Consider the following 444,261-nt stretch of genomic DNA (forward strand, 5'->3'; position numbering starts at 1 on the left):
CCCCCACCCGCGAGGTCGCCCAGCGCGTCTTCGCCCGCGAGTTCAGCGACGGTAGCGACACGTTCAAGGAGAGCGACGAGGAGCGCGCGCCGGTCTATCTCCTCCTGCCAACGGGCGAGCGCGCCAATCGGATCTTCTTCGTCGGCACGCTGACCGAGACCGAGGACGTCGGCTCGGATTCGGAGTACTGGCAGGGGCGCGTGGTCGACCCGACCGGGACCTTCTACGTCTATGCCGGCCAGTATCAGCCCGAGGCCGCGAGCGCACTCCGGGAGATCGAGCCCCCGGCGTACGTCGCGGTGGCGGGCAAGCCGCGGACCTACGAGACCGACGACGGCGACACGAACGTCGCCGTCCGGCCGGAGTCGATCACGGTCGTGGACGCCGCCACGCGCGATCGCTGGGTGGTCGAGACCGCCGAGCGCACGATCGAACGGCTCCAGGCCTTCGAGGACGAGACCAACGAGTACGCCCGGATGGCCGAGGAGCGCTACGACCTCCCCCTGGAAAACTACCGCCGTGAGGCGGTGTCGGCGCTCGAAAGCCTCGAAGAGGACGACGCGGTCGCCACCGAGAGCGACTGATCGCCGGCGCTCGTCGTTCGATCGTCTGACGAAGACCTAAGTTCGCGGAGGCGTAACTCGGCGTCGAGATGGGCAACAAGAACAAGACGATCTCCTTTCGCGTCAACGAGGACGCCTTCGAGACGCTGCGCGAGATCGCCGAGGAGCGCGACATCTCGCTGTCGGCGGTCTTCCGGAACTACGTCGAGATGCTGGTTGCCCACGACGGACAGGTGGAGGTCGTCCCCGAGCACGAGGTCGACGACGGCGACGTGGAGACGTCGAGCTTCCCGCCGAAGGTCGAGGTTCCCAAAAGCTACGTTCGCGAGCACGAGCGCCTCGAACTCGAAGCCGACCATCTCCGCGACCAGCTCGACGAACATCGCCGGTACGTCACCCAGCTGAGCCAGCGCCTGGACGAGGAGGACGACGGCGAGGACGTGATCCAGCTCGAAGAACTCGACGGCGAGGACGAGGAAGAGCCGTATCGACTCGGTTAGAGCAGGTCGCGTTTTCGCTCGCCTACTCGCCGTTCCATCTCCCGATTTCTCTCGACGCTCGCGAGGTCCTCCATCGCGTCGAGCGTGCGCACCGAGTTGTCGAGAAAGGAGAGGACGTCGCCCGGATAGGCGGTCACGAGATAGTCGTCGCTCATGATGTCGACGATCGCCTCCGCGCCGAGTCCGCCCGCGCGGAGATCGAGCAGATACTGGACGAACTTGCGCTCGGGGTGGCCACAGTAGGGGTTCGACTCGCAGTCGCAGTCGAGGAAGTCCTCGGCGAAGTCGAGCACGCGCTCCTGGGTTGCGTCGTCGAGTTTCGAGAGACCCTCGCCCGAGTAGAGCAGGTCGAGGGTCGCGCCGCTGAACGCGCTTCTGGGAATGCGCGTTTCGAGCTGCGAGCCGATCCGGCGGTGGTTCTTGACGTAGATCTTGTCCGTAATGGCCACGCTTGTCGAGTGTTGGTACGAGAGCGCCAAAAGCCTCGCGGACCGATCGGCGGGAGTCGTAACGTACTTTATTCGCGCCCGAATAGGGACGAGTGCGTGTCCGGGTTGGGGTAATGGTTATCCTTCAGCCTTGTGGAGGCTGAGAAGCGGGTTCGATTCTCGCACCCGGACTATGTAATTTTTCTTACACTATCTCGGTGCTTCTCTCACAGTCGCTACGAAGACGGTCGGATTGGGCGTAGATTCATATCCGATGGCAGGAGGATCGGATGCTATGCCCTTCGAGTGTCCGACGTGCCCGTCTGCGTTCGACACCAGACGAGGGCTTGGTGTGCATCACAGCCTCGTTCACGACGAGCGGCTACCGAATAGGGAATGTGCTAGCTGCGGTGAGGAGTTCTACTGTTCGTACGCGAAAAAATACTGCTCTGACGAATGCCGGTATGGCAATATGTCGTTCGAGGACGAAGCAAATCCGAACTATCGGGGCGGAAAGGAGCAGACGGTTTGTCGGATCTGTGGTGCCGAGTTCGATTACTATCCGTCCGAGAAACGGGGTCTCTACTGCCCCGACTGTGTCGAAAACGGATCGTGGCAACACTCTCCGGACGTTGACGGTCCGAGCAATCCTCAATGGAACGGCGGGAAGGTCGAGCGGAAATGTGAGATCTGTGATATTATTATCGAACGATATCCGAGCGACTTTACAGGCGACGTGGCCGTGTGTAGCGAAGAATGCCGTCGAACTTGGCTGTCCCGAGCGTTCACCGGTTCCGGCCATCCAAACTGGAAGGGTGGTGGCAACGAGTCGTACGGAACGGGATGGCGTCGCGTGCGGAAACGAGCGCTGGAGCGCGACGACTACGCCTGTGTCCGCTGTTCGAGAACGAAGGAGGAACTCGGACGCAACCCTGATGTCCATCACATCGTACCTGTTCGGACGTTCGCGGAATCAGATGCTCACGAGAAAGCAGACGCACACTTCCTCGAAAACGTCGCATCCCTCTGTATCGCATGCCACCGCAAAGCAGAGTTCGGGAAGATATCGAAAACGGTGCTTCGATCGTTGATTGCGGATTGATCTCCGCGTGGCCCCATACCCCAGAAGCTAACAACGAAGGGCTATCCGTCCGCTCACCCTTCCTCCTCAATGGACGTCGCACTACTCACCATCGGCGACGAACTGCTTTCTGGCGATACCGCGAACTCGAACGCGACGTGGCTCGCCGACCGACTCACCGACCGTGGGGCGACCGTCGCTCGGGTGCTCGTCATCCCCGACGACCGCTCGCTCATCGCCCGCAAAGTCGCGGAGTACTCCGACGCGTTCGATGCGGTCATCGTCACCGGCGGACTGGGCGGCACGCCCGACGATCGGACGATGGACGCCGTTGCGGACGCCTTCGATCGGCCGCTCTCGGTCGACGAGCGCGCACGCGAGTCGGTCGCGAAGCGCGTCGCAGCCCTCCGCGAGAGCTACCGCGAGATCGCCATCGATATCGACGCCGAGGCGTCGGTCCCAGAGGGTAGTCGGGCGCTGCTGAACGAACCCGGCCTCGCGCCCGGCTGTCTGATCGAGAACGTCTACGTCCTGCCCGGCATCCCCGAGGAGATGAAGGCGATGTACGAGAGCGTCGCGGAGGCGTTCGGGGGCGACGTGCGCTCGCGGATGTTCTACACCGAAACGCCGGAGGCCGACCTGATTCCCGATCTCACAATCACCGAGGAGCGCTTCGATGTCAGCGTGGGCTGCTATCCCGACCGCTCGGCGGGCCACAACCGACTCAAACTCGTCGGCGAGAGCGACGACGAGCTCGACGCGGCGGCCGAGTGGTTGCGTGCGCGCGTCGAGACGATACCGGAACCCGACAGTTAGAACGATTCGTCGGGCGAGCGCGGCGATTGGGTGGCGGTGTCGGTCGTCGCCTCCATCCCGCTTGACTGGAGGATCGTCAGCGCCGTCATCAGATCCGTTCGGGAGACGAGACCGATGAACTCACCGCGGATGTCGAGCACGGGGAGTCGGCCGACGCCGTTCGACTGCATCGTCGAGAGCGCGTCCATCGCGTCGCTGTCCTCGGGAACCGTGTAGAGGTCCTGGCTCATCACTTCGCCGACGCGATAGGCGTCGCGTTCGACTTCGCGGACGGTCTGCGCGTCCGAGAGCGTGACCATCCCGACGAGTTCGCCCCCGTCGAGCACGGGATAGCCCGTATGGCGCTCGGTGAGCATCCGATCGACGAGATCGGCGACGCTCGTCTCGGGCGTGACGGCGTCGATCTCCTCGGCTGGCGTCATCACTCGTTCGACGACGACGCCCTGGAGGGCGGCCTTCGTCACCGCCTGCTGGGCCTCGCCCGCGGCGCTGATGTAGATGAAGAAGGCGATGGCGACGTAGAAGATCGCTCCGGCGAACAGGCCGACGAGTGCGAGCAGGAAGGCGAACCCCTTGCCGACCTCGGCGGCGATCTGCGTGGCGCGGGCGTGCGTGCGATTGCGTGCGAGCAGCGCTCGCAGCACGCGCCCGCCGTCCATCGGGAAGCCCGGGAGGAGATTGAACGCCGCGAGTGCGATGTTCAACAGCGCGAGATAGGCGATCACGAAGCGCACGCCCGGCAAGCCCTCGGGAACGACGAGGAAGGCACCGAGAGAGACGATCCCGAGGGCGACGCTCACCACCGGTCCGGCGACGGCGACGGCGAACTCCTGACGCCAGTCCTCGGGCATCTCGGCCATCTGGGCGATGCCGCCGAGAAACCAGAGCGTGATCGCGTCGATGTCGTAGCCGAAGCGCATCGCCACGACCGAGTGGCCGAGCTCGTGGAGGATGACGCCCGCGAACAGGCCGAGGGCAGCGGCGAGGCCGAGGATATAGGGCATCGTCCCCGCCGACAGCGCCGCGCCCGGAAGCGCCGTCCCGAACGTGGAGTTCATCAGCATCACGAGCTGGCCGACCTGTGAGGCGATGAGCCACGCGAGCAGCGGGAGCACGAGCAGAAAGGAGAGTCCGAGCTTGATGGGGATGCCCGCGATAGAACCGACTCGGAAGCTTGGCATGGGTCGACTACGGCGGGTAGTCCCTTAAGCCCATCCCAGCCGGCGGGTTTACCCCGTCGGCGGCCCGACGAACGATATGAGCCAACGGACGGACGCACTGCTGCGTCGGGCCGACGGGATCGAGTACGAGCCGGTCGATGCGGCCGACGGTCTCGAAAAGGGTGTTCTCGTCGACGAGGCGCGCGGCGCGCCGAACTTCGCCATCCGGCGATTCACGCTCGCGGCCGGTGGCGACGTCCCGAAACACACCAACGAGGTCGAACACGAACAGTACGTTCTCTCGGGCGAATACACGGTCGGTATCGGGGACGAGGAGCACACGGTGAGCGCCGGTGATTCGCTGTTGATCCCCGCCGGCGTCGTCCACTGGTATCGCAACGAGGGCGAGCAGGAGGGCACGTTCATCTGTGCGGTGCCCAACGGCGACGACGCCATCGAGCTCGAAGAGTAGTGCGAGTGACTGAAATAGCCGGCTCGCCTCGTCACGGATAGTGTCACAGCAGGTCGCAGTCGGGACGCTGTTCGTCCACGGCGTCGGCGACGACTATCTCGTTGCCGTCTCGAACGACGGCGAGCGCTCGCTGTCGGCGCGCCTCACGCTCGGGGCGACCGACGCCGGGCCGCGACCCGCGAAATTCGCCCGGCGACACGAATCGGGCGAGGAGCCGCTTCGCCCCGACCGGTTCGTCGAGCTTGCCCGGCGTGCCGACCGCATCCGAATCTCTCAACAGACGGGCCGATCACAGCGCGAGCGGATCGAGCGGATGCTCGACGGCTACCAGCTCGACGCCAAGACGGTCCGGACCTGTCGGTACTGCGCGAGCGCCGGTCGCTACTCGCCGGTCACGAGCGAGACGGCGATCGAAGCCGATGGCGAGCAGATCTGCCCGGACTGCGCGCGCCGCGAACTCGACGCCGAGCTTGCCCATCACGACGTCTCCAGCACCGCTGCCGACCGGCTCCAGGAGCTGCTGCTCGACGTTCAGGACCTCGAACGAGTGAAGAACCTGCTCTCGGGCCAGCTCGATCCCGACCTCACGAAGTTCGACGAGATGAGCGCCACGACCGAAGCCGTGGACCCGGTCCCGGTCGGCTCGCTCGGTCTCCACCCCGGCATGCAGAGCCTGCTCGACGACCGCTTCGAGTCCCTTCTGCCCGTGCAGAGCCTCGCGGTGCAGAACGGCGCGCTCGACGGCGACGACCAGCTCGTGGTGAGCGCCACCGCCACCGGCAAGACGCTGATCGGCGAGATGGCGGGTCTCGATCGCCTGCTCAACGGCAAGGGAAAGATGCTCTTTCTCGTCCCGCTGGTGGCGCTCGCGAACCAGAAATACGAGGACTTCAGGGACGAGTACGGCCATCTCGCCAATGTCACGATCCGGGTCGGTGCAAGCCGCGTTCGGGACGACGGCGAGCGCTTCGATCCCGACGCCGACATCGTGGTCGGCACCTACGAGGGGATCGACCACGCGCTCCGGGTGGGCCAGGATCTCGGCGATATCGGCACGGTCGTCATCGACGAGGTCCACACGCTGGAGGACGACGACCGCGGTCACCGCCTCGACGGCCTCATCGCCCGGCTGAAGGGCTACTGTGAGAACCGCAACGGGAATGCGGGCGGCAACGGGACGAACGCGGGCACACAGTGGCTCTACCTCTCGGCGACGGTCGGCAATCCCGGCTGGCTGGCGACAAAGCTCCGGGCGAACCTCGTCGAGTTCGAGGAGCGCCCTGTGCCAATCGAGCGTCACGTCACGTTCGCCGATGGCCAAGAGAAAGCGCGCGTGGCGAACAAACTGGTGCGACGGGAGTTCGACCGGAAATCCTCGCAGGGCTATCGCGGACAGACGATCATCTTCACCAACTCGCGTCGGCGCTGTCACCAGCTCGCCCGAAAACTGGAGTACGAGGCCGCGGCCTACCATGCCGGGCTGGACTACTCGCGGCGCAAGTCCGTCGAACGTCAGTTCGCGAACCAGGACCTCGCCGCAGTGGTGACGACCGCCGCGCTCGCGGCTGGCGTCGACTTCCCGGCTTCGCAGGTGCTCTTCGACTCGCTGGCGATGGGCATCGAGTGGCTCACCGTCCAGGAGTTCCACCAGATGCTCGGGCGTGCCGGTCGGCCGGACTACCACGATCGCGGCGTCGTCTACGTCCTCGTCGAGCCCGACGGAAGCTATCATTCGAGCATGCCCGGCTCGGAGGACGAGACGGCCTTCAGGCTGCTCAAGGGCGAGATGGAGCCCGTGGCGATGCGCTACGACGAAACGAGCGCCGTCGAGGAGGTGCTGGCGAACGTCACCGTCGCGGGCGGGGGTGCGAAGGCGCTGACCGAGCGGATGGTCGGCGACGTGCCGATGAAACACGCGGTCGGCAAGCTCCTCGATTACGAGTTCATCGACGGGCTCTCGCCAACCCCGCTTGGCCGGGCGGTGACGCGACACTTCCTCGAACCCGAGGCGGCGTTCACGATGCTCGACGGGATTCGCAAGGGGAAGGACCCCTACGACACGGTGGCCGAGATCGAACTGCGCGACGAGGAGAGCTAGACGAGCGGGGCGACGAGGTCGGGCGTGAACGCGAACCCGAACACCGACAGCAGAACGACGAGCACCGCGCCCGGCAGCCCGCCGATGGCGACGACCGCGAGCGTGAGCCAGTTGACCTCGACGCCGATGCCGAACCAGCTGGCGGCGAGGAAGACGAGCAGGCCGACGACCGCGTTGACGACGAGCGGCCGAACCGCCCGCAGAATGCGCGCGGCCCCGAGAAGCAGGACGAGCGCGACCGCGAGAACCGCGAGTTCGAGTCCCGTGACCATGCGCGACCCTCGCACGAGCGCGATATAGGCCTTCCGTACTCCGTCCGTGGACGTGCGTGCGATTTCGATCGCTCCCCGACGGGAAAACGCAAGGGTTTATTCGCCGGCGTCCATTAGTTCGCATGCGGGACCGTGGGTTAGCCTGGTATACTCCGAGCCTTGGGTGCTCGTGACCGCGGTTCAAATCCGCGCGGTCCCATCGTTTTATCCCCGATAGCGACGCCATTTCGTCGGGATGGAAACGCACCGAAAGGGCGATCTCACCGAAGCCATCGTTATCGCCGAGTTAACGAAACGAGAGGTTCCCGTTTCGATTCCGTTCGGCGACAACGAGCGGTACGACATCGTCGTCGAGCCGCCACGCGGAGGATTGCTCCGGACGCAGATCAAAACCGGTTGGCTCAACGATGGAACGATACGGGTCAAGGGACATAGCCAGCATACCAATTCGACCGGCAACACCTACAAGCTGTACGACAGCGCGGACGTCGATTATTTCCTCGCATACTGCCACGAACTGGAGACGATGTACTGGATCAACGAGGACGGGTTCGACAGCTCGATCCGCCTGCGTGTCGAGGAACCGAAACAGGTGAAATCGAGCATCAACTGGGCCGAAGAGTACGAGTTCGACGCCAACTGGCCGCCGGGGTAGCCCATCCGTACGGTTTCCACTTCTCGCCGAATCGCCACCGATAGCCAGACCTCGTTGGCCTCAACGAATAAGTGGCCGGCAGGGGTAGTTCCGCGCAGACAGTGCGACGTTCAATGGCATCGCCGTCTTCACAGCCATCGTCTCGCTCCGCCCCACCCGATTCATGATCGACTCAAAGAGCGATACCGCCGGGGTCCGTCGTCGACACGCGATGAAGGCGCTCGGCGGGCTCGGGACGGCGGGGCTGCTCAGCGGCTGTGGCTCGAACACCGACCTGCTCTCCGGTGGCGACGAGGGGCATCCCAACCTCGTGTTCATCCACAGCGACGACCACCGGTACGACTTCATGAGCTTCATGAATGCGCCGGGAACGCCCGACTTCCTGGAGACGCCGAACATGGATCGCATGGCCGCGCAGGGTGCGCATCTGCGGAACGCATCGGTCGGGACGCCGCTGTGTGCGCCCTCGCGTGCGTCCGTTCTCACCGGCCAGTACGCCCACGAGCACGGCATCGTCGACAACCAGCATTCGAAAACCGACCACGTTCGCTTCTTCCACCGGTATCTCGAAGATGCCGGCTACGAGACGGCCTACATCGGCAAGTGGCACACCTACCAGCTCGACAGCGCGACGCCACGCCCCGGGTTCGACCGCTGGGTCAGCTTCGAGGGGCAGGGCCGGTATTTCGATCCGATACTGAACGTCGACGGCAACCGAGTCAAGCGCACGGGGTACATCACCGATATTCTGACCGAGTACGCCCGCGACTGGCTCGATAGCCGTGACGGCGACAAGCCCTTTTTCCTGTTTCTCTCGCACAAGGCTGCCCATGCATGGTTTCGGCCTGCACCGCGTCATCGCGGTCGGTATTCGAACGCACCCATCGAGTATCCGCAAACGATGGCCAACACGAAGCAGGCCTACGCCGGCAAGCCCGACTGGGTGCGCCGGCAGCGCAACGGCGTCCGCGGCGTGAACTACCTCTTCGGCGGGCGGTTCGACTTCGACGAACTCTACCGACGGTACAGCGAGACGCTGCTGGCGCTCGACGACAGCATCGGGGCGGTGATGGACGAACTCGACGAGTCGGGGATGGCCGACTCGACACTGTTGCTGTACACGAGCGACAACGGCTACACGCTCGGCGAGCACGGACTGGTCGGCAAACAGACCGCCTACGAGAGCTCGGTCCGCGTGCCGTTGCTCGCGTACGCACCGGGGATGATCGATCCCGGAACGACGGTGAACGCACAGATATCGAACGTCGATTTCGCGCCGACGTTCCTCGACGCGGCCGGCCAGTCGATCCCGGGGCACGTGAGCGGCCGGTCGTTCCTGCCGGCGCTCGTCGGCGAACAACTCTCGGGGCGTCCGGGGCCGTTCTACGAGTCGTACTGGGGCGGCGTTCCGAAGCATCCGACCATGTTCGGGGTGCGCCGCGGCCGATACAAGTATATCTGGTACTACGGCCCCGTGCGGAACGAACTGTACGACCTCCACGCCGATCCGCTGGAACGGCAGAACCTCATCGACGGGAACGACAACCACGACCGCCGCGATGCGATGCACGACCGACTGTTCGACTGGATCGAATCCAACGGTGGCACGCCGATCCCGCTCCAGCGCGACCGCCGCAACAGCAACGACCGCAAACGGCCGCCGAACGCACCGAAGACGATCCCCGACGAGTTCGGTTCGCAAGGGAACGGTTGATTTCAGTTTCACTGCGCGTTGCGAAGGTTCTTGAGCGAAAGCACACTACCCATCGCCAATGGCTCGTGCGGAGAACGCCGATCTGATCGACGATTTCGAGGAGTTCTACCGCAACTACTACCGCAACGAGATCGGCGAGCTCGCCCAGCAGTATCCGAACGAACGCCGATCGCTGTTCATCGACTGGGGCGATCTCTACCGGTTCGATTCGGATCTCGCCGACGACTACCGCTCCCAGCCCGACCAGCTCCAGGAGTACGCCGAGGAGGCGCTGCGGCTCTACGACCTCCCAGTGGATGTCGGCCTCGGGCGCGCGCACGTCCGCATCCGCGGGCTGGACGAACCGACCGAGATCCGCGAGATCCGGGCGCGTCACCGTGGCCAGCTGCTCGCGGTGCAGGGCATCGTCAGGAAGGCCACGGACGTCAGACCCAAGATCACCGAGGCGGCCTTCGAGTGCCAGCGCTGTGGCACCCTTACTCGCATCCCACAGACCGGCGGCGACTTCCAGGAACCCCACGAATGTCAGGGCTGTGAACGGCAGGGACCGTTCGACATCAACTTCGACCAGTCGGAGTTCGTCGACGCACAGAAGATCCGTGTTCAGGAGAGTCCCGAGGGACTGCGCGGTGGCGAAACCCCACAGAACATCGACGTCCACATCGAGGACGACATCACCGGCGACGTGACGGCTGGCGATCACGTTCGCGTCACCGGCGTGCTCCATCTCGACCAGCAGGAGTCCGGGAGGGACGCCTCGCCGATGTTCGATCTGTTCATGGACGGCGTCGCCGTCGAGATCGAGGACGAGCAGTTCGAGGACATGGACATCTCCGAGGCGGACAAGCGCGCCATCGTCGAGCTCTCGACCGAGGACGACATCTACGAGCAGATGGTCGGCTCGATCGCACCCTCGATCTACGGCTACCAGGAGGCCAAACTCGCGATGATCCTCCAACTCTTTTCCGGCGTGGCCAAACACCTCCCGGACGGTTCGCGCATCCGTGGCGATCTCCACATGCTCCTCATCGGCGACCCGGGTACCGGGAAGTCCGTAATGCTTCAATATATAAGAAATATCGCTCCACGGTCAGTTTACACCTCCGGGAAGGGATCGTCGAGCGCCGGGCTGACGGCGGCCGCGGTGCGTGACGACTTCGGCGAGGGTCAGCAGTGGACGCTCGAAGCCGGTGCGCTCGTGCTCGCCGACCAGGGGATCGCGGCCGTCGACGAACTGGATAAAATGCGATGTGTGACCGGTGAGACGCTCGTCCATCTCGGCGATGGGCGCATCTCGCGCATCCGTGATCTCGCACGCGAGGCGGGCGAGCAGGGGACGATCGAGCATCACTCGAACGGTCGGACGATACGGGACGTGGATCTCGACGCGTGGACGATGACCGATGACGGGCAGCTCGTCGATCGTCCGGTGACGGCCATCCACGAGTACGACGCCCCGGACGAACTGACGACGGTTCGCACCGAGTCGGGCGAGGAGCTCACGGCCACGGACGACCACCCGTTCTTCGTGTTCGAGGGCGGCGAGCGTGTCGAGAAACCGGCGGCCGATCTCGACGCCGGCGATTGGGTGTACGTTCCGCGTCGGCTCCCTCAACCGGCGACCGACGGCGGAGCCGTCGCCGTGACTCCCCAATCAGAGAGTGAACGGACGGGGACGTCGCCGGCCCTCGGTGCGGTGCTTGGCTATCTCTCCGGCGACGGCAACGTCTACTACGACCGCGATGCGGGCGTGTACGGTATCCGTTTCACCAACAGCGAAGCAGAGCTACTGGCGGATTTCGAACGGGTCTCCCGTGCGGCGTTCGACGCGCAGCCGGTGCGCCCACCGAGCGAGCAGCGTGCCGACGGCGTCGAGACCGTTCGGGTCATCGGTCGCGAGTACGCCGATGCGGTCCTCGATGCCGGGATGAACCTCGAAACATACGACGAGAAGGCGTTCCCGGAGGGCGTCACGGACGCCCCGCCCGCCACGAAGGCCGCGTTCGTCAGGGCGCTGGCCGACAGCGAGGGCACCGTCGACACGCACACCGGGAACGTGAGGATCGCCTCGTCGAGCTACGAGCTGCTGCTGGGGGTCAAGAGCCTGCTGCTGGAGTTCTCGGTGACGAGCCAGATCCATACGCGCCAGCGCGATCCCGGGCGGGATCTGTACGTGCTCGCCATCACGGCCGCGGACTCGATCGATGCGTTCGCCCGGCACGTCGGGTTCACGCTCGATCGCAAGCAGTCCGCGCTGGAATCGGTCCGTGCGGCGGCGTCGGGCGATCGGACCATCATCGATGTGCTGCCGGACTGTGGTGACATGCTCGCCGACCTTCGGGACTCGCTCCGACTTCACCAATCGGAATGTGGACTGGTCGACGCCACCTACTGCAGCTTCGAAAACGGCGACGCAAACGTCTCGCTCCGGTTAGCTCGCACCGTCCTTGACTCGTTCGAGGAGCGCAAATCCGACGCCAACGTCGCCGTCGAACGGCTAACCGGCGATTGTGATTGGGAGAGTCTCGCCGCGATCACGGAGCGCTATCACGTCTCCCAGGCCGAACTCGCAGCGGGCACCGCGTACACCCAACAGGAGATCTCCCGCGAGTGGGGCGACAGCGACCGGCTCCGAACCGTCGTGACGGATCGACTGTCCGACCTCGTCGCGTCGGTCGCCGACACCGATCTGGAAGCGTTCCGATCGCTGGTTCGCGGCGACGTGCAGTGGCGGCGCGTCGCCGCGGTCGAAACCACGGCTGCCGACACCAAAACGGACAGGACGCGGCTGTTGCGCGGCGAACTCGCCGATCTGCTCGGCTGCTCGGCCACGGACAGCGTCGAGACGGCCCACGAGCTGTTGGCGACCGAGCCGTCCGGGGGTACGTGGGACGCCCTCCGGAACGCTCTCGATCGTCACGGGATTTCGTTCGCCGACCTCGCCGACGATCTCGACGTCGCCGCTTCGACCGTCTCGCGCTGGTTCAATGGGGTCGTCGAGACGGATCGGTTTTCGGCGGTCGAAGCAGCCGCATTCGACCGAATTCGGGCCGTTCGCAGTGAAGCCAAGCGCTTGCTGGACGCGATCGAGACGAGCGGCGAACCCAAGGTGTACGACCTCACGGTCGACGGGACCCACAACTTCGTCGCCAACGGCATGGTGGTGCACAACTCCGAGGACCGCTCGGCAATGCACGAGGCGCTCGAACAGCAGACCATCTCGGTCTCGAAGGCGGGGATCAATGCCACGCTCAAATCGAGGTGTTCGCTGTTGGGTGCGGCGAACCCCAAGTATGGACGGTTCGACCAGTACGAGTCCATCGGCGAGCAGATCGACCTGGAGCCGGCGCTCATCTCGCGGTTCGATCTCATCTTCACCGTCACCGACGATCCGGATCCCGAGCGCGACAAGGATCTCGCCGAGCACATCCTGCGGACGAACTACGCGGGCGAGCTCAACACCCAGCGGACCGAACAGACCGCGGCGAACGTCAGCCAGTCGGAGGTCGACGCCGTCACCGACACCGTGGCCCCGGCGATCGAACCCGACCTGCTCCGAAAGTACATCGCCTACGCCCAACGAAACTGCTACCCGACGATGACCGAGGAAGCCAAGGAGGCGATCAGCGATTTCTACGTCGATCTCCGGGCGGAGGGCTCCGACGACGACGCACCCGTGCCGGTGACCGCGCGGAAGCTGGAGGCGCTCGTCAGGCTAGGCGAGGCCTCCGCGCGGGTTCGACTCGCCGACACGGTGGAGTTGGAGGACGCCGAGCGCGTCATCGAGATCGTCCGCTCGTGTCTCAAGGATATCGGCGTCGATCCAGAGACCGGCGAGTTCGACGCCGACATCGTCGAGACCGGCCAGTCGAAAACACAGCGCGACCGCGTGAAAAACATGAAGGCGCTCATCACCGACATCGAGGACGAGTACGACGCCGGTGCGCCGATCGAGGAGGTGCTCGATCGCGCCGAGGAGACCGGGATGGAGCGCTCGAAGGCCGAGCACGAACTCGAAAAGCTCAGACGACAGGGCGAGGTGTACGAGCCACAGACCGACCACCTGCGGACGACGTAAGTTCACTCGCGCAGATCGTAGTAGGTCGTCCGGAGCGTCACCGGCGTCACGCCGGCGACATCGGCGGCCGACTGCTGTGTGAGTGCGTGATCGCGCTCGGTCGCGGCGGTGTAGAGACAGGCCGCGGCGACGCCGCTCGGATTGCGCCCGTTGGTCAGCCCGAGCTCGTGGCTCTTCTCGACGAGCGCGCGTGCCCTGCGCTCGATCCCGTTCGGGAGCTCGAGCTGGTTCGCGAAGCGTGCCAGGTACTCCTCGGGATCGATCGGGCCGGTCGGCAGGCCGAGTTCACGGTTCAGGGCGTCGTAGGCGGCGGTGAGTTCGTCGCGTGTGGCCTTGGCGACCGCGCCGATCTCGGCGAGCGTGCGCGAGAGGGCGTCGGTGCGACAGACGGCGTAGACGGCCGCGGCGGCGAACCCTTCGAGCGAACGCCCGCGCAGCAGGTCCTCGTTCTGTGCGGACTCGAAGAGCACGCAGGCACGGTCGCGGATCGAGTCCGGGAGGCCGAGCGCGCCCACCATTCGCCGCACCTCGGTGAACCCGTAGACGCGGTTGCGTTCGGCGCGCGAGGAGATCCGCGTGCGATTGTGCTGGCGGCGCAGTCGCGCGAACAGACGGCGTTTCCGACCGGTGAGCCGGGTCGATCGGCCGATCTCCGTCGAGAGCCCGCGATCGTGGCGCGAGCGGGTCAGCGGCGCGCCCGTTCGTTTCCGATCCGGCCCGTCCTCGAAATTGCGCCATTCGGGACCGCGATCGACACGATCCTCGCCGATGACCAGTCCGCAGTCGAGACAGTACGTCTCCTCACCGGCATCGTCCAATCGGCCATTACATTCCGGGCATGGCTCGGTTGAATTCATACTTCGAACGATGCAATGCATCCTATTTAAAATTTTCCTCCGGAGTAAAATTATTAGAGTGATCGGAACAGAAACGCAGGGGCAGTTCGCCACCGTTCGCTCAGAGGATGGGGAGGAAGGGACTCGGCGAACGATCACGGTCCGCGGGTGGTGTCGCTATCGGGCGTTACGGATGTCCTCGGCGATGGCGTCGAGATCGTCCTCGGTGAGATCGGGTCGGTTGCCGGCGACGACGTGGATCGGCGCACCACCGTCGTCGTCGAACCGGGGGATGATGTGGCCGTGGAGATGGGGGACCTCCTGGCCGGCGGCCGGGCCGTTGTTGAACGCCACGTTCGAGCCGTCGGCGTCGGCAGCCGCCTCGACGGCGGGCGTCAGTTGGTGGAGTACGGCGAAGACTTCGCGGGCGAGCTTCTCGGGGAGATCGTCGAGTCGCTCGTGGTGATCGTTCGGGACGACGAGCGTGTGGCCGGGCGCGAGCGGGTTCGCGTCGAGGAAAGCGGTCACGTCGTCGGTCTCGTGGACGATGCGGCCGGGGATCTCGCCGGCGACGATCCCGCAGAACGGGCAGTCGTTCGACATACCTCGCATCTCACGTGCAGGGAGCAAGAAGGTTTGGCGTCACTCGACCCCAGCGAGCGTTTCGGCGATGGCGTCGAGATAGCCCTCGTAGGTGTAGTCGAGCCGCGAGAGCCAGATGGCCTGATAGGAGGGGTGGAGAACCGGTACGAGCGTCGTCCCCAGACTCCCGAGCTCGACCGGTTCGAGGATCGAGTCAAGAAAACCGTCGATGCTCTTTCCCTCGGTCGCGAGCAGGCTCGTCGTGGCGTGTTTGCCGGTCGCGATGACGGCGCGCGGTTCGATCTCTTCGATCTCGGTTTCGAGATACGGTCGGCAGTTCGTTCGTTCTTCGCTCGTGGGTTCGCGGTTCGACCCGTCCTCGCCCTCGGGGAAGCATTTGACGGCGTTCGTGTAGTAGATATCGTCGCTGTCGAAGTCGAGATCGCCAAAGAGGTCCCGAATCTTTCGTCCGGAGTGGCGCGCGGTGTAGGCCATGCCGGTCCAGTTGCCGCCCTTCCAGCGGTCGGCCTCGGGCGTACCGGCACCGGGTGCCTCGCCGACCACCACGAGCTCCGCGTCGAGCGAGCCGTTGCCCCACGAGATGTGTTCGCGGGCATCGGCAAGCGCCGGGCAGCGCTCACAGTCGGGCGCGAGGACGTTCTTCGAGTCGGGATCGGGATACTCGGGCATGGCAAGTGTGCGTTCGGCCTGTTTGAGTCCGTTCCGGTCAGCGGATTCGCCCCGCTTCGGGTCCGACAGGTCGGTCTGCACAACCGAGGCTCCTTTAGTCCCCGCACGGGTAGGCGAGCCATGAGCAGGTTCGAGCCGGTCGCGGACCGCTACGACCCCGATGCGGTCGAGGGCCGCGTCTTCGAGCAGTGGGACGAGACCGACGCCTATCGGAAGGCGACGGAACACCGCGCCGACGGCGAGGACTTCTTCTTCGTCGACGGCCCGCCCTACACGTCGGGTGCAGCCCACATGGGCACGACGTGGAACAAGACCCTGAAGGACGCCTACATCCGGTATCACCGGATGCAGGGTTACGACGTGACCGACCGGCCGGGCTACGACATGCACGGCCTGCCGATCGAGACCCGCGTCGAGGAGAAACTGGGTTTCGACAACAAGAAGGACATCGAGGCGTTCGGCATGGAGCCGTTCATCGAGGAGTGCAAGCAGTACGCCGACGAACAGCTCGACGGACTCCAGTCGGATTTCAAGTCCTTCGGCGTCTGGATGGACTGGGAGAACCCGTACAAAACCGTCGACCCCGAATACATGGAGGCGGCGTGGTGGGGGTTCGCGGAGGCCGCCGACCGTGGCCTCGTCGAGCAGGGCAAACGCTCGATCACCCAGTGTCCCCGGTGTGAGACGGCCATCGCAAAGAATGAGGTCGAGTATCACGAGGTCGAGGACCCCTCGATCTACGTCGAGTTCCCGCTCCGCGAGCGCGAGGGGAACCTCGTCATCTGGACGACGACGCCCTGGACCGTCCCGGCCAACGAGTTCGTCGCGATCGACGAGGATGTCGAATATCAAAAGGTCCGTGCAGCAAAAGACGGCCGAGAAGAGGTGCTCTATCTCGCTGCTGGAGTCGTCGAGGAAGTCCTGAAGAAAGGTCGCTACGACGACTACGAGGTGCTCGACGAGCTCGACGGCGAGGAAATGCTCGGCTGGGAGTACGACCACCCGCTGGCCGAGGAAGTTCCCGACCGCCCTGACGGTGAGGGCGTCGGCGAAGTCTACCACGCCGATTACGTCGAGGTCGACAGAACTGGGCTAGTCCACTCCGCGCCCGGCCACGGTCAGGAGGACTTCGAGCGCGGATCGGAGCTCGACCTGCCAGTGTTCTGTCCCGTCGGCGGCGACGGTGTCTATCTCGACGAGGCAGGGAAATACGCCGGCGAGTTCGTTCGCGACGCCAACGACGGGATCATCGCCGATCTCGACGAGCGGGGACTGCTGCTCGCCGAGGAGACCTACGCCCACGATTACGGCCAGTGCTGGCGCTGTGACACCGATATCGTCTTTCTCGCCACCGATCAGTGGTTCATCACCGTCACCGACGTGAAGGAGGAGATGCTCGACAACATCGAGGACTCCGAGTGGCATCCCCAAGAGGCTCGCGACAACCGCTTCCGGGATTTCATCGAGGGCTCGCCCGACTGGAACGTCTCGCGCCAGCGCTACTGGGGGATTCCAGTCCCGATCTGGACGCCCGAGGAGTGGTCCGGCGAGATGGACGACGTGGTCGTGATCGGCACGCGCGAGGAGCTGGCCGAACGTGCCGACCAAACTGTCGACCCCGACGAGGTCGACCTCCACCGCCCGACCGTCGACGATCTCACGATCACCGAAGAGGGGACGACCTACACGCGCGTGCCGGACGTCTTCGACGTCTGGCTCGACTCCTCGGTGGCGTCGTGGGGCACGCTCGACTACCCCCAGGAAGAGGGCGAGTTCGAGGAACTCTGGCCCGCCGACCTCATCATGGAGGCCCACGACCAGACCCGCGGTTGGTTCTGGTCGCAGTTGGGAATGGGCACGGCCGCGCTCGGCGAAATCCCCTACGACGAGGTGTTGATGCACGGTTACGCCAACATGCCCGACGGCAGGGGAATGTCGAAATCGAAGGACATCACCGTCGAGCCCCAGGAGGTCATCGACGAGTACGGCGCGGACCCGATGCGGCTGTTCCTCCTGTCGGTCACACCACAGGGCGACGACATGCGATTCTCGTGGGACGAGACCGAGACGATGCAGCGCAACCTCAACATCCTCTGGAACGTCTTCCGGTTCCCCCTTCCCTACATGCGCCTCGACGGGTTCGATCCCGCCGAGATCACACTTGACGACATCACTCTCGAACGGGAGGACGAGTGGGTGCTCTCCCGACTGCAAACCGTGGAGGGAGAGATGACCGACGAATGGGGCGAGTTCCGCCAGGATCGCGCGCTGCATGCCCTGCTCGATTTCGTCGTCGAGGACGTCTCGCGCTTCTACGTCCAGAGCGTGCGCGAGCGCATGTGGGAGGAGGCCGACAGCCCCTCGAAGCGTGCCGCGTACGCGACGTTCTACCGTGTGCTGCGGGAGGTCGTCGCGCTGCTCGCGCCGTACGCGCCGTTCGCCGCCGAGGAGATCTACGGCACGCTCACCGGGGACGAGGAGTTCGACACGGTCCATATGTGCGACTGGCCCGAACCCGATGACGAACTCCGCAACGAACGGCTCGAACGCGAGGTCCGGGTCGCCCGCGGCGTCGAGGAGGCCGGTTCGGCCGCCCGCCAGCAGGCCGAGCGCAAACTCCGCTGGCCGGTCACGCGTATCGTCGTCGATGCCGAGAGCGAGGCGGTCGCCGACGCGGTGGAATCCCAATCGGCGATCGTCGCCGACCGGCTCAACGCGAGGACTGTGGATCTGATCGGCCCCGACGAGCGATGGGGCGAGCTGCGATACAGCGCCAGCGCGGACATGAGCGTGCTCGGACCGGCGTTCGGCGATCGGTCGGGCGAGGTGATGACCGCGCTCAACGAAGCGCGAGTCGAGGAACCGACGCTGGAGGCGCTCGAAACCGCCGTTTCGGACGCGCTCGACGAGTCAGTGGAACTCACGAACGAGATGGTCGAGATCGTCACCGAGACTCCAGAAGGGGTTGCCGCTGACACGTTTGCGGCTGAGGGCGGCGGCACGGTCTACGTCGACACGACGCTCACCGAGGACGTCGAGAGCGAGGGCTACGCGCGCGACGTCGTCCGACGGATCCAGGAGATGCGAAAGGAGCTGGACCTCGATCTGGAGGCCGAGATCAGGGTCGAGCTCGACATCGTCGACGAGCGTGTTGCCGAGTTCGTTCGCGAGCACGAGGCGCTCATCGGCGAGGAGGTCAGGGCTGCGACGTTCGGCGACGTCGCGGACGGCCATCGTCGTGAGTGGGCAATCGAGGAGACGACCGTCGAGATCGCCATCGTGCCGGTCGCCGAGGCGCGGGCGGACTAATCGAGCGCGGCGGCGACGGCCGGCGCGACACTGACGGCGCTCTCGGCGCGCTCGATCGTGTCCGTCCCGTAGACGGCCGCGACGCCGGCACGGGCGAGGCGCGTTCTGGCCATGCCGGCGAAGACCGGGTGGACGCAGGTGACGAACACCCGGGTATCGTCGGTGAGATGCGAGACGGCTCCAGCCATCGTCGAACCGGTGGCGATGATGTCGTCGACGAGCACGGCATCGCGTCCCGTGACGTCGGCGGTGTGCGGTTCGAGTTCGACGTCCGTGCTGCTGTGGCGGGTCTTCTCGAAGTGGTCCGTTTCACCCGATCCGTAGGCGTCCCGTACCGTCTCCGCGAGATCGATGGCACCTGCGTCGGGGGCGATGAACACCGGGTCGTCGAGCTCCGGGAGGGGATCGGCGAGCCGTCCGGCGGCGTCGACGGTAGAACAGGGGACGTCGAAGAAGTCGCCGACGGATTCCTCGTGAGGGTTCACGGTGACGACGCGGTCGGTACCGGTGCTCAGTGCGCGGGCGACCGCGCGGGCGGAGACGGGTTGGCCCGGTTCGAAGGCTCTGTCCTGGCGGGCGTAGCCCATGTACGGGATCACGGTGACGACCTCGTTCGCGCCGGCCTCGCGGACGGCGTCCTGAAGCTGGAGCGCTTCGATGTGGGCGTCGCTCGTCGCGGTCGAGCAGACGACGATTGCGCGTTCGGCGTCGAAGTCCGGCACCGCAACCTGCAGCTCGCCGTCGGGAAAGCGCTCGTAGGTCGTCCCTGCGAGCGGCTCGTCGAGCGCCGTCGCGAGCGCGCTGGCGAGCGATTGGGAGCCGGAGGCGCTGACGATCATGTGTGCTCCTGTGACGGCCAGTTAAACGGGTTTTCGATCCGCCGCGACGAGCGCGTGCGGTTCGCCGATCCCGAGGGGATGGTCGCGCCAGCCGTCGCCGGTCCCGACGAGCAACGTTCCGTCCGTCGCGACGGCATAGACCAGTCCCGCGTACGCGACCGCCGCGATCGATTTTTCAGTCTCGATCGCCCGCCACTCGCCGTCGTCGTGGGCGTAGAACTCGTCCGCCGTCGCGGCGTGCGCCAGTTCACCGTCGATGTCGGCGCTCACCATCCGGAAATCGCCGTCGAGCTCGTCTATCCAGCCGTTGCCGAGGCGGTAGAGTCCCGTGGCCGTCGCGGTTCGCGGGACGCCCTCGACGGCGACGTCGCGGACCGCGTCGAGACCCACGTGGGTGAGGCCGTCGTCCGTGAGTCGATAGATTCCTCCGTCCGTGGCGAGTAGGTCGCCGTCGATCGCGTGAACCGTCTCGACGGTGCCCACGTCGTGCCATTCGTCGTCGATTCGGCGTGCGACCCGCCCATCCGGCGCGGCGGCGACGAGTCCGTCCTGGAAGCCGACCGCCGTCGCCGGGCCGAACCCCGTCTCCGTGAGCGAGTCGCCGACCAGCACGTCCTCGTCGGTAGCTATGGCCAGTTTTTCGTCGAATGTGAGATCGTGGACGGGGCGGCGATCGCGGAGTTCGATCTCGCCCACGCGCTCGCCGGCGACCGAGACGCGAGTGAGGCCGATGTCGCTGGCGACGAACAGCGCCGTCGGCTCGGTGTTCGCGCCGTGGACGCGCTTTTCGTCGATGCTGCTCATACGCGGATGCGCACGCCGAGCGGCGAAAGCGTTCCGGCGCGGCCGCGCCGGTTGCGGTACCTGGCGGATGAAGGGCGAGGTCGTTCGAAAGGCGCGAAGCGCCTTTCGTGATGACGAAACGGCTTCGCCGTTTCGAACCACGCGTGGTGTGAGCGGAGCGAACGCCGCGACCGAAGGGAGCGCGCCGAGGGCTTCTGCGGTGCTGTGCGGTTTGCGGTTGCGGTGGTGGATGCGTCCGCGCGAACGTAGTGAGCGCGGTTCACGAGAGACGCTTCGCGTCTCTCTGGCTCTCGTTCACTCCCTACGGTCGTTCACGAGAACACCGCGAACGAGGCCGTAGGCCGAGTGAGCGGCAGTTTTTGGTCCAGATTTTCGCAAGGGGTTGAGCGCGCGAAGCGCGCGATTCCCCGCAGCAAAAAGGTGGGTCGGAAGCGATTTGTGAGTCGGGCCGTCAGGTGACTCGAATGCAACTGTTCGGGTCGAGTGGGATTCGCGGGGTCGCGAACGAGGAGGTGACGCCGACGCTCTGTCTGCGGATCGGGCTGGCCGTCGGGACGCTTGTCGACGGGCAGGCGGCCGTCGGGCGGGACACGCGCGCGACGGGCGAGATGCTCGCCGACGCGACGGCGAGCGGGCTCGCGAGCGCCGGCAGCGACGTCGATCGGCTGGGTGTGCTGCCGACGCCGGCCCTCCAGTCGTACGCCGAGCGCGAGGGAGTGCCGGCGGTGATGATCACCGCCTCGCACAATCCGCCACAGTACAACGGGATCAAACTCGTCGGCAACGACGGCATCGAGTTCGGCGTCGACCAGTTGGAGCGGGTCGAGGAACTGCTCGACGACGGGACGTTCGAGCACGCTCGCTGGGACGAGACGGGGAACGCCCGACGGGTGACGAGCGCGCGCCGCGAGTACGTCGAGGAGGTCGTCGCGGCCGTCGATCGCGAGCGCATCGCCGCGGCCGACCTCACCGTGGCGCTCGATCCCGGTCACGGGGCGGGGTCGCTCACGAGTCCGGGGCTGTTCAGGAAGCTCGGCTGTGAGGTCCACACGGTCAACGCCCAGCGTGACGGGAGCTTCCCGGGTCGCGATCCCGAACCGGTGCCGGAACATCTCGCGGATCTCGGTCGGCTGGTGCGCACAACGGATGCCGACGTCGGCATCGCCCACGACGGTGACGCCGATCGGGCGATCTTCTTCGACGAGTACGGGAACTACATCGAGGGCGACGCGACGCTCGCGGTGCTGGCCGGCGCGACGCTCGACGACGGCGACAGCACCGTCTCGGCGGTGACGGTCTCGCAACGACTGGTCGACGTCGCCAGCGAGGCGGGTGCAGAGCTCGAACTCACACCCGTCGGGAGCACGCGCATCATCTCGCGGGTACGCGAACTCCACGACGACGGCGTTTCGGTGCCGATCGCCGGCGAGGGCAACGGTGGTGTGCTCTTTCCCGACCACCGTCTCGCTCGTGACGGCGCGTACACCGCGGCTCGCTTCCTCGAACTGCTCGCCGATCGCTCGGCGAGCGCGGTCGTCGAGGCGGTCGGTGGCTATCACAACGTGCGGACGACCGTCGGCTACGAGAGCGATGCCGACCGTGCGACGCTGCTCGCCGCGGCCGCAGCGTACGCCGACGAGAGCGAGGGTGAACTGAACGATACCGACGGCTACCGACTCGACTTCGGTGATGCCTGGCTGCTCGTCCGCGAGAGCGGGACCGAACCCGTCGTGCGCATCTACACCGAGGCGCACACCGAAGCGCGCGCCCACGAGCTCGCCGACGGCATCGGCGACCGACTCGATCGCGCACTCGACGGCTGATCAGGGGCCGGGATGGGATGAGAGCGCCGCCACGATCCGCTCACGATCCGTTTTTGCACTCGCCAGTTCGTCCTCGACCGTGTCGGCGGCGAGACGCTCACGTTCGTTTTCGGTGAGTTCTTCGCGAGCCGTCGCGGCGCGCTGGAGGCGTCCGTACCGCTCCTCGCGGGTGAACGCACGGAGTTCGTGGAGGGTTTTCACCACGTCGTCCGGCGCGAACCGGCCGACGACCGAGACGAGTTCGTTCAGGAGAAAGCGACAGTCGAGGGCGGGCGGCGGTGGCCAGCCGATTTCGAGCGCCGTCGCGTCGAGCCCGTCGAGATAGCTCCGATGGATGGCGACGTTCTTCCGGAGTCGTTCGGGATCGTCGACGTAGTGGGCGAGCTTCGATGGCGAATAATCGGCGTAGTCGACGAGCTGCGTGAGCGACTCGGTGCCCACGGGACTCGTTTCGACGTATTCGCGGAGGTCGTCCGGTGGCGAGCGAAAGCCAACGAGCGGATACTGTTCGGTGCGCTCGACGAACTGGAGGACGTCGCGTGCGCTCGCCTCGCTCCTGAACTGTCGAAACGCCGCCCCGACCCGTTCGTTGTAGTTCTCGATGGGTTCTCGAAGATCGTCGATCGGCGCGTCGAGATCGACATCCGAGAGCGAGGCGAGCCGTTCCAGTTCGGTGATCCTCTCGTCGAGCTCCTCGCGGTGGACGACCGCGTGCCGGCGTGCCTCCCGATAGCGTTCGCTGCGTCGCGTCCGCTTGTCGAGTAGTTCGACTCGTTCGGCGACCGGCGCGAGTGCCTCACGGGCGGCCGCGAAATCGCTTGCCGAGAGCCGACGCTTGTCGAAGCGATCGTTCGCGTCCTCGAACGCCGACCGCAGGGCCAGTTCCTCGTCGAGCGAGTCGACGAGCTCGTCGAACGACTCCTGAAATTCGATGAACGCCTCGAAATCGCCCGTACCGGTGGCGCGCTCCTCGTAGCTATCGAGCAGCGTCGTTGCGCGATCGTGGGCGTCGGCGAGCGTTTCGAGCTCTGCCTCGCCGTGTTCGGCGATCTCGGCGTCGATCGCCTCGCAGGACTCGTGTGCCGCGGCGAGTTCCTCGGCGAGGTCGTCCGTGCTCTCAGTCATACACGGCGTCGGGATCGAAGACGCGCTCGCCGACGGTCTCGCCGTCGAGCGTGCGGTAGAAACAGCTCTCGTGGCCAGTGTGGCAGGCACCGCCCTCCTGGCTGACGCGATAGAGGAGGGCGTCGCCGTCGCAGTCGACCCGTATCTCCTCGACATGTTGGACGTGACCGCTCGATTCGCCCTTCTGCCAGAGCTCGTCGCGGCTGCGGGAGTGGTAGTGAGCGAGCCCCGTCTCGTGGGTGCGTTCGACGGCTTCCGGAGAAGCGTGGGCGACCATCAGCACCGCCCCGGAGCTCGCGTCCTGGGCGACGATCGTCACCAGCCTGTCGTCGCCGAAGGCGAGATCGACGGCCGATTCCGTCCGGCTCATGGCGCTGACTGGCCGCCTCGCGCGCATAGGTCTTTTGTGTCGCCGAGCGACAACGCTTTTTCCTCTCAGCGGAAAAACATGGTGATAGTCACCATGTACCAATGTCTGTCGGTCGTCGGAACGTTCGCACGGACAGCACGGTTCCCGGAACGCCGCCGGTGACGATCGTCCTCCAGGCGTCGGCGTCGCTGCTCGTGGCCGGCGCGGCGGTGCTCGCGAGCCTCGGGATGGCGTGGGCGCTCGGTGCCTCGTCGAACTCGCCACCCTTTGCCCCGGCGGTTGGCGCGAACGCGCTCCCGACGATGCGCGCAGCCTTCTTCATCGGGACGTTCGCCGCGCTCGGCGCGCTCGCACAGGGTGGCAGTATCTCCGAGACGGTCGGCAAGGGGCTCATCGACGGTGCTTCGATCTCGCCGCTGGCCGCGATCGCCGCTCTCCTGACGGCGGCGGGGTTCATCGCGGTTGGCGTCCGCACCGGCTACCCCATCCCCGCGGCGTTCGCCACGACGGGTGCGGTCGTCGGTGCGGGGCTCGCCCTCGGCGGCGCGCCCGCCTACGACACCTACCAGCGCCTCGGCATGTTCTGGGTGGCCGTGCCGTTCGTCTCGGCGACGATAGCCTACGTAACGGCGACCCTACTGCGCCGCGACGACGTCCCCGAGGAACTCAGCGTGTCACTTCTCAGCGCCGTCGTCGGCTTCGTCCTCGCGAACGTCGAGTTCACGTTCATCCCCGCCGCGAGCGGGACGGGGACGCTCGCGGACTACCTCTCGCGCTCGCTCGGCGGTGCGCCGGCTCTGTTCGGGTCGTACGACGTGTTCGCGTTCGGTACGAGCCTCGTGGTCGGTGCTCTGGTCTTCGTCTTCGTGCGCCGCGAGATGCGCCGCTCGATGGACGCCGGCATCAGGAAGTTCCTGATCGGCCTCGGCGCGATCGTGGCGTTTTCCTCCGGCGGCAGCCAGGTCGGACTCGCCACCGGCCCGCTGGAGCCGTTGTTCGCCTCGTTCGGGACGCCCGGGATCGTCCTGCTCGGGCTCGGGGCGCTCGGCATCCTCCTCGGTGCCTGGATGGGCTCGCCACGCCTGCTCCAGGCCGTTTCGCGCGAGTATTCCCAACTCGGCGTTCGGCGATCGATCGCGGCGCTGATCCCCGGCTTTCTCATCGCACAGACCGCCATCGCGCTCGGGATCCCGTTCTCGTTCAACAACGTCATCATCGGCGGCGTCATCGGCAGCGGTCTCGTCGTGGGCTCGGCGGGCGTCTCGGCGCGCAAGATCGGGTTCACCGTGCTCGCCTGGCTCGGCACGCTCGTCGGAACGCTCGCCGTCGGGTTCGGACTGTATCGCGGACTGGCGCTGGTCGTCGGTGCGTAACGCGGTTCAGTCGTCGTCCGGCTCACTTCCGGAAGACTCGCTTCCCTCGTCTTCCAACGCCTGCTCGCGGCTTCGCTCCCGCGCTGTTCGAGAACCGTCGGTTTGCTCACCCCCGTCGGCGACGGCGGTGCCCGCGTCGCCGCGGACGTTTCTGACGTTGGTGATGCCGAGATAGAGCAGTCCCAGCGTGAGCCCGACGAGCACGATCGCCACCACGCTCTGGAGCGCGAGCGATGCGGCCGCGACCGCCCCGCCGGCCTCGCCCGCGAGGATCGTCTGTGGATTGCGGACGACGCCGATCCACAGCAGCGCGACGACCGTGACGCCGATCATGAACACGAGCGGCACGCCCGTGCTGATGAGCTGCTTGTTGTCGCTCCAGTTGGCGAGCCAGACCGTCGCGACCAGCAGCGCGAGCGCGGCGAGCGTCTGGTTCGCGCCCCCGAACAGCGGCCAGATGTTCTCCCACGTGCCGCTGGCGACGAGCGCGTAGCCACCGACCGCGAGGATGCCGGTGCTCACGTAGCGGTTGACCGCGAGTTTCTGCGTGCTCGTCTCGGGCGTGCCGACGATCTCTTCGAGCATGTAGCGACCCAGCCGCGCCGCGGTGTCGGTGCTCGTCAGCAGGAAGCTCGCGAACACCAGCCCGATGAACGCCGCCGCCGCGAGCATCGGAATGCCGAGCGCCGTGAGCAGCGCGCCGCCGCCGGCCGGGAAGGTGACGAGCGCCGCGTCGAGCGATCCCGTGGAGGTGGCGATGATCGAGACCGCGATGACCGCCGTCACCGCGAGCAGCCCCTCGCCGAGCATCGCGCCGTAGCCGATCGGCCGGGCGTCGCTCTCCCTGTTCAACTGTTTGGCCGTCGTCCCCGAGGAGACCAGCGAGTGAAAGCCGCTGATCGTCCCGCAGGCGATCGTGACGAACAGGAACGGGAAGATCGGGCCGAGCGCGGGATGGACGAACCCGGTGAACGGTGCGATCTGCGTTTCGAGCGAGCTTACCGTCACGTCGATGCCCGCCGCCGGTACCACGACGTCCACAGGACTGAAGCCGATGAGCGAACCGACGATCACCGCGAGCAGCATGCCGCCGACCCCGGTGTAGAGCAGGCTCGACGTGAGGAAATCGCGCGGCTGGAGCAACACCCACACCGGGAGCACGCTCGCGGCGAACGCGTAGAGGACTGTCACGAGGATCCACGCGGCCACGTTCGGGTTGATCGCCCCCGCGAGCGGTAGCCAGTCGAGCGCGCTCCCGAACAGGACGACCGTGCCCGCGGGCAGGCCGTCACGGGCGGCCAGCGCGATCGGGTATTCGAGGCCGACCCAGACGCCGGCGAACACCGCCGCGACGAACACCACCGCTCCCGGGAGGAAGGGGAGGTTCAACTGGTAGAGATAGATCCCGAAGACGACCGCGAGTGCGATGTAGAGCACCGACGCCGTCGCCGCCTGCGGGAACGCGTCGAAGATACTCCCGATGAGGAAGGCGAACGCGGCGATGACGAGGATGATAGTCAAGAAGGCGAACCAGAGCAGCATGTCCTTGCCGCGCTCGCCGACGTATTCGCCGATGATGTAGCCGATCGACTTCCCCTCGTGGCGCATGCTCGACGACAGTGACATGAAGTCGTGGACCGCGCCGAAGAGGGGGTTGCCGACTGCGATCCAGAGGATCGCCGGCAGCCAGCCAAAGGCCGCCGCCGCGGTGATCGGGCCGGCGATGGGCGCGCCGCCGGCGATCGACGAGTAGTGGTGACCGAGCAGTACCGACCGCTGTGAGGGGACGTACTCCTGACCGTCGCGATACTTGTGTGCCGGCGTCTCGCGGTCGTCGTCGAGATCGACGAACCGTGCGAGATAGCGCGAGTAGCCGACGTAGCCGATCGTGAACGTGACGAGCGCCAGGAGGACGAGCCAGAGTACCTGCATGGTAGTTGTCCACAGTAATCAATGGAAAACGACGACTTAAGCGTTGGCCTCGGTATCGGTGGTCACATTCCGGAAGAATCGCGGTCAGGGGGTCGGTTCGGTCGCGACTTCGATATCGAGTTCGGCCGCGACCTCGGCGAGCAGGTCGCCCTTGATCTCGGCGACGCGGGTCTCGATCGTCCCGCGCACCGGCGGGGCGAACTCCTCGTGCACGGTCGCGACGCGCTCGCGCTCGTTCGCACAGCGCTCGCGGAGGTAGCGTGCGCCGTGACCGTCCTCGCCGTCGTCGGGTTCGGGCGTCAAGCGGTTGATGAGCAACCCGCCAACCGAGAGGTCGTACTCGTCGAGGTCGTCGAGCGCGCGATCGGTCTCGCGCAGCGAGAGCTCGTCGGGGTTCAGCACGAGGAAGAACGTCGCCCGCTCGCGGAGCGCGTGCCCGGCGAATTCGAACATCTCCTTGCGTTCGCGCAGGCGTTCGATGATCGGATCGTCCTCGATCCGCCGGCGGGCCTCGCGACCGCCGATGGCCGCCCGTTCGTAGAGATCGATGCTCTCGGTGCGCTTGTCGATGAGGCGGGCGATCCAGTCGTCGAGGAACTCGGGGAGCGAGAGCAGGCGGAGCGCCCCGCCCGTCGGTGCGGTGTCGAAAACGACGCGGTCGTGGTCGCTGTCGCGCATCACGTCGATGAACCGGTCGAACAGCGCAGCCTCGTACGCACCGGGGGTCTGATGGGCGAGTTCGATCTGTTTGTCGATCTCGTTGACCATCGCGGGGCTCACCTGATCGGCGAGCGCGCGCTTGGTCTCCATCAGGTGTTCAGAGACCTCCTCGTCGGGGTCGATCTCCATCGCCGAGAGCCCGTCGTGGCCCTCGACGGGTCGGGGTTCGTCGCCGAACTCCTGGTCGAACACGTCGGCGGTGCTGTGGGCCGGATCGGTCGAGACCACGAGCGTGTCGAGCCCCGCCCGGGCGCATTTGAGCGCGTACGCACAGGAGACGGTGGTCTTGCCGACGCCGCCCTTGCCACCGAAGAAGACGAACTCCCTCACGATAGCCACTCCATCAGAAGTGATACTGCTGGCCCTTGCGCTCGATGAGCGTGTCGCGATCCCAGAGCCGGCGTTCCCAGCCCTGGAACTCCTCGGCGAGGTAGGGAAGCAGTTCGGCGGTGTAGTAGGAGACGGGGCTCGGGATCCCGAAGGCGTCGGCGAAACACGCGAGCATGAACACGTCGTCGGTGTCCTCGGCTTCCTTCTCGATCAGCTCGAACGCCGGCCCCTCGATCATCCCGTGATAGAGCCCGTGCAGCCACTCCTCGATGATCTCGCGATAGGTCGCGATGCGGTCTGCGAGCGCCATGACACGAGAACGACTCGCACGCACTTAAACGACCGCCGGCTCGATGATCCGTTCGCTCAGCAGGCACAGCCGGTCGTCGAGGGCGAGCGCTCGAACTCCATCATCGCGCCGCAGTCGGGACAGTCCGGCGGTTCCTCACCTTTGACATCGACGTCACGAACCCGCTCGGCGCAGTCGTGACACCAGTAGGCATCCTTCGAGCCGTCGCCCTTTCCACCACCGCGGTTGGCCGACTCGGTCGAGGCCTGCAGCGTCTCCTTGATCGTGTTAGTGAACCCCATACAGCGCGTTCGGGCGAGGACGGATAAATCCGTGTGCGGCTGTGCGCACGCGATACACGGGCGTCACTCGAACAGGAATCACTCGGCTCTCACTCCACGTCGTCGGCGAGACGGGAGAGCGCTCGCTGGAGCTCGCCGCGGCGCTTCCAGGCGGCCACGCGGTCGGTGAGCGACGCGAGGGGGAGCCCGGAGCTCACCCGCGAACGCATCCGGACGCTGGTGCCCTGGTCCTTCGGTTCGTACGTGATCGTCGTTTCGAGCGTTTCCAGCGGGCCGTCGCCGCGCTGTTCGTAGGTCAGTCCCTCACCATCGAGTTCGAACACGAGCGCGAGCTCGACCCCACGCGAGCCGGCGATGACGAGCCACCCCTCGTCGGTGTCCTCGACCTCGTAGACGGTAAAACTCCCCTCGTACTCGACGAGCGACCGCGGTGTGAGCGCGCGCTCGACGGTCGCCGGCGTTGCCCGGACGAACCGCGACGCGCTGACCTCGCGCATACGACTACCGTGGATCAGGGCACCAAAAACGGCAGCGATAGCAGCGCGAGCAGCGCCAGGAGCACGGCGGCCGCGTACACCAGCCGGCGAAGGCGTCGCTCGGGTGGTATCTCGCCGCGCAGCTCCGGGCGCGTCGTCAGCACCATCTGATGATAGGCAGCGGCTGTGGCGCACACGAACAGGAGCGTCGAAACGACGATCGCCGCCGGTAGCGAGAGCCCGAGCGCCAGCAGATATATCGGCCCGTACGAGAAGCTCACGAGGAAGGCGAGCGACGAAACGACGAGAAACGGTACCGGATCGACCGGCGTCCCGTGGCGGTTCGTGAGCTTCATGGCGGCCGTACGCTGGCTGCGTGAATACGTTGTCGGCCGACCTCATCCCTCGGAGTGCCGATCCGCATCCAGGGAGCGTTCCCTGTCCGGGGTTGCTGTGGACGAGTGTGGAGAGTGACTGGTGTGAGATGTGGCTGGACCGATAGTATATAATCCGGCCGGCCGTCGTCCGATATGATGGCTTCGGACGGCGACATCCGTGTTCTGCTCGTGCTCGATCTGCTGCTCTCGGCGGTGTTCGGGACGGTCATCGTGTGGGGGCTTTCGCTGCTCGGCGTGCTCGCCTTCTCGCTGCGGACGGCGGCGCTCGCGACGCTGGTGATCGCGCTCGTCACCTATCTGGCCGTGCTGCGTTGAGGCGGTGGCTGATGAGATGATTTTATACGCGCGGGGGAACCCGCTCTACCATGCCCATCTCCGAGCGCGATTCGGCTTCGCTCATCACGCACGCACTGGCGCGAGACACGCTCTCACGACTACGGAGTGCCGATATGGAACAGGTCGCCTTCCGAAAAGGGCTCGTCAAACTCGGCCGTATCTGTGGCTACGAGATCATCGACGGCGCGATGGAGACCGAGTACGTCTCGATCACGACGCCGCTGGCCGAGACCACCGGCGAGCGCGTCAAGGGTCTCGACGACGTCGTCATCGTCAACGTCCTCCGCGCGGCGACGCCGTTCGTCGAGGGGCTGCTGAAGGCCTTCCCGCGGGCCAAACAGGGCGTCATCTCGGCGGGCCGCGACGAGGAGGCTGGCATGACCGACGGCGAGTTCCCCATCACCATCGACTACACCAAACTCCCCGAGATCACCCCCGAGGACACCGTGATCGTTGCCGATCCGATGCTCGCCACCGGCTCGACGATGTGCACAGTACTGGAACACGTCCTCGCCGACGCGCCCGAGCCCGAGGACCTGTTCGTTCTCTCGGCGGTCAGCGCACCCGACGGCCTGCTTCGGGTCGGCGAACGGTTCCCCGAGGCCGACCTCCTCACCGTGAGCATCGACGAGCGCCTCGACGAGAACGGCTTCATCGTTCCGGGACTCGGCGATGCTGGCGACCGTGCGTTCCGGACCCAGTAATCGACCGCCCGCATTCGATTTCACCGACACGAACCCCTTTGTTTCGACTGGAGAATTGAGAAGCTGGACGAACGCCGATTCGCCGGGCGTTCGGCCTCAATCGACGCGCTCGGCGAAGCCAAAGCGCGGTTTCACGTCCGCGATGCGCACCTGCACTCGGTCGCCCTCCTCGGCGTCGGGGACGAACACGGTGTACTCCTCGATCTTGGCGATCCCGTCACCCTCCTCGCCGGTGGCGGTGATCTCGACCGTCAGCTCGTCGCCGACCTCGATGGGGGCGGTCATGCGACCCTTGCCAACCAGATAGAGTTCGGAGGATTCGTCGCGCGAAGCGTCGGGTCGTACGGTCCGAACGTACTCGAACGCTTCCTCGACATCGGCCTCTAGCCCGTCGAGATCGCGGCCGTCGAACACCTTCACGGCAAGGTCGCCGCCCGGCGTGAGCACCTCGCGAGCCACGTCCAGCGCCTGGCGGGCGAGATGGACCGAGCGCGCGTGATCGAGGTCGTACTCGCCGCTCATGTTCGGGGCCATATCCGAAAGTACGACGTCCGCCTCACCGATGTCGGCCTTCAGCTCCGCTCTGACGTCCTCGTCGGTGAGGTCGCCACGGCGGGTCTCGACGCCGTCGATCGCCTCGATGCGCTGGCGGTCGACGCCGACGACGCGGCCCTCCGGTGCGCGCTCGGCCGCGACCTGGAGCCAGCCGCCGGGTGCCGCGCCCAGGTCGATCACGGTGCTGCGGTCGGTGAAGAGATCCGCCGTTTCGTCCAACTGCTGGAGCTTGTAGGCCGACCGCGAGCGGTAGCCCTGCTGTTTTGCCTTGTTGTAGTATTCGTCCCGGCGCGCCATCCCGCGTGACTACTCCACGGGCGCGTAAACGCCCTTCGCTCGGTTCGTTCGGCGAGCCGAACGCACATCTTTTATAACCCGGCTGGTCGTACCGGAGCCATGTTCAACGCCATCGTGAGTGCGGGGACGCTCAGAACGGCCCTCGACTCCGTGAGTGTGCTCGTCGAGGAGTGCAAGCTCCACCTCAACGACGACGAGATCGCCATCCGAGCCGTCGACCCCGCGAACGTCGGGATGGTCGACCTGGCCCTCTCCGCCGACGCCTTCGAGTCGTACGAGGCCGACGGCGGCGTCATCGGCGTGAACCTCTCCCGACTGCAGGACATCGCGGGCATGGCCGGCAGCGACGACCTCGTCCACCTCGAACTCGACGAGGAAACCCGCAAGCTCCACATCTCGATTGATGGCCTGGAGTACACGCTCGCGCTCATCGACCCCGAATCGGTCCGCCAGGAGCCCGACATCCCCGATCTCGATCTCCCCGCGAAGATCGTCCTCGAAGGTCGCGATATCAATCGTGCGGTCAAAGCCGCCGACATGGTCTCCGACCACATCGCTCTCGGCGTCGAGGAGGATGCCGAACAGTTCTACGTCGACGCCGAAGGCGACACCGACGACGTTCACTTCGAGCTCGACACCGAGGACCTCATCGACCTCACCGTCGGCCCGGCCCACTCGCTGTTCAGCCTCGACTACCTCAAGGACATGAACAAGGCCATCCCCGGCGACGCCGAGGTCACGATCGACCTGGGCGAGGAGTTCCCGGTCAAACTCCACTTCGACGTCGCCGAAGCCGACGGGAGCGTCACCTACATGCTCGCGCCGCGCATCCAGAGCGACTAGAAACCCACTTTTTTACTCCTCGGGTCGGCTCACTCCGTTCGCCGACCACTCTCTGCTCACGGGCGCGAAGCGCCCGTTCGCACGGCACGAGGGACCGAAGGTCCCTCGCTGGTCGCAAAAACCTGGACTAAAAACTCCCGTTCACTCGCGCTTCGCGCTCGTTCACGGTGAACCGCGCTCACGTTCGTTCGCGCGGATGCTACGCTTGCCACACCGAACAGCACCCGCCTCCGCACCGCCGAAGCCCTCGGCGCGCTCCCTTCGGTCGCGGCACTCGCTTCGCTCGTGCCGGCGCGCCTCGCCCTTCATCCGCCAGGACCGCACAGCACCCCCACCGCAACCGCTACCCCAACCGCACCGCAGCCGCGGCCGCCACAGCACCGCGGGTGTGGCGGCCGACACGTTCACTTTCACTCCGCTTTCCGGGCATTGATGACCACCCGCGACGGAGCATCGGTGCGTCACACGCTTCGGCGGCCCTCCACCGCCGCTTCCAGCAAGAACTATACCGCCGAGCGACGGAATCGTCGTATGCTCGGTCTCGACGATATCCGCGAGGCGCGCGAGCGCGTCGACGGCGTGGCCCGTCACACGCCGCTCGAACACTCCTACTCGTTCTCTGATCTCTCGGGCGCGGCAGTCCACCCCAAACTCGAAGTGTTCCAGCGCACCGGCTCGTTCAAGATCCGCGGCGCATCGAACCGCATCGCCACGCTCACCGACGAGGAGCAGGCGGCGGGTGTCGTGACCGCGAGCGCTGGCAATCACGCCCAGGGCGTCGCACTCGCGGCCACGCGCGCTGACGTCGATAGCGTGGTCGTGATGCCCGAACACGCCCCGATCGCGAAAGTGAAGGCCACACGGAGCTACGGGGCCGAGGTCGTCCTCCACGGTGAGGACTACGACACGGCCCAGGCCCGAGCCCACGAGATCGAGGCCGACGAGAACCGCACCTACGTCCACGCCTTCGACGACCCGACCGTGATGGCCGGTCAGGGAACCATCGGTCTGGAGATCGTCGAAGATCTTCCGGACGTGGAGACGGTCGTCGTCCCCATCGGCGGCGGTGGACTCATCGCCGGTATCGCCACCGCGATCAAGGCGACGTCGCCCGACACGCGGGTCGTGGGTGTCGAGGCCGAGGGTGCGTCGAGCGTCGCCCAGTCGCTCGAAAAGGGGTCGGTCCAGGAGCTCGACGGGGTCGACACGATCGCCGACGGCATCGCCACACGGCGGGTCGGCGAGCGGACGTTCCCGATCATCGAGGAGCGCGTCGACGAGGTCGTCTCGGTCTCCGATCCCGACATCGCCGTCGCGATCACGACGCTGCTCGAACGTTCGAAGACGCTCATCGAGGGGGCTGGTGCGGTGCCAATGGCCGCGATCCTCGCCGAGGCGTTCGAGTATCGCGAGGACGAGGTCATCGTCCCTGTCCTCTGTGGCGGCAACATCGATCTCAACATGCTTCGGACGGTGATCATGCGCGGGCTGGTTGAATCGGGTCGCTATCTCCACTTCCGGACGACGCTCCCCGACCAGCCTGGCTCGCTCGAACGTCTGGTCGAGATTATCGCCGACGAGCGCGCGAACATCTACGCCATCCAGCACGATCGCACCTCCCGTGACAGCGGCATGACCGCCACCGAGGTCGCGATCGATCTCGAAACCCGGGGCGAAGAGCACGTCGCGACGCTGCTCGATGCGCTCGAAGCCAACGGCTACGCGCCCGAGGTGCTCGTCTGAATGGTCCGTACCGACACCGCGGCGCTCGCGAACTGATGCGCCCGCGAACGAAAACGAGCCTGCTGTGGGGTGCGGTCGGCGCGCTCGCCTTCCTCGTGCTCGCGCAGGGCTACGAACTCATCGCCGCTCCCGGGATCAGCCTGCTGGTCAAACTCGCCATCGCGGCGATCGTCTGGATCGTCGCCAGCGTGGCGAGCTATCTGTTCGAGGATCGGCTGGCGCGGAGCGAAAGGTCTTAACCCGCGACTCCGGTAGTCCCGACCGAGCCGGGATGGCCGAGTGGTAAGGCGCACGCCTGGAAAGCGTGTTCCCTTTGGGATCCGGGGTTCAAATCCCCGTCCCGGCGTTTTTCCGAGCGCAGCGAAGCAGGGCAGGGAGCGGCTTTGCCGCGACCGTGCTTTTGCGAGGAACGGACGTGACGAGCGAAGCGTACACGACGGGGATTTGCAGCAGGGAGGTCGCGCACAACGAGCGCAGCGAGTGAGCACGTCCGACCGTGTTCAAATCCCCGTCCCGGCGTGTTTTTTGTAAATTCAGCAGTATAGGAAATCGGCAGAACTACACAGCACTGCTAGCTACACACGCTGTGATTGACGATCTCGATTCCGAGATTGCCGATGCGATCCAGTGGTATTGGGCCACTCTTTCGGATCAGGAGGATGCTCAACGCGAGTCCGAAAACAGCACTCGTGGACGTCGGGCACAGGTGCTCGGCGGGGACCAGATGAGTGGCTTCGAAGGACTCGTCGAGGACGTTCTCGTTGAGAACGGTCTCCCCCGCGAATCGATCGTCCATGACCATGCTGCGACGCTACCGGGCTACTACCGACCGACGAAACGCTGGGACACGGCGGTCATCCATGACGGCCAGTTGTTGGCCGCTATCGAATTCAAATCCATTGCTAGTTCGTTCGGGAACAACCTGAACAACCGCGCCGAGGAAGCCATCGGCAGCAACACGGACCTGTATCAGGCGTACGAAGAGGGTGCATTCGCGCCGTCGCCGGCACCGTGGGTCGGCTATCTGATACTCATGGCCGACAACGAGGACTCCAACAACGTGCCGCGACTTCACGAACCGAACTTTCCGGCCGCTGACGAGTTCCAGAACGCAACCTACATCGACCGCGTCGAACAGTTGTGTCTCCGCATGGTCCGCCAGCGCATCACCGACGGCTCGGCGTTTCTTTTGACCGACGAAGAGGGCGGTCTGGAGGGCGAATACAGACAGCCGAACGAGGAACTCCGATTCGGTCGGTTCATCCGATCGCTTCTCTCACACGTGACGGCACACGTCGACCACGAACGGGACGGCTAAACGCCGGCGAAACTCGAGTATTATATAATTTTATATGGGTTGGCGGCCCAATGGTCGGTCAATGAAAGGTCACGTCCCGACGCCGGACGGCCTGGCCGAGGAAATGGTCGGACGACTCTTCGACGATGCTCCGCCGCAAGAGGGCGACCGAATTCTCTATCCCGGATGCGGTACTGGTCCGTTTGCCGCTGCCGTCGAGCGGTTCTGCGAGGCGGAAAACCATCCGTTTCCGAGCGGGGTAGGTGTTGACACTGATCCACAGCACCTCGATGTAGCCCGCAATCGGGAACTCGAACACGCACGATTCGAACGGTGTGACTATCTCGCGGACGATATGATCGATATCGGAACGGTCGACTACATCGTCGGCAACCCGCCGTACGTTCCGATCGAGGGGTTGGATGAGGAGGAAAAACGCCGCTATAAGGCCGGATTTAGTACTGCTGTCGGTCGATTCGACCTGTATCTTCTGTTTTTCGAACGGTCCGTCGAGCTACTCGAACAGGGTGGGGTGCTGTCGTTCGTGACTCCCGAGAAGTTCGAATACGTGGACACCGCCGCCCCGCTCCGGCAGTTGTTGAGCGCCGCTGACGTTCACGTCGAGACGATCGACCACCTCGACGAAGACGTGTTCGACGATCTCGTGACGTTCCCCTGTGTGACCACCGTTCGTCGGAGACAGCGCGATGAGACGCGAATACTGCTGCGTGACGGATCAACACATACGACTCTACTTCCGCAAGACGGTGAGAGCTGGGCGGCAACTGTCCGTACGTCGGACGCTGGGGGGATGGAAACCGGAGCCACCCTCGGGGACGCAACGGTTCGTATTTCTGCGGGGATGGCAACCGGTGCTGATGCTCTTTTCGTCATGAACCGCGACGACGTACCGCCCCAACTCGCGCCCGATTGGATTCGACCGACCGTTTCGGGACGACAGTTGACCGCGAACGACGGTCCGCAGACCGACAGCGTGCTCGTCTGTCCGTATCGAACTGATGGATCACTGCCGGACGAGAGCGAATTGGGGGCGTTCGGGCAGTGGGCGGAACTACACCGTGACCGCCTCGAAGACCGATCGTGCGTCGACAACGGGAAGCCGTGGTACTCGTGGCACGAGACCCCACCGATGGATGATCTCCTCCAGTCGAAAATCGTGTTCAAAGACATCGCGAAACGACCGCGATTCTGGGCCGAAAACGACGGGACTGTCGTCCCGAGACATTCGGTCTATTATCTCGTCCCGAAATCGGGTGTCCCGTTCGATGAACTACTGGACTATCTGAACGGTCCCGACGCGCGACGGTGGATGAATGCCCACTGCCAGAAGGCGGCAAACGGCTTCATCCGGCTCCAGAGCCGAGTCCTCCGCGATTTGCCGATTCCGAGGGAACTATGCGGAACGTATCAAGAAACCCTCTAGCTCACACGACGAAACGTCGCTTGTTCCGTCAGTAGGACGCAATCCACTCTGAGTGGCTCTAACCACTCCGTAAACAGACTCACTATTGCTAACCGGACCGTGGATTTAATCCCGTGACCGACGAGGATCGAGTGATGAGCGATACCCGCATCCGTGCGAACTACGCGCTGCTCGACTTCCAGGAACACCTCGGCGAGAGCTCCGACGGACTCGACGTGCCCTGGGCCGAGTTCGTCGGCAACCACCGTTCCTCCACACAGGAGTTCACCGTTCCTGCCGGACCGACCACGGAGGCGTATCTCGAATGCCAGCTGTTCGAGGTCGGGAGCTACGGCCACGAGATCGTCGTCAACGGCGATGCGCTCACGGGCTTCGATATCCCGCCGGCACCGGGCTGGCAGTACTGGATGGACCCGATCACCGGCGCGGACCTCGAACCCGGTGAGAACACAATCCGGTTCGTCCGCGATGCCGACACCCGCGACGATTTCGTCGTGGGATCTGTGGTCGTTCACTGGAAGGAGCCGATCGAGTGAGTCGCCGAGGTTATAAACGCTTCCCGCAACCGCCGTTTTGGCTAATAGACTCGTGTTAACACTCAACGTATAGTGAACGATACGAGCGTCGAGTCGGCTGGTTCGTCCTCGCTGGTCCCGTTCGAGCGTCTCACGAACGCCGGAACGGATAACCACTTTTATATAGAAGCACATTCAATCGTTCGGTGAATCATGAGTCAGCGAATGCAGGGCCAGCCCATGATCATCATGGGTGACGACTCCCAGCGCGTCAAGGACCGCGACGCACAGTCGCACAACATCGACGCGGCGCGGGCAGTAGCGGATTCGGTCCGATCGACGCTCGGGCCGAAAGGGATGGACAAGATGCTCGTCTCCTCGATGGGCGACGTCACCGTCACGAACGACGGCGTCACCATCCTCACCGAGATGGACATCAACAACCCGACCGCCGAGATGATCGTCGAGGTCGCCGAGACACAGGAGGACGAGGCCGGCGACGGGACGACGACCGCCGTTGCGGTCGCGGGCGAACTCCTGAAGAACGCCGAGGAGCTCATCGAGCAGGACATCCACCCGACGGCGATCATCCGCGGGTTCCACCTGGCCAGCGAGAAAGCCAGGGAGGAGATCGGCAACGTCGCCGAGGAGATCGAGGCCGACGATACCGACCGGATCAAGAAGGTCGCCGAGACCTCGATGACGGGCAAGGGTGCGGAGCTGAACAAGGAGCAGCTCGCCCAGCTCATCGTCGACGCCGTTCAGAACGTCACCGTCGAGAACGACGCCGGCGAGAGCATCGTCGACCTCGAGTTCGTCAACATCGAGACCCAGACCGGCGAGTCCGCGAGCGACTCGGAACTGCTCGACGGCGCGGTCATCTCGAAGGACCCGGTCCACGACACGATGCCGACCGACGTCGAGGACGCCTCGGTGCTCCTGCTCAGCGAGGCCGTCGAGGTCGAGGAGGCCAACGTCGATTCGCAGGTCAGCCTCTCCGATCCCGACCAGCTCCAGCAGTTCCTCGATCAGGAGGACGAGCAGCTCAAACAGAAGGTCGAGCAGATCAAGGACACCGGCGCTGACGTCGTCTTCTGCCAGAAGGGCATCGACGACCTCGCCCAGCACTACCTCGCCAAGGAGGGCATCCTCGCCGTCCGCCGTGCGAAGAAATCCGACATCGAGTTCCTGAAGGAGGTGCTCGGTGCCTCGATCGTCTCCGATCTCAACAGCGCCACCAGCGCCGATCTCGGCACCGGCTCGGTGACGCGCGACGAGGACGAGGAGCTGTTCTACGTCGAGGGCGACCAGTCCCACGGCGTGACGCTCCTCCTCCGCGGCTCGACCGACCACGTCGTCGACGAGCTCGAACGCGGCATCACCGACGCGCTCGAAGTCGTCGCCCAGACCGTCTCCGACGGGCGCGTGCTCGCCGGCGGCGGCGCGGTCGAGGTCGAGGTCGCCGCCCGCCTGCGCGAGTACGCCGACTCCGTGAGCGGCCGCGAGCAGCTCGCCGTCGAGACGTTCGCCGACTCGCTCGAACTCGTTCCGCGAGTGCTGGCCGAGAACGCCGGTCTCGACTCGATCGACACGCTCGTCGATCTCCGCTCGGCCCACGAATCCGGCGACGAGAAGGCCGGCCTCAACGTCTTCGACGGCGAGGTCGAGAACACCTTCGAGGCGGGCGTCGTCGAGCCGGCCCACGCCAAAGAGCAGGCGCTTTCGAGTGCCACCGAGGCCGCGAACCTCGTGCTCAAGATCGACGACATCATCTCCGCCGGCGACCTCACGACCGAGGGCGACGGCGACGCGGGCGGCCCCGGCGGTGCACCCGGCGGCATGGGTGGCATGGGCGGAATGGGCGGTATGGGTGGCATGGGCGGCATGATGTAAACCCACTTTTTGCATCACTCGCGGCCTACCGGCCGCTCGTTCGCAAAAACTTGGGGAAAAAGACCGCACCGCAAACCGCACCGCGACCGCACGAACGCTGTTTTTTTCAATCTAATCTCAGCAGCTACGACCATCCCGGTCCGGTGTGTCGTCCGATCCTTATCCGACCGTTCAATTCTGACTGCCCCCTGTCGGTGTGGTTCGATTTTTGGCGGTTGCGACCCACGACGGGCGTTCGGGTGCGTCGGTCGCGCCGATCTTCGAATACTGATTTTCGCTGATGATCCGAGCGATATCCTCGTCGAATGCTGCCTCTCGTACCGTTCGATAGCTGTGGATGAATCCCTGACTATCGACGAGCATTCGGAGACTGATGTTTCCCCGTCTATATTCCTCATCGATCCGTGTGCTCCCGCGAACGAGATACAGCGTGGTCCCGTTGCGCTCCCGTTCAGTCACGGACGTGTTAGCGATAAGGAACGGTTCGAGAAGGCTTCGCAGTCCCACTCCATTGGTGCCGTATCGTCCTCCTGAATGCACTTCGGATCGACGGTATGTCGTCGTTCCGTTCGGAACTGTTCGATTCTGGAACGTTCGTCCGTCGTTCGACCAGATCGAATAGGTGGCGGTTCCGTTTCCTTTGGAGACGAGATGAACGCCCTCGCCCGGCGGTCCTGCGCGGAGCGTCCCCGCCGACTGATCGATGACCGAACCGTTCGATGCCATGCCCGTCGAATTCGACTGTATGGTGAACGACTTGTTCCGGAGGACGGACGTGTGAGCTCCGACGAGCACACTCGGATTCTCGATTCCCGCTCCCGTGAGCCCGGGCGCGAGCTGCGGTACCGGCGTTGGGGTCGGTTCGTCGGTGGGAACCGCTGCCGGCGTGATCGTTTCCGTCGGCTGACCACCTTCACCGAAGACGCCGCTGCAGCCGGCGAGCACGACCAACGCGGCGACGAGCAGAACGCGCGGCCTCATTCACCGTTCCTCGCCGTTCCGGCTTCGCGTGTTGCGGTCGTCCGATTTTTCGCCGTCTCGATCCACGACGGCCGCTCGGGTGCGTCAGTCTCACCGATGGCGACAAGTCGTGTTCTTGTTACGCTTTTCGATACACCGGTGTCGGCGGAGAGCCGTCGAATCGTCGTGTATTCGTGGATAACGCCACGCGAATCGACGAGCAGTTCGAGAGTGGTGTTTGGCTGTCTCGGTACGTCGCTGGTCCCGTTGATGCGGTACAGCGTGGTTCCGTTTCGGGACTGGTGATCGGTCACTGTGGTGTTGTTCGTGTCGAACGATCCGAGTAAATACGGAAGCGTTCCGGTTGCGATATCGATACGCGTTGTGTCGATCGGCGGCCGACTGTACGTCGTCGTTCCGTTTGGGAACGTCCGTTTCACGAGATACTGCTCGCCACCCCACCACGCTTCGCTACGTGTCGAGATCGTCGTTGGCTCCCGTGAGGTGAACGACCCGTTTCGCTCTATTACCGAATGAAGCCTCTTTCCTTGCGGTCCCGCACGGGCTGTACTCGTTGCTTGAAGGATCGCCGAACCGTTCGCCGCCAGCGCCGTGGAGTTCGATCGCTGGGTGAACGACCGGTTCTGGAGGAACGACCGATGGGCGGCGATGAGCGCACGCGGGTTCTCGATCCCCCGCTTCGTGACGCCCGGGGCCAGTTGCGCTACCGGCGTCGGCGTCGGCTCGTCGGTCGGCACAGCAGCCGGCGTGACCGTTTCGGCCGACTCGTCGTCCCCGCCGAACACGCCGGAACAGCCGGCGAGAACGACCAGTACCGACAGCAATACCGCCGCGAACGTTCGTCGCATGGGTTCCGTTCACAGCCATCGTGGCAAATACTTTGTCGTCTGCACGCCGCTTCCGGAGGTGGTGGAGTTAAGACGGCGGCGCAGATACCGCCGGCATGGAGACACTTCTGCTGGATCGCGAGGGGGTCGACGCGAACGCGCGGATGGACGAGGTCATCGACGCTGTGGGCGACGCGTTCGCGGCCTACGAGCGCGGCGACGCGCTGATGCCGGCGAAGTCCTACATCGAACTCGATCAGTACAACGGCGATTTCCGTTCGATGCCGGCCTACATGGATGCTGGCGAGTGGGACGCTGCCGGCATCAAGTGGGTCAACGTCCATCCCGACAACCCCGAGAAGTTCGATCTCCCCACTGTGATCGGGACGATGATCTACTCGGACCCCGAGACCGCCGTCCCGCTCGCGATCATGGACGGCACCGAACTCACGATGAAACGCACCGGTGCCGCGGCCGCCGTCGCCACCGACCAGCTCGCCATCCCCGAGGCACGGAGCATGGGGCTGGTCGGCGCGGGCGTCCAGTCGTACACGCAGCTGGAGGCGATTGCCGAAATCCGCCCGATCGAGGAGGTCGTCGTCTCCGATCTGGACAGCGATGCGGTCGACGCGTTCGTCGACGCCTTCTCCGACCGCTTCGACGTTCGTGCCGGCTCGATCGCCGAGGCCGCTGCCTGTGACGTCCTCTCGACGGTGACGCCCAGCACGGAGCCGGTCGTCTCGCGGGCCGATCTCGGCGCACACACGCATATCAACGCGATGGGGGCCGACGCCGCCGCCAAACAGGAGCTCGACCCGGAGATCCTCGTCGACGCGAAACTGGTCATCGACGACCACGCCCAGACGACCCACTCCGGCGAGATCAGCCGTTCCTACGAGGACGGCCGCATCGACGATTCCGACATCCACGGCGCGGTCGGCGAGATCGTCATCGGCGATCGGTCGGGCCGCACGGATGAAGACGGGGTCACCGTTTTCGATTCCACGGGATTGGCGATCCAGGACGTCGCGACCGCCCACGTCATCTACGAGCACGCCAGCGAGGCCGACGACGTCGATTCCTTCCCGCTCGTCGGTCGCTGAGAAGCAGGTTCGATTTACTCGGTCGCGCGGTCAGCGGCGTGGTCGAACAGTTTCGTGAGCGCCCAGACGATCACGAGAATCAGCAACAGCGGCAGCACGACGATCAACAGTCCGACGACCATCGCCCAGCCGATGGTGCCCCTGTCGGCGATACGTGGCTGGTCGAAACCAGCGTGGTGGCCACCCACACCAATGATAACATAAAAAACCGGCCGGGATCAATCGGCGGTAAATGCAACGACAGGACACCTACGACCACGCCGCCATCGAGTCGAAGTGGCAGGAACGGTGGGCCGACGCCGACGTCTATCGGACGTCCGACGACGCCACCGACCCGAGCTACGTGCTCGCGATGTTCCCCTATCCGTCGGGCGATCTCCATATGGGCCACGTCAGGAACTACACCATCACCGACGCCTACGCCCGCTATCAGCGGCTGCAAGGCGAGGACGTGCTCCACCCGATGGGCTGGGACTCGTTCGGTCTGCCGGCCGAGAACGCAGCCATCGAGCGCGAGATCAACCCTCGTGAGTGGACGATGGACTGCATCGACACGATGAAGACCCAGATGCAGTCGATGGGGTTCGGCTACGACTGGAATCGGGAGATAACGACCTGTGAGCCCGACTACTACCGCTGGAACCAGTGGCTGTTCAAACGGTTCTACGAGGAGGGGCTCGCCGAGCGCAAGGGTGGCGAGGTCAACTGGTGTCCGTCCTGTGAAACGGTACTGGCCGACGAACAGGTCGAGGGCGAGGCCGAACTCTGCTGGCGCTGCGGGACACCGGTCGAATCACGCACGCTCGACCAGTGGTTCCTGACGATCACCGACTACGCCGACGAGCTGCTCGACGGCATCGACGAACTGGACGAGTGGCCCGACAGCGTGCGCGGGATGCAGCGCAACTGGATCGGCCGTCAGGAGGGGGCCACGGTGGAGTTCGAGGTGCCCGAGTTCGGCGGCATCGAGGTGTTCACGACGCGTCTCGACACGATCTACGGCGCGACCTTCTTCGCGCTCGCACCGGGCCACGAACTCACACAAGAACTGATTGCCGACGATCCTGAGCTCGCGACACAGGTCGAGACGCTCGATCCCGACGCCGACGGCGATGAGAAACGCGGCGTGTTCACCGGCGAGTACGCGATCAACCCCGCGACCGGTGAGGAGATCCCCGTCTACGTCGCCGATTTCGTCCTCTCGGACGTCGGCACGGGCGCGCTGATGGGTGTGCCGGGCCACGACCAGCGCGACCACGAGTTCGCCACCGAGTACGACATCGAGATCGAGCAGGTCGTCGCGCCCGAGGACGGCGAGGTCGACATCGACGAGGCGGCCTACACCGGCGACGGCGTGCTCGTCGACAGCGGCGAGTACGACAGCATGGAGAGTGCAACCGCTCGCGACCGGCTGGTCGACGATCTCGACACGGCCGCCAACCACACCCAGTACCGTCTGCGCGACTGGCTCATCTCCCGTCAGCGCTACTGGGGCACGCCGATCCCGGTCGTCCACTGCGATGAGTGTGGCCCCGTGATGGTGCCCGACGACGAGCTCCCCGTGGAACTCCCCGAGTTCGTCCCGACGCCGACGGGCAACCCCCTCGAAGAGGTCGAGTCGTTCGTCGAGACCGAGTGTCCCGAGTGCGGTGGCCCCGCCGAGCGCGAGACCGACACGATGGACACGTTCATGGACTCGTCGTGGTACTTCCTCAGGTTCACGTCGCCCGACGGCGAGGCCGTCCCCTTCGACACCGAGCGCGCGAACGACTGGATGCCCGTCGACGAGTACGTCGGCGGCATCGAGCACGCGATCATGCATCTGCTCTACTCGCGGTTCGTGACCCGAGCCATCGGCGACATGGGGCTGCTCGACGTCCGCGAACCGTTCGAGCACTACCTCCCGCAGGGGATGGTCCAGCTCGACGGGACGGCGATGTCGTCGAGCAAGGGCAACGTCGTCTCGCCGGTCGAGATCATGGACGAGTACGGTGCCGACACGGCCCGGCTGTTCATGATGGGCGCGGCCCGGCCGAGCAAGGACTTCGACTGGACCGAGCGCGGCGTCCGGTCGAGCAACGAGTTCATCGAGCGCCTGCTCGGGATGGTCGAGGCGTTCGCCGCCGACGAGACCGCGACCGCCGACGCCGGCGAGCGCCCGATCGACGAGTACGTCGCCCGCGAGATCGACGCGACGATCGACGAGGCGAGCGCCGGCTACGAGAACTTCCGGTTCAACGACGCACTGCGTGAGGCGCGCGGGCTGGTCTCGCTGCTTCGGCGCTACCGCGAGCAGGCGACGCCCGACGAGCACACCTTCGAGCGCGGCCTGCACACGGCGGTGCGGCTGTTCGCACCCGTCACGCCCCACGTCACCGAGGAGTGCTGGACGGCGCTCGGCGAGGACGACTTCGTCGCCGAGGCCGACTGGCCCGAGGCGGCACACGATGCCGACCACGAGGCCGAGCGCCAGCTCGTCGCAAACACCCGCGAGGACGTCCGCCACATCCTCGACGTGGCGAACATCGAGGAGCCGGCGGCGATCGAAGTCGTCGTCGCGCCCGAATGGAAACACCGCGCGCTCGCCATCGCCATCGCGAGCGACGAGGACGTGGTCGGCAGCGTGATGGCCGACGAGGAGCTCCGCGAGCGCGGCGAGGCGGCCGCCGACTACGCGAAAGATCTCGCCGAGCGCCACCAATCGCTGACCGAAGCGCTCGCACCCGCCGCGGAGTTCGCCGCGCTCGAACGCGCCGCGTGGCTGTTCGAGCGCGAGTTCGACGCTGAGATCCGCCTCGAACGCGCGAGCGACGCGCCCGACGACGTCGCCCGGGGGGCGACGCCCGGTCGGCCCGCCATCGAGATCCACGAGGGCTGACCTGGGTCGAAACCCATACGAGCTGCTCGGCCGGAGCTCCGCCGATGGGTTCGTTCGCCACCGCCGTCCAGTCGCGCCTCCGCGAGCGCCTCGCCGTTCTCCGTCCTGGATTCGACTGGAAAACCGAACACCACGTCGCTACCACGCCGGTCGATGTCGCGGGTCGTGCCGACGATCACGTGGCCCTCGTCGAGTTGGAGTGGCGACGGGCTGACCCGGCGAACAACACCGCGAAACTGTTCCGCCATCTCGACGAGGAGACGCTCGCCGCCGACGCAGTCGACGTGTTTCAGCTCTTCACGGGCTACTACGATCTCACGAGCGGCGGGGTCTCCTCGAAACGACTGAACGCCGAGTTCGTCGGACGGATCGGCACACAGGCGCTCGATTCGTTTCGCTATCGCACCGTCGATTTCGTCCTCGATCCGCCGAAACGCGGCGGCGATCGGCCCGACGACTGGGAAGCAGCGACCGACGCGACCGCTCGGGAGATCGCTGACTATCTCTGAATCGGCCGCGGTCGGTGTGGTGGGTGGGGTGGCGAGGGGCTATTCGATGTCGATACTGCGCGAGTCCTCGTCAGTCGCGGCCTTCGGCAGCGTGACCGTGAGCACGCCGTTCGTGTAGGTGGCGCTGGCCTCCTCCTCCGCGACCTCCTCGGGGAGCGAGAGCGACCGACTGACCGACTGGCGACGGCGCTCGCGGCGGAGGTAGTTCCCGTCACCCTCCTCGGTGGATTCGTCGCGCTCGGCGCTGATCCGCAGGGTGCGATCGGCCACCGAGAGGTCGATATCCTCGCGCTCGTAGCCCGGGAGATCGGCCGTGACCTCGAAGCTGTCCTCGTGGTCGGCGAGATCGACCGAGAGCGACTGGGTTGCCGGGACGTTCATGTCGTCGAACTGGCCGAACTGGTCGCTCATCTGTTCGAACATCTGCTCGATCTCCTCGAAGGGGTTGCGTCGTGACATTCGCCACGGGCTACGACCGCGAGCATCTTAAATCACACCTCACCCGACCACGTGTTCGACGTCGTAGGAGCCGAGCCGACGCACCCAGCCCTTCGCCGCTATCTCCTCGATGACCGCGATGGCCTCCTGGGTGCGCTCCTCGTAGAGCCCCGCCTCGGCGTCGAAATGGAAGACGTAATCGCCGAGGCGCTCGCCGCTCGGGCGCGATTCGATCCGTGTGAGATTGATGCGTCGGTCGGCGAACGGTTCGAGCAGATCCAGCAGGAGGCCGGGGTAGTCGTCGTTCGGATAGACGATGAGCGAGCTCTTGCCGCCCCCGGTCGAGCGTTCGTCGATCGGCGCGACGACGACGAACCGTGTCGCGTTCGAGGTGCGGTCCTGGATGTTCTCGGCGAGCACTTGGAGCTCGCCGTCGGCCGTGTCCGGGCGGCCGATCGCCGCCACCGTCGACTCCTCGCGGGCGCGCTCGACGCCGCGGGCGGTGCTCGTGACCGATTCGAGCGACACGTCCGGATGTTCCGTGTCGAGATAGCTCCGACACTGCGCGAGCGCCTGTGAGTGGCTCGCCACGACGTCGAACTCTTCACTCTGAGCGAGCAGCGCGTGCCGGATCGGCGTGATGAGCTCGCGGACGACCGCCACCTCGAAGCCGGCGAGCGCGTCGAGGCTCTCGGTGACGGAGCCCTCGATGCTGTTCTCGATCGGGACGACGCCCCGATCGGCCGCGCCGGTCGCGACCGCCTCGACGATCCCCGTCACCGACTCGCGGAAGGCGATCTCGTCGCCGACGGCCTGCGCTGCGCGGTGGGAGTACGTGCCGGCCGGCCCGAGCGTGACTGCCTGCATGACCGTGCCTGTCCGTCGGTGGGCAAAAGCCCGTCGCCGTCATCGGCGAGAGAAGGTTACGCGTTGTTCATCCGCAGTACCGTCTCGTTGCCGCAAGCGACACATTCGGTGATGCGATAGGGTTCGCGGGAGAACTCCTGGTTCTCTCGTTTGTCGCTTTCGGTGCGCAGCTCGATCGAGACGCTATGGGGTGTGTCGCGGCCGCAGTCCTCGCAGGCTTCAGTGAGGTCGCTTGCAGATCGGCTTGTTGTTGACATCACCCGTTTCTCCGGGCGAGACCCCCATAAACACCGAATTCCGTTCGTTTCGATTCCCCCGAGTTTCAACGTTTTTCGGGGTGAACGCGAGAAAGAAACCCGCTCCGGCCCGATTTCGACGAACCGTTTTCGCTGCGTGAACGGTGAAACAGTCGAAAACGGCCAAAAAACTTATTACAGCTGAGTTTCGGCCGCGATACGAGCGGTTAAACCGATCCCTCGAATACGGCGTACATGGACGAGCTGTTCGCACCGTGGCGCATCGACTGGGTCGAGCGCGACGGCGACGCCGATGGCTGTCCGTTCTGCGTGCTCCCCGATCGCGACGCCGACCGCGACTCGCGGATCGTCGCCCGGAGTGAACACGCCTTCTGCCTGCTGAACAACGCCCCCTACAACCCGGGTCACGCGATGGTGATCCCCTACCGACACACCGGCGTCTACGGCGAGCTCACGGAGGCGGAACTGCTCGACCTGTCGCGGCTCACCCAGCGGACGCTGCGGGCGATCGAGGCGGGACTCGGCCCCGACGGCGCGAACACCGGGATGAACCTCGGCGATTCGGCCGGCGGCTCGATCGACGATCACCTGCACCGACACGTGGTGCCGCGCTGGAACGGTGACACCAACTTCATGCCGGTCATCGACGAGACGCAGGTCATCGTCGAGGCGATCGACGACACCTACGACCATCTCCATGCGGCCTTCGCCGATCAGGAGGGCATCCGTGTCGACGACCCCGACGATGCGGTCCACATCGTGTAGGCCGAAGCGTCTTTGCGCGCGCTCGTCAATCGTCCAGTGATGAGTCGTGCGGGCGCGATTCGGCGGATCGGCCTCGTCGTTCTCGCGGCGAACGTCGTTCTCGCCGCCGCGAAGGGCTGGGTCTGGCTCGAAACCGGGAGCCTCGCGGTCGGCTCGGAGGCCGCCAACAGTTTCGTCGATGCCGTCTACTCGTCCGTCGTTCTCGGCGGGCTCTATCTCACGACCCGGCCGCCCGACAGCGAGCATCCACACGGCCACGAGCGCATCGAGCCGTTCGTCGCGCTCGCCATCGCGCTCGGCATCTTCCTGACCGGTGGCACGGTGCTCTGGCAGTCGGTGACGGCGATCTTCTCCGGTACCGTGACCGCTACCGAGAGTCCGATCGCCATCGCGGTGCTCGCCGGCGCGGCGATCGCGAAGGCCGGTCTCTACCGCTACTCCCTGTCGGCCAGTCGTACTCACGACTCGCCGGCGCTCGCGGCGACCGCGCTCGACAACCGCAACGACGTGCTCACCGCTGGCGCGGCGCTCGTCGGCGTACTCGGCGCGCGCTTTGGGGTTCCGCTGCTCGACCCGCTCGCGGCGGCGCTCGTCTCCATCGGGATCCTCTACACCGGGATCGAGGTCGTCCGCGACAACGTGCCCTACCTGGTCGGTGGCGCACCCTCCGAAGCCCTCCAGCGGCGCATCCTCCGGCGCGCGCTCGCCCATCCCGACGTCGAGGGTGCCCACGATGTCATCGCCCACTACGTGGGCCCGGAGATCGACGTGAGCATCCACATCGAGGTCGAGGGGGATCGCACACTCAGGGAGGCCCACGACATCGAGAGCGCGATCGTCGCGTCGATCCAGGCGCTCGACCCCGTCGACGACGTGTTCGTCCACATCGACCCGAAGGAACTCGGCGAGTGGAAACGGGACCCGGACGCCGACAGACTGGTTCGCGGGACCGACGAACGGCCGGACGACGAATCGAACGTCGATCGCGGCCCTGGATAATCACTTTTTCCGAACCTGATCCACATGCCGCGGTCGGCGCGCGCTCGCGCTCGTGTGCGAGCAATAGCGAGCACCGAGCGCGAACACTGCGCGAGGGATGAGCACCACAGCGAGCGAAGCGAGTGAGGAGCGCAATCGGTTGGGGAGGTATGTGGGCGGTGCGGGGGCGGTAGCGGTCTCTCATTGTTGTCAGGAATCGTCGTCGAACCGATTGCCGTCAGACCGACTACTGTCGTCGAATCGGTTGCTATCGAATCAAACTCACGAAAATCGCCACTCCCCGGAAACCAGCGAAACGTTTCGTCTCCAAAATCACCCTAGACAGGTTTGCCGAAGGCGTACACGGTGTTCTGGCCCGTGATCTCGACGTCGACGAGATCGCCGGGTTCGACGCCGTAGCCGGGTGCATCCTGGATGATGACTTGGCGATAGGCCTCGTCGTAGCACTTCACCGAGTCCCCGGTGCCGTGTTCGACGACCATTACCTCGTGGCGCTCGCCGACCATCGACTCGTAGGCATCGCCCACGACGTCCATCTTCAGGTCGCTCATCGCCTTCGAGCGCTCCTTTTTGAGTGTGCCACCGAGCCCCTTCATCTCGGCGGCGTCGGTGCCGGGGCGCTTCGAGAAGCGGGTGACGTTGATCCGCTCGGGGGTCGTCTCGCGGAGCAGGGCCATCGACTGTTCGTGGTCGGCGTCGGTTTCCGAAGGAAAGCCGACGATGAAGTCCGTTGCGAGCGTCCAGTGGTCGAGTCGGTCGTCGAAGGTTGCGACGACATCGCGGAACTCGCTGACCTGGTGCTGACGGCGCATATCGCCCAGCACGTCGTTGCTGCCCGATTGGACGGGTGCGTGGAGGAAGTTGTAGAGCTTCTCCTCCTCGGCGAAGACGTCCGCGAGCTTTTCGCGGATGCCGTGGACGCCCTTCGGGTTGGCCATGCCCACGCGCACCCGAAAGTCGCCGTCGATGGCGCAGATGCGTTCGAGCAGCTCGTGGAGTTTGCGCTCGCCGGTGTCCCAGCCATATACTCCTGTATCCTGGCCCGTGACGCGGATCTCCTTCGCGCCGGCGTGGACGAGCGCGCGGGCCTTCCGGACGTTCTCCTCGATCGGCGGCGAGTCGATCTTGCCGGTGGCGTGTTTGGTGATGCAGTACGAACAGTTGCTCATGCAGCCGCGCGCGATGGGGAGGATTCCCACGACGCCGTCGAGCACCGGTTCGGCGTCGGGCGTCGGCCGCGGGCATTCGCCGTTGCGGACGACCTCGGGGACTTCGTCCCAGCCACAGACCGTCGCGTCGAGATCGGCGAACTGTTCGCCCTGTGCGAGCGCCATGCAGCCGGTGACGACGACATCGGCGGTTGCCTCGTCGAGCTCCTCGGCCCGGCGGCGCATGTTCGTCTCGGTTTTTTCGACCACGGTGCACGTGTTGAGGATGGCCACGTCGGCGTTCGCAGGACCGTCGACGGGGTGATGGCCGCCGTCGCGGAGCCGCCGCTCGATGGTGCGGCTCTCGCCACGGTTCGCGGTGCAGCCGTAGGTCTCGATGTGATAGCTGGCCATCCGCTTACGACTGCTCCGGCGCGCGCGGCCAAAAACGCGACGGCTCATCCTTCCGCTCGTTCGATCGGGCGACTATGACTGTGCGGCGAGATAGACGATCGCCGATTCGTGGAGCGCGGGATGTGGCAGTGCGTGCGGCCGCGCGTCGCGGACGATGTCGAGTGCGTCGTCGAACCCTCGTTGCTCCTCGGTGGCGAGCGTCGTCGCAATAAGCGTGCTACTCCGTGAAATTCCGGCGTTGCAGTGAATCAGTAGCGGGCCGTTCCGCCGAAAGAGCATCCGGGCGATGTCGACAGCCGCCTCGAAGGTGGGCCAGTCGTTGCCCGGCCCGTCGTCGAGTGGGTGATGGTGGGTCGTCAGCGGTCGTTCGTCCGTGGTGGCCGACAGCACGTATCGAAATCGATGGTCGTGAAAATCCCCGTCGGCCGCGAGTCCGTTTCCGAGATACAGTTCCCGGTCGCCGATACGGCGGACGACCGGTTCGTCTGCCACGTATCCGAACGGTCGAACGAGCGGCTCGGACCGTTCTCGTTCCCGATTGCAGGTGGCCTTCGTCCTCTCCGACTCGTTCGGTTCCACGGCCGTCACGAGCCTCCCCTTGCTGATAAACGACCGGCCCTCGTCCGGGCCCCGCGTTTATCACGAACCGTCCCATTGCCTCGTCATGATCCGCACCGGTCACCGGGTGAACGATGAAACGGGATGAGCCGGCGGCCGACTGGACGACCGAGAGCCGTCTGGAGGAGGCGTTCAGCCTGCTGGCCAACGAGACGCGCGTCAAGATCTTGTTCGCGCTCTACGAGGCATCCGACCGACTGGTCCCGTTCTCGGCGCTCAACGAGCATGTCGGTCTCTCGGATAGCGGCCAGTTCAACTACCACCTGAAACAGCTCACCGGGACGTTCATCTATCGGGACGAGGAGGGCTACGGACTGCTGTTCAGCGGGATGGCGGTCTGTCGGTCGATGCTCGCGGCGCTCGACGCCGACCGGCACAGCGTCGCCCCGTTCGCGCTCGACAGCGACTGCTACAACTGCGGGGCGACCCTCGTCGCCGAGTACGATCACGAGTACGTCGTCATCCGCTGTCCGAACTGCGGGATCTCGTTTCACGATTTCCCGTTCCCGCCGGGCACGCTCGCCGGCCGGGATCGCGAGGAGCTGCTCTCGATCTACGACGGCTGGATGCGCTCACAGACCGCCCTCGCCGTCGATGGGCTCTGCATGTGGTGTTTCGGCCGTCGGCACCCTGAACTCCGTGCCGGCGAGACGCCGTCGGACCCCGAAGTGGAAATCGTCCACACCTGCGAGCGCTGTAGCGCCGACATGACGACCACGGTCGGCGAGACCTTCCAGAACCACCCCGCCGTGATCGCCTTCCTCTACGATCACGGCATCGACATCTCTGAAACCCCCTCGTGGGAGCTCCCTTTCCTCTGGAGCGACGAGTTCCTGACCGTCGAGGAAACCGATCCCTGGCGAGTCTCCCTCCGGATTCCGGTCGACGACGCCGTGCTCGTCCTCACGATCGACGGCGAGGCGAACGTTCTCGACGCGACGCGCGAGTGAATGGATCGCATTTTCCCGATCGACTACCGAAGCGCAGTTCAGTTGCCGACGTTACAGAAATGTTTTTCAGCCAACACTTATCGCGACGGGTCGTCTACGGATGAACGAGAATGAGTTACGACGGCGCTGGCGATACTGGACGAGGGGTACTGCACAGGAACGGGCGCGTCGGTGCGCGCGCACGACGGCGACGAACGGCCGAGCGGACCACGGGGCTCGCGGTAGCGGTGCTCGCGATCCTGACGCTCGGCTTTGCGGCCCTCTGGTTCGCAGTTTCGCTGCCGGCGCTGGCGTGGCTGTTCGCCGCGTCGGCCGTCGGCTTCGGGGCGCTCGTGGCCGCGCCGTGGCTCGTCGTCACCGGCGTCGTCCGCCTGCTGGAGCGCGCCCAGTAGACTCACTCGCCGGTCTCGAACCCTTCGACGAGCGCGACGCCGCTCGACGCGCCGATGCGCTCGGCCCCTGCCGACAACATCTCCTTCGCTTTCTCGTAGCTGCCGATACCACCGCTCGCCTTCACCGGTAGGAACTCGCTCATGAGTTCGACGTCCGCGACCGTCGCACCGCCCTCGAACCCGGTCGCGGTCTTCACGAAGTCGGCGTCCGCATCGACCGCACACTCACAGGCACGGCGTTTTTCGGGATCGTCCAGGAGCGGTGCTTCGATAATCACCTTCACTGGGATCGGGACGGCAGCCACCACGTCGGCGAGCTCGTCGGTGACGCGCTCGTTCTGGCCGGCACGGAGCCGCCCGACGTTGATGACGACGTCGAGTTCGTCGGCCCCGGCCTCCCAGGCGGCGACGGCCTCCTCGCGTTTGATCGCAGGGGCGTGCTGTCCGTGCGGGAAGCCGACGACGGTGGCGACGGTCACGTCCCGCCCGTCGGCTTCGTCGAGATAACAGGGTGGAATGCAGACGTTCATCCCGAATTCGGCGGCCTCGTCGAGCACTCGCTCGACGTCGGTCGGTGTCGTTTCGGGGCCCAAAACCGTGTGATCGATGCTCGCGGCGAAGGCGTCGCGGTCCATGCCGATCACGGGAGCGCACGGGGGATAAATCCGCCCCCGGCGATCGGAACGCTTTCGCCCCGGCCGACCGCCGGTCGGATATGCAGGTGCCCGCGCAGTTGCTCCCCGCCGGCTCGGCACTCCCACCGATCGGCTATCTCCTCGTTCTCGCAGTCGCGTTCGTCGCCGTCGCCGTCTCCCTCCGCCGGATCGGCCCCTGCGTCACCGACCGGGTGGTCGTCGCGTTCGCGCCCTGGATGGTGCTCGGATCGAGCTGCTACGTACTCTATCAGGTCCATGGCGTTCCCCCCGTCCTGCGACCGTTCTTCGGCTCGCCAACGGTCTATCTCTCGGTCGCCACCGTCGCCGGTGCCACCTGGGCCGCCACCGCAGTCGCTGGTCTCCCCGCCGATCGCTGGCGACCACCGTCGGTACCCGGTATCGTCGGCCTCTCCGGAAGCGTCCTCGCCCTCGTCGCCGTCGGGTGGGCGCTGGCCGGCGGCGCGCCCGGATTGACCATCGCGTGGCCCGCGCTGGGAATCGTCGTCGCAGTGATCCTCGCGGCCGCGGTCTGGAGCGGGCTGCGCCGTGCGGTGCCGAAGACTCAGGTGACGGGAGCGGTTGGCGCGCTCGTGGTGTTCGGACACACCCTTGACGGCGTCTCGACGGCCGTCGGACTCGACGTGCTTGGCTTCGGCGAGCGCTCGCCGGTCTCGCGGGCGATCATCGAGTTCGCCGCCGGGCTGCCGACGGCCGAGATCATCGGCGCAGGCTGGCTGTTCATCCTGGTCAAACTCGTGCTCGCGGCGCTGGTCGTCGTCTTCATGAGCGACTACGTCCGCGAGGAACCGGCCGAGGGCTATCTCCTGCTCGGTGCGGTCGCGGCGGTCGGTCTCGGACCGGGCGCGCACAATCTGCTGTTGTTCACCATCGTCACCCCGTAGAGCGACGAGTGCGAACGCCCGATCGCTCCGCATAGGGACGGGAAGCAGTCAGCGGCTACTGTTCGTGTTCCGAGCGCCGAACCACTCGCCGAACTCGTTGGCATCCATCAGATGAACGCCGATGTCCCGCAACTCCTCGCGCCCGCGTTCGTACAGTCCAGAGAGGGCATCCGTGACGACGACCACGCGGAAATCGCGTTCGCTCGCCTCGTAGATGGTGGTTCGCGGGCAGTTCGGGAAGTTACAGCCACAGACGACGACCGTGTCGATATCGGCAGCACGCAACCGCTCCTCCAGTCCTGTGTCGTAGAACGCTCCCCAGCGAGGTTTGTACATGATCGTTTCGTCGTCGCCGATCCGCTGGAACTCCCCATCGAGAAGTCGGTCTGTATCGAGCGAGACGTCGCCAACGGGCGTGATCTCGTCGACGAGTTCCGCACCGTCGCTTCCGGGGATCGCCACTCGGTCGCCGTCTTCGATCCCCGCTCGCCGACAGAGATCCGCGTTCGAGCCGTCGGACCGGTAGAGACGAACGACGTGGACGATCGGCGAGCCCTGCTCGCGAAACTGTCGGGTCACGCGTTGCATGGTTCCCGCAGCCTCGTTCGTTCCGGGGATCGTCGCCGAGCCCTCTTCACGCGTGAAATCTCGCTGTGTATCGATCGTCAACAGCGCTGCATGCTCACGGTCCGGCTGGGTGTACTCGTCCATGGTCGTCGATCACGGTGGGGTGTGTTCAACCCATTGGTACGATGCCGGGATCGGTGGTGTCCGTGTGGATCGTCGTTCGTGTCCGAGCCTGTCACCGAGAAAACGACGAACGACCAGTCCCGTGGCGTCGGTGGTGGATATTAGTGGGCCGCTCACCTATAGGTCGGCAATGACCGACACTCAACCGCTGGCGACGGACGTCCCCTTCGACCTCTCGCTCTCGGCGGACGAACTCGACGCCCATCGCGAGCGGATCACCGACTTCATCGACGAGCGTGTCGAGGCCGCGGGCGCGACCGGCGGCGTGCTCGGGATCTCGGGCGGTATCGACAGCACGCTGACAGCCCACCTGGCTGCGGAGGCGCTCGGCACCGATCGACTCCACGGGCTGGTGCTGCCGAGCGAGGTCAACAGCGACGAGAACATGAGCGACGCCGAACGCGTCGCCGAGGATCTCGGTATCGACTACGACGTACTCGCGATCGAACCGATCGTCGAGTCGTTTCTCGGTGCCTTTCCCGACGCAGAGAACGACGAATCGGAGCGAACGGCCGTCGGCAACCTCCGGGTGCGCGTGCGGGCGGTCTGCAACTACTACCTCGCCAACCGGGCAAACCGGCTCGTGCTCGGCACGGGCAATCGCACCGAGGCGCTCGTCGGCTACTTCACGAAATACGGTGATGGCGCGGTCGACTGTCATCCGATCGGCAACCTCTACAAACACCAGGTGCGCCAGCTCGCCCGTCACGTCGGCGTTCCCGACGATCTCGTCGACAAGACACCCACGGCCGGGATGTGGGTCGGTCAGACCGACGAGGAGGAGCTGGGGATCGGCTACGACACGCTCGACGCGATCCTCGCACTGCGGATCGACGGCCCGCTCTCGCGGACGGCGACGGCGCGCGAACTCGGGATCGACGAAGACACCGTCGAGCACGTCGAGGGGTTGGTCGCCCGCAGCGAGCACAAACGCCACACGCCGCCCGCGCCCGCACCGCTCACCCGATTCGATTAGCGATACGCCGCGAGATCCGCGTCCTCGACGAGCTCGGCGAACGCCGCCGCCTCGCGCCGGTCCTGTTTCTCGGGTGGCGCGTCGTCACGGAGTCGTTTCTTGATCGTGGCGAGCGCAGCGGGGTCGTGATCGGCGATCGTCGCGACGACTTCGGCGGGATCGTCGACGATCCTGGAGACCAGTCCCATTCGCAGCGCTTCCTCGGCGTCGATCGTGCGTCCCGAGAGCGCGAGATCGCGTGCGTTGCCCGCGCCGACGACGGCTGGCAGTCGATGCGTGCCACCCCACGCGCCGAACAGGCCGAGCCTGACGCCCGTCTCGGCGAAGCTCGCCTCGGGAGTCGCGACACGGACGTCACAGGCGAGCGCGAGTTCGACTCCACCGCCACGGGCCGCCCCGTCGATGCCCGCGACGATCACCGATTCGCTGCGCTCGATGGCGTTCGCGACGCGCTGGCCGCTGCGGGCGAACTCGTGGGCATCGTCACTGTCGAGTTCGGCGACCGCGCTCAGATCGGCACCGGCGCAGAACGCCGGGCCGGCACCACGGAGGTGAACGACCGGTGTGTCGAGCGACCCGATCGTGACTTCGAGCTCATCGAGTCCGGCGGGCGAGAGTGCGTTGCGTTTGTGGGGTCGATCGAGGGTGACGATCCCGACCGCGCCGTCGATGCTCGTCGTGATCACGAGCGAACGTACGGCCCGTTTCCAAAGGCCTTTGCCCTCCGCGGCCTGACGATTTGTCGATGAAGGAAGCCTCCCACGTCCGGTCTGCAGCTCGGGAGGCCGTCCGCGATATCGACCCCGAGCCGTTCAACGAGGTCGTCACGACCGCCCTCGAAACCGGCTCGATGGCACCGGGGGTGCTGGTCGTGCTCTCGGCCCGTGCGCTCGATTCCTCGATTGCCATCGAAACTGTTGCCGAGCGCGCTGCCGGAACGCAGCTTATCTACGAGGGACTTCGACTGACGCGCCGGCTCGCCGCCGAGGATCCCTGGGAGAGCGACGGGAGCGACGACGCCAACGTGGCGGTGCTCGCCGCCGACGCGCTCGTCGCTCGCGGGTTCTACCTGCTCGCACGGACCGAGGCCGCCGGGAGCGCCGTCGAAACCGTCCGCAACTTCGGCCGCGATCGGACCTGCGATCGCGACGAGCGCCGCCTCGAAGCCGACGTGTTCCGCCTCGCCGCCGTCGCCGGCACCACGGTCGTCGACGGCCACCCCTCGGCGTCCTACCGCGAGTTCGTTGCCGATCTCGCTGACGAAGGGGTGACCGAACTCCCTACCGCCGCGGAGCTCTTCGACACCGCGACGCGCGACGCGCTCTCTCGGCGGGCGAGCGCGCCGTTCGAGTCGGCCGACGCCGGTATGCGCACGTCGGCGACCGACTCGTGAACCGAAACGGATAAAGACGGCTCGGCGGTAGGGAGTGATGTCCGCCTGGGTAGCTTAGCGGTAAAGCGCGTCCTTGGTAAGGACGAGACCCCGGGTTCAAATCCCGGCCTAGGCTTAGGATAAACCGTTTGTAGTGCATCGCGATAACGGTGGAATCGCACCAATTGCGAGTACTGCGGTCGTGACTTCACGCCCGAAGCGTCCGATTCGAGCAATCTGACCATTCCCCGTTGGGCCCGCTCTATCGATAGAGGAATCCGTTACGTTTAGTCTTCGTCCTCCTCTTCCTCGTCGCTCTCCTCGTTATCGTCCTCATCGCCGTCTTCGTCTCTTTCCCCTCCATCACCCTCCCTGTCTTCGCCTTCGTCTTCCTCTTCTTCGCCCTCGTCTTCTTCACCTTCATCTTGATCGATCCCGCCGCTACAGGAGCCATCTTGTATCTCGTCATCCTCATCATCCCCGTCGATCGGTGCTGTTGACCACGGTGTGAAGTCGACTGCTCCCGGGTTTTCCGCGATATCGCTCCCTTCCCCATCGGGGTTGTCTTGCTGGGAATCGGCGTCACTGGCGTCGTAGGGGCCCGACGAACTTCCCCAGTAGTTGCACGTCGCATCGAGCGTGGAAGCGGTGTTGTTCCCGAAGCCGATCCTCGAAACGAGGTTGTTGGCTGTAACCGTCAGATCGGAGATCGATCCGTCGGCCACGAATGCTGCTCCCAACCCGTCGTCCGAGGTTACGTCTCGAACGTCGTTCCTTCTGACCGTAACGTTCGACCCGCCATCGACGTTGATCCCCGTTGCGAAGTCGATCCCGTCGGGATCGTCCGCCGACACGTCTCTGACGCTGTTTCCTTCGATTCGAACGTCGGTGGCGTCCTGCGTGAGGATGCCGATGCTGGCGTACTCGCTTGTGAGATCCTTGATCTCGTTGTTGGTGATCACAACGTTGGTCGATTCACTACCGTTATTGTCGATGAAGATCCCGTTTGTCGATGGGTTGAACGGCCCCTCTCCGGCTTGTTGTAGGCTCTCGACGGTGTTGCCGTCGAACACGAGGTCCTCGTTGTTCCCGCCGGCAAGGATTCCTGTGACACCGAGCCTTCCGGTCGGGCCAACGTCCGAAACGAGAGTGTTCGAAACCGTGGCACCGGACACGCCTCGTTCGACTTTCACACCGATCAAACGGTCGGGATTGTGGACCGAGATGCCATCGAACGTCACGCCATCGGCATCGATGGAAATCGTCGCACTGCTTGCTCCTTCCTGCCCGATGACATCGACCTCCTCCCGGTCTTCGGTCGACGTGATGGTCAGATTCGGTGTATCGATCCCGACGCTCTCTCTGTAGGTGCCGGGGGCGACACAGATCGTCTCACCCGGCCCTGCTGCGTTCTCGGCCGCTTGTATCGATCGGTAATCGGCGTTCTCCCTGTCCTCTTCATCCTCACCGTCTTCTCCTTCGTCCCCACCGCCGTCGTCGTTGACGTAGATGTCACAGTCGTCCTCTGTTTCACCGGCCACAGCGCCCGAGCTTACCGTGAAACCGCCCGCGGCAACTCCCATCGCGGCTATTCCCCTCAGCACCGTCCGTCGGTTGAGGTCCCCCTCCCCCTGTGTATAGCCATTGTTTACCATACACATGGACTCACTCTCAGGCTATCTCTTAGTAGTACCGGAAACTGTGTCACATCGTCCATCTACGACGTATCTCCGTACCCAGTTCCGTTGCATTGGGTGGGTTTGTCACTCCTCTCCTATCCCATTCCCCGCATCCCGATTCCTGAAAATCCACTCCCATTGAACGGATAAACCTCACCGGGAACATCTGCGGGGTTGTTGCAGCCGTGTGGGAATCGGCGCTCCGATTGATGACGATAGACGGTGAAGGATTACCTGTAAGGAGCTACCAACGATGTTCCCGATCTCACGACGACGGCTGCTGGGGGCGCTCGGCATCGGCGGTGCAGCCTCCGTCGCCGGCTGTACGACCGGTCTCCAAACGGAGGCGGTCGGCCAGCCCTCGACGACGCTCCAGCAGGCACAGAAGAAGTCGATGGAACGGGTGGCGGCCGATCCGACCGATATTCCGGCACCCATCGACCGCACCGAGCCGAAACACCACGAGATCACGCTGGAAGCGAAGGAGGTCACCGCCGAGATCGAGGACGGCGTGACGTTCAACTTCATGACCTTCGACGGGCAGGTTCCGGGGCCGATGATCCGCCTTCGTGAGGGCGATACGGTGTCGTTCACGATGGAGAACCTCCCCGAGAACAAGCGCGAGCACAACGTCGACATGCACGCCATCTACGGCACCGGTGGCGGGAGCGTTGCCACGACCGCCGAACCGGGCACCGCCAACGGCATGCGATTCGAGGCCACGTATCCAGGTGCGTACATCTACCACTGTGCGGTCCCGAACATGGACCAGCACATCTCGACGGGCATGTTCGGGATGGTGCTCGTCGAGCCCAAAGCGGGCATGCCCCCGGTCGATCGCGAGTTCTATCTCGGCCAGCACGAGGTCTACACGGACAAAGCAGTCGGTGAGCAGGGCCACCACGGCTTCGACGCGGATGCAATGTCGAACGAGGCACCGACGTACGTCCTGTTCAACGGCGAGAAATACCCGTTCACACCCGATCGATACGGAACGATGAGTGCCGAAACCGGCGAGACCGTTCGGGTGTTTCTCGTGACGGGCGGGCCGAACGTCTCCTCGAACTTCCATCCGATCGGCAACGTCTGGACGCGGGCGTGGCGCGACGGCGCGCTCGCCAGCCAGCCGGAGAGATACGTCCAGACGATGAAAGTGCCACCGGGAAGCTGCATGGTCGGCGAGATGGATCTGCCGGTGCCCTCGCGCATCAAACTCGTCGATCACGCGCTCACGCGGGTGACGCGGCGAGGACTCCTCGCCGAGATCGACGTGACCGGGCCCGAGCGACCGGAGGTGTTCGATCCCGCGCTGAACAAAGCGAAAGGAACGGACGAGGAAGGGCCGCAGTACTGACTCTGGAGCGAACGATGACATCATCCACACTAACGAGTCGGCGAGCGTTCCTCGGTGCTCTCGCAGGGACGGCCATCGGCGTCGGGGCGCTCGCCGACCCAGCTGCCGCACAGGCTGGTGGTCTCGGATCGTGGTTCGAGGGCGTCTCGAACGCCACCGAGATCGCCGATCAGCGTGGCCAGTCGACGGTCGAGATCACCGTCGGCGCGACGGGCAACGGCGGCAACTTCGCGTTCGGTCCCGCCGCGGTGCGGATCGACGCCGGAGCCACCGTCGTCTGGCAATGGAACGGGGAGGGCGGAAGTCACAACGTCGTCGCCGAGGCGAGCGAGTTCGAGAGCGAGATGCAGAGCGATCAGAGGGCCACGTTCGAACACGCCTTCGATGGATCGGGCGTGTATCGGTACTACTGCGCGCCCCACGAGGCGATGGGGATGAAGGGGGCTGTCGTCGTCGGTGACGCCACCGCATCGCTCGATGGGAGTGCTGGAGCGGGGAGCGACGGCGGCACAGCCAACGCCTCCGCAACCGGGGCCGGCGATACACCCCGATCGTTCGATGGCTGGCTCTCGAACACGGGCAACTACGAGGGGATCGTCGATCGGACCGGGGCCGATGAAGTGAGCGTGAAACTCGGTGCGGCGGGCAACGGTGGCCCGTACGCGTTCGACCCGCCCGCGATCCACGTCGATCCCGGGACGACCGTCGTCTGGGAGTGGGTCACGGACACGGGCCCGCACGATATCGTCGACGCGGACGAGCGATATCGCAGCGAGAAGGTGGCGACGGCGGGCCATCAGTTCGCGATGACGTTCGATGGCGACGGCCTCAGCAAATACGAGTGCATCTCACACAGTGACAAGGGGATGCGCGGTGCGATCGTCGTCGGACGGGGTGTCGTGCCCGGACTCGGTCCGAAGGGACTCGCGGTAGCGGCCAGTGGTGCTGCCGTTCTCGGCGGAGCGCTGCACCGTGGTGTCAAGCTCCACAACGAAACGACGACCGGTCCGTGGAGCAGCGAGGAACCGCCCTGATCGGGGGTGGGGTGGAGGGTATGTTTTCCGTCGATACCGCCTCTCCGAAGCGACGGGTGTGGCGCTGCGATGCCGGCTCCGATGTTCGTGGCTGCTGCATTGGGACCGACACGAACGACTGCAAGCCATCCAACCTCGGCTCTTCGCGTCGGATGAGCCATCTCATCCCGTTTCCGGATATCGATATATTTTACTGATAGAATGACCATCTCCGGGATATGTATGATCTGACTGGCTTCCAGCGCGACCTGCTGTACGTAGCTGCCAGCGAGGACGAACCGAACGGACTCGAACTCAAGGACGAGCTCGAAGACTATTACGAGACGGAGATCCATCACGGGCGGCTCTATCCCAACCTCGACACGCTCGTCGAGAAGGGACTGCTCGAAAAGGGCGAGCTCGACAAACGAACGAACTACTATCGGCTGACCCAGCGTGGTCGTCGAGAGATCGAGGCTCGCCGCGAGTGGGAAGACCAGTACGTGGCTGCTGACGCCTGACCGCTCTCGATTTCTCCAATGCAACCATGACAGGCACTGAGCGTGACACAACGACGAACTCCCCGGCGTGTCCGAACTGTGGGGCGAGCGACCCCAGCGAGCGCGAGACCGAACAGTACGTTCTCGAAGACGGCACCAAGCGCCGGATGACGTACTGTACCGCCTGTGTTCGCGAGAAAGCCGATGGGTCGATCCGCTATACGGTCATCGCCGAGGAGTTCGTTCGGACGGAGCTCGATCGCACGATGCACGACGAGTGATTGGGCGAATCACGCCGACGTCAGTTCCACGAGAAACCAGATAACAACCGAACGGCGCGAACGGTCTCCTCTCGTATCTTCACCTTGTCGCCAGAACCACTTAAAGAACGATCGGTGTCCCTCGACTCATCGATCAGGCCGAGGAGCCGATGGTCAGCTCCGGCAGACTCGGATCGCGGTAGGGGTTGCGTCCGTAGACCGCCTCGTGGAGGTCCTGCTCGTCGAGTTGGTCGATCAGGGTCCGGCGGAGGCGGTTGAGATTTGTCACGTCGAGATCGTGTTGCTCGCAGAGCGCGGTGAACTGCTCGTCGTCGGTGATCGAGTGGAACTGGTCGTAGAGGTCGGCGAGCCGTTCCGGTGGCTGTTCGGCGATCCACTCCTCGTCGTGGAGTCCGAGATGGTGTTCGCGTTCGCGATCGACGACGTGGCGGATCACGACGAGTGCGACCTTCGGGATGGCGCGCTGGCTGCCGAAGGCGGTGAGATCGAGATCGACCATCGTGCCGATGGCGCGGTCGCGCTGCCAGGGCGTCAGCCCGAGGCTGCCACAGAGTGCGTGGGTGAGGCGAAGCTTTTCGAGTCGGTGAGCACGCCGACTGTAGCCTTCCATCGCGGGGTGACGCTCTTCGTGGAGGCGGCGGACGTTCTCACTGAGATCGCCGTCGGGTGAGTCCGCGCGCCCGATACGGGTCGCGCTTGGCGTGACCAGTCCCCAGCGGCGGGTGGTTTCGTCGCGCTGGAGATCGGCACGCGAGACGGTACTGTCGCCGGGACGGCGACTCAACCGACCGATCTCTTCCGCATCGGCGTTGGACGTCGGCCGTGGAGCGGTTCCACCGTTGGGCATGGTTCGGACGGTAGTAGATGCTACGAGTTGAAAGATGCGTCCGTGTGGAACGATCGTCGACCCAGAACACGACGGGTCTCTCTCGTATCTTCACCTTGTCGCCAGAACCACTTAAAGAACGACGCGGATGGCCCGCGTGATCACCATCCGTCGCATCGATGCTGCGATGGAATCGACTGTCCCGTTCGGACTGTGGCCGCTGTGCTCGACGATTGTAGTTATATTTATTACGTTGATGGGGGATCAAACGGTACACTCAGCGATGGCTGCTTCCCAGCTCTCGACGACGAACGATCACGATCACACTGACCGCGCATAACTGACATAAACATGAAGAACAAAGGCCATTTCCGATTCCGGATCGTGGAAAACACGCCTCGACTCGTGGTAGCGGACCCATACTACACACTCATAGCGGTCGGCCAGACGACGGTGGGAATTCTGGCTGGATTCGTGGGTGTGATCGCCCTTCTCGTCGGAGATGGGGTGAACACGGTGGCGCTCGGTGTGGCCGTGATCTGTCTGTTGCTCTATATCGCTCTGGAACTGACCGTGGTTCGTGCAGAATCGCTCCGCGGGCGACTCTCACTCCCCGGTGCGGACGTCTCCGAAACGATCTGCCGGCTGCATCACCATTCCTTCCGGCCGGAGGGGACGACGATCGAGGACCGGTTTGGACTGTCCTCCCGTACACACCCACCGCGAATGATCTGGCGATGCAGACGATGTGGCGAGGAGCGATGGCTCGAACCGGGTGTCTCGCCCGACTGACGGGCAGCGAGAACCGTGTCGGTATCACCTGGACGCTTGTGTCCGTCCCGACCCAATCTTCATACCGAATGCGTTGCTGATACTACCATATGGATGATCGGACGTGTGTGGTGACCGGTTCGTCGCGGGGAATTGGCCGCGGTATCGCCGAGTGTTTCGGCAAGCAGGGAGCGAACGTGGTGGTCAACTACCGACGGTCGGAATCGGCCGCCAACGAGGTCGTCGATCGGATCGAATCGACCGCTGGTCGCGCGATCGCGGTCCAGGCGGACGTCACCGACCGGGAGGAAGTGACGGCGATGCAGGAGGCGACTCAGGAGGCGTTCGGCAGGGCGGACGTGGTGGTCAACAACGCAGGGATCAACCAGGACGTCCTCTTTTCCGAGATGAGCCACGAGCAGTGGGATACCGTCCTTGACATCCATCTCGACGGGGCCTTTCACAGTACGCAGGCGTTCTACGACGACATCGCAGCAGCCGACGAGGGCCGCCTGATCAACATTTCGAGCATCGTCGGCAAGGGCGGCAACATGGGGCAGGCCAACTACGCGACGGCGAAAAGCGGGATCTTCGGGTTCACGAAGACGCTGGCGTTGGAGCTGGCGAACGAGGGCTCGACGGCCAACTGCGTCGCACCTGGCTTCATCGCCACCAGCATGCTCGATAGCGTCCCCGACCGGTTGCAAGAGGACATCACGGAGGACACGCCGCTCGGACGGCTCGGTACGGTCGAGGAAGTCGCCGAGGTCGTTGGCTTCCTCGCGAGCGAAAAGTCGTCGTTCATCACCGGCGAGGTGATCGACGTCAACGGCGGCAAGGATCTGTGAGTGGCGATCGAACGGCGGTCACTCTCCCCGCTCCCACGCAGTCGGTCGGGACCGTTTCTCCCGGTCGTCGGCAGGCGCGTCCATCCCCTCGACATCGATCACCAAAACACCGTCACCATCGACGACGTCGTCGATCCGCCCCATGATGGTAAGGTGTGACTGTGGCGTTGGACCGATGGTGACGGTATCGCCGTCCCGAACGTCCCGTACTGGCCCCTGAACCCGAATCTCGGCGAGACAGCGCTCCGGATGGCGGACGCTGACCAGATCGATCTCCTCGACGTTCACGTGCTCGATCCGTTCGTCGTTTCGGCTGAGAGGGACGGCTGCGGCGTCGTCCATCGTCTGCAGATCGAGCACTCCGTACGCGTCCCCGGTCGGCTTGTAGCCTCCCTTGGGGCCCGAAATCCCCCTGACGAGCTGCAGCGCTTTGAGGTTCCGCAGCTGACTGCGAACCGTGGTGGGATCCCGCTCGGCTCTCCCGACCACGGTCCCCATTTTGACCGCGGTGTCACGTTCGTGGTAGCAGTCGATCAGTAGCCGGAGCGTTGCCAGCTGGCCGTCCGTCAGCTCGACTGCCGTCGTATCGTTTGCTATCGAGGACATCTATCAGTTGGAGACCGTTTCGGAACCGGGGACGGATCGCTTCGCCGCCGATGACTCTCGTTTCCCACGTCGATGTATACTGTCGGACGGAACCGGTCGAGAATCCATGCCACGAATGTCCGCTCGCTGCAGTATGCTTCCGAACGCCGATCTTCACGCACTTCGATCCGACGAGAACAGCCGTTCGGGAGCAACACTGACCCCCGAACAGTCGGCCGCCCACAGAAACATGTTTCCACAGCTATCATTCGAGCGTATCATGGCCACCGACGGGCCCGATTCTAGTGACCGATATCTGACAAAACGGAACTTTGCGCGATTTTACAAGTGGCTCACGATCCTTGGAGTTGCGGCTGCTGTAGCGACTGTTGTCGCGGGAGAGATCGTCCCGACCGCGATTACGGGAACGATAATCGGATGCTGGCTCCTCGCGAGCCTGTTCGTGTTCGCCCACTTCGGCATCAAAAACAGCACGCATGGGATCTAGGGGCGTGTTTCATCGCACCCATAATATACCGTGAAAACCTCGTAATCCGGATAGTCCTCCCCCTCGTTCACCGCTCGTGATCGCGACGACCACTCGGGGGGGGGGGAGGGAGGACTGTCCCGGTTTCAGTCGTCGTCCTCGGCGAGAATCCGATCGGGGATCGTTCCGCCGGGAGTCTCGTCGGGGGTTGACGTCTCCCGCAGGACGAACCGCTTACGGATCACGTCGTAGGCGAAGACGATCGTCCCGAGGATCAACAGCATGTCGCCGGGGAATCGCGCCCAGAACAGCAGTTGGACGAGATCGCCGTTGTAGAAGGCCAGCGAGCGCGCGGCGTCGTAGCCCTGCGTGAACGCCGTTTCGAGCTGGAGGAAGCCGATCGGCAGCAGCGAGATGAGCACCATGATGGCGAGACCGGCGTTCCAGAGCCAGAACGCCCACTGGAGCCGGCGCTCGTTCCACCGGTCGGGATCGACGGTGAGCCGGAGCATGTACACCGCCATCCCGAGCGCGAGGAAGCCAAAGGCCCCGAACATCGCCGCGTGGGCGTGGGCCACCGTCATGTAGGTGCCGTGCTCGTAGTAGTTGATCATCGGGAGGTTGATGAAAAAGCCCAGCACGCCAGCGCCGAGGAAGTTCCACGCGCCAGAGGCGATGATGAACATGAAGGGCAATCGATAGGCGAACGATTCGTCGCTCGTCGCGAGCGCGCGATACTGTCCGAGTGCCTCGAAGAGGATGAGTATGAGGGGAATGAGTTCGAGCGTCGAGAAGATCGAGCCGAACGGGATCCAGACGTCGGGCAGGCCGACCCACCAGTAGTGGTGTGAGGCACCGATGACGCCCGAACCCATCACGAACAGCGCCTGGAGCATGACGGCCTTCTCCGCCGAGCGCTTCTCCAGGAGCCCCATCGAGACGAGCGTGATGCCGATGACGGCGACGATGAAGAACTCGAAGGAGCCCTCGACCCACATGTGGACGACCCACCAGCGCCAGAACTCCGTCATCACCATGTTCGTCTGTGGCGTGTAGAGCACGCCGGCGACGAACAGCAGGCCGATCGAACCGCCGGCGTAGATGATCATGTGGGCGAGCCCGTAGCGCGATTCGCGGTCGAGCATGGGCTTGAACCCGCGATAGAGCAGGATCGTCCAGAGGACGAATCCGAGAAGCAAGCCGAACTGCCAGAGCCGCCCGACCTCGACGTACTCCAGCCCTTCGTTGCCGAGGATCCACCAGAGCGGGTTGTCGGTGCCGATAACGCCCTTGAAGCCGAGCCAGACGCCCACGAACCCGCCGACGACCACGACGACGAGCGCGCCCAGCAGCACGTTGACGAGCGTGCGCTGGTGATCGGGTTCGTGGCCGGTGAGCAGGCCTGGCAAGAAGAGGCCGGCACCGATCCAGAGCGTGGCGACCCAGAGGATGGCGAGGTCGAGGTGGTAGGTCTTCGAGATGGCGAAGGGGAGCCACTGGAGGATGTCGATCCCGAGGAGGTCGCCGAGCCCGAAGAAGCCGTCGCGTTCGACGTAGTAGTGGGCGAGCAGCGCGCCGAAGAGCACCTGCACGACGAACAGCAACGCGGCGATGGGGATATATCGCGTCGCGGCGCGCTGGCTCGGCAGGAGATCGACCTCGCGCGGGTCGGGGATATCGATGCCGGCGATCTCGGGTTCGGCGAGTTCGATCGAGTGGTAGAGCCAGACGCCGATGCCCGCGCCCGCGATGAGCAGGACCATCGCGACGGCGCTCCAGACGACCGTCGGGCCGGCAGGTACGTTGCCCGCGACGGGGTTGTACGGCCAGTTGTTCGTGTAGGAGTAGTCCGCACCGGGCCGGTCGGTGTGGGAGACCCACGCGGTCCAGAGCGCGAAGTCGGCGAACCGCCGTGCGTCCTCCGGGTTTTCGATCATCCCGGCCGGCACGCCGCGCTCGCGCGCACCGTTCGCGTAGCGGTCGACGTACTCCTCGCGGACCTGCCGGTGGGCGAACAGTTCGGCGGCGGAGTATTCGACCGGGCCGCCATCGTAGTCCGTGTCGAGTTCGTTCGTCACTCGGCTGTCGATGGCCGCCTGTCGGGCGTCAGGCAGGGAGCGGTAGGACCGTCCGCGGCGCTCGTTCGCGTAGTATTCCTGCATATACTGAGTTTTGAGATCGAGCGCATCGGCGGTGAAGTCCACGCCGAAGTACGCCCCGTTGCCGAGGATCGACCCGTGGTTCATCAGGCCGTTCGACTGGAACGTGGCCTTGCCGGCCTGGATCCGTTCGTCGGTGGCGATCGTTTGGCCGTCCGGGCCGACCACCTCCTGTGGGATTGGCGGGGCGTTCTGATACGAGTAGAGCGCGCCAGCGCCCATGACGACGAGGTTGGCCACGAACACCACGACGAGGATCTTCGCGAGCGTCTTTCGGGTGACGTCCATGCTACGCCGATATTTCGATGGCCACTTCAATATGAGCCGGGACGATTCTCATTCGCCGATATCTCCCGAACACGTTCGCCAGCAGCAAGCTCGTGGCATCCGCCACCGATCCGAAACGGCAGAATCGTCGTCCAATCCGCTTCGTTTCCCCTACTCCCCCCCCCCTCCTCTTCTCCTCTCCCCTCATCCGCGAGTTCGCACTCAGTCGACGTAGAGCGAATACAGGATGATCGCGAACCCGCCCGCGGTGAACGCGCTCTCGACGAGGAGCGCGTGGCTCTGGTCGACCGGCACGATCTGATCGACGATGCCGGCCACGAACGCGCCGAGCGTGATCACGGCGAAGCCGATCGTGAGTGCGCGAAGGGCGGGTGATTCGGTTCGCCGGTAGGCCTTGTACGCGAAGTACGTTATCAGCCCGCCCAGCGAGAGACTCAACACCTTGAGAACGGTCACTGCGGTCGCGACGAGTGCGCTCATTTCTTTCGTACCTCCGCCCAGAGCTCCGAGAGCTGTTTCTCCGGCGTCTGCTCGGGCTGTTCGATCGTCAGTTCCAGCGATCGGTCCTCTTCGAGATCGATATGTATCGCCTCGAAATCGAGTGCGTACCGTGCCGTGTGCCGACCGCTGGCTCTGACCTCGGTTTGCTCTTCGATCAACGAGGCGTCGGCGAGCCGTTCGAGCTTCCGGTAGGTCGTCGAGAGCGGCACGTCACAGTCCTTCGAGAGCTCCTTGGCGGTCATCGGCTCCTCCATCCGCTTGATGATGGTGCGGCATTCGGGGTCGTCGAGGGCATCGAAGACGACCTGTAGCTGTGGATGGTCGGCGGCGAACGGATCACGCCCCATCTTTGTCCCCCATCTGGATATCGTCTCGTGTTCGATCGGTCGATCGGTCACGGGCGGTTTGAACGTGCTCATTCGTCGTGGGTAGCGGTGCTCTCACGCCGACGGCTGCTCGCCACCGTCGGTGGACGCGTGGCCATCCCATCTCATGGTCGCTCCGCCGGCGTCGAATCGGGGAGGTTCTCGACGAACTGCTTGATGATCTTCTCCTCGGCCCGATGGAGCGTTTCGCTGCACGTCGATTTCGCCAAATCCGATTCCGCAGCGAGATCGGTCAGCGAGCAGCGTCGCGGCGTATCGTAGTAGCCCTCTTCGATGGCCGCGCGGACGAGTTCGAGCTGCGTGTCGGTGAGGAGCTGTGTCGGCTCGATGTGGCGGTGGATCTCGTTGACGGTGAACGGGATCCCGAACTGTTCGAACTGCGTACCGAGCTCCGAGAGCCGTCGCTGCGGTGCGGTGACTTCCCAGATGGCTTCCCCCTCCTCGATGGTGAACGGCATCTCCAGCGGGACGCCCGAATCCTGGATCGGGAACAGCAACAGCGGCGTCGTCGTCTCGAACTGGATCAGTGCCTCGTCGCTCTGCTGGCGGAGGATATCGAGTTCGACGACGGATTCGCTCGCCGCGATGTCGTCCAGGATCGAGGGGAGGTTCTCGCTCGTGATCTCGGCGAGGCCGACGCCGGCGTCGTCGCCGGCGAGCGCCGCGAGGATGCGAACGGTCGCTGCCGGGTGTGTGCGCGATATCTCCCCGATCCAGATGTGTTCGGGGATCGTGAGCGTGAGATTGGCTCGTGGCATCGTCTCTAGTGGAACGTCTTCGGCCCGGACCCCAATCAGTGTTCCCGAATATGTTCGCCCACGGGACGACGTGCATGGGAACGAACATCATCGGCGGAACGGCTATTCCTATCGGTAGTTGAGAACGTCCATGCCAACCGGACCGACGGCGGACGGCACGCGCGAGCTTGATGTCCGAACGATCGACGGCGAGCCGTTCGGCGAGATCATGACGGCGCTCGACGAACTCGACGGCGGCGAGACGCTCGTGCTCGTCAACAGCTTCGAGCCAGAACCGCTCTACGCCGTTCTCGCACGGCAGGGCTACGCCCACGAGACCGAACGTGCCGGCGACGACGAGTGGCGCGTGTCGATCACGAAGGCCTGACCGAACACCTTCGGGAAAACGATTTGGGGTCTCCAGGGAGTACGAGCAAGCGCATGTCCGACCAACTCGATCTCCGTGGTATCCCAGCCCCGAAACGCCATCCGAAAGTCCACGACGCGTTCGGCAATCTGGAGAGCGGCGAGGCGCTGACGCTGGTCAACGACCACGATCCGAAACCGCTATTTTACGAGATGCAGGCCGAAATCTCCGACTTCGACGCCGAGGGCTACGAAGTCGAGGAGCGTGGCGAAAACGAGTTCGTCGCGACGCTGCCGAAGAAGTAGCTACTCCGGCGCAGCCCGTTTTCAGCATCTGCGCGTCGGAGCAGTCACGACCGATTCAGGGGTCCACCATCCAGATGACGGTGACGACGCCGGGGTCCGCCTCGATCGTCTCGTACTCGTAGCCACGATCGGTGAGTCTCGGGTACAGATGCTGTGGAACACGGTCGTTCACCTGCACTAACACGGTTTCGTCGTCCATTGTGACGAGCCGTTCGAGGGTGTTCTGGAGCGGCTGTGGCGGCGGGAGATCACGGGCGTCCATCGTCTCCCTCGCTCGGTCCGTCGGCGCTTCGGTATCGGTCACGTACTCGTCCACGGCGGGCATGAGTGAATCGACGGACCGGATACCCTCGAACAGTTCCCCGAAGATGTTCACGCAGTCGTTGTCAGGCCTGATCGCCTCGAAGATCGCGTTCTCCGCTGCCGATACGCCGAACACGTTCGGGAGTTTGCTTTCCCGTTCCGGAGCCCAAGACAGGATATGGCGAGCGTGTCCCACAACGATGCCGAACCGATCACCGACCGCCTGCACGACAACTCCTGGTCGGCGAACCTCGAAAAACCGCGCCACGCCGACGACAGGGAGCTAGTCATCGAGCAGGCGCTCGACGCGATCGAACACACGGTCCCGGGTAACCACGTCAACCTCGTCACGCATGGCGATCACGGCCATCCGCGTGAGTACCTCTTCGACGCGCTCGCCGACGAATACGGCGACGAGATCGAGTGGAGCTACGTCGAACAGTGTGGCTGTGGCGGCCACGTCACCCGCGTCCACGTCTGATCGATGGCGACCGATCCACGAGAGATCGACACCAGCCAGCGCCCGTTCGTCCTCATCTGGGAGGTCACACAGGCGTGTGCCCTCGCCTGCAAACACTGTCGGGCGAACGCGCAGCCCCAGCGACATCCGGACGAACTCACGACGGCCGAGGGTAAGCAGTTGCTGGACGACATCCGTATTTTCGGCGACGGACAGCTCGTCGTGCTGTCCGGTGGCGATCCGCTGGCTCGCGACGACACCGTCGAGCTCGTCGACTACGGGACGGACAACGGGCTTCGGATGACGCTCACGCCGAGCGGCACGACGTCGCTCACCGCCGATCGAATCCAGGCGCTGGCCGATGCGGGCCTACGCCGGATGGCGCTGAGCATCGATGGCGGTTCGGCCGCGGCTCACGACGAGTTCCGCCAGGAACGGGGCAGTTTCGAGCAAACACTGCGGGCAGCACGCGACGCCCGCGCTGCCGGCGTCCCGATACAGATCAACACCACCGTCTGCGCGGACACCGTCGCCGAACTACCGGCCGTTCGGGATCGCGTTGCGGAGCTCGATGCCGTGCTCTGGTCGGTGTTCTTCCTCGTCCCGGTCGGACGGGGACGCGTTCTCGATCCGATCTCGCCCGACCGTGCGGAACGGGTCATGGAGTGGCTGTGTACCGTCGGCGACGACGCACCGTTCGGAATCAAGACGACCGAGGCACCCCACTACCGACGGGTCGCGATCGAACGCGGCCGCGCCGACCACGCGACCCGGTCGCCGGCCCCGGACGGCATCGGCCGGCGAATGGGGATCACCGCCGGGAACGGGTTCGCGTTCGTCAGCCACACTGGCGAGCTGTACCCCTCGGGCTTCCTGCCGCAGGCGGCGGGGAACGTCAAACACGAGGACGTCGTCGACGTCTATCGCGAGTCGGCATCGTTCCGGCGACTTCGCGATCCCGACGCACTCCGGGGAAAATGTGGCGCATGCGAGTACCGACACGTCTGCGGCGGGAGTCGTTCGCGAGCCTACGCGTACACGGGCGATCCACTGGCGAGCGATCCGCTCTGTGCGTACCTGCCCGACGAGTACGATGGAGCACCGCCCGACCAGCAGTTCACTGCCTGACGAGCGTGATCGATGACCCAGAGCACCGACAACCGTGGTCGTGATCGACGGAATCGCGGTTCGCAGCGATCGGTCGATCCGACTGTATCACGAGAGCGCGCCATCGAGCGGCTGCACGCCCACGCGGACCGGATCGAGCAGCGGGAGCTCCGGACCGCCCTCACGAAACTGGACCAGCACGGAACCCTCACCGATGCCCAACGGGCCGTCATCGTCGACATGGCGGACGCACTCGTCGACGAGCTGCTGGCTCCGCCGACACAGTCGCTTCGAAACGCGTCGTCGACGGATCGCTCCGATGTGCGGACGGCGCTGGAGCTGTTCGATCCGGACACGCTATCGAACGAGTGACGATACCGAGACGATCTCCGGCGTCGAATCCGCGTTTCTCGACGGTATTCTGACCATCGTACCGTCAGATCGGTCGGGGAGTCACACTGTCGGCGCGATTTCGTCCTCCCTGAGATAACACTGCGGGTCGGGGGCGAACGGATCGTCGTGCACGGCAAGCGCCCGGAGTCGTGATGCTCCTCGACAGATATTCTGATATTGACAGTCAGCACACCGTCCTGACAGTCGCTGCTCTCGGTTGCGCAACGCTCTCAGGAGTGGGTTCGACTCGTCGTCCCAGAGAGCGCTGAACGGGCGATCGCGGACGTTGCCGAGGCTGTAATTCTGCCAGAACTGCGTGAGATGGACGTTGCCCTGATAGTCGATGTCGGCGACACGCTCGCCGGTCGGATCGCCCCCGTTTCGGCGGAGGTAGTCGTTTATCCGCTCGGCGTTGGCCTCACTCAAATGCTCGCGCGCGTATTCGACGAGATAGGCGGCATCGGTGTAGTTACCGACGAGCAACGTCTCGATCTCGTCGTCGTGGTCGTGATATCGTCGTGTAAGGTCACACAGCTGCTTCACGGCAGCCCGTTTCTCTTCCGGGGACAGATCGGTGTCGACGATCCCCGCACCGCGACCACCGTAATCGAGATGGTAGAAGCAGAACCGATCGACGCCCTCGTCGTGGAGGAGTGCAACGACAGCGGGGAGATCCGCTGCGTTCCGCTCAGTGATCGTGTATCGGAGCCCGGTCTTGAGGCCGGCGTCGAGACATGCCCTGATCCCACGAACGGCCGCATCGAACGCACCGTCCTGGCCACGGAACGCGTCGTTCCGTTCGGGCAGTCCGTCGACCGAGATGCCCGCGTATTTCAGGCCCGCCTCGCGCAGCTCCCGTGCGATATCAGGGGTGATGAGTGTGCCGTTCGTCGAGAGCACGGGACGGATGCCGCTCGCGTCCGCGTATTCGATCAGTTCGGGCAGATCGTCACGGACGAGCGGTTCGCCACCGGAGAACAACACGACCGGGACGCCGTAGTCGGCGAGATCGTCCAGCACGCGCTTGCCCTCCTCGGTAGTGAGTTCGCCGTCGGCGGTTTCGGTGTCGGCGGCCGCATAACAGTGTGAGCAGGAGAGATTGCACTGTTTGGTGAGGTTCCAGACGACGACCGGCCGTCGTTGTTTGTGGTCGGTGATCTGTGGTTTCGCGGATTCACCGGCAGCGTCGTAGCGGAGGCCGTCACCCTCCGCGTCGAGATCACAGAGGAGTTTGCTGATCGAGATCATGCGCTATGGCCTCGCTCGTCGCGTTCTTTCGCGGGATCGATCGACACGGCCCGTTCGTCGATCGTTGTTCTGGAATATCGCCGCACGTCGGCCGCTGGACAGAGCCACAGATCGGTCGCGTACCGGCCGAACAGCGTCGTTGCCTGTGTCCGAGCAGCCTCGATCGTGGGTGCGGACACGCTCCCGACGTGCTGCAGTGGATCGGTCGTCTCGTTCCGGACGAAAATCTCCCATTCACGATCGACCGCATCACGGGGCTGCTCGCCGACGCGAGACCAGTTCGATTGCTCGGCCATGGTTCCACACGCGAGCCACGATGCAAACGTTCCTTTCCCGATGATGTTCGGCGATCTTGGCGATCTTGGCGATCTTGGCGATCACGGCCGCTCCGCTGGCGGGAGCTGAACCCGTTTCGCGATCGGCTCCTCGATCGGGAGGCGCATCGTGATCTCCGTTGCCAGCCGATCGCTCACGTCGAAGCCGATGTTGTCGTAGACGGTTCTGGCTCGTTCGTTCTCCGCGGCGACGGTCAGTACGAGTGTGCCGTGATCTCCGCCGTTCCATCGCAGGCGGCGTCTGCAGCCCCGGAGCGATCAGCGATAGTGACGCTCATTCACAATGATCGGGATACGCTGTTGCGGACGTCTTCGCATCGGCCATCGATCCCGTTTCACCCCGTCGAAACACTCAACGACCGCGAACGGGTTCGGGACAGCGGTTACCGTTTCCCGGGTTCGACACACGACCATGCCCAGCTTCCCGTCGCCGTTTTCGAAGGCGGATGATAGCCTCTTCGATCGCTATCACGAGTTCGTTCTGGAGAATATACCGGAACCCGGCCCGTTTCTCGACGGTCACGACGTTCTGACCGACGACCGCCACACGGCCTTCCACCGGCTCACGAAACGGCTGTTCGACGAGCGCGGCGTCTACGACATGACGTTCGGCTACAACCTCGCACGGCTCAATCTCGACGATCGCCATCCGGCTGCGGGCTATCGCTACGCCGCGGAGGCCGACGACTCTTCGACGCTCCGTGCGGAGTTCACCCCGACGACACCGTTCTGCCCGCAGAGCCACACGCTCACCATCGGCTCGTTTCGCGCGTGGAACGGCCTGAGCGATCGCCATGAGTACGACCGCGTGCGCGTTCGTGTCCATCCGATGCACCAGCAGAGCACGGCCATCAACGACCGCCTCGACGAACTCGATGCGCGCTATCGAGACACCGGGCGAGTCAACGAAGCGGACGGGAGCGAAACGGCCGGATCGAGCCGTCAGCCGGGATCGGCCGGCGGGGCACAGCCACCGTTCTGAGATCGACGACGAGCGTTCGATCATCCAAGAGGGGGTCGGCCTCCGTGGATCCTGGACGGTGTCCGGTTCGACCTCGCTGCTGGCCATCGGCCGTACTTCCTCCGGACTCAATCGGTTTCTTGCGGGGCGAACACGAGCACGGCGACGCTGTCCTCGATGGCCGTCGGTGCGATCTCGTGATCGCCGCTGAACCGGAGCAGGTCGCCCGCGGTGAGGTGATGGGACTCACCATCGAGTGCGAGATCGAGTTCACCCTCGACGAGATGGCAGACGATGTCGGTGTCCGGATGGCGGTGGGCGGGCAGTTGCTGGTCGGATTCGAGCGTGAGACGGATGGTGCGTGGCGCGTCGTGCTCGAACACCACCGCATGTGGCGCTCCATCCAGTTCGTCGAGGCGTACGCGTTCGGGTTCAGGTTCGGTCATGGACTCAGGCTCGGATTCAGTCGTTGTCATCGATCTTCGTCTTCTCTATCATTGCTCCATTGTCATCGCTTCCACTCCGAACATGATCGGGTGAAGAGGTGGCGGGGGAAAGAGAGGCTGGATCAGCGCTCCTCGGGCCGGGAGTCGACGGCACGTGATTCACGTAACGTGGATGTTGGAACGAGGATACGCCCGAGTCCCTGTGGGCTGTGATCGCGAACGACCAGCAGCATGTTCCCGACGAAGAGTGTGAACCCGACGAGTGCGGCGATACCACCGACGGCGAACACGGCAGCCGGAACGGCGAATCGCTCGCCGACGACGAGCAGTCCGGTACCGACAACGAGCGCGACGAGATCGGCGGTGGCGACGCGTGCGTCGTAGAGATCGTCGATCATGGGCACCGTCTCGTAGCCGAGCCGGTCGCTGTAGCGATGTACCCAGACGATGAACGGGACGACGTGATAGAGCGTGCCGAGCACCACGAATCCGATGACGCCGAACGCGAGCAGGTGGGCGCTCTCGGTGCCGAACAGCGTCGCGCGGGCGAGCGGATCGTCGAACCACGCCGGCGCTGTCACCAACGCCCAGAGCACCATCGCAACGGCCACGACGGCGTACCGCGACAGCATCGGCGTCCACGGGACCTGCGTCTCGAAGAGCCGCCTGACGAGGATCACACCGATGGCGAGGACGCTCGCGACGACGAGCAGCCCACCGATACGGGCGAGCCCCTCGTTCGCCACGAGGCGGCCAGCGGCGAGTGCCAGTACGCCGGTGGGATAGGCGACCTCCTCGAACCGTTTGAGCGGGCGATCGATGCCGTGCAGCGAGGTCTGCGTGAACATCGTTCCCAGCTGATAGAGCGCGCCGAGCACCGTCGCGAGCACCGCGCCGAAGACCGCGAGCGTCGCGTGCGCCATGAGAACCTGCTCACGCGGGAGCGACGACCCGAACAGTGGCTGGGTGAAATCGATCGCCAGCAGCACGCCAAGTATCGTCAGCAGGAGGAACGTTCCGAGCGCGAACGCGAAGTGGCGCTCGGTCACGTCGAACGGACGAGCGCACAGCAGCGTCCGCCCGACGTTGTAGACGAACAGCCAGAAGCCGACGAGCATGACCGATCCGAACAGCGGGAGCCAATCGAGGCTCCCCGCGAGCAGCGCCGTGACGAACCCGACGAGTCCGGGAGTGAGCAGCCACAGCTGCGCGAGCGCGAGTCGGCGCGAGTGGAGTTCGACGCCCGACCAGACCGGCACGAACTGCGTCATCGCGCCCATGATGGTGAGACAGATCCATCCGACGAAAAGCAGATGGAGGTGCGAGAGCCGCGTCAGCCCGACTCCGCCAGCAACCGCGTCCACGAGCCCGAGCAGACCGCCGAGCAGGAGAAAGCAGAAGCCAACGACGAAATGAGCCAGCGGGATCGTCATCGGCGGCTGTCGATCCGTTTCGAGGTCGCCCATGATCGCGCTCATGCGCCCGCCTACGACGGCCAGCCCCCTCGCAGTACCCCCGAACAGGTTCGGCACCTGCGCGATCCGGACACATCGGCGTTTTCTAGCCCCGACGCCGGACTCGTGTCGACGGTTCGCGTCATCGTCGGCTCCGCGGCCCGGTTCCGAGAGTCGTTCGTGAGCGCTGCCCGATCAGATCACGTCCTCGATGTTCGCTCGCACCTGTGCCAACGCTTCGTCGCCCCGCCCGTCGATCTCGGCCACACGCTCCTCGATTTCCTCGCCGACAGCCGGCTCCTCGATCAGTTCGAGATTGGCCCGGACGGTGAACACCGCTGCTTTCAGCGCCGCGTGAGCGAGGAAGGCCCCGGTTCCGGCGTCGGCCAGTGCGTTTCGATTCCCCGTCGCCGTCACCGTTTTGGCGTGATCGAGTACGTCGAGACAGGCTTCGGCGATATCCAGCGGCACGTCGGCAGCACGGCGCGATCTCTCGTCGATCAGTTCGGCACGCCCCTCGTCGGTCGACGCCGCGAACGCGGCCTGCAGCTCGTCGATGGCGGTCGAATCCTCGTCCGCGAGCTCCAGCAGGCGTACCCGGCGTGTTTCGAGTTCAGTACGAACGGTCGAGAGCTCGGACTCCACACCGTCGTCGTCTTTTTCGATCGTATGGATACACACCATCTCACAGAGCGCCGCGCCGAACGCACCGCCAACGGCAGCGACTGCACCGCCGCTCGGCGTGACTGCGCGTGCTGCGACGTCGTCGAGGAATTCGGCGATCGTTTGCTCGGCGAAGGCCATGTTCGACCGGTCGTGATGGGCTGTCAAATATCTGTTCCGCTCGCCGGTCCCGCTATCGTCGAAATCCGGAAAATAGCTATGGATAGTGCTCCCTTCAGTCGTACCAGACCTCGAATTTCCGTCGAGAAAGACGCGAGAGGCGTTTCGGGACCATGCGCCGACGAATACGACTACCGGTGAGTGCGTTCAGCACAACGTATATCAGCACCGTGCCGCCAGTTGTCGAGTGATGGTCGAGACCGACGGGCGACGAACGCGATCGTGGGCGACGCTCGGCGCTGCGGCAGGGAGCGCGGTCGGTCTGGAACTCCTTTCGCGCCGACTGTTGCGGCGATACGGTGAGGGATTGAACAGCATGCCGACGGTCGTTCTGGAGGAGTTCCCGGAGATCGACCGGGCGCTGCTCGAAAAGCTGTCCAGCTTCGATGCGGAACTCGGCTGGTGTCCCCAGCCCGAGCAAACGAAACAGAAGGACACCGGCGATCACCTCCCGGGCGAGGAGGTCCGTACCGTCGTCGAGTATTCGACCGACGAGTACGGCAGTCGGGTCTGTCCGGCCGCCGATCGCGATGAAAGTACCGACATCTCGATCTCGACCTACGGCGACTCGTACTGTTTCTGTCGAGAGGTCGACGACGACGAGACCTTCCAGCACCATCTCGCCGAAAAGCTCGATACGCACGTCGGCAACTACGGCGGCGGCAACTATGGCCTCGATCAGGCGCTCATGCGGCTGCAACGACAGTATCCGGAGGACCCAACCGATTACGTGATCGTCCTCGTCACGGCGTCGTCGATCGCTCGGATTCTGAGCGTCTGGAAACACTATCAGGAGTTCGGCAACGTGCTCGCGGTGAAGCCGCGATACCGGCTCGACGACGGCTCGCTGGAGCGCGTCGAGACGCCGATCACCGAACGGGAGGACCTGCTCGATCTCGAATCTTACGCCGAGTTCCTCCGTTCGCACGACTACCACTACGACCACTGGTTCAAACCGCATCTCGCACGGTTCCCGTACGCGACCGACCTGCTCGCCCCGCCGGAACAGCTCCGCTATCTCGCCGCTGCCGGTCTGGAGGACGTCGAAGGGCGACTCGGCGTCTCGCTACCCGGTATCGACACCGCCCGTGCGAAGACGCGCTCGGGAGTCAGGCTCGAACAGCCACGGGTTCGCTACCACGAGGAGCTCTACGACCGGAAGGCCGACCTGTTCGAGGCGATCGTCGGCGAGTTCGTCGACTACGCCGACCAGGAGGAGTTTACGCCGGTGTTCGCGATGGCCGGTCAGTTGCGCTATGCAGCCTACGAGGCGACCCACGGCCCCATCTACGGCGATCTGCTCGATCGGCTCGACGAGCGCTACCCGATCCTGGAGACCATCGACATCCCGCGTCACTTCGAGGAGGCCGACGATCCGGAAGCTGTCGAGTCGCTCTACGTCCAGCGCGGCGAGGGCGGCCACTACAGCTCGACGACCAACGAACGCATCGCCGACCTGCTCGCCGCTGAACTGTTCGACTGAGCGAGAGGGCGATCGGGGAAAACAGCGCGCCGAGCCGTCAGTTTTCGAGCGCCTCGCCCGCGTTGTCCCGTGGTCGGTAGCCGAGCGCGCGCTGTGTTTCGGTCAACGAGAGATAGCGCTCGTCGTTTCGGGAGACGCCGTGGCCGGCGACCGGACTCTCGGCGAGTTCGGCCGTAGCCGCTCGTTCCAGAAAGTCGCGACAGTCACGATGACTGAGCCACATCGCGCGGGCGAAGCGGGCGTACGCCTCGGGATACTCGTGGTCGGGGTTCTCCTGAGTATCCACGAGTTCCTCGCGATCCATCAGCCAGCCGATGCGCGCGTGGACCACCTCGATGTCGTGGCGGGCGGCGTAGTAGTTACCGATGGCCTCGCCGGCGACCTTCGTGATCCCGTAGTACGAATCAGGTCGTGCGTCGGTGTCCGAGAAGACCGTCGGTGCGTCCGATTTCATCGTCTCGGGTTCGCTCGGATCGACGACGTCGGCCATGTTGACCGCGTGGTTCGAGCTCGCGTAGACCACGCGGTCGAGCCCGTTGGCGACGGCAGCCTCGTAGGCGTTGTAGACGCCGTCGATGTTGACTTCTCGCACGTCGTCCCAGTCGGCGTACGCCGAGGCGTTGCCCGCGAGATGCACGAGGACGTCTTGGCCGGCGAGCGCCTCGGTGAACGCCTCGCGATCGGTCACGTCGCAGACGATCCCATCGATATCGTCCTCGTCGTCGTAGGTGAGTGGCGTCACGTCGTGATCGTCGAACCCCTTCAACAGTGTTCGTCCGACGTTGCCCGCCGCACCGGTGATGGCGATCCGTGTCATCGGTCGCCCGTAATCGGGGTCGGCACATAGCCTTTGATCAGGAACATGCGCGCCCGTAGCGATGCACCACCCGGCACGGTCCCCCTCCCTCCCCTCATGGCCGTCGTCGGCTCCGTCCGAACGCGCGCCGAAACGAGAGGAGATAGGGTTTTCATCCCGGGCGTTCTACGGCAGGCCATGAGATGTGTTATCGTTGGGTATGGGCGTGTCGGTATCCGCACGGCCGACCTCCTCGCCACGGAGGGCCACGAGGTGGTCGTTGTCGAGAACGACCCGGCGAAGGTCGAGAGCGCCCGCGAGAGCGGATTCACGGTCGTCGAGGGTGATGGCTCCGCGACGGCGGTGTTGGCCGAAGCCGATCTCGATGCGGCCGATGCCGTCGGCGGGCTCACCGGCGATCCCGAGACCAACTTCGCGGTCTGTGCCGTCGCCAACGACCACGGCTGTCGGACGGTGTTGCGCATCAGCGAGGAGTTCTCGGCGGCGGTCTACCGCGAGTACAGCGAGGGTGTCGACGAGATCATCTATCCCGAACAGCTCGGCGCGGCCGGGGCGAAGACGGCGCTCCTCGGCGGGGATTTCAGCGTGCTCGCGGACATCACCGAACGGCTCTCGGCGGCCTCGCTCACCGTGCCCGAGGACTCGCCCGTCGTCGGCGAGCGCGTCGTCGCCCTCGACGTGCCCGATGCGGCGCGGATCTATGCCCACGGGCGGGCCGGCGAGTCGTTGACGATCCCGCTTCCACGGACGGCGATCGAACCGGGTGATCGTCTCGCGCTCATCGCCGATCCCGACGCGGTGGCAAGCGTTCGCGCAACGATCCACGGTACTGATGCGTCGCTTTCGGACGATGCAACGAAAGGGGAGGGGAGGGCCGCCGAGGCGGGGACCTCGGGGCGCGCGAGTGGGGAGGATGGGGAGTGAACCGGTGGCGCGCCCATTCGGGACAATAGCCGGGTGATACTTAACTCCGCGTCAGACAACCGCACGACGCATCGCCTTCAGCCGTCGTAGTCGTCGAGGCGCGTGCGCGAGGAGTCCCCGGTGAACTCGTCGAAATCCGTCCCCGATTCCAGTGCGGTCTCCTTTTTGACGCGGTAGTTGCCGCCGTCGGTCGTGTAGCACTCGCTCGGATGGAAGAAATACCAGTCCTCGCGGTCGAACCGTACTCCAATACGGGGTTTCGCGCCGAAGTTCTGGGAGAAGAAGACGAGCGCCTCGACCTCCTCGCCGGTGAGATAGATCGGGTCGCCCGACGAGGATTTCGCCTCGATGGCGTAGAACACCTCCCCGTTGCCGGCGAGCGCGTCGGGCAGCTCGCGCTCGGTGGCGCTGCCGCTCGCGGGTGCACGCATCACCGCAAAGCCCGCCGCGTCGAGGCGGTTGACGAGTTCGCGCTCGCGCCGGTCGCCCTTTGCGTGTGACATCTATTTCTCGGATTCGCGGTCATCGGTCAAAACACCGTTGTTTGTCGACTCTCGGTCGTGATCTGCTGCTGACCAACACTCGTTCGGCGTTCGTTTACCGAGACGGCTGATCGCCAGTCTAAATAAAGTGTATTCGATATACTTTTACTAAGATCGACCTTTGGGTCGCTAATGAAAGACGGCCATCTCGTGGATGAACCCGTTCCGGGCGAATATCTCCCGGCCGATTCGGGTGCGTCGCTCCCCGCATCGAAGTTCTATCTCCCGGACGATCTCCCACCGGACCTCACTCTCTCGGCGGAACTCGTGTCGATCCACGGTCGTGCGATGCACTCGCTCGGCCGGCTGGACGGGCTCTGGAGCGAGATCGACGATCCGGACACCGTGTTCGGTCTCTTCGTCTACAAAGAGGCCGAACAGTCCTCACAGGTCGAGGGTACGCAGGTCACGGTCTCGGACATGTATCGGCAGGGCTCCGACTCGAAGGACATTCGCGAAGCGAGGAACTACGCGGAGGCGCTTCGCGACGCAACTACTCGACTGACGCGCGAGGGACGCACGCGCGAGACGCTCTCGATCGCGCTCCTCAAATCGCTTCACCGTTCGCTGATGGAATCCGATCGAACCGACGACCCACACCCCGGTGCGTTCCGTTCACAGCACGTTTGGATCGAGGAGGAGACGAACGGTATCGGTCGTCGCATCCGTTTCGTGCCGCCGAAGCCCGATGTCGCGGTGTCGAAGATGGACGACTTCGAGCAGTACATGCAGTCCGCCGGCCGCTATCCCGACCTCGTCGATATCGCCATCCTCCACTATCAGCTCGAAACGATCCACCCGTTCGTAGACGGTAACGGCCGCGTCGGGCGGCTGTTGATCGTGCTCATGCTGATCGCGTCGGACATCCTCGTCCATCCGCTGTTCTATCTCAGTTCGTACATCCGTCGCAACCGGGACGAATACACCGACCGCCTGCTGGCCGTCAGCGAGAACGGCGACTGGGACGCATGGCTGGCGTTCTTCCTCCAGGGAATCAAAGAACAGGCCGACGAGGCGTTCAGTCGTGCGAAGCTCCTTCTCCGATTGCGCGAGGAGTACCGGACACGGTTTCAGGATGCTCCCCCGTCCGTCCGCCAGCTCGCGGAAACCGTCTTCACCGAGCCGGTTGTTACCGTCTCCGGAGCTGCCACACTGATCGACATGTCGTATCCGGCGGCCAACAGCGCTGTCGATCGGCTGGAAACCGAAGGTGTGCTCCGGGAGACGACCGGTCAGCAACGGTATCGCGAGTTTCAGGCCGACGAGGTGCTCGACGTACTGAATAGACCGACCGAGGAGATCCCGTCGCCGGAGAAACTCATCGCTAGCGACTGAGCTTACGTTCCGTGATCCCAGCTGCCCATGTACTCGGTCTGCGTCTCGGTGAGCTCGTCGATCGAAAGTCCCTCGGCGTCGAGTTTGATCTCGGCGACCTCCCTGTCGAGCGCGTCGGGCACCTCGTGGACGCCGGGTTCGTACTCTTCTTCGGTGAACGCCCGCACGCAGACGGCCTGCACGCCGAAGGACTGATCCATCACCTCGACCGGGTGGCCGAGCGCGATGGGGGCGGCGAGGTTGACGAGTCGGCCCTCCGCGAGCACGTTCAGACGGGTGCCGTCGGCGAATTCGTACTCGCGCACACCGGGACGGGCCTCGCGGGTCGACTCGGCCAGCTCCGAAAGCGCGTCGAGATCGATCTCGACGTCGAAGTGGCCGGCGTTCGCCAGGAGTGCGCCGTCTTTCATCCGCTCGAAATGTTCTTCGGTGAGCACGTCCCGGTTGCCGGTCGTGGTGATGAAGACGTCACCTTCGGCGGCGGCCTCGGCCATCGGGAGCACCTCGTAGCCCTCCATGTGGGCTTCGAGCGCCCGCCGGGGGTCGACCTCGCAGACGACGACGTTCGCGTTCTGGCCGGCAGCCTTCTTCGCCACGCCGCGGCCACAGAAGCCGTAGCCCGCCACCACGACCGTCTTGCCCGCCCACGAGAGGTTGGTCGTCATGGCGATCGCCGCGAGCGAGGACTCGCCTGTGCCGTGGACGTTGTCGAACAGCCGCTTCATCGGCGTGTCGTTGACCGCGAAGACGGGGTAGTCGAGCGCATCGTCGTCGTCCATCGCGCGCAGGCGGTGAACCCCCGTGGTGGTCTCCTCGCAGCCACCGAGAATCGAGTCGATCAGTTCGGGGTGGTCGTCGTGGATCGCCGCGACCATGTCCATCCCGTCATCGACAGTGATGGTCGGTTCGTGGGCGATGACCGCCTCGATGGCGTCGTAGTAGCCCTCGTCGTCGACGTCGCGTTCGGCGTAGGAGGTGATCGACTCCTGGGCGTCGAGCGCCGCGCTCACGTCGTCGTGGGTCGAGAGGGGGTTGCAGCCCGTGATGGCGACCTCCGCGCCGGCGGCCGCGAGCGTTTCGGTCAGCACTGCGGTGGTCGCTTCGACGTGCATCGCCATCCCGAGTCGCTGGCCGGCGAGCGGCTGTGTTTCCTCGAACTCCTCGCGCAGCGCGGCGCAGATCGGCATGTGTTGGCGCGCCCAGTCGATCTTCTGGCGGCCCGACTCGCGGGCGCTCGCGGGATCGTCGAGACGCTCGGTGATCGGTTCGGTGGTCATGTCCGGGGAAGGGCCAGCGCGCTCAAAACGCTACCGAAGACGATGGCAGCCGGCGGCCTGTCGGCAGGACTTTAGCCACCCGGACGTTCTCATCCGACGACAGCAACGATGGACGACACAGCCGACCCGACCGACCGCCCCGTTCCACGCCGTCGATTTCTGGGACTCGCCGGTGCCACCGTCCCGCTCGTCGCGGGCGGCCGTGCGCGCGCGACGCCCCAGCAACAGCAGACCCCACCCGTCCCGCGTGGGCCGGCGATCGGCCTCGAAACCGTCGCCGACGGCTTCGAGCAACCGATCGACTTCGCCCCCGAACCGGGCGGCGACCGGCGGTTCGTCCTCGAACGTACCGGCCAGCTGTACACGGTCGATTCGAACGCGCAGGGGAACCCGTTCATCGACATCAGCGACCGCACGACGCCCGTCGAGGGCGAACAGGGGCTGCTCGGACTCGCCTTCCACCCAAACTTCCAGGAAAACGGGAAGTTCTACCTGCGATACAGCGCGCCACCGACCGACGCCACTCCGGAACCCTACTCGCACACGGCGGTGCTGTCGGAGTTTCAGACCACCGACGATCTGCGTAGCGGCCGCCCCGGCACCGAGCGCCGGCTGCTCGAAGTGCCCGAACCCCAGAGCAACCACAACGCCGGCGCGGTCACGTTCGGTCCCGACGGCCATCTCTACGTCTCCTTCGGCGACGGCGGCGCGGCCCACGACGCCGGCACCGGCCACGTCCAGGACTGGTACGGCGCGCTCGACGGCGGCAACGGTCAGGACGTGACGGAGAACTTCCTCGGCAGCATGCTCCGTATCGACGTCGACAGCCGAACGGGCGACAAACCCTACGGCATCCCCGACGACAACCCGCTCGTCGGCGAAGAGGGTCTGGACGAACACTTCGCGTGGGGGCTGCGCAACCCGTGGCGGATGGGCTTTTCCGACGGCGATCTCTACGTGGCCGACGTCGGCCAGGACCGTTACGAGGAGGTCAACGTCGTCGAGAAGGGGAAGAACTACGGTTGGAACGTCCGCGAGGGCACCCACTGTTTCAGCCCGAACGGCGACATCGATTCCTGTCCGACCGAGACGCCGGGGGACGTCCGCGGCGGCGAGCGGCTCGTCGGCCCCATCATCGAGTATCCGCACACTCGCGACGACGAGCCGATCGGCAGCTCGGTCATCGGTGGCTACATCTCGAAGGGCGGCGTCGACGCGCTCGACGGCCAGTACGTCTTCGGTGATTACAGCATTCGCGCCGGCAAGCCCCAGGGGTCGCTGTTCGTCGCCGATCCGAGCCAGGACGGACTACGGTCGTTCGAGAAACTCCGTATCGCCGGGGTGAACAACGGCGAGTTGAACGCCCATCTCATCGCCATCGGTCGCGACGGTGCCGGCGAGCTCTACGCGCTGACTGCGGGCGGCGATCTCGGTGGCGGCGTCCACCGGCTCGTTCCCGCGGCGAACGCCAGGAACGGGGCCGCGACGACGGGTGGGGGGAATCGAACGAATGCAACGGGAACGAGCAGTACGGACGGGCCTGGATTCGGCGTGCTCGCGGCGCTTGCGGGACTGGCGGCCGTCGGGGCACGAGTGCTCGGTCGGTGATCAGCGCGCCCGCTCGACGGCGGCCGCAGCGCGTTCTTCGGCCTCTTCTCGTACCTGCTCGGCGTCGAGCGTGAGCACCTCGCGGTCGCGCATCAGCACGTCGCCGTCACAGATGGTATGGAGCACGTCCGCTCCGGAGGCCGCGTAGGCGAGATGGCTCACCAGGTCGTGCTGGGGCGTCAGATGCGCGCTATCGAGATCGAGTACGGCGATGTCAGCCTTTTTCCCTTCGGCGAGTCGCCCGCTGTCGAAGCCGAGCACGTCGGCGCTGCCCGCCGTCGCCATCCCGACCGCCGCGGCCGCATCGACGGCGCTCGCGTCGTCGGCCGCGAGCTTGCCGACCATCGCCGCGTCGCGCAGCTCGTCGAACACGTCGAGATCGTTGTTCGAGGCCGCGCCGTCGGTGCCCAATCCGACTGTCACGCCCGCATCGAGCAGCTCCTGGACGGGTGCGATGCCGCTCGCGAGCTTCATGTTCGAGGCCGGACAGTGGACGACACCTGCCCCGGTTTCGGCGAGCAGGTCGATCTCGGTCGCGTCGAGATGGGTGCCGTGGGCGATGAAGTCGGTCTCGTTGAGCAAACCGTGGGAGGCGGCGTATTCGAGCGGGCGCTCGCCGTGTTCGTCGACGATGGGAGTGACTTCGTCGCGCGTCTCGTTCGCGTGGAGATGGATCGGAACGTCCGCCTCACGGGCTTTCGGGACGAACTCGTCGAGCTCCGCGCCGTCGACGGTCGTGAGGCTGTGCGGCATGAACGCCGTCGAGACGCGCCCGTCGGCTGCCCCGTCCTGCTCGCGCGCGACCGCAAGCCCCTCCTCGAAATCCGCGCTGGCCTCGTCGCCGTCCTTCCCGACGGTGACGACGCCGTGGCCGACGCGTGCGCGCAGGCCGGCCTGCTCGACGGCGTCGACGACCGCGGGCACGTGGAAGTACATGTCACAGAGCGCCGTCGTGCCCGCCTCGATGCTTTCGAGCGCGCCGAGTGCGGCCCCTGCGCGAACGTCGTCGGGTTCGAGCACGCCCTCGATCGGCCAGACGTCCTCGCGCAGCCAGCTGTCGAGCGGCTTGTCGTCGGCGTAGCCACGCAGCAGCGCCATCGCGAGGTGAGTGTGGGCGTTGACGAGGCCCGGCATCACGAGCCCGTCGGTCGCGTCGAGCGTCTCGTCGCCAGCAGGGACATCACCGACGGCCAGGATTTCGCCCGCCTCTCGATCGACGAGCACGTCGCCGTGCTCGACGGTCATATCGGGTTTGAGAACCTGCCCACCGGTGATTTCGAGCGTCGTCATACAGGGAATTTCACGTCCGGCGGCGTGAATCTACGGGTTCGCTCCGACAATCACGCGCCGGTGACGTCGCGATCGGCCGGCGAGTCCGCGCCGAACTCGACGACGAGTGCGTCGAGTTTCTCGGGATCGTCGTGGCCGGGCAGTCGCTCCTCGTCCGTGCGACACGCGCCCGAAACGCCGAGCTCGTCGGCGATCTGATCGGTGACGGCTTCGGCCATCCGTCGGTGGGTTGTGAGCTTGCCGCCGACGATACTGGTGAACCCGTCGACGCCGTCGCGCGAGTGATCGAGCAGGAAGAAGCCGCGCGAGATCGAGCGTGATTCGCCGCGCTCGGCCTCGTCCGGCGCGTACAGCGGTCTGACACCCCAGTACGCCCGCGAGATCTCGTCCTCTTCGAGGGCGGGCACCATCGCGGCGCACTCGCTCACCATCCGGTCGATCTCCTCGCGGTCGGTGTCGTAGTCGTCGGGATCGTCGACTTCGACGCTCGTCGTGCCGAGCACCGCCTGCGAGCCGTGAGGGACCACGATGTCACCGTCGCTCGGCGGGCGACAGCGATTGAGTACCGGCTCGATCCCCGCGTGATCGACGGCGACCATCACGCCCGAGGTCGGTCGCATCGCCACCTCGATGCCGGCCTGTGCCGCGAGTTCCCCGGCCCACGCGCCGGCGGCGTTGACGACGTGGTCGGCATAGATCTCTTCCTTCTCCTCTCCGCCGTCACCGCCGATGCGCGCACCGACGACCGCGCCGTCCTCGCACAGGAGGTCGGTGACGGGCGTGTCCGGCAGTATCCGCGCGCCGTGCTCGCGGGCGCTCGCGGCCGTGGCCGCGACGAGTCGCGAGGGGTAGATCACGCCGTCGGGAACCCGGATGACGCGCTCGGTCCGTTCCGAGAGCTCGGGCACGGTGTCGCGTGCGTCCGCGCCCGACAGCACCGTGGCGTCGATGCCCTGCTCGCGACAGCCGGCGAGCTTCTCGTCGAAGTAGTCCGGATCGTCGCCGTCGAGCTGGACGAACAGCCCGCCCGTATCGTCGATGCACGCGCCGGCGATATCCTTCAGAATCCGGTTCTCGGCGATGCACTCGCGCGCGCCGTCAGGATCGAAGTCGGCGTAGCGCGCCCCGCTGTGGAGCACGCCGTGCGAACGGCCCGTCGTTCCGGCGGCGAGTCCGCCCCGTTCACAGAGCGTGACGTCGACGCCGCGCAGCGCCAGATCACGGGCGATGCCGGTCCCGGTCGCGCCGCCGCCGATCACGAGCACGTCGGTCGCTCGGTTCACACCGTTTCTCGGGCCAGCGAACGCATCACTCTATCGCACCGGTAACGAAAGGCAGTTGATCGCCGATCACCCGAGGCCGGTATGCGCCTCGCCGTGCCCAGCAAGGGTCGCCTGCACGACCCGACCGTAAGTCTGCTCGAACGCGCCGGCCTCCACATCGAGAACGGGGCCGAGCGCCAGCTGTACGCCTCGACTGTCGATCCCGACGTCACGGTCCTGTTCGTCCGTGCCGCTGACGTCCCCGAATACGTCGCCGACGGCGCGGCCGACGCGGGCGTCACCGGACTCGATCAGGTCCGCGAGGCCGGCGTCGAGCTCGACGAACGCCTCGATCTCGGCTTCGGACACTGCCGGCTCGTGCTCGCCGCGCCCAAGGACGGCTCCCTGGAATCGGTCTCGGATCTCGCCGACAAGACCGTGGCGACGGAGTTCCCACATATCGCCCGCGAGTTCTTCGCCGATCGGGGGATCGATCCTGGCGTCGTCGAGGTCTCGGGTGCGACCGAGCTCACACCCCACGTCGAGATGGCTGACGCAATCATCGACATCACCTCGACGGGGACGACCCTCCGTGTCAACGGGCTCGACATCATCGAGGAGGTCCTCCCGAGTTCGGCCCGGCTGTTCGCCCGCACGGACGCGGCCGACGATCCGAAGCTCCAGGAGGTCGAGACGGCGCTCAGCTCGGTGCTCTCGGCCGAGGGCAAGCGCTACGTGATGATGAACGCACCCGAGGAGCGACTCGACGAGATCCGTGACGTGATCCCCGGACTCGGCGGGCCGACGGTGATGGACGTCGCCGGCGAGGAGAGCGTCGCTATCCATGCGGTCGTCGACGAGCACGACGTCTTCGAGACGATCAACGAGGCGAAAGCGCTCGGCGCGAGCGACGTGCTGGTGACAGAGATCGAACGCCTCGTCGACTAAACCGGTGCCGTGCCGGCGAGCCGGTAGGCGCTCAACACGACGAACAGGACGAGGATGCTGACGACGATGTGGATGAACGTGACCAGCGCCGTCGTCCGGGCCTTGATCCGATAGACGTAGCGGATGAGCACGAAATCGACGGCGACGGCGAACACGAACGCCAGCGGGCCGTACTGCTGAAGCAACAGTGAGATGGCCGCCGGAGCCGGTCCGACCAGCAGCGCCCGCTTGATCGGGACGTCGCCGAGCACGTTCCGCGCGGCGATGTGGGCGGTCAGCGAGTAGACGCCCGCGGCGAGCAGGAAGGTGCCCGCGTAGGCGAGCGGGCCGCCCGCCGCCGGGCTGACCTGTGCGAGAACGCTCGCGGTCATACCGACCGTTCGCCCCGACACGATTTGTGTCTGCCCTTTCGCGACGCGGCTCGTGCAGTTTTGGCCGAAACAGTATTCTCTTCGCGTGCGAAACGTTCACATATGGTGACGGCCGACGACCTCAGGCGTGAATCGGAGTCCGAGCGCAGCGACCGCGAGCGCCGTGCCTGTGCGGACTGTGGGTCGCTGGTCGTCGGCGAGCGCTGTCCGGAGTGTGGCGGGACGAACGTGGTCGCCGTCGCCGAGATAATCGATCCGGCGTTTCGGGAGTAGCTACCCGTCGAGCAGTCCAAGCTCGTCGAGGCGGTCGGTGATCTTGTCGACGGCGTGTTCGGCGTCGGCCGGCTCCTTGCCGCCCGTGATGACGAGTTTGCCCGAACCGAACAGCAGCGCGACCACTTCGGGATCGTCGAGGCGGTAGACGAGTCCGGGGAACTGCTCGGGTTCGTACTCGATGTTCTCGAGGCCCAGCCCGATCGCGATCGCGTTCAGGTTGAGCGTCTTCTGGAGATCGGCGCTCGTGACGATGTTCTGGACGACGATCTCGGGGTCTTCCTCCACGCGGATCTCGAGATCGCGGAGCTTGTCGAAGACGATCTCCAGGCTCTCGTGGACGTCGGCGGTGCTTTTCGCCCCGGTGCAGACGATCTTGCCCGAGCGGAAGATCAGGGCGGCGGATTTCGGCTCCTGGGTGCGGTAGACCAGCCCGGGGAACTGCTCGGGATCGTAGTCGGCACCCTCCAAGTCCATCGCCACGCTCTGGAGATCGAGCTCCTGACCGATACCCGTCGACGCGACGACGTTTTCGATGTTGATGGTCTCCTTCGGGTCCTGGGCAGACATGACTCGTCTTAAAACTCGTATTTAAGACTTATAAAGGTTGATGCTCTCGGTTGACACGTACGCAAACTGAGTGCTCCGTGTGGCGACCGACAGCGACATGTCCGCAGCCCCGAACGAACGGGGGTGTACGCCCTCGAACTCGGCGGCGAGGACGACCCCTTCGCCGCCCGCGAGGCCGCGAGCGCTGCGAGCGGGGTCGAGCCGCTCGCGTCGGGTCTCGCGCTCGCCGACGAGATCGATCCCGAGCGCCTCGCCAGCCTCGCGTTCACGCTCCGGGCGAGCCGGGTTCTCGCGCGCACCGACGGAACCGTCGAGAGCGCCCGCGAGGAACTCGCTGACGCCGACCTCGACCGCGAGGGGACGGTCGCGGTCCGCGCGCGCGACGTGCGCCGAACCGCCGACGTCGACACCCAGCTCGCCGAGCGCCGCCTCGGTGGCGTGCTCACCGATCGCGGCTACGCCGTCGATCTCGACGATCCAGACCACGAACTACGGGCGCTGTTCGCCGACGATTCCTGCATACTGGGCTGGCTCGCCGCCGAGAGCGAACGCGGGTTCGGGGCGCGCGCACCCACCGAAAAGCCGTTCTTCCAGCCGGGATCGATGAGCCCGCTGCTCGCGCGCGCACTCGCGAACATCGCCGGCGCACGCCCCGGGGCGACGATCGTGGACCCGATGTGTGGTACGGGCGGCGTGCTCGTCGAGGCGGGGCTCGTCGGCGCTCGCGTGCTGGGGTTCGACGCCCAGTCGAAGATGGTCCGCGGCGCGGCGACGAACCTCGATCACTACCTCGACGAGCACGAATTCGCCACCGCACGGGCCGACGCGACGCGCCTCCCCCTCCGCAACGACGCGGCCGACGCCGTGATTTTCGACGCGCCCTACGGTCGCCAGTCGAAGATCGAGGGCGAACTCGACGCGGTCGTTTCGGGTGCGCTTACCGAGGCGAAACGGGTCGCTCTGCGCGCCGTGATCGTCGGCGATCGCTCCTGGCTCGACGAGGCGCGCGCTGCGGGCTGGAGCGTCGAAGACACGTTCGAGCGACGCGTCCACCGCTCGCTCGTTCGCCATATCGCGGTGCTTGGCTGATTATCGGCCGAGCTCGGCGAGCAGATGCGAGAGATGGAGTCGGTCGCTCGTTCCCTCCGCGAGCTCCACGTCGATCTCGCCGGCGAGCCGGTGGAGTTCGGCCGGCGGCGGGCCGACCGACCGCGAGCGCGCGACGCGGAGCACGTCGTCGAGCAACTCCCCGCCGCTCAGCCCCTCCTCGACGAGCAGATCGTCGAGGGTTGTTCTGGCGTCCTGGAACTCACCGCGCTCGGCCGCGGTGATCATCCCCTCGATGCGATCGTCGTCGCCGACGCTCCCGAGCGCCTCGTAGGCCGCGTCCATCGTGATCTCGCCCTCCGCTTCCGCGGTCGTCTGTGCACCCAAGATCGCCTGTCGGAGATCGCCGTCGGCGTAGTTCGCGACGTACTCCAACCCGTCGGCGTCGTGCTCGACGCCTTCTTCGGTGACGATTTTTTCGAGTACACTCACGATCTCGTCGGCCGTCGGCGCGCGCACGGCGATCGAGAAACAGCGCGAGCGGATCGGCGGGATGAGCTTCGAGGGCTGGCGCGTCGTGACGACGAACTGCGTCGTCTCGTGGTGGCGCTCCATCACTCGCCGGAGCGCCTGCTGGAAGTCCTCACGGATGGCCTCGGCGTTGTCGAGCAGGATCGTCTTGTACTCGCCGGAGACGGGTGCGTAGCTCGCCGACTCCGAGAGAACGTGTTTGATGAGATCGGCCTTCGAGGAGTTCCGCCGGCGTTTCGCGGTGATGAACGACGAGAATCGCGGGTCCTCGCTCACCTCCTTTTTCGTCCGTCCGAAGAAGTCGGCGACGTTGAGCTCGACGAGATCGTTGTCGGGATCGGTGTGGAGTTCGTCGGCGAGCGCGCGCACGGCGGCCGTCTTGCCGGCTCCTGGCGGCCCGTGCAGGATCAGGTTCAGCGGCTCGGCGACGGCCCGATCGAGCGACTCGCGAACGGCCGGCTGGGGGAGCTCCGCGAGCGCCGGTGCGTGTTCGTCGGTCCACAGCGGCCCGTCCATTGCCGGCGGTTCGCCCGCGAGAAAGATGAATCGGTCGGTCCGGCGCTACCGCGTGACGACCGTGAGAACGGCGAACAGCGCGAACACCCCGATGATGACCGGGAAGAGCGGGTTGTCGAGGATCCCCTCACGACCGCTGCTCTCGCCGCCATAGGGTGTGCTCTCGTCGGCCGGTTCCTGCGGTGGCGTCGCCGTGGGCGTGTCCGTCGCTGTGGGCTCCGCCGTCGCCGTGCTGGATGTCTCCGTCTCGGTCGGCGAACTGGTTGCCGTCGCGGTCGGCGTGGGCGTCGATGGGCGTTCGACGGTGAGCGATGCCGCATCGGCCACCGGCGATCCGTTCGCGCGCGCCGGCTGATCCTCGACGCCGTCCGACGGCATGTACTGGAACGCGCGGTCGCCGTCGGTGTCCTCGTGGATGACCACGCTGATGCGCCCGGAATCGACCGGTGCGGAGTCGTTCCCGCCAGCAACTTCCACGGTGACGTTCTCGTAGCTGCCGGCGTCGAGATAGCCGGTCGCGCCGATCAGCATCCCGGTCGCGTTCGAGCCGTTGTACTCCCCGTCGTGAACGGCGACGTAGCCGCCGTCGGGGAGTGTCGCCCGATCGACGGTGACCGTCGTTCCGTCGGACGTCCGATTCGACAGCGTCACCGAGGCGTTCGTCGGGCGATCGCCGGTGGCCACCGTGACGGTCGCGCGGTTGCGCGCCGGCATGGAGCCATTGCCGTACGGCTCGTCGGCGTCCGGCGTGAGCAGCCCGTCGAAGCGACCGTTGTCGTTCGAATCCCGGTGGAGCGTGGCGACGAGCGTGGTGTTCGTGCCGAGACGCGTTCGATTCAGGTCGTTCCCGGGAGCGCCGCGCAACGTCACCTTTCCTTCGTGCGTGCCGGCCGAAAGCGGGAGACTCACGCCGACGATGCTGCCGTTCTCGCCCGCCTCCGACAGCACGACGAACCCGCCCTCGGGGAGCGTCGCCCGGTCGACGAACACCGACCGTCCGGTGCGCGTCTGGTTCGTCAGCGTTACCGACGCGTTCGCGCTCGCGTCGGTCGCGTTCTGCTGTGCGGATACGTCACCGTCGATCGGTTGAGAGACGATGCCGACGGCGATACCGGGCGCGAGTGCCGTCGCTGCGAGTAGCACGACCACGAGGACGCTGTTCCGATAGGCTGTGTTCATTTGTTTCTCGACGCGATGGCCGAGTGTAATCAGCAGCTTCATGCGTGCCGCAAATAAAAACACGACGATATGGCCGGCGAGCGTCCGTCCCGTGGCCGATGCCGAATTTCCCGCCGAGGCGACCGACGATGAACCCTTCGCTGTCGGGCGTTTACGTCGATCTCGAGCGGACGGCTGTCGCCGATGCGATGGAGCAGTGGCTCGGGACGCGCCACGCCGTCCAGACGCTGTTCACGCCGTGGCGACGCGATGCGATCGATCATCTGTTCGAAAGTCTCCTTCCTCGCATCCGGAACGCCGGACGCGTACCGCTGCTCACCTGGGAGCCGTATCTCGCCGCCGACACCCCATCGGACATCGCCAGCCGGATCGCTGCCGGCGATTTCGACGCCTATCTCGACGACTGGGCGGGCCGGCTGGCCGACTGGCTGGCCGGTCCCGACGGGGAGTGGGGGACCGCCGACGACCGTCGGCTCTACCTCCGACTCGCCCACGAGATGAACGGTGACTGGTATCCATGGAGCCCGACGGTCGGCGAGTCGACGCCCGACGATTACATCGACATGTGGCACCACGTCCACGACGCGCTCGCCCGCGCGGACATCGATTCCGCACACTGCCAGTGGATCTGGTGTGTCAACCACGCCGATGTCGGCGAGCACGCTGCCGAGGCCTGTTATCCCGGTGACGAGTACGTCGACTGGGTAGGGGTGGATGGGTTCAACTGGGGGCACAGTCGGGAGTGGTCGGACTGGCGCGCGCCGGCGGCGGTGTTCGACGACATGCTCACGCGACTCGATCGTTTCGACAAACCGCTCTGCATCCCCGAGGTCGGCTGTTCGTCGCTGACGGCCGACGGTCACGACCCCGAACGGAAGGCCGACTGGCTGCGCGCGGCGATCGACTATTTCGACGGGCGCGTGCAGCTGTACAGCTGGTTCAACGAGGACAAGGAGACCGACTGGGCGGTGTTCGGCGAGCGAAACGGCACCGATAGTATCGACGGCTACGCGTGCTATCCGAGCTATCGCGAAGCGCTTGCCGATCACGAACCAACCACCCCGCCGATCGACGACGCGACCTTTCGCGGCGTTTAGAACTTGCCGGCGAACTCGTCGTCGGTCAGTAGTGGGGGGTAGTCCGGGAGCGCGGCGAGATATTTGTCGGCCGAGAGCGTCTGCTTGTAGTTCTGGTAGGACGAATACTGCTCGCCGCCGACGCTGGCCTGATCGGTGCCGCGCGAGCCGCCGAACACCGCCCAGTCGGTCTCGTCCTGGCCCGTCTTGTCGACGTTGAACCAGCAGGTCATCTTGATGTCGTTCTCGGAGACGTAGGAGTAGGCGTCGTCGATCCACTGCGCCTTCTTCTGTGGCTGATGGCCGTTGCCCGAGCTCGGGATCGACGAGGAGGCGAACTCCGTGAGCGCCACCGGCTTGTCGGTCAGCTCGCGCATCCGGTTCAACATCGGATCGAACAGCTCAGCGGGCGAGCGCCAGTTCGACTGCCCGGTCGAATACTGCTGGCTCCCGCCGAAGTTGAACCCGTCGAGCCCCACCCAGTCGACGTACTCGTCGCCGGGGTAGTAGCGCTCGGCGCGGATGCCGCCGATCTCGTCGGCGTTCGGCGACCAGATCCACTGGATGTTCGACTCGTCGAGTCCGGTCTCGGCGAATCGCTTGTGGAGCTGTCGCCACATTCCGACGTAGTCATCGGGGATGCCGGCCGTCGGGTCCTCGCCCTCCTCGTTACCCGATTCGGGGCTGGCGGTCGCCTCGACGCGGGTCGCATCGACCGCGCTCCACGGGAACCAGTTGCCGTTCATCTCGTGGGCCGGCCGGAAGTAGAACCGCCGGCCGCGGGTGTTGTCGCCGCGCGGGTGCGCCCAGCTGTCGAGCAGGCTGGCCCACTCGTCGATCTGGTCGTCGTACTCGCCGTTCGCGATCTCCCGCTCGATCGTCTCGCTGGTCTGGTTTTTCTGCGGCTCGAACGGCTGCCACGAGATCAGCGGCACGTGGCCCGCCTTCCAGACGTTCGTCAGCGCGCCCTCGACGAACCCCTGTTTCGCGCTGGTCGGTCCGAACGCATCGACGAAGACGAGCGCGACCGCCGGCTTCTGGCCGAGCCAGCTGCTGTAGCTGTCGAGGTTCGCCACGAGTCCGTCGCCACCGGCATAGACACCCGTCAACGCCGCTCCCGAACGGGTGTCCGGCGGCTCGGGCGTCGGCGTCAGCTCGGGCGTCTCGTCCGAGCCGTTGCCGTCGCTCCCGTTCGGTAGCGGCGAGGAGTCGAACGGCAGCGAGCAGCCGCTCGCGCCGGCGATGCCGACCAGCCCGGCCGTCCGGAGGAAAGTCCGACGATCCATCTATCGGTTTGGCGGTCGCCGGCGGTTCTGTTAAACATTATGTTATCCCGATGGTCGGGTCGTCAGTCGCCCTCGGCCTCGCGCTCGGCCTCCGTGCGCTCGACGAGCTCCGGTTTCACCTTCCGCGTCACCGAGAAATCCGTCGGCGGCGAGACGAGCCCGACGAACGCACCGAGCGAGTGCAGTAGGCTGACGATCGGTGAGAGGACGAACAGCGCCAGCCCGACGAGCCACGACTCGTCGTAGTAGCGCACGCCGAGCACCGACCAGACGAGCACGAAACTGAACACACCCACCGAGACGATCTGAAACGCCGTCTCGAACGCGACGGTGCCGGGAACGAACAGCGGAACGAGAGTGAGGAAGGGGACCGCCGGCGAAAGTGCCCACGCGAGATTTCGAACGGTGGTGAGCAGGCGATAGGCCGGCGCGAGCAGCCCGCTCTCCTGTTGAGAGCCGGCGAGCCAGCGACTGCGCTGGCTGATCATCGCGCGGATCGTCGGCGGTGCCTGCGTGTCGAACTTGGGGGTTGCGAGCGCGAAATCGAGGCTCCCCTCCGCGGCTGCGTTCCAGACGAAGGTAGTATCCTCGATCATCGTCGAGGTCTCCCACGTGACGTGCTCTTCGAGCTCGTTTCTGATGGCGATGCCGCCGCCCCACGCGTACAGCGGGACGGAGAGCGACGGGAAGGCGCGCTGTTCGACCTGAAAGCCGAGACGGAAGATTTCGGCGAGATAGGTGAGCCACGAACCGCTGCGCCGCGGGCGCTCGCGATACTGCACGACGTCGGCGTCGGGCACCCCCGTGAAGTCGGTCATGATGCTGTCCTCGTCGAGATAGAGCACGTACTCGCGCTCGCAGGGGATGTTGCGGCGCGCCCATTCGAGCGCGCGCCCCTTTCGGATCGCCTCGCATTCGAAGGCATCGGGAACGACGTGGACGGTCGCACCGGCGATCTCCATCGGTTCCTCGGCGATGACGTGGCGATCGGTGATCGAATCCGGGATCGCGTCGACGCTCTCCTGAACGATGCGCGCGGAGTCGACGGTCAGCAGTCGCACCTGAACCGCCGACGGATCGTGCTCGACCGGCGGCGACTCGTAGCGCCGCCCGACGATCATCAGATACGTCCAGTACGCCACGGAACAGACCGAGAGGAGAACGACGAACCACAGGATAGCCGAAAGCACCATCGGCACCGCCGGGACGACCTGTCCGGCCATTGCCACTATGAACGCCAGCCGATACATTAAGTGTTGCTGACTGTCCCCTCCGCGACAGTATCTCTCATCGTCGGGCGAGGCGACTCGGAAGGGCTTTCCCGCGGCTTCCCGACCGGCCAGTAATGGTCGAGGTGAGCGTCATCATCCCGACGACGCTGCCCGAGGGGGCGACGATCGACCCCGTCGAGCGACTCGCACGCGATCCGTTCGACGACTACGAGCTGCTCGTCCGCCGCGACGAGGGAGCGGCCCACGCGCGCAACGTCGGTATCGAGCGCGCACGCGGCGACAAACTCGTCTTCCTCGACGACGATTCGATCCCCTGTGCGGGCTATCTCCGGACGGCGAGCGTCGCGCTCGACGCCTACCCCGCCGTCGCCGGTCGGGTTCGCCAGCCCGACGAGGCCCGCTTCACCGATCTCGAACTCCCCTGGTACGATCAGGGCGACGACACCACATCCACCGACATGCTGCCGGGCTGCAACATGGCGATCCGGAAGGAGGTCCTCGATTCCGTCGGTGGCTTCGACGAGGAAACGTTCGGCTGGGGCCACGAGGAGTCGGAACTCGCCGAGCGCATCGCACAAGAGCATCACATCCAGTACGTGCCGGAACTGCTCATCGAGCACACCTACGTCGAGTCGCTCCCCGACTACATCGAGAAGTCCTACCTGCTCGGCCGTGCGGACGTGCGCTGGTGGCGACTCGACGGGAAATCGCTCCGCTGGCTGGTTCGCCAGTCGCTCAACACGCCGATCCGGGGCGAGTCGCGCCTCGAAACCGTCCGCCGCATCGCCCAGCGTGCGGGCTGGCTCGCCGAGATCGCCGCCGGATAGCCTACGATTCCTCTTCGATTCGCTCGCGCTCACGATGTCGCCAGTCGGCGGCGTTCTCCGGACTGTCGGTTTCGAGCAGCGTGTCGAGTTTGCGCTCGAACTGGTCGTCGGTGAGATCACCCCGAGCGTAGCGCTCGCGCAGCGTTTCGAGTGCATCCTCCGTATCAGCCCCTGCCGATGGTTCCTCGTAGTGACGCTCGCTGTCCTTCCATTGGCCGTCTCGGTCGTTTCGTTCGTCCGATCGCTCCTCCTCGCCAGCGAGTCTGGCAACGGTCGGCACGACGACAGCGAAGCCGACGGCGAAGATGACCCAGAACGGGATCGGCGACCAGCCAGTGAACAGTGCGAGCAGCCCGAGTCCGACGATCAGCGACGACGTGATCTCGGTCGCGTTCTCGGCGGCGCGTTCGCGAACGGTACTCATACCCCTATGTTTCGACTGGAGAACAAAAATCCACCCCACTTTTTTAGACGGGGGCATCGCGCGCTCGTTTCACTCACGCGCTCAACCCCCGACCAAAAACCTGGACTAAAAACTCCCGCTCGCTCGGCTTCGCCTCGCTCACGGCGAACCCCGCTCACTCCGTTCGCGCGGACAGCTGTTTTCCGCTACTGCACCGCAACAGCCCACGTACCTCCCCAACCGACTGCACTCCTCGCTCGCTTCGCTCACGGGTCGTCCCTCCCCGTTCGTCGGACCACCATGCGAACCTTGTAAGCAACGCCATTCTCTGACCACAGACATTCTCTACAAGAATACTGTCGGCCCATCGACGTTCGATAAGGAGTATGGTCCTCGGAGTAGGTCGATGAGTCAGCAGTACACTCGTGGAAGTAGTGTATGAATCTCAGCGACGAATCAACGTCTGGGAACGAGAGGCACACTCATCGAACAGCGCGAATATCAACAGGAACTAACCGAGTATGTTGCAGAAGATCGTTCGCTACGAAAGCGTAGAGAGCAACGTCAACGTGAGAAGGAAGCAGCGCCAATTTGGAAATGACTAGAGTGCTAATCTTTGGTCGAAACTGAGATGGCTATCTTCTTCCATCTATCTCTTTCTTCTTGTCTCGTATCTCAGACTCAAACACATTATAATCGTCCTTAAAGTTTCTACGCGCCTCTAACAGCTTATCTGAAATTTGCTTGTTCTTCTTTTGCAGGATCTTTCCAAGGTTGAATAATGATGAAAAATGTTCTGTGTATTGTGGGTCATCCTGTATTGAGAGAAATATACGTCTGAGCGAAGACCAATTATTGCCAATCCACCCTTTCGAAGTACCATTTTCCCAACCATACTGGTCTGGCGACCCGAAAATTCCTCGAACGACATTATCTGATTGTCCTAATAAATTTCTGATCGCCATTTCTTCGTTTTCAACCCTACCATGATATCTGATCCATGCTTCTACCAGCTTTGATTGCTGATTATCGCTTATCTGTAAAGGAATATCCGCTGATAACTCCATTTCTAGTTTTCCCCTCTTCTTTTGATACTTTTTCCGTATTTTCTTGTAGCTCTCTATATCTTCTATTATATCTTCATATTCGCTGTCTATGTCATGTAACATCTGGTCCTTTGGAGGGCTCATCTCGTCGTGGAGAGGCGGTAGGATTACTTTATCCCCTTCTTGAGAAAGATCTTTTAGCCTAGTCATGTCTCTGTGGAGACTATTATCTAAACTATCAATTCCTCGAATGAGCAACTGAACAATCGCGTCTTTCCGCTGCTCGATGAGAACGTTTCTATTGAGTTTGCGTTCCTCAGCCGCATTCTTTATCAATTGACTGTTTTGGAAAACTGTGGCTAAAGTTACGACGACGAGTAACAGAGTTCCGTACTCAACAATTATACTCGGTAAGCGGTATCCTACTATAACTCCGATAACGATGCCTGTGGCAGCAATGAGGAAGAGGATGGCTGTCCAGTAAGCCTTTAGACATTTTTCAATTTCATCTCTGACCATTTTCAAAAATTGGATCTATACAGCAGAAGGTTCTGCTGTGTCTTTAGAATTGAGATTGAGTAGATCAACATGGACATCGATCTCATCGTACCATACGACAGGTTTCTTCGACCGACCATGCTGCTCAAACTCGACAACACTCAGCTTCTCAAGCTCCTTGAGATTCCGATGAACCTCCTTCACATCCCTCTCAACAAGCCGCGCAGTTTCACGGATACTCTCAGGTTCATCGTTTGCAATAACCTGAATGAGTTCCATGTTCTTCTCTGAGAAGACTCTATCCAACTCTCTCAAGTTAGAGAGACTGAGGGTGTACTTGTCTTCCACAGACTCTCCCTCTTCAATCCTCTCTAAGTCCCTCAGACCTCTCTGATGGAAGTCCTCTGCCGACTCTATCTCTACATGCAGCACGTTGTTTGCTTCGGTCAATCTGTGTTTCTCACCACCTTCCTTTTCATATTCCATTGTTTTCCTCTGCGAATGCCCTTTCGCGGTCGTCTTATTCATGATGAGGGCTACATGCCCTCGATCTCGTTTACGAACTGCTCATACAGTTCGGCTATACCTGGATACTCGATCTCCTCAACACTGTCTCCGACGTGTCTCTCATGCCAACCATGAGAATTGTCGTACCGTAACAGTGTTTCGTCGTCGAGAGTCCCGTAATGGAAGGTATATTTCACCCCATCAGGGTACTCTGAGGATTCTGGGACAAGGATCACCTTTCGATGGATAATCCGATTATCCTCTTTCCGTGTTTCATCGAGTACTGTATCGATGTTTGATTCGCCATCGGGCATTCGCGTATGTTGGTATACACCCCAACGACATATATGTTGGGTCTACTACCAACAATATTTTCTTCAGAACCATCCAACTCGGTGCATCGTTCGGATTACAAGAATGCTCGCTGAGTACAGGATGAGCATCTGTGCGGCAAGTGATTCAGTTGTGGCTTCAGTAACCTCGTTCTTTCGAGCATCGATATACAATTCCACTGCTTTCTGTGGGGATGTGCGTTCTAACCGTGCAGCGTTTGATTGCGGAATGGTGCTATTCATGGATGATTCCTTCTTTTTGTAGTGGAGTACGTCTCGGTCCCTGTTGCCCTTCGACCGTTAGAACGGCAATTTGAAACGCACCGACCGGCGAGGCGAGGTATGCAGGTGACGTTTCTCGGGACGGGTGGCGCAGTCCCGACGACTCGGCGCAACACGAGCGCTCTCATGGTTCGCCGCGAGGGTGAGCGCCTTCTCTTCGACTGCGGCGAGGGCACCCAGCGCCAGATGATGCGCTTTGGCACCGGTTTCTCGATCTCACACGTCTTCTTGAGCCATCTCCACGGCGATCACGTGCTCGGACTCCCGGGGCTCTGCCAGACCCTCGATTTCAACGATCGCGAGGAGGCGCTGGCCATCCACACACCCCCGGGTACCAAATCGGCAGTCGAAAACCTCGTCGGCGTCACCGGCGCGCGCCCCGGCTATCCCATCCGGGTCCACGAGGTACAGCCGGGCGGGGTCGCGCTCCGTGAGGACGAGTACGAGGTACGAGCTTTCGAGACCGACCACCGAACTCGATCAGTCGGTTACGCACTCGTCGAGGACGACCGGAAGGGACGATTCGATCGCGAGCGCGCGGAGGAACTCGGTGTTCCGGCGGGACCGCTGTTCTCGAAGCTCCACGAGGGGAACCCAGTCGAACTCGACGACGGCACCGTCGTCGACCCCGAACAGGTCGTGGGAGAGCCCCGTCCCGGACGGCGAATCGTCTACACCGGCGACACCCGGCCCACGGCTGCGACCGCCGAGGCCGCCAGCGATGCTGATCTGCTGATCCACGAGGCGTCCTTCGCCGAGGACAGATCGGAACGCGCCGGAAAAACCGGCCATTCGACCGCGCGACAGGCCGCCGATCTCGCCACCCGCGCCGACGCGAAACGCCTCGCGCTCACGCACGTCTCCTCGCGCTACGCCGGCGAGAGCGACCGACTCGCGGCCGAAGCCCGTGAGGTCTTCGACGACGCCTTCCTTCCTGACGACGGCGACGACATCGAAATTCCCTATCCCGACGGATAGGGTTTTCCCGGCGAGCGCCGTGGCTCGGGCATGCCGAGTGCGACAGCCGCCGAACTGCTGGCCCGCAACCGCGACCACGTCGAGCAGCTTCCGGACGACCACTTCGACGACGTGCTCGACGCCCAATCTCCCCCCGTGGTCTCGCTGTGCTGTGCGGACTCGCGGGTCTCGCAGGAGGCCATGTGGAACGTCGAGGAGCCGGGCTGGCTGTTCACGCCTGCGAACATCGGCAACGTCGCGTGGGACGTAGAGGACTCCTCGACCGTCGACGGCAACCTCCTCTACCCGGTCGCCAACACGGACACGCGCACGATCGCCGTCGTCGGACACACCGGCTGCGGTGCCGTCACGGCTGCCTATGGGGCCGCTACCGATGGAGCGCTGCCCGACGAACCGGGCATCAGAAACCGCGTCGAACCGCTCGTGCCCATCGTCGAGGATGCGCTCGATGGGGGCATCACGGACGACGAGGACGTCATCGACCGCCTCGTCGAGTACAACGTCCGCGAACAAGTCACCTTCCTCGACGAGAGCGACGAAGTTCCCGACGACACGCTCGTCCTCGGGTTCGTCTACGATTTCCACGAGAGCTACGGCGATGCACCGGGACGCACCTATCTCGTCGCCGCCGACGGCGAGACCGATCTCACGGCGCTCCGCGAGCGGGTCGATGGCGACGACGAGATCGCCGTGCGTTCGCTGCTATAACGCGATACCCGCTCGATCCTGTCGGGCGATCGCCGCCACTGTGGCTAACGCGTTGAGCCGCTTTGCGCGCTCGTCCACGTCACGTCGGTCGTTCGTGTTCGCGCTCCCGCCGTGGTTTTATGCCGACAGGCCGCCTACGCATGGCGTGAGCAGTCGCATCAGCGCGCTCGATGCGGTGGTGTTCGGCGTCGACGTCCAGAGCGGGGACGTCCGCGGTGACGCACCCTCCTACGCCGTCGTGGCGTTCGATGGCGAGAACTTCGACCGGGATGTCGTCTCGCATCGCAAACTCCAGCGGCTCGTTGATCGCGAGGAACCGGCTATCCTCGCCACCGACAACGTCTACGAGCTCGCGACCGACAAGGACCACCTCGTCCGCTTTCTGGGCAGTCTACCCGACGAGACCAAACTGGTCCAGGTCACCGGCGACCAGCAGCCCGAACCCCTCTCGCGGGTGGCGAACCGCCATGGGGTTCCCTACGGCAAGAAGCCGATGAAGGAGGCCGAGGCCGCCGCCCGCCTCGCCGCCGCCAACGTGGGTTACGAGGTCTCGGCGTTCACGGACACGACCGAAGTGAAGGTCGCGCGCGGGCGATCGACGGGCAGCGGCGGCTGGTCGGAGGACCGCTTCACGCGCCGGATCCACGGCTCGGTGAAGCGTCGCGCTCGCGAGGTCGCCACCGCGCTCGACGAGGCGGGACTCGACTACGCGATGGACGAAACCGAGAAGTACGGGGGCTACTCGAACGCCGTCTTCACTGTCGAGGCCCGCCCATCGGACATCCCCGTCTCGCGAAACCGCTCGGGCGACACGAGGGTGGAGATCGAGCGCGTCAGGCGTGATGGAATCGAGTTCCGCCCGCTCGCCAAGCGCCGCGATCACGTGCTCGTCGGCATCGACCCCGGAACGACTACGGCCGTCGCCATCGTCGGGCTCGACGGACAGGTGTTGGACGTGCTGAGCACCAGAACCGCCGATACGGCCGCCGTCACCGAGTGGATCATCGAGCGCGGTCGGCCCGTGGTCGTCGCCGCGGACGTCGAGCCGATGCCCTCCACGGTAGAAAAGATCCGCCGGAGCTTCTCGGCGGCGGGCTGGATCCCCGAGCGCGATCTGCCCGTCGACGAGAAACAACACCGCACCCGCGAGGAAGGGTACGACAACGATCACGAGCGCGACGCGCTGGCGGCCGCGTTCCACGCGTTCGACGACTACGAGGACACCTTCGGGCGCATCGCGGGGAAGGTGCCGCCGCGGATCGAGGCCGGGACCGTCATCGCACGCGTGGTCGCCGGCGAGGAGTCGGTTGAGGCAGTTCTGGACGACCTTGCCGACGACGATGGCTCCGAGGAGAGCGAGGAAACCCACGAACCGCGCGAACTCACCGCCGAGGAACAGCGCATCAAGGACCTCGAAGCGCGTGTCGAGCGCCTCGATTCGCACGTCGACGACCTCGAAGCGACGATCGAGGAAAAGGACGAGACGATCGCCGAATACGAGCGCGAGCTCTCGGACGCACGGCGTGAGGAACGCCGCGAGGCTAGAGAACGCCGAGAGGTCGATCGTCTGGAGCGCGAAAACGAACAGTTAGAGCGGAAACTCGACGAACAACGCGAGGAAACCGAACAGGTCGAGGCGAAGCTCGACAGGTTGAAAGAGCTCTGGCGAGTCGACCACTCGAACTTCGCCGACGTCGCCGAGAAGAGACAGGGGCTCGTCCCCGTCAAACCGGTCGCGAAGTTCACCACGAGCGCGCTCCGGGCGGCCGACGAGCGCTGGGAACTCGCACCGGGCGATGTCGTCTATCTCCGCGATGCGAGCGGTGCGGGCCGTTCGACCGCCGAAACCCTCGTTGAGCGCGAACCTCGCCTCGTGCTCAAATCGGGTGGTCTCTCGGAGGTCGCCCGCGAGATCCTGTTCGAGAACGAGGTGCCGACCGCACCCGCCGAGGAGGTGACGATCGAGGAACTCGACGATCTCGCAGTCGCGCGCGAAAGCGAAGTCGAGGACGCTATCGACGGCTGGCGCGACCGTGCAGACGAGCGCCGGAAATCCCAGACCGGCGAGATGGTCGATAAACTCATCAGCGAACATCGAGCCGACCGCGGCGAGAGCGACTAGATCATTCCGTCCATCCCAAAGGCCGAGAGCATTCCGGAGAGCAGACCACGGACGACGAGCACGAGCCCGATCAGGACGAGCGCCAGCCCGCCGGCGACGACCGGCGCGACGTACGCGATGACGGCCAACCCACCGAGACAGCAGAGAATGCCGACGATGCCGGCAAGTCCGAGTTTGTCGAGCATACTGGCCCATCCCTCGACAGCGGTTTAAGCGCGGTGCATCGGCAGTGGCCGGACGATCGAGGCTCTCGAACAGCGAAACCGTGCTCTATTGCATATGGGTGATGACAGAGGGCTGTGATGGTTCGAGCGATTTTCCCGGTTGTAATGCGTGACGCCTCGACTCACAATTCACAACTCCCGTGGCTGTACTGCATTTTCAGTAGAGCACGATTTCGACGCCCCTGCTCGTATCGCGTCCGATAGCGTAAACGACCGGCGACTGTAGAGCCAATTCACCGCAGTGGTAACCACCACGTTTTTAATAGATCCTTTTGTCGTAATGCTATGCTTTCACAACGGAAGATGATGAACCGAACTATGATCATCGCGGTCGTTCTCGTCGTCATCGTGAGTGTCCTGAGTGTCGCCCCCTCTTTCACCGTGAGCGCACAGAATGCGACACAGGAAGCGGATGGAAGAGCTACATCCTCGAATGGCTCGATCGAATACCCACCGGGCTACGCTGCTGCTGGCATCACCGACCCAGTGCAAGCGGCGAGCCAGCATCGCTCGGCGCTTTCGTCCTCCAGCGGTTTTACGTCAACACGGAATTTCACCAGCGTCTTCAGGGGCAAGACAAACCACGAGAACACGACGTTTCGGATCAACAGTACCGCCAGGCGAGCGGCCGCCTCCGAGAACCTGACTAATGAAGGAAGTGCGCCGATCATTACTGAAACCTATTACAATTCTGACATGGCGTACGGACGAACCAATTCGTCGTTCATATCGGGTCCACAGTACAAGATGGGTACGTTCTCGTTCGAAACGTTGGCCAACCAGTCAGTTCCCTTTGCGGAACGGTACCTGAAAAACGCCAACTACGGGGACGCAGAACGGATCGAGCGAAACGGTGAGATGCTGCTTCGCTACGAGGCGGACGAGATCACCGGACGAACGATCATCTGGTACGTTCCCTCGGACAATACGGACAACGTGAGCAGCTTCAACTCGACGATCCTCGTGGATCAGAACGGGATCGTCCGCTCACTATCGTTTTCAGTGACGCTACAGAGTGATGAAGGAGAGATAGTGCGAAAGCGGTTCGATCGCCAGATCACCGGTTTGAACGCGACCAGTGTGAGGGAACCCGGCTGGCTCGATGAAGCCACGGCAAATACGAGCGGTCAGAGCACGACAACGACACCAGTAGCACCGGAAGAACCACCGAAAACAGCCACCGAAGCAGATACCGCCACATCTGCTATTCTATCGACGGCAACCGAATCGACGGCCGATGAGGCGAATACAGACACAGGAACGCCGTCAAATGGAACGATAGTGGCTGGCAATACGACGAATTCGAGTTCGTCCGGTCCTGGATTCGGACCGCTTGTTGGAGTGATTGCTCTCATTGGGGGCACACTTCTTGCACACCATCGACGGTAGCAAATAGACTGCACCGATCGTGCCTGATCCCACTCGCGTCGTTTCGTGGAGCGTCGAGGCGGTCGACGAGTCCGACATCGAACAGTGGCAGGGGACGGTGACGACGTCGGTCGTCGATGAGGTGGTCGATGAGCTCGAAACGTTCGTCAGCAGCGAGTGAACGCGATCCTCGCGGTTCAGAACTCGTTGCAGACCGGGATGCCGACGTTGTCGTAGTCGCCGAAGGCGGCGACCTTCTCGGGGACCTCTTCGAGCGGGATGGTCTCGGTGACGATCCGGCCCGGATCGATCGTTCCGTGGTCGATCATCCGGAACATCTCGTCGTACTCGTGGGGCGGCATCCCGTAGGAGCCGTAGAACTCGCGTTCGTCCTGGACTATCGTGTCCACGGGCAGCGAAACCTCGCCACCCTCCTCCGAGGTCGTCAGCCCGATCTGGAGGTGCTGGCCGCCCGCCATCAGGCTGTTCACCGAGTTCCGGCAGGTTTCGGCGATGCCCAGTGCATCGACGCTCACCTCGACGCCACGACTCGACGCGGTGAACCCCTTGACCTGCTGGGGAACGTCCTTCACCTCGTCGGCCTTCACGACCTCGACCGCGCCGAGCTCCTCGGCCTTGTCGAGCGCCTCCCGATTGAGATCCACGCCGATGACGTTCGCGCCGAGCGCGTCGGCGACGTGGATCACGGAGAGTCCGACGCCGCCGCAGCCGTGGACCGCGACCCAGTCGCCGGGGTCCACATCGACCTTGTGGGCGACTCCGTGGAACGCCGTGGCGAACCGACAGCCCAACCCGGCGACGTCGACCGAATCGAGGCCATCCGGGACTTTGATCGCGTTCTGGTCGGCGACGCGGACGGGATACTCCTCGGCGTAGGCCCCCTGTTGGAAGTCGAGAAAGCCCATCGGCACCGACCGTTCGCAGATGTTCGCTCGTCCCGCCCGGCAGTGGACGCAGGTGCCGTCGCTCGTGTTGAACGGGTTGGTGACGCGATCGCCCTCACGGATCCGCTCGACGTCATCGCCGACCTCGACGACGGTGCCGACGGGTTCGTGTCCGAAAACCAGTCCGGGCTGCATCATCAGCCCGATCCAGTCCCAATCGCCCTTCCAGGCGTGCCAATCCGACCGACAGACCCCGCAGGCCTCGGTCTCGACGACGATCCCGTCGGTATCGGGTTCGGGACGGTCGACGTCCTCGATCTCCATCGGTTCTTCGGGTCCTTGGAAGACGACGGCGCGCATCGTGATCCCATGCCGTGGCAGCATCTTAAATCATTGGTAGGGAATGTCATAGACCGGTTCACGACGGTTGCGTGGTTATGGGCAATACTGATCATACGACTGCTGCTGGCAGGGGGCCATATCGAATCGGGCACGCAATAAAAACGAGGTGGCAATATGGACGAATCGGCACAAGAACTACAACCAAGTGTTTGCCATTGGCTGTATGAACTCATTGGGGACGATACTGTTCGGCCTCGTAGTGGCGATGCTAGCCGCCGTAGTGGTGTATCGCGATACGGCGGCACAACAATTCACTCGCCGTATCGTCTGGTCGCTTCCCGTGGGTGCTGTTTCGGGCGTGGGTGCCGCCCTTTCGTACCGGTACGCATCAGAGATCGTCTTTGGTGTTCACTACGCACTGTTCGGAAGCTATGCTATCACCAACCCGTTTACGATCCCATTAACCTACGTCTTTCTGAGTCTACTCATCACCCTACTCACTCTCTCTGTTTACAGGTTTAGTGCGAGTCTCACCTCGTCACGACGCAAGGCAGCATAAAAACCGCCCGTCACCCGCGGAGGAACGCTTTTCATCGACGATGGTGAGGCTATGGCATGGCGACCGACACCGGCTCGCAAACGCGCATGAGTGGCGACGGGATACTGGCGGTGATCGCGGGGAGTTTCGTCGGCGCGATCCTCGTCGGGCTCGTCCTGCAGGCGGGTCTCGGCCGGGGCGGGGTTCTCCAGTTCGGCGCGCTCGTCGCCCGGCCGGAGTACAACGTCAGTTGGGCGGTGCTGTTCGTTCTGAGCACGCTGTTCACGCTGTCGTTCGTCCGGTTCGTCTCGCGATCGATCAACGGCTTCGTCACTCGGGTGATCTCCCTCTCGCGTCGCAACGAGGTTCTCAAGGAAATTCTGGTGCCCCTGCTTCAGCGCTCGGCGCTCACCGTGACGACGAACGCACTCGGGCTCATCTACGGGGCTGCCATCTGGCTGGTCGTCTACGTTTTTCTCATCCCGCTCTGGCTCGCGTTCGTCATCGGGATCGAGGGGGTAGCGATCCCGAACCTCCAGCTTGCGGGATTTTTCGCGTGGGTGCTCTACGGTGGGCTCGTCGGGCTGCTCTACGGGCTCATCATGGAGTCGTAGCCCCTGCTGGAAGACTTAAACCGCTCGCTGTCGAAGGGCTGCCATGAGCGACGGTGGCAGTCAAACAGGTCTCCGGATGCCCGAGGAGGACGAACTGTTCGCCGTCGTCACGGGCATGCTCGGAGCCAACAGGATCGAGGTCCGATGTATGGACGGCACCGACCGCACCGCACGGATCCCGGGCCGGATGCAAAAGCGGGTCTGGATCCGCGAGGACGACGTTGTGCTCGTCTCGCCGTGGGACTGGCAGGACGAGAAGGCGGATGTCGAATGGCGCTACGACAAAGCCGACGCCGATCGACTGCGCGAGGAGGGCCACGTCCAGGACTAGCGTGGTTCGTTTCCATCCGTCCGGTGTCGATCGCACACCCTCGATCCTCGCCCGTCGAACATCCATCGTGACGAGTACGTACCGTGTGGGAGCCGATCGCCCGTGAGCGACGAGTACGGTCTGCTCGACGAGGAGGCGACCGACGCACCGGGCGACGAGTGGGAGAACCTCGACGTCGCCGACACCGAGGCCGATCGCACCGCCCGCACGCAGGATCGCGAGTTCGCGAAGTTCCGCGAGCGCATCAAGGACGCCGACCAGTTCAAGGTCGAGGGTGGCGTCTTCGACGAGGCGACGCTCGGCGCGCTCTACAAGCTCGTCCAGGACGGCCATATCGATGCGCTCGGTGGGCCGATCTCGACCGGGAAGGAGGCGCACGTCTTCCTCGCGAGCGCCGGCGAGCACGACGTCGCGGTGAAGATCTACCGCATCAACGCGAGCGACTTCACGCAGATGCGGCGATATCTGGAGGGCGATCCCCGCTTCGATGAGATCGGTGGCAAGAAAAAGGCGGTCGTGCTCGCGTGGACCAGAAAGGAGTTCGCCAACCTGAAGCGGGCCAAACGGGCGGGACTGCGCGTTCCGGAGCCGCTCGCCGTCGAGCGCAACGCTCTCGTGATGGAGTTCCTCGGTACCGACGGCGAGCGTGCCAGACGCCTCTCGGAGCTGCAGCTCGAAAACCCCGATACCGCTTACGAGGTCGTCAGGGAGTATATGCGCCGACTGTACAGCGCGGGGCTGGTCCACGGCGATCTCTCGGAGTACAACATTCTCGTTCACGACTCGCAGTTATGGGTGCTCGATCTCGGACAGGCGGTGACGATCCATCATCCCAACAGTCGGGAGTTCCTCGAACGCGACTGCGAGAACGTGGCGAACTTCTTCGCCCGACAGGGGCTCGACGCCGACGGCGAGTCGCTGCTCGCGGACGTGACGGCCGCGCGCGAAGACTGATTACCACGGACGGCGTTCGTCCGGTATGGCACCGACAGTTCGAGCGGCGACCGTCGACGACATCCCCGGGATTCAGCGCGTCGCGCGCCGCGGCTGGCGGGAAACGTACGAGTTCCTGAGTGAGGATGCCATCGAAACCATTCTCGACGACTGGTATGCGGCCGACGAGCTCGAAGGGCCGATCACCGCTTCGGAAAACGTCTATCTCGTCGCCGAAACGGATGGGATCGCCGGCTACGCGAGCGCCGCACCGACTGCCAACGAGGAGGCACAGCTGTACGCCATCTACGTCGATCCCGACCGCTGGAACGACGGGCTCGGGACGGCGCTGCTCGACGCCGTTCGCGACCGCCTCTCGGACCACGGCAGCCGCCAACTGCGCGTCGAGGTGCTCGCCGAGAACACCGTCGGAGTCTCCTTCTACGAATCGCGCGGCTTCGAGCGCGCCAGCGAGCGCGAGCGCGAGATCGGCTCACAGACGCTCGTCGAGTACGTCTACTACCGCGACATCTGACGCGGGGTGCGAAGAGTTGAAATCGCCGGGTTCCATACTGCGTGCATGCGACACGTGACGATTCCGCAGGACCGCATCGGCGTCCTCATCGGCGAGGGCGGCGCGATGATGCGCGACATCGAGGACCGTGCGGGTGTTCGTCTCGACATCGACTCCGAGACCGGCTCGGTCGGCATCGAATCGGTCGAGGACCCGGTGCAGGGACTGAAAGGCCCCGACATCGTGCGGGCCATCGGCCGCGGGTTCGCCCCCGAGGACGCACTGACGCTGCTCGACGACGAGATGATGCTGCTCGAACTCATCGATATCGAGGCGGCCACGCGCAACGAGACCGATCTCACGCGCAAGAAGGGGCGTCTCATCGGTGAGAACGGCCGGACGCGCGAGCTGATGGCCGAGCTCTCGGGCGCGTTTGTCGTCATCTACGGCAGCACCGTCGGTGCCATCGGCACGCCCGAAGAGATCGAGGTCGTCAGAAACGCCGTCGAGATGATTCTGGATGGCGCGCCCCACGGCTCGGTCTACTCGTACCTCGAACGCAAGCACAACGAACTGAAGAGTCCCGGCATGGAGTACCACCAGTACACCGGCTAGCAAATCACACGATCCCGGTGTCTTAAGACGGACCGACACCTTCGACTGGCAATGAACGCCATCGAAGCCACGGGTGTCGAGCTCACCTACTCGGATGGGACCGAGGCGGTGCGTGGCGTCGACCTCGCGATCCCCGAGGGCGAGTTCTTCGGCTTCCTCGGGCCGAACGGCGCGGGCAAGACGACCGCGATCAAGACCTTCACCACACTGCTCTATCCGACCGCTGGGACGGTGACGGTCAACGGGTTCGACGTCGTCGAGGACGCCCAATCCGTCCGAGAGACGATCGGCTACATGGCCCAGGAGACCAGCGTCGACGAGGAACTCACCGCCCGCGAGAACATCAAGTTCGCCTGCGAGGCCTACGGCGTGCCTCGCGGCGAGCGGGCCGAGCGCATCGACGAACTGCTCGATCTCGTCGATCTCGCCGACGTCGCCGACAAGGAGGCGACGGAGTTCTCCGGCGGGATGAAAAAGCGCCTCGACGTGGCGACCGCGCTCGTCCACGAACCCCCGCTGGTCTTCCTCGACGAACCCACGACGGGGCTTGACCCTAAAGCCAGAATCCGCCTCTGGGAGTATTTCCGCGAGATCAACGAGCAGGGGACGACTGTGTTCCTCACGACGCAGTATCTGGAGGAGGCCGACGAGCTCTGTGATCGGCTCTCGGTGATCCAGGATGGGAAGATCGTCGCCACGGACGCGCCCGACACGCTGAAATCCGAGGTCGGCGGCGACGTGCTCGACATCACGATCGACGACGCGAGCGAGGAGCGGCGGACACACGCCGCGGAAGTCGCCCGCGAGTCGGGGCTGTTCGCCGACGGAACGGTCGAGATCACTGACGACGGCATCAGCGTCGCCTCCGAGCACGCCCGCAGCCACGGGACCGATCTGCTGGTCGCGCTGCGCGATGCCGACTTCACCGTCACGGGCTTCGACGTGCGCTCGCCCACCCTCGACGACGTGTTCCTCGCCATCACCGGCGAGCCGGCCGACGAGGACGGTGAACCGGATGCGGAGGTTCAGGAATCGGCCGCGCCGGAGGTGACGCGATGAGCACCGTCGAGGCGGGTAACAGCAACGGTTTCCTCACGGACGTCTGGATCAATCTGAAGCGCTGGCTGATCAAGACGACTCGCAATCCGTTCGTCGTCGTCGGCTCGCTGGTCCAGCCGGTCATCTTTCTGGTACTGTTCACCGAGATCTTCGGCGGGGCCGTCGGCGGCGCGCTCAGCCAAGCACTCGGGCCGGACATCTCCTACGTGACCTACCTCACGCCCGCGATCATCGTCCAGTCGGCGCTCGTCGCGGCCGCCGGTTCGGGTATCGGCCTCGTCGACGACATGGAGAACGGCATGTTCGAGAAGGTGCTCGTCTCGCCGATCAACCGCGCCGCGATGTTCCTCGGCAAGTCGCTCTCGGAGGTCGTCCGGATCGTCGTCCAGACGTTCATCATCCTCGGGCTCGGCTACGTCCTGCTCTGGTTCGACACGGGCGGCGAGGTCGGCACCTACATCGAGACCGGAATCGTCGGCGCACTCGGGATCGTCCTCGTCGCCATCGTCTTCGCGATCTGGTTCACCGCCTTCTCGAACATCGTCGCGCTCGTCACCCGCGATCAGGAATCGACCATCATCGGCGCGAACCTGCTCCAGTTCCCGCTGCTGTTCGTCTCCAGCGCCTTCCTGCCGGTCGACATCCTGCCGGGATGGGTGCAGACCGTCGCCACGTTCAACCCGATCACCTACGGCGTCGACGCCGCCCGCGCGCTGATGCTCGGCCGCGACGTCCAGACCGTGATCGACGTGACGGCCTTCGGCGGCGTCTGGAACACCCTGATCCCATCCTTCGCCGTCCTGATCGCGCTCGATATCGCCCTCGGCGCGATCGCGGTGCGCTATCTCAATCGCGCGTCGAGCTCGGCGGCGCAGTAGCGACCGAACGCGAAACAGCTACCCCGTCCCGGCTCTCGCCCCCGATATGGACTGGACCGACCGCTTTCGCACTACTTTCGTGGCGCTGGCCGCCGTCGGCCTTCTCGGGGCCGGCGCTGGGATCGTGCTCGGCCTCGGTCTCGGCTTCGTCGTCTTCTGTGGCGTGGTCGGTTTCGGCGCGCTCGCCGTCCTGCGCCGTGGCGAACCCGCCGTCGCACCGGTCCTGCTCGCGGTCGGTGTCGTCGCCGTGCTCCTCGCGATCGTCTACGGCGTCCGCGACCCGCTGCTCGGGCTCTTGCTCGCCGCGATGGCCGCCGTGGCGTTCGTCCGTAGCTATCAGTATCACCAGGTTTACAGCGCGTAGCGCTCGCCGTCGACCGCGAGCGGCTCCGCGAACGCCTCGTCGGCGGGGAAGAAATGCGAGACGTGGACCAGCCGCGTCTCGGTGGCACCGAGCTCGTCGGCCAGCGAGAGCGCGCCCTCGCGGGTCATGTGTTTCGTGCCGAACGTTCGCGGCGTCCCGTCGGCGTCGTGGTGGTCGCCACCGAGCGGGTGGTGCTCGCAGAACGCCGCGGGGGCGATGGCGTCGGCGAGCAGGAGGTCCGCGTCGGCCAACCGGGCGCGCGATTCGTCCGGGATCCCATAGCTCGTGTCGCCGGTGATGGCGAGTTTCGCGTCGTCGCTTTCGATGACGACGCCGTAACAGACGAGCGGTGGATGGGAAACCGGCACGAATGTCACGTCGAAGCCACAGGAAGAAAACGACTCCAGCGGACGCTGCCCGTGTACTGAGAGCGCGTCGAGGTAGTCGTACTTCCCCCGTACCGTATCGGCAACGCTCTCGCCGGTTTTCGGGTCGGTTTCGTTCGCCGCGTGGACCGGCAGTTCCGAGAAGAGACGGAAGGCGTTGCCGAGCCCGTCGAGATGGTCGAAGTGGATGTGCGTGACGAGCGCCGCGTCCGGGAGTGCCACGTCGTGATCGAGGAACTGCCGGCGGAAGTCGGGGCTCGTATCGACGAGCAGCGACTCGTCGGTTCGTTCGTTGCGGACGTGGACCGAGAATCGACTCCGTTCGACGCCGTTCTCGCGGGCGACGGTGCAGGTGTCGCAGTCACAGCCGACGGTCGGTGTGCCGGTCGTATCGCCGGTGCCCAGAAGCGTGACCTCCACGATCAGTGGTCGTGAGTGTGGCCGTCGGCACCGTGGTCGTGATCCTCGGATCCGCCATCGGCGCTGATGTCGCCGCCAGCCACCAGGGCGTCGTGATCGCCCTCGATCATGTCGAGGTCCTTCAGGCTGTCGCGCTCCTCGAAGTCGTGTACTGCGGCTTCGAGGTCGGCCTGTGTCAGCGTGGTGCGCTCCTCGGTCAGCGCGTCGAGGACGGCCTCGCGGAGCACGAGCCGGAGATCGCTGCCGGTGAGTCCTTGGGTATCGGCGGCCAGAGCCTCGGGATCGAACCCTTCGATATCCATTTCCCGGGTGACGATCCGGAGGATGTCCGCGCGCATCGGCGAGTCGGGTTTCGGGAAGTTGACGATCTCGTCGAAACGCCGCCAGGCGGCCGCATCGAGCTGGTCGGGATGGTTGGTCGCGCCGATCAGGAGCACTTCGTCGTTGATGAGGCTGATCTCGTCGATGCTCTTGAGCAGCGTGTTCACCGCGCGCTTCAGCGCGACGTGCTCGTCGGAGTTCCTGGTCTTGGCGACGAAGTCGAACTCGTCGATGAAGAGGATACACGGCGAGAGCCGTTTGGCCACCTCGAAGGTCTTCTCGACGTTTTTCGCCGTCTCGCCGAGATACTGGCTCGTGACCATCGACAGTTTCACCTCGACGAAGGGGAGGTCGAGTTCGTGGGCGAGCGCCCGCGCCGTGGTGGTCTTGCCCGTCCCGGGCGGGCCGACGTAGAGGAGTTTGCCGATCTCGCGCAGGCCGATGGTGGCGAGATACTCGCGGTGTTCGATGGCCTTCATGATCTTCTTGATCTCGCCTTTCTGATCGCTGGTCAGCACGAGATCGTTGAGCGTCATCTCGACCTCCTCGGGTGCGCGCACGTCGACGAGATCGAGCATCTCCTCGTCCTCCTCGTTGTCGAAGTACTCCTCCAGGAGGCTGTCGATCCAGACGCGATCGGCGTGAACGGGGCGATTGGCCTCGCGGGCGCGCTCGTAGTCGGCCTCGTCGAGGGCGGCCGCGAGCGTCGGGTTCTCCTCGATCCGGTCGGCGTCGGCGCGTTCGGCGTACCATTCCTCGGCCATCGCGCGTTCGGTCAGCGACAGCGATCCCGAGAACTCGTCGTGATCGGTGAACATCAGGCCCGAGATGGCGCTCCACGGGTCGGCCACCTCCGTGGCGGTCTCGGCGGTCGCCTCGGTCGCGGCCAGCGGGCGCTCGATCCCCTCGTCCGACCAGAACGCGCGGCGGTAACGTGGCGGCAGGTCGTCGGCGTCGCGCTCACGATCATCGTTGTAGACGTGTGTCGTGAGCAGAAATTCGACGATGTCCAGTTCCGGGCTGCTCATTCCCGCCTCTGTAGGCCATCCGGACGAATAAGACCGTCGAACCGCACCGATCAGAAAACTTCAATGAAAGATCTCGGGGTTTGCGTGGGTTTAACACGATACGGGTCCGACGACGCGCATGGTCGACACCACACCGGTCGTCGCGGCGGCATACCGAACCCCGCAGGGAAAGGAGGACGGCGTCTTCGCCGACGTCCGCAGCGAGGACCTCTCGATCCCGCTGATCAACGAGATCCTCGCCGAAACAGGTCTAGGGGGCGACGACATCGACGATCTGATGTGGGGCTGTGCCCAGCAGCGCGGCGAGCAGGGCAACAACGTCGCGCGCGTGATCTCGCTGCTGTCCGATCTCGGCGAATCGGTTCCCGCGACAACGATCAACCGCTGGTGTGCCTCCTCGGCACAGTCGATCATCTCGGCTTCCGACGCGATCCGTGCCGGCCAGCGCGACGCGATCATCGCCGGCGGCGTCGAGAGCATGAGCCGGGTGAAGATGGGCCAGAACACGCAGAACGCCCATCCACGCCTCAACGAGGAGCACAACGTCGCCGAGCTCCAGATGGGGATGACCGCCGAAGAGGTCGCCGAGCGCTACGATATCACTCGCGAGGAGCAGGACGAGTACGCCGCGCGCTCGCAGCAGCGCGCCGTCGAGGCCACCGAGGATGGGCGATTCGACGACGAGATTGTCCCGATCGACAACGGTGAGGAGACGATCGACACCGACGAGGGGCTCCGACCGGGCACCACCGCCGAGAAGCTCGCCGAGCTCCCGACGGTGTTCAAATCCGACGGGACCGTCACCCCGGGCAACGCCTCACAGGTCTCGGACGGTGCTTCCGCCACCCTCATCACGAGCCGCGGGTTCGCCGAGGATCACGGTCTCGACGTGCTCGCGGAGGTCGGGAGCAACAACGTCGCGGGCGTCGAGCCGGAGGTCATGGGGGTCGGCCCGATACCCGCAACCGAGGGGCTGCTCGAACGCACGGGCCGAGAGATCGACGACTACGGGCTCGTGGAGCTCAACGAGGCGTTCGCCTCACAGACGCTCTACTGCCGGCGTGAGCTTGGCATCAGTAGTGAAAAGTTCAACGTCAACGGCGGTGCGATCGCCATCGGCCATCCGCTCGGTGCGAGCGGCGCGCGTCTGCCGGTGACGCTGATCCACGAGATGCACAAGCGCGACGTCGACCGCGGGCTCGCCACCGAGTGTGTCGGCTTCGGTCAGGGTGCGGCCATCGAATTCTCGCGCTGAGCGGGGCTGACTGCGAATTTTGGCCGAGATTTTGCAAGCGAGGAAGCGAGCGCTGGCGAGCGATCGAGCGAAGCAAAAGGTCGTCGCGGCAGGGCGCGGTAATCGAATTCTCGCGCTGAACGGGGCTGACGGCTTTCTATTCGTATCTTTCGGGCAGTACCACGACCGGGCGATCGCTTTCGGTGACGAGCGCGTTCGTCAGATCGCCCGAGAGGAGTTTGAGCCAGCGGCCGCCAGCGCGCGGGGTGAACGCGATGGCGCTCGCGTCGATCTCGTCGGCGACGGCGAACACCGTCTCGGGGATCTCCTCGCCGTATTCGAGGCGCGTCTCGATATCGATGTTGGCGGCATCGAACGCCTCGCGGGCGGCCGCGAACGTCTCATCAGCGTGTTCCGGATGGCCGTCGTCCGTCGGTGGTGTGCCTTCGATGACGTGGACGACGACCGCTTGACCACCCGTTCGACGGAGGTGCGCCGCCGCGCCGGCACAGGTCGTGCGGGCGTCCTCGGGGCTTGCGACCGGTAACACCGCGATCTCGAAGGGATCTCTGGCCTCGCTCACGACCCATCACCGCCGATAGCGTCCTGCGATCGGTTCACAGGCGAGCGACGGCGCGGTGGGTCAAAAACCTGGGGACAGCTGTGGGATAAAATCCGATGCATGGCGACGGCTTGTGGCGGCTGCGATGGCGAGCCTGGCCGGATGAAGGGCGAGCGCGACGTAGGGAGCGCGAGGGCTTCGGCGGGGTGGTGCTGTGCGGAGCGGGGCGGTCGCGGGAGGCGTCAGTTGCTCCACCGCGAGCGAACGGGGTCGTCCGAAAGACGCGAAGCGTCTTTCGTGATCTCGAAGTGCCGAAGGCACTTCGAAGAGTCATCGGAAGACTGTGGTCTTCCGAGATGACGAAACGGCTTCGCCGTTTCGAACCATGAGCGAGCGGGCCGCGGAACCCCCGAACGGAGTGAGGGGGTGACGAAGGCTTTTGATCGACATTTTGCGAGCGAAGGAGCGACCGGCGGGAGCGACTGAGCGTAGCAAAAGGTCGTTGGTCGTGGTTAGTCCGCGGGGTGGAACCGTTCGAGGGCGTTCTCGACGGATTCGTTGAGGCCGACGAGCGTGATGCGGTCGCCCTGTTGGAGGACGAAGTCGCCATCCGGAACCATGTTCTCGTCGTCACGGCTGACGAGTGCGATGAGACAGCCCTCGGGGATGGCGCTCGCGAGCTCGGCGATCGTTTCGCCGGCGACGTCGGCGGCGGTGACTTCGAACTCCTGGACGTCGCCCGAGCGGCCGAGTTCGGTCATCCAGTTCCAGAGCGCGGGCCGTTCGATGCGGTTGTCGATGGCCCACGAGGTGGCCATCGGTGCGGAGATGGTCTCGACGTCGAGTTCGGCGAAGGCGTCCTCGTTTTCGGGCTGGTTGACGCGGGCGATGACCTGTTCGGTGTCGAAGGCGGTGGCCGCGAGCTGGGCGACCAGCAGGTTCGAGTCGTCGTCGCCGGTGGTCGCGACGATCGTCGAGGCGTTCTCCGCGCCCGCCGACTGCAGGACGTCGCGGTGGGCACCGTCGCCGATGTGGACCGAGAACCCCTCCGACCGAGCGGTTTCGACGTTCTCCTCGTCGTGTTCGACGATGACGACGTTCTCGCCGCGGGCTTCGAGGCGTGTGGCGAGATCCCGTCCGACCTTCCCCCCGCCGACGATGATGGCGCGCATGGGAAGCACGTCGAGATACTCCGCAATGTATCTGGCCAAACCACCCTCGACCAGCACGGTGGCGAAGATGACCAGGAAGACGGTGCCGACGAGCGTTTCGGCGGCCGCACTCATCCCTTCGGCCTGAAGGCGCACGGCAAAGAGCGTCGCCACGGAGGCGGGGATGATGCCCCGCGGACCGATGGCGCTCATGAATAGCCGTTCCTCACGGGTGAAGCGACCGCCCGATGTCGAGAGGAAGACGACGAGCGGTCGGAGCACGACCATCACGGCGACCACGACCGCCAGCCCGCCCAGCCCGAAGGGGAGATCGTCGAAGTTGAGCAGCGCGGCGAGCGCGATGAACACGAACGAGAGGACCATGAGCGTGATATCGCCCTTGAAATCGGTGATCTTGTCCTCGTAGGGGATGTCGAGATTGCCGACGATGAGGCCGGCGGTGGCGACCGCGGCGATCCCCGCCTCCGAGGTCCAGACGTTCGCCAGCCCGTAGGCCACCAGTGCACCGGCGAGCACGAGCAGGCGAGCGTTGCGGGGCGCGTTGCCCGGCGAGAGATCGACGTAGCGGATGAGATACCAGAGCACGCCGGCGACGGCCGTGCCGACGCCGATGCCGACGCCGAGCTTGATCGCGAAGACGACGAGGATGGCCGCGATCCCCTCGGAGGCCTCGAAGACGACCTCGAAGACGACGACCGCGAGGATCGCCGCCGTCACGTCGTTGACGATCCCCTCGGTTTCGAGGGTGGTCGCCACGCGATCGCGCACCGGGACGACGTCGAGGATCGGTGCGATGACCGTCGGACCGGTCGCGACCAGCAGCGCGCCGACGAGAAGGGAGATGTCCCACGGGGCGGTGAGCGCGTAGTGGACGACGATGGCCGTCCCGAGCAGCGAGATGGCCGCCCCGAGCGTGGTGAGTCGTATCGTCGCCGAAGAGGTCTGTCTGAGGTCCTCGATGCGGAGGTGGAAGGCCCCCTCGAAGACGATGATCGCGACCGCGAGCCCGACGATGGCCGGGAGCGCGCCGCCGAACGTGTCGGCGCTGATGATCCGCGAGGGGAGCACCAGCCCCGACAACGGACCGAGAATCAGCCCCGTGGTCAACAGGAAGATGATGCTCGGTACGCGAAAGCGATCGCCGAGCATCTGCGAGGCGACCCCGAGCGCCATGATGCCCGCGACGAGCGCTATTAGCTCTGCCCCGCCGGTTGCCACTCTCGACCCTCCATGTTTCGACCGGTAAGAAACCAGACCATATAAGGGCGTTCACTCCGCGGAGCGGTGCGTGGCGGTGCGGTCTCAGTCGACATACAGCGCGTCGATTTCCTCGTCGTAGCGTTCCTCGATGTTCCGTCGTTTCTTCTTCATCGTCGGCGTCAGGAGATCGTTGTCCTCGGTGAACTCCTCGGGCACGAGCGCGAACCGTTTGATGCGCTCGTGGGACTCGAAGTTCTCGTTGACCGCTTCGACCACCTCGCCGATGCGTGCCTGGACGTGTTCGTTCTGACAGAGCGTGCTCGAATCGTCGGGCAGGTCGATGCCCTCCTCCCCGGCCCACTTGCGAACGCGCTCCTCGTTGGGGACGACGAGCCCGCTCACGAACTTCTCGCCGTCGCCGAGCACCATGCACTGCTCGACGAGCTGGCGCTGGGCGAAGGCGTCCTCGATCGGGCCGGGCGCGACGTTTTTCCCCGTCGAGAGCACCAGCAGCTGCTTCGAGCGCTCGCGGAAGGCGATGTAGCCATCGGGGCGGCGTTCGACGACGTCACCGGTCCGGAACCACTCCCCGTCGAAACTGTCCTCGGTCGCCTCGGGGTTCTCCCAGTACCCATCAGTCACGTTCGGTCCGCGAACGAGCAGTTCGCCGACCTCGCCGTCGGCGTCGAGATCGTCGGGCACCACGCTCGCATCCACTTTGATCTCCTCGTCGACGACGGGCGGGCCGATGGTGCCGATCTCGGGTGCTTCGGGCGGGTTGACCGCCACGACGGGTGCGGTCTCGGTGAGACCATAGCCCTCCAGGATCGGCAGCCCCATTCCGTCGAACAGCCGGCCGAGTTCGGGCGAGAGGCTGCCACCGCCGCTGATGAAGAACTCGATGTTGCCGCCGACGCCCTCGCGGACCTGTTCGAAGACCAGCCGATCAGCGAGCGCGCGTTTCGCGCGCAGCGAGAGCCCGGGCGATTCCCGTTGCTGGTACTCCCGACCGACATCGACGGCCCACTCGAAGATCCGCTCGCGCAGCGGGGATTCGCCGGCCTGGTCGCGGATCGAGTCGTACAGCTTCTCGTACACCCGGGGAACGCTCGTCCCCGTCGAGGGAGTGACGAGCGGGAAGTCCTCCTGGAGCGTGTCGGGGCTCTCGGCGTAGGCGACGGTCGCGCCCGCGGCGAACATCAGGAAGTGGCCCGCCAGCCGCTCGAAGACGTGCGCGAGCGGGAGAAAGGAGAGCGTCGAGGCACTGGGGTCGATCGTCGGGAGATCACCCTTGTCCTCGCGCGGCCCGAACCGGCGGTAGACCTGATCGACGTTCGCCTTGAAGTTCCGGTGGGTGAGCCTGACGCCCTTGGGTTGGCCGGTCGTTCCGGAGGTGTAGACGAGGCTGGCGAGATCGTCGGGATCGCGCGCATCGAGCCAGCCCTCGTAGTTACTCTGGTCGAACGAGCCGACGCCGCGTTCGTGGACCTGTGCGAGCGTGAGCACGTCTTCACGGTCGCCGTACCCCTCGATACTGTCCATCGAGACGATGAAATCGAGATCGAGCTCGTCCTCGACGGCGAGCACGCGTTCGAGCAGCTCCTGATTTTCGACGACCACTCCCGTGGCCCCGGGATCGTCGAGGAGATATTCGACTTGGTCGGGCGAGGAGCTCGTGTAGACGGTCGTCACGACCCCACCGGCGGCGAGCACGGCGAAGTCGGTCTGTGCCCACTCCATGCGCGTGTTCGCGAACAGTCCCACCCTGTCGCCGGCCTCGATGCCGAGGCTGCGAAACCCCGCCGCGAGCCGCTTGACGATCCGGTGCATCTGCCGGTAGGTCAGGGTCGCGAACTCGCCGTCGGCCGCTTGCGCCACGATCGGACCGGCCAGCGAGCGGTCGTAGACGCCGCCCTTGTACTGTTGGGCGACGTGTTCGTCGTGGCGGGTAGCGCTCCGCTCGAACATCTGCGACAGCGTTCGCTCGCCGAGCACCTCGCTTTCGAACTCCGCCTCGGCTTCCTGCCAGTCCATACCCTCCCACCGGCTGGCTCGGTAATAAACATCGGCCATCGGATTTGGAAATCAAACTACACGATTCGGCCGTGGCTCCCAGGTTACATGACACTTAGAACGGGTTGGTCGGCGTTCAGCAGCACCGACTGTGTCACGCTGCCGAAGACCGCCTTGCCGGTCGGCGAGCGTTTCCGCTTTCCCACGACGACGTAGCGGGCGTCGTGCTCGTCGGCGTACGCGATGATCCGTTCGCTGGCCTTGCCGACGAGCCCGACGGGCGTCGCGCCGCTGCCGACCGTCGCCGCCGCGGCGATCTCCCGTGCGGCCTCCTCGCCGTCGTCGGGGTCGTCGTCGAGTTCCATCGTACTGTTCTCGGTGGCGTTCTGTTCGATCTTCCGTGCCTCCATCGGGCTGAGCACGTGGACGACGTGGGTTTCCTCGTCGAAAGCGTCCGCGAGTGCGTCCGCCTCGGCGACGACCTGTTCGCTCCGATCGGATTCACCCACTGCGGCGACGATCATTGTCACGCCCGTTGTTTGCCGGGATGGTTATAGATTTCGCCGCTCGTGGAACGTGACGACAGAATCTCGATCGAATGCTATTCGACGACCCAACCGCTCACCGATCGTGTTCTCGCTGGGAGGAAGGAACAGCGGGGAAGAGGAAGGGAGCTACGATGGGGATGAGGAGTGAGGGGACGAGGGCGGCGGATCGCTGGAGGGAGGGGGGGGGGGAGTGGAGGGTCGATTTTACCCTGGCCGTCCTCTCATAGTCGCGGCACACCCGGTTCGACCATTTCGATGTCCCACGTGTACTCGGTGGTGTGGCCCAGCTGCGAGCGATCGAGCATCATGCTTCCGTCCGTGCCGTCCCGCTGCCGTTCGCCCCCCGGATCACCCTTGTCGGGCGGCATGACTGGCACGAGCGGCTCGATTGCTTCGCTGTCGCGGTCGTAGTTCGTTGCGTCGGTCGTCTCCGTGCTCGGCTGTTGTGGTCGCTGTTTCATGTCCACATCCACTATATACGACGGAAGTTAATGAAAGTTACTGATTATACAGGATAACTGGAAGTAGAATACAACTTCAGGCGTGAATCTGACAGATTTTCTTCTCCAAGAAAGTTCCTGGTCTCACCAGTCCTTGTCCTGGAATCTATTCTATAGACTATCTTTGTCTATTTCTTCTACTCACTTTCGAATTGCTGCTTAATGCTACAAATTAACCAGTATCTATAAATGGTTCGCGGTCGAACGTGTGGGGTATGGCGCAACGCGAACAGATCAGGACGGGCGAACGCGGCGTGCTCGCTCACTTCGGGCACATGGACGAGGAACCGATGACGATCACCGAGGGTGACGGTGCGTACGTGCGCACCGACGACGACGAAGAGTACCTGGACTTCACCTCCCAGCTGTACTGTGTGAACGCGGGTCACAGCAACGACGCCATCACCGACGCGATGGCCGAGCAGCTCGATCGGATTCAATACGTCTCCTCGGCGAAGGACAACGACGCGCGCAGCCAGCTCGCCGACACGCTAACCGAGGTCGCCCCACAGCCGCTCACGGACGTGTTCTTCTCGATCTCGGGCAGCGAATCGAACGAGGCGGCGATCCAGATCGCCCGCGAGTTCCAGGACGCCTCGACGGTACTGACCCGCTGGCGCTCCTACCACGGCGGCACGTACGCGACCGCGGGCATCACCGGCGATCCCGCGATCCGGCTGCCGGTCGAATCGCACGCCGCGACCACGGGCAACGTGAAGTTCCTCCCACCGTTCGGGGGTGCCGATGCCGCCTTCGACGCCGACTCGCCCGAGGAGCTCACCGAGCGATCGCTCGCCCACCTCGAATACGTCATCCGCAACCAGGGACCGGATTCGATCGCCGCGCTCGTCACCGAGATCGTCGGCGGATCGAGCGGGGCGTTCACCGCACCGCCGGGCTACTTCGAGGGCGTGCGCGAGCTCTGTGACGAGTACGACATCCTGCTGATCGCCGACGAGGTCATCACCGGTTTCGGCCGCTGTGGCGAGTGGTTCGGCAGCCAGACCGAGGGGATCGAGCCCGACATGATCACGTTCGCCAAGGGCGTGACGAGTGCCTACGCGCCGCTCGCGGGCGTGCTGATGCGCTCGGAACTCGGCACGGCGCTCCGCGAGGACGCGATGGACATCGGCCAGACGTTCGCCGGCAACCCGGTCGCCTGTGCTGCCGGCAATGCCGCTCTGGAGGAGTATGACGACCATCTGATCGACAACGTCCGGGAACTCTCGCCCGCACTCGAAGAGCGGGTCAGGAGTCTCGCCGATCACGACGTCGTCTGTGACGTCCGTGGACGCGGCTTCCACTGGGCGGTCGAGTTCGCCGACCCCGAAACGGGCGAACTGGTGTTCGATCCGCGCGTCGAGGACGGCTACAACCCCGTCGCGGACGTCCTCACCCGCACGCGCGAGAAAGGCGTGCTCGTCGGCGGCGGTCGACCGCTGATCCAGATCATGCTCTCGCCACCGTTCTGTGTCGACGAGGACGACATCGAGACGGGCGTCGCGGCGCTCGAAGAGTCGATCGAGGAGGTGTTCGAGTAGCGCTACTCGTCTTCGGCGTCGGCGATCGCTTCGAGCGTATCGAACTCGAAGTTCTTGAGCAGTCGCGGCTCGTTTTTGATGGTGGAGATGGTGAACATCGATCGGGTACGGATCACCTCGTCGATCCCCTCGAACTGGCTGATGAGGTCCTCGACCATCCCCTGGTTGCCGAGGCGGGCGATGACGACGAAGTCGGTCTCGCCCATCGTGAAGTAGACCTGATCAGCGCCTTCGATGGCCGAGAGTTTCTCACCGACGCGCTCGTGGTAGCCCTCGTCGTACTCGGCGATGACTTCGGCGATGATGGTGACGCCGAGCCCGACCTTCTCGTAGTCGATGTCGTAGAGGTCGTTCTTGATGACGCCCTCCTCGCGGAGGTTGTTCAGTCGGTAGTAGATCGTCGACTTCGGGATGCCCGTCTCCTCGTGGAGCCGGTCGGGGCTGCCGGTGCCGAGGTTCGCAATCGCCGAGAGGATCTTGATGTCACGTTCGTCCATAGTTGAATGTGGTTGGAAGATACTCGACACGCGCACTTAATCCTCCCCATTACGTGTAGAACGACGACTGAAGAAACGGCCGGAAACCGGGCGACGGGCGACTGCCGGTGCGGTCGTTACGTGCCCACGAGATCGAACGTGTAGCCGGCACCCTGCTCCTCGGCGCTCTCGTAGATCAGACCCGCGGCCGCGATGTCCTGGATCGCCAGTCCCGTCGAATCGAAGACGGTGAGTTCGTCGGTCGGTGCGTCGCGCGTTCCGCTGACGACCTCGCTCAGGTCGGCGTGGACGTCTTTTCTGGCGAGACGGCCCTCGGCGACGGCGACGTTGATCTCGCCGCTGTGAGAGCACTGCTCCCAGTCGTCGACGACGACGGCGGCGTCCTCGATGATCCGTGGGTCGAGCTCCTGCTTGCCCTCCGCGTCGGCCCCCATCGCGTTGATGTGTGTCCCCTCGTCGAGCCACTCGCGCTTCAGGATCGGCTCCGTCGAGGGTGTAGTGGTCGAGATCACGTCACAGCTTGCGACCTCCTCCGGACTACCGCTGACGACCTCGTCGGCGCGATCGGCTTCCTTCTCACAGAGGTCGGTGACCGCCGTCTCGTCCAGATCGGTGACGACGACGCGATCGAGATCGATGATGCTCGAGATCGCTTCCAGCTGTGCGCGTGCCTGTTCGCCCGCGCCGACCAGACCCATCGTGCGCGCGTCCGGCGGGGCGAGATGGCGGCTGGCGACGCCGCCGACCGCGCCGGTGCGGTAGCGTGTGAGTTTCGTTCCGTCCATGATCGCCAGCGGGTAGGCCGTCTCCGGATCGGAGTAGATGACGACGCCCATCACCGTCGGCAGATCGTGTTTCACGGGGTTGTCCGGATGGACGTTCACCCACTTGAGACCGGCCGCGCCGTCGACGTACGCCGGCATCGCCCGGAAGTCGCCGTTCTCCTCGGGGAGGTCGACGTAGGTCTTCGGCGGCATCACCGCGTCGCCGTCCTCGTAGGCGACGAAGGCGTCCTCGATCGCGTCGATGACGCCCGCCATCTCGACGCAGTCGTCGAGCTCGTCGCGGTCGATCATCAGCGTTCCCCGCTCGGTCACGTCCTCCTCGGATGCGAGTGTGCTCATGCGCATATCGACAACTATGCGCGAGTATCTTAAACTTTTCTACCGTACTAGCGCCGATATACCGAACAGAATATTATATATGGGGCGTGTATCACTCAATGCTGTCGATTGCGACTCGATGATTGGAACGGCCGTCCACCGCGCCGATCCGGAACGGTCCGGACGACGTTGCTCGTCGGCCGACGTGCTTGCAGGCCGGTCGTTCATGAGGGTTCGGTAACAAAACCCGACGACGGCGTCCCGATCGGCGGTTGAATTCTGACGATACAGCAAGAATACTGTCTATAGCTACAAGAAACTCCAACAAATATACATAACATTAAAGTATTCGCGAATGTATTGCGGTAGCATGACTGATGATACCACGGATGGGTCGCTGGAACGGGTGCTCTCACGATGGCAGCTGTTCGCCATCGGCTTCGGCGCGATCGTCGGCTGGGGCTGGATCATTCAGATGGGCTATTGGATCGACGAAGCGGGGCCGTACGGGGCGATGGCCGCCTTCGCCATCGGCGGGGTGCTCGTGCTCCTCGTCGCGCTCATCTACGGCGAACTCGTCTCGGCGATGCCGTTCGCGGGCGGCGAGCACGTCTACACCCACCGCGCGTTCGGGCCGGCGGTCTCCTTCGTCTGTAGCTGGTCGCTGTTGCTCGGCTACATGGGCGTCGTCGGCTTCCAGTCGATCGCTCTCGGCATCGGGTTCTCCTATCTGATCCCCGGATTCGATATGCTGGCACTCTGGACGTTCGCGGGCCAGACCGTCTACGGCTCGTGGGTCGCGGTCGGATTCCTCGGCATTCTCGCGATCACGTTTCTGAACTACCGCGGCGTCGAGATCACCGCGCAGGTACAGCTCGTTCTCGCGACGGTCATCGCCATCTCGGGCATCGCGCTCGTGACGGGTTCGCTCACGGTCGGACCGTCGGTCTCGAACGCGGCTTTCGGCGGTGCGCCGGCGCTCGGGATCACGACCGTCGCCATCCAGGTGCCGATGCTGTTCGTCGGCTTCGACGTCGTGCCACAGGCCGCCGAGGAGGCCGACATGTCCTCGCGCTCGCTCGCGCTGGTGGTGCTCGCCGTCGTCGCCACGGTCGGCCTGTTCTACATCGTCAGCATCTGGGCGGCCGGCGGGGCCGTCGCCGCGGGCGCGCTCGGCAACAGCCTCGTGCCGGCCGCGACGGCAATGAGCGCGATCTTCGGCAGCACCATGGCGGGCAAGCTGATGACGATCGTCGGCATCGGCGCGCTGCTCACCAGCTGGAGCGCGTTCGTCATCGGCGCGAGCCGCATTGTCTTCGCGATGGCCGATTCGGGGCTCCTGCCGGAGTCGCTCGCCACGGTCCACCCCGAGTACAACACGCCCTCGCGCGCGATCGTCCTCATCGGCGCACTTTCGATGGCCGCCCCGTGGTTCGGCGGCAACTTCGTCAGTTCGATCATCAATGCCGGCTCGCTCGGGATCGTGCTCGCCTGGTTCACCGTCGCGGTGTCGTTCGTCGCGCTGCGCTACAACGAACCCGAGATGGAGCGGCCGTTCAAGCTTCCCGGTGGCTACACCTTCGGCATCGCCGCGATGGTCGTGACGCTGTTTTTCATCGGGCTCTACATGCCCGGCGCGCCCTCGGCGCTGCTCTGGCCGCGTGAGTGGGCGATCGTCGTCGCCTGGATCGTCCTCGGCGCGGTGCTGTTCGCGCTCTCACGGCGATCGACGACCGAGACCACGATGGAGGAGACCCGACAGCCGGTGTCGGAACAGCAGTAGCGCACGCTCCTTCTCGACCCCGTTGTCACCACAGCCATCCGACCCTCACGGCCGGCGGCCGTCAGCACCCACTTTCGATCGATGACGGTTTTCTTGGAGAGTGTTTCAAAGATGCACCCACTCGTCGGAAACACGGTGTGGCCGCTTCGCTCGCCGTAGCCGCGCCGCGCTGGCCCGATAGATAGAGAGATCGAGGGGGGGGGGGAGAAGAATCGAAGCGATGTCGGCGATCACAGAGTGAGAACCATAGCATCCCCACTCACTCGACGAACGCCATCATCGGTGTGTTTCGGGACCGATGGTATCCGAGAAACTAGCGAGCGCAGCGTGACGCGGTTTGTCCGGATCGATGTCGTCAGCGGCCGAGATCATTCCACGGATGCTACGAACACCTGCTATCGCCATGAGCAGCGATCCGTCCGTCGATGCGGTCGAACGGATTCCCGTGAAGGGGAGGCCATCAGCAAAAACGGTCGCTTGATGATCGATACGGCGATCCGCCGATCACTCAGGGCGCGGCGGCTCCTGTTCGCGTCGAGCCAACTGCCCGCGTTCGAGGATCGTCCCGTCGGAGAACCCCTCGCTCGCCGCGGCGCGGGCGGCCGTGATCGTGACGATATCGTAGACGTCGTCGGCGCTCGCGCCGCGCGAGAGATCGCTCAGCGGCCGTGCGTAGCCCTGGAGAACCGGGCCGAGCGCCGTCGCGCCCGCGAGCCGTTCGGTGAGTTTGTAGGCGATGTTGCCCGCGTTCAGATCCGGGAAGACGAGCACGTTCGCGTCGCCGTTGACGACGCCCGCATCCCCGTTTTTCCGCTCGGCGATGCTCGGCACGAGCGCCGCATCGCTCTGGAGCTCGCCGTCGATGCAGAGTCCGTCCATCCGCTCGCGGGCCAGTTCGGTCGCCCGACGGATCTCGTCGACGGTCTCGTGGCTCGCGCTCCCCTTCGTCGAAAACGAAAGCATGGCGACCCGCGGCTCCCAGCCGAGGAGCTCCTCGGCTGTCGTTGCGGTCGCGAGCGCGATGTCCGCCAGCTGTTCGTCGTCCGGGTCGATGTTCACCCCACAGTCGGCGTAGAGCAGCGCACCGTTCTCGCCGATGGTCGGATCGTCGAACGCCATCAGGAAGTAGCTCGACGCCGTGTCGACCAGCGGATCGAGGCCGACGATCCCGTTGGCCGTCGCGACCACCTCGGCGGTCGGATGGGTCGCGCCGGCGACCAATCCTTCGGCCTCGCCGGTGCGCGCGAGCCACGCCCCGAGCACCAACTCGTCGTCGAGCACGCGCTTCGCGGTCGGGACGGGCACGTCGCGCAGCGCGGCGTACGCGGCGGCGTCCTCCTCGATCCGTTCGTCGGACCGATCGAGAACGGTGAGCGCGCCCCGTGACAGGTCGTGCTCGGCACATAGTGCCCGTGATCCCTCGTCGGTACCCAACAGCACCGGCTCGGCGATGCCGTCGCGTGCAGCTCTGACGGCCGCTTCGCGCACGCGGCTGTCGTGGGCTTCGGGGAGAACGATGCGCGGGCTCGCCGTCCGTGCTTGTTCGCGAAGTCGTGAAAGAAGGCTCATCGGTGGTTCGAATGCGGTGACGATCGGTGACCGCCGCCGGCTCAGCCCTCGTAGTTGGCGTCGCCGGGCTGGCGGTATTTCTCCAGGACGCGCTCGGGATCGTCGAGCGCGTCGCGGCGGAACGGTTCGAGTAACTCTGTCCCGTCGGTCATGATCTCGACGACGGCGGGCTCGCCCGACTGGAGCGCGTCGGTCATCGCCGACTGGACGTTGTCCGGGTCTTTGACCCGCGTGCCGCGTGCGCCCATGTCGCGGGCGATCTCGGCGAAGTCGGGGTTCTCCGGCAGATCGGTGCCGACGAAGCGGTCGTTGTAGAACCAGTACTGGTTCTGCTTTTCGGCACCCCACTCCATGTTGTTGAACACGACCGCGACGGCCGGAATGTCCTCGCGGACGGCGGTCATGATCTCGTTCATCGACTGCATGCCCCACGCGCCGTCGCCGACGAGCGCCACTGCGGGATCGTCGGGTCGGGCGACCTTCGCGCCGATGGCTGCGGGGTAGGCGAACCCGCAGTTGCCGTAGGTGCCGGCGGCGAGGAAGTTGCCAGGATTGTCGAACTCCAGGTAGGCGTTGGCCATCGAGCAGGTGTTGCCGATGTCCGTCGCCACCATCGTGTTCTCGGGCAGCGCCTGTGCGACGTCCCAGAGCGCGCGCCGCGGGTGGATCGGGGCCTGGTCCGACTGGGACATCTCTTCGAGTTCGTCCTTCCAGTCGGCGTAGGCCTGCTCGATCTCTTCGACGCGCCCCTCGTCCGCACCGGCGGACGCATCGAGATCGCCGGCGAGGCCGCGAACGGTTTCGGCGGCATCGCCGACCAAGCCCAACTCGACGCGCGTGGTGCGCCCGATCTGGGAGGCGTCGGCGTCGATCTGGATGACGTCGGCGTCCTCGGGGAACCAGTCCATCCCGTACTGGGGCAGGAGGCCGAAGCCGCTGAGGCGGCTGCCGACGGCGAGCACGCAGTCGGCCTCCGAGAGCGTCTCCATCGCGGCCTTCGAGCCGCCGTAGCCCAGCGCGCCCACGGCGAGGGGATGGCTGATCGGGAAGCTGTCGTTGTGGAGGTAGGAGTTCGCCACCGGGGCGTTCAACTCCTCGGCGAGATCGGCGACCTCGTCGATCGCGTCCGAGTAGATCGTGCCGAGGCCGGCGATGATCGCCGGGTTCTCGGCCTCCGAGAGCATGGTCGCGGCCTCGCTCACCTTCGAATCGTCGGCCGACCCGATGCGCTCCTGGCGATACTGGTTGGGCTGGAGTACGTCGGTCTCGATCTCGCCGTAGAGCTGGTCGCGGGCGAAGTCGATCTGAGTGGGCCCCATCTCGGTCAGCGATTCGCGGTAGGCAGTCCGCACGTATTCGGCGACGCGGCTGTTGTCTTCGAGACGGCCCTGCCAGTCGACGCACTCGTCGAAGATCGACATGGTGTCGGCCTCCTGGAACCCGTCGGTGCCGATCGAGCCCGTGGTGGCGGCCGGCGAGAGCATGATCACCGGCGAGTGGTTGAGCTGGGCGGCCTTGATGCCCGTGACCATGTTGGTGACGCCGGGACCGTTCTGGGCGACGCAGATGCCCGGTTCGCGGCCACAGAGCGCTTCGGCGTAGCCGTCGGCCATGTGGGCGGCGTTCTGTTCGTGGCGCACGGGCAGGTAGCGGATGCCCGCCTGCGGCATGATGTCGAGGAAATCCATGAACGCCGAGCCGACGATCCCGAACATTACGTCGGCGTCCTCGGCGACGAACTGTTCGAGCAGCGCCTCGCTCGGCGACATCGTCTCACCCTCGTGGAGCGGTGCGTCCTCGGTCGGTGGTGGTGCTTGCTGTCGTGACATTCCGTTCGACCCACTTGCATCCATATCACGGAATGACTTATAACTTCCGTCTCAAATCAATTCCTGGGAAGAAACTACAATAGGATAGGTGAAATTGAATAGAAGAACACACTTCCCGCAGAAAGTTGATTTTCCGCCATGACGGTTTCAGCCGATCGTTCATCGCCATCGACGGCTCTCGATCGACGATCGGAGCCGGCGCTCGTCGATGATCTAGGACTCGAAAACGAACGTGGAAAACGAGGCGAGAAGCGGAATCCATCAGAGTAGCTCGCTCGCACGCGGACCACGTTACGTCGGTTTCATGCCGACCGTCGTCGCTTTATTGGACCGTTCACGGCGCTTTTCGGGCGATGGGGCCCCGGTGCAGTCGCGACGCTACTGCTGATCGAGATACGCGAGCACGCCGCGGACGTTCAGCCGTTCCTCGGCGCTGGCCTTCCGCTCGGACCACGCCTCGGCCATTTCGCTGCGCTCGACGAACCGCTCGATGACTGCTTCGTCGTCACCCAACTCGGCGCGTGCGTTCTGGATGTCCGCGACCCACTCTTCCAGGATCCGTTCGTACTCGTCCAGCAGCGATTCGTCGTACTCCCGGGGACCGAAGTGGCCGAAACAGAGCACAGCAGGACTGATCTCGCGGATCGTTTCGATGTCGGCGAGACAGGCCTCCAGATCGAAGTTCGATGGCGGCGACGTCTGGCGGATCGTCTCGATGCTTGGTACCCAGATACCGGCCGCGTCGCCGGTGAACAGCGCGTCGTTTGCGCGGTCGTGGAACATCACCTGATGAGGCGCGTGGCCCGGCGCGTGATGGATGGCGAGCGTGTGGTTCCCACAGTCGATCTCGTCGCCGTCCGAGAGCCCCTCGATGCGACCTTCGGGCACGGGTTTCGGTTCGGCGTAATACTCCCACTGGCTCTCGACGGCTGCCTTGGTCCCCGCGACGAGGCGTTCGGGATCGGTCAGGTGAGGAACGCCGATCTCGTGGGTCAGCACGGTGGCGTTCGGGCAGGCTTCGGCGAGATAGCCCGTCCCGCCAGCGTGATCGAGATGCGCGTGGGTTGGGAGGATATACGACAACTCCTCGCGGGCGATGCCCACCTCGTCGAGCGCGTCGAGGATGTTTTCATACCTGGTGCCGATGCCGGTGTCGATCAGCGCGGGGCGGTCGGCATCGAGGATGTAGACCGCGCCGTACTCCGCGGTGTCGTACATCCCGGTGTCGACGTAGTGGAGCTCCGAACAGCCATCGACGGTGAACACGTCCCCGATTGCCATGTCTCTGGGAACGCCGAGCGCCGTGAAAAACCTCCCGTCGAACAATAGGATTTTGTCACACGGCATGCAATCGCCGGGAAATGCTCGACAGACAGTATCTCCGCGAGCACACCGACGAGGTGCGCGCGGCCCTCGACGCCCGCGGGGCCGACCTCGACCTCGATCGCGTGCTCGACATCGACGACCGGTGGCGCGAGGCGAAGAACCGGGGCGACGAGCTCCGACACGAACGCAACGAGGTCTCGAACCGTATCGGCGAACTCAAACAGGCCGGCGAGGACGACGAAGCCGAGGAGGCCATCGCGCGCTCGCAGGATCTCAAAGAGGACATCACCGAGGTCGAGGAACGTGCCGACGACCTCGAAACCCGACTGAACGAGGCGCTCCTCGAAATCCCGAACGTTCCCCAGGAAGGCGTGCCCGAGGGCGCGGACGAATCCGACAACGTCGAGGTCCGCCGCGAGGGGTTCGACGATCTGCGCGAACTGCCCGACGAGGTGACGCCCCACTACGATCTGGGCGAGGAGATGGAGATCCTGGATTTCGAGCGCGGCGCGAAGACGACGGGTGCGGGCTTCTATTTCCTCAAGGGCGACGGCGCGCGGCTCGAACACGCGCTCATCCAGTTCATGCTCGACCTGCACCGCGAGCAGGACTACGTCGATGTCTTCCCGCCCGTGCCGGTCAACAGCGAGTCGATGACCGGGACGAGCCAGCTCCCGAAGTTCGCCGACGACGCCTACCGCGTCGGTGGGAGCGAACACGAGGCCTACGAGGACGACGATCTCTGGCTCTGTCCCACCGCCGAGGTGCCGGTAACGAACATGTACCGCGACGAGATCCTCCTCGACGACGATCTTCCGATCAAACATCAGGCCTATACCCCCAATTTCCGGCGCGAGGCAGGCGAACACGGCACCGAGACCCGCGGCATCGTCCGAGTCCACCAGTTCAACAAGGTCGAACTCGTGAATTTCGTCCGGCCCGAGGAGAGCGACGAGCGCCTGGAGGGGCTGCTCGACGAGGCCGAGGAGACGCTCCGCCGGCTCGACCTCCCCTACCGCGTGCTCGACCTCTGTACCGGCGACCTCACTTTCGGCTCGGCGCGGACCTACGACCTGGAGGTCTGGGCTCCCGGCGACGACATGGAGGAGGGTCCCGAAGAGGGCGGCCGCTGGCTCGAAGTCTCCTCGGCCTCGAACTTCGAGGCGTTCCAGGCACGACGGGCCGGACTCAGATACCGCCCCGAGCGCCACGAATCGGCCGACTACCTTCACACCCTCAACGCCTCGGGCACCGCCATCGGACGTGTGATGGTCGCCATCCTCGAATACTATCAGAACCCGGATGGAACGGTCGAGATCCCCGAACCGCTCCGGCCGTACATGGGTGGCCAGGAGGTCATCGAGGGCCACGAGCCGGTCGGCGAGAGCGCGGTCGGCGCGGGCCGCAAGGAGTAATCAGTCGGTGTAGGTCTCGATGCGGGAGATTACCCCGTCGTCGATCGTGTGGACGTCGACGAACCCGAACAGACGCTCGCCGTCCTCGTCGAGCAGGCGGCCGCGGACGGCGATCTCGTCGCCGTCGTCGTAGAGTCTGTCGAGTTCGTGGCCCGTCTCGGTCCGCGGGCGCTCGTCGCGCATGAACGCGACGAACGTCTCCCGGCCCTCGAACGTGCGGTCGGGGCGCTCGTGGACGAATTCGGGCGCGAGGAGCCCTCCGAGCTCGTCGTAGCGCTTCTCGTCGATCGAACGGTAGTACGACCGGACGGTGCGGGCGCTCATGGGTTCGTTGCGGCGGCGACCGGAAAGAGCCTACCGACTCCCGTCGTCCGCACTCGTTGGCCGAACGCTACGGGACGATCTGCTCGCCGTCCTCGTGGATCGTGATGGCGTCGACGGGACAGACGCGGGCAGCGAATTTGGCGTCCAGCTCGGCGTCGTCGGGCACCTCGCGGACGAATTTCCCGGGCTCCTCTTCCTCACTATCGACAAGCACCGCCTTGCCGGCGTCCTCGTCGCGCTCGAACCCCTCCCACTCGGCGACGCACTGGAACATACCGATACAGGTCTCGCGATCGAATTCGACTCGCATACGCCCGCTTCTCCCGGCGCGACCATATGGCTGACGGCGTACTCCGACGGTTTAAACGGTGAGCGGCACACAGAATGGGTAATGCACGTCTCGGAGCTGTCGGCGGTCCCGGAGTGGCTGCCCGAGCATCTGGGTGGTGAAGGGATCGAGGAGCTCTACCCACCCCAGGCGGATGCGGTCGACGCGGGCGTTACCGAGGGCGAGAGTCTGGTCGCGAGCGTCCCCACGGCGTCGGGGAAGACACTGATCGCCGAACTCGCCATGACCGCGAGCGTCGCCCGCGGCGGCAAAGCCCTCTACATCGTCCCGCTGCGCGCGCTCGCCGGCGAGAAACGCGCCGAGTTCGAGACCTTCGAGCAGTACGGCCTCACCGTCGGCGTCTCCACCGGCAACTACGATTCGGACGGCGAGTGGCTCGCGACCTGTGATATCATCGTCGCGACCAGCGAGAAGGTCGACTCGCTCGTCCGCAACGACGCACCCTGGATCGATCAGTTGAGCTGTGTGGTCTCCGACGAGGTCCATCTCGTCGACGACGGCCATCGCGGTCCCACGCTGGAGGTCACGCTCGCGAAACTCCGCCAGCGAAATCCCGGTCTTCAAACGGTGGCGCTCTCGGCGACGATCGGCAACCCCGAGATCCTCGCCGACTGGCTCGACGCCGAACTCGTCGACTCGACGTGGCGACCGATCGATCTCAAGAAGGGCGTCCACTTCGGCCAGGCGATCCACTTGGAGGACGGCGAACAACACGAGCTCGGTGTGCGAGACGGCGAGAAGCCGACTGCGGCCATCGTGCGCGACACGCTCGACGACGAGGGATCGACGCTCGTGTTCGTCAACTCCCGGCGCAACGCCGAGGCCGAGGCCCGTCGACTCACGAGTACGGTCGAGGGAGAACTCACGGCCGACGAACGCGACCGTCTCGCCGACATCGCCGCCGAGATCCGCGACGTGAGCGATACCGAGACGAGTTCGGATCTGGCGAACGCAGTGGAGGAGGGTGCAGCCTTCCATCATGCCGGTCTCGCCTCGGACCATCGCGAGCTCGTCGAGGAGGCCTTTCGCGACCGCCTGCTGAAGGTGGTGTCGGCGACGCCGACGCTCGCTGCGGGTGTCAACACGCCGAGTCGTCGGGTCGTCGTCCGCGACTGGCGGCGCTATTCGGGCGAGGCTGGCGGGATGGAACCCCTCTCCGTTCTCGAAGTCCACCAGATGTGTGGCCGCGCAGGGCGACCCGGCCTCGACCCCTATGGCGAATCGCTGCTGCTCGCCAAGAGCCACGACGAACTCGACGAACTCTTTGATAGATATATCTGGACCGAACCCGAACCCGTCCGTTCGAAACTCGCCGCCGAGCCCGCCCTCCGGACCCACCTGCTCGCCACCGTCGCCTCCGGCTTTGCGGGGTCGCGCTCCGGGCTGCTCGAATTTCTCGATCGGACGCTCTATGCGACACAGACGGACGAAGGCGGTCGTCTCGAACGCGTCATGGACTCGATGCTCGACTACCTCGTCGCCAACGATTTCCTCGAACGCGACGGCGACGACCTGACGGCGACCTCGCTCGGCCACACCGTCTCGCGGCTCTATCTCGACCCGATGAGCGCCGCCGAGATCGTCGACGGTCTCGAGAGCACCGACGAGCGCCCGACCGCCCTCGGACTCTTCCACCTCGTGAGCCGCACGCCCGACATGTACGAGCTCTACTTGCGCTCGGGCGATCGCGAGGAGTACACGATGATCGCCCACGAGCACGAAACGGAGATGCTGGGTAGCGTCCCGAGCGAGTTCGAGGAGCGCTGGGACGACTGGCTCTCGGCGCTCAAGACCGCCAGCATGCTCGACGACTGGGCGAGCGAGCTCGACGAGAGTACGATCACCGATCGTTACGGCATCGGCCCGGGAGATCTGCGTGGGAAGGTCGACACCGCCGAGTGGCTGCTGTCGGCCGCCGAGCGCCTCGCGGGCGAACTCGGACTGGAGTGGGCCCCCGCCGTCAGGGAAGCCAGAACGCGCGTCGCCCACGGCATCCGCACGGAGCTCATCGATCTCGCGGGCGTGCGCGGCGTCGGTCGCAAACGCGCCCGTCGGCTGTTCGAGACCGGGATCGAGGGTCGCGCCGACCTCAGAAACGCCGAGAAATCGGTAGTGTTGGGTGCGCTCCGTGGACGGACGAAGACCGCCGAGAACGTCCTGGAGAACGTCGGTCGGAGCGATCCCTCGATGGACGGCGTCGAGCCGGCGGGGTCGGTCGCGGTCGTCGGCGACGAGTCGGACGAGAATGACCAGTCGAGCCTCGGTGAGTTCTGATGGAGCTCGTTGAGGGACGGGCGACGGTCGAGGACGTCGACGAGTTCGTCGCCCGACTCGGCGCGATCGGCGACGAACACGGCTGTACGGTGCAGGCGTTCGACGCGCGCTATATCGTTTCACGAACCCATCTCGAACGCGCACTCACCCTCGCCGATCGGGCACGCGAGCGCGGCGAGGCGATCGCCCGCGAGCGCGCGGTCGAGATCCTGCTCTACGCTGCCGGTCGCCGTCAGATCGAGCGGGCGCTCGAACTCGGCGTGAGCGAGGGCGACCAGCCGGTCGTCGTGCTCGTCGCGGCCGAGGAGGGTGGTGACGAGCGCGCCGCGAGGGACGAGATCGAACCACTGCTCGATGCCAAGGACACTCTCGGCGATTTCGACGCCGCGCGCGTCCGCGAGTTCTTCGACATCGGCGAGCGGGAACTCGCGGCGACGGAAGCATGTCTCGCGGATCTCGTCCGCGAGCGGGTCGCGCTGCTCGATGTCGAGAAATGATCGCTACGGATTTAGAAGAGTCGAACTTTCCCCCTTGCGATAACAGGGATACCTTGCTACTGAGACGCTGACGGAATCGAATTAGTGGACGGACACATCGGAGACGACGTTGAGCAGATAGACGCCGCCGATGATGAGCGCCATACCGATCACTCCAGCCAGATCGATCCGTTGGCCGAGAAACAGCGTTCCGATGATCGTGATGAGAACGATCGCGACCGCCGACCAGGTCGCGTACACCGGTCCGATCGGCAACTGATCCAGGATCAGACTGAGGAGGTAGAACGACGTCAGATAGCCGGCGATCAGCACGCCGGTCGGGAGGAGGTTCGAGAACCCATCGGCGTATTGCAGAGCAGTCGTTCCGATGACCTCGGAAACGATCGCCGCGGCGAGTAGTACGTAGGGGTTCATCAGTGTATCTGAAGCCACCGTGTGTATAGTTCGATCGAAAAGCAGTGAGATCAATCGGTGCGATAGTCTCCAAAATGATCCCGTTCCCCGCGGCGTGAGCCAAACAGCGTATCATGTGGGAGAGTATCGTGATGGGTGCGAACGCTCATACCCTCGCTCGCCCGAGGCGTGGGTATGAACGAGGGGCTGGTCGGCGTGGAGTCGAAGCGAATCGGGATCGACGTCGGCGACGAATCAGTCGGGATCCGATATCTCGCGGCCGGCGAAGGGGAGTATGTGATCTTGCTCCACGGCATCGGTCTCGACGCCGCGAGTGTCTCGTGGAAGCACACGCTCCCGGCGCTCGCCGAGGACCACCGCGTGATCGCGCCCGATTTCCCGGGCCATGGCGAGAGCGACGAGGCCAGCGAGTATACGATGGAGTCCTATCGCGCCGTGCTCGCCGGACTGTTCGACGCGCTCGATATCGAGCAAGCCAGCCTCGTCGGGGTCTCGATGGGCGGGGCTGTCGCGCTCGGGCACGCGCTCGATCACGAGGACCAGATCGAGCGGCTCGTCCTCGCCGATAGCTACGGGCTGGGCCGCGACGCGGTGTGGCGACCCGGCGGGGCGGCGCTGCTCAACACGCCGGGGATCGACGGCTGGCTGGGCGCTGGACTGGCCACTCCGGGACTGATCGCGAGCAGTCTCGCCGGGCTGACGGTCTCTCCCTCCGCGGAGTTCGTCGCCGACGTCGAGCGGGCGGTCGGGCCGTCGGCAGCCAGCGCGCTCGCGGCGTGGCAGCGCGACGAGTTCCGTGCCTGTGGCCTGCGAACGTGCTATCTCGATCGACTCGACGAACTCGACGTGCCGACACTGCTGATCCACGGTCGCGAGGACCCGATCTTCCCGATCGCGTGGGCCGAGCGGGCTGCCGAACGCATCCCGGACAGCGAGTTCGTCCCGTTCGAGCGGTGTGGCCACTGGCCGCCGCGGGAGCATCCCGAGAAGTTCGACCGCGTCGTCGGCGACTTCCTCTAAGGTTCGTCGAGCATGACGACCGCCTCGCCGTCGATGGCCGTCTCGTCGCCGTTCATGACCGTCGTGCGGAGTCGGTAGCGGTTCTCGCCGAGGTCCTCGACGATCTCGCACTCGGCGGTCACGCGATCTCCGATCGCGACCGGGTTGTGGAACTCCTCGTCCTGCGAGAGGTAGATGACGAGCCCGGGGAGGCGTGCGAGCGCGGCGCTGATGAGGCCCGAAACGAGCGTGCCGTGGGCGATGCGTTCGCCGAACATCGTGCTTTCGGCGTACTCCTCGTCGAGGTGGAGCGGGTTCGTATCGCCGCTGGCCGCAGCGAACGCGCGCACGTCGTCGTCGGTGAGCCGTTTCGAGAACGCGACTCTGTCGCCGACCGCGAGCGCGTCGCGACGCTCCTCGGTGAGTTCGACGGTCCATTCCGGCCGCTCTTCGCCGGCATCGACCTCCCTGTCGGTGTCGACGCCGAGGGCGGCGAGCGTGGCGCGGTTGGCTGCGAGAACGCTGTCGAGGAAGTACGTGGAGTTGCGAACCCACGCGTCGGTCAGCGTGGAGGGGCTCGATTCTGAACTCATGGGACTGTCCGAGCTACGGGATCGACGTACATAAGCGATTCCGACTCCCATGCAGGTGCTTTTTGTACGCTTCGAGCGTCGATTCGGTGGATTTCGCCCGAATCGCTCGCAAAAACGTCTTTTCGTCCGACAGCTCTCGGACCACTCTCTGCCACTCGATGGTTTTCAATGGCATTCAGCGCAACGCTTATCCATTCAGGGGCTCTACAGGAAATCGAGCGATGACCGACGAAGACGACGCGACGTGGCCGCCGGCGTTGTGGGCACAGCAGTTCCAAGAGGCAAGCGAGCAGGCCGTCGAGCAGCAGACGGAGTTCGCCAAGCAGTTGATGAACGCCGGCGGATCGGGGCCGAGTAGTCTGTCGGAGATCGCCGCCACGAGCATGGGGACGGCGACGTTCAAGACGCGCGTCCAGAGCGGCGGGCGCATCTCGATCCCCGACGCCGAGCGCGAGGCGCTCGATATCGAGGAGGGGGATATCGTCCAGACGGTCGTCGTCCCCGTCAAGCGAAACAGGGAGGACTCATGAACCAGTACACCACACCGATCGAAGCGACGTTCGCGATGCAGCGCACAGTTCTGGAGCAGAGCCAGCGCGCCGTCGAGCAGGGATTCAGTCTCCAGCGAAACGCCGGCGAGATGCTGCTCTCGGGCATCGAGAGCCAGGAGACGTTCCAGCGGCAGGGCGTCGAAGCCGCCGAAACCGCCGTCGAGAGCTACTTCGAGGCGATGGAGACCGCGACGCCCGCCGGCACGAACGTCCGGGCGTTCCGCGAGAACGCCGACGAGGGGTTCGACCGGCTGAAGGAGCTCCACGCCGAGAGCTTCGACCAGCTCGAAGCGTCCGTCGAGGAAGCCCTCGACGGTCACGACGAACTCTCCGAGGAATCCGTCACGGCGATGGACGAGGGGATGGACGAACTGTTCGCGGCGCACGAACAGCTCCAGGAGGGAACGGTCGAGATGGTCGAGCAGACCGCGACGCGCAACGAGGAGTTCGCCGAGCGCTTCGGGAGCCAGCTCGACGAGCAGGCCGAGCGCATGGCCGACATCCAGGAGCAGTTCGAGGCACAGTCAGAACGTCAGCTGGAGCAGGCCACGGAGTTTCAGGAGCAGCTCCAGTCGCAGGTCGAGCGGTTCCAGGAACAGCTCGAAGCGCAGGCCGAGCAGTTCGAGACGCAGGTCTCGGCCTGAGCGGACATAGATTTTTCAGACAACCACACCAATGAGCAGTATGAGCGACACCGATCCCGAGGAGGTCCAGGAGCGCTGGACGACGATGATGAACGACATGAACGACGCGGTCGCCGAGTCGTTCGAACAGAACATGGAGGCCCAGTCCGCGTTCATGGAATCGTGGATGGGCGCGTTCGAGGATTCCACACCCGATCCCGACACCGTCGAGGACGGCATGGCGGGCTACGGCCGTGCCTACGAGGTCTGGATCGAGGCTGCCGAGCGGATGAACTCGCGCATCGCCGACGCCGCCGAGGGCGAGGACGTCGACGTAAGCGAGTTCCGCGATATCTGGCTCCAGAGCGCCAACGAGGCGTTCTCGGAGGTGATGGGCACGACGGCCTTCGCCGCCGGCACCGGCGAACTGGTCGGCGACATGCTGGAGCTCCAGCAGGAAGTCGACGAGATGAGCCAGGACACCCTCGAGAGCCTCGGCTTCGCCACCCGCGACGACGTCGACGAGGTGGCCGAGCGGCTGATCGAACTCGAACGCCGCCAGCACGAGGTCTCGCAGAAACTCGACCGGCTCCTGGAGGAGTAGATGAGCGAGCGCCCTTCGGCCTTCGACCCGTTCTCGCTGAGCCTCGATGCCCAGCGCCAGAGCTTCGAAGCTGCCGCCGACGCGATCGAGAAGACCGAGATCGCCCCCGAACAGCTCGCTCAGATGGCCTCCGTCGAGGTCGGCCAGACCGACAGCGAGGTCGTCTACACGGAGAACAAGCTCGAACTGCTGCACTACGAGCCGCGGACGGACGAGCAACACGACGTTCCGATCCTGGTCATCTACGCGCTGATCAACAAACCGTTCATCCTCGACCTCCAGCCCGATCGATCGGTGATCCGACGGCTGCTGGAGGCGGGCTTCGACGTCTACATGATCGACTGGAACGAGCCCTCGCGGCTCGACCAGCATCTCACGCTCGAAGATTACGTGACGCGGTATATCGACAACTGTGTCGACGAAGTGCGCGAGCAGTCGGACCAGGACGCGATCAACGTCCTCGGCTACTGCATGGGTGGGACGATGTCGGCGATGTACGCCGCGCTCAACCCCGAGAAAGTCCGAAATCTCGGCCTGATGGCCGCGGGGCTGTGCTTCGACGACACGGGCGGCGTGCTCGAACTCTGGGGTGACGACCAGTATTTCTCGCCCGACGAGCTCAAAGACGCCTACGGCAACGCGCCGGCGGAGATGCTCGACGTCGGCTTCGCGCTGATGGATCCAGTGTCGAACTACGTCTCGAAGTACGTCCGCCTCTACGACAACCTCGAAAACGACGACTTCATCGAGAACTTCGGGCGGATGGAGCGCTGGCTCTCGGAGGGGATCGACGTCGCCGGCGACACGTTCGCCCAGTTCGTCACGGATATCTACCAGGAGAACAAGCTCTACAACAACGAGCTCTACCTGGGTGACACCCACGTGGATATCGAGAACATCGACATGCCCGTTCTCCAGATCACGGGCGAGTACGACCACTTGATCCCCTCGGAGACGAGCATCCCGTTCAACGAGGTCATCGGCAGCGATGACACCGAGGTCATCGAATATTCGACGGGTCACATCGGCCTCTCGGTCTCGGGCAGCTCCCACGAAAACGTCTGGCCCGAGGTCTGCGAGTGGTACGAGGAGCGCTCGCAGCTCGACGATGCCGAAGCGATCGAGATCGACGACGCGAGCGACGCGGCCGACGAGGCGGTCGACACGCAGGAGCCGACCAGCATCCACGACGACACCGACGAAACGACCGACGATCAGGGGGACGTGGACGACGTCGAGAGCGTCTCTGGTATCGGATCGACCTACGCCGATCGCCTGCGTGACGCAGGGATCGAGACGACCGGCGATCTCGCGGCCGCCGACGTCGAAACGGTGGCCGACGCCGCCGAGATCCCCGAGAGCCGTGCCGAGGAGTGGCTCTCGCAGGTCTCGGAGTAGCTCCCACAACATAAGAATTTTTACATAAAATAGACAACTATAAATCCATCCGTATCCTCCGAGGCGGTACAGTCCTGCCGTGCGGGGGTGGGGGTGAGTTATCATGAAAGTCGGCATCGAATGCGAATACTGGGTAGTCGACGAATCGGGCGCGCTCCGCGACGGTCGCGAACTGGTCACGGCACACGAGTGCGTCGAACCCGAGTTCGTCGCCGCGATGATCGAGGTCAAGACGCCGCCGGTCGCGAGCGAGCGCGAACTCCGCGAGACGCTGCAGTCGACGCTCCGGACGGTGCTCGCCGCGGCCGACGCGGCGGGGCTGCGCCTCGTCCCGCTCGGGACGCCGCTCGCCAGGGGTTCCTCGCCGATCGTGAGCGATCGCGGGCGGCTTCTCGAACGGATCTACGGCGACGGACTGACGCCCGCGACGCAGTGTGCCGGCACGCATATCCACTTCGACATCGGCAACGTCGCGCGCCAGGTAAACCTCCTCACGGCGCTCGATCCCGCGCTCGCGCTCGTGAGTTCGTCGCCGTACTACGTCGGCGAGGGAGGTCTGTCGGCCTCGCGCCCGCACGCCTACCGGACGCTGTGTGGGCCGGAGTTCGTCCGATTTCGCGATCTCTGGGAGTACACGAGCGACGCCGGCGCGTGGAACGAGCGCCTCGATACCGCCTATGAGTCGTTCCGTGCGATCGCGCTCGATCGGGGCGTCACGGCCCGGGAGTTCGCGACACACTTCCGGTCCGACGACGTCATCGCGTCGCCGATCCGAGTGCGACGGGACTTCCCGACCGTCGAGTGGCGGACGCCCGACACGGCGCTACCCTCGCAGATCGCTACGCTGACCGGCGACGTCGCGCGGCTCGTGGCCCAGACCGGAACGAAGGCGGTCGAGATCGGCGAGCCAGAGGTTGGACCACACCGCATCCGCGTGCCACCGTTCACGGAACTCGCGCGGCTCACCGCGGCGGCGATGGGGGAGGGACTCGACTCGCAGGCGGTGTGGTCGTATCTCGAACGGCTGTCGATCGACCCGCGGAACTATCGCCCGATCGCGGCGGAGATCGGCAGTCGCGCGCGCATCTCGAAGCCGGACGCGAGGCGACTCCGGCTCGAATACGCCGACCGACTCGAAGCGGACGTGCGGACGCTCTTGGATGGGGTGAGCGCACGCCAGCGCCCCTTCTCGGACGTGGCGGGCGGTGCGCCGGGAGCCGTCGCGACCGGTCCCGATTACGGCGAGTCCTGGAAGCAGCCGTAGCGGTCGCGGCCTCGATAACGGATTTCGCTCCCGACCCGTAGCGACGCCGATGACAGTATCACAACGTACAATAGCCGAGAGCCCCAACCGCTCTCATAGAATGCAGCGGCCCCGGATCGCACTTCTCAACGCCTCACAGGAGCCCTCCACGGTTCGCAACTTCCGCCGCGAACTCGACGCCGACCTCGTCGAGTTCGCCGTCCGCGAGGAGCTCCCGGAAACGTTCGCCTTCGACGCCGCGGTCGTCACCGGCTCGCGCGCGTCGGTCTACTGGGACGAGCCGTGGATCGACGCGCTGGTCGAGTGGGTCGACGAGGCCACCGACCGCGACATGCCCCTTCTCGGCGTCTGTTTCGGCCACCAGGTGCTCGCCGAGGCGCTCGGGGGCACCGTCGAAGACATGGGCGAGTACGAGATCGGCTATCGCGAGGTCGAGGGCGACGGGCTGCTGTTCGACGACACGGTGACGGCCTTCACGACCCACTCCGATGCCGTGACCGAGCTTCCGCCCGGTGCAGAGCGAACCGCCGAGAACGACTACGGCATTCACGGCTTCCGCGCCGGGAACGCCTTCGGCGTGCAGTTCCACCCCGAGTACGACATGGAGACGGCACAGACCGTCACGCTGGGCAAGGAGCTCCCCGACGAGCGCATCGAGCGCGTTCTCGACGGCATCACCGAGGAGAACTACGCGGCGGCCTGCGAGGCGAAGTCGCTGTTCGCGAACTTCACCGATTACGTTCGCGAGATCGCCGACCGACCCGAGAGTCGCGTCGTGTAACGGTTACTGGTCGGCCCGCTCGAACAGGTGGGTGGTCTCGACCTCTGCCGCGATCTCGCCGAGCAGCGCCGTCGCGTCGGAGTACTGGAGGATCGTCCCCATGTCGCCTTCGACCTCGAGATCGCCGCTCATCGCCGCCGGGATCGGCTCGCGGTCGCCGTCGACGAGCGCCGACCAGGTTTCGTGCGTGCCGCGAAGCCTGAACCCGACGTCGCGCTCGGTAGGGTCCTCGACGACCGCGACCTCCTCGCAGCCGCCGTCCTTCAGCCCGATGAACGCGTAAACGGTACCGTCGACGATGTACTCGTCGAGCTGTCGCAGGAGATCGCGACTCTTCTCCGGCAGCTCGGCTCTGACCTCCTCGTCGATGAGCTCGTTCGCTGCATCGAGCGGGATGTCGGCGAGCTGGTCGCGCAAGCGGTCCGGGAGGCCGGCCATCGCCTCGTCGGGGAGATCGCCGAGCGTCGTCTCCGCGACGGGGACGTCGGTGATGACGAAGTAGATATCGCCGTCGAAATCGACGCCCCAGCCGGCACCCGCCTCGTCGAGCGCCTCGCTGTCGTCGAGCCGATCCTTGTACGCCGCCAGCCACTGCTCGGTCGGATAGAGCGCCATTCGTTTCGTCGGAGCACGGAGGCGGGCAAAACGGTTGCGCGTCGGATACGGGGGAATTTATCAGGGTCTGCCGTGTAGATCTTCCATGCTCGACTACGTGGGGTTGGAAGCCGATCTCGACCAGGAAGAGCGGATGATCCGCGATACGGCCCGGGAGTTCGTCGACGAGAACGTCGCTCCCGACATCGGGACGCACTTCGAGAACGGCACCTTTCCCGAGGAGCTCGTCACCGAGATGGGTGAGCTGGGGTTTTACGCGCCGAATCTCGACGGCTACGGTCTCCCTGGGGTCTCCGAGACGGCCTACGGTCTCCTGATGCAGGAGCTCGAAGCGGGCGACTCCGGCATCCGATCGATGGCGAGCGTTCAGGGCGCGCTGGTGATGTACCCCATCCACGCCTTCGGCTCCGAAGAACAGAAGGAACGGTGGTTGCCCGATCTCGCGAGCGGCGAGACGGTCGGCTGTTTCGGGCTGACCGAACCCGAACACGGCTCGAACCCCGCGGGGATGGAAACCCGCGCCGAAAAGGACGGTGGCGAGTACGTCCTCTCGGGGTCGAAGACCTGGATCACGAACTCGCCGATCGCCGACGTCGCCGTCGTCTGGGCGCGCGACACCTCCGCAGAGGAGTCGCCCGTGCGAGGCTTTCTGGTCGAGACGGACAAGGACGGCGTGAGCACGAATAAAATCGACGAGAAGCTCTCGATGCGCGCCTCCGTCACCGGCGAGATCGGGCTGTCGAACGTCCGCGTGCCCGAATCGGCGGTGCTGCCGGGTGTCGAGGGGATGAAAGGGCCGCTCTCGTGTCTCACACAGGCCAGATACGGCATCACCTGGGGCGCGATCGGTGCGGCGCGCGACTGTTTCGAGACGGCCCGCGACTACGCGACCGATCGCGAGCAGTTCGACAAGCCCATCGCGAGCTTCCAGCTCCAGCAGGGAAAACTCGCCGAGATGGCGACCGAGATCACGACCGCACAGCTGCTCTCCCATCGGCTGGCCGATCTCAAGGAGCGCGGCGACCTCAGGCCCCAGCAGGTCTCGATGGCGAAGTACAACAACGTCAGCATGGCGCGCGATCAGGCCCGCGTGGCCCGCGAGATGCTCGGTGGCAACGGGATCACGACCGACTACTCGCCGATGCGCCATCTCGCCAACATGGAGACCGTCTACACCTACGAGGGCACCCACGACATCCACTCGCTGATCCTCGGCCAGGATCTCACCGGATTCTCGGCATTCAACTAAATACAAATAGATTCACAAAGTATAAATAACTACTCTGAATCTTGGACTGTATTTTGAAGATGCTCAATCTTCTGGCCAAGATATATTTTTCGAATGTCGCTACTTTTCAACTTATACTCAAACTTTTTCCGTTCTGTACGATAATATGTCGGCATATTTTCTGCTTCTGTCCAAGCAACACCAATAATTTTCCCAACGCTGTATCCAAAAACCGAGATCAATATTGGAGCAAATACCCATGTGAATGGAAGAGACAGATATGAATACATCTGGCCTGCGAGAGAAAAGACAACAGCAGCATATACAACTGTGAATATTCCCCAGTAGATCATCTGCTTCGTAATAAAGGAGAGAATTGAAACAATCTTTTTGTACATATCTTTAAAAATCGCATGTCCGGAATCCATATTTATCAGTTTCAAAACGATGGATATGTTACTATCTTTTTTCATTACGCTAGCCATATCGTTCTTTATCTGGTTGAATACAATTCTTGTATTCTTCATATTCGTCCATATTACAGATCTCGAATGGTAGGTGTTTAGCGGAACAGTCGAGTCGAAACCGTAGCTCTCAGGGAAGAGCAGGACGAACAGCCGCTAATCGTGCTTTCCGGGCCTGACGGATCGCCGGGTCGTTCGACCCCGGCGATCCGTTCTGTGGGTCGAATGATCCTTCCCCAACGAGATCTCGCTCTTCTCGCTGAGAACGCGTTTCTTCGCCAGCAAAACGCCGAGCAGAACGAACGAATCGAAGAGCTCGAAAACCGCCTCAAGAAGTACGAAAACGCCCACACACCGTCCAGCAAGCAGGGCGGTGCTGGACAACAGCCACAGGACGACGATTCCGAGCAAAACGACGAGAACGACGAAGCTGGCGGCGACGCAGACGCCGCCAGCGACTCCTCGTCCGGACCCGGACGCAACTCCGGTCACGACGGAACGACCCGGCCACCACCCGAACCGGACAGGACCGTCCGGGTCGGGGAGGCGTACTGTCCCGATTGCGACTGCGTTCTCACCGATCCCGATGAGTACGTCTCCCGCGTCATCGTCGATATTCCGCTTCCCATCCCGACCGAAGTCACGAAATACGAGCTCGGAAAGCAGGAGTGCTCCTGTGGCAACGAAGTTGTCGCCGAACATCCTGATTGCCCGGAGACCGGGCGGTTTGGGCCACGCTTGCTGGCCCAAACCGCTCTCCTCCGCTATCACGGCCGGCTTCCGCACCGGAAGCAGGCCGAACTGTTCGACTGGCAGCTCGACCATCCGGTTTCACCGGCAACGATCTACAACATGACCGAGCGGGTCGCAGACCGGCTGCGACCCGCGTACGAGGACGTTCGAGCCAGCGTCCGTGACAGCGACGTCATCTACTGCGATGAAACTGGCTTTCCGGTCGACGGCGACCAGCACTGGGTCTGGACGTTCGTGACCGACGAGGACGTCTTCTATACGATCGACGAGAGCCGCGGAAGTCAGGTACTGGAGGACGTCCTCGGCGACGAACTCGCCGAGGACGCCACTTTGAGCTGTGACGGCTGGTCGGCGTATCCGAGCTATCACGGCAAACTCCAGCGGTGCTGGGCGCACCTTCTACGAGAGGCGAAGTACGTAGCTGAACGGCACGAGGAAGCAGAGCCGATCTCGGAGGTACTACACGACCTCCACGAGGATTTGACCGCGTTCGACGAAGAGGACCCGCCCGCCTCCGTCCGCGAGCGGAGGCGGGCACAGGCCTCGCTGTGTCTGGAGGAGTTAATCAGAGCGGGCTACGAGACCGAGGAAGTGACGCAACTAGTCGAGAAGATCAGGAACGGGCTGGGAAGTTGGCTGACGTTCGTCACGGAACCGGACGTTGATTCGACGAATAATCGCGCAGAGCGCGCTCTACGCGAGCAGGTAGTGATGCGGAAGATGTTCGGCGGACTCCGGTCGGAAACCGGAGTCCGCATCCACGAAACGCTCTCGACGATGGTAGCGACGTGGGAACGACAGGGACTCGATCCGCCGGATCAACTGATGTCGATACTCGGAGGAGAGGAACCAGAATCACGTGCAGAGGCATCTACGAACGGACTGCGCTAAACACATACCTCGAATGTTCATCTGTAGCAAGCAATGAGAGTATCGCGATAAATCTTGATATCTTGCATAAGAATTGCTCAACCGATGAATTTCCTATGAAAAATCCAATATATGCTGATACTATACCTGAAATTGCTACGAATAACTGTGCAGAGATCATTCTGGCTGGTTGTATCTAACCGTATTAATATATTGAAACCAAACCACTTGTTGTTCTATAATATGCCTTGATTATCAGTTCGATCCTATATTATAAAATCCATCATATATGTTCAACTAGCATGAACTGTTAAGTCACCTTCCTGTCTTTTGTGTCCATGACCCGACGCGTCCTGCTCGACACCGACACTGCCGGCGACGACACCCAGGCCATCCTGCTCGCGGCGCTGGCCGAATCGATCGAGCTCGAAGCGCTGACGATCGTCGCTGGCAACGTCCCGTTCGAGCACGAAGTCGAGAACGCCAAACATACCCTGGCACTCGCGGATGCTGCCGGCGATGTCCCGGTTTACGAGGGTGCACGCACGCCGCTCGTCAAGGGGATCGAACACGCGACCCACGTCCACGGCGAGGCCGGTCTCGGCGGCGATCTCGTCGCCGATACGGATATCCCGTCGGCCGACGGCCACGCCGTCGATACGATCGTCGAGACCCTCCGCGAGTCGCCGGGCGAGGTGACGCTCGTCTGTATCGGCCCGCTGACCAACGTCGCGCTCGCACTCCAGCGTGAACCCGACCTCGACGAGCTCGCCGACGAGATCTGGGTTATGGGCGGGGCGGTCGGCACGTTCGGCAACGACACGCCCGCCGCCGAGTTCAACTTCTGGGTCGATCCCGACGCGGCGAAGGTCGTCCTGCGCGAGTGCGACGTCACGCTCGTCGACTGGGGGCTCTGTGTTCGCGACGGTACGTTCGATGCCGATACCCTCGCTCGCCTCGACGATGGCGGCACGCCCTACGCCGATTTCTTCGCCGAGATCTCGAAACGGGCCCGCGAGATGAACCGCGAGCGAACCGGCGAACCGAGCGCGACCCAGCCCGACCTGCTCACCGCCGCCTGCATGCTTCACCCCGAACTCGTCACCGACGCCGAGACGCTGTACGTGGACGTCGACGAGCGCGAGGGGATGACGCGCGGTTACAGCCTCGTCGACGTCAACGGTATCACGGATGGCAAACCCCGGACCCGGATCGTGCGTGATGTCGATGCCGATCTGTTCGAGCGCATCGCGAGCGACATGCTCCTCCACGGCGATCCCGAGCGTTCGCTCTGAACGGTGCTAGTCCGGGTCGTTTCGTGTGGAGTCGTCCGATCAGCGCCGTATCGGTGCGTCAGCGCTCACGACCTTCCCCAACTGATCGCGGTGGTCGGCGACGAACCGATAGGCATCCTCGCGGAGCCGCTCGTAGTCGGCGAACCCGTTCAGGAACGTGAACGGTTCGGTCGGGAGCTTCCCCATGCGTAGCAGGACCTCCTCGGTGGCCTTCCCGCAGGAGTAGACCGTCTCGTCGGCGATGAGATGGACACAGTCCTCGTACTCATCGGGCAGGCGGTGCTGCTCGTCGAGCGTGAGTTCGGAAAATCCGACGGGCTCGAAATCGCCGTTCCTGACGGCCCAGTCGGCACACCACGTGCAGAACCCACAGTCGTCGTCGTAGACGAGTCGCGGCTGTTCGGGCATACTGCTCCTTGATGCCGGCGCGCGAAAAATCCCGTCGGTTCGTCGGTTCAGTGTGTGCCCTGGAGATGGATGCCGTCGTCGTCGACGGTATCGACCATCTCGTCGCGCAGCGCGTAGGTGTCGTCGTCGGTGTCGCCGAAGCCGAGATTCGCCTTCACCTCGTCGGTCAGTCCGGGGTCGAGATCGACGTACGCCGTGTCGTTCTCGACGTCGGCAATGGTGCCGACCTCTTCGCCGTTGACGTCGTAGACGTCCGTTCCCGCGTCGATATCGTTGGTATCCATCATCGCAGATACGAAGAGGGTGTGTGCTGGGCTATCGTTTCTGCCGTCGAGTGCAAGGTCAACCGTCGGCGATCTCGTCCCCGAAGTCGAGATCGTCGTCCTCGCGGAAGAACCCCGAGAGAACGCGCTCATCCTCGTCGCCACCGGGCGGCATGCCGGCGTAGACCCCGAGCGCGTCCGCGTCGGGATAGCCGACGACGTCCGGTTCGTCCATCGTCGAGATCACGAGATATCGGACGGGTTCGTCGCCGTCGTTGACGACGCGATGGGCGTACTCCGGACCGGTCGGAAGGGCGACGTACGTTCCCGGTCTGAGAGCTTCTTCCTCGTCGTCGAGGCGCAGCGTGGCGGTTCCGGAGAGCACGTACAGCGCCTCCTCGTTCCTCGTGTGGTAGTGATAGGGCCACGATCGTTCGCCGGCCGGCAGTTCGTAGAGGCTACAACCGATATCGTCGCCACCGGCGGCTGCGCCGAGCTGTTTACGACGGAAACCGGTGTCGTCGGGGTCGATTGCGCTCCAGTCGATGTCGGAGTCGTTGATGGGCATCGAGCGATGTGTGGCGGCCGACACTGATAGTCGCTGTCCCGACTCGCTGCCTCCTCCCTTCCTCTCGTCTCTTCCCCTCCTCTCGTATATGCACCCGCGCATGCCCGGCCGAGGGGTTATGCGGCCGGTCGCCAGAGGGCAGCTATGCGACGTCGGGACGCACTCGTCACGCTCGCGGCGGTCACGACGACCGGCTGTCTCGGTGGCGTGCGCTCGACGCTTGGCCTCGACGAGGACGACCCGCCGAAACCCGTCAAGCCCACCAAACCGCTCGGCCAGTACGACTGCCCGACGTTCGAGAGCTTCGACTTCGATGCGGTGAAACGCACGATCTGCTACCGCGAGGATGACGACGGGCCGAAGGCGATCAACTACACGGCCTCGAAACGTGAGGCGCATCCGCCGCCCGATCTCGTCGAGTTCACGATCAAGCGCGTCGGTTCCGGGGCGGCCTTCTACGTGATCTCGGGCGGTCTCGTGACACGGCTCACCGACGAGGGCTGGCGACTCGTCGCGCCCACGAACGGGTCGAGCGCCGACGAGGCCAATCCGGTCGCGCTCCGCTCGGGCGAATCGTACACCTGGACGGTCGGGATCGGTGGGGAGAGTCCCGACGAATCGCCCGGCGACGGCCCGCTCCGTCTCGGTGACGTCGGCCCCGGCATCTACGCGTTCCGGGCGCGCGGGCGGCTCGACGACGGCATCACCGGTCCGCAGGACATCGACGTGGCTCACGCGATGCTGTTCGCGGTGCGAAAATCGGGATCATCGTGAAAATCAGCGGTCCGAGCGGTCGATGTCGAGCTCGTCCTGCAGGCCGGCGAGGGCGTCGTCGTCGGCGAGTTCGCTCAGGCGTTCGCGGAGGTGTTCGCGGCAGAGGCCGACCTTCAGGGCGTCCTTCTCGACGGCGACGTCTGCCTCGCGGTCGCAGTAGTGACACTGCATCAGCCGGGGTTGGAAGCGACGGGCATTGAACCCTCCGCTATCCCGACCGTGCGCCGTCATTTGCTTGCGATTGCCGGCTCACGGTCGTGGCACACCCTCGGGGAGCGACGCGGCCAGCCGTTCGCGGAACGCGTCGTACTCGTCTCCATCGAGGCCGGCCCGACCCAGGACGCCGTCGTGGGCGTCGCTGCCGCCGGTTTCGAGCAGTCCATGCCGTTCGATCGCCCGCGTGACGGGTGCGACGTCGACCGGACGGCCGTAATCGTAGTAGCGTTCGACGGCGTCGACGTGATCGGACGCCGCGAGCGCGAGCGCGGCCGCCGGATCGTCGTAGCGAAGCGGGTGCGCGAGCGAGACCACGCCACAGGCATCGGCGAGCAGCGCCGCGCCGCGCTCGAACGTCGGGAGATCGCGCGCGACGAAACAGGGGCAGTCGTTGCCGATGACCTCAGCGAACGCGCCCTCGTAGTCGTAATCGGCGTCGCTGCGGGCGATGGTGCGGGCGATATGCGGGCGACCGATCCCCTCGGTCGGTTCGAGCGCGAGATCACAGTCGAGGCGTTCCTCGACGCAGTCGATGATTGCCCGGCCGCGTTCGATGCGGTCGTTCTGGAGCCGATCGAGCTCCGTGCGGAGCTCCGCGGTCGGGGCCACGCCGTAGCCCAGCAGGTCGACCTGGCCGCTCTCGGTCTCGACGCGGAGTTCGATGCCGTGGATCGCCGTCGTGCCGGCAAGATCGTCGATCGGCGTTTCGAGATCGGGATGAAGGCGTTCGTGGTCGGTGATGGCGACCACGCCGACGTCGGCCGTCCGGGCCGCATCGGGGACGTCAGCGAGTGCCATCCGGCCGTCCGAGTTCGTCGTGTGGACGTGGAGGTCGGCAACCGGCATTGGCCGATGGAAGCGGGCCGCGAATAAGTCCGTTCTGGGCGATCCCACTCCTAGATGATCTACTAGGTCTCGGGCGGAATCTCCAGACAACGTTTATGAAGGTTCGACTATCCCGATCTATCATGCAGTTCATGACGGACGTGGACGAGCGACTCGATGCGCACAGCTACCCGATCACGACGGACGAGCTCATCACGGCCCACGGTGATCTCGAAATCTCGCTGCCGAACGGCTCCGAGACCTTCGGCGATGCGCTCTCCCGCGTGGAACCGATGACCTTCGAGTCCGCCGAAGAGGCACGGCTCACCACCTACAGCGCGATCGGCGAGGGGGCGATCGGTCGCAAGAACTACTCCGACCGCGATCCGACGGCGCTCGGCGTCGAGGGCCACGAGCCGGTCTCGCTGTGAGGCATGGCGAACTGCGCGTAGTTACGGATCGATGCCGGCCGCAGTGAGATCGAGCGGCATCTCACCGTCGCAATAGCCCGTGATGGAGCCGTCCGGTCGTGCGCGGAAGACGACCGTCGGACGGTAGCCGACGCCCGACTGTTCGCCCGTGAGGGCGGCCCATTCGTCGTCGCGAAAGGAGCTACAGTCGACGAACAGCACCGTCTCGGGATGGGCGGCAAGCTGGCCATCGGTTTTCGAGAGCGCCGTCTCGCGGGCGGCCGCCGTCGGCGTGTCGGCCGCCCGGCCGGTCGGACGGCTCGGTCGCGTGACCTCGACGAGCGTGCCCTCGTCGTTTCTCGTCGCCTGGAAGTCGAGCGCGTAGCCCGAGTCCAGCTCGATCTCCGGACGGACGGCGTAGCCGGCGTCGGTGAGCAGTTTCGCGGCGTTGAACTCGGCCATCGTCGCGCTCATGCGGGTCCGATCGAGGCGCTCGCTGGTGCCGAGCTTCGAGGCCATCGTGTAGCGGTAGTCGTCCAGCGCGCCCGTCGAGAGGAACCGTTCGTAGAAGCCGAGCGCCGCGTCGCGGTCGGCGTCGGGAAAGCCCGCGGCGTGGTCGGCGAAGAAGGTGCGCGTACTCTCGCGGCCGTCCTTCGAGAAGAACACCGGGAGGAAGAACCACGAGAGGTGTTCGTACCGGGCGAGCCATGGGTCCTGGAGCTTCAGTTCGGCGAGCAGCTCGCGCTGTGCCCAGCGCGACACGGGGTAGGGAACCTCAGTGAAATCGTACTTCTCGGTGCGCCAGAGCGCTTCCGGGGTCTGGGTGTTGCCGAGCCAGAAAGCGTCGTCGTTCCAGAGGAAAAGCGCGCGGTCGCCGTTGTCCATTTCGAGTCGGCGACCGGTGTAGCCACGCGGCGGTTTGAACCAGGGGGTCGTGAGCCGTGCACCGATCGACGCATCGAGCGGTTCGTGGAGGTCACGACGGAGACGAGCGAGATCCCAGTGGTCGTGGGAACGACGGAAACGGAGCGGTCCGGCCACGGTCTCCCGAGGCAGGCTGGGCGTTTACCCGTGTCGATCGTACTGGTCGGTGTCGGCCTGTCGGCATCCCGACCACCGATACATTCATGGTTGTGAATGAACAACGGTACTGTGTATCACTATGTCAATGGGTGCCTATGACGCGGCCGAACACCAGCGCCGCGAGGAGAAAGCCAGCGCGGTCGATGCGAGTAGCGACGACGAGCGCAGCGACTACGAGGGAACCGTGGAGTACGACGTCGCGGACGCCGACACCGAGGATCTCCTCGCGCAGTTCCGCGAGATCAAATCGCAGTAGCGCCCGCATCGCCCTCCTCGCTTCGCCACAGCAACCACAGCGAGACGCTCGTCACAACGATCACCGCCGAGACGTGTGCGAGCAACACGGCACGGAGGACGGGGTAATCGAGCACGAACGGTACCAACAGTAGCTGGACGAGGCCGAACGCGATCGTCTCGACGTCGGCCCGCAGTAGCGTTCGTGCGGTCTCGTCGTCGAAGACGTATCGGTAGGAGCGCCAGACGGCCGTCACCGTCGCCCACCAGCCCGTGCCGATGCGATAGCAGACGTCCCAGAGCACCATGAGTAGGAAGTAGACGACCAGGACGGGCGGGTTCGGCCCGAGAAGGCGATCGAGAAACGGCGCGCGACCGCTCGCGGGGTTGGGCACGAACAGGTAGGTAAGCATCGCGCAGAAAGCCAGCACTGCCAGCACGACTTCCATGTTCGAGCCGAACAGTAGTCGGCGATAGGCTCCCGGCATCTCGACGCTGCGGATGCGCCGGGCGACGCGGACCATCTCGATCGAGCCGATGCCGGCGACGAAGACGGCTGCGCTGCCCGCGAGCGCGACGTTCCAGAGGTCGTAGTACCAGGCGAGCACGATCACACCCACCTCGAAGACGCCGAGCTGGATGGCGAGCGCGAGCGTCGTCGAGACCTCGATGCCGGGAAGTGCGCCGACGATGCTCTCGTAGGTCCACGTCTCGCCGAACTCGGGGCCGCTCATCAGTCCGCTCGCGCGCGTTCGGCGGGGCGTTCGGGCGCGGGCTCGGCTGCGACGCCGAGCGCACGCTCGACTGCCGTCTCGAACTCCGTGCGCTCGATCGGGAGCAGCTCCTCGATGCGCGTGTCGGTGACGACGACGCGGTTTTTCAGCCCCAGGATCAGCGGATGAGCGACCGATTTCGGGACGCTGGTGACGAGATCGACCCAGTAGGCCGAGAGCTGTGGCGAGAGCACCGGCACCGGGACGATGTGGAGCGATCGCCCCGCGACCGCGGCCGTGCGCCGGAGCAGCTCTTGGTAGCTGAGCACCTCCGGACCGCCGATCTCGTAGGTGTCGCCGGCCGTCTCGGGAACGTCGAGCACGCCGACGAGATAGCCCACGACGTCGGCGATGGCGATCGGCTGGCATTCGGTGCGCACCCAGGTCGGCGTGACCATCACCGGCAGGCGGTGGACGAGCTGCTCGACCATCGCGAAACTCGACGAGCCGTTGCCGATGATGATCGCCGCTCGAAGCGTCGTGAGATCGAACGACCCCTTCTCCAGGATCGTCTCGACCTCGCGGCGCGACTGGAGATGTTCCGAGAGTCGCTCGCGCGTCTCGCCGAGGCCGCCGAGATAGAGCACCCGCGAGACGCCGGCCTCGCTCGCCGCGCGCTGGAAGTTGTGCGCCGCCTTCCGATCGCGGGCGGCGAAACCGGTGCCCGAGTCCATCGAATGGATGAGGTAGTAGGCCGCTTCGATCCCGTCGAGAGCGCCCTCGAAGCTCCCCGGATCGAGGATGTCGCCCTCGTGGACGTCCTCGGCCGGCCCGTCGTAGCCGTCGGCGTCGCGGGTGAGCGCGACTACCTCGTGATCCGCCGCGAGAAGTGCGGGCACGAGCCGACTGCCGACGAAACCCGTCGCGCCAGTGACCAGAACGCGCATAGGGACGCGAGGAGCGGACAGGCCATAAGTTCACGCTCGACGGTAGCGACCGATCCGGAAATTCCTCGATCCAACGAACACCGGTTGCGGTGGCGCGCGCTCGCGCTTGTGTGCGAGCAACGCGAGGCGCGAAGCGCCTCGCCGGCGAGCACCGAGCACGGATCGGCGTGCGAGGGATGAGCACCGCAGCGAGCGAAGCGAGCGAGGAGCGCAATCGGTTGGGGAGGTATGTGGGCCGTGCGGGGCGGTTGCGGTCTCTCATTGTCGTCAGCAGTCGTGCTGTGCGGGCAGTCACAACAGCCAACCAGATCATCGAGTTCAGTTTCCTCAAGCCATCATCGTTGAGAAAGTGCTATCCGCGCCCACACCCGATCACAATCATGGCCACCGAGCCGTGTGACGGCTGTGGGCGGTCGGTGCAGATCGCCGGCGGCGTCGCCAACCTCTGGACGTTCGGCGGCGACGAGAGCGGCGGTCTCACGCTCGAATTCACCGACGACTCGGAGCATTTCCTCTGTTACGACTGCATCGATCGACTCCCGGACAATCCACGGGCTGACGACGTCGCGGCCCTCGACGAGCGAGCGTAGCGCGATTCCGTGGCGAGTGATCCGGATGCGTCGCTCCGACGGTACGCATCGCTCGGAGGGTTTACGTGCCGGGCAGCGGTTTCGTTCGTGTGGACCCCGCGCGCCTCACTGCCGAGTTTCCCGCTCCCTCCTATCGCGGCAACCAGCAGCGAGCGCTCGGAAAGATCGGTGAGGCGCTCGAATCGGACAACGACGTCGTGCTCGTGCGCGCGCCGACCGGCTCCGGGAAGTCGCTGCTTGCCCGTGCCATCGCCGGCTGTGCGCGCCAACCCGATGAGGCCGATCCCCAGGACGCTATCGGTGCGTACTACACCACCCCGCAGGTCTCCCAGCTCGACGACGTCGCTGCCGATCCGCTGCTCTCCGATCTGCAGGTCATCCGTGGCAAGCGCAACTACAGCTGCCTTCTTCCGGGCGAGACCGATACCCCCGTCGATCGCGCGCCGTGCGCCCGCGAGAGCGGCTTCGACTGCTCGATCCGCCATCGCTGTCCGTACTTCTCCGATCGTGCCATCGCCTCGAACCGCTCGATCGCGGCGATGACGCTCGCCTACTTCATGCAGACCGCCGGCTCCGAGTCCTTCGGCCGGCGCGATGTCGTCGTGATCGACGAGGCACACGGGCTCGCCGAATGGGCCGAGATGTACGCGACGATCGATCTCCGCCCCTCCACAGTACCCGTCTGGGACGAGATCACGATCCCCGAGATCGACGGTCCGGAGGCGGCTGCACGGTTCGCTGACCGGCTCGTCGACGTCTGTACGCGCCGGAAGGACACTCTCGTGGGGGCCGAAGAGCTCTCGATCGCCGAGGTCACCGAGCGCGATCGCCTGCAGGAGCTCATCTCGAATCTGAAGTGGTTCGTCTCGGACTACCGCGATCCGGCGAGCGCGAGCACCTGGGTCGTCGACAGCGCGGGCGAGGGGAGCCCAGTGACGATCAAGCCGCTCGCGCCGGAGCGATATCTCAACCACACCGTCTGGGAGCGCGGCAACACGTTTGCCCTGCTTTCGGCGACGATCCTCGACAAGGAAGGGTTCTGTCGCGGCGTCGGTCTCGATCCCGCAAAGACCGCGCTGGTGGACATCTCCCACACGTTTCCGGTCGAGAACCGCCCGCTGTACGACGTGACCCAGGGGAAGATGACCTATGAGCATCGCGACGACACCATTCCGGAGGTCGCCCGACTGCTCGTTCGACTACTGGCGAAACACGACGACGAGAAGGGGATCGTCCACGCCCACTCCTACGCGATCGCCGAGCGCCTCGCCGACCGACTCCGGGAGTTCGGGGTCGATGGGCGCATCAGAACGCACGACAGCGACGACAGGGACGCACAGCTGAGTTCGTGGCTCGCGACCGACGATCCCGAACTGTTCGTCTCGGTGAAGATGGAGGAGGCGCTCGATCTGGCCGACGACCGCGCGCGCTGGCAGGTGCTCTGCAAGGCTCCGTACCCGAACACGCGCGATTCGCGCGTCGCCCGCCGGCTCGAAGACGGCCAGTGGGGCTGGTACTACCGGACGGCGCTCAAGACCGTCATCCAGGCCTGTGGCCGCGTCGTGCGCTCGCCGGAGGACTTCGGGCGGACGTATCTCGCCGATTCGAGCCTGCTCGATCTGTTCGAGCGCTCGCGCGGTGCGATGCCCGACTGGTTCGCCGCCCAGGTCGATCGGATGAGCAGTCCAAATTTGCCAGCGTTCGATCCGGATACGGCGAGCGCTGGCAGCGCCGATTCCGGCGGCGGCGGTGGTTCCAGCCGATCACGACGACAGGGCCGACGATCAGGGCGGGGCGGCCGATCGAACCCGGACGACCACCCGCTCGCGGACGTCTGGGGCACCGACTGAGGCGAACCCACGCTGTGAGCGCATCGGTTCGGCCGACTTCGATTGGCCGATGATAGCGTGCTTCAGTACGAGGATCGTCCGAAACGTTCATCGCTATCTCGCATGGACGACAGTGTATGTCATCCTCGGCATCGTCTCTCTGGTCACGCTATCGCTCGATACCGATCGTCTACCGTATCGGCGTGGCGTTCGTTCTCGGCTCGCTGGCGGGGCTGATCGGCGGCGAACCCTTGACGGCGCTCCAGCCGATCGGCGACCTGTTCGTCAGACTGCTCAAGATGATCATCGTTCCGATCGTCTTCTTCACGCTGTTGATGGGTGCACGGCGTCTCACGCCGTCGACGCTCGGACGGATCGGCGGCGTCACAGTGCTCTGTTACATCGTGACGACCGCGATCGCGATCGTCATCGGGCTCGCCGTCGGCAACCTCGTTGATCCTGGCGTCGGCCTCGACGTCGTCAGCACGGACGTCCAGACGAAACAGGCTCCGAACATCGGCGAAGTCCTGCTGGGAATCGTACCGACGAATCCGCTCGGTGCGATGGCCGAAGGCGACATCCTGCCGGTGATCTTCTTCACGCTCGTCTTCGGCATCGCGCTCGCACTTCTCCAGGAGGAGTTCGACGCCGACACCGCCGTCCACCGCGGCGTCGAGACGATCTTCGACGTCGTCGAGGCGGGCGCGGAAGCGATGTTCAAGATCGTCTGGGGTGTCATGGAGTTCGGCATCATCGGCGTGTTCGCGCTGATGGCCGCCACCTTCGGCACGGCGGGCGTCGACGCCATCGTGCCGTACGCGAAACTCATCGGCGCGCTCGCGCTCGCCGTCGGCATCCACATCGGGCTCACGTATCTCCTCGTGATCCAGCGCGGTGTCCTCGGGGAGTCGCCGATCGCGTTCCTCCGCGGGGCGCGCGAGGCGATGGTGACGGCGCTCAGCATTCGCTCGTCGAGCGGCACACTCCCGGTGACGATGAGCAACGCCGACGAGAACTTCGGCATCGACGAGGAGATCTACAGCTTCTCCCTCCCGCTGGGAGCGACGATCAACATGGACGGCACCGCGATGTATCAGGGCGTGGCCGCCATCTTCGCGGCGAACCTCGTCGGCCAGGCGCTCACGCTCGGTGAGCAGTTCACCGTCGTCGTCACCGCGCTGCTCGCGAGCATCGGGACCGCTGGCGTGCCCGGCAGCGGTCTCATCATGCTGACGCTCGTGCTCACGCAGTTGGGGCTCCCGCTGGAGGTCGTCGGGATGGTCGCCGGCGTCGATCCGCTGCTCGATCGCCTCCGGACGATGAACAACGTCACCGGCGATCTGGCCGTGACGACGCTCGTCGCACACGTTTACAACGGCATCGACAGAACTGCGAGCGTCTGGTCGGGCAGTAGCGAGCCGGCGGGGACGCCACAGGACGACTGAACGAATCGATCGTGGGCGGCGACTCGATCAGTACGGGATGATCGAGAAATCCCCCGGAACGAGGAAGCCGAGCACGAGGAAGAGTGTGCCAGCGATCGCCGCACAGATGAGTGCGTAGGGGATCTGTGTTCTGACGTGGACCATGTGGTCCGCGCCGCTTGTCGACGAGGATAGTACAGTTGTATCGGAGATCGGCGAGCAGTGATCGCCGAAGATCCCGCCCGAGAGCACCGCGCCGAGCGCGAGCGGGAGGTTCGCGCCGGTGGTGAACGCCACGGGGATGACGATCGGGAACATGATGCCGTAGGTCGCCCAGGAACTCCCGTCGGAGAAGCTGACGAACGCCGTCACGGCGAAGACGAGCACCGGGATGAGTCCCACGGGGACGCCCTGGAACCAGTCGGTGACGAACGAGGAGATGCCGAGCGTCGAGACGGTGTTCTGGATGGTTATCGCGAGCGTGAGGATCGCGGCCGCGAGGAAGATCCCCTTGAACCCGTTGATCATCGCGTCGGTCGCGTCGCCGTTCGAGGGGATGTCGCCGCGGGCTCTGAACAGGACGAAGCCGACGAGCAGCCCCATCATCGACGCGAGCCCGAGCCGGATCTCGCCGATGTTGAGCGACCACGGGCCGCCCGTGGGGACGAGCAGCTCGGAGCCGAACGCCGAGACCACGGACGTCATCCGCGGTGCGTTCAGCACGGGCGAGGAGCGCCAGAACATCGCCAGCAGGCCGATGCCGACGATGGTGAGCACGGGGACGGCGAAGTTGCGCCAGTCGGGGGTCGCGCCCTCGTACATCTCGTAGTTCGCCATCTCGTCGGAGACCAGGGGGTCGTCGTCGGGGCCCACGACGCCATCGCCGTTGCGGGCGCGTTCCTCTTCCTCGCCCATCTCGAAGATATTGGGAAGTACCTGCCAGGCGACCAGCGCGGCGACGACGAGCGCGACCCACGAGTAGAAGGCGAACCCGAGCGTATTGAAAAACAGCGGCCAGACGGCGTCGGTGGCCGCCTGGAGGCCGTCGCCGGTCCGAGTAACGTACTCACCCATCCCCGGCGGCAGGACGTTCTGTTTCGCGGCGGCGGTGATGCCGGCCCCGATGAACCCGACGAGCGCGACGCCCCAGGTCGAGTAGAAGGCGAGGCGGGCGGCCGGGCTGCCAGCGCTATCGACGTAGTAGGCGAGCTTCGCCCGCGAGACGTCGTGTTCGTCGGTCAGTGGGCGCATCATCGAGCCCACCACCAAGCAGTTGAAGTAGTCGTCGATGTGGATGATGATCCCCGCGAGGAAGGAGGCTTTCTCGGCGTCGGCGGGCGATTCGACGCGGCTGGCGAGCGCCTCCAGCACGCCGCGGATCGCCCCGGCACGGATCATCAGCCCCATCAGCCCGCCGATCGTGAAGAGGGCGAGCAGCACGTTCTTCACGTACCAGGGATCGGCGAACAGCGGCGACGTGGCGACGAGCTCGGGGATCACCGTGATGCCGAGCAGGCCGCCGAGGAGCGTTCCCAACGGGCCGTCGAGCCCGGGCGGCACGCCGACGACTTCGGGCCGAAAGAGACCGTAGACGACCGCGCCGCCGGCGATCCCGACGAACAGGCCGATGAGCGCGTCCCGGACGTACCACGCCAGCGAGATGGCCAGCAGCGCCGGCACCAGCGCCCACGGGCCGGCCGCGATGGATTCGAGCGGCATGCCCCACGTTCAGGGACGGGATACAAAAATGCGCCCGGTCGGCCCGATCAGACGAACGAGACCACGTAGGCGAACGACGAACTGAGCATCAGGATGACGAACAGGACGGCGAACAGCTGCTGGCGGTTCATGGGTCGACGAGTGCAGCGAGCGATTAGTCGGTTTCGGCCGCCGGCAGCACGTGCAGCCCTGCTCGGCTCTTGAGCACCGGGATGGTGTCGGCATCGGGATCGAGATACGACGGCCGCGGGATCGTCTCCGCCACGTAGGTCTCGGGGTCCAGTACCTGGACGGCCCGCTCGTCCTCGACGGCGACGAGCGTCGTCTCCTCGGCGTCCGCGCGCCGCCCGAGGCGGGTCGCCTCGGGTGCGATCCCGTCCTCGAAGGCGGCCTCGTAGGGCTCGCCCGTCGTCACGCGCACGCCCTTCAGGTTGCCACGGACGCTCTCGACCAACACCGGTCCGTCGTCGTCATCGACGTCGATGACGTCACCCGGTGTGAACTCCGGCAGATGGACGGCGTAGGTGACGCGATAGACCTCGTTGCCGTCCTCGTCTTCGGTGACGAGCGTCGCCGATTCGTCCATCTCGCCGCCGAATCGGCGGACGATGCGTTCGGCGACGCCCTGGCCGAGTTTGGTCGCCGAGAGCTTGACGTCCGCGCCGTCGCTCGTCTCGTCGATCTCGGTGATGAAGGCGTCGCGGTCGCCGTCGGCCTCGCGCTCGGCGACGTAGTCGGTGACGATATCGAGCGCACGCTGAGTCTCCTGGTCGGTCGGCGTGCGTCCGCGCGCTCGGATCTGGACGGTGCTCGCGTAGTAGTCGCCGGCGATGCGCCCACAGCGCGTGCAGGTGCCCCGCGAGATCTTGACGGGCACCGTCACCTCCTCTTCGATCGACTCCCCGCGGACGATCGCCGAGAGATAGCAGTGCATGCGGACGGTGTTCTCGTCGACCTGTTCGGGATCGACCTGCCAGGAGAACTCGTCGGCGGCGACGTGGACGCTGATGGCTTCGGTGACCTCGTCGATCGCGACCTCGGTGTAATCGCGTGCGCCGACGTCGACCCAGCGGTTGCCGCGCCTGACCGCCCCGCAGGTCGCACAGACGAGCACCTCGATGCGATCGGGTGCGTCGACGAGTTCGAACTCGTCGAAGTAGCAGGTCGCACAGAGCGGCGTCCGCTCGCCGTTCTCGCGTTCGATCTCGACGGGATCGCCACAGCGGGGACAGAACTGGCGTGAGTGGCTCATTGATTGTCGTAACGCCTCCTGGCGGTTAAACGGCGTGTCACGCGCGTCTCGATGCGTTTCTCCCACGACTGGAGCCCCGGCTGCCGCTGCGATTCCCGGTCGAGAACGACGGAATCTTATGAATCGAGCGCTTACTTCTGGTTCATGGAATGGAAGACCGATTGGGGTCTTCGGGCCCGGATGGGACTGACGATGGTCCTGTTGCTCGCGCTGTACGCCGTCTTCCTCGGCGTGCTCGCGTACTCCAACATCGGGCTCGTCGGGACCGTGGGTATCATGGCGCTGTTCATGGGTGGACAGTTCTTCTTCAGCGACAAGCTTGCCCTCCGGAGCATGGGTGCCCACGAGGTCTCCGAACAGGAGTATCCCGAACTCCACGCCACCATCGGCCGGCTCGCCCAGCAGGCCGACCTCCCCAAACCCACCGTTGCGGTCTCGGACACGCGAACACCGAACGCGTTCGCGACCGGGCGCTCGCCGTCGAACGCGACCGTCTGTGTCACGACGGGGATCATGAACACGCTCGACCGTGAGGAGCTAGAGGGCGTGCTGGCCCACGAACTCTCACACGTCAAGAACCGCGACGTGATGGTGATGACGATCGCGACGTTCCTCTCGACGCTCGCGTTCATGATCGTCCGCTGGGGCTGGCTGTTCAGCGGCGACAGCGACGAAGGTGGCGCGCCCGTGATGGTCGCCGTTCTCGTCTCGATGGTCGTCGGCGTGGTGTCGTTCCTGCTCGTGCGCGTGCTCTCGCGCTACCGGGAGTTCGCCGCCGACAGGGGTGGAGCGGTCATCACCGGCAAACCCGCGGCGCTCGCCTCCGCGCTGATGAAGATCGACGGTCGGATGGACAAGGTGCCGTCCGACGACATGCGAAATCAGGCCGACATGAACGCCTTCTTCATCATCCCGGTCAGCGCCGGCGCGCTCGGCAAACTGCTCTCGACGCATCCCTCGACCGAGAACCGCATCGAGCGCCTCCGCGACATGGAGCGCGACCTCGAAACGGCCTGAATCGGCGAAACGCTTTTTTCACAGTCTCGTGAACCGATCGTATGGGGAGCCTCGCCGACTGGTTCGACCCGCACAGTGCGAGCGGGATTTTGGCCGTCGTCTTCGGGTTCGGGGCCGCGATACAGGCGCTCGAACTCCTCACGACGCTCGCGTCGACGGCCCCGCCGATCGCTGGACTCGTCGTGATCTTTCTCGGATTTTTCGCCTATATCGCGTGGGCGACCGTACACAACGAGGAACTCGGCGACGACGAAACCGATACCGAGGAATCAACGCGTGATCGCGATGCGCTGGCGGTGTTGAAGGAACGCTATGCACGCGGTGAACTCTCCGAGGCGGAGTTCGAACGGCGCGTGAAACTGCTGCTGGATGTCGACGAACTGGCTGGCGACAATCGGGATCGCGAACTCGAAACCGCGTAGAAACCGGGCCTGCTGTCTCACGATCGGTTCCTGCAACGCGTTCGGTAGATCAATCGCGACCAAACTGTATCGGTATCCGCTACGTCCGCCGGAGGAACGCTCGCAACTCCGCGTGTGCAGCATCGTATTCGTCGTGAAAGAGATAATGTCCGGTGTCTGGAACGTGAACGAGTCGCCCGTTCGCCAGCGCATCCGCGGCTTTCAGGTCACGAACCCTGCGTGCAGTGTCGGCATCGGACCGCAGCACGAGTGTCGGACACGCGATATCGTCGAACACTTCTTTCAGTGGCGTCGGATAGCCCGAGCGAGCAATTTCTGCAATGTTCGGGCTGAGTTCGGTGTCCGCGACGGCGTGGCGACGTGCTACATCAGGAGCGAACTCATCGTAGTCCGTTGCGAGTTCCTCGACAGACCGATCCGTCCCGCCAGCGAGATTATTACGAACCATTCGTGCCCGCTCGTCGGGTTCGACCTCGGGTGTGTCGAGCAGTCCCTCCGGGTCTTCGAGCAGCAGTGCACGCGGGAGATCCGGATGCATCGCGGCGGCCCACGCGACGGTTGCACCACCCATCGAATGCCCGAACAGAATCGGATCGTCGATGCCCAGTTCGTCCACGAGTTCGACGAGATCGGCGACGCGACTCTCGACATCGTAGCCCGTTTCGGGAGCGTCGGATCGGCCGTGGCCACGGGCGTCGTAGGTCACGACGTCGTAATCCGCCGCGAGGTCGTCGGCCAGCGGCAGCAAGCATCGCCCGTTGTCGTAGAATCCATGGGCCATGACTAGTGGCGGTCCGTCGCCATTTCGGTAGTATTGGAGCTCGATTCCGTTCGCATGAACGGTATCGTTCGTCCACTTTTCAGGAATATTCACACGAATGGAAATCCACGATCCATCAAAAACCCACCGGACGTCGATCCGTCGTTCGCGGCCTACACCTGGCCTGTCAGACAACAAGACTGCTACTGTTTCGGGCAACGTTTTCGAGATCTTTGACGACTTCTGATCCACGATGACCGCAGCCCACATACCTCCCCAACCGATTCGCTCACTCCGTTCGCTCATCCCTCGCACGAGTCGCGCCTCCGGCGCTCCCGCGCGCCGACCGCTCCGCACTGGGGGTTCGTCGTATCACTTCGGTTTTTACCGCTGGCGCACGGATCGTGGGCATGGGAATCTTCGACGGATTGCGATCGGCGCTCGGGATGAGCGCGGAGGCCGACGCGACGCGCGATGCGGACCCCGAGGACCTCTTCGGGATGAGCACGGCCCACCTCACGATGGAGGCTGATCTCGGCTTCGAGCCGGCGAGTGTGGCCGCGCTCTGTTTCTCGGGCGTCGACAGCACGGATTTCGCCGACACGGTCGAGGAGGTCGAGGCGATCCTGGACGCGGGCGAAGTCGAGACGGGGACCGAGGCCCGATTTGTCGACGACTCGCATGGCTACGAGTGGGTCGTGCTCGAAGATCCGGATTTCGAGGATCTCGTGACGAGTGTGCACTTCGCCGCCGACACGCTCATCGAACGCGGCTACGGCTCGCGACTGCTCGCGGCGCTCTTTGGTTTCGAGAAGAACGGCCCCGTCTACTGGGTCTACTCGTTCCGTCGGGGGGCGTACTACCCGTTCGCGCCGCGACCGGGCAACGAGCGCGAGTCGTCCGTGGAGTTCAAACTCGAATCCGTCCTCGACGGCGAACTCGAGGTGGAGGGGGACAAGGAGTACTGGTACCCGCTCTGGCCCGACACCGGAACCCACCCTTGGGAGTGAGCGAGACATCCGTCGCTTCACTTTCGCCGAGCTGTTAACGAGGCTTTATCACCGAAGCCGCACAACCCGGTCGTATGGCAGCAACCGAAGATCTAGAGAGTCTTCCTGGCGTCGGTCCGGCGACCGCGGACAAGCTCACCGAATCGGGGTTCGACTCCTATCAGGGGATCGCAGTGGCGAGCCCGGGCGAACTCTCCAACACGGCCGACATCGGCGAGAGCACGGCCGCGGACATCATCAACGCTGCGCGCGACGCCGCCGATATCGGCGGGTTCGAGACCGGCGCGGACGTTCTCGAACACCGCAACGAGATCGGCAAGCTCTCGTGGCAGGTCGACGAGGTCGACGATCTTCTTGGAGGAGGGGTCGAAACCCAGTCGATCACCGAGGTCTACGGCGAGTTCGGCGCTGGCAAATCACAGGTCACTCACCAGCTCTCGGTCAACGTCCAGCTTCCCAACGAATACGGCGGCCTCGAAGGCAGCGCCATCTTCATCGACAGCGAGGACACCTTCCGCCCCGAGCGCATCGCCGAGATGGTACATGGGCTCCCAAACGACGCGATCGCCGCCGCGATGGACCAGCGCGAGATCGAGGGCAGTCCCGAAAGCGACGAGGCGATGGACGAGTTCATCGAATCGATTCTCGACAACATCTACGTCGCGAAAGCGTTCAACTCCAACCACCAGATCCTCCTCGCCCAGAAGGCCCAGGACATCGCGAGCGAGCACGAGGACTCCGAGTGGCCCGTCCGACTCGTCTGTATCGATTCCCTCACCGCTCACTTCCGCGCCGAGTACGTCGGTCGTGGCGAACTCGCCCAGCGCCAGCAGAAGCTCAACAAACATCTCCACGACATCGACAAGGTCGGCAACCTCTTCAACGCCGCCACGGTCGTCACGAACCAGGTCGCCTCGAACCCTGACTCCTACTTCGGCGATCCGACCCAACCGATCGGCGGCAACATCCTTGGCCACAAGTCGACCTTCCGGATGTATCTCCGCAAATCCAAGGGGACGAAACGGATCGTCCGCCTCGTGGATGCTCCGAACCTCGCCGACGGTGAAGCCGTGATGCGCGTCGAGGGAGAGGGACTGAAGCCGGAATAGAACCCACTTTTTCACTCGTCGGGTTCGCGCTCCGCGCGAACCACTCTCTGCTCGCGGGCCGAAGGCCCGCTCGCACGGTATGAGGGACCGGAGGTCCCTCACTACTCGCAAAAACCTGGACTAAAAACATCCGCTCACTCGCGTTGCTCGTTCGCGGTGAACCGCGTTCACTACGTTCACGCGGATGCGACGCTTTCCGCAACCGCATCCGCCACAGCACCGCCGAAGCCCTCACTCGCTCCGCTCACGGCTCACTGCGTTCGCCGTTCGCATGGCGGCGCATCACTCCGTTCGCGCCGCCCGCCGCTCGTTCGCCCTTCATCCGCCAGGCCGCACAGCACCGCGGCAGCCGCCGACCACATTCGCTAAGTGTGGCCGAACCGAACACCGACCTATGGAGCACCGCGAACTCGGTGATTCGGGGGTCGAAGTATCGACGGTCGGGTTCGGCGCGTGGGTCGTCGGCACCGACTGGTGGGGCGACCGCGGCGAGCAGGAGAGCATCGACCTGGTCCAGCACGCGCTCGATCAGGGTGTCACCTTCTTCGATACCGGCGACGTCTACGGCCACGGGTGCAGCGAGGAGCTCATCGGCGAAGCGCTCGCCGAGCACCGCGACGAGGTCACCATCGCCAGCAAGGTGGGCTACGACTTCTACAACAACCCACAGGCCGGCCACGGCGAGATTCCCAAGGAGATGACGCCGGAGTACATCCACGAGGCGGTCGACAAGAGCCTCGACAGGCTCGACATGGACCATCTCGATCTGCTTCACCTTCACAACGCGGATGTCGACGAGGTGGACGAGGACGTTCTGGCGGCCATCGACGAACTGCGCGAGTCGGGGAAAGTCGACGCGATCAGCTGGGCGCTCGGCCCCTCGATCGGCTGGCTCGCCGAGGGTGATGCGGCGATCGCCAACGAGTTCGATGCCCTCCAGGTCGTCTTCAACGTCTTCGAGCAGACGCCAGGAGCGCACTTCATGGAGACCATCGACGATCTCGACGCATCGACGAGCATCCTCGCGCGCGTCCCGCACTCCTCGGGGCTGCTGAACGAGCAGGTCAGGCCCGAAACCGAACTCGGCGAGGGCGACCACCGCGGGTTCCGGCCCGACGAGTGGTACGACACCGGCTGGGAGAAAGTCGAGAAACTGCGCTTCCTCGAACGCGACGGCGAGCGCACGATGGGACAGGCCGCCATCCAGTGGCTGCTCGCTTACGACGACGTCGCCTCGGTCACGCCGACCTTCCGGACGACCGACGACGTCGACGAGTGGGCCGCTGCACCCGACACGCCCGCGCTCTCGGATGAGGAACTCGACCGCGTCGCCGATCTCCACGCCCGCGACTACGACATCGAGCGCGACGACGGGATGGCCGGGTTCCGTTCGTCGGTCGATGGATCCGATCTCGAAGCAGTCGGCGCGACGTACGCTGGCGACTAAACTCGTATTTCTGTTTCTCTCGGCTGCTGCGGCAGCCCGCCGCGGTTGCGGTGGCGGTTCCTGGTGGATGAAGGGCGAACGAGCGGTGGGCGGCGCGAACGGAGTGATGCGCCGCCACGCGAACGGCGAACGCAGTGAGCCGTGAGCGCAGCGAGTGAGGGCTTCGGCGGCGCTGTACGGTGGCGGGCGGTGCGGAAAACATCGTATCCGCGCGAACGAAGCGAGGTTCGACCGGAGGGAGAACCTCGGAAGCGAACGGTGAACGGAGTGAACCGTGAGCAGTGAGCGCGGTTCACCGCGAACGAGGCCGAAGGCCGAGTGAGCGGACCTTTTTAGTCCAGGTTTTTCAAGGAGTGGTAGCCGACCGCAGGGAGGCTACCCGACGCAGAAAAAAGTGGGTTATAGTCCTTCGAGCGAGCGGAGTTTCTGCTCGACCTTCGGCGGGGCGGCGCTCGGGCCGTCGCGCACGCGGTGGTCGGGGATGAGGATCGGGATGGGGTTTTCGTCGAGGGCGGTGCGGACGTGGTCACGGTCGTCGTCGGCGTCGAGCGTGGGGATTCGCCGTGCGAGCTGTTCGACGGTGGTCTGGTCGCCGTAGGCGAGCTCTCGGACGGCGTCGAGCACCGCGCGCTGGTCGGTCGGGACGGTGAGCGCGAGTTCGATGTCGTCGAACTCGTCGGGTGCACCAGCCAGATATTCGAACAGTCTGTCGAGCAGCGGGTGTTCGGGGTCGGCGTCGGTCGCGAGGCTCGCTGGAAAGCTTACTGAGAGCACGCGATCGCCGGCAATGCCGACCTGCACGCAGCGATCGAGGTAGTCGGATTCGCGCGTGTAGATGCCGGCTGCCTCGCTCATGTCGGGGATAGCGCCGTGTCGACCTTCAACATTCTGTCCGCGAGCGGCGCGTGACGCAAGCCTTATGTACAAATAAGTGCCTTGATGTACAACAATGAACGCCAGCGAGGGAGTCGCTCCCGCAATCGAGTCGATACTGGCCGCCGCCGACGAGCGCGGCGGTGGCGACCGACGGTTGTCGGTCGCCGCACGATCGCTGCCCGCGGCGCTCGCGGCGGCCGAGGAGGACGGTCGAGTGCCCGTCATCGGCGAGATCAAGCCCACGAGTCCGACGACCGACGGACGGCGCGACGACGATCCGGTGGCGCTTGCCGAGGCGCTGGTCGATGGCGGTGCGGCGGCACTCTCCGTCCTCACCGAACCCGACCACTTCGGTGGGTCGCCCGACGCCCTCCGGCAGGTGCGCGAGACCGTCTCGGTGCCCGTTCTCCGGAAGGATTTCATCCGCCGCGAGGAACAGCTGGACGTCGTCGAAGCCGACGCCGTGCTCCTGATCGCGCAGTTCGTCGACGACCTCGCGGGGCTCGTCACGGCGGCGCGCGAGCGCGGGTTCCAGCCGCTCGTCGAGGTCCACAGCCGCGCGGAGCTCGACGACGCGCTCTCGGCCGGGGCGGGGATCGTTGGGATCAACAATCGCGACCTCGCACGCCTCGACGTGGATCTCTCGACGTTCGAGGAGCTCGCACCCCACGCACCCGAGGACGTGACGCTCGTCGCCGAGAGCGGCATCGCCAGTGAAGAAGACGCTGCACGAATGCGTCGTGCCGGGGCCGACGGGCTGCTCGTCGGGAGCGCGCTCATGGCCGGCGACGTCGCGGCGAACACCGAGCGGCTCGTGGGGGCGGAGCGATGAGCGACGCCGACGCGGGCGAGAGGCCGGGCAAATTCGGCGAGTACGGTGGCCAGTACGTCCCGGAGGCGCTGATGCCCGCGATTTCCGAACTCGACGACGCCTACCGACGATACGTCCTCGACAACGAGGACGGGTTCATGGACGAGTTCCGGGCACGGCTCCGCGACTTCGGCGGGCGACCGACGCCGCTTCAGCACGCCGAGACGCTGAGTTCCCGATACGGGTTCGACGTCTATCTCAAACGCGAGGACCTTCTTCATGGCGGCGCGCACAAACTGAACAACGCGCTCGGGCAGGTGTTGCTGGCGAAGTACATGGGCAAGGAACGCATCATCGCCGAGACCGGCGCGGGCCAACACGGGACGGCGACCGCGATGGCTGCCGCTCATCTCGACATGGACTGTGAGGTGTTCATGGGCGAGCGCGACATCAACCGCCAGCGTCCGAACGTCTTCCGCATGCGGCTGAACGGTGCGGAACTCAACCCGGTGAGCACCGGCAGCGGCACGCTGAAGGAGGCCACCAACGAGGCGATGCGCGAGTGGGCGACCACGGTCGAGGACACCCACTACGTCATCGGGTCGGTGGTGGGGCCGCACCCGTTCCCGACGATGGTCCGTGATTTTCAATCGGTCATCGGCACGGAAGCGAAACGCCAGGCTGCGGAGCAGATCGGCGGCCTTCCGGACAGCGTCGTCGCGTGTGCCGGCGGCGGTTCGAACACGATGGGCGCGTTCGACGCGTTCGTCGACGACGATGCCGTCTCGCTCGTCGCCGTCGAGGCCGGCGGCAGCGGTCTGAAAATCGACGAAGAGGAAGGTCTCGCGCCCAACTCGGCATCGCTGTCGATCGGCGAGGAAGGCGTTCTCCACGGTGCACGCACGAAGCTCCTACAAAACCAGGACGGGCAGATCCTCGAATCCCACAGCGTGAGCGCGGGCCTCGACTACGCGGGGGTCGGTCCGGAGCTCGCCGATCTCGTCGACGGCGATCGCGTGCGAGCGGTATCGATCGACGATGACGCCGCGCTCTCCGCGTTCCATCGCCTCTCGCGGACCGAGGGGATCATCCCGGCGCTCGAAACTTCCCACGCGCTCGCGTATCTCGAAGACGCCGAGGAGCTCGGCGAGAACGTCGTGGTCAACGTCTCCGGTCGGGGCGACAAGGACCTCGAAAGCGTCGTCGAAGAGACCGAAAAGCGCGACATCGCGGGCGCACCGTCGATGGGGGTGTTCGAATGAGTTCGATTCGTGCGGCGTTCGAGGATACCGACGCGGCGCTCGTCCCCTACATCACCGCCGGCGATCCGACCCCCGACGCGACCGCCGCACAGGTGCGCGCGCTCGCCGCTGGCGGTGCCGACGTCATCGAACTGGGACTTCCATTCTCGGAGCCGATCGCCGACGGACCGACGATCCAGAACGCGATCCAGCGCGCGCTCGACGCCGGCATGACGCCCGACCGGTTCCTGGATCTCGTACGGGATCTCGACGTGGACGTCCCCCTCGTCTGTATGACCTACTTCAACCTCATCTATCAGTACGGCGACGACCGCGGCATCGAGCCGTTCGTCGAGGCTGCCGCCGACGCAGGCCTCGCGGGGCTCATCGTCCCTGACCTCCCTGTCGAGGAGAGCGACGCGCTGAAAGCCGCCTGTGACGCGCATGGGCTCGATCTGGTCTTCATCGTCGCGCCGACGACGCGCGGCGAGCGCTTGGAGCGAGTGCTGGAGCGGGTTTCGGGGTTCGTCTACGTCCAGGCTCGCCTCGGGACGACCGGTGCGCGCGCGGACGTGAGCGATCAGACCCACGACTCGCTCGCACGACTTGCGGAGGCCGACGTCCCGCGTGCCGTCGGCTTCGGTGTCTCGAAAGGCGAGCACGCCCGCGAGATCGTCGCCGCCGGCGCGGAGGGTGTCGTCGCCGGCAGCGTCTTCGTCGATATCATTGCCGAGAAGGAGGCCGACGCCGCCGACGAACTGGAGACAACGGCGCGCGAACTGAAGGAGGGCGCGGTGGCGGGGGTCGCGCCGCGACCGGAACGAACATAACCACCGTGGCACCGACTGTCAGTATGCACGCCGGTACGCACGCACGACTCGATCGCATCGGAACCGACGGCCGCTACCTCGTGGTGCCGATGGACCACGGGCTCACCCTCGGGGCGGTCGCGGGGCTCGCGGACATCGAATCGACGATCGACGCGGTGACACGCGGCGGCGCGGATTCGATACTCACACAGAAGGGTATCGCACCACGGGTCCATCCCAACAGCAACGGCGCGGGCTATATCGTCCACCTCAACGGCTCGACGGCCGGCGGCCCGGACGCGAACGACAAACGTCTCACCGGCACCGTCGAGGGTGCGATCCGGGCGGGCGCGGACGCCGTCTCGCTCCATCTCAACGTCGGCAGCGAGACCGAGCCGAACCAGATCGAGGACCTCGCACGGCTCACCGAGCAGGCCACAGAGTACGGCGTTCCCGTGCTCGCGATGACCTACGCACGCGGCCCGGGCGTCGACGAGGCCGATCCCGAACGGCTCGCCCACGCCGCCAGACTCGGCGAGGAGCTCGGTGCGGACCTCATCAAAACGGGCTACTCGGGCGATGCCGAGAGCTTCGAGCGAGTGACCGGCGCGACCCGCCTGCCGGTGCTCATCGCCGGTGGCGACCCGGCCGGCGATCGCGCCTCGCTCGAAGCCGTCCGCGGCGCGATGGACGCCGGTGCGGCGGGCGTCTCGATGGGACGGACCGTCTTCCAGCACGACGATCCCGAGGCGATGGCGCGCGCGGTCTCCGGCGTCGTCCACGACGACCTCCCAACCGAGGAAGCGCTCGACCGCGCCGGATTGGCCGTCGAGGCGTAGCGGCGGAGCGAGTTTCCACCCGATCATTCCTTCAATTGCATTCTTCGAAACACGACCGCACTTCGGGGTAACCCATCGGCCCCTCACGCCGAACGCATATTATGCCAGCAGAAGGCTTATTATCTAACGAAACGTTTAGTCAATGTGGAGCCGATCACTGCTCCGCCCACGTCGGGATGACGGGCGGCCGTTGCGTGGCATCACCCGCATCGTTCAGAATTGGTCCGCCGTCATCCCCCGTTGGCCCCGTTTCGTGACACTACTTCGTGGAGTGACGACGCTGTGTAACGAACGTGATTTCCGCTCACAGCGACCGCTTTCGCCACGTTCAAGCCTGCCCGCTTCGACCGCCACGACATGACACGGACGGTCTGGCTCAAGGCGGACGGCTCGGTCGGCGATTGGGAAAGTCGCAAGCGGCGCATCACCACCGGTCTCGAAGCCGGTGTCGACTGGGTGCTCTGCGACGAGAGCGATGTCTCGCGCGTGCGCGAACTCGGTGCAGTCTCGGTCGCAGCCTTCGGCGACGGCAACGGCGTCGACGTCATCGACACCGGCGACGCACCGGACGCGACCGTCGTCGGCAAGGACAGCGAGGGCGACGGCTCGGTCGACCTCCCGCCCGACCTCTCGGGATCGGCGGATCTCTCGACGTTGCGCCGAGGCGAAGCCGACGGTGCCTACGTCCGCATTCTCGACGACGACTACGAGGCGTTCGCCGAGCAGGCCGCCGACGCGGCCGAGCACACGATCGTCGTCGGCGAGGACTGGACGATCATCCCTCTGGAGAACCTCATCGCGCGCATCGGCGACGAGACCGAGCTCGTCGCGGGCGTCGAGAGCGCGGCCGAGGCCAAGACCGCCTTCGAGACGCTCGAAACGGGTGCCGACGGCGTGTTGCTCGACAGCGACGACCCCGACGAGATCCGCGAGACGGTCGAGATCCGCGACGAGGCCGAGCGCGAGACGCTCGATCTCCAGTGGGCCGAGATCACCGCCGTCGAGCAGGTCGGCTCGGCCGATCGGGTCTGCGTCGACACGGGGTCGCTGATGGAGGGTGACGAGGGGATGCTCGTCGGTTCGATGAGTCGGGGACTGTTCTTCGTCCACGCCGAAACCGCCGAATCGCCCTACGTGGCCTCGCGGCCGTTCCGGGTGAACGCCGGGGCCGTCCACGCCTACGCGCGCACGCCCGGCGGCGGGACGAAGTACCTCTCGGAGCTCGGCAGCGGCGACGAGATCCAGATCGTCGACACCGAGGGCCACGCGCGCGAGGCGCTCGTCGGGCGGGCGAAGATCGAGCGCCGACCGATGTTCCGCATCGAGGCCGTCGTCGGCAGCGACATCGACGACGCGGAGGGCGGCGAGCCCACGGGCGACCGGATCGAGACGCTGCTCCAGAACGCCGAGACGATCAAGGTCGCCACCCGCGAGGGACCGCGCGCGGTGACGGAGCTCGAACCCGGCGATGAGGTGCGCGTCTACTACGAGGCGACGGCCAGACACTTCGGCGAGGCGGTCGACGAGCGCATCGTCGAGAAGTAGGTCGCGCGTCGGAGCCGAAGCCCGCGCGGCGACGCGGACGATTTTTTCGCTCGTTTCAGGCTGAACTGTTAAGAGCTCGCGCCACGTACGTGGTATGGTAGCATGAACGACCGCATCGTCTTCACGCGCGAACCGGCCGCATTTCTCCGCGAGATGGAGTGCAACGTCGTCGAGACGTACGATTTCGGGACGAGCGGGGCGGCCTACATCGAGTGCGAGGCCGACCACGAATCGACGATCGCCGACGACGACCGCGTGCTCGATCTCGAACCGAACATGACCGTCGAGCCGGATCTCGAACCCGCCGCCGTCAGCGAGGATCCCGCAGCGGTGGCGACGATCGAGGACGTCCGCGAACTCCACGACGTCCCCGACGACGATGCCACCGGCGAGGGACTGACCGTCGTGGCGATGGATTCGGGGATCGATCCCGAGCATCCGGTCTTCGAGGGCAAGAGCATCGAACAGGTCGACGTCACGGGGTCGGGCGAGGGCGACGCGGTCGGACACGGAACGGCCGTGCTGGGTCAAATCACCCGTCTTGCACCCGACGCGTCGCTCGTCGCGCTGCGGATCTTCGGTGAGGAGGGCCAGACGAAGAACAACGTCATCATGCGCGCCTACGAGTGGCTCCACACCAACGTCGAGGAGTACGACGTCGTCAACATGTCGTGGGGATCGAGCGAGACCTCGAACGCCATCAACCGGACGCACGACGAACTCGTCGAGAAGGGCATCAGGGATGTCGTGTCGGCCGGAAACTCCGGGGAGAAGTCGGGCAGTCCGGCGACCGCCGAGCGTGCCTTCTCGATCGCGGCCTGCACCGAGGACGGGGCGATCGCGGAGTTTTCCTCGTACAACCCCGACCGCGACAACCCCGACGTCGCGGCCATCGGCAAGGACAACCGCCTCGCACAGGCGTCCGGCACGGCGATGGGTACGGAACTCGACGGGCCGTGGATCAAGGGATCGGGAACGTCCTTTTCGTCTCCCGAGGTCGCTGGCATGGTCGCGAAATATCTGACTATCCATCCGGAAACGACGCCGAAGCCGATCATGCGCGAGTTCGAGGCCGCAGCGCGGGATATCCCGGAGCAGCCGCGCGACGGGGCGGGACTGGCCGACTACGCGGCAACGGTGAACGGGGAGTGATACTGTCGGAGGGATACCACGACTATCACATAGGTCGACTCGCTTCCGGTCCCGACGTTTGCGAGGCGGCTGATGGAATACGTCCCTCCGACAGTAGCGTCAGTCGAACTCGCGGACGAGTACGAGCGCGTCCTCGCCGTCGGCGTAGTAGCTCGTCGCGGTGCTGCGGTGGACGAAGCCGTACTGTCGGTAGAGCGCGAGCGCGGGCTCGTTGCTCTCGCGGACTTCGAGCTTCACCCGTCCGACCTGCTGGCGGTACATCGCGTCGAGGGCGCGTTCGAGCAGCGTCGCGCCGATCCCCCGTCCGCGATAGCTGGGATCGACCGCGATGTCCTTGACGTGGCCGACCGGTCGGCCGCGCTGGCGTTCGCTGTCGGCGACGACGTAGCCGGCGATCGCCCCCGTCTCGCCACCGTCGTCGACGTCGGCGACGAGAAAGCCGGGAATCCCGAGAAAGCGCTCGAACGCACGGTAGGGCCACGGCTGGGCGAACGAGGCTTTCTCGATGCGAAACACCGCGAGAAGGTCGGCACGGACGGCCTCACGGGTTCGGGTGGGCTCGACGGTCGTCACACGATCGGTACGGTGACGTGTCATAAGAACACTCCGGCTGGTTTCGAGGGTCGTAAGAGATATACCGAATCCGATCCGCGTGGGCGCATGGGACTCATGGACGACATTCTCGGGGGTGGCAGTACCCGACAGCGCCAGGCTGGCGGCGAGTACGTCCCCCTCGATATCGACGACATCGAGGGTGGCGTCGAGGAGGCTTCGACGAAGGTACATATCGCGCGCATCGAGGGCCAGCGCGACGTCATCGACATCAAAAACGCCATCTACGACGGCGACATCGTGATCGCGGATATCACCCGCCACACCGCGACCGATCGCACGATGGAACGCATCACGCAGGACCTTCAGGAGATCACCCGCGAGGTCGGGGGCGACATCGTCCAGAAGGCCGACGATCAGCTCATCATCACACCCGCCTCGGTCGGCATCAGCCGGACGAAACTCGGCGAATAGGCCGACTTTCGCCATCGGATCGGAACGAATCGCCTTTTCGATAGCACGAATCGCGCAGCAACCGGTGCATCGATCGGTCGATTCGATCTACTGGTCTCCTTTGGACATCTCCTCACCCGGCTGGAGGGTCGCCCACAGCTCGTCGTTCTGGTAGATCTTCAATGTCGCTGTTCCGTTGTTCGTCACCTTTGTGAGCCTGTGGTCGGACGAGTACGAATCGGCACCGCCGTCGGCGACGAATCCAGCGGCACCGGGGATTTCGTCATCTGGATAGCTATTCGAAAAGTCGGGATGTTTTGCCGTTTGATAGGGGTTCGCCCCATACTCCACGTATATGGGGTTGTACGACTCGCTTTTCGACCAAAGCGAGTAGTTCGATGCACCATCGTCGGCGGCTTCGACGGTAATCGTGTTGTTACCCTTCGGTGGTGCCGACGGGCCGAACTCCTCTTCGACCCCCTCGCCGGGAGCAACGGTCCGTGTTTGGTTACCGTTAACGTAGACGTACAACGTCGCGTTCCCGTTGTTTCTGAAGGAATAATGCGGAATCTCACCGGGGCTACCACCGTATGTATAGTAGCTATCTACTCCGCCATCGCCGATGTAGCCTTGAATGTAGTACGGATCGTTGTTGTATATCGCATCCGGGTATGTGGCGTTCTCTCTATCGGCTTCGGGACCGAGTTTCATTCCGACTTGATCGACATACACCCGATAATGTGACTCCCCGTCGTTGGCTGCGACGATCGTCAGGTTGTACGTACCGTCGGGTCTCGACCGACCCGTTTGCGTCGAGGACTGCGTCGGGATTGCAGTCGATGTCGCTGTCCGAGTGGCCGTCTTGGTCCGCGTTGGTGTCGATGTCTCCGTTGGCGTGGGTGTTGCCGTCGGCGTTTTCGTCGCCGTCTCCGTTGCAACAGTCGTCGGACTAGCTGTGGCTGTCGCGGTCTCCGTCGTCGTGGTTGCACCGGACGAATCGGGTGTCGCCGTCCCTTCTAGCACTGTTCTGGTCGTTTCCTGTGCGTTTGGATCGTCAGTGAGGCTCGAACAGCCGGCGGAGAGCACGAGCAGCATGATCAATGAGGCGACGACCGTCCGTCGCATCGGCGTGGTCGACATGGGTAGAAACTCATTGCCCTGCCTAATAACGCTACATGAACCACAATCCGCCTGTAGACGACTTCAGATGTCGACGGGCGTGTCTGCATCGTTTTCCACTGCGCGTTTTTGACCTCCATGGTTTTTCGCGCCCCGGACGGTGGCTTCGTGCACGAATCGCTCTTCGCATCTACCGCGTCGGGGGCAACCGCCGAGCTGCTTCCTTTCCTCGCATCGATAGCAACCAGTGAGCGCCGTCGATGCAGCTACGGGGTACAGGAATCCCTCGACTGTGGTTCGACGGTCATACAGAGTTCGCCGTCGTAGTAGACATTCAGCGGCACGTCGCCCTTGTTTTCGAGCGATCCGTAGTAGCCAGTGACGTAGTACGAATCGGAGCCACCGTCGCCGACGTAGCCGTTGATCGTGATGTACGGTTCGGCGTCGATCCGGCGAATGTCATCGGGATGGTCGGCTTCGCCCGGTCGGTCGGCCTCGGGGCCGTACTTCGCGGAGCCGTCGAAGACCGTTTTGTAGGACGACGCTCCGTCGCCCGCCGCCTCGATGACGAGCACCTTGCGGTTGTCCGACGGCGTCGTTGCGGAGGTCGTCGCTGTCGGCGTTTCAGTTGGAGTCTCCGTCGGTGTCTCAGTTGCTGTCGGCGTTGCGGTGGGCGTCTCGGTCGGTGTTGCCGTCCGAGTGGTCGTCTCGGTTCGCGTCGGCGTTTCAGTCGCCGTCTCCGTCGGTGTCGATGTTGCGGTGGGCGTTTCAGTTGGTGTCTCCGTCGCAACAGTCGTCGGACTCGCTGTGGCCGTCGCCGTAGCCGTCGTGGTCGCGGCGGACGCATCGGGCGTTGCCGTCCCCTCCAAGACTGCATCGGTGGTTTCTCGCTCGATCGGATCTTCGGTGAGTTGCGAACAGCCCGCGGAGAGCACGAGCAGTACGATCAATGCGGCGACGATCGTTCGTCGCGTCGGTGTAGTCAGCATGGATGGGACTCGTCGTCCGCAGTAATAACGCTGTACGAACGTGACCCTCCCGAGACGGCCTCAGACGTTATCGGGCGTTTCCGCGTCGTCCTCGACCGTGCGTTTCATCGACTCGCGGCGGCTTTTCGCGTCCCGCCCGGTTGCTTCGAGCAGGAAATCGTTTTTCGCGTCCACCGCGTCCGCGGCGGCGTCGGCGTTGCCCTCGGCGATGACCTCCTCGGCGGGTCGTTCCTCGAAATGCACGGCAAGGGTGTCCTTCTTCGATCCATACTCGACCGTGCCGGCGACGATACGCTCGAAGACCGCGTTTTCGGGGTCTTCGACCACGTAGAGATCGCTCCCCTCGAACTCCTCGGTCGCTGTCGGCGGGCCGAAATACTCCTCGACGGTCGTTTCCATCTCCGGAATTCGCTCCTCCAAATACTCGCCGCGGCGCATCTTGTACTCACGCATGGACGCCAGCTTTGCGAGGGGTGAATTTACCCCTTTCGCGTCTCCCACGCCAGATAGCCGCTGCCGCAGTCGGGACAGATGTCGCCCGCCCGCAGCGGCGAATCGGCGACGAGTCTGGTGAACCGACACGAGCCACACGAAAGCGTATCGCCCGGCCGGCGGCTCTGGCGCTTTCCACGGGTCGTCGCTTCGGCCTCGTCGTCGGCAACCGCTGCCTCGGGCCCGTCCGTCTCGGGCCAGCTGGCGACGGCTGCGCCACCGTCGGCGAGCGAGCCAGCGTCGTCGGGATCGCCCGTCGTCGCTCCGTCCTCGTCGGGGTCGGTCGGCCATTCGCCAGGCGCGCGCGTCGGCCGCTGTGGCTTGCGGTCGTGGCCGATGCGATCGATGGCGACCGACCCTGTGGACTCGTCCTCGACAACCCGATCGTCGTCGGTTTCGGACGACGTTACCGACTCGATTATCTCGGACGAGTAGTTCATCTCCGATCCGGTGTCGGCAGCTCCGAGTGGTTCGACCGACGTGGGCTCGTCGTTCGCTATTGATTCGTCGCTCGATGCGGGCTCCCCGGTCGCGGTGGGCTCTTCGACCGCCGTCGCTCCCTCGACCGGCCGTTCGCCGGCGGGGGACTCGATGACGACGTCGCCGTCGATCTCGTCGGTGATCGCCGCCTCGTCGGTCGTGGCGACGACCGTCCCGTCGGGTTCGCGAACCACGCCGGCGGCGGCTTCGAGTGTTGTGACTTCCGTGTTCTCGGAGATCGTTCGCGTCCGCCCGCACTGCCGACAGCGTTCGACCCGTTTGGCCGTCCGGACGACCTCGTCGCCCTCCTCGTCGCGCTCGCGCTCGATCTCGCTCTCGCCGTAGTCGTGCCCGAGCAGCGAACACTTGACTCCCATCGGGATGTGCTTTCGCATCGCGTGCAATAAAGTCTATTGTTAGCCGCCGAGGGATAAGCGTAAGACCGGTCCGATCGAACCCCGTTCCATGAGGGCAAAGCGCGAGTTTCGCGACCGCAGCGACGTCGAGGTGGCCGTCCTCGACGCGCTGGTCGACCGTCAGGAGGGACTGACGGTGTTCGAACTCCGCTCGCATGCCGACACCGGCATCGACGAACTCGAGGACGCACTCGCCGCACTCAACGACGACGGTCTCATCGAGACCGAAACCGAGGACGGACGCTTACACATCACGCCCGACGAGCGAGTGGTGCCCGATCCCGACGAGGACAACCACGAGCCGACGTTCTTCGACCGCCTCCGCGAGCGCCTCGGGCTGTAAGACACGCCTTATCCGCGATCGGCCCCAATCGTGGGCAATGACGCTCGCCGAAACGCTCCACGAATCCCACGGCGCGACCTTCGAGGACCGGGGCGGGGTCCGCGTCGCCGCCCACTACGGCCGCCCCGAACGCACCCATCTGGCCGTCAGAAACGTCGTCGGCGTCATCGAGATGGGTTACGGCGTTCTCACCGTCACCGGCGACGACCGGATCGACTTTGTCGACAACGCCGTCTCGAACCGTGTTCCCCGTGAGGACGGAACGGGCTGCTACGCACTTCTCTGTGATCCTCAGGGGAAAATCGAGACCGATCTCTACATCTACACCACCGCCGAGCGCCTCCTGGTCTTCACGCCGCCGGAGCGCGCCGCCGCGGTCGCCGAGGAGTGGTCGGGAAAGACGTTCATCCAGGACGTCGACATCACGGTCGCGACCGAGGCGTTCGGCGTCTTCGGCGTCTACGGCCCGAAGGCAACGGAAAAGATCGCGAGCGTGCTCAACGGCGCGAGCTCACCCGAGGCGGAGCTCGCCTTCGTCCGCGGCTCGATGGGCGACGACGGCGTGACGGTGATTCGTGACGACGGACTCTCCGGCGAGGAGGGCTACACGGTCGTCTGCGACGCCGACGCGGCCGAATCGGTGTTCGATACGCTCATCAACAACGGCCTGAACGCCGCGCCGTTCGGCTACGACACGTGGGAAGCGCTCACGCTCGAAGCCGGAACGCCACTTTTCGAGAGCGAGCTCCGCGGGCGGATCCCGAACGTGCTCGGCCTGCGAAACGCCCTCGACTTCGAGAAGGGCTGCTACGTCGGCCAGGAGGTCGTCTCGCGCGTCGAGAACCAGGGTCGGCCGAGTCGCCGACTCGTCGGGCTCGCGCCCGAGGCGCTCCCGGAAGCGGGTGCGGCGGTCTTCGACGGCGACGCGACCGTCGGCGAGGTGACGCGCGCGGTCGAGAGCCCCGTGCATGAAAAACCGATCGCGCTCGCGCTCTGTGACTTCACTCTCGATGCGGACGAACTGACGGTTCGCGTCGACGGCGAGGAGCGTGCGGCGACCGTCGAGACGCTCCCGTTCGTCGACGGCAGCGATCGCTCGGCGCGACTCCCCGACTACTAAGATCGCGAGAGCAGCGTTTTGAGGCTCTCCGGCGAGAACAGCGTGGAGGGTTTGTCCATGTGGACGCCGATCTCTCCCGACAGTGCCGACAGTCCTGCCCGCTGGACGACATCGGGAAGCGAGTACGCCCGGCGAACCCAGTGGCCGAGGCGGATCTCGCGCACGAGATCCGAACGCCAGGCCTGCTCGTACGCTCCGAGGGTTTCGGGATGTCGGGGGTCGATCTCGCGGGCGGCGTGATCAGCGGCGGTCATCCCGTAGAGAATGCCGCCGCCGGTGAACGGTTTGGTCTGGGCGGCGGCGTCGCCGACGAGGAAGGCCCGATCGCTCGTGACGCGCTCGGCCGGCCCGATCGGGATCATCCCGGCACAGGTCTCGCCCGTCTCGACGCCGTACGCGTCGAGAAATCTGTCGAACAGATCAGTCGCGTTCTCGCCCGGTGCGGCCCCGAGCCCGTACTCGACGCCGGCGTCGCCTCTGGGGATGCGCCACGCGAAGAATTCGGGCACCGTGAGGTGGACGTCGACGTGCGAGCCCGGATCGCGCTCCTCGGAAAAGGCGAGGATACCCTGGAGCTTCTCGCCCGGTTCGGGCATGGCGAGCTCGCGACGTACCCGCGAGACCGGCCCGTCACAGCCCGCAATCATCCGTGTACGGACGGTCTCGGTGCCGTCTGGCGTGCGTACCCGGACCGTCACGCCGTCGGCATCCTCGTCGAGCCCGACGACGCTGTGGTTCTCCCGGAGATCGGCCCCCGCTTCGCGGGCCGCGCGCGCGAGCGTGCGATCCAGACCGACCCTGTCGATGACGTTCGAGATGGTCTCGTCCTTGTAGAACAGGTGACTCTCGCTTCCGGGACCGCCGACGTGAAAGCGCGCCCCCGAAACTTCGTTCTGCAACAGCTCGTCGCGTGCGCCTTCGGGCGTGAAGTTCCAGATGTCGGTGCTGACGTGGCCCGAGCAGGCGAGCGGCCGCCCCACCTCGCCGCGTTCGAGACAGAGCACGTCGTGGCCCGCCCGCGCGGCCTGTCGTGAGAAGCGCGAGCCGGCGGGTCCGGCCCCCACGACGACGAAATCGTACATCGAGTAGATCTACCCGCCGCCGGCCAAGTATCTTCTCTCTCGCTCCTGCCGCCCTGCTCACCTGCAAATCCGCTGTGCGCAGCTCTCAGAGCGACTCGGCGACGTCCTCGGCGAAGTAGGTCAGGATCAGATCCGCGCCGGCGCGCTTGATCGACAGCAACGATTCGTGTGCGACCGCATCGATGTCGAGCCAGCCCTTCTCCGCGGCGGCCTGCAACATCGCGTACTCGCCGGAGACGTTGTAGGCCGCCACGGGCTGATCGGTCCGTTCGTCGACACGCTGGACGACGTCGAGATAGGGTAGCGCCGGTTTGATCATCAGCACGTCCGCGCCCTGCTCGACGTCCAGATCGACCTCTCGGAGCGCCTCGTCGGCGTTCGCGGGATCCATCTGGTAGTGGCGGCGATCGCCGAAGGCCGGCGCACCGTCGGCGGCGTCCCGGAACGGCCCGTAGAACGCGCTCTCGTATTTGGCGGCGTAGCTCATGATCGGCACATCGGTATGGCCCGTCCCATCGAGCGTTTCCCGGATCGCGCCGACCATCCCGTCGGTCGCGCTGCTCGGGGCGACCATCTCCGCACCCGCCGCAGCGTGGCTCTCGGCGATCTTCCCGAGCAGATCGAGCGTCGCGTCGTTGTCGACAGTGAGGCTCGATTCCCGCTCGTTCGTCGCTATGCCGCCGTCCGTCTGGGCACCTTCCCAGCGTTCGCGCGCGCCGTCGTCGAGCACCCCGCAGTGGCCGTGATCGGTGTACTCGCAGAGACAGACGTCGGTGATCGCGAACATGTCGGTCTCGGCGGTGATGCGCCGGAGCGCGCGCTGGACGACGCCGTCCTCGGCCCACGCACGCGTCCCGCGCGAGTCCTTCGCTTCGGGGATCCCGAACAGGATCACCGACTCGACGCCCGTTGCCTGAATTTCCTCGACGCGCGCGACCGCCTCGCTCACGGGCACGCGCTCGTGGCCCGGCATCGACTCGATCGGTTCGCGTTCGTCGGTCGTGGCGTCGACGAACATCGGTGCGATGAGGTCGCTCGCTTGCAACTGTGTTTCGCTTACGAGGTCGCGAAGCCCGTCCCGGCGGAGCCGTCGCGGGCGATGCCTGAGATCCATGCGTTCACTCCGCCCGCGAGCGGCAAAACACCCGCGGCATGACGCAAACGATTTAGGAGCCAGCGGAGTAGCCCCGGTCGATGGCCGCTCCGGTCCTCCAAGTCGCCGAGATGCCGCCCTATCTCCGTGACCTGCTCGACTCCGAGTTCGCCCTCGTCGCGCTCTTCGGCGTGTTCGTCCTCGAAGGAGCCATGCTGATGTATTTCATGCCGAGCGAAGCCATCGTCCCCGTCTCGATCGGCCTGCTCGGTCACTCGGTGCCGAGCATCGCGACGATCATCGGCGTCGCCGTGCTCGGTGCGACCGTCGGGCAGGTCGGACTGTTCGTGCTCGCCAAGCGCGGCGGCCGCGAATGGCTGCTCGAAAAGCGCTGGTTCCGTGTCAGCGAGTCGACTCTCGACCGCTTCGACGGCTGGTTCGGGCGCTGGGGCCCCGTCGTCGTACCGGTGAGCAACGCCCTGCTGTTCACCCGCGGGATGCTCACCGTGCCCGCCGGCTTCGCCGAGATGAGCACCCGGAAGTTCGTCGTCCTCTCGGCGATCGGCACCGTGATCTTCGAGTCGGCGCTCGCGGCGATCTCGCTCGGCGTCATCGAAGTCGCGTTCTGAGACGCAGTGTGGCGATATTATCCGAAAATCCCGTCGATATACGCCGACAGATCGGCAAACTCGGTCGATGAGAGAACGATCTCGGTCGAGAGCCCGTCCACGCGCTCGAAATAGTCATCGAGCGTGATGACCGTGCTCGCGCCGGTGTTGCGTGCGACGTAGGCGTAGTATCCATCCCACGCGTCGATGTTGTGCGTGCCGGCGATCGAAAGCGCCGCCTCGATATCGGCCTCGGTCGCCGTATCGTACCAATGGGGCCGCTCCGCCGCGACGAACCCGGCGAGCCGATCCGATGCCTCCGCTCGTGGCATGCGATAGACGTCTCGAAGGACGTGGTGTGCGCCGACGACCGCCGGATACGGGACGACAGTTTCGCGCTCACCGCGGATCGCCCGTCGGACGTGTTCGAGCGCACTCTCGTGTCCCGGTGTTGCCGGAGCGGCGTGTGCGAGCGCGATGACGCCGACATCGAGGACGGCCTCACTCATCCCGCGCTCCGCGGTCGATCGCATCCCGATGAGCGGTCGCGATGGAGCCCGGTTCGTCTACCGGGGCGTCGAACTCGTACGATCGCTCGATCCGCCGTTCGAGCTCCGCGATGACGTCATCGGGGTCGCGTTCGCGTTCGATGACGATTCGGCCGTCCTCGTCGCTGATCTCGACCTCGGTCCCCGGCTCCAGTCCGAGGCGCTCGCGGAGCTCCTTCGGCAGCGTCACGCGGCCTTTCGTGTCGACCGTCGTCATGTTCCCACTTCGAGTGGGCGGAGAATAAATCCTCGGCTCAGTCGTCCGCCGGAGCCGTGTCCGCGCCCGTCTCGACCACTCCGGCTGTCGTGTCCGCTTCGAGCGCCTCGGCCAGTAGCTCGGAGAGGCCGACGATCTCGATGCGGTCCTCGAAATCGCCCGTCTTCCGGCCGTCCTCGTACATCGTCATGCACATCGGGCAGGCGACCACGAACTTCTCGATCTCGCTGCCGGCATCGGTGTCTTCGAGCGCCTCGCGCAGGCGCTCCTCGCTGGGTTTGGGCTCCTCGTCGAAGTCCATCCAGAGTCCGCCACCGCCGCCGCCACAGCAAAACGAGTTCGACCGATTTCGTGGCATCTCGTGGAGGCTTGCACCCGTGCGCCGGACGAGATCGCGCGGCGCTTCGAACTCGTCGTTCATCCGGCCGAGATGGCACGGGTCGTGGTAGGTGACGGTGTAACCGAGTGCCGTCCCCGTGAGATCGAGCGCGCCAGCGTCGGCGAGCTCTTGGACGACCTGCGTGTAGTGGTGGACGTCGATCTCGCCGTCGGCATTCCACTCGACGCCCTCCAGCTCTGGATACTCGTTTTTGAACGTGTTGTAGCTGTGGGGATCGGTACAGACGAGCGTCTCGAACTCGCAGTCCTCGAAGGCGGCGGCGTTGTCCTCGGCGAGCATCTCGTAGAGCCCCTCCTCGCCGACTCGTCGCACGTCGTTGCCGTCGTTCTGTTCGTCCTCGTAGAGGATGCCGTAATCGACGCCCGCGTGCTCGAAGATGGTCGCCACCGAGCGCGCGATGCGCCTGTTGCGCTCGTCGTAGGAGGGATAGTCGCCGACGTACCAGAGATACTCCACGGGGCCGTCGCGCGCGTCGGGTACGTCGAAATCGAGCTCCTCGACCCAGTCAGGGCGCTTGCGCTCGGGCTCGCCGAACGAGTTGCCCTGCTGGAAGACGTCCATCATCGTCTCCTGGACGTTGTCGTCCATCTCGCCCATCTCGGTCAGCCGGCGGTTCATCTCGGTGAACTGCGGGACGTGCTCGATCTCGACGGGGCAGGCGTCCATGCAGGCCATACAGGACATGCAGGACTCCATCGTGCGCGAGTCGATGACGCTCGCACCGCCATCGGCGACGATCTCCTTCGTCTCGCCGCCGGCGTCCACCGACTCGCGATATTTCTTGAGGTCGAGGATCACGTTCCGCGGATCGAGCGGCCGGCCCGACGCCTTGGCGGGACAGACCGACGAACAGCGCCCGCACTTGGTACAGGCGTCCTGGTCGAGCATCTGTTTCCAGGACATGTCCTCCACTTCGGTGAAGCCGATCTCGTCGGGGGCCTCGTCGGCCGGCACTCCCGGGAGACGGACGCCCGACTTCTCGTCGCGCGTGACGACGTTGGCGAAACTCGACAGCATGTGGAACGGTTTGGCGTACGGCACGGCGGCGACGAACCCGAGCGCGAGTAGCGAGTGTGACCACCACGCGGCCGGATACACCGTGGTCGCCAGCTCCTGGGAGACGCCAGCGCCCTGGAAGACGAGCGCGACGAACCAGCCGACGAAACTCACCGTCTCGAACTCGGGGAAGCCGGTCGCGAGAATGCGCACGCCCTCGACGAGATAGCCGCCGACGCCGAGCAAGAACAGCGTCCAGACGAACGCACCGTCTTCGAGGCTCGTGTGCCGATCCCAGAGTCGCTCGTTGCGGACGCCGTACCGCCGGTAGATCGCCATTCCGAGGCCGACGACGAACAGCAGCCCCAGCGCGTCCATCACCAGCGAGTAGGAAAGATAGAAGTCGCCGATGAAGAACGACTGGCTTTCGCCCAGAAGACCGGTGACGAGCTGGTAGCCGTCCATGTCGATCATCAGAATGGTGGTGCCGATCAGGAGGGTGAGAAATCCCCACATGATGAACGCGTGCATCAGCCCGCCGTAGAGATCGCGGTTGAACTGCTTCTCGTTCGAGAGCACGGTCTTGGCGGCGCTCGCCACTCGACCGGGCAGATCGTCGAGTCGGGCAACGGCGTCGTCGGTGCCCTGGAGATAGCCGGCGAACCGGTCGTAGACCCCGTAGAGCAGTACCGCGATCGCGAGGAAGGCGAGGAAGTAGAACAGCGCCTTCCCGACTGGGCCGATCCGCCAGAAGGTCTCCCGGGTGATGGTCTCGCCAGCCTGCAGCACGAGTGTCATTGATTATCGTTGGAGAGCCGGGCGGCCGGGTTAAGTCTTACCAACGTCGCATCGCCTGCTTGCTGTCGGGCGAGAAGGAACCGCGTTCGTCGTTCATTCGCTGGCCGTCCGATAGTACGCGACCGGCGTGTCGTCCTCGCGGCGAACGCGCTTTTCGACCACTCCATCGGCGGCGAGTCGTTCGAGCGCAACCTCGACGAGCAGCTCCGAGCGGTTCTTCGACGTCTGCCAGTCGAGCGCCTCGACGAGCGCTGCCAGCGGCTCGAACCCCTCCGATTCCGGGCCGGCATCGCGGAAGAAGTCCTCGACGCAGTACGCCCGGCCGTCCTCTTCCAGGATCTCCTCGACACGCGCACGGACGTCCCGTGTCGGCTCGGCCGCGTCCCACTCCGATTCGGTAAGTACCATGCACCCCGTTTTCCCTCAGTTGCTATACGTTTGCTGCCGGCGGCTCGACCCGTTTACGACAGCGCCCAGACGAACAGCGCGAGCGCGAACGCGAGAGCAGGACCGTCGAGCGCGGCGAACCGAAGCGCCGGCAGCGTCGGGTTCCAGGCGAAACAGCGGGCACGGAGCGCCACCGCGAGCCTGTCGGCCCGCCCGTCCGCACGGCGGATACCCGCGATGGCGACGAGTCTCATCCGTTCGGCGAGCGAGCGTTCGCTCCCGAGGCGCGCCCGCATCGCCGCCCGTGCCCGCGAGAGATCGGCGAGCACCACCGGCAGGAAGCGGAAGACGAGCGCCACGCCGACGCCACAGAGCCGCCCGAGTCGCCCCGGTAGCAGCCGCTGAATGGCCGCCCGCGAGTCGCGCACCGGTGTCGTCCTGACGTACGCGACGCTCACGACCAACACGAGCAGGACGCGATAGCTCGCGAGCGCCGGTGCGATCGCCTCAGCGGGGACGATCCACGGTGGGGCCGGCGAGAACGCGGCGAGCAGCGGCCCGGCGAGGACGAACGGGAGCGCGTAGCGGACCTCCCAGACGGCGACCTGCGGGGGGAGCTCCGCGACCACGAGAACGATACCCGCCAGCACCGTCCCGATCGCGAGCCCGCGCGGGCTGGTGTGGGCAAACGCCGCGAGCGCGAACCCCACCTGCACGGCGAGTTTCGCCCGCGGATCGAGTCGGTGGGCGATCGACTCTCCCGGCTCGTAGCTCAGCACGGGGCTCGAACGGCGAGGCCCGACAGCTGTTCGCGCGCGCGTTCGGGGTCCGCATCGAGCGCTACATGCCCTTCGTTCATGACGAGCACGCGGTCAGCGAGCGCGAGCAGGTCCCGCAGGTCGTGCGTGACGACGACGATCCCCGTTCCCGCGTCACCGAGTGCTTCCAGCCGCGAGAGCACCGACTGGCGCGCCGGCTGATCGAGCCCGGCGAACGGCTCGTCGAGCACGAGATGGTCGGGATCCATCGCGAGCGCGCCCGCGATGGCGACGCGTGCCTGCTCACCACCCGAGAGTCGGTCGATACGTTCGTCGCCGCGCCCGTCCATCCGCACCGCAGCGAGCGCGTCCGCGACCCGCTCGTCGATCTTCTCCCTCGCGAGCCCGAGGTTCTCCGGTCCGAAGGCAACGTCGGCGGCCACCGTCGCGGCGACGAACCCGTCGCGGGGGTCCTGAAACGTCATCGCCACGGCCGTCCGGGCGGCCACGACGTTCTCGTCGACCGCCTGGCCGTTCACCAACACGCTCCCCGAATCGGGGTCGAGCAATCCGTTGAACTGCCGGACGAGCGTCGACTTGCCCGACCCGTTCGGGCCGGCGAGTACGACGAACGAGCCATCTCGAATCGTGAGCGAGATGTCGTCGACGGCTGGAGGGCCTGATTCATCACTTCCGTACCGAAAGGTCAGTTCGCGCGTCTCGATCATGCGGCGGTCATCGCGTCGCTGCGGACGATGCCGACGGCGGCGGCGATCTTCAGTAGCTCGGCAGGAATGAACACTGCCGCCCCGACGAGAAACGCCTCGACGGGACCCAGGCTCTGGACGATCATCATCCCGGCCACGCCGATCGCGTAGATCACACCCGTGCCGAGCGCCAGCCCGCCGACCAGTCGACCGAGCCCCACCGCTCCCGGATCGACGGGTGTGCGACCGCCGTGGACGACGCCGCCGATGACGGCCGCCGCGAGCGGATAGGAGAGGAGATAGCCAGCCGTCGGGCCGACCAGAACGCCGATCCCCGCCGCCCCGCCGGCGAAGATCGGCGCGCCGAGCGCGCCCGCGAGCAGATACAGCCCGCAGGCCACGCCGCCCCACAGCGGCCCGAGGAAGATCCCGGACAGGAAGACGCCGAGGACCTGCAGCGTCACCGGTGCGGGTGAGACCGGGTTCGGAAAGCTCACATACGCGAACGCGCCGGTCAGAGCGGCGAACAGCGCCGCACGGGCGAGGTTGCTCACCACTTCGTCGCCGACGAGCTCGGTGTCGGTGTTTTCGATGCTCATACATCCACCCTTCCGTCAACCCATATAATAAGATCGGTTGACGAACGCGCTGTTGCCGGCGGCAGGCTTTTACCGATAGCTCGCCGACAGTTCGGTCCCCCACCGATGGACGAGAAAACGGAATCGCTACGCGACATCTTCATCGACGTCACCGAGGAGTCGACCGTGACCGAACACCAGGAGGACGTGCGCGGCTCGCTCACGCGCGAGGGCTCGACCGAGGACCGCACCGCGGACGTCATCGCGGCGATGGCCGACCGCTACGACCTCCCGACGAGCCTCGACGACGCCCAGCGCGTCGATCTCGTCGCGGCGTTCTACGCGGGCGCGGACGACGACTCCATCGCCGAATCGCTCGATACCACCACGGAGACCGTCGAACGAGCCCGCCTCGCGCTCCACCTCGTCCGCGACCGCGAGACCGACAGCCCGATCGAACCGAGCGACCTCCGCGAACGCCTCGCCGACGCCGACGTCGCAACGGTCGCCGCCGACCTCGACACCACTCCCGAAACCATCGAACGCCACCGCCGCGTCGCCGAGACGCAGGCCGCCCGCCGCACCGTTGGCGATCGCTTCCGCGAAGCCTTCGACGAGATCTATCTCGACGCCGACCTCGCCAGCCACACCGACGACGTCACTCGCGACGGGCTCGACGAGGCGACCGAAGGGATGGAGAACGAACTCTCGCTCTAGTACCTTTTTACTTCGTCGGGTTCGCGCTTCGCGCGAACCGCTCCTCGCAAAAAGCTACGCTAAAAACTCCCCGCTCGCTCGGCCTCCGGCCTCGCTCACGGTGAACCGCGCTCACTGCGTTCGCGCGGATACTCGCCCCCGCACAGCACCGCCGAAGCCCTCGGCGCGCTCCCTTCAGTCGCGGCACTCGCTTCGCTCGTGCCGGTGCGCCTCGCCCTTCATCCGCCAGGAGAGCAAGCTCTCCTGAGCCTCGGCTCGCGTCGCTCGCCGAGACGCCAGGCCCGCACCGCAACCGCACCGCCGGCCGCAGCCAGCAGCCGCGACCGCCTCGGGCCTACCCGTGAGTGAACCCGCGATCGGGAAGGGACTCCCCATCGAGCGTAACGCTGTCCTCGACGACCGTTCCGATGCGCGTGACGGCCACGGGTGAGTTCTCCTGGACGGTTTCGAGATCGTCCTCGGGAACCGTGAAGACCAGTTCGAAATCTTCGCCGAAGAACACGCCGAGTTCGTGAGCCTCGTCGGGATCGTCGGCGATCTCCGTGACCGATTCGTCGATCGGGAGCGTCTCTGAAACGCGCATTCCACAGTCGCTCGCGTCGGCCAACTGATGCAGCGAACGTGCGAGCCCGTCGCTACTGTCCATCATCGCGGTTGCCTGCTGTCCGATGGCCCGACCGGCCGCGACCCGCGGGCTGAACCGGAACAGTTCGTTCGCGCGCGCGTCGTCACCACGCTCGAACAGCCTGAGTGCCGCCGCGCTCCGCCCGAGCGTCCCGGTGACGCAGATCGCCTCGTCGGGGTTCGCGCCGGAGCGGAGGACGGGATTTTCGGCCCGTCCGAGTACCGTCGTCGCTGCGGTGAACTCCTCGTGGGTATCGAGATCGCCGCCGACGTACTCGGCATCGACCGACTCGCAGACGTCGCTGGCTCCCTCGACGAACGCCGTCAGCTCGTCCTCGTCGAACTCGGGGGCAGCGTAGACCGCAACTGCCGCGCTGGCCGCCCCGCCCATCGCCGCCACGTCCGAGAGCGAGGCCGCGACCGCTCGCCAGCCGGCCGTGTATCTGGTCGTGCCGTCGGGGAAGTCGGTCGTCTCGTGGAGCATGTCAGTCGTGAGCAGCGACTCGTCGAAGACCGCACAGTCGTCGCCGGCTCCCGCGACGCGCCCGGAGAGCAGCGCGAGCGCCGCCCGTTCGTCCATGCTCCGGATGACGGGGCGGCGACCAAAACCGGTCCGGTTCGCCCGAGCGGCCGCCGGCGGGCGTTCCGGAGGGTTCATGCCACGGTCGGTCCTTCGGCGGATATGATACGTGGCGGTAACCTCAGAGCGACGCTCGTCGGTTTCGCGGGCGCGCTCGTCGCTCTCGCCGCCCTCTCGTTGCTCGTCGGTATCGAGGATATCCTCGGTGCGCTGTCGCTGGCCGACCCCTCGGTGATCTTCGTCGTGATCGCCGTCGCGGTCTGCTGGCTCACGGCCTGGGGGCTCTCGCTTCGCACAGTCTTGGGCGTCCTCGGCGCGCCGATCACGGCCCCGGTCGCCGTGCTCGTCTTCGCGGGCGCGACCTTCGCCAACAACGTCACGCCGTTCGGACAGGCCGGCGGCGAACCGGTGAGCGCGCTGCTGGTCTCGCGGGCCTCCGACAGCGAGTACGAGACCGGGCTGGCGGCGATCGCCAGCGTCGACGCGCTCAACTTCGTCCCCTCGATCATCCTCGCACTCATCGGGCTGGGCTACTTCGCAACCAGGATCACCTTCGGCGAGAACCTCCTGCTCGTTTCGGCCGTCGTCGTCGGCTTCGCGATCGCGCTGCTCCTCGCCGTCTACTTCGGCTGGACGAACCGCTATCGCGTCGAGCGCGTCGCCGTCGACACGCTGACGCCGCTCGCCAGACGGGTCGGCGGGGTCGTTCCGGGGCTCTCGCCGCCGAGTCGAACGGGGCTCGAACGGCGTATCGAGGGCTTCTTCACCGCCGTCGAGCGCGTCGGCACCAACCCCCGGGGACTGCTGCTCGCGCTCTGCTTCTCGGCGGCCGGCTGGGTCGGTCTCGCTACTTCTCTTTGGCTCTCGCTGTTCGCGCTCGGCCACACCGTCCCGGCGGCGGTCGTGCTCGTGGCGATCCCGGCGGGCGCGATGGCCGGTGTCACGCCGCTTCCGGGAGGGTTGGGCGGTGTCGAGACGGTCCTCGGTGTGCTCGTGACCGCGACGACCGGCGGCATTCCGGCGGCGACGGTTCTGGCGGCCGTCCTCATCCATCGCGGAGCGACTTACGCGCTGCCTACGGTCGTCGGCGGGGCCACCGCGGCGGTGCTCGCCGACCGGTGACACGGACCGGCGGTCGAACGCTAACGACGCGTTTAAACCCCGCGCCGAGCGTTTTGGAAGCATGGCAACTCTCTACGACGTTCCGGCGAACGAGCTCATCGCGGCCGTCGCCGCGGAGCTCCCCGATTCGGTCGACGAGCCCGACTGGGCACGGTTCGCCAAGACCGGCATGAGTCGCGAACTCCCACCCGAACAGGACGACTTCTGGCGCACCCGCGCCGCGAGTCTCCTCCGACGCGTCGCCATCGACGGCGAGATCGGTGTCGACCGACTCACGACCGCCTACGGTGGCTCGAAGGGCGGCTCGAACCGATACACGGTCGCGCCGACGAAATCCACCGAGGGAAGCGGGAAGATCATCCGCACCGCACTCCAGCAGCTCGAAGAAGAGGATCTGGTCGAGACCGCCGAAGGTGAGGGTCGGCGTGTCACGCCCGAGGGACGCAGCCTGCTCGACGAGACCGCCGGCGACGTGCTCGCCGATCTCGATCGCCCGGAACTCGAACGCTACGCCTAAAATTTCTCAGCGCTCGCGCTCCACGACGAACTCCGCGAGATCACGGAGATAGCCCGCGGCCCGTTCGTCGGCCAGCTCGACGGAATCGAGTGCCGACAGCGCTGCATCGGCCTTCCGCCGTGCGCGCTCGGTGCCCTCCTCGGGTGTGAGATCGGTGATTTCGACGAACGACGGTCGCTCCATCGCGCTGTCCTGGCCGGTCGGTTTGCCGAGATCATCGGCGTCAGCGGTCGCGTCGAGCACGTCGTCACGGATCTGGAAGGCAACACCCACCCCTTCGGCGTACTCGCCGAACGCCTCGACGGTGCGCGCGTCGGCGTCGGCCGCCACCGCGCCCAGCTCCGCGGCCGCACGAAAGAGCGCACCCGTCTTCCGGCGCGCGAGTTCCATGTATCCCTGTTCGGTCGTCGGGTGGTCGACGAGCTCGGTTGCTTCGCCCTCACCGAGTTCGACCAGCGCCTCGCTGACGACCTCCATCGCGCGCTCGTCGGTGGCGAACAGCGCGAACGCCTCGCCGAGCAGGCCGTCCGAGGTGATGAGTGCCGGGCCGTAGCCGAACGACGCCCACGCGCTGTCGGTCCCCCGGCGGACGGTCGAATCGTCGATGATGTCGTCGACGACCAGCGACGCGCTGTGGACGAGTTCGATGCCGACCGCGAAATCGACCGCCGCCTCGCCGTCGCCGCCGGCGGCCTCGCAGGCCAGCATCGTGACCGTCGGGCGGACGCGTTTGCCGCCCGAGAGCGCGACGTGGGCGATCCGCGCGCCGAGCGTGTCGGGTTCGACCACCTCGCAGACGGCTTCGAGGCGGTCCTCGACGAGCGCCCGCCGGCGTTCGAGATCGTCCATCGTCCGATGTTGGATCGGCGTGTGAAAGTAGGTGACGATCCCGCCATCGATCCCGCCGCCAGCGACGATATCACTCGTGTCACTCCTGAACGTATGGTTCGTATTTCTCAGAGCTTTTGTAGTTCAGACGCCTATGAACAATGATGATTGCTGATACACCGACCGGTTCCGAGCGCGAGTGGTGTCACGAAGCGCTCGACGGTACCTCGCGAACCTTCGCCATCACCGTCGATCTGCTCGACGAGCCGATGGCGACGCAGATCTGTGTCAGCTACCTGCTCTGCCGGATCGCGGATACGATCGAGGACGCCGGCCACATCCCGCCGAACGTCCAGAGTACGCTCCTTCGCAACTACGATCGAGTGCTCGATCCGGACGACGACCACGCGGTCGAGGCGTTCGAACACGCTGTCGAGCCGTGGCTCCCCGACGACGGCGGCGAGGACTGGCGCGTCGTCGCCAACGCGCCGCGGGTGCTCCGGGCGTTCGAATCGCTTGCGCCCGACGCGCGCGCCGCGGTGCTCGATCCGATTCGCGAACTCGTCTCCGGGATGGCGCTGTTCGTCGAGCGTCACGCCGACACCGACGGCCTCCGGATCGAGACGATCGAGGAACTCGAAGAGTACTGCTGGTACGCCGCCGGGACGGTCGGCACGCTCGTCACGAACCTGCTCGCGCGCGACGCCACGCCCGAGCGAACCCGCAAACTCCGCGAGACCGACCGTTCGTTTTCGCTGCTCCTCCAGCTCGTGAACGTCGCGAAGGACGTCAGCGATGACTACCGCGAGGAGAACAACGTCTATCTCCCGACGGAGTGGCTCCGCGCCGAGGACGTCGATCCCGAGAACGTCTGTGAGCCGTCGAACACGCAGTCGGTCGCGCGCGTCATCCGCCGTGTCACCGATCGGGCGGAGAGCTACGCCGACGACGCGCGGCGCTATCTCGCCGCTGCACCCGAGAGGAACGGCAACACGCTCGCGGCGTGGGCGGTGCCGTATCTGCTCGCGATCGGGACGCTGCGCGAACTCGACGCCCATGCCGAGGACGTGCTCCGCGAGGGTGGGGTGAAGATCTCCCGTGCGGAAGTGCTCGCGATCGTGGGCCAGTTCGCCACCGACGACAACCCGCCGCTCGAACGGCTGCGGACGGAGATCGCAGCGCAGCCGTACGATCTCGCGGTGGCCGAATCCTGATAAGAGAACTCTCCTCAGAGCGCGGGCGGTTCGCCACCGAAGGCTTCGATAAGCGCGGGAACGACATCGAAGAGATCGTCGGCGACGCCGTAGTCGGCGAGATCGTAGATGGGGGCGCTCGCGTCGGTGTTGATGGCGACGATGGTGTCGGCACCTTTCATGCCGGCGACGTGCTGGACGGCCCCGGAGATTCCGATGGCGATGTAGACATCGGGCGTGACGACTTTCCCGGACTGACCGACCTGCCGATTCTTGGGGAGCCAGCCGTTGTCGACGATCGGGCGCGACGAGGAGAGCGTCGCGCCGAGGGTGTCGGCCAGCGCTTCGACGAGCGCGATGTTCTCCTCTTCCTCGATACCGCGACCGACGCTCACGAGCACATCGGCGTCAGTGATATCGACGTCACCGCCGCCGACCTCTTGGAAGCCCGTGACCGTCGAGCGGACGGCCGATTCGTCGATATCCACGTCGAACTGACTGATTTCGGCATCACCAGTACCCTCGGCGGGTGGCCACTCGCCGGGGCGGATCGTCAGCGCCACCCGATCGGCGTCGACTTCAACGACGGTTTCGACCTTCGAGCCGTACATCTCGCGGGTGACCGAGAGAGTGTCACCATACTCGACGTCGATAGCGTCGGTCACCAGCGGGAGCGACAGCCCATTGGCAACGGCGGGCGCGTAGTCGAGCCCATTGACCGTGTTGGGCAGCAGGAGTACTTCCGGAGCCAGTTCGTCGGCGAGCGCTTCGACGGACTGGGTATAGATGTCGTGGTTGAACTCCTCGCCCTCGCTGACGGTGTGAACCATATCGACGCCCTCGCGGTTCAGCTCGTCGGCGAATCCGTCGACATCGCCGCCGATGATCGCCACGTGGAGGTCGCCACCGGCGGCGTCGGCGAGCTCGCGCCCGGCAGTCACGAGTTCGAAGCTCACATCACGGAGATCGCCGCGGCGGTGTTCGGCGACGGCCAGAATATCGCTCATGCTTCGACCCCCTCGTCGCGGAGGAGGTCGGCGAGTTGGTCGGCCTCCTCGTCGGGGCTGCCCTCGAAGAGGGTGGCGTCGCTTTCGGTTTCCGGCTCGTACAGTTGCGTCAACGAGACGGCACTGTCGGTGACGCTAGCGTCGAGACCCAGCTCGTCGAGGGTTTTGGGGGCGATCTCCTTGGACTGGGCCTGTCGAATCCCGCGCAGGCTCGCGTAGCGCGGTTCGTTGATCCCCGTCTGGATGGTCAACACAGCGGGTAGTTCGACGTCAGTGAACTCCTCGACACCGCCTTCGAGTTCGCGATGAACCGACGCGGTGTCGCTTCCTGGCTCGTATTCGAGATCGTTGACGACGGCGGCCCACTCGAAGCCGACCTCTTCGGCGAGGGCAACACCCGTCGCGCCGAAGGCGGTGTCGTCGGACTGAACGCCAGCGAGCACGAGATCGGGCTGTTCGTCCTCGACGACAGCTGCGAGAACGTCGGCTTTGGTCTCGCTGTCGAGATACTCCGTCCCCTCCAGGTTCTCGTCCCAGACGCGGACGGCACGATCGACGCCCTTGGCGAGCGCCATCCGAATCGTCTCGTCGGCGCGCTCGGGCCCGATCGTCACCGAGACCACCTCGACGTCGTCGCCGGCCTCTTGCAGCTGGACGCCCGCCTCGACGGCGTAGTCGTCCCACTCGTTGAGGTCGTAGTTCAGGTACTGCTCGTCGATGGCCAGCCCGTCGATTGCGAACTCGTCCTCGACATCGGCCACCTCCGCCACTGCCACCAGAACCTTCATGAACGATTCACCCATCGCGTGGCTGTTAACGGTTCCGGAGTGTCACCCTTCCCCATCATCCGGGAGGCTGATGAGGTTCTCGCGCCCGATGCGGAGTTTCTCGACGCGGCCCTCCTCGGCCATCGCCGAGAGCAGCTGCGAGACCTTCGCGTTCGACCAGCCGGTCTCGGTGACGATGGCGGCCTGTTTCATCCGCCCGTCGTTGCGTTCGAGCAGATGCTCGACGCGCTCCTCGTCGGAGAGTAGTTCGGTCTCCGTCTTCGTCGGCGGTGGCGCGGCAGGTTCGCTCGCCGTCGATTCGTCGGGGGGTGCCGCGTCGGCCGTCGACGCATCGCCGCCGTTGTGCCGTGCGAACGCGTAGACTCCGACGACGGTGAGTGCGACGATCCCGACGCCGACCGCCAGCGCGGGTACCGATGCCAGCGGGCCGCCGGATTCGGTTGTCCGATTCGCACTTTCACGGCTCGTGAACACGGCTCTCGGCGATCCTGGCTGGAAGGTTTCCGGCCCGTTCCAGACGAGCGTGCCGTTGGTGAATCCGACCGGCGAGCGGGTGACGACGTACCGTGGTGGTGACTCGACGATCAGGGTCTGATTTGTGGTGAGACCGGGCAGCCACGTCCCGCGGGTGGTGTTGAACGCGTCGCCGACGATCAGCCGATCGCCGCTCGTTCGGGCGAACCCCGTCCATGTGAACCCCAGGACGAGCCGTCCGGTGTCGGGCCCGCTTGCGTTTTCGCCGACGATGGTCGCGTTTCGTGTGACGTTCGTTACGTTCATCGACCGGCCGGTGACGATGCTCGATTCGTTGGCGGCCCGTCGGAAGGTCCCGACCGAGAAACCGGCGCTCCCCTCCTCGAACCGCCGTCCGAGCGCGCGGAACGCCGACGAGTCGTTCGTATCGTCGAGGACGAACCCCGTCGATACCCTGAACCGTGCGTCACCGTTCGGCCGTGGGTGGATGGCGATGGTCGTGTTGTTCGCGCCGCTGGGTTGGCCGGCATCCGCCTGCGCCGTCGGTGCGAACCGCTCCGTGTCGGGCGTGACCTGTCCGGTCACCGGAGTGGTGACGACGGCCACGAGGGCGAGGACGACGAGTACCGCCCGGACGCGCATACGGGCCGTCCTCGGGCCGACGCGAAAACGGTTTCCATCCCTGACCTGTTCGTCGTCGGCGACATGGTTTTAATAGCAGCCGTTCGTTTCCCCTCTCAATGCGTCGTGCGCTCGCCGTGGTGGTGTGCTGCTGTCTGCTCGCCGGGGCTGCGGTCGCGGTGCCGAGCGCCGGCGATCGACAGAGCGCCCGGCCGGCGACGCCGGCAACGAACACGAGCGAGTATCTGACGATCGGCCCGGATGCGGCTGAATCGACCGGCTATCAGCGCGCGACGCTCGACGTTTCGGGGACGCTCGCGCTCGATACGCGCGGTCTCGACGGCCGCTATCGACAGCTCGTTCTCGACGAGCGCTTCGCCGCGACCGACTCGACGGCCAAACGCCGAGAAATGCTCCAAACGAACGCCGACCGCATCGAATCGCGTATCGACGGGCTGCAGCGCCACCAGTCGACGGCGGTGCGCGAGTACAACAACGGGACGAGCACGGCCCGGGAGTTCGTCATCGAACTCGCGCGCATCCACACGGCGGCCGGACGGCTCGGCGTGGCTGCCGGCCGTGTGGCCGATCGCGCACGCTCGATCCCCGGTTCGACCATCGATAGCCAGCCGGCAGTCAGCTGGGCGCGCAACCGTGGCGTCGAACTCGGTCCGCTGCGCGGCCCGGTTCGTGAGAGCATCGCCACGACGCTGCGCGGGCAAAACACGGCTCCGCTCGACGCGTCGACCGCCCCCGATCTCGAAGCTGCGCAAACGGCACCCGACGAGCGCCTCGAAGCGCTCGATCTGTACGTTGCAACCGCAAGCGAAGGCGTCGTACTGGCGACGGTCGACGATGGTCGCCACTCCCGCGAGGCGTATCTCCCGAGCGAACGGGCCAACGAATCGGCGGGCAGCCTGACCGACATCACCGCCGCGCTCGATCGCGTTGCCGATCGCTATCCGTGGGCGTGGAACAACTCCGTGTCACGGGACGCGAGCGGTGATCGCCAGGCGGGCGTCTATCGCTTCACGCTGTTTTACGATCACGGCCGCCTGACGACCAACCTCGACAGCCGCTCGGGCGCGGTGTTCTCGGAACAGCAGCGAAACCGCCTCTCGGCCATGCCCACGACCGATCCGCTTCGCCGGACCAGCGGCGACCTCCGACTGACCGTCAACCGTACCTATCCCACGGGACCGGTCGAACTCTCGCTCACGGACCGCGCGGGCGAACCGGTCGATGGGCGCATCACGATCGCCAACCACTCGGTCGGTCGCACCGGTACCGACGGCTCGCTCTGGGCGGTCGCGCCACGGAACAGCGCCACCGTCGTTGCCCGGGCGAACGGCGACACCGTCCGGATCGAGACGGAGTTCTCCCCGGCGAGCAACCGGACGACGACTGCCGCTGGCTCACCATCTACGGCCGAACGTTGAAATAGCAGGCCGGGGCCAGCCGTGGTGTGTCACGCCGTGCCGTTGCCCCGGTCGTCGGCGTCGTCCTCCTTGTCGGCGTCACCGTCGTACTTGCGGCCATCGTCGGGGCGTTCGCCATCGGCATCGGCGATTCGGGAAACGCACCGGAAGCCGCCATCACGGCGAAGTTCGGCAACGAACATCCGAACCAGATCAATCTCACACATCACAGCGGCGACGCGCTCGACGTGACCGAACTCACCGTCCGTGTCTACGTCGACGGTGAATCGCTCGCAAAGCAACCGAAGGTTCCCGGCACGAATCCCGATGGATTTCGATATCCACCGACTGGACCGTTCAATAGCGCCAGTAGCGATCACAGATGGACGGCTGGCGAGACTGCTTCATTCATCATCGCCAGCACGACCAACTCTCCACAGCCAAGCGCCGACTCACAGGTCACGGTCAAGATCTACACCGAAGGCGAACCGGTAGCGACCGCGCGTGTCTGATTACTCGGGCACGCGCGCGAGCGTCGTGATCGCCCGTGGGCTCCCGGGGTTGGCCTGCTGGATGCGGTGTTCGACCACGTCGAGATCGGCCGCGGCGAACATCCGATCGGCCTCCTCTTCGTCGTAAAACAGCATGATCGCGTCGGCGAGTCGGCCGACCACCGAGGTCTTCGGCGCGTCGGGGCCGACGACCAGGACGTTGCCGCCCGGCTCCGTGACGCGCCGGCACTCGCGCAGGGCCGCCACGGGGTCGGGCCAGTATTCGATCGAACCGGACGACCAGAGCGCGTCGAAGGTATCGTCCTCGAACGGCAGGCGCTCGGCATCGCCTCGGTAGAACTTGACCGGCCCGTCCCGCCCGAACTTCCCATAGGCACGCTTCAGCTGGTGGGCGCTCTGATCGAGTCCATGTACGCGCTCGGTGTGTTCGAGTAATCCCTCGGTGCCGAAGCCCGTCCCGCAGCCGATGTCGAGCACGCGGTCGTCCTCGTCGACGTCGAACAGTTCGAGCGCCTCCGCACGCATCTCGGCGTTCCAGACGAACGGGTTGATCTCGTCGTAGACGTTCGAGAGGTACTTGTAGAACACCTGTGCGCGCGCCTTGTTCTCGAGGATACCCATTGGCGGCTCTCCGATCGCCGCCGGGATAAACTCCCACCTTTTTAGATCTGTCTCTTACCCATAACTCAGCGTTATCAAGGTAAACCACCCTATTCTGGTTTGAAAATATGAAATTGGTCAAGATACTATCACGATTAAGACAGACTCACGGTTTCGAACAGGAATCGGTCTGCAAAACGGGGAATCGTCTGAGTTCACAGTGAGTTCAGCTGAATGAGCGGCCGCTGGCGCTCATTCAGCACCGAGTTCGTAGCCTTCAGCCCACATCCGGAGCTTCTGAAGCCCTTTCCACATCGTCTGCCATCCTGGTGGAGGATCAGAGCCACGGTCCAGATATCCGCCAAGCTTCGCTACACTTACAGCGTAGGCTTTGCCGTTTTGACCGCTCAGTTCTGGAAATTTCGTTTCCAGAACTGCGCGCTCGGCCTCGCTCAACAAGACTTCTGGAGCAACCGATGGTTCTCCACGAGCTAGTTCTCGTAACTCCAGTACCTTCCACGCGATCACTGAGTACACACTCAGTAACACCTCCATACGCTCCCACGTCTGAAGTTGACGTTCTTCGAACCCACAGCCAGTCTTCAACGCTTTATGCCAATCTTCGATTCGCCAGCGAGCACGGTAATACTCAATGATGGTTAGAGCATCGTCGAAGTCTTCGACCGATTCAGTGGTGAGTAACACCCACTGAATCGGGTCGTCGCTCTCGCTGATCTCGTCGATTCTCACGACGTTCACCGTGACCGGATCTTTACCAGCAGAATCGTTCCGGGGTGGAAGAAGGTCACATGTTCCTGTTGCAATCGACAACTCTGCTTGCCGTGCCTGTCTTCCGCCACCTTGCTGGATCTCGATGGTCGTGCGACCCTCCTGAGGAAGGTCGCCACTCCAGTCGAAGAGTTTGTCTAACTCACCGTCGTCCGTGTGTATCCGTCGATTTTGATTGGCTCGGACAACAAAGCCAGTGTTGTCCATCGTTTTGTTGAGTTCAGTGTACAACGAGAATGCGTCTCCGCCTCGGTCGTGGACGAAAATCGGCCGCACGTCTTCGGGAAGCCACTCGGTGGCTTCCCTGTCACCACGAATCCATTTCTCCTGTCCATTCTCAAGGAGAATTGACTCATCTTTCCCATTCGTGTCGTACGTATTGCCTGATTGTTGGTCTTCGATCAGCACCTGCTGATCGATGATCCCAGTCATACGCTGTGTTTCCGGGAGAATTCCAACCGAGGTATGGACTTTGACGCCTTCAACATCGATGTCAGCAGAGCTAATGTCACCAAGGCCCTCTTTAGCTGGGTGGCGAGGAAAGGTGAGATAGGTGGTGTCGGAGACGACCAACAGCTCGTCTCCGTCACCCAACCGTGAGTGCTGTGTTTGCTTGTGAGCAGAGAGAACCTCGTTGGGTTCCACACTGTCATTATCGCAGAATCGGTATGTAGCCTTTGTGGAGGCCCAGTCTTCGCAGGCGGCTGGGATGGACTCGGCAGGTGAACTGCCGAGTTCATCACCGATCTGGACTAATCGATCCGTGAGACGCTTATCGCCAAGATCAGCCGCCCGAAACTCCGTACGAATCCAATCTGATACATCCATATCATACAGTTCGCCATTCTCATCCAGTTTCGGTCGCCACCCCCTCGAACGACGCTCCATCTTTCGGTCTCAGTTCGTCAGCTACCGCGATAGCATTTGTGGGTAAAAGACAGCTTTTTAGATGGGGGCATCGCGCTCGCTTCCTTCGGTCGCTCGCGCTCAACCCCCGACCAAAAATCTGGACCAAAAACTTCCGCTCGCTCCCGACGGTCGCTCGCGGCGAACCTCGCTCACTACGTTCGCGCGGATGCTATCGCTTACCGTACCGCGACAGCCACAGACCTCCCCAGCCGATTCGCTCACTCGCTGCGCTCGTTCGCTCATCCCTCGCGCGTTCTCCGGCCTCCGGCCGGATTCATCGCGCGCCACAGCAGTCTCGGGAGCGTTCACGATGCCTGACGGACATTCGCAACTACCAAATAGCCGCTCACACAACCCTCGCAGAAGAATGGCGAGACCAGAGGTTCTCGACCGAATCCAGGACGCCGAGCGGGAGGCCGACGAGATACTCGACGAGGCCAAACGCGAGCGCGAGGAACGCATCGCCGAGGCCCGCGAGGAGGCCGAGGAGATCCGCGAGGAGGCCCGCGAGGAGGCCGATGAACTCGAAGAACAGCGCTTCGAGGAGGCCCGCGCGGAGATCGAGGCCGAGCGCGAGGAGATCCTCGCCGCCGGCGAGGGCGAGCGCGAACGGCTCGAAGCCGAAGCACGAGAGCGCAGCGACGAAACCGTCGAGTACGTCGTCGAGCGCTTCGTCGAGAAGGTACATGCTTAGGCCAGAGCGGATGAGCCGGGTGTCGGTCACCGGTGCCGACCGCGTGCTGGAGGACGTCATCGAGACGATCCACGAGCTCCGGCTGGTCGACGTGACCGACTACGACGGCGCGTGGGACGGGTTCGATCCCGGCGATCCGATCGCCGGTGCCGACGAGGCCGCCGAACGCCTCGTCACCGTCCGCTCGCTCCAGTCGCTGCTCGACGTCGATCCCGAGCGCGAGGGACGAATGGGATCGGTCGACGTCGCCGACCGTCTCGAATCGATCCGCGGGGAAGCCAACACGCTCGATGACCGTCGTGAGGAGTACCGCGAGGAACGCCGCTCGGTCGACGAGCGCATCAGCGCGATGGGGCCGCTCCGGGCGCTCGGCATCGATCTCGATCTGCTCTCGGGCTACGACACCCTCGAAACGCGTGTCGGCGAGGGCGAACCCGACTCCGTCCGCGCGGCGCTCGACGCGGCCGACGACGTCGCCCGACACGAACTGTTCGTCGAGGACGACGCCATCGCGGTGTTCGCCGACCCCGTCGCTGGCGAGGAGGGAGTGCTCGAAGACGTGCTCGTCGGCGCGGAGTTCGCGGCGATCGACGTACCGGAGGGCGACGGCGCGCCCGCGGAGTACGTCTCGGAGCTCGAAGCGCGCCGCGACGAGCTCGATCGGGAGACCGACGACGTCGAGAACGAACTCGACGCGCTGCGCGAGGAGCACGCCGACTTCCTGCTGGCGGCCGAGGAGCAGCTCGCCATCGAGGTCGAAAAGCGCGAGGCACCGCTCTCCTTTGCGACGACCGAGAACGCCTTCGTCGCCGAGGGCTGGATCCCGACCGAGCGATTCGTCGATCTCGCCGAGGCGCTGGGTGACAGCGTCGGCGAGCATTGCGAGGTCGAGGAGCTCGAACGTGCCGCCTACGACAGCGACGGTCGTCTCATCGATCGCGAGCAGACCGACGCCGACGAGGGTGGCCGTGGCGAGCCGGAGACGGCCGCCGACGGCGGTGTCGCGGTCGAGACCGACGGCGGCAGCACCGAGGCCGACCGACCGATGTCCGGCAGCGAGCCACCGGTCGTCCAGGAGAACCCCGATCCGGTACGACCGTTCGAGATGCTGGTCAACCTCATCGACCGGCCGAAATACTCCGAACTCGACCCGTCGGTCGTGCTCTTCCTGACGTTCCCGGCCTTTTTCGGGTTCATGATCGGCGACTTCGGCTACGGGCTGCTCTATACGGCGATCGGCGGGCTGGTCTACACGCGCTTCGAGAGCGATGGGATCCGCAGTCTCGGCGCGATCGGCCTCTGGGCGGGCGGGTTCACGATGCTGTTCGGTATCCTCTACGGCGAGGTCTTCGGACTGCATCTCATCGCCGACTACGTCTGGGGCGGCCACCCACCGATCGAGAAGGGGCTGTCGCCGGCCGGCATCGAGTGGGCCCAGCTCTGGCTCGTCGTGAGCCTCCTCGTGGGGCTGCTGCACATGACCGTCGGCTATCTCATCGGCTTCGTCGAGGAGTTCATGGAGGCCGACCTGCGCACGGCCGTGCTCGAATCCGGTTCGTGGCTCATCCGGATGCTCGGCATCTGGATCTGGATCTTCAGCGAGTCGGTCGCGGACTCCAAGCCCGACTTCCTCTTCACCGTCTTCAATGGTGAGCCGTTCGCGCTCGGCTTTTCGGGCTTCTCGGCGACCGTCGGCATCGTCGGGCTGGTCGGCGGCTTCCTGCTCGGCGTCGTGCTGTTCATCATCAGCGAGGTGGGCCACTTCGGCGTGCTGCCGGGGATCGTCTCGGGCGCGCTCGAAAGCCTCCAAGTGCTCGTGAACGTGCTCTCGTACACCCGTCTCGCGGCGGTGTTGCTGGCGAAGGCCGGGATGGCGTTCGTCGTCAACCTGCTCTTTTTCGGTGCCTACCGGGAAGGCCCCGCGGGTGCACAGGAGTTCCACTTCCTGCTTGATCACGGCCCCGGCTACGTCGACGGGCTCGGCTCCGGGGCCGAGCTGATGTTCCCCGGGCTGGTCCACATGGGTATCGGCGGCGTGATCGGCGGGGTCGTGGTCCTCGTCTTTGGACACGTGGTCGTGCTCGCGCTCGGGGTCACCAGCGCGGGCCTGCAGGCGATCCGCCTCGAATACGTCGAGTTCCTGAACAAGTTCTACGAGGGTGGCGGCGATCGGTACAATCCCTTCGGTCGCGAGCGCGAACACACGGCCGAAAACTGACGGATCGTCCCCCGAACGAGGGGGTGTCACTCCAACCGTTTCTCTCCGCTGTGTGGGGTTATGAGCCTGTCCATCTACGGTTGACGGGATTTTTTGGGAAGCTTTATGAATCCGGTCGCGGGAGTAGACACTGTTCGGACACGAGCGAACACGCAACGGAACTAATCCATGATAGGACTCGAACTCACGGCTGCGTTTATCGACGCGATGGTACTGCTTCAGCAAGGTGGCCCGGCGATCACCGGAACCGGCGTGGCGGCGCTGGCGGTCGGGTTGGCCGGCTTCGGCGCGGGCTACGCCGAGCGCGGGATCGGTGCGGCGGCGATCGGTGCGCTCGCCGAGGACTCGATCTCGTTCGGTATCGCCCTGGTGTTGACCGTGCTGCCGGAGACGATCGTGCTCCTCACGCTGGTCACACTGTTCCTGCAGTAGCGCCCTCCCATCAATGAGTCTCGATACGGTCGCCGAAGACATCAAAGACGACGCTAGGGAGCGCGCCGAGCGCATCGACCGCGAAACCGACGAGCGCGTCGACGAGATCCTCGCCGAGGCCGAGAGCGATGCCGACGAGATCATCGCCGAGCGCGAGGACGATCTCGATTCGCGGATCGAGCAGGAACGCGAGCAGAAACTCTCCAGTGCGAAGCTGGAGGCCAAACAGAAACGCCTCGAAGCCCGCCGCGACAGCCTCGCCGATGTCCGCGATCGGGCCGAGGCGGCGGTTGCGGACATCTCCGGTGACCGGCGCGAGGAGCTGACCCGCGAGCTGCTCGACGACGCCGCGGGGGAGTTCGACGACGGCCCCGTCACGGTGTACGGTCGCGACGACGATGCCGCACTCATCGAATCGATCGTCGCCGACTACGACGGCTTCGAACACGCCGGCTCGGTCGACTGCCTCGGTGGCATCGTCGCCGAGAGCGACGCCTCGCGCCTGCGGGTGAACAACACCTTCGACTCGGTGTTCGATGCGGTCTGGGACGAGGAGTTGAAGGCGGTCAGCGAGCGACTGTTCCAGCAATGAGCACGCGAACGAACGGATCGGGGTCGAACTACGAGTACGTCACCGCGCGCGTGCGGTCGCGCCGGGCAAAACTGTTCGACGAGGACGATTACCGAAAGCTGATCCGGATGGGACCGGGCGAGATCGCCCGGTTCATGGAGGAATCGGAGTACGAGGAGGCGATGAACGCCCTCGGCGCGCGCTATTCGGGCGTCGATCTCATCGAACACGCCCTCCACCGCAACCTCGCGAATCACTTCGACGATCTGCTTCGGTTCGCCGAGGGACGACTGTACGACTACATCGCGCGCTATCTCCGGCAGTTCGACGCCTGGAACGTCAAAACGGTGATGCGCGGGATCTACTCGGACGCCGAGCGCGAGTCGGTCGAGACCGACCTCATCCGTGCCGGCGAGTTCTCCGAGCAGCGCATCGAGCGCCTGCTCGGCGCGGAGTCGATCGAGGCGGTGATCGACGTGCTCGCCGATACGATGTTCGGCGACGCGCTCGCCGGTGCTTACGGCGAATACGAGGAGCGAGCGGTGCTCGTCCCCCTCGAAAACGCCGTCGATCGGGCGTTCTACGAGGCGCTGATCGCGGGGCTCCCCTCGGAGCCGAGCCGGGCGACACAGCTGTATATCGATTTCCTCGAAGCCGAGATCGACTTCCGCAACATCGAGAACGCGCTGCGGCTCTCACGCAGCGGTGCGGACGTCGATCCCGCCGAATACTACATCGATGGCGGGCGGCTGTTCGACGAGGAGGGGATCGGCGCGCTGGTGGCCAACACCGACGAGCTCGTCTCGCGCCTGCGCGAGAGCACGTACGGCGACGATCTCGACGCGGCGCTTTCCGAACTCGAATCGGCCGAGGGCCTCTCGGGCGTCGAGCGCGCCCTCAACAGGGCGCTGCTCGAATACTCCCGGACGCTCTCGAACCGGTATCCGCTCTCGGTCTGTCCGGTGTTCGCCTACGTGCTGGCGAAGATGCGCGAGGTGGACAACGTCCGCGCGATCGCGCGCGGCAAGGAGGCGGGGCTCGATCCCGAGACGATCGAGGAGGAGCTGGTGATGGTATGAACCGACAGGCCGAAACCGGCGCAGTCCCGATGGGGGACGCATGAGCCAGGAGATCGCCGTCGTCGGCAGCCCGGAGTTCACGACGGGCTTTCGGCTCGCGGGCGTCAGAGCCTTCGAGAACGTTCCCGACGACGAGAAAGACGCGGCGCTCGATACGGCCGTCGAGCGGGCGTTCGACGACGAGGAGATCGGTATCGTCGTGATGCGAGAGGACGATATGGTGCATCTCTCGCGCGGCGTCAGACAGGACGCCGAGACGAGCATCGAACCCACGTTGGTGACCCTCGGCGGCGAGGGGGCCGGCAGCGGCGGACTGCGCGAGCAGATCAAACGCGCCATCGGCATCGACTTGATGGACGAGAACTAATTTATGAGTCAGGCAACCGATACACAGGGTGACGAGGACGGCACGATCGCGAGCGTGAGCGGCCCGGTCGTCGTGGCGGCGGACCTCGGCGCGCGGATGAACGACGTGGTCTACGTCGGCGACGAAGGGCTGATGGGCGAAGTGATCGAGATCGAGGGCAACCGGACGACGATCCAGGTCTACGAGGAGACCTCGAACGTCGCCCCCGGCGAGCCCGTCACGAACACCGGCGAACCCCTCTCGGTCGATCTGGGGCCCGGCATGCTCTACTCGATCTACGACGGCGTTCAGCGCCCGCTCGACGAGCTCGAAGACCAGCTCGGCGCGTTTCTCGACCGCGGTGTCGACGCGCCGGGTATCGAGATGGACGAGACGTGGGAGTTCACGCCCACCGTCGAGGAGGGCGACGAGATCGAGGCCGGCGACATCGTCGGCACGGTCCCGGAGACCGAGAGCATCGAACACAAGGTGCTCGTGCCGCCGGACTACGAGGGCGGCGCAGTAACGAACGTCGAGGAGGGTGCGTTCACCGTCACCGAGACGGTCGTCGAACTCGACTCGGGCGAGGAGGTCACGATGCATCAGGAGTGGCCGGTGCGCGAGGCCCGCCCGACGGTCGACAAGGAGACGCCGAAAACGCCCCTGATCACGGGACAGCGCGTCCAGGACGGGCTGTTCCCGCTCGCGAAGGGCGGGACGGCGGCGATCCCGGGACCCTTTGGCTCCGGGAAGACCGTCACCCAGCAGAGCCTCGCGAAGTACGCCGACGCCGATATCGTCATCTACATCGGCTGTGGCGAGCGCGGCAACGAGATGACGGAAGTGATCGACGACTTCCCCGAGCTCGAAGACCCCAACACCGGGAAGCCGTTGATGAGCCGGACCTGCCTCATCGCCAACACCTCCAACATGCCGGTCGCGGCGCGCGAGTCGTGTGTCTACACGGGCATCACGATCGCCGAGTATTACCGCGACATGGGCTACGACGTGGCGCTGATGGCCGACTCCACCTCGCGGTGGGCGGAGGCGATGCGCGAGATCAGTTCGCGCCTGGAGGAGATGCCCGGCGAGGAGGGCTATCCGGCCTACCTCGCGGCGCGCCTCTCGGAGTTCTACGAGCGCGCTGGCTACTTCCAGAACATCAACGGCACTGAAGGATCGATCTCGGCGGTCGGCGCTGTTTCCCCGCCGGGCGGTGACTTCTCCGAACCCGTCACCCAGAACACGCTGCGCATCGTGAAGACGTTCTGGGCGCTCGACGCCGACCTCGCCGAGCGCCGGCACTTCCCGGCGATCGACTGGGACGAGTCGTACTCGCTCTATCGCGATCAGCTCGACCCGTGGTTCGAGGAGAACGTCGCGAGCGACTGGCCCGAGGTGCGCCAGTGGGCCATCGACACGCTCGACGAGGAGAGCGAGCTCCAAGAGATCGTCCAGCTGGTCGGCGAGGACGCGCTGCCGGACGACCAGCGGCTCACCCTGGATATCGCGCGCTATCTGCGCGAGGCGTTCCTCCAGCAGAACGCGCTCGACGACGTGGATGCCTACTCCGCGCCGGAGAAGACCTACCTCATCATGCAGGCGATCAGGACCTACAACGACGAGGCGTTCGCGGCGCTCGACGCCGGCGTCCCGGTCGAGGAGATCACGGATATCGACGCCGCACCGCGGCTCAACCGCATCGGCACGACCGCGGAGTACGAGGAGTTCATCGACGACGTCGAATCGAACATCGAGAGCCAGCTCCGGGAGAAATACTGACGACCGAAAATGAAAGAATATCAAACCATCGAGGAGATCAGTGGGCCGCTCGTGTTCGTCGAGATCGACGAACCGGTGGGCTACGACGAGATCGTCGAGATCGAGCTACCGAACGGCGAACAGAAGCGCGGCCAGGTGCTCGAATCGAACGAGGAGTTCGCCTCGATCCAGGTCTTCGAGGGGACCGACAGCATCAATCGCGAGGCCTCGGTTCGGTTCCTCGGCGAGACGATGAAGATGCCCGTCACCGAGGACCTCCTCGGCAGAGTGCTCGACGGCTCGGGTCGCCCGATCGACGACGGCCCCGAGATCGTCCCCGAGGAGCGCGAGGACATCATCGGTGCGGCGATCAACCCCACCGCCAGGGAGTATCCCGAGGAGTTCATCCAGACCGGTGTCTCGGCGATCGACGGGATGAATACCTTGGTACGGGGCCAGAAACTGCCGATCTTCTCGGCGTCCGGCCTCCCGCACAACGACCTCGCGCTCCAGATCGCCCGACAGGCGACGGTGCCCGAGGAGATCGACGAGGAGGGCGACGACGAGGACGGCTCGGAGTTCGCAGTGGTGTTCTGTGCGATGGGCATTACGGCTGAGGAGTCGAACGAGTTCCTCGCGGACTTCGAGCGCACCGGCGCGCTCGAACGATCGGTCGTCTTCTCGAATCTCGCGGACGACCCCGCCGTCGAGCGTCAGATCACGCCGCGGCTCGCGCTCACCACGGCCGAGTATCTCGCCTTCGAGAAGGACTATCACGTGCTCGTCATCCTGACGGACATGACCAACTACTGTGAGGCGCTGCGCGAGATCGGGGCCGCCCGCGAGGAGGTGCCCGGTCGGCGTGGCTATCCGGGCTACATGTACACCGACCTCGCCCAGCTCTACGAGCGCGCGGGCCGGATCAAGGGTCGCGAGGGCTCGGTGACGCAGATCCCGATCCTGACGATGCCCGGCGACGACGACACGCATCCGATCCCCGATCTCACAGGTTATATCACCGAGGGCCAGATCATGATGGATCGCAACCTCAACTCGCAGGGCGCGCAGCCGCCGGTCAACGTGCTGCCGAGCCTCTCGCGGCTGATGGACGACGGGATCGGCGAGGGCCTCACGCGCGAGGACCACGGCGACGTCTCCGACCAGCTCTACGCAGCCTACGCGGAGGGTGAGGACCTGCGCGACCTGGTGAACATCGTCGGTCGCGAGGCGCTCTCCGAGCAGGACAACCGCTATCTCGATCTGGCCGACCGCTTCGAGACCGAGTTCGTCGATCAGGGCTTCGACAACAACCGCGACATCGAAGACACGCTCGACATCGGTTGGGACCTGCTCTCGACGCTCCCGAAATCGTCGCTCAACCGCATCGACGAGGAGCTCATCGAGAAGTACTACCGCGAGGATGCTGGCGAACCGGACGAGGAATCGACGAGCGACGAGAGCGACGCGGCCGAGTCCGAGGCCGAAGCTTAAGGGTCTCGGTCGACTATTTCAGGCAATGGCAAACGACGTCAAACCCACGCGCAAGGAGCTGATGGCGATCGAGGATCGCATCGATCTCTCCGAGCGCGGTCACGACACCTTGGAGCAGAAACGCGACGGGCTCATCATGGAGTTCATGGACATCCTCGATCAGGCCCAGGACGTGCGATCGGGTCTCGGCGACGATTACGAGGAGGCCCAGGAGACGATCGACATGGCGCGGGCGATCGAGGGTGATCTCGCGGTGCGCGGGGCGGCCGCGGCGCTCAAAGAACACCCCGAGATCACCATCCAGTCGAAGAACATCATGGGCGTCGTCGTCCCCCAGATCGAGTCCTCGAAGGTGCAGAAGGGGCTCGACGAGCGCGGCTACGGCATCCTCGGCACGAGCGCGCAGATCGACGAGGCTGCCGACGCCTACGAGGAGCTCATCGACTCGATCGTCCTCGCCGCCGAGGTCGAGACCGCGATGAAGAAGATGCTCAACGAGATCGAGACCACCAAACGGCGGGTCAACGCCCTCGAATTCAAACTGCTGCCCGAGCTCCACGAATCACAGGAGTACATCGAGCAGAAGCTCGAAGAGCAGGAGCGCGAGGAGATCTTCCGGATGAAGAAGATCAAGAACAAGAAGGAAGAAGAGGAGCGCGAGGAACGCGAGGCGGTCAGCACTGAGGACGCCGAGCGCCCCGAGGGCGAAGTCGCCGTCACCTCCGATTAATCGTCGGTGCGCTCGCTGTAGGCCGCATATCGCAGCAGGTTCATGCTCCATTCTTCCGGGAGATCGTCGACGAGTTCGGTGACGCTTTCCTGACCGTAATCGCCGTCGAGCAGCGCCGCGATGTGATCGGCAGCTTTCCCGTAGGCGACGCTCTTGCCTTCGGCGTCGCCCGCGTCGTGCTCGGCCATCCCGTCGCCGTTCTCGATCGCGTCGAGTTTGTGCATCCCGCTCAGCACGCGCAGTCGCAGTCGCACGTTCTCCAGGTCCTTGCGGTCCGTCTCGTCGAGCATGGGTGGTCGCGTTTGGATAGCGTGGCGTATAAACGACGCGTCAGAGGCCGTCGTAGCTCTCGACCATCGTCTCGGCGAACCGACCGTCGCGGTCGGCCGCGATGACCACGAGAACGAACGGTTCGTCGACCGGTTCGAGGACGAACACCGCGAAGGGGGGTTCGGCGCTCGCAGCCAGCCGGCCGATGAGCGGCTCCAGCGGCGTGATCCCGTCGGCGAACTCGTCGTAGAGGCGTCGCTGACCGGCCTGTTTGGCGAACGTGTAGACGACGCCGTTGGCCTCGTTGTCGGTGTTGCGCGTCGTCCGTGCGTTCATCGCTCGGCCCTCGCGTTCGGCCTCCTGCCACGTCTCGTGGGCGACCTCGAAGATGCCGGTCGCGCCGTCGGCGAAGGCGATCGTCGTGCGTGTCTCGATGTTGATCTCGGCGAAGCGCGGCGTTCCATCCGTCCAGGAGAGCGTCGCAGCGATGCGGTTGCCCGGCTCGATGTCGTCGACCGTCTGTCCGAGATCGCCGTCGTAGCCCTCGGTCGTGACGTAGGTCGGGTCCTGTGAGCTCGTATCCAGCAGGAGGAGTTCGGCCGGATCACGTGGACTGGCGAGCACGCGGAAGGTGCCGCTCGTCGTCGATTGCATACGTGCTGCTGGCCCCGTACGGTGAAACCGTTCACGAAGGGCTATGGTCGTCGCGCCCCTTGATCGGGCATGCGCGTCGTTTCGTTACTCCCCTCGGCAACCGAGATCGTCGCGGCACTCGGCATTGAGCCGGTCGGCGTCTCCCACGAGTGCGATCATCCCCCGCGAATGGCCGAGAAACCCGCCGTCAATCGCTCACGGGTCGATCCCACCGCATCGAGCGGGGAGATCGACGAACAGGTGCTCGAAGCCGAGCGGTCGGGCGGCGTCTACGATATCGAACTCGACACGCTCGCACGCCTCGATCCCGATCTCGTCGTCTCACAGGGGATCTGCGAGGTCTGTGCGGTCGACGCGGTGGCCGTCCGTGAGGCGGTCGACGAGCTACAACTCGACTGCGAGGTGCTCACGACCGATCCCCACAGCATCGGCGACGTCTTCGACGACATCCGTCGCATCGGCGCGGCGACCGGGACTGAAGACCAAGCGTCGGCACTCGTCGCCGATCTCGAAGCGCGCGTACAGGCAGTCGAGCGAACGACCCAAATGACCGACGAGCGCCCGCGCGTGGCGGTGCTCGACTGGGCCGATCCCGCGATGGTCGCCAGCCACTGGATCCCCGAGATGGTCGAGCTGGCCGGCGGTTCCTATGGATTGACGGACCACGAGGCGGCCTCGCGCCCGGTCGAGTGGGAGACGATTCGCGAGTACGACCCCGAGGTGCTGGCCGTCGCACCCTGTGGGTTCGATCTCGACCAGACGACCGAGAACCTCGCCGACCTGACCGATCGTCCGGGCTGGGACGAACTCACCGCCGTCCAGGACGGTCAGGCGTACGCCATCGACGGCCACCAGTACGTCAACCGGCCCGGGACCCGGCTGGTCGACTCGCTCGAACACCTCGCCGGAGTGATCCACCCTGAAGCCTTCGAGCGCCCGCCGGAAGGAGCCGCGCGCCCGCTGTCGGCGCTGACGGTCTCCTCCTAGTCGGCGACCGCACAGGAACCGGCATACTCGACATCCTCGATCGAGTCGATACCGCTCTCGGCACAGACCGGACAATCGGGGTCCGCCCTGAGCGGGAGCTCCTCGAAGCTCATCGCCAGCGCGTCGTAGGAGAGCAGTCGGCCGTCGAGGCGCTCGCCGATGTCCATCAGGGATTTCACCGTTTCGGTCGCCTGTATCGTGCCGATCACGCCGGGGAGCATGCCGAGCACACCCGTCGTCGCACAGTCGGGCACCGTTCCCGCCGGTGGTGCCTCGGGGAACAGACAGCGATAGCACGGCGACTCGCCCTCGAAGGTCGTCACCTGACCCTCGAAGCGGTAGATCGCGCCGTGTGAGAAGGGGATCCCGGCGAGCGTGCAGGCATCGTTGACGAGATATCGGGTCCGGAAGTTGTCGGAACCGTCGACGACGAAGTCGTAGTCGTCGACGAGCGAGCGGACGTTGTCGGGACCCAGTCGCTCGTCGTGAGGTTCGACGGTCACGTCGGGGTTCAGTTGTTCGACGAAGCGGGCGGCGCTGTCGACTTTCTTCTCGCCGACGTCGTCGTCGCCGTGGACGATCTGGCGCTGGAGGTTGCTGCGCTCGACCACGTCGTCGTCGACGATGCCCAGCCGGCCGACGCCCGCGGCGGCGAGATACTGGATCGTCGGCGCGCCGAGCCCGCCCGCCCCGACGACGAGCACACGCGCGTCGAGCAGCGACCCCTGGCCAGCGGGACCGACCCCGTCCATGATGATGTGACGGGAATACCGGTCGAGCTGGGTCGCGTCGAGGCTGAGATCGCTCATACGACCCCTACGTCGCCGGCGGAATAAACGCGCGGGTCGCTCGAACCGATATCTCTACATTTATGTCGGATGGATTTGTAGACGCACTCAGTATGCAACCACGTTCGATCGCCATCGCTCTCGTCGCGGCCCTCCTCGCCGTGAGCGCTGGCACGGGCGGCGCGCTCGCCGTCACCGACTCCCTCCACGCACAGCAGTCGCCGGCCGGCACGACCGACGCGGGCACGGCAACGAGCGGCACGGGCGACTCCGCAACCGGAACGAGCGGTCCGTCCGTCACGTTCGACGACCAGAACAGCAGCGGCGAGAGCGTGCTCATCTCGTCGGCAACGCTGCCCGAGAAGGGGTTCGTCGCCATCTACGACAGCACTCGTTCGGGCAACGAGACGAACCAGGTCGTCGGTGCCTCCTACCCGCTCAGCGCCGGCACGTCGGACAACATCCGCATCCAGCTCGACGAGCCGGTCAACGGCTCGACATCGCTGACGGCGGTCGTCCACACCGACAGCAACGGCAACGACCAGTTCGATTTCGTCTCCTCGAACGGTCAGCAAGACTCCCCGATCACGCAGGGTGACCGCCGCGTCGTCGACATCGCCCAGGTCACCGTCGAGGACGCCGGGAACGCCGGCGCAGCGACTGACGCCGCGAGCGACGACAGCGCCGCTACCGACACCGGCGTCGAAGCGACCGAGGCTGGCGATGCCGACAGTACCGAAGCCAACACCAACGCAAGCGGCAACGAAAGCGGTGGCGGGAACGGGAGCGGCGACGGTAGCAGTTCGTCCGGTCCCGGCTTCGGCCTCGCCGTTGCGGTCGTCGCACTGCTCGCGGTCGCACTGCTCGCGACGCGCCGAAACTAAACACACGACCCTCTTTTCACTCGCAGCGAAGTCGAGAATCCTTCGCGAACCACTCACAGCGCTGCCGAACCGCCCATCGTAGCGGAATCGAAAGGGATGGGCCCTGTCGGATTCGAACCACGGTCGTTTCGCCCGCTTCACTCCCTGCTCCGAATCCTCGGCCACTGATTTACGGCTCGCTATCGCTCGCCGGAGAATCGATGGGCCCTGTCGGATTCGAACCAACGACCACTCGGTTATGAGCCGAGCGCTCTTACCACTGAGCTAAGGGCCCGTCTACGGGCATAGTCATCCATCGTGGCATAAAAGTGCGTCTGTTGGCGAAATCGGGGTCATACGGCCGGCACAGATCGACGAATCCGCTGATTACCTTCGCTGCTGTCGCGAAGTTACACTACGTGGATTAGAATGCGAAAATTTTGACGCCGCCGCCAGGGCTCGAACCTGGGACAACCTGGGTAACAACCAGGTGCTCTACCAACTGAGCTACGGCGGCCCTGCCTTGACAAAGCGGGAGTTCGTTCATAGCCGTTTCGCTTTCGACCGACACGCTTTCGCCCGGTGCCCCGGGAGGGACGGCATGACCGACGCCCTCGACACACTCCTCGCGCGGGTCCGCGAGCGCGTCACGCCCGACGGCGACGAGCGCGCCCGCCTCGACGCCGCGACCGCCCGGCTCGACGAGCGCGTCGCGGCGGCCATCGACGACTGCCCCGTCGCGGCCGACACGCTCCACGTCGGCTCGACCGCCCGCGGAACGTGGCTGCCCGGCGACCGCGACATCGACCTGTTCGTCCGATTTCCACCCGACCTCCCGCGGGCGGAGCTCGAACGTCACGGGCTCGCCATCGGCCACGCCGTGCTGCCCGATGGCCACGAGGAGTATGCCGAACACCCCTACGTCACCGGCGAGTTCGAGGGGTTTGCCGTCGATCTCGTCCCCTGCTATCGCGTCGAGAGCGCGACCGCCATCCGGTCGGCCGTCGATCGCACCCCATTCCACACGCGCTATCTCGCCGCCCGCCTCGACGACGCGCTCGCGACCGACGTCCGCGTCGCCAAACGATTCCTCTCGGCGATCGGCGTCTACGGCAGCGACCTCCGCACCCGCGGGTTCTCGGGCTATCTCACCGAACTGCTCGTGCTCGAATACGGCGGCTTCCGAGAACTCGTCACGGCGGCCGCCGACTGGCAGCCACCCGTGCGTTTCGACCCGGACGACCACGGCACGCGGCGCTTCGACGACCCGCTCGTGGTGATCGATCCCACCGACCCCGAGCGCAACGTTGCGGCAGTGCTCTCGGCCACCAATCTCGCCCGCTTCCAACACCACGCACGACAGCTGCTCGCCGATCCCGACGACGAGCGCTTCGCTCCCCGCACGCCGACGGCGCTCTCGCCGGCAGACGTCCGACGTGAACTCGATCGCCGCGGGACGACACCTGTTGCCGTCCGGTTCGACGCACCGGCGCTCGTCGACGACCAGCTCTACCCACAGCTCGAAAAATCGCTCGCGGGCGTTCGCACCGCCCTCGACGACCACGGCTTCGACGTGCTCCGCTCGCGGGCGTTCGCCGACCGCACGGGGGTACTCCTCTACGAACTCGCCGTCGCCGAGCGCCCCGCCGTCGAGCGACACGAGGGCCCGCCGGTGAGCGCGCGCGAGCATGCCGACCGCTTCTACGAAACCTACGCGACCGCCGACTGCGATGGCCCGTTCGTCGACGGCGACCGCTACGTCGTCGAGCGCGAACGCGACTACCGGACGGCAGACGACCTTCTCGCCGACGGGTTCGACGGGATCGCACTCGGGACCGATATCGAACGGGCGATCGACGACGGCTATTCGGTTCTCGTCGGTGACGACGTCCCGGCGCTCGCCGACGAGTTCGGCACCGATCTCGCCGACTACTTCTCGCCTAGCCCGTGAGCCGTCCGCGCATCGTCGAGGATCGATCGTAGCCGATCGTCGACCTCACCGTCGGGCGCGACCGGCTCGTAGCCCTCGAACACCTCGTTCACTTTGTTGATGCTCTCCGAGAGCGTCTCCAGACCGTAGCCGCCTTCGAGGACAAAGCCGAGACCGGCATCGCAGCGCTCGGCGAGATCGCGGACGCGTGCGGCCAGTACGCCGTAGCCCTCCGTCGAGACCGTCATCCGCGAGATCGGGTCGTGTTCGTGGGCGTCGAAGCCAGCGCTCACGAGCAGCAGATCCGGATCGAATTCGGTAAGCAACGGCGCGAACACGTCGTCGACGGTGGCGAGGTAGGCGTCGTCGTCGCCGCCGGCCGGGAACGCCACGTTCGCGGTCGTCCCCTCGCCGTCGCCCTCACCTGTTTCGCCGACCTCGCCGGACCCTGGGTAGAGCCCCCGTTCGTGAATCGAGCAGTAGAACACGTCGTCGCGGTCGTAGAAGATGTCCTGGATGCCGTTGCCGTGGTGGACGTCCCAGTCGATGATGGCGACGCGGTCGGCGGCTCCATCGAGTGCCGACTGGGCGGCGATGGCGGCGTTGTTGAGGAAGCAAAACCCCATCGCGTCGTCGGCGACCGCGTGGTGGCCGGGCGGCCGACCGATGGCGAACGGCGTCTCCCGTCCCTCGGTGCCATCGAGGGCTTCGTGCGCGCTCCAGACGGCCTGTCCGGCGCTCTTGAGCGCCGCCTCCCAGGTTGCCTCGACGGCCACCGTGTCGGGGTCCCACTGGCCGCCGCCGTCGGCGCAGAACTCGCGAACCTCCTTTACGTATTCGTCGTCGTGGACCGCGCGGGCCTGTGCCTCCCCGATCGCGTCGGCTTCGACGTACTCGACGCCGTGACGGCTTGAGAGCCCCTGTCGGATCGCGCGCAGGCGATCGGGACTCTCGGGATGGCGCGGGCCGGTGTCGTGGTTCAGACAGTCGCTCGAATAGCCGTATCTCATCTGCTCCCTCCCACGTCGGTTCGATCGACTGGGCTCACGACGCCTCCTCTGTCGGGTAGTACGGTTCGAGCTCAAAATACGCCTCGACGTCGGCGAGCGTGATCGTCCGCCGGTCGGCGTGACGCGCGAGAACGGCTGCGGCCGACGCGACCCGACCCGCGTACCGTTCGAGAATGCCCGCGAGTGCGACCCGCGCGTCCATCGAGACGCGATATCGTTCGTCGATGTCGAGCCGGGCGATGCGATCGACGGGCGCGATCGGGAGCTCCGAGTCCGTCGAGCCGTCGCCGTCGAAATCCGCCACGCGCAGCGTCTTCCGGTCGTCGTCGGTCGCCCGATCGGCGGCCTCGCTGGCGAGTCGCGCACCCTGCCGCTGGATCCGGCGTGCGAGTTCCTCGGTGGCCTCGCTACTCACGCGCAACGAGCCCGCGTGCCGCCGGATGATCGCGTCGACCGGGGCGAACGGGAGCTCGACACTCATGGCCATACGGGAGTCTGTTTCGGTCTTAAGGGTTTCCGTGCCGGCTCAGAACAGCTCGTCGGCGTCGAGCCGTCCCTCAGAAACCGACCCGCGGGCGGTGAGCTCCTCGCCGAGACCGACGTCGACGTCCGTCTCGACGCGCATCGTCTCGCTGCCGTTGTCGAGAACGACCGGATCGCCCGCCTGAACGACCGTCCCGGTGAACTCAGTCGGCTCGCCGTCCTCGTCGCTCTCGCTGCCCGCACTTCCTCCATCTCCGCTTTCGTCGCCCGATACTGCTCGATCGTCTTCCGATTCGTCGCTTGTCCCAGCCTCCGTATCGCCGCCACCGAACGCGTCCAGTCCCTCCGCAGAATCGTCCTCTTCGTCGGCGCTCGTGGCCGCCCCACCGTCGATGGCGAACACGCTCGTGCGCCAGCCGGCAGAGGCTTCGAGATCGTCGCGCCAGCCGTCCTGGATCTCGACGTCCGCGAACTGGAGTTCGTCGCCCGCGGCGATATCGCGGTCGGCCTTCTCGCCCCAGAGCGCCACGCGGATGTCGCCGCTGTCGTCCTGGATCCGGACGTTTCTGACCTGGCCCTCCGAGCCGTCGTCGCGATCGAAGGTGCGTTTCGGATCGGTCGAGCGAACCACGCCACCGATGTCGGTGATCGTATCGATCTCCAAATCCTCGATCGGTGTCGTCTCGGGGACGTACTCGACATCGGCATCGACGGGTTCGAGCGTGCTCCGTGCGCTCAGATGGACTTCGAGTTCACCGTCGCGCTCGCGAACGTAGCCGTCGACGAGTTCGACCGTCGTTCCCGGATCGAGTTCGTCGGCGTGCTCGGTTTGCTCGTCCCAGAGCGTTACTCGAACCTTTCCCGTCTCGTCGCCGAGCGTGAGATTCGCTACTTTCCCCTCCGAGCCGTCGTCGCGCTCGAAGGTCCGGATCGTGTCGGTGTCGAGCACGACACCAGTGAGCGTGACGTCGGATTCGCCGAGCGTGAGTCCCTCGATGCTCTCCGCACCGTCGAGGTCGACGTCGATCTCGACGTCCGCCGGTTCGGCGCGGTCGGCGCTCACTTCGATCCCGTTGTAGCCCTCGCGCGGTCGACCCGCGATCTTGAGCACGTCGCCGGGTTCGAGCTCCTCGACGGCCCCCTCTGCGGGTTCGTCCCAGAAGGCCACCCGGACTCGCCCCGTCTCGTCGGCGACCTCGACGTTGACGACCTTCCCGTCCTCGTCCTCGTCGTCTCGCTCGAAGCTGCGGAGTTCGCCGACGTGCGTGACCTTCGCCGCGAACTTCGCCTCCTCCATGCCTGCCTCGATGTCCGCGACACCCTCGATCTCCCCGTCGGCGAGTTCGTGGGCGATGAGCATCGCCGCGGTCTCCTCGTCGGCGAGCCCGCCCATCTCCTCGACCTTCTCCTCGACGGCCTCGCGGAACTCCGTCTCGGGGACCTCGGCATCGAGGTCCGCATAGATGTCCGCTATCGCACCCATTGAACAAAACCATAGGCGGTGGCCGCTTAAGCGTTGTCGTCGCCGAACAGCCCGCCGCTGGCCGTCGATTTTGTTATTTCCTCGTTCGCACGACACGCCCCCGGTACGGCTCTCACGGGGTCGCGGTCGTCACCGTTTGCTCACCGCCAGCGCTGCGGTGGACGACCGTCACCGAGTCGGGCGGGCTGTCGCGCCGGACGACGAACCGGTAGTCGAGTTCGGTCAGCGCCATCGAACAGGCCTGACCCGTCCCGGCCTCGTTCTCCGTGGCGATCGTGACGACCAGCTCCGACCCCTTCTGCCGAACGGAGTCGAGCACCGCCGACTGACAGCCGTTCCGCCCGACGATCGTTCCCTCCACGACGATCCGCGAGCCATCCCCCTCGCTCGTCACGCGCGCCGTGCCGCCCGTCGACGTGCCATTCCCGCCACCGGGCACGTCGATCGAGGGCGAATCGGTCGTATCCTCCTCCTGTTCCGTCGCGCTTGGCGTTCCCGCCCCGATCGGCGTCCCCTCACTCGGCTCCGTCGTCGGCTCGCTCGTCGCGGGCTCACCCGTCGCCGGCCCCCTCGTCGGTGCGGGCCCCGCGGTGGTCGGTTCGGGACCCGCTGCGGTCGGCTCACCGTCCTCCATCCGACTCGTTCCGGCCTCGGTCGGCGACGATCCGTTCTCCCCGCTATCACCGCCGACACAGCCGGTGACGGCGACGGCACCACCGACGAGAAGCAGTTCCTGGAGTAGCTCGCGGCGTTCCATGTGGGTCGGGCGACCACCAGCGGCATGGGTCTTGCGGCGACGCGCGAATCGTAACGGGTTTAACCGGATGTCCGCTACTGGAGAGTGAGTCCTGGTTGGGTAGTGGACTATCCTACTGGCCTGCGGAGCCGGTGACCGGAGTTCAAATCTCCGCCAGGACGCTCACTCACTTCGTTCGTTCGCGTCCTGGCGTGCCCCACGCTCGCTGCGCTCGCGTGGGACTCCGACAGGACGTTTCGGACTCACAACGCGACAAGTGTAGCGAATTGCTCTCAAAAATTTTGGCAAAGTGTTTGTTCGTATGTGTTATTGATAACATATCCGATCACAGCTAATGTCGAGCCTGAGCTCTTTCCTACCGCATCCCGAGTATACTATTCCTTCAGGATGTGCTATGGTTGAAGAAATTACCAATCCTATTTAGTGATCTTTTCTTGAACGAATTTTGGAAGCCATGTGCCTTCATTGCTGATAGTTGCTCGTCTTCTCTGTGCACAAAGAGCCATTCTTCGCCGAAGAATGCCTCATCGCCATCGCTGTATTCCATTTGATGTGAATTGATTAGTGCTAATCCAATCGTTATATACTCGGAGCCTTCAACATCGTCTTCATACAAAATATTTGAAGTACGGAATAGATTGTCTATAAATTTCCGTATCGTATTTCTACCAATCGTGATTTTAGACACATCCCATACGACTTCTACCACTCCCGTATTGTATAGATTACTCTCATGTATCTGTGGCTTTTCTGGAAAAGCAGGTGCAATTGTCAAGTTATTCTGGCTATTTTCGATCTTATATCCTACTGAATAGTGGTCCGACCTAACGTGTGTTTTGAGACGCGCAGAAATATCTGGCAATCCAATTGATAGTGTATCATCAAGATACGATCTGTCGCCCACAAAATCATAATATTGATTGAATAATTTCATTCTATCATCAATTTGTGTATTCGGAATAGAAAAACCTACTATTCTCTTGTAATTGCTGTGTACAACGTGTGACCTCACTTCATTATGTTCGTCGATCAGATCGTTGATGGTTTCGTCCACATGTGATTGATAATTGCGAGGAATTCCAAGGTACTTCTTTCGAAGGTCTTGCCGATGATTGTCTAACTCAGCACGCAAACGTTCTGCATCATATATTTCTAATCTCCAGTCATATTCTTCTCTCACATTATCTTTCACTTCACTCTTCCTTTCCCCATTTATTATTCTATTAGAAACAAAAACAAATTCGTTGCAAGCAATTCCCTTATCCACTACCTTATTCAAGTCATCCTTTAGCTTACCTTCCCATCTTTCATTCGTACTGAAATGAAATACTATATTATTCTCTCTGTCGTTCAATAAGGCGTCTTTCCCTCCATCTCTACCTTCTACGCCTTGAGGGTCTATTTTCCTGTATCCTACACCTGTCAATATATCAGAACACAACCGTTCAAACTCAACGTAATCAGTGTAACCTTCCAACTCTGCTACTGTCTCGTTATACACACTCATATGTGTGAATTCCATCGTGATAATCTTGATGCAGAGTTCAGTAAATAACGCAGCAGATACGTAGAATCTGTGAAACTAATGTAGGGACGACGGAAGGGGGAGGGGAGTGGGGGAGGGGGCGTTACTCCTCGATCTCCGCGCCGAGCACGTTCTCCTTGATCGTCGTGATCGTCGTTTCGGCATCGTCGCGCGAATCGTAGCCCGACGGACTGACCGCGAGCGTCTCGTCGTCGTGGACCAGCCGCCAGCGCCAGTTCCCGCCGTCGTCCTCGTAGAGGTCGAACGTGGCCGCGGTCTCCGACAGCGAAACGTCGATCGTCGTCCCGCCCGGCCCCGACAGTTCGACGGTCTCCGGCAACTCGGCGTCCAGCTCGGTCTCTTCTCGCCCGCGGAGTCCCGCCAGTCCGGCTTTCGCCCGCTGGCCGTACGCGCTCGCAACGCTCACGGCACGCTGGAGGCGATCGTCGTCGGTCAGCGCCCGCTCGCCGTCGAGAACGCGATCGACCCCGCGATCGAGCGCCGCCTCGACGTTCTCGCCGAGAACGGCTTCGCCGTCGCGGGCGAGCGCGATCTCGTAGCCACGCCACGCGATCCCCTCCGCGGTCGCGTCGTCGCCATCGATCCCCTCACGACCGTACTCGACGGCGAGAAACGCGTCCGCGAGTTTCCCGTCGTCGGTGCTGTAGGCGAGCTGAACCGTGGCGTTCGGCCGGACGGCGAGGGTGTACTCGTGATCGTGGTCACTCATTCGCCCCCGTTTCGACGGCAGCGCTTATCAGTGTTCATCCGGCAACTGCAATCCATCGGACCCATGATTATTACTGTCATGGTGCACGATATCGCCGCATGGAGGGCAAAACGGGCGTCGGGATCGCCGTCGTCGCGCTCGGCGTCGCCGCTATCGCCGCCATCGCCGTGCTCGAACCGACCGCGACCTGTGTGCAGACCGGCGACACGATCGGTGGACTGGGGCCGGTTCAGTTCGTCGAACTCGCCGACGGGGCGCTCGTCTACAGCCGTGACGGCGGCGCGAGCATCTGCTCGATCCCCCAGACCGTGCTCGCAGTGCCGGCCGGGTTCGTCCTCGCCGCCGTCGGACTGTTCGTCCTCGGCTCCTAACGCTCGCGGCGCTCGTAGAGCACGAGTCCGACCATCGACATGACCTCGGTCTCGCTGGCCAACGTCGTCGTCCGGCTTCTGACGAGCCCCAACTCCTCGTTCCACGGTTCGGTATCGATGACTTCCGTCCGTACCGAGAGCACGTCCCCGGGCCGGACGGGGTTCGGCCAGCGCAGTTCGTCGACGCCGACCGCACCGGTCGCCGCCGAATCGGCGAAGACGTTCGTGACGAGCAGCTCCATCGTCATCGCGGCGGTGTGCCAGCCGCTGGCGATCAACCCACCGAACAGGGAGTCGCTCGCGGCCGACTCGTCGGTGTGGAACGGCTGTGGATCGTAGCGCTCGGCGAATTCGAGTATCTCCACGCGGGTGACGTCGCGCTCGCCGAACGTGCGCGTCTCGCCGACCTCGACGTCTTCGAAATAGTCGCGACCCATGCATCCCCTCGACCCGCCGGCGTGATAGCCGTTCCCGTGCCGACTCTGGGGTGGGGGGAGGGGGAAGGGAGACAAAGGAGAACCACGCCGTCGGCGATTGCTGGCAACGCACCTATCCGTGCGGGGATCCCATCGAGATGCATGACGGACGAACTCGACGAGAACGCGCTCACGGGCCGCGAGCAAGCGGCTCTCGCGCGTACCAGAACGATGGCACGACTGCTCGACGAGGCGGTCGCCATCCCCGGCATCGGCTACCGCGTCGGTCTCGACCCACTGCTCAGCATCGCTCCGGTCTCGGGCGATGCCGCCGGCGCGGCGTTGTCGCTCTACATCATCGCCGAAGCTACTCGGCTCGGCGTCCCGCCGAAGACGCTGCTCAAGATGGTCGCCAACGTGACCCTCGACACCCTCGGCGGGTCGGTGCCGGTGCTCGGCACGCTCGTCGACGCCGCCTGGAAGGCGAACAAGCGCAACGTCTCGCTACTCGAAGACCACCTCGCCGACCGCGAGGACGTCGTCTGAACCCGTCGATCGAGAACCGAGCAGCCATGCGATCGCATCTCCGCGCCGGCATCGCCATCCACAACGCCGGCAACCACCACGCCGCCCACGACGCCTGGGAGGAGCGCTGGCTCGAATCGGATGGCGACGACGAACGGTTTCTCCACGGATTGATCCAGTTCACTGCCGCGATCCATCACGCTCGCGAACGCAATTGGACCGGGGCGACCGGGCTCGCCGACAGCGCCAGCGACTATCTCGCTGCACTTCCCTCGCCCTATCGTGGCGTGGATGTCGCCGCGGTGCGGGCGTTCCTCGCTGCCCTCCGTGCGGACCCCGAGCGCATCGAACGCGCGCCACCGCTGGCGCTCACTCACGAGGATCGAGAACTCACGCTCACCGACCTCGATTTCGACGCGAGCACGATCACTGCGGCGGTGTTCGCCGAAAACAGCGACTACGACGAGACGATGATCGAGCGCGCCGTCGGCTACGCTCGCGCCGATCTCGACGACGGCCGACCCACCAGTCCGTTCGTCACGCTCGTGCTCGACTTCGCGCGCGGGGAGAACAGGGGGATCGTCCACCAGCGCCTCGCCGAACATACCGAGCGCCGTCGCGCCCGCGAGCACGACGTCGACGGGCTGTTCGAGGTGTAACCTCTCCTCTCCTCCTCGCATCCGGACTTCGCTCCGTTTCTGCCCCTTTATCTGTTTCACGTCCCGAACTCAGTGCAGCCGATAGGTATAATATGATGACACGTCTTCTCGATACGTCGATGGACGGCGGCGAGCACGAACGCGAACCGAGCGACGTTGGGGAAATCGTCGATGACGCCGACGACCGTGGCGACGGGCGAGCGATGCTCCCGAACCGATCCACCGGCAAGGAGACGCCGATGCACGACGACACGAACGATAACGGACGAACCGACAGGCGAACGTATCTGAAAGCACTCGGCGCGGGAACGACCGCACTCGCGGCGTTCAGTGGCGTTGGTCACGCTCATGGTGACGGCGGGGACGACGAGGGGCCGATTCCGGTCGAGAACCTCGCGCTCGATAATCCACTCATCTCGGGTCACGAGGTTCACCCGGTCTACGGCTTTTCGTCGCAGACGGCGCGGGTCGCACCACCCGTCGAACCCGACCACGAAGTGCAGTCGCTGATCCGTCCACGTGAGAACGTCCCAATCCCGGAGTTCTACTTCGAGCCGACGGGGTTGTACGTCGAACCGGGCGACACGGTGCGGTTCACGATGACAACGCCCCACCACAACGTTGTGGCCTATCACCCACAGTTCGGCTTCGAGCGGCGGGTGCCGCAGTTGGTACCGCCGTTTTCCGGACCGTTGCTCCCTGCCGGGGGCTACTGGCTCTACACCTTCGAGAAACCCGGCGTTTACGAGATGAACTGTGCACCACACGAGTATTTCGGGATGGTGATGCGCATCGTCGTTGGCGAAGCGAGCGGACCGGCCGCCGAACCGTTACCCGATCTCTGTGCCACGCCGGCGGGTGGCGGTGACGGAGGGAGCGATAGCGGTGGTGCCGAGAGTGACAGCGGTGGCGGAGCCGGCGAAGGAGAAGGGCCGGAGTTGCGTCATCCGGAATTCGCTGCCTACACCGTTCTCAGCGACCCGGCGCTCGATCCGGACCACATCGTCGAGGCGGGCGGCGTGAGCTGGGACGAGCTGGCCGCGGAGAACAAACGACTGTTCCTCCAGCCGGCCGGCTTCCCACCGTGCGCTGAGTGATCGATCGGGTCGCGATCGGGGCTGTGACCGGGGCCGAAACCGAGCAATTGCCCCTCTCGACCGTTTCGAGGCCGGCTAATATTCCGCGGAGTTGTCCTCTGGCTCGTAGCCGAGCACCTCGCGAGCACCCTCCAGCGAGTAGTATTTTCGGTCGTTGTCGGAGATGCCGTAGACGATCTCGTAGTCGTAGTCGGCCTCGATTGCGCGCTCGAAGAGCTGTGCGCAGTCCCGATGGGAGAGCCACATCGCCTGCCCGCGTTCGTAGTCCTCTGGCGGATGGTTCTCCGTCAGGTTGCCGATGCGCAGACAGATGACGCTCATGTCGTGTTCGTCGTGATAGTACCGAGAGAGCGTCTCGCCGGTGGCCTTGCTCACGCCGTAGAAATTGCTCGGGCGCGGAAGTTCGGTGCCATCGAGGTCGAAGTCATCGTCAGAACGATACATCCCCGGCGTCCGCGCGTCGGTCTCGTAGCCGCCGACGGCGTGGTTCGAGGAGGCGAAGACGAACTTCTCGACGCCGGCGGTCGCGGCCGCGTCGAGCACGGTCTGGGTGCCGTCGATGTTGTTCGCGAGCACGCTGTCCCAGGGCGCTTCCGGGCGCGGATCGCCCGCGAGATGGACCACGACATCGACGTCGGCCATCGCTTCGATCATCGCCTCCGAATCGGTGACGTCGGCGACGAGATAGATGTGTTCGGTCTCGCCGGTCGGTGGCTCGCGATCGACGAGTCGCCAGTCGTAGGTGTCGCCGAGCCGGCCGAGGATCGCGCGACCGACGCGCCCGGACGCGCCGGTGAGTAACACCGTCGGCTCCCGTGGCCTCCCCGACATTCGGGTGTGGATCGGGCAGGCACCGGTAAGTACCGTGCGGTTTTTTCCGCTCAGGCCAATCGCGCGAACGCGAGCGTCCCGCTGATGTTCTCGATGTAGATATCGACCACGTCACCCTCCTGCGCACCGGGGACGAAGATGGTGTATTTGCCCTGTTCGGCCACGCCGTCGCCCTTGCGGCCCGTGCCCGTGATCTTCACCTCGTAGGTGCGACCCTCCTCGACGTCGGGACGCTGTTCGGTCTCCTGCGAGCCGGTGTTCTTCTCGACGGGTCGGAACGCGCCACAGGCCTCACAGCGCAGCATCTGCGTGCGCCCCTCCATCTCCAGTCGCGTGTCGGGCAGCCCACACTCCGAGCAGATGACGAACTCCTGGCTGTAGCTGTCGATGGCCGCGTCGAAGTCCTCGCCCGAAAAGGTGCCGTTGTAGCGCGCGCGATCGCCGCTGAACTGGCCGTTGGTCCCGAGATCGCGCTGGATCACCCGATGGAGATGTTCGGGATCGCGCGAGAGCGCATCGGCGACGTTGCCGAGATTCGTCAGCCGGGTGAACGCACCGTCCTTCTGGGCCTCCGCATCGGGGACGTCGAGGCGCGAATCGCCGGTGTCGAGATCCGGCACCGAGTCCATCGCGCGATCGAGGCTTGCTTCGTAGTCCATACCCGAAATCGATGCTTCCGACCTAAATGGATTCCGTGAGAGAGCGCAACAGGCCCGTTGTCCGCTCGCAGCCCCGTCACTTCCCGAATCTCACCAAATACCGAACGCGGTGGCGCGCGATGAATCCGGCCGGAGGCCGGAGAACGTGCGAGGTCTGCACGAGCGAAGTGAGTGCAGGCTCGTCAGAACTTCGTTCTGACGGTGGATGAGCACCACAGCGAGCGGAGCGAGCGAGGAGCGCAATCGGCTAGGGAGGTATGTGGGCTGTGCGGAGCGGTTGCGGTCTCTCCCTCTTGTTAGTTTATGCGGCGGCTGAGATCGCTGTTGAGGACGTGATCGCCGTCGCCGATACGCCGCTGATACACGTCGTCGATCAGCTCTCGTGTATTCGATTGATAGCACATTAGTTCGGGCATCACGAACCGACCGACAATGAGCAGCGCAGAGAGCGACGACACGGATCCGACGAAAGCAGAGAGCGCGTGTTTCGAGGTCGGCATCAAGTTCGGGACGCTGTACCACCAGTTCGCGGGCACCCCCGTGAACCCAGAGAGTGCCGACAGTCTCGCCCGCGCGATGGAGGACGCAATCGAGAACCAACCCCACTGCGAGTCGGTCGCGATCGAAATGGACGAGCAAGCGCTCGCGGCAGCCGCCGACGGAGAATACACCGAGCTCACTGGCCGGTTCATGACCGTTGAGATCGTGGTCGCGCGCGAGGGACGGACCGTCACCGCACGGATGGCGATGGACGACGGCTACCCGCTGATGGAGATCAAATCGGTCGAAGGAAACGACTAATCCACTTGTGTCAGTCGCCGGATGCGGCGCTTCCGGTTTCCGTAAGCCGTCGTTCGTATTTTTCGAGCGATTCGTGAAGTGCCTCGTCGGCGTCGATGTCGAGCGAATGAGCGACTGCAAGCAGTGAAAACAGCGCATCGCCGATCTCATCCGTTGCAACGGCGAGATTGTCCGGCTCTGCCCCGTAATTCGTCGAATCAGTTGTCTCCGCAGCGATTTCACCCACTTCGGCAGCCAAATCCAGGATCCGGAACGCCGGCTCGCCATCCAGATCGTGCTCATCGATGAACGCCGCGACTGTTCGCTGCTCTTCCATGCCCTCGCCCGATTCCCGGCGTGAATCAGCGTTTCGATGACGATCATCGGTCGGTAGTGTGCGAGAAAGCGATCCGATGACGCGATCTCGAACCGGTTTTCACTTTCGCTTTCGGGCACGCTTTTAAATTACATGGGACCGAATCCCACGGCATGAGCCAGGCGACGTTCGACGAGGACGACCTCTTCGACGAGGCAGCCGACGACATCCGAGCGGATGTCGAGGCGCATCTCGACGCGGCCGAGGCGGCGCTACCCGACGGCGACGCCATCTGGGAGGCCGAGGCCGAGAACACGCTCGGGGTGCTCAACGCGCTCAGATCGGCGCTCGACATCGGCGACGCCACCGGGCATCTCCGCGACGCGAAGAAGTCGTACATGATGGGCGAGCGCGCCGAGGTGTTCGACGACTCGGACGAACTCAGCGGGCGGATCGCGGCGCTCGAAGACGCGATGGCCGACGTCGAAGCGGCCCACGAGCACGCCAGCGAACTCGCGAGCACGATCCCCGAACTCCGCGGTGCGCTCGACGATCTCCACGCGGACGGTGGGGAGGCGGACGGGAAGAGCGAGGACGAAAGCGAGATGAGCACTGAGGCGGGCGACGACCGCGAGGAAGTCGCCGAGTAGTCAGGCTCGACGATCACGTTCGTCGACAGCATCGAGCAGCGTCACGAGCGCCGCCGTCGCTTCCTCCAGCAGCTCCTCGCCGCGCTCGATGGTTCCCTCACCGGGGTCACCGACCGCGCCGTTGTCGGTGAACTCCGCCGAGTCGAAGGCGAGGTTCGTCCCCGACACCCACTCGCCCCAGCCGTCGCTCGTGCCCGCGCTCGCCTCCTCAACGCGGTCGTCGTGGACGAACTCCGGATCGGTGGCTCTGAGCATGGCCGTCTCGACCGGGCCGCCGTGGCCCATGCCCGTCGCGCCGATGGCGTCGAACCACGTGAACGGGACGGCGTAGGCCTCCTCGTGGCGCGTCACGTCCGCGCAGACCTCCCGCAGCGCGCCGACGTTGCCCCCATGGCCGTTGACGACTACGATCTTCCGCCAGCCGTGTGACGCGAGGCTCGTGAGGACGTCGCGGACGTATTTCCGGAAGCTGTCGGGCGAGACCCAGAGCGTGCCCGTGAACTGGCGGTGTTCTTCGGCGATGCCGACGGGGATCGCGGGCGCGACGACGGTCTCTTTACCGTTCTCCTCACGAACGTCGGCTGCGCTCCTTGCGACCGCGCGGGCGGTCAGTCGGTCGGTACCGAGCGGGGCGTGCGGGCCGTGCTGTTCGGTGCTGCCGACGGGGAGGAGCGCGAGCTCCGTATCGAGCCCGTCGGCGTCGGTCCACGTCGCCTCGGTGAGCTGCATATCCCGACGAACGGAGCCAGCGGCTTAAGCAGGCAGAACTGATTTGACCGTGCTCCGCGCAGGGCGGGTGCATGACCGACGCAGACGACACGCGACAGCATGGCGTCGAGTTCGGTTCGTTCGGCGATCGCATGGACTCATTCGACTACCCGCTCGATCACGAGACGCTGCTCGACGAACACGGCGACGCCGAGATCGGGCTGCCCGACGGCGAGACACGTCTCGACGAACTGCTCGCACCGCTACAGGACGAAGAGCAGACCTACCAGGACGCCGACGAGCTCGAAACGATGATCCTGAACCTGGTCGGCGATGACGCGATCGGCCGCGAGAACTACTCCGACCGCGGTACCTCGACGGTGACTGACGGCGACGGCGAGCAGTCGCTTTAGTCGCCCGTTCCGGCTTCCGTTCGGGCCTGTCGGCGGGTCGCGCGTTCGACGAACTCCTCTGGAAGCTCGTCGATCTCGCCGGCCTGGACGGCCCAGAGGTTCGCGTACAGCTCGCCCAGTTCGAGCAGTTCGTCGTGCGTACCGTGTTCTTTCACCTGCCCGTCCTCCAGAACGACGATCTGGTCGGCATCTTTGATCGTCGAGAGTCGGTGGGCGATCGAGAAGGTGGTGCGATCCGCGGTCAGCCGGTCGAGGCTGCGCTGGATGAGCATCTCCGTCTCGGTGTCGACGTCGGAGGTCGCCTCGTCGAGCACGAGGATCGCGGGGTCCTTGAGAATCGCCCGCGCGATGGTGATGCGCTGGCGCTGGCCGCCCGAGAGTTTGACGCCGCGTTCGCCGGCCATCGTCTCGTAGCCCTCCGGGAGGTTCTCGATGAACTCGTGGGCTTCGGCCGCTTTCGCGGCTTCGACGATCTCCTCGTCGCTCGCGTCGAAACTCCCGTAGGCGATGTTCTCCTTCACCGTGCCGTAGAACAGATAGGAATCCTGGCTCACGTAGCCGATCGACCGGCGCAGGCTCGACAGCGTCACGTCACCGATGTTCTGGCCGTCGATTCGGATCTCGCCGTCGTCGACGTCGTACATCCGGAGGAGGAGTTTCAGCACGGTGGATTTCCCCGCTCCGGTCGGCCCGACGAGCGCGACCGTCTCGCCGCCGTCCACGTCGAAGGAAACGTCCTTGACCGTGCGCTCGTTCTCGTCGTAACCGAAGTTCACGTCATCGTATTCGACGCGCCCCTCCGAAACGGCGAGTTCCTCGGCGTCGGGGTCCTGTGCGAGCCGGCTCGGCTCGTCCATCAGCCCGAAGATGCGCTCGGCGGAGGCGCGGGCGCGCTGATACATGTTGATGATCTGGCCGAACTGTGCCATCGGCCAGATGAACCGCTGGGTGTAGAGGATGAACGTGGTGAACAGTCCGACCGAGAGGCTGTTCGTGAACGGTCCCGGTGGGCCCTGGAACACCCAGATGCCGCCGACGATGAACGTCGCGACGAAGCCGATCCCCGAGATGACGCGCAGCGTTGGGAAGAACTTGATGCGCACCTTGATTGCGCCCCACTGGGCATCGTAGTACGACTGCGAGACGTCGTCGACGCGGTCGGACTCGTAGCCCTCGGTGTTGGTTGATTTGATCACCTGGATCCCGCCGAGGTTGTTTTCGAGGCGGGAGTTCATCTCGCCGACCGACGAGCGGACGGCGGCGTACTTCGGCTGGATCTTCTTCACGAAGTAGTAGGTGAACGCCGCGATCAGCGGGATCGGCGAGAGTGCGATGAGCGCGAGCTGCCAGTTGGTGAGGAACATTACGGTCGCGATCCCGAGCACCATCGCCGCGAGGCGGAACACCGAGTTCATCCCGCCGTTGAGGAACTGTTCGAGCCGATTCACGTCGTTCGAGAGCACGGACATCATCTCGCCGGTCTGTTTGTCGGCGAAGAAATCCATGTTCAGCCGCTGCATCTTGTCGTAGGTGTCCGTCCGAATCTGATGCTGGATGTTCTGCGAGAAGGAGTTCCAGCCCCAGTTACGCCCGTAGTGGAAGATCGCACCGCCGAAGAAGGCGAAGGCGATGATGCCGGCGATGAGCCAGAACTGCTGGGTGCGGGTGGTCGGCAACCACGCCTGTGGAACCGGCCCCAGCCCGAACGGCTGGTTCTGATTGAGCACGGCGTCGATGGCGATACCGAGCAGCAGCGGCGGCAGCAGATCGAGCATCCGTGCGACCACACTTGTCAATGTACCGACGAGAAAGGAGAACGCGTTCTTGCGGCCGTACTCGGCAAACAGCCGTCGCATGGCGTTGTCGGTCCCCTCCCGTTGATCCTCGAAGGGATCCTCGTCGTCGGAAGAAAAACTCATTGAACCAATAAAGCGGATGCGCACCTAAAAGGCTTCTCGGGCCTGTGAAACAGTTCCATACCCTCGAACTCGGGCATCGCCGTTGGCTCACGAACGGTCGATCGTCACGCTATGGCCGACGTCGATTTCATGACTCTCCATCCAGCCGCGAGGCACTTCGAGGACGTATTTCCCCGTGCCGGTGCGCTGGATGTCGTTACCGTCCTGGTTCGGTCCGGGTGCGGGCGCGCTCTCGATGGCGTTGATCCGCCCGTCGCCCCCGACGAACACGATGTCGAGCGGGTAGTCCATCCCGCGCATCACGTAGGTGTGGTCGCCCGAGTCATCGTATGGGAAGAGCATGCCCGAACCGTTCCGGAGGGTCGGCGTTTCGGAGAGGCCGACGATCTTCTGCTGGCGCGATTCGGCGATGCGCACGTCGACCGTTCCCAGCTCCTGCGAGCAGTTGTTCGTGATCGCGATCTCCGCGTGATCGTACTCGCCGGTGTCGAACAGCGTCGCTGGCGGCGGCACGACGCCGGTGGCGACGGCCGTCGTCAGAGCCAGCGCGACGACGGCCAGCGCGAACAGGACGTTGAGAACGCGTCCGCGGTTCACGGATGGAGATTGACGAGCGGAGGCCTAAACGTTCCGACGGAGAGAAAGGGTTATTCGACGTGCGGCAGTTCCCCCGATGAGGGCTCGTGGTCTAGTTGGTTATGACGCGGCCTTTACAAGGCCGAGATCGGTGGTTCGACTCCGCCCGAGCCCACTCAGTTTCTGCGAGCGACAGCGAGCAGCGAATTCTGGATCGAGGGCGGTTCGAAGGAGAGAACGAACGAGCGGAGCGAGTGACGTTCGCGTGGTTCGACTCCGCCCGAGCCCATCGGATCTGTGTGGTTTCGTCGATCAACCGAGGAGGATGACGATCACGAGCCTCGCCGTGAACATCACCATTACGAACCCGAGGAGCACCGCCATCGTCTGTCCAGTCGTCATGGTGTGAGTTGTCGCTGGAGCGCAAAAACCGGCAGGGCGACGTTCGCCGAGCGAAAGTGGCTTTGCTCACCGTGGCGAAATCACGGTGATGATATCCGGCTCGACGTGTCCCGAATGCGGCGGTCACGTGCAGACCCAGGACGGACTCGGCTACGTCTGCACCGACTGTGGGGCCGAGTTCGACGTGGCGGATCTGTTCGTCCACTGAGCCGCCTTTCGAAATCCTTTTTCGTTCGGTCGACATCGATCGGAGTGAGCCGCCTTAGCTCAGACTGGGAGAGCACTCGACTGAAGATCGAGCTGTCCCCGGTTCAAATCCGGGAGGCGGCATATTCTGCGGCGACGAACGGAGTGAGTGGCCGAAGAAACGACGCCGACCGCGATTTGAATCAGAGAATGATGTGGCCGGAACGACCGTGGTTCAAATCCGGGAGGCGGCATGATTTCTCCGCGAACCAGCGAGGGAGCGATGCGATTGAGTCTGTGAGCGGGAAATCTGCATTCCGACCGCGATTTGAACCCCGCAAGTCGCGCGTAACGAACGAAGAGAGTGAGCACGTCTTCCTCCGGTTCAAATCCGGAGGTGGGAGAGCAGATCATACCTCCTATTGACATGGGATGCTTTCGTACTCATGTGTGAGAACGAAGCACATTTATCCTCATGTGAGAGTGACACAGGCATGGACTTATTCGCCCCAGTCCGTTGTTCTCCGTATGGATAAGCTGACAGCGACTATCTCGTTCGATAGGTTTTCCGATATGCCGGAGTTCTACGGCTCAGGTGCCGCCGGATACCGCTTGGAGATGGTAAAACAACGTCAGTACCTCACAAAGCTCGTCGGTTGACTGCTTCTGAGTGTGAATTCGGTGGAGAAATCGGTGCCGAGTAACTGCTGAGGAGGGTTGTTCGACACCGAGAGCATCAAACCTGTCGCAGTCGGCGGCGGAACGCCGCCGACGCAACGGTGTTGCCACTCGCTGAGTAGGCGTTCCCGGTCGGTGGATTACCGCTCGAAGCGGTCGTCCGGTGGCTTGTTTGCGGGGACGGCGCGACGCACCGCGAGCGCCGTCTCCGCTGCTCTCCGCACCATTCCGAGGAATTCATCGAATCGCCACGGCCAGAGGCGTCGCGCGCCTCGGCGCGGCGACGCCACGTACTCCCAGTGGAGATACCGCCACGCATTCTGGAGGAGGTAGCTGATCAGCACGTACAGAAACCTCACCGCCGGATTCTGTGTCGTCGTCATCGCAATACTTCGTTCGGACAACCGGTAGGTCGATTCGATCCCGAAGCGTCGGCTGTAGTACTTCCGAGCCTGACGCGGTGTGTCGATGAACGGCGCGTCAACGGCGTAGCCGTGACGCGCCACACCTTCCTCGTCGTACTTTCCTTGTTGGTACGTACAGTCGATGTAGACCGGGAAATCGACGGTCCACGTGTGACCGTCGATTTCCCCTCGGAGGTCGTGGTCGATCACGCGGCTCCAGCCTTCACTCAGTTCGGTCTGAATCTTCTCGCCCCACTTCACGATCGGCATGACGAAAGCGTAGTTGTGGGCAGCGAGCAGCGTCAGACAGTACGTATCGTAGAATTCCCGATCGAGGTAGACGGCCTTGACTTCAAGGTTAAGGCCGTTGAGCACGCCGAGCAGTTCCGCGAGGATCGAGCTGGCGGTGTCGCCGTCGGTGAGACGGCGCACCGCCAGCGTGTAGCGTTTGTTGCGTACGCGGGCGTAGAGTGTGGCATAGCCGTGGAACGTGGTCGTTCCAGCTTTGGCGAGTGACTCGTAGAGTTCTTCCTTGGAGTCGTACTCCTCGCCGTAGTACGGACGGAGGTGGAGGTCGGCGACGACCTCCACCGGCCGATCCGGAAGGAGTTCGAGGGTATCCTGTTGGATGAGCGTCTTGCCGACTCGTTCGAGCTCTGCGAGCTCGAACTTCGTCCGGAGGTGATGGAGAATCGTATTGCCGTGGGGTGAGTCCTCTGAAATCTCACAGAGGTGACTGACCGAGTCCTCGTCGGCTGTTGCGCCGACGAGGACGTCCCAGATGTCCTTGGAGTCGATATCGGCGTTCTCGCCGAGTCCGATATCGATCTCCTCGTTGAGCGTGTTGACGAGAAAGTTAAGCACCTGGTCCTCTGTGAGTTCACTGGCTGCTTGGTTGGCCTCCATCAATCCACCAAGCAGCCCGTTCACCTAACCCGCTTTGTGAGGTACTGAACGTGCTGATTTTCTCGATCTATTCGAGGGTGCTCGTCACGTGGACGCTGTGACGTACGCCGAGACGCCCGAGCTGATGGTGACGATGCTGACGGAGTACGACATCGGATCGCTGGACGTGCTCATTGGGAACGCCGACGACTACGCGGATCACGTCAACGAGGTTTCGACGGCCCGCTCACTCGTCCAGTTGCGCCAAGACGACCGTCTCGTGATTCGGTTGAAGAATCGCAAGACTGTACATTCGAAGATCTATCGGATCGTCATGCCGGACGACACGGTAAAACTCGTGCAGGGGTCGGCGAATCTCTCGCGGAACTCGTGGGAGTATCATACCAACCAGATCTCCGTTTTCACGACCGACATCGGGACAGAGCTCGACGAGGCGTTCGGGACGTTCATCGACGAGTATCGGGAGAGGTACAGCGATCAAACGCTCCTCGAAGGCTTGGTCGAAGCGATCGCGGGGGCGGACTCGCCTCAAGAGCGGGAAAATCGTATCGAGTACTGGGTCGGTGCCGGTGACCTCGACGTGAGCGACACAGCCGCTCTGAATCGGGATGCGGTCGAGGATCTGAAAGCTGTCGCTGATCGGATCACTGCAGTTGTCGATGACCCAGAGGAGGCTGCTGAGACTGTCGCGTTCGTCGAAGAACCCGAGAACGCCGACCGGAATATCGCCGACCGCGACGATTCGACCGACGAGAACCATTCCGAGACGACTGACAGCACCGCAGAACCACCGGAGGTCGGGCTCGTTGAATCGGCCCACGAGACGGGCTTGACTGACACGCTTGACCGGCCGCGGGTCCGCGCACCCGAGGAAAAGATACGGATGGGGACAAGCACGGTCGACAAGGACGTCGCCGACGAGTTCGGGATCGGTCTTCGCAACCGCGGTGGCACTGTCGAAGATCATAGCATCGTCGCGCCGCTGAGCGCGTACAACAACCAGGTCAGGGAGTCGACGGCCATCCCGACGATGTCGGTTCTTCCGGAGGCCGAACAGATCGTGATCGGGGAGGACGACGAGATGATCCTCGTCGCCACCGAGGATCCGACATCCGGAGTCCTGAATCACTGCCTCGAAACCATCGAGGAATACATCGAGACCGTCGAAAACCACGGCCACACGCAATCCGAGACCGCAGTGATGGCACAGATGTACGAAGCGTTCCTCTATGGGTTCTGGGCTCCGTTCGCCAACCAGTACGCCGAGGCCTTGTCGTCGCCGTCACGGACGCTTGACAACGTTATCCAACATCTCTACATCGGAGGGAAGAGCGACGCCGGGAAGGACAAACTCACCGAGTACATCCTTCGGCTCATCTCCGACAATACGGTTATTTCAGGAGTCGACGCGGACGAGATCGGTGTCAAGGCGATCCGCGGTATCCGTGAGTGGGACACTAGCTTCCCGTACGCCATCATCGACGCGGAGAAGGAGAAACTCCAGGGATGGAGCCCGATCCGAAACTACTGGAGCGACTGGACGCCAACCAGTGTCGATCAACCCTGTTTGATTTTCACGACGAACGACGCACTCCCAACGTCGGAGTTCCGCAACCGGATGAAGATCCTGAATATGGACGTCTCCTTTCCGTCCAATCCGGAAGATCCGGGATTCCATGAAGCCCAAGACGACCTTTCGGACGTGCTGGAGCGCCGGAACCCGATCTTCAGTTACGTCGCCCGCCGGATGCTCACCGAGCGACCGTGGACTGATTCGCACGGAACCATCGAAGACGTTCGGCAGATCTTCCGCGAGTTCTACGACGAAGCCGATCGAGCGCAGCCCGAGTATTTCCCTGCCGACGAACCGGCCGAGAAAACGTACGACACGGGGCGTCTGAAATGGCAGCGCGATATTCAGGGTGGTCGCATTACGTTCGCATCCGAACCCGGCGCGATCACTGCCGACTTCGACCGCGAAGAATACGAAGTGTATGACTACGAGAAGCGCCTGCCCAAACGGTTCATGGCCGAGAAATCCGCTACCAGCGTCTACATCGGTGCCCCTGTGGAATTCGCCGAGTGGATAGGGCATTCAGTCGAGGATCTTCTCAACGGTACTGCTGCAGTCGGCATGAACACCACGCAGTCTGACGAGGTACAGGACGAATCCAGTGGATTCTTTGCTCGACTGTTTGGCGACTAGCCGCTACAGCGCGATGATTGCAGACGGGGGCTTTCCGCTGAATGGGGTGAATTGATCTGTCTGGCGGGTTCGGGTGGTGTATCGACGCCGCAGCGAACTGTTTTCGCAGCACGTAGCGGTCGATTGCTTGCGACGGGGCCTCAGTCGGCGGTCGAGGTGGTCTGCCGAAGTTCCTCGGGCGGCCCGCCGGCCAGCCGATCACGGTCGTGCTCGGCGTCGAAGTCGTGGTTCGGCCCGACGGCGACGATGCCTTTCGGGTTGACGTCGGTGTGGGTCGCGTAGTAGTGTTCCGTGATGTGATCCATCCACACCGTGTCGGCCACGCCAGGGAGCTGGTAGAGCTCCTTCAGGTAGTTCCAGAGGTTGGGATATTCGGCGATCTTCCGGACGTTGCACTTGAAATGGGTGTGGTAGACGTCGTCGAACCTGACGAGCGTCGTGAACATGGCGACATCGGCTTCGGTGGGGACGTCACCACAGAGATAGCGCTGATCGGCGAGCACTCCCTCCCAGTGGTCGAGCGCGTCGAAGAGATCGCCGACGGCGTTCTCGTAGGCTTCCTGTGTGTCGGCGAAGCCCGCGCGATAGACGCCGTTGTTGATCGGGTCGTAGATGGCATCGATGGTCTCGTCGATCTTCTCTCGATGGTTCTCGGGATAGAGCGTTACGTCGTTGCCGAACTCTGCGAAGGCCGTGTCGAGCATCCGCATGACCTCTTCGGATTCGTTGTTGACGATGGTCTCTTTTTCTTTGTCCCAGAGCACGGGCACGGTCACGCGACCCGTGAAGTCGGGATCGGCCGCGACGTAGGTCTCCCGGAGGTAGTCGAAGTCGTTCTGGGAGTCTGCGGTCGCGCCCTCGCGCGTGGGCGTGAACTGCCAGCCGTCCTCGGCGCGGTAGGGATCGACGATGTCAACCGAGATGACATCGTCGAGACCACGTAGCGCCCGCGTCACGAGCGTCCGGTGTGCCCACGGACAGGCATAGGAGACGTAGAGATGGTAGCGCCCCGTCTCGGCCGGGAACTCCGCGTCGGGATCGGCTTTCACCCAGTTCCTGAAACTGGTCTCCTCTCTGTCGAATTCGCCGTCGTCGTTCGTCGTTTCGTAGACGTCGGTCCGCCACTCCCCGTCGACGAGTTGGTTCACGTAGCGGGTAGGGTCTCGACGAATAAAGCCCCGTCGCGGGTGTTTCCCGCCCGTTACGGTGGCTTCGAAGGGTTTATTCGCGCCCTCGGCCTCCGATTCCCATGGCCGATAAACCCGCCTCGATGTATCGGGAGATATCCAAACCCGCATACACCCGCAAGGAGTACATCACCGGCATTCCCGGTTCGAAGATCGCCCAGCACAAGATGGGCGACGTTCGCGCCGATCCCGAGGAGTTCCCGGTCCAGATCAGTCTCTCGGTTGAGGAGGAGATCCAGCTCCGCCACGGCGCGCTCGAATCCTCGCGGCTCTCGGCGAACCGCTATCTCCTGAAGAACCTCGGCGAGGGCAACTACAAGATGATCCTCCGGAAGTTCCCCCACCACGTGCTTCGGGAGAACAAACAGGCGACCGGCGCGGGCGCGGACCGCGTTTCGGACGGCATGCGCCAGGCGTTCGGCAAACCCGTGGGCACCGCTGCCCGCGTCGGTGCCAACGAGCGCATCTTCACCATCTGGTGTGACGTCGATCAGGCCGACGTGGCCAAAGAGGCGTTCCGACGTGCGTACAACAAGCTCGGCTCGCCCTGTGACATCACCGTCGAGCGCGGTGCCGAGCTGCTCGTCAGATAACGCCTCTCTGCGGCTGTTTTCGACGTCCCATGCTCACTCTCACCGTCGCCACCAGAAAGGAGACGTTCGAGCGAATGGCCGACCCCCTCGCCGAGCGCGGCATCGAGGTCCGCCACGTCGCAACCGAGGAGCGAACCGTCGCGCTCACCGACACCGGCGACGAGTGGGCGGGCTTCGACGTCGGCTTCGTCCATCCGTCGCGTCTCATGGAGGGTGGCGTCGCCGACGCGCTGCTCGACGTGCCGTGGGTCAACGACCGCGACGCGATCTTGACTTCGCGGAACAAGGCCGGGGTCATCGCCCGCCTCGCGCGCGCGGGACTCCCCGTTCCGCGGACGACGCTGATCTCGAACCCCGTCGACGAGGCCGAGCTCGTGGCGGTGTCCTCCCGGTTCGATCCGCCGGTCGTCGTGAAACCGAACTCGACGACGCGGGGGACGGGCGTGGTGAAGATCACCGACCGCGATTCGTTTCTCGGCGTGGCGGACTATCTCGGACTCATCCACCGCAACCCGGCGACCGGCGACCGTTCGTTTCTGGTCCAGGAATATATCGAGGACGCGACTGACTACCGCGCGATGTGCATCGACGGTCGCTACGCGGGCGCAGTCGAACGCCGACTGCCCGACGCGGCCCGCGCCGCGGGCGACTGGAAACACAACGTCCACCGGGGGGCCGAGGCCACGGGCGTTGACCTCCCCGAAAACCTTCGGGAGATCGCCGAGCGAACCGCACGACTGCTCGATATCCCGTGGCTCGGCGTCGATCTGCTCGTCACCGACGAGCGCGCAGTGGTTTCGGAGACCAACGCGCGCCCGACGATCGACGACGAAACGAAGTACGAACCCGGATTCTACGACGAATTAGCCGCTCTGATCGAAGCACAGGTGTGATCGCGGTGCGGCCGGCTGTGGCGGCCCGCGGCCGCGGTGCGGTGGCGGTAGCGGTGTTGTCCTGGTGGATGAAGGGCGAGACCGCGAAGTGGTTGAGGGCTTCGGCGGTGCTGTGCGGGGCGGTTGCGGAGAGCAGTCCTGTCCGCGCGAACGAATGTGAGCGCGGTTCACCGCGAGTGAGCGCAGCGAACGAGCGGGGAGTTTTTAGCGTAGATTTTTGCGAGGAGTGGTTCGCGCTTCGCGCGAACCCGACGAAGTAAAAAGGTACTACAGATCGATGTCGGCGGAGGTGTCGGCGCGCTCGAAGACGACTTCGAGGACGCCGTTGTTGTAGGAGGCGTTCGCGGACTGCTCGTCGACGCGGACCGGCAGCGAGACGCGTTCGTCGAACTCGCGGCGGTTGCTCGCGGCCTCGATGGTGACGTGGCGACCGTCGCAGGTGAGATCGATGGCCTCCTTGGCGACGCCCGGCATGTCGGCGATCACGCGCACGAGTTCGCCGTCCTCATGGATGTCGATGTGAGCGTCAGTTCCCATACCCTCGGTCCGGATATCGACGTTGCCGTTCATCATGCCGTTCATCATCCGTTCGATTTCGTCGAAGATGTCGTCGAAGGGATCGCGGTCGTCACGGTCGCCCGGTTGCATGACCATCGGTTGGTGCGGACGGGACAAAAGGGTTCGCGTCAGGGGAACGATTGCGATCGGCCGTGAGATGGCCGATCCGAACTGTGATTCGGTGATCGCGCGACTCGTGTTCGCGGGGCCTCAGAGGCCCATGCCGAGGGCGTCGTTGGTCGTCTCGATGCTCTCGTCGGCGTCGGCCGTCTCGGCCACCGCGCGGATGGCGTCGACGTTCTCGGGGACGACATCGGATTCCTGGTGGATCGCCTGAAACAGGTAGAGGTCGTCACCCTCGACGGAGATCGACTCGCCCCAGATGCAGTTCTCCCAGAGATCGCCGCGCGGACGGCCGGCATCGAGCGCGAACTCCTTCAGTTTGCCCGCGCCGTCGATGTCGAGGTGTTCGGGGATGACGAACGTCCGTGACTGGGATTCGAGCAGCTCTCGCACCTCGTCGGCGGTGGCGTCCCCGTTCAGGGAGACGTTGATCGAGTGGGTGTGCATCAGGGTCGCGGGCACCTTGAGCCCCAAGGTGTCGATGGCGAGGTCGGGGAAGATGGTCTGGACGTCGGGACCGTGGTGGGAGGGGATCGTCCGCGGGTTCGGCAGGATGTCGTTGATCGGGCCGCGGTCGGTCTGGGCGGGGTCGCCGCCGCGCCGGACGAGCGTTGCGCGCACCTTCTCGATACCGTATTCCTCTTCGAGCGGGGCGACGAGCCGCGATAATCCGGTGGTGTTACACGAGACGACGCGCACGTGGTCGGCCCCTGCGGCGTCGGCGAAGTTCGCGCGGGCGTTGAAACTCGTGTCCACGAGATCGGCGTCCTCGCCACCCTGGTAGAGCGCGGGCGTGTCGTGTTCTTCGTAGAGCGATTTGTTCTCCGCGCCGATGCCCGACGGGGTGGCGTCGACCATCACGTCCGCCTCCTCGACGAGTTCTTCGACCAGTCCCGCGAGATCGATGTCGGCCGCGTCGAACTTCTCGGCGCGCTCCTCGATGGCGGCGTAGAGCGGATAGCCGTTCTTCACGGCGCGCCCGGCCTCGTAGTTCGGTCGGGTCTTCGCCACTCCCACGAGTTCCATGTCCGGCTGGGCGACCACCGCGTCCGCGACGCGCTTGCCGATCGTGCCGTAGCCGTTGACGCCGACGCTGAGCATAGTAATGCTGTTCGACCGACCGGGATAATCGTTTCTACTGTCGCTCGACGGGTGGATGGCCCGATGGGACGGCTCCGACAGCCGAAAGCCTCAGGCACGGCTGCCCCGTCGGTGATTCTATGAGCCGGACGAACACCGACGCGACGCTCGACAGCGCCGCCGAGACGGCCGTCGACCAGTGTCTCGCGCTCGGAAACGACGAATCCTGTGCCGTGATCACCGACGACGAGCGCCTCTCGATCGGGCAGGCGCTGTACGACGCTGCATGCGCGGTGAGCGACGACGTCGTGTTGCTGCGCTACCCGCCGGGTGACCAGCACGGCACCGAACCGCCGGCACCCGTCGCGGCGGCCATGCGCGGGGCCGATGTCGTGTTCTGCCCCACAACGAAAAGTCTGAGTCACACGCGCGCCCGCTCGCGGGCGAACGAATCCGGTGCGCGCGTCGCCACCCTGCCGGGAATCACCGAGGAGGTGTTCCGCACCGGTCTCGACGCCGATTATCGCTCCATCGAACGCAGTTGTGAGTCGATCCTGGATGTGGTCGCCGAAGCGAGCGAGATCCGCGTCACCTCGCCCGCAGGCACGGACATCACCTTCGAGCCGGGCGAACGCGAGTGGCTCGCCGACACGGGGATCGTCCACGAGGCGGGCACGATGTCGAACCTTCCAGCAGGGGAAGTGTTCGTCAGCCCCGAGAGCGCGTCGGGAACCTACGTCGTCGACGGTACGATGATGCCACACGGGCTGCTCGACGAGGAGCTGGAGTTCACCGTCGAAGATGGTTTCGTGACCGAGATCTCGGATCGGGACGTCCGCGAGCAGGTCGAGCGCGGAGCCGAGGAGGTCGGCGACGACGCCTACAATCTCGCCGAGCTCGGCATCGGGACGAACGTCGCCGTCACCGAACTGGTCGGGTCGGTGCTCCTGGACGAGAAGGCCGCCGGCACAGTTCACATCGCCATCGGTGACGACCACGGCATCGGCGGCGACACGCAGGCACCGCTCCATCTCGACGGGATCCTTCGCGAGCCAACCGTCTATGCCGACGGCGAGGCAATCGACCTGCCGACGCCGAACGGGGCGTAGCGAACGCCACGGGCTTTTATCCGTGCGACCGATAGGTCGTCCATGAGCGAAGCCACCGAGCGCGTCGGCACCACCTGCCCGGCGTGTTCACCCGACACACCCGTGGTTCACGAACTGCTGAAATCCGGCGGCCAGGCGACCGTCCGCTGCGGCGAGTGCGGCCACGTCCACAAGACGCGCCTCGAAGAACCCACCACCGAACAGCGCGACGTCATCGTCTCCCAGGACGGCGAGTCGTTCTCGACGACGACCGAGATCCCGCGCGAGGAGCAGCTCGCCGTCGGCGAGGAGTTCGTCCTCGACACGCCGGAGGCACTCCTGACTGTGCGGATCACGAGCCTCGAAGTCGAGGGCGGGCGCACCGAGGAGGCCGACGTCCCCGATATCCGGACCGTCTGGACGCGCGTCGTCGGTAACGTCGCCGTCGACGTGACGCTCAACCCCACCGGCGGCGGTGACGAAACGCGCGGCATCGAACTCCGCGTGCCCGGCGATTACGAGTTCACCGTCGGCGAGCGCGAGGACCTCGCCGACGAGAGCTTCACCGTGAAGGGGATCCACTTGCGCGCGGACGCCGAGGGATACGGCTTCGAGCACCTGGATCACGAGGACGACATGGCCTTCGCCAAGGACATCAACCGGGTGTACGCCGATGACGAGTCGAGTTCGGCCTGGTCCGCCTGGTGATGGATCACGAGCGCGCCCGCGAGCGACTCGTCGCTCGGCTCGACGAGCAGGGTCGCATCGAGCGCGACGCAACCCGCGAGGCGCTGCTCGCCGTCCCTCGTCACGAGTTCGTCCCCGAGAAACGACGAAAGGACGCCTACGACGATCGGCCGCTGCCCATCGGCGCTGATCAGACGATCAGCGCTCCGCATATGGTGGCGATCATGAGCGATCTGCTCGCACCGGGGGCGGGCGACTCGATCTTGGAAATCGGTACCGGCTGTGGCTATCACGCCGCCGTCACGGCCGCGATCACGGACAGTGTGAACAGCGTCGAGTATCACGCATCGCTCGCCGAGAACGCCCGCGAACGTCTCTCGGAACTCGGCTACACCGTCGAAATCCGCGTCGGCGATGGCCACGATGGCTGGGCCGAGCACGCACCCTACGACGGCGCATATCTCACGTGTGCAGCCCCCGAGATCCCCGAGGCGGTCGCCGAGCAGGTCCGTCCTGGCGGAGCGATCGTCGCGCCGATCGGCACGAGACGACAGACGCTCGTGCGTGCTCGCCGGCGGGCCGACGGCAGCCTCGACAGGACCGAGCACGGCGGCGTGCGGTTCGTCCCGATGCAAGGCTAGCGCGCAGCCGAAGGCACGCGATTCAAGGCTCTACGCGGCGTTCGTTCCGCATGGAGCCTGCGGCGGTGCGCGAAGACATGGTCGACGGCCTCGAACACGAGAGCAAGGGGGTCGTCGAGAGCGAGGCACTCAGCGTGGCGATGCGGAACGTCCCGCGCCACGAGTTCCTCCCCGAGGAGCGTGCGGCCTACGCCGATCGGACGACCGAGCACGCGAACACGCGCGTGCTCGCACCAAGTACGGTCGCACGCCTGTTCGAGGCGCTTTCGCCCGCTTCTGGCGATAGCGTGCTCGTCGTCGGCGCTGGCGTCGGCTATACGGCCGCGGTGGCTGCCGAGATCGTGGGCCAAGAGAACGTCCACGCGGTCGACATCGCCCGTCGGCTCGTCGTCGATGCGCGCCGAAATCTCTCGCACGCGGGCTACGGCGGCGTGCTCGTCGACAGGCGCGACGGAACGTACGGCTTTCCCGACTACGCACCCTTCGATCGCATCCTTCTCGAAGCCACCGTCGTCCGACCACCGAGCGCGCTCGTCGACCAGCTCGCCCCCGATGGACGGCTCGTCGCGCCCGTGGGGAACCACGAGCAGTCGCTCGTCGCCGTCGACGAACGGGGAGCACGCGAGCGGTTCGGCCCAGTGCGGTTCGCGCCGCTGCTCGTCGAGGGCGAACAGTCGGACGCGGTCGAGCGCAACAGGACCGTTCGAGAGGACCGCGAGCGCGCACGGGCGAGCGCCGAGCGGCACAACGGCTGGGAACACGACTGGATCGACTGGGACCATCAGTAGCCCGTTTCCCGGCGAGACGGCCCGCGGCGGCCGCTACCGTGTCATGCCACGATCTACCACTCGCGCACGGATCACCGTCTCGATGCCCTCAGACATATTATTACAGGAAAACCGAAAGCGCATCTATTTCGGTTCGTCACGAAATGCCGTCTATGCTAGCTGAAAAATACGTAAACGTAACTAACTGGCCAGAAGCGGTATTTTACAAATGCCTAATGAGCAGACGATGCCACGCGACGGAGTACGCAACGATAGCGATAGCACAGACGACGGTTTCAAACCAAGCCGACGGTCGTATCTCAAGGCTGCCGGTGCGGCTGCCGTGTCGGTTCCGCTGCTCGCTGGGGAGGGGGCGGCGGCGACCGAACGCCACGGGATCAGCTTCGATAACGTTGTAAACATGGCTGATGCCGGTGCCGACCCGAACGGCAACGAGGCGTCCGACGGCGCACTTCAGTCGGCCGCAAGCAGCAACACCCTGCTCAAGTTCCCCTCGGGAACGTACAAGTTCACCCAGAAGAACGTCATCAGCGGCGGTAGCGTCGGTATTGTCGGCGAAGGCGACGTCACCTTCACCGTCCCCGACGGCTTCAACGACACGCTGCTGGCGATCAACGGCGGGTCGGGCGCGCTGGTCGAAAACATCACGATCGACCAGAGCGGCGCGTGTCCGAACCTCCAGGTCGCTCCCGACGACAACCTCCAGGTTCACGACGTCACGATCAAAGGCCAGAGCCTCCAATCGAGCGATAGCGCCGAGGACGCGTTCACGCCGATGATTCGCTCCTCGGGCGGTTCGGGGACGGTCAAAAACCTCGTCGCGCACAACGAGGGCCGGATGGGTGCCTACGCCCGCTCCGGTATCTGGATCGGCAGCTCGAACAAGGGGACCATCACCCTGCGCAACTGCAACGTCGAGGGCTTCTCGAACAACGGCGTCTACGCCAGCCGTACCCCCGGTGTGGTGAAGGTCGAGGGCGGCACCTACAAGAACAACGACCTCTCGCAGGTCCGGATCGGCAGCTCGGGCAGCTACGTCGATGGCGCGACGATCGAGGCCGACGTCTCCGACAGCCGATCGCCGAACCCCAAGGACATGCTCAACGGCTCGGGCATCCGCCTCGAAAGCGACCGTGGCGGCTCCGGTGCCGTCGTCCGCAACTGTGACGTCCGCGTCGGCCCCGAGGTCAACGCCGACGGTGGGATCCAGATCTTCGGCAACTACGGCGAGTTCACCATCGAGAACACGAACGTCGAGTACAACCCGCAGGGCTACTCGATCCGCGCGAAGCCCGGCGGCTCCGGCAGCGGCACGTTCAAGAACGTGAGCGTCACCGGCGACGCCTCCGACTGGGTCGGCGTCCTCATCGAGGACCGTTCCGGCACGACCGTCAAGGACTGCTGTATCCAGCAGACCGGCGGCGGGCGGACCGGTCTCGCACTGCACAACTGTGGCGGCAGTACGGTCAAGAACTCCACCATCAACGCGGGCGCACAGGCGGTCCGCGTCCGCAACGGTGACGTGAACGTCAGCGGGATCGACAAGAGCGGCAGCTGTCCCGCCCCGAACCTCGGCTCGTCGAGCTACAGCGGCTCGTCGGGTTCGAGCGGTTCCGATTCGGATAGCTCCGACAGCTCTTCGGGCGATGACTCGTCCAGCAGCGACTCGTCCAGTAACGAGTCGTCGAGCGACGATTCGTCGAGTGAGTCCTCGTCGAATGACTCCTCCTCGGAATCGAGCGACGACTCCGATTCCAAGGATTCCTCGTCCGATTCGGGCAACTCGTCGAACAACGACGACGGTGCGGGCTCCGACGACGAACTGAGCGGCGACGTCAACGAGTCCGACGTCCCCGAACCGTCCGACAACGCCAACTTCGTCGTCACGGATACCGACACCTCGGGCGGACGCATCCCCTACGACGTCGAGACGAGCGGCAACATCGACAAGGCCGGGACCGGCGGGGCGACCAAGGACTCCAACGACGACATCTCCGGCAAGAGCGCCTCGGGCGGCGTCAACGAGTGGCGCGACGCCTACGAGTACGAGGGCGAGATCGTCTCGCTCGAAGTCGACGACCGTGCGACGATCAAGCTCGACGGCGACGCGGGCACCATCACGGTGATGGGCGAGGACGGGAGCGGCACCGACTACTCGCTCGAAGTCACCGGTGAACTCGAACACGCCGACGACTCGACCGACCCGATTGCCGACGACAACAGCTCGGTCTCGGGCGGCGTCGGCAGCTTCCGCGACGAGTACACCTACACCGGTGAACTCGTCCAGGCGTCGATCGAGGACTCGGTCTCGATCACCACCGACCCCGAAACGCTCGACGAGTAACGACCCCCGACGGGTCGTCCCGTTTTTGCGCGCGGCACCGACACGCAGCCGTTCGAACGGCAGTCGTGAACCGTTCCCTCCACCGATCGCCACGGATCCTCGAACACCCCGCTGACGCTCACGGACACGACGCTGCTCGTTCGCGATACGGTTCCCGATCGGATCGGGAGTTACATCTTGTAGCCGAGATCTTCGAGCCGATCGGCCACCACGTCGTTGTCCATGCCCATGTCCGCCGGCTCCGTCTCGTCGCCGCGTTCGGGCTCGTGCTCGGGTTCCTCCGCGACGATCTCCCGGCGTTGACCGTTGGTGTGGACGTGCCACGGCACCGAAAGCAGCTCGTCGGTGTAGATGCCCGGCGGGTGGCCGTACTCCCGGAACGGGATCGGAAACGAGCGCTCGCCGATCATCTGGCCGTGATCGGCGGTGACGACCGTCTTGCCGCCGAGCGTTTCGAGAAGGTCCTCGACGTGCGGGAGTATCGCATCGAGGTTCTCGACGAACGCACGCCGGAGCACCGAATCGGGGAGATCGAGCCTGCCGCTGTTGATGGCGTCCCACGCCCGCAGATCGTTGAGCTCGGGATGTTCGCGACCCGTCTGGCCGATCGCGGGGAAATGCGGCTGGAGGAAGTGGACGAACAGACGCTTGTCGGGATACTCCTCGGCGGCGCGTTTGGCGTGTTCGGCGGCCGTCTCGGGGCGGACCGTGTTGAACTCCTCGTCCCAGCCACCGTCGCGCCAGACGTTGATCTCGCGGTGGAAGCTCGCCTCGACGTCGCCCCGGTTGCGATTCCAGTAGAGCATTGGCGTCGCAGTCACGTACACCGTGTCGTGCATCTCGCGCCCGTCGAAGTTGGCTGCGAAGAACTCGCTGGTCATCGATGAGCGCGAGCGCCGCTTCTCCAGCCGACCGGGTAGATCGGCACGGGCGGCGAAGGCGTCGTATCGGCAGGCATCGAGAAGCAGGAGGTTGTCCCAGTCGGCGGCCATGACGTCGACGCCGTCGGGGTTGTACTCCCGGCTGTTGAGACGGGTGTAGTAGAGTCGGTTCAGCTCACGGACGAAGAGTTTCGGTTCGTCGAGTGCGCGCCGCAGCTGCCGCAGTTCGTACATTGGGTGTGTAGTTCATGCCGGACCACATAAACGATCGGCATTCGACGTTCCCGGGTCGTTCCGGCTGCGTCGCTCCCCGTTCGTGTGTCCGACAGAAAGCGCCCGAGGCGGGATTTGAACCCGCGTCATCACCGTGACAGGGTGATATGATGGGCCACTACACCACCCGGGCAACAACCATCCGTACTCCGGAGACGGACTTAAGGGTTTTCAAACGACCTCGTCCACGGTGGCCCAAAGCGCTATAGTCCATGGCCGCGTCGGGCCGGGCAAGCGCGGCTCTCACGACTGCTGCGCTGTCGGCGACTCGTTCGGGTCGTCGGTAGCAATGCTTAAGTTCGCCGGTGATATATGGACTGTAGTCTCTCGTGATAGCAACTTCTCCCCCGGATAGGTACACATGGTAGAGGTCAGCCAACACACACTCGTTCCCGAGCATCGCCTCATCGACGACGACGAGATCGACGCGCTGCTCGCGGAGTACGACATCAGTCGCACCGACCTTCCGAAGATCAAACGGACGGATCCGGCGCTGCCCGACGAGGCGGCGACCGGCGACGTCGTCCGGATCGAACGGGACTCGCGAACGACCGACCGTGCGGTGGTCCATCGACTCGTCATCGAATAATGAACAGGGAACTACGGCGCTCGATATCGAGGGAGTATTTCTCCCGTGAACGGCTCGCAGAACACCATTTCAGCTCGTTTAACGCCTTTCTCAACGGCGGCATGCAGCAGGTCGTCGACGAGAAGGAGACGATCGACACCGACATCGGCGACAAGGAGGGCGAAGAGCCCGTCTTCGTCGAACTCGGCGACGTCCGTGTCGTGACGCCGCGCGTCCGCGAGGCCGACGGGAGCGAGGAACGGCTCAACCCCCAGGAAGCGCGCCTCCGGAACATCACCTACGCCGCGCCCGTCTTCATGGAGATGGCGGTCGTCGTCGGCGGCGAGGAAGAAGAAGAGCGCGTCGTCGACACGACCGAGACCCAGATCGGTCGCATGCCGATCATGGTCGGCTCGGACAAGTGCAACATCGCCGATGCGAGCGACGAGGAGCTCATCGATCTCGGCGAGGATCCCGCCGACCCCGGTGGTTACTTCATCGTCAACGGCTCCGAGCGCGTGCTGATGACCAGCGAGGACCTCGCGCCGAACAAGATCCTCGCGGAGTACGACACGAAATACGACGACGAGATCCAGGTCGCCAAGACGTTCAGCCAGCGCCGTGGCTACCGCGCGCTCGTGCTCTGCGAGCGAAATCGTGAGGGGCTCCTCGAAGTCTCCTTCCCGAGCGTCTCGGGATCGATCGACTTCGTCACTCTCGTTCGCGCGCTCGGCCTCGAATCCGACGAGGAGATCGTCCATCGGGTCAGCGACGATCCCGAGGTCGTGAAGTTCATGCTCGAAAACCTAGAGATGGCCGAGGTCCAGACCGAAGAGGAGGCCATCGAGACCCTCGGCGAGCGCGTCGCCTCCGGCCAGGGGAAGAACTACCAGCTGAAGCGGGCGAACTACGTGATCGACCGCTACCTGCTGCCGCATCTCCACGAGGAGGGCGTTCCCGACGAGGAGACCCGGATCAACAAGGCGTTCTACCTCTGTCGGATGGCCGAGGCCTGTTTCGAGCTCGCGCTCGACCGGCGCGAGGCCGACGACAAGGATCATTACGCCAACAAGCGCCTCAAGGTGTCGGGCGATCTGATGACCGACCTGTTCCGTACGGCGCTCAACAAGCTCGCGCGCGACGTGAAATACCAGCTGGAGCGCGCGAACATGCGCAATCGGCAGCTCTCGGTCAACACGGTCGTTCGTTCGGACGTTCTCACCGAGCGCCTGGAGCATCCGATCGCGACGGGCAACTGGGTCGGCGGGCGTTCTGGCGTGTCCCAGCTCGTCGACCGCACCGACTACATGGGCGTCCTCTCGCATCTCCGGCGGCTCCGCAGCCCGCTCTCGCGGAGTCAGCCACACTTCGAGGCACGCGACCTGCACGCTACGCAGTGGGGGCGCATCTGTCCCTCGGAGACGCCCGAAGGCCCGAACTGTGGGCTGGTGAAGAACTTCGCGCAGTCGATGGAGCTGTCGCAGGACGTCGACGACGAACGGGAACTCAAACGCGAACTGTCCTCGATGGGGGTCGACGGCATCCCCGGTATCGAGGGCGTCACATCGGCGGGAGACTGATATGAGTAGCCAAAGCCAGGCACGCGACGCCAAAGTCTACGTGAACGGAAGTCTGGTCGGCACGCACGCCGACCCCGAACAGCTCGCGACCCAGGTCCGGCAGGCACGCCGACGCGGCGACGTCGGCCGGACGGTCAACGTCTCGGTCAAGGACACGACCAACGAGGTCATCATCAACGCCGACGCGGGACGGGCCCGCCGACCGCTGATCATCGTCGAGGACGGCGAGCCGCTCATCACCGAATCGGAGGTCGAGTCACTCACCGAGGGCGACACCGAGTTCGAGGAGCTCGTCGAGCGAGGGTATATCGAGTTCATCGACGCCGAGGAAGAGGAGGACATCCTCGTCGGTGTCGACGAGGAGGACCTCACCGAGGATCACACGCATCTGGAGATCGATCCGCAGCTCATCTTCGGGATCGGTGCGGGGATGATCCCGTATCCCGAGCACAACGCCTCCCCCCGGATCACGATGGGTGCGGGGATGATCAAGCAGTCGCTCGGGCTGCCGTCGGCGAACTATCGCATTCGCCCGGACACGCGCCAGCATCTGCTGCATTACCCGCAGCTGTCGATGGTCAAAACACAGACCACCGAGCAGATCGGCTACGACGACCGGCCGGCGGCCCAGAACTTCGTGGTCGCCGTCATGAGCTACGAGGGGTTCAACATCGAGGACGCGCTCGTTCTCAACGAGGGGTCGGTCGATCGCGCGTTGGCGCGCTCGCATTTCTTCCGTACCTACGAGGGCGAGGAACGTCGGTATCCCGGCGGTCAGGAGGATCGCTTCGAGATCCCCGACGACGACGTGCGCGGCGCACACGGCGAGGAGGCCTACACCCATCTCGACGAGGACGGGTTGGTGAACCCCGAGACGAAGGTCGGCGAGAGCGCCGTCCTGCTCGGGAAGACGAGCCCGCCGCGATTCCTCGAAGAGCCGGACGATATGGGCGGTCTCAGCCCGCAGAAACGCCGCGAGACGAGCGTGACGATGCGCAGCGGCGAATCGGGTATCGTCGATACGGTGACGCTGATGCAGGGCGAGGACGGTTCGAAGCTCTCGAAGGTCTCCGTGCGCGACCAGCGAGTACCGGAACTCGGCGACAAGTTCGCCTCCCGACACGGCCAGAAGGGTGTCGTCGGCCACATCGCACCCCAGGAGGACATGCCGTTCACCGAGGAGGGTGTCGTCCCCGACCTGATCGTCAACCCGCACGCGCTGCCCTCGCGGATGACGGTCGGTCACGTTCTGGAGATGCTCGGCGGCAAGGTCGGTTCGCTCGAAGGCCGTCGCGTCGACGGGACCGCCTTCACCGGCGAAGAAGAGGAGGAGCTCCGTTCGTCGCTCGAAGAGCACGGTTTCGATTCGAGCGGCAAGGAGATCATGCATTCGGGCGTCACTGGTGAGAAGATCGACGCCGAGATCTTCGTCGGGACCATCTTCTATCAGAAACTCTACCACATGGTCTCGAACAAGATCCACGCCCGTTCGCGGGGACCGGTCCAGGTCCTCACCCGCCAGCCGACCGAGGGGCGTGCCCGCGAGGGTGGGCTCCGGGTCGGCGAGATGGAGCGCGACGTCTTGATCGGGCACGGTGCGGCGATGGCGCTCAAGGAGCGCCTGCTCGACGAGTCCGACAGGGAGTTCATCTACGTCTGCGGCGAATGTGGGATGAGTGCGGTCGAGAACGTCGAACAGCGCCGCGTCTACTGTCCGAACTGTGGCGAGGAGACCGACATCCACGAGATCGAGATGAGCTACGCGTTCAAGCTCCTGCTCGACGAGATGAAGGCGCTCGGCATCGCCCCGCGGCTCGAACTGCTGGACGCGGTCTGAGATCACGACAACCATGAGTACCAACGCAACACCGAAAGAGATCGGCGCGATCGACTTCGGGCTGATGAACCCGGAGGAGTATCGCGACATGAGCGCGACGAAGATCATCACCGCCGACACCTACGACGACGACGGCTACCCGATCGACATGGGGTTGATGGACCCACGATTGGGCGTCATCGATCCCGGGCTGGAGTGTAAGACCTGCGGGCAGCATTCGGGCTCCTGCAACGGCCACTTCGGCCACATCGAGCTCGCCGCACCCGTCATCCACGTCGGCTTCACGAAGCTCATCCGGCGGCTCCTCCGAGGGACCTGCCGGGAGTGCTCGCGCCTGCTGCTCGACGAGCACGAGCGCGACGAGTTCGCCGAGCGCCTCCAGCGGGCGCGCGATCTCGACGACGACGTCAACGACGTGACGAAGGCGGCGATCCGGCAGGCACGGAAGGCCGACCGCTGTCCGTACTGCGGCGAGGAGCAGTACGACGTCCAGCACGAAAAACCGACGACCTACTACGAGGTCCAAGACGTGCTCGCCGCCGAGTATCCCCAGCTCATCGCCGAGGCGATGCAGCCCGACGAGGAGGAAGAGCGGCCGGCGACCTCGCCCCAGGAGCTCGCCGACGCGACGGATATCGAGCTCTCGCGGATCAACGACATTCTGGGTGGGGAGTTCCGCCCGCGCGAGGAGGGCCGGGAGGCGATCGAGCGCGCACTCGACGTCGATCTCTCCGAGGAGGACCTGAACAAGCTGATGCCGTCGGACATCCGTGACTGGTTCGAGGCCATCCCCGACGAGGACATCGAAGTGCTCGGGATCAACGCCGAGCGCTCGCGGCCCGAGTGGATGGTGTTGACCGTGCTTCCGGTGCCGCCGGTGACGGCACGCCCCTCGATCACGCTGGACAACGGTCAGCGGAGCGAGGACGACCTCACGCACAAGCTGGTCGACATCATCCGCATCAATCAGCGGTTCATGGAGAACCGTGAGGCGGGTGCGCCCCAGCTCATCATCGAGGACCTCTGGGAGCTGCTCCAGTACCACGTGACGACGTTCATGGACAACGAGATCTCGGGCACGCCGCCGGCCCGTCACCGCTCCGGTCGACCCCTGAAGACGCTCTCTCAGCGGCTCAAAGGGAAAGAGGGCCGGTTCCGTGGGAGCCTGTCGGGCAAGCGCGTGAACTTCTCGGCCAGAACGGTGATTTCGCCGGACCCCACACTGAGTCTGAACGAGGTCGGCGTTCCCGAACGGGTCGCGCGCGAGATGACCCAGACGATGAACGTCAACGAGCAGAACATCGAGGAGGCGCGCCAGTACGTCCGGAACGGCTCCGAGGCGCATCCGGGCGCGAACCGCGTCATCCGACCGGACGGAAAGGTGATGAAGATCCTCGATCAGGCGAAGGAGGAGCTCGCCGAGCGCATCGAGCCGGGCTGGCAGGTCCAGCGCCATCTCTCCGATGGCGACATCGTGATCTTCAATCGTCAGCCGTCGCTCCACCGGATGTCGATCATGGCCCACGAGGTGGTCGTGATGCCGTACAAGACGTTCCGGCTGAACACCACTGTCTGTCCACCGTACAACGCCGACTTCGACGGCGACGAGATGAACATGCACGCCCTCCAGAACGAGGAGGCGCGTGCCGAGGCGCGCGTGCTGATGCGCGTCCAGGAACAGATCCTCTCGCCGCGGTTCGGCGAGAACATCATCGGTGCGATCCAGGACCACGTTTCGGGCACCTATCTCCTCACTCACGACGATCCCGAGTTGGGTGGGCTGCCGCGGTTCAACGAAACGCAGGCGCTCGACCTGCTGCGCGCGACGGGCGTCGACACGCTGCCCGAGCCCGATGACGACGACGAGCAGGGGAGACCGTACTGGACCGGCCGGACGATCTTCTCCGAACTGCTGCCGAGCGCGCTCGATCTCGAATTCACGAGTTCGACGGGCGACACAGTGATGATCGACGAGGGCGCACTCGTCAAGGGCACGATCGACGAGGACGCCGTCGGCGCGTTCGGCGGCGAGATCGTCGATACGATCGTCAAGCAGTACAGCGAGACGCGCGCCCGCGTGTTCATCAACGAGGTCGCCTCGCTGGCGATGCGCGCCATCATGCACTTCGGCTTCTCGATCGGTATCGACGACGAGTCGATCTCCGACGCCGCCGAGGCACAGATCGACGAGAGCATGGACAACGCCTACGAGCGCGTTCAGGAGCTCATCGACACCTACGAGAACGACGATCTCGAATCGCTGCCCGGGCGGACGGTCGACGAGACCCTGGAGATGAAGATCATGCAGACGCTCGGAAAGGCCCGTGACTCGGCGGGTGACATCGCCGACGAGCACTTCGACGACGACAACCCGGCGGTCATCATGGCCGAGTCGGGCGCGCGTGGCTCGATGCTCAACCTCACGCAGATGGCCGCCTGTGTCGGCCAGCAGGCAGTACGTGGCGAGCGCATCAACCGCGGTTACGAGGGTCGCACGCTGAGTCACTTCAAGCCGGGCGATCTCTCGGCCGAGGCGCACGGCTTCGTCGAGGACTCCTATCGCAGCGGGCTGACGCCCCGGGAGTTCTTCTTCCACGCGATGGGCGGTCGTGAGGGGCTGGTCGATACCGCAGTGCGAACCTCGAAGTCCGGCTATCTCCAGCGCCGCCTCATCAACGCACTCTCCGAGCTCGAAACGCAGTACGACGGCACCGTCCGGGACACCTCGGACAACATCGTCCAGTTCGAGTTCGGCGAGGACAACACGAGTCCGGTGAAGGTCTCGTCGAGCGACGACAACGAGATCGACGTCGACGAGATCGCCGATCGCGTTCTCGCCGCGGAGTTCGAGGACGAGGGCGAGGAGTTCGCCGGCGAGCAGGCGACGAACCTCTCGGAAAGCGCCGACGACCGCATGGACCGCGATCGGCCGAGTTCGCCGATCGACGTCCCGGAGGTGGGCGATGACTGAGATCACGAACGCGATCGAGCGCACCGTCGAGGGGACGGATCTCCCGAAGCGGCTCAAGGACGAGGTGTACGAGAGCATCGAAGGGCGCGACGTCACCGACGAGCAGGCGGCCTCGATCGCCGAAGCCGTCGAATCGCGCTATATCGACACGCGCGTCGAACCGCTCGATCCCGTTGGAACTGTCTCGGCACAGTCGATCGGCGAGCCGGGAACGCAGATGACGATGAACACGTTCCACTACGCGGGCGTCGCCGAGATCGACGTCACGCAGGGGCTGCCCAGGCTCATCGAGCTCGTCGACGCGCGGAAGACGCCGGATACGCCGATGATGACGGTGTATCTCGACGACCAGCATGCCGAGAACCGGGAGAAGGCCCACGAGGTCGTCTGGAACATCGAATCGACGCGGATCCTGGCGCTCGGCGACGTCTCGACGAACGTCGCCGACATGCTCGTCCAGGTGAACCTGAACGAGCAGACTCTGGACGAGCGGATGATCTCGGCCGAGACGGTCGCCGAGATCATCGAGGACTCGCTCGGCGTGGAGGTCACGCAGACGGGCACGACGATCGAGTTCGGGCCCGCGGAGCCGAGCTATCGCCGCCTGCTCCAGCTGGTCGAGGAACTCCGCGAGATCGTCTTCAAGGGCATCGAGGAGGTATCGCGGGTCGTCATCCGCAAAGAGGATGTCGACGACGGTGAGGAGTTCATCCTCTACACCGAGGGATCGGCCTTCGGCGACGTACTCGACATCGAGGGCGTCGACGCCTCGCGGACGACCTGCAACAACATCCACGAGGTCTACCGAAACCTGGGTGTCGAGGCCGCCCGCGAGACGATCATCGACGAGACGATGAACACGCTCGAAGAGCAGGGGCTCGGCGACGTGAACATCCGCCATCTCATGCTGGTCGCGGACATCATGACCGCCGAGGGGACGATCGAGTCGATCGGCCGCCACGGCATCTCGGGCAACAAGAACTCCGTGCTCGCGCGCGCGGCCTTCGAGGTGACGGTCAACCACCTGCTCGACGCCGCGGTCCACGGCGAGGTCGACGATCTCGACGGCGTGACCGAGAACGTCATCGTCGGCAAGCCGATCAAGCTCGGTACCGGGGACGTCAACCTGCGGATGGGTGGCGCGACGACCGACGGCTCCGGCCGCGCGGACTGACTCCCGGCCCCGCATCGCCGCCGAACCACACTTCACTCACCATGCGCGTCACGCTTTCCGATACCGCACTCCGACACATCGCCCTGTTCGAGGACGTCACGGGCGCGACCGCGGTCGATTGCCTCGTCGACGACGACCGCGTCTGCTTTCTGGTGGCCACCGGCGAGATGAGCGACGCGATCGGCCCCGACGGAACGACCGTCGAGCAGGTCGAAGAGCGGCTCGACAAGCGGGTTTCGCTCGTCGAGAACGCCGACACGGCCGAACTGTTCGTCGCCAACGCGCTCGCACCCGCGGTGGTGCACAACGTGACGATCAGTGAGAACGCTTCGACCGTGGCCTACGCCGAGGTCGATCGAGCCGACACCGGCGTCGCGATCGGCCGCGACGGCGAGACGATCGAGACCGCTCGCCGGCTGGCGGAGCGTCAGTTCGACATCGACGACATCGAACTGGCCTGAATCGGTTGTTTTTGAATTTCGATAGTGGTCGTGCTATAGTTCTGCTGCAACACCGAAATTGGGTTGCGTTCGGTGTTCCACCGCAACGCTGCGAAAACCGACGACAATGAAAGACCGCAACCGCACCGCCCCGCACAGCCCACATGCCTCCCCAGCCGATTCGCTCGCTGCGTTCGCATCGCTCACTTCGCTCGCTCATCCACCGTCAGAACTTCGTTCTGACGAGCCTGCACTCACTTCGCTCGTGCAGACCTCGCGCGTTCTCCGGCCTCCGGCCGGATTCATCGCGCGCCACCGCTACCGTTTTCACTCATCAGTCAATTTGGGGGAACTCGCCCGTCGGCGCTCGGGGCGGCCTGAAACGGGAGGCATAAGTGCGCCCATCGGATAGCAGGGGTATATGGCCAACGGCAAGTACGCTGCGCGGAAACTCAAAAAGGACCGTCAAAATCACCGGTGGTCCGACTCGAAGTACGCCCGACGCGCCCGCGGACTGAAGGAGAAGACCGACGCGCTCGAAGGCGCGCCGCAGGGTCGGGGCATCGTTCTGGAGAAGGTCGGCATCGAGGCCAAACAGCCCAACTCCGCGATCCGCAAGTGCGTGCGGGTCCAGCTCATCAAGAACGGCCAGCAGGTCACGGCCTTCTGTCCGGGCGACGGCGCAATCAGCTTCATCGACGAGCACGACGAGGTCACGATCGCCGGCATCGGCGGCGCGAAGGGTCGTGCGATGGGCGACCTCTCTGCGGTGAACTACAAGGTCGAGAAGGTCAACGGCGTCTCGCTCATCGAACTCGTGCGCGGTAACGCGGAGAAACCCGTCCGATGAGCGAATCCGACGCCCCCGAGCCCGACCAGCCCGCCGGCGCTGAGGAAGCGACCGGCGCGAAGCTGTTCGAGCGCTGGGACGTGACCGGGATCGAGTACGACGATCCGAGCACCGAGCGCTACATCACCGTGACGCCGGTCGAGCACACGATGGGTCGTCATGCCGGCAAACAGTTCCAGAAGAGCGAGATCTCCATCGTCGAGCGACTCATCAACCGGCTGATGCAGACCGACGAGAACACGGGCAAGAAACAGCAGGCCACCCGTATCGTGCGCAACGCCTTCGATCTCATCGCCGAGCGCACCGAGGAGAGCCCGGTGCAGGTGCTCGTCAGCGCCGTCGAGAACGCCGCCCCGCGCGAGGAGACCGTCCGGCTGAAATACGGCGGGATCTCGGTCCCGCAGGCCGTCGACGTCGCTCCCCAGCGCCGCGTCGATCAGGCGCTCAAGTTCATCGCCGAAGGGACCCACAGCGCCTCGTTCAAGTCGCCGACCGACGCCCACGAGGCGCTCGCCGAGCAGCTCACCGGTGCGGCGAACTACGACGTCCAGACGTACGCCGTCAACCAGAAAGAGGAGAAAGAGCGCGTCGCGGCCGCCGCCCGCTGACCGTTCGCACAGTTCTTTTCGGTTTTCGATCCTTGCCGTTCGGTCAGCCATCGCTTTGACAGCAACGACTGTTATATAAACAACCATGTATAGCGGGGGGAACAGTCACAGGCATGGGTATGGTTAGTACGGGTGTCATGGACGGTGTCGTAGCGTGGGACGTCGACGCGATGCGGAAGCCTCCACGCGGGCGTCCCTCGGCCGCACACGCGGGGAGCCACCGATGGCGGTGGGTTGCCGGCACACACCGTTCGGGCGTCGCACTCGACAACAGGTGATACACCATGTACGATAAGAAAGTCTTGGCGAAGGGGACGGCGGTGTCGTTCGGCGTCGTCGCGCTCGTGGCGATGCTCATCGTGAGCAGCGGCATGGCCTTCGCCGCACCGATCAGCGGCATCGGCGGGTTCACGATCAAGGCCGACGAGCTCCGGGGCGACGACCTGTACCTCTATCCGGGCGTGAGCGACACGAGCGAGCGCGAGGGCGTCCCGGTGGCGACCGCGGAGTTCTCCTCGGTCGAGATCGACGGCCTCGAACTCGCCAAGGAGCTCGAGGACGTGCCGGCCATCGGCGGTAACGCGCGTATCGTGATCACTTCGACGGACACCGTGACGGCGGATTCACTCCTCGTCAAACAGACCAAGCTTCAGGCCAGTTCGTCAACGTTCAACGGACTGTTGATCGACGAGGAGAACGCGAAATACAGCGACTCGTTCAAGCAGGTCGCCCCATCGACGGGCGAACAGCGTCAGGAAGGCGTCGATAGCGCGACGGGTGGTCCGAAGACGCTTGACTTCTCGAACGCGTCGAACCCGGGGATCGTCCTCCAGAACGCGACGATCCGGGCTCACTACCAGGCGGTCAACGAGATCTCGATTCCGGGTCTCACGCTCGCCGCCGAGTACGACAACAACGGTGACGGTGACTACACCGACGACGGCGACGTCACGCTGAGCTAACGACGGCCGATACGTTTTTCCACCACGACACACAGAATGGTTGAAATGACACAGTCCGGGTCGGGCGGTGGTAACGGGTCAGTTGGAACGCGACGCGCCCGGTTCGACCGCTGGCGGCGCGGCCGGCCGTTCGCCGGCGGTGCGCTGTTGGTGGTGGCGTCGCTCGTCATCGCGTGGATCCCGATCAACATCGCGCCCGACACCATCCTCATCGGTGAGACGCTCTCGCCGATCGGGCTGTTGTTCGCCGCGCTGGTGTTCCTCTGTGGCATCTTCGCGCTCACCCGGCCCGGCAACGCCGACATCTTCGGGATCTTCGGCGTCGTGTTCTCGATCTTCTCGCTCTACGGCGCGCTCGGGGGCTTCATCATCGGTACCGGTCTCGGTATCATCGGCGGCGTGCTCTGCTACGCCTGGCGTGACGAGGACACCGAAGACGGGGACAACGGCGGGGGCGGCTCCGGCGGGACCACGGAGGCCGATTTCGAGTTCACCGACGACGGGGCCGACGGCGAGGGATCCGACGACGGACTGTTCGGCACGCGATCGCCCGCGCAGCGTGCGGTGAGCGCCGACGGCGGCGGTGCGGGCGGCCGAACCGCGTCGATCGCCCTCCTGCTCGTCTCGGTGATCGTTCTCGGCGCGTTCGCCCACCCGCTCATGACGGCGGCAGCCCGTGACTTCCCCGAACAGGAGGGGATCGACGGCACCGTCGTCGTCGCCGATGAGTTCTCGGGCAGCGGCTTCAACCACGAAAACGTCACGACCGATAGTTCGAACCGCGAGAGCGTCCCGGCGGGGAAGTTCTCGTTCAAGAGCAACGTGAACATCGAGGGGCTGACGATGTACAAGAACTTCCGTGGCGGCCCGGGTGGAGCGTCACATCTCACGATCAAGGGATCGTCGGCGTCGGCTCCGGGCGGGCTCTCGCTGACGGCCTCGGAGGCGTATTTCGGACGACTGGGGATCGGCAAGGATCCGGTCGTCATCCCGGCGGCACGCAAGAAGTGGTCGACGTGTCCCGGCGAGGACTTCCTGTTCTCGATCGGTGATCTGGGGCCGCTGCCCGGTCCGCCGATCGATTCGAGCAAGGTGGTGACGAACACGCATCAGCTGTCCGCGCAGTCGATCACCATCGAGAACCTCGAGCTCACGATGCAGGGCGGGACGAAATCGACGAGCGTCTCGGGGACCCCCGAATGTACGAAAAACCCGATCGAGCCGGTGTTGGATCTCATCACGGCGAACGCGCTCGCATTGCTGACCGATGAGGGCGTCATCAGCCCGAACGTGACGACCAACAACTTCACGGTCAGCGACTTTGCGGCACCCACCGAGGTCCAGCGAAACGAGAGCTACGACGTGAACGCGACCGTGACGAACGCGGGCTACATCGGGGACGAGACGACCGTCACCTATCGCCGTGACGGCGAGACGCTGGCCCAGCGCAACGTCACGCTCGGTCCGGACAACGAGACGACCGTCTCGTTCACCGATATCGGGACGGACGGACTGAGCCCGGGCGAGTACGACCACGCCATCACGGCCGGCGCGAACGAGACCACCGGAACCCTCACCATCACCGCGCCGAACAGCTCGGCAAACGCGAGCAACGCCTCGGCCAACGTGTCGACTGCGGCTGCAAACGGCACGAACGCGTCGGCGAACGCGACGAGCAGTCCGAATCGGACGAGCGCAGGAAACGAGACGAGCACGCCCGACGAAAACGGGACGACTACGACGTCCGAGCCGACGACGACAGCCGAGCCAACGACGGCAGCCGAACCGACGACATCGACGGCGACGCCCACTCCGACCCCATCGGGCGACGCTCCGTCGACGACCGCAACTGACACCGCCTCGCCAACGCCGACAGCAACCGATGCACCGACGGCGACGACAACGGAAGCCGCCACGGCCGCGGCAGCGGGAGCCGGAAACGCATCGGCGACCACGGAATCGGTGACCCCGACCGCTCGGCAAAACAGTACGAACGGCTCGTCGCTTATCGGCACTCCCGTGTTGGCGAGCGATCGTCAGGAGCGACGATGAGCACCGAACGGCTGAGGCTGTCGGCCCAGCGGGCACGGTTCGGCGAGTGGCGGGCGTCGCGACCGTTTCTCGGCGGCGTGCTGTTGGCACTCGGTGGCGTCACCGTCGCGTTCGTGCTGATATTTTCGATGGGGATCACGTTCGCCCGAGCCAGCCCGTCGGCGTTCGCACTCGTCGCGGCGACGGCGACCTTTCTCTGTGGCGTCTTCGCGCTCGTCGAACCCGATCTTGCGGGGCTGCTCGGCGTGGCCGGCGTCGTCTCGGTCGTCGTTTCGCTCGTCGGCACGCCGCTCGGGGCCGTCCTCGGTGTGGTGCTCTCGATCCTCGGCGGCAACCTCTGCTATGCCTGGCAGCCCGAGGCGGAGAGCTAACTCCGCGCGCGGTCGAGTGCAACCGATGACAGCACCGACTGCGTCCCGCGTCCCTTGTCCTCCCACCGTCCGTCCAGCACGGGTGGATCGATGAGCGACGATGACGACGGATTCGTCTTCGACGACGAGGACGAATCGCTGTTCGGGTCGTCCGATACGGCGTCAAGCAACGGCGAGCGACGCTTCGGGTCGAACGACGGAGCCGCATCCCCTGAACGATCGTCGCTTGACGGCATCACTACGACGGTCGCGACGGTGGTGCTGGTGGCCGTGTTGGTCGCCGTCGCCGGGGCGGTGGCCTATCCGGTCGTGATGGATGTGTTCGACACCGGCGGATCAACAGACGGGCGTGTGCCGGGCGACGGTAGTGGCTCGGGGAGCGTTTCGACTCAGGCAACGCCGACTGGCCCCTCGACGGAGATCGTGGTGACGGTCGCACCACCGACGACGAACGCATCGGAACCCAATCGCTCGTCGACGCGGGACACGGCGCGGTCGACGCGGACAACGTCGACAACGACCCCGTCGACGACCGAACGGACCACGACGGAGCGATCGACCGTCGCCGTCGAGGAGTTCCCGGCCGGCGAGCCGGCCGACGGAAACGAGACTCCCGATTGAGCACGGTGTCAGGTTCGTCAGTCGGCGGCGGAACTCGTTTGGAGGGCGTATTCGCGGGTCGCGTCGACGAGCGCCTGTCGGTACTGGCTCTCGTCGGGATCGGCGACGAGCTCCCGAAAGCGGTGTTTGAACGCTGCGAGATCGGTTCCCGGAGCGTCGTTGGCGGCGGCGTGAGCGAGATCGTAGAGGCGGTGATCGTCGGCGATGCAGTCGTGGCGTTCCAGGAGGGCGAGCGCGAAGGCCGCGTTGACGGCCGTGATCTCGGGATCGGCTGCGGGCGTCAGCCGCGTCCAGCGGGGCGGGTCGACCGGTCTGTCGGCGATCGCACCCGCGAGACTCGATTCGAGGAAGGACACGAGCCTGTCGGCCGGTCCGACGCTCAGGGTGATGTCGTCGGCGTAGATGTCCTTCATGTGGTTCGCGATCTGATGGCAGTGGACGAGTCGCCGGCGCTCGACCGAGTGGCCCGCGAGCGCGAGCGTGAGCGCCTCCGTGGTCGATTGGATATGTGACGGATGCGACTGCTCGTACCGACGCATATGTGAGTATTCGTGGAGCGCGAGTGGGCGCGCCATCGCGCTGGTCGCGGTCTGACGGGAAATGTTGAGCACGTGCCGGTCGTCGTAGTGAGCGCTCCACGTCCGCGAATCGGGATCGGTGCGAACGTGGACGTGAACCGGGAGCGCGAGGTCGTGTTCGGTCGTGAAGAGATCCTGCGCCCCCAGAAACGGGTCCGCCGGACCGGGCGAATGCACGCGAACATCCATGTGTCCGTTTAACACGGGCTGTGGCGGTATGATTCTTGTGTCGGGGGCAAGACGCCCGCCAGGGTTCGTGATCGGGCCGGATTTGGATCCCCGTTCCGTTTCCGTCGGGCGCTGTGTGTCACGACGGTTCGTCGTTCGATTTCTATTCGTCGTGAGTAGCGAAGCCGGCCGAATTTCCCGACGTCATCGGCTCCGGGACTGGAAACAGCACCCTTTTGACCCTCCTTCCGATACGAATTCGCATAATGGGCCGACGTAAGAAGATCGTTCAGGAATGCGAACGGCTGATGGACAATCCGGAGAACATCCGGAACATCGCCATCGCCGCACACATCGACCACGGCAAAACCACCCTCACCGACAACCTGCTCGCGGGCGCGGGCATGATCTCCTCGGATCTCGCCGGCGAGCAGCTGGCGATGGACACCGAGGAGGACGAGCAGGAACGGGGCATCACCATCGACGCGGCGAACGTCTCGATGACCCACGAATATCAGGAGACCAACCACCTCATCAACCTCATCGATACCCCCGGCCACGTCGACTTCGGCGGCGACGTGACGCGGGCGATGCGCGCGGTCGACGGAGCGCTCGTGGTGGTCGACGCGGTCGAGGGGACGATGCCCCAGACCGAGACCGTGCTGCGCCAGGCGCTCCGCGAGGGCGTCAAACCCGCGCTGTTCATCAACAAGGTCGACCGGCTCATCAACGAGCTCCAGGAAGGCCCCGAGGAGATGCAGGAGCGCCTCCAAACCGTGATCGGCGACGTCAACGAGCTCATCCGTGGGATGGCCGAGGAGAAATACGAGGAGGAAGGCTGGCAGGTCTCCGTTCAGGACGGGACTGTGGCCTTCGGCTCGGCGCTCTACAACTGGGCGACCAGCGTCCCCCAGATGCAGGCGACGGGCATCGACTTCGCCGACATCATCGACTACAACCGCAACGACGAGATCGACGAGCTGCGCGAGTACTCGCCGCTCTCGACGGTCGTGCTCGACATGGTCGCCGAACACTTCCCGAACCCCGTCAAGGCCCAGCCCGAACGGGTGCCGACCGTCTGGCGGGGCGACGACACGACCGAACTCGCCGAGGGGATGCGTCTCGTCGACGACGAGGGTGATGTCGTCTTCATGGTGACCGACATCGGGATCGACCCCCACGCCGGCGAGATCGCCACCGGACGACTGTTCTCGGGAACGCTCGAACGCGGCCAGGACCTCTACGTCTCCGGCACCGCCGGCACGAACCGCATCCAGTCGGTCGGGATCTTCATGGGCGGCGAGCGCGAGGAGGTCGAACGCGTCCCCGCAGGCAACATCGCCGCCGTCACCGGTCTCCGGGACGCGATCGCCGGTTCCACCGTCTCGTCGTCGGAGATGACGCCGTTCGAGTCGATCGAGCACATCTCCGAGCCGGTGATCACCAAATCCGTCGAGGCACAGAACATGGACGACCTCCCGAAACTGATCGAGACGCTCCAGCAGGTCTCGAAAGAAGATCCCACGATCCGGATCGAGATCAACGAGGACACCGGCGAGCACCTGATCTCGGGACAGGGCGAGCTCCACCTCGAAGTGATCACCCAGCGCATCGAGCGCAACCAGGGCATTCCCGTCACCACGGGTGAGCCGATCGTCGTCTTCCGCGAGGCCGTCCAGCAGCCCTCCGACACGGTGGAAGGTCAGTCGCCGAACCGCCACAACCGGTTCTACCTCACCGTCGAACCGCTCTCGAAGGAGATCACCGAGACGCTCAAACGCGGCGAAGCGTCGATGGACATGCCCGAAACCGAACGCCGCGAGGCACTCCAGGAAGCGGGCATGGACAAGGACACCTCCCAGGAGATCGAGACCATCCACGGGACCAACATCCTCGTCGACGATACGAAGGGCATCCAGCATCTCAACGAGACGATGGAGCTCGTCGTCGAGGGCTGGGAAGAGGCACTCGATGACGGCCCGCTGGCCGCCGAACCCGTCCAGGGGACGCTCATCCGTCTCGAAGACGCCCGCCTCCACGAGGACGCCATCCACCGCGGTCCGGCACAGGTCATTCCGGCCGTTCGCCAGGCGGTCCACGGTGCGCTCATCGACGGCCGCATCTCGATGCTCGAACCGATCCAGAACGTCCGCATCGACGTCCCGAGCGAGCACATGGGCCCCGCCTCCGGTGAGCTCCAGGGTCGCCGTGGCCGCGTCGACGACATGTACCAGGAAGGCGATCTGATGGTCGTCGAGGGCGTCGCCCCGGTCGACGAGATGATCGGCTTCGCCTCCGACATCCGCTCGGCCACCGAGGGTCGTGCCTCCTGGAACACCGAGAACGCCGGCTTCCAGGTGATGGCCGACAACCTCCAGCCCGACACGATCATGGAGATCCGCGAGCGCAAGGGCATGAAGCTCGAACTGCCCGCGAGCGTCGACTACTTCTAGAACTCCACTTTTTTACTCCTCGGGTGGCCTCCCTGCGGTCGGCCACCGCTCGTCGCAAAAACCTGGACTAAAAAGACCTGCTCACTCGGCCTCCGGCATCGTTCGCAGTGAACCGCGCTCGTCCCACTCGCGCGGACTCCAGATCACCTCCGCTACCGCAAACCGCACAGCACCACAGAAGCCCTCACTCGCTCACTACGTTCACTCGTTCGCCCTTCATCCGCCAGGAACCGAAAACCACCACCGCACAGCCACCGCACCGCGGCCGCGGCGCGGCGGCTCGATCCGCTTAGAACGGCAGGTAGCGCTCGTAGAGATCGTCGATTCGGCGGTTGAGATCGTCGCCGCTCTGGGAGCCCCACGGGTTGCGCGAGAAGTAGTACATACTCGCGAGGATCACACCGATGGTGACGGAAAATCGCGGCGTGACGGCGCTGAGGACGAACGCCGAGAGGCCGGCGACCACTCCTGCGATGAGAACGTCCACGATCTGATAGGCGACGGACATGCGGCCGATAGCAGCGCGGGCGGCCTAAACGGTTCGGACGCGAGCGGAAACGCTGGTGTTTATCACTGCCGCTGTGTGACAGCGTGGTATGCATCGAGTCGAGCGGCCGACGGGTGGGGAACGATGAGCGACGCGTCGGAATCGCGCTCGGCCTACACCGTGCGCCTCGAACTCGTCGACGAACCCGGCGAGCTGCTCCGTGCGCTCGCACCCATCGCCGACAACGGCGGCAATCTGCTCTCGATCTTCCACGAGCGCGGCTCGCTCACGCCGCGCGGCCACATCCCCGTCGAGGTCGATCTGGAGGCGACGCCCGAGCGCTTCGAGACGATCGTGAGCGCGCTCCGCGAGGCCGGCGTCAACGTCATCCGGGCGGGCGCGGAGCGCTACGGCGAGGAGCTCTCGGTCGTGCTCGTTGGCGATCTCGTCGAGACCGATCTCTCCGATACGCTCTCGCGCGTCGAGCAGGCGAACGCCGCCGTGGCCGACGTCGCGCTCTCGGCACCGGCGGGCACCGACGAACCGTCGAGCGCGCGACTCCGGCTCGCGACCGAGACCGGCCAGCGCGAGCGCGCGCTCGACACCGTTCGCGAACTCGCCGACGAGAAGGACCTCCATCTCGTCGAGCCGCTCGCAGGGGGCGACCGATGAACATCGCCGTCGTCGGCTGCGGTGCGGTCGGGCGCGCGGTCTGCGAACTCGCCGGGAGCTACGGCCACCGCGTGACAGCGATCGCCGATTCGACGAGTGCCGCCGTCGACGAGAGCGGTCTCGACGTCGCAACCGTTCTCGATCGCAAAGCCGAGCGCGGTACCGTCGGATCAGGCGACCGGGAGCACGCTCTCGCCAGCGAGTACGACGTCCTCGTCGAGGCCACGCCGACGACGCTCGGCGACGCCGAACCCGGGTTCTCCCACGCCGAGCGCGCGCTCGCCCGCGACGCACACGTCGTGCTGGCGAACAAGGGACCGGTCGCCGAGCGTTACGGCGATCTCCGCGCCGCGGAGCGCGACAGTGACGGAACCGTGTTGTTCGAGGCGACGGTCGGCGGGGCGATCCCGATCCTCTCGACCATCGCCGACCTCGGTCCGGAGGACGTGACGGCGGTCCGTGGCGTTCTCAACGGGACGGCGAACTTCGTCCTCTCACGAATGAGCGCTGAGGGGTTGGACTACGAGCACGTGCTCGCCGAGGCCCAGGATCTCGGGGTGGCCGAAACCGACCCTACCTTCGACGTCGAGGGCACCGACGCCGCGCTCAAGTGTGTCATCCTCGCGAACGTGCTCGGCGACGGTGACGTGACCCTCGACGATGCGCAGGTCGAGGGGATCACGCGACTCACGCCGAGCGCGCTCGATCTGGCGAGCGAGGACGGACGGACGGTGCGACTCGTCGGCGAAGTCACCGACGGCGAGGATCCGACCGTGCGTGTCGGCCCGCGACTCGTCCCCGAGCACGGGACGCTCGCGGTGACGGGCACCCAGAACATCGTCCAGCTGGAGACGCGCCACGCCGGGCAGTTGAACCTCAGCGGGCGCGGTGCGGGCGGACGGGCGACGGCGTCGGCGGTGCTCGCCGACATCGGCCGACTGCCCTGAGACGAGACCGAAACCGTCGACAGTCGGGTCGAATCGGCCGTGTGCGCCCGATTCGCTGCGGGAGGTATCGTAATCGTTTTAACCGGAACCACAGTAAACATCCGACATAGCGCCCCTGCGCGTGAGACACCAATGGCAGACAAACCACACCAGAACTTGGCCGTCATCGGCCACGTCGACCACGGAAAGAGCACGCTCGTCGGACGACTCCTCTACGAGACGGGGAACGTTCCCGAGCACGTCATCGAACAGCACAAAGAGGAAGCCGAAGAACAGGGCAAGGGTGGCTTCGAGTTCGCCTACGTGATGGACAACCTCGCCGAGGAGCGAGAGCGCGGTGTCACGATCGACATCGCCCACCAGGAGTTCGACACGGACGAGTACTACTTCACCATCGTCGACACCCCTGGCCACCGCGACTTCGTGAAGAACATGATCACGGGCGCGAGCCAGGCCGACAACGCCGTGCTCGTCGTCGCCGCGGACGACGGCGTCCAGCCCCAGACCCAGGAGCACGTCTTCCTCGCCCGCACGCTGGGCATCAACGAGCTCATCATCGCGGTCAACAAGATGGACCTCGTCGACTACGAGGAGAACCGCTACGACGAGGCCGTCGAGGAAGTCAAGAGCCTGCTCGATCAGGTTAGCTTCGACACCGACAACGCGGGCTTCATCCCGGTGTCGGCGTTCGAGGGCGACAACATCGCCGAGAGCTCCGACAACACGTCGTGGTACGACGGCGAGACGGTGCTGGAGGCACTCAACGACCTGCCCGAGCCGAAGCCGCCGACGGACGCACCGCTTCGGCTGCCGATTCAGGACGTCTACACCATCTCGGGCATCGGTACGGTACCGGTGGGCCGCGTCGAGACCGGTGTTCTGGAGACCGGGGACAACGTCTCCTTCCAGCCGAGCGACGTCGGCGGCGAGGTCAAGACCGTCGAGATGCACCACGAGGAGGTCCCCAACGCCGAGCCGGGCGACAACGTCGGCTTCAACGTCCGCGGCATCGGCAAGGACGACATCCGCCGCGGTGACGTCTGTGGGCCGGCCGACGACCCGCCGACGGTCGCCGAGACGTTCCAGGCACAGGTCGTCGTGATGCAGCATCCGAGCGTCATCACGTCGGGCTATACTCCTGTGTTCCACGCCCACACGACGCAGGTCGCCTGCACGATCGAATCGATCGACTCGAAGATCGACCCGGCAAGCGGCGAGGTCGCCGAGGAGGAACCCGACTTCATCCAGTCGGGTGATGCCGCCGTCGTCACCGTGCGCCCGCAGAAACCGCTCAGCATCGAGCCATCGGGCGAGATCCCCGAACTCGGGAGCTTCGCCATCCGCGACATGGGTCAGACCATCGCCGCCGGCAAAGTGCTCTCGGTCGACGAAGCATAATGCAGCAGGCGCGAGTCCGCCTCGCCGGCACGAGCCCCGAGGATCTGGACGACATCTGTGACGACGTTCGCGAGATCGCCACCAAGACCGGGGTCAACCTCAGCGGGCCGATCCCGCTGCCGACGAAGGAGCTCGAAGTCCCGGCACGGAAATCGCCCGACGGTGAGGGAACCGCGACGTGGGAGCACTGGGAGATGCGCGTCCACAAGCGGCTCATCGACCTCGACGCCGACGAGCGCGCACTCCGCCAGCTCATGCGCATTCAGGTGCCAAACGACGTCAGCATCGAGATCGTCCTCGAAGACTGAGGATTTTACCGGTTTTTCACCCGCAACGCTTTCCATCCCCAGCCGTGAGGAGGGCGTATGGCTCGTCTCGGGGGCAGTCCGACCGTCCAGACGCTCGCGGTGATGGCCGTCGTCTTTCTCGGCCAGCAGGTCGCCGGGCTGATCGGCGCGATGGGGTTTTTCTTCGTGCTCGGACCGACCGTCCCGCTCCGACCGTGGACATTGTTGACGAGCATCTACGCTCACGGGAGTCTGCCCCATCTGCTCGGCAACGCGGCCATGCTCGTCCTCGTGGGGTTGATCGTCGAGTCGTTCACGTCGACTGCGCGCTATCACGCGTTTTTCATCACGACCGGCGCGCTCTCGGGGCTCGCCCAGATCACGCTGTTGCCCGGCAGTCGCGTGCTCGGCGCGAGCGGTGCGATCTTCGCCTTCCTGGGCTATCTCGTCGCCGCCAACCCGGTGTCGAGTTCGGTGCTCGACGTGCTCCGACTGCGCCGGCGCACCCAGCTCGTGCTGTTCGCGCTGCTCGCGGTCGTCGTCACGCTGCTGACCGGTGCGCCGGGCGTGGCACTGGTGGCGCATTTCACCGGCTTCCTGCTCGGGCTGCTCGCCGGTCGCCTCGGCGTCTTGGGGACGAGTCGGCGTCGCGGGCAAACACAACATACAAGCGGACCGCCCGGGTAGAACAGGACGCGGGCTCGTAGATCAGTGGTAGATCGTCTCCTTCGCAAGGAGAAGGCCTCGGGTTCGAATCCCGACGAGTCCATCCTACTTTTTGCCCGGCTTCGCTCGTCTTCGACTCGCTCAGCCGGGCAAAAACGTAGTGAAAAACCGCACCCGCACCGCAAACCGCCTCCGCCGATCATTCTCGTATCCGTTCTGTTTTCGTCGTGCGTACATCACGAACAGCCCGAACGACGATGGCGACGCCTGCTGGCCGGCTGATCGAACCCGACACCGCCGAGGATTTAGGCCGTTCCGGCCTATCGTCGGTATGCCGCGCCAGAAATCCTCCTTCAACCGGTTGCGTCCCTTCGAGTTCCGCGAGCCGGCCGACGTGCTCGATCCCGACGCGATGTACACCGTCTACGAGATCGCTCGCCTCTTGCAGGGTCTGGAGCCCGACACCGAACTCGACATCGAGACGGAGGGTATCCTGCTCGACTGGGCGATCCCGTGGCTGGTCACGAACGCCGACGAACTCTGCTTCGGTGATCCCGAAAGCGACGACGAACCGGGCCACTACGGGCTTCTCGATACGGAGTAGATAGCGGCGAGACAAGTGGAGCTTATCGCCCGTACGATTCGGCGACCGCGCTGAGTGCGTCGTGGGCTTCGGTCGTGTGCGGTGCGGTCAGCGGCGAGACGCTCACGCGGCCCTCGAAGACCGCCCGACGATCGGTGCCCTCCGGGTCGGGGATCGCCCCGTCGGCCATCCGCTGCCAGATGCGATCCCGGAGTGTGAGGTCGCCGTCGTCGCCGACGGCGGTCAGCTGGTAGACGTCCGACGGGTAGGTGATCTCCATGCCGGCGTGCTCGCCGTCGGTGGCCGCCGGGATCGGTGCGTTGACGTTCAGATAGTCGGCGCGCTCGAAGATCTCGTCGCCGAGCGCGTTCGTCACGAGATGTCTCGTCGCCCGGATGGCCTCCTCGTACTCGCCTTCACGAGCAACGTACTCGCGGAAGTCGATGTCGCCCCCGGGGACGTACAGCGAGACGGCGATCGCCGGGACGTCGAAGAAGCTCGCTTCGACGGCGGCACTGATCGTCCCCGAGCGCCCGAGCGTGTACTCGCCGAGATTTGCGCCCTGATTGCAGCCCGAGACCACGAGATCCACGTCGGGACAGAGCGAGCCGAGGCCTGCCACCACGCAGTCGGCGGGCGTTCCTCCAACGGCATAGCCGAGGTCGTGCTCCTCGACGATGACCCGATCGGAGAGCGTGCGCCCGACGGCGCTCTGGTCCTCGGCGGGCGCGACGACCGTCACCTCGCCGTGAGCGGCGAGCGCATCGGCGAGCACGGCGATCCCCGTGCTCTCGATGCCGTCGTCGTTCGTCAGCAGGATCTGCATGGTCGATCTGTGATGGCCCCTCGCAAAAGCGCACCGTTGAGTGTTTCCTGTCGGCTGCACCCTCGCCTGGCTCTCGATAACTGTCCGAAGCACGATCGCGTGTCGGAACTATCATGTAGACGGCCGATGAGTACGAATCATCCCGCCATCGGGCCGTATATGACGACACTGTATATCTGCATCGACGAAAGCAGGAACCACACACGCGACCGCTGCTACTCCGTCGCCGGTTGCTGGTGTGTTTCGTCTCGCACCGATCCGACAAACGTCTTGACACCGACGAAGGATCGACTGCTTCAGTTGATCGAAACACACCCGCACACCGCGGCGCAACCGTCCGAACTGAAGGGCGCAGCGATTCACCCGGACACGCTCAACGACGTCATCTCTTTTCTCAAGGAATCGATGTACGACGACGGGACGATCGAACAGTCGCGACAGCCGTGGTCGATGCATGTTCCGCTCGGGTTCACCATCCACGCGCTCAACGCCCGACTTGCGACCGATTCGATCGAAGGGCTTGTCGGTCCGCTCGATGCCGCTGAAACGGTCCAAACGATCGCACTCTCGACGGTACTCAGCCCGTTGTTCGACAGTACGCATCTCGATTTGGGTTCTTACGATGAAATCAGCGTGGTGCTGGATGCGGAAACGTGGACGAACCCTGCTCAGCGAGTACGGGAGAACATCGATGAGCAAGCACTCGACATCGAGCGGATCACGTTCGAGACACGCGATAGCAAATCGACACCCGGGATTCAACTCGCCGATATCGCAGCATACTCGTGGCGACGCAACCACACTCGGGGTGATTGCGAAACGGCGGCCGGGCTTCTCCACGATCTTCGTTTCGCAAGATGAGAACCGCACGCAGCCACGAAGGCCTCATACCCCTTCAGTGAGGGATCATTGCCCTTCGCGCCGCTTACATGCATGTATGGGAGCGAACTATAAATCGGTTGTCCTTCGACCGTTCGGATCGAACTGTTCGATCACTTCACAGATTACGAGAGCAACCACTCGGCGGCCCACTATATCGCACGCGAACCTTCCCCCTTCGCAAAAGCGCACCGTTAAGGGTCATCGCTTCGCTGTGCGAGAACGAACGGATGAGTGAGGGATCCGACGCGCCGCGACGGGGCTGGTCGAGCAAGCGCCGCGAGACCGTCTATCGCGAGCTTCGGGACGTCCTCGACAGCCAGCAGTCCGTGATGGACGACATCGACGACAAGGCGCTGCGCACGGTGCGCATCACGGCGCTGCTGCTCGGCGTCGTCGTTCCCGCCGCCGGTCTCGCGGCCGTCACTTTCCAACCGCTTCTCGCCGCCGTCGGTGTGCTCGCGCTCGTTCTCTCGGCCATCGTCGGCGTGCTCACCTACGGCGAATCCGACCTCGTGGTCGGCCCGAGCGGCGCGTATGCCGTCTCGCTGGCGACGGGCGACGATGCCGACTGGGAGCTCGACTTCTTCGTCGAACTCGCCTCGTGGACCGAGAGCAACGCCGCCGACATCGCCGACAACGGCCGCCTGCTCTTCTACACGCAAGCGCTGTTCGTCGTCGGGATCGTCGCGCTCACCGCGAGCGTGGCTTTTTACCCGGTCGTGACCTATCTCGGAACATGAGTGGGAGTGACGACGGACAGCCGGATGAAACCGGTCAGCGGAGCCACAAGGGGCCGGCGCTGCTCTCGAAACTCCTCGGGCGCGACGGACACGAGCGACAGCAGGAACAGCGCGCCCGGCTGCGGGCAGCGATCGACGGATCGAGGGAGTAGTTCAGACGGGGATCCGGTCGACGATCGTCTCGTCGTCGACGACGAGATTGTACGATCCCTCGTCGTCGTTCCAGAGCACGAGCACGTTCTCGAACTCCAGGAGCGCGCCGTAGTCCGCGTCCGAGAGTGCCCGGTTGAGTGTCGTTTCGCGGGTCAGCACGGCGTAGTGATCGACCGCCTCGCTGCCGTCGCTGATCTTGAACAGGGGGTTCCCATCGGACAGCGAGTGGCTGAGTTTCGCAGCGATACAGTCCACCCGACTGGAGACGTGGCGCTCGCTGTCGGCCATCTTCGCCACGCGATTCGGATCGGGCGTGAACTCGATGCGGCGCGCTCCGTCCCGGCGAAGGATCGAATACGAGTACTGGACGTCGACGTTGACGAACGCCGCGCCCTCGTCGGCAGTTTCGGCGAGGCGGCGCTGGAACGGTGGCACGTCGAGGTCGCCCTTCACATCGAACGACCAGCCCCTGTCGGTCGGTGCGTGACCGGGCCAGAGGCGGACGGTCGGTGCGTACGCCGTCGCCGGACTACCGTCGGACTCACTTCGCTCGACCGACGAGGATCGCGCGCTGGAGGCGCGCTCACTACCGGAAGACTCGCTCCACTCGTCTTCCGTCGTTCGCAAGCCACCGGCTCGCTCACCGCCGTCGGCGAGCGCGCGTTCGATCCCCCGGAGACCGATCGACGTCTCGCGGTCGGCGGGCGCGATGGCGACGAGCGAGCCGTCGGGCGCGAGCGCGTCCACGTATTGTCGTGCGACCGTGGTCGGATCGTCGATCTCGCTCAACACGTTCGCCATCAGTATCAGGTCGTACTCACCGTCGGGATCGAACCCCTCGGCGCTCGTGCGGTGGACGGTCGGATGGAAGTTCTTGTCCGTGTCGTCGAGCAGCGCGTCCAGGATGTCCGCGGCGGCGCTCGGTTCGACCGCGTGATACTCGCAGAGCGCATCGTCGGGGAGGAAGTCGGCGAGGCCGAGCGCCGGCCCGCCGACACCAGCGCCAACGTCGAGCACGCGGAGCCCCTTCGGAAGCAGTCCGTCACGCGCGAGATCCGCGAGGACGTACTGGACGGTCGCGTAGTAGTCCGGCAGATGGTAGATGGCGTAGGCGAGCGCCGTCCCGCGGTCGTAGTTCACCGATTCACCGGCGAAGTACGACTCCTTGAACGTCCGAATCCGCTCGCGGAGGCGCTCGCCCGACTCGCCCGTCGGCCAGCCGGCCCCGTACTCGTCGACGAGCAGGTCTTCGAGCGCTCTGACATGGGGTTCGGGCAGCGCCGCGACGCCCGAAAAATCGGTCGTGATCGGTTCCGCGGCAACGGGGACGAACGTGCCGTCGTCGCGTTCGATGAGGTCGAGCTCGGCAGCCGACTCGCGGAGCACCTCGCGGACGACGGCGGGGTGGGGCTGGCCGGTGACGTACTCGTCGATCTCTTCGGGGTCGATCGGGCGCACCTCCCGGAGGTAGTTCGCGTTCGCACGGATCGCCGCGCGCTGGTCGTCGTTCATCGCTGCTCGCGCGCCTCGCGGTACAGCTCCTCGACACCCGTCCCGTCGACCGTGGCGATGCGCTCCGCGGCCTCGGCGACCGCTTCCGCGCCGTCGAATCGCTCCTGGATCTCGGCGTAGACCCGCGGCGATCCGGACAACACCTGGCTTGCGAGGCCGTCGAGCGGGCCGGAGATGGGGGTATGAAACTCCTCGCGGACGTCCTCGGCGGCGAGCGCGTAGGCGAGCACGGCCGCGTGCGCGCCGGCTTGAACCGTCTCCATTGCTTGATCGTGCTCGTCGGGCGTCGTCTCGAAGGGTTCGTTTTCGGCGGCCAGCGCCGCGCGAACCCCGTCGGTCGCCGGGCCGGTCGCGTCGGCGACCGTCGCGATCCGGCCGGGGGCGTTTTCGGGCGCGAATAGAGGGTGGAGGCTCAGTCGTTCGCGATCGGGTGCGTGCGTTCGCATCGCCTTGATCGGTTCAGCCATGCTCCCGGTGACGTCGATCACGGCGCGCTCGGCCGTCGGCGCGTGCTCGGCGATGGCCGCCTCGACCGCCGGCATTGGCACGGCGAAACAGACGGTGTCGAACCGTTCGTCGGTGTCGAGCGCCACCGACCGCGCATCGAGGCGGTCGGCGACCGCGGTGGCTCTCTCGGGATCGGTGTCCGTGAGGGTGACTGTGGTCGTATCGGCGAGCGTGCGGGCGAACCACTCGCCCATCGTGCCCGCGCCGACGACGAGAAGGGTCATTGTGCGTCGTTGCGAGCGGCTGGCAAAAGCCCCTTCGAGTCACTCGATCCGCTCGCGAAGCGTCGCTTCAAGTTCACTCGGATCATCGAGATCCGCGGTCGAGCAGCGAATCGGGAGTGGCCACGGCAATCCCCGGCGGATGGTGAGCGCGCGCTCCGAGCGCGAAACTGAGCGGAGCTGGTCACGAGGGACGAACAGCCCGCTCACAGAGCCCGAAACCCGAATTACGAGGCCATTCCCGTAGAGCGTGTATCGTCGATATCGTCCGATTACTGCTGCGCGCCCGAGCAAGACGCCCGCCAGCGGTCCAATAAAGCTCGCTTCCGCATCTAATTCGAGAACGATCAGCACTCCGCCAACGAAGAACACCGCTGCACCGACGAGCGACAATCCTCGAACGACTCGCTTGTATCGAGTATCGGGTGCAGCAGTCCACTCGGCGAGCACGCGTTCGTGATCGTGCAGATATGCTTCATAGCGGCGCATCGTCGTGATGTACACGAGGAACGCGGCTATCAGGGGAGCCAGAATGACGAGCAATAGCCTGTTCCCAGTCTCACTGGGGACGATTCCGAACGATACCAGGATTCCGACAACGGCCGTGATGACGGACATGCCGAGCGCAAGCGTGGTGTGGATTCGGTGATCAACGATCCACGACACGAGATTCGTCCGTGTCGTTGCGATGCCGGCAACGACGAGCAGTGTGATGATGCCGGTGACGAGCGGGGTGGGGGCGAGAAAACGAACTCCGGTCGCTGTGACGGTTCCAACGAAAACGACAGCACCCGCGAAGAGACCGATCGCCAGGGCCAACGAATCGAACGACGGGCGGCGCATGTATTTCCCGACAGCCGTGTCGCTGAAAAACGTTGTCGGGAGCTACTCGACGCGGAGGCGTTTCGGGTAGTCGGTGAGGTTCTCGTAGCCGTCCTCGGTGACGAGCACGAAGTCCTCGACGCGCACGCCCCCGACCTCCGGGTCGTAGAGCCCGGGCTCGATCGTGATGACGTTGCCCGCTTCGAGCTCGCCACCCTCGAAGCTCAGGCTCGGCAGCTCGTGGACCGCGAGTCCGACGCCGTGACCGGTTCCGTGGATGAAGCCCGTCTCGGTTTCCGGGTCGTCGCGCAGCGTCGGCTCGCCGGCGTCCTCGTAGACGTCACAGACCGCGTCGTGGACCTCCTCGCCGGTCGCGCCGGGTTCGACGACGTCGAGCGCCGCGTCAAGCGCCTCGTTCGAGAGGTCGTACCACTCCTCGGCGCGCTCGCTCGGCTCACCCTTCACGAACGTCCTGGTCATGTCGGCGTGATAGCCCGTGTCGGTGCTCTTCGGGAAGATGTCGACGATGATCGGCTCGCCGGCGGCGAGGGGACCGCTGCCGTCGTTGTGCGGGTCGGCGGCGTCGGCACCACCGGCGACGATCGTCTCGCCGGAGCTGTAGCCGTGCTGGAGCAGCGTCGTCTCGACGGCCGTCTTGACGCGCTCGGAGGTGAGCGGTTCGCCGTCGGCGACGAGCTGGCCGTCCTCGACGTCGGCTCCCTGGATGGCGTTCTCGGCAGCGACCATCGCGCGCTCGTTGACTTGCTGGGCGTCTCTGACCTTCTCGATCTCCTCGTCGGTCTTGACGGCGCGGATGCCGACGAGGATCCCGTCGTCCTCGGCGGTCACGTCGATGCCCTGCTCGCGGAGCCCGTCGGCGGTTCCGACCGGGAAGCGCTCCGGGACGAGCAGCGAGTCGATGTCGTGATCGTCGAGAAAGCGTCCGAGCAGTTCGGTGTTCGCCTCGCGCCCGCCGGCGTCGTCGGCGTAATCGGCGTGCCGGGAGACGGTCGCGGCGCGGCTCTCGGTTTTCGCGCGGCCGTATTCGAGCGCCGATACCAGCAGGTGGGTGTCGCCGTCGTAGAGTGTCACGAAGGGATCGGGTGCGACGAATCCCGAGAGGTAGCGCTGGTCGGGGTCGTCGCCGTCGGCATCGAGCAGGTAGCCGTCGGCGTCGTAGTCGGCGAGTTCCGCATCGAGCGCGGAGAGATCCGGATCCATAACGGAAATTCGAGTGTGGCCGACAAAACGATGGCGTCTCACGGGCGGGAGCGTTATGAAGCCGCCACCGCAGCCTTCCGTATGGATTTCCTGCCGATCGGCGACTACGGTGTCGTCGGCAACCTCGAAACTTGCGCGCTGGTCGGGCGCGACGGAACGGTCGACTGGTGGTGTCTCCCACATATTGAATCGTCGAGCGTCTTCGCTGGCGTTCTCGATCCCGAGATCGGCGGGCAGTTCGCGATCCAGCCCACCGGCGAGTTCGAGAGCGAACAGGAGTACGTCGAGCGGACGAACGTGCTCGAAACCTCCTTCGCGACCGAATCCGGCACGGCGACCCTCACTGACTTCATGCCGATCGTCGGCGAGCAGCAGACACTCGATATCGCCGAACATGCCCTCTATCGACGCGTCGAGTGTGGGGAGGGTTCGGTCGAACTCGACGTCGAGTTCGCCCCGCGCTTCGACTACGCACGCGCCGAAACGACCGTCGAGGCGGTCGACGGCGGCGTGCTCGCGACCGGCAACGACGAAGAACTGTTCTGTCAGAGCTCGGTCGCGCTCGATACCGATGGTTCGACGGCGACGGGCACCGTCACGCTCGACGAGGGCGACACCGTCTGGTTCGTCTGTCAGTACGGCGAGCGCGGACGACTCGACGATGATGAAGCGGCGGCAATGTTGGAGGCGACGACCCAGTTCTGGAAGGGCTGGGTTCACCACTGTACGGACTCGGAGCGCTGTCTGTTCTACGGGCCGTGGCACGAGCTCGTCATCCGCTCGGAGCTCGTGCTCAAACTGCTGATGCGTCGCGAGACCAGCGCCATCGCCGCCGCGCCGACGACCTCGCTGCCGGAGACGATCGGTGGCGAGCGCAACTGGGACTACCGGTTCAACTGGATCCGTGATGCGGCGTTCACCGTGCAAGCGCTCCACGAACTCGGCCACGCCGGGGAGGTCGAGGATTTCTTCGAGGAGTGTCTCGCCCGGATCGCCGAGGGCGAATCTGGACGGGTTGAACAGCCCTTCTATGGTGTCGACGGTGAGGACCTCCCCGACGAGGAGGAGCTCGATCATCTCGAAGGCTATCGAGGGTCATCGCCGGTGCGCATCGGCAACGCGGCGGGCGACCAGCGCCAGCTCGACGTCTACGGCGAACTCGTCTTGGCGATCCACGAGACGACGCAGTACGGCGAGACTCTCACTGAGGAGAACTGGGACGTGCTCCGGGACGTCATCGAGCACGTCTGCGAGGTCTGGGACGAACCGGGCTACGGGATCTGGGAGGACCGCGTCGACCCCAAGCAGTTCGTCTACTCGAAGGTGATGTGCTGGGCGGCCATCGATCGGGCGCTGACGATGGCCGAGGCGACCGACTACGAGGCCCCGACCGACGAGTGGGAGGCTGTCCGTGCCGAGATCGAAGAGCGCGTGCTCGACGAGGGCTACGATGAGGAGATGGGGAGTTTCACCCGCTCGTTCGAAACCGACAACGTCGATGCATCGCTGCTCCGTCTCCCTGTCGTCGGCTTTCTCGAACCGGACGACGACCGGATTCTCGGGACGATCGAGGCGGTCCAGGACCATCTCGCGACCGACGAGGGACTCGTCTATCGCTACGACACCGACGACGGGCTCGACGGCGAGGAGAACCCGTTCGTGCTCTGCTCGTTCTGGCTGGTCGACGCGCTCGCGCTGGCCGGCCGCCGCGAGGAGGCCCGCGACCTCTACGAGGACGTGCTCGAACACGCGACTTCGCTCGGCCTGTTCGCCGAGCAGGTCGACGGAGAGACCGGCGAACAGCGGGGTAATTTCCCGCAGGCGTTCAGCCATCTCGGGCTCATCAACAGCGCCATCTACGTCAGCGAAGGTGCCGACCCCCGAACGCCGACCCCCATCGGTGTCGACGCGCCTGACGGGATCAGTTGAGGCGGGCGCGTGAACCACGATGGTCGGTGCGTCGCTGGTGGTTGCTGTGGTGCGCGTTCGCGCTCGTGTGCGAGCCGAGCGGGACCGAAGGTCCCGCTGGCCGTGCGAACGGGCGGCTTCGCCGCCCGTGAGCAGACGACAGCGAGCACCGAGCGCGAATATTGTGCGAGGGATGAGCGAGCGACCGGAAGGAGTGAGCGAATCGGTTGGGGAGGGATGTGGGCTGTTGCGATGCAGTATGGGGAATGACTATCCGCGCGAGTGGAATGAGCGCGGTTCACTGCGAACGAGGCCGTAGGCCGAGTGAGCAGGTCTTTTTAGTCCAGGTTTTGGTCGGGGGTTGAGCGCGAGCGAACGGAGTGAGCGAGCGCGATTCCCCCGACCAAAAAAGTGGGATTCTACCACCAGTAATCCCCGATCAACTGCATCAGGAGCGCCTGTCCGAACACCGCTGCGGCGAGTAGTGCCCGTCGTGCTCGCGAGGCGTTCGTCGCGCGGAGTGCGGCGGCGACCGGTAGCAGGAGGAACGGATAGAGAAAGAGCACGCCGCGGGCGGTTTCGCCGGTATGGTAGACGCCGCCGGCGAACAGGCCCAGGATCGAGACGACGGCAGCGCCGAAGAGCACGAGCGGTTCGCGATCGTACGTGCTGAGGCCGCGTGCGCCCCGCCAGAGGACGCGCGTACCGGCGATCGCGAGCAGTCCCAAGTAGGGTGTGAAAAACAGCGCGATCTCGGCGACGTCCTCGATGCGCGTGTAGAGATAGCGCAGCGGTTCGGCGAACAGGAGGAAGCCACCGGGGTTCTGCTGCTGGGAGGCGGCGGCGAACGAATCGAGGTAGTTGAAGTCGAAGACGACCGCGAGCAGGGTGTAGGTACCGAGCAATCCGATGAGCACGACCACGAACGGGCGGCGTTTCGCGGGGCGGATGGCCGCGAACGCGGCGAGCACGGGAAGGACGAAGACGAAGACGAACGTCTGTGTCGAGGCGACGAAGACACAGGCGAGCGTACCGAGCGCCGCGAGGAGCCGTGACTCGCGCGTGAAGCAGTAGATCGCTCCGAGCATCGCGACCGTGATGACGATGTCGAGCGTCGTCAGCGCGTAGATCTGGGCGGCCGGCAGCAGGACGAACAGGAAGGTCGTGAACTGTGCGACGTCGCGCGGATAGTACGTTTCAAGCAGTCGAAAGAGGAGCAGCGCCGCGAGCGCGAGCGAGAGCGTGCCGACGGCGAGCGAGACCGCAAGCGACGACGGGAGCAGCACCTCGAAGAGATAGAAGGTGAACACCGCCCCTGGCGGGTGCGTGCGCGCGTGTAACGGCAGGCTCAGCTGTTGCTGTTCGAACGTTTCGAGGAATCGGACGGGATCCACGACGGTGACGGCAGCCTCGTAGTAGCCGCCGGGGTCGGCGATACCGATGGCCGCCCGTTCGTAGCTCCCCGGTGCCGAGAGCGGCCTGAGCAGTCCCGGTCCAACGCCGTGGGTGAGCGTCGTCAGCACGAGAAGAGCGATGCCGGCAACGATGACCGGCACGACGGAGTTTCGGTCGGTACGGAGCAGGTAGACGGTTGCGACGAGGAAGACCGCGATCGCCACAACGGCGAGGATCGGCGCGTCCGGCAGGGGGATCCGCTCGATGCGGAGGGTGAACTTGCTGAACGGCCAGAACTTCGGAATGCGCGTGTTCGCGCCGAGCAGCTGGCGATCGACGAACTTGATGAGGACGTTGCAGAAGACGACCGTGGTGAGCGTCACCCAGCCGATCGCGAGAACGCGTCGGAGCGAAAAGAGGCCGGCGGAGTGACGTGTGGAGTCGGTGCCGCCGGTCATGCACGTCCATCCAGCCGACGGCGCTTAGGTGCTTTCGTCCGCGCCGAATGGGTGGTGAGTCAGGCCTCGGTACCGGGACCTTCGGTTTCGGTGTCGTACTCCCAGTAGCCGTTTTCGCGCATCGTTTCGCCGACCCGCTGATGCATCGTCTGGATGTCCTCGATCTCGTCGCTATCGACGTTGTCGAAGATCTCCGACAGGCTGACGACCCGCTCGTGGCTGAGCCGGATCGGGTCGTCGCCGTGTTCGTCGACGAACGCCGAGACGTCGAGCGGGAAATCCTCGTGCTCGTCGACTTTCTTCGCGATGACTGCCTGTCCGTACTTGCGCATCCCTTCGCTCCCTTCCTCGCCGTCGGGGTCGTGGGGCCAGTCGGCCATGATTCAAAACTGGTCGGTCGCCGCAAAAGCGTTGCTGCTCGCTATTGTGTTGGTAATCCACTCGTCACGAGAAACGCGGTGGGGATGGGATTCGAACCCATGAGGCCATAGGCCACCTGTTTTCAAGACAGGCGCAATCGTCCACTCTGCCACCCCACCGCAGCCACGACTACCTCCGCGGGCATCTAAGGGCTGTCGGTGTCCGCTTTCCGCAACGAGAGATCGCCGTCTTCCTCAACAAGCGTCGCGTCCAGATCATCGAGACATGCGGCGGTATGCTGGGGCACGTCACGTCCGGCCCGATCGCGCGCACGGACGAGTGCGAGCGCACCCGTGAGGTCCGTGCCCGTCTCGATCACGGAGGTCATCGGTCCGTAGTCGACATCGAGCCCAGCATCGTTCGCGCGCGCGGTGAGCGTCTCAACCGCCGGCGGCGTGTAGGCTTCCTCGAAGTCGATCGGCGCGGAGAAGCCGGCGGCGTAGACTCGGCCTTCAGAGGCGGGCCCGAGCACGACGTCGCTCCGACGGAGTTTCATCATTAGTCCATCGATATCGCCGCGCGTGAGGAACGGGGCGGTCGGTTCGACGGCCATCGCCGAGCTCTCCTCCTCGCTTTCGAGCAGATGCGTGATCGTGTTGCCGACGCGACCGGCGAACGTCGATCCGGCCTGCGTCTCGTAGCGCACGCCATCCGGGTTTTCGAGCGCGGCATCGGCGAGCGCGCGCAGTTCCGTCTCGGGATCGCCTGACTCGTTGGGGCGGTAGTTGACGAGCAGGTCGCTCGCGCTCGTCTCGACGGCGCGGAACACGTCGGCGCACATCGCCGCGTAGAGGTCGGCAATCTCGCTCTCGGTGAGCGGCGTCGACGCCGCGAGATCGGCCAGCACGCCCTCGCTCGGCGCGTCACAGAGGACGGCGACTGTAGTCATGGACGCACTCCGCGCGCGGCGCTCTTGAACGCCGTGGCTCGCCCGTCAGATCGCGGGATTTATTCACGCCGGCGCTGTCACTCGTTCCCATAGATGGTTCCCGATATCGATCGTATCGACGGCCACGAACGCGACGAACGATCACGGAGCGCCTGAGATGTGGCTCTCACGGCTGCTCGCCGGGCTCGTCACACTGCTCGTCGCCATCGCTGCCATCGGTAGCCTCGCCGTCCTCGTGCTGAACGCGCTCGCACCGACGACGATCGCCGTGCTCGCGCTGGTGATCGTTGCTCTCGTCGCGATGAGCGCCGTCGGCGCGCGCTCGCGGCGATGGCTGTCGAACCCCTACTGGTAACGATCAGTCCTCGGTCGATTCGGCGCTCGTCGGCGCGTCGGGGTCGTTTTCCGGGCTCGATGGATGATAGTCGGTGTCGTACTCGCCCACGTCGCCGTCCAGACGGTCGGGGTTGACGCGCCCGCCGAGCAGCATGAAGTCGGCCATCGTGAGCGCGGCCATCGCCTCGACGACGGGGACGCCACGCGGCGGGAGCACGGGGTCGTGACGGCCGATGACCTGGGCTTCCTTCTCCTCGCCCGTCTCCCAGTCGATGGTGGTCTGTTTCTGCGGGATCGAGGTCGGCGCGTGCAGCGTCACTTCGCCGCGGATCGGCTGACCGGTGGTGATCCCACCCTGGAGCCCGCCGTGGTCGTTGCCGACGGGGATCGGGTCGCCATCGTCGTCGAACTCCCAGTCCTCGTTGCGCTCGCTACCGCGATAGCGCCGGGCCTCTCGTCCGAGCCCGAACTCGAAACCCGTCGCGGCGGGCACGCTCAGCATTGCCTGCCCGAGTCGTGCCGGCACCGAGTCGAATCGTGGCGCACCGAGCCCGCGGGGCGCACCCTGAATCTCGAACTCGATGGCCCCACCGATCGAGTCGCCCTCCTCCTGATATTCGTCGATGCGCTCGCGCATTCGCTCCGCGGTTTCGGGGTGCGCACACCGGACTTCGTTCTCCTCGGCGTGTTCTCCTATCTCCTCGAAGCTCACGTCGGGAGCCTCGATCTCGCCGATCTGGTTGACGTGCGCCCGGATCTCGACGCCCTCGTTTGCGAGAATTTGCTTGGCGATCGCGCCCGCCGCGACCCAGTTGGCCGTCTCGCGGGCCGACGAGCGCCCGCCGCCGCCCCAGTTCCTGGTGCCGAACTTCGCCGAATAGGTGAAATCGCCGTGTGAGGGTCGCGGCGCGGTAATGAACGGCTCGTACTTGCCCGAGCGGGCGTCCTTGTTCTGGATGACCATCCCGATCGGCGTTCCGGTGGTGTAGCCGTCCTGTGTACCACTCTTGATCGAGACGGCGTCGGGCTCGCCGCGGCTGGTCGTGATCTGTGACTGGCCGGGTTTGCGCCGGTCGAGCTCGCGCTGGACGTCCGCCTCGTCGAGTTCCAGCCCCGCGGGACAGCCCGAGACCGTGACACCCATCGCTTCGCCGTGGCTCTCGCCGAAGGTCGTGACCCGGAAGAGCCGACCGAACTCGTTGCCGTTCATGGCTTCGCGTTGGCGCGCAGGGATTTGAACCCACTTTTTTCTGCGTCGGGTGCGCGCTCCGCGCGCACCACTCCTTGAAAAACCTGGACTAAAAACTCCTGCTCACTCGCGGTGCTCGTTCGCAGTGAACCGCGCTCGTTTCACTCGCGCGGATGCTAACATCTCCCGAAAACCGCCCGCCTCCGCCGAAGCCCTCGCATCCCTTCGGGATGCTCGCCCTTCATCCACCAGGACCGCCCGCCCCGCCCCACCCCGCTCCGCACCGCACCACTCCGCCTACAAACGCTCCGCACAAACACCGTCGTCTCAGTCGAGAGTCACGTCGGCACCAGCATCGGCGAGCGTGGCGAAGAAATCCGGAAAGGAAACGTCGACGTGTTCCGCGCCGACGACGGTGGTCGCCCCATCGGCGACCAGCCCGGCAATCGCGAGCGCCATTACGATCCGATGGTCGCCCCGGCCGTCGACGCGCGCGCCCTGGAGGGCCGAGTCCTCGCCGTGGATCGTGAGCGAGTCCTCCCGCTCGGTGACGCTCGCACCCATCGCTTCGAGTTCGTCGGCCATCGCGCTCACGCGATCGGTCTCCTTGTACCGGACGTGTTCGGCGGTCACGAGCCGCGTTTCGCCGTCGGCCGCGGCCCCGAGAACCGCGAGCGTCGGCAGGAGATCGGGCGTGTCGCCGACGTCGATCTCGACGCCCGACAGCGGCGAGCGCACGATCGAGATCGTCCCGGCGTCACGCTCCCACGCGATCTCCGCGCCCATCCGGTCGAGGATTTCGACGATGGCACTGTCGCCCTGCGCGCTCGGCCGCGCACCCTCCACGGTAAGTTCATCGTCGGCGGCGAGTGCGCCGGCGGCGAGCAGATACGAGATCGACGAGAAATCGCCCGGCACGCGATATTCGCCGCCCGCGTCGTAGGCCTGCCCGCCCGCGACCGCGAACCCCTTTCCTCCGTTCTCGGTCTCGACGCCGAAGTCGGCGAGCAGCTCGCGAGTGATTTCGACGTACGGCGCGGATTTCAGTTCGGTTTCGAGTCCGATCTCGATGCCTGACTCGGAGCGCGCACCGGCCATCAGGAGCGCGGTCACGAACTGCGAGGAGACGTCGCCAGGCATCGAAACCCGCCCGCCGTCCACCGGCCCGCCGACGACGAGCGGGGCCTGCCCGTTCGCACGCGTGCTCTCGGCGCGCCCATCCAGATCATCGATCGCAGCGAGCAGCGGCCCGTGCGGGCGCGAGCGCAACGATCCGTCGCCGGTGAGCACGGTCAATCCCTCAGCGAGCGCCGCCGTCGCCGTGACGAGACGCATCGTCGTCCCGCTGTTGGCACAATCCACGACATCGGCCGGCGTCTCGGGGTGACCGAACCCCTCCACCGTGATGCGCTCACTATCGTCCGCGATTCCCTCGACACGCCCACCGAACGCCTCGACGGCCCGCGCCGTCGCGCGCGTATCGGCAGAGACGAGCGGCCGCTCGATCCGCGTGGTACCGTCGCCGTAGCCCGCCGCCAGGATCGCCCGGTGGGTGTAGCTCTTCGACGGCGGTGCTCGGACCGTGCCGCTCACGCGCGAACTCCCGATGTCGGCGTTCATACCCGCTCCTCGGACGGCGGGGCTATCAGACTGCCGGACCTCCACTTTTTTACTCGTCGGGTGCGCGCTCCGCGCGCACCACTCTCTGCTCGCGGGCGTGCGAGGCGGCTTCGCCGCCTCGAACTCGCGGCGCGTAGCGCCGCGCATGGCCCGCTCGCACGGTATGAGGGACCGGAGGTCCCTCACTACTCGCAAAACCTGGACTAAAAAGGACCGCTCGCTCCCGACGGTCGCTCACGGTGAACCGCGCTCACATTCGTTCGCGCGGACGGTTCATTCACAGCACCGCACCAACGCCGCCCACATACCTCCCCAGCCGATTCGCTCTGCTCACTTCGTTCGCGTCGCTCATCCCTCGCACAATGTTCGCGCTCGGTGCTCACTTCGTTTCGCACACGAGCGCGAGCGCGCGCCACAGCAACCAGTGTGTCTCCAATTTTCGATTCCGGTCCTGACCGACTGTCAGGCTTCGGCGCTCGACCCGGTGAAGAGCTTGTGTGCGCTGAACACGACGAAGCCGAGGATGGCGGCGTACCAGAGTGTGCCGACGCGAATGACCATCGTCGCGCCGACCGCGATCGGTTCGGCGATGCCGAACGTGAGGAGCACGCCGGTCATGCTCGCCTCGGCCGCACCCAGCCCGCCGGGCAGCATGCTCACCGCGCCGACGACCGAGCCGAGCGCGAAGACGAACAGACCGACCAGCAGGGAGGTCTCGACGCCGAACCCGCGGAGCGTGAGCCAGAGCGCGACGCCTTCGAGTCCCCACGCGACGATGCCGAGCAGCGTGGCCACCGAGAGCGGGCGGAGCCGAAAGAGCTTGTACGTGCTCTCGTAGAGCGTTTCGAGCCCTTCGGCGTAGTCGCCGATGACGGGCAGCGATCCGACCCACGAAAGCAGACGGAGACAGCCCGCCCGCCACTGGAGCAGCCCGATCCCGAGCGCGAAGACGACGGCGACCGCCACCAACACCGCGGGCGAGCGCCCGTAGGCGACGACGCCGAGCGCGGCCAGCAGCGACAGCGAGAGCAGATCGGTGATGCGCTCGGCCCCCACGACGGAGGTCGTCCGACTCGCGGGCACGCCCGCCTCGTCACGCAGCAGCCACGCCTTCCAGACCTCGCCCGCCTTCCCGGGCGTGACGACCATCATCAGTCCGCTGAAGAACACCGTGAGACTCGTCTTCAGGGGGACGTGAACGTCGAGCTCGCGCAGGTAGAACTCCCACTTGGCGAAACGAAAGCCGTAGCCGACGGTCGTCAGGAGAACGACTGCGCCGAACGCCCAGAGCTCGAACTCCGAGAAGGCCGCGATCACCTTCTCGGCGTCGGCGAGGACGAACAGCGCCGCGAACACCACCACGGTCAACACCGCCGTCACCCAGACGCCGTGGTCGCTCACGAGCTGGCGGATGCGACCCGTCGACTCGTCCTTGCTCGCTCCCTCCAGGGAGTCGCTCATCGCAGCCCTCCGATCGCCCGCCGGGCCTGCTGGATCTTCGTGGCGACGTGGCCCGAGAGATAGCGCCCGTGTCCGCACGGTGTCGTGGTTCCCTCGCGAATCGCCTCGCGGAGCGTGCCGTCGAACTCGGTCGCCGCGCGGCCGACCTCCATCGGAAAGTGCGCGTCGCTGCCGCCCGTGATCGCCAGCCCGTGATGGGCGGCGAACGCGCGCGCCTGCCGGTTGAACAGCGGGCGCACACACCGGGAGTTCGTCGCCTCGACGCCGTCGACCGCCGCCGCGATCGCCGGCAGCTCGCGGTCGTAGAACTGGCGCACCGTGTCGAACGGATGGGAGAGCACCGCGATCCCGCCCTGCTCGTGAACCTCGTCGATCACAGTGAGGGGGTCCGTCTTCGGCGGGGCTTCATCGACGTCGATACCGAGCAGGTGACCCTGCGTGGTCGTCACCTCGACGCCCGAGACGACGTCCAGCCTCTCGGGGGCGTGCTCGCGGACGCGATCGACGTTCGCGAGCGTGTCGTGATCGGTCACGACGATGCCGTCGAGTCCCGCGCCCGCGGCGGCCGCGGCGACCTTTCTGGGGGACGTGGCCGAACACGGCGAGGCGTCGGTGTGGACCTGGAGGTCGTAGCGCATCAGCCGAACACCCCGACGAGCCACGCGCGCGGGCGACCGTAGAGGACGACGACCGCGATCAGCCCCCAGAAGACGAAGTTGACGAGCAGCTGTCGATCGACGAGCAGCGCGCCGGGCGACGCGCCGCCTTTCGTCGTGTAGACGAGATGGTGGTAGCGGAAGACGCCGAAGAAGGCGAACGGGAGCGTGAGCATCATCGCGAGCTTCGCGCCCGTGAACGTATAGATCGAGTAGGACATCAGCAGCGTCGAGATGACGATCCCGAGCAGCTGATCGAGCGTCTCGGGCGTGTAGTCGGCGAGCGTCGCACGCGTCTCGCCGGGCACCTCGCTGGCGGCGAACTCGTGGCGGCGTTTGCCGAGCGCCAGCAGGAGTGCGGCGAGAAACGTACAGACGACGAGCCACGGGCTGAGCGCGACGCCGATGGCGACCACGCCCGCCACGGCTCGAAGGACGAACCCGATGGCGATGAGCAGTACGTCGACCAGCACGACGTCCTTGAGATACAGCGAGTACGCCGCGTTCTGGACCAGGTAGGCGACGATGATCGCGACGAACAGCGGGCCGAGCGTGTACGAGAGCGCAAAGCCCGCGACGAGCAGGGCGATCGCGAACGCGCCCGCCGTCTGGACGCCTACCTGTCCGCTCGCGATCGGACGATTGCGCTTCTCGGGATGTTTGCGGTCCTCCTCGACGTCGCTGATGTCGTTGAAGATGTAGGTCGCGCCGGCGACCGCACAGAACGCCGCCACGGCGATCGAGACCCGTCCCCACGCCATCGGGTCGAACAGCTGCTTCGAGAAGACGATGGCGATGAGTATCACGCCCTGTTTGTACCACTGCCACGGACGGATCTCGTAGGCGAGACCGGCGGCCGTGCGCACGAACCCGGCCTGCTGTGTCTGCGCCTCACCCATTGGCCCTCATCCACGGTCGCGAGACATAAACCTGACCGATCGATACGCACCGTTTCGGACCGTTTCAGGCGTGAGAATCCCACACGGGCGCTCGCATCGTATCGGTAGATAGTTGAAACGCCCCCCATTACGGCGGGCCTATGCAAGCGCACGCACACGACGACGATCGACTCGCCGAGCCCGGTTCGCTGCTCGTCACCGGCGGTACGGGGTTCCTCGGACTCCACACCTGCGAGTATTTCGCCGAGCGCGGCTGGGACGTGACCGCGTTCGACCTCAAACCGTTCAAACCCGAAGACGAGATCGAGGGCGTCGATTTCGTCGAGGGCGACGTGCGCGACGAGGAGACGGTACGCGACGCGATCGACGAAACCGGTGCCGACGCGATCGTCCACACCGCCGCCGCGCTCCCGCTGTGGGACGACCAGCGCATCCGCGAGACGACGATCGACGGCACCCGCAACGTGCTCTGGGCCGCCAAGGAAGCAGACGTCGAGCGCGTCGTCTACGTCTCCTCGACCGCCGTCTACGGCACTCACGACCACCATCCCATCACCGAGGAGTCGCCCCTGGATGGTGTGGGTCCCTACGGCGAGGCGAAGATCGAAGCCGAGAAGATCTGCCGTGACTTCCGCCGGATGGGTCTCTGCGTCCCCATCCTGCGCCCGAAGACGTTCATCGGACCCAAGCGCCTCGGCGTCTTTCAGGTGCTGTTCGACTGGATCGAATCGGGCGCGAACGTGCCGATGGTCGGCTGGGGCAACAACCAGTACCAGCTGATGCACGTCTACGATCTCGTGCGCGCGATGGAGTTCATGTTCGCGAAGGACGAGAGCGACGTGAACACCACGTTCAACGTCGGAGCCGAGGAGTTCGGTACGATGAAGGAGGACTTCCAGGCACCGATCGATTACGCAGGCACCGGCAAGCGCACCGTCGGAACGCCGACGCCGCTGACGGTGTTCGCCCTACGCGTGCTCGAAAAACTCAACCTCTCGCCGCTGTACCCCTGGGTCTACGAGACCGCCCACGAGGATTCCTATGTCTCCGTCGAGAAGCTCCAGTCGCTCGGCTGGGAGCCGAAATACTCGAACAAGGAGGCGCTCGTCGAGACCTACGAGTGGTATCTCGAGAACTACGACGATCCCGAAAGCGAGGGCACAGGATTGGACCACCGCGTCGCCTGGGATCAGGGTGCGCTCACGCTCGTCAAGGGCGTGTTCAAACACATCTGATCGGGTTAGTACTGATATTCGGGAGTTTCACATCACAGATACTCGATTTCTGAAATCGGTGTGTGAGATGCAGGGCGCGTATCTTGCAGGTTCCAGCTCATGGCTTATCCTGCCAGCCCTCCGGCCCCGACAGGGGCCGTGAGGCACCGCGATGCGGGAGCGAACGCCACGAGTAGCCAGAACCATTCGAGGAAGTACTAAGCGATTATAGCTCGGGAGAAAACTTATATCAAATCCCCTGATATTCTGCGATATGGACTTAGAGACACGGCGTGTCGTCAATGAGGAACTCTGGCGGAGTATCGTGTGGGCTGGAATCGGACTATTCGGTTGGGGAATTCTTGCTGGCGAGACTGCGCTCTTGGAGGCAAACGTACTGACTTTACTCAGTGTACCATTTCTCACGTGGACCGTTCTGACTACAACGATGATTGGAACCCGGATTGTAACAGGAACGGAGCTTCAGGTCCAGTCCAAAACTGGTCTGTCGCTGTTTGTGACGCTCGGAGTTCTTGCTGGAGGGGTCGCCTCCCTGTTTTTAGTTGCTGTTGTGGGCTATTCTGCATTGAGTATTAGCTCCCTCTACGTCGCAATATCAGCCATAACAGTGCTCTGGGTTTGGCACACGGTGTTCCCCAATTTCGAGCCAAGAACACTACCTAGCTCTCCTTTCATCAGCAGCCAGAGGCCGCTCCACAGCCGCCAGAATCGAATCATGAATCGCTACCCCTGCAAATAGCCACTCCTCTGTTTACAGGGTGCGAGATATAGCCTCTCTATCTTGCACGGCGCTTCTGTCAGAATCAGATTAGACCGAGTTGCTCAGGCAGAGCTCACAGCGCAAGTCGATCAGAGATTTCGTGCAGCAAGGACGATCAATCATCGTCGGCAGTGTACGCTCCACCGCGACGCTTGATTCGGGCGACTACCATCCGTTGCTCGGATTGACGAAAGGTTACGGCTAGGCGGAACTCACCGATACGTACTTTCTTGTGCGGACTGTTCTGGAGGGGTTCACCATAGTCCGGCGGATCTCGCCACGGTGAGTCGACGATTTCGTCGAGTTTGTTCAGTATCTGCTCTTGCTCTGTTGATCGCCGGTTCCGTCCGGCGATTCTACCGCTGAGTTCAGGGGAATTGGACGCCTTCTTGCGGTATGGAACGTTTGCGACAACGCGCGAAGAAATATCGAGAACTTGCCAAAGAACACGTGGAGGATCCAGACGCGCCTGCCGTCGCCGACGAAGACGGCGACGGCGAGCACGCTGAGTGGAACAAAATCGCGTTACTGCTTCTGCGCGAAGACATCGGAAAGCCGCTCCGTCATCTCGAAGATTATCTCAACGAGATGCCCGGGATTCTCGACGTGTTCGGGTTGGAGAAGTCGCCGGATCACACGTCGTTTTGCAACTGGGAGAAAGAGATCTCGATGCGAACACTGCGCAGCCTGCTCCGCAGAACGGCGGAGCAGGCTGGCTTCTCGGGAACTGGTGCGATCGATGCCAGCGGCTTCCAGCGTGGTCAGGCAAGCCATCATTACCGCAAGCGGGCGGATTACTCGTTTCAGGCGATGAAAACCACGGTTCTGGTTGACACGGAGTCGTTGGTGATCAGGGACGTCCATTTCACGACGAAGAAGGCCTACGACGGACATATCGGGTTGCAAGTCTTCCGGCGGAACGCCGGAGACCTGCGGGAACTCCTCGCGGATAAGATGTACTCGTGGAAAGAGCTTCGAGAGAAGTGCCGGAAAGAAGCCACGCGTCCGGTCATCAAGCACTGTGAGCAATCCCCGTTGCAGAAGGCTCACAACGCCCGGATCGACGATGACCTCTACAACCAGCGGTCAATGAGCGAAACCGTCTTTTCGATGCTGAAGGCAGATGATGGCGAGAATCTCCACACAAGGACGTGGCACGGGCAATTTCGAGAGCTGACTCGGAAGTGCATAATCCATAACCTCTCGCGGGCGGTCGGCTAACGCCGCCGCCCGCTCTTTCTCTGTCAGATGGTCTGAGAGGCATCACCAGCGATACGCCGATCCATCCGCCGGTCCTTATCAAATCTGTCAATTCTAACCCAACCGCAAATCTATGTTTCTGCATCGTGTGTCACGTTGAATCGTCGGTTAGAGCCGCTAAGAGTTGTATTCAGCTACCCCACCCCTTCGCTGTCTGTCGATCAACAGAGCATCTGCTCTTGTTCAGATGGAGAAAAGGACGAAAGATCGTTCTGTGCTTTCGATGTGAGCTCCCACGTCCAGTCGTTCTTACTCATCGCTGTCCGTTCCGAACTGTTCGCGGGCTTCGTCGGCGCTCATCGTCCGTCCCTCACGGATGTCCTCCTCTGCTTCGAGGAGAGCGACGAGCTCGTCGCGGTCGAACGTCGGGAATTCGGTTGCGTCTCGGAGGGTGTACCGGATGAACTCACTACGGCTGTTGAACCCGCGTCCCTGCCATGTGCCGTCTATTTCGTCGAGAAACGACTGTGTGACTTTGAAATTCACCGTGACGATCTCGTCATCTCCATCTGGTCCGGTAGTCGCTTCGGACATACGCTGGTATTACGCGCGTCTTACTAAATCAGTTCCGACGGTACACGCTGGGTTAGTGACCACCTGCTGCGTACACCCCTCTATGCAGTATTGGGTGTACTGTCAGAAGAGGGGAAGTCACCTACCTGTGATGAACTTGTCGGAGTGCGTCGGCAGTAGCGGTTCCAGATATCCGGATATATTTCTGAGCCGTCGCGAGATCACTCCAGCCCATGAGGGCCTGCAAGGGAACCGGGGCCACGCCTTTATACGCATGATAGCTGGCCGCCGTCGCCCGCAGGCAGTGTGGATAGATTCGTCCGGTGAGGTCGGCTTCCTCGGCAGCTTCCTGGACCCGCCGGTTGACAGTCGCCCGCGATCGTGGAAAGCCGTCGTAGCGGTTGGCAAATCGCTCGATGCACAGCTCGATGCGGAGCGACAAATCGAAGGGGATCAACCGGACCGAGGCGATGGTCTTCGGATGCCAGCGTGACGCGAGGGCATCCGGTACGGTAAGTTGTTCGTTGTGGGCTGCTTCCTGACGGGCCTGACGTCGACAGTAGCCACAGCTACACGATTCATGCCGTGGAATCCGGATGAGCTTGCGATCCCAGTCGATCCATGAAGTCCGGAAGTGAGCTATCTCTCCAGCGCGGAGGCCGAGTCGTCCACCGACCAAGCAGACGAATCGTGCTTCGAACCCTCGAGGGTCAGGGAGTGCGGTACACGCTTCCAGCAGGAGTGCGAACTCGCGGTCGTTCAGTACATCCTCGTGGGTGTGACGGGTGGTCAGCGCCTTCCGGTGCCGTTCCGCCCACCCGTTATTGGATTTTGGATGGTGAGCCATCTCGTACGCATGTGTGCCGATGAAGAATGCCTCTTCCTCTCGGAACGACAATAACAGCGAGCCTTCTTGCTGGATAGAGGGCGCGTATCTTGCATGCTCACGCTCATCCTTATCCCGCTAACTCTCTGGCCCCTTGCGGGAGCCGTGAGGGTGGTCGGTTAGCTCGTGTGGGTGAACTCTTTACTGAAAGACTCAGAAATCGACTGCGATCATTGATTCTGTTTGCTTCTGCAATAGTAAGGAAGGTGTGTGCCTGAATGCGGTGTTCCGAATTTTCGCCAGAATCGGATACTCCACCTGTGCCAGCCGGCCCTGTATCCGTGACTGACGCAGTATAGTTTCTGCTCGATCTTTGCGACGAGTTTCGTAGGCAGAAAGCGCGCGATGGGTGGCTCCGTGGGTACCTATTGACTCGGCGAGGACGACGGCATCTTCCATCGCCTGTGCGCTTCCCTGTGCGAGATTAGGAGTCATAGCATGAGCAGCATCTCCGAGAAGAGTAACACAGCTGTTGGTCCAGTGATCGAGTAACGGTAAATCCGTCAATGGCGTTTGGATGATGGTATCGTCGTCGGTAGCAGCGATGAGATTGGGAACGGGATCAGTGAAATTTCGATACTGTTCGGCGAGTTTAGCGGAGGTTGCTTCCGGCGCAATGTCTGGAGATTTCGCCACAACTGAGGCAAACCAGTACACCCGTTCGTCATCGACAGGAAAGTACCCGAAACGCACTCCACGACCCCAGAACTCTGCACCTATCTGAGTGATGTCGGTCAAGGGAGTTGCGTCGACGAGTCCTCGATAGACAACTTCACCAGCGTATCGTGATCGGCTGCTCGGGGAGATATTCTTCCGAATGATCGAGTTGACGCCATCAGCACCAATAACGAGGTCCGGCGTCTTTTCGCTTCCATCAGCGAACTGAATCGCGGGTTGCTTCGCGTCGACACCGACACATTCCATACCGAGTTGCAATCTGTCAGGGGACATTTGGTTTCTGAGTACGGACTGGAGGTCAGCTCGGTGGACAGCTACCATGATATGATCAAGGCCGTGTCGATCTACAGGAGTGCGAAAATCCATTGGCATGAGAAGCTGTCCTCCTTTGGTTCGCAATTCGATTCGATCCACGGCAACGCCACGCTCTTCAACAGCATCGGCGACATCGAGTTGATCGAGCGCTTGCATTCCATTGGGGGCAATTCCGATCCCGAATCCAACCGGCCGCAGTTCATCTGTAGCTTCGTACACTACCGGGTCGAATCACGGATCTGAAGGCCAATAGCTGTACTCAGTCCGCCGATGCCGCCACCAACGATTGCAATGTTAGGCATCTGTGTGTATGAGTATATGCTCTGGGAGGTTGATGCTCAGTTCGTTTCTTGACCGCCGATGTCCGTCGATCTCAACGCCGGTAACAGCGGAGATTGCCACCCTGTCAGTAATCAATTGCGTCATTGTGAGGTTGATTTTTCAATAACGCTGTCCTATCACTGCATGAGTTGAACGAGTGTCTTCCATCCTATGAATCGGGGGACACGCTCGCGGTAGGTCTCGTAGTCCTCGCCATACTGTTCCTCAAGCCACGGTTCCTCCGCGAATGGGAGTAAGAGGGTCCAAATTGCACTCCCAACGGCAAGAATCGCAAACCGAGCCGACTTCGTTAAGAGAGAGAGAGAACCCACCAAGCGCAGTGAGAATGCCGACGTACTGAGGATTGCGAGTATATTGATAGATACCACCAGTAAACAGACGGCCTTCGAGACCCGATGATTCCGCGATGTTGAGGTCACGTCCTGCACGAGCACTGATAGCAACTCCGCTAGCTGCCAAGATGCTCCCGAGTGAGAACCGTCCCGGTAGATCTGTTTCAAGTGAGCCTCGGTCGAGATATCCAACGATCGCAGCACTGGCAGTCATCACTGTCCCACAAAGCCAATAGAGACGGAATGCCCACGAACGCTCACCCGGTGGCCAGAAACGGCGGTTCGGGACGAGAATACTGATAAGCAGGCCACAAATGATGATTCCTTCCGCAACGAGACCGGTGACGATTGCGAATCGAGATTTACCCATACGAAGAACACTTGTGCCGCTGTAAAAAATCAACCTATCTCCTCAGAACTACTTGTTCACGCTTCGGGGCCGACGTGCTCCAGCGCTCGCTGGCACGGCCCTCATGGCCCCCGAGGGAGGCGGGAGGGTTGACGGAATAAGAATCACGGGGAGTAATAAGGAGACAAGAGATACCAGCAAAGCCAGATGCGAGATACAGCCTCTGTATCTCGCACACCATCTCTATCCGTCGTCCCGACTATCGGTCTCGTCCAGGATACCCGGATCAATCACACGCCAGAAATGCTTACAGCCAGCGCTCATCGGACTGTTATGCACTAAAAATTCGAACTGTTGGTTATCGCTTTCGCTTACAGTCGGGTGAGATTGCTTGCGCGCGGGCCCTTCTGCGACTGTTCGATTTCGAATTCCACATCCGTGTCTTCTTCGAGATCCGAACCGCCGATGTCTTCCATGTGATAGAACACGTCCTCGTCGTCATCGAGATCCGTTTCCTCGTCCTCGTCGACTTTGATAAAGCCGTAGCCGCCCTGATCGTTGAAGAAATCAACCGTACCTTTCGTCATTACATCCGGTCATAGAGCGCTGCCGGGGATAACGCTTCCGAGGGTCGTGATACCACGACTTCGATTGTACGCAGGTGAAGCAGCCGGTCGCATGAGCTGCTGAATACAGCCTCTATGCAGCACGCTATCTCTCCCAACTACTGGAGGGGATTCGCACAAAACTATGGAGTGGCCTGATGATCCCTCTGAGCCGTCGTCGATCGAAGCGCCGATACCGCCCCGCTGCCAACCGCTCACAACCGTGACGAACACGCAGCTCACACTGATCCAGATCGACAACTACGGCCCGTGGACGGTGACGCCGGAACCGCGGCGCGAAGTCGACCTCCAGACCCTCCAATCGCGGCTGTACGCCGACCTCTCACAGCTGTTCGGCAACCGCGATGGCTACGTCTTCTTCTCGCGGTTCGACAACATGGTGGCCGTCACGAACGGGATCGACACGGATGCCCACGCGCTCATCCAGGAATCGATCGGCAACCGCTATCCGGTGACGGTGAGCCTCTCGATCGGCACCGGCGAGACGCCGGCGACGGCGATCGAGACCGCGAGCGAACAGCTTCAGGCTGCTGGCAGCGCACAGGCCAGCGACCGCCGCGAGATACTGCGCGGCGAGCCGGTCGCCGACCCGGAGCGCACCGCTGAGGACGTCCAGATCGCCCACTTCGACGTGAACGACGCCACCGGAAAATATACGGACAGGTTGAACGAGTTCGATACGTTCATCAACATCGAACAGAGCTACGCCGAGCTGATGCGCTATCTCCGCGAGACGCACGACTCGCTGTCGTTTTTCGTCGGCGGCGACAACATCATCGCCACCTGTCCGGATCTCGACGCCGAGCAGTATCACGACGCCATCGACCACGTCAGCGAGGCGGTCGGCGTCGAGCTCAAGGTCGGCGTCGGGCGGGCTGCGGACGCCCAGTCGGCGGGCATGGCCGCCAAACACGCCCTCGAAACCTGTCGGTACGACGGCCGTGACGTCGTGTTCGGCGACCAATGAGATAGAACGGCTGCGCTCTTAACCCTACTGGAGATACTTTTTAGCACGCACGGCCGGAACGGACCGGTATGAGCAGTGCTATCACCGTGCGGGAGATCATGACCCGGGAGTTCCTCGGGGTGAGCGAGAGCGACGACCTGCTCGAAACGGTCGAACTGCTCCTCGACGAGGCTGCTGACTGTGCGGTCGTCCTCCGCGGACGCGACCCCGTCGGGGCGCTCGACGAACGCGATGCGCTTTCGCTGCTCGTCGGCGAGACCGACCCCGCGGCGGCGACGGTGACGGACGCCATGGATGACGGGATCGTCCGGGTCGCCTCGGATGCCTCGCTCACGGCAGCAGCCGAGGCGATGGCCCGCGAGGAGGCCGACTGGCTGCTTGTCGTCGAGGACGAACCGGTGGGCGTGGTCTCGGCGTACGACATCGCCACCGCCTCGACGATCGCGCCCGTCGCCGAGGAAGGAACCGTCTCGACGGCGACCGACCCATCCCCGACCTACGACACACAGGGGATCTGTGAACACTGTGGGACGCTTACGCATGATCTCGTGACCGTGAACGGTCAGTCGATCTGTGCGAACTGCCGCGAGAACTGAAACCCGCTCCCGGCGGTCGGTCCTAGAGGCAAGATTTATATTGCCATCAGGGAACATACTGGTGACATGGCACGAACTACCAATCGGCGCAAGTTCCTCGTCGGTGTCGGAGCTGCGGGTCTCGCCGGCTTCGCCGGCTGCATCGGCGGTGGAGGCGACAACGGAAGCGGCGGCAGTGGCGGGACAGGTACCAGCGGCGGTGGCGGGGGCGGCAACGGAAGCGGTAGCGGGGGCGGGGGTGGTGGTCAGACGATCAAGATCGGCATTCTCCAGCCGACGACTGGCGACCTCGCATCGGTCGGCAAACCGATCCAGAAGGCCGCGCAGCTGCCGGCACGACAGTTACAGAACGCCGACATGGAGTTCTCCATCGAGACACAGATCGAGGACACGCAGACGGACCCGCAGGCAGGTATCAGCGCCGCCCAAGCGCTCGTCGATGCGGGCTACCCGGCGATAACGGGTGCAGCCTCCTCGGAAACGTCTATTCAGGTCGCGAAGAACGTCACGATCCCCAATCAGGTCGTCCTGACCCCGCCGGCGAGCACCTCGCCGGCGATCACCGGCCTGCAGGACAACGGCTACGTCTACCGGACGGCACCGAGCGACGCGCTGCAGGGTGAGGTGCTCGCACGGGTCGCCAGCCAGCGCGTCAACGCAGCGGCGGTGTCGGCGATGTTCGTCAACAACTCCTACGGCCAGGCGCTCGCCGACAGTTTCGTCCAGGCGTTCGACGGCAACGTCCCGGCGCAGGTCTCCTTCGAGAAGGCACAGTCGTCGTACAGCTCGAAGCTCCAGGAGGCGATGTCGTCGAGCCCCGACGGACTGCTCGTCATCGGCTATCCCGAGAGCGGCAACCAGCTGTTCCGCGATTTCTACTCGAACTACGGCCGCGACACGACCATCCTCGTCACCGACGGGCTGCGCGCGCCCGAACTGCCGAGCGACGTCGGTCAGTCCATGACGAACGTCGTCGGCACCGCGCCGATCGCCGCCGGACCGGCCAAGCAGTTCTTCACGAAATCGTTCAAGGACGAGTTCGGCAACGAACCCGGCGTGTTCACCTCGCAGGCCTACGACGCGACCGCGGTCCAGATGCTCGCCATCGCCGCGGCCGGCGAGAACACCGGCTCGGCCGTCCAGCAGAACATGGATTCGGTCGCGAACCCCGGCGGAGCTGAAGTCACGCCGAAAAATCTCGCCGAGGGGATCGGGATGGCCGCCAACGGCGACGACATCAACTATCAGGGCGCATCGAGCAGCGTCAACTTCGACGAGAACGGCGACATGCAGTCGGTCGGCTACGAGATCTTCAGCTACACCGAAAGTGGCGACATCGAACAGCAGGACACCGTCGAGTTCGAAGCCGGCGGCGGTGGCAACAACAGCAGCGCGGGCACGACGAGCGCCTGAACGGGCGTTTCAGCCGCCGAGGAACTCCCGGCGGACCTCGTCGTTGTCGAGCAGTGCCGCGCCGGTGTCGGTGAAGCGGTTCTGGCCCTGGACGAGCACGTAGCCACGGTCACAGCGCGAGAGCGCCTCGATCGCGTTCTGTTCAACCATCAGCACGGCCGTCCCGGCGTCGTTGATGGCGTCGATCCGGTCGAACATCTCGTCGACGAGATCGGGTGCGAGCCCGGCCGACGGCTCGTCGAGCAGGAGGAGGTCGGGATCGAGCATCAGCGCCCGTCCCATCGCCAGCATCTGGCGCTGCCCGCCCGAGAGGGTGCCCGCACGCTGGGACTGGCGCTCTTCGAGGATCGGAAAGCGTTCGAAGACGTCCGCGAGTCGCTCCTCGGGCACCGAATCGAGGATGTACGCGCCCATCTCCAGGTTCTCGCGCACCGAGAGCCCGGCGAAGACGTTCTCGTTCTGTGGGACGTAGCTCACGCCCCGGCGGATCACTTCCTCGGGAGCGAGACCGCCGATCCCCTCGTCGTCGAAGGCGATCGAGCCATCCATGTGGGTCGCCAATCCGAAAATCGCCTTCATCACCGTCGACTTGCCAGCGCCGTTCGGCCCGACGATGCTGACGTACTCCCCGGAATCGACCGCGAGATCCAACGCCGAGAGGATCTGCAGGTCGCCGTAGCCCGCGTCGAGATCGGTGATCGAGAGCAGGCCGTCGGCGGTCGCGTCGCTTTCGCCCGTCTCCGTGTCGTCCGTGACTGCGTGTTCATCGCTCATACGTTCGCCCCCAGATAGGCGTCGATCACCTGCTCGTTCTCGCGGATCGCCGCCGGCGCGTCGTCGGCGAGCACGCGCCCCTGATGCATGACGATGACGCGCTCGCAGTTCTCCATGATCACGTCCATGTCGTGTTCGACCAGCAGGAAGGTGTAGCCCTGTTCGCGGAGTTCGTCGATCCGTTCGAGCAGTTTGTGTTCGAGCGTCGGATTGACCCCTGCGAGCGGCTCGTCGAGGAGAACGACCTCGGGGTCGGTCAGCAGCGCACGGGCCATCTCCAGCAGTTTGCGCTGGCCGCCCGAGAGATTGCCCGCGTACTCCTCGGCGAGATGATCGATCTCAAAGAATTCGAGCGTCTCCCACGCTCGCTCGCGCAGCTCTCGCTCTTGGGCCTGTACCGAGCGGCGCACGCCCGGCAGCACCGCCCGCCAGAGCGACTCACCCTGCTGGCCGCGCGGCGCGAGCAGCATGTTTTCGAGCACGGTCATCTCCTGCAGTTCGCGCGTGATCTGAAACGTGCGAACGAGTCCACGGGCGGCGATCTCGTACGGCTGCAGGCCCGTGATCTCCTCGTTGTGGAGCTTCACCGAGCCACCGGTCGGGCGATGGACGCCCGTGATACAGTCGAACGTGGTCGATTTGCCAGCGCCGTTCGGCCCGATCAACCCCGTGAGTGATCCCTCTTCGATGGCGAAGCCGGCCCCGTCGACCGCCGTCAGTCCGCCGAACTCCATGCGGAGATCGTCGACCCGGAGCGGTCGCCCGGGCGGTATCTCGCGGGCAGCACGCTCGACGTCCGAGTCCTCTTCGGGATCGATATCCGTGATCTCCTCGGGGTTCTCACCCTCGATCGCCACCCCCGTATCGCTTTCACTCATCGTCGACCTCCGTCTCGCCGCCGTCTGCTTGGCCGGCCGCGGTCCGCTCGCGCGCGAGCGAGACGGCCGCGGCGGTCTCCTTGCGGTGGCCGAGCAGTCCATCGGGTCGGTTCTGCACGAGATAGACCAACACCACCCCGACGAGCACGAACCGGAGGCTGGAGACGTCGGCGAGCGTGTAGGCAAGCAGCGGCCCGACATCCAGCGAGCCGAGCGCGGCGATCGCGTCGGTGAACGTGTTCGGTGCGCCGCCGAGATCGACGGTCTGTTGGACGAGCCGACGGACGAACGTCGGTCCCTCGAACAGCAGCCCGGCGAACAGCGCGCCGCCGATGACGCTGCCGGTGTTCGAGCCAGAGCCACCGATGATCAGCGCGATGAAGACGTAGAAGGTGATGATCGGGAGGAACAGTGCGGGGTTGACGAGTTGTTGACTCCCCTGCCAGAGAATTCCGCCGAGCCCCATCAGCGCACAGCCGAGCATGAACGTCTTGATCTTGAACCGGTTCGTGTTCTTCCCGAGCGAACTCGCCACGAGTTCGTCCTCGCGGATGGCCTTGAGCACCCGTCCGAACGGCGAGTTGCCGACGCGCGTGAGCAGGAGATAGAACAGGCCGACGAAGATCACGAGCACGATCGTGTAGGTCCAGTCGACGATGACCGGTTCGTCAAGTCCAAGCGTTTTGAAGAAGCCGAAGACGGCCTCGCCGAGTCCCGTCTTGCCGGCGGCGGGGCTCGATGGCGTCGTGTAGTAGAGCGCCATCACGGGGTTGGTCGGCGTCTGGATGCCCTGTGAGGCACCGGTGCCGAGGTCGGCACCCGCGATCGAGAAGGTCTGGAAGGTGGTGGAGTTGTACGTGAGTCGGATGATCTCGGAGAGGCCGAGCGTGACGATGGCCAGATAATCGGCCTTGAGTCTGAGTGCGGGTAGCGCCGCGAGCGCGCCGACGAGCGCCGCCGCGACCATCCCGCCGATGACGCCGACCCAGAGCGGGAGGCCGAGCCCGGGGACGCCGCCCGCCGCGGGGCTCGCTGGCGCGGTGAGCATCGCCATCGTGTAGACGCCGACGGCCATGAACCCCGCGACGCCGATGTTCAGCAGCCCCGCATAGCCCCACTGGAGATTTAAGGCGAGCGCGAGCAGCGCGTAGACGGCCGCGAAGAAGGTGATCCGTTGGAGCGTGCTCGCGAGCCCCGCGATATCGAGCCCGAGTGCCATCCCCAACGCCGTGAAGCCGACGTACAGCCCGAACAGCACGCCGAGGATCAACACGGCGTCGTTGTCGGGCAGACGGGCCGCGACCCGCTCGGTGGCGCTACTCATCGGTCGTCCACCCCGTTGATCGCGTACACGATTGATGACGGCGGTACGTACCGCGGGGCGGTCATGCGGTCGTCACCCCGCCGAACAGCCCCGACGGTTTGACCAACAGCATGAATATCATGACGAGGAAGGCCGCGACGGTGGTGAAATCGGATGGTATCCAGACCAGTGACACCGTGCTCGCGAGCCCGATGAGCAACCCGCCGAACATCGCGCCGTAGACCGAGCCGATGCCGCCCAGAATGACCGCCGCGAAAATGAGGAGGAGCAGTACCCAGCCGAAGTCGAAGGCGATGGTGCCCGTTTCGAGCGTGATGAGATAGCCTGCCGCGCCGGTGAGCCCGCCACCGATGATCCACGTCGCGCGGACGACGCGCTCGGTGGGAATGCCGGTGACGCGCGCGAGGTCGCGGTTGTCGGCCATTGCGCGCATCGCCGTCCCGAGCTTCGTGTACTGGAGCACGACGTGAACGCCGACCAGCAGGCCGATCGCACAGATCGCGAGCGTCGCCTCGTGGGCGTTGATCCGGATGCCGACACCGGGAACGGCGATCCCGGGGATCGACCCACCGGTGATACCCGGACGACTGGTGCCGAAGACGAACGCGATCAGATAGCGCAGCGCGAGCGCGACGCCGACGCTCGCGATGAGCAGCGAGATCCCCTCCTGATCGCGCATCGGCTTGTAGACGAGTCGATCGATGAGCAGGGTGAGCGCGATGGTGAACACGACCGCCATGACGAGCCCCGCGACGACCGCCAGCGGCGTCGAGACGACGCTCACGCCGACGCTGCCCGCGCTCGCGTCGCCGCTGACGCCGAGCAGGAGGAGATCGCCGACCGATACCGTGCCGGACCCCGCGATCACGTAGGTGGTCGCCCAGCCGGCGAACGCACCACTGGAGATGTAGTCTCCGTGAGCGAAGTTGGGAAAGCCGAGGATCGAATACGTCATCGAGAGCCCGACCCCCGCGAGCCCGATGACCAGTCCGAGGATCAGCCCGTCCTTGAGGAAGACGGCGAGGCTGAGCACCGACAGCGAGCCGCCCAGTAGTTTCGAAACCAGATCGACCGCCAACAGCACGCAGACGACCGCGACCAGCAGCGTGAGGGGTCGTTCGGCGACGACGCTCCGGCCGCGAGAGTAGGTTTCAGCAATCCCCATGATATGAGTACACATGAAACGGTGGGGGAGACCGTAATAAGTGTTGCTCCCTCCGTCCGGCGATCGGGAGGGAAAGGGATTTGCCGGCGGCCGAAGGAGGGCGCACAATGATCCGAACCCTCGACGACCTCGACTGTGAGGGCGTCGCCGTCGGGGTGCGCATCGACATCAACAGCCCGCTCTCCGAGACGGGGTTGGCCGACGACGCCCGCCTGCGCGCCCACGTCGAGACCCTCTCGGAGCTGCTCGAACGCGGCGCACGCGTGGCAATCCTCGCCCATCAGGGCCGTCCCGGCGACGACGATTTCTCGACGCTCGCCGCCCACGCCGACCGTCTCGACGAACTGCTTTCCTTCTCCGTCGACTACTGCGATGCCACCTTCTCGGCCGCTGCCAGGGAGCGCGTCGCCGAACTCGAAGACGGGGAAGCCGTCCTGCTCGAAAACACACGCTTCTACGCCGAGGAGTACATGGAGTTCGACCCCGAGCGCGCGGCCGACACCCATCTCGTCGAGGGGCTCGTGCCCGCGCTCGACGTCTACGTCAACGACGCCTTCGCCGCCGCCCACCGCTCACAGCCCTCGCTCGTCGGCTTTCCACAGCGACTGCCGGGCTACGCCGGCCGGGTGATGGAGCGCGAACTCGACGTGCTCGCGGCCATTGAGGACACCCCCCAGCCCCGCGTCTACCTGCTCGGCGGCGCGAAGGTCGGCGATTCCATCGGTGTTGCCCGGAGCGTCCTCGAACGCGGCCTCGCCGACACGGTGCTGACCGCGGGCCTCGTCGGTAACGTCTGCCTGCTCGCCAGCGGCGCGGAACTGGGAACCGCAAGCGCGGAGTTCGTCTACGATCAGGGCTACTGGGACGAGATCGATCGTGCGGGCGAACTGCTCGATGCCCACGACGAACTCCGGGTTCCGATGGACGTCGCGATCGAGCGCAACGGCGAGCGCCACGAGATCCCCGTCGCGGAACTGCCCCAGGAGACCGAGACGCCGGCGATGGACGTCGGTAGCGAGACCGTCGCCGCCTATTCCGAGATCTTGGAGGATGCCGGCACGGTGATCCTGAACGGGCCGGCGGGCGTCTTCGAGGAGGAGACGTTCGCCCACGGGACGCGTGAGCTCTATTCGACGGCCAGCGAGGCCGATCACAGCATCGTCGGCGGCGGCGACACGGCGGCGGCGATCCGGCGACTGGGCATCGACGGGTTCTCGCACGTGAGCACCGGCGGCGGCGCGTCGCTCGCGCTGCTCGCCGGCGATTCACTGCCGGCCGTCGAGGCGCTCGACGAGTGACCATCGAAACGCCCGACACCACGGCCGCGGGCGAGATCGCGGAGCTGTGGGTCGAACTCGCCCGCGATCAGCGTGCGTTCGGCTCGCATCTCCGCGCCGAGCCCAATCGGGCGACAATCCGCGAGGCGATCGTCCGCGACATCATCGCCGGTGGACTGTTGGTCGCCCGCGAGGACGGTGTGATCGTGGGGTTCGTCATGTTTGGGCCCGAATCCGAGCGATTCGAGCAGGACGTCTCGCGCGGTATCGTCCGGAACATCGTCGTCCGGTCGGAGCGCCGAAACGAGGGCATCGGCGCGGAGCTGCTCGCGGCGGCCGAGCGCGAACTGGCCGCGGCGGGCTTCGACGCCGTCGCCCTCTCGACGCTCGCGGCCAACGAGGCGGCGCGGCGCTTTTACACGCGGGCGGGCTACGAGCCACACCGCATCGACTTCGAGAAGTCGCTCGAAAGCGACAGCGACAAATCGGGCCGTGGGTAAACCACGAGTGCGCCAGGGGAGCTTGGGTGGTGCAAGCACTCGATTTGTAATCGAGAATTCGTGGGTTCAAATCCCACCCCTGGCTCTGTAGTGCGAACCGATCGAGCGTAGCGCGAGCCGAACGGTATGAACCCCCCGTTGTTATCAGGGGGTGTGACTTTTCGATCCCGTGTCGTGGTCGACGGTGAGGGCACGGGGGTACTGTCGCGTGGGCATTGTCGCGAGGCGATCGAGACGCCGACGAGTGACCTCCGACGCTCGCAACGCCACAATGAAATCGAAGCAAACGTGCGTCGTGACGGGCGGATCGCGGGGAATCGGACGCGGAATCGCCGAGGAGCTCGGTCGCAACGGCGCGACCGTCGTCGTGAACTACCGATCGTCGGAGGCTGCCGCCCACGAGACGGCAGAGACCATCAAGGACGAGGGTGGGACCGCCGTTCCGCTCCAGGCCGATGTCGCCGAGCCGGACGAGGTCGACGCTCTCCGTGATCGGGTCCACGAGCTGTTCGGCCCGATCGACGTGCTCGTGAACAACGCCGGCATCACCGTCGATCGGACGTTCGCGAACATGAGCCGCGAGGACTGGCAGCGCGTCATGGACGTGAACCTGGGTGGTGTCTTCAACTGTACGAACGCCTTCTTCGAGGATATCGGCGACGCCGAGCATGGACGGTTGATCAACGTTTCGAGCGTTGTCGCCCAGCAGGGCAACTACGGACAGGCGAACTACGCGGCGACCAAGAGCGGGTTGTTCGGCTTCACGCGCACCATCGCACTCGAACTCGCCAGTTCGGGATCGACCGCGAACTGCGTCGCGCCGGGGTTCGTCGAGACCGACATGCTGGACGACGTTCCCGACGACGTGAAGGAGAAGATCCGTCAGCGCATCCCGCTGGATCGCTTCGCCAGCGTCGAGGACATCGCCGGCATCATCCGGTTCGTCGCCTGCGAGGATTCCGAATACATGACCGGCCAAATCCTCGCGGTTAACGGCGGCATGGAGTGGTAGGAACTGAGGCAGCGACAGTGCGCTGGCTGTAAGAGTGTAGTAGCTCCGCCTCGTAGGACGGATGATGACGAACACCACGGCATCGGACTCAATTCCCGTCACAGTCGTGAGCGGCCCGCTCGGCGCGGGGAAGACGACGCTGCTCAACCGATTGCTGGCCTCCCCCGGCGGTCGCGAGATCGCCGTCATCGTCAACGACATGGGTGAGGTGAACGTCGACGCCGAACTGCTCGCTCGCTCGGACGACGCCGACGATCCGGGCATCGTCGATCTCTCGAACGGCTGCATCTGCTGTCGTCTCCAGGACGATCTGCTCACCGAGGCCGCACGACTCGCCGAAACCCGCCGCTTCGACGTCCTAGTGGTCGAATCGTCGGGTATCAGCGAACCGGTGCCGGTCGCGCGGACGTTCCTGGAGGGCTCCGACGAGAGCGATATCGATCCGACCGACCACTACCACCTCGATACGATGGTGTCGGTGATCGATGCCTACGGCTTCTGGAAAGAGTTCGACGCCGGCGCGTCGCTGCCCGCGGGGGCCGAATCCGACATGGACCGCCCGCTCGCGGACGTTCTGATGGAGGGCATCGAGTTCTGTGACGTCCTTCTTCTCAACAAATGCGATATGGTGCCCGACGAACGACTCGACGAGATCGAGGCCACACTCGGAACGCTCCAGTCCCGGGCCGAGATCGTCCGGACGACGCGTTCCGACGTCGATCCGGAACTCGTGCTCGACACCGACCGATTCGACTTCGCGGACGTCACGCGCTCGGCCGGCTGGAAGCAGGCATTGGCGGGCGATGGCCACGACCACGACCGGCCGGCGGCCGCGGCCCACGGCGTCTCGTCGTTCGTCTACACCGCGGAACGGCCCTTCCACCCCGAACGACTCGACGAGTGGCTCGACTCGTGGACCGAGTCGGTGATCCGGGCGAAAGGCGTCTTCCGACTCGCCGGACGCGACGACGTGATGGGGCTCAATCGGGCCGGACCGTCGGTGCAGGCCGGCCCCATCGGAGAGTGGAACGACGATGACGACCGCCGCACCCGACTCGTGTTCATCGGCAGCGGGATGGACGAGGAGGGGATCGTCGCCGCTCTGGACGACTGTCTGCTAGGCGATGAACCGGAGAATCGCGCGTTCGACGACCCGTTCCCGACGAACTGAGCTACGGCGAGACCTGCTCGCGGAGATCGTCCCACGACTCGTGGAAGCCGTAGTTCGAGTCCGTCGTCTCGTCCCCACGGACGACCTCCTGGTAGGTGTCGTCGTAGTCGAGCAGCTTGCCCCAGCCCTCCATGTCGTAGCTACAGTAGATGCACATGGGTGTCGATACCACGACTATCCAGCCATGGGACATAACGTTTGTGCGGGCGTGAGTCGCGCCCTCTTCCCTTGAGCTCACTAGTCGCTACGGGTGTCGCAGGGCGCGCAAAAATCGGTGATCGGCGGAGTTAGGGTTCGAGAAGGACCTTCGTGACACCTTCCTCGCGGTTGTCGAAGCGCTCGTACATCTCGGGGGCCTCGTCGAGACCCACCCGGTGCGAGACGAGGAAGCTCGGGTCGGCGCGGCCCTCGATGATGAGATCGCGGAGCTGGCGGTTGTACGATTTGACGTCGCACTGGCCGGTACCCAGTTTCTGGCCTTTCTCGAACAGCAGCCCGAAGTCGATGCCCAGTCGCCCTTCGGCGGCCATCTCGTCGGGCGCGCCGGGGTCGTCGGGGACGTACAGCCCGACGATGCCGAGCTGGCCGGTCGGGCGCACAGTTCTGATGAGGTTGTTGAGCACGTTCGCAGGACTTTCCCGCGCCGGGTCGTAGGCATCGTCGGCCTCCTTGTCGGGGTCGACGGCCTGATAGCCGACCGCGTCAACACCCTTGTCGACGCCGCTGCCGTGGATCTCCTTGATCTGCTCGACGGGGTCACCCTCCTCGAAGTTGATCGGCGTGGCGTCGCAGTGATCGCGCGCGAGATCGAGTCGGCTCGGCACGCGATCGACCGAGTAGATCTCCGATGCGCCCTGGATCTTCGCACTGTAGGCCGCCATCAGTCCGACGGGGCCAGCGCCGTAGATCGCGACCGACTCGCCGGGCTGGAGATCGGCCAGCCGCGTGCCGTGCCACCCAGTTGGGAAGATATCGGCCAGTAGCGCGAACGAGTCCTCGTTGCCTTCCTCGGGGAGTTGAAGCGCGTTGAAGTCCGCGTACGGTACGCGGAGCTTCTCCGCCTGCCCACCTTTGTACGGTCCCATCGCGACGTAGCCGTAGGCACCGCCGGCGAAGCCGGGGTTGACGTTGGTACAGAACCCGGTCTTGCCGTTCTCGCAGTTCTCACAGAACCCACAGGCCACGTTGAACGGGAGGACGATGCGGTCGCCCTCTTCGAGCGTGCTGACGCCGTCGCCGACCTCCTCGACGATGCCCATGTTCTCGTGGCCGAAGACGATCCCCTCCTCGGCCGCGGTCCGCCCCTCGTACATGTGGAGATCCGAGCCACAGATGCACGATGTCGTGACGTCGATCACCACGTCGTTGGGGTGTTCGATTGCCGGTTCGTCGACCTCCTCGACGGCCACTTCGTGTTCGCCCTGATAGACGACTGCTTCCATTGACATTGTGTTCCAAAAACACATGCAGGCGAGGTGTGCTTCAATCTTTTGTAATCATTAACGCATATCGATGGCTGTGCGAACCGGAACGTTCCTCCGCCGGTCGGCCGTACCGGCCCCGTGAGCCAGACCAATCGGCAGTTCGTTCTCGGCAAACGGCCAGAGGGCAAGCCCGACCGCGACACCTTCGAGCTGGAGGAAACCGGGATTCCGGAGCCGAAACACGGCGAAGTGCTCGTCCGGACGCTCTTCCTCTCGGTCGATCCGTACATGCGCGGACGGATGCGCGACCGCGAATCGTACGCCGACCCGTGGGACGTGGGCGAGCCGATGGCCGGCCACGTCGTCGGCGAGGTCGTCGACTCCGAACACGACGACTGGCAGGCGGGAGAGTTCGTCTTCGGCAACGGCTCCTGGAGCGAGTACGCGACCCTCGACGGCGACGATCTCACACCCGTCGAACCGAGCGCGAACGCACCGCTCGAATCGTATCTCGGCGTGCTGGGCATGCCCGGTCGCACGGCCTACTTCGGCACGCGCGAGGTGGTCGAACCGACGCCTGGCGATACGGTGGCCGTCTCGGGCGCGGCCGGTGCGGTCGGCTCGACAGTGGGCCAGTTGGCGTCCTTCGCCGGTGCACGTGTCGTCGGCTTCGCGGGCAGCGACGAGAAAGTCGACTATCTCGAAGACGATCTCGGCTTCGACGCCGGTATCAACTACAAGGAGACCGACGACTACCGCGCGGCGCTCGACGAGGCAGCACCCGAGGGCGTCGACGGCTACTTCGACAACGTCGGCGGGCCGATCTCGGATGCCGTCTTCACGAAACTCAACGTCGATGCACGGGTCGCGGTCTGCGGGCAGATCGCCACGTACAACGACGAGGGCGTCGCGACCGGTCCCCGGAAGCTCCCGATGCTCATCCCCTCGCGCGCCCGCGTCCAGGGATTGCTCGTCGGCGACTACGTGGCTCGTTTCGAGCAGGCCAACGCGCGCCTTCAGGAGTGGGTGGAAAACGGCGATCTCGTCCACCGCGAGTCGATCGTCGATGGCTTCGAGAATGCACCCGACGCCTTCCTCGGACTGTTCGAGGGCGACAACATCGGCAAGCAGGTCGTGAACGTCGCCGAGCCGAGCGAGTAGCTCCGTCCGAAAGCGACGGGTCTACCCCGGATCGTCACCGACTTCGCGGTGATGGCATCCGCTGACGGCACGATCATGCCGGTCGACGACGTTCCTGCCGACACGACGGCGCTGTTCAGGATCCGCGAACGCGATAATGGAGAAACCCACGAGGCCGTTCTCATCGATACTGACGACGGCATCGAAGCGTGGCTGAACCACTGTATGCATTTCACCCATATCGGCCTCGACAAGGGATCGGGCGCGGAGTGCCGGAACGGCGAGATCGTCTGTACGAACCACGGCGCGATGTTCGAGGCCGACACCGGCCACTGCACGTTCGGCCCCTGCGAGGGCGCACGCCTCGCCGACGTCGCTGTCTCGGTCGAGAACGGTACCGTCCGACTCGCCGACGAGCGCTACGAGTTCGTCGCCACCGGGCCGAAAGCGGCCGACGATGTGGATCTCACCTCGACCTCGAACGTCGAGTTCTGACCCTCAGCCCACGAACGCCGCGCGGCAGTCCTCGTCACAGAAATGCTCGGCGCTCACCTGTCCGTTTTCGACGCTCGTCAGCACGCGATGGGTCGGCTCGTTGACGATCGTTTCACCACAGCTCGCACACGTCGGCGCGCTTTCCTCGGTGTCCTCGCCGACCGTGGATGTCGGATCGTTCATGACCCGTGTTCACGTCTGGCGGTATAAATAGCCGACTACCTGTCGCGGGCGACCGTCTCGTCCGGCTCCGTCCGCGTGCCCGCATCGAGCACGACGCCCGGATAGAGCGTGGTGTGAACTCCCGTTTTCGTGCCATCGCCGACGACGACGCCGTACTTCCGTCGGCCGGTGGAGACGCGCTCGCCCTTCACGGTCTGATCGACGGGAGAATCGTCGTGGCGGAGGTTGGCGACCGTCGTGTTGGCCCCGAAGTTCACGTCCCTCCCCAGAACGCTGTCGCCGACGTACGAGAGGTGGGGGACGTGCGTCCCGGCCATCACGACGCTGTTTTTGATCTCGACGCCGTTGCCGACCCGCACCTCTTCGCCGAGCAGCGTCGCGCCGCGGACGTAGGCGTTCGGCCCGACGTGTGCACCCGCGCGGATCAATGCTGGACCCTCGACGACCACGCCCGGCTCGACGTGTGCACCCTCCTCCACCACGACGGGTCCACGGAGTTCGGCGCGTTCGCTGACCTCGCCCTCCACGCGCCCGTCGAGGGCGGCGAGTTTCCACTCGTTCGCTTCCAGGAGTTCCCAGGGTCGGCCGACGCCCATCCAGCGGTCGAGCTCCGTGTAGGAGACCTCGTACTCGGCGAACACCCGATCGAGTACGTCCGTGAGTTCGTATTCGCCGCGCTCGCTCTGCTCGACGTCGAGCCATTCGCGTGCCTCGCCCGGCAGGACGCAGGCCCCGGCGCTCACGAGATTCGTTTCGGGCTTCTCGGGCTTTTCGGTGACGCCCACCACTCGTTCGCCGTCGGTGTCGAGGACTCCGTAGTTGGAGGGGTTTTCGGCGCGATAGGCGGTGATGCCCGGCGCGTTCTCGAACAGTTCCTGAACACTTCCCGGATCGTAGAGATCGTCGCCGTAGAGGACGGCGAAGTCGTCGTCGAGGTGTTCGCGTGCGGCCCGGACGGCGTGAGCGGTCCCGAGCTGCTGGTCTTGCATGGCGTATTTTACGGGAATCCCGCGATACTCCTCGCCGAAATACTCGCGGACGGCGTCGGCCTCGTAGCCGACGACGAGGATCAGTTCGTCCGTGCCGGCCGCGATGGCCGCGTCGGCGGTGTGCGCACAGAGCGGACGGTCGGCGACCGGGAGCATCGGTTTCGGGGTGTGGGCGGTCAGCGGGCGCATCCGTGTGCCTTCGCCGGCCGCGAGGAGCACTGTCTGCATACCGGGGCCGACTCGCTGACGTGAAATAGGCCTACCGTTCGTCGGTGCTGGCAGTGGGACGCCGTTGGACCACTATGTTTTCGGACGGATGTTTTCATACGGAGACACACTCCGCTACTCCCCGATTCGATATACCAACTGTTCAGTTTTCTCTATAAATATCTATATTAATCCACGGAAAATAGAAATATTTAATACACAGCAATCTTTGCACTCAACCGATGTCAGTACTTTCGGAGTTCCTGCTCGTTCCACTACAGAGTGATGGCGGTGGTGCGTTTGGAGCCGTGTCCACACTGATCGCCGTGGTGATCGCGCTCGTTACCCTCGCCGGCATGTGGAAGACCTTCCAGCGGGCCGGCCAGCCGGGATGGGCCGCAATCATTCCGATATACAACTTCTACGTCATGCTCAAGATCGGTGGCAATGCGTGGTGGTGGGTGCTCGTCATTCTCTTCGTCCCGATCGTGAACTTCTACGGCATGTACAAGATGTTCGCCGGCGTTTCGCGAGCGTTCGGCCACGGTGTCGGGTTCGCTCTCGGGCTGTGGTTTCTGAACTTCATCTTCTGGCCACTGCTCGGGTTCGGCGACGACGAGTACCGTGGTGTCCCACAGTAGTACGAATGGGATAGCATCCACTGACGATGTCGATGACCGATAGCGTTTTTCACCAGCCGACCCCGTTTTAGCGTGTGACCGAACTGCGGGGACCGCTCGTCGAGGTGGGCGAGGAAACGTCGGTGAGCACCGACTACGGCGAGCGCGATTGCGCGGAGCTCACGCTCAGACCCGACGACGGCCGGGCCGCCCCCGTGACGCTCACGCTGTGGGGCAAGTGGACGGAAACCGTCGAGTACGCCGAATCGGGCATGGAGCTGCTCGCCGTCGATGTCGAAGAAGAGGAGTATCGGGGCGAAACCCAATACGCGACGACCGGCGATTCGCGAATCGTCGTCGAACCCGATTACCTCGTGAACGTCACCGACGTGCGATCCTGGGTCCAGTGCCCCCGGATGCACTACCTCAACAAGCTCTCGGGCGTCCCGCTCAACTATCCGGTGATCAAGGGGACGATCGTCCACGAAGTCTTCTCCGATTTCCTTCGCGGCGGCGACGTCGAGACGGCGATCGACGAGCGCGTTGCCGAGGCGGGGCTCGATCTCGGGCTGCTCGACCGCGATGCGGCGGCAGTCAGGGACGACGTGGCCGATCACGCCCGCGCCATCGACGGCTGGCTCCGGCAGGGAACTCTCGATGGTGGGGACGAATGGCGCTCCGAACGGACGCTGATCTCCGAGCGCTACGGCCTGAAGGGGCGGGCCGATGCCGTGCGCCGCGGCGCACCGGTCGAGCTCAAGACGGGCAAGAACACCAACAGCGAGCCGCGATTTCAGGACAAGGTGCAGGTCGCGTGCTATGCACTCCTGCTCGACGAGATGGGAGAGCCACCCGACACCGGGACACTGATCTACACGAAAAACGCCGCCCTCGACAGGAACGAGACCGATGGTGATCTCTCGCCAGCGAAGGATTTCTCGTTGTCCGATGGGTTGCTGGAGTACGTTCTCAGACAGCGCAACGAACTCGCCGCGATGGGCGTCGACAAAACCGTGCCGACGGGCTACGAGGCCAACGCGACCTGCAACTACTGCTTCGAGCAGGACACCTGCATGGTGGTCTCGGGACGGCTCGATCAGGAGTCGAAGGCCGGGAAAATCGGCGACCCGCTCCCCGCCGAGGAACGCGACTATTTCGAGCGTTTTTATCGGGCCATCGAGGACGAACGCCGCGCGGTCCACCGGGAGTACGCCAAGCTCTGGACTCAGAGCGCCACCGAACGCGCCGCCGCCGACCGGGCGCTCGTTGATCTCGAACCAGTGGAAGAGAACGAGGTCGATGGCCGATGGGAGCTCCGCGCGCGCTGTGACGATCCCGTCTCGAAGATCCGCGAGGGCGACGTCGTCCTCGCGAGCGACGGCCACCCCGTACGGGGGACCGCCGAGATGGCTCGCGTGATCGAACTGGGCGAGGAGGTCGTCGTCGAAACTGACGAACCCGTCGAACTCCGCCGGCTCGACGTCTATCCCTCCGAGATGGGCGTCGACGGGATGCTCACGGCGCTGCACGACGCGGTGCTCGCCGGCGACCAGGAGCGAAAGGACGTACTCTTCGACCGGCGCGAGCCGGAATTCCGCGACATCGACGAGACGTTCATCGACAACAACCCTGCCCAGAACCGGGCCGTGCGCATGGCGGTCGGGGCCGACGACTGCGCGCTGATCCACGGCCCGCCCGGCACCGGCAAGACCTACACGATCGCCCGGGCGATCCGGGCGCTGGTCGATCGCGGCGAGCGCGTGCTCCTCTCGGCTTTCACCAATCGCGCGGTCGACAACGCGCTCGAAGCGCTCGAAGAACAGGGATTCACCGATTTCGTCCGTGTGGGAACCGAGAGCGGCGTGCGCGAGGACATGCAGGACCATCGGCTCGAATCGCGTGGCGACCCGGAACAACGGGCGCGCGAACTCCGCGAGGGTCCGGTGGTGGCGGCGACGACTGCGAGCTGTGGTTCACGCGTACTGCGCGAGACGGAGTTCGACGTGGCGCTCGTCGACGAGGCCGGCCAGCTCACCGAACCAGCGACGCTCGCCGCGCTCGCACTCGCCGATCGGTTCGTCCTCGTCGGCGATCACCAGCAGCTCCCGCCGGTGGTGCAGTCCGCCGACACCGTGAGCAACGATACGTCTGCGTCCGAAGATTCCGGTACGGCACGCTCGGACGGCGGGCACGCGGACGTCCAGCAGCCGACCGAGTCATCGCCGAGTGGTGGCGGCGAGCGGGCGGCCGACCTCTCACGGTCGCTGTTCGAGCGGTTGGTCGACGAGCATCCGGACGCATCGGTGCTGCTCGACACCCAGTACCGGATGGCCCAGCGGATCCAGGCCTACTCCTCACAGGAGTTCTACGACGGCGCGCTCAGGCCGGCGAGCGGGGCGGTCGCCGCCCAGCACGTCAGCGATCTTCCAACTGTGGATGCCGACGCGCTCCCCGACCCTCTCCGGAACCGGGTCGCGTTCGTCGATCCCGACGGCGCGGCGCGGGGCAACACGAACCCCGCGGAGGTGACGGCGATCGCGGAGCTCGTCGAGCGGGCCGTCGCGGCGGGCGTCCCGCGCGAAGGGATCGGCGTCATCGCGCCGTTTCGCGCGCAGGCCGCAGCCATCCGCCGAGAACTGGCTGACGTCGCCGTCGATACCGTCGACCGGTTCCAGGGCTCGGCGAAGGAGGTCATCATCGTCTCGTTCGTCGCCACCGGGGACCTCGACTCGCCGATCTTCGAGGATCACCGCCGAGTGAACGTCGCGCTCACGCGCGCGAAGAAAGCGCTCGTACTCGTCGGCGACGAGGACGCGCTTGCCTCGGACGAACGCTACGCGCGGATGGTCGAGTGGGCGAAATAGCGCTATCGCTCGACGATCGTTCCCTCGGCACCGACCGCGACGACTTTCTCGTCCCCGACTGCGATCCCTCGCAGATCAATAGCGACTGGCGTCTCGACCGATTTCCAATCCCCATTTGTGCGTTCGTACACTGCGCCGCCGTCACCGGCCGTGAACCCCGCTTCGTCGCCGAGGGCGACCGCCGAGAGCGCCCCCTCGCCCGGCCGACGTCGGGTCCAGACCGCGCCGTCGTGGCGGAACAGCGAGCCGTCGTCGGCCGTGACGAGGGTTTCGGTGGCGCTGGCGGCGATATCGGTGAAGGCGGCGTTCGCATCCTCGACACCGATCCGTTCGAACGATTCGCCGCCGTCGGTCATCTCGTAGACCGACTGGTTGGTGTCACAGAGGTAGCCGAGATCGTCGTCGACGAATCTGATCGAGGAGATGCTCGATCCGCTGCCCGGTTTCTCGATGTCCTCCCACGAGACCGTGCCCTCCCCGTAGCTGCCATGGAGGAGTTCGCCCGAGCCGTTGACCAGGTAGAGCCGCTCGCCACCCGATTCGCCCGTCACGGCGACGTCTTCCCAGGTGCTGGTCTGATCCTCCGGCGCGGAGTGATCGGTGAGCGTTCCGTCCGCGTAGCGCCCGAGAACGCCGCTGTCGCCGGCGAACCAGATGGTCTCACCGTCGTCGGTCCCATCCACGCCGCGCAGCGTGTTCGCGTTCGCCGTCGGGCCATCGTCGAGCGCCACCGTCCACTCATCACCATCGCAAACGAGCACGACCCCGCCCTCACCGACCGCGTACGCGCCCTCGCGGGCCGCGACGACGTCGAGCAGCGATCGATCAGTCGGCGTGTCGATCTCGGTCCAATCCGGTTCGGTCGATTCGTCGCCGTCGCGATCACTGTCGTCGCTTTTGGATACGGGTTCATCGGTCCCGTCGTCGATGCGCTCCTCGTCATCGTTTCTGTCGGTTGCGGACGCCGTACCCGAGGTATCGACGCTGGTCGATTCATCGGTCGTTCGGCGCTCGGCCGTCGCATCGGTCCCGGGACGATCGACTTGCCCGTCACTGCGATCGTGGCTGTCGTCGCTATCGTGTGCTTCGTCGGTCCTCGCGTTGCCCCGGTCTGGATCGTCGTCAGTAGATGCATCCTCGTTGACCACCGACGGGACCTTCTCGCCCTCGCCCGTGAGATAGAGAAAGATCGGCGGGAGGACGTAGACGGCGATCGCCAGAAGGATGAACGACCGATTGCCGGTGAAACTGGCCCAGAGCCCGATGGCGGTGAGCGCGGCCGCGCTCGCGGCGTGGACGCCCGAGCGGGCGTACTGGCGGTAGTACGCGAAGAAGCCGCTCCCACCGGCCGAGGAGTCTGCCATCGCCGGGCGTGGGGCGGTAGCGCTCATGAGCCTTCGGCTTGATGCTGTCGATCGGATTCTATCCGAATTATCTCCTCGAAATCGTGGTCCGGCAGTCGATTCGATCTCCTGAGGCACGGTTCTCCGATCGACGGTGTGAACCGACACGCCAGCGAGCGTCTTTTCCGCGCTGCCGCCGCCCATCCACCATGCGCGTGACTTTCCTCGGAACCGGCGCGGCGATGCCGAGCGGCCGGCGTGCGCAGACCGGACTGCTGCTCGACGCCGACGGCGACACCCTGCTCGTCGACTGCGGCAGCGGCGTCCTCAACGCGCTCGCACGGACCGACGTGGGCTACGAGGGCGTTTCGACGGTGCTTCTGAGCCACCACCATCTCGACCACGTGGCCGACCTCCTCCCTCTGATGAAGGCCCGCTGGCTCGCCGGCGCGGAGCATCTCGAAATCGTTGGCCCGCAGGGCACCAAAGCCCTGCTCGACGGACTGCTCGACGTCCACGAGTACATGGACGGCCGCATCGATCTCCGAGTGCGCGAGATCGGCGCGGAATCGTTCTCTGCCGCCGGGTTCGACATCGATGCCAAGGAGACCCGCCACTCGATGGACTGTCTCGCCTATCGGTTCACGCACGGGGAAGGCCCGACGTTCACCTTCAGCGCCGACAGCGAGGCGTTCGAGGGTCTGGCGAACTTCGCCGACGGGTCGGCCGTACTGGCCCACGACTGCTCGTTTCCCGACGAGGTGGACGTCTCGAACCACCCGACGCCGAGCCAGCTGGGCGAAACGCTCGCCGATTCGGGAACCGACGTCGGGCGGCTCTATCTCACCCATCTCTACCCCCACACCGAGGGTCGCCACGAGGAGATGCTCGAATCGATCGGCGAGCGCTACGACGGCGATGTCAGGTTCGCCCGTGACGGACTGACGGTCGAAATTGAAACGTAAGTAATCATATTATATCCTATAAAACAAAACATGCGAACAGAACATATACACATATTACAAAAATATACGTAAGTGTTGTCACTACACCTGCACCCGGAAGATTTGTGTGCCTGGATACCATAGATTTCGCTATGCGAGACCCGAAACTGTTGCTATTGGCGCTACTGGGGGTGGGGAATGAGCAACAGATAAGGGGAATCACCCGCTTCCAGAAGCTGGTATTTCTTGCTCAAAATGAAATAGACGATCTGCAAACAAAGGGATATCATTTCGACAAACACGACTATGGTCCGTTCTCTAAGGATATGTATGATGATTTGGATGGACTCATCTCTACGGGATATGTAGAGCAAGAAACAACCACAACACAATCGGGGAATGATAGATACACATACAAACTGACTGAAAAAGGTGGAGAATATATTGACGATCTTCTTGCAAGCGACAAAATCAGGTCCGAATTAAAAACCGCAGAGCTTGAGAAACTCAAGACAGAGTATGGCGGCGCACCCATCTTGGAATTAATAAAGCGTGTCTACCAAGATTACCCAAGATACACAACTGAATCTAAGTTAGAAATTTAATCTTCATCTTCACTTTTTGCGTCTGTGTCTAATTCTGGGTTGATTCTCTCTCGCTCGTGCTCAAGTTCCCTTTCTATTTCTTCTTCCGACTCTTCGTCTTTCGGCGATTTTAATTCCCCGTCTAAATATCCGAAGTCCCGTAGTGTTTCTTTGTCAATTTCTTCAACTATCTCTATATGCGACACACCTCTTTCATGTACGTATGTGAATTCACCTAGATCTCTGCTTTCAGTACCATCTTGTTTGATCTCCGTTGCAGAGGACAAGATCAAATCACGCGACTGTGGTGAATCTCCTGTTATCTGTATGTTCCCTTCGATTTGCGATCCATTTGGTTTCACAACTCTAATCTGTGAATCAGTAAAGAGTTCTTCGAAAATGAAATCCCACAATTCTTCTCGGGGGCCATTTCCCTCCGAGTCATAACATCTCCCTAACAGCCATCCGATTAGACACGAGACAACGAAATGAATTAAATACAGCCCCATTAGTAGCGGCAGAGAATTAAATTGAACATCGTTGAACGTCGGCGGGTGCATCAGAATGATTCCATAGACAGCATACATTGCAAGCACCGATGCAACACTGATACCGAGACTGAATATTATCGCATCAAGTCTGCTGAAATCGTTAACAGCTCCTGCAGTTCGAAGATATATCTTCAGGCCGATCAAACCAGGGAGAATGAGCAGAACAGGGTAGATAAGGTTGGCAGTCAGTATATTCACCGCTACCATTTCTAAGTACGATTCACCATAGAACATTAAAGCCTCCGTGCAATTCTGCTATAAAAACTCCTTAGTATCAATCTTGGAAGGGATTCTTCGGCATCACTCCAGACGATAGCGCAACAGCGCCGCGACCCCACCGAGCGAATCCAACTGATCTCCGGGCGCGAACTCGCTCGAAAAGACGGTGACAGAACCGCCCTGCTGTTCGACCCGTTCGATGATCTCGTTCACGTCGATCCCCCACTCGCCGTCGCCGGCGCGCTCCGCGCGGAGTCGTTCGTCGAGTATCAACAACTCCTCCACGGCCCCGAATTCGGTGGCCTCGGCAACTTTCTCGATGCCGTACGTGGCTTCCGCGCCCTGTCCGATGCGGGCGGTGAGCTCGTCGATCTTCCCGGCCTCCTCGGCGATGCGTGTCTCGGCCTGGACCTCCTCGACCGCACCGCGCTTGAGCACCTCGTGAACCCCGCGATCGCCGATGGCGCTCGTGTCGACGGTCGCTCCGAGTTTGTCCAGCAGCTCGGGTGCGTTTTGCTCGATGTATTTTTTCGCGTCTTCCTTGGTGAACCCCGGGCCGGCGAGCAAGACCGCATCGACGTCGAGATGCGAGAGCGCGCTCGCCAGTTCGGCGAACAGTTCGGAGCGCTCGCGGGCGTACTCGCCCTTTCCGGTGGGGCCAGTGAAGGACGCGTACTCCTCGGCACCGTACTGGGCGACGGTGTGGATCGAGGCCGCACCCTCCTCGACTGTGGCGATCGCCACGTCGGCGTTCTCGGTCGCCTCGACGGCCTCCTCGATGCGCTCGCGCTGGTCGGGTTGCCAGACCTTCTCGATCTCGACCTCCGCGCGCTCTTCGACGTTGAGCGTGTGGTGATGGCCGATCTGGTCCTCACGCGAGGCCGACTCGATCGTGCCCGACACGCGGAGTCGGTTGGCGAACTTGTGGAACTCGCTGTCCTCCACGCTGATCGTCACCGACATCGGCTCGCGCTCGCCGCCGGTGTCGCGCATCCGGTCGTCGTCGCGCTGGATGCGCCGGGTGGTCTCGCCCGAGACGAGATCGCCGGGTTCGAGCACGTAGGAGAGATGCCAGAGATCGTCGAGACTCTCGGGAACGAGCGTCCAGCGTTCGCGCCCGCCGTCGAGTCGCGTGCGGCCGTTGATCTGCATACCACGACTGGGTGGGCGAGCAGTAAGTGCGCTGTCGTTGGGCTCAGTCGACGATCCGACTCCCGCCCGGCGGCAGGAACTCCGCGATCAGATCCGGGCTGGCGACCTTGCGAACAAAGGACGTGTCCTGAAAGCGCTCGCGGAACTCCCGGTACAGTCGTTTCGCGGCGTCGTTCTGTGCGTACTGCCCTGGCTCGACCTCTATCGCGGTCTCGGTGCGATCGGTGATGGCCGACGGCGGCCCGCCGACCACGCGCGTCTCGGGCTCGCAGGTGATGCCGACGGCGACGCCGACGGCGGTGTCCCGGAAGTAGGTGCGGTCGCCGCGGATGGCGAACCCGCCCTTTTCGAGATATTCGCCGCTCTCGGGCGTCTTCGAGACCTGGTCCGGCTCGGCCATGTAGGCGTCGCCGGCGAAGCGCCCGTTCTTCCAGACGGTCGAGTACGAGACGGCGAACTGGGCGGCCTCCTCCAGACTCCGATCGGGGAGGTCGACCTCGCGAGTCGGCTCACTCGGGCCTGTTGCCTTCAGGATCGTCACCGGCCCGCCCTGGACCTGCGTGTGGAAGAAGCGATCGCCGCGATCGAGATATTTCTTGACTAAATCCTCGTTCTGGTCGGCGTTGCGCCCGCCGATCACCAGATAGCCGTCGCTCGTGTGGAACCATCTGAATCGTTCGTACCACTGTTCGTTCTTCCTGGTCGGGATCGATCGCCGCGAGAGCCAGTCGACGTCCTCGCTTTCCTCGTCGGAATCGTCGTCGACATCGCCGGCTTCCCACTCGTCACGCTGGCGCTCGATCGCTTCGAGTTCCTCGCGCGTCTCGACGACGGCCTCCTCGGCACCCTCCTTCTTCTCGACGACGCGCTTGGCCTCGCGGTAGAGACGGTCGGCGTTCTGTTCGACGCCCTCCTGTGGGTCGAGCTCCACGTCGCGGTCGTCGATCTCGATGGTGACGGTGCCCTCGCTCGGCTCGATGCCCATTACGGCCTCGGCGGCCGCGATCCCGCGCTCCTCGCCCTCGGCGAACCGCTCCTCGATGGCCTCCCAGCCGATCCCCTCCTCGCGCGCGTTCCTGACGGTGGTGAGGATCTCGTCGACGAGCTCGTAGTTCGCGTAGAGCGACTCGGCCGTTTCGCGCTCGCGCTCGGCCTGCTCGTCGAAATCCTCGATTGCCCCTTCCTGCTGGTCGATGATGCGCTGCTGGCGTTCGATCTGCTCCTCGAAGTCGGGACGCTCGCGCTCGCCGCTCTCCTCGTCCTCGGTGGTGTCGAGTTCGACGAAATACGCGTCGAGTGCCGCCGTGAACGAGTCGAACTCCTCGCTATCAAATTCGGCGCGCTCGTCGAGCGGAAAGGGCGTGACGTCGACCGGCTCGCCGTCGTCGCGGTAGATACGGGGATCGAAATCACCGCTCGAAAGCTGTTCCGAGAGTCCGGTGAGTGCGTCGTAGAGTGCCTCGAACTCGGCCTCATCGGCCTCTTCGATCGCCAGTTCCTTCTCGACGCCCGCGCGGGTGCAGAGCTCCTCGCCGTAGAGTCCGCCGAAGTTGAGCTGGGTGGCGAGCGTGCGCACGAGATCGGTGTTCGACTCCTCCATCCGGGCGGCAAAGCCGTCGTAATCGACCGCGAGCGGGTCGAAGCGCGCCGAGGGGAACTCGTACTGTGCGCCCGGTGCCACGGTCCGGGATTGGAGGCGGACGGTGTTGAGACAGTCGACCACCTCACCGGTCGCGTCGAGAACGGCGACGTTTCCCTCGCCGAACAGCTCGGCGACGACCTTCGTGTTTCGATCCCCGCGCTCGAACTCGACGGTGAGCACGCGATCGAAACCGAACTGTGAGACGCCGGCGAAATCCGCACCCGAGAGCCGGTTTCTGAGCATCTTCGCGAACCCAGGCGGGCGACCCGGTGCGTCGGGGACGTGTTCGGGCGAGACGACGTGTGCGCGCTTGGTCTCGCCGACCTCGATCAGCAGCTCGACCCGGCCGCGATCGAAATCCCTGAGCTTGAGGCGTAGCAGATCGTCGCCGTAGAGATAGGCCTTGTCGAGCTTCGCGCCGGCGTACGTCCCGAGCTCGGTGACGAGAGCCGCGAGGTCGACGCTGGTGAGCTCGCGCTTCGGATCCATACCTGTCCTGTGTACGGACGCCGAAAAGAGGTGTCGTTACGCGCGCTCTCGGATGCGCTCGCCGGCGTCGAGGCCGCTGTCGAGCGCGAGATGGATCCGTCCCTCGCCCGCGACCCAGTCGCCGGCGAAGAAGAGGCCGTCCGCCTCGGCACGGGCGAGCAGCTCCGTATCGACGCCGTCGTCGGGCTGGGCGAGCCGCCAGCCCTTGCTGTCGACCCAGTCCGGGGCGGCGAGGCGCTCGTCGTCGAGCAGTTCCGCGACCGAATCGGCCGCCGCGGCCGCGATCTCGTCGGTGGGCTCGCCGTAGCGCTCGGCCGACCAGTCGGGTGCCAGCTGGACGATCAGCACCGACTCACCCTCCGGAACGTGGCCCGGCTTGCACTCCTCGCGCGAGAGCCAGCCGATCTCGTGTTCGCCGTCGGTGTTCACGAGCGCGTAGTACGGCCGATCGAGCGCGAACGGGTAGTGCAACACGGCAGTGACGGTCGTCCGATACGGCACCGCGCCGATGCTCTCGACGAGCTCCTCACGGAGATCGTTCTCCCACCCCGCGCTCGCCACCAACTCCGCCGTCTGCGGGGCGGGCGGCGTACATACCAGCGCATCAAAATTCCCGCAGTCGTCACCGTCCACGTTTTCGAGCCGCCAGCCGTCCGTGCGCTCGATCCCGCCGATGCGGGTGTCCGTCTCGATCGTCACGTCGGTGCGCTCGAACAGCCGGTGGGGCAACTGCTCGATGCCGTCGCGGTAGGTCCACTTCCGCTCGTCGCCGTCGTGACCCTCGTGGATCTCGTTCGCGCCGTCGAACGTCCAGACCGGCGCATTGATGTCGACCAGTCCCGATGCGTCGAGTTCCGGGAGGAGATCACCGGCGCTTCCTTCGTCCTTGCAGTAGTTCGCGCCGTAGTCGTACCGACAGCCGTCCCGTCGTCGGGTCGCGGTCCGCCCGCCGACCGACGACACCTTCTCGAAAACCGTCACGTCCGCCGCGTCGTCGAGCGCGTACGCCGCCCCCGCGCCGGCGACGCCGGCACCGACGATGGCGACGTTCATCGCGGCCTCTCCCATTGCGAACGGCTCTCACTCATCGGCTACGCTATGGACTCCGAACGGTAAACGAACTCGGCTCACACCAACTCCGGAACGTCGATCGAAAAGGGGACTGAACCCCTGAACCGACTCCGCACCCCACGAGTGGGTCCGTCCGTGGCATCACCTGCGGCGTCCCCGTACCCTCTCGCGCACCCCTCCTACATAAATCAACTGGCCGATTCGGCGGTTTCAGCGATCCAAACCCCCATTTTCGGCAACTCGAATGAACGGAATTCCTGTTTACAACCGCTTCGAGACGTACGGACCGTCCTGGTGATAGCCCCGGTTCCGATAATATTCACGGGCCCCGATGCCGCTGATGACGCTCAGTTTGTCGAACCCGGCGTCGGCGGCCATCGCCTCGGCGTGGTCGAGGAGTTTCCTGCCGTAGCCCTTGTGCTGCCAGTCGGCGCTCTCGTCGCCGACCTGGACCATCGGGCCGTAGACGTGGAGCTCGCGGACGATGGCCGCGTTTTCGAGCTCGCGACGCACGGGATCGTTCGGAAAGCGCAGCCGACAGAACCCCACCAGCAGGTCGCGGTCGGGGTCCTCGTAGCTGATGAACTGCTCGGTGCCACCGCCCGATTCGTAGGTCAGCACGTCCCGTTCGACGTTCTCCGGGGGCTCCCCGTTCATCCCGACCTCGCGGCATCTGATGCAGTCACAGTCCCAGCCGTGTTCGTCCATGCGCTGGCGCGCGAGCTGGCGGAGGTTAGACTTCCAGACGCCCGCGTCGATGAAGTCCGCCGGGATGTCGCGCTGCACGCGTTGCAGGCGGACGTATTTGGGTATCATCGACTTGATCTCGGCGACCAGTTCGGCGGCCGTCTCGTTGTCGAGCGGCTCGAACTCCTCGTTTCGCCACATGTCGTAGGTCGCCGTCCCACGCACGACCAGCATTGGGTAAATCTTGAGATAGTCCGGCCGCCACTCGCTCTCCTCGAACAGCCGGCGGAAGTCCTCGATGCACATCTCCCGCGTCATGCCGGGCTGGCCGGGCATCATGTGGAAGCCCACCTTGAACCCCGCGTCCCGCAGCCGACGGTTCGCGTCCACGGAGGCCTGCGTGCCGTGCCCGCGATGCATCGCGCGATTGATTTCATCATACGTGGTCTGCACGCCGACCTCGACTTTCGTCCCGCCGAGATCGAGCATCCGGTCGATCTGCTCGGGATCACACCAGTCGGGTTTCGTCTCGAAGGTCGTCCCGATGTTGCGAACCCGCGCGGTCTCGTTGTCGGCGATCACGTCCTCCAGATACCGGAAGTCGTACTCGCCGGGCTCCTGCGCGAAGCTCTCGCTCTCGGAGGGGGTCGGCTCGGCGTCGGGATCGAACTCGTTGAGCGCCTGGAGCGCCCGCTTGACGAACCACTCCTGGTAGTCGTGGCTCCGGGCGGTCATCGTCCCGCCCATCAGTATCAGCTCGACCTTGTCGACCGGGTGGCCGATCTCGCGCAGCTGATTGAGGCGAAGTGTGACCTGGCCGTAGGGATCGTAGTCGTTCTGGACGCCCCGCGCGGCGGCCGGTTCGTGGCCCGTGTAGCTCTGCGAACTCGAAAACTCCGAGCCAGGGCCGCCGGGACAGTAGAGACACTTCCCGTGCGGACACATATGCGGGCTGGTCATGATCGCCACCGGCGAGACGCCCGAGGCCGTCCTGACGGGTTTTCGCTGGAGCACTTTCTCCAGTTCTTCGCGGCGGCCCTCCGGCGCGTGGTCCATGATCTCGGAGTTCTTCGGGACTTTCGGCGCGGAGTGGGTCGAACAGGCCTCGAGTTTCGCTGCCTCGACCTCGCCGCGTTCGATCTCGCCGTCGAGAATCCGCTCGATAAGCGTCTCGCAGGTCCGCTCGAACGCCGCTGATTCGGTCGGCGGAATCTCGGTACTCATCGCACTCGTAGAAAACAGTCGCGTCGTGTGAATAAGGCTGTTGTTGCCGACCTACGACCGCTCGGCGACCGCTTCGATCGCCGCCTCGCGGACGGCCGCGCGCTCGCCGACCAGGAAGGTCAGCCTGTCGTCGCCGGTCGCACCGACCGACACGTCCGCGTCGGGCGCGCCGTCGGCGACGTCCGCGGCGACGGCGTCGAGATCGAGGGCGTCGACGTGCCGGACGAGCAGTTCGTCCTCGCCGATCCCCAGCAGCACCGGTGCGTCGTCGCGGGTCCGACGGTGGAGTTCGTCACAGAGCAGGCCCGTCGGCGGGAAGTCGTAGCGGTGGGTGAACGCGTCCGTGTCGAGCACGTTCACGGCCGTGCCGTCGACCTCGTGCCGTTCGAGATGCGTCCGTGCGGTCTCGAGTGCCGTGTCGAGCTTCTCGCGGAACTGGGTCGCCAGCCGCGCCGCGAGCGACTCGCGCCCGTCGAACAGTAGGTCGGCGACGAGCTCGCGCTTGTCCTCGTAGGCCTGGTAGTTCGCGACGAGCGCGACCGACTGCCGGAGATCGCGTGCTCGATCGGGGTCGTAGCCCGCTTCGCTGGCGAGCTCGGCGTACGCCTCGGGTGTGTCCTCCCAGAAACTCACTGCCGGTAGGTGTTCGAGATCGTCGCGCGCGTCAGGATCGACGTGGACGGCGACGGTCGCCGCGATCGCGCTCGCGGTCGTCCCCGCAGTATCGACGAACGACTCGGCCGTCTCGCCGTTGGTGGCCCCGTCGGAAACGACGGCTCGATCGGCGTCGTACACCGAGAGCAGTTCCAGCCCGTCCTTCGAGGCTCCGGTCCCGCCGACGCCACAGAAGACGAACAGCGGGATCTTCTCGTCGTGGCGCTCGTTGGCATCGAGCATCTTCGTCACGTCGCGGGTCGCCGAGTTCATGTCGTAGACGCCCTCGCCGAGCGGTCGACGATCGAAGTAGTGGTACTCCGCGTCGCGCTCGGCGTGTTCGTCGCGCACGAGGGGCAGCGTCGCCCGCTCGATGGCGCTGGCGGCGACGTAGCCGTCGGCGCTGGCGTCGTGACGGACGATGACGGGTCGCGAATCCAGCACGGCGCGCCGGATCAGCCCCGCGAGATCGCGGATCTCGTCGAGGCGATCGTCGACCGCCCCGTCCTCAGCGAGCGGTGCGACTGCCCCGGGCTGGGCCTGCTCGGCGAGTGCCTCCTCCATCCGGTCCTCGACGGCCTCGCGCTCCTCGTCGTCCAGCACGGCGAGCCCGGACGCTTCGACCTGGATCTCCTCGCGGTGGCGCTCGACGCGCCCCTCGATTGCGACGACCGCACCCTGTTCGACGTCGGGGTACGCGCGGACGCCGGCCTCCTCGAAGGCCGCACAGTCCACCGTGCCGGTCTCGTCGTGAAGCGTGAAGACGGTCGGACCGCCGGTCTGGCGCACCGAGGCGACCGCGCCCTCGACACGCACTTCGTCGCCGACGCGCGATTCCAGCTCGTCGATGGCGACGCGCTCGCGCTCCTCATCGGGTTCGGCGAGCGTCGCCTCGCCGTCGTCGGCCGCCGATGCGGCGCTCGTACCGGTTGCTCTCTCGGTGTTCGTGTCGGTTTCCGATTCGGTGCTCGCGCCGTCGATGTCGACCGTCGCCGAACTCTCGCCCGTCTGTGGCTCGTCGGTCGTCACCGCACTCTCGTCGGCGTCGGTCGCCGGACGTCCGGCGACCGCGCGCTCATTTGGGTCTGGGGCCTCCGCTTCGTCGGGGAGTTCGTCACCCTCGGGCGTGTCGACGAGGCTGCCGCGGAACTCGCGGTCGGCCTGGCGGATCGACCACGTGAGATCGACGTTGCCGTTGTCGTGGACGTCCGTGACCTGAACGTAGACCGTGTCGCCCGAATCCCAGTCGAGGCTCTCCAGACGGCTGTCGAGCTCGCTGCGGTGGAGCAGACCGGTGACGCTGTCGCCGATGTCGATGAAGACACCGAACTCGGCGAAGCCGTCGACCGAGCCGCGGTAGAAACGACCGGGCGTGAGTTGGTTCGCGTGCGATCCCTCGAATGCGAAAACGACGTCCTCCTCGTGACTCTCGCAGATGTAGCCATCCGTGGAGGTGCCGCAGATGATACAGCTACCCATTGGCTCAACGTACGGCCGGGCACTAAAACGGTTGTCGAAACGCGACGCGTGAACGAACCGTCGGATCGTCGCTCCGACGAGACAGCAGCGACACATCGGTCCGATCGGCGCGAACACTGTGCGAGGTCTGCACGAGCACGGCGAGTGCAGGCTCGTCAGAACTCCGTTCCGGTGGATGAGCGAGTGAGTGAAACGAACGAGCGAATCGGCAGGGGAGGTGTGTGGGCTGTTGCGGTGCTGGTACAGGAAGTAGTGGTGTCCGCGTGAACGCAGTGAGCGCGGTTCGCCGTGAGCGAGGCGAAGCCGAGCGAGCGGGAGTTTTTAGTCCAGGTTTTTCAAGGAGTGGTAGCCGACCGCAGGGAGGCTACCCGACGCAGAAAAAAGTGGGAGCCGAATCGGTTGGGGAGGGACGTGGGCTGTTGCGGTGCTGGTAGCGGAACGTCAGTCCTTGAAAACCCGACTGTCCGCTTCGAGGGCCTCGATGTCGTCCGCGATCCGCTTGGCCTCCTCGGGAAAGAGCGCCACTTGAACCTCGTTGTCTTCGTCGTCCTCGAAGACGAACTTCACTCGCTTGTCGCCGAACTCGCGGGCCTCGGCGCTCGTCACGTCGAACAGTTTCGCGGTGGCGGACTTGTTCGACGGACCGACGTTCTTCAGCGCGCCGTCCTTCAGTTCGACCATGAACGACGCGATGTCGAGGTTGAGCATACTGGCCTGAAGGGGAGCCAGCGGTTAATCGTTGGTCTCCGTGATCGGGATTATGGAACCATCGTTTGTGTCTCCTCTCCATTGGGACTTTGTCGGCTCGCGGCGTGCTGGCCGTGTCTTCAGTAATGGCGTCGAATCGCGAATTCTGTCTGACTTAGCCATCTCGCAGCATATCATGTAGATGGCAGAAACCATCCATATGTTATCCGTCGCGCTGTTATTTCTTCACATCGTCAGGATGGAAATTTCTCGGGTAGTATTTTTCTGGCAGCAATTTATTGGGTATTACCAAGAAAAATAGCGATGCGATGTTTGCAAAGTATAGTAGGGAACTATACTTGTACATGAATCTGCCTGAATAATAGACGAATGCGCCCACAGCATATGTGACGATTCCGGCTACCTGCGCGGGAGTTTGCGGACCACGCCGGACGCGGTCGACGGGCTGGTCAGCGAACATCGGATCAATTTGGATGAGTACCGGCTGAACGATGTCCTGAAAGACGAACCACATCACTACGACGAGTATCGCTACTTCGATGTATCCTCTGAGTTCCATTATGATGATTTTATTATATCCGGTCTTGCGGTATAGTTGTAATTCAATCGTCCATATTCCCTATTGGGTTGGCAGTCGGTTACACATCGAAGTATGGTTTCTGTTTTCTGGTTCAAGCGATGCCTGTACGCTGCAGTAATCGTTCGCCTTGCTGTACCAATCGGCTCCTTCCATTGCCTGTGACCCGTGTTTGTACACGGCTTTGATAGCTTCGGGCGAAAAGCTGTTCGCAAGCTGTTCGACCTGCTTGAGGCTGTGGTCGTTCTCGACGTACCACACGACATCCTTGGCAGGTACATCCATATTCCGGAGCCGACTGACTCGCTTGAGGTTGGTACTCTCGGGACTGAGCTTCAACCCGCTCTCGGAGGCTTCAGCCATCATCTCGAGATTCCCGTCTTTGGAGAACTCCGTGATTTGCTCCATCGTGAAGCCTTCCTTTTTCAATGTGCTCGCCGCCCCATCGGCCGTGACGTCGAGTGCCTTCTTCACGACCGACTTCGGCATGTACGGCCCGACGTGGTTGACGATCAACTGTCCAAGCGTTTTGAGATCTCCGGCCATTTCCCCACCAAAGCTCTTCTTCCAGTCTTCGAGGTGCCGTATCGCCAGCTGTCCTTCAGTCAGTTTTGCGAGACCGGGGATGGCCCCGGCTGCGCTGAGCGCTGCAGTACCCAGTTTGCCGTTCGCGGCGTCTTGGACGGCATCACGCGCGTCCGCGATGCTGCCCAACGTCGGAACGAACGATCCGGCAATCTGGCCGAGGATGTAGAACACGGAGTTCGCCGACTCCACCGGGTGCATCCCGTCCCGCATCCCCGTTTGGCCGAAGAATGCTCCCTTTATCGCTGTCTTCGCGTCTTTTAGGGAAAGATCGGCCAAGAACTCGGGAATTTCGAACGTGTGACCCGCGATCTTCACCGTGTGAGGTTGCTCCCCCGACGAGCCATCGTTGTTGGAATCCGTCCTCGCATCGCCGCTGTTACTGTTCTCTCTATTATCACTACTATCCTTATTATCGTTGACCGTCTCCTCGTTGTCGGACCACCCGTTACCGGCGTTCCCGCTTCGGGTGTTGCTGCCGTTGCCGCTCCCCACTCCACCATTGCCGTTACCGTTGTTCACGTTCTCGATGGAGTTGGCTGGTGACTTCTCGCTGGATTCGGTCCGAACTTCGACCGACTGGAGCAGGTTCTTGCCGGGCTCAACGCCGCGAGAGTCGATAAGCAGTCCGACGTGCAGCGACTGCCCGCCGGGTCGAAGCGTGACCGCTCCACCCTTGCTTTCGATGGGGTTGCCGTCGGGCCCGACGAAGGTCACGGCTTTGCTGCCACCGGCGAACCAGACGCTCACGGGCTGTGCGCCTTTGTTCGAGATCGTGAAGACGTTCTGGAATGAGGTTCGACTGCCGGGATTGACACCGCGGCTGCCCTCGCCCATCCGGACCTGCAGCGCACCGTCGGATCCGTAGGAGGCGAACTCCCCGTTGGGTCCCTCGGACTTTTCGAGTGCGAGGAACGCGGCGGCGTCGCCAGCGACGGTCACGTCCGCCGATCGCGAGGCGGACGTGGATGTGAACGCGCCCGTCGCATACACGGCGGCGAGCACCACCGCCAGCGCCAGCACTGCAGTACCGAGCTTGCGCGCCCGTTTCATGCTCGACCTCCTGCACGGAGCAGTGGCTCGATCCGCGGGCGTTCGGTCGTGGACAGGAACGTTCTCGACATCGAGACGGTGATCGATCGCCGGATTAGCTCGGATCCTGTGGCTTGCCGTCAGCGCCGGGAGCCTGTCCGGAGTTGGGAGCTTTGGCGTGGACGGTGATGGCCTCGATGAGATTCCCTTGAGAGACCCCAGAAGTGGTGTCGACCATGATGCCGACCTTAATCGAACTGCCGACGCCGAGGGAGCTGCCCGCCGATTCGAGTGAGGCAGTCGGATCGCCGTTTTTGTAGAAGGTCACGGCGTCGGAGCTGTCCTGGATACGGATATCGACCGACTGACTGCCCTTGTTGGTGATCGTAAACACGTCGTCGAAGGAGGTCTTCGCACTCGGGTTGACGCCCTGGCCGTTGACCTTCGCATCGCCGTCGAGGTTCACCGCCAGCCGGCCGTTGTTCGTCGTCGCGTATTTCTGTCCGTTCGGTCCCGATCCCTGTTCGAGCGCGAGGAACGCCTCCTGGTCGCCAACGACTTCGACATCGGTGCTCCTGTCGGCCGTGACGCTGCTGAACGCGCCGGTGGCCATCACCATCGAGGCGGCGACCACCAGCGCGATCAGCGCGAGCAGTTTTCCTTGTGGCAAACGCATTGGTGTATCCTGTCCCGCAGCCGTCGGACGGCCGGCGGGGTACAGCCACCACCTCCAGCGCTATCCCCGTAGTATTGGGCCGCTTGATGCACCATCAAGCACGGCCTGACATCCATCAAGCAGGGCTTGATAGCGGACAGAACCCAGTTTTTGACATAAAAACACGGCTGCAGCATCACTTTCCGAGGTGATCGTCAGCGCGAAACGACTGTAGACGGATGAAATGGCGGGATTGAGATTCTATTGGTTATCTAAACACCACTACTATCGAATCATTTATAACAGGTATGGGTCGGGGCCACTCGCTTGTGACGAAATCGAAAATCGATCTCGCTCGGATACGCCGAACAGTCATCCTGTCGGTCCGAAATCCCTTGCTGTGTCGGCTCAGTTAACGATCGCACTGTGTCCGCCGACTACGGCAATAGTGCTGTTCCGGCCGCAACCGCCCGGAAGGCATAGCCGAAGACGAAGACCGCGGGCACGGCCGCCGCGAGTGCGGCGCGCCCGAGACCGATCTCGTGAACTTCGCTTGTACCGACAACGAGTAGTGCTGCTCCGTACAGCGCGCAGGCGATCCTGAGCCCGGGGATCGGAACGCCAGCGAGCACGCAGGGGGCGCTCGCGTAGGCGATGACCTGCACGGTTTCGCTGACGCCGGCGCGGTCGTCGGCCACAGCGATGAGCGCGAGCGTCTCGATGGCTGCTGCGAGATGGAGAGCGAGCGGCGCGACGAACCCGACGGCGATGAGGAGCACGAGCAGCGCCGAGGCGAGCCGCTGATCGGCGAGTACCGGATAGGAACCCGGAACGAGCGCGAAGCGGGTCGCCTCCTCGATGGCGACCACGACCATGACGAACGCGAGCCCGGGAGCCTGATCGCCCGGCGCGACCCCGGTGGCGAAAAACCGTCGTGGGCGCACCAGCACTTCGAGCCACGCCCGCGCGAGCGCTATCGGCCCCCTGTCACGCCCGCCGGTCGGGTTCTCGACCCACTGCGTCACGTCCTTTCATCGTCGCGTCCCGCCTATCCCGGTTTCGATGCGCCGGCCGGTTCGTGTTTCATCCTCGTTCGCACGTTGACGGGCTCAGCCAGGTGGCTATGGGACCACGCATCGTGGTAGCGATCCGTCAGCTCGGGGCGAAGAGCCCGCGTATTTACGTGATCGGCCACGACTAGGCGACCGTGATCGTGGCTACCCCCGCCGTCGCGTTCGGTCGCACCGACGACCGGCGCGCGGAGCGGTCCCCACGGCAACGAGCGGCGAACGAACCCACACGACACGGCCCGGCGAGCGATGGGTCCGTGATCGGCAATGCGGCTCTGGCCTCGCCGCTCGTCCGATAATGGACGATTCGCGACTCACGCGACGGACGATACTCGGCGGTCTCGCGACGGTTGCCGTCGGCGGTGGCGTAGTGTACGGTGCCTCGACGCTCGATGCGGGTGGCTCCGGCGGCACCGCTGCGGCCGAGATGCACGCGACGACCGGGACGGGTGCCTACGATATCGAACTCGACGGCCAGCCGGTCATGGGATCACTCGATGCACCGGTTTCTCTCTACTACTGGAGCGAGTATCAGTGTCCGTTCTGTGCGCGCTTCGAGAGCGACACGCTGCCGAAACTCATCGAGAACCACGTCGTCACCGGCGATGTCCGCGTGATATTCATCGAATTCCCCTATCTCGGCGCGAACTCGATGACGGCCGCCGTGATGAACCAGTGCGTCTGGCGCGAGGTCGAGGGATCGAACCCCAATGCCTACTGGCGATGGCACTCGGCAGTCTTCGAGGCACAGGGCGAGGAGAACTCCGGCTGGGCCTCGAAGGCGAGCCTGCTCGACATCACGCGCGATGTCGACGGCGTCTCGGCCGATGGCGTCGAACAGTGTCTGACACGGAATCGCAACTCGATCGAGAAGAACATCGAGACGGACAGTCAGCGCGCACGCGCCCTCGACATCAGCGGTACGCCGGGGTTCATCGTCTACAATCGCCAGTCCGAAAAGGGTGGGAAGATCGTCGGCGCACAGCCGTACGATCAGTTCGAATCCGCCATCGAACGGGTGAAGGATTCGTGATCGATCGACGAGAGTGGAGAGCATGAGCGTCGAACGTTCGACCGGCGCTGACGGCGGCCTCGTGGCAGCGCTGTCTTTCCCGCTGACGACGAACCGCCGGGCGCTCGGTGCAGCGGTGGTTGCGGTCGTGACGTACGTCGGGCTCGTGTTGAGCTCGTTTCCCGCGTACTCCGCACAGATGCTCGGGGCCGATCTCGGCTATCTCGACGATGCGGTGCTCGCGCTGACGGCGAACACGTACGCTTCGATCGGCCCGTTCGGATTGGGTCTCGTCGTCGCCTACGCGGTGCTCACGGGCGTCGCGCTGACGAACGTAACGACGCAGCTCCGGCTCCAGAACGCCTCGGGCGTGCGCGACCTGCTCGGTGTCGTGCCGGGCCTGCTCGCCTCGGGCTGTGCGAGCTGCGGGGCTGGCGTGCTCGGCCTGTTGGGGTTTGCCGGCGCACTCGCCGCGATGCCGTTCGGCGGCAATCTCCTCCGACTGGCTGGGATCGTCCTGCTGCTCTTCTTCCTCGCACGTTCGGGCGATCCACGGAGCTGTCGGGTGAGTTGAGATGGTTACGATCGACCAGCCGTCCCTGCTGACGGCGGCGTACGCGGCGGGCGTGTTGATGTTCTTCGCACCGTGTAGCGTCGGCCTCCTGCCCGCGTATCTGACCTACTACTTCACCCACGACGACGGACCGCCTGCTTCCGCGAACCGGACCACGACGAACGGCGACTCGGGAAGTTTCGTGCGACAGCTGTTGCTCGCGAACGGCGTCCTGCTCTTTCTCGCCGGGGCGATCCCCCTGTTCTACATGGCGACGGCGGGGATTCGTCTGCTGTTGCCCGGTTACGAGATCGTCGTCCCGCTGGCGAAACTCGGCACCGGCAGCTATCTCCCGCCGGTGGCGGCGGTGTTCGTCGGCACGGGGCTGTCGGTCGTCGCGACCGGTCGCCGCGGCGCGGTTCGCGGGCTCCGCATCGGCGGGATCGCGACCCTCGGCATCGTCCTGCTATACCTGCTCGTCGGCGGGACCGTGCTCGTCGTCGGCCAGTGGGTGCGCCCGTATCTCGCGTCGCTCCAGCTGCTCGTCGGCCCGTTGCTGGTGGCGCTCGGCGTCGCCTACTACTACGGTATCTCGCCGCTCCGCGCCATCGAACTCCCCGAGCGCGGCGAGGTGTCCGACTCGGAGTTCTTCACCTTCGGCCTGCTCTACGGCGTCGGGAGCCTTGCCTGCAACCTCCCGGTGTTTCTGGGTGTCGTGCTCTCGTCGTTTTTCACGGGGAGTTTCCTTTCTGGACTGGCGGTCTTCGCCGCCTTCGCCGCCGGGATGGGAACGCTGATGGTCGGGTTGAGTGTCGTCGCCAGTCTCACGGAGGGGTCGCTCTCGCTCGGGCGCTACGCTGCCCCGGTCCGGACGGTCGGCAGCGCCGCGTTCGTGCTTATCGGGCTGTACGTCACCTGGTATACGCTGCGCTCACTCGGCTATCTCCCGGATGGTGCACTCCTCGGCTAGCCGCCGACTGATTGGCTGGGAACTTATCGTTCACACGACTAGTTGTCGAGACCGTACGTCACTTGCGACCATGCATCTCTGTCCCACTCGCGCACGAATAGTTGATGACGATCATCATTATCGACTCGATATCGCTACGCACGATCCATCGTATGGCAAGTCTTATCCGGAACAGTTCGGTAGGGCGACGCACCGATCGAACCGAACTACCGGCGACGCGATGTTCGACACCGACCACGTGATTGACCGATGACGACGAACCACGAGCGACACGCGAACCGATGGCGTGACGGGACACTGACCGATCGCGACCGATCGTCGACGGGGTGGGATCCGTGAGCGGGAGCGAGCCGTTCGATCCGACCGGCGAGAGCGAGCGCCACATCGGCCGCGGGATGTTCGAGGAGGGGATGGGTCCCGGTTCGTCGATGGCCCATCTCTACCGTGGGGAAGTCCACCGGATGACGTTCTGGCGTGAGCGCCTCGATCGCACCACCAACTGGGCGGTCACGATCATGGCAGCGATCCTGACCTGGACGTTCACGAGCGACAACCCCCACTACATCCTCCTCGTTGGTATGGTGATGCTGACGGTCTTCCTCGTGATCGAGGCCCGCCGCTACCGTGGCTACGATCTCTGGCGCTCGCGCGTGCGCCTGTTACAGGCGAACGTCTTCGCGAACGCGCTCGATCCCTCGCAGGAGATCGACGATCCCCACTGGCGGCGCGAACTCAGCGAGGACTACCGCACGCCACGCATCAAGATCTCCTTCGAGGAAGCGCTCGCCCACCGGCTCCGCCGCATCTATCTCCCCTTGTTGACCGTCCTGCTCGTCGCCTGGCTGGTCCGCATCACAGCGTTCATGCACGGGACGCCGTGGCCCGCCAGCGCGTCGATCGGAAACGTTCCAGGACTCGCTGTGAGTGCCGCCGTCGCCGTCTTCTTCGTCGGCGCAACGTTGGTCGCATGCCGGCCGCGCACGTGGCAGGCCAACGGTGAGCTCCGACTCACCGACGTCGACGTCTGGAGCGACGCCGACGGCCACCACGACTGATCACGCCGGTCGGCTGGGCCGCTCGACCGAAATCCACGGCCATCACCGGTCCGTAACGGTGGTTTCACTCCCCCTTGTCTGACCAGCAGCATACTGTCGGACGGAAACAGCTGGAAAACATCACTATGGAGACACACCCATTGCAGTGGGCTTCTGTACTTGGATCGTTAGATGTCTCTGCCCGACAGTATATACTGTCCGCCGCCGAATCTCTCGTGTGAGCACGTTCGTCATCATCGGTGGCGATGCGGCCGGCATGTCCGCGGCAAGCAAGGCCAAACGCGACGATCCCGATCTCGATGTGATCGTTTTCGAGGCCGGTGAGTGGGTCTCCTATGGTGCCTGTGGCCTTCCCTACTACGTCAAGGGCGAGATACAGTCCTTGGAGGACCTCGTCTCGATCACGCCCGAGGAGTTCCGCGAACAGCGCGATATCGACCTCCGGATGAGCCACGAGGTCGTCGCCATCGACCCGAACGATCGGACTGTCACTGCTCGTGGGGAGAGCGAGGTCGTCGTTGAGTATGACCACCTGCTTGTTTCGACCGGTGCCGCGGCCGTCGAACCTCCGATCGATGGTCTCGACCGGGATGGCGTCTACACGCTCGGCTCGATGTCCGACGGCAAGGATCTCCGTGAGTACGTCGGCCGGGCACGAACCGAGGGAACCCTCAACCAACCTGACAGCGGGCCAGCCTGTCGATTTCTCGACGACTGTAACGGTCCCGTCGGCATCGTCGGCGGCGGTTATATCGGTATCGAGATGGCCGAGGCGCTGGCCGGCAACGGCTTCGAGGTACATCTGTTCCAGCGTGGCGAGCGCATCCTGAAGTCGTTCAGCGAGGCGACGAGTGACGCGATCCTCGATCATCTCGGCGAGCAGGACGTCGCGGTGAACCTGAACGCGGAAGTCGAAGCACTCGCTGGTGGTGATGGGGTCGAAGCGGTCGTGACCGTCGACGGACGAACGCCCGTCGAGATGGTGCTTGTTGGGACCGGTGTCAGCCCGCGTACCGATCTCGCCGAGGACGCCGGCATCGAACTGGGCGCGACGGGCGCTATCGCAGCTGATGCCTACCGGGAGACGAGCCACCCTGACATTTACGCGGCGGGCGACTGCGCGGAGGCCGAACACGTCGTCACCGGTGAACCGGCGTACGTTCCGCTCGCGTTGACGGCCAACCGACACGGCCGAGCGGTCGGTCGAACGGTCGCGGGCACACCGACCGAAGGCGGCGGTATCGCGGGGACGGCAGCCGTCAAGGCCTTTGATCGGGAAGCCGCCCGGACAGGTGTTCTTGATCATCAAAGGGCTCGTCGCGTCGGATTCGATCCCATCACCGAGACTATCGACGCGAAATCGCGCGCCGGCTACTATCCCGGTGGGAGCACGGTCGGGGTGACACTCACCGCCGATCGCGATTCCGGGCGCGTGCTCGGTGGCAGCCTCGTCGCCGAATATGGCGAGGGTGCGGTCCATCGGAGCCATGCGCTCGTCGGTGCCGTCACCGAGGGCATCGGTCTCGGCGAGCTCTCGAACTACGATCTCGCGTACGCGCCGCCGTTCAACACGACATGGGATCCCGTCCTAACGGCTGCGAAGGTGCTCGACGGTAATCGTTGAGGCAGGCAAGGACGATCATCATCCGTTCTGCTGCCCGGAGAACACCGACTCGGCCGTGGACGGCTCGCCGCCCACATCGTGGAGATGACACGCCACCTGGTGTCCGGTGTCGGTTTCTTCGAGTGCGGGCTGTTCTCGACAACAGACCGTCGCGAACGATTCGCCGAGACGCTCCTCGGCAGTCTCCAGCTCGCCGGCGACGATGTCCGCGAGCGCGGCCGACAGCACCTGCTCGGCGTTCGCGTCGTGCAGTTCCTCGGGGATGTCGTAGTCCGCACGGATCGCCGTTCGCAGCTCCGCCCCCGATATTTCGTCGGCGTGTTCGGCATCCCCTTCGGTGACGAGTCGTGTGCGGAGCCGCTCGGTGTCGAGCGTCCGATTCCGGAGCGCAATTCGGAGATCCAGTATGCCGCGCCACACCTGCTGGTCGAAGTCGTAGTCCGGCGGTTGAATCACTGCGGGACAGCGGGTGTGAAATCGACAGCCCGGCGGCGGATCCGCCGGATCGGGCACCGTGCCCGAAAGCTCCGCACGCTCGCCACGCCTGGTGGGGTCTGGCGTCGGCATCGACGCGAGCAACGCACGGGTGTAGGGATGCTGTGGATCGGCGAAGACTGCCTCGGTCGGTCCCCGTTCGACGATCTCGCCGAGATACATCACCGCGACGCGGTCGCAGACGTCGCGCACCACGCTCATGTCGTGGCTGATCAGCAGGATCGAGAGCCCGAACGTCGTCTGAAGGCGTTCGATGAGCGCGAGGATCTCGGCTTCGACGGAGACGTCGAGCGCCGACACCGGCTCGTCGGCGACCAACAGCTCCGGGTTCGACACCAGCGCCCGCGCGAGCGCGACCCGCTGTTTCTGCCCACCGGAGAGTTCGTGCGGATAGCGGTCGTAGTCGTCGGCCGAGAGACCGACCTCGGCGAGCATCGTTTCGACGAGGCTCCGGCGGCGATCATGGTCACGCAATCCGTGGAGTGCCAGCGGCTCGGCCACGGATTCGCCGATCGACAGCCGTGGGTCGAAGCTCGACGTCGGGTCCTGGAATATTATCCCCGTCTGCCGGCGGAAGCGCTTGCGCTCGTCGTCCGTCTGGTTGCCGACGATCTCGCCGTCGAACCGGATCTCGCCATCGGTGGGCGTTTCGAGTCGCAGCAGACTCCGTGCAGCAGTGGATTTTCCACAGCCGGATTCGCCGACGAGACCGAGCGTCTCGCCGCGGCGTATATCGAAACTGATCCCATCGACCGCGCGTACGCGGCCGACCTCGCGGGCCAACAGCCCCTCGGTGATCGGGTAGTGTTTCGTGAGATCATGAACCGAAAGGAGAGTGTCATCGCTCATCGGTTTCCTCCTTCCGTCGCGTGTCCGCCATCGGTTTGCTGTTTCGACTGTTCGCTCGGTTGCGCCGCGCGGTCGGCTGCGCTCTCCTGTACCACCTCTGTGTCGTGGTCTTCGTCGTAGAACACGCAGGCAGCACGATGCGTTTCGTTGTTGTTGGCGGGTTCGAGGGGCGGTTGCTCGCCGCCGATGCAATCCTCGACGGCATGAGGGCAGCGTGGATGGAACCGACAGCCGGTCGGCGGGTCGGTCGGGTTCGGGAACTCCCCGCCGATCGTCTCCCGGCGTTCGCCCCGTCCCGGCAGACAGCGCAGCAGCGCTTGAGTGTAGGGATGAGCTGGCGTCTCGAACACGTCGTGGACGTCGCCCCGCTCCATTACCTTTCCCGCGTACATGACGACCATGCGGTCGGCCATCTCGGCGACGACGCCGAGGTCGTGGGTGACGAACAGGATCGCCATGTCACGCTCGGCCTTGATGTCGTTCAAGAGATCGAGAATGCCCGCCTGCGTTGTCACGTCGAGCGCCGTTGTGGGCTCGTCGGCGATCAACAGGTCGGGTTCGGCGGCGAGCGCCATCGCGATGACGACGCGCTGTTTCATCCCGCCGGAGAACTCGTGAGGGTATTCGTCGAAGCGCGTCGCCGCTTCCGGGATGCCCACTTTGTCGAGCAGTTCGATACCGTGCTCGCGGGCAGCACGCTTCGATATGTCACGGTGGAGGCGGATGGCCTCGACGAGTTGCGCACCGACGGAGTAGACGGGATCGAGTGCGCCCTGTGGGTTCTGGAAAACGTGCGCGATGCGCTCGCCGCGCACGTCCGAGAGCTGTCCGGGCGAGCAGTCGGTGAGGTCGCGCCCGTCGAAGTCGATACGGCCGCCGACGAGCTTGCCGGGCGGCATCGGCAGCAGTTTCGTAATTGACTCGCAGGCGACGGTCTTGCCGGAACCACTCTCACCAACCAGACAAACGGTCTCACCCTGTTCGACGCCGAAACTCACCCCGTCGACCGCCAGCACCGTGCCGTCGTTCGTCTCGAAGTGCGTTCGGAGGTCATTCACCGAGAGGAGCGGGTCGGTCATGGTTTCCCCCGTGGATCGAGCGTGTCTCGGAGCGCGTCGCCGACGACGCTGAACGAGAACACGGTGATAACCAGAAACGCCAGTGGGAACGCCCACACCCACCACAGCTCCATGTTCAGCTCGGTGAGCATCTGCCCCCACGAGGGGACGTTCTCGTCGCCCAGCACGACGATGAACGAGATGGCCGCCTCGGTGAGGATCAACAGCGGGATCTGACGCGTCGTGGCCGTGAGAACAGTACTAGAGACGTTCGGCAGGATGTGTCTGCGGACGATCTGCAACCGGCTCGCGCCGGCGCTCTCGGCGGCGGTGACGTAGAGTTCACCGCGACGCTGGGTGACTTCGCTACGCACTAAGCGGGCGACGCCACCCCAACTGAGCAGTCCGAACACGAGAATGATGAGAAACAGGCTCTGGCCGAAGACGAATCCGAGGACGATATAGACGAGAAACGCCGGCACCGTCTGTTGAATATCGACGTAACGCATCAACACGTCGTCGGCCCACCCGCCAAAGTACCCGGCGACGGTGCCGACGGCCGTCGCGATCGGCACCATGAGCATCGACGTGACGAGCGCGACGAGCAGGCTCACACCCATCCCGGCCACGACCAGTTCCAGTACGCTCTGGCCGACCGAATTGGTGCCGAACGGGAACTGGAGACTGCCGTGACAGTACTGCTGGACCGCCGGTCCGGTCACGTCGCCGGCGCAGTTGATCGCGACCGTTCCCGCCTCGACGGTGGCAAACAGCGCCGGCTGTTTGGCGTACTGGATGTTCGTCGTCGGGCGATCGAGCACGAGCAGGCTGGCCGTCCCGAGAACGAAGAAGACGGCCAGATAGGCCACACAGGCGACTGCGAGTCTGTTCCGACGAAATCGTCGCCAGTACTGCATCGTTCGGTCGCGGTTGCGGACGGCCGGAACGACGATGGCGAAGGCGAAGACGACCAGCGAGAGGACGAACAGCCAGTCGAGCCGCGAGGGGGCGTACCACGCACCGATCGACAGATCGTAGCCGGTGAACCGATCGTAGAGAAACAGCAGCGTGAGCAGTCCGAGCGCGACGAGAAAGCCGCCGGTTCGTCGTCCGACCACCGGCCGTTCCTCGCCCAACTCCTCCCAATCGATGGCATCGAACTGGGCGTCGATGCTCGCATCGGAATCGACCGCCATGCTACTTGTTTCCGATGTTCGCTTCCACGGTAGTATAAGCTTTCAGGATGTCATACAGAATCTGATACGACTGAATGAGGCCTGAAAACTTATGTCACGCCGGAGCATGGTCGGCAGCAGCATCGAAGGATGTACCGTCCAGCACTTTCCACACACGGTTTGCGATCGAGCCGACGACGGTATCCACTTGGCTTGCAGCGCCGCCAGCAAACTGTCCTACACCCGACGACGAGCGGTGGTGAAGCAGCGTGAGTCGTCGCTGGCAGATCACCCGCCGGGCGGTGTTCGCCGTGCTCGCTGCGTTTCTCGTCGTCTCGCTGGTCTTCGCGTTCGTCGCGGCCACGTCTGACCCCTACACCGGACAGCTCGCACGGTCGGCCGCCGAGGAATCCGCGGAGGAAGACATTCCGGTGAAACAAACGGATGCGTGGGAGCGATTGGTCGAATACAGGCAGCAGCGCAACCTCGACGAGCCGGTCGGCGAGCGCTACGTCGACTGGTTGGGCGACGTTGCGACTCTCGACCTCGGAACGGCGTTCGGGACGACGAGGACGGGGACGATGTTCGGACAGTCCTATTCCGAGGGGACTCCGGTGACCTCGCTGGTGGCGAGCGCGGTGTCGCGCACGCTGTCGTATCTCGTTCCGGCGATCGTGTTCTCGGTCGTCGTCGGCATCAGCATTGGCGTCTACACGGCGACGCGCCAGCACACGCTCGTCGACAGACTCGGGACGAGTGTCGCCCACCTTGGATTTAGCCTGCCGAATTTCTGGCTCGCGGAGGTCGTAGTGCTCTCCGGTATCGGTGTGGGCGGGTTGCTATCGGGCGCGCCGGGACGGACGAACGAGTTTCTCTATACGGTGGTGTTTCCGGCCGCGGTGTTGGGAACGAGCCTCCTCGCCGGACAGCTCCGATACGCGCGTGCCCAGTCGCTCGAATACATCGACGCGGAGTTCATCAAACTCGTTCGGGCGAAGGGCGCGGGAAGCCGACGAGTCGCTCGGCATCTGCTGCGAAACGCGGCCGTCCCGTTGCTGTCGCTGTTTTTCGCGGATATGCTCGGGATCGTCGTCCTGAACGTCTTCGTCATCGAGTATGTTTTCGGGATTCAGGGTCTCGGCGGATTGAGCCTCGTCGCCATTCAGTCACGGGACATGCCAGTGATCCTCGGCACCACGCTGGTGATCGTGCTCGTCGGCGTGCTCGGCAATTTCGTGCAGGACGTCGTCTCCCTCGTCGTCGATCCACGAGTGGCCGAATGATCGCCGCCTGCCGGCAATCGATACAATTGTTATCGCCGCATGGAGTTTATGAATCCTTCTCTAGGCTTTCGAACGTCCCCTCGATGATGTCGTCGGCGATCCGTTCGGCGTCGATGGACGGCATGGCGCTCGGATATTTCCGCGTGAAGTAGCCGAGCAGGTTCTCGACGTCGCGTTCGAGGAACTCGGTCGCGTTCGCGTGATCGGTGGGGACGGCCTGTGGCCAGTCGAAGACGGTCACGCCGTCGTCCGCGACGAAGACGTTGTACTCGCTCATGTCGGCGTGGACGTAACCCGCCTCGTAGGCCGTCGCGACCTCCTGCAACACGAGATCACAGACGCCAGCTGCCTGCTCGGCGTCGAGTGCCGCCGCCGAGAGCTCGACGCCGGCGAGTTTCTCCATGATGATCGCGTGGCGGTTCTGGTCGACCGGTCTGGGGACCGACACCTCGGGATAGAGCGTTTCGAGCGCGTCGTACTCGCGTTCGGCGGCTTTGCGGGCGGTGTACATCCAGGAGACGTGCTCGCGGTCGGCGGTGTACTCGCGCTCTTTCATCACTTCCCTGAAGTTGGTGTAGCCCTCGCGGTGGAACTTGAGCGCGAACGGCGTGTAGGAGGCGACCTCGTAGACGTCGCTTTCCTTGCCGACGCCGAGCGGCGCACCCATCCCCTCGATGGTGCCACGCTCGGCGAACGTGTGGAGCGCGAGCGCGTCGTAGCCCTCGAAGGTGAGCTTGTAGCCCTCGTACTGGATGGTCCGGCGTTCGAGCAACCCCCGATCGGCACAGCGATCGAGATGATAGTCGACGTTCTCCGGCGTGAGATCGGCGAAGTCGGGCAGTTTCCCCCGGTTGACCCACTCGCTGAAACGCATCCCCTGCTCGACGCCGGAGAGGAGATAGAAGTCCTCCGTGTCGAGATCGGCCATCTCGCTTGCGACGTTGCGCACCATCGGTCGCCCTTGGCCTGCCGCGGGTAAAAGCGCCGTGCGACCCAGCCATAAATCATATACTGCAATACTGAATGGCGATCCACATCGATGGGCGATCGTTCGGACGATCATGAACGGTTGAAAACTACTCTGCTCTCACTCGCTCGTCTCAGAGGTCGAACGCGTGTACCACCACGCCCAGAGCATCAGGACCCCTTGGAGCGGGAGTCGAATCCATAGTGCCGCCCGCGCGATCCCCTCGATCCGGTCGGGCATCGCATCGATCGCCACGTCGCTCGTCGCCATGTGGACGTTCGCCGGGAAGACCGCAACTAACAGCGCGATGATCCCCCACGCGGAGCGACGCCGTGTCCGCTGGATCAGAACGCCGCTTCCGAGGACGATCTCGGCGATCCCGGAGAGATAGACGAGCGCGACCGGTTTGGGAAATCGCGGCGGGACGACTCGCGCGTAGACCTTCGGTGCGACGAAATGCAGGACGCCCGCACCGATGTAGAGGAGCCCCATCACGTAGCGGAGCGGTCGTTTGCGGCCGTTCGGACCGTCGTCGGTAGCAGTGCTCACACCTGTGGTGGGGAGTGCTCGACGAAAACAGTATCCCTCCTCGATCGACACGTTCGGGCCACCCCGATCTCACCGACTTCTCTCACCGCTCCGGTTGCTCGAACAGGTCGTCCAGCGCGTCGGCGGCTAGCCCGACGACGGTCGCGATACGCGTCTTCTGGAGATTCCGTGTCGCGTAGTAGATCCCGAGTTCTTGGAGCGTCCGCTCGCTCCCCTCGAACCCGTAGGTCTCTCGTGCGAGTCGCCCCTCGGGACATCGGCTCGTGGCGACCAGCGGGACGCCCGCATCGCGGAGCCTCTCCAGCGCGGGAACGATCGTCGCCGGGATGTGGCCCGCGCCGGTCGTCGCGAGACAGAGCCCGGCGGCTTCCTCGGCGCAGTCGAGCTGTGCCACGGGCATCTCCGCCGTGACGGTCACGGCGTGGACGTCGTTCGTCAGCGACTCGTCGGTGATGTCGAAAACCGGCGTGTCCCCCGCGATAGCGCGATGCCAGACGACGCGGCTCTCGTCGACGGTCGCGAGCGGGCCGAACTCGGGCGAGCGAAAGCTATCGAGCGCCATCGTGTTCGTCTTCGTCACGTCCCGCGCGGCGTGGACGCGATCGTCGAGACAGACCAGCACGCCACGGTCGCGTGCACCATTGCTCGCCGCCGTGCGAACGCTCGCCAGCAGGTTCCCCGGCCCGTCGGGGCTCGCGAGCGACGGATTTCGCATCGCGCCCGTCAGCACGACCGGCGTCTCGCCGCCGTAGGTCAGATCGAGGAAGTACGCCGTCTCTTCGAGAATATCGGTGCCGTGCGTGACGACGATGCCGTCGATCGACGCGTCGGCGTCGTACTCGGTACACAGCGCCGACAGCGCCTGCATCCGGTCGATCGTCAGATGCGGGCTCGGTACGTTCGCGAACTCGTGGGTCCGTACGTCGGCGATCGATCCCAGCTCCGGGATTGATCTGACGAGCTCCTCGCCGGTCAGATCGGGCGCGGCAGCGCCGTCGGCTGCCTCGGTCGAGGCGATCGTGCCGCCAGTCGAGATGACGACGATGCTCATGCCCTCCCGCTCGCCCGTCGTGGCAATAGTCGTTCCGGGCCGCGGGTCCGGACGAACACTGAATCGAGCGCAAGCCGTTTTGCCGACGGCGATCGGAGTTCTCCTATGACCGACTCGTGGGAGAAACTGTTCGAGCGCGCCAGCGAACACGACGTGGCGATCGATACCATCCAGAGCACGCTCGCCGAGCAGCGGACGAACGAGGAGCGCCACGATGGATGAACCCGATCCTGCGCGCATCGTCGCCGATGCCGACGTGCTCGCGGCCGACCTCCTCCGCGATGGGGACGCTCGCGACGCCCTCGATGTCGTGCGCGCTCACTCGTGGCTATCGCTCGTCGCGAGCGACCCGCTGCTCGCGGATGCTCGCGCCATTATCGCGCAACTCGCCGACCCCTCTCTCGCCGACGACTGGCGCGAGCACATCGACGAACTTCGCGTGCGGGTCGGCCACCCATCCGGGGATCACCCGGCGCTCGCCTCGGTGGCAGCGGGCGACGCCGCCCACCTGCTCTCGTTCGACGAGTCGCTCCGCACGGCCGAGACCGGCGTCCGCATCCGCGAGCACGTCGCCACGAGCGTCAAGCATCCCGCCGGGTTCTGTGGGTTGTTCGACCCCGAAACGCTCTACCCCACTATCGTCGACGGGGACTACCCTGGTCCGGATCGCGACCCGCGCGCGTGAGCAATAATTCCCCTTTCCAGTTTGACGACTACCGGCACGATTCTCTCGATCTATCTCTCCTATACGGATGAGAGCGGTGGCGCGCGATGAATCCGGCCGAAGGCCGGAGAACGCGCGAGGGATGACTGAGCGAACGGAGTGAGCGAAGGAATCGGCTGGGGAGGGTGTGGCTTGCGGTTCTCGTTTTCGTCAGGATTCGCCTTTTCCCGTAGCGATCGTCCTGTTATCTCTGTGAACCACTCTAGAGTAGCGATTCCGCCCTCCGGGATTCGTTATTCACCCCGTTCGTGATACCACTCGCCGAACTTCGCCAACGCACGCCCGCGATGGGAGATGGCGTTCTTCTCGTCGACAGCCATCTCGGCCATCGTCGTCCCTTCGTGCTCGAAGATCGGATCGTAGCCGAACCCACCCTCGCCGCGCGGCGGGACGATGCGCCCGCGAACGGTGCCGGAAAAGAGCTTCACGGGCAGTCCTGAGTCGCTTTCGTCGTCTTCGTCGCCCGCAGCCGCCAACGCGCGGTCGTCTCGATCGACCGGGTCGGGGCTCGCCGCGAACTCCTTGCCGTCGCAGTAGGCGAGCACACAGCCGAAGGCCGCCCGTCGATTTTTCTCGTCGGCGACGAGTCGCTGGACGCGCTCGATGCCGAGGGTGTCCTCGACGTACGAGGAATAGGGGCCGGGAAAACCGTCTAGAACGTCGACGAACAGCCCAGCATCGTCGACGAGGATCGGTTCGTCTGCCTCGCGGTAGGCCTCGCGCGCGCCGTGGGCGGCGATCGCGCCGAGCTCGTCGCTCTGGATCTCGGTGTAGTCGAAGTCGAACTGCTCGCAGGCCATGTACTCGCGCGCCTCGCGGACCTTCCCCTCGTTGGTCGTCACGTACTGGAGCATGGTCGCTCTCGGCGAGTCACAGAAAAGTAGCCGTCGGTCCGGTTCTCAGTCGACGATGACTTCGACCGGATCCTCTTCGTCCTCGTAGCTCTCGCTCTCGCCACGGTTCTCCTGAACGAGCAGGACGGCTACGACCGCGAGTGCGACCCACGACCGCCAGTTGGCGAAGTTGAGGGTGTAGCCGACGCCGAACGGCTTCTTCACCAGCATCTCCTCGTCGGGCTGCCAGTACGCCGACAGCATCCGCCCGAGGCTCGGGCGCTCGAAGTTGTACGGGACGCCGAATATCTCGCCGGACGGTGGTCGTTCGTCTGCCATGCCCTGCCCTACGACCGCCCCCGTTAAGTGATTTATTGGTAGCGCCCGCGTCCCTCGATCGCGCGAAGTCGCTCTTGCACGTCGTCGTCACCCACCTCGGCGTACGCAGTCTCGAACGCCTCGCGGAGCGACTCGGGATCGGCTGCCGTGCCCGCGAGCGACTGCTCGAAGACGTGACAGTCCATCGCGTGGTCCTCGATGTCATCGGTGTAGTGGCCGAGCCCGAAATCGATGAGATAGGTCCGATCGTCGCCAGAATCGCTCACGCGGACGTTGCGCGTCGTCGGATCGCCGTGGGCGATGCCCGCCTCGTGCAGCGTCGCGAGATGGCCGGCGACGTCGCGCACGCGATTCACTCCCTCTTTCGAGTCGAGGATTGCCCGGAGGTCGCTCTCGCCGACGTACTCGACGGTCAACTGCGTTTCTTCCGTGTCGACGTCCAGGACGAGCGGTGTCGGCACCCCCTGCCGACGCGCGTCGCTCGTGAGGCGCGCTTCGAGCACGACGCGCTCGCGGCGCAGTCGCTCGTCGAGCACCGGATGGCGATACGACTTCGGCAGGCGGCGCTTTCGCACGCGCTCGCCGTCGATCTCGACCAGCGCTTCGGCCCCCTGCAACGTGTCCTCGGTCGGGCGTCCGCCCCACTGTACCTCCGTCTCTTCGCGCCACGTCACGGGCACCTGATCGGGGCGGAACCCGGAATCGACCCGTGAGTCCGCGACCGCGATCGTGTCGCCCGCCGCGAGCATCTTCGCGCCGAGCACGGCGATCATGCCCGCATTGTCGCGCAGGAAGCGCGCTTCCGGCGCGAAGAAATCGACGCCACGGGCCTCGCACATCTCGCCGAGCATCGCCCGTAATCGCTGATTCTGCCCGACTCCGCCCCCGAGGACGAGTTCGGTGCTCGACGTCAGCGAGAGCGCCCGCTCGGCCACCTCGGCGAGCATCGCGAACGTCGTCTCCTGCAGGGAGAAACAGACGTCCTCGATCCGCGTCCCGCTATCGACGGCCTCCTTGGCGGCGCTCATGATGCCCGAAAACGAGAAATCCATCCCGGTGACGACGTAAGGGAGTTCGGCGTACTCGCCGTCGCGGGCGGCGTGCTCGATCTTCGGCCCGCCGGGATGCGACCAGTCGACGTGGCGGGTGAACTTGTCGAGCGCGTTGCCGATCCCGGTGTCCATCGTCTCGCCGAGCACGCGATAGCGGCCGTTCCGGAAGGCCAGAACGTGGGCGTTCGCACCGCTGGCGTTCAGACAGACGGGCGAATCGAAGCCCGAGCGATGCCGACCGATCTCGGCGTGGGCGAGCATGTGGTTCACGCCGACGAGCGGCACGTCGAGCGAGAGCGCGAGCGCGCGGGCGGCCGTCCCCGCGATGCGCAGACATGGGCCGAGACCGGGCCCGCGCGAGAAGGCGACGGCGTCGATCGAATCGGCTCCGTCGAGAACGTCCTCGACGACCGCCGGGATCGCCTCGCGCATGTGTTCGGCCGCCTCGCGCGGGTGAAGGCCGCCGCTGTCGGGCTGGTAGGCGTCGGAACTGATCGATACCTCGTCGGTCTCGGTGTCGTAGAGCGCCGCGCTCGCCGCCCACGCGGTGCCCTCGATGCCGAGGACGGTCGGTTGGTCGCTCACGGCTTCGTCGCCGGTCGCGCTTTCACGATGCGGTTCGCCTCGGGCCGGTCCATCGCCTCAGTTCCACTCGGTGTAGCCACAGCGCCCGCAGTGCACGCGGTCGTCGTGGGCGGCGAGAAAGGCGTCACCACAGCGGGGGCACTGCTCGCGGTCAGTCGAGCCGTCCTCGTCGTAGAGCTCGTGGCGGGCCATCAGGCTTCCTCCGCCTCGGCGCTCGCCTCGTCGTCCTCCTCGTCGACGCCGATCTTGTTGCGTTCGAGCATGTAGGTCTGCTCGACCTCGCGGGCGTCGTCGGCGGAGTCGTAGACCTTCGCGTAGCCGAGCGTCTTGCGCATCCCGAACGCCGTGTCGAGCTCGTGGATGACGACCTCGCTGGCGTCCTTGTTGAGTCGCGCGGCGAGACTGTCGCGAACGGAGAGCCGCGACGGCGTCTCCTCGTCGTGGATGAGCTCGAAGCGCACGTCGGTCCGATGGAGCATGGGGTTCTCCTCCTCTCGGGTGATTTCGATATCCATGTTGGTCAACAGTCCTCCTGTCGCGGGCAAAAGGATTTCGAGTCACGGAGCCGAGCAACGGGGTTCGTTTCGCCGCTTCGCGTTTCAGTCCACGAACAGTCGGATGTCGTTCAGCACGTCGTTGTCCGGCTCGTCGGGTAGATCGAGCGTCGCGGTGTCGCGCCACGTCGGCATCCACTCCTGTCCCGACTCTGCTGGGATGTCGTCATCTCCGTCGGGCGACGCAGCGACGACGACATCGTAGCCCGTCGTCTCTTCGCCCGTCTCGGATCGGTAAGTGTGGTGGCGCACTCGGCGCATATCGTCGACAGTAACTACAACGCCGGTCGAATCCGTGACTGTCGCCCGCGTGGTCGCTACCCATCCGTCCGCTGGAGGCACCTTCTCGTAGGGCAGCGTCGGATACGGTGCGTCATCGTGTTCTAGGAGGAGCAGCCGGCCATCCACGTCGGTGACGCCGCGATGACCATTCCCGCAATGGGTTCGTATAGTTCGAAATGATTCTGGTGTGTCTCGGGCGGCAATTCGTCGAACTCGACGTTCTCGCGCTCGCGCAGGGTCTCGGGATCGGTGAGTTCGTCCATGATGCGTACCGCTCGTTTTCGTCGTTCGCTACTCCGCTCAATACGACGAACGAGCCGTTGTCACCACTACTGCCAATACACACCAATCTATCGATCGAACTGTTAGTTGAAACTATATCGTTGTGTGAGGACAACCGCTTCGATACCCTCTCGCTATCCGCGATCTGCTGGAATACGGATCTTGTTTCGATCGAGCATCCCTGCAACCCACCCTGCGACCACGAACGAAAGCAATCCGGTCACACCGGCGATGAGGACCGGCGTCAACTGTGAGGAGCCGACGAGCACCAGCAGTGCGAACGAAAACGCCAGCAGCCCCGCCACGACGAGCGCGCCAGCCACTCCACGTCGCCAGCTGGGAACCTCGTCGTCCGTCCACGCACGGAGGAAATGGCCGAGGCCACCGCCGACCACGCCCAACCCGATCAGATACGCGTAAAACAGCACGTCGTAATTCGAGCCTGCGGATTCGACCGCCGCTTCGAGCATATCGAAGCCCACGATGAGGAAGTAGCCGGGGATTTGAACGGGTTGAAATTCGACGAATGCCAGCCCATACAGCCCGACGACGACCGTCGTCGCGACCACGACGTCACGGACGAACGAAACGGACCGACGACGGTTCATACAACCAATAGTTCGACGGTGAACAAAACGATTTCCCCGATCGGATGTACTCGTGGGCGCTCGAACGCTCCGTCAGAACCCGCCGAGCGCGTCCTGCACCGCCTCGTCGTCACCGTCCATCTTCGCGAGCAGTTCACGTGCATACGTCCGTGTCTCCGAGTCGACCGGGACGTGGACCATCCCCTCGCCGGGCTGGCCGTAGACGACGCTCGCGCCGTCGGGGGCGACCGCGAGCACGGGGACGGTCGCCAGGTCCTCCTCGCCGTCGACGACGATGACCGTCTTCTCGCCCCGCTCGATGCCGGGGCCGAGCGCACGTAGGAGGGCTGCCGAGAGTCCTGCCGCCGGGTTCTCGACGTCGATGCGCTCGCCGTAGCCCGTGATATCGGGCTTTTCGCTCTCGGGGAGGGCTTCGCGCTCGGTCACCCAGTCCAGGATCGCGAGGTCGGGGCGCACGCCGGTCGCGGTGAGATGGCGGGTGACGACGTCGCCGACCGCGATCACCGGCTCGCCGAGATCGGTACGGAGGCGGTTCGCGTCGGTGTGGATCGGGCCGAGGGGGTCCTTGAACGCGCCGCGGAGCTCGTCGGGCAGCGTGAGCAACACGTCGAGGTCGTCCGATCCGCCCTCGCCGCCGGCCACGCTAGCGCACCTTCAGCGCGTAGCGACCGGGCTCGGTGACCTGCATCTCGCTGGCGATCTCGCTGGTTTCGGGATGGGAGATGACCACGTAGCCCGCCCAGTCCTCGGTCAGACTCGACGACCCGCAGGCCGGACAGGTCTGCTGGTCGGGCGAGTCGAGCACGCGATGGCATTCGCGACAGACGCGTCTGGTCGCCATGCTCACTCACCCGCCGCCGCGGGTTCGCGCTCCTCGCGGAGCCAGCCGTGCTTTCCGAGCCCGACCTGTTTCGCCGTGAGACCGATCTTCGAGTCCCGAGGGTTGCGCTCGTCGATGCTCTTGGTGACGATGCGTGCCCGCACGGAATCACCGACGCCGAGGGTCTGGTCCGACTCGCGCGAGGCGAGCATCTGGCCGTCCTCGTCGTAGGCGAGATACTCGTCGCTGATCTGTGAGACGTGGAGCAGGCCGTCGATCGGGCCGATGCCGACGAACGCGCCGAAGTTGACGATCTCGACGACCTCGCCGTCGATGACCTCCTGCATCTGCGGGTCGAACGTGACGGCGTCGAACTCCGCCTCGTAGTAGACCGACCCCTCGTGGTCGCGCCGGCCGGGCGGCACGCGCCCGTCGCCGATGTCGTGGACCTCGGTGACGCTGACGATGCTGCCGACCTCCTCGTCCAGTCGTCCTTCGAGCTTGTCCTGTAACAGTCGTTTCACCATCCCCGCGGAGACGTCCGCGAGCAGCTGTGGCGGTACCTCCACCGTATCCGTAAGTCTGACTCGTTTGTACATTATGGCTCCGTGATTGCTAGCGTGTTTTCACCGCGCAGTCCGATGACCGGCACACCTCGTTCGAGAACGCGCTCGCGCAGCGGGCGGTCGTTCGTACAGACCAGCTCGCAGCGCTCGCCGGCGAGTTCGACGCAGGCGTCGTCGGCCTCGGTCGCCTCGTGTTCGACCGGCCGACAGCGCTCGCTCAGATCGCGCCCGACGCTCGCCGCGACGGCCTCCTCGCCGTGGCTCCCCGAAAGCGCGTCGAGCTCGTCGAGCACCGCCCGCGGCACGAGGAGTTCGGGCGTGGTGAGCAGCCGATCGAGCTCATCGAAGACGCGCATGTCGCATTCGACGGGCATCATCAGCGCGTTCGTGTCCATGAGCACCCTCTCGTTCATTCGGTCAGCGTGCCGACGCCGATGAGTCGCCAGCGCGCTCCGACCCGGCGGTTGATCGCGATGCTCGCGCCGGCGGCCGCACACACCGGCCGCTTGAGCGCGACCTCGCACTCGTCGTCGCGCGCGCTCGTGACCGAGCCGACCGTCGTGGCGGTCCCAACGGTCAACATCAGCGGCTCGCCGGTCGAAACGGGCTCGACGTCCGTGCTCTCTCCGTCGTCGCTGCTGGCGACGATCCGATCGAGCAACGAGACCTCCATCGTGAACGTCTCGCGCGTCGGCGGGAGCGTCCCCGGCGGACCGGCGATCCGTCCGGCAAGCCCGTCGCCCTTCGTCAGGCTCGGATCGAGCCCGGTGCCGACCCCCAACAGTCCGCCTGGCGTCACGCTCTCGGCGGACTCGTCGCCGGCCTGAAGCGAGCGCACGTCGGTCGTGATCGGCTGCCACTCGGTCTGGCCACCGTGTTCGACCTCGCGGCCCGGTCGGAGCTCGATCTCCTCGTCCGGGGTGAGCTCGCCGGCGACGAGACTGCCACCGAGCACGCCGCCGAGCAGTTCGTCGGCGCGCGTTCCCGGACGATTGATGTCGAAACTCCGGGCGACGTGCAGCCGTGCGTCGGCGTCCGGATCGCGCTCGGGCGTCGGGATCTCCTCCTCGATGGCCTGGATCAGCAGGTCCATGTTGACCTCCTGGCCGGCGCTCACGGGGACGACGGGTGCGTCCTCGGCCACCGTTCCGGCGACGAACTCCTGGATCTCCTCGTAGTTCGTGCGCGCGCGATCGTTATCGACGAGATCGACCTTGTTCTGGGCGATCACGATGTTGTCGATGCCGATCGAGTCGAGCGCCATCAGGTGTTCCTGCGTCTGGGCCTGTGGGACGGTCTCGGTCGCGCTCACGACGAGCACCGCGCCGTCCATGATCGACGCGCCCGAGAGCATCGTCGCCATCAGCGTCTCGTGGCCCGGCGCGTCGACGAACGACACCGTTCTGAGGGGCTCGCTCTCCGTGCCGTCCGGGCATTCTTCCGCAACGGTGTATCGTTCGGGCGCGTCCATATCGGGACACTCCCGGAAGGTCGCGTCGGCGTAGCCGAGCCGGATGGAGATGCCGCGTTTCATCTCCTCGGAGTGCTGGTCGGTCCACGAGCCGCTCAACGCCTGCACGAGCGTCGTCTTGCCGTGGTCGACGTGGCCGACCAGCCCGATGTTCACCTCCGGTTGTTGGTGGTTCCGTGTCATCTCGAAAGTAATAGGACAACTACGCCCCGAGTCGTTCATAAACCTGCTGTTCCATATATCACGGCCGCCGTTCGACGCCGGACGGACCATCCATCACCGGGGAAACGGTTATGTTTCGCGCTCCGTAACCGTAATTTCATGTCGGACCCGTCGGGCCGCGAGCGGGCGATGGCTGCTCTCGGAACGCTGTCGAGCCTCCTCGCGCCGCTGCTCGTGCTCGCGGTGTTCGCCGTCGCCGCGATCGCGGTCGCGGTGTTCGTCTTCGACCCGCTCATGTTTCAGGCCGCGGCCGGCTCGCCGGGCAGCGTCGTCGCCGACGAGGCGAGCGTCTTCGAATCGACGACCAGCGCCGCCGGCTGTACGCCCAACGCGAGCGACAACGCCTCCATCGAGGGTTATCGCCTGCTCGGCGCGCGTCACCTGGAGATCACCGGCAACGTGAGCCTGCCGGACGCCGCCGATCGGCTCACCGAGCCGACGATCACCAGGCGCTCGCCGGGGACGTTCGTACTCTCGATCGATCACCGCGAGACCGACGCCGCCAATCGGAGCTGTCGCGGGCTGGCGCGCTACACCGCGAAAGTCCAACTCCCCTACGGCGTGACCGACTACGAGTTCGTCGTCCGCCACGGCACGAACCGTACTCTCCGGGTCATCGAGCGCTCCTGACGGGCCCCATCGACTCGGCACGAATTTGGGTCCGAATCAGGAAAATACTCATATGTGTTATCCATCTGGGTAGTGGTGTGCGAAAGCACGGAGCATACCATGACCGATGACGCCACCACCGACACGGGTCGTACAGTACGGGACGACGAGGAGTTCGATCGTAACGAAACCGCCACAACCGACGGCGAGAGCGGTCCACTCGGCCGTATCGGCGACGAACTCCGCTCGCGGCGGAACTTCCTCTCGAACACCGCGAAAGTCGGAGCCGGTGCCGCTGCCCTCGGTGCGCTCGGGAGCGGCACCGCGGCGGCTGCCCACGGCGAACAGCCCTACTCCGATTCGGACTATGAGGACGCCAACGAGTTCGGCTACGGCGCGCTCACCGACGTTCAAATTGTGAAGTTCGCGCTGATCCTCGAACGGCTCGAAGCCACGTTCTACACCGAGGCGGTCGGCACCGCGCCGGTCGGCAAGATGGGGACGGAGGGCAACGGTAACGGCGGCCAGCTCGGCGAGCACGACATCGAACGCTCGGACATCGCCGCGCAGTTCGCCAACCCCTCCCGACGTTACTCCACCTTCCAGCGCTTCCAGCAGATCCGCGACCACGAGCAGGCTCACGTCAAAGCGCTCGAAGGTGTGCTCAAGGAGGTCGGCAGCAATCCGGACTTCGCCAGCAACCTCGAGTTCGAGTTCCCCTACGAGGGCACCGTCGAGTTCGTCGGCCTCGCGCAGGCGCTCGAAGACACCGGCGCGGGAGCCTACACCGGTGCTGCGCCCGCAGTTGACACCGAAGAGTATCTCGCGGCGGCCGCACAGATCCACGGCGTCGAGAACCGCCACGCGAGCTACCTTCGGGTGCTCAACAGTCCGCTGCCGGCCGGCTCGGGCGCGCGTAACCCGTTCCCCGAAGCCTTCCAGCCGCGGCTGAGCGTCCAGGAGGTCGTCGACCGCGCCGCGCCGTTCATCAAGGGCGTCGACAGCCTCGATCAGGTCACGGAACTGCTCGGTGGCTACGCGAAGGACGTCACCGACGACTGATCCGCCGGGGACGCTGGCCGCTCGATCGACCCGCTGACGCCCGCTCACCATTTTTTCGCTGCAAGCGTTGAAGATCCGTGACCGACTGGCTCGTGTATGGCCCTCGATCCTGACCAGGTCACAACCGTGACCTTCGATTCGTACAGCACGCTCGTCGACGTCGAGAGCGTCGAGTACGCGCTCGCTGAGCACGTCGCGAACCCGGAACCGGTGTCGACGCTCTGGCGCGAGCGCTCGCTGGCCTACACGTTCGTCGCCGGCGATCTCGACGCCTACCAGCCCTTCTACGCGATCCTGCGTGACGCGTTGTCGGCCGCACTCGCCGCTCACGATATCGATCTCACGGAGGACGAACGCGAGGCGATCCTCGAAACCTACCACGACCTCGATGTGTTCGACGACGTACGCGACGGCATCGAGCGGCTCAACGACGGCGGCTACGACTGCTACGTGGTCTCGAACGGGAACCCGGCGATGCTCGATTCGATGGTCGAGAGCGCCACCATCGGTGACCTCGTCGCGGACACGGTGAGTGCCGACGAGATTCGCACGTTCAAACCCGATGTCTCGCTCTATCGCCACGCGGCCGAGCGCACCGACACGCCGATCGACGAGATCGCTCACGTCTCGGCGGGCTGGTTCGATGTCCAGGGAGCCGAACACGCCGGCATGCACGGTGTCTGGATCGACCGCGACGACCAGCCGTGGGAACCGTTCGACGGCGATCCCGACCTCACGATCGAGAGCATCCACGATCTCGCCGCGGGGCTCGGGGTCTGAATCGTCGTGAGCGCGACGCTTTTGCCCCATCGGCCGCTATCGTTCCCGTGCGCGAGTTCGCGTTCGAGCTAGCACTGTGTGCCCGCCTCGAAGCCGATATCGAGGGGATCGTGAGCCGCCAGCTTAGCACGAGCCTCAACGGCAACCGGGTGATGGATATCGTCCACGTCGAACCCGGGCCTGATTTCGACGCGCGAGCGCAACTCACCCCACACGAGATCCCCGACGCCGCGATCGAGAGCAACGTCGGCGTCGGCACGGCGCGCTACTGGAAGGACGCCTTCGACTGCCATCCCGAGCGGGCACGGACCGCGACCGACCGGGCGATCGAGATCGGATTCTTCGAACGCGAGCGCCGCGGCGGGCGCGAGTACGTCCGCCAAACGGCGCGCTATCCCGACGACTGGTTCGGCAAACTCGTCGGCATCGAGAACAAACCCGACCTCGGCCGGCCGGGCGATCTCGAAGCCCAGCTCCGCCGGGACGTGAGCCTCGGACTGCTCGACGAAGTGATCCTCGCGACCGCCTCGCACGTGACCGGTGCGCATCTTCATCGGATCCCCGACGAGGTGGGTGTCTGGCGGTTCGACCCCGACCAAGGCATCAGGGAAGTGCTGCGCGAGCCGACAACCTTCTCGCCGACGGAGTGTGGCATCGACATCGGCGACCGCCGACCGACTGAAACGGCGATAGAGCCGGTGGGGCCTGCTGCAAAGGCGCGGGCACGCCGCCGCATCGCCGAACGCGCCTACGGAAAGGGCTGGCGCATCGATGACTTTCCACACTGTGCACAAGTCGAGGACGGTGAATACGCGGGCGCGCGTGGGATGCCGTACTGTGAGTGGAAGGGACGATTCGTCCATCCGGCGGCCGAATGTGGCGTCGAATGTGCGGGTCACGAACCCGGAGCCCCACCCGATGTCGACGTCGACGCGGAACGCGATCGGCGCTCGTCGTGGGTGGCCGATCCCGATGGACGCCAGCGCCGACAGGCGGGCCTCGATCGGTTTTAGTATATAAGGGCTGTCTGCGGTGCGATAGCACACCGTCGAACCGGCGGACGTGAGCGAACACGCCGGCCAAGACCGATGCTTTTATGTAGAACTCCAATCAATCGGTAGGTGACTATGGCTCAGCAGATGGGTAACCAGCCCCTCATCGTACTTTCGGACGATTCACAGCGAACGTCCGGCAAGGACGCACAGTCGATGAACATCACGGCGGGTCAGGCGGTCGCCGAAGCGGTTCGGACGACGCTCGGCCCGAAAGGGATGGACAAGATGCTCGTCTCCGACGCGGGCGACGTCGTCGTCACGAACGACGGCGTCACTATTCTGAAGGAGATGGACATCGAGCACCCGGCGGCGAACATGATCGTCGAGGTCGCCGAGACACAGGAGGACGAGGTCGGCGACGGTACCACGACCGCCGTCGTCGAGGCCGGCGAACTCCTCGAAAAGGCCGAGGACCTCCTCGATCAGGACATCCACGCGACCACGCTCGCACAGGGCTACCGCGAGGCCGCCGAGGAAGCCAAGAACATCCTCGAAGAGACCGCCATCGACGTCGACGAGAGCGATACGGAGACGCTCGAACAGATCGCCGCGACGGCGATGACGGGCAAGGGTGCCGAGAACTCCCGCGACCTGCTCGCCGAACTCGTCGTCAGCGCCGTGACCGCCATCAGCGACGACGAGGGGATCGACACCGACAACATCCAGGTCGAGAAGGCCGTCGGCGGCAGCGTCGACGAGTCCGAACTCGTCGAGGGCGTCATCGTGGACAAGGAGCGCGTCCACGACAACATGCCCTACTTCAAGGAGGACGCGAACGTCGCGCTGCTCGACTCCGCCCTCGAAGTCAAGGAGACCGAGATCGACGCCGAGGTCAACGTCACCGACCCCGACCAGCTCCAGGAGTTCATGGACCAGGAAGAGGAGCAGCTCGAAGAGATGGTCGACCAGCTCGTCTCCGTCGGCGCTGACGTGGTCTTCTGTCAGGACGGTATCGACGACATGGCCCAGCACTTCCTCGCTCAGGAAGGCATCCTCGCCGTCCGCCGCGCGAAATCGAGCGACATCAACCGTCTCGCCCGTTCGACCGGCGCACACGTCGTCTCGAACCTCGACGACATCGAGGAGTCCGATCTCGGCTACGCCGGATCGGTCGCCGAGCGCGACATCGCGGGCGATCAGCGCATCTTCGTCGAGGACGTCGAGGACGCAAAGGCCGTGACGCTCATCCTCCGCGGCGGCACCGAGCACGTCGTCGACGAGATCGAGCGCGCCATCGAGGACTCGCTCGGCGTCGTGCGCGTCACGCTCGAAGACGGCAAGGTGCTGCCCGGCGGCGGCGCACCCGAGACCGAGCTCTCGCTCGGCCTGCGTGACTACGCCGACTCCGTCGGCGGCCGCGAGCAGCTCGCCGTCGAATCGTTCGCCGACGCGATCGACGTCATCCCGCGCACGCTCGCCGAGAACGCCGGTCTCGACCCGATCGACTCGCTCGTCGAGCTCCGCAGCCAGCACGACGGCGGGAGCGACACGATGGGTCTCGACGCCTACACCGGCGAAGTCGTCGACATGGAAGCCGACGGCGTCGTCGAGCCGCTCCGCGTCAAAACGCAGGCGATCGAGTCGGCCACCGAGGCCGCCGTGATGATCCTCCGCATCGACGACGTCATCGCGGCCGGCGACCTCAAGGGCGGCCAGACCGACGACGGCGACGACGGCGGCCCGCCCGCTGGCGGCCCCGGCGGCGCACCCGGCGGTATGGGTGGCATGGGCGGCATGGGTGGCATGGGCGGCATGGGTGGCATGGGCGGCATGATGTAAACCCACTTTTTGCATCACTCGCGGCCTACCGGCCGCTCGTTCGCAAAAACTTGGGGAAAAAGACCGCACCGCAACCGCAACGAACCGCACTGCGGCCGCGACCGCACCTGCACCGCAGAAGCCCTCGGCGCGCGGAGCGCGCCTCGCCCTTCATCCGCCAGGGATGCGGTGTTTACCGGTCTACGGTCGTGTCTAACTGCGACCGCACCGCGGCTGCAACCGTACTGCACCGCGACCGCATCGCGGCCGCACCGCAACCGCTCGGCGACCGACGCCGAGGTCGATTTTTCAGTAACTAGCCAGCGACGATTTACTGTTGTAGTGCATTGGAACAGCCATGAGCCACCGTTTTCGTTTCGAGCGGCCGGCGTACGCCGAGCTGGTGATCGCGGTGGTCGTCGTCTGGGGCGTCTGTGACGGGCTCTCGACGCTGTTGGCCGCGGAGTTCGCGGGCGCGCATCTGGAGGCGAACCCGTTCATCAGATCGCTGCTGTCGATGCCGGCGCTCGCGTTCGCCGTGCAGCTCGGCGGCGCGGTCGCGGCGGGTGCGATCGCACTCGCCGGCGAACGGTTCATCAGAACCGTCCCTGGCTGGCGTGTCTGGTTCGCCGTCCTCATCGGTGGTGGGATCGGCGTGACGGGATTGAACCTGCTGGTCGCGTTCGCGATCGTTTAGTCCGTATCGAGCTCGAACTGTTCGTGTTCGCTCACGGTGTTGAGCACGATGTTCGTGTTCGACTCGTTGATGTCGGGATCGGTGAGCAGCGTTTTGATGCGATCGTTCATCTCGTCGGTGTCCCGGAACTTGCCGATGGCGACGACGTCGTGATCGCCGGTCACTTCGTAGACCGAGAGCATCTGGTCGTGCTCGCGCAGGCGTTCGGTGATGTCGGGCAGCGAACTCCCCTCGACTTTGAGCTGGAGGATCGCGGTCACGTCGTAATCCAGCCCGGCGTAGTCGACGACCGGTACGTAGCCCCGGATCACGCCATCGTTTTCGAGATTCGAGAGGTGGTTCGACACCGTCGTGACCGAGACGTCGAGCTCGTCGGCCAGACTCCGTAGGCTCGCCCGACCGTCGTCGAGCAGCGCGTTCACCAGCTCCGTGTCGAGGTTCTCGTAGGTCATTGCACCGCGTTTCGCGTCCGGGGAGTAAAACTTTACGAACATCCAGTTTTGTTCCGTCGATCAATATTTGCGACGAACAGTAGGGCTTTTGTCTCCGGTAGTATCCTACTGAGTAGGCACAAACGATGACAAACGGAACACCAAACTCTGACGGTCTCTCCGCGGCCGCCAGGCGCGTTCTCGAAGAGATCGACGAACAGAACGTCGACTTCCTCAGACTCCAGTTCACCGACATCCTCGGCACCGTCAAGAACGTCTCGATCCCCGCCACGCAGGCAGAGAAGGCCTTCACGGAGGGGATCTACTTTGACGGTTCGAGCATCGAGGGTTACGTCAGGATCCAGGAATCGGACATGCGGCTCACGCCCGACCCGTCGACGTTCGCCGTCCTCCCGTGGCGCGACCACGACGACGGCACCGCGAGCGCACGGCTCATCTGCGACGTGATGAACACCTCGACCGGCGAGCCGTTCGTCGGCGACCCGCGCGGCGTGCTCAAGGGCGCGATCGACCGCGCCGCCGAGATGGGTTACGACATCAACGCCGCACCGGAACCCGAGTTCTTCCTGTTCGAACAGGCCGAGGACGGCAGCGCCACCACCGTGACGAACGATGCGGGCGGTTACTTCGATCTCGCCCCGAAGGACCTCGCGAGCGACGTGCGCCGCGACATCATCTACGGGCTGGAGGAGATGGGCTTCGACATCGAAGCTTCCCACCACGAGGTCGCCGAGGGCCAACACGAGATCAACTTCACCTACGACGACGCGCTCACGACCGCCGACAACGTCGCCACCTTCCGGGCCGTGGTGCGTGCCATCGCTGCCGAACACGACCTGCACGCGACCTTCATGCCCAAACCGATCGCACGCGTCAATGGCTCGGGCATGCACACGCATCTCTCGCTCTTCTCGGGCGGCGAGAACGCCTTCCACGATCCCGACGACGAGTTCGATCTGAGCGGGACGGCCAAACAGTTCCTCGCCGGAATCCTGGAGCACGCGCCGGCGATCACGGCGATCTGCAACCCCACGGTCAACAGCTACAAACGGCTCGTGCCGGGCTACGAGGCACCGGTTTACATCGCGTGGTCGGACCGCAACCGCTCCTCGCTCATCCGCAAGCCCGCCGCGCGCACGCCCGCAGCCTCGCGGGTCGAACTCCGCTCGCCGGACCCCTCCTGTAACCCGTATCTCGCGCTCGCGGTGATGATCCACGCCGGTCTCGAAGGCATCGAGCGTGATCTCGCGGTCCCGGATCCGGTGCGCGAGAACATCTACGAGTTCAACGCCGAACGCCGTGCCGAACACGGGATCGAGACGCTGCCGACGACGCTCTCACAGTCGCTCGACGCGCTCGAAGCCGATTCGGTCGTCACCGATGCGCTCGGCGAGCACGTCACCGAGAAGTTCCTCGAAGCCAAGCGCTCCGAGGTGATGGACTACCGCGTGTCGGTCAGCGAGTGGGAGAAGGAGCGCTACCTCGAAACGTTCTGAGCCGACCCGTCCTTTTCACGCCCACCGATCCGTTCGCCGAGAATCGGCATCGCGACGACGCCTGCACCGACGACCGTGCCGGCGAGCGCCGTGATGATCACGCCAACATCGAGCAGGTAGACCGCAACGAACCCGCCGCCAAGCACCGCCATTCCGAGAACGCCGACGCCGAAACCCATCTGACCGCTGCTCGCCAGCCGGTCGCCGACGGCCTCCCAGACCGCGAGTGCGCCGGCGGTCGCCCCGAGCGCCAGCGCGCCGTCGGCGCTCACCGTCCCGAGCACCGCCACTACTGCGACGATCGCCGCGATCCGGAACGCTCGTCGTGCCCGCCTGCGGGCGAGCGTCAGGACGACTCCGAGATACGCCAGTCCGAGCCCGACGCCGGCGAGTACGTCGACGAGATAGTGGACGCCGAGCACGAGTCGCGCGAGACAGACGACGGCGACGATCGTTCCGGCGACGAACGCACGACGGGCGCGTGTGCCGACATCGAGGACGGCGGCGAGCCCGCCCCAGACGACCGTCGCGGTGAGCGCGTGGCCGCTCGGGAAGCCGTAGCCCGTCGCGGTCGCCGCGTTGGTGTAGATCGCGTGGAGGGACCCGGGTACGTGTTCTATCGCCGTGGCCTCGCCGGCCAGCGGTGGCCGTGCCAGCGCGAAGAGCTGTTTCGACACGACGATGAGTGAGAGCCCGCCGAACGCGACCGCGATCAGCAACGCTCCGCGTTCGCGCGGGAGTGAAAGTGGTGAGCGTTCACCGAACCAGTACAGGAGGGTGAGCAATCCGAGGACGAACCAGACGTCGGCAAGTTGTGTGAGAACGGCGAATGCGAGCCTGAACGCGTCGGGGAGCGTGTCGAGCGCCTCGGTGACCCCGAGGCCGCGCATCTACGAGCGAAAGTCCCGGATTCGGTCGGTGAGCCGTCCCGGCGCGCCGAGCGCCGCGCCGGTGAGCCCGACGAGCACCATCAGGACGTAGAGGCCGAGCGTCGAGAGCCAGACGACGAGCATCGCGAGGATCGCCCAGCCGCCGCTGAGATAGGCGAACGCACCGATCGTCATGGCGGTGCCGTAGAGAAGCACGAGATAGGGACCCCAGCCGCGGGCGTGGCCGCGGCGCTGGCGCTTGCGGACGTACTGCTTCAGATCGCTTTCGAGCGTGTCGCGCTTGATGATGCGCCCTTCGACCTCGTCGGCGAACGCGACGACGTCCTCGCGCAACGCCTCGACGTCGTCGAGGGTCGCGTTCCGGTCGTCGCTCTCGCGATCGTGGTCGCTCTCGCGCACCGCCTCGCTCACCGTCGACTCTTCGTCCGTCGCTTCGTCGTGGTCGGATTCAGTGTCCTCGTTCATGGTCTGCCTCCGGCTTTCAGCCGCGCCGCCAACCCCTCGTCGCTCGGTTCGTCCGCCCCACCGGTCCGCCCGGCGAGAACCGCGTTCAACACCACGCCGAGCAGCAGTATCATCCCGGCGAAATACAGCAGCGTGACGAGCAACAGCACCGCGCCGATCACCCCGTAGGCCTCGTAGCTACCGGCGTTGGCGGCGTAAAACCGGAAGCCGATCTGGAGAACCGTCCAACCGACGGCGGTAAAGAGCGCGCCCGGGAGCGCCTCGCGCACGGTCACGCCGCCGCCGGGGAGGAAGTAGTAGAGCGGCAACAGCGTGAGCGCGAGCCCGAGCAGCGTCGCCAGCGTGCCGGCGAGACCGACCGCCGAGACGCCCGCGACGGTCACATCGACCGGCGACAGCGAGACGACCGCCCCGACGCCGACGGTGATGGCGATGCCGAGCACGACCGCGACGAGCGTGACGAGCCCGTTTTTCAGCTGCGTCGCGAGATCTGGAGAATCGCGCCCGTAAGCCCGCGAGAAGGCGGTATCGAGCCCGCGAAACACCTTGAGCGCGCTCCAGAGCAGGGCGAGCACGGAGACGATCGTCGCACCGCCGGCCCCGCTCCGATTGCTGATGGCATCGCTCACGAGTCCCTGTCCGCTCGGCGAGAGCGCGCCGCCCGCCGCCTGCGCGATGCTGTCGGCCATCGCGTCCCCGCCGGCGAACGACACGGCGACGAGCAACAGCAACACGAGCGGGATCAGCGAGACGAACGCGTAGTACGCGAGGCTTGCGGCGAGGAACGTGATCTCCTTGTCCTGCACTTCACCGACGAACGTCCGGCCGAAGGAGGTCACGCGCGCGCTGGTACTCACGACCGCGCATTCGACCGAGGGGTACATAAATCGGCGGGAAGCCGTCCGGCTCACCGATCGACCGGCAGCCAATCCCCGTCGAGATCGGCGCGGTCGGTGAGGGTGGCGTTGAGCGCCGCACCGATCAGCAGTGCGAACCCGCCGACGTAGAGCCAGACGAGGATCAACAGCACGGCGCTCGCCGCACCGTAGAGCTGCGGTAGCGTCGAGATCGAGGTGTAGTAACCGAACAGGGATTGGAGCACGGTCCATGCCGCGGCGGCGAAGATCGTCCCCGGGAGGATCTCCACTACGCCGCTATCGACGTCGGGCAGGATGTAGTAGAGTGGGACGAACACGACGGTGAACACGGCGAAGACGACGATCGGTCCGAGGGTGTTCCACAGCCGGGTTTCGACGAACAGCGACAGCACGACGCCGCCGACGACCATCGCCACCACCGCGACGACGATGACGACGAACACGAGCACGATGTCGACGAGGGTTCCCACCAGCGAGCGCTCGCCCTGGGTGCCGTAGATGCCGCTGAAGGCGGTGTTGAGCGCCCGGAAGGTCAACAGCGCGCCCCAGAGGAACACGGCGGCGCTGAGGATCGTCGCGCCCTGATCGGCCGCGCCGAAGACGATCCCCTGCAACAGTTCGGCGTTCTCGGGAACGAGCGTGCGCGTCGCCCGCATGATGGCCCGTATCGCGAGTGCGTCGCCGGCAAGCGTCGAGATCGCGATCACCATCAGCAGCAACAGCGGCACCAGCGAGATGAACGTGAAGTACGCGAGGCTCGCAGCGGTCAGGACGATCCGCTCGCGGCGCGCGAGCGCGATGACGTCGGCGAGAACCGCCACGATATCGTCGGTCCTCGACACATCCCATTTTCACGACCGAGACGTAAGTACCGTCCGCGCTCTCAGGGTGGGAGTGGGCTATACTGTTTCGGGTGTAGCGGTCGCGGTCTCGATCTCTTCAACTGTGGCATCGGTCTTGAACGCCGTGCCGTGGTAGTGTGCCCGCGAGGCTTCGTAGCCCGCCTCGCGGAGTCGGGTCAGGAAGTCATCCATCGCGCTCGCCGACCGACTCCACTGCCGGCAGAGGCGGTGCTGATCGTAATGGGTCGGCAGATGGAGTTCGCCGTCGAGGGTTTCGAGGAGGTCACGGGCGCGGTCGGCGGTGCCCATCTCGTCGGTGACGTGCTCGCGAACGCGTGCGAGGAACTCGTTTTCGTGAACGGGACCGAGCCAGAGCGGACCGGCGGTCCGCACCCGCCCGCCACAGGCCGGACACGCATCGGGCGGGCGCGCGATGAGTCCCTCCTGGCTCTCGCGGTGGAGACACGAGAAGCAGTGGTGGACGTAGCCAATCCCGTCGAGTGCGTCGTTGGCGTCGCTGGCCCGCCGCGAGAGCGAGAGATACGTCCGGACGTAGTGGCTCGTCGCGTGGCTCAACACCGGGATGGCGGCGACGTCGTACCGCGCGGCGGTGCGGACGAGCGCACCCAGAAGGATTCGGAGCCCCATCTCGGCGTGATACTCCGTGTTCTGCGGGACGGCGCTGTACGAGCGAACGCCGCTTTCCTTGTGCGCCCCACACAGCGGCGCGGTATCGGTCGCGGTGACGCAGACCAGATCGCGTGCCCCCCGAAAGGCGGCGTCGGCGAACGGGATCGGCGTGCCGAACGGATCGAGATCGACGATGTCGAACCCCTCCTCTGAGAGCAGCGCGTTCACGTTCCGGTTTATAACTGTCCCGTCGAGCCCGTTCCGATCGAGGTTCGTCCGACAGAGTTCGGTCGCATCCCCATCGCGATCACAGAGCGTTACCTCGTACCCCTCTCCGGCGGCGCGGACACCCCGTGCACCGGTCGCGGCGTGCGCATCGAGATACGAGTCGCAGTCCTCCCCGACCGCCCGCAGCACCGCCACCGTGAGGTCGCGGTTGAGCTCCTGCTCGGGGTTGAAAAAGACGCCCTCGCCGATGCCCGCTTCTGGCTGTTCGGGCACCGTGAGGTCGAGACCGCCTTCGGTGACGTGCATATCGCCGCTCGGTCTTCGAGCGCGAAAAACGGTCTGTCCTCGATCGCACGATATTCTCTCGTTTTCATCAGATCGTCGAATACGGACCGACCGAATCGGCCGAAAAGACATCACGGTTGGGACTATCTGCTTGGTTCGACAGCGATGATCTGTGAGGCGGCTGAAACGGCTGTCCTGACAGCACTGATCCTGACGACAATGAGAAACCGCACCGCCCCGCACAGCCCACATACCTCCCCAGCCGATTCGCTCACTCGCTACGCTCGTTCGCTCATCCCTCGCGCGTTCTCCGGCCTTCGGCCGGATTCATCGCGCGCCACCGCTAACCAACTCGACTCGTGTGGTCGAGAAAATCCCGATTTAACTCCGGACTCACGCGAGCGTGTAGCTCTCGAAGCGCCGTGCGACGTACCGATAGGCGAGCGGTGGGGCGACGACCACGAGCCCGATGGCGGCGGCAGCGCCGACGACACGGAGCACCGGCGGGGCGATGGCGATCGAGAGCCCGGCGAACCCCGCGACGATCTCGACGATGGTGGAAAGGACGGCTGCACCGCCTGGGATCAGCGCGACCGCGGCCCCGAGAGCGCCGACGGCTACTGCGACCGTGTAGCAGGCGAAGGCGGTCTTGCTCGGGATCACCACCTCCCGGCTCCGGCTGACGCTGACCGCTCCGAAGCGTGGGAACCGGGTGCCGATCGCCAGCGCGAGGAGCGGGCCGACGAGACAGAGCACCGCGCTCACGGCAGCGAGCACCAGCCAACGCGCCGGCGCGAGCGGACTCAGCACGCCGGCGATCCCCGTCACCACGACGACGAGCGGCAGGCCGACCGTCGCCACCGCGATCACGTGTCCGCGCACGAACTGCCTGCCACGAACCCCCGTTGTGAGCGTCACCGGCAGCAGCGCCCCCTCGTCGCCGAACGGGTTGAGCGCCGCTGCGCCGACCGCCCACGCACCATAGAGCGCCAGCAGGATCGGTAGCGACGCCGGCACCGATCCCGTGGTGAACGCCTGCTGGAGCGGCGCGAACAGGAAGAAGAGCGGGTAGGCGACGTAGATTAGCCGGATCGGCGCACGCTTCGTCCGCCGCCAGACCTTCTCGACGACCGCGCGCGTCGGGCCCGCGGCGATCCGCGAGAGCACCGTCGCGTCGGTATCGCTTTCCTCGTAGGTCCGCGTTCCGGGCTGTGCCCTGTCGGCGTACCAGAGCCGTTCGGCCGCGCGCACGTCGATCGCCAGCAGGAGAGGGACGCCGATCGCGACCAGCGCGATTGCGCCGGCCATCCGTGGTAGCGACGGCGCGACGCCGGGAATTCCGACCACGAGCAGGTCGCCGAACCACGCCGTCGGCGCATCCTGCAGTAGCGCCGACAGCTGGAACAGCGCGCGCCCGACCGTCTCCGAGGAGACCGCGACGAAGTACGCGAGCAGGGCGACGACCGCGATGACGGACTTGTAGCGCGTGAGCAGTTCGGACTGGCCGACGACGATCTTGATCAGCACGCCCACGATGTGGCCGACGAGCAGTGCCGTCGCGAACACCGCGAGGAAGGCCACGACGACGCTGACGAACGCCGTCGGCGCGCCGATGCCGAGCGCGAGCGCGCCCGCCATCACGACCACCGGCACCGCCACGATCGAGAGCACGCGTGCGGCCTCGGCGAGCAGCAATCCCCCGAGAACGTCGGGGGCCGGCACGGTCGTCAACATGCCCGTCTCGTGCTCGATCCGGGCGGTCTTGCCGACAGCGCGCTGGGCGATCAGGAATACCGGCCCGAGCCACGCCAGCGCGAGCGCGCTGCGCGCCCCATCGAGCACCGGCAGCGTCTCGATCAGTCGCTCGCCGGCCGTGTAGGCGAGATAGCTCCCGCCGACCGTCGGCAGCCCGACGAACAGCAGGAGAAAGGCCCCAAATCCGAGCAGCTGCGTCGTGTTCTCCGACATCGCACGCAGGCTTCGGCGGTACTCGACGCGGGCGATGGCGAGGCTACGCCCGACCGTTGGCCAGTTCATTGGGCTTCCACCGGCCGCTCGCTCGTCACGTCGAGGAAGGCGTCCTCCAACGTGCGCTCCTCCTCGGCGCGGTGGGTGAGTCGCTCCGGGGAGTCTTCCGCGACGAGCGATCCATCGCTGAGCACGCCGACGGTGTCGGCGAGTCGCTCGACAACAGGTAAAATGTGTGTCGAGAGGAAGACGGTGGCACCGCGGTCGGTGAGCTCGCCGATGAGGTCGTAGACCGTGCGCGCGGCGCGCGGATCGAGCCCCGAGGTCGGCTCGTCGAGGAAGACCACGCTCGGCTCGTGGACGAGCGCCTGGATCAGCGCCGTCTTCTGTTTCATCCCCTTCGAGTACGTCCCGACCCGTTCGTTCGCGTCGGCGGCGAGATCGAGCCGGTCGAGCAGCGTCTCGATGCGGTCGTCGCCGTCCACGTCGCGGAGATCGGTGATGTAGCGCAGCTGCTCGCGCGCGGTGAGCTCGTCGTACAGCGGCGGCTCCTCGGGGAGGAAACCGATCTCGGGGACCACTGCCTCGCGGTTCTCGATCGAATGACCGGCGACGCGGGCCGTCCCGCTCGTCGGCCGGACGAGCGTCGTTAGCATCCGCATGGTCGTCGTCTTGCCCGCCCCGTTCGGCCCCAGAAAGCCGTAGACGGAGCCGGCGGGCACCGTCAGATCGACCCCTGAGACGACGGTCGTCTCGTCGAAACGCTTCGTCAGGCCGTCGGTTTCGATGGCGGGCGGCATACGGGCAAATCAGTCAATCGTCGTAAAAATATTTTCATCCGACGCGATCGCCGTCCGAACATCCCGCCCCGCCCATCGAACGGGTTTTCATCCGCCGGCGCGAACGCCCGCTGTGACCGCAACCGAGTGGCAGCGCGCGCTCGACGACGCCGGCGAGCTCGATCCGTCGATCACCGAGCGCATCATCGACACGCACGGCGACCGCGGCGTCAGAGCCATCGAGGCGGTCGCCGAACGGCGCGTCAAGCAGTATCTCGATTTCACCGTCGTGGTGGGCCACTCCGACGAGTACGTCGTCGAGGACGGCGGCTGTACCTGCAAGGATTCGGCCTACAACCTCGACGCCGACGACGAGAGTCAGCGCTGCTGGCACGTCCTCGCCGCCGCCATCGCCCGCCGCGTCGGCGCGCTCGATCACCACGACATGTGGTACTCCGACGTCCGCGAATTTCTCTGAGTTCGACCCGTCGATCGCTACCCGGCCCGCCCGAACAGGGCGCGGGCGTCGTCGACGGCCTCGGTCCGACCGAGCAGCGTGACGGTGTCGCCGCGCTCCAGATCGAAATCGTCGCCCGGATAGTGGTTGGTGCCGTCGCGGTTCACGAGCGCGAGCAGACACTCGCTCGGGAGATCGTTTCTGACCGCGGCGATCGATCGGCCCACGGTTGCGTCGGCGGTGACGTCGACCTCGCGGACGTCGCCCGACTGTCCCAACTCGACGGTCCACTTCAGGAGTGCGGGACGCTCGACGAGGTTGTCGATCGCCCAGATCGCCGATTCCGTTGGCGAGATCGCACGCACCCCGAGATCCTCGAAGGCATCGGTGTTCTCCGGCTTGTTCACCCGTGCGATGATGTGGTTGACGTCGAACGTCGAGCGGGCGAGCTGTGCAGCCAGCAGGTTCGCGTCGTCGTCACCGGTCGCGACGACGAGGAGTTTCGCGTCGGCGACGCCGACATCGCGGAGCGTCTCGGCGACGGTCCCGTCGCCGACGTGGACCGTATGGCCGTCGTCGCGCGCCCGACGGGCGGTGTCGGCGTCGCTCTCGATCAGGACCGGGTTTTCACCGTGTGCGTCGAACCGCTCGGCGAGGCCACGCCCGACCGTGCCGCCGCCGACGATGACGATCTGCATGGGCACCACGTCGAGCGCCGACGCAATATATGGTGCCAATCCGCCTTCGAGAACGACCGTCGCGAGGATCACGAGAAACACCGTCCCGACGAGCGTCGTCGCCTGCTCCGGAAGTCCGGCATCCGTGAGTTCGACGGCGAACAGCGTCGCGACCGATGCGGGGATGATCCCGCGTGGTCCGACGAAACTCATGAACAGGCGCTCGTCACGACTGAACTGGTGGCCTCGCGTCGAGACGAACACCAGGAGTGGCCGGATGACGAACATCACCGCGGCGACGACCACCAGCCCGCCGACGCCGAGCGCGGCGATGTCGTCGAACGACAGCAGCGCGGCTAGCGCGATGAAGACGAACGACAGGAGAAGCGTGGTGACGTCGCCCTTGAACTCGCTGATCGTCTCCTTGTAGGGAACGTCGAGATTGCCGAGTGCGAGACCGGCGGTGGCGGCCGCGGCGATGCCGGCCTCCTCGGCGAGCAGGGTCGCTCCGGCGTAGGCGACGAACGCACCAGCGAGCGCGAGCAGGCGTGCGTTCTGGGCGGCGTTGCCCGCCGCGCGATCGACCGCCCGGATCAGTGATCGGAGAACGACCGCGACGAGCGCGCCGACGACGATCCCGATGGCGAGTCGCGCGGCGAACTCTTCGAGAAAGGCGATCCGCGTCGGCTGCTCGGCGAGCACGACCTCGAACGAGACGTACGCGAGGATCGCCGCGGTCACGTCGTTGACGACCCCCTCGAACGAGAGCGCGTTCGCCACGGAGTCCCGCACCGCAACCACGTCGAGGATCGGATCGATGACGGTCGGGCCGGTCGCGACGAGCAACGACCCGATCAGGAAGGCGAGATCCCACGGCGTGCCGAGCGCGAACCGCACCGTGATCGCGGTGCCGACCAGCGAGATCAGCGCGCCGACGGTGATGAGACGAAGCCGCGTCGAACGCGTCGCCTTGAGGTCCTCGTAGCGGAGATGGAACGCACCCTCGAAGACGATGAGCGCGACCGAGAGATCGACGATCACCGGGAGCGCGACGCCGAACGCCTCGCGCGTGACGATGCCGAGCCCCTCGGGGCCGAGGACGATCCCGGCGACGATGAGGAAGATGATGCTCGGAATGCGGTAGCGATCGGCCAGCACCTGCGCGAAGATGCCGATCGTGAACACCAGGGCGACGAGCGCAACGAGGAGTTCGACGCGTGCCATGTGATCGTCCCGTCCTTATGTCGGAACGGCAGACACGGAAAACGATTCGGTCGTTCGTCGGATGGCTATCGGGAGTTTGCCCCACCCTCACTGCTGCGAGGGAAAAAACGGTAGCGAGAGCCGATCGGCGACGTCGGTGGCTTCAGTCGGCGGCCTCGTCCGCCGTGTCGAGTTTCGCCTCGATCTTCTCGGCGGTGATCGGCAGGTCGCTGACACGGACGTCGACGGCGTTGCGGATGGCGTTGCTGAGCGCCGGCGGCACGCCGTTGACCGGGATCTCGGCGACGGATTTCGCGCCGAACGGCCCCGTCGGCTCGTGGGTCTCGACGATGATCGACTCGATCGGTGGCTGGTCGTCGGCCGTCGGCATCCCGTAGTCACGGAAGCCGAGGGTTTCGGGCGTGCCGTCCTCGTCGAACGAGTAGCCCGAGGAGACGGCGAGCTCGTAGCTCATGTGCAGCGCACCCTCGATCTGGCCCTCGACGAGGTCCGGATTGATCGCGACGCCACAGTCGACGGCGTAGACGAGATCGTGGATCTCGAACTCGCCGGTGCGATCGTCGACGGTGACGTCGACGAACTGTGCACCGAACGGCGGCGGCGATTCGTCGGTGCTGTGGCTCGCCTCGCCCATCACCTGCGCGCGCTCGTCGTCGCCGTAGATCGAGCCGTAGCCGACCTCTTCGAGCGTGACCGACTCGCCGGTACGCTCGGCGTGGACCGCGCCATCGCGCGCTTCGAGCGTCTCCGGGGGCTCGTCGAGCAGCTTCGCGGCGAACTCAAGCAGCTGCGTGCGCGCCTTCTCGGCGGCTTTCTTGACCGCCTGACCGGTGACGTACGTCGTCGAGGAGGCGTAGGCACCGTAGTCGAACGGTGAGACGTCCGTGTCCGACGGCTGGACGAGCACGTCCTCGGGCGGAGCCCCGAGCACCTCGCCGGCGATCTGGGCCATCGCGGTGTCCGCGCCGGGGCCGATGTCGACGGCACCGGTCTGGAGGATGAACGATCCGTCCTCGTTCATTTTGATGTGTGCGGCACCGAGCTCGTCGCCGGCGACACCGCTTTTCTGTGCGGTGAGCGCGACGCCACAGGCCCGGTGGAGATGCTCCTCGTCGGGCTGTTCGACCTCGTCCCAGCCGATCGCCTCCTTCCCGCGATCGATACATTCGTCGAGCCCGCACGAGCGGATCCGGCGGGTGTGTTCACCGCCCGAGAGCACCCCGGAGGCGTCGTCGATGTCGCCCTCCTCGATGCGGTTGCGCGCGCGAAGCTCCAGAGGGTCCATGTCGAGCTCGTGGGCGACCTCGTCCATGTGGCCTTCGAGGGCGAAGTGACCCTGTGGCGCGCCGTAGCCGCGGATCGCGCCCGCGACCGGGAGGTTCGTGTGAACCGCCGTCGCCTCGAAACGAATGTTCGGTGCGTGCGTGTACAGCGGCAGCGGTTTCGAGCCGACCGAGCTGCCGACCGTCATCCCGTGTGGCCCGTACGCCCCGGAGTTCGTCACTGCCGACAGGTCGAGCGCCTCGACGTCACCCTCGTCGGTGACGACGCTGCGCATGCGCACGCGGGCGGGTCGGCGCGAACGGAGCGCGTAGAACTGCTCGCGGCGGGTCGTTTCGAGCTTCACCGGCCGACCGGCGGCCTCCATCAGTGCGACCGTGATCGGCTCGATCAGCATCGACTGCTTTGCACCGAAGCCGGCACCGATGCGGGGTTTGCTCACACGGATGTCCCTGATCGGCACGTCGAACAGATGCGAGAGCTGTCGGCGCGTGTGGTAGGGCACCTGCGTGCTCGTGATGAGGTGATAGCGAGCGTCCTCGTCGCGGTGGGCGATCGTCGTATGCGGTTCGGGGACGCAGTGTGACTGGTAGGGGAGTTCCCACTCGGTTTCGGTCACGATCCGGTCGTCGCTGTCGGCGGCTGCCTCGAACGCACCCGCCACGTCGCCGATCTCGCCCTCGATGTGCGATTCGATGTTGCGCTCGTAGTCCGCGCCGGGCTGATGGTTCTCGATGTTGTCGGGATCGTGGATCTGCGGCGCGTCGGGGTTGGTCGCCGCAGCGGTATCGAAGACCCCCTCCTCTTCCTCGTAGCTGACCTCGATCGCGCGCGTCGCCCGGTCGGCGGTGTCGCCGTCGACGGCAGCGACCGCGGCGATCGGATCGCCGACGTAGTTGACCTCCCGCCGGAGCACGTGCAGGTCCCAGGGGCTCGGCTCGGGGTAGGGCTGGCCGGAGGAGGTGTACGGTTTGTCGGGTACCTCTTCCGAGTCGGGCGTGACGACGGCGTAGACACCCTCCATCTCCTCGGCGGCGCTCGCGTCGATCTCGGTCACGCGCCCGTGTGCGATGTCCGAGCGCAGCACCGAGCCCGCGGCGAGATCGGGGAAATGCTTGGCGTAGTCGGCGGTGTATTTCGACTCGCCGGTGACGATCTTGCGCGCGTCGTCTTTCTCCTCGCGCTCGGAGATCGTCTGGCGATCGCTCGCCGGCTTGCGGTTGTTCGGCGCTTCGTCCCACTCCATCGGATGTTCGCTCTCGGCCGCGGCGGTGTGCTGGCGCTCGCTGCTGCCGGCGTCGTCGGGTTTACTCATCGTTCACCCCACAGCCACAGCCCGAACAGGATACATCGTCGACGGGCTGGCCACCGTCGGCGGCGACCGCGGTGTCGCCGTCCATCCGCTCGGCCGCGTCCTCGACGGCGTCGAGTATCTTCTCGTAGCCGGTACAGCGACAGAGGTTGTCCGAGAGCGCCGCGCGGATCTCCTCCCTGTCGGGGTCCGGGTTCTCCGCGAGGAAGTCCCGCGAGCGCATGATCATCCCGGGGATGCAGAAGCCACACTGGAGTGCGGCGTTGTCGACGAACGCCGACTGCACCGGGTGGAGATCGTCCTGCGTGCCGAGGCTCTCGATCGTTTCGACGGTCGCCCCGTCGATCGTCGCGACCGGTTCGATACAGGACATCGTCGATTCACCGTCGACGGTGACGGTGCAGAAGCCGCAGTTGCCCGTATCACAGCCGCGTTTCGCGCCGGTGTAGCCGTTCTTCCTGAGGACGTCGAGCAGCGAATCCGACCGCTCGGCCTCGAAGGTCCGTTCCTCACCGTTGAGCGTGAGGTCGATTTCTACTGTCATGGTCGTTTAGGTTGTTTATCGCCGTTCAGCGGGGCGCTCCCGCCGTGAGACGTCTGGCTGTGGTGTGGTTTCGATACACATAACTGTTGTGCCTAAACGTTTATTATCCAAAAGGTTCGTGACGATATCGTTTTGGTTCCTCATAATTAAATATACGGTATGGATGTCGGATATCTGGCTGACTGCGGCGACATACGGCAATATTCAATTATATTACATCATTACTCACGAACGACCCCAACAATTAAGCCGGTAGGTAGTATGGGAGCATATTATGGCAGGTGGTAACAAGCAGTCTGCAAGTGGAGAGAGCGAGGGTGGGTCGGTAACGACCACGCTCGCGAACTACTTCGGCTTCGATGAACACGGCACCGATCTCCGAACGGAGATCGTCGCGGGGATCACGACCTTCCTCGCGATGTCGTACATCATCGTCGTCAACCCGGCGATACTGACCGGCGTACCGAGCGAGGGCAAGCCCGGGATCGTGATGCAGGGCTACACCCCGGTGGAGGTTCAACAGATGCTGACGGTCGTGACGATTGTCGCGTCGGTGATCGCGCTGCTGGTGATGGCGTTGTACGCCAATCGCCCGTTCGGGCTTGCGCCCGGGCTCGGGCTGAACGCCTTCTTCGCGCTGACGGTCATCGGCACGATCGGCGTCCCGTGGCAGACCGCGCTGGCGGCGGTGTTCACCGAGGGTGTGATCTTCATCCTGCTGACGGCCGTCGGCGCGCGCTCGTACGTCATCAGGCTGTTCCCCGCCCCGGTGAAATACGCCATCGGCACCGGGATCGGCTTCTATCTCGCGATCATCGGGCTCCAGGCGATGGAGGTCGTCGTCGCCGACCCGGCGACGCTCGTGACGCTCGGTTCGGTCGCGTCGAATCCCGTCGCGCTGCTCGCGGTGTTCGGACTGTTCGTCACGCTCGCGCTGTACGCGCGCGGGATCCGCGGCTCGATCGTCGTCGGCATCGTCCTCACGACGGTGCTCGGCTACCTCGCGACCGTCGCCGGGTTCGTCGATCCCGGCGTCCTGTTCCCATCGACGCTGCCGAGCGCCCAGTACGACATCACGCCGCTGATCGGTGCCTTCCTGAGCGGGTTCGCCAACGTCGACGCGTTCGTGTTCTCGCTCATCGTGTTCACGTTCTTCTTCGTCGACTTCTTCGACACCGCGGGGACGCTCGTCGGCGTCGGACAGGCCGGCGGCTTCCTCGACGAGGACGGCAACTTCCCCGACATCGACAAGCCGCTGATGGCCGACGCGGTCGGCACCACGGCCGGCGGGATGATTGGCTCCTCGACGGTGACGACGTTCGTCGAATCCGCCACCGGCGTCGAGGAGGGCGGACGGACGGGGATGACGGCGCTGGTGATCGCCGCGCTGTTCCTCGTCGCGCTCGTGATCGTCCCGTTCGCGGCCGTGATCCCGCAGTACGCCTCGCACATCGCGCTGGTCGTCGTCGCGCTCCTGATGCTCAGAAACGTCGTCGACATCGAATGGGACAACATCGCCCACGCGATCCCCGCCGGGCTGACGATCCTCGTCATGCCGCTCACCTACTCGATCGCCTACGGGATCGCCGCCGGCCTCATCTCCTACCCGATCACGAAGACCGCCGTCGGCGAGTTCGACGACATCAGCCTCGGCCAGTGGCTGATCGCCGCCGCGTTCGTCGTCTACTTCTTCGTCCGCACCAGCGGGATGCTCCAGGGCGCGATGTAACTCCGTTCGAGAGCATACCGTTTCAGGTGATGAAGCGACGAAAAAACCTCGAAACCCGAACCCTCTCCACGTTTTAAACGACCGAACAGTGCTACCGATCGCGAACGGTGTCGACGTACTCCATCGTCGCGACGTCGACGAGCCCGTTGTTGGTGAGTCGGAGCTCGGGGATCACTTCGAGCGAGAGGAAAGAGAGCTCCATCAGCCCACCGTCGTGATCGAGCCCGATCGTCCGGGCTGCCTCCTCGACCGCACCGAACTCCTCGGCGACGACGTCGAGCGGGTCGTCTGACATCAGTCCTGCCACCGGCAGCGAGAGCGCGGTCGTCTCGTCGGACGCCGGATCGTGGACGGCGACGCCACCGCCGATCTCGCGGAGCTGATTCGCAACCGTCACCATCGCCTCGTGGGACGCGCCCGCGACGACGACGTTGTGGGCGTCGTGGGCGACGGTGCTCGCGACCGCGCCGCGATCGAGCCCGAGCCCGTGGACGAAGCCGCGACCGATGCTGCCGTCGCCGCCGTGGCGTTCGACGACGGCGAGCGGGAGGACATCGTCGTCGATGGCGGCCTGGAGCACGCCATCCGACCGTGGTACGCTGGTCGCCAGTCGTGCGGTCTGGAGCCCGCCGACGGCGTCGATCGCTCGCACCGCGACCGCTCCGTCGCCGTCCGGGGCTTCGATCGCGAGCTCCGCAGCCTCGACCGGCTCGAACGAGACGGTGTCGGTGGGGACCGACGAGGACGGCGGGTTCTGGACATCGGCGGGCGTGCTCGTCGGATCGAGCACGCCGTCGATCATCACGTCCGTGGGGGTCCACGGATCGAGCTCGTCGAGCAGGACGAGATCGGCCGGTGAGCCCGGTTTGAGACGGCCGAACGGGAGATCGTAGCTCTCGGCGACGTTGATCGTCGCCATCCGGACTGCCGTCACGGGATCGACACCCTCCTCGATCGCCGTGGCGACGGCGAAGTCGATCCCACCGTGCTCGACGAGATCGGTCACGTGGCGGTCGTCGGTACAGAGACCGAGCCATCGATCGTCGACCGCCTCGACGAGATCGAGCAGGTCGACGAGGTTCTTGCTCGCCGATCCCTCGCGGAGATAGACCTGCAGGCCGACGTCGGCCTTCGCGCGCGCCTCCGCGAGCGTGATGCTCTCGTGATCGCTGTCGAGATGGCGTGCTGCCTCCTGGAGATCGTCGCCCTGAACCCGCGGCAGGTGGCCGTCGACCGGGAGCCCGCGCTCGCGGGCGGCGTCGATCTTCGTGTGCACAGTTGTATCGCCGGAAACGACGCCGGGGACGTTCATCACCTCGCCGAGCGCGACGACTCGGGGTGCGTCGAGCAGGTCGGCGACCGCGTCGGCGTCGAGGCTCGCGCCGGTGTCCTGAAGGTCCGACGCGGGAACGCTCGACGGCACGGTGATGCGGGCCTTGAGCGGCGTGTGTTCGGCGTCGTCGATGGCGGCCCGAACGCCCGCCGCGCCGCAGACGTTCGCGATCTCGTGGGGGTCCCAGACGATGCCCGTCACGCCACGCGGGACGACTGCCGCGCCGTAGTGGGGGAGCGTCACCATCGACGACTCGACGTGCATGTGAGCGTCGATCAGTCCCGGCGCGACGTAGCCGACCTCGATCTCGCGGTCGGCCGGGCGTTCGGCGAGCGCGACGATCTCGCCGTCGTCGATCGCGACCGCGCCGTCGTCGAGCTCACCGGTATGGACGTTCACCAGTATACCGCGGATCAGCGTGTCGACCGTCGTCGTCACGGTGCTTCGGCGGCGAGCGCGTCGATGTCGAGGTCCACGCTCCGTGCCTCCCGGCGGATCGCCGCCGCGTCGACGTGCGCGAACTCGCCGTCCTCGTAGAGCACGTTGCCGTCGACCATCGTGAACTCGACGTCGTCGCCGTGGGCCGCGAAGACGAGATGCGAGAGCACGTCGTGCAGCGGCGTCGCGCGCGTGAGATCGGTCGTGAGGCCGATGATGTCGGCCTTCCAGCCCTCCTTCAGTTTGCCGACCCGCTCGAAGCCGGCGGCGTCGGCCCCGTTGATCGTCGCCATCTCGAAGACCGTCTCGGCGGGCGTGCTCGTCGGATCGAGCGCGTCGACCTTCTGGAGCAGACTGGCCTGGCGCATCTCCGTGAACGGGTCGAGCGTGTTGTTACACGGCGGGCCGTCGTTGCCGAGCGCGACGTTGATCCCGCGATCGAGGTAGTCGGGCACCGGCGCGATGCCCGAGGCGAGTTTCATGTTCGACGACGGACAGTAGGTGACGTGCGTGCCGGTTTCGGCGAGCACCTCGCGCTCGGTCTCGTCGGTGTGGACGCAGTGGGCGAGCACGACGTCCTCTCCCGTGAGTCCGACCTCGTCGAGCCAGTGGATGTTGCGGTAGCCGGTCTCGCGCTCGACGGTCTCGATCTCGTCCTGGTTCTCGCTCGCGTGCGTGTGGATCGTCACCCCGTCGTATTTGTCGGCGAGTTTCCGCGCGCCGCGGAGACAGGCCTCCGAACAGCTCACCGCGAACCGTGGCGTCACCGCATAGCGGATGCGATCGTCGAACGCGCCGTGATACTCCTGGATGAGCTGCTCGCTCTCGTCGAGGCCGGCGTCGGTCTCCTCCAGCAGCCCGTCGGGCGACTCCTGATCCATGAGCACCTTCCCGAGCCGCCCGCGGATGCCGATCTCGCCGGCCGCCTCGAAGGCACGATCGGCGTGCGCCACCGAGAGATGGTCGATACAGGTGGTCGTACCGCTCTCGATGCATTCGAGATAGCCGAGTTTGGCGGCCGCCTCCATCCCGTCGGCGTCGAGGTTCGCCTCCATCGGGAGGATGTAGTCGAACAGCCAGTCAAGCAGTGCCGTATCGTCGGCGATCCCCCGTCCGAGACTCTGTACCGAGTGGATGTGACCGCCGACGAGCCCCGGCGCGAGCACGTCGTGATCGGTGATCTCGTGATCGGGGTGGTTCTCCTCTAGCGACGCCGCATCGCCGACGGCGGCGACCCGGTCGTCCTCGACGACGACCGCCCCATCGCGGATGACGGTATGTGCATCGGCAACGACGGTGCCACGTAATAACATGACGAAATATCGATTCCCGGTCGACGAACAAAAAGGTTGCTAAGCGATGGTCAACGGCGAGCGACGACGTATCATCCGTCGCCGTTTCACGCCGCGAAACGGGGCAACTGTTGCAAAAGCAGCGATTATCGTTCCGATTCCGTGTCGTCGGGGAGTTCGGTTCCGCACTCCCGACATTGGTTCGGTTGCCACGCAACGGTTTTGACGACGGACTGGACGGCATCGCACTGCGGACAGTATTCCTCGGTGTCCGATCCCTTGCTGTACGGCATACTGTGGCCGGTGTATCGGATCGGTCGAGGGAAGTATTTGTTGTCTAGTCTATACTTCTTCCACACACTATCAAATGCAAATCGAAAACCGACCGAAGAGATCCCGTTCGTCGGCAGTACCATTCACTCGTGGGCGGCGTCCCACTCGTCGGGTTTCTTGATGTTCGCACAGCGATTACATTTGAGACGGCCCATCGCGTCCATCGCGTTGTCGACGGTCTCGCAGTTCCCGCAGAGATAGCCCCACCGCTGCTCTGCATACTCGTCGGTGTAGACGACGAAGAACGGTCCCTTCGAGCCGCGCACAGTCTGCTCGCGGTCGACGTAGCGGGTCCGCCCGTCGACCGTTGTCGCCTCCATAACTCGATTGGGCGCTCGATCGGCAAGTGACTGCTGGGTCGCGCTCGCGTCGAAATGGAAACGTTCAGGCGTCTCCGACGGTTTCCTCCGTTACATGACGCTGGTCGTCGTGCCCGTTCGCTATCCGCTGAGCGAGCACTCGCGGCGGACCCTCAAGACCGCCATCGACGTCGCCGACGAACACGATGCGGCCCTCAGCGTGCTGCATATCGACCTCTATCATTCGAGCAAGCGTGTCACCCAGTCGGCGCTGAAAAACGCCGTCGAGGAAGCCTTCGGCCCGCTGTCGAACACGCGCTACGCCGTGCGACCGGGCTTCCTTGTCGAGGAGACGATCCTCGACGAGATCGCCCTGGAGGACGCCGATATCGTCGTCATCGGTCGCAAACAGACCAGCCGCTGGCGGCGGATGGTCGATCGACTCATCGACGAACCCGACGTCGCCGACTTCCTGCGCGAACAGCTCGACTGTCGGGTCGTCACCGCGTCGGCCGATTGAGGTGCGTTATCGCGGGCGCTCCGAAACCCCGGCATCGTCCGGTTCGTCGAAAACCACCTGTCGATGCGGGTACGGAAAGCCGATTTCGGCAACCTCGAACGCCTCCCAGATGTTCTCCTGGACGCGCGAGCGCACCGCCGTGAGCTTGTAGGGCTCTTTCACCCAGTAGCGGAGCCGTAACGAGACGCCGTTGTCGGCGTAGTCGTCGATGTAGCAGGTCGGGGCGGCCGGATAGCGCGCGCTGCCGATGCGGATGTCCGGGCCGCCGCCGATGACGATGTCGTCCTCGCGAGCCGCCCGTTCGATGAGCGATCGTGCCTCGGCGAGGTCGCATTCGTAGGGGACCAGCACGTCGAGGGTGAGCCGTGTCCGGAGATCCTCGGCCGAGTAGTTGATCACGTCGCGTTCACGGATCGTGCCGTTGGGGATCACCAGAAAGGTGTTGTCGAGCGTGAAGATCTTGGTGTACTGGAAGGTGATCTCCTCGACGAACCCGCGCGTGCCATCGTCGGCGTCGACGATCTCGATCATGTCGCCGATCTCGTAGGATTGATCGGAGAGGACGAACAGGCCGCTGATGATGCTGCCGAGGATCGGTGCGATGACGACACCGGCCGCCGCCGTCAACACCGTCACCGACAGCAGGATGTCGTCGAGCCCGACGCCGACGAGCGCCGCCGCCGTCAGCACCGCGAGGAACATGACGGCGACGCGTATCGAGCGCAACACGGCCTGGCTGACGCTCGGACGGCGAAAGCGCCGGGCGACGCGGCGACCGATCAGTCTGACGAGCAGTTTGCCGCCGTACCACGCGAACGCGAGCACGAGGACGGCGAGGACGGCTCGCACCCACCACTCGGGCACCCATTTTGGGAGGAGTCGGTTGGCGGTCTCGACGACCTCCTGCGAGCCCTGCTCGAAACTCCCGTTGGTGCCGTTGGTTCGGTTGCCGTCCGGTGTGGCGAGCTGGAAGCGGCGGACGCTCGTCAGCACGCCAACGGGGTCCATACGCCCGGCTCAGCGCCGTCGCGAAAAAGGGTTGCGGACGGCACCCGCCGATAGTGGAGTCGAGCCGACGGGAGCGCCGGTCACAACAGCTCTCTTTCGCGCAGGTGAAAATGATTTTCCCTCATCGAAAATCGTTACCGGTGAATGGAAACGATTATGGGTGTCACGAGCCAACGGGTGAGTGATAGGACGATGGCACGTTTAGAACTCGATGACCTCCACGCAGAGGTCGCAGAGGGCGGCGAGAAGATCCTCGACGGAGTGGACCTGGAAGTCCAGTCGGGCGAGATCCACGCACTGATGGGGCCGAACGGCTCGGGCAAATCGACCACCGCGAAGGTCATCGCGGGGCATCCGGCCTACGAGGTCACCGAGGGTGCGGTACGCATCCATCTCGACGAGGACGAATTCGACGGCGTCGAGATCCCCGACGAGATGCGTACCTGGGACCTGCTCGATCTCGAACCGAACGAGCGCGCGGCGCTCGGCGTCTTCCTCGGCTTCCAGTATCCCGCCGAGATTGAGGGCGTCACGATGGTGAACTTCCTGCGCACGGCGCTCAACGCCAAACTCGACGAGCGTGAGGAGCTGTTCGAGGACGACGAGGCTGCCTCGGACGACGAAGAGGAGGACGCGGGATACGAGACCTCGCCGATGGAGGGTGACGTCGAGGAGGGTGAGGTCGGCGTCGCGGAGTTCCAGGAGATCATGTCCGAGAAGATGGAGCAGCTGGACATGGACGCCGAGTTCGCCCAGCGCTACCTGAACGCGGGCTTCTCCGGCGGCGAGAAGAAACAGAACGAGGTGCTCCAGGCCGCAATTCTGGAGCCGTCGGTCGCGGTGCTCGACGAGATCGACTCGGGACTCGACATCGACCGCCTCCAGGACGTCTCGACGGGGATCAACGCGCTGCGCGACGAGCAGGGCGCGGGCATCCTCCAGATCACCCACTACCAGCGGATTCTGGATTACGTCGAGCCCGATCACGTTCACATCATGCTCGACGGCAAGATCGCGAAAAGCGGCGATGCCGATCTCGCCCGCAAACTCGAGGACGAGGGCTACGACTGGGTCCGCGAGGAAACCTACGAGACAGCCTGATAAGGCTTCAACCGCTACAAACCACACAATGAGTTCAGACCAAGACCACCTACGAGAGACCGACTCGGAGAAGCGCTTCGAGTTCAAGAAAGAACAGAACGCCGCGTTCGCAGCCGAGAAGGGTGAGCTGGACGAGGAGACCATCCGTCTCATCTCCGAGGACAAGGACGAGCCCGAGTGGATGCTCGAACGACGTCTCCGTGCGCTCCGGCAGTTCCACGCGATGCCGATGCCGACCGACTGGCCGAGCCAGCCCGACCTGAGCGAGGTCGACGTCGAGGAGATCGTCCCGTATATCCGCCCGGACGTCGACATGCGCGGCAGCGTCGACGACTGGACCGAACTGCCCGATGAGATCAAGGACACCTTCGACAAGCTCGGCATCCCCGAGGCCGAGAAGAACGCGCTCTCGGGCGTCGGTGCCCAGTACGAATCGGAGGTCGTCTACCAGAACATGCAGGAGCGCTGGGAGGAGAAGGGCGTCATCTTCTGCAACATGGACAAGGCGGTGCAGGACCATCCCGAGCTCGTCAAGGAACACTTCATGACGAGCTGTGTGCCGCCGTCGGACAACAAGTTCGCGGCGCTGCACGGTGCGATCTGGTCAGGCGGCTCGTTCGTCTACGTCCCCGAGGGCGTCACCGTCGAGATGCCGATCCAGGCGTACTTCCGGATGAATTCGGAGGGAATGGGCCAGTTCGAGCACACGCTCATCATCGCCGAGGAGAACTCGGAAGTACACTACATCGAGGGCTGTTCCGCACCGCAGTACTCGAAGTTCAACCTCCACTCCGGCGGTGTCGAGGTGTTCGTCGGCGAGAACGCCCACGTCCAGTATTCGACGGTGCAGAACTGGTCGAAGAACACCTACAACCTCAACACCAAGCGCGCGATCTGTGAGTCCGAGGGGACGATGGAGTGGATTTCGGGATCGATGGGATCGAAGGCGACGATGCTCTACCCCTCGACGATCCTGAAGGGTCGCGGTGCGACCGACAACCACATCACCATCGCCTTCGCGGGCGAGGGCCAGGATATCGACACCGGTGCGAAGGTCTACCACAACGCGCCCGACACGAAATCCACCATCGAGTCGAAGTCGATCAGCAAGGACGGCGGTCGCACGAACTACCGCGGTCTGATCCACATCTCCGACGGCGCGGAGAACTCCTCGACGAGCGTGGAGTGTGACGCGCTGATGTTCGACAACGAATCGACCTCCGATACGATGCCGTACATGGAGATCGAGGAGTCGAAGGTCGACGTCGCCCACGAGGCCACGGTGGGGAAGATCGGCGACGAGGACGTCTTCTACCTCCAGTCGCGCGGACTGGACGACGACGACGCCAAACAGATGATCGTCGCCGGTTTCATCGAGCCCATCACCGAGGAGCTGCCGATCGAGTACGCCGTCGAGCTCAACCGGCTGATCGAGCTCGAGATGGAAGGGAGCCTCGGGTAATCGATGAGTGCACAGCTCCACGCGAACCTCACGGAAGCACAGGTTCGCGAGATATCCGAGAGCCTCGACGAGCCTGAGTGGCTGCTCGAAACCCGCCTCGACGCGCTCGACGCACTCGACGAGCTCGACATGCCCGACGTCATCCGGACGCCGGGGCGTAACTGGACGAACCTCTACGATCTCGATTTCGCGGGGTTCGTCGATCCGCTCAACGCGGCCGAGGAGAAGGACCAGGTCGGTCCCGACGAGGTCGAGGTCATGTCGATCGCCGAGGCGCTCGACGAGCGCGAGGAGCTCGTCCGCGAGAAGTTCGGCTCGGTCATCGATCCGACCGAGAACTACCTGACGGCGCTGTCGACCGCGCTGTTCTCGACCGGCACCGTGGTGTACGTCCCCGACGGCGTCGACGCCGAGGACGTCACCGTCCGGACGCGGATGAACTCGCGGTCGCTGTTCAACTACACGCTGGTCGTCGCCGGCGAGTCGAGTTCGGTGACGATCCTCGAACGCCAGACCACGGGCGAGGACATGGACGGTGAGCGCTACTACTCGGGGCTCGTCGAGATCGACGCCGACGAGAACTCGACCGTTCAGTACGGCTCGCTCCAGAACGTCGATCAGGAGACGTACACCTACTCGCTCAAGCGTGGCCACGCCGACACCTACGGCACGATCGACTGGATCGAGGGCAACCTCGGCTCGCGACTCACCAAATCGTCGGTCGAGACGCGACTGCTCGGTGACGGTGCCGAATCGCAGATCATCGGGGCCTTCTTCGGCCACGACGACCAGCACTTCGACGTCGCCTCGCGCGTCTGGCACGAGGCCGAACACACGACCGCCGATCTCGTGACGCGGGGCGTGCTCGACGACGAGGCACGCTCGGTCTACGAGGGCGTTCAGGACGTGGGTACGGAAGCCTGGAACACCAACTCCTACCAGCGCGAGAACACGCTGATGTTGAGCGACGAATCGGAGGCCGACGCCTCGCCGAAGCTCATCATCAACAACCACGACACCGAGGCGAGCCACTCGGCGACGGTCGGACAGGTCGACCAGCAGGACCTGTTCTACATGACCTCGCGCGGGGTCTCGCCGCGGGCAGCACGGAACATGCTCGTCGAGGGCTTCTTCGTGCCGGTGCTCGACGAGATCGCCGTCGAGGAGTTCCGCGACGACCTCGACGATCTCGTCGCGGCGCGCCTGCGGGAGTAATCGCTTAAGGGGTTGGATTCCCCAGACAGGCTATGGACACGAACGAGGCATCGGTTTTCGACCACGCTGCGCGCGGGAGCGCTCCGTGAGCGTCAGCCAGCCGGTGGCCTCGGACCACCAGCTCGCCCGACTGCTCCAGATCGGGATGGTGCTCGAAGAGGTCGTCGAGGCACGCGCGCATCAGCATTATCGCTCCGTCAGCGCGGATCTCGACACCGAGATCGAGGCGCTGTTGGAACACGCCGCCGAGGAGTCGGCCGATCACCGCGACCGGCTGGCGGCGCTGATCGACGATCTCGACGCCGAGCGGATCCCGTTCGAGCAGATCGAGCCGCTCGTCGCCGACCATTACGAGCGCGACCGTGACACCGACGGTGTGCTGTACGATCAACTGTGCAACGAGGAGACCGCTTACAAGTTCTATGACGATCTCATCGCCGCTATCGAAGCGAGTTCCGCGTCGTTCGGTATCGACCGCGAACACCTCGTCGAGACGCTCTCAGCCATCCGCGAGGAGGAGGCCGACGGCGCGGAGGAGGTCACGCGACTGATGGAGGCGCGCGAATGAGTCACGGACACTCGGGGTGGCACATATGAACACGGCCGAGCAGTATCTGAAGGCGATCTATCTCGTCCAGCAGGTCGAGAACGGGCCGGCGGCCACAGGGCGATTGGCCGATTCGCTCGATGTGAGTCCGGCGAGCGCCAACGAGATGATCGGCAAGCTCGAAGACCGCGGGCTCGCCGACCACGAGAAGTACAAGGGCGTGACGCTCACCGATGAGGGGATCGAGCGGGCCCGTGACTCGCTCCAGACCTACTGCATCATCGAGCGTTTCCTCGTCGAAGTGCTCGGCGTCGAGGACTTCCGCACCGAAGCCAGCCAACTCGAAAGCGTCATCGACGAGACGGTCGCCGAGCGCCTCGACACGATCATCGACCGCGAACCGCAGTGTCCGGACTGTTTCGCCCCCGACGAGGACGTCTGTGCGCTGCTCGATCCCGACGGCGGAGCCGCCGACTGATCGGACCTCTCGAAGCGTTCAAGTGTGCTCCATCGATACGTGACTGTGCAACGAGCAGTCCCGTGGTGTAGCGGCCAATCATAATGGCCTTTGGAGCCATTGACGGCGGTTCGAATCCGCCCGGGACTATGACAAAATTTTTATAATTCTCGAAGCAGTGACGCTCCCTCCTGATCGGTGTTGGCTCCCACGACGCTCCCGTCGCTCGCTGGATAGTATATAAAGCACCTGTTATTCATCGAAGCAAGCCCATTGCGTTCCCGACCGTTTCGGTCGTACGGTCGGCCACGAGCCGACACACACTATGACCGACGATCAGCTCATCCAGCGAATCGAGACCGCGCTCGAAGAGGAGCAGGACCAGCTCGAAGCGGACCTTCCGGACATTCTCGCCGACATGGAGGGCCAGACCGACGAGCTCGTGCGCGAGCATCCGGCGGTGATGGCCAGCATTCTCGGGCGCATGGAAGAGATGGATATCGCCTCGTTCGTCTCCGCAAACCCCGAGACGGCCGACCAGTTCCAGGAACTGCTCTGGTCGGGCATGCGCGTGATGGTCGAGCGGAACCCCGAGGTCAAAGAGCAGATCAACGAGGACATCACCACGAACTTCGAGGCCGACGACTGTCCGATGGAGGGCCACCTGAAGGTCCGCAAGGAGGAAGAACTCATCACGGGCGGGGCGGGCCAGCTCGACGACGCCGACATCACCATCACAGGACCGGCCGACGTGCTGGTGGGGCTCATCACCGGTAACGTCGACCCGATTCAGGGGTTCATGCAACAACAGTACGAGATGGACGGTCCGGTGCAGAAGGGGACGAAGCTCGCGCCGATCATGAACAGCCTCTCCGAGCAGGTGCCCGAGTGAGATGGAGCTGACCGACGAACAGCGGGCGTTTCGCGACGACCTCCGGGAGTATCTCGACGAAACGATCGACCCGATCGTCGACGAGGCCGACAGAAACGGGCCGATGGATCGGGAGGAACTGCTCGGCTACGTCAGCGACCTGAACGAGTTGGGTGTCGGCTTCGATCCCGAGACGGCACCGAACTTCTTCGGCGACGTCTGGAACTTCACGATCGCCGCCGAGGAGATCAGCTACACGTGGCCGAGCCTGCTCGTGGGCGTGATGATGTCCTTTCCCGCCCTGTTCGTCCAGTTCGCCGCCGAGCAGACCCGCGAGGCGATGCTCCCGAAACTCGAAGACGGTGACTGTCTCGCGGCGCTCGCCGTCACCGAACCCGAGGGTGGGAGCGACACCGCGCGACCGAACACCGTCGCGAAGAAGGACGGCGACGAGTTCGTCATCAATGGCGAGAAGACGTGGGTCGGCAACGCCCACTACGCCGACTGCGTGCTCGTGGTCGCCCACGACGACTCGACGGGGGCCTCGGACATGTTCATGGTCGACCGCGCGAACAACGATTTCGAGACCCGAGAGATCGACAAGATGGGCTGGAAGGGCGTCTCGAACGCCCGGATCTCCTTCGACGACGTGCGCGTGCCCGAGGGCAACCGCCTCTCGAACATGTTCTCCAATGCGATCATGGCGGGCAACGAGATGAACGACATCGTCCCGTTCCCCGAGAGCGTCACCCAGTTGTTCTTCGATCAGAAGCCGCTCAACGCGACGTTCTCGTTCATGCGCACGGGGATGTCGTTCATGTCCGTCGGCATCATGCAGGCGGCGTTCGACGCCGCGCTCGACCGGGCGACCGACCGCGAGACCTTCGGCAAGCCGATCGCCGAGCATCAGCTCGTCACCGAGCAGCTCTACGACATGAAGGCCGGGCTCGAAACCTCGCGCCAGCTCTCCCGGCGTGCAGCCGAACTGCTCGAAGACGGCAGCGAGGACGCCCGCCTGATGTCCTCGCTGGCGAAGGGCTACACCAGCGAGACCTGCAAGGACGTGACCGACGACGCGATCCAGGTGTTCGGCGGCGAGGGGCTGAAGACGGAGAACCGACTCGAACGCTACTACCGCGACGCCCGCGTCATGACCATTCCCGACGGCACCACGGAGATCCAGAAGCTGATCGTCGGGAAGGAACTCACCGACGCCAGCGCGTACAGTTGACGGTGGAGCGATCGACCGACGAGCGCGCGCACGTCCGGCAGTTCACCCTTTCGCTCCGGCCGGGTGAGGGGCTCGTCCATCCCGTCGACGACGCGCTCGCGGCCGCACCGGCGCTTGACCGGCAGTCGTTGAGACATGTCCAGAGCAACCCGGAAACGAGCACGCTGTGCTACCGGATCGAGGGTGACGAACGCCGCCTTCCTGAGGTGCTCGACGACCGATCGGACGTCCTTCTCGACGACGTCATCCACGACGACGGTGGCGCGTTCGGGCTGTATCTCCGTGTCGAGGGCGAGCTCGCCGTGTTCGAGCGCTGTTTCTTCGAACAGGGGGTGCTCGTCGATTCGCCGATCGCGATCACCGCCCGCGGGCTCCGACTGCAGGTCATCGGGACGCCCGCGATGATCAAACGCTCGATGGAGCGTCTGCCCTCTGAAGTTGCTTGCTCGGTCGATCGACTGGGCGGTGCCGAGAGCGATGGCCTGCTGGTGGCCGCACTCACCGACCGCCAGCGCGAGGTCATCGAGACGGCCTTCGAGCTCGGTTACTACGAGATCCCGCGAAAGACGACGCATGCCGATATCGCCACCGTGCTCGACCTTTCGGGTTCGACCATCGACGAACATCTCCGCAAGGCCGAAGCCAAACTGATGGAACAGCTGCTCTCTTGATTGGATGTCGCGTCGCCATGAGCGGTCGGTGTGTGAGCGGGCAAACGGCGGACACTCGTGAATATTTAAATTCCACCGTATGAGCGGCCACAGAGCTACCCCGCGACGGCACCATCCCCTACCTGCGATGTCAGACAAAGACGACATCAGACAGCAGCTTCACGACGGGTTCGAGGACGCCGACTACCCCGTATCGAGTCCGATGGATCTCGTGCCGGCGCTGCCGAACGGCCCGTCGACGACGTTCGAGTCCGGCGACGTGAGCTTCACCGCGATGGAGCTCAACACCCAGGCCGGTGGCCGGCAGGAGTTCCCCTACGAGGACGTCGATCCGCTCGTCGACGACGTCATGGCCGGTCTCGACGACGAGGGATACTTCGACTGAGACGCGGCGCTATCGAACGCTGATCATCACGAAAAAGCGCGTTTTCAGGCCGCTGCGTCGCCGTAGGTCTCGTCGAGATAGTCGACGATGTCGTCGGATTCGCTCATTCCGTCGACGTCGTGCTCGGGATCGACGAGGACCGGGACGCCGGTCTGGCCGCTGACCTCCTCGACTTCGGTGCGCTCGTCGTGTGAGCTCGGCACCATATGCGATTCGTAGTCGAGATCGAGATCGGCGAGCTTGTCCTTCACTTTCGCACAGTACGGACAGCCGTCCAGTTCGTAGAGTTCGCGGTTCGACATCACCAGCAGTACGAGAGCGAGCCACAAGAACGCCACGATGTTGCGCGCAGGGCACAACACCGATCAGGGGAACACGCCCGCGACCCGCCGCCGGATGCGCCGGCGTTGATAGACGAGCTCACCGGCGGCCCAGACGAGCACGACGAGCAGCGCCCCGACGAGCGCGGCGAAGGCCCAGCTCGACAGCCAGACCGGCCGGAAGAACGGCGTCACGTGCGCATAGCGCTCGGCGGCCGACTGGACGACCTCCTGTACTGGCGTGTCGGCTGCTGCGGCCGCGACCCACGACGAAAACCTCGCCCGGTCGCCGGGACCGCTCTCGGCGCTGCCCGAGAGGCTGTAGTTGCCCGACGCGTTCATTTCGGCGACCGTCGGACCGTGTGACCCGCCGACCGAGGCGTTTCGCTCGCTCGATCCGGCGGCGCTCAGCCGTTCGGCGTCGTAGGGTGCCCACGGTGCGTAATACTCCCAGACGATCTCGCCGTCGGGCGCGACCTCGACGACGCGATGGTTGAGCGTGTCCGTGATGAGCGTGTTGCCGTTGGGGAGGCGATCGGCGTCGCGCGGCCAGTTGAACCCACCGGAAAGCTCCCACGTCCGGTTCCACTCGCCGGGGCCCTCACGGGCGTACTCGATCACGCGATCGTTCTCGGAGTCGGCCACCAGTATCGTCGGTGTGCCGTTCGGCCCTTCGAGATAGTCGGGGTTGTGCTGTTCGAACAGCCGCGAGTGGTTGCCGTCGCTGCCGAGGCGCGTGGTGATGTTGCCCGTTGCCCGATCGACGACGATCGCCTGATCGAAGTTGCGCGGCGAGGCGAGATACTTCCCGTCGCCGATCTTGTCGACGTCGTTGACGTGTGACCAGTCCTCCGAGTAGCCGCCGTCGGTCGATTCCGGGAAGTGTTCGTTGAACGTCCACTCCCAGACGATCTCACCTTCGCTGCGATCGTAGATGAACAGTCGATCGTTCGCGACGCCAGATTCGTTCGTCTTCCGCATGTTCGCCACGAGCAGCTGATCGCCGTTGATGAGATCCACATCGTGGGTGTCCTCGGCGTCGAACGTCTCCTCCCAGACGCGGCTGTCGGTCTCGGGATCGAGTTCGTACACCACGGTGTCGCCCGGCACCGTAGAGGTCACGAGCAGGTTGCCGTTCGCGAGCGGATCGACGTCGTAGAACCAGCGTGCACCCTCCTGGGAGCCGTTGTGGACCCATTCGGTCGCCCCACGTGGGTCGGCGGAGACGAGCCGGGCCGGCTTCTTCCCGTTGCCGATGCCCTGGAAGTGGAATCCCTGCACGCTCACGACCGTCGAGCCGTTGGCGGGCTCGTCGATCGTACCGGGGCCGAGATTCGTCGGCTCGTAGGTGGCCGCCGAGACGGCCGCCGCGAGAAGCAGCGCGCCGACGACGAGCGCGAGCGCTCCCCTGAGCAGCCAGCGCCGCGGCGGAAGCGAAGCCATACGCGTTCAGCGCAGTCCGGCGGTTGAATCGCTTGCGATTGTACTGTCGGACAGCAGTCCGTGAACAGTGGATCGAAGACTCCCGTACGATGAATAGCCGTTCGTATCACAAATCCTCGATCCGCTCTGTCCGACAGTATACCGTCACGCAAGCAGACGGTTTACTCGTCGGCGAGCAGTTCCGACGCCGTGACCAGCGCGTCGAGTTCGACGTCGGCCTCGGCGAGGGTTTCGCGGGCACCCTCCTCGCGGTCGACGACGACGAGCACGCGCTCGACGTGCGCGCCGGCCTCCTGCAGCGCCGTGACCGCATCGAGCGCGCTCTGGCCCGTCGTGGCGATGTCCTCGATGACGACGACCGACTCGCCCTCGGCCAGCTCGCCTTCGATCCGATTGCCCGTTCCGTACTCCTTTTTCTGTTTCCTGGCGATGACGTACGGCGAATCGGTCTCGACGCTCGTCACGGCCACCAGTGGCACCCCGCCGAGCGCGACGCCAGCGAGTGTCTCGTCGTCGAGCCGTGTCGCGAACGCGTCGGCGATCAGCGAGAGACAGTCCGGGTCGGTTTCGAAGCGGTATTTGTCGACGTAGTAGTCGCTCGTGCCGCCGTGGGAGAGTTCGAATTCGCCGAATTCGACCGCGTCGGCCCGCTGCAGCGCCTCGATGAGCTCCGTGTCGGTCATGCCGTCGGATCGACCGCGCCGGGTATAAACGGCGCGACAGCGCCCGACGGCGGTTGGTGCAGTCGGCGTGAGAATATCCGTCGGTGGTGCGCTACGACTCGCGATAGAGTGGTTCATCACGGACGTCGATGGGGACTTCGGAGTCGTTGGTCTCGCCGAAACCGGCGCTGAGAACCCGTGTGAGTGCGTCCTCGACGCGTTCGTCGGTCTCCTCGTACTGGTCGGGCGTGACCTCGATGACGAACCCCGTGGTGATGTTCGGCGCGGTCGGGAGGAAGAGCACGTCCCGACCGTCCTCGGTTTGCTTACCCGTCTTGAACGCCGTCATCCGCAGGCCGTCCCACGTCTCGAGTTTCACCGGGGCCTGGAGATCACCGGTGCCCGTGACGGCCGTCTCGACGGCCATCTTCGAGGCGTTGTAGACCACACGGAGTCCCGGCAGGCTGTTCATCACGTCGTCGATCGCTCCCTCCACTAACGGGCCGCTCGCGGTACGCATCAGGTAGCCAGCGCCGAAGACCAGCAGTCCGAACACCGCGAGCGTGAGCGGCACTCGGACGATCGCCGGCTGGATCGCCTCGATGAACGGCAGGCTGGCGATCGTATTGTAGACGAATGCGAGCACGTAGAGGGTGACGATGATGGGTACGAGGACGACCAGTCCACGGGTCCCATCGTGCTTCCACGAGTCCATTGGCCCGTATGATTTCCCGAAGGTTATGATACTGCCGGCGAAATCCGGGTCGAGCGACGGTCCGTTGGCGTCGGCCGGGTGGTCGCTACCGCCCGATCAGCGCGCGCAGCCCGAACAGCAGGTTCTCCCGACGCTCCATCATCCGACGGTAGAAGTACGACAGCCAGCTGTCGCCGTAGGGGATGTACTGATAGACCTCGTGATCGGCGGCGAGGTCGCGCTGTGCGTCCTCGCGAACACCCATCAGCATCTGTATCTCGAACGCCGTTCCGTGCTCGTCGTGGAGCTCCTCGGCGTCATCGATCATCGCGGGATCGTGGCTGCCGACCGCGATGCCGCCGTCGAACTCGGTGAACATGATTTCAAGGCATTCGCGATAGGCCTCGTTGACCTGCGACTTCTCCCGGTAGGCGACGTCACCGGGTTCGTCGTAGGCACCCTTGACCAGTCTCACTTTCCCGGGATAATCGGCCAGTCGGTGAAGATCGTCGGGCGTCCGTTTGAGGTTCGCCTGCACGCAGACGCCGATCCCGTCGTACTCCTCGACGTGGTGGGTGTAGGCGTCGAGCGTCGCGTCGGTCGTTTCGTGGTCCTCCATGTCGATCCAGAGGAACACCCCCTGCTCGGCCGCCCGCTCGACGACGAGTTCGAGATTGGAACGAAAGCATCCCTCGGCGATGCCGAGACCGAGCTGTGAGGGTTTGATCGAGACCGTGGCGTCGATATCCTCCCCGCCGATCGCCTCGATGAGCGCGCAGTAGGATTCGCGGTCGGCGGCGGCCGGCTCGGGGCTGTCGTAGTGTTCGCCGAGGAGATTACAGATGCTGTTGATGCCCTCGGTGTCGAGCACGCGGGCGTGGGTGATGACATCGCGTTCGGTCTCGCCGGCGACGAACCGATTCGCGATCGGCGGTATCATGGTCGCAAGTTTTGCCGTCGACGGCAAAGAACTGTCGCTCGCGCGGCGAATCCGGGCGGTTAAGAGCGCCCCGCGTCGAGTGCCCTCCGTGACTCTCGTCGAGACGGTCGTCGTCGCGATCTGGGCGCTGTTGCCGGCGTACGTCCCGAACAACGCCGCCGTGCTCCTCGGCGGCGGTCGCCCCATCGACGGCGGTCGGACGCTCGACGGCGCGCGCCTCCTCGGCGACGGCAAGACCTGGCGCGGCGCGCTCGCCGGCACGCTCGCCGGTGTGGCGGTCGCCGCCCTACTCAACGCGATCGCCCCCACCATCGGGACCGCGACCGGGCTGACACTACCGACGTTTCCCCCTGTTGCCGCCCTCGCGCTCCCACTCGGGGCGATCCTCGGCGACATCGTCGCCTCCTTTCTCAAACGGCGCACCGGCCGCTCGCGCGGGGCGGCGTTTCCAGGACTCGATCAACTCGACTTCCTCGTCGGTGCGCTCGCGCTCACCGCATTGGCTGCCACCACGTGGTTCACCGCGACGTTCACGCTCCCCGTGCTCGCGGCGGCGCTCGTGCTGACGCCGCTCCTGCACGTCACGACCAACGTGATCGCCTATCGCGCCGGTCTGAAAAGCGAGCCGTGGTAGTACCTTTTTACTGCGGGGGGTCGCGCTCGCTCACCGTGTTCGCTCGCCCGACCCCCGCTTGCAAAAAGCTACGCTAAAAACTCCCGCTCGCTCCCTGCGGTCGCTCACGGCGAACCGCGCTCGTTCCACTCGCGCGGATGCGACAGCTCCCGCACAGCACCGCCGAAGCCCTCGGCGCGCTCCCTGCGGTCGCTACTCGCTCGGCCTGCGGCCTCGCTCGCGCCTCGCCCTTCATCCGCCAGGGCCGCACCGCAACCGTCGCCGGCCGGCGGCAGCACCGACACTCGACCCTCGACGATCATCCAGAGATGAGGCGCTCTCGAAGGGGGTATGAACCCGGCCGTCCGAGTGCGGGCATGAGCACACACGAGGGAGCCATCAGGCTGGCGACGCGGGGGTCCGACCTCGCGCGTCGACAGGCTGCTGGCGTCCAAGAACACCTCGAATCACGCCGTCGGTCGGTCGAACTCGTCGAGGTCGAGACGACGGGTGACAAGATCCGTGACGAACTCATCCACCGTCTCGGAAAAACCGGGGCGTTCGTCCGCGCGCTCGACGAGGAGGTCCTCGATGGTGATTGCGATCTCGCCGTCCACTCGATGAAGGACGTCCCGACCGAGGGGATGGAAGACCTAGTCGTCGCGGGCGTCCCCGTGCGAGCGACCCCGGGCGACGTGCTCGTCACGACCGACGGGACGACGTTCGAGGAACTCCCCGATGGTGCGATCGTCGGCACGTCGAGCCTCCGCCGAAAGGCCGAGATACTCGCCACTCGTCCCGATCTGGATGTCGAACCGCTCCGGGGCAACGTCGACACCCGCATCGAGAAACTGCTCGCGCCGCATCGCCAGCGCGAGCACGAAGAACGGATCGACGCCGACGAGGAGGGTGACGACGAGTTCGAGCGCACGCCTCAGGAATGGTTCGACGATTTGCGCGAGATCGAGCGGCGATCACTCGAACGCGAGGTCGATACGGAGTACGACGCCATCGTGCTCGCGGCGGCGGGGATCGAACGCACGGGGATCGGGCGCGGGCTCGACGTCCAGGAGCTCCCGCCCGAGACGTTCGTCCCGGCTCCTGGCCAGGGTGCGCTCGCGGTGACCGCCCCCGACGGGCCGTTCGCCGAGACGATCAACGAGGCCATCGACCACCCGCGAACGCGCGTCGAGACGACCGTCGAGCGAGTCGTGCTGGAGGAGCTCGGTGGCGGCTGTGTCGCCCCGATGGGCGCATACGCGGTCGTCCAGGGCGAGTACGTCCACACCGTGGTGCGCGTGCTGAGCGAGGACGGCACTGATGAAGTGAGCACGACGCGGGACCTCCCCGTCGAGAGCCATCCCGAGGCGGCCAGCGAGCTCGCCGCCGATCTCGCCGAGCAGGGTGCGGCCGAACTCATCGAACAGGCCCGCGGGACCGACGGGGAGGCCAAGCGCGCCGAATGAATGGTACTGTGTCCCTCGTCGGCAGCGGTCCGGGCGATCCGGAGCTCCTGACCGTGAAGGCACGCCGGCGCATCGACGCGGCCGACGTCGTGCTCCACGACAAGCTCCCGGGCCCCGAGATCATCGACACCATTCCCGAGGCGAAGCGCGAGGACGTCGGCAAGCGTGCCGGCGGCGAGCGCACCAGTCAGGAGTACACCAACGAGCGGTTGGTCGAACTCGCCCGCGAGGGCAAGGACGTCGTCCGGCTGAAGGGTGGCGACCCGTTCGTCTTCGGTCGCGGCGGCGAGGAGACGAGCCATCTCGCCGCCAACGGCGTCGATTTCGAGGTCGTGCCGGGGATCTCCTCGGCGCTCGCCGCACCCGAACTCGCGGGGATCCCCACCACCCACCGCGAGCACACTTCGAGCGTGTCGTTCGTCACCGGTCACGAGGACCCGACGAAGGAGGAATCGGCCGTCGATTGGGAGGCGCTCGCCGCCACTGGCGGGACGATCGTCGTCCTGATGGGCGTCGGCAAGCTCCCCGACTACACCGCCGCGCTCCGAGAAGCCGGAATGGAGAGTGACGTTCCGGTCGCGCTCGTCGAACGGGCGAGCCGCCCCGACCAGCGCGTCGTGACTGGAACGCTCGCCACCATCGTCGACGTCGCCGAGCGCGAGGGTATCGAGCCGCCCGCGGTCACGGTCATCGGGCAGGTCGTCGGCGAGCGCGAGCAGCCCCGTGAGGTCGGAAAATGAGAGTCGCTGCCTTCCGACCGGACGACGAGCGCCTCGAACGCGCCGGCGAGCTGCTCGCGTCGCTCGGCGTCGACCCGATTCTCGACCCGATGCTCGCGGTCGAAGCTACCGGGGAGACGCCTCGGACCGATGCCGACTACACCGTACTCACGAGTAAGACGGGTGTCGAAATCGCCACCGAGGCTGGCTGGCAGTCCGATGGCGTGCTCTGTGCCATCGGCGATGCCACGGCGACGGCGCTGCGCGCGGCGGGTTACGACGTCGATCGGGTGCCGGCGGAGTTCTCCTCCGTGGGTCTCGTGGCCGACCTCGAAGACGAGATCACGGGCGCGCGCTGTGAGGTCGCCCGGAGCACGCACGGCTCGCCGAAGCTCACCGACGGGCTCGAACGCGCCGGCGCGTACGTCCATGAGACGATCCTCTACGAGCTGCGCCGCCCGCCCGAATCGGGCGAATCGGCGGCGCTGGCGGCGAGCGGCGATCTCGCGGGCGCGCTGTTCACCTCCTCGCTCACGGTCGAGAACTTCCTCGCGGCCGCCGCCGAGCAGGGCGTGCGCGAGGCCGCCGTCGCCAGGCTGAACGGCGCGGTAGTGGGTGCCATCGGCGAGCCGACGCGGAGAACCGCCGAGCGCGAGGGCATCACTGTCGACATCGTTCCCGAATCCGCATCGTTCGAGGCGCTCGCGCGCGAGACTATCGAACAGCTGTCTGGATAGACGTCAAATTGTCCTCGTAGGATACTACGAGCCCACTTCTTCCTCTGGAACATCCATACCATATTCATCAAGCTGTTTCTGCCTGCCGAGTTCAGCAGTCACTCGCTCCTCACACTCATCGCGTAAGCCGTCTTTCATATCGTCAATTCGCCAGTCAATCCACTTCTCCTCAAGAGTGTTCTCCAAGTCGTCCTTGGCCGTATAGTTTGACACTATCTTCAAATCAGCACGTTCGTCATCCCACTCGGAAAGAAAATTAATGCGTTTACCAGCCTCGATTAGATCGTCAACAATAGACCTCATTCGTTCTTCTGTGTAGTTTAGCGAACTGCTTGAAACGTACTCCTCAAGATCTAAACGATCAATACACGGAAAACGCCCCTCAACGCGACGGGCCTGAACCACTACCCGAAGTTGATCCACAATAATCGCTGTTGGTAGGACGTCAGTCTGTCCGAAACTCGTTGTTACACGGTCTAATTCACCGTTTAACGAAGATACATCGTGCGTGTGTCGTCGATCAAGCTCCTGAAGCATTGCATCCGGCTCTTCGGCCTCTAAGTTGTCTGGAAACGATGTAGGTCTCGCTTGTCGAACCCATAGTGTGTCGTGATACGCATCTACGACCCAAGTAACGAACTCTGCACCCTCTTCAATAATTGCCTTCGCGATCTTATCGCCATGATTGACGTATGTTGACACCACAAATTCCATGTGGTCAATCTCACTGCCTATATATTCCTCCTCGATGTACGATTGATGATCTTCTGCGATTTCCTTTCGCTCCTCAAGCTGATTCACCACTGTTTCTGCACTTGCGGGAATTGATGATTTTGCCTCTCCGAAAATCACGCTCCCGTCTAAGTTCCATAGTAAGAAATCGAAGTTCGGTACGCCGAGTTCTTCCAACGGCTCAGCGGTGAAGAATTTGTATCCTGCTGGTCGTTCTTGCATGAACGGGAAAATGGAGTAGCTGATTAGCTTCCGGTGCTGGCGCTGGGTGTCAATCTCTTCTCGAAGATCTTCTCGTTTGGATTCTTCAGGAAATTCACTCAGCTTATGCTCGATACATTTTCCATACAATCCACGATACTTCGTTTCTTGACCCTCTGGCACCGACTCAGGAGGATCAACGTTCGTCATGCGTTATGCCGCTGATTGCGATTCGTACAGACGCATTTCAGCGCCACCATCCAATAGTCGGATCACAGCCAGATAGAATTCGATGAGCGACGGGAACGAGCAGTCGTGTTTTGGCACGATCCGCATCGATTCTTCGGTTGCACTTACATTGAATAGCGACCCTCGATTCTCATCGGTTACCTGTGCGGAGAAATCCAGTGACCCTGCCTGTTTAGTGACATCTGTGAAGCTAAAATTCAGATCATCACTGTTCTTGCTACCTCTAATGAAATCCTCAGTCTGCATTAATGTCACTTGCTGATTAAAATCGATCTCACCAGAGCTCATTTCTGGAACCTGAACTTTCAAGTTTCCCGGCGCAACCTCTTGCTTCTCAAAATTTATTTGGTTTGCTACATCCCGCAATTCGAGAACGTTCACCACCACCTCACTCAGCAGTTCGAACAGGACGTTGAAACTTTCTTTGTTGATGGTTTCAAGAGTGAATTTTCCAGAGGTATCGATTCTAATGGAGACGTTTTCATGTTCGTACTGGATTCGGGTCGGAACAACACCATACTCTTCCTGGAATTCATTGAGCCGATCCCGCCCATCAATACCTTTGTATTCGATTTCTCGGTCGACGTCTGGTCGGGTTCGTGCGTCTACCAGACTTGGTACTCGCTGCGATTTGAATTCAGAAATACGCATATCATCGTAGGTACTGAGGACTATTTCGTTCATCGTCTGGAAGTCCCCAGTCATAATTGGCATTGGCGATAGGCAGTCACTGTGTTCTGAAACCGGACGTAGAGCCTGTCGGATCGCCTCCTCGGTTTCGGCGGTGACTACCATTCGGAGGTCGTCTTGATACTGTCCGACGTAGAATTTCGCAGGCTGTTCTGCACCCTTTCGGTTCCGGTACTCGCCAACAAATTTCGTGATGCTACCGAATTCCTCTGTTTCGTAGTGCTCCTCAAGATAGTCCCGCCAGCCGTCGTCAGAGAGATAGAGGTACGTTTTGATCCGTTGGCCGTGATATCCTTTTAGGACACGCTCTGGCGAGTCGAAAATGACTCGGCAGAACTCTTTGAGATTGTATTGTCCTTCAGGTATGTGCATTGAAGCACCTCCGATAGCGTTGTTTGTTGAGTATGCTACACCGGGGCATATATTTGTTTCCTATTCGGTGCGTAGTGAACATACATTCCATAGGAAGCGACGATTGCGGGCCATAGCCATCCATCGAATTTTTCGCGTTCACAGCACGCGGTCCGGAGGTTTAAACCCGATTGCGCCGTAGCCGCCGCCGATGGGTGGACCGATTCCGGCACTCGACGCACGCGCGCGATCGTGCGCCGAGCGCCTCGCTCGCGCCGAGCGAGTGCTGCTCGCCTCGCACATCGACGCCGACGGACTCACGAGCGCGGCCATCGCCGCCGAGGCGCTCGATCGCGCCGACATTCCCTTCGAGACCGTCTTCGAGAAACAGCTCGATCCCGACGTGATCGCGGGGATCGCCGAGCGTGACTTCTCTACTGTGCTCTTCACGGACTTCGGCAGCGGCCAGCTCGACGACATCGCCGACCACGCGGCCGCGGGCGCGTTCACGCCGATCATCGCCGACCACCACCAGCCGGCCGACGACGGGACCGAGTTCCATCTGAACCCCCTTCTGGAGGGTCTCAACGGCGCGACCGAGCTCTCGGGAGCCGGCACGACCTACGTTCTCGCGCGGGCACTGGGCGGGGAGCGTAATCGTGACTTGGCGGCGCTGGCGGTCGTCGGCGCGGTCGGGGACATGCAGGACTCGTCGGGCGAGCTCGTCGGCGCGAATCGGGAGATCGTCGCCGAGGGCGTCGACGCGGGCGTGCTCGCCGAGACGACCGATCTCGCGCTCTACGGCAAGCAGAGCCGCCCGCTGCCGAAACTCCTCGAATACGCCAACGACGTGCGGATCCCCGGCATCTCGGGCAGCGAGCGTGGCGCGATCGGCTTCCTCTCCGATCTCGACATCGAACTCGAACGGGACGGGGAGTGGCAGCGCTGGGTCGATCTCACGACCGACGAACGCCAAACGGTCGCGAGCGCGCTGTTGCAGCGTGCCGTCGCCCGTGGCGTGCCCGCGAACCGCATTGACGATCTCGTCGGGACGACCTACACGCTCACGAGCGAAGCCGAAGGCACCGAACTGCGCGATGCCAGCGAGTTCTCGACGCTGCTCAACGCGACTGCACGCTACGACCGCGCCGACGTCGGGCTGGCGGTCTGTCGCGGCGATCGCGACGACACACTCGACGAGGCCAGAACGCTGCTCACCAACCACCGCAAAAACCTCGCGACGGGGCTCGACTGGGTGAAACGAGAGGGCGTCACGCAGGGCGAGCACGTCCAGTGGTTCGACGCCGGCGAGGCGATCCGCGAGACGATCGTCGGCATCATCGCGGGGATGGCGCTCGGAACCGACGCGCTACGTGGCGATCGGCCGGTCATCGCGTTCGCAGCGAAAAACGACACCGAGAGCAAGGTCTCCGCGCGCGGGACGCACAGACTGGTCCGCTCGGGACTCGATCTCTCGGCGGTGATGGGCGAGGTCGCGCGGGCGCTCGGCGGCGACGGCGGCGGACACGACGTCGCCGCGGGGGCCACGATCCCGAAGGGCGACGAGGAGACGTTCGTCGAACGCGCCGACGCCGTCATCGCCGACCAGCTCGGCTGATTATTCGACGGTGGCGACCAAGAGAAATGTCTCGGGGCGCGTGAACGCGTGCTCGATCGCGAACCCGTGTTCACGGAGACTCTCGGCAGCCGTTGCGACGGTGTAGCGTTCGTCGAGCGGCGGGCCGTGCTCGCCGATACCCTCGCCGCTCCAGTCGACGATCGCGAGCCGACCGGGGGTGGCGAGCACTCGACGAATCTCGCCGAGCGCGTCGTCGCTCGCGAACTCGTGATAGGTCATCGTCGAGAACGCACCATCGATCGAGCCGTCCTCGAATGGTAGTTCCTCGATGCCGGTCGTCACCGGTTCGACGTTGTCGGGCAGCCCTTTCTCGGCGTAGTGGTCGTGCATCGCCTCCTGGATATCGATCGCGTAGACCGTGTCCGCGTGCGGGGCGACGACGTCGGTGAAAAAGCCCGTGCCGCTGCCGAGATCGGCGACGGTGTCCCTCGAATCGGGTGCGAGCGCCCAGAGCAGTTCCTCGCCGGAGACGTACCGGTAGCGACGCCCGGCGTCCTCCAGCTTGTCCGCGCGATCGGCGTCGAAGGTATGGTGGCCCATCAGAGCGCCTCGAACGCTTCATCGGCGAGTGCGCCGGTGTCCGCGACGATGTCGGCCATCGTATCGTCGTCGGGGGCCAGCCCGACGAGGCGTGCGATCCGCATGATCGAGACGTGATAGACGGTCTGCGTTCCAGGCCCTTCCTCCCAGACGACGACGTTACAGGGGAACAGTCCGCCGAGTCGTTTCTCCGAGGCGTCGAGCGCGCGGTCGGCGATCGCGGGATTGCACGCCCCGAGCACGTAGTAGGGATCGCGATCGGCGTCGACCTTCTCGTTGAGCAGTTCCGACGGCGAGAACTCGACAGGAATGCCGAACCCCGCATCGAGAAACGTCTCACGGACGTGTTCGACGGCCGCTTCGTGGTCCATCTCCAGGGTCGTCCGCTTCACGCCGACGTCGTCCTCGTCCAGCTGGGTCGGGTCGATGGGGAGTGCCATTCGGGGAAAGTATTGTGCGCTTCGTGAAAAACCCTTTCGAGCGTCGCTGCCGGCCTCCCTGCGCTAAACCGATTTATGCGTCGGGCGTCTCTCGACGGTATGGCGAACTTCGACCTCGTCGTCTTCGGCGGTGGCACCGGCAACACGGTCGCGTCGGCGGCGGCCGCGGCGGGACTCGACACGGCGCTCGTCGAACGGGGACCGATCGGCGGGACCTGTCTCAACCGTGGCTGCAACCCCTCGAAGATGCTCATCCAGCACGCGAACGCGCTCAACGACGTCCGTGCGGCCGAGCAGTTCGGCATCGAGGCGACAGTCGAGGAGGTACACTTCGGTGAGTTCGTTCGCGAGGTGAACGACGAGCTCGCCGACGCCGCGAGTGGAAAGGAATCGAACAAGCGCGAGGAGGAGCACCTGACCCTCGTTCAGGAGGAAGCCCGGTTCGTCGACGACCACACCATCGAGACCGAGAGCGGCGAAACGCACACCGGCGAGCGGGTCGTCGTCGCGGCCGGATCGCGCCCGATGGTGCCCGACGCTATCGACGGGCTGAGCGAGATCGACTACCTCACCAGCGACGACGCGATCAGGCTCGAAACGCCGCCGAACAGGCTAGTAGTGCTCGGTGGTGGCTACATCGCGGCCGAACTCGGCTACTTCTTCGGATCGTTCGGGACCGACGTTGCGCTCGTCGAGATGGAAGACTCACTCGTGCCCCGCGAGGACGGCGAGGTGGCGGATGCGTTCACCGAGATCGCCCGCGAGCGCCACGACGTCTACACCGGCCATCGCGTCACGGGCGTCGACGAATCGGACGACGGGATCGTCGTGAGCGCCGAATCGGAGGACGGCGACCAGATCGACGTGACCGGTGACGAACTGCTCGTGGCGCTCGGTCGCCGTCCGAACACCGATTCGATCGGGCTGGACCAAACCACTATCGAAACGACCGACGCGGGGTTCATCGGGACCGACGAGCAGTTGGCGACGAACGTCGAGAACGTCTGGGCGATGGGCGATATCGCCGACAACGCGATGTTCAAACACTCCGGCGACTACGAGGGCGAGATCGTGACCGACAACGTCGTCCACGGGGCGGAACGAGCCGCCGACTTCAGCGCCCTCCCGCACGCGGTGTTCACCGAGCCACAGATCGGCGTGGTCGGGAAGACCGAGGCGGCGCTCGACGACGAGGGGCGGGAGTACGTCGTCGGACGGGCGGAGTTCACCGACACGGCGATGAGCCGGGCGCTGAAACTCGATCGCGGGTTCGTGAAGGTGCTCGCCGATCCCGACAGTCACGAGATTCTCGGCTGTCATATCCTCGGCCACGAGGCCGCGACGCTGCTCCACGAGGTGACGCCCGCCGTCCGGTACGGGCTGGGGGCCGACGAGCTCGCGAACACACTGATCCACGCCCACCCCGCGCTGAGCAAGGTCGTGATGCAGGCGTGTGCGGACGTCGCCGGAAACTAGCCAGCTTCGAACTGATCGAGCGTCGCCGCCAGTAACTCTCGCTCGTTCGCATCGCGCGCCAGCACGCGCTGTTTCCACTGCTCGCGCTCGCGGTCGAACGTGAGATACAGCACGGTTCCACCGGTGAGGACGGTCGCGGTGCTCGTCACGTCGTGGCCGTGCTCGTAGCTCGTCGGGAGCTCGATGACGCTTCGCACCGCTGGGCGCTCGCGGAGGCGTTCGATCTCGCTCGTGGACAGGGACTCGTCTGGCAGTTTAGTAGCCAGATTCACCATTGGGAGCAGCTACGTGGCGATGGAGTATGTCGTTTGTCCCTGCCGTGGCTGGCAGCGACGGGATGGCGTGCGTGGCGAACCCCGATGGCACCGAGTATTTCACGCCCCAACCGATACGAAAACCGTGATAGATCTCCGCAGCGACACGGTGACGCGACCCGACGCGGCGATGCGCGAGGCGGCCCGGACGGCCGCCGTCGGCGACGACGTCTACGACGAGGACCCCACGGTCAACGAGCTCGAAGCCCGCGCCGCCGCGGCTGTCGGCATGGACGCCGCCCTCTACGTTCCGACGGGGACGATGGGCAACCAGATCGCCGCGCGCACTCACGCCGACCGCGGCGACGAACTGCTCTGCGAGCGTGAGAGCCACATCTACAACTGGGAGGTCGGCGGCCTCGCACAGCTCTCGGGGCTCCAGGCACGCCCCATCGACGGCGGCGCACGCGGCGTCATCACCCCGGCCGCCGTCCACGACGCGTACGTCGAACGCACCGATCACCGGCCCGGCACCGGCCTGCTGGCGCTCGAAAACACCCACAATCAGAAAGGTGGCGTCGCCATCACTGCTGACGAGATCGCCGCCGCCGCCGCGGCCGCCCACGAGCACGATATTCCGACCCACGTCGACGGTGCCCGGCTATTCAACGCGAGCGTCGCGCTCGACACGCCCGTCCCGCGGCTGCTCGACAGCGCCGACTCGGTGATGTTCTGCCTCTCGAAGGGGCTCGGTGCGCCCGTCGGCTCGATGCTCGCCGGGAGCGAGGCGTTCATCGAGCGCGCACATCGCAACCGCAAACTGTTGGGCGGCGGGATGCGCCAGGCGGGGGTCATCGCCGCTCCGGGGCTGGACGCGCTCGACAACGTCGACCGACTCGCCGCGGATCACGCGAACGCCCGGACGCTCGCGGCGGGGCTCGACGCCATCGACGGGCTCGCCGCCGAGACGCCCGAGACGAACATCGTCCTCGTCGAGACCGACCGCCCGGCCGAGGCGTTCGTCGAGGTCACCGCTGCGGAAGGAGTCCATGCGTCGGCGTTCGGCGAGCACACCGTTCGGCTGTGCACTCACTGGGACGTCGACGAGGACGACATCGAACAGGCGATCGAGTGCGTCGGGCGTGCGATGAGCTAGCGCCGACCGCGCTTGCTCCCTTCGCGGAAGGCGGTGGCGGTGCGCCGGATGAGGAGGTAGAACCCGAAGAAGACCAGGAGAATGACTGCAAGGAGAACGAGCAACACCGGGTCGAGACCGAGAGCCATAGGGCGCGTAGCCGACCGCCGCGTAAATCCGTTTCGGGCATCATTGCGACCGCTCGACGAGTCGCTCGTCGTTTCGGCTGGCCACGTCGCTGACCGTTTCCGTTTCCAGAAGCTCGTTCAGGCGACGTTCGAACTCCGCGTGATCGATCTCGCCGCGCGCGTATCGCTGTCGGAGGGTCGTCAACGCGTCCTCGCTGGCATCGTCCGCCGTCGTGTCGGCCGTGGTGCGTGTGTCGAGCCACTCCCCGATGCGCTCGCCGCCGCCAGCGAGATAGAGCAGACCGACGACGCCGATGAGGATCGGGAGCACGCCGAAGAGGGTCCCGGTTCCGAGCTGGACGATCCCGAACAGGAACGCGATGATGCTAACCGGGACGACGACCGCCATGGCCGGATCGCTCGGTGATGGTGCCATTCTCTGAGTGACGACCGCTGCGTCGCGCCGTTCTTGTAATTCGATCTACAAACATCTGTCGGTGCTGTGGATATCGAAGCGGCTTCAGTTCACCGCTCCACCGTGAACTCCTCGAAGACCTCGCCATCGGGTTCCAAGAGTCGTCCCTCGATACGCTCCTCTTCCACGTCGAGCGCCGCGTAGCCCGGTCGATACCACCGCGGGTCGGCATGGCTGCCCGGATTGAGGAGCACGATCTCGCCCGTGTCGGTGACGCCCGGCTGGTGTGAGTGTCCCGAGACCACGATGTCGGCGTCGGCCTGCCGGCCGAAGAGGGCCAGTTCCGTCTCGTCGCGGCCGTCGCCGTGAGTGAGCGCGACGGTGGCCCCCTCGTGCTCGACGACACGCTCGCCTGGCAGGCGCTCGCGGACGGCCGGCGTGGCGTTGTTGCCGTAGACTGCACGGATTTCCTGTGACTCGGCCTCGAAGGCATCGAGCACGCGCTCGGTGGTGAAATCGCCGGCGTGGATCACCAGCTCGGCCTCGCGAACGGTCTCCAGGAGGTGGCCATCGAGGCGATGGCCGTCCGTGCCGTGCGTATCGGAGAGAACGCAGATCATAGGCGAGCTAGCCGCCACGAGCGAAAAAACCGTTCTGTCTGGGAACGGCGTTATTCGGCCTGCGAGCTCTCGAAGGTGTCCGCGTAGTCGGCGACGAACCGTTCGAGCGGGATCGGTTCGCGCCCGAGCAGTGACTCGACGTCCCGGCTCACGCGCCCGGCGAACCCGAGCCGCGCGGTGGTGTAGATGCCGACCATGACGAGGACGAACGCGAGCGGCTGTCCCTCGGCGCGGAGCCGCCGGACGAACGCCGGGATCGAGGGGTTCGCGTAGCCGATCGGCCGGTCGAGCACGTCCGAAAATATCTCGGCGACCGTCTCGTAGTCGAACGCTGCCGGCCCCGTGATGTCGTACGCACGGTTTCGATGGCCGGGCTCCGTGAGCGCGACCGCGGCGGCAGCCCCGATATCGCGGGCATCGACGAAGCTCGTCTTTCCGTTCCCGGCCGGGACGAAGATCTCGTCGCGCTCGGCGATGGCTTCTCGATGGACCTCGGTGAGGTTCTGCATGAAAAACGACGCCCGGAGGAACGTGTAGCTCACGTCGGCGTCTTGGAGATGGGCTTCGATGCGACGGTGGGGCAGGATCGGGTTCTTCTCCGCACCGAGCACCGAGAGGAAGGCGACGTGCTCGACGCCCACCCGCGCGGCGGCGTCGATTGCGGGCGTGATATGGCGCTTGACGCGCCCGATCGTCGGCGGCCGGATGAGAAAGAGCGCGTCGACCTCCGCGAACGCCGCGCCCCACGTCTCGGGTCGTTGGAAGTCGAACTCCGCGTACTCGATATCGTCACCGAAGCGCTCGCGGGCACGCGCGATGTCTCGTACGCCCGCTCGCACCGTGGTGTCCTCGTCAGCGAGGTTCGTCACGACGTGTCGACCGACGGTCCCCGTAGCCCCTGTGACCAGTATTCTCATTCTCTGACGAACGCACCGATAGCTCCTATACCTGTTCACCGGGGGAGGAGGGGCAAGCGGTCGATGTCGGTGGAGACGGGAGCAGGATGATTCAGCGCCAACGTTTATGTCATAACCGTCCGTGAACGACGTATGCTGCTGGTTCCCTTCGACGGCTCGGCCCTCGCGAAGACGGCGCTCTCCCGCGCTCGCGAGTTCGGATCGGCGCTCGGCGAGGACGTCCTCGTGCTCGTCGTCGTCCCACACGACGCCTCGTTCGCCCGCGAGCGTGGCTGGATCACGGCGGACGAGCCGTTCGATCCTCAGCGCGCCGGCGACGAGCTGGCGATGACCGCGGGGGAGATCGCGCCCGAGAGCGAGGTCCACGTCGAGACGACCGAAGCGACGAGTTCGCTCGCCTCGACCGAGACCGACATCAGTCGGACGATCCGTGAGGTCGCCCACGAGCGCGACGCGACGGTCGTCTTCGTCGGCAGCGAGAACGCCGGCCGCGTCACCGCGCCGCCGACCAGCGTCGGCACGCCCGTCGCCGAGGATCCCGACTACGACGTCTACATCGCCCGCAACGCCGAGTAGCTCCGGTCGGCGCTCGGGACTCGACAGGACGGACGATTCCCATCTGCGCTGTGAACTGTTGCTGGTCGACGGTTTCAGTCGGTGGTTTTCTCGGTGACGTGGAAGTCGTCAGGCGGCGCGATCAGGCCGGCCGTCGCGCCGACCGAGTGGACGAGTACGGCCAGCGGAACGAGCGCGAACATCGGCAGTGATCGCAGCGACAGCCGGTCGTACTGCGAGAGGCCGATCGCGAACCAGGCGACCATCAGCAGCGCAAGCGATACCGAGAGGACCTGCAACAGCCCGGAGCAAAACAGCTGCAGGCCGCTGAGCGTCACGCCGACGGTGATGAGCGGCATGATCGGGGCGACCGCCCAGACGTACGACCGACTCTTCGCGAGCAGTTTGTACCGCAGCGGGAGGTTCGACGCTTCCTGATGGTTGCCGGCGGCCCAGCGCCGGCGCTGCTGGAAGATCTCGCCGAGACTCGGCGGTGCCTGATTCGAGAAACTGGCCGGGCTGAGCGCGTACGAGACCGATTCCGATTCGGCGGCTCGCCAGAGGAAGGCGGTGTCCTCGACCAGCGTCGGCCAGTCCCACGTCACCCGGTCTTCGAGCGATTTCCGGATGGCGATGCCGCCGCCCCACGCGAACAGCGGGATGCGAAAGCGATGGAAGGCGTGCTGTTCGATCTGCGCGCCCATGCGAAAGACGTCGGCGAAGTACGCGAGCCACGACCCCGTGTAGCGGGGCCGCTCGCTGAACTGCACCACGTCGGCGTCGGGCAATCCATCGAACTCCTCGACGATGCTGTCTTCGTCGAGATAGAGGACGTATTCGCGATCACACGACAGGGTTTGCCGCGCCCACTCGATCGCGCGGCCCTTCCGGACCGCCTCGCAGGAGAACGATTCCGGGACGACGTGAACCTCCGCCCCGTCGATCGCGATCGGTTTCTCGGCGATCACGTGCCGATCGGTGATCGACGCTGGCAACGAATCGACCGTCTGCTGGACGACGTCCTCGGCACCGATCGTGAGGATGCGCACCTGAACGTCCTCCGGGCCGTACGCCGTCTCTTGATCGTCTCGATACCGCGCGAGAACGAGGGTCTCGAACAGCCAGAAGAGACCCGCGACGGCGAACAGGATGGTTACTGACCAGATGAACGCCGATGCGACCGCTCCCGGTGGATGAATCATTGGTACGTGAATGTTCGGGTCGTGAATAAATGAACGTTCTGTGATATATGTAGACATGAGAGTTGATCGCAGCGCTCACGGCCTGTACTGTCCGTTTTCGTGCAGGCGGTGGAACGCGGAACCAACTCCTGGCTCGACCGCCGGGTCCACAACGGCTTTGCGTCGACGATCGTTTCACTCCGCATGGCCGACATCGAGGATCGGGAGTGGCGGCTCATCCGCGAGGACGTCAGGCCCGGGCCGCTGAACATGGCGCTCGACGAGATCGCCGCCGAGACGGCCGCTGCGGGCGGCCCGCGGACGGTGCGCGTCTACCGCTGGGAGCCGGCGACGCTCTCGCTCGGCTATCGACAGGAGCCGGCGACCGTCGATTGGGAGTTCTGCGATCGCGAGGGAATCTCCGTGACACGCCGGCCGACCGGCGGTGGCGGCATCTATCACGACAACCACGGCGACATCTCCTACTCCATCGTCGCGCCCGCCGCCGAGCTCCCCGGTGATCTGATGGACACCTACGAACTGCTCTGTGAGCCGCTCTTCGATGGGTTCGATCGCCTCGACGTCCCCGTCTCGTTCGCGAGCGAGGACCGTCCGTCCATCCACGAGCCCGCCTGCTATCTGCGCGCGCTCCATCCGGCCCACGACGTGGTCGCCGCCGACGGCCGGAAGATCAGCGGCAACGCCCAGTACCGCCGCCGCGACAGCGTCATCCAGCACGGCTCGGTCCTGTTCGACCGCGCGACCGAGCGCCATCTCTCCTGTTTCGCCGACGGGCCGTCGGCTGAACGCTTCGACGAACGGGTGACGAACGTCCGGGAGCAGGCGAGCGTCGGTCGCGAGCGCGCCGTGAGGACGTTCGAAAATGCGCTCGCCGACTGGGTCGACGCCGAAGTCGGGACGTGGACTGACGACGAGCTCGATCGGGCACGCGAGCGCGCTCGCGAGAAGTTCGCGAGCGACGCCTGGAACCACGACCGCGAGGACCCCACCGCAGCGCGAGATGCAGCCGACCGCGAGGAATCGACCGAGTAGTCGCGGCCCTTCGATGGCCCTATGAGTACCCCCGGCGACGTCAGTATATGCACGTCGGAGCACACGTCTCGATCGCCGGCGGCGTCGACAACGCCATCGGGCGCGAGGAGGACGTCGGCGGGAACTGTGGGCAGATATTCACGGCCTCGCCACAGGTCTGGGCCGGCCCCGACATCGACGACGAGGAGGCCGCCCGCTTTCGCGAGGGCGAACTCGGCCCCTGGGTCATCCACGCCTCCTACCTCGTGAATCTCGCCACGCCGAAGGACGACCTCCGTGAGAAATCCATCGCGAGCCTCCAGGACGAGTGCGATGCGGCCGCCGAACTCGGCATCGAGTACGTCAACGTCCACCTCGGCGCACACACCGGCGCGGGCGTCGAGAACGGGCTCGACAACGCCGCGAGCGCCATCGACGAACTCGACATCCCTGCGGAGGTCACTCTCCTGGTCGAGAGCGATGCCGGCAGCGGCACCAAACTGGGCGACGAGTTCGCCCACCTCGCGGCCGTTCGTGACCGCAGCCACACGGACATCGGCTTCTGCCTCGACACCGCTCACACCTTCGCCGCGGGCTACGATCTCTCGTCGCCCGACGCGGTCGCAGAGACCGTCGCCGCCTTCGACGATACGGTGGGTCTCGACGATCTCCACTGTTTCCACCTCAACGACTCGAAACACGCCTGCGGGACAAACAAGGACGAACACGCACACATCGGCGAGGGCGAGATCGGCGAGGCGGGCATGCGCGCGATCGTGACCCACGACGACCTCCGTGAGCTCCCGTTCGTCCTCGAAACGCCGACTGAGGACGGCCGCGGATTTGCTTGGAACATCGACCGCGTTCGCGAGCTGCGCGCCGACTGAGACGTCGTTTCACCGCATTTCGGAGCGATCGGTCGGTCAGTTCTCGAAGCGTACCTTTCGACTATCCTTCCTCGCCACCTTCGCCGCCTTCCTGCTCCCCGCCACCACCGTCTTCCCCTTCGCCACCGTCACCGCCTCCACCGTTCTCGCCGCCTTCTTGCTCGCCTCCCTCTCCGCCACCGCCTCCGTTTTCGCCACCGTCTCCGCCCTCACCACCGCCTTCTCCTTCTTCGCCCTCGCCACCGAGGCCGATATCGGAACAGCCGGCGAGGCCAACTGCGAGCGCACCGGCCGACAGCGAGAGTGTTCGTCGGCGAGTCAGCCGCCTCTCCTCGTGGTCTTCGGTCATGCAACCGGCCGACGATCGGTGAGGAGTTAACCCTTCTCGTGTTCCGTTGCGGCGCTGCGGCGGCTCAGACCACGTCGCCGCGAACGCTCGCGCCCTCCTGGCGGTCGCGGTACTCCCGCACCGCGTCGGCAGCGCGTTCGGATTCATCCTCGTCCATCCCGACCATTCCGAGCGCGTCGGCGAGGGTCGGAAAGACGAACTCGCCTTCTTCGAGTTTCTCGAACGCGTCCTCGGATCGCTGGCCATCGAGCCAGAGACAGACCCCGCGCGGGTCCAGGATCTCCGTGTAGTTCTCGCGCGCCATCGCCCCCTTGAGACGCTGGGTCACGTTGTCCTCGAAGCTCGCGTTACAGACCTCAAGATGGATCGGTTCGTCGTCGCCGACGAGCTGAGCCGCGAGACATTTCTCGGGGGCGGCGTAGCCGTTGGCGCTGGCGCGGATCCGGTCGGGATACTCGTCGGCCCAATCGGCGCTCACGGTCTTGCCGATCCCCTCGACACCGTGTGTCTCGCGGAACTCCGCCTCGCGATCGTCGTCGCCGCCGAAGAGCAGGTCCTTCGTGAGATAGACGTCGAGGCGCTCGACGGGATCGAGTCCGAGCGCGAGATCGCCGTAGACCCACAGCTCGCGCACCGGGACGGGCATCGGCTCCTCCTCGACGGTCTCGACGAGGCGCTCGACGCGCTCGACGGCCTCCTCGCGGGTGAACGCGGTCATTGCCGGGAAGAGTCGCTCACGGGGAAAAAGCGACTCGCCCCAGCGGTTATTGCGATGGCAGGCGATGGGTGAGTATGACACGCGCGGCCATCGATTACGCGAATTTCGAGGCGGGTCGCGACGCGAACTACTGGGAACTCGACCGCACGCTCCAGTTCGAGGCACGGCGCGTCTATCCCGACGACGAGTTCGCGTGGGCCGAGTCCCGACTGTCGGAATTTGGAGAAGTCGTCGGCTCGATGGTCGCCGACAACGCCGATCGTATCGACAGACACGAGCCCGAACTCCACACGTACGACGAAGAGGGCGAGCTCCGAAACGAGGTCGAATACCACCCCACACAGCACGAAAACGAGCGCATCGCCTACGAGGCGTTCGGCCTGACACACGACGCCTTCCACGCGCCGCCGGATCGCGAGGAGCCGATGGGGTTGACGCACACGCTGACCCAGCAGACGCTGCTCTCGTACGCCGACGCGGGGTTCGTCTGTCCGGTCTCGATGACGAACGGCGTCGCGCTCGTACTGGAAAAGTTCGACGATGGTCCCCTTGAGGACTATTTCGAGCGTCTCACCAGCCGGGACGCCGACGAGCACATCGAGGGTGCGATGTTCCTCACCGAAAAGCAGGGCGGCAGCGACGTGGGAACGAACGAAACCGTCGCCGAGCGGGCGGACGACGGGAGCTACCGACTGACCGGCGAGAAATGGTTCTGCTCCAACATCGACGCCGAGGGCGCGCTCGCGCTGGCCCGGCGACCCGACGCCCCCGAGGGAACGGCGGGACTCTCGCTGTTTCTGGTGCCGCGCACGAAATCGAACGGCGAGGTCAACGACGCGCTCTTTCGCCGGCTGAAGGACAAGTTGGGGACGCTCTCGGTGCCGACGGGCGAGATCGAGTTCCGCGGTGCGGAGGCCTCCCTCGTCGGCGAACCTGAGAACGGCTTCCGGCAGATGACCGCGATGCTCAACTTCGAGCGACTCTCGAACGCCGGCGCGTCCGTGGGCATCATGGGCCGTGCCCTCCTGGAATCGAAGGTTCAAGCGGCGACCCGCGAGGCGTTCGGCGAACCGATCCAGGAGAAACCGCTGATGCGCCGTGATTTAGTGGATATGAGCGTCGACTACGAGGCCGCCGCGGCCTTTACCTTCGAGTGTGCCGGCCTGCTCGATCGCCACCGGCGAGAGGAGGATCAGGAGGCGTTCACGCTCATGCGCGCGCTCGTCCCGATCGCGAAGCAGGTGACCGCACGGATGGCCGTCGAGACCGCCTCCTACGCCTGCGAAGTCCTCGGCGGCAACGGCTACGTCAGGGAACACGTCACGCCACGGCTGCTCCGCGACGCACAGGTCCTCCCGATCTGGGAGGGCACCTCGAACGTCCTCAGTCTGGATCTGCTCCGCGCGCTCGACCGCGAGGACGCCCACGAGGCGCTGCTGCCGGCGATCCGGGAGCACATCGACGCGGCCGAGCATCCGGCGCTGGCCGACTGCGCCGAGACGATCGACGACGAGTTCGCGCGACTCCAGGAGGCACTCGTCCACCTCGCGGGTGCGGACGTGGAGGAGGCACAGTTGCAGGCGAAGGAGCTCGCCGAATACGTCTTCGACGTCTATACCGCGGCACTGCTGCTCGCGGAGGCCCAGGCGGAACTCGACCGCGGCGACGCCCGGAAGGCGCTGGTCGCCGAGCGGTTCGTCGAGACACGACTCCGAGAGTCCGACGCGCGTGGCATCGCAGACGGGGATCGCTTCGCCACCGAGCACTTCGACGGGATCGTCCGCTACGCTTCCGTTGCGCCCGAATCGCTCACCGAATCGGCCCCGGCCGACGACTGAGCTACTCGAAGAACTCCTTGTAGGCTTCGAGGGTCTGCTCGACGTCCTCGTCGGTGTGGGCGTCGCTGACGAACTGTGATTCGAGCTGATTGGCAGTGAGGAAGATCCCTTCCTCCTTCATCGCGGGACGGAACAGCCTGTCCCAGCGATCGGTTTCGGCGCTCTCGACATCGGCCCCCGTTTTCGGGCAGTGGTCGAAGCAGTCGCTGTCGGGCGTCTGGCGATAGCCCGGGATGCAGGCCTCGTCGATGTCGCTCGTGCCGGCGCGGGTGAACACGAGCTTGAACATGCTGTCGGTGCCCAGTATCGTGTAGCCCGGTGCGCGGTCGGAGACGATATCGGCGATGCCCGTTCTGAGCTGCTCGCCCAGTCGGTTCACGTGATCGTAGACGTCGTTTTCGGCGGCGTAGCGCAGGGTTTCGAGGCCGGCAGCCATCGCGACCGGATGGCCGGAGAAGGTGCCCGACTGGAAGACGTTGCCGGCGGGCGTGAACGATTCGAGGATCTCGGCCGGGCCGCCGACCGCACCCGCCGGGAAGCCGCCGCCGATGATCTTGGCGAAGGTCGTGAGATCGGGTGTCACACCGAGCTTCCCCTGTGCGCACTGGAGTCCGCCGACCCGGAACCCGGTCATCACCTCGTCGAAGATCAGGAGTGCGCCGGACTCGTCACAGAGCTCGCGCAGCTGTTCGTGATAGCCCTCGACAGGGGGTACGCCCGCCGTATTGCCGAGCAGCGGTTCGGTCAGTACCGCCGCGATCTCCTCGCCGTGGGTTTCGAACACTTCCTCGATGGCCTCGCTGTCGTTGAACGGCACCGGGATGGTGTGTTCGGCGAACGTCTGTGGCACGCCGGGCGAGGAGGAGCGCGCGTTCTCGGCGTCGCCCGCGACGAGCGTCGATTCCTGCGCGCCGTGGTAGCCGCCCTGCATGACGACGATCTTCTCGCGGCCGGTGTAGCCGCGCGCGAGGCGGACGGCCGAGACGGTCGCTTCGGTGCCAGAGTTGACGAACCGCAGCATCTCGACCGAGGGGACGTGACGGGCGACGAACTCGGCGAGTTCGACCTCGATCTCGGTCGGCGCGCCGTACATCGGCCCGTCGCTCATCGACGACTGGATCGCCGCTCGAACCGACTCGGGCAGGTCGTGGCCCAGTAGCAGCGGTCCGTAGCCCATCACGTAGTCGATGTAGCGATTCCCGTCGGCGTCGATGACGTGGCCGCCGTCGCCGCGCTCGATGAAGGCCGGGTAGGGTTGGGTCGCCCGCACCGAGGAATTGACGCCGCCGGGGAGCACCGAGAGCGCACGGTCGTAGAGGTCGCGCGAGGTTTCGTGGTTCATAATCGCTAGTTGTCCACTTTGGCTCAACAGCCCAATAGCTGATACGTTGTAGGAATGAAGCGGATGAATCAGTGACCTGATTCACCCGCTGTCCGGATGTTCTCGTGATGAACCTACCCTTGCTCAAGGAAGTTCTCACAGATCCGGACGAGTTCCTTTCGAACGGCCAGTTGAAATCTCTTGCTCTGGAGATGCTGGAGCTGATTCCGATGGAAGGGATCGAGGGCTCCGTCCTCGATCCCGAGGGGATCATGGAAGTCGTGCTTCGGGCCGCCGTTGGAACGACATCGATCAACGGGGTCACGACGAAGACCAGCGATACGCCAAACCGCAAGACTGTGATGGACTGGCTCCACACCCTCCAGAAACCCGCCATGCTGGACGCTGTGAACGACATTCTTGCGTTGGTCGCAATGACGGTTCTCGACCGTGGCGGGTCGAGAACCGTCTGTATTGACTTCATGGACAACCCGTTCCACGGCCACCCAGAGGACGAAGACGAGTTCAGGAGGATGCAAGCCCGTGACGGAACAACGAAGTGTCACCGCTATTGTACAGCGTTCGTCATCGCCCGGGGAAAGCCACTGACTCTCGCCGTAGAGCCAGTAGCTGGCGAGGACAGCAAGGCTGACGCGGTCGAGCGCGTGCTCGCCCGCGTCGAGACCTATCCCTTCGAGACCAAGCAGATTCTCATCGATAGAGCTGCCTTCAACGGGGAACTGATCGGGGTACTTCGTGAGACTGCGCCGCCAGTCTTTCCGGTCAAGACCGGGAAAGACTCGCTCCGGCGGAAGCTCTCGGTCAACGCGTCGTATATGACCGAAGAGACGATCTGTGAAGGCAAAGAGCACGAACAGACGTATCCACTAGCGGTGAACGTCACCTACCACAACGGAGATCGAGGGAAGTCGGGGGTAAAACGGACGGGATACGCGGCGTACGGTCTGGAAGACCGCACGCCGCGACAGGTCGCGACAGTCTACAACAAGCGCTCACGGATCGAGAAGAGCTACGAGAAGTTCCGCGAAGCGCGTGCCCTCACAACAACGCCATCGACGACGATCCGGTTGTTCTACGTGGGCGTTGGGTTTCTGTTAGAGCAGCTGTGGGTCGTGCTCCAGTGGGCGGTGCTCGCCGCGCCACAACGTGGCGGGCGAGCACTCCCGGTGGAGTTCACGTTCGGTGATGCGTTTCTCCACGGAGTCGAACAGGTGTTGGACGATGAACTCGGTTGGAAGGAGAAGTATCGAACGAACGGGGTAGGATTGCCGGCGGGATGCGATCACGGACTCGCCTGAGCCGCCTCGCTTCGGTCGAAGCGAGGCTGGCGAGGAGCGACAGCCACTTTCTACGCTCACGTAGATCCAGGAATGACCGACGAGAGGTTCGCAACTCGACAGATTCTCTCAGGGAACTGCCTTCCAAGCGGGTTACACTCTGATCCCGCCTCACGTCTGGTCTCTTTCAACGTATCTGCTCGTACCGTGACCGAAAGAGTGGACAACTAGCGATAATCAGCCTTCGACCGGCGTGCTGAAAGTCGTTACTGAGCCGGCGCGATGGCGGCTGCGGTGCGGTCGGCGGCTGCCGGGCGGCTGCGGTACAGCAGCCGGCGGTTGCGGTGCGGGACGATTTCTGGCGTCTCGCCGAGCAAATTTTTCCTGGTGGATGAAGGGCGAGCGAACGGAGTGAGCGAGGGCTTCTGCGGTGCCGTTGCGGTTTGCGGAAAGCGTCAGCATCCGCGCGAGTGAAGCGAGCGCGGTTCGCGAGAGACGTGGTCCGAGACGCCAAAGGCGTCTCGTCATCACGAGAGAGTTCCGCTCTCTCGAACGACTTCGCGTCTCTCTGGCTCTCGTTCACTCCCTGCGGTCGTTTACGAGAACGCCGTGAACGAGCGCCGCAGGCGCGAGTGAGCGGGAGTTTTTAATGAACGTTTTTGCAAGGGGTTGAGCGCGAGCGAAGCGAGCGCGATCCCCCGCAGTAAAAACGTTCAGGCGGAGCTCTCGGCGCGTTCGCGGATCAGCTCGCGCAGCGCGTCGGGATCGTCGATGGCGTCGATCTCCTCGCGTTCGATGAGTGCGGTTTCCTCGACGGCGTCGCGGCTGGCGTCGTCGACGACGTAGACCGAGCGCGTGCGGGTGACGGTGCCGAGCGAGGACATGATGCGGGCGCGCTTTTCGGCGGTCTGTGTGAACGCCGAGTGGCCGGTGAGGACGTTCTCCTCGTCGCCGTCGTCCTCGCTGACGGTTTTGAACGGCGCGCGCGTCGTCGGATGGACGTCGAAGCCGACCCGTGTGAGCACGGCGACGAGCGCGTCGTCGGTCTCGTCGTCGGTCGTGTCCTCGTCGGTGGGATCCTCGGCACCGTCGAGCACGTCGACGGGATCGACGAGCGGTGCGTCGAGCAGCTCCTCCATCTTGGCGGCGACCTCGACGGAGGCGTTCATGCCGTCTTCGTATTTCGAGACGGTGCGTCGCGAGACGCCAAGCTCCGAGGCCAGCCGGCCGAGACTCCACTCGCGCTCTTCGCGTTCGTCGGCGAGCACCTTGCCGTCGATGTTGACGTAGAGCCCGCCGGGGGCGGCGTAGATCATCGGCGGGACGTCCTCGATGAACAGATCGAGGGCGGTGTCGGGGCTCAGGACCGGCACGCCGTGTCGGAGATACATCACGCCGGGTTTCAGCTCCTCGTCGCGGGTTCGCAGGCCGACGACCATCGGTGTGGCGTCGAGATGGGTGCCGAGTCGCCGCATCTCGATGCCGGTGCGGGCATCGAAGGCGTCGATGTTGCCGAGGATCTTGAGCAGCAGTACCGTGTCGTCGCGGCGGGCAGCCACGTCGAAGCTCTTCGGGCGGACCGCACAGCGCTCACTGACGAGAAAGCCCGCGTCTTCGAGCATGGCCGTCACGTTGCCGACGAGCGCGGACCGGGACATAGCTGTACGTAAGTAGCGCATCGTATATAGTGGTTGTGCCGGCGGGAGACCCTCTCGTCGGGCGGTTCGTCGTTCTACAGCAGAAGATTTATATATCAAATTTGAGCCGGAACGCGGTTGAGCGACGGCGTCCCAGAACCGGTGTGACGCTCATCGGGCTCGACGACAGCGACTCGCGCGAGCGAGGGATGTGTACGACGTATCTCGCCGTCCGAATCGCCGAGGCGGTGCGCGCGGCCGGCGGGACGGTCGAGCGACTGGTGCTCGTCAGACTGAACCCCGCCGTCGAGCACAAGACGCGCGGTAACGCCGCACTCTGTGTACATACCGATCTCGCCGTCGACGAAGCCCTCTCGATCGCTCGCGAGGCGGTCGATGCGCTCGCGGCGATCGACGACCCGCGGACGAACCCTGGGGTCGTGGTCGCCCCGGGCGAGACGACCTCGGAACCCGTCGTGGCGTTCTCGCGCCGGGCGGTTCGCGAGCATCTCGCGCTTGCCGACGCCGAAACACGGATCGACGCCGCCGGCTATCGCCATGCCGGGTGGGGCAACGCGCGCGGCTTCATCGGTGCGCTCGCGGCGGTCGGCGCATGGCAATCGTTCGACGACCCGACCTACGAACACATCAGCTATCGCGAAGCGGATCGGCGCGGAACGCCGCGCGAGGTCGATTTCGATTCCCTCGTCGCGGCCGCCGACTGGGGCTATCCCGACGCGTGGGATACCGTCGATCACGGCGAGAACGCGATGGTCTGCGTGCCGCACGCGCCCGGGCCGATCCTCCACGGGGTTCGTGGCGACGATCCCGGGGTCGTGCGCGCCGTCGCGGAGCGCATCGAGAGCGAACCCGTCGAGCGAGCGGCTTTGTTCGTGACCAACCAGGGTACCGACGCACACCTGCGCGATGGGACGATCGAGGCCAGCGAGGACGGACGATCGTACCGTCTCGACGGCCGAGTGTCGGGTTCGCCCGAAACGCGTCAGGGTGGCCACGTCTTCTTCGAACTCGACGATGAGGGTGCGACGATGGCCTGTGCGGCATTCGAGCCGACGAAACGCTTTCGCGATCGGGTGCGCGCGCTCCGAGTCGGCGACGAACTCACCGTCTGTGGCGAGGTCTCCGAGGGGACCCTCAAACTCGAGAAGTTCGCCGTCCGCGATCTCGTGACGACCGAACTCGTGATCCCAACCTGTCCCGACTGCGGGCGCTCGATGGAGAGCGCGGGCCGCGGACAGGGCTATCGCTGTCGACGGTGTGGGACGAGCGCGCCGGGGAAAGTCGAGCGACCGATCGAGCGCGATCTCGAAGGCGGATGGTACGAGGTTCCCCCCTGTGCGCGCCGACACATCGCCAAACCGCTGGTGCGCGGCGGGTTCGACGCACCGATCCATCCGGAACGCTGACGCCGCGGATTCAAGCGCTTGCGTCCCCGGTTACCGTGCATGGGGATTCGACGCGGGTTCGTCACGCAGATCGGGATGGAGTACGAGGACGCGTTCGCGCACGCCAACGCGTTCGACCTGGACTTCGTCGAGCTGATGATGGACGGGCAACACGTGCGGAACCGTCTCGACGCCGAAGCGGTCCAGGAGAGCGCCGTCGAGAACGATATCGACCTCGCGGTGCATCTCCCGTTCGCGCTCGATATCGCTTCGCCGTTCGAGCACGTCCGCGAGGGCGCGCTGCGCGAACTGCTGGCGGCGATCGAGACGGCCGCCGACTGCGGCGCGGAGAAGGGCGTCGTCCACGCGAGCACGTCGGCCTGGTCGCCCGCGTGGGGGCACGACGAGCTCCGCGAGCAGCTGCTCGATTCGGTGCGCGAACTCGACACCTTCGCGAGCGAACACGGGTTCGAGGTCTGCGTCGAGAACATTCCCGGCGAGTTCTTCCCTGCCGAACGGTTCCTGCACCTGTTCGACGAGACCGGCGCGAGCATGACTTTCGACACCGGTCACGCGCGGATGAACGGAATGGATTCGACCGATATGGCCGACTTTCTCGACAGCCATCGCGATCGAGTCACCCATCTCCACCTGAACGACACCCGGCGAGCCAGCGACGAACACCTCCCATTCGGTGCCGGCACGCTCGATTTCGAGACGATCCTCGATCCGCTTCGTGACGACTGGATCGGCACGCTCTCGATCGAGACGTTCACGCTCGACTGGGGCTACATGGAGACGAGCGTTGAACGGCTTGATGCGCTTCTCTGAATCAGTTCTTCGCCCGCCCGGTCAGCGGCACCACCACATCCGCGTCATCGGCGAGCACCCTGCGCTCGCGATACTCCCGGAGGGCGGCGGGCGCGACAGCGCTCGTCGGCTCGACGGGAAAGCCCGCTTCGTGGAGACGTTCGTGTTCCCGGTCGGTCGCCGCGGCGTCGATCGCGATGACGTCGCCGCCCGTTTCCGCGATGGCCGCCTCGATCTCGTCGGCACGGACCGGTTCGCGGATGTGAATGCCGTCGGCGCGGTCGTTCTCGCTATCCGAATCTCCGACGAACGGGGCGTAGCCGGCGGCCTGAGCGGCGAGCAGCCGTGGCGGGTCGTCGATCCAGCCAACATCGGCGAGCGCGCGAAAGCCACGGGAGAGGCCGAGAAACAGCGTGCCGTGGCCGAGCGGGCAGACGACGGCTTCGGGGGCGTGCCAGTCGCGCTGGGCGGCGATCTCGAAGGCGATGGTGCTGGTGCCGGCGTCAAACGACGGTCGCCACGCGTGGCTCGCGTACCAGCCCGCACCCGTCTCGACGGCGTCGATGGCCGCCTCCGTCACGTCTCCTCTCGATCCGTCGACGCGGACGACGTCCGCGCCCGTGTGCTCGATCGCGCGGAGTTTCGCGGCGGTCGCGTCGGCCGGTACGTAGATCTCGCTTTCGAGGCCCGCGCGAGCGGCGTAGGTCGCGATCGCGGTCCCGGCGTTGCCCGACGAGTCCTCGACGAGCCGTTCGGCCCCGCAGGCGAGTGCTCGCGAGACCGTCAGCGCCGCGCCGCGATCCTTGAAACTGCCCGTGGGCGAGACGGATTCGAACTTGAACGCGCAGTTCCAATTGGGCGCGTCAACAAGTGGTGTCCAGCCTGCACCGAGCGTGACGCGGCGCTCGACCGGGAGGAACTTGTCGAACGTCCAGAGGCCTTCGCGGGTGTCGAGGCTGGTCGGTGTGGGCGGAGAACCTTCGGGCAGCGGTCGATCGACGAAATCGAGGGGGTGCCCGCACGCACATCGCCAGCGGTCAGCGTAGCGAGTGCCGCAGGCAGCACACTGGAGATCGGGTGGCATACCGCTCGAACGCGCGTCGCGAACCAGTACCTGACGGTCCAGTGCGATGGTTTCGTGCCGCTTGCGGCGTAGTCGCCGTGCGGTTGCGGTGGCGATGCGGTGCTTGGCGTCTGCGATCGCTTTGCGACCGCAGGCTCAGGAGAGCTTGCTCTCCTGGTGGATGAAGGGCGAGGGTCGCGAGTGAGCAGCGAACGGAGTGAGCGCGTCCCGAGGGCTTCGGCGGTGCTGTGCTGTGTGGTTTGCGGAGAGCGTCGCATCCGCGCGAGCGGAGCGAGCGCGGTTCTCTGCGAGCGACCGTAGGGAGCGAGCAGGAGTTTTTAGTCCAGGTTTTTGGACGGGGGTTGAGCGTGAGCGAACGTAGTGAGCGAGCGCGATGCCCCCGTTTAAAAAAGTGGAAACGAAGTGGGGGTGTTTAACGGTCGTCGATCGGCACGAACTCGCGGTTCTCGGGGCCGACGTAGCGTGCGCGGGGGCGGATGAGGCGGTTGTCTTCCTGGTATTCGAGGACGTGACCGACCCAGCCGCCGACGCGGCTCATCGCGAAGATCGGGGTGTACATGTCGAGATCGATGCCGAGCTGGTAGTAGACGGTGCCCGAATAGAAGTCGACGTTGGGCGCGAGCCCTTTCTCGGGGAAGCTCTCTTCTTCGGTGAGGTACTCCTCGATCGTGGCGGCGTAGTCGTACCACTTCTTCTCGCCGGAGTTCTCGCCGAGCTCTGCGGACTTTTCGGTGAGGATCTCGGCGCGCGGGTCCTTGACGTTGTAGACGCGGTGGCCCCAGCCGGGAATGCGGCGGTCGTTGTCGATGGCGTTGCGGATCCAGTCGGTGGGGTCCTTTTCGCTCTCGTCGAGTTCGAGCAGGGTCTCCATCACGTCCTGATTCGCGCCGCCGTGGAGCGAGCCCGCGAGCGCGCTGACGCCGCCGGTGACGGCGCTGTAGGTGTCGGCGAGCGTGCTGGCGATGACCATCCCGGTAAAGGTCGAGGCGTTGAGCCCGTGGTCGGCGTGGAGGATGAGTGCCATGTCGAAGGTCTCGGCGGCCACGTCGTCGGGTTCTTCGCCGTCGAGCATGTAGAGGAAGTTCGCGGCGTAGGAGAGGTCCTCGCGGGGCTCGACGGGCTCCTGACCGTTGCGCAGGCGGTCGTAGGCCGCGAGCACGGTGGGCACCTTCGCGGCGATGCGGCGGCCCTTCCGGAGGGAGGCGTCGAGGTCCTCGGGATCGCTCTCCTCGGGGTCGCTCGCCGAGAGCATCGAGACCGCGGTTCGGAGTGCGGCCATCGGGCGTTCGTCGGCGGCGGCGAGGCCGTCGAGCGTCGTGATGACCGACTCGTCGACCGCGCGTTCGGCGGCGAGTTCGGTGGCGAACTCGTCGAGCGCGTCGCGGTCCGGGAGTTCGCCGCGCCAGAGCAAGTAGAGTACCTCCTCGTAGCTCGCCTCGCGCGCCAGGTCCTTGATGTCGTAGCCGCGATAGGCGAGCAGCCCGGCATCACCGTCGATATAGCTGAGCGATGATTCGGCAACGAGCACATCGTCGAGGCCCTTCTGGAGGTCGTCGGCCATGTCTCTGCTTCCCTACCTTCCGGGAAAAGCATTACCGTTGCGCCACGGCAAGCTTTTGACCGGTCCGGTCGAACGCCGACGTATGTCACGGGAGGTCGGCTACGAGCCACGGAGCGTCAAGCGGCTCCTCGCGGAGATGAAGGACATCGCCGAGCTCATGATCGACCTCTCGTACTCGGCGGTGCTGCTCGATAGCCGGGAGGTCGCCGCCGAGGTGCTCGAACTCGAATCCGAGATGGATATCCTCCAGCTCAAGACACGGATGAGCCTGCTGATGGCCGCCCGCAGCCCCGACGACGCCGAGGCGCTCGCGCCGGTCGTGGGGATCGTCGGCGCGACAGAGAAGGTGAGCGACGCGACCGGCGACATCGCCAAGATCGTCCTGGAGGAGATCGGTCTGCCCGAGGCGATCCGCGGGGCGCTGCCCGACGCCGTCGAGACGATCGTGCGTGCGCAGGTCGCTCCCGATGCGCGCTTCGCCAGGCAGACTCTCGGCGAGCTCAATCTCGAAAGTGAGACGGGCGTGCGGGCGATCGCGCTGCGACAGGCCGGCGAGTGGGTGCTCAACCCCGACCGCGAGACCACCCTGGAGGTCGACGACGTCGTGCTCTTTCGCGGGCCGGAGGAGGCGCTCGCTGGCGTCTATCAGAGTGTTACTGGGGAGGTCTACACTCCACCGGAGCCGCCCGACCCGACCATCTCGGATCTCGAACGTGCGACCGATTCGGTGGTGTTGATGAAGAACATGAGCGAACTCGCCGTCGACCTGGGCTACGGTGCGGTGCTGTTCGACAGTACGAATCTCGCCGACGAGGTGGTCGACCTGGAGGCCGAGGTCGACGCGCTTCAGTCGCGCTTCGAGGCGTGGACGCTCCGTGCGGCGAGCCGAGTCGACGATCCAGTCTCGCTGCGCGGGCTCGTCCATCTTGCCCGGAGCACCGAGGTCATCTCGGACGCGGCCGTCGAGATCAGCGAAGGCGTCCTCAGAGGACTCGGCTCACATCCGGTCATCGCCGAGGCCGTCGGCGAATCGGACGAGGTGATCGTCCGGCTGACCGTCGGACGCGACAGCGATCTCGATGGCGCGACTCTCGGCGGGCGGATGGTCAAGACCGAGACGGGGATGCGCGTCATCGCGGTCCGGCGGGCGGGGCGGACGGACGTCACCGACGAGTCCGTCACGACCGAGACGGTGACGCATGCCCACGACGAGTGGGTCGTCTCGCCCGGTCCCGAGACCGAACTCCGGGCGGGCAACGTGTTGCTCGCGAAGGGACCGCGGACGGCCGCCGAGCGACTCGGCGCGCTCGCCGGGGAGTGACGAGACCGCTACTGTATTATCGACGCTCAATCAGCGCTGTCGTACGGTCCGAACATTGCCGGACGGTACACCGTCCCGACACCAATCAGTAGCATGAATATTCCGGAGATCAAGGCGACGATGTCGTACGGTTCGACGGCCTGTTCGAGGACGGAAACAGCCGGCGACCAGAGAAGCGCGACGCCGAGTAGTAGCTGTGCAGCGGCGACGAACTGTCGCTCCCGTATTCGTCGTGCTCCGACGCTGAACTGGATTTCCAGTCCGGAGAGAAAAAACAGGAGTGCAGCCAGAACGAACAGGAGCAGCTCGAACTGTTCGAGTGCCGTCGGCGGGTCGAACAGCACGTACAGCGCTCCGGTGGCGACGAGTAGCAACAGCCCGACTCCGACGTTCCAGTACCGCCACCAGTAAGGCATCGACCGGTGTTGATCCATCGACTGCACTCCGTCGAGATAGACAATAACTATTGGGCTGGTGATATCCGACAGATCGATTTGGAGATCCCGTGATCGTGTGAGCTGTGTTCGGCCACAGTTACGATTCGCGGGCGAGGCGGTAGGCCGAGACGAGCGTCAGGCCGACCGTGACGAGCGCGGCGACCGCGAGCACGAGCGTCAGCGCCAGCGAGAGGAAGAGCAACGGCGAACCGCGCGTGTCGACCGATGGGCCGGCGATTTCGAGAACGCGGTAGGCGTAGGCGAGCACGGCGACGGCCACGCCGCTGGCGAGCCCGATCTTCGCGTTCCGGGCGACCGACAGCGCCGCCATGAACTGGGCGGTCGGTGGTCGCTCGGGAGCGTTGCTCGACACGCCTCGACTATCGCCGGCACCGACAAATCCGCGTCGGTTCGACTCGCATATCGAACGCCTCAAGGCGGTCGGCGAGTCCCATCAATCAATGACGAGCCTCGGAACTGCGAGCGCCGCTCCCGGCGAGGTCGACACCGGGCGACTGCCGATCGGCGAGACGCGTGACGGCGCTCGGGCGGGGCTGCCCGTCTGTGTTATCAACGGCGCTGAGGCGGGCAAGACGCTCTACATCCAGGCTGCGAGCGACGGCGACGAGCTCAACGGCGTCGGTGTCGTCCGCGAGCTCGTCCCCCAGCTCGATCCCACGGAGCTGTCGGGCACGATCCTCGTCGTCGGCATCGTCAACGTCTACGGCTTTCGCGTGGCCGAACATCGCAACCCGATCGACGACACGAAGATGAACCGAGCCTACCCCGGCGACGAGCACGGCACGTCCTCCGAGCGCATCGCCGCGGCCACCTTCGAGGCCGTCCAGCGCGCGGACCTCGCGCTCGATCTCCACCAGGGATCGACCAGCCGGATGATCCACGAGACGCGCGTCCGCTGTGGCCCGCGCCACCACCTCCACGACGAGTGTCTCTCGCTCGCGAAGACGTTCGACTGCGGGCACGTCCTCGACCAGAAGGGACCGGACGGCCAACTCGCCCGCGCCGCCCCCGACGAGGGTATCCCCACGATCGATCCCGAGCTCGGCGGCGCTGTCGGGCTCGATCCCGAGAGCATCAGTACGGGTGTCGAGGGCGTCATGAACGTCCTCACCGCCTACGGGTTTCTCGACGGGGAGATCACGAACGGCGAGCAGACCCGCGCGACCGGCTTCGAGCAGTACGGCGCGCCTGCCGGCGGACTCGTCGATTTCGAACTTGATCTCGGCGATTCGGTGGAGCGTGGCGATCGTATCTTCCGCGTGACCGACGCCTTCGGGCGCGTGAAAGCCGAGACGACCGCCGACGTCGACGGCGTGTTCTGGCGCACCCGCCGGCTCCCGCAGGTCGCCACCGGCGAGTACGTCTGCTCGGTCGGGACGGACGTCGACACCGTCTGATCACGTTTTACGGCCTCATTGAGACTCTGGAGAAGACTTGGCTTCGACGCAGCGATCGCCCCGTTCGCACTCCGAATTGCCAGTTTCAGTCAATAGCACGACCATTCGGCGTTTTGGATGCGAACGAACGCGGACGTGTCGGCTCCATCGACGATCGATGCGACGAGCCGACGATGGAGAAACGAATCAGTCGTCGGCGGTCGATTCCGCGGCGGCGGAGCCGTCGGTTCCGGTTCCACTCCAGTCGAGTTTGCGCTGGAAGTAGAGTGCGACGTTGACCAGCGCGAGGAGCACGGGAACCTCGATGAGCGGGCCGACGACGGTGGTGAAGGCGACGCCGGAGCCGACGCCAAACACGGCGACCGCGACCGCGATGGCCAGTTCGAAATTGTTCGAGGCCGCGGTGAAGCCGATCGCGGTCGTCGTCGAGTAATCCGCGCCGATGCCCTTCCCCATGCCGAAGCTCACGAAGAACATCACCACGAAGTAGATCGTCAGCGGCACGGCGATCAGCAGGACGTCGCCCGGCTGAGCGACGATGCTCTGGCCCTGCGTGGCGAACATCACGATGACCGTGAACAGCAGCGCGACCAGCGTCAGCGGGTCAATCTTCGGGACGAACTCATCGTCGTACCACTCCTCGCTCTTGACGCGCGTACCGACGTAGCGAGTCAGAAAGCCGCCGACGAAGGGGATGCCGAGGAAGACCACGATCGCCTGGAACACCTGCATCGGGGTGATATCGAAGGTCGTGATACCGGCGACGAGCGAGTCCATCCCCAGCAGTGGCGGCAGAAAAAGTCCGAAGAACCAGACGTAGACCCCGTAGGTGACGATCTGGAAGAGGCTGTTGAACGCCACCAGTCCGGTGACGTATTCGGGCGACCCTTCGGCGAGTTCGTTCCAGACGAGCACCATCGCGATACAGCGGGCCATCCCGATGAAGACGAGCCCGAGGAAGAACTCGGGACGGGCCGGCAGGCCGGGGACGAGCCCGCTGAAGAACACGACCGCGAGCCCGAACATCAGCGTCGGGCCGATGAGCCAGTTCTGGATGAGGCTCAGCCCGAGTACACGCCAGTTGCCGAACACCGTCCGAAGCTGCGAGTAGTCGGCCTTCGCCAGCGGCGGGTACATCATCAATATGAGGCCGATCTCCACGAGGTGGAGATCCTGGATCGGTTCGGTCACCGATGGGGCGAGATAGCCCAAGCCCACGCCAATCGCCATCGCGCCGAAGATCCAGACGGTGAGATACTTGTCGAGGAAGTCCATCGAGCGTGGATCGCCGCAGCTCTCGCACTCGCAGTCCGGGCCGTGTTCGTGGTCGACGCTACTCATCGCTCACGCTCCCGTCGAGGACGGTCACGAGGGTGATGGCACGGTTCGTCGCACGATATTTCTTCCATCGTCCGTCCTTGCGTCCGGTCGCGAGCCCCGCGTCGACGAGCGCCGAGAGCGCGTGACTCAGCCCGCTCTCGCTCACGTCGACGACGGCATTGAGCTCGCAGACGCAGAGCTCCTCGCCGGCCGCCACGAGCACACGAGCGAGCGTGTAGCGCGTCTCGTTGGCGAGTGCGGCGAGCACGTCGAGTTCGGCGTCGACCTGTGCCGGGCCGAGTGCCGCTTCGAGCGTGCCGAGTTCGTCGAGCCGCTGCTCGACATCTTCGTCTCGGCACTCGCCGAGTTCGTCTTCGAGATACCGCTGGAGTCGTTCGGTCGCTTCTGCCATGCATCATCGGTTGAAGAGATAATCAATTAATGCTTCCGATACTGTTGTGGATCATCGCTCTGAAGCCACCAGATCCGGGCACATGCTACTGATCGAATACGATGGATTGAGCTACAATTGAATGAAGTATAAATCCAAATATGTACTCAAAGGATCAGTAGATCGGTTCCGGACCGGGTGTGCGAAGCAACCGAAGCCAGTCGCACCTGCCGAGGACGGAACCCATTTCATCCCGCCACACCGATCTCGAAAGAGTGCAGCGACTCCCGAATCCGGTCCGGCTCGTGGTCTACTGGGTCGGTCTCGTGCTGGTTCGCGCCGGCCTCATCGAGCGCGAGCGTGCCCGCCGGGCGACGACGCTCGCGTGGCCGCGCATCGTCACCGGACTGGCCAGGATGTCGAAGAGCGCCGCCGACGTGGCGATGGTCGGGGCGGCGATCGGCACGGGCGCGATCGCCGGCGTCGGCTTCGCCGCACCCTACTGGGGGATGGCGTTCGCGCTCGGTGGCGGGCTCGCCAGCGGCACCATCGCGCTCGTCTCGCAGGCCTACGGCGCGGACAGATCGGCGGGGCAGGCGGTCCGATCGAGCGTCGTCTGCGTGATCGTGCTGACGCTGCCGGTCGCAGTCCTCTTTCACACCTATCCGAGCGCGCTCATCGGCGTTCTCAGCGACGACCCGGACGTGGTGGCGCTCGGTGCCGACTACCTCGAAGTGGTCGCGTTCGGCGTTCCCTTCGCCGGAGTGAATCTCATCGGCAGTCGCACGCTCGTCGGGACCGACGACGCGTGGACGCCGATGGTCGTCCGCGCCGGCGGGGCCGTGCTGAACATCGCGGCCAACGCGATCCTGATCTTCGGTTTCGGCTACGGTGTCGTCGGCGCGGCGATCGGGACCGTGCTCGCCAACGTCGTCGTCACTGCGACGTTCACCACCGGCTTTACGACCGGCTCGGTCCCGCTGATCGGGGCGTTCCCCGTGACCGTCGCTCCGTTCGGCACGTATCTCGACGGGGCAACGATCCGCCGACTGCTGCGCATCGGCATGCCGATGATCGGGAAGAACCTCGCGTGGCGGCTCGGCGAGTTCCCGCTGCTCGCGATCGTCGATCTGTTCGGGACGTCAGTCGTCGCGGCGTTCGTCGTCGCCCAGCGCGTGCGCGACCTGCTCAACACGCCCGGCTGGGGGTTCGGCCTCGCCTCCTCCAGCCTCGTCGGCCAGGAGCTCGGCACGGGCGACGAGACGACCGCGGAAGCCTACGGCCGGGAAGTCATCCGTTTCGGCGTCGCCGTCTATCTCGTTTCGGCGATACTCGTCGCTGTCTTCGCCGACCCGATCGCGCGCGTATTCGTCGACAACCCGACGACAGGGACTCTGTCCGTCGCCGTGACGCTCATCTACGCCACCTGCGTCGGCATCGTCTTCAAGGGGCTCTCGCGGACGGCGACCGGCCCGTTACGCGCGAGCGGCGATACGCGCTGGCCGTTCTATGGGCAGGTGCTCGGCTACGTGGTCGCGCTGCCGCTGGCCTACGCGGGCGCGACGACACAACTCGGACTCGCCGGGCTGACGCTCGCGATCGTGACGCTGATGGCCGTCCCTGCCGCGGTCAACTACTACCGGTTCTGGACCGGCAAGTGGAAGGCGATCAGCCGGGGCTACCGGCCCGCGACCCACGCCGACGACTGATCGCGAGGAATTAGGCCGACCAAAACGCTTATAGAATTAGGCCCGCCTAACACCGGTATGGCGGTTCCCTCCCGACTGACGAGCGCCGACGACACCACGACCGCTGAGAGCGATGTCTCGATCCATTCGACCTCTCTCGAACGAAGCGTCTTCATCGAGGCGGACAACGCCGACGGCTGGATCTCGACCGATACGACCGTTCCGCTCGAACGCTAAAAAATCGGGTTTTAGTGGGTCGCTTCGTCGACCACCAGCGTGTCGTCTTCGAGGTAGTGTTCGAGGTGGTGGGCGTGTTCCTCGTAGTCGTCGATGGCGTCCCTGAGGACCTCCTCCGAGGCGTAGTCGCCGAGGCTGTTGGTGAGTTCGATGTGGTCGCGGAACCGCTCGACGATGTCACCGAAGAGCTCCATGTCGTTGCGCAGCGAGGTGCGGACGTCGTAGACGTCCTCGCCCTCGAAGTCGACGTAGCTGTGGTCGTCGAGGTTCGTCGGGCCGGCGACCGGGACGCCGCCGATCGCCTGCGCGCGCTCGGCGATGGCGTCGGCCTGTTCCTCGACGTCCTCGTAGGCCTCTTCGAGGAACCGGTGGAGTTCGAGGAACTCCGCACCCTCGACGTTCCAGTGGTGTTTCTTGAGCTGGTGGTAGAGCACGTACGACGCGGCGAGATCGGCGTTCAGCGCGTCGATGATCTGCTCTGCGCGCTCTTCCTCGATGCGGAGTGCCGGTGACTCCTCGACGGAGCCGAACTCCTGTCGGAGCTCGGAATCGGACTGTTGGAAGCTCATTACACTCCATCATAGGTGGACAACCCACTTAACTGTTGCTGTTCGGAAAACATATTTTCGGCTTCCCAAAAATCAGTTATCGGATACAGAACCAGTGCTGCCGAACCCGGATGTATCGTCGTCGATCGTGTCGGCGGTGTTCGCTCGTTCTGGTGTCGGTTCGTGGATCGTCGATCGAAACGGATATCCGTCATTTTGGCGGACCTAAAATATATGTCCGAACGAACCGATGCGAACCCCACGCGACGCGGCGTGATCAAGGGCGGTAGCGCGATGCTCGCCGGTGGCGTGCTCGCGGGCTGTACTGGCAACGGAACGCAGTCGGGCGCGAACAACAGTTCGCCGACCGACTCGACTACATCGAACGGTGGTTCGTACACCGTCGGGATGGCTCCGATGGGCGACGTCTCGTTCGAGGGAGCCCCCGAATCCCTGTTCGTCGTGTTCTCGCAGTACGCGGACATGGCGGTCGCGCTCGGCCACGGCGATGCGGTGAACGCGATCTACAGTCCGGAGCTCTCCGGCGACATCATGGGTTCCTACTGTGCGCGTCTGGATGGGGTCTCGCCGGGCTGGAAGGAACTCTCCGACCCGCTCGCCGACGGGCTGAGCAAGGAGAAGCTCTACGAACTCGACAGCGATGTCCACTTCCTCGATCCGGCGTACGTCTCGACCCAGCAGAACTGGAAACAGGCCGACATCGACGAGATCGCGACGAACGTCGGCCCCTGGTTCGGGAACTTCTACAGCGGCACGCACGACGAGCCGCCGAAATCCTACCGGGATAGCTATCAGTATTACTCGCTGTGGGATCTGTTCGGCAAGGTCGCGCGCGTGCTCCAGGAACGCGATCGCTACCGGAAACTCGAACGGATGCATTCGAACGTGCTCTCGACGATCCGCTCGAAGCTCCCGCCGAAGGAGGAGCGGCCGACCGCCGTCCGCGTCACGCTCAACGACGACAACAGCGCGTTTTACACCTACCATCTCAACCGGCCCGGCTACTGGCTGGCCGACACCCGTCCGCTCGGGGCACGCGATGCTTTCGCCGAAAAGGACTGGTCGAGCCTCTGGGGCGAAGTCGGCTACGAGGCCATGCTCGAAGCCGATCCCGACGTGATCCTCCATCTCTGGAGCATTTCCTCACAGCACGACATCGACGAGGTGAAAAAGCGCATCACGAGCAAGCCGGCGGGACGGGATCTCGCTGCCGTCCGCAACGATCGCGTCTATCCCGCCGGAATGCGCTATCAGGGCCCGATCATGAACCTCTTCCAGCTGGAGATGACCGCCAAACAGCTCTATCCCGAGCAGTTCGGCGAGTGGCCCGACTACACGAGTGGCGATCCGTATCCCGAGATTCCCACCGACAAGCAACTGTTCGACCGGCAGAAGCTCGCCGCCATCATCGACGGAACTGCCTAGCCACCGCCGACTGTTTTTCCTGTCTCCTCATATTTAGGCCAGCCAAAATCGGAACGCTTTAGCCTCTTTTCGGCGAGCCTAATCCACATGCAACGACGACGCTTTCTGACCGGCGCGACCGCGACGGCCGGCGCGCTGCTGGCCGGCTGTGCCGGCGGTGCCAGCGAGGGCGGCGACGGCAACGGGAGCGACCGCACGACCGGATCGACAACCGGAACGACTACGGGTGGATCGACGACCGATACCAATTCCGGCGGGAGCGGGGCCTATAGCGTCTCGATGGCCCCGATGGGCGAGGTCACGTTCGAGGGCGTCCCGCAGACGTGGGTCGCGAACAACGGCAGCTGGGCCGACATGGGCGCTGCGCTCGGCGTCGAGCCGCCGAAGGCGCTCTGGCTGCCAGAGCGCTACCACACCCAGTATTACGACGGGATTCCCGGCGTGTCGGTCGACACCTCACAGATGACGACACTGTTCGGCGACGGCGGTAGCGTGAGCAAGGAGACGTACTACCAGCTCGACGGCGACGTCCACGTCCAGGACCCGACCTTCCTGTTGAATCGCGCCAAGAACTGGAAACAGGCCGATATCGACGAGATCACGAACAACGTCGCGCCGTTCGTCGGCAACACCGGCTTCTCGCGGGGCTACTCGTGGCACGAGGACTACCGCTACTACTCGCTGTACGATGCGTTCGGGAAGCTCGCGACGGTGTTCAAGCGCGAGCAGCGGTATCGGGCGTTCTCGAAGCTTCACGACGAGTTCCAGTCGCAGCTCTCGAACATCGTCCCGTCGAAGAGCGAGCGCCCGGCGGTCGCCATTCTCTGGGCCGAAGGCAACCAGCCCGAGCAGTTCAGTCCGTATCTCATCGGCAAGGGAACCAGTTTCAAGCAGTGGCGCGATCTCGAGGTGCGCGACGCGCTCGCCGAGACCGACGTCGAGAACTTCCACGCGTCGCGAGCACAGGTCGACTACGAGACGCTGCTGGAGATCGATCCCGAGATGCTCCTCCTGCGCGGCCACGAGGACCAGACCGCAACGAAGTTCCAGAACACCGTCGTGCAATCCCTCCGCAACCACGAGATCGCAAGTGATCTCACTGCAGTCAAAAACGGTGATGTCTATCGTGGCGGCCCCCTGTACCAGGGGCCGATCACGAACCTCGTGCTCACCGAACGCGCCGCGAAACAGGTTTACGGCGTCTCGAAGGAGCTGTTCGACCGCAAGCGCGTGGCGGACATCGTCGCCGGAGAATTCTCGCAGTAACCGACGATCGCGAACGCGACTCGAATCGCCATTCATCCGGTAACGGAAACGTTTATGTATTTTAGGGCCACCTAAACAGTTATGAGCGAGCGATGGTGCGTCCCGCCGGCGCGGACCGATCGATCGGGCTCCAAGAACGGGCTACTGGCGGGTGGCGACGACTGATGGACGACTCTACCGACGTCGCACCGGACGGCGGCACGCTCGTCGCCGGCGGATCGTCGATGGAGGGGATGACGACGGCCGACGATGTCCGGAACGATCCGGACAGCGCCCTCGTCGGCGAGGAGTTGGTGCTCGGCTATCCGACCGGTGATCAACCGGTCATCGACGGCGAATCGGTGTCGATCCCCGAAAACCGCGTGACGGCGCTCGTCGGGCCGAACGGCTCGGGAAAGAGCACGCTCCTTCAGGGCCTCGCCAACCAGCTCGATCCCGATTCGGGTGTCGTCACGCTCGACGGCCGGGAGATACAGTCGCTCGGAACGAAGGAGCTCGCCCGCAAGCTCGGCTTGCTCTCCCAGGAGAGCAGTCTGCCGGCGAGTCTCACCGTCGAGAGCCTCGCCATGCACGGGCGCTACCCGCATCGCGGCGCGTTCGACTCGCCGACCGAGGACGACGAGGCGGCCGTCGAGCGCGCACTCTCGCTGGCTGGCGTCGAACACCTCCGCGAGCGGACCCTCGGCAGCCTCAGCGGTGGCCAGAAACAGCTCGCGTGGATCGCGATGGCGCTCGCCCAGGACACCGAGGTGCTGCTACTCGACGAACCGACCACCTTCCTCGATCTCCACCACCAGCTGGAGGTGATGGGGATCGTCGAGACGCTGCGAGCCGAGAGCGACGTCACGGTCGTGCTCGTCCTCCACGATCTCGATCAGGCGGCCCGCCACGCCGAACACATGCTCGCGCTCGCCGACGGTGAGATCTACGCCCACGGACCGCCGTCGGAGGTCGTCTCCGAGGGGCTTCTCCGTGACGTCTTCGGCGTTTCGGCGACCGTCGAGCAGGGCGAGCGCGGCCCGCACATTACGCCCCACCATGCGGTGCACGAGGACTGACCGGGTCGCTACGGGACGCTTTTTACCCCCGGACGTGGTGGATTTATCATGCACGTCAGCACCGCCGTCGTCGGGCGACTCCGTGCGAACGGTATCGATACCGTCTTCGGCATCCCTGGCAAGCAGTCGCTCCCGCTGAACGACGGCATCGACCGTGCGGACGACATCCGCTACGTCGTCGCGCGCCACGAGACCGCCGTCAGTCAGGAGGCGTGGGGCTACGCCGAGACCAGTGGCCGGCCGGCGGCGACGATCGTCGTGCCCGGCCCGGGCGACATGAACGCGATGAACGGGCTGAAGAACGCGAAAAACGACTGTACGCCCCTTCTCCATGTCGCCATCGAGACCGAGCCCGAACTCCGCGGCGGCGACGCCATCCACGAGACCCCGCCCGACATCTACGACGAGATCGTCAAGGAGAACCTCCTCGTCGAGACCCCGGAGGCGACCGCCGCCGAGGTCGACCGTGCGATAGCGATCGCGCAGACACCGCCGAAAGGTCCCGTCAGGATCGGCATTCCGAAGAACTTCCTGAAGCAGGACGTAGCAGTCGCATCGCCGGCCGAACACGAGCCGTCGGCTCCCGCTACACCCGACGACGTCACCGCCGCGGCCGAACTGCTCGACGAGGCGACCAAACCGATCGTCGTCGCCGGTGGCGGCGTCAGGACTGCGGGAGCCGCCGCCGAACTGAGCACGGTCGCCGAGAGCCTGCGTGCGCCGATCGTGACGACCTACAAGGGAAAGGGCGTCGTCAGCGGTGAACACCCGCTTTGGCTCGGAACGCTCTCCGGTAGCGCCAGCCCGGAGCTCGACGAGACGCTGGCCGCCGCGGACGCCGCGCTCGCCGTCGGCTCGGATCTCGACGCGGTCGCCACGAGCAACTGGTCGGCACCGCTGCCCGACGAGCTCGTCCACGTCACCCTCGACGCGAACGACATCGGCACCGGCTACAGTCCCACCATTGGTATCGTCGCCGACGCGCGCGCGACGCTCGACGAACTGTCGGCTCGTCTCGACGAGGGTTCATCGGGATGGAACGGTGCCGAAGAGGTCGCGGCGGTCAGAGATGCCTACGACGAGCGCATCGCCGGCCTGCTCGATGCCGACCGCGAGCCGCCGACATCCGTGGCCTGCCTTCGAGCAGTCCGTCGCGCGATCCCTGACGAGACGGTCGTCAGCGCCGACGCGGGCGGGTTCCGGGTGTGGGCGCTCAACGTCTTCGACGCTGCCGGCCCGCGCCGGTACGTGAATCCCGGTTCGTGGGCGACGATGGGCACCGGATTGCCCGCCGCCATCGGCGCGCAGCTGGCGAATCCCGAGAAACCCGTGCTGGCGCTCTGTGGCGACGGCGGACTGATGATGGCGATCCACGAACTCCACACCGCCGTCGCCGAGGACCTTCCGATCACGACGGTCGTGTTCAACAACGACGACTACGCGATCATCAGTGAGGAGGCCGAGCGCAGCTATGGGCTCGAATCGGGGGCCTACGGCTGGCCGTCGGCCGCGCTCGACTTCCCGACGATCGCCGAGGGGATGGGCATGACCGCGTTCCGCGCGGAGGGCGTCGCGGAGCTCGAAGAGCGCGTGGCCGAGGCCGTCGCGCGCGACGAACCCGTGCTGGTCGAGGTCCGCACGGATCCCGACGAGCCACAGGCGAGCGCGTTCATGGAGGGAGCATGACCGGCGAAGCGCGCACAGCCGATGGCGATCGCGGGCCGCTCGACGGGCTGACCGTACTCGACGCCTCGCGCGTTCTCGCCGGCCCGTTCTGTACGATGCAGTTGGGCGACCTCGGCGCGGAGGTGATCAAGGTCGAGCGCCCCGATTCCGGCGATCAGACCCGCGGCTGGCAGCCACCCTCCTACGGCGCTTCGGAGGAGAGCGCTTACTATATGAGCATCAACCGGAACAAGCGCTCGATCGCGCTGAACCTCGCCTCGAAAGAGGGCCGCGAGGTGTTCCGCGAACTCGCGCGCGAGGCTGACGTACTCGTCGAGAATTTCCGGGTGGGGAAGATGGAGGAGTGGGGGCTCGGTTACGAGGACCTCTGCGAGGCGAACCCGGAGCTGGTCTACTGTTCGATCACGGGCTACGGCGAGTGGGGGCCCGACAGTCACCGCCCGGCCTACGACATCATCATGCAGGCCGAAGGTGGGCTGATGAGCATCACCGGCGAGGAGGGGCGGACTCCCGTTCGCGTCGGTGTCGCCATCGCCGACATCGGTGCGGGGATGTACGCCACGCAGGGGATCCTGGCGGCGCTGCTCGAACGCGAACTGGGTGGATCAGGAGGGCAGAAACTCGATATCAGCCTGTTCGACGGACAGGTGGCGTGGATGACGTACATGGCGTCGAACTACTTCGCGACCGGCGACCCGCCCACCAGAATGGGCAGCAAACACCCGACGATCGCGCCGTATCAGGCGTTCGCAACGAACGATGGCTACGTCGTGGTCGCGGTCGCCTCCGAGAACCTCTGGCCGAACTTCTGTACGGCGCTCGATCGCGAGGATCTCACCGACGACGAGCGGTTCGCCACGAACGAGGATCGGGTGGCCAACCGCGAGGCACTTGACGCGCTGCTCGCCGAGGAGCTTGCGGAGTACGACACCGACGAGCTGCTCACCCTGTTCGACGAGCACGACGTGCCCGCGAGCGACGTCCACGACATGGCCGACGTCTTCACCGACGAGCAGGTCGCGGCGCGCGGGATGCATCGTGAGATCGAGCACCCGACCGCCGGCACCGTCGAGATGCCCGGCAGCCCGATGCACTTTTCGCACACACCGACGACGATCCGCCAGTATCCCCCACGACTCGGCGAACACACCCGCGACCTTCTCCACGAGGCGGGCTACGACACGTCGGAAATCCAGGAATTGATCGATGCCGATGCCGTCGCTCCTTTCGAGAACTGATCAGCCGAGCGAACTTTCGTTGACGGCGAACTCCAGCGCGTTGATGAGATAGTGGGCGACCACCACGACGAGCAGGCTCCCGGTCACGACGAACGCGCCCGCGAGCACGAATCCGAGGCTTCCCGTGACGACCATGCCGAGCGCGCCCTGCGCGCCGTGACCGAGCGCGAACGCGAGCGACGAGAGCAGCGCCAGCAGCCACGGCGAGAGCGAAAACCCCGTTGAGAACGCACCGACGAGCGCCGCCCGGAAGAGGAACTCCTCGAAGATGGCGATCGTCGGCAGGACGACGCCGAGCAGCACGATCCAGCCGCTCGTCGAATCGGGCGCGAGCGACCCGCGCAGCTGCTCGGGCACCTCGATGCCGACGGCCTTCGCCGCGCGCGACCCACCCTCGTTGGCGAGATATAATCCGACACCGAGCGCCACGCCGACGGCGAGTTCCCGGAGACCATTGGTCGCCGGTGCCGCGCCGAGCGCCCCGAGCGGGATCCGCGCGTACCACGCGCTGCCGATCAGAATGACGAGGAACAGTCCCTGTGAGAGCGCGACATTGGCGAGTAACAGACCCGTCGACAGTGATGTGGGCTCCTGTGGTTCGCGTTGCGAGTGCTCCGCTTCCAGACGCTGTTCGGCATTCGGATCGGGGTCCGCTTCGTGATGGGGCGCTGCTTCCGGATGATATTCTGGTTCAGCGTGTTCGGGATCACCCGTCGGCGCTTCGTTCGTCGGGGTGGCCTCGTGGCTCGCCACCTGGGAAACGCGCGCGAGCGCGAGCAACAAAACGAGAACGAGGGCGGTCAGCCCCGCGAAGACCGCCCAACGGGCCACGTTACTGCGGGCTGGGGCTGCCGGTGCCCTGCTGGCTGACCTGCTGCCGGTCGAGCGCCTGACCGGTGATCGACTTCAGGCGGTCGACCAGTCCGTCCTTCTCACCCTCGCCGGCGAGGGCGACTTCGAGCACCTCGCTGATGTGCGAGACGGGGACGACCTCGATCTGGTCCTTGTACTCGTCCTCGATCATCACGTCCTGTTCGTTCGCTGCCGGGATGATGACCCGTTCGAGACCGGCCTTCGCGGCCGCCTCGATCTTGTGGGTCACGCCGCCGACCGGGAGCACGTCGCCCCGGACGGACAGCGAGCCGGTCATCGCGAGGTTCTGGTCCACGGGCACGTCCTCCAGTGCGCTGATGACGGCGGCGGCCACGGTGATCGAGGCCGAGTCGCCGTCGACGCCCTGCTGCCCAGTTTGCACGAACTGGATGTGGATGTCCTTCTCCGAGATGTTCTCGTCGGAGAACTTCTTGATGATCGCCGACACGTTCTGGACGGCCTCCTCGGCCATCTCCTTGAGCTGGCCGGTGGCGATCACGCCACCGGGGCCCTGCGAGGGCGTGACCTCGGCCATCACGGGGAGGACGATCCCCGAGTCCTCGCCCATCACGGCGAGCCCGTTGATGCGGCCGACGACGTCGCCCTGTGCGACGGTCATCTCGTAGTCTTTGCGGCGCTCGATGAACGTGTCCGCGAGCTGCTGTTCGATCGAGCGCGAGCGGTTCTTCGCCTGGAGAACGTGCTCGCGGGTGGTGAACTCGGCTTCCTCCGCCCGAGCGATGTCGCCCGCCACGCGGACGAGCCCACCGAGATCGCGCATCTTGAGCGAGAGGTGTCCCTTCCGGCCCGCACGGCGCTGGGCTTCGAGGATCATCTCCTCGATGGCATCGCGCGTGAAGTGCGGGAGCCGCCCGTCCTTGTCGACCTCCTGGGCGACGAACCGGGCGTACTTGCGGCGCATCTCCGGCTCGTCCTCGATGGTGTCGTCCATGTACACCTCGTAGCCGTAGCCCTTGATCCGCGAGCGCAGCGCCGGATGCATGTTCTCCATCGCGTCGAGGTTCCCGGCGGCGACCATGACGAAGTCCGTCGGAACGGGCTCGGTCTGGACCATCGCGCCCGAGGAGCGCTCGGACTGGCCAGTAATACTGAACTCGCCCTCCTGGATCGCCGTCATCAGCTTCTGCTGGGAGCGCACGTCGAGCGTGTTGATCTCGTCGAGGAACAGCACGCCCTTGTTGGCCTCGTGGATCGCCCCTGACTCGACGCGGTCGTGGCTCGGCGTCTCCATCCCACCCGACTGGAACGGGTCGTGGCGGACGTCGCCGAGCAGTGCGCCGGCGTGGGCACCCGTCGCGTCCTTGAACGGGGCGGTCTGGGTGTCCGAGGAGTCGATGAGGAGGTTCGGGATCATCGCGTCCGTACTGCGCGAGCTGTACTTGAAGGCGATGTAGATGACGCCGGCGGCGAGAATGCCGAGCAGCACCTGCCCGGCGATCAGCAGCGAGTAGCCCAGCACGATGGCGATGATGATCCACATCAGGAACTGGCGCATCTGATTGCGCTTCTGGGCCTCCTCCTTGTGCGCCTCGATGATCTGTTTGCCCTTCCCGCCCGGCACGGTTCGGACCTTTGGCGCGTTGCCATCGTCGGGGTTGTGATAGACCAGAACGTCCTGGAGGTCCTCCTTGGGCAGGAGCTGGCTCATCGCTTTGGCCAGCATCGACTTGCCCGTCCCGGGCGTCCCGATCATCATGACGTGACGGCGCTGCTTGGCCGCCTTCATCACGACGTCACGGGCGTGATCCTGCCCGATGACCTGATCGACGAGTCGGTCGGGGATCTCGATATCGGCGGTCGATTCGATGTCGAGCCCCCCGAGCAGACCGTCCTCTTGCCCCTCGATGATGGCCTCGTCGTCGACGTCGCTGCCGAGTTCCTCCCCTGACGGCACGGTCGTCTCGGCTCCCGACTCCGAGCCCGAGTCGATCTCAGACTCGGTCGGGAACGCGTCGTCGGTGTCGGTGTCGTTGCTCATATGACTGTCTCTAACAGTAGAAACGAGGGCACGTTTACTGATATACTTTCTCCCCTCGAACGTCCCGCACACGCTGCCGAAACCGACCCTGTGAGTGCGTTTCTGCCACGATTCGTCGTTCACGTACGACCGGCCGGTTTTATATACGTGTGGGGCGGGAGTGTGGATATGACGCGGGGGTTCTACATCGGTCGGTTCCAGCCCTACCACGACGGCCACCACCACATGGTCGAGCGCATCGCCGGCGAGGTCGACGAGCTCGTGCTCGGCATCGGCAGCGCCGACGACTCACACACGCGCCACAACCCGTTCACCGCCGGCGAGCGCATCATGATGATCACCAAGGCGCTCGAAGACGCCGATCTCGTCATCTACCCGGTGCCGATCGAGGATCTCGATCGCAACGCGGTCTGGGTCTCCCACGTCCGGAGCATGTCACCGGCGTTCGACGTCGCCTACTCGAACAACCCGCTCGTCGTCCAGCTGTTCTCCGAGGCTGGCGTCGAGATCCACCAGTCGCCGATGTTCGAACGCGAGAAGTTGGAGGGCACCGAGATCCGCGAGCGCATGATCGACGACGAGGGCTGGGAGGAGCTCGTCCCGAGCGCCGTCGTCGACATCGTCGACGAGATAAACGGCATCGAGCGCCTCCAGCGGGTGAGCGACACCGACGGCGCGGCCGATGATCGTCCGCACCGCTCGAACACCGCTGATCCCGAATAGCATGCTCACGCTGAGCTCCGACTTCGGTACGCCCTACCCGGCGGCGATGAAGGGCGTGCTCCTCTCGAACACCGACGCCCGGCTGGTCGACGTTAGCCACGAATTTCCCAGACAGGACGTCCGTACGGCGGCGTTCTGGCTGCGAGAGGTGCTCCCCTATTTCCCGCCCGCCGTCCATCTCGTCGTGGTCGATCCGGGCGTCGGCACCGACCGCGCGGCGCTCGTCGTGCGCGCGGGCGACCACGCCCTCGTGGGGCCGGACAACGGCGTCCTCCGCCCTGTCGCTCGCCGACTCGCCGAAGATGACGATATCGAGGCGTTCGTGATCGCCGACGACGAGGCCGACAGCTCGACGTTCCACGGACGGGACGTGTTCGCGCCGGCGGCTGCCGCCGTCCACGAGGCTGGTATCGACAGTATCGAGGATCTCGATCGCTGCACGCCAGCGGACGGGATCGAGGAGTTCTCTTTCCCAGAACCGACGCACCGCGACGACGCGATCGCGGGCGAGGTGCTCGTTGTCGACGGGTTCGGCAACGCCATCACGAACGTCCCTGGAGAGGTGCTCGACGACTCCTTCGGTGACAGTATCACCGTCAACGACGAGCAGGCACCGGTCGAACGCTCGTACGCCCACGTCGAGTCGGGCGAGCGCCTCGTCACCGTCGGCAGCCACGAGAACGTCGAGCTCGCGGTCAACCGCGGCCGTGGCGAGCGGGCGTTCGACGTCGGGGTGGGCGATCCGGTCGTGCTGACGGACGTCTGATGATCGACGCCTTCGGCGCGATGAACGCGATCGGCCTCGTGGCGTTCGCGCTCGCCGGCTCGCTCAAGGGTGCCGACGCCGATCTCGACCTGTTCGGTATCGCGGTTCTCGGCATGCTCACGGCACTTGGTGGCGGTATTCTCCGCGACACACTCGTCGGTCGCGTCCCGGTCGCGCTCCGGACGACCGGCGACGTCGCCATCGCCCTCGCCGGCGTCGCACTCGCGCTCGTGCTCGCACGGCTGCTCGGTAGCCGTCTCCGGAATCACGCGGCGATCCAGCTCCCCGATGCCGTCGGTCTCGCGGCGTTCGCGGCCACCGGCGCGCTCGTCGGTGTTCAAGCGACGCTCTCGCCGTTCGGCGTCGTCGTTCTCGCGACGCTCACCGGCGTCGGCGGCGGCAGCATCGCCGATCTACTGCTCGGTCGGGTGCCGAGCGTACTCCACGAGGACTTCTACGCGACGCCGGCGGTGCTCGGCGGGGCTGCGTTCTGGCTCGCCGTGCGGGCGGGCGTCGCGTCCGGTCGGGCGGCGCTCGGCTGTGCGATCGTCGTGCTCGGGCTTCGCCTGCTGGCGCTGCGATACGACTGGCGGCTCCCGACGGTCTGAAGATTGCCGACGGACGTGCGAGGCGCTGGTCGCCGTTGGAACAAAAAACGGTGGGTTCGGCTTGGATCAGCCGTCCGCGGAGATGACGTCGTCGATGCGGGCGATCATCGTCGCGGCCTCGGTCGCGCTCTCGATGGCCTCGTGTTTGACGGCGACGGGATCGAAGACGCCGGCCTCGACGGGATCGGTGACGGTGCCGGTCTGACTTTCGCTGATGATGCCGGCCCGGCCCTCGCTGTCGTGGCGACTGCGCAGCTCGACGAGCGCGTCGATCGGGTCCATGCCGGTGTTCTCGGCGAGCGTGCGCGGGAGCACGTCGGTCGCGTCGGCGAACGCCTCGACGGCGAGCTGGCGACGACCCTCGATACTCGCTGCGTGGTCGCGGATGTACGCGGCGATGGCGACCTCGCTCGCGCCGCCACCGGGCACCACGCCACCCGCATCGAGCGCGGCGGTCACGACGTCGAGCCCGTCGTGGAGCGCGCGTTCGAGCTCGTCGGTGACGTGCTCGGTGCCGCCACGGGCGAACACCGTCACGGATTCGGCGGCCGCGCCGCCCTCGACGAAGACGAGATCGTCGTCGGCGAACGACTCGACGCTGACGCGCTCGGCGTTGCCCAGATCGTCCGCTTCGAGGTCGTCGATGGCACCGACGCGGCTCGCGCCGGTCGCCTGTGTGATCGCCTTCGCCTCGTCGTCGTCGACGCTCTCGAAGGCCAGAACCCCCTCGTCGGCGAGGTGGGCGGCCGCGCGGTCGTCGACGCTCTCGGTGACGAACGCCACGTCGACGTCGAGATCGGCGAGCGCGTCGGCGTACTGCTCGAACTGGCTCTCCTCGGCGTCGATGGCGGCGTTGAGTTCATCGACGCTCCCGACATCGTACTCGGCGTCGACGTTCGACTCGCGGATGTCGAACTCGACGTCGAGGACGGCGATCGAGGCGTCCTCGACGGTCGAAGGCATGTCCTCGCGGACCGGCTCCTCCTCGCTGATGACGCCCTCGACGAGCTCCGTCGCGCTCGAACTCGCACCCGTCTGGGTGCGGACGGTGATGTCCTCGCGTGCGACGCCATCGTTCTCGACCTGTCGGATCCCCTCGACGACCGTCTCCGCGAGCGCTTCGGCACCGACGTCGCCGGTGCCCTTGCCCGTCATCGAGGTCTCGGCGACGCCACGGAGGACGTCGTCGTCGACCGTCTCGTCGACGACGAGCTCGTCGACGGCCTCGTGGGCCAGCTCCGCAGCCTCGTGATAGCCCTCGACGATCGTCGTCGGATGGACGTCGTCGTCGAGGAGGCTCTCGGCCTTGGCGAGCAGCTGGCCGGTGAGGACGGCCGCCGTGGTCGTCCCGTCGCCGACTTCGTCCTCCTGTGTCTCGGCAACCTCGACGATCATCTGTGCGGCGGGATGCTCGATATCCATCTCGCCGAGGATCGTCGCGCCGTCGTTGGTGATGACGACGTCGCCCGAATCCGAGACGAGCATCTTGTCCATCCCCTTCGGACCGAGCGTCGTCCGGACGGATTCCGAGACGGCCTTGCCGCCCTCGATGTTCGAACTCTGTGCGTCCTCGCCGCGCGTTCGCTCGCTGTCGTCACTGAGGATGAACATCGGCTGTCCACCCATGCGCTGTTGCTGTGCCATGATTTGAAATCCTCATCAATGGGTCGTTTGCGGTTCTATATAAAAATTGCTACTCGGGATCGCGGAAACGCCGGACGCGAACGGCAGGCTCTGGCATACGAACACCGGAACGAACGCTTATCAATCGCCGTCAGCGCCAGTCGTGGACCGCGACCGCCCGCTCGGACCGCGCGGAGAGCCCGTTCGGATTGCGGCGGTCTCGTGAGCGCCAGCGCGCGGCCAGTCCCGAGCCGTTGCCGCGCAGACTCCCAGTGAGAACGTCCCGACCGTTTCCGACCCAGTTCGTCGGGCTCGCTTCGCCGCGCACGACGCTTTCGAGTCCGGTGAGGGCGTCCCGCCCCGCATGCGAGAGCAGTCGTCGGGCGGTCGTCGGCCGCAGCCCGTAGTTCTTGACGAGGCGGTAGGCGAGCGCGCGATACTTCCAGTACCAGTCGCGCTCGGTCCGGCCGCCGTCGGAGATCGCCCGCGGTGCCGACGGGGCCGTCTCGGTGCCGAGCGCATCGCCGACGGCCATCCCCGCCGCCCAGCGGACGTCGTACTCCGCGGCCGCGAGCCGGTGAGCGAGATCGCGCGCGCCGCCCGTCTGGAGATATTCGTCGAACCCGTCCGCGTCTTCGAGCGCCGCGCGGGTGAACGCGACGTTCGAGCCGTCGAAATACGTCACCTCGCGGCCGGTGATGGTTCGCGATTCGGGTGTCGTCGGCCCGTCGGTCGATCGTGCCGGGCCGGTGACGACCCCCACATCTCGGCGCATCCGCGGTGGATATCCTTCGGCGATGG

General features: G+C 64.9%; 464 protein-coding genes, 13 tRNA genes and 1 pseudogene (2 of these 478 running past the window's edge). 239 read left to right on the top strand and 239 right to left on the bottom strand.

Going from position 1 to position 444,261, the window contains the following annotated elements:
• Both MUK72_RS02705 and MUK72_RS02710 read left to right on the top strand, forming a co-directional pair.
• Positions 1-584, top strand: the 3' portion of a protein-coding gene (locus tag MUK72_RS02705; protein ID WP_244703661.1) for an RPA family protein. Its footprint begins 10 nt before the window's first position; the window shows 584 of its 594 coding nt (coding positions 11-594); the start codon falls outside the window, past its left edge; its stop codon occupies positions 582-584.
• Positions 585-652: 68 nt separating this feature from the next.
• The gene (locus MUK72_RS02710) at positions 653-1,063 is read left to right on the top strand and encodes a DUF8146 domain-containing protein (RefSeq protein ID WP_244703663.1); all 411 of its coding nucleotides are present in this window, start codon (positions 653-655) and stop codon (positions 1,061-1,063) included.
• Here the strand turns inward: MUK72_RS02710 and MUK72_RS02715 are convergent.
• Entirely contained in the window at positions 1,060-1,512 is a 453-nt protein-coding gene (locus tag MUK72_RS02715) for a DUF5814 domain-containing protein (protein WP_244703665.1), read from the bottom strand. The two genes, MUK72_RS02710 and MUK72_RS02715, sit on opposite strands and share 4 nt — an antisense overlap.
• 451 nt (positions 1,513-1,963) lie before the next feature.
• Between MUK72_RS02715 and MUK72_RS02720 the strand changes: the two genes are divergently transcribed.
• Together MUK72_RS02720 and MUK72_RS02725 are read left to right on the top strand one after the other, a co-directional pair.
• Entirely contained in the window at positions 1,964-2,593 is a 630-nt protein-coding gene (locus MUK72_RS02720; RefSeq protein ID WP_244703668.1) for an HNH endonuclease, read from the top strand.
• 69 nt (positions 2,594-2,662) lie between these two features.
• The gene (locus MUK72_RS02725; protein ID WP_244703670.1) at positions 2,663-3,388 is read left to right on the top strand and encodes a competence/damage-inducible protein A; all 726 of its coding nucleotides are present in this window, start codon (positions 2,663-2,665) and stop codon (positions 3,386-3,388) included.
• Here the strand turns inward: MUK72_RS02725 and MUK72_RS02730 are convergent.
• Positions 3,385-4,569, bottom strand: coding sequence for a CBS domain-containing protein (locus tag MUK72_RS02730; protein ID WP_244703672.1), 1,185 nt, complete (start codon positions 4,567-4,569; stop codon positions 3,385-3,387). The two genes, MUK72_RS02725 and MUK72_RS02730, sit on opposite strands and share 4 nt — an antisense overlap.
• Before the next feature lie 76 nt (positions 4,570-4,645).
• On the opposite strand from MUK72_RS02730, the gene MUK72_RS02735 reads away from it, so the two are divergent.
• Together MUK72_RS02735 and MUK72_RS02740 are read left to right on the top strand one after the other, a co-directional pair.
• Positions 4,646-5,020, top strand: a complete 375-nt coding sequence (locus MUK72_RS02735) for a cupin domain-containing protein (RefSeq protein ID WP_244703674.1) — start codon at positions 4,646-4,648, stop codon at positions 5,018-5,020.
• A 40-nt stretch (positions 5,021-5,060) separates the two neighbouring features.
• The gene (locus tag MUK72_RS02740; protein ID WP_244703682.1) at positions 5,061-7,118 is read left to right on the top strand and encodes a DEAD/DEAH box helicase; all 2,058 of its coding nucleotides are present in this window, start codon (positions 5,061-5,063) and stop codon (positions 7,116-7,118) included.
• Here MUK72_RS02740 and MUK72_RS02745 read toward each other — a convergent pair.
• Positions 7,115-7,390, bottom strand: a complete 276-nt coding sequence (locus tag MUK72_RS02745; protein ID WP_244703684.1) for a pro-sigmaK processing inhibitor BofA family protein — start codon at positions 7,388-7,390, stop codon at positions 7,115-7,117. The genes MUK72_RS02740 and MUK72_RS02745 overlap by 4 nt on opposite strands.
• Before the next feature lie 126 nt (positions 7,391-7,516).
• Here MUK72_RS02745 and MUK72_RS02750 point away from each other — a divergent pair.
• The 4 genes from MUK72_RS02750 to MUK72_RS02765 all read left to right on the top strand — a co-directional run bounded on the left by MUK72_RS02750 (position 7,517) and on the right by MUK72_RS02765 (position 13,837).
• Positions 7,517-7,589: transfer RNA gene (locus MUK72_RS02750), tRNA-Pro, on the top strand.
• Positions 7,590-7,625: 36 nt separating this feature from the next.
• On the top strand, positions 7,626-8,045 hold the full coding sequence (locus tag MUK72_RS02755; protein ID WP_244703686.1) for a group I intron-associated PD-(D/E)XK endonuclease: 420 nt from the start codon (positions 7,626-7,628) through the stop codon (positions 8,043-8,045).
• 163 nt (positions 8,046-8,208) lie between these two features.
• A complete protein-coding gene (locus tag MUK72_RS02760) occupies positions 8,209-9,759 on the top strand; it encodes a sulfatase family protein (protein WP_244703687.1) in 1,551 nt (516 codons plus the stop codon).
• Between the two features lie 58 nt (positions 9,760-9,817).
• On the top strand, positions 9,818-13,837 hold the full coding sequence (locus tag MUK72_RS02765; RefSeq protein ID WP_244703689.1) for an LAGLIDADG family homing endonuclease: 4,020 nt from the start codon (positions 9,818-9,820) through the stop codon (positions 13,835-13,837).
• Positions 13,838-13,839: 2 nt separating this feature from the next.
• Here MUK72_RS02765 and MUK72_RS02770 read toward each other — a convergent pair whose 3' ends face one another.
• From MUK72_RS02770 to MUK72_RS02780, 3 genes are all read right to left on the bottom strand, one after another.
• Positions 13,840-14,694, bottom strand: coding sequence for a transcription initiation factor IIB (locus MUK72_RS02770; RefSeq protein WP_244703691.1), 855 nt, complete (start codon positions 14,692-14,694; stop codon positions 13,840-13,842).
• Between the two features lie 156 nt (positions 14,695-14,850).
• Entirely contained in the window at positions 14,851-15,276 is a 426-nt protein-coding gene (locus MUK72_RS02775; protein ID WP_244703694.1) for an HIT family protein, read from the bottom strand.
• 39 nt (positions 15,277-15,315) lie between these two features.
• Positions 15,316-15,945, bottom strand: a complete 630-nt coding sequence (locus MUK72_RS02780) for a uracil-DNA glycosylase (protein ID WP_244705263.1) — start codon at positions 15,943-15,945, stop codon at positions 15,316-15,318.
• A gap of 120 nt (positions 15,946-16,065) precedes the next feature.
• On the opposite strand from MUK72_RS02780, the gene ileS reads away from it, so the two are divergent.
• Positions 16,066-19,254 (top strand): isoleucine--tRNA ligase, encoded by a 3,189-nt coding sequence (gene ileS / locus MUK72_RS02785; protein WP_244703696.1) that lies wholly within the window; start codon positions 16,066-16,068, stop codon positions 19,252-19,254.
• Here the strand turns inward: ileS and prs are convergent.
• Together prs and MUK72_RS02795 are read right to left on the bottom strand one after the other, a co-directional pair.
• The gene (prs, locus tag MUK72_RS02790; RefSeq protein ID WP_244703699.1) at positions 19,251-20,093 is read right to left on the bottom strand and encodes a ribose-phosphate diphosphokinase; all 843 of its coding nucleotides are present in this window, start codon (positions 20,091-20,093) and stop codon (positions 19,251-19,253) included. The two genes, ileS and prs, sit on opposite strands and share 4 nt — an antisense overlap.
• A gap of 21 nt (positions 20,094-20,114) precedes the next feature.
• Positions 20,115-20,897, bottom strand: a complete 783-nt coding sequence (locus MUK72_RS02795) for an HVO_0234 family beta-propeller protein (RefSeq protein ID WP_244703702.1) — start codon at positions 20,895-20,897, stop codon at positions 20,115-20,117.
• 464 nt (positions 20,898-21,361) lie between these two features.
• On the opposite strand from MUK72_RS02795, the gene glmM reads away from it, so the two are divergent.
• A complete protein-coding gene (glmM, locus tag MUK72_RS02800; RefSeq protein WP_244703705.1) occupies positions 21,362-22,720 on the top strand; it encodes a phosphoglucosamine mutase in 1,359 nt (452 codons plus the stop codon).
• On the opposite strand, the gene MUK72_RS02805 is transcribed toward glmM, so the two are convergent.
• Together MUK72_RS02805 and hisI are read right to left on the bottom strand one after the other, a co-directional pair.
• On the bottom strand, positions 22,721-23,845 hold the full coding sequence (locus tag MUK72_RS02805; protein WP_244703707.1) for a DUF7118 family protein: 1,125 nt from the start codon (positions 23,843-23,845) through the stop codon (positions 22,721-22,723).
• Entirely contained in the window at positions 23,838-24,215 is a 378-nt protein-coding gene (gene hisI / locus MUK72_RS02810; protein ID WP_244703709.1) for a phosphoribosyl-AMP cyclohydrolase, read from the bottom strand. Before hisI ends, MUK72_RS02805 begins: the two co-directional genes overlap by 8 nt.
• 101 nt (positions 24,216-24,316) lie before the next feature.
• Here hisI and MUK72_RS02815 point away from each other — a divergent pair, with 101 nt between their 5' ends.
• Positions 24,317-25,588, top strand: a complete 1,272-nt coding sequence (locus MUK72_RS02815) for an inorganic phosphate transporter (protein WP_343749952.1) — start codon at positions 24,317-24,319, stop codon at positions 25,586-25,588.
• Positions 25,589-25,594: 6 nt separating this feature from the next.
• Here MUK72_RS02815 and MUK72_RS02820 read toward each other — a convergent pair whose 3' ends face one another.
• The 6 genes from MUK72_RS02820 to MUK72_RS02845 form a co-directional block, all read right to left on the bottom strand.
• Positions 25,595-27,520: a carbon starvation CstA family protein gene (locus MUK72_RS02820; RefSeq protein ID WP_244703711.1), complete on the bottom strand. Its 1,926-nt coding sequence runs from the start codon at positions 27,518-27,520 to the stop codon at positions 25,595-25,597.
• Positions 27,521-27,604: 84 nt separating this feature from the next.
• On the bottom strand, positions 27,605-28,570 hold the full coding sequence (locus MUK72_RS02825; protein ID WP_244703713.1) for an ArsA family ATPase: 966 nt from the start codon (positions 28,568-28,570) through the stop codon (positions 27,605-27,607).
• A 13-nt stretch (positions 28,571-28,583) separates the two neighbouring features.
• The gene (locus MUK72_RS02830) at positions 28,584-28,880 is read right to left on the bottom strand and encodes a DUF7990 family protein (RefSeq protein ID WP_004054076.1); all 297 of its coding nucleotides are present in this window, start codon (positions 28,878-28,880) and stop codon (positions 28,584-28,586) included.
• 56 nt (positions 28,881-28,936) lie between these two features.
• A complete protein-coding gene (locus MUK72_RS02835; RefSeq protein WP_244703715.1) occupies positions 28,937-29,161 on the bottom strand; it encodes a zinc-ribbon domain-containing protein in 225 nt (74 codons plus the stop codon).
• An 89-nt stretch (positions 29,162-29,250) separates the two neighbouring features.
• On the bottom strand, positions 29,251-29,658 hold the full coding sequence (locus tag MUK72_RS02840) for an SRPBCC family protein (protein WP_244703721.1): 408 nt from the start codon (positions 29,656-29,658) through the stop codon (positions 29,251-29,253).
• 14 nt (positions 29,659-29,672) lie between these two features.
• Positions 29,673-29,993: a hypothetical protein gene (locus MUK72_RS02845; protein WP_244703723.1), complete on the bottom strand. Its 321-nt coding sequence runs from the start codon at positions 29,991-29,993 to the stop codon at positions 29,673-29,675.
• Between the two features lie 177 nt (positions 29,994-30,170).
• Between MUK72_RS02845 and MUK72_RS02850 the strand changes: the two genes are divergently transcribed.
• Positions 30,171-30,350, top strand: a complete 180-nt coding sequence (locus MUK72_RS02850; RefSeq protein ID WP_004054080.1) for a DUF8107 family protein — start codon at positions 30,171-30,173, stop codon at positions 30,348-30,350.
• A 50-nt stretch (positions 30,351-30,400) separates the two neighbouring features.
• Positions 30,401-31,075, top strand: coding sequence for a uracil phosphoribosyltransferase (gene upp, locus MUK72_RS02855; RefSeq protein ID WP_244703725.1), 675 nt, complete (start codon positions 30,401-30,403; stop codon positions 31,073-31,075).
• Between the two features lie 96 nt (positions 31,076-31,171).
• Here upp and MUK72_RS02860 read toward each other — a convergent pair whose 3' ends face one another.
• The gene (locus MUK72_RS02860; RefSeq protein ID WP_244703727.1) at positions 31,172-31,927 is read right to left on the bottom strand and encodes a 23S rRNA (uridine(2552)-2'-O)-methyltransferase; all 756 of its coding nucleotides are present in this window, start codon (positions 31,925-31,927) and stop codon (positions 31,172-31,174) included.
• Positions 31,928-32,026: 99 nt separating this feature from the next.
• On the opposite strand from MUK72_RS02860, the gene MUK72_RS02865 reads away from it, so the two are divergent.
• Complete coding sequence (locus MUK72_RS02865) at positions 32,027-32,770, top strand: DNA polymerase sliding clamp (RefSeq protein ID WP_004054083.1); 744 nt, start codon at positions 32,027-32,029, stop codon at positions 32,768-32,770.
• A gap of 162 nt (positions 32,771-32,932) precedes the next feature.
• Here the strand turns inward: MUK72_RS02865 and MUK72_RS02870 are convergent, their stop codons facing one another.
• On the bottom strand, positions 32,933-33,094 hold the full coding sequence (locus tag MUK72_RS02870) for a hypothetical protein (RefSeq protein ID WP_244703729.1): 162 nt from the start codon (positions 33,092-33,094) through the stop codon (positions 32,933-32,935).
• Between the two features lie 207 nt (positions 33,095-33,301).
• On the opposite strand from MUK72_RS02870, the gene ilvA reads away from it, so the two are divergent.
• The 7 genes from ilvA (at position 33,302) to thsB (ending at position 39,662) form a co-directional block, all read left to right on the top strand.
• Positions 33,302-34,513 (top strand): threonine ammonia-lyase, encoded by a 1,212-nt coding sequence (ilvA, locus tag MUK72_RS02875; RefSeq protein ID WP_244705268.1) that lies wholly within the window; start codon positions 33,302-33,304, stop codon positions 34,511-34,513.
• A 35-nt stretch (positions 34,514-34,548) separates the two neighbouring features.
• Positions 34,549-34,752 (top strand): DUF7981 family protein, encoded by a 204-nt coding sequence (locus MUK72_RS02880; protein WP_244703731.1) that lies wholly within the window; start codon positions 34,549-34,551, stop codon positions 34,750-34,752.
• 26 nt (positions 34,753-34,778) lie between these two features.
• Positions 34,779-34,859: transfer RNA gene (locus MUK72_RS02885), tRNA-Ser, on the top strand.
• Positions 34,860-35,237: 378 nt separating this feature from the next.
• Entirely contained in the window at positions 35,238-35,831 is a 594-nt protein-coding gene (locus tag MUK72_RS02890) for a PaeR7I family type II restriction endonuclease (protein ID WP_244703733.1), read from the top strand.
• Positions 35,832-35,892: 61 nt separating this feature from the next.
• A complete protein-coding gene (locus MUK72_RS02895) occupies positions 35,893-37,254 on the top strand; it encodes an Eco57I restriction-modification methylase domain-containing protein (RefSeq protein ID WP_244703735.1) in 1,362 nt (453 codons plus the stop codon).
• Positions 37,255-37,388: 134 nt separating this feature from the next.
• On the top strand, positions 37,389-37,790 hold the full coding sequence (locus MUK72_RS02900; protein WP_244703744.1) for a DUF7383 domain-containing protein: 402 nt from the start codon (positions 37,389-37,391) through the stop codon (positions 37,788-37,790).
• 219 nt (positions 37,791-38,009) lie between these two features.
• A complete protein-coding gene (thsB, locus tag MUK72_RS02905) occupies positions 38,010-39,662 on the top strand; it encodes a thermosome subunit beta (RefSeq protein ID WP_343749958.1) in 1,653 nt (550 codons plus the stop codon).
• Positions 39,663-39,833: 171 nt separating this feature from the next.
• Here thsB and MUK72_RS02910 read toward each other — a convergent pair whose 3' ends face one another.
• Complete coding sequence (locus tag MUK72_RS02910) at positions 39,834-40,643, bottom strand: hypothetical protein (RefSeq protein WP_244703746.1); 810 nt, start codon at positions 40,641-40,643, stop codon at positions 39,834-39,836.
• Complete coding sequence (locus tag MUK72_RS02915) at positions 40,640-41,491, bottom strand: hypothetical protein (RefSeq protein WP_244703748.1); 852 nt, start codon at positions 41,489-41,491, stop codon at positions 40,640-40,642. The genes MUK72_RS02910 and MUK72_RS02915 overlap by 4 nt, the downstream gene beginning before the upstream one ends.
• Positions 41,492-41,586: 95 nt before the next feature.
• Between MUK72_RS02915 and MUK72_RS02920 the strand changes: the two genes are divergently transcribed.
• On the top strand, positions 41,587-42,573 hold the full coding sequence (locus MUK72_RS02920; RefSeq protein WP_244703757.1) for an ornithine cyclodeaminase family protein: 987 nt from the start codon (positions 41,587-41,589) through the stop codon (positions 42,571-42,573).
• Positions 42,574-42,587: 14 nt separating this feature from the next.
• On the opposite strand, the gene MUK72_RS02925 is transcribed toward MUK72_RS02920, so the two are convergent.
• Entirely contained in the window at positions 42,588-42,761 is a 174-nt protein-coding gene (locus tag MUK72_RS02925) for a DUF7535 family protein (RefSeq protein WP_244703759.1), read from the bottom strand.
• Between the two features lie 44 nt (positions 42,762-42,805).
• Between MUK72_RS02925 and leuS the strand changes: the two genes are divergently transcribed.
• Positions 42,806-45,451, top strand: a complete 2,646-nt coding sequence (gene leuS / locus MUK72_RS02930; RefSeq protein ID WP_244703762.1) for a leucine--tRNA ligase — start codon at positions 42,806-42,808, stop codon at positions 45,449-45,451.
• A gap of 44 nt (positions 45,452-45,495) precedes the next feature.
• Complete coding sequence (locus MUK72_RS02935; RefSeq protein ID WP_244703764.1) at positions 45,496-45,960, top strand: hypothetical protein; 465 nt, start codon at positions 45,496-45,498, stop codon at positions 45,958-45,960.
• 39 nt (positions 45,961-45,999) lie between these two features.
• On the opposite strand, the gene MUK72_RS02940 is transcribed toward MUK72_RS02935, so the two are convergent.
• The 3 genes from MUK72_RS02940 to MUK72_RS02950 are packed head-to-tail and all read right to left on the bottom strand — an operon-like array spanning position 46,000 to position 47,522.
• Complete coding sequence (locus tag MUK72_RS02940; RefSeq protein ID WP_244703766.1) at positions 46,000-46,419, bottom strand: Hsp20/alpha crystallin family protein; 420 nt, start codon at positions 46,417-46,419, stop codon at positions 46,000-46,002.
• 39 nt (positions 46,420-46,458) lie between these two features.
• Positions 46,459-47,265 (bottom strand): prephenate dehydratase, encoded by an 807-nt coding sequence (gene pheA, locus MUK72_RS02945; protein ID WP_244703768.1) that lies wholly within the window; start codon positions 47,263-47,265, stop codon positions 46,459-46,461.
• Positions 47,266-47,321: 56 nt separating this feature from the next.
• Positions 47,322-47,522 (bottom strand): DUF7835 family putative zinc beta-ribbon protein, encoded by a 201-nt coding sequence (locus MUK72_RS02950; protein WP_004054097.1) that lies wholly within the window; start codon positions 47,520-47,522, stop codon positions 47,322-47,324.
• Positions 47,523-47,756: 234 nt separating this feature from the next.
• Between MUK72_RS02950 and MUK72_RS02955 the strand changes: the two genes are divergently transcribed.
• Both MUK72_RS02955 and MUK72_RS02960 read left to right on the top strand, forming a co-directional pair.
• Positions 47,757-48,287, top strand: coding sequence for an HIT family protein (locus MUK72_RS02955; RefSeq protein ID WP_244703770.1), 531 nt, complete (start codon positions 47,757-47,759; stop codon positions 48,285-48,287).
• 39 nt (positions 48,288-48,326) lie between these two features.
• A complete protein-coding gene (locus tag MUK72_RS02960) occupies positions 48,327-49,286 on the top strand; it encodes a cation diffusion facilitator family transporter (RefSeq protein WP_244703772.1) in 960 nt (319 codons plus the stop codon).
• Positions 49,287-49,603: 317 nt separating this feature from the next.
• Here MUK72_RS02960 and MUK72_RS02965 read toward each other — a convergent pair whose 3' ends face one another.
• Both MUK72_RS02965 and MUK72_RS02970 read right to left on the bottom strand, forming a co-directional pair.
• Positions 49,604-50,848 carry a tRNA (N(6)-L-threonylcarbamoyladenosine(37)-C(2))-methylthiotransferase gene (locus tag MUK72_RS02965; protein WP_244703774.1) on the bottom strand — a complete coding sequence of 415 codons (1,245 nt, stop codon included), beginning with the start codon at positions 50,846-50,848 and terminating at the stop codon, positions 49,604-49,606.
• Between the two features lie 72 nt (positions 50,849-50,920).
• Positions 50,921-51,340 (bottom strand): dual specificity protein phosphatase family protein, encoded by a 420-nt coding sequence (locus MUK72_RS02970; RefSeq protein WP_244703776.1) that lies wholly within the window; start codon positions 51,338-51,340, stop codon positions 50,921-50,923.
• A gap of 200 nt (positions 51,341-51,540) precedes the next feature.
• Here MUK72_RS02970 and MUK72_RS02975 point away from each other — a divergent pair, with 200 nt between their 5' ends.
• Both MUK72_RS02975 and MUK72_RS02980 read left to right on the top strand, forming a co-directional pair.
• Positions 51,541-52,416, top strand: coding sequence for a winged helix-turn-helix domain-containing protein (locus MUK72_RS02975; protein WP_244703784.1), 876 nt, complete (start codon positions 51,541-51,543; stop codon positions 52,414-52,416).
• A gap of 110 nt (positions 52,417-52,526) precedes the next feature.
• Positions 52,527-52,808: a hypothetical protein gene (locus tag MUK72_RS02980; RefSeq protein WP_244703786.1), complete on the top strand. Its 282-nt coding sequence runs from the start codon at positions 52,527-52,529 to the stop codon at positions 52,806-52,808.
• 2 nt (positions 52,809-52,810) lie between these two features.
• Here MUK72_RS02980 and deoC read toward each other — a convergent pair whose 3' ends face one another.
• Positions 52,811-53,443 (bottom strand): deoxyribose-phosphate aldolase, encoded by a 633-nt coding sequence (gene deoC, locus MUK72_RS02985; protein ID WP_244703788.1) that lies wholly within the window; start codon positions 53,441-53,443, stop codon positions 52,811-52,813.
• Positions 53,444-53,523: 80 nt separating this feature from the next.
• On the opposite strand from deoC, the gene MUK72_RS02990 reads away from it, so the two are divergent.
• Positions 53,524-54,366, top strand: coding sequence for a DUF63 family protein (locus MUK72_RS02990; protein ID WP_244703789.1), 843 nt, complete (start codon positions 53,524-53,526; stop codon positions 54,364-54,366).
• 48 nt (positions 54,367-54,414) lie between these two features.
• Here the strand turns inward: MUK72_RS02990 and MUK72_RS02995 are convergent, their stop codons facing one another.
• Positions 54,415-55,077, bottom strand: a complete 663-nt coding sequence (locus tag MUK72_RS02995; protein WP_244703791.1) for a cysteine hydrolase family protein — start codon at positions 55,075-55,077, stop codon at positions 54,415-54,417.
• Between the two features lie 169 nt (positions 55,078-55,246).
• Between MUK72_RS02995 and MUK72_RS03000 the strand changes: the two genes are divergently transcribed.
• On the top strand, positions 55,247-56,092 hold the full coding sequence (locus MUK72_RS03000) for an NAD+ synthase (protein WP_244703793.1): 846 nt from the start codon (positions 55,247-55,249) through the stop codon (positions 56,090-56,092).
• On the opposite strand, the gene MUK72_RS03005 is transcribed toward MUK72_RS03000, so the two are convergent.
• Positions 56,089-56,778, bottom strand: a complete 690-nt coding sequence (locus tag MUK72_RS03005; protein ID WP_244703795.1) for an enoyl-CoA hydratase/isomerase family protein — start codon at positions 56,776-56,778, stop codon at positions 56,089-56,091. The genes MUK72_RS03000 and MUK72_RS03005 overlap by 4 nt on opposite strands.
• 59 nt (positions 56,779-56,837) lie before the next feature.
• Between MUK72_RS03005 and MUK72_RS03010 the strand changes: the two genes are divergently transcribed.
• Both MUK72_RS03010 and MUK72_RS03015 read left to right on the top strand, forming a co-directional pair.
• Positions 56,838-57,485 (top strand): DUF7114 family protein, encoded by a 648-nt coding sequence (locus tag MUK72_RS03010; protein ID WP_244703797.1) that lies wholly within the window; start codon positions 56,838-56,840, stop codon positions 57,483-57,485.
• Between the two features lie 43 nt (positions 57,486-57,528).
• Positions 57,529-57,600, top strand: a tRNA-Thr gene (locus MUK72_RS03015).
• A 151-nt stretch (positions 57,601-57,751) separates the two neighbouring features.
• Here MUK72_RS03015 and MUK72_RS03020 read toward each other — a convergent pair.
• Entirely contained in the window at positions 57,752-59,047 is a 1,296-nt protein-coding gene (locus tag MUK72_RS03020) for a right-handed parallel beta-helix repeat-containing protein (protein WP_244703806.1), read from the bottom strand.
• A gap of 349 nt (positions 59,048-59,396) precedes the next feature.
• On the opposite strand from MUK72_RS03020, the gene nirK reads away from it, so the two are divergent.
• The 4 genes from nirK to MUK72_RS03040 all read left to right on the top strand — a co-directional run bounded on the left by nirK (position 59,397) and on the right by MUK72_RS03040 (position 62,291).
• Complete coding sequence (gene nirK, locus MUK72_RS03025) at positions 59,397-60,497, top strand: copper-containing nitrite reductase (RefSeq protein WP_244703808.1); 1,101 nt, start codon at positions 59,397-59,399, stop codon at positions 60,495-60,497.
• Positions 60,498-60,511: 14 nt separating this feature from the next.
• Positions 60,512-61,531 carry a halocyanin domain-containing protein gene (locus MUK72_RS03030; RefSeq protein WP_244703810.1) on the top strand — a complete coding sequence of 340 codons (1,020 nt, stop codon included), beginning with the start codon at positions 60,512-60,514 and terminating at the stop codon, positions 61,529-61,531.
• Between the two features lie 218 nt (positions 61,532-61,749).
• Complete coding sequence (locus MUK72_RS03035; RefSeq protein ID WP_244703812.1) at positions 61,750-62,031, top strand: PadR family transcriptional regulator; 282 nt, start codon at positions 61,750-61,752, stop codon at positions 62,029-62,031.
• A 26-nt stretch (positions 62,032-62,057) separates the two neighbouring features.
• Entirely contained in the window at positions 62,058-62,291 is a 234-nt protein-coding gene (locus MUK72_RS03040; protein WP_244703814.1) for a hypothetical protein, read from the top strand.
• Between the two features lie 133 nt (positions 62,292-62,424).
• Here the strand turns inward: MUK72_RS03040 and MUK72_RS03045 are convergent, their stop codons facing one another.
• Complete coding sequence (locus tag MUK72_RS03045) at positions 62,425-63,138, bottom strand: DNA-directed RNA polymerase subunit epsilon (RefSeq protein WP_244703816.1); 714 nt, start codon at positions 63,136-63,138, stop codon at positions 62,425-62,427.
• A 384-nt stretch (positions 63,139-63,522) separates the two neighbouring features.
• Here MUK72_RS03045 and MUK72_RS03050 point away from each other — a divergent pair, with 384 nt between their 5' ends.
• Positions 63,523-63,909 (top strand): hypothetical protein, encoded by a 387-nt coding sequence (locus tag MUK72_RS03050; protein ID WP_244703818.1) that lies wholly within the window; start codon positions 63,523-63,525, stop codon positions 63,907-63,909.
• Positions 63,910-63,998: 89 nt separating this feature from the next.
• Positions 63,999-64,736 carry a beta-ketoacyl-ACP reductase gene (locus MUK72_RS03055; protein ID WP_004054563.1) on the top strand — a complete coding sequence of 246 codons (738 nt, stop codon included), beginning with the start codon at positions 63,999-64,001 and terminating at the stop codon, positions 64,734-64,736.
• Between the two features lie 18 nt (positions 64,737-64,754).
• Here MUK72_RS03055 and MUK72_RS03060 read toward each other — a convergent pair whose 3' ends face one another.
• Positions 64,755-65,342: a TrmB family transcriptional regulator gene (locus MUK72_RS03060; protein WP_244703820.1), complete on the bottom strand. Its 588-nt coding sequence runs from the start codon at positions 65,340-65,342 to the stop codon at positions 64,755-64,757.
• Positions 65,343-65,475: 133 nt separating this feature from the next.
• Between MUK72_RS03060 and MUK72_RS03065 the strand changes: the two genes are divergently transcribed.
• Positions 65,476-65,829: a hypothetical protein gene (locus MUK72_RS03065; protein ID WP_244703822.1), complete on the top strand. Its 354-nt coding sequence runs from the start codon at positions 65,476-65,478 to the stop codon at positions 65,827-65,829.
• 125 nt (positions 65,830-65,954) lie between these two features.
• On the opposite strand, the gene MUK72_RS03070 is transcribed toward MUK72_RS03065, so the two are convergent.
• The 4 genes from MUK72_RS03070 to MUK72_RS03085 all read right to left on the bottom strand — a co-directional run bounded on the left by MUK72_RS03070 (position 65,955) and on the right by MUK72_RS03085 (position 69,900).
• Positions 65,955-68,255 carry a nitric-oxide reductase large subunit gene (locus MUK72_RS03070; protein WP_244703824.1) on the bottom strand — a complete coding sequence of 767 codons (2,301 nt, stop codon included), beginning with the start codon at positions 68,253-68,255 and terminating at the stop codon, positions 65,955-65,957.
• A gap of 201 nt (positions 68,256-68,456) precedes the next feature.
• A complete protein-coding gene (locus MUK72_RS03075; protein WP_004054559.1) occupies positions 68,457-68,735 on the bottom strand; it encodes a DUF7521 family protein in 279 nt (92 codons plus the stop codon).
• Positions 68,732-69,103 carry a winged helix-turn-helix domain-containing protein gene (locus MUK72_RS03080; protein WP_049916252.1) on the bottom strand — a complete coding sequence of 124 codons (372 nt, stop codon included), beginning with the start codon at positions 69,101-69,103 and terminating at the stop codon, positions 68,732-68,734. Before MUK72_RS03080 ends, MUK72_RS03075 begins: the two co-directional genes overlap by 4 nt.
• A 143-nt stretch (positions 69,104-69,246) precedes the next feature.
• The gene (locus MUK72_RS03085) at positions 69,247-69,900 is read right to left on the bottom strand and encodes a helix-turn-helix domain-containing protein (protein WP_004054557.1); all 654 of its coding nucleotides are present in this window, start codon (positions 69,898-69,900) and stop codon (positions 69,247-69,249) included.
• Between the two features lie 130 nt (positions 69,901-70,030).
• Between MUK72_RS03085 and MUK72_RS03090 the strand changes: the two genes are divergently transcribed.
• Positions 70,031-70,267 carry a DUF2249 domain-containing protein gene (locus MUK72_RS03090; RefSeq protein ID WP_244703825.1) on the top strand — a complete coding sequence of 79 codons (237 nt, stop codon included), beginning with the start codon at positions 70,031-70,033 and terminating at the stop codon, positions 70,265-70,267.
• A 53-nt stretch (positions 70,268-70,320) separates the two neighbouring features.
• Positions 70,321-70,551: a DUF2249 domain-containing protein gene (locus tag MUK72_RS03095; protein ID WP_244703827.1), complete on the top strand. Its 231-nt coding sequence runs from the start codon at positions 70,321-70,323 to the stop codon at positions 70,549-70,551.
• A 55-nt stretch (positions 70,552-70,606) separates the two neighbouring features.
• Here the strand turns inward: MUK72_RS03095 and MUK72_RS03100 are convergent, their stop codons facing one another.
• Positions 70,607-70,876: a DUF2249 domain-containing protein gene (locus MUK72_RS03100; RefSeq protein WP_343749959.1), complete on the bottom strand. Its 270-nt coding sequence runs from the start codon at positions 70,874-70,876 to the stop codon at positions 70,607-70,609.
• Between the two features lie 156 nt (positions 70,877-71,032).
• Between MUK72_RS03100 and MUK72_RS03105 the strand changes: the two genes are divergently transcribed.
• The 3 genes from MUK72_RS03105 to MUK72_RS03115 are packed head-to-tail and all read left to right on the top strand — an operon-like array spanning position 71,033 to position 72,793.
• On the top strand, positions 71,033-71,335 hold the full coding sequence (locus tag MUK72_RS03105) for a CGCGG family putative rSAM-modified RiPP protein (RefSeq protein ID WP_244703831.1): 303 nt from the start codon (positions 71,033-71,035) through the stop codon (positions 71,333-71,335).
• A 3-nt stretch (positions 71,336-71,338) separates the two neighbouring features.
• On the top strand, positions 71,339-72,442 hold the full coding sequence (locus MUK72_RS03110) for a TIGR04053 family radical SAM/SPASM domain-containing protein (RefSeq protein WP_244703833.1): 1,104 nt from the start codon (positions 71,339-71,341) through the stop codon (positions 72,440-72,442).
• 12 nt (positions 72,443-72,454) lie between these two features.
• Entirely contained in the window at positions 72,455-72,793 is a 339-nt protein-coding gene (locus MUK72_RS03115) for a glutamyl-tRNA reductase (RefSeq protein WP_244703835.1), read from the top strand.
• An 81-nt stretch (positions 72,794-72,874) separates the two neighbouring features.
• Here MUK72_RS03115 and MUK72_RS03120 read toward each other — a convergent pair whose 3' ends face one another.
• Together MUK72_RS03120 and MUK72_RS03125 are read right to left on the bottom strand one after the other, a co-directional pair.
• Positions 72,875-74,062, bottom strand: a complete 1,188-nt coding sequence (locus tag MUK72_RS03120; protein ID WP_244703837.1) for a TIGR04347 family pseudo-SAM/SPASM protein — start codon at positions 74,060-74,062, stop codon at positions 72,875-72,877.
• Positions 74,059-74,358 carry an Htur_1727 family rSAM-partnered candidate RiPP gene (locus MUK72_RS03125; protein WP_244703839.1) on the bottom strand — a complete coding sequence of 100 codons (300 nt, stop codon included), beginning with the start codon at positions 74,356-74,358 and terminating at the stop codon, positions 74,059-74,061. Before MUK72_RS03125 ends, MUK72_RS03120 begins: the two co-directional genes overlap by 4 nt.
• 451 nt (positions 74,359-74,809) lie before the next feature.
• Here MUK72_RS03125 and MUK72_RS03130 point away from each other — a divergent pair, with 451 nt between their 5' ends.
• Positions 74,810-75,379, top strand: coding sequence for a DUF7998 family protein (locus tag MUK72_RS03130; RefSeq protein WP_244703841.1), 570 nt, complete (start codon positions 74,810-74,812; stop codon positions 75,377-75,379).
• A 107-nt stretch (positions 75,380-75,486) separates the two neighbouring features.
• On the opposite strand, the gene MUK72_RS03135 is transcribed toward MUK72_RS03130, so the two are convergent.
• The 3 genes from MUK72_RS03135 to MUK72_RS03145 form a co-directional block, all read right to left on the bottom strand.
• Positions 75,487-75,804: a cupin domain-containing protein gene (locus MUK72_RS03135; RefSeq protein ID WP_244703843.1), complete on the bottom strand. Its 318-nt coding sequence runs from the start codon at positions 75,802-75,804 to the stop codon at positions 75,487-75,489.
• Between the two features lie 122 nt (positions 75,805-75,926).
• Positions 75,927-77,282 carry a hypothetical protein gene (locus MUK72_RS03140; protein WP_244703845.1) on the bottom strand — a complete coding sequence of 452 codons (1,356 nt, stop codon included), beginning with the start codon at positions 77,280-77,282 and terminating at the stop codon, positions 75,927-75,929.
• A 171-nt stretch (positions 77,283-77,453) separates the two neighbouring features.
• Positions 77,454-78,062, bottom strand: a complete 609-nt coding sequence (locus MUK72_RS03145; RefSeq protein ID WP_244703847.1) for a cyclodeaminase/cyclohydrolase family protein — start codon at positions 78,060-78,062, stop codon at positions 77,454-77,456.
• Positions 78,063-78,291: 229 nt separating this feature from the next.
• Here MUK72_RS03145 and MUK72_RS03150 point away from each other — a divergent pair, with 229 nt between their 5' ends.
• The gene (locus MUK72_RS03150) at positions 78,292-79,584 is read left to right on the top strand and encodes a hypothetical protein (RefSeq protein ID WP_244703849.1); all 1,293 of its coding nucleotides are present in this window, start codon (positions 78,292-78,294) and stop codon (positions 79,582-79,584) included.
• 37 nt (positions 79,585-79,621) lie between these two features.
• Here MUK72_RS03150 and MUK72_RS03155 read toward each other — a convergent pair whose 3' ends face one another.
• Positions 79,622-80,401, bottom strand: a complete 780-nt coding sequence (locus MUK72_RS03155) for an NAD-dependent epimerase/dehydratase family protein (protein ID WP_244703850.1) — start codon at positions 80,399-80,401, stop codon at positions 79,622-79,624.
• Positions 80,402-80,578: 177 nt separating this feature from the next.
• Here MUK72_RS03155 and MUK72_RS03160 point away from each other — a divergent pair, with 177 nt between their 5' ends.
• Positions 80,579-81,325, top strand: a complete 747-nt coding sequence (locus MUK72_RS03160; RefSeq protein ID WP_244703852.1) for a potassium channel family protein — start codon at positions 80,579-80,581, stop codon at positions 81,323-81,325.
• Between the two features lie 77 nt (positions 81,326-81,402).
• Here MUK72_RS03160 and hjc read toward each other — a convergent pair whose 3' ends face one another.
• Positions 81,403-81,828: a Holliday junction resolvase Hjc gene (gene hjc, locus MUK72_RS03165; protein ID WP_244703877.1), complete on the bottom strand. Its 426-nt coding sequence runs from the start codon at positions 81,826-81,828 to the stop codon at positions 81,403-81,405.
• Between the two features lie 171 nt (positions 81,829-81,999).
• Between hjc and MUK72_RS03170 the strand changes: the two genes are divergently transcribed.
• Positions 82,000-83,202 carry a Fic family protein gene (locus MUK72_RS03170; RefSeq protein WP_244703879.1) on the top strand — a complete coding sequence of 401 codons (1,203 nt, stop codon included), beginning with the start codon at positions 82,000-82,002 and terminating at the stop codon, positions 83,200-83,202.
• Positions 83,203-83,204: 2 nt separating this feature from the next.
• Here MUK72_RS03170 and MUK72_RS03175 read toward each other — a convergent pair whose 3' ends face one another.
• Positions 83,205-84,479 carry an adenosylhomocysteinase gene (locus tag MUK72_RS03175; protein ID WP_244703881.1) on the bottom strand — a complete coding sequence of 425 codons (1,275 nt, stop codon included), beginning with the start codon at positions 84,477-84,479 and terminating at the stop codon, positions 83,205-83,207.
• Positions 84,480-84,587: 108 nt separating this feature from the next.
• On the opposite strand from MUK72_RS03175, the gene MUK72_RS03180 reads away from it, so the two are divergent.
• Positions 84,588-86,087, top strand: a complete 1,500-nt coding sequence (locus tag MUK72_RS03180) for a PQQ-dependent sugar dehydrogenase (protein WP_244703883.1) — start codon at positions 84,588-84,590, stop codon at positions 86,085-86,087.
• Here the strand turns inward: MUK72_RS03180 and MUK72_RS03185 are convergent, their stop codons facing one another.
• Both MUK72_RS03185 and MUK72_RS03190 read right to left on the bottom strand, forming a co-directional pair.
• Positions 86,088-87,377, bottom strand: a complete 1,290-nt coding sequence (locus MUK72_RS03185) for an amidohydrolase (protein WP_244703885.1) — start codon at positions 87,375-87,377, stop codon at positions 86,088-86,090. It abuts the gene before it with no gap.
• A gap of 50 nt (positions 87,378-87,427) precedes the next feature.
• Positions 87,428-88,660: an FAD-dependent oxidoreductase gene (locus tag MUK72_RS03190; protein WP_244703887.1), complete on the bottom strand. Its 1,233-nt coding sequence runs from the start codon at positions 88,658-88,660 to the stop codon at positions 87,428-87,430.
• Between the two features lie 81 nt (positions 88,661-88,741).
• Between MUK72_RS03190 and hisG the strand changes: the two genes are divergently transcribed.
• A complete protein-coding gene (gene hisG / locus MUK72_RS03195) occupies positions 88,742-89,587 on the top strand; it encodes an ATP phosphoribosyltransferase (protein WP_244703888.1) in 846 nt (281 codons plus the stop codon).
• Here hisG and MUK72_RS03200 read toward each other — a convergent pair.
• Positions 89,584-89,958: a DUF7473 family protein gene (locus MUK72_RS03200; RefSeq protein ID WP_004054533.1), complete on the bottom strand. Its 375-nt coding sequence runs from the start codon at positions 89,956-89,958 to the stop codon at positions 89,584-89,586. The genes hisG and MUK72_RS03200 overlap by 4 nt on opposite strands.
• A gap of 102 nt (positions 89,959-90,060) precedes the next feature.
• Here MUK72_RS03200 and MUK72_RS03205 point away from each other — a divergent pair, with 102 nt between their 5' ends.
• Positions 90,061-90,231, top strand: coding sequence for a hypothetical protein (locus MUK72_RS03205; RefSeq protein WP_004054532.1), 171 nt, complete (start codon positions 90,061-90,063; stop codon positions 90,229-90,231).
• Here the strand turns inward: MUK72_RS03205 and MUK72_RS03210 are convergent, their stop codons facing one another.
• Positions 90,232-90,801, bottom strand: coding sequence for a TATA-box-binding protein (locus MUK72_RS03210; RefSeq protein ID WP_004054531.1), 570 nt, complete (start codon positions 90,799-90,801; stop codon positions 90,232-90,234).
• Positions 90,802-90,924: 123 nt separating this feature from the next.
• On the opposite strand from MUK72_RS03210, the gene MUK72_RS03215 reads away from it, so the two are divergent.
• The gene (locus MUK72_RS03215) at positions 90,925-91,890 is read left to right on the top strand and encodes a methyltransferase domain-containing protein (protein ID WP_244703890.1); all 966 of its coding nucleotides are present in this window, start codon (positions 90,925-90,927) and stop codon (positions 91,888-91,890) included.
• Here the strand turns inward: MUK72_RS03215 and MUK72_RS03220 are convergent, their stop codons facing one another.
• Together MUK72_RS03220 and MUK72_RS03225 are read right to left on the bottom strand one after the other, a co-directional pair.
• Positions 91,891-92,895, bottom strand: coding sequence for an AAA family ATPase (locus tag MUK72_RS03220; RefSeq protein ID WP_244703892.1), 1,005 nt, complete (start codon positions 92,893-92,895; stop codon positions 91,891-91,893).
• A 45-nt stretch (positions 92,896-92,940) separates the two neighbouring features.
• Complete coding sequence (locus MUK72_RS03225; protein WP_244703894.1) at positions 92,941-94,116, bottom strand: DUF7282 domain-containing protein; 1,176 nt, start codon at positions 94,114-94,116, stop codon at positions 92,941-92,943.
• Positions 94,117-94,202: 86 nt separating this feature from the next.
• On the opposite strand from MUK72_RS03225, the gene MUK72_RS03230 reads away from it, so the two are divergent.
• Positions 94,203-95,171 (top strand): glycoside hydrolase family 26 protein, encoded by a 969-nt coding sequence (locus MUK72_RS03230; RefSeq protein WP_244703896.1) that lies wholly within the window; start codon positions 94,203-94,205, stop codon positions 95,169-95,171.
• Here the strand turns inward: MUK72_RS03230 and MUK72_RS03235 are convergent.
• Complete coding sequence (locus MUK72_RS03235) at positions 95,168-96,436, bottom strand: glycoside hydrolase family 26 protein (RefSeq protein WP_244703898.1); 1,269 nt, start codon at positions 96,434-96,436, stop codon at positions 95,168-95,170. The two genes, MUK72_RS03230 and MUK72_RS03235, sit on opposite strands and share 4 nt — an antisense overlap.
• A gap of 62 nt (positions 96,437-96,498) precedes the next feature.
• A complete protein-coding gene (locus MUK72_RS03240) occupies positions 96,499-97,659 on the bottom strand; it encodes a glycosyltransferase family 2 protein (RefSeq protein ID WP_244703900.1) in 1,161 nt (386 codons plus the stop codon).
• A gap of 122 nt (positions 97,660-97,781) precedes the next feature.
• On the opposite strand from MUK72_RS03240, the gene MUK72_RS03245 reads away from it, so the two are divergent.
• Positions 97,782-98,495, top strand: coding sequence for a glycosyltransferase family 2 protein (locus tag MUK72_RS03245; protein WP_244703902.1), 714 nt, complete (start codon positions 97,782-97,784; stop codon positions 98,493-98,495).
• 1 nt (position 98,496) lies between these two features.
• On the opposite strand, the gene MUK72_RS03250 is transcribed toward MUK72_RS03245, so the two are convergent.
• The 4 genes from MUK72_RS03250 to MUK72_RS03265 all read right to left on the bottom strand — a co-directional run bounded on the left by MUK72_RS03250 (position 98,497) and on the right by MUK72_RS03265 (position 101,263).
• A complete protein-coding gene (locus tag MUK72_RS03250; RefSeq protein WP_244703904.1) occupies positions 98,497-98,919 on the bottom strand; it encodes an SHOCT domain-containing protein in 423 nt (140 codons plus the stop codon).
• Between the two features lie 614 nt (positions 98,920-99,533).
• Entirely contained in the window at positions 99,534-100,463 is a 930-nt protein-coding gene (locus tag MUK72_RS03255; protein WP_244703906.1) for a hypothetical protein, read from the bottom strand.
• A 15-nt stretch (positions 100,464-100,478) separates the two neighbouring features.
• A complete protein-coding gene (locus tag MUK72_RS03260; RefSeq protein ID WP_244703907.1) occupies positions 100,479-100,928 on the bottom strand; it encodes an HVO_A0114 family putative DNA-binding protein in 450 nt (149 codons plus the stop codon).
• Between the two features lie 50 nt (positions 100,929-100,978).
• Positions 100,979-101,263, bottom strand: a complete 285-nt coding sequence (locus MUK72_RS03265; protein WP_244703909.1) for a toxin-antitoxin system TumE family protein — start codon at positions 101,261-101,263, stop codon at positions 100,979-100,981.
• A gap of 360 nt (positions 101,264-101,623) precedes the next feature.
• Between MUK72_RS03265 and rnz the strand changes: the two genes are divergently transcribed.
• The 3 genes from rnz (at position 101,624) to MUK72_RS03280 (ending at position 105,371) form a co-directional block, all read left to right on the top strand.
• The gene (rnz, locus tag MUK72_RS03270) at positions 101,624-102,541 is read left to right on the top strand and encodes a ribonuclease Z (protein ID WP_244703911.1); all 918 of its coding nucleotides are present in this window, start codon (positions 101,624-101,626) and stop codon (positions 102,539-102,541) included.
• A 30-nt stretch (positions 102,542-102,571) separates the two neighbouring features.
• A complete protein-coding gene (locus MUK72_RS03275; RefSeq protein ID WP_244703914.1) occupies positions 102,572-103,249 on the top strand; it encodes a carbonic anhydrase in 678 nt (225 codons plus the stop codon).
• 145 nt (positions 103,250-103,394) lie between these two features.
• Positions 103,395-105,371 carry a DUF460 domain-containing protein gene (locus MUK72_RS03280; RefSeq protein WP_244703916.1) on the top strand — a complete coding sequence of 659 codons (1,977 nt, stop codon included), beginning with the start codon at positions 103,395-103,397 and terminating at the stop codon, positions 105,369-105,371.
• Here the strand turns inward: MUK72_RS03280 and MUK72_RS03285 are convergent.
• On the bottom strand, positions 105,368-105,556 hold the full coding sequence (locus MUK72_RS03285; protein ID WP_244703918.1) for a DUF7470 family protein: 189 nt from the start codon (positions 105,554-105,556) through the stop codon (positions 105,368-105,370). The genes MUK72_RS03280 and MUK72_RS03285 overlap by 4 nt on opposite strands.
• Before the next feature lie 324 nt (positions 105,557-105,880).
• Between MUK72_RS03285 and MUK72_RS03290 the strand changes: the two genes are divergently transcribed.
• Positions 105,881-106,984 carry a DUF7537 family lipoprotein gene (locus MUK72_RS03290; RefSeq protein WP_244703920.1) on the top strand — a complete coding sequence of 368 codons (1,104 nt, stop codon included), beginning with the start codon at positions 105,881-105,883 and terminating at the stop codon, positions 106,982-106,984.
• A 19-nt stretch (positions 106,985-107,003) separates the two neighbouring features.
• The gene (locus MUK72_RS03295) at positions 107,004-107,144 is read left to right on the top strand and encodes a hypothetical protein (protein WP_244703922.1); all 141 of its coding nucleotides are present in this window, start codon (positions 107,004-107,006) and stop codon (positions 107,142-107,144) included.
• A gap of 16 nt (positions 107,145-107,160) precedes the next feature.
• Here MUK72_RS03295 and MUK72_RS03300 read toward each other — a convergent pair whose 3' ends face one another.
• Positions 107,161-108,228: a zinc-dependent alcohol dehydrogenase family protein gene (locus MUK72_RS03300; protein ID WP_343749960.1), complete on the bottom strand. Its 1,068-nt coding sequence runs from the start codon at positions 108,226-108,228 to the stop codon at positions 107,161-107,163.
• 597 nt (positions 108,229-108,825) lie between these two features.
• Here MUK72_RS03300 and MUK72_RS03305 point away from each other — a divergent pair.
• The 8 genes from MUK72_RS03305 to MUK72_RS03340 all read left to right on the top strand — a co-directional run bounded on the left by MUK72_RS03305 (position 108,826) and on the right by MUK72_RS03340 (position 114,056).
• Complete coding sequence (locus tag MUK72_RS03305) at positions 108,826-109,362, top strand: hypothetical protein (RefSeq protein ID WP_244703926.1); 537 nt, start codon at positions 108,826-108,828, stop codon at positions 109,360-109,362.
• 43 nt (positions 109,363-109,405) lie between these two features.
• Positions 109,406-109,693: a translation initiation factor eIF-1A gene (gene eif1A, locus MUK72_RS03310; protein WP_004054484.1), complete on the top strand. Its 288-nt coding sequence runs from the start codon at positions 109,406-109,408 to the stop codon at positions 109,691-109,693.
• A 102-nt stretch (positions 109,694-109,795) separates the two neighbouring features.
• Positions 109,796-110,647: a serine/threonine-protein kinase Rio1 gene (gene rio1 / locus MUK72_RS03315; protein WP_244703928.1), complete on the top strand. Its 852-nt coding sequence runs from the start codon at positions 109,796-109,798 to the stop codon at positions 110,645-110,647.
• A 25-nt stretch (positions 110,648-110,672) separates the two neighbouring features.
• Positions 110,673-111,161: a GNAT family N-acetyltransferase gene (locus MUK72_RS03320; protein WP_244703930.1), complete on the top strand. Its 489-nt coding sequence runs from the start codon at positions 110,673-110,675 to the stop codon at positions 111,159-111,161.
• Between the two features lie 45 nt (positions 111,162-111,206).
• Positions 111,207-111,755, top strand: coding sequence for a KH domain-containing protein (locus tag MUK72_RS03325; protein ID WP_244703932.1), 549 nt, complete (start codon positions 111,207-111,209; stop codon positions 111,753-111,755).
• 51 nt (positions 111,756-111,806) lie between these two features.
• Entirely contained in the window at positions 111,807-112,814 is a 1,008-nt protein-coding gene (locus MUK72_RS03330; RefSeq protein ID WP_244703934.1) for an ABC transporter ATP-binding protein, read from the top strand.
• Positions 112,811-113,692: an ABC transporter permease gene (locus MUK72_RS03335; protein WP_244703936.1), complete on the top strand. Its 882-nt coding sequence runs from the start codon at positions 112,811-112,813 to the stop codon at positions 113,690-113,692. The genes MUK72_RS03330 and MUK72_RS03335 overlap by 4 nt, the downstream gene beginning before the upstream one ends.
• Positions 113,693-113,738: 46 nt before the next feature.
• The gene (locus MUK72_RS03340) at positions 113,739-114,056 is read left to right on the top strand and encodes a hypothetical protein (RefSeq protein ID WP_244703938.1); all 318 of its coding nucleotides are present in this window, start codon (positions 113,739-113,741) and stop codon (positions 114,054-114,056) included.
• Here the strand turns inward: MUK72_RS03340 and MUK72_RS03345 are convergent.
• Entirely contained in the window at positions 114,044-114,862 is an 819-nt protein-coding gene (locus tag MUK72_RS03345; protein ID WP_244703940.1) for an MBL fold metallo-hydrolase, read from the bottom strand. The two genes, MUK72_RS03340 and MUK72_RS03345, sit on opposite strands and share 13 nt — an antisense overlap.
• 2 nt (positions 114,863-114,864) lie before the next feature.
• Positions 114,865-116,211, bottom strand: coding sequence for an ATP-binding protein (locus MUK72_RS03350; RefSeq protein ID WP_244703942.1), 1,347 nt, complete (start codon positions 116,209-116,211; stop codon positions 114,865-114,867).
• Between the two features lie 118 nt (positions 116,212-116,329).
• Between MUK72_RS03350 and MUK72_RS03355 the strand changes: the two genes are divergently transcribed.
• Positions 116,330-117,466: a thiolase family protein gene (locus MUK72_RS03355; RefSeq protein ID WP_244703944.1), complete on the top strand. Its 1,137-nt coding sequence runs from the start codon at positions 116,330-116,332 to the stop codon at positions 117,464-117,466.
• A gap of 136 nt (positions 117,467-117,602) precedes the next feature.
• Here MUK72_RS03355 and MUK72_RS03360 read toward each other — a convergent pair whose 3' ends face one another.
• From MUK72_RS03360 to MUK72_RS03380, 5 genes are all read right to left on the bottom strand, one after another.
• Positions 117,603-118,028 carry a universal stress protein gene (locus MUK72_RS03360; protein ID WP_244703947.1) on the bottom strand — a complete coding sequence of 142 codons (426 nt, stop codon included), beginning with the start codon at positions 118,026-118,028 and terminating at the stop codon, positions 117,603-117,605.
• Positions 118,029-118,519: 491 nt separating this feature from the next.
• A complete protein-coding gene (locus MUK72_RS03365; RefSeq protein WP_004054455.1) occupies positions 118,520-120,397 on the bottom strand; it encodes a cation:proton antiporter domain-containing protein in 1,878 nt (625 codons plus the stop codon).
• Between the two features lie 84 nt (positions 120,398-120,481).
• Positions 120,482-122,413: an AMP-dependent synthetase/ligase gene (locus MUK72_RS03370; RefSeq protein WP_244703949.1), complete on the bottom strand. Its 1,932-nt coding sequence runs from the start codon at positions 122,411-122,413 to the stop codon at positions 120,482-120,484.
• Positions 122,414-122,496: 83 nt separating this feature from the next.
• Entirely contained in the window at positions 122,497-122,916 is a 420-nt protein-coding gene (locus MUK72_RS03375; protein WP_244703951.1) for a universal stress protein, read from the bottom strand.
• 245 nt (positions 122,917-123,161) lie between these two features.
• Complete coding sequence (locus tag MUK72_RS03380; RefSeq protein ID WP_244703953.1) at positions 123,162-123,401, bottom strand: hypothetical protein; 240 nt, start codon at positions 123,399-123,401, stop codon at positions 123,162-123,164.
• 254 nt (positions 123,402-123,655) lie between these two features.
• Between MUK72_RS03380 and MUK72_RS03385 the strand changes: the two genes are divergently transcribed.
• Positions 123,656-124,981, top strand: coding sequence for an aminotransferase family protein (locus MUK72_RS03385; protein ID WP_244703955.1), 1,326 nt, complete (start codon positions 123,656-123,658; stop codon positions 124,979-124,981).
• 2 nt (positions 124,982-124,983) lie between these two features.
• Here MUK72_RS03385 and MUK72_RS03390 read toward each other — a convergent pair whose 3' ends face one another.
• Complete coding sequence (locus MUK72_RS03390; protein WP_004051297.1) at positions 124,984-125,478, bottom strand: Lrp/AsnC family transcriptional regulator; 495 nt, start codon at positions 125,476-125,478, stop codon at positions 124,984-124,986.
• Positions 125,479-125,594: 116 nt separating this feature from the next.
• Positions 125,595-126,602 (bottom strand): ornithine cyclodeaminase family protein, encoded by a 1,008-nt coding sequence (locus MUK72_RS03395; protein ID WP_244703957.1) that lies wholly within the window; start codon positions 126,600-126,602, stop codon positions 125,595-125,597.
• A 349-nt stretch (positions 126,603-126,951) separates the two neighbouring features.
• On the opposite strand from MUK72_RS03395, the gene MUK72_RS03400 reads away from it, so the two are divergent.
• Positions 126,952-128,364: an APC family permease gene (locus MUK72_RS03400; protein ID WP_244703959.1), complete on the top strand. Its 1,413-nt coding sequence runs from the start codon at positions 126,952-126,954 to the stop codon at positions 128,362-128,364.
• A 504-nt stretch (positions 128,365-128,868) separates the two neighbouring features.
• Here MUK72_RS03400 and MUK72_RS03405 read toward each other — a convergent pair.
• The 3 genes from MUK72_RS03405 to MUK72_RS03415 all read right to left on the bottom strand — a co-directional run bounded on the left by MUK72_RS03405 (position 128,869) and on the right by MUK72_RS03415 (position 133,043).
• Complete coding sequence (locus MUK72_RS03405) at positions 128,869-129,933, bottom strand: phosphate acyltransferase (RefSeq protein WP_244703961.1); 1,065 nt, start codon at positions 129,931-129,933, stop codon at positions 128,869-128,871.
• Positions 129,934-129,974: 41 nt separating this feature from the next.
• A complete protein-coding gene (gene xsc, locus MUK72_RS03410; protein ID WP_244703963.1) occupies positions 129,975-131,762 on the bottom strand; it encodes a sulfoacetaldehyde acetyltransferase in 1,788 nt (595 codons plus the stop codon).
• 378 nt (positions 131,763-132,140) lie between these two features.
• Positions 132,141-133,043, bottom strand: coding sequence for an MBL fold metallo-hydrolase (locus MUK72_RS03415; RefSeq protein ID WP_244703965.1), 903 nt, complete (start codon positions 133,041-133,043; stop codon positions 132,141-132,143).
• 80 nt (positions 133,044-133,123) lie between these two features.
• On the opposite strand from MUK72_RS03415, the gene serS reads away from it, so the two are divergent.
• Entirely contained in the window at positions 133,124-134,503 is a 1,380-nt protein-coding gene (gene serS, locus MUK72_RS03420; RefSeq protein ID WP_244703967.1) for a serine--tRNA ligase, read from the top strand.
• Here serS and MUK72_RS03425 read toward each other — a convergent pair whose 3' ends face one another.
• Both MUK72_RS03425 and MUK72_RS03430 read right to left on the bottom strand, forming a co-directional pair.
• Positions 134,504-134,827, bottom strand: coding sequence for a nuclear transport factor 2 family protein (locus MUK72_RS03425; protein WP_244703970.1), 324 nt, complete (start codon positions 134,825-134,827; stop codon positions 134,504-134,506). It lies immediately after the preceding gene.
• Positions 134,828-134,894: 67 nt separating this feature from the next.
• Complete coding sequence (locus tag MUK72_RS03430; RefSeq protein ID WP_244703972.1) at positions 134,895-135,137, bottom strand: ferredoxin; 243 nt, start codon at positions 135,135-135,137, stop codon at positions 134,895-134,897.
• Positions 135,138-135,218: 81 nt separating this feature from the next.
• On the opposite strand from MUK72_RS03430, the gene MUK72_RS03435 reads away from it, so the two are divergent.
• The gene (locus MUK72_RS03435) at positions 135,219-137,450 is read left to right on the top strand and encodes an ATP-dependent DNA helicase (RefSeq protein WP_244703974.1); all 2,232 of its coding nucleotides are present in this window, start codon (positions 135,219-135,221) and stop codon (positions 137,448-137,450) included.
• Positions 137,450-137,947 carry a KEOPS complex subunit Cgi121 gene (cgi121, locus tag MUK72_RS03440; RefSeq protein WP_244703976.1) on the top strand — a complete coding sequence of 166 codons (498 nt, stop codon included), beginning with the start codon at positions 137,450-137,452 and terminating at the stop codon, positions 137,945-137,947. The genes MUK72_RS03435 and cgi121 overlap by 1 nt, the downstream gene beginning before the upstream one ends.
• An 81-nt stretch (positions 137,948-138,028) precedes the next feature.
• Here cgi121 and MUK72_RS03445 read toward each other — a convergent pair whose 3' ends face one another.
• The gene (locus MUK72_RS03445) at positions 138,029-138,361 is read right to left on the bottom strand and encodes a DMT family transporter (protein ID WP_004054401.1); all 333 of its coding nucleotides are present in this window, start codon (positions 138,359-138,361) and stop codon (positions 138,029-138,031) included.
• Between the two features lie 174 nt (positions 138,362-138,535).
• On the opposite strand from MUK72_RS03445, the gene MUK72_RS03450 reads away from it, so the two are divergent.
• Positions 138,536-139,381: an alpha/beta fold hydrolase gene (locus MUK72_RS03450; protein ID WP_244703978.1), complete on the top strand. Its 846-nt coding sequence runs from the start codon at positions 138,536-138,538 to the stop codon at positions 139,379-139,381.
• Here MUK72_RS03450 and MUK72_RS03455 read toward each other — a convergent pair.
• Positions 139,378-139,953 carry a MaoC family dehydratase gene (locus tag MUK72_RS03455; RefSeq protein ID WP_244703980.1) on the bottom strand — a complete coding sequence of 192 codons (576 nt, stop codon included), beginning with the start codon at positions 139,951-139,953 and terminating at the stop codon, positions 139,378-139,380. The two genes, MUK72_RS03450 and MUK72_RS03455, sit on opposite strands and share 4 nt — an antisense overlap.
• A gap of 221 nt (positions 139,954-140,174) precedes the next feature.
• Between MUK72_RS03455 and MUK72_RS03460 the strand changes: the two genes are divergently transcribed.
• The 6 genes from MUK72_RS03460 (at position 140,175) to MUK72_RS03485 (ending at position 145,174) form a co-directional block, all read left to right on the top strand.
• The gene (locus MUK72_RS03460; protein WP_004054394.1) at positions 140,175-140,483 is read left to right on the top strand and encodes an AbrB/MazE/SpoVT family DNA-binding domain-containing protein; all 309 of its coding nucleotides are present in this window, start codon (positions 140,175-140,177) and stop codon (positions 140,481-140,483) included.
• The gene (locus tag MUK72_RS03465) at positions 140,480-141,148 is read left to right on the top strand and encodes a hypothetical protein (protein WP_244703982.1); all 669 of its coding nucleotides are present in this window, start codon (positions 140,480-140,482) and stop codon (positions 141,146-141,148) included. The genes MUK72_RS03460 and MUK72_RS03465 overlap by 4 nt, the downstream gene beginning before the upstream one ends.
• Before the next feature lie 40 nt (positions 141,149-141,188).
• On the top strand, positions 141,189-141,731 hold the full coding sequence (locus MUK72_RS03470) for a poly(R)-hydroxyalkanoic acid synthase subunit PhaE (protein WP_244703984.1): 543 nt from the start codon (positions 141,189-141,191) through the stop codon (positions 141,729-141,731).
• Positions 141,732-143,129, top strand: coding sequence for a class III poly(R)-hydroxyalkanoic acid synthase subunit PhaC (phaC, locus tag MUK72_RS03475; RefSeq protein ID WP_244703986.1), 1,398 nt, complete (start codon positions 141,732-141,734; stop codon positions 143,127-143,129).
• Positions 143,130-143,232: 103 nt separating this feature from the next.
• Positions 143,233-144,393 carry a glutamate-cysteine ligase family protein gene (locus MUK72_RS03480; RefSeq protein ID WP_244703988.1) on the top strand — a complete coding sequence of 387 codons (1,161 nt, stop codon included), beginning with the start codon at positions 143,233-143,235 and terminating at the stop codon, positions 144,391-144,393.
• Positions 144,394-144,493: 100 nt separating this feature from the next.
• Entirely contained in the window at positions 144,494-145,174 is a 681-nt protein-coding gene (locus tag MUK72_RS03485) for a type 1 glutamine amidotransferase (RefSeq protein ID WP_244703990.1), read from the top strand.
• Between the two features lie 3 nt (positions 145,175-145,177).
• Here the strand turns inward: MUK72_RS03485 and MUK72_RS03490 are convergent, their stop codons facing one another.
• The gene (locus MUK72_RS03490) at positions 145,178-145,789 is read right to left on the bottom strand and encodes an SCP2 sterol-binding domain-containing protein (RefSeq protein ID WP_244703993.1); all 612 of its coding nucleotides are present in this window, start codon (positions 145,787-145,789) and stop codon (positions 145,178-145,180) included.
• Positions 145,790-145,874: 85 nt separating this feature from the next.
• On the opposite strand from MUK72_RS03490, the gene MUK72_RS03495 reads away from it, so the two are divergent.
• Positions 145,875-147,038, top strand: a complete 1,164-nt coding sequence (locus MUK72_RS03495; RefSeq protein WP_244703995.1) for an acyl-CoA dehydrogenase family protein — start codon at positions 145,875-145,877, stop codon at positions 147,036-147,038.
• A 29-nt stretch (positions 147,039-147,067) separates the two neighbouring features.
• Here the strand turns inward: MUK72_RS03495 and MUK72_RS03500 are convergent, their stop codons facing one another.
• The gene (locus MUK72_RS03500) at positions 147,068-147,544 is read right to left on the bottom strand and encodes a hypothetical protein (protein WP_244703997.1); all 477 of its coding nucleotides are present in this window, start codon (positions 147,542-147,544) and stop codon (positions 147,068-147,070) included.
• Between the two features lie 162 nt (positions 147,545-147,706).
• Here MUK72_RS03500 and tnpC point away from each other — a divergent pair, with 162 nt between their 5' ends.
• Together tnpC and MUK72_RS03510 are read left to right on the top strand one after the other, a co-directional pair.
• Positions 147,707-149,125, top strand: a complete 1,419-nt coding sequence (tnpC, locus tag MUK72_RS03505) for an IS66 family transposase (protein WP_244699194.1) — start codon at positions 147,707-147,709, stop codon at positions 149,123-149,125.
• 317 nt (positions 149,126-149,442) lie between these two features.
• Positions 149,443-150,399: a nucleoside hydrolase gene (locus MUK72_RS03510; RefSeq protein WP_244703999.1), complete on the top strand. Its 957-nt coding sequence runs from the start codon at positions 149,443-149,445 to the stop codon at positions 150,397-150,399.
• Between the two features lie 39 nt (positions 150,400-150,438).
• Here MUK72_RS03510 and MUK72_RS03515 read toward each other — a convergent pair whose 3' ends face one another.
• The 3 genes from MUK72_RS03515 to MUK72_RS03525 are packed head-to-tail and all read right to left on the bottom strand — an operon-like array spanning position 150,439 to position 151,638.
• The gene (locus tag MUK72_RS03515) at positions 150,439-150,807 is read right to left on the bottom strand and encodes a DCC1-like thiol-disulfide oxidoreductase family protein (RefSeq protein WP_244704001.1); all 369 of its coding nucleotides are present in this window, start codon (positions 150,805-150,807) and stop codon (positions 150,439-150,441) included.
• 47 nt (positions 150,808-150,854) lie between these two features.
• A complete protein-coding gene (locus MUK72_RS03520) occupies positions 150,855-151,091 on the bottom strand; it encodes a hypothetical protein (RefSeq protein ID WP_343750063.1) in 237 nt (78 codons plus the stop codon).
• A 58-nt stretch (positions 151,092-151,149) separates the two neighbouring features.
• Positions 151,150-151,638, bottom strand: coding sequence for a cupin domain-containing protein (locus MUK72_RS03525; protein WP_244704005.1), 489 nt, complete (start codon positions 151,636-151,638; stop codon positions 151,150-151,152).
• Between the two features lie 144 nt (positions 151,639-151,782).
• Between MUK72_RS03525 and MUK72_RS03530 the strand changes: the two genes are divergently transcribed.
• Complete coding sequence (locus tag MUK72_RS03530; protein WP_244704007.1) at positions 151,783-152,412, top strand: hypothetical protein; 630 nt, start codon at positions 151,783-151,785, stop codon at positions 152,410-152,412.
• Positions 152,413-152,415: 3 nt separating this feature from the next.
• Here the strand turns inward: MUK72_RS03530 and MUK72_RS03535 are convergent, their stop codons facing one another.
• Together MUK72_RS03535 and MUK72_RS03540 are read right to left on the bottom strand one after the other, a co-directional pair.
• Positions 152,416-152,583 carry a DUF6757 family protein gene (locus tag MUK72_RS03535; RefSeq protein WP_004054369.1) on the bottom strand — a complete coding sequence of 56 codons (168 nt, stop codon included), beginning with the start codon at positions 152,581-152,583 and terminating at the stop codon, positions 152,416-152,418.
• Positions 152,584-152,661: 78 nt separating this feature from the next.
• Positions 152,662-153,474 carry a PHP domain-containing protein gene (locus MUK72_RS03540; RefSeq protein ID WP_244704010.1) on the bottom strand — a complete coding sequence of 271 codons (813 nt, stop codon included), beginning with the start codon at positions 153,472-153,474 and terminating at the stop codon, positions 152,662-152,664.
• Between the two features lie 122 nt (positions 153,475-153,596).
• Here MUK72_RS03540 and MUK72_RS03545 point away from each other — a divergent pair, with 122 nt between their 5' ends.
• Positions 153,597-153,884 (top strand): DUF5789 family protein, encoded by a 288-nt coding sequence (locus MUK72_RS03545; protein WP_244704012.1) that lies wholly within the window; start codon positions 153,597-153,599, stop codon positions 153,882-153,884.
• A gap of 21 nt (positions 153,885-153,905) precedes the next feature.
• Here the strand turns inward: MUK72_RS03545 and MUK72_RS03550 are convergent, their stop codons facing one another.
• A complete protein-coding gene (locus tag MUK72_RS03550; RefSeq protein ID WP_244704014.1) occupies positions 153,906-154,904 on the bottom strand; it encodes a DUF5784 family protein in 999 nt (332 codons plus the stop codon).
• A 121-nt stretch (positions 154,905-155,025) separates the two neighbouring features.
• Here MUK72_RS03550 and MUK72_RS03555 point away from each other — a divergent pair, with 121 nt between their 5' ends.
• The gene (locus tag MUK72_RS03555; RefSeq protein WP_239640569.1) at positions 155,026-155,202 is read left to right on the top strand and encodes a DUF5786 family protein; all 177 of its coding nucleotides are present in this window, start codon (positions 155,026-155,028) and stop codon (positions 155,200-155,202) included.
• Here MUK72_RS03555 and MUK72_RS03560 read toward each other — a convergent pair.
• Together MUK72_RS03560 and MUK72_RS03565 are read right to left on the bottom strand one after the other, a co-directional pair.
• Positions 155,189-155,914, bottom strand: coding sequence for a DUF7530 family protein (locus MUK72_RS03560; protein ID WP_004054357.1), 726 nt, complete (start codon positions 155,912-155,914; stop codon positions 155,189-155,191). The two genes, MUK72_RS03555 and MUK72_RS03560, sit on opposite strands and share 14 nt — an antisense overlap.
• Positions 155,914-156,840, bottom strand: coding sequence for an NAD(P)H-binding protein (locus tag MUK72_RS03565; RefSeq protein WP_244704016.1), 927 nt, complete (start codon positions 156,838-156,840; stop codon positions 155,914-155,916). The genes MUK72_RS03560 and MUK72_RS03565 overlap by 1 nt, the downstream gene beginning before the upstream one ends.
• 380 nt (positions 156,841-157,220) lie before the next feature.
• On the opposite strand from MUK72_RS03565, the gene MUK72_RS03570 reads away from it, so the two are divergent.
• The 3 genes from MUK72_RS03570 to MUK72_RS03580 all read left to right on the top strand — a co-directional run bounded on the left by MUK72_RS03570 (position 157,221) and on the right by MUK72_RS03580 (position 160,704).
• On the top strand, positions 157,221-157,430 hold the full coding sequence (locus MUK72_RS03570; protein WP_004054353.1) for a DUF7561 family protein: 210 nt from the start codon (positions 157,221-157,223) through the stop codon (positions 157,428-157,430).
• Positions 157,431-157,519: 89 nt separating this feature from the next.
• On the top strand, positions 157,520-159,280 hold the full coding sequence (locus MUK72_RS03575; RefSeq protein WP_244704018.1) for an ATP-dependent DNA helicase: 1,761 nt from the start codon (positions 157,520-157,522) through the stop codon (positions 159,278-159,280).
• A gap of 116 nt (positions 159,281-159,396) precedes the next feature.
• Positions 159,397-160,704: a dicarboxylate/amino acid:cation symporter gene (locus MUK72_RS03580; RefSeq protein ID WP_244704019.1), complete on the top strand. Its 1,308-nt coding sequence runs from the start codon at positions 159,397-159,399 to the stop codon at positions 160,702-160,704.
• Positions 160,705-160,731: 27 nt separating this feature from the next.
• On the opposite strand, the gene MUK72_RS03585 is transcribed toward MUK72_RS03580, so the two are convergent.
• Positions 160,732-162,402 carry a Na+/H+ antiporter NhaC family protein gene (locus MUK72_RS03585; RefSeq protein ID WP_244704021.1) on the bottom strand — a complete coding sequence of 557 codons (1,671 nt, stop codon included), beginning with the start codon at positions 162,400-162,402 and terminating at the stop codon, positions 160,732-160,734.
• A gap of 154 nt (positions 162,403-162,556) precedes the next feature.
• On the bottom strand, positions 162,557-163,654 hold the full coding sequence (locus MUK72_RS03590; protein ID WP_244704023.1) for a 60S ribosomal export protein NMD3: 1,098 nt from the start codon (positions 163,652-163,654) through the stop codon (positions 162,557-162,559).
• Between the two features lie 144 nt (positions 163,655-163,798).
• Between MUK72_RS03590 and htpX the strand changes: the two genes are divergently transcribed.
• Together htpX and MUK72_RS03600 are read left to right on the top strand one after the other, a co-directional pair.
• Positions 163,799-164,671, top strand: coding sequence for a zinc metalloprotease HtpX (gene htpX / locus MUK72_RS03595; protein ID WP_004054343.1), 873 nt, complete (start codon positions 163,799-163,801; stop codon positions 164,669-164,671).
• Positions 164,672-164,712: 41 nt separating this feature from the next.
• Entirely contained in the window at positions 164,713-165,093 is a 381-nt protein-coding gene (locus tag MUK72_RS03600) for an SHOCT domain-containing protein (protein WP_244704025.1), read from the top strand.
• Between the two features lie 79 nt (positions 165,094-165,172).
• Here MUK72_RS03600 and MUK72_RS03605 read toward each other — a convergent pair whose 3' ends face one another.
• Complete coding sequence (locus MUK72_RS03605; protein WP_244704027.1) at positions 165,173-165,967, bottom strand: alpha/beta fold hydrolase; 795 nt, start codon at positions 165,965-165,967, stop codon at positions 165,173-165,175.
• A gap of 296 nt (positions 165,968-166,263) precedes the next feature.
• Here MUK72_RS03605 and pspAB point away from each other — a divergent pair, with 296 nt between their 5' ends.
• The 3 genes from pspAB (at position 166,264) to MUK72_RS03620 (ending at position 169,419) form a co-directional block, all read left to right on the top strand.
• Positions 166,264-166,863, top strand: a complete 600-nt coding sequence (gene pspAB / locus MUK72_RS03610; RefSeq protein ID WP_244704029.1) for a PspA-associated protein PspAB — start codon at positions 166,264-166,266, stop codon at positions 166,861-166,863.
• 74 nt (positions 166,864-166,937) lie between these two features.
• Complete coding sequence (gene radA / locus MUK72_RS03615) at positions 166,938-167,972, top strand: DNA repair and recombination protein RadA (protein WP_244704032.1); 1,035 nt, start codon at positions 166,938-166,940, stop codon at positions 167,970-167,972.
• A gap of 394 nt (positions 167,973-168,366) precedes the next feature.
• The gene (locus tag MUK72_RS03620; protein ID WP_244704033.1) at positions 168,367-169,419 is read left to right on the top strand and encodes an aldo/keto reductase; all 1,053 of its coding nucleotides are present in this window, start codon (positions 168,367-168,369) and stop codon (positions 169,417-169,419) included.
• A gap of 399 nt (positions 169,420-169,818) precedes the next feature.
• On the opposite strand, the gene MUK72_RS03625 is transcribed toward MUK72_RS03620, so the two are convergent.
• Positions 169,819-170,274, bottom strand: a complete 456-nt coding sequence (locus MUK72_RS03625) for an MGMT family protein (protein ID WP_244704035.1) — start codon at positions 170,272-170,274, stop codon at positions 169,819-169,821.
• Positions 170,275-170,368: 94 nt separating this feature from the next.
• Between MUK72_RS03625 and trpC the strand changes: the two genes are divergently transcribed.
• From trpC to MUK72_RS03655, 6 genes are all read left to right on the top strand, one after another.
• The gene (trpC, locus tag MUK72_RS03630; protein WP_244704038.1) at positions 170,369-171,127 is read left to right on the top strand and encodes an indole-3-glycerol phosphate synthase; all 759 of its coding nucleotides are present in this window, start codon (positions 170,369-170,371) and stop codon (positions 171,125-171,127) included.
• The gene (trpB, locus tag MUK72_RS03635; RefSeq protein ID WP_244704040.1) at positions 171,124-172,368 is read left to right on the top strand and encodes a tryptophan synthase subunit beta; all 1,245 of its coding nucleotides are present in this window, start codon (positions 171,124-171,126) and stop codon (positions 172,366-172,368) included. Before trpC ends, trpB begins: the two co-directional genes overlap by 4 nt.
• Positions 172,365-173,177, top strand: coding sequence for a tryptophan synthase subunit alpha (trpA, locus tag MUK72_RS03640; RefSeq protein WP_244704042.1), 813 nt, complete (start codon positions 172,365-172,367; stop codon positions 173,175-173,177). Before trpB ends, trpA begins: the two co-directional genes overlap by 4 nt.
• Before the next feature lie 23 nt (positions 173,178-173,200).
• Positions 173,201-173,995: a 2-amino-3,7-dideoxy-D-threo-hept-6-ulosonate synthase gene (locus MUK72_RS03645; protein ID WP_244704044.1), complete on the top strand. Its 795-nt coding sequence runs from the start codon at positions 173,201-173,203 to the stop codon at positions 173,993-173,995.
• Between the two features lie 357 nt (positions 173,996-174,352).
• A complete protein-coding gene (locus tag MUK72_RS03650; protein WP_244704046.1) occupies positions 174,353-175,540 on the top strand; it encodes a 3-dehydroquinate synthase II in 1,188 nt (395 codons plus the stop codon).
• A 102-nt stretch (positions 175,541-175,642) separates the two neighbouring features.
• Positions 175,643-176,692 carry a S8 family peptidase gene (locus MUK72_RS03655; protein WP_244704048.1) on the top strand — a complete coding sequence of 350 codons (1,050 nt, stop codon included), beginning with the start codon at positions 175,643-175,645 and terminating at the stop codon, positions 176,690-176,692.
• A gap of 99 nt (positions 176,693-176,791) precedes the next feature.
• Here the strand turns inward: MUK72_RS03655 and rimI are convergent, their stop codons facing one another.
• A complete protein-coding gene (gene rimI / locus MUK72_RS03660) occupies positions 176,792-177,289 on the bottom strand; it encodes a ribosomal protein S18-alanine N-acetyltransferase (protein ID WP_244704050.1) in 498 nt (165 codons plus the stop codon).
• 63 nt (positions 177,290-177,352) lie between these two features.
• On the opposite strand from rimI, the gene MUK72_RS03665 reads away from it, so the two are divergent.
• Complete coding sequence (locus MUK72_RS03665; RefSeq protein WP_004054317.1) at positions 177,353-177,718, top strand: cell division protein SepF; 366 nt, start codon at positions 177,353-177,355, stop codon at positions 177,716-177,718.
• 87 nt (positions 177,719-177,805) lie between these two features.
• Here MUK72_RS03665 and MUK72_RS03670 read toward each other — a convergent pair whose 3' ends face one another.
• Complete coding sequence (locus tag MUK72_RS03670) at positions 177,806-178,408, bottom strand: hypothetical protein (protein WP_244704052.1); 603 nt, start codon at positions 178,406-178,408, stop codon at positions 177,806-177,808.
• A 43-nt stretch (positions 178,409-178,451) separates the two neighbouring features.
• Here MUK72_RS03670 and MUK72_RS03675 point away from each other — a divergent pair, with 43 nt between their 5' ends.
• Positions 178,452-178,949, top strand: coding sequence for a hypothetical protein (locus tag MUK72_RS03675; RefSeq protein ID WP_244704054.1), 498 nt, complete (start codon positions 178,452-178,454; stop codon positions 178,947-178,949).
• Between the two features lie 133 nt (positions 178,950-179,082).
• On the opposite strand, the gene MUK72_RS03680 is transcribed toward MUK72_RS03675, so the two are convergent.
• The 3 genes from MUK72_RS03680 to MUK72_RS03690 are packed head-to-tail and all read right to left on the bottom strand — an operon-like array spanning position 179,083 to position 181,154.
• Positions 179,083-179,805 carry a hypothetical protein gene (locus MUK72_RS03680; RefSeq protein WP_244704056.1) on the bottom strand — a complete coding sequence of 241 codons (723 nt, stop codon included), beginning with the start codon at positions 179,803-179,805 and terminating at the stop codon, positions 179,083-179,085.
• A gap of 60 nt (positions 179,806-179,865) precedes the next feature.
• Positions 179,866-180,258 carry a DUF5611 family protein gene (locus tag MUK72_RS03685; RefSeq protein WP_244704058.1) on the bottom strand — a complete coding sequence of 131 codons (393 nt, stop codon included), beginning with the start codon at positions 180,256-180,258 and terminating at the stop codon, positions 179,866-179,868.
• A 26-nt stretch (positions 180,259-180,284) separates the two neighbouring features.
• On the bottom strand, positions 180,285-181,154 hold the full coding sequence (locus MUK72_RS03690; protein ID WP_244704060.1) for a DUF7093 family protein: 870 nt from the start codon (positions 181,152-181,154) through the stop codon (positions 180,285-180,287).
• 88 nt (positions 181,155-181,242) lie between these two features.
• On the opposite strand from MUK72_RS03690, the gene MUK72_RS03695 reads away from it, so the two are divergent.
• On the top strand, positions 181,243-181,536 hold the full coding sequence (locus MUK72_RS03695) for a DUF6432 family protein (protein WP_244704062.1): 294 nt from the start codon (positions 181,243-181,245) through the stop codon (positions 181,534-181,536).
• 37 nt (positions 181,537-181,573) lie between these two features.
• On the top strand, positions 181,574-182,656 hold the full coding sequence (gene ygfZ, locus MUK72_RS03700; protein ID WP_244704063.1) for a CAF17-like 4Fe-4S cluster assembly/insertion protein YgfZ: 1,083 nt from the start codon (positions 181,574-181,576) through the stop codon (positions 182,654-182,656).
• Here the strand turns inward: ygfZ and MUK72_RS03705 are convergent.
• Both MUK72_RS03705 and hemB read right to left on the bottom strand, forming a co-directional pair.
• Complete coding sequence (locus tag MUK72_RS03705) at positions 182,653-183,738, bottom strand: geranylgeranyl reductase family protein (protein WP_244704065.1); 1,086 nt, start codon at positions 183,736-183,738, stop codon at positions 182,653-182,655. The genes ygfZ and MUK72_RS03705 overlap by 4 nt on opposite strands.
• An 85-nt stretch (positions 183,739-183,823) precedes the next feature.
• On the bottom strand, positions 183,824-184,852 hold the full coding sequence (gene hemB / locus MUK72_RS03710) for a porphobilinogen synthase (protein WP_244704067.1): 1,029 nt from the start codon (positions 184,850-184,852) through the stop codon (positions 183,824-183,826).
• Positions 184,853-184,932: 80 nt separating this feature from the next.
• Between hemB and MUK72_RS03715 the strand changes: the two genes are divergently transcribed.
• A complete protein-coding gene (locus MUK72_RS03715) occupies positions 184,933-185,460 on the top strand; it encodes a DedA family protein (protein ID WP_004051717.1) in 528 nt (175 codons plus the stop codon).
• A 17-nt stretch (positions 185,461-185,477) separates the two neighbouring features.
• On the opposite strand, the gene MUK72_RS03720 is transcribed toward MUK72_RS03715, so the two are convergent.
• From MUK72_RS03720 to MUK72_RS03750, 7 genes are all read right to left on the bottom strand, one after another.
• On the bottom strand, positions 185,478-185,972 hold the full coding sequence (locus tag MUK72_RS03720; RefSeq protein ID WP_244704069.1) for a type II toxin-antitoxin system VapC family toxin: 495 nt from the start codon (positions 185,970-185,972) through the stop codon (positions 185,478-185,480).
• Complete coding sequence (locus MUK72_RS03725) at positions 185,941-186,204, bottom strand: AbrB/MazE/SpoVT family DNA-binding domain-containing protein (protein WP_244704071.1); 264 nt, start codon at positions 186,202-186,204, stop codon at positions 185,941-185,943. The genes MUK72_RS03720 and MUK72_RS03725 overlap by 32 nt, the downstream gene beginning before the upstream one ends.
• Before the next feature lie 37 nt (positions 186,205-186,241).
• Complete coding sequence (locus MUK72_RS03730) at positions 186,242-188,398, bottom strand: heterodisulfide reductase-related iron-sulfur binding cluster (protein ID WP_244704073.1); 2,157 nt, start codon at positions 188,396-188,398, stop codon at positions 186,242-186,244.
• Positions 188,399-188,491: 93 nt separating this feature from the next.
• On the bottom strand, positions 188,492-188,806 hold the full coding sequence (locus MUK72_RS03735) for a hypothetical protein (protein ID WP_244704076.1): 315 nt from the start codon (positions 188,804-188,806) through the stop codon (positions 188,492-188,494).
• Between the two features lie 53 nt (positions 188,807-188,859).
• Positions 188,860-189,564 (bottom strand): energy-coupling factor transporter transmembrane component T family protein, encoded by a 705-nt coding sequence (locus tag MUK72_RS03740; RefSeq protein WP_244704078.1) that lies wholly within the window; start codon positions 189,562-189,564, stop codon positions 188,860-188,862.
• On the bottom strand, positions 189,558-190,271 hold the full coding sequence (locus MUK72_RS03745) for an energy-coupling factor ABC transporter ATP-binding protein (protein ID WP_244704080.1): 714 nt from the start codon (positions 190,269-190,271) through the stop codon (positions 189,558-189,560). The genes MUK72_RS03740 and MUK72_RS03745 overlap by 7 nt, the downstream gene beginning before the upstream one ends.
• On the bottom strand, positions 190,268-190,849 hold the full coding sequence (locus MUK72_RS03750; RefSeq protein ID WP_244704082.1) for a biotin transporter BioY: 582 nt from the start codon (positions 190,847-190,849) through the stop codon (positions 190,268-190,270). The genes MUK72_RS03745 and MUK72_RS03750 overlap by 4 nt, the downstream gene beginning before the upstream one ends.
• A 105-nt stretch (positions 190,850-190,954) precedes the next feature.
• On the opposite strand from MUK72_RS03750, the gene MUK72_RS03755 reads away from it, so the two are divergent.
• Positions 190,955-191,545, top strand: coding sequence for a conditioned medium-induced protein 4 (locus MUK72_RS03755; protein ID WP_244704083.1), 591 nt, complete (start codon positions 190,955-190,957; stop codon positions 191,543-191,545).
• Between the two features lie 334 nt (positions 191,546-191,879).
• Here MUK72_RS03755 and thiL read toward each other — a convergent pair whose 3' ends face one another.
• A complete protein-coding gene (gene thiL, locus MUK72_RS03760) occupies positions 191,880-192,749 on the bottom strand; it encodes a thiamine-phosphate kinase (protein WP_244704085.1) in 870 nt (289 codons plus the stop codon).
• A gap of 102 nt (positions 192,750-192,851) precedes the next feature.
• Here thiL and MUK72_RS03765 point away from each other — a divergent pair, with 102 nt between their 5' ends.
• Positions 192,852-193,871, top strand: a complete 1,020-nt coding sequence (locus tag MUK72_RS03765; protein WP_244704087.1) for a lysylphosphatidylglycerol synthase transmembrane domain-containing protein — start codon at positions 192,852-192,854, stop codon at positions 193,869-193,871.
• A gap of 61 nt (positions 193,872-193,932) precedes the next feature.
• Positions 193,933-194,388, top strand: a complete 456-nt coding sequence (locus MUK72_RS03770) for a 30S ribosomal protein S19e (RefSeq protein WP_004051707.1) — start codon at positions 193,933-193,935, stop codon at positions 194,386-194,388.
• 6 nt (positions 194,389-194,394) lie between these two features.
• On the opposite strand, the gene MUK72_RS03775 is transcribed toward MUK72_RS03770, so the two are convergent.
• Complete coding sequence (locus MUK72_RS03775) at positions 194,395-195,237, bottom strand: polyprenyl synthetase family protein (RefSeq protein WP_244704089.1); 843 nt, start codon at positions 195,235-195,237, stop codon at positions 194,395-194,397.
• A 143-nt stretch (positions 195,238-195,380) separates the two neighbouring features.
• Here MUK72_RS03775 and MUK72_RS03780 point away from each other — a divergent pair, with 143 nt between their 5' ends.
• The gene (locus MUK72_RS03780) at positions 195,381-196,430 is read left to right on the top strand and encodes a phytoene/squalene synthase family protein (RefSeq protein ID WP_244704091.1); all 1,050 of its coding nucleotides are present in this window, start codon (positions 195,381-195,383) and stop codon (positions 196,428-196,430) included.
• A gap of 14 nt (positions 196,431-196,444) precedes the next feature.
• Here the strand turns inward: MUK72_RS03780 and MUK72_RS03785 are convergent, their stop codons facing one another.
• The 3 genes from MUK72_RS03785 to MUK72_RS03795 are packed head-to-tail and all read right to left on the bottom strand — an operon-like array spanning position 196,445 to position 199,320.
• Positions 196,445-197,416: an electron transfer flavoprotein subunit alpha/FixB family protein gene (locus MUK72_RS03785; protein WP_244704093.1), complete on the bottom strand. Its 972-nt coding sequence runs from the start codon at positions 197,414-197,416 to the stop codon at positions 196,445-196,447.
• The gene (locus tag MUK72_RS03790; RefSeq protein WP_244704095.1) at positions 197,413-198,204 is read right to left on the bottom strand and encodes an electron transfer flavoprotein subunit beta/FixA family protein; all 792 of its coding nucleotides are present in this window, start codon (positions 198,202-198,204) and stop codon (positions 197,413-197,415) included. Before MUK72_RS03790 ends, MUK72_RS03785 begins: the two co-directional genes overlap by 4 nt.
• A 42-nt stretch (positions 198,205-198,246) precedes the next feature.
• Positions 198,247-199,320 (bottom strand): helix-turn-helix transcriptional regulator, encoded by a 1,074-nt coding sequence (locus MUK72_RS03795; RefSeq protein ID WP_244704097.1) that lies wholly within the window; start codon positions 199,318-199,320, stop codon positions 198,247-198,249.
• A 98-nt stretch (positions 199,321-199,418) separates the two neighbouring features.
• On the opposite strand from MUK72_RS03795, the gene MUK72_RS03800 reads away from it, so the two are divergent.
• Positions 199,419-200,738 carry a DUF7096 domain-containing protein gene (locus tag MUK72_RS03800; protein WP_244704099.1) on the top strand — a complete coding sequence of 440 codons (1,320 nt, stop codon included), beginning with the start codon at positions 199,419-199,421 and terminating at the stop codon, positions 200,736-200,738.
• Positions 200,739-200,764: 26 nt separating this feature from the next.
• Positions 200,765-201,229: a type IV pilin domain-containing protein gene (locus tag MUK72_RS03805; protein WP_244704101.1), complete on the top strand. Its 465-nt coding sequence runs from the start codon at positions 200,765-200,767 to the stop codon at positions 201,227-201,229.
• On the opposite strand, the gene MUK72_RS03810 is transcribed toward MUK72_RS03805, so the two are convergent.
• Both MUK72_RS03810 and MUK72_RS03815 read right to left on the bottom strand, forming a co-directional pair.
• Positions 201,230-201,850 carry a methyltransferase domain-containing protein gene (locus tag MUK72_RS03810; RefSeq protein WP_244704103.1) on the bottom strand — a complete coding sequence of 207 codons (621 nt, stop codon included), beginning with the start codon at positions 201,848-201,850 and terminating at the stop codon, positions 201,230-201,232.
• 231 nt (positions 201,851-202,081) lie between these two features.
• Positions 202,082-203,506 carry an IS4 family transposase gene (locus MUK72_RS03815; RefSeq protein WP_244701882.1) on the bottom strand — a complete coding sequence of 475 codons (1,425 nt, stop codon included), beginning with the start codon at positions 203,504-203,506 and terminating at the stop codon, positions 202,082-202,084.
• Between the two features lie 388 nt (positions 203,507-203,894).
• On the opposite strand from MUK72_RS03815, the gene ahaH reads away from it, so the two are divergent.
• The 9 genes from ahaH (at position 203,895) to MUK72_RS03860 (ending at position 212,849) form a co-directional block, all read left to right on the top strand.
• On the top strand, positions 203,895-204,221 hold the full coding sequence (ahaH, locus tag MUK72_RS03820; protein WP_004051690.1) for an ATP synthase archaeal subunit H: 327 nt from the start codon (positions 203,895-203,897) through the stop codon (positions 204,219-204,221).
• A 10-nt stretch (positions 204,222-204,231) separates the two neighbouring features.
• Positions 204,232-206,439 carry a V-type ATP synthase subunit I gene (locus MUK72_RS03825; protein ID WP_343750073.1) on the top strand — a complete coding sequence of 736 codons (2,208 nt, stop codon included), beginning with the start codon at positions 204,232-204,234 and terminating at the stop codon, positions 206,437-206,439.
• Between the two features lie 168 nt (positions 206,440-206,607).
• On the top strand, positions 206,608-206,871 hold the full coding sequence (locus tag MUK72_RS03830) for a hypothetical protein (RefSeq protein WP_004051688.1): 264 nt from the start codon (positions 206,608-206,610) through the stop codon (positions 206,869-206,871).
• A gap of 13 nt (positions 206,872-206,884) precedes the next feature.
• Positions 206,885-207,463 carry a V-type ATP synthase subunit E gene (locus MUK72_RS03835; RefSeq protein ID WP_244704107.1) on the top strand — a complete coding sequence of 193 codons (579 nt, stop codon included), beginning with the start codon at positions 206,885-206,887 and terminating at the stop codon, positions 207,461-207,463.
• Positions 207,460-208,521: a V-type ATP synthase subunit C gene (locus tag MUK72_RS03840; protein ID WP_244704109.1), complete on the top strand. Its 1,062-nt coding sequence runs from the start codon at positions 207,460-207,462 to the stop codon at positions 208,519-208,521. Before MUK72_RS03835 ends, MUK72_RS03840 begins: the two co-directional genes overlap by 4 nt.
• Positions 208,522-208,561: 40 nt before the next feature.
• A complete protein-coding gene (locus MUK72_RS03845) occupies positions 208,562-208,888 on the top strand; it encodes a V-type ATP synthase subunit F (RefSeq protein WP_244704112.1) in 327 nt (108 codons plus the stop codon).
• 3 nt (positions 208,889-208,891) lie between these two features.
• The gene (locus tag MUK72_RS03850; protein WP_244704114.1) at positions 208,892-210,649 is read left to right on the top strand and encodes an ATP synthase subunit A; all 1,758 of its coding nucleotides are present in this window, start codon (positions 208,892-208,894) and stop codon (positions 210,647-210,649) included.
• Between the two features lie 9 nt (positions 210,650-210,658).
• Entirely contained in the window at positions 210,659-212,119 is a 1,461-nt protein-coding gene (locus tag MUK72_RS03855) for a V-type ATP synthase subunit B (RefSeq protein ID WP_004051683.1), read from the top strand.
• 25 nt (positions 212,120-212,144) lie between these two features.
• Positions 212,145-212,849 (top strand): V-type ATP synthase subunit D, encoded by a 705-nt coding sequence (locus MUK72_RS03860; protein WP_244704116.1) that lies wholly within the window; start codon positions 212,145-212,147, stop codon positions 212,847-212,849.
• Here the strand turns inward: MUK72_RS03860 and MUK72_RS03865 are convergent.
• Both MUK72_RS03865 and MUK72_RS03870 read right to left on the bottom strand, forming a co-directional pair.
• On the bottom strand, positions 212,846-213,139 hold the full coding sequence (locus tag MUK72_RS03865; RefSeq protein WP_004051680.1) for a hypothetical protein: 294 nt from the start codon (positions 213,137-213,139) through the stop codon (positions 212,846-212,848). The genes MUK72_RS03860 and MUK72_RS03865 overlap by 4 nt on opposite strands.
• Positions 213,140-213,179: 40 nt before the next feature.
• On the bottom strand, positions 213,180-213,773 hold the full coding sequence (locus tag MUK72_RS03870; RefSeq protein ID WP_244704118.1) for a DUF6663 family protein: 594 nt from the start codon (positions 213,771-213,773) through the stop codon (positions 213,180-213,182).
• A 69-nt stretch (positions 213,774-213,842) separates the two neighbouring features.
• On the opposite strand from MUK72_RS03870, the gene MUK72_RS03875 reads away from it, so the two are divergent.
• Positions 213,843-214,760 carry a cobalamin-binding protein gene (locus MUK72_RS03875; RefSeq protein ID WP_244704119.1) on the top strand — a complete coding sequence of 306 codons (918 nt, stop codon included), beginning with the start codon at positions 213,843-213,845 and terminating at the stop codon, positions 214,758-214,760.
• Here the strand turns inward: MUK72_RS03875 and ubaA are convergent.
• Complete coding sequence (ubaA, locus tag MUK72_RS03880; RefSeq protein ID WP_244704121.1) at positions 214,757-215,569, bottom strand: SAMP-activating enzyme E1; 813 nt, start codon at positions 215,567-215,569, stop codon at positions 214,757-214,759. The two genes, MUK72_RS03875 and ubaA, sit on opposite strands and share 4 nt — an antisense overlap.
• Before the next feature lie 92 nt (positions 215,570-215,661).
• Here ubaA and MUK72_RS03885 point away from each other — a divergent pair, with 92 nt between their 5' ends.
• Positions 215,662-216,432, top strand: coding sequence for a DUF7282 domain-containing protein (locus MUK72_RS03885; RefSeq protein WP_244704123.1), 771 nt, complete (start codon positions 215,662-215,664; stop codon positions 216,430-216,432).
• A gap of 201 nt (positions 216,433-216,633) precedes the next feature.
• Here the strand turns inward: MUK72_RS03885 and MUK72_RS03890 are convergent.
• A tRNA-Ile gene (locus tag MUK72_RS03890) sits at positions 216,634-216,706 on the bottom strand.
• A 149-nt stretch (positions 216,707-216,855) separates the two neighbouring features.
• Positions 216,856-216,928: transfer RNA gene (locus tag MUK72_RS03895), tRNA-Asn, on the bottom strand.
• Between the two features lie 84 nt (positions 216,929-217,012).
• Here MUK72_RS03895 and cca point away from each other — a divergent pair.
• The gene (cca, locus tag MUK72_RS03900) at positions 217,013-218,362 is read left to right on the top strand and encodes a CCA tRNA nucleotidyltransferase (protein ID WP_244704125.1); all 1,350 of its coding nucleotides are present in this window, start codon (positions 217,013-217,015) and stop codon (positions 218,360-218,362) included.
• On the opposite strand, the gene MUK72_RS03905 is transcribed toward cca, so the two are convergent.
• The 4 genes from MUK72_RS03905 to MUK72_RS03920 form a co-directional block, all read right to left on the bottom strand.
• Positions 218,341-219,351: a histone deacetylase family protein gene (locus MUK72_RS03905; RefSeq protein ID WP_244704127.1), complete on the bottom strand. Its 1,011-nt coding sequence runs from the start codon at positions 219,349-219,351 to the stop codon at positions 218,341-218,343. The two genes, cca and MUK72_RS03905, sit on opposite strands and share 22 nt — an antisense overlap.
• Before the next feature lie 34 nt (positions 219,352-219,385).
• Positions 219,386-219,832, bottom strand: a complete 447-nt coding sequence (locus MUK72_RS03910; protein WP_193363106.1) for a histone family protein — start codon at positions 219,830-219,832, stop codon at positions 219,386-219,388.
• Between the two features lie 45 nt (positions 219,833-219,877).
• Positions 219,878-221,317 (bottom strand): single-stranded DNA binding protein, encoded by a 1,440-nt coding sequence (locus MUK72_RS03915; RefSeq protein ID WP_244704130.1) that lies wholly within the window; start codon positions 221,315-221,317, stop codon positions 219,878-219,880.
• Between the two features lie 112 nt (positions 221,318-221,429).
• Complete coding sequence (locus MUK72_RS03920; protein ID WP_244704133.1) at positions 221,430-222,074, bottom strand: hypothetical protein; 645 nt, start codon at positions 222,072-222,074, stop codon at positions 221,430-221,432.
• Positions 222,075-222,162: 88 nt separating this feature from the next.
• On the opposite strand from MUK72_RS03920, the gene MUK72_RS03925 reads away from it, so the two are divergent.
• Positions 222,163-222,235: transfer RNA gene (locus MUK72_RS03925), tRNA-Arg, on the top strand.
• Positions 222,236-222,456: 221 nt separating this feature from the next.
• On the opposite strand, the gene MUK72_RS03930 is transcribed toward MUK72_RS03925, so the two are convergent.
• Both MUK72_RS03930 and MUK72_RS03935 read right to left on the bottom strand, forming a co-directional pair.
• Positions 222,457-223,575 carry a hypothetical protein gene (locus MUK72_RS03930; RefSeq protein ID WP_244704135.1) on the bottom strand — a complete coding sequence of 373 codons (1,119 nt, stop codon included), beginning with the start codon at positions 223,573-223,575 and terminating at the stop codon, positions 222,457-222,459.
• A 127-nt stretch (positions 223,576-223,702) separates the two neighbouring features.
• Positions 223,703-224,329: a YegP family protein gene (locus tag MUK72_RS03935; protein WP_244704138.1), complete on the bottom strand. Its 627-nt coding sequence runs from the start codon at positions 224,327-224,329 to the stop codon at positions 223,703-223,705.
• A gap of 98 nt (positions 224,330-224,427) precedes the next feature.
• Here MUK72_RS03935 and MUK72_RS03940 point away from each other — a divergent pair, with 98 nt between their 5' ends.
• Positions 224,428-224,700 carry a hypothetical protein gene (locus tag MUK72_RS03940; protein WP_244704140.1) on the top strand — a complete coding sequence of 91 codons (273 nt, stop codon included), beginning with the start codon at positions 224,428-224,430 and terminating at the stop codon, positions 224,698-224,700.
• Here the strand turns inward: MUK72_RS03940 and MUK72_RS03945 are convergent.
• Positions 224,697-225,137 carry a MaoC family dehydratase gene (locus MUK72_RS03945; RefSeq protein WP_244704142.1) on the bottom strand — a complete coding sequence of 147 codons (441 nt, stop codon included), beginning with the start codon at positions 225,135-225,137 and terminating at the stop codon, positions 224,697-224,699. The two genes, MUK72_RS03940 and MUK72_RS03945, sit on opposite strands and share 4 nt — an antisense overlap.
• A 141-nt stretch (positions 225,138-225,278) precedes the next feature.
• On the opposite strand from MUK72_RS03945, the gene MUK72_RS03950 reads away from it, so the two are divergent.
• From MUK72_RS03950 to MUK72_RS03960, 3 genes are all read left to right on the top strand, one after another.
• A complete protein-coding gene (locus MUK72_RS03950; protein ID WP_244704144.1) occupies positions 225,279-225,662 on the top strand; it encodes a DUF4112 domain-containing protein in 384 nt (127 codons plus the stop codon).
• Between the two features lie 26 nt (positions 225,663-225,688).
• Entirely contained in the window at positions 225,689-226,300 is a 612-nt protein-coding gene (locus MUK72_RS03955) for a DUF309 domain-containing protein (RefSeq protein ID WP_244704146.1), read from the top strand.
• 95 nt (positions 226,301-226,395) lie between these two features.
• Entirely contained in the window at positions 226,396-227,397 is a 1,002-nt protein-coding gene (locus MUK72_RS03960; protein WP_244704148.1) for a cupredoxin domain-containing protein, read from the top strand.
• Between the two features lie 75 nt (positions 227,398-227,472).
• Here MUK72_RS03960 and azf read toward each other — a convergent pair whose 3' ends face one another.
• Positions 227,473-228,228 (bottom strand): NAD-dependent glucose-6-phosphate dehydrogenase Azf, encoded by a 756-nt coding sequence (azf, locus tag MUK72_RS03965; protein WP_244704150.1) that lies wholly within the window; start codon positions 228,226-228,228, stop codon positions 227,473-227,475.
• Positions 228,229-228,278: 50 nt separating this feature from the next.
• Positions 228,279-228,887, bottom strand: a complete 609-nt coding sequence (locus MUK72_RS03970; protein WP_004051629.1) for a translation initiation factor IF-2 subunit beta — start codon at positions 228,885-228,887, stop codon at positions 228,279-228,281.
• A gap of 432 nt (positions 228,888-229,319) precedes the next feature.
• Here MUK72_RS03970 and MUK72_RS03975 point away from each other — a divergent pair, with 432 nt between their 5' ends.
• A complete protein-coding gene (locus MUK72_RS03975) occupies positions 229,320-229,688 on the top strand; it encodes a dihydroneopterin aldolase family protein (RefSeq protein WP_244704153.1) in 369 nt (122 codons plus the stop codon).
• 10 nt (positions 229,689-229,698) lie between these two features.
• Here MUK72_RS03975 and MUK72_RS03980 read toward each other — a convergent pair whose 3' ends face one another.
• Entirely contained in the window at positions 229,699-230,004 is a 306-nt protein-coding gene (locus MUK72_RS03980; protein WP_244704155.1) for a MazG nucleotide pyrophosphohydrolase domain-containing protein, read from the bottom strand.
• A gap of 152 nt (positions 230,005-230,156) precedes the next feature.
• Between MUK72_RS03980 and MUK72_RS03985 the strand changes: the two genes are divergently transcribed.
• Positions 230,157-230,633 carry a DUF5790 family protein gene (locus MUK72_RS03985; RefSeq protein ID WP_244704157.1) on the top strand — a complete coding sequence of 159 codons (477 nt, stop codon included), beginning with the start codon at positions 230,157-230,159 and terminating at the stop codon, positions 230,631-230,633.
• On the opposite strand, the gene MUK72_RS03990 is transcribed toward MUK72_RS03985, so the two are convergent.
• Complete coding sequence (locus MUK72_RS03990; protein ID WP_244704159.1) at positions 230,634-231,362, bottom strand: creatininase family protein; 729 nt, start codon at positions 231,360-231,362, stop codon at positions 230,634-230,636.
• Positions 231,363-231,433: 71 nt separating this feature from the next.
• Here MUK72_RS03990 and MUK72_RS03995 point away from each other — a divergent pair, with 71 nt between their 5' ends.
• The gene (locus MUK72_RS03995; RefSeq protein ID WP_244704161.1) at positions 231,434-231,754 is read left to right on the top strand and encodes a DUF5789 family protein; all 321 of its coding nucleotides are present in this window, start codon (positions 231,434-231,436) and stop codon (positions 231,752-231,754) included.
• On the opposite strand, the gene MUK72_RS04000 is transcribed toward MUK72_RS03995, so the two are convergent.
• Complete coding sequence (locus MUK72_RS04000) at positions 231,751-233,673, bottom strand: ABC transporter ATP-binding protein (RefSeq protein WP_244704163.1); 1,923 nt, start codon at positions 233,671-233,673, stop codon at positions 231,751-231,753. The genes MUK72_RS03995 and MUK72_RS04000 overlap by 4 nt on opposite strands.
• A gap of 87 nt (positions 233,674-233,760) precedes the next feature.
• Complete coding sequence (locus tag MUK72_RS04005; RefSeq protein WP_244704165.1) at positions 233,761-234,270, bottom strand: DUF192 domain-containing protein; 510 nt, start codon at positions 234,268-234,270, stop codon at positions 233,761-233,763.
• An 80-nt stretch (positions 234,271-234,350) separates the two neighbouring features.
• Here MUK72_RS04005 and MUK72_RS04010 point away from each other — a divergent pair.
• From MUK72_RS04010 to MUK72_RS20170, 3 genes are all read left to right on the top strand, one after another.
• A tRNA-Val gene (locus MUK72_RS04010) sits at positions 234,351-234,424 on the top strand.
• 483 nt (positions 234,425-234,907) lie between these two features.
• A tRNA-Phe gene (locus tag MUK72_RS04020) sits at positions 234,908-234,981 on the top strand.
• 384 nt (positions 234,982-235,365) lie between these two features.
• Positions 235,366-235,497, top strand: a complete 132-nt coding sequence (locus MUK72_RS20170) for a hypothetical protein (RefSeq protein WP_280518315.1) — start codon at positions 235,366-235,368, stop codon at positions 235,495-235,497.
• A gap of 158 nt (positions 235,498-235,655) precedes the next feature.
• Here the strand turns inward: MUK72_RS20170 and MUK72_RS04025 are convergent, their stop codons facing one another.
• A complete protein-coding gene (locus MUK72_RS04025; protein ID WP_244698896.1) occupies positions 235,656-236,825 on the bottom strand; it encodes an ISH3 family transposase in 1,170 nt (389 codons plus the stop codon).
• Between the two features lie 88 nt (positions 236,826-236,913).
• Between MUK72_RS04025 and MUK72_RS04030 the strand changes: the two genes are divergently transcribed.
• Positions 236,914-239,031 (top strand): hypothetical protein, encoded by a 2,118-nt coding sequence (locus MUK72_RS04030; RefSeq protein ID WP_244704169.1) that lies wholly within the window; start codon positions 236,914-236,916, stop codon positions 239,029-239,031.
• A gap of 140 nt (positions 239,032-239,171) precedes the next feature.
• Here MUK72_RS04030 and MUK72_RS04035 read toward each other — a convergent pair whose 3' ends face one another.
• On the bottom strand, positions 239,172-240,179 hold the full coding sequence (locus tag MUK72_RS04035; protein WP_244704171.1) for a glutathione S-transferase family protein: 1,008 nt from the start codon (positions 240,177-240,179) through the stop codon (positions 239,172-239,174).
• A gap of 101 nt (positions 240,180-240,280) precedes the next feature.
• Here MUK72_RS04035 and MUK72_RS04040 point away from each other — a divergent pair, with 101 nt between their 5' ends.
• Positions 240,281-240,811, top strand: a complete 531-nt coding sequence (locus tag MUK72_RS04040; protein WP_004051608.1) for a 50S ribosomal protein L16 — start codon at positions 240,281-240,283, stop codon at positions 240,809-240,811.
• 29 nt (positions 240,812-240,840) lie between these two features.
• Positions 240,841-241,704: an ATP-grasp domain-containing protein gene (locus MUK72_RS04045; protein WP_244704173.1), complete on the top strand. Its 864-nt coding sequence runs from the start codon at positions 240,841-240,843 to the stop codon at positions 241,702-241,704.
• A gap of 267 nt (positions 241,705-241,971) precedes the next feature.
• On the opposite strand, the gene MUK72_RS04050 is transcribed toward MUK72_RS04045, so the two are convergent.
• Together MUK72_RS04050 and MUK72_RS04055 are read right to left on the bottom strand one after the other, a co-directional pair.
• The gene (locus tag MUK72_RS04050; protein WP_244704175.1) at positions 241,972-242,352 is read right to left on the bottom strand and encodes an Hsp20/alpha crystallin family protein; all 381 of its coding nucleotides are present in this window, start codon (positions 242,350-242,352) and stop codon (positions 241,972-241,974) included.
• Between the two features lie 120 nt (positions 242,353-242,472).
• On the bottom strand, positions 242,473-243,486 hold the full coding sequence (locus MUK72_RS04055) for a type II glyceraldehyde-3-phosphate dehydrogenase (protein ID WP_244704177.1): 1,014 nt from the start codon (positions 243,484-243,486) through the stop codon (positions 242,473-242,475).
• A gap of 119 nt (positions 243,487-243,605) precedes the next feature.
• On the opposite strand from MUK72_RS04055, the gene MUK72_RS04060 reads away from it, so the two are divergent.
• The 5 genes from MUK72_RS04060 (at position 243,606) to MUK72_RS04080 (ending at position 249,013) form a co-directional block, all read left to right on the top strand.
• Positions 243,606-244,574 (top strand): aminopeptidase, encoded by a 969-nt coding sequence (locus MUK72_RS04060; protein WP_244704179.1) that lies wholly within the window; start codon positions 243,606-243,608, stop codon positions 244,572-244,574.
• A 42-nt stretch (positions 244,575-244,616) separates the two neighbouring features.
• Positions 244,617-245,261 (top strand): HVO_0476 family zinc finger protein, encoded by a 645-nt coding sequence (locus MUK72_RS04065; protein WP_244704181.1) that lies wholly within the window; start codon positions 244,617-244,619, stop codon positions 245,259-245,261.
• Positions 245,261-245,881, top strand: a complete 621-nt coding sequence (locus tag MUK72_RS04070) for a protein-L-isoaspartate(D-aspartate) O-methyltransferase (RefSeq protein WP_244704183.1) — start codon at positions 245,261-245,263, stop codon at positions 245,879-245,881. The genes MUK72_RS04065 and MUK72_RS04070 overlap by 1 nt, the downstream gene beginning before the upstream one ends.
• A gap of 50 nt (positions 245,882-245,931) precedes the next feature.
• A complete protein-coding gene (locus tag MUK72_RS04075; protein WP_244704184.1) occupies positions 245,932-246,669 on the top strand; it encodes a protein-L-isoaspartate O-methyltransferase family protein in 738 nt (245 codons plus the stop codon).
• Positions 246,670-246,895: 226 nt separating this feature from the next.
• Complete coding sequence (locus tag MUK72_RS04080) at positions 246,896-249,013, top strand: right-handed parallel beta-helix repeat-containing protein (protein WP_244704186.1); 2,118 nt, start codon at positions 246,896-246,898, stop codon at positions 249,011-249,013.
• A gap of 170 nt (positions 249,014-249,183) precedes the next feature.
• Here the strand turns inward: MUK72_RS04080 and MUK72_RS04085 are convergent, their stop codons facing one another.
• Together MUK72_RS04085 and MUK72_RS04090 are read right to left on the bottom strand one after the other, a co-directional pair.
• Positions 249,184-250,128 carry an alkaline phosphatase family protein gene (locus MUK72_RS04085; RefSeq protein ID WP_244704188.1) on the bottom strand — a complete coding sequence of 315 codons (945 nt, stop codon included), beginning with the start codon at positions 250,126-250,128 and terminating at the stop codon, positions 249,184-249,186.
• A 99-nt stretch (positions 250,129-250,227) separates the two neighbouring features.
• A tRNA-Asp gene (locus MUK72_RS04090) sits at positions 250,228-250,300 on the bottom strand.
• A gap of 228 nt (positions 250,301-250,528) precedes the next feature.
• Between MUK72_RS04090 and MUK72_RS04095 the strand changes: the two genes are divergently transcribed.
• The 12 genes from MUK72_RS04095 to MUK72_RS04150 all read left to right on the top strand — a co-directional run bounded on the left by MUK72_RS04095 (position 250,529) and on the right by MUK72_RS04150 (position 264,201).
• Positions 250,529-250,756 (top strand): DNA-directed RNA polymerase subunit H, encoded by a 228-nt coding sequence (locus MUK72_RS04095; RefSeq protein WP_004051595.1) that lies wholly within the window; start codon positions 250,529-250,531, stop codon positions 250,754-250,756.
• A complete protein-coding gene (locus MUK72_RS04100; RefSeq protein WP_004051594.1) occupies positions 250,756-252,315 on the top strand; it encodes a DNA-directed RNA polymerase subunit B'' in 1,560 nt (519 codons plus the stop codon). Before MUK72_RS04095 ends, MUK72_RS04100 begins: the two co-directional genes overlap by 1 nt.
• Position 252,316: 1 nt before the next feature.
• On the top strand, positions 252,317-254,152 hold the full coding sequence (gene rpoB / locus MUK72_RS04105) for a DNA-directed RNA polymerase subunit B (RefSeq protein WP_004051593.1): 1,836 nt from the start codon (positions 252,317-252,319) through the stop codon (positions 254,150-254,152).
• 13 nt (positions 254,153-254,165) lie between these two features.
• Positions 254,166-257,123 (top strand): DNA-directed RNA polymerase subunit A', encoded by a 2,958-nt coding sequence (locus tag MUK72_RS04110; protein ID WP_244704190.1) that lies wholly within the window; start codon positions 254,166-254,168, stop codon positions 257,121-257,123.
• On the top strand, positions 257,116-258,297 hold the full coding sequence (rpoA2, locus tag MUK72_RS04115; protein WP_244704192.1) for a DNA-directed RNA polymerase subunit A'': 1,182 nt from the start codon (positions 257,116-257,118) through the stop codon (positions 258,295-258,297). Before MUK72_RS04110 ends, rpoA2 begins: the two co-directional genes overlap by 8 nt.
• 41 nt (positions 258,298-258,338) lie before the next feature.
• Positions 258,339-258,758 carry a NusA-like transcription termination signal-binding factor gene (locus MUK72_RS04120; RefSeq protein ID WP_244704194.1) on the top strand — a complete coding sequence of 140 codons (420 nt, stop codon included), beginning with the start codon at positions 258,339-258,341 and terminating at the stop codon, positions 258,756-258,758.
• Positions 258,759-259,158: 400 nt separating this feature from the next.
• Positions 259,159-259,587, top strand: a complete 429-nt coding sequence (locus MUK72_RS04125) for a 30S ribosomal protein S12 (protein ID WP_004051589.1) — start codon at positions 259,159-259,161, stop codon at positions 259,585-259,587.
• A complete protein-coding gene (locus tag MUK72_RS04130) occupies positions 259,584-260,195 on the top strand; it encodes a 30S ribosomal protein S7 (RefSeq protein ID WP_244704196.1) in 612 nt (203 codons plus the stop codon). The genes MUK72_RS04125 and MUK72_RS04130 overlap by 4 nt, the downstream gene beginning before the upstream one ends.
• A 284-nt stretch (positions 260,196-260,479) precedes the next feature.
• On the top strand, positions 260,480-261,157 hold the full coding sequence (locus MUK72_RS04135) for a DUF6230 family protein (protein WP_004051587.1): 678 nt from the start codon (positions 260,480-260,482) through the stop codon (positions 261,155-261,157).
• 45 nt (positions 261,158-261,202) lie between these two features.
• Positions 261,203-263,209, top strand: coding sequence for a DUF6114 domain-containing protein (locus tag MUK72_RS04140; protein ID WP_244704198.1), 2,007 nt, complete (start codon positions 261,203-261,205; stop codon positions 263,207-263,209).
• A complete protein-coding gene (locus MUK72_RS04145; RefSeq protein ID WP_244704200.1) occupies positions 263,206-263,580 on the top strand; it encodes a DUF6114 domain-containing protein in 375 nt (124 codons plus the stop codon). The genes MUK72_RS04140 and MUK72_RS04145 overlap by 4 nt, the downstream gene beginning before the upstream one ends.
• 90 nt (positions 263,581-263,670) lie before the next feature.
• Entirely contained in the window at positions 263,671-264,201 is a 531-nt protein-coding gene (locus tag MUK72_RS04150; protein ID WP_244704202.1) for a hypothetical protein, read from the top strand.
• Between the two features lie 17 nt (positions 264,202-264,218).
• Here the strand turns inward: MUK72_RS04150 and MUK72_RS04155 are convergent, their stop codons facing one another.
• Positions 264,219-264,968: a DUF5781 family protein gene (locus MUK72_RS04155; RefSeq protein WP_244704204.1), complete on the bottom strand. Its 750-nt coding sequence runs from the start codon at positions 264,966-264,968 to the stop codon at positions 264,219-264,221.
• Between the two features lie 245 nt (positions 264,969-265,213).
• Here MUK72_RS04155 and MUK72_RS04160 point away from each other — a divergent pair, with 245 nt between their 5' ends.
• Entirely contained in the window at positions 265,214-267,400 is a 2,187-nt protein-coding gene (locus MUK72_RS04160; protein ID WP_004051582.1) for an elongation factor EF-2, read from the top strand.
• Between the two features lie 289 nt (positions 267,401-267,689).
• Here MUK72_RS04160 and MUK72_RS04165 read toward each other — a convergent pair whose 3' ends face one another.
• Positions 267,690-267,908 carry a hypothetical protein gene (locus MUK72_RS04165; protein WP_244704206.1) on the bottom strand — a complete coding sequence of 73 codons (219 nt, stop codon included), beginning with the start codon at positions 267,906-267,908 and terminating at the stop codon, positions 267,690-267,692.
• Positions 267,909-268,031: 123 nt separating this feature from the next.
• Here MUK72_RS04165 and MUK72_RS04170 point away from each other — a divergent pair, with 123 nt between their 5' ends.
• The 7 genes from MUK72_RS04170 (at position 268,032) to MUK72_RS04200 (ending at position 272,461) form a co-directional block, all read left to right on the top strand.
• The gene (locus MUK72_RS04170) at positions 268,032-268,559 is read left to right on the top strand and encodes an amino acid-binding ACT domain-containing protein (protein WP_007739589.1); all 528 of its coding nucleotides are present in this window, start codon (positions 268,032-268,034) and stop codon (positions 268,557-268,559) included.
• Entirely contained in the window at positions 268,556-269,506 is a 951-nt protein-coding gene (locus tag MUK72_RS04175; RefSeq protein ID WP_244704208.1) for a homoserine dehydrogenase, read from the top strand. The genes MUK72_RS04170 and MUK72_RS04175 overlap by 4 nt, the downstream gene beginning before the upstream one ends.
• A 132-nt stretch (positions 269,507-269,638) precedes the next feature.
• Positions 269,639-270,904, top strand: a complete 1,266-nt coding sequence (gene tuf, locus MUK72_RS04180) for a translation elongation factor EF-1 subunit alpha (protein WP_244704210.1) — start codon at positions 269,639-269,641, stop codon at positions 270,902-270,904.
• A complete protein-coding gene (rpsJ, locus tag MUK72_RS04185; RefSeq protein WP_204365460.1) occupies positions 270,901-271,212 on the top strand; it encodes a 30S ribosomal protein S10 in 312 nt (103 codons plus the stop codon). The genes tuf and rpsJ overlap by 4 nt, the downstream gene beginning before the upstream one ends.
• A gap of 57 nt (positions 271,213-271,269) precedes the next feature.
• Positions 271,270-271,878 carry a rhomboid family intramembrane serine protease gene (locus MUK72_RS04190; protein ID WP_244704212.1) on the top strand — a complete coding sequence of 203 codons (609 nt, stop codon included), beginning with the start codon at positions 271,270-271,272 and terminating at the stop codon, positions 271,876-271,878.
• Positions 271,879-271,888: 10 nt separating this feature from the next.
• Positions 271,889-271,960 (top strand) — tRNA-Ala (locus MUK72_RS04195).
• A gap of 228 nt (positions 271,961-272,188) precedes the next feature.
• Positions 272,189-272,461 (top strand): DUF5827 family protein, encoded by a 273-nt coding sequence (locus tag MUK72_RS04200; protein ID WP_004051575.1) that lies wholly within the window; start codon positions 272,189-272,191, stop codon positions 272,459-272,461.
• A 22-nt stretch (positions 272,462-272,483) separates the two neighbouring features.
• Here MUK72_RS04200 and surE read toward each other — a convergent pair whose 3' ends face one another.
• Positions 272,484-273,266, bottom strand: coding sequence for a 5'/3'-nucleotidase SurE (surE, locus tag MUK72_RS04205; RefSeq protein ID WP_244704214.1), 783 nt, complete (start codon positions 273,264-273,266; stop codon positions 272,484-272,486).
• Positions 273,267-273,278: 12 nt separating this feature from the next.
• Here surE and MUK72_RS04210 point away from each other — a divergent pair, with 12 nt between their 5' ends.
• The 3 genes from MUK72_RS04210 (at position 273,279) to MUK72_RS04220 (ending at position 275,040) form a co-directional block, all read left to right on the top strand.
• On the top strand, positions 273,279-274,127 hold the full coding sequence (locus tag MUK72_RS04210) for a DUF3800 domain-containing protein (RefSeq protein ID WP_244704216.1): 849 nt from the start codon (positions 273,279-273,281) through the stop codon (positions 274,125-274,127).
• 248 nt (positions 274,128-274,375) lie between these two features.
• The gene (locus MUK72_RS04215) at positions 274,376-274,888 is read left to right on the top strand and encodes a hypothetical protein (RefSeq protein WP_244704218.1); all 513 of its coding nucleotides are present in this window, start codon (positions 274,376-274,378) and stop codon (positions 274,886-274,888) included.
• The gene (locus tag MUK72_RS04220; RefSeq protein WP_244704220.1) at positions 274,885-275,040 is read left to right on the top strand and encodes a hypothetical protein; all 156 of its coding nucleotides are present in this window, start codon (positions 274,885-274,887) and stop codon (positions 275,038-275,040) included. The genes MUK72_RS04215 and MUK72_RS04220 overlap by 4 nt, the downstream gene beginning before the upstream one ends.
• A 1-nt stretch (position 275,041) precedes the next feature.
• On the opposite strand, the gene MUK72_RS04225 is transcribed toward MUK72_RS04220, so the two are convergent.
• Genes MUK72_RS04225 through MUK72_RS04240 form a run of 4 tightly spaced genes read right to left on the bottom strand, consistent with a single transcriptional unit; the run spans position 275,042 to position 279,324 of the window.
• On the bottom strand, positions 275,042-276,553 hold the full coding sequence (locus tag MUK72_RS04225) for a small ribosomal subunit Rsm22 family protein (protein WP_244704222.1): 1,512 nt from the start codon (positions 276,551-276,553) through the stop codon (positions 275,042-275,044).
• Positions 276,550-277,284: a prephenate dehydrogenase/arogenate dehydrogenase family protein gene (locus MUK72_RS04230; RefSeq protein ID WP_244704223.1), complete on the bottom strand. Its 735-nt coding sequence runs from the start codon at positions 277,282-277,284 to the stop codon at positions 276,550-276,552. The genes MUK72_RS04225 and MUK72_RS04230 overlap by 4 nt, the downstream gene beginning before the upstream one ends.
• A 39-nt stretch (positions 277,285-277,323) precedes the next feature.
• Entirely contained in the window at positions 277,324-278,124 is an 801-nt protein-coding gene (locus MUK72_RS04235) for a hypothetical protein (protein ID WP_244704225.1), read from the bottom strand.
• A gap of 42 nt (positions 278,125-278,166) precedes the next feature.
• A complete protein-coding gene (locus tag MUK72_RS04240; RefSeq protein ID WP_244704227.1) occupies positions 278,167-279,324 on the bottom strand; it encodes a M24 family metallopeptidase in 1,158 nt (385 codons plus the stop codon).
• Between the two features lie 81 nt (positions 279,325-279,405).
• Here MUK72_RS04240 and MUK72_RS04245 point away from each other — a divergent pair, with 81 nt between their 5' ends.
• Positions 279,406-281,253: a glycoside hydrolase family 15 protein gene (locus MUK72_RS04245; RefSeq protein WP_244704229.1), complete on the top strand. Its 1,848-nt coding sequence runs from the start codon at positions 279,406-279,408 to the stop codon at positions 281,251-281,253.
• A gap of 398 nt (positions 281,254-281,651) precedes the next feature.
• On the opposite strand, the gene MUK72_RS04250 is transcribed toward MUK72_RS04245, so the two are convergent.
• The 4 genes from MUK72_RS04250 to MUK72_RS04265 form a co-directional block, all read right to left on the bottom strand.
• Positions 281,652-283,085, bottom strand: a complete 1,434-nt coding sequence (locus tag MUK72_RS04250; protein WP_244704231.1) for a hypothetical protein — start codon at positions 283,083-283,085, stop codon at positions 281,652-281,654.
• Between the two features lie 59 nt (positions 283,086-283,144).
• Positions 283,145-283,465, bottom strand: coding sequence for a DUF5785 family protein (locus MUK72_RS04255; RefSeq protein ID WP_244704233.1), 321 nt, complete (start codon positions 283,463-283,465; stop codon positions 283,145-283,147).
• Between the two features lie 76 nt (positions 283,466-283,541).
• Positions 283,542-283,624, bottom strand: a tRNA-Ser gene (locus tag MUK72_RS04260).
• Between the two features lie 26 nt (positions 283,625-283,650).
• Positions 283,651-284,394, bottom strand: coding sequence for a glycosyltransferase family protein (locus MUK72_RS04265; RefSeq protein ID WP_244704235.1), 744 nt, complete (start codon positions 284,392-284,394; stop codon positions 283,651-283,653).
• A gap of 157 nt (positions 284,395-284,551) precedes the next feature.
• Between MUK72_RS04265 and MUK72_RS04270 the strand changes: the two genes are divergently transcribed.
• Positions 284,552-284,749, top strand: coding sequence for a hypothetical protein (locus MUK72_RS04270; RefSeq protein WP_244704237.1), 198 nt, complete (start codon positions 284,552-284,554; stop codon positions 284,747-284,749).
• Positions 284,750-284,752: 3 nt separating this feature from the next.
• Here MUK72_RS04270 and aroC read toward each other — a convergent pair whose 3' ends face one another.
• The 5 genes from aroC to MUK72_RS04295 all read right to left on the bottom strand — a co-directional run bounded on the left by aroC (position 284,753) and on the right by MUK72_RS04295 (position 290,555).
• Positions 284,753-285,940 carry a chorismate synthase gene (gene aroC, locus MUK72_RS04275; RefSeq protein ID WP_244704239.1) on the bottom strand — a complete coding sequence of 396 codons (1,188 nt, stop codon included), beginning with the start codon at positions 285,938-285,940 and terminating at the stop codon, positions 284,753-284,755.
• Positions 285,941-286,246: 306 nt separating this feature from the next.
• Entirely contained in the window at positions 286,247-287,539 is a 1,293-nt protein-coding gene (aroA, locus tag MUK72_RS04280; RefSeq protein WP_244704241.1) for a 3-phosphoshikimate 1-carboxyvinyltransferase, read from the bottom strand.
• A 462-nt stretch (positions 287,540-288,001) separates the two neighbouring features.
• Entirely contained in the window at positions 288,002-289,000 is a 999-nt protein-coding gene (locus MUK72_RS04285) for a lysylphosphatidylglycerol synthase transmembrane domain-containing protein (RefSeq protein ID WP_244704243.1), read from the bottom strand.
• Complete coding sequence (locus MUK72_RS04290; RefSeq protein ID WP_244704245.1) at positions 288,997-289,638, bottom strand: PHP domain-containing protein; 642 nt, start codon at positions 289,636-289,638, stop codon at positions 288,997-288,999. Before MUK72_RS04290 ends, MUK72_RS04285 begins: the two co-directional genes overlap by 4 nt.
• Positions 289,638-290,555, bottom strand: a complete 918-nt coding sequence (locus MUK72_RS04295) for a decaprenyl-phosphate phosphoribosyltransferase (protein WP_244704247.1) — start codon at positions 290,553-290,555, stop codon at positions 289,638-289,640. Before MUK72_RS04295 ends, MUK72_RS04290 begins: the two co-directional genes overlap by 1 nt.
• Positions 290,556-290,695: 140 nt before the next feature.
• Here MUK72_RS04295 and MUK72_RS04300 point away from each other — a divergent pair, with 140 nt between their 5' ends.
• Positions 290,696-291,790: an NAD-dependent epimerase/dehydratase family protein gene (locus MUK72_RS04300; RefSeq protein ID WP_244704249.1), complete on the top strand. Its 1,095-nt coding sequence runs from the start codon at positions 290,696-290,698 to the stop codon at positions 291,788-291,790.
• A 253-nt stretch (positions 291,791-292,043) separates the two neighbouring features.
• Positions 292,044-292,529 (top strand): reticulon family protein, encoded by a 486-nt coding sequence (locus MUK72_RS04305; protein ID WP_244704251.1) that lies wholly within the window; start codon positions 292,044-292,046, stop codon positions 292,527-292,529.
• Between the two features lie 136 nt (positions 292,530-292,665).
• On the opposite strand, the pseudogene MUK72_RS04310 reads toward MUK72_RS04305, so the two are convergent.
• Positions 292,666-292,878 (bottom strand): annotated as a pseudogene (locus MUK72_RS04310) (type II toxin-antitoxin system RelE family toxin); the annotation flags it as partial.
• 68 nt (positions 292,879-292,946) lie between these two features.
• On the opposite strand from MUK72_RS04310, the gene MUK72_RS04315 reads away from it, so the two are divergent.
• The gene (locus MUK72_RS04315) at positions 292,947-293,771 is read left to right on the top strand and encodes an IS5 family transposase (RefSeq protein WP_244699423.1); all 825 of its coding nucleotides are present in this window, start codon (positions 292,947-292,949) and stop codon (positions 293,769-293,771) included.
• 288 nt (positions 293,772-294,059) lie between these two features.
• On the opposite strand, the gene MUK72_RS04320 is transcribed toward MUK72_RS04315, so the two are convergent.
• The 5 genes from MUK72_RS04320 to MUK72_RS04335 all read right to left on the bottom strand — a co-directional run bounded on the left by MUK72_RS04320 (position 294,060) and on the right by MUK72_RS04335 (position 297,812).
• Positions 294,060-294,344 carry a ribbon-helix-helix domain-containing protein gene (locus tag MUK72_RS04320; protein ID WP_244704253.1) on the bottom strand — a complete coding sequence of 95 codons (285 nt, stop codon included), beginning with the start codon at positions 294,342-294,344 and terminating at the stop codon, positions 294,060-294,062.
• Between the two features lie 121 nt (positions 294,345-294,465).
• A complete protein-coding gene (locus tag MUK72_RS04325; protein ID WP_244704255.1) occupies positions 294,466-295,170 on the bottom strand; it encodes a tyrosine-type recombinase/integrase in 705 nt (234 codons plus the stop codon).
• A gap of 192 nt (positions 295,171-295,362) precedes the next feature.
• Positions 295,363-296,421, bottom strand: a complete 1,059-nt coding sequence (locus MUK72_RS04330; RefSeq protein ID WP_244704257.1) for an FAD-dependent monooxygenase — start codon at positions 296,419-296,421, stop codon at positions 295,363-295,365.
• 327 nt (positions 296,422-296,748) lie between these two features.
• The gene (locus tag MUK72_RS20415; RefSeq protein WP_425311077.1) at positions 296,749-297,246 is read right to left on the bottom strand and encodes a methyltransferase; all 498 of its coding nucleotides are present in this window, start codon (positions 297,244-297,246) and stop codon (positions 296,749-296,751) included.
• Between the two features lie 350 nt (positions 297,247-297,596).
• Positions 297,597-297,812 carry a cold-shock protein gene (locus MUK72_RS04335; RefSeq protein ID WP_004051554.1) on the bottom strand — a complete coding sequence of 72 codons (216 nt, stop codon included), beginning with the start codon at positions 297,810-297,812 and terminating at the stop codon, positions 297,597-297,599.
• Positions 297,813-298,053: 241 nt separating this feature from the next.
• Here MUK72_RS04335 and MUK72_RS04340 point away from each other — a divergent pair, with 241 nt between their 5' ends.
• The 3 genes from MUK72_RS04340 to MUK72_RS04350 all read left to right on the top strand — a co-directional run bounded on the left by MUK72_RS04340 (position 298,054) and on the right by MUK72_RS04350 (position 300,827).
• Positions 298,054-298,818 carry a GTP cyclohydrolase III gene (locus MUK72_RS04340; RefSeq protein ID WP_244704259.1) on the top strand — a complete coding sequence of 255 codons (765 nt, stop codon included), beginning with the start codon at positions 298,054-298,056 and terminating at the stop codon, positions 298,816-298,818.
• Positions 298,819-298,886: 68 nt separating this feature from the next.
• Entirely contained in the window at positions 298,887-299,414 is a 528-nt protein-coding gene (locus MUK72_RS04345; protein ID WP_244704261.1) for a CBS domain-containing protein, read from the top strand.
• 66 nt (positions 299,415-299,480) lie between these two features.
• Positions 299,481-300,827, top strand: a complete 1,347-nt coding sequence (locus tag MUK72_RS04350; RefSeq protein ID WP_244704263.1) for an ABC transporter substrate-binding protein — start codon at positions 299,481-299,483, stop codon at positions 300,825-300,827.
• Between the two features lie 9 nt (positions 300,828-300,836).
• Here the strand turns inward: MUK72_RS04350 and MUK72_RS04355 are convergent, their stop codons facing one another.
• From MUK72_RS04355 to MUK72_RS04370, 4 genes are all read right to left on the bottom strand, one after another.
• On the bottom strand, positions 300,837-301,601 hold the full coding sequence (locus MUK72_RS04355; protein ID WP_244704265.1) for an ABC transporter ATP-binding protein: 765 nt from the start codon (positions 301,599-301,601) through the stop codon (positions 300,837-300,839).
• Complete coding sequence (locus MUK72_RS04360) at positions 301,598-302,479, bottom strand: ABC transporter ATP-binding protein (RefSeq protein WP_244704267.1); 882 nt, start codon at positions 302,477-302,479, stop codon at positions 301,598-301,600. The genes MUK72_RS04355 and MUK72_RS04360 overlap by 4 nt, the downstream gene beginning before the upstream one ends.
• Positions 302,472-303,803: a branched-chain amino acid ABC transporter permease gene (locus tag MUK72_RS04365; protein WP_244704269.1), complete on the bottom strand. Its 1,332-nt coding sequence runs from the start codon at positions 303,801-303,803 to the stop codon at positions 302,472-302,474. Before MUK72_RS04365 ends, MUK72_RS04360 begins: the two co-directional genes overlap by 8 nt.
• A 61-nt stretch (positions 303,804-303,864) precedes the next feature.
• Positions 303,865-304,968 (bottom strand): branched-chain amino acid ABC transporter permease, encoded by a 1,104-nt coding sequence (locus MUK72_RS04370; RefSeq protein ID WP_244704271.1) that lies wholly within the window; start codon positions 304,966-304,968, stop codon positions 303,865-303,867.
• Between the two features lie 107 nt (positions 304,969-305,075).
• On the opposite strand from MUK72_RS04370, the gene MUK72_RS04375 reads away from it, so the two are divergent.
• The 5 genes from MUK72_RS04375 to MUK72_RS04395 all read left to right on the top strand — a co-directional run bounded on the left by MUK72_RS04375 (position 305,076) and on the right by MUK72_RS04395 (position 308,928).
• Positions 305,076-306,266, top strand: a complete 1,191-nt coding sequence (locus tag MUK72_RS04375; RefSeq protein WP_244704273.1) for a phosphoglycerate kinase — start codon at positions 305,076-305,078, stop codon at positions 306,264-306,266.
• Entirely contained in the window at positions 306,263-306,745 is a 483-nt protein-coding gene (locus tag MUK72_RS04380; RefSeq protein WP_244704275.1) for a GNAT family N-acetyltransferase, read from the top strand. The genes MUK72_RS04375 and MUK72_RS04380 overlap by 4 nt, the downstream gene beginning before the upstream one ends.
• 11 nt (positions 306,746-306,756) lie before the next feature.
• Positions 306,757-306,830: transfer RNA gene (locus MUK72_RS04385), tRNA-Thr, on the top strand.
• A gap of 186 nt (positions 306,831-307,016) precedes the next feature.
• Positions 307,017-307,757, top strand: coding sequence for a 3-oxoacyl-ACP reductase FabG (gene fabG, locus MUK72_RS04390; RefSeq protein WP_244704277.1), 741 nt, complete (start codon positions 307,017-307,019; stop codon positions 307,755-307,757).
• 64 nt (positions 307,758-307,821) lie between these two features.
• Positions 307,822-308,928, top strand: a complete 1,107-nt coding sequence (locus MUK72_RS04395) for a CobW family GTP-binding protein (RefSeq protein WP_244704279.1) — start codon at positions 307,822-307,824, stop codon at positions 308,926-308,928.
• A 1-nt stretch (position 308,929) separates the two neighbouring features.
• Here the strand turns inward: MUK72_RS04395 and MUK72_RS04400 are convergent, their stop codons facing one another.
• Together MUK72_RS04400 and MUK72_RS04405 are read right to left on the bottom strand one after the other, a co-directional pair.
• Positions 308,930-309,085, bottom strand: a complete 156-nt coding sequence (locus tag MUK72_RS04400) for a hypothetical protein (RefSeq protein ID WP_244704282.1) — start codon at positions 309,083-309,085, stop codon at positions 308,930-308,932.
• Between the two features lie 130 nt (positions 309,086-309,215).
• Positions 309,216-310,370: a glutathione-independent formaldehyde dehydrogenase gene (locus MUK72_RS04405; protein ID WP_244704284.1), complete on the bottom strand. Its 1,155-nt coding sequence runs from the start codon at positions 310,368-310,370 to the stop codon at positions 309,216-309,218.
• 120 nt (positions 310,371-310,490) lie between these two features.
• Between MUK72_RS04405 and MUK72_RS04410 the strand changes: the two genes are divergently transcribed.
• Both MUK72_RS04410 and MUK72_RS04415 read left to right on the top strand, forming a co-directional pair.
• Complete coding sequence (locus MUK72_RS04410) at positions 310,491-311,513, top strand: NADP-dependent oxidoreductase (RefSeq protein ID WP_244704285.1); 1,023 nt, start codon at positions 310,491-310,493, stop codon at positions 311,511-311,513.
• A gap of 51 nt (positions 311,514-311,564) precedes the next feature.
• Positions 311,565-311,987, top strand: a complete 423-nt coding sequence (locus tag MUK72_RS04415; RefSeq protein WP_244704287.1) for a Rieske (2Fe-2S) protein — start codon at positions 311,565-311,567, stop codon at positions 311,985-311,987.
• Between the two features lie 3 nt (positions 311,988-311,990).
• Here MUK72_RS04415 and MUK72_RS04420 read toward each other — a convergent pair whose 3' ends face one another.
• Both MUK72_RS04420 and glmU read right to left on the bottom strand, forming a co-directional pair.
• Positions 311,991-312,170: a DUF7576 family protein gene (locus MUK72_RS04420; protein ID WP_244704290.1), complete on the bottom strand. Its 180-nt coding sequence runs from the start codon at positions 312,168-312,170 to the stop codon at positions 311,991-311,993.
• Between the two features lie 35 nt (positions 312,171-312,205).
• The gene (glmU, locus tag MUK72_RS04425; protein WP_244704291.1) at positions 312,206-313,387 is read right to left on the bottom strand and encodes a bifunctional sugar-1-phosphate nucleotidylyltransferase/acetyltransferase; all 1,182 of its coding nucleotides are present in this window, start codon (positions 313,385-313,387) and stop codon (positions 312,206-312,208) included.
• A gap of 221 nt (positions 313,388-313,608) precedes the next feature.
• Here glmU and MUK72_RS04430 point away from each other — a divergent pair, with 221 nt between their 5' ends.
• Both MUK72_RS04430 and MUK72_RS04435 read left to right on the top strand, forming a co-directional pair.
• On the top strand, positions 313,609-314,007 hold the full coding sequence (locus MUK72_RS04430) for a DUF5684 domain-containing protein (RefSeq protein ID WP_004051537.1): 399 nt from the start codon (positions 313,609-313,611) through the stop codon (positions 314,005-314,007).
• Between the two features lie 74 nt (positions 314,008-314,081).
• Complete coding sequence (locus MUK72_RS04435; protein ID WP_244704294.1) at positions 314,082-316,850, top strand: AAA domain-containing protein; 2,769 nt, start codon at positions 314,082-314,084, stop codon at positions 316,848-316,850.
• A 2-nt stretch (positions 316,851-316,852) separates the two neighbouring features.
• Here MUK72_RS04435 and MUK72_RS04440 read toward each other — a convergent pair whose 3' ends face one another.
• Positions 316,853-318,214, bottom strand: a complete 1,362-nt coding sequence (locus MUK72_RS04440) for an HVO_0234 family beta-propeller protein (protein ID WP_244704296.1) — start codon at positions 318,212-318,214, stop codon at positions 316,853-316,855.
• Between the two features lie 188 nt (positions 318,215-318,402).
• On the opposite strand from MUK72_RS04440, the gene MUK72_RS04445 reads away from it, so the two are divergent.
• Together MUK72_RS04445 and MUK72_RS04450 are read left to right on the top strand one after the other, a co-directional pair.
• Complete coding sequence (locus tag MUK72_RS04445; RefSeq protein ID WP_244704298.1) at positions 318,403-319,158, top strand: MBL fold metallo-hydrolase; 756 nt, start codon at positions 318,403-318,405, stop codon at positions 319,156-319,158.
• A gap of 131 nt (positions 319,159-319,289) precedes the next feature.
• A complete protein-coding gene (locus tag MUK72_RS04450) occupies positions 319,290-319,742 on the top strand; it encodes a hypothetical protein (RefSeq protein WP_244704300.1) in 453 nt (150 codons plus the stop codon).
• Here MUK72_RS04450 and MUK72_RS04455 read toward each other — a convergent pair.
• The 10 genes from MUK72_RS04455 to MUK72_RS04500 form a co-directional block, all read right to left on the bottom strand.
• Positions 319,739-320,506, bottom strand: coding sequence for a DUF6338 family protein (locus tag MUK72_RS04455; protein ID WP_244704302.1), 768 nt, complete (start codon positions 320,504-320,506; stop codon positions 319,739-319,741). The genes MUK72_RS04450 and MUK72_RS04455 overlap by 4 nt on opposite strands.
• Positions 320,507-320,572: 66 nt before the next feature.
• The gene (locus MUK72_RS04460) at positions 320,573-321,643 is read right to left on the bottom strand and encodes an mRNA surveillance protein pelota (protein WP_244704304.1); all 1,071 of its coding nucleotides are present in this window, start codon (positions 321,641-321,643) and stop codon (positions 320,573-320,575) included.
• Positions 321,644-321,686: 43 nt separating this feature from the next.
• A complete protein-coding gene (rqcH, locus tag MUK72_RS04465; protein WP_244704306.1) occupies positions 321,687-323,774 on the bottom strand; it encodes a ribosome rescue protein RqcH in 2,088 nt (695 codons plus the stop codon).
• 36 nt (positions 323,775-323,810) lie between these two features.
• On the bottom strand, positions 323,811-324,842 hold the full coding sequence (locus tag MUK72_RS04470; RefSeq protein WP_244704308.1) for an NAD(P)/FAD-dependent oxidoreductase: 1,032 nt from the start codon (positions 324,840-324,842) through the stop codon (positions 323,811-323,813).
• A gap of 264 nt (positions 324,843-325,106) precedes the next feature.
• Positions 325,107-326,756 (bottom strand): tRNA uridine(34) 5-carboxymethylaminomethyl modification radical SAM/GNAT enzyme Elp3, encoded by a 1,650-nt coding sequence (locus MUK72_RS04475; RefSeq protein ID WP_244704310.1) that lies wholly within the window; start codon positions 326,754-326,756, stop codon positions 325,107-325,109.
• A 51-nt stretch (positions 326,757-326,807) separates the two neighbouring features.
• Complete coding sequence (locus MUK72_RS04480) at positions 326,808-328,889, bottom strand: OB-fold nucleic acid binding domain-containing protein (protein ID WP_244704312.1); 2,082 nt, start codon at positions 328,887-328,889, stop codon at positions 326,808-326,810.
• A gap of 441 nt (positions 328,890-329,330) precedes the next feature.
• Positions 329,331-329,597: a hypothetical protein gene (locus tag MUK72_RS04485; protein ID WP_004051285.1), complete on the bottom strand. Its 267-nt coding sequence runs from the start codon at positions 329,595-329,597 to the stop codon at positions 329,331-329,333.
• Between the two features lie 619 nt (positions 329,598-330,216).
• Positions 330,217-331,812 carry a hypothetical protein gene (locus MUK72_RS04490; RefSeq protein WP_244704313.1) on the bottom strand — a complete coding sequence of 532 codons (1,596 nt, stop codon included), beginning with the start codon at positions 331,810-331,812 and terminating at the stop codon, positions 330,217-330,219.
• A gap of 94 nt (positions 331,813-331,906) precedes the next feature.
• On the bottom strand, positions 331,907-332,467 hold the full coding sequence (locus MUK72_RS04495; protein WP_244704314.1) for a DUF1102 domain-containing protein: 561 nt from the start codon (positions 332,465-332,467) through the stop codon (positions 331,907-331,909).
• Between the two features lie 416 nt (positions 332,468-332,883).
• On the bottom strand, positions 332,884-333,471 hold the full coding sequence (locus MUK72_RS04500; protein ID WP_244704316.1) for a YIP1 family protein: 588 nt from the start codon (positions 333,469-333,471) through the stop codon (positions 332,884-332,886).
• 343 nt (positions 333,472-333,814) lie between these two features.
• Between MUK72_RS04500 and MUK72_RS04505 the strand changes: the two genes are divergently transcribed.
• The 5 genes from MUK72_RS04505 to MUK72_RS04525 all read left to right on the top strand — a co-directional run bounded on the left by MUK72_RS04505 (position 333,815) and on the right by MUK72_RS04525 (position 338,730).
• Positions 333,815-334,549, top strand: coding sequence for a DsbA family protein (locus MUK72_RS04505; RefSeq protein ID WP_244704319.1), 735 nt, complete (start codon positions 333,815-333,817; stop codon positions 334,547-334,549).
• 22 nt (positions 334,550-334,571) lie between these two features.
• The gene (locus MUK72_RS04510) at positions 334,572-335,102 is read left to right on the top strand and encodes a hypothetical protein (RefSeq protein WP_244704321.1); all 531 of its coding nucleotides are present in this window, start codon (positions 334,572-334,574) and stop codon (positions 335,100-335,102) included.
• Between the two features lies 1 nt (position 335,103).
• Positions 335,104-336,051, top strand: coding sequence for a cytochrome c biogenesis CcdA family protein (locus MUK72_RS04515; protein ID WP_244704323.1), 948 nt, complete (start codon positions 335,104-335,106; stop codon positions 336,049-336,051).
• A 335-nt stretch (positions 336,052-336,386) separates the two neighbouring features.
• Positions 336,387-337,106 carry a DUF2270 domain-containing protein gene (locus MUK72_RS04520; RefSeq protein WP_244704325.1) on the top strand — a complete coding sequence of 240 codons (720 nt, stop codon included), beginning with the start codon at positions 336,387-336,389 and terminating at the stop codon, positions 337,104-337,106.
• A 256-nt stretch (positions 337,107-337,362) separates the two neighbouring features.
• Positions 337,363-338,730 carry an FAD-dependent oxidoreductase gene (locus MUK72_RS04525; protein ID WP_425311082.1) on the top strand — a complete coding sequence of 456 codons (1,368 nt, stop codon included), beginning with the start codon at positions 337,363-337,365 and terminating at the stop codon, positions 338,728-338,730.
• A gap of 18 nt (positions 338,731-338,748) precedes the next feature.
• On the opposite strand, the gene MUK72_RS04530 is transcribed toward MUK72_RS04525, so the two are convergent.
• Genes MUK72_RS04530 through MUK72_RS04540 form a run of 3 tightly spaced genes read right to left on the bottom strand, consistent with a single transcriptional unit; the run spans position 338,749 to position 342,328 of the window.
• A complete protein-coding gene (locus MUK72_RS04530) occupies positions 338,749-340,074 on the bottom strand; it encodes an ABC transporter ATP-binding protein (protein WP_244704329.1) in 1,326 nt (441 codons plus the stop codon).
• Positions 340,071-341,153 carry an ABC transporter ATP-binding protein gene (locus tag MUK72_RS04535; protein WP_244704331.1) on the bottom strand — a complete coding sequence of 361 codons (1,083 nt, stop codon included), beginning with the start codon at positions 341,151-341,153 and terminating at the stop codon, positions 340,071-340,073. The genes MUK72_RS04530 and MUK72_RS04535 overlap by 4 nt, the downstream gene beginning before the upstream one ends.
• Positions 341,150-342,328, bottom strand: a complete 1,179-nt coding sequence (locus MUK72_RS04540; RefSeq protein WP_244704333.1) for an ABC transporter permease — start codon at positions 342,326-342,328, stop codon at positions 341,150-341,152. The genes MUK72_RS04535 and MUK72_RS04540 overlap by 4 nt, the downstream gene beginning before the upstream one ends.
• Positions 342,329-342,576: 248 nt before the next feature.
• Here MUK72_RS04540 and MUK72_RS04545 point away from each other — a divergent pair, with 248 nt between their 5' ends.
• Positions 342,577-343,590 (top strand): ABC transporter permease, encoded by a 1,014-nt coding sequence (locus MUK72_RS04545; protein WP_244704335.1) that lies wholly within the window; start codon positions 342,577-342,579, stop codon positions 343,588-343,590.
• A gap of 46 nt (positions 343,591-343,636) precedes the next feature.
• On the opposite strand, the gene MUK72_RS04550 is transcribed toward MUK72_RS04545, so the two are convergent.
• The 3 genes from MUK72_RS04550 to MUK72_RS04560 all read right to left on the bottom strand — a co-directional run bounded on the left by MUK72_RS04550 (position 343,637) and on the right by MUK72_RS04560 (position 346,157).
• Complete coding sequence (locus MUK72_RS04550) at positions 343,637-344,542, bottom strand: serine/threonine-protein kinase RIO2 (protein ID WP_244704337.1); 906 nt, start codon at positions 344,540-344,542, stop codon at positions 343,637-343,639.
• 135 nt (positions 344,543-344,677) lie between these two features.
• The gene (locus MUK72_RS04555) at positions 344,678-345,106 is read right to left on the bottom strand and encodes a DoxX family protein (RefSeq protein WP_244704340.1); all 429 of its coding nucleotides are present in this window, start codon (positions 345,104-345,106) and stop codon (positions 344,678-344,680) included.
• Between the two features lie 82 nt (positions 345,107-345,188).
• Positions 345,189-346,157 (bottom strand): asparaginase, encoded by a 969-nt coding sequence (locus MUK72_RS04560; protein WP_244704342.1) that lies wholly within the window; start codon positions 346,155-346,157, stop codon positions 345,189-345,191.
• Between the two features lie 214 nt (positions 346,158-346,371).
• On the opposite strand from MUK72_RS04560, the gene MUK72_RS04565 reads away from it, so the two are divergent.
• Complete coding sequence (locus MUK72_RS04565; RefSeq protein ID WP_244704345.1) at positions 346,372-346,842, top strand: DUF7384 family protein; 471 nt, start codon at positions 346,372-346,374, stop codon at positions 346,840-346,842.
• Positions 346,843-347,114: 272 nt separating this feature from the next.
• Here the strand turns inward: MUK72_RS04565 and MUK72_RS04570 are convergent, their stop codons facing one another.
• The 13 genes from MUK72_RS04570 to MUK72_RS04630 form a co-directional block, all read right to left on the bottom strand.
• Positions 347,115-347,735 carry a non-canonical purine NTP pyrophosphatase gene (locus MUK72_RS04570; protein ID WP_244704346.1) on the bottom strand — a complete coding sequence of 207 codons (621 nt, stop codon included), beginning with the start codon at positions 347,733-347,735 and terminating at the stop codon, positions 347,115-347,117.
• 45 nt (positions 347,736-347,780) lie between these two features.
• On the bottom strand, positions 347,781-348,053 hold the full coding sequence (locus tag MUK72_RS04575) for a DUF5808 domain-containing protein (protein WP_244704348.1): 273 nt from the start codon (positions 348,051-348,053) through the stop codon (positions 347,781-347,783).
• Positions 348,054-348,085: 32 nt separating this feature from the next.
• Positions 348,086-349,690 (bottom strand): bifunctional N(6)-L-threonylcarbamoyladenine synthase/serine/threonine protein kinase, encoded by a 1,605-nt coding sequence (locus tag MUK72_RS04580; RefSeq protein WP_244704350.1) that lies wholly within the window; start codon positions 349,688-349,690, stop codon positions 348,086-348,088.
• Between the two features lie 57 nt (positions 349,691-349,747).
• Positions 349,748-349,882: a 30S ribosomal protein S27ae gene (locus MUK72_RS04585; protein WP_007739492.1), complete on the bottom strand. Its 135-nt coding sequence runs from the start codon at positions 349,880-349,882 to the stop codon at positions 349,748-349,750.
• Complete coding sequence (locus tag MUK72_RS04590; protein ID WP_244704352.1) at positions 349,882-350,205, bottom strand: 30S ribosomal protein S24e; 324 nt, start codon at positions 350,203-350,205, stop codon at positions 349,882-349,884. Before MUK72_RS04590 ends, MUK72_RS04585 begins: the two co-directional genes overlap by 1 nt.
• 84 nt (positions 350,206-350,289) lie before the next feature.
• Positions 350,290-350,652 carry a hypothetical protein gene (locus tag MUK72_RS04595; RefSeq protein ID WP_244704354.1) on the bottom strand — a complete coding sequence of 121 codons (363 nt, stop codon included), beginning with the start codon at positions 350,650-350,652 and terminating at the stop codon, positions 350,290-350,292.
• Positions 350,628-350,789 (bottom strand): hypothetical protein, encoded by a 162-nt coding sequence (locus MUK72_RS04600; protein WP_244704356.1) that lies wholly within the window; start codon positions 350,787-350,789, stop codon positions 350,628-350,630. Before MUK72_RS04600 ends, MUK72_RS04595 begins: the two co-directional genes overlap by 25 nt.
• A gap of 153 nt (positions 350,790-350,942) precedes the next feature.
• Positions 350,943-351,416, bottom strand: coding sequence for a hypothetical protein (locus MUK72_RS04605; protein WP_244704358.1), 474 nt, complete (start codon positions 351,414-351,416; stop codon positions 350,943-350,945).
• 72 nt (positions 351,417-351,488) lie between these two features.
• Positions 351,489-352,058, bottom strand: a complete 570-nt coding sequence (locus MUK72_RS04610) for a GTP-dependent dephospho-CoA kinase family protein (protein ID WP_244704360.1) — start codon at positions 352,056-352,058, stop codon at positions 351,489-351,491.
• A 1-nt stretch (position 352,059) separates the two neighbouring features.
• The gene (gene spt4 / locus MUK72_RS04615; RefSeq protein ID WP_004051249.1) at positions 352,060-352,257 is read right to left on the bottom strand and encodes a transcription elongation factor subunit Spt4; all 198 of its coding nucleotides are present in this window, start codon (positions 352,255-352,257) and stop codon (positions 352,060-352,062) included.
• A 2-nt stretch (positions 352,258-352,259) separates the two neighbouring features.
• Entirely contained in the window at positions 352,260-352,835 is a 576-nt protein-coding gene (locus MUK72_RS04620; protein WP_004051246.1) for a DNA-directed RNA polymerase, read from the bottom strand.
• Positions 352,835-353,197, bottom strand: a complete 363-nt coding sequence (locus MUK72_RS04625) for a PIN domain-containing protein (protein WP_193363101.1) — start codon at positions 353,195-353,197, stop codon at positions 352,835-352,837. The genes MUK72_RS04620 and MUK72_RS04625 overlap by 1 nt, the downstream gene beginning before the upstream one ends.
• A gap of 14 nt (positions 353,198-353,211) precedes the next feature.
• Positions 353,212-354,456: a translation initiation factor IF-2 subunit gamma gene (locus tag MUK72_RS04630; RefSeq protein ID WP_004051242.1), complete on the bottom strand. Its 1,245-nt coding sequence runs from the start codon at positions 354,454-354,456 to the stop codon at positions 353,212-353,214.
• Positions 354,457-354,594: 138 nt separating this feature from the next.
• On the opposite strand from MUK72_RS04630, the gene MUK72_RS04635 reads away from it, so the two are divergent.
• From MUK72_RS04635 to MUK72_RS04660, 6 genes are all read left to right on the top strand, one after another.
• Positions 354,595-355,125, top strand: coding sequence for a hypothetical protein (locus tag MUK72_RS04635; RefSeq protein ID WP_244704362.1), 531 nt, complete (start codon positions 354,595-354,597; stop codon positions 355,123-355,125).
• A 99-nt stretch (positions 355,126-355,224) separates the two neighbouring features.
• Positions 355,225-356,166 carry a ferritin-like domain-containing protein gene (locus MUK72_RS04640; RefSeq protein WP_244704363.1) on the top strand — a complete coding sequence of 314 codons (942 nt, stop codon included), beginning with the start codon at positions 355,225-355,227 and terminating at the stop codon, positions 356,164-356,166.
• A gap of 96 nt (positions 356,167-356,262) precedes the next feature.
• Positions 356,263-356,946, top strand: a complete 684-nt coding sequence (locus MUK72_RS04645; protein WP_244704365.1) for a haloacid dehalogenase type II — start codon at positions 356,263-356,265, stop codon at positions 356,944-356,946.
• Between the two features lie 47 nt (positions 356,947-356,993).
• The gene (locus MUK72_RS04650; RefSeq protein WP_244704367.1) at positions 356,994-357,959 is read left to right on the top strand and encodes a DUF5787 family protein; all 966 of its coding nucleotides are present in this window, start codon (positions 356,994-356,996) and stop codon (positions 357,957-357,959) included.
• A gap of 126 nt (positions 357,960-358,085) precedes the next feature.
• Positions 358,086-359,780, top strand: a complete 1,695-nt coding sequence (thsA, locus tag MUK72_RS04655) for a thermosome subunit alpha (protein WP_244704369.1) — start codon at positions 358,086-358,088, stop codon at positions 359,778-359,780.
• A 337-nt stretch (positions 359,781-360,117) separates the two neighbouring features.
• Positions 360,118-360,456 (top strand): DUF5658 family protein, encoded by a 339-nt coding sequence (locus tag MUK72_RS04660; protein ID WP_244704371.1) that lies wholly within the window; start codon positions 360,118-360,120, stop codon positions 360,454-360,456.
• Here the strand turns inward: MUK72_RS04660 and lrp are convergent.
• Complete coding sequence (lrp, locus tag MUK72_RS04665; protein ID WP_004051227.1) at positions 360,453-360,908, bottom strand: HTH-type transcriptional regulator Lrp; 456 nt, start codon at positions 360,906-360,908, stop codon at positions 360,453-360,455. The genes MUK72_RS04660 and lrp overlap by 4 nt on opposite strands.
• A gap of 125 nt (positions 360,909-361,033) precedes the next feature.
• Between lrp and glnA the strand changes: the two genes are divergently transcribed.
• Entirely contained in the window at positions 361,034-362,404 is a 1,371-nt protein-coding gene (gene glnA / locus MUK72_RS04670; RefSeq protein WP_004051225.1) for a type I glutamate--ammonia ligase, read from the top strand.
• On the opposite strand, the gene MUK72_RS04675 is transcribed toward glnA, so the two are convergent.
• From MUK72_RS04675 to MUK72_RS04705, 7 genes are all read right to left on the bottom strand, one after another.
• Positions 362,386-363,294 (bottom strand): phosphatase PAP2 family protein, encoded by a 909-nt coding sequence (locus MUK72_RS04675; protein ID WP_244704374.1) that lies wholly within the window; start codon positions 363,292-363,294, stop codon positions 362,386-362,388. The genes glnA and MUK72_RS04675 overlap by 19 nt on opposite strands.
• Entirely contained in the window at positions 363,295-363,759 is a 465-nt protein-coding gene (locus MUK72_RS04680) for a ribonuclease BN (RefSeq protein WP_244704376.1), read from the bottom strand. It lies immediately after the preceding gene.
• Positions 363,756-364,616 carry a YihY/virulence factor BrkB family protein gene (locus MUK72_RS04685; protein ID WP_244704378.1) on the bottom strand — a complete coding sequence of 287 codons (861 nt, stop codon included), beginning with the start codon at positions 364,614-364,616 and terminating at the stop codon, positions 363,756-363,758. The genes MUK72_RS04680 and MUK72_RS04685 overlap by 4 nt, the downstream gene beginning before the upstream one ends.
• A gap of 50 nt (positions 364,617-364,666) precedes the next feature.
• Positions 364,667-365,479 (bottom strand): YihY/virulence factor BrkB family protein, encoded by an 813-nt coding sequence (locus tag MUK72_RS04690; RefSeq protein ID WP_244704380.1) that lies wholly within the window; start codon positions 365,477-365,479, stop codon positions 364,667-364,669.
• A gap of 57 nt (positions 365,480-365,536) precedes the next feature.
• On the bottom strand, positions 365,537-366,643 hold the full coding sequence (locus MUK72_RS04695) for a tRNA (guanine(26)-N(2))-dimethyltransferase (protein WP_244704382.1): 1,107 nt from the start codon (positions 366,641-366,643) through the stop codon (positions 365,537-365,539).
• A gap of 372 nt (positions 366,644-367,015) precedes the next feature.
• Complete coding sequence (locus tag MUK72_RS04700; RefSeq protein ID WP_244704384.1) at positions 367,016-368,659, bottom strand: hypothetical protein; 1,644 nt, start codon at positions 368,657-368,659, stop codon at positions 367,016-367,018.
• Positions 368,656-369,390 carry an ABC transporter ATP-binding protein gene (locus MUK72_RS04705; RefSeq protein ID WP_004051208.1) on the bottom strand — a complete coding sequence of 245 codons (735 nt, stop codon included), beginning with the start codon at positions 369,388-369,390 and terminating at the stop codon, positions 368,656-368,658. Before MUK72_RS04705 ends, MUK72_RS04700 begins: the two co-directional genes overlap by 4 nt.
• Before the next feature lie 112 nt (positions 369,391-369,502).
• Between MUK72_RS04705 and MUK72_RS04710 the strand changes: the two genes are divergently transcribed.
• The gene (locus MUK72_RS04710) at positions 369,503-369,847 is read left to right on the top strand and encodes an SWIM zinc finger family protein (protein WP_004051206.1); all 345 of its coding nucleotides are present in this window, start codon (positions 369,503-369,505) and stop codon (positions 369,845-369,847) included.
• A 17-nt stretch (positions 369,848-369,864) separates the two neighbouring features.
• Here the strand turns inward: MUK72_RS04710 and MUK72_RS04715 are convergent, their stop codons facing one another.
• From MUK72_RS04715 to MUK72_RS04725, 3 genes are all read right to left on the bottom strand, one after another.
• Complete coding sequence (locus MUK72_RS04715; RefSeq protein WP_244704386.1) at positions 369,865-371,727, bottom strand: cation:proton antiporter; 1,863 nt, start codon at positions 371,725-371,727, stop codon at positions 369,865-369,867.
• 142 nt (positions 371,728-371,869) lie between these two features.
• A complete protein-coding gene (locus tag MUK72_RS04720) occupies positions 371,870-374,323 on the bottom strand; it encodes a xanthine dehydrogenase family protein molybdopterin-binding subunit (RefSeq protein WP_244704389.1) in 2,454 nt (817 codons plus the stop codon).
• The gene (locus tag MUK72_RS04725) at positions 374,316-374,864 is read right to left on the bottom strand and encodes a (2Fe-2S)-binding protein (protein ID WP_244704391.1); all 549 of its coding nucleotides are present in this window, start codon (positions 374,862-374,864) and stop codon (positions 374,316-374,318) included. Before MUK72_RS04725 ends, MUK72_RS04720 begins: the two co-directional genes overlap by 8 nt.
• Positions 374,865-375,138: 274 nt before the next feature.
• On the opposite strand from MUK72_RS04725, the gene MUK72_RS04730 reads away from it, so the two are divergent.
• On the top strand, positions 375,139-376,593 hold the full coding sequence (locus MUK72_RS04730; RefSeq protein ID WP_244704393.1) for an NCS2 family permease: 1,455 nt from the start codon (positions 375,139-375,141) through the stop codon (positions 376,591-376,593).
• A 91-nt stretch (positions 376,594-376,684) separates the two neighbouring features.
• On the opposite strand, the gene MUK72_RS04735 is transcribed toward MUK72_RS04730, so the two are convergent.
• From MUK72_RS04735 to MUK72_RS04745, 3 genes are all read right to left on the bottom strand, one after another.
• Positions 376,685-378,364 carry an adenine deaminase gene (locus tag MUK72_RS04735; RefSeq protein WP_244704395.1) on the bottom strand — a complete coding sequence of 560 codons (1,680 nt, stop codon included), beginning with the start codon at positions 378,362-378,364 and terminating at the stop codon, positions 376,685-376,687.
• On the bottom strand, positions 378,361-379,677 hold the full coding sequence (locus tag MUK72_RS04740) for a 5'-deoxyadenosine deaminase (RefSeq protein WP_244704397.1): 1,317 nt from the start codon (positions 379,675-379,677) through the stop codon (positions 378,361-378,363). Before MUK72_RS04740 ends, MUK72_RS04735 begins: the two co-directional genes overlap by 4 nt.
• A gap of 395 nt (positions 379,678-380,072) precedes the next feature.
• Positions 380,073-380,309 carry a DUF5816 domain-containing protein gene (locus tag MUK72_RS04745; protein WP_244704399.1) on the bottom strand — a complete coding sequence of 79 codons (237 nt, stop codon included), beginning with the start codon at positions 380,307-380,309 and terminating at the stop codon, positions 380,073-380,075.
• A 94-nt stretch (positions 380,310-380,403) separates the two neighbouring features.
• Between MUK72_RS04745 and MUK72_RS04750 the strand changes: the two genes are divergently transcribed.
• A complete protein-coding gene (locus MUK72_RS04750) occupies positions 380,404-380,808 on the top strand; it encodes a universal stress protein (RefSeq protein WP_004051197.1) in 405 nt (134 codons plus the stop codon).
• A gap of 6 nt (positions 380,809-380,814) precedes the next feature.
• Here MUK72_RS04750 and MUK72_RS04755 read toward each other — a convergent pair whose 3' ends face one another.
• Entirely contained in the window at positions 380,815-381,816 is a 1,002-nt protein-coding gene (locus tag MUK72_RS04755; protein WP_244704401.1) for a mechanosensitive ion channel family protein, read from the bottom strand.
• Positions 381,817-382,008: 192 nt separating this feature from the next.
• Between MUK72_RS04755 and MUK72_RS04760 the strand changes: the two genes are divergently transcribed.
• The 10 genes from MUK72_RS04760 to MUK72_RS04805 all read left to right on the top strand — a co-directional run bounded on the left by MUK72_RS04760 (position 382,009) and on the right by MUK72_RS04805 (position 389,756).
• Positions 382,009-382,917 carry an ABC transporter ATP-binding protein gene (locus tag MUK72_RS04760; protein ID WP_244704403.1) on the top strand — a complete coding sequence of 303 codons (909 nt, stop codon included), beginning with the start codon at positions 382,009-382,011 and terminating at the stop codon, positions 382,915-382,917.
• A 28-nt stretch (positions 382,918-382,945) separates the two neighbouring features.
• Positions 382,946-384,379 (top strand): Fe-S cluster assembly protein SufB, encoded by a 1,434-nt coding sequence (gene sufB / locus MUK72_RS04765; RefSeq protein ID WP_244704405.1) that lies wholly within the window; start codon positions 382,946-382,948, stop codon positions 384,377-384,379.
• 3 nt (positions 384,380-384,382) lie between these two features.
• Positions 384,383-385,594, top strand: a complete 1,212-nt coding sequence (sufD, locus tag MUK72_RS04770; protein ID WP_244704407.1) for a Fe-S cluster assembly protein SufD — start codon at positions 384,383-384,385, stop codon at positions 385,592-385,594.
• 85 nt (positions 385,595-385,679) lie between these two features.
• A complete protein-coding gene (locus MUK72_RS04775; protein ID WP_244704409.1) occupies positions 385,680-386,162 on the top strand; it encodes a ferritin-like domain-containing protein in 483 nt (160 codons plus the stop codon).
• Positions 386,163-386,187: 25 nt separating this feature from the next.
• Positions 386,188-386,619: a metal-dependent transcriptional regulator gene (locus MUK72_RS04780; RefSeq protein WP_244704411.1), complete on the top strand. Its 432-nt coding sequence runs from the start codon at positions 386,188-386,190 to the stop codon at positions 386,617-386,619.
• Between the two features lie 56 nt (positions 386,620-386,675).
• Positions 386,676-386,748, top strand: a tRNA-Gln gene (locus tag MUK72_RS04785).
• A 175-nt stretch (positions 386,749-386,923) separates the two neighbouring features.
• A complete protein-coding gene (locus MUK72_RS04790; protein WP_244704413.1) occupies positions 386,924-387,490 on the top strand; it encodes an SCP2 sterol-binding domain-containing protein in 567 nt (188 codons plus the stop codon).
• 1 nt (position 387,491) lies between these two features.
• The gene (locus tag MUK72_RS04795; RefSeq protein ID WP_004051184.1) at positions 387,492-388,700 is read left to right on the top strand and encodes an acyl-CoA dehydrogenase family protein; all 1,209 of its coding nucleotides are present in this window, start codon (positions 387,492-387,494) and stop codon (positions 388,698-388,700) included.
• A 2-nt stretch (positions 388,701-388,702) separates the two neighbouring features.
• Positions 388,703-389,371, top strand: coding sequence for a helix-turn-helix domain-containing protein (locus MUK72_RS04800; RefSeq protein WP_004051182.1), 669 nt, complete (start codon positions 388,703-388,705; stop codon positions 389,369-389,371).
• A gap of 127 nt (positions 389,372-389,498) precedes the next feature.
• Entirely contained in the window at positions 389,499-389,756 is a 258-nt protein-coding gene (locus tag MUK72_RS04805; RefSeq protein ID WP_004051180.1) for an MTH865 family protein, read from the top strand.
• Between the two features lie 44 nt (positions 389,757-389,800).
• On the opposite strand, the gene MUK72_RS04810 is transcribed toward MUK72_RS04805, so the two are convergent.
• The 5 genes from MUK72_RS04810 to MUK72_RS04830 all read right to left on the bottom strand — a co-directional run bounded on the left by MUK72_RS04810 (position 389,801) and on the right by MUK72_RS04830 (position 393,815).
• Positions 389,801-390,058 (bottom strand): glutathione S-transferase N-terminal domain-containing protein, encoded by a 258-nt coding sequence (locus MUK72_RS04810; RefSeq protein WP_004051178.1) that lies wholly within the window; start codon positions 390,056-390,058, stop codon positions 389,801-389,803.
• Positions 390,059-390,121: 63 nt separating this feature from the next.
• A complete protein-coding gene (locus MUK72_RS04815; RefSeq protein WP_244704415.1) occupies positions 390,122-391,519 on the bottom strand; it encodes an aryl-sulfate sulfotransferase in 1,398 nt (465 codons plus the stop codon).
• Between the two features lie 161 nt (positions 391,520-391,680).
• Positions 391,681-392,202 (bottom strand): orotate phosphoribosyltransferase, encoded by a 522-nt coding sequence (pyrE, locus tag MUK72_RS04820; RefSeq protein WP_244704417.1) that lies wholly within the window; start codon positions 392,200-392,202, stop codon positions 391,681-391,683.
• Between the two features lie 91 nt (positions 392,203-392,293).
• Positions 392,294-392,896 (bottom strand): DUF502 domain-containing protein, encoded by a 603-nt coding sequence (locus MUK72_RS04825; protein WP_244704419.1) that lies wholly within the window; start codon positions 392,894-392,896, stop codon positions 392,294-392,296.
• 85 nt (positions 392,897-392,981) lie between these two features.
• Positions 392,982-393,815 carry a proline dehydrogenase family protein gene (locus tag MUK72_RS04830; RefSeq protein ID WP_244704421.1) on the bottom strand — a complete coding sequence of 278 codons (834 nt, stop codon included), beginning with the start codon at positions 393,813-393,815 and terminating at the stop codon, positions 392,982-392,984.
• 88 nt (positions 393,816-393,903) lie between these two features.
• On the opposite strand from MUK72_RS04830, the gene MUK72_RS04835 reads away from it, so the two are divergent.
• The 4 genes from MUK72_RS04835 to MUK72_RS04850 all read left to right on the top strand — a co-directional run bounded on the left by MUK72_RS04835 (position 393,904) and on the right by MUK72_RS04850 (position 397,350).
• Positions 393,904-394,449: a CDP-2,3-bis-(O-geranylgeranyl)-sn-glycerol synthase gene (locus MUK72_RS04835; protein WP_244704424.1), complete on the top strand. Its 546-nt coding sequence runs from the start codon at positions 393,904-393,906 to the stop codon at positions 394,447-394,449.
• Between the two features lie 356 nt (positions 394,450-394,805).
• The gene (hemC, locus tag MUK72_RS04840) at positions 394,806-395,894 is read left to right on the top strand and encodes a hydroxymethylbilane synthase (protein ID WP_244704426.1); all 1,089 of its coding nucleotides are present in this window, start codon (positions 394,806-394,808) and stop codon (positions 395,892-395,894) included.
• Positions 395,891-396,634 carry a uroporphyrinogen-III C-methyltransferase gene (cobA, locus tag MUK72_RS04845; RefSeq protein ID WP_244704428.1) on the top strand — a complete coding sequence of 248 codons (744 nt, stop codon included), beginning with the start codon at positions 395,891-395,893 and terminating at the stop codon, positions 396,632-396,634. Before hemC ends, cobA begins: the two co-directional genes overlap by 4 nt.
• Complete coding sequence (locus tag MUK72_RS04850; RefSeq protein ID WP_244704430.1) at positions 396,631-397,350, top strand: uroporphyrinogen-III synthase; 720 nt, start codon at positions 396,631-396,633, stop codon at positions 397,348-397,350. Before cobA ends, MUK72_RS04850 begins: the two co-directional genes overlap by 4 nt.
• A gap of 24 nt (positions 397,351-397,374) precedes the next feature.
• Here the strand turns inward: MUK72_RS04850 and MUK72_RS04855 are convergent, their stop codons facing one another.
• Both MUK72_RS04855 and MUK72_RS04860 read right to left on the bottom strand, forming a co-directional pair.
• Positions 397,375-398,493 (bottom strand): hypothetical protein, encoded by a 1,119-nt coding sequence (locus tag MUK72_RS04855; protein ID WP_244704432.1) that lies wholly within the window; start codon positions 398,491-398,493, stop codon positions 397,375-397,377.
• Positions 398,494-398,496: 3 nt separating this feature from the next.
• Positions 398,497-399,594: a hypothetical protein gene (locus MUK72_RS04860; RefSeq protein ID WP_244704434.1), complete on the bottom strand. Its 1,098-nt coding sequence runs from the start codon at positions 399,592-399,594 to the stop codon at positions 398,497-398,499.
• Between the two features lie 190 nt (positions 399,595-399,784).
• Here MUK72_RS04860 and recJ point away from each other — a divergent pair, with 190 nt between their 5' ends.
• On the top strand, positions 399,785-401,191 hold the full coding sequence (recJ, locus tag MUK72_RS04865; RefSeq protein WP_244704436.1) for a RecJ family nuclease: 1,407 nt from the start codon (positions 399,785-399,787) through the stop codon (positions 401,189-401,191).
• On the opposite strand, the gene MUK72_RS04870 is transcribed toward recJ, so the two are convergent.
• Together MUK72_RS04870 and MUK72_RS04875 are read right to left on the bottom strand one after the other, a co-directional pair.
• Positions 401,192-401,752 (bottom strand): class I SAM-dependent methyltransferase, encoded by a 561-nt coding sequence (locus MUK72_RS04870; RefSeq protein ID WP_244704439.1) that lies wholly within the window; start codon positions 401,750-401,752, stop codon positions 401,192-401,194.
• Positions 401,752-402,192, bottom strand: a complete 441-nt coding sequence (locus MUK72_RS04875; RefSeq protein WP_244704442.1) for a DUF302 domain-containing protein — start codon at positions 402,190-402,192, stop codon at positions 401,752-401,754. The genes MUK72_RS04870 and MUK72_RS04875 overlap by 1 nt, the downstream gene beginning before the upstream one ends.
• 99 nt (positions 402,193-402,291) lie before the next feature.
• Here MUK72_RS04875 and MUK72_RS04880 point away from each other — a divergent pair, with 99 nt between their 5' ends.
• On the top strand, positions 402,292-403,668 hold the full coding sequence (locus MUK72_RS04880; RefSeq protein WP_244704444.1) for a dihydrolipoyl dehydrogenase family protein: 1,377 nt from the start codon (positions 402,292-402,294) through the stop codon (positions 403,666-403,668).
• Here MUK72_RS04880 and MUK72_RS04885 read toward each other — a convergent pair.
• Positions 403,665-403,943: a DUF7964 domain-containing protein gene (locus MUK72_RS04885; protein ID WP_244704446.1), complete on the bottom strand. Its 279-nt coding sequence runs from the start codon at positions 403,941-403,943 to the stop codon at positions 403,665-403,667. The two genes, MUK72_RS04880 and MUK72_RS04885, sit on opposite strands and share 4 nt — an antisense overlap.
• A gap of 124 nt (positions 403,944-404,067) precedes the next feature.
• Between MUK72_RS04885 and MUK72_RS04890 the strand changes: the two genes are divergently transcribed.
• Entirely contained in the window at positions 404,068-405,078 is a 1,011-nt protein-coding gene (locus MUK72_RS04890) for a threonine aldolase family protein (RefSeq protein WP_244704448.1), read from the top strand.
• On the opposite strand, the gene MUK72_RS20175 is transcribed toward MUK72_RS04890, so the two are convergent.
• The 4 genes from MUK72_RS20175 to MUK72_RS04905 form a co-directional block, all read right to left on the bottom strand.
• Entirely contained in the window at positions 405,075-405,206 is a 132-nt protein-coding gene (locus MUK72_RS20175) for a DUF7859 family protein (protein ID WP_275039118.1), read from the bottom strand. The two genes, MUK72_RS04890 and MUK72_RS20175, sit on opposite strands and share 4 nt — an antisense overlap.
• Positions 405,207-405,246: 40 nt before the next feature.
• Positions 405,247-405,594 (bottom strand): SHOCT domain-containing protein, encoded by a 348-nt coding sequence (locus MUK72_RS04895; protein ID WP_244704450.1) that lies wholly within the window; start codon positions 405,592-405,594, stop codon positions 405,247-405,249.
• 116 nt (positions 405,595-405,710) lie between these two features.
• Positions 405,711-406,220 (bottom strand): metallophosphoesterase, encoded by a 510-nt coding sequence (locus MUK72_RS04900; RefSeq protein WP_244704452.1) that lies wholly within the window; start codon positions 406,218-406,220, stop codon positions 405,711-405,713.
• Positions 406,221-406,270: 50 nt separating this feature from the next.
• Positions 406,271-407,137 (bottom strand): SDR family oxidoreductase, encoded by an 867-nt coding sequence (locus MUK72_RS04905; RefSeq protein WP_244704454.1) that lies wholly within the window; start codon positions 407,135-407,137, stop codon positions 406,271-406,273.
• 132 nt (positions 407,138-407,269) lie between these two features.
• Here MUK72_RS04905 and MUK72_RS04910 point away from each other — a divergent pair, with 132 nt between their 5' ends.
• On the top strand, positions 407,270-407,713 hold the full coding sequence (locus MUK72_RS04910; protein WP_004051140.1) for a universal stress protein: 444 nt from the start codon (positions 407,270-407,272) through the stop codon (positions 407,711-407,713).
• Between the two features lie 74 nt (positions 407,714-407,787).
• Here MUK72_RS04910 and MUK72_RS04915 read toward each other — a convergent pair whose 3' ends face one another.
• On the bottom strand, positions 407,788-408,894 hold the full coding sequence (locus tag MUK72_RS04915; protein WP_244704456.1) for a glycosyltransferase family 2 protein: 1,107 nt from the start codon (positions 408,892-408,894) through the stop codon (positions 407,788-407,790).
• 183 nt (positions 408,895-409,077) lie between these two features.
• Here MUK72_RS04915 and MUK72_RS04920 point away from each other — a divergent pair, with 183 nt between their 5' ends.
• Together MUK72_RS04920 and MUK72_RS04925 are read left to right on the top strand one after the other, a co-directional pair.
• Entirely contained in the window at positions 409,078-409,926 is an 849-nt protein-coding gene (locus MUK72_RS04920; protein ID WP_244704458.1) for a lipoate--protein ligase family protein, read from the top strand.
• Between the two features lie 47 nt (positions 409,927-409,973).
• Complete coding sequence (locus tag MUK72_RS04925; RefSeq protein WP_244704461.1) at positions 409,974-410,792, top strand: deoxyribonuclease IV; 819 nt, start codon at positions 409,974-409,976, stop codon at positions 410,790-410,792.
• Positions 410,793-410,853: 61 nt separating this feature from the next.
• Here the strand turns inward: MUK72_RS04925 and MUK72_RS04930 are convergent, their stop codons facing one another.
• Together MUK72_RS04930 and MUK72_RS04935 are read right to left on the bottom strand one after the other, a co-directional pair.
• Positions 410,854-411,141 (bottom strand): hypothetical protein, encoded by a 288-nt coding sequence (locus MUK72_RS04930; protein WP_244704463.1) that lies wholly within the window; start codon positions 411,139-411,141, stop codon positions 410,854-410,856.
• 64 nt (positions 411,142-411,205) lie between these two features.
• A complete protein-coding gene (locus tag MUK72_RS04935; RefSeq protein ID WP_244704465.1) occupies positions 411,206-411,859 on the bottom strand; it encodes a DUF7095 family protein in 654 nt (217 codons plus the stop codon).
• A gap of 74 nt (positions 411,860-411,933) precedes the next feature.
• Here MUK72_RS04935 and MUK72_RS04940 point away from each other — a divergent pair, with 74 nt between their 5' ends.
• Entirely contained in the window at positions 411,934-413,697 is a 1,764-nt protein-coding gene (locus MUK72_RS04940) for an acyl-CoA dehydrogenase family protein (protein ID WP_244704467.1), read from the top strand.
• Between the two features lies 1 nt (position 413,698).
• Here MUK72_RS04940 and hemL read toward each other — a convergent pair whose 3' ends face one another.
• Positions 413,699-415,039 carry a glutamate-1-semialdehyde 2,1-aminomutase gene (hemL, locus tag MUK72_RS04945; RefSeq protein WP_244704469.1) on the bottom strand — a complete coding sequence of 447 codons (1,341 nt, stop codon included), beginning with the start codon at positions 415,037-415,039 and terminating at the stop codon, positions 413,699-413,701.
• A 107-nt stretch (positions 415,040-415,146) separates the two neighbouring features.
• On the opposite strand from hemL, the gene MUK72_RS04950 reads away from it, so the two are divergent.
• Positions 415,147-416,337 carry an ISH3 family transposase gene (locus MUK72_RS04950; protein ID WP_004051515.1) on the top strand — a complete coding sequence of 397 codons (1,191 nt, stop codon included), beginning with the start codon at positions 415,147-415,149 and terminating at the stop codon, positions 416,335-416,337.
• 692 nt (positions 416,338-417,029) lie between these two features.
• Here the strand turns inward: MUK72_RS04950 and MUK72_RS04955 are convergent.
• Positions 417,030-417,974 carry a transcriptional regulator gene (locus MUK72_RS04955; RefSeq protein WP_004051122.1) on the bottom strand — a complete coding sequence of 315 codons (945 nt, stop codon included), beginning with the start codon at positions 417,972-417,974 and terminating at the stop codon, positions 417,030-417,032.
• A gap of 143 nt (positions 417,975-418,117) precedes the next feature.
• Here MUK72_RS04955 and MUK72_RS04960 point away from each other — a divergent pair, with 143 nt between their 5' ends.
• Entirely contained in the window at positions 418,118-419,380 is a 1,263-nt protein-coding gene (locus MUK72_RS04960; RefSeq protein WP_244704471.1) for a tRNA(Ile)(2)-agmatinylcytidine synthase, read from the top strand.
• 39 nt (positions 419,381-419,419) lie between these two features.
• Positions 419,420-420,190, top strand: coding sequence for a sugar phosphate isomerase/epimerase family protein (locus MUK72_RS04965; RefSeq protein WP_244704473.1), 771 nt, complete (start codon positions 419,420-419,422; stop codon positions 420,188-420,190).
• Between the two features lies 1 nt (position 420,191).
• Here MUK72_RS04965 and MUK72_RS04970 read toward each other — a convergent pair whose 3' ends face one another.
• The gene (locus MUK72_RS04970; RefSeq protein WP_244704475.1) at positions 420,192-421,253 is read right to left on the bottom strand and encodes a pyridoxal-phosphate dependent enzyme; all 1,062 of its coding nucleotides are present in this window, start codon (positions 421,251-421,253) and stop codon (positions 420,192-420,194) included.
• Between the two features lie 412 nt (positions 421,254-421,665).
• On the bottom strand, positions 421,666-422,814 hold the full coding sequence (gene citZ / locus MUK72_RS04975; RefSeq protein ID WP_244704478.1) for a citrate synthase: 1,149 nt from the start codon (positions 422,812-422,814) through the stop codon (positions 421,666-421,668).
• An 82-nt stretch (positions 422,815-422,896) separates the two neighbouring features.
• Between citZ and MUK72_RS04980 the strand changes: the two genes are divergently transcribed.
• The gene (locus tag MUK72_RS04980; protein ID WP_244704480.1) at positions 422,897-424,135 is read left to right on the top strand and encodes a potassium channel family protein; all 1,239 of its coding nucleotides are present in this window, start codon (positions 422,897-422,899) and stop codon (positions 424,133-424,135) included.
• 26 nt (positions 424,136-424,161) lie between these two features.
• Here the strand turns inward: MUK72_RS04980 and MUK72_RS04985 are convergent, their stop codons facing one another.
• Together MUK72_RS04985 and MUK72_RS04990 are read right to left on the bottom strand one after the other, a co-directional pair.
• The gene (locus tag MUK72_RS04985) at positions 424,162-424,569 is read right to left on the bottom strand and encodes a DUF7994 family protein (RefSeq protein ID WP_244704482.1); all 408 of its coding nucleotides are present in this window, start codon (positions 424,567-424,569) and stop codon (positions 424,162-424,164) included.
• A 100-nt stretch (positions 424,570-424,669) separates the two neighbouring features.
• A complete protein-coding gene (locus MUK72_RS04990; protein WP_244704484.1) occupies positions 424,670-424,945 on the bottom strand; it encodes a DUF7536 family protein in 276 nt (91 codons plus the stop codon).
• An 88-nt stretch (positions 424,946-425,033) separates the two neighbouring features.
• Here MUK72_RS04990 and MUK72_RS04995 point away from each other — a divergent pair, with 88 nt between their 5' ends.
• Entirely contained in the window at positions 425,034-425,990 is a 957-nt protein-coding gene (locus MUK72_RS04995; RefSeq protein ID WP_004051105.1) for a succinylglutamate desuccinylase/aspartoacylase family protein, read from the top strand.
• 186 nt (positions 425,991-426,176) lie between these two features.
• Here MUK72_RS04995 and arsB read toward each other — a convergent pair whose 3' ends face one another.
• Together arsB and MUK72_RS05005 are read right to left on the bottom strand one after the other, a co-directional pair.
• Positions 426,177-427,331 (bottom strand): ACR3 family arsenite efflux transporter, encoded by a 1,155-nt coding sequence (gene arsB / locus MUK72_RS05000; protein ID WP_244704486.1) that lies wholly within the window; start codon positions 427,329-427,331, stop codon positions 426,177-426,179.
• Positions 427,324-427,722 (bottom strand): ArsR/SmtB family transcription factor, encoded by a 399-nt coding sequence (locus MUK72_RS05005; protein ID WP_244704488.1) that lies wholly within the window; start codon positions 427,720-427,722, stop codon positions 427,324-427,326. Before MUK72_RS05005 ends, arsB begins: the two co-directional genes overlap by 8 nt.
• Before the next feature lie 254 nt (positions 427,723-427,976).
• Between MUK72_RS05005 and MUK72_RS05010 the strand changes: the two genes are divergently transcribed.
• Both MUK72_RS05010 and MUK72_RS05015 read left to right on the top strand, forming a co-directional pair.
• A complete protein-coding gene (locus MUK72_RS05010; protein WP_244704490.1) occupies positions 427,977-429,410 on the top strand; it encodes an MATE family efflux transporter in 1,434 nt (477 codons plus the stop codon).
• Positions 429,411-429,467: 57 nt separating this feature from the next.
• On the top strand, positions 429,468-429,626 hold the full coding sequence (locus tag MUK72_RS05015; protein WP_244704491.1) for a hypothetical protein: 159 nt from the start codon (positions 429,468-429,470) through the stop codon (positions 429,624-429,626).
• A gap of 11 nt (positions 429,627-429,637) precedes the next feature.
• On the opposite strand, the gene dpsA is transcribed toward MUK72_RS05015, so the two are convergent.
• Positions 429,638-430,195, bottom strand: coding sequence for a DNA starvation/stationary phase protection protein DpsA (gene dpsA, locus MUK72_RS05020; RefSeq protein WP_244704492.1), 558 nt, complete (start codon positions 430,193-430,195; stop codon positions 429,638-429,640).
• A gap of 213 nt (positions 430,196-430,408) precedes the next feature.
• Here dpsA and MUK72_RS05025 point away from each other — a divergent pair, with 213 nt between their 5' ends.
• The 5 genes from MUK72_RS05025 to MUK72_RS05045 all read left to right on the top strand — a co-directional run bounded on the left by MUK72_RS05025 (position 430,409) and on the right by MUK72_RS05045 (position 436,868).
• Positions 430,409-431,620 carry an ABC transporter substrate-binding protein gene (locus tag MUK72_RS05025; RefSeq protein ID WP_244704494.1) on the top strand — a complete coding sequence of 404 codons (1,212 nt, stop codon included), beginning with the start codon at positions 430,409-430,411 and terminating at the stop codon, positions 431,618-431,620.
• 87 nt (positions 431,621-431,707) lie between these two features.
• Complete coding sequence (locus MUK72_RS05030; RefSeq protein WP_244704496.1) at positions 431,708-432,886, top strand: ABC transporter substrate-binding protein; 1,179 nt, start codon at positions 431,708-431,710, stop codon at positions 432,884-432,886.
• 164 nt (positions 432,887-433,050) lie between these two features.
• The gene (locus MUK72_RS05035; protein ID WP_425311078.1) at positions 433,051-433,944 is read left to right on the top strand and encodes an ABC transporter ATP-binding protein; all 894 of its coding nucleotides are present in this window, start codon (positions 433,051-433,053) and stop codon (positions 433,942-433,944) included.
• A gap of 48 nt (positions 433,945-433,992) precedes the next feature.
• Positions 433,993-435,630, top strand: a complete 1,638-nt coding sequence (locus MUK72_RS05040) for a thiamine pyrophosphate-binding protein (RefSeq protein ID WP_244704498.1) — start codon at positions 433,993-433,995, stop codon at positions 435,628-435,630.
• Entirely contained in the window at positions 435,627-436,868 is a 1,242-nt protein-coding gene (locus MUK72_RS05045; RefSeq protein WP_244704500.1) for a CaiB/BaiF CoA transferase family protein, read from the top strand. The genes MUK72_RS05040 and MUK72_RS05045 overlap by 4 nt, the downstream gene beginning before the upstream one ends.
• Here the strand turns inward: MUK72_RS05045 and MUK72_RS05050 are convergent, their stop codons facing one another.
• A complete protein-coding gene (locus MUK72_RS05050; RefSeq protein ID WP_244704502.1) occupies positions 436,869-437,699 on the bottom strand; it encodes a CPBP family intramembrane glutamic endopeptidase in 831 nt (276 codons plus the stop codon). It lies immediately after the preceding gene.
• A gap of 1 nt (position 437,700) precedes the next feature.
• Positions 437,701-439,740 carry an ATP-dependent protease LonB gene (gene lonB, locus MUK72_RS05055; RefSeq protein WP_004051089.1) on the bottom strand — a complete coding sequence of 680 codons (2,040 nt, stop codon included), beginning with the start codon at positions 439,738-439,740 and terminating at the stop codon, positions 437,701-437,703.
• 168 nt (positions 439,741-439,908) lie between these two features.
• Between lonB and MUK72_RS05060 the strand changes: the two genes are divergently transcribed.
• From MUK72_RS05060 to MUK72_RS05070, 3 genes are read left to right on the top strand one after another with little or no spacing between them, the layout of a single operon-like run.
• On the top strand, positions 439,909-440,463 hold the full coding sequence (locus MUK72_RS05060; RefSeq protein ID WP_244704504.1) for a nicotinamide-nucleotide adenylyltransferase: 555 nt from the start codon (positions 439,909-439,911) through the stop codon (positions 440,461-440,463).
• 1 nt (position 440,464) lies between these two features.
• On the top strand, positions 440,465-441,229 hold the full coding sequence (locus MUK72_RS05065; RefSeq protein WP_244705274.1) for an SAM hydrolase/SAM-dependent halogenase family protein: 765 nt from the start codon (positions 440,465-440,467) through the stop codon (positions 441,227-441,229).
• The gene (locus tag MUK72_RS05070; protein ID WP_244704507.1) at positions 441,229-441,837 is read left to right on the top strand and encodes a trimeric intracellular cation channel family protein; all 609 of its coding nucleotides are present in this window, start codon (positions 441,229-441,231) and stop codon (positions 441,835-441,837) included. The genes MUK72_RS05065 and MUK72_RS05070 overlap by 1 nt, the downstream gene beginning before the upstream one ends.
• 66 nt (positions 441,838-441,903) lie before the next feature.
• Here MUK72_RS05070 and thsA (MUK72_RS05075) read toward each other — a convergent pair whose 3' ends face one another.
• Positions 441,904-443,463 (bottom strand): thermosome subunit alpha, encoded by a 1,560-nt coding sequence (gene thsA / locus MUK72_RS05075; RefSeq protein ID WP_193363100.1) that lies wholly within the window; start codon positions 443,461-443,463, stop codon positions 441,904-441,906.
• A 148-nt stretch (positions 443,464-443,611) separates the two neighbouring features.
• Positions 443,612-444,261, bottom strand: partial view of a glycosyltransferase family 2 protein gene (locus tag MUK72_RS05080; RefSeq protein WP_004051081.1) — the 3' portion only. The gene runs 337 nt beyond the window's last position; 650 of the gene's 987 nt are visible here — the last part of the coding sequence; its start codon lies off the right edge, out of view; the stop codon is at positions 443,612-443,614.

The sequence above is a fragment of the Halococcus dombrowskii genome (assembly GCF_022870485.1).
GTDB classification, from domain to species: domain Archaea; phylum Halobacteriota; class Halobacteria; order Halobacteriales; family Halococcaceae; genus Halococcus; species Halococcus morrhuae.

Excerpts from the sequence above, each read along its gene's own strand:
- MUK72_RS02900 (WP_244703744.1), top strand. The coding sequence starts at position 37,389 with ATGAGCGATACCCGCATCCGTGCGAACTACGCGCTGCTCGACTTCCAG.
- MUK72_RS03975 (WP_244704153.1), top strand. The coding sequence starts at position 229,320 with ATGAGCAGCGCAGAGAGCGACGACACGGATCCGACGAAAGCAGAGAGC.
- MUK72_RS03515 (WP_244704001.1), bottom strand. The coding sequence starts at position 150,807 with ATGCCCGAACAGCCGCGACTCGTCTACGACGACGACTGTGGGTTCTGC.
- citZ (WP_244704478.1), bottom strand. The coding sequence starts at position 422,814 with ATGGCCGACGACCTCCAGAAGGGCCTCGACGATGTGCTCGTTGCCGAA.
- phaC (WP_244703986.1), top strand. The coding sequence starts at position 141,732 with ATGAGCGAGCGCCCTTCGGCCTTCGACCCGTTCTCGCTGAGCCTCGAT.
- MUK72_RS04925 (WP_244704461.1), top strand. The coding sequence starts at position 409,974 with ATGCACGTCGGAGCACACGTCTCGATCGCCGGCGGCGTCGACAACGCC.
- MUK72_RS04620 (WP_004051246.1), bottom strand. The coding sequence starts at position 352,835 with ATGTACAAACGAGTCAGACTTACGGATACGGTGGAGGTACCGCCACAG.
- MUK72_RS02755 (WP_244703686.1), top strand. The coding sequence starts at position 7,626 with ATGGAAACGCACCGAAAGGGCGATCTCACCGAAGCCATCGTTATCGCC.
- MUK72_RS03790 (WP_244704095.1), bottom strand. The coding sequence starts at position 198,204 with ATGAAGGTTCTGGTGGCAGTGGCGGAGGTGGCCGATGTCGAGGACGAG.
- MUK72_RS03990 (WP_244704159.1), bottom strand. The coding sequence starts at position 231,362 with ATGCAGCTCACCGAGGCGACGTGGACCGACGCCGACGGGCTCGATACG.
- MUK72_RS02895 (WP_244703735.1), top strand. The coding sequence starts at position 35,893 with ATGAAAGGTCACGTCCCGACGCCGGACGGCCTGGCCGAGGAAATGGTC.
- MUK72_RS04265 (WP_244704235.1), bottom strand. The coding sequence starts at position 284,394 with ATGACTACAGTCGCCGTCCTCTGTGACGCGCCGAGCGAGGGCGTGCTG.
- MUK72_RS04070 (WP_244704183.1), top strand. The coding sequence starts at position 245,261 with ATGGATCACGAGCGCGCCCGCGAGCGACTCGTCGCTCGGCTCGACGAG.
- MUK72_RS04150 (WP_244704202.1), top strand. The coding sequence starts at position 263,671 with ATGAGCGACGATGACGACGGATTCGTCTTCGACGACGAGGACGAATCG.
- MUK72_RS02765 (WP_244703689.1), top strand. The coding sequence starts at position 9,818 with ATGGCTCGTGCGGAGAACGCCGATCTGATCGACGATTTCGAGGAGTTC.
- MUK72_RS03970 (WP_004051629.1), bottom strand. The coding sequence starts at position 228,887 with ATGGACTACGAAGCAAGCCTCGATCGCGCGATGGACTCGGTGCCGGAT.
- MUK72_RS03720 (WP_244704069.1), bottom strand. The coding sequence starts at position 185,972 with ATGCGATCGACCGCGGAGCGCGGGATGAGTGAGGCCGTCCTCGATGTC.
- spt4 (WP_004051249.1), bottom strand. The coding sequence starts at position 352,257 with ATGGCGACCAGACGCGTCTGTCGCGAATGCCATCGCGTGCTCGACTCG.
- hemL (WP_244704469.1), bottom strand. The coding sequence starts at position 415,039 with ATGAACCACGAAACCTCGCGCGACCTCTACGACCGTGCGCTCTCGGTG.
- MUK72_RS05070 (WP_244704507.1), top strand. The coding sequence starts at position 441,229 with ATGATCGACGCCTTCGGCGCGATGAACGCGATCGGCCTCGTGGCGTTC.
- MUK72_RS02850 (WP_004054080.1), top strand. The coding sequence starts at position 30,171 with ATGGCTTCGGACGGCGACATCCGTGTTCTGCTCGTGCTCGATCTGCTG.
- MUK72_RS03385 (WP_244703955.1), top strand. The coding sequence starts at position 123,656 with ATGGCGCAACGCGAACAGATCAGGACGGGCGAACGCGGCGTGCTCGCT.
- MUK72_RS04360 (WP_244704267.1), bottom strand. The coding sequence starts at position 302,479 with ATGAGTGAAAGCGATACGGGGGTGGCGATCGAGGGTGAGAACCCCGAG.
- MUK72_RS02820 (WP_244703711.1), bottom strand. The coding sequence starts at position 27,520 with ATGCAGGTACTCTGGCTCGTCCTCCTGGCGCTCGTCACGTTCACGATC.
- MUK72_RS03150 (WP_244703849.1), top strand. The coding sequence starts at position 78,292 with ATGGTCGAGACCGACGGGCGACGAACGCGATCGTGGGCGACGCTCGGC.
- MUK72_RS20175 (WP_275039118.1), bottom strand. The coding sequence starts at position 405,206 with ATGGCTCTCGGTCTCGACCCGGTGTTGCTCGTTCTCCTTGCAGTCATT.
- MUK72_RS03305 (WP_244703926.1), top strand. The coding sequence starts at position 108,826 with ATGGCGACCGACACCGGCTCGCAAACGCGCATGAGTGGCGACGGGATA.
- nirK (WP_244703808.1), top strand. The coding sequence starts at position 59,397 with ATGTTCCCGATCTCACGACGACGGCTGCTGGGGGCGCTCGGCATCGGC.
- MUK72_RS04780 (WP_244704411.1), top strand. The coding sequence starts at position 386,188 with ATGAACACGGCCGAGCAGTATCTGAAGGCGATCTATCTCGTCCAGCAG.
- MUK72_RS03960 (WP_244704148.1), top strand. The coding sequence starts at position 226,396 with ATGACACGTCTTCTCGATACGTCGATGGACGGCGGCGAGCACGAACGC.
- MUK72_RS03380 (WP_244703953.1), bottom strand. The coding sequence starts at position 123,401 with ATGAAACAGCGACCACAACAGCCGAGCACGGAGACGACCGACGCAACG.
- ubaA (WP_244704121.1), bottom strand. The coding sequence starts at position 215,569 with ATGAGCGATCTCAGCCTCGACGCGACCCAGCTCGACCGGTATTCCCGT.
- MUK72_RS03225 (WP_244703894.1), bottom strand. The coding sequence starts at position 94,116 with ATGAAGCTGCTGATTACACTCGGCCATCGCGTCGAGAAACAAATGAAC.
- MUK72_RS02920 (WP_244703757.1), top strand. The coding sequence starts at position 41,587 with ATGGAGACACTTCTGCTGGATCGCGAGGGGGTCGACGCGAACGCGCGG.
- MUK72_RS04125 (WP_004051589.1), top strand. The coding sequence starts at position 259,159 with ATGGCCAACGGCAAGTACGCTGCGCGGAAACTCAAAAAGGACCGTCAA.
- MUK72_RS04915 (WP_244704456.1), bottom strand. The coding sequence starts at position 408,894 with ATGATTCATCCACCGGGAGCGGTCGCATCGGCGTTCATCTGGTCAGTA.
- serS (WP_244703967.1), top strand. The coding sequence starts at position 133,124 with ATGCTCGACAGACAGTATCTCCGCGAGCACACCGACGAGGTGCGCGCG.
- MUK72_RS03230 (WP_244703896.1), top strand. The coding sequence starts at position 94,203 with ATGAACCCTTCGCTGTCGGGCGTTTACGTCGATCTCGAGCGGACGGCT.
- MUK72_RS04085 (WP_244704188.1), bottom strand. The coding sequence starts at position 250,128 with ATGTACGAACTGCGGCAGCTGCGGCGCGCACTCGACGAACCGAAACTC.
- MUK72_RS04645 (WP_244704365.1), top strand. The coding sequence starts at position 356,263 with ATGGCCCTCGATCCTGACCAGGTCACAACCGTGACCTTCGATTCGTAC.
- MUK72_RS03690 (WP_244704060.1), bottom strand. The coding sequence starts at position 181,154 with ATGGGAGTCAAGTGTTCGCTGCTCGGGCACGACTACGGCGAGAGCGAG.
- prs (WP_244703699.1), bottom strand. The coding sequence starts at position 20,093 with ATGATCGTCAGCGCCTCCGGCTCCCAATCGCTCGCCAGCGCGCTCGCG.
- MUK72_RS04300 (WP_244704249.1), top strand. The coding sequence starts at position 290,696 with ATGCAAGCGCACGCACACGACGACGATCGACTCGCCGAGCCCGGTTCG.
- MUK72_RS04490 (WP_244704313.1), bottom strand. The coding sequence starts at position 331,812 with ATGAAACGGGCGCGCAAGCTCGGTACTGCAGTGCTGGCGCTGGCGGTG.
- MUK72_RS04855 (WP_244704432.1), bottom strand. The coding sequence starts at position 398,493 with ATGACGAACGTTGATCCTCCTGAGTCGGTGCCAGAGGGTCAAGAAACG.
- MUK72_RS02975 (WP_244703784.1), top strand. The coding sequence starts at position 51,541 with ATGAAACGGGATGAGCCGGCGGCCGACTGGACGACCGAGAGCCGTCTG.
- MUK72_RS04210 (WP_244704216.1), top strand. The coding sequence starts at position 273,279 with ATGGCCCCTCGCAAAAGCGCACCGTTGAGTGTTTCCTGTCGGCTGCAC.
- MUK72_RS03040 (WP_244703814.1), top strand. The coding sequence starts at position 62,058 with ATGACAGGCACTGAGCGTGACACAACGACGAACTCCCCGGCGTGTCCG.
- aroA (WP_244704241.1), bottom strand. The coding sequence starts at position 287,539 with ATGAACGCCGACATCGGGAGTTCGCGCGTGAGCGGCACGGTCCGAGCA.
- MUK72_RS05025 (WP_244704494.1), top strand. The coding sequence starts at position 430,409 with ATGTCCGAACGAACCGATGCGAACCCCACGCGACGCGGCGTGATCAAG.
- MUK72_RS04730 (WP_244704393.1), top strand. The coding sequence starts at position 375,139 with ATGGCAGGTGGTAACAAGCAGTCTGCAAGTGGAGAGAGCGAGGGTGGG.
- MUK72_RS03885 (WP_244704123.1), top strand. The coding sequence starts at position 215,662 with ATGCAACCACGTTCGATCGCCATCGCTCTCGTCGCGGCCCTCCTCGCC.
- MUK72_RS03250 (WP_244703904.1), bottom strand. The coding sequence starts at position 98,919 with ATGAGTACCGTTCGCGAACGCGCCGCCGAGAACGCGACCGAGATCACG.
- MUK72_RS03200 (WP_004054533.1), bottom strand. The coding sequence starts at position 89,958 with ATGACCGCGAGCGTTCTCGCACAGGTCAGCCCGGCGGCGGGCGGCCCG.
- MUK72_RS03120 (WP_244703837.1), bottom strand. The coding sequence starts at position 74,062 with ATGATCTCGATCAGCAAACTCCTCTGTGATCTCGACGCGGAGGGTGAC.
- surE (WP_244704214.1), bottom strand. The coding sequence starts at position 273,266 with ATGCAGATCCTGCTGACGAACGACGACGGCATCGAGAGCACGGGGATC.
- rpoB (WP_004051593.1), top strand. The coding sequence starts at position 252,317 with ATGAGTAGCCAAAGCCAGGCACGCGACGCCAAAGTCTACGTGAACGGA.
- MUK72_RS04320 (WP_244704253.1), bottom strand. The coding sequence starts at position 294,344 with ATGTCCGAAGCGACTACCGGACCAGATGGAGATGACGAGATCGTCACG.
- MUK72_RS03340 (WP_244703938.1), top strand. The coding sequence starts at position 113,739 with ATGGACTGGACCGACCGCTTTCGCACTACTTTCGTGGCGCTGGCCGCC.
- MUK72_RS04155 (WP_244704204.1), bottom strand. The coding sequence starts at position 264,968 with ATGGATGTTCGCGTGCATTCGCCCGGTCCGGCGGACCCGTTTCTGGGG.
- MUK72_RS03735 (WP_244704076.1), bottom strand. The coding sequence starts at position 188,806 with ATGGTACTTACCGAATCGGAGTGGGACGCGGCCGAGCCGACACGGGAC.
- MUK72_RS03955 (WP_244704146.1), top strand. The coding sequence starts at position 225,689 with ATGCGATCGCATCTCCGCGCCGGCATCGCCATCCACAACGCCGGCAAC.
- MUK72_RS04255 (WP_244704233.1), bottom strand. The coding sequence starts at position 283,465 with ATGGCCGACTGGCCCCACGACCCCGACGGCGAGGAAGGGAGCGAAGGG.
- MUK72_RS04905 (WP_244704454.1), bottom strand. The coding sequence starts at position 407,137 with ATGAGAATACTGGTCACAGGGGCTACGGGGACCGTCGGTCGACACGTC.
- MUK72_RS03590 (WP_244704023.1), bottom strand. The coding sequence starts at position 163,654 with ATGAGCCACTCACGCCAGTTCTGTCCCCGCTGTGGCGATCCCGTCGAG.
- MUK72_RS03090 (WP_244703825.1), top strand. The coding sequence starts at position 70,031 with ATGCCAACCGGACCGACGGCGGACGGCACGCGCGAGCTTGATGTCCGA.
- MUK72_RS04495 (WP_244704314.1), bottom strand. The coding sequence starts at position 332,467 with ATGCGTTTGCCACAAGGAAAACTGCTCGCGCTGATCGCGCTGGTGGTC.
- thiL (WP_244704085.1), bottom strand. The coding sequence starts at position 192,749 with ATGGACGAACGGGCGGCGCTCGCGCTGCTCTCCGGGCGCGTCGCGGGA.
- MUK72_RS04415 (WP_244704287.1), top strand. The coding sequence starts at position 311,565 with ATGGCATCCGCTGACGGCACGATCATGCCGGTCGACGACGTTCCTGCC.
- MUK72_RS04885 (WP_244704446.1), bottom strand. The coding sequence starts at position 403,943 with ATGGTGAATCTGGCTACTAAACTGCCAGACGAGTCCCTGTCCACGAGC.
- MUK72_RS02995 (WP_244703791.1), bottom strand. The coding sequence starts at position 55,077 with ATGGACGAGTACACCCAGCCGGACCGTGAGCATGCAGCGCTGTTGACG.
- MUK72_RS03840 (WP_244704109.1), top strand. The coding sequence starts at position 207,460 with ATGAGCACGCGAACGAACGGATCGGGGTCGAACTACGAGTACGTCACC.
- MUK72_RS03145 (WP_244703847.1), bottom strand. The coding sequence starts at position 78,062 with ATGGCCTTCGCCGAGCAAACGATCGCCGAATTCCTCGACGACGTCGCA.
- MUK72_RS03055 (WP_004054563.1), top strand. The coding sequence starts at position 63,999 with ATGGATGATCGGACGTGTGTGGTGACCGGTTCGTCGCGGGGAATTGGC.
- MUK72_RS03765 (WP_244704087.1), top strand. The coding sequence starts at position 192,852 with ATGATACGTGGCGGTAACCTCAGAGCGACGCTCGTCGGTTTCGCGGGC.
- MUK72_RS04525 (WP_425311082.1), top strand. The coding sequence starts at position 337,363 with ATGTCCGCGGCAAGCAAGGCCAAACGCGACGATCCCGATCTCGATGTG.
- MUK72_RS04305 (WP_244704251.1), top strand. The coding sequence starts at position 292,044 with ATGGACTTAGAGACACGGCGTGTCGTCAATGAGGAACTCTGGCGGAGT.
- MUK72_RS03210 (WP_004054531.1), bottom strand. The coding sequence starts at position 90,801 with ATGTCTGCCCAGGACCCGAAGGAGACCATCAACATCGAAAACGTCGTC.
- MUK72_RS04955 (WP_004051122.1), bottom strand. The coding sequence starts at position 417,974 with ATGTCCCGGTCCGCGCTCGTCGGCAACGTGACGGCCATGCTCGAAGAC.
- MUK72_RS04395 (WP_244704279.1), top strand. The coding sequence starts at position 307,822 with ATGACGAACACCACGGCATCGGACTCAATTCCCGTCACAGTCGTGAGC.
- MUK72_RS03330 (WP_244703934.1), top strand. The coding sequence starts at position 111,807 with ATGAACGCCATCGAAGCCACGGGTGTCGAGCTCACCTACTCGGATGGG.
- MUK72_RS04220 (WP_244704220.1), top strand. The coding sequence starts at position 274,885 with ATGAGTGGGAGTGACGACGGACAGCCGGATGAAACCGGTCAGCGGAGC.
- MUK72_RS03770 (WP_004051707.1), top strand. The coding sequence starts at position 193,933 with ATGGCAACTCTCTACGACGTTCCGGCGAACGAGCTCATCGCGGCCGTC.
- hjc (WP_244703877.1), bottom strand. The coding sequence starts at position 81,828 with ATGTCACACGCAAAGGGCGACCGGCGCGAGCGCGAACTCGTCAACCGC.
- MUK72_RS04805 (WP_004051180.1), top strand. The coding sequence starts at position 389,499 with ATGTCAGACAAAGACGACATCAGACAGCAGCTTCACGACGGGTTCGAG.
- cca (WP_244704125.1), top strand. The coding sequence starts at position 217,013 with ATGACCGACGCCCTCGACACACTCCTCGCGCGGGTCCGCGAGCGCGTC.
- MUK72_RS02710 (WP_244703663.1), top strand. The coding sequence starts at position 653 with ATGGGCAACAAGAACAAGACGATCTCCTTTCGCGTCAACGAGGACGCC.
- MUK72_RS03695 (WP_244704062.1), top strand. The coding sequence starts at position 181,243 with ATGAGGGCAAAGCGCGAGTTTCGCGACCGCAGCGACGTCGAGGTGGCC.
- MUK72_RS03985 (WP_244704157.1), top strand. The coding sequence starts at position 230,157 with ATGAGCCAGGCGACGTTCGACGAGGACGACCTCTTCGACGAGGCAGCC.
- lrp (WP_004051227.1), bottom strand. The coding sequence starts at position 360,908 with ATGACCTACGAGAACCTCGACACGGAGCTGGTGAACGCGCTGCTCGAC.
- MUK72_RS05015 (WP_244704491.1), top strand. The coding sequence starts at position 429,468 with ATGGCGGTTCCCTCCCGACTGACGAGCGCCGACGACACCACGACCGCT.
- MUK72_RS04430 (WP_004051537.1), top strand. The coding sequence starts at position 313,609 with ATGTCAGTACTTTCGGAGTTCCTGCTCGTTCCACTACAGAGTGATGGC.
- MUK72_RS04585 (WP_007739492.1), bottom strand. The coding sequence starts at position 349,882 with ATGGCCCGCCACGAGCTCTACGACGAGGACGGCTCGACTGACCGCGAG.
- MUK72_RS04225 (WP_244704222.1), bottom strand. The coding sequence starts at position 276,553 with ATGAACGACGACCAGCGCGCGGCGATCCGTGCGAACGCGAACTACCTC.
- MUK72_RS04630 (WP_004051242.1), bottom strand. The coding sequence starts at position 354,456 with ATGACACGGAACCACCAACAACCGGAGGTGAACATCGGGCTGGTCGGC.
- MUK72_RS04940 (WP_244704467.1), top strand. The coding sequence starts at position 411,934 with ATGACACGCGCGGCCATCGATTACGCGAATTTCGAGGCGGGTCGCGAC.
- MUK72_RS04475 (WP_244704310.1), bottom strand. The coding sequence starts at position 326,756 with ATGAGTACCGAGATTCCGCCGACCGAATCAGCGGCGTTCGAGCGGACC.
- MUK72_RS04900 (WP_244704452.1), bottom strand. The coding sequence starts at position 406,220 with ATGATCTGCGTTCTCTCCGATACGCACGGCACGGACGGCCATCGCCTC.
- MUK72_RS02805 (WP_244703707.1), bottom strand. The coding sequence starts at position 23,845 with ATGACTGAGAGCACGGACGACCTCGCCGAGGAACTCGCCGCGGCACAC.
- hisG (WP_244703888.1), top strand. The coding sequence starts at position 88,742 with ATGCGCCTCGCCGTGCCCAGCAAGGGTCGCCTGCACGACCCGACCGTA.
- MUK72_RS20170 (WP_280518315.1), top strand. The coding sequence starts at position 235,366 with ATGGATAAGCTGACAGCGACTATCTCGTTCGATAGGTTTTCCGATATG.
- tuf (WP_244704210.1), top strand. The coding sequence starts at position 269,639 with ATGGCAGACAAACCACACCAGAACTTGGCCGTCATCGGCCACGTCGAC.
- MUK72_RS04860 (WP_244704434.1), bottom strand. The coding sequence starts at position 399,594 with ATGCACATACCTGAAGGACAATACAATCTCAAAGAGTTCTGCCGAGTC.
- MUK72_RS02795 (WP_244703702.1), bottom strand. The coding sequence starts at position 20,897 with ATGAGCAGCATCGACGAAAAGCGCGTCCACGGCGCGAACACCGAGCCG.
- MUK72_RS04045 (WP_244704173.1), top strand. The coding sequence starts at position 240,841 with ATGCTCACTCTCACCGTCGCCACCAGAAAGGAGACGTTCGAGCGAATG.
- hemB (WP_244704067.1), bottom strand. The coding sequence starts at position 184,852 with ATGGATCTCAGGCATCGCCCGCGACGGCTCCGCCGGGACGGGCTTCGC.
- MUK72_RS04315 (WP_244699423.1), top strand. The coding sequence starts at position 292,947 with ATGGAACGTTTGCGACAACGCGCGAAGAAATATCGAGAACTTGCCAAA.
- MUK72_RS03670 (WP_244704052.1), bottom strand. The coding sequence starts at position 178,408 with ATGAAACTCGGTCCCGAAGCCGATAGAGAGAACGCCACATACCCGGAT.
- ileS (WP_244703696.1), top strand. The coding sequence starts at position 16,066 with ATGAGCAGGTTCGAGCCGGTCGCGGACCGCTACGACCCCGATGCGGTC.
- MUK72_RS02990 (WP_244703789.1), top strand. The coding sequence starts at position 53,524 with ATGCAGGTGCCCGCGCAGTTGCTCCCCGCCGGCTCGGCACTCCCACCG.
- MUK72_RS04790 (WP_244704413.1), top strand. The coding sequence starts at position 386,924 with ATGACCGACGATCAGCTCATCCAGCGAATCGAGACCGCGCTCGAAGAG.
- MUK72_RS03800 (WP_244704099.1), top strand. The coding sequence starts at position 199,419 with ATGCGTCGTGCGCTCGCCGTGGTGGTGTGCTGCTGTCTGCTCGCCGGG.
- thsB (WP_343749958.1), top strand. The coding sequence starts at position 38,010 with ATGATCATCATGGGTGACGACTCCCAGCGCGTCAAGGACCGCGACGCA.
- MUK72_RS05045 (WP_244704500.1), top strand. The coding sequence starts at position 435,627 with ATGACCGGCGAAGCGCGCACAGCCGATGGCGATCGCGGGCCGCTCGAC.
- MUK72_RS05035 (WP_425311078.1), top strand. The coding sequence starts at position 433,051 with ATGGACGACTCTACCGACGTCGCACCGGACGGCGGCACGCTCGTCGCC.
- MUK72_RS03075 (WP_004054559.1), bottom strand. The coding sequence starts at position 68,735 with ATGAGCGCACTCGTCGCGACCGCAGTGACCGTTCTCAAGGTGTTGAGT.
- MUK72_RS03665 (WP_004054317.1), top strand. The coding sequence starts at position 177,353 with ATGGGACTCATGGACGACATTCTCGGGGGTGGCAGTACCCGACAGCGC.
- MUK72_RS04480 (WP_244704312.1), bottom strand. The coding sequence starts at position 328,889 with ATGGGTAGCTGTATCATCTGCGGCACCTCCACGGATGGCTACATCTGC.
- MUK72_RS02780 (WP_244705263.1), bottom strand. The coding sequence starts at position 15,945 with ATGCCCGAGTATCCCGATCCCGACTCGAAGAACGTCCTCGCGCCCGAC.
- MUK72_RS04810 (WP_004051178.1), bottom strand. The coding sequence starts at position 390,058 with ATGTCGAACCGCGAACTCTACGAACTGGACGGCTGTCCGTACTGTGCG.
- MUK72_RS03650 (WP_244704046.1), top strand. The coding sequence starts at position 174,353 with ATGACACGGACGGTCTGGCTCAAGGCGGACGGCTCGGTCGGCGATTGG.
- MUK72_RS03950 (WP_244704144.1), top strand. The coding sequence starts at position 225,279 with ATGACGGACGAACTCGACGAGAACGCGCTCACGGGCCGCGAGCAAGCG.
- MUK72_RS03445 (WP_004054401.1), bottom strand. The coding sequence starts at position 138,361 with ATGAACCCCTACGTACTACTCGCCGCGGCGATCGTTTCCGAGGTCATC.
- glnA (WP_004051225.1), top strand. The coding sequence starts at position 361,034 with ATGACAAACGGAACACCAAACTCTGACGGTCTCTCCGCGGCCGCCAGG.
- MUK72_RS04575 (WP_244704348.1), bottom strand. The coding sequence starts at position 348,053 with ATGGCAGACGAACGACCACCGTCCGGCGAGATATTCGGCGTCCCGTAC.
- MUK72_RS04080 (WP_244704186.1), top strand. The coding sequence starts at position 246,896 with ATGCCACGCGACGGAGTACGCAACGATAGCGATAGCACAGACGACGGT.
- MUK72_RS04350 (WP_244704263.1), top strand. The coding sequence starts at position 299,481 with ATGGCACGAACTACCAATCGGCGCAAGTTCCTCGTCGGTGTCGGAGCT.
- MUK72_RS02720 (WP_244703668.1), top strand. The coding sequence starts at position 1,964 with ATGTCGTTCGAGGACGAAGCAAATCCGAACTATCGGGGCGGAAAGGAG.
- MUK72_RS04130 (WP_244704196.1), top strand. The coding sequence starts at position 259,584 with ATGAGCGAATCCGACGCCCCCGAGCCCGACCAGCCCGCCGGCGCTGAG.
- MUK72_RS05005 (WP_244704488.1), bottom strand. The coding sequence starts at position 427,722 with ATGGCAGAAGCGACCGAACGACTCCAGCGGTATCTCGAAGACGAACTC.
- MUK72_RS04095 (WP_004051595.1), top strand. The coding sequence starts at position 250,529 with ATGGTAGAGGTCAGCCAACACACACTCGTTCCCGAGCATCGCCTCATC.
- rqcH (WP_244704306.1), bottom strand. The coding sequence starts at position 323,774 with ATGGATCCGAAGCGCGAGCTCACCAGCGTCGACCTCGCGGCTCTCGTC.
- rnz (WP_244703911.1), top strand. The coding sequence starts at position 101,624 with ATGCAGGTGACGTTTCTCGGGACGGGTGGCGCAGTCCCGACGACTCGG.
- MUK72_RS03320 (WP_244703930.1), top strand. The coding sequence starts at position 110,673 with ATGGCACCGACAGTTCGAGCGGCGACCGTCGACGACATCCCCGGGATT.
- MUK72_RS04175 (WP_244704208.1), top strand. The coding sequence starts at position 268,556 with ATGAACATCGCCGTCGTCGGCTGCGGTGCGGTCGGGCGCGCGGTCTGC.
- arsB (WP_244704486.1), bottom strand. The coding sequence starts at position 427,331 with ATGAGTAGCGTCGACCACGAACACGGCCCGGACTGCGAGTGCGAGAGC.
- MUK72_RS03405 (WP_244703961.1), bottom strand. The coding sequence starts at position 129,933 with ATGAGCCTTCTTTCACGACTTCGCGAACAAGCACGGACGGCGAGCCCG.
- MUK72_RS04460 (WP_244704304.1), bottom strand. The coding sequence starts at position 321,643 with ATGCAGATCAACGGCCGCACGCGACTCGACGGCGGGCGCGAACGCTGG.
- MUK72_RS03705 (WP_244704065.1), bottom strand. The coding sequence starts at position 183,738 with ATGTACGATTTCGTCGTCGTGGGGGCCGGACCCGCCGGCTCGCGCTTC.
- MUK72_RS02775 (WP_244703694.1), bottom strand. The coding sequence starts at position 15,276 with ATGTCGAACGACTGCCCGTTCTGCGGGATCGTCGCCGGCGAGATCCCC.
- dpsA (WP_244704492.1), bottom strand. The coding sequence starts at position 430,195 with ATGAGCTTCCAACAGTCCGATTCCGAGCTCCGACAGGAGTTCGGCTCC.
- MUK72_RS02815 (WP_343749952.1), top strand. The coding sequence starts at position 24,317 with ATGTCTGTCGGTCGTCGGAACGTTCGCACGGACAGCACGGTTCCCGGA.
- MUK72_RS04910 (WP_004051140.1), top strand. The coding sequence starts at position 407,270 with ATGCTGCTGGTTCCCTTCGACGGCTCGGCCCTCGCGAAGACGGCGCTC.
- MUK72_RS03125 (WP_244703839.1), bottom strand. The coding sequence starts at position 74,358 with ATGGCCGAGCAATCGAACTGGTCTCGCGTCGGCGAGCAGCCCCGTGAT.
- MUK72_RS04515 (WP_244704323.1), top strand. The coding sequence starts at position 335,104 with ATGGTTACGATCGACCAGCCGTCCCTGCTGACGGCGGCGTACGCGGCG.
- MUK72_RS04870 (WP_244704439.1), bottom strand. The coding sequence starts at position 401,752 with ATGGGCCACCATACCTTCGACGCCGATCGCGCGGACAAGCTGGAGGAC.
- MUK72_RS05040 (WP_244704498.1), top strand. The coding sequence starts at position 433,993 with ATGCACGTCAGCACCGCCGTCGTCGGGCGACTCCGTGCGAACGGTATC.
- MUK72_RS04445 (WP_244704298.1), top strand. The coding sequence starts at position 318,403 with ATGCGCGTGACTTTCCTCGGAACCGGCGCGGCGATGCCGAGCGGCCGG.
- MUK72_RS02830 (WP_004054076.1), bottom strand. The coding sequence starts at position 28,880 with ATGGCGCTCGCAGACCGCATCGCGACCTATCGCGAGATCATCGAGGAG.
- MUK72_RS04325 (WP_244704255.1), bottom strand. The coding sequence starts at position 295,170 with ATGGCTCACCATCCAAAATCCAATAACGGGTGGGCGGAACGGCACCGG.
- MUK72_RS03830 (WP_004051688.1), top strand. The coding sequence starts at position 206,608 with ATGATAGGACTCGAACTCACGGCTGCGTTTATCGACGCGATGGTACTG.
- MUK72_RS04625 (WP_193363101.1), bottom strand. The coding sequence starts at position 353,197 with ATGGACACGAACGCGCTGATGATGCCCGTCGAATGCGACATGCGCGTC.
- MUK72_RS03290 (WP_244703920.1), top strand. The coding sequence starts at position 105,881 with ATGCTTTCACAACGGAAGATGATGAACCGAACTATGATCATCGCGGTC.
- MUK72_RS04025 (WP_244698896.1), bottom strand. The coding sequence starts at position 236,825 with ATGGAGGCCAACCAAGCAGCCAGTGAACTCACAGAGGACCAGGTGCTT.
- MUK72_RS03235 (WP_244703898.1), bottom strand. The coding sequence starts at position 96,436 with ATGGATCGTCGGACTTTCCTCCGGACGGCCGGGCTGGTCGGCATCGCC.
- MUK72_RS03240 (WP_244703900.1), bottom strand. The coding sequence starts at position 97,659 with ATGGCCGGACAGGTCGTCCCGGCGGTGCCGATGGTGCTTTCGGCTATC.
- MUK72_RS03035 (WP_244703812.1), top strand. The coding sequence starts at position 61,750 with ATGTATGATCTGACTGGCTTCCAGCGCGACCTGCTGTACGTAGCTGCC.
- MUK72_RS03725 (WP_244704071.1), bottom strand. The coding sequence starts at position 186,204 with ATGACGACGGTCGACACGAAAGGCCGCGTGACGCTGCCGAAGGAGCTC.
- MUK72_RS04290 (WP_244704245.1), bottom strand. The coding sequence starts at position 289,638 with ATGCGCTACGACCTCCAGGTCCACACCGACGCCTCGCCGTGTTCGGCC.
- MUK72_RS04875 (WP_244704442.1), bottom strand. The coding sequence starts at position 402,192 with ATGGCACTCCCCATCGACCCGACCCAGCTGGACGAGGACGACGTCGGC.
- MUK72_RS02950 (WP_004054097.1), bottom strand. The coding sequence starts at position 47,522 with ATGTCAACAACAAGCCGATCTGCAAGCGACCTCACTGAAGCCTGCGAG.
- MUK72_RS03870 (WP_244704118.1), bottom strand. The coding sequence starts at position 213,773 with ATGCAATCGACGACGAGCGGCACCTTCCGCGTGCTCGCCAGTCCACGT.
- MUK72_RS04135 (WP_004051587.1), top strand. The coding sequence starts at position 260,480 with ATGTACGATAAGAAAGTCTTGGCGAAGGGGACGGCGGTGTCGTTCGGC.
- MUK72_RS03585 (WP_244704021.1), bottom strand. The coding sequence starts at position 162,402 with ATGCCGCTCGAATCCATCGCGGCCGGCCCGTGGGCGCTGGTGCCGGCG.
- MUK72_RS03110 (WP_244703833.1), top strand. The coding sequence starts at position 71,339 with ATGGCGACCGATCCACGAGAGATCGACACCAGCCAGCGCCCGTTCGTC.
- MUK72_RS02860 (WP_244703727.1), bottom strand. The coding sequence starts at position 31,927 with ATGGCGCGCCGGGACGAATACTACAACAAGGCAAAACAGCAGGGCTAC.
- MUK72_RS04055 (WP_244704177.1), bottom strand. The coding sequence starts at position 243,486 with ATGCTCAGCGTCGGCGTCAACGGCTACGGCACGATCGGCAAGCGCGTC.
- htpX (WP_004054343.1), top strand. The coding sequence starts at position 163,799 with ATGGAATGGAAGACCGATTGGGGTCTTCGGGCCCGGATGGGACTGACG.
- glmM (WP_244703705.1), top strand. The coding sequence starts at position 21,362 with ATGCAACTGTTCGGGTCGAGTGGGATTCGCGGGGTCGCGAACGAGGAG.
- MUK72_RS04565 (WP_244704345.1), top strand. The coding sequence starts at position 346,372 with ATGGATGAACCCGATCCTGCGCGCATCGTCGCCGATGCCGACGTGCTC.
- MUK72_RS04370 (WP_244704271.1), bottom strand. The coding sequence starts at position 304,968 with ATGGGGATTGCTGAAACCTACTCTCGCGGCCGGAGCGTCGTCGCCGAA.
- MUK72_RS04230 (WP_244704223.1), bottom strand. The coding sequence starts at position 277,284 with ATGACCCTTCTCGTCGTCGGCGCGGGCACGATGGGCGAGTGGTTCGCC.
- MUK72_RS04485 (WP_004051285.1), bottom strand. The coding sequence starts at position 329,597 with ATGCTCAACCTCGACATCGCGTCGTTCATGGTCGAACTGAAGGACGGC.
- MUK72_RS03495 (WP_244703995.1), top strand. The coding sequence starts at position 145,875 with ATGCTCGACTACGTGGGGTTGGAAGCCGATCTCGACCAGGAAGAGCGG.
- MUK72_RS03140 (WP_244703845.1), bottom strand. The coding sequence starts at position 77,282 with ATGAGCGCGATCATGGGCGACCTCGAAACGGATCGACAGCCGCCGATG.
- MUK72_RS04405 (WP_244704284.1), bottom strand. The coding sequence starts at position 310,370 with ATGGAAGCAGTCGTCTATCAGGGCGAACACGAAGTGGCCGTCGAGGAG.
- MUK72_RS03905 (WP_244704127.1), bottom strand. The coding sequence starts at position 219,351 with ATGAGATACGGCTATTCGAGCGACTGTCTGAACCACGACACCGGCCCG.
- MUK72_RS03780 (WP_244704091.1), top strand. The coding sequence starts at position 195,381 with ATGATTGCTGATACACCGACCGGTTCCGAGCGCGAGTGGTGTCACGAA.
- MUK72_RS03180 (WP_244703883.1), top strand. The coding sequence starts at position 84,588 with ATGGACGACACAGCCGACCCGACCGACCGCCCCGTTCCACGCCGTCGA.
- rimI (WP_244704050.1), bottom strand. The coding sequence starts at position 177,289 with ATGACACGTCACCGTACCGATCGTGTGACGACCGTCGAGCCCACCCGA.
- MUK72_RS03155 (WP_244703850.1), bottom strand. The coding sequence starts at position 80,401 with ATGACACGGATCGCCATCACCGGTGCGGCGGGCAACGTCGGACGAACA.
- trpC (WP_244704038.1), top strand. The coding sequence starts at position 170,369 with ATGAACGCCAGCGAGGGAGTCGCTCCCGCAATCGAGTCGATACTGGCC.
- MUK72_RS03915 (WP_244704130.1), bottom strand. The coding sequence starts at position 221,317 with ATGGGTGCGATAGCGGACATCTATGCGGACCTCGATGCCGAGGTCCCC.
- MUK72_RS03085 (WP_004054557.1), bottom strand. The coding sequence starts at position 69,900 with ATGCCACGAGCCAATCTCACGCTCACGATCCCCGAACACATCTGGATC.
- MUK72_RS04190 (WP_244704212.1), top strand. The coding sequence starts at position 271,270 with ATGGCTCGTCTCGGGGGCAGTCCGACCGTCCAGACGCTCGCGGTGATG.
- MUK72_RS02940 (WP_244703766.1), bottom strand. The coding sequence starts at position 46,419 with ATGTCACGACGCAACCCCTTCGAGGAGATCGAGCAGATGTTCGAACAG.
- MUK72_RS04680 (WP_244704376.1), bottom strand. The coding sequence starts at position 363,759 with ATGAACGAGGACACTGAATCCGACCACGACGAAGCGACGGACGAAGAG.
- MUK72_RS03205 (WP_004054532.1), top strand. The coding sequence starts at position 90,061 with ATGGTGACGGCCGACGACCTCAGGCGTGAATCGGAGTCCGAGCGCAGC.
- pyrE (WP_244704417.1), bottom strand. The coding sequence starts at position 392,202 with ATGACCGACACGGAGCTCATCGAGGCGCTGCAGCGGGCCGACGCGGTC.
- MUK72_RS03855 (WP_004051683.1), top strand. The coding sequence starts at position 210,659 with ATGAAAGAATATCAAACCATCGAGGAGATCAGTGGGCCGCTCGTGTTC.
- MUK72_RS04040 (WP_004051608.1), top strand. The coding sequence starts at position 240,281 with ATGGCCGATAAACCCGCCTCGATGTATCGGGAGATATCCAAACCCGCA.
- MUK72_RS04995 (WP_004051105.1), top strand. The coding sequence starts at position 425,034 with ATGACGAGCCTCGGAACTGCGAGCGCCGCTCCCGGCGAGGTCGACACC.
- MUK72_RS03350 (WP_244703942.1), bottom strand. The coding sequence starts at position 116,211 with ATGAGCAGCCCGGAACTGGACATCGTCGAATTTCTGCTCACGACACAC.
- MUK72_RS03600 (WP_244704025.1), top strand. The coding sequence starts at position 164,713 with ATGGGGAGCCTCGCCGACTGGTTCGACCCGCACAGTGCGAGCGGGATT.
- trpB (WP_244704040.1), top strand. The coding sequence starts at position 171,124 with ATGAGCGACGCCGACGCGGGCGAGAGGCCGGGCAAATTCGGCGAGTAC.
- MUK72_RS03010 (WP_244703797.1), top strand. The coding sequence starts at position 56,838 with ATGAAGGAAGCCTCCCACGTCCGGTCTGCAGCTCGGGAGGCCGTCCGC.
- MUK72_RS04825 (WP_244704419.1), bottom strand. The coding sequence starts at position 392,896 with ATGGACTCGTGGAAGCACGATGGGACCCGTGGACTGGTCGTCCTCGTA.
- MUK72_RS03265 (WP_244703909.1), bottom strand. The coding sequence starts at position 101,263 with ATGCCCGATGGCGAATCAAACATCGATACAGTACTCGATGAAACACGG.
- MUK72_RS03490 (WP_244703993.1), bottom strand. The coding sequence starts at position 145,789 with ATGGCGCTCTATCCGACCGAGCAGTGGCTGGCGGCGTACAAGGATCGG.
- MUK72_RS04100 (WP_004051594.1), top strand. The coding sequence starts at position 250,756 with ATGAACAGGGAACTACGGCGCTCGATATCGAGGGAGTATTTCTCCCGT.
- MUK72_RS04550 (WP_244704337.1), bottom strand. The coding sequence starts at position 344,542 with ATGGTGCGCAACGTCGCAAGCGAGATGGCCGATCTCGACACGGAGGAC.
- MUK72_RS04455 (WP_244704302.1), bottom strand. The coding sequence starts at position 320,506 with ATGTTCTATGGTGAATCGTACTTAGAAATGGTAGCGGTGAATATACTG.
- MUK72_RS04065 (WP_244704181.1), top strand. The coding sequence starts at position 244,617 with ATGAGCGAAGCCACCGAGCGCGTCGGCACCACCTGCCCGGCGTGTTCA.
- MUK72_RS03335 (WP_244703936.1), top strand. The coding sequence starts at position 112,811 with ATGAGCACCGTCGAGGCGGGTAACAGCAACGGTTTCCTCACGGACGTC.
- MUK72_RS04700 (WP_244704384.1), bottom strand. The coding sequence starts at position 368,659 with ATGAACTGGCCAACGGTCGGGCGTAGCCTCGCCATCGCCCGCGTCGAG.
- MUK72_RS04120 (WP_244704194.1), top strand. The coding sequence starts at position 258,339 with ATGCGCGTCACGCTTTCCGATACCGCACTCCGACACATCGCCCTGTTC.
- MUK72_RS03425 (WP_244703970.1), bottom strand. The coding sequence starts at position 134,827 with ATGAGCGCCCGCACCGTCCGGTCGTACTACCGTTCGATCGACGAGAAG.
- MUK72_RS03370 (WP_244703949.1), bottom strand. The coding sequence starts at position 122,413 with ATGGACTGGCAGGAAGCCGAGGCGGAGTTCGAAAGCGAGGTGCTCGGC.
- MUK72_RS02735 (WP_244703674.1), top strand. The coding sequence starts at position 4,646 with ATGAGCCAACGGACGGACGCACTGCTGCGTCGGGCCGACGGGATCGAG.
- MUK72_RS04200 (WP_004051575.1), top strand. The coding sequence starts at position 272,189 with ATGCCGCGCCAGAAATCCTCCTTCAACCGGTTGCGTCCCTTCGAGTTC.
- pspAB (WP_244704029.1), top strand. The coding sequence starts at position 166,264 with ATGGGAATCTTCGACGGATTGCGATCGGCGCTCGGGATGAGCGCGGAG.
- MUK72_RS03730 (WP_244704073.1), bottom strand. The coding sequence starts at position 188,398 with ATGACACTCGTGCTGCAGGCTGGCGAGACCATCACCCGGGAGACCTTC.
- MUK72_RS04240 (WP_244704227.1), bottom strand. The coding sequence starts at position 279,324 with ATGGATCCGGATCTCTCCGCGCTCGATGCGGAACTCGCCGACTACGAC.
- MUK72_RS04295 (WP_244704247.1), bottom strand. The coding sequence starts at position 290,555 with ATGGGTGAGGCGCAGACACAGCAGGCCGGGTTCGTGCGCACGGCCGCC.
- MUK72_RS04110 (WP_244704190.1), top strand. The coding sequence starts at position 254,166 with ATGAGTACCAACGCAACACCGAAAGAGATCGGCGCGATCGACTTCGGG.
- MUK72_RS02760 (WP_244703687.1), top strand. The coding sequence starts at position 8,209 with ATGATCGACTCAAAGAGCGATACCGCCGGGGTCCGTCGTCGACACGCG.
- MUK72_RS02730 (WP_244703672.1), bottom strand. The coding sequence starts at position 4,569 with ATGCCAAGCTTCCGAGTCGGTTCTATCGCGGGCATCCCCATCAAGCTC.
- MUK72_RS03375 (WP_244703951.1), bottom strand. The coding sequence starts at position 122,916 with ATGATCGTCGCCGCAGTGGGTGAATCCGATCGGAGCGAACAGGTCGTC.
- MUK72_RS04880 (WP_244704444.1), top strand. The coding sequence starts at position 402,292 with ATGGCGAACTTCGACCTCGTCGTCTTCGGCGGTGGCACCGGCAACACG.
- glmU (WP_244704291.1), bottom strand. The coding sequence starts at position 313,387 with ATGCAGACAGTGCTCCTCGCGGCCGGCGAAGGCACACGGATGCGCCCG.
- MUK72_RS04335 (WP_004051554.1), bottom strand. The coding sequence starts at position 297,812 with ATGACGAAAGGTACGGTTGATTTCTTCAACGATCAGGGCGGCTACGGC.
- MUK72_RS03135 (WP_244703843.1), bottom strand. The coding sequence starts at position 75,804 with ATGACCGAACCTGAACCCGAACGCGTACGCCTCGACGAACTGGATGGA.
- MUK72_RS04060 (WP_244704179.1), top strand. The coding sequence starts at position 243,606 with ATGAGCCGGACGAACACCGACGCGACGCTCGACAGCGCCGCCGAGACG.
- MUK72_RS03685 (WP_244704058.1), bottom strand. The coding sequence starts at position 180,258 with ATGCGTGAGTACAAGATGCGCCGCGGCGAGTATTTGGAGGAGCGAATT.
- MUK72_RS04755 (WP_244704401.1), bottom strand. The coding sequence starts at position 381,816 with ATGGACCCCGTTGGCGTGCTGACGAGCGTCCGCCGCTTCCAGCTCGCC.
- MUK72_RS04050 (WP_244704175.1), bottom strand. The coding sequence starts at position 242,352 with ATGCAACCGGGCGACCGTGACGACCGCGATCCCTTCGACGACATCTTC.
- cgi121 (WP_244703976.1), top strand. The coding sequence starts at position 137,450 with ATGGAGCTCGTTGAGGGACGGGCGACGGTCGAGGACGTCGACGAGTTC.
- MUK72_RS04375 (WP_244704273.1), top strand. The coding sequence starts at position 305,076 with ATGATCCGAACCCTCGACGACCTCGACTGTGAGGGCGTCGCCGTCGGG.
- ygfZ (WP_244704063.1), top strand. The coding sequence starts at position 181,574 with ATGACGCTCGCCGAAACGCTCCACGAATCCCACGGCGCGACCTTCGAG.
- MUK72_RS03060 (WP_244703820.1), bottom strand. The coding sequence starts at position 65,342 with ATGTCCTCGATAGCAAACGATACGACGGCAGTCGAGCTGACGGACGGC.
- MUK72_RS04675 (WP_244704374.1), bottom strand. The coding sequence starts at position 363,294 with ATGCGCGGCCTCGGGGTCACCGAGGCGCTCGACACGCTCCCCGACGCG.
- thsA (WP_244704369.1), top strand. The coding sequence starts at position 358,086 with ATGGGTAACCAGCCCCTCATCGTACTTTCGGACGATTCACAGCGAACG.
- MUK72_RS04355 (WP_244704265.1), bottom strand. The coding sequence starts at position 301,601 with ATGAGCGATGAACACGCAGTCACGGACGACACGGAGACGGGCGAAAGC.
- MUK72_RS03045 (WP_244703816.1), bottom strand. The coding sequence starts at position 63,138 with ATGCCCAACGGTGGAACCGCTCCACGGCCGACGTCCAACGCCGATGCG.
- MUK72_RS04795 (WP_004051184.1), top strand. The coding sequence starts at position 387,492 with ATGGAGCTGACCGACGAACAGCGGGCGTTTCGCGACGACCTCCGGGAG.
- MUK72_RS04590 (WP_244704352.1), bottom strand. The coding sequence starts at position 350,205 with ATGGATATCGAAATCACCCGAGAGGAGGAGAACCCCATGCTCCATCGG.
- MUK72_RS04000 (WP_244704163.1), bottom strand. The coding sequence starts at position 233,673 with ATGAGTTTTTCTTCCGACGACGAGGATCCCTTCGAGGATCAACGGGAG.
- MUK72_RS04345 (WP_244704261.1), top strand. The coding sequence starts at position 298,887 with ATGAGCAGTGCTATCACCGTGCGGGAGATCATGACCCGGGAGTTCCTC.
- MUK72_RS04560 (WP_244704342.1), bottom strand. The coding sequence starts at position 346,157 with ATGAGCATCGTCGTCATCTCGACTGGCGGCACGATCGCCTCGACCGAG.
- MUK72_RS03535 (WP_004054369.1), bottom strand. The coding sequence starts at position 152,583 with ATGCAGTGTCACTACTGCGACCGCGAGGCAGACGTCGCCGTCGAGAAG.
- MUK72_RS04750 (WP_004051197.1), top strand. The coding sequence starts at position 380,404 with ATGACGCTGGTCGTCGTGCCCGTTCGCTATCCGCTGAGCGAGCACTCG.
- MUK72_RS03775 (WP_244704089.1), bottom strand. The coding sequence starts at position 195,237 with ATGGACGATCTCGAACGCCGGCGGGCGCTCGTCGAGGACCGCCTCGAA.
- MUK72_RS03285 (WP_244703918.1), bottom strand. The coding sequence starts at position 105,556 with ATGCTCGACAAACTCGGACTTGCCGGCATCGTCGGCATTCTCTGCTGT.
- MUK72_RS03875 (WP_244704119.1), top strand. The coding sequence starts at position 213,843 with ATGCGCGTCGTTTCGTTACTCCCCTCGGCAACCGAGATCGTCGCGGCA.
- MUK72_RS03620 (WP_244704033.1), top strand. The coding sequence starts at position 168,367 with ATGGAGCACCGCGAACTCGGTGATTCGGGGGTCGAAGTATCGACGGTC.
- MUK72_RS04145 (WP_244704200.1), top strand. The coding sequence starts at position 263,206 with ATGAGCACCGAACGGCTGAGGCTGTCGGCCCAGCGGGCACGGTTCGGC.
- MUK72_RS04970 (WP_244704475.1), bottom strand. The coding sequence starts at position 421,253 with ATGCCACCCGATCTCCAGTGTGCTGCCTGCGGCACTCGCTACGCTGAC.
- MUK72_RS03095 (WP_244703827.1), top strand. The coding sequence starts at position 70,321 with ATGTCCGACCAACTCGATCTCCGTGGTATCCCAGCCCCGAAACGCCAT.
- MUK72_RS04440 (WP_244704296.1), bottom strand. The coding sequence starts at position 318,214 with ATGGCAGACTCCTCGGCCGGTGGGAGCGGCTTCTTCGCGTACTACCGC.
- sufB (WP_244704405.1), top strand. The coding sequence starts at position 382,946 with ATGAGTTCAGACCAAGACCACCTACGAGAGACCGACTCGGAGAAGCGC.
- MUK72_RS04725 (WP_244704391.1), bottom strand. The coding sequence starts at position 374,864 with ATGACAGTAGAAATCGACCTCACGCTCAACGGTGAGGAACGGACCTTC.
- MUK72_RS04400 (WP_244704282.1), bottom strand. The coding sequence starts at position 309,085 with ATGTGCATCTACTGTAGCTACGACATGGAGGGCTGGGGCAAGCTGCTC.
- MUK72_RS03115 (WP_244703835.1), top strand. The coding sequence starts at position 72,455 with ATGACCCAGAGCACCGACAACCGTGGTCGTGATCGACGGAATCGCGGT.
- MUK72_RS04935 (WP_244704465.1), bottom strand. The coding sequence starts at position 411,859 with ATGACCGCGTTCACCCGCGAGGAGGCCGTCGAGCGCGTCGAGCGCCTC.
- MUK72_RS03935 (WP_244704138.1), bottom strand. The coding sequence starts at position 224,329 with ATGAGTGACCACGATCACGAGTACACCCTCGCCGTCCGGCCGAACGCC.
- MUK72_RS03020 (WP_244703806.1), bottom strand. The coding sequence starts at position 59,047 with ATGGGAGTTGCCGCGGGCGGTTTCACGGTAAGCTCGGGCGCTGTGGCC.
- MUK72_RS04980 (WP_244704480.1), top strand. The coding sequence starts at position 422,897 with ATGTCACGGGAGGTCGGCTACGAGCCACGGAGCGTCAAGCGGCTCCTC.
- MUK72_RS03470 (WP_244703984.1), top strand. The coding sequence starts at position 141,189 with ATGAGCGACACCGATCCCGAGGAGGTCCAGGAGCGCTGGACGACGATG.
- azf (WP_244704150.1), bottom strand. The coding sequence starts at position 228,228 with ATGTCGGGGAGGCCACGGGAGCCGACGGTGTTACTCACCGGCGCGTCC.
- MUK72_RS02980 (WP_244703786.1), top strand. The coding sequence starts at position 52,527 with ATGAGTTACGACGGCGCTGGCGATACTGGACGAGGGGTACTGCACAGG.
- MUK72_RS03545 (WP_244704012.1), top strand. The coding sequence starts at position 153,597 with ATGCAGTTCATGACGGACGTGGACGAGCGACTCGATGCGCACAGCTAC.
- MUK72_RS03580 (WP_244704019.1), top strand. The coding sequence starts at position 159,397 with ATGTCATCCTCGGCATCGTCTCTCTGGTCACGCTATCGCTCGATACCG.
- MUK72_RS03260 (WP_244703907.1), bottom strand. The coding sequence starts at position 100,928 with ATGGAATATGAAAAGGAAGGTGGTGAGAAACACAGATTGACCGAAGCA.
- MUK72_RS04660 (WP_244704371.1), top strand. The coding sequence starts at position 360,118 with ATGAGCCACCGTTTTCGTTTCGAGCGGCCGGCGTACGCCGAGCTGGTG.
- aroC (WP_244704239.1), bottom strand. The coding sequence starts at position 285,940 with ATGAACGGCAACGAGTTCGGTCGGCTCTTCCGGGTCACGACCTTCGGC.
- MUK72_RS03170 (WP_244703879.1), top strand. The coding sequence starts at position 82,000 with ATGAAAGACGGCCATCTCGTGGATGAACCCGTTCCGGGCGAATATCTC.
- MUK72_RS04165 (WP_244704206.1), bottom strand. The coding sequence starts at position 267,908 with ATGTCCGTCGCCTATCAGATCGTGGACGTTCTCATCGCAGGAGTGGTC.
- leuS (WP_244703762.1), top strand. The coding sequence starts at position 42,806 with ATGCAACGACAGGACACCTACGACCACGCCGCCATCGAGTCGAAGTGG.
- MUK72_RS04740 (WP_244704397.1), bottom strand. The coding sequence starts at position 379,677 with ATGTTATTACGTGGCACCGTCGTTGCCGATGCACATACCGTCATCCGC.
- MUK72_RS03395 (WP_244703957.1), bottom strand. The coding sequence starts at position 126,602 with ATGAGCACACTCGCATCCGAGGAGGACGTGACCGAGCGGGGAACGCTG.
- MUK72_RS04470 (WP_244704308.1), bottom strand. The coding sequence starts at position 324,842 with ATGGGAGAGGCCGCGATGAACGTCGCCATCGTCGGTGCCGGCGTCGCC.
- MUK72_RS04235 (WP_244704225.1), bottom strand. The coding sequence starts at position 278,124 with ATGCGCCGCCCGTCGTTCGATTCGTTGGCCCTGGCGATCGGTCTCTTC.
- MUK72_RS02915 (WP_244703748.1), bottom strand. The coding sequence starts at position 41,491 with ATGCGACGAACGTTCGCGGCGGTATTGCTGTCGGTACTGGTCGTTCTC.
- MUK72_RS03220 (WP_244703892.1), bottom strand. The coding sequence starts at position 92,895 with ATGGACGGGCCGCTGTGGACCGACGAACACGCACCGGCGCTCGCGGAG.
- lonB (WP_004051089.1), bottom strand. The coding sequence starts at position 439,740 with ATGAGCAACGACACCGACACCGACGACGCGTTCCCGACCGAGTCTGAG.
- MUK72_RS03300 (WP_343749960.1), bottom strand. The coding sequence starts at position 108,228 with ATGCGCGCCGTCGTCTTCCAAGGACCCGAAGAACCGATGGAGATCGAG.
- MUK72_RS02845 (WP_244703723.1), bottom strand. The coding sequence starts at position 29,993 with ATGAAGCTCACGAACCGCCACGGGACGCCGGTCGATCCGGTACCGTTT.
- MUK72_RS02745 (WP_244703684.1), bottom strand. The coding sequence starts at position 7,390 with ATGGTCACGGGACTCGAACTCGCGGTTCTCGCGGTCGCGCTCGTCCTG.
- MUK72_RS03185 (WP_244703885.1), bottom strand. The coding sequence starts at position 87,377 with ATGACGACGCTCGAAATCACCGGTGGGCAGGTTCTCAAACCCGATATG.
- MUK72_RS03980 (WP_244704155.1), bottom strand. The coding sequence starts at position 230,004 with ATGGAAGAGCAGCGAACAGTCGCGGCGTTCATCGATGAGCACGATCTG.
- MUK72_RS03715 (WP_004051717.1), top strand. The coding sequence starts at position 184,933 with ATGGCCGCTCCGGTCCTCCAAGTCGCCGAGATGCCGCCCTATCTCCGT.
- MUK72_RS04605 (WP_244704358.1), bottom strand. The coding sequence starts at position 351,416 with ATGAACCGTCGTCGGTCCGTTTCGTTCGTCCGTGACGTCGTGGTCGCG.
- MUK72_RS04420 (WP_244704290.1), bottom strand. The coding sequence starts at position 312,170 with ATGAACGATCCGACATCCACGGTCGGCGAGGACACCGAGGAAAGCGCG.
- MUK72_RS02725 (WP_244703670.1), top strand. The coding sequence starts at position 2,663 with ATGGACGTCGCACTACTCACCATCGGCGACGAACTGCTTTCTGGCGAT.
- MUK72_RS04450 (WP_244704300.1), top strand. The coding sequence starts at position 319,290 with ATGCGAGACCCGAAACTGTTGCTATTGGCGCTACTGGGGGTGGGGAAT.
- MUK72_RS04075 (WP_244704184.1), top strand. The coding sequence starts at position 245,932 with ATGGAGCCTGCGGCGGTGCGCGAAGACATGGTCGACGGCCTCGAACAC.
- MUK72_RS04535 (WP_244704331.1), bottom strand. The coding sequence starts at position 341,153 with ATGACCGACCCGCTCCTCTCGGTGAATGACCTCCGAACGCACTTCGAG.
- MUK72_RS03460 (WP_004054394.1), top strand. The coding sequence starts at position 140,175 with ATGACCGACGAAGACGACGCGACGTGGCCGCCGGCGTTGTGGGCACAG.
- MUK72_RS03325 (WP_244703932.1), top strand. The coding sequence starts at position 111,207 with ATGCGACACGTGACGATTCCGCAGGACCGCATCGGCGTCCTCATCGGC.
- MUK72_RS03160 (WP_244703852.1), top strand. The coding sequence starts at position 80,579 with ATGAGATGTGTTATCGTTGGGTATGGGCGTGTCGGTATCCGCACGGCC.
- MUK72_RS04760 (WP_244704403.1), top strand. The coding sequence starts at position 382,009 with ATGGCACGTTTAGAACTCGATGACCTCCACGCAGAGGTCGCAGAGGGC.
- upp (WP_244703725.1), top strand. The coding sequence starts at position 30,401 with ATGCCCATCTCCGAGCGCGATTCGGCTTCGCTCATCACGCACGCACTG.
- MUK72_RS03355 (WP_244703944.1), top strand. The coding sequence starts at position 116,330 with ATGGTCGACACCACACCGGTCGTCGCGGCGGCATACCGAACCCCGCAG.
- MUK72_RS02935 (WP_244703764.1), top strand. The coding sequence starts at position 45,496 with ATGGGTTCGTTCGCCACCGCCGTCCAGTCGCGCCTCCGCGAGCGCCTC.
- MUK72_RS02880 (WP_244703731.1), top strand. The coding sequence starts at position 34,549 with ATGCGCCCGCGAACGAAAACGAGCCTGCTGTGGGGTGCGGTCGGCGCG.
- MUK72_RS04250 (WP_244704231.1), bottom strand. The coding sequence starts at position 283,085 with ATGACCGGCGGCACCGACTCCACACGTCACTCCGCCGGCCTCTTTTCG.
- MUK72_RS04950 (WP_004051515.1), top strand. The coding sequence starts at position 415,147 with ATGAACCTACCCTTGCTCAAGGAAGTTCTCACAGATCCGGACGAGTTC.
- MUK72_RS03415 (WP_244703965.1), bottom strand. The coding sequence starts at position 133,043 with ATGGCAATCGGGGACGTGTTCACCGTCGATGGCTGTTCGGAGCTCCAC.
- MUK72_RS03455 (WP_244703980.1), bottom strand. The coding sequence starts at position 139,953 with ATGAGTTCAGAATCGAGCCCCTCCACGCTGACCGACGCGTGGGTTCGC.
- MUK72_RS03525 (WP_244704005.1), bottom strand. The coding sequence starts at position 151,638 with ATGCCCATCAACGACTCCGACATCGACTGGAGCGCAATCGACCCCGAC.
- MUK72_RS05030 (WP_244704496.1), top strand. The coding sequence starts at position 431,708 with ATGCAACGACGACGCTTTCTGACCGGCGCGACCGCGACGGCCGGCGCG.
- MUK72_RS04540 (WP_244704333.1), bottom strand. The coding sequence starts at position 342,328 with ATGGCGGTCGATTCCGATGCGAGCATCGACGCCCAGTTCGATGCCATC.
- MUK72_RS03560 (WP_004054357.1), bottom strand. The coding sequence starts at position 155,914 with ATGAGCGGCCCCGAGTTCGGCGAGACGTGGACCTACGAGAGCATCGTC.
- MUK72_RS03845 (WP_244704112.1), top strand. The coding sequence starts at position 208,562 with ATGAGCCAGGAGATCGCCGTCGTCGGCAGCCCGGAGTTCACGACGGGC.
- MUK72_RS02955 (WP_244703770.1), top strand. The coding sequence starts at position 47,757 with ATGGACGAGCTGTTCGCACCGTGGCGCATCGACTGGGTCGAGCGCGAC.
- MUK72_RS03255 (WP_244703906.1), bottom strand. The coding sequence starts at position 100,463 with ATGGTCAGAGATGAAATTGAAAAATGTCTAAAGGCTTACTGGACAGCC.
- MUK72_RS04285 (WP_244704243.1), bottom strand. The coding sequence starts at position 289,000 with ATGAGCGACTCCCTGGAGGGAGCGAGCAAGGACGAGTCGACGGGTCGC.
- MUK72_RS02910 (WP_244703746.1), bottom strand. The coding sequence starts at position 40,643 with ATGAGGCCGCGCGTTCTGCTCGTCGCCGCGTTGGTCGTGCTCGCCGGC.
- ahaH (WP_004051690.1), top strand. The coding sequence starts at position 203,895 with ATGGCGAGACCAGAGGTTCTCGACCGAATCCAGGACGCCGAGCGGGAG.
- MUK72_RS03940 (WP_244704140.1), top strand. The coding sequence starts at position 224,428 with ATGGAGGGCAAAACGGGCGTCGGGATCGCCGTCGTCGCGCTCGGCGTC.
- MUK72_RS03565 (WP_244704016.1), bottom strand. The coding sequence starts at position 156,840 with ATGCGCGTTCTGGTCACTGGCGCGACGGGTTTCGTCGGCAGTCGGCTC.
- MUK72_RS03390 (WP_004051297.1), bottom strand. The coding sequence starts at position 125,478 with ATGGACGAACGTGACATCAAGATCCTCTCGGCGATTGCGAACCTCGGC.
- MUK72_RS03000 (WP_244703793.1), top strand. The coding sequence starts at position 55,247 with ATGACCGACACTCAACCGCTGGCGACGGACGTCCCCTTCGACCTCTCG.
- MUK72_RS03030 (WP_244703810.1), top strand. The coding sequence starts at position 60,512 with ATGACATCATCCACACTAACGAGTCGGCGAGCGTTCCTCGGTGCTCTC.
- cobA (WP_244704428.1), top strand. The coding sequence starts at position 395,891 with ATGAATGGTACTGTGTCCCTCGTCGGCAGCGGTCCGGGCGATCCGGAG.
- MUK72_RS04920 (WP_244704458.1), top strand. The coding sequence starts at position 409,078 with ATGGCCGACATCGAGGATCGGGAGTGGCGGCTCATCCGCGAGGACGTC.
- MUK72_RS03070 (WP_244703824.1), bottom strand. The coding sequence starts at position 68,255 with ATGGACGTCACCCGAAAGACGCTCGCGAAGATCCTCGTCGTGGTGTTC.
- MUK72_RS04635 (WP_244704362.1), top strand. The coding sequence starts at position 354,595 with ATGTCGGACCCGTCGGGCCGCGAGCGGGCGATGGCTGCTCTCGGAACG.
- MUK72_RS03835 (WP_244704107.1), top strand. The coding sequence starts at position 206,885 with ATGAGTCTCGATACGGTCGCCGAAGACATCAAAGACGACGCTAGGGAG.
- MUK72_RS04965 (WP_244704473.1), top strand. The coding sequence starts at position 419,420 with ATGGGGATTCGACGCGGGTTCGTCACGCAGATCGGGATGGAGTACGAG.
- rpoA2 (WP_244704192.1), top strand. The coding sequence starts at position 257,116 with ATGACTGAGATCACGAACGCGATCGAGCGCACCGTCGAGGGGACGGAT.
- MUK72_RS04640 (WP_244704363.1), top strand. The coding sequence starts at position 355,225 with ATGACCGATGACGCCACCACCGACACGGGTCGTACAGTACGGGACGAC.
- trpA (WP_244704042.1), top strand. The coding sequence starts at position 172,365 with ATGAGTTCGATTCGTGCGGCGTTCGAGGATACCGACGCGGCGCTCGTC.
- MUK72_RS03865 (WP_004051680.1), bottom strand. The coding sequence starts at position 213,139 with ATGCTCGACGAGACGGACCGCAAGGACCTGGAGAACGTGCGACTGCGA.
- MUK72_RS03810 (WP_244704103.1), bottom strand. The coding sequence starts at position 201,850 with ATGGGTATCCTCGAGAACAAGGCGCGCGCACAGGTGTTCTACAAGTAC.
- MUK72_RS04140 (WP_244704198.1), top strand. The coding sequence starts at position 261,203 with ATGACACAGTCCGGGTCGGGCGGTGGTAACGGGTCAGTTGGAACGCGA.
- MUK72_RS04215 (WP_244704218.1), top strand. The coding sequence starts at position 274,376 with ATGAGTGAGGGATCCGACGCGCCGCGACGGGGCTGGTCGAGCAAGCGC.
- MUK72_RS02840 (WP_244703721.1), bottom strand. The coding sequence starts at position 29,658 with ATGCGCGAGGTCAGCGCGTCGCGGTTCGTCCGGGCAACGCCGGCGACC.
- MUK72_RS04830 (WP_244704421.1), bottom strand. The coding sequence starts at position 393,815 with ATGATACCGCCGATCGCGAATCGGTTCGTCGCCGGCGAGACCGAACGC.
- MUK72_RS02865 (WP_004054083.1), top strand. The coding sequence starts at position 32,027 with ATGTTCAACGCCATCGTGAGTGCGGGGACGCTCAGAACGGCCCTCGAC.
- MUK72_RS04245 (WP_244704229.1), top strand. The coding sequence starts at position 279,406 with ATGGATTTCCTGCCGATCGGCGACTACGGTGTCGTCGGCAACCTCGAA.
- MUK72_RS02965 (WP_244703774.1), bottom strand. The coding sequence starts at position 50,848 with ATGGCCAGCTATCACATCGAGACCTACGGCTGCACCGCGAACCGTGGC.
- MUK72_RS03100 (WP_343749959.1), bottom strand. The coding sequence starts at position 70,876 with ATGCCCGCCGTGGACGAGTACGTGACCGATACCGAAGCGCCGACGGAC.
- MUK72_RS04745 (WP_244704399.1), bottom strand. The coding sequence starts at position 380,309 with ATGGAGGCGACAACGGTCGACGGGCGGACCCGCTACGTCGACCGCGAG.
- MUK72_RS03510 (WP_244703999.1), top strand. The coding sequence starts at position 149,443 with ATGACCCGACGCGTCCTGCTCGACACCGACACTGCCGGCGACGACACC.
- deoC (WP_244703788.1), bottom strand. The coding sequence starts at position 53,443 with ATGGACCGCGACGCCTTCGCCGCGAGCATCGATCACACGGTTTTGGGC.
- MUK72_RS04815 (WP_244704415.1), bottom strand. The coding sequence starts at position 391,519 with ATGGCTTCGCTTCCGCCGCGGCGCTGGCTGCTCAGGGGAGCGCTCGCG.
- MUK72_RS03750 (WP_244704082.1), bottom strand. The coding sequence starts at position 190,849 with ATGAGCATCGAAAACACCGACACCGAGCTCGTCGGCGACGAAGTGGTG.
- MUK72_RS04715 (WP_244704386.1), bottom strand. The coding sequence starts at position 371,727 with ATGGCACGCGTCGAACTCCTCGTTGCGCTCGTCGCCCTGGTGTTCACG.
- pheA (WP_244703768.1), bottom strand. The coding sequence starts at position 47,265 with ATGCAGGCAGTCACGCTCGGGCCGGCCGGCACGTACTCCCACCGCGCA.
- MUK72_RS04530 (WP_244704329.1), bottom strand. The coding sequence starts at position 340,074 with ATGAGCGATGACACTCTCCTTTCGGTTCATGATCTCACGAAACACTAC.
- MUK72_RS03785 (WP_244704093.1), bottom strand. The coding sequence starts at position 197,416 with ATGAGCGATATTCTGGCCGTCGCCGAACACCGCCGCGGCGATCTCCGT.
- MUK72_RS03555 (WP_239640569.1), top strand. The coding sequence starts at position 155,026 with ATGTCAATGGGTGCCTATGACGCGGCCGAACACCAGCGCCGCGAGGAG.
- MUK72_RS03465 (WP_244703982.1), top strand. The coding sequence starts at position 140,480 with ATGAACCAGTACACCACACCGATCGAAGCGACGTTCGCGATGCAGCGC.
- xsc (WP_244703963.1), bottom strand. The coding sequence starts at position 131,762 with ATGTCACGACAGCAAGCACCACCACCGACCGAGGACGCACCGCTCCAC.
- MUK72_RS03645 (WP_244704044.1), top strand. The coding sequence starts at position 173,201 with ATGCACGCCGGTACGCACGCACGACTCGATCGCATCGGAACCGACGGC.
- MUK72_RS03570 (WP_004054353.1), top strand. The coding sequence starts at position 157,221 with ATGGCCACCGAGCCGTGTGACGGCTGTGGGCGGTCGGTGCAGATCGCC.
- MUK72_RS04600 (WP_244704356.1), bottom strand. The coding sequence starts at position 350,789 with ATGGACGAACTCACCGATCCCGAGACCCTGCGCGAGCGCGAGAACGTC.
- MUK72_RS05065 (WP_244705274.1), top strand. The coding sequence starts at position 440,465 with ATGCTCACGCTGAGCTCCGACTTCGGTACGCCCTACCCGGCGGCGATG.
- MUK72_RS03520 (WP_343750063.1), bottom strand. The coding sequence starts at position 151,091 with ATGGATACCAACGATATCGACGCGGGAACGGACGTCTACGACGTCAAC.
- MUK72_RS03945 (WP_244704142.1), bottom strand. The coding sequence starts at position 225,137 with ATGGGTCGCGACTATTTCGAAGACGTCGAGGTCGGCGAGACGCGCACG.
- MUK72_RS03065 (WP_244703822.1), top strand. The coding sequence starts at position 65,476 with ATGCTTCCGAACGCCGATCTTCACGCACTTCGATCCGACGAGAACAGC.
- MUK72_RS03910 (WP_193363106.1), bottom strand. The coding sequence starts at position 219,832 with ATGAGTGTCGAGCTCCCGTTCGCCCCGGTCGACGCGATCATCCGGCGG.
- MUK72_RS04720 (WP_244704389.1), bottom strand. The coding sequence starts at position 374,323 with ATGAGTAAACCCGACGACGCCGGCAGCAGCGAGCGCCAGCACACCGCC.
- MUK72_RS04930 (WP_244704463.1), bottom strand. The coding sequence starts at position 411,141 with ATGACCGAAGACCACGAGGAGAGGCGGCTGACTCGCCGACGAACACTC.
- MUK72_RS03175 (WP_244703881.1), bottom strand. The coding sequence starts at position 84,479 with ATGACCACCGAACCGATCACCGAGCGTCTCGACGATCCCGCGAGCGCC.
- recJ (WP_244704436.1), top strand. The coding sequence starts at position 399,785 with ATGGGTGGACCGATTCCGGCACTCGACGCACGCGCGCGATCGTGCGCC.
- MUK72_RS03485 (WP_244703990.1), top strand. The coding sequence starts at position 144,494 with ATGCAGCGGCCCCGGATCGCACTTCTCAACGCCTCACAGGAGCCCTCC.
- MUK72_RS04895 (WP_244704450.1), bottom strand. The coding sequence starts at position 405,594 with ATGGCGGTCGTCGTCCCGGTTAGCATCATCGCGTTCCTGTTCGGGATC.
- hemC (WP_244704426.1), top strand. The coding sequence starts at position 394,806 with ATGAGCACACACGAGGGAGCCATCAGGCTGGCGACGCGGGGGTCCGAC.
- MUK72_RS04985 (WP_244704482.1), bottom strand. The coding sequence starts at position 424,569 with ATGGATCAACACCGGTCGATGCCTTACTGGTGGCGGTACTGGAACGTC.
- ilvA (WP_244705268.1), top strand. The coding sequence starts at position 33,302 with ATGCTCGGTCTCGACGATATCCGCGAGGCGCGCGAGCGCGTCGACGGC.
- MUK72_RS03540 (WP_244704010.1), bottom strand. The coding sequence starts at position 153,474 with ATGCCGGTTGCCGACCTCCACGTCCACACGACGAACTCGGACGGCCGG.
- MUK72_RS03860 (WP_244704116.1), top strand. The coding sequence starts at position 212,145 with ATGGCAAACGACGTCAAACCCACGCGCAAGGAGCTGATGGCGATCGAG.
- MUK72_RS03105 (WP_244703831.1), top strand. The coding sequence starts at position 71,033 with ATGGCGAGCGTGTCCCACAACGATGCCGAACCGATCACCGACCGCCTG.
- MUK72_RS03755 (WP_244704083.1), top strand. The coding sequence starts at position 190,955 with ATGGACGAGAAAACGGAATCGCTACGCGACATCTTCATCGACGTCACC.
- MUK72_RS04705 (WP_004051208.1), bottom strand. The coding sequence starts at position 369,390 with ATGCCGCCCGCCATCGAAACCGACGGCCTGACGAAGCGTTTCGACGAG.
- hisI (WP_244703709.1), bottom strand. The coding sequence starts at position 24,215 with ATGAGCCGGACGGAATCGGCCGTCGATCTCGCCTTCGGCGACGACAGG.
- MUK72_RS03500 (WP_244703997.1), bottom strand. The coding sequence starts at position 147,544 with ATGAAGAATACAAGAATTGTATTCAACCAGATAAAGAACGATATGGCT.
- MUK72_RS04510 (WP_244704321.1), top strand. The coding sequence starts at position 334,572 with ATGAGCGTCGAACGTTCGACCGGCGCTGACGGCGGCCTCGTGGCAGCG.
- MUK72_RS02890 (WP_244703733.1), top strand. The coding sequence starts at position 35,238 with ATGAGTGGCTTCGAAGGACTCGTCGAGGACGTTCTCGTTGAGAACGGT.
- MUK72_RS05060 (WP_244704504.1), top strand. The coding sequence starts at position 439,909 with ATGACGCGGGGGTTCTACATCGGTCGGTTCCAGCCCTACCACGACGGC.
- radA (WP_244704032.1), top strand. The coding sequence starts at position 166,938 with ATGGCAGCAACCGAAGATCTAGAGAGTCTTCCTGGCGTCGGTCCGGCG.
- MUK72_RS04170 (WP_007739589.1), top strand. The coding sequence starts at position 268,032 with ATGAGCGACGCGTCGGAATCGCGCTCGGCCTACACCGTGCGCCTCGAA.
- MUK72_RS04160 (WP_004051582.1), top strand. The coding sequence starts at position 265,214 with ATGGGCCGACGTAAGAAGATCGTTCAGGAATGCGAACGGCTGATGGAC.
- MUK72_RS03795 (WP_244704097.1), bottom strand. The coding sequence starts at position 199,320 with ATGCGCGTCCGGGCGGTACTCGTCGTCCTCGCCCTCGTGGCCGTCGTC.
- MUK72_RS03825 (WP_343750073.1), top strand. The coding sequence starts at position 204,232 with ATGAGCCGGGTGTCGGTCACCGGTGCCGACCGCGTGCTGGAGGACGTC.
- MUK72_RS03745 (WP_244704080.1), bottom strand. The coding sequence starts at position 190,271 with ATGATCGAGACGCGCGAACTGACCTTTCGGTACGGAAGTGATGAATCA.
- MUK72_RS03400 (WP_244703959.1), top strand. The coding sequence starts at position 126,952 with ATGACTGATGATACCACGGATGGGTCGCTGGAACGGGTGCTCTCACGA.
- MUK72_RS03815 (WP_244701882.1), bottom strand. The coding sequence starts at position 203,506 with ATGGAGCGTCGTTCGAGGGGGTGGCGACCGAAACTGGATGAGAATGGC.
- MUK72_RS04505 (WP_244704319.1), top strand. The coding sequence starts at position 333,815 with ATGGACGATTCGCGACTCACGCGACGGACGATACTCGGCGGTCTCGCG.
- MUK72_RS03625 (WP_244704035.1), bottom strand. The coding sequence starts at position 170,274 with ATGAGCGAGGCAGCCGGCATCTACACGCGCGAATCCGACTACCTCGAT.
- thsA (WP_193363100.1), bottom strand. The coding sequence starts at position 443,463 with ATGGGTGGACAGCCGATGTTCATCCTCAGTGACGACAGCGAGCGAACG.
- MUK72_RS02960 (WP_244703772.1), top strand. The coding sequence starts at position 48,327 with ATGAGTCGTGCGGGCGCGATTCGGCGGATCGGCCTCGTCGTTCTCGCG.
- MUK72_RS02770 (WP_244703691.1), bottom strand. The coding sequence starts at position 14,694 with ATGAATTCAACCGAGCCATGCCCGGAATGTAATGGCCGATTGGACGAT.
- MUK72_RS03995 (WP_244704161.1), top strand. The coding sequence starts at position 231,434 with ATGACCGACGCAGACGACACGCGACAGCATGGCGTCGAGTTCGGTTCG.
- sufD (WP_244704407.1), top strand. The coding sequence starts at position 384,383 with ATGAGTGCACAGCTCCACGCGAACCTCACGGAAGCACAGGTTCGCGAG.
- fabG (WP_244704277.1), top strand. The coding sequence starts at position 307,017 with ATGAAATCGAAGCAAACGTGCGTCGTGACGGGCGGATCGCGGGGAATC.
- MUK72_RS03080 (WP_049916252.1), bottom strand. The coding sequence starts at position 69,103 with ATGGGGCGTGATCCGTTCGCCGCCGACCATCCACAGCTACAGGTCGTC.
- MUK72_RS04270 (WP_244704237.1), top strand. The coding sequence starts at position 284,552 with ATGTGGCTCTCACGGCTGCTCGCCGGGCTCGTCACACTGCTCGTCGCC.
- MUK72_RS04695 (WP_244704382.1), bottom strand. The coding sequence starts at position 366,643 with ATGCACGTCACCGAAGGCGGTCTCGACCTCACGGTGCCCGAACAGCCA.
- MUK72_RS03450 (WP_244703978.1), top strand. The coding sequence starts at position 138,536 with ATGAACGAGGGGCTGGTCGGCGTGGAGTCGAAGCGAATCGGGATCGAC.
- MUK72_RS03430 (WP_244703972.1), bottom strand. The coding sequence starts at position 135,137 with ATGCGAGTCGAATTCGATCGCGAGACCTGTATCGGTATGTTCCAGTGC.
- MUK72_RS03920 (WP_244704133.1), bottom strand. The coding sequence starts at position 222,074 with ATGGAACGCCGCGAGCTACTCCAGGAACTGCTTCTCGTCGGTGGTGCC.
- MUK72_RS02835 (WP_244703715.1), bottom strand. The coding sequence starts at position 29,161 with ATGGGGTTCACTAACACGATCAAGGAGACGCTGCAGGCCTCGACCGAG.
- MUK72_RS03655 (WP_244704048.1), top strand. The coding sequence starts at position 175,643 with ATGAACGACCGCATCGTCTTCACGCGCGAACCGGCCGCATTTCTCCGC.
- MUK72_RS03530 (WP_244704007.1), top strand. The coding sequence starts at position 151,783 with ATGCGACGTCGGGACGCACTCGTCACGCTCGCGGCGGTCACGACGACC.
- MUK72_RS03435 (WP_244703974.1), top strand. The coding sequence starts at position 135,219 with ATGCACGTCTCGGAGCTGTCGGCGGTCCCGGAGTGGCTGCCCGAGCAT.
- MUK72_RS03275 (WP_244703914.1), top strand. The coding sequence starts at position 102,572 with ATGCCGAGTGCGACAGCCGCCGAACTGCTGGCCCGCAACCGCGACCAC.
- eif1A (WP_004054484.1), top strand. The coding sequence starts at position 109,406 with ATGAGCGACGGTGGCAGTCAAACAGGTCTCCGGATGCCCGAGGAGGAC.
- MUK72_RS04570 (WP_244704346.1), bottom strand. The coding sequence starts at position 347,735 with ATGCTCCAGTACGTGACGACCAACGAGGGGAAGGTCCGCGAGGCGCGC.
- MUK72_RS04850 (WP_244704430.1), top strand. The coding sequence starts at position 396,631 with ATGAGAGTCGCTGCCTTCCGACCGGACGACGAGCGCCTCGAACGCGCC.
- MUK72_RS03245 (WP_244703902.1), top strand. The coding sequence starts at position 97,782 with ATGGTCGAGGTGAGCGTCATCATCCCGACGACGCTGCCCGAGGGGGCG.
- MUK72_RS04365 (WP_244704269.1), bottom strand. The coding sequence starts at position 303,803 with ATGAGTAGCGCCACCGAGCGGGTCGCGGCCCGTCTGCCCGACAACGAC.
- MUK72_RS03130 (WP_244703841.1), top strand. The coding sequence starts at position 74,810 with ATGCCCAGCTTCCCGTCGCCGTTTTCGAAGGCGGATGATAGCCTCTTC.
- tnpC (WP_244699194.1), top strand. The coding sequence starts at position 147,707 with ATGATCCTTCCCCAACGAGATCTCGCTCTTCTCGCTGAGAACGCGTTT.
- MUK72_RS03680 (WP_244704056.1), bottom strand. The coding sequence starts at position 179,805 with ATGCTGACTACACCGACGCGACGAACGATCGTCGCCGCATTGATCGTA.
- MUK72_RS03850 (WP_244704114.1), top strand. The coding sequence starts at position 208,892 with ATGAGTCAGGCAACCGATACACAGGGTGACGAGGACGGCACGATCGCG.
- MUK72_RS03480 (WP_244703988.1), top strand. The coding sequence starts at position 143,233 with ATGAAAGTCGGCATCGAATGCGAATACTGGGTAGTCGACGAATCGGGC.
- MUK72_RS20415 (WP_425311077.1), bottom strand. The coding sequence starts at position 297,246 with ATGGGTAAATCTCGATTCGCAATCGTCACCGGTCTCGTTGCGGAAGGA.